Raw genomic sequence first — 461,373 nt, 5'->3', positions numbered from 1 at the left:
TAGTCGCCCTGCAAACCGAAGGAGTTGCCGGCCTCGACGATAAACAGGCGAGGGCGATACACCGCCATGACCTGCATCAGCAGGGTGACCAAGGTGGCCGACTTGCCGGCGCCGGTGGGACCGAGTAACAGCAGATGGCCGTTCATGGCTCGGTCCAGGCGTGACAACGGATCAAAGCTCAACGGCGAACCGCCGCGGTTGAACAGGGTGATGCCCGGGTGGCCGGTGCCGGTGCTGCGGCCCCACACCGGAACCAGGTTCGCCAGGTGCTGGGCGAACATCAGCCGCGTGTACCAGTTGCGCGTGTCGCGGGCCGGGTTGTAAGCCATCGGTAGCCAACGCAGGTAACTGTTGCAGGCGGCGACTTCATCGCCTTCGCGTACCGGTTGCAGCCCCGTACCCAGCAGCGCGTTGGCCAGGCTGACCGAGCGCTGGTGCAATTGCTGCTCATCGTGACCGCGCACGTAAAATGCCAGGGTGCCCCGGTACAGCTTGTGCTGGCGGCCGATGATCGCGCGAGCCTCTTCGACATCCTGACGGGTCTGGGTCGAGGCCAGGTTTTCACCGATGGCCTTGCGGGCCAGGCGGTTCAACTGCTCCTCAAGTATATCCTGCGGTTTGACCACCAAGGTCAGACTCATCACCGTACCTTCGGGTAACTGGTCGAACAGTGCGTTCACCGCATCGCCCTTATGGGTTTCGCCGGTGAGTTGGCCAATCAAGGGTGCCCGCCGCAGTTTGTCCACCACCATCACCCGGTGGGGCTGATCGTCGAAAAACCAGAGTCCGCATTGCACATCCGAGCGCGGTTCGTTGAAGAACAGCCGCTCGGCAAAGTCGTGATCGAAGGGCAGTTCCAGCGACTCGCCATCGCCTGGCTCCGGATAGACTACGCGGCGGTAGAAATCCTCGGGTGCTTCATCGGTGAGCGTGGGGGCCGGATTGAACCAGGGCACTAACCAGGCATATAGGCCTCGGCCATCGACTCGTGTCGATTGAACCCCGCACGCCTGCAACGAAGCACCGATACGTTCGCAAGCCTGTTGCAGGGATTGCACCGGGCTGAGTCCCGTCTCCTCATCGCCAGACCCGAGCCAGCGATAAACCACCAGGCGCACCCGGCGGTTGTTGCCACGCCAGGGCAGGCGCGTCACCACCTTGTCCTCAAACAGCCCACCCGGCTTGGCGATGGCCTTCAGATGACGGCGGCTGAGTTGCAAATACGCCTCGGTGAAGACGGTGCCTCGCGCGCTGTCCTGAATATAGCCAGTGAGCCGATTGAGGTAGGGGGAGAAGTCGTTGTCATCCTGGCAGAAAAACTGCGCCACCCAAGGCGCTTGATCCCGCTCGTCAAAGCTATCCTGCAGGGCATCCTCGAGTGCATCGCGGGCCGCCATCAACCAATCGGGTTCGCGCCCTTCGGTGCCGATGGGCAGCAACTCGAACACCGCACCCACCGAGCGATTGTCATCGAGCAGAAAACACTGCTCGGTGTCGAGGTACTCGACCCAAGGCAGGTGATCGGTGAAGCTGGGGTTGTGCGCGTAGAGTGCAGCTTCATCGGCCAAGGTCGCGCGCGGGCGCAATGGGTTGCGCCAGTCTTTCCACGCGGGAGCGTGGTTACCCGAATCGCCGGCACGCACTACAAGTCTTCCTGACGTTCACCCGGCAATGCGTACTGCACCCGTTGGTAAAACGGAAAGACTGTCGAGTAACCCGGAACTGGTGCCTGCTCGGTACCACTCAAATGCGGATACACGTACAGCACTAGATCGGGATTGGGCAAGCGAGGGAACAGGTTGCGGATCTCGTTCACTGCTGTGCGAGTGTACGGTTCCTGGAGAGCAACGGAGAAATCTGCTTGAGCCAAAGGGCGGCGCAACTGCTGCCGAGCCTCCAGCAGTTGCTGCTGAGTGCCTTGCGAACCGGCGCCGTTCCAGATATCCAGCATGGTTTGCTCGCCATGGGGCAGCAGCGTGTCTTTGTCGGTGGAACACCCCGTCAGGACCCAGCACAACAAGCTAATCCAGGTCAGGCAGAGAAGCATGGTCTTTTTCATGGCGAACGCTCCGGCCCTTGGGCTCGTAGTCGATGGTGATCTCATGGTCGAGGTGCAGTGCGACCTGCGCTGCAGGTGGTACGTACACGGCAGCAAAGGCTTCGCCATACAGTTTGTTCACCCACTCGCGGACATCACTGACCCCGCCACTGAGGATCGAACTCAGTGCATTGTTGCCCGTGCTGCTGGTGACCCCGAGCGTAGTGCCGCCTGCGTTGATCACGCTGCTGTTGTTCCGCTCATTCCCGAGCAGGGCGGCGACACCGGCACCGGCGGCAGTGATCAGGCTCTGGCTGCCGAGGTATTGCTGGGCGTTCGAGCGGCGCCCGCCAGCGATGCAAGGAATGCCATACGGATCGGACAGGTAACCGAGCCCGCCACGGATCTTGTCGGTGTTCGAGCTCTGGGTGGTGGAGGCAGTGCGGCTGGCTACCGCCTTCGGCTGAGGCACCGTGCGGATGGTGCCATCGGTAAACACAAAGGTAATTGACTCGACCTGTCCGCGTACGCAGGACAGCGTCCAGTCACCGGACGCTGTGCCGCTCATCACGGCACCCGCGACGTCTGGCAGGTCGATGCCGTTGGCAGTCAGGTTCTCCGGACCAACCAGTACCTTGAAGGGATAGGGATCATTCACGGTGCCGTCCACCGGGACTCGGCCGATCAGCGCAGTCATGGCGACCGAGCCCATCAATGTCGCGTTTTCGGGAATGGTGTAGACCGGTCTCGCGCCTTCGGCACGATCGACGGATTGCGCCAGGTCGCGCTTATTGTTGGTGACCGCACCTAGCGGCTTCTGGCTGCGATCATTCGCGTTATCGTTCAAGCCTTCCAGTGAGTTGAAGGCGGTAGGCAGACTCAGTGCGGAAGAGATCTTGGTTTTGCCTCGGGCGTTGGTGGGCGGAGCATCCGAGGGCTCAATCCACTGCAGCGCATCATTGGCAGAATGCTGCCCGTCGAACTGAGCCCCGTCGCCCGGCTCAAGCCCCAATCCTATTGGCATATCCTTGCCTTTGCCGGTCAGCCCCGACAACTGGCCCTGCAATTGCGTCAGCAGACCGCGAGCCTGACGACTGTCTTGTTCCGCTTTGAGCCGGGCCTCGTTGGCTTGTCGGCGACCTTCGTCGACCTGCTGGGTCACGCTGCCAAGCGCCGTCTGGATACGCGAATCGACACTGTTTTCCCGCTCGCGCAGGCGGTTGTTTTCCGTCAACAACGAATCGTTGTGCTTCTTCAAACCGAGCATGTCGCTGCGCATGGCCTTCACTTGGCCGACCAAGGTGGCGACCGTATCGCGTGGGGTATCGCCAGCAATGCCGAGCGACTTGGCTTGCTCGGCGGATAATTGAAGATTGCCCTGATCAACTGGGTGCTCTGGAGAAGGCGTGCTGCCACCCGGGACCCAGGTTTTCAGGATGATCAGCACCACGGCCAGCAGCGCAGCCGGTACCAGCCATTTGAGCAGGGCGTTAGCTTTCATCGTCAGCCCCTCGCGCAACGGGCGGCAGCAGCACGGCTTTCTCGAGGCCGGCACCGCGAGTGACGAGGTAGGCGAGCGTGGTGTCTTCAGCGCTGCCGACAGGCCCGAGGAACGCATGCTGGAAGGCCGCGGCGAACAGGGTGGCCTGAATCTGACGCGGATCGAGTTGCACAGTCCCTGAACCACGATTGCGCAACTTCACTGCCGTCACCCAATAATCACCGAGTCGCCAGGCGGCGATAGGTGTGCTGGAAACGTTTTCGGTCGGCAACAGGGTCGGCAGTTCGGTGCGCAGCTTGAGCGGTACGCGGCGTACGCCGGGTAGGGATTCTACGGTGCGCAGCGGCGCGTACAGGCTCTGTGCGGCATAGCGCGTCAAAGCGACCGGGATCGGTGTACGTTCTGGAACAGGTACGGTACTCGATTCAGTCTCGGTAGCTTGCACCGGAACATTCTTGAGAATACGCACGGGCTCCAGTGGTTGATCACCAGGAGTGGCCGCGATATCCAGCAGGATAATCTCGCCCGTCGCGACCGATTGCAGTTGCAGGCGAGTCGGGGCAATGGCTTCCGACGCGCGCAGGTACAGCGTGCCGCCGGTGGACTGCACGCGCAGCTTGTCCGTCAGGGTTGAGGGCACGCCGACTCGAACATCCTCATCGACAAAGACCACCCGCTCCTGATTGATCACCAGCGGGACCGCGAGGGGGAGGCGTTCCCAACGCATCAACTCGACGGCCTGCGCTGCAGCTCCCCATAGCATCAGTGCGATGGTGAGCCCCAGAGTAGACATCCGCGTCATGACTCACCTCCAGGCAGGGAGATTTTTTGCGGCGTGCCCTGATAACAGTCCAGTGCCAGGCCCCACTTGTTGCGTTCGGGGTCCAGATCAAAACGCACCACGCGTAATGGATAACGCACCACCACCCGTTTCACCGGTTCGGCGGCGTAATATTCATCGGCATTGAGGTCGAGCTTGACCAGCCAGCTGTCGCGGTCGAGTTGCTTGACCCTGAGTTCCGGATCCTCACTGTAACCTCGACCCAGAATTTCGTAGACGCCACGCACCCGCTGGCGCAGTTCGCCGGCGGCCTTGCGGTACTCGTAGTCGCCGTCGAGGAAGGCCTTGCAGGCGGGTGTCAGGTAGGACTGCAAACTATAGATAGCGCGGCGATAATCCTGCTCGCCATCCGAGGGCCAACGGTTGAGCTGACCGAAGATGTACAGGGCAAAGGCATAGACATTCTCTGAGGGGATATCCCACCACTTGCGCGTGCTGCCCGAGCGCAGATCCGGGGGGACATGCACGGTCAGATCGGTCGGTGCCGAGCGCCAGCCGTACCAGAGTCCGGCACAGAGCAGGGTCAGGATCATTACCGCCAGGCGCAGACTGAAGATATGGGCCTGTTGGGCATCCACCTTGTTCCGAAATCGGCTCATGGCTGCCACCGGGACAGGGCAGGACGCAGTCGACGCGAACGGCGAACCGTCCAGGCGCCGGAGTGGACGATCAGACTGCCGCGCCCCAGGCGCCAACGGCTGGCCAGTACCCATTCGAGCTTGCGGTACAGCCAGGTCTCGGGGCGGGCTCGTTTGGCCCGCCGCAGTAGCGTGCCACCGGCCGATAGCACCACCGTCATGCCCGCGATCATGCCGGTCGGCGCCACTGCAATGGAGGCAGTGGTGATCGCCAGAGGAACGCCTGACAGCAGACCAATGACGGCGCCGGTGCCGAGCGCTACCCACATCTCATCATTGGTCAAGCCGCGCAACACGGCGGGATCACGGTTGAGTCGCTCCGGCAGAAAGACCAAGGTGCCGTCGGCAAGACGTTCGATAGTGTCGTTCATGCCAACCTCACAAAATCGCGGCGGCCTTGGTCAGGAACCAGATGATGATCACCACCAGCAGGGCGCCGATGCCAACCACCGCGCCGAGGTCTTTCCAGGTCTTGCGCTGGTTCTGCACGTCGGCATACACGGTCAGGGAATGCCACGCCACGCCCAAAAAAGCGAGCAGGGCGATCAGTAAGCCGAGCAGGATACCGCCGTCGTAGGCGTAGTTTTTGATCGTCTCGATCAATCCGGAACCTTCACCACGTGAAGGAGCTTCCATGGTCGGGAGTTCGGCAAAAGCCAGGCTTGGACCGAGTACCAACAGCAGACCGATCAGGCGCTGACTGGCACGATCACGCAGGTTGTTTTTCAGGGGGACAAGGCACTTGAGCATGACGGCGATCTCCTGGGTTAGGACAGGGTGAAGAACATCAGGACCAACAATGCGAGCAGCACGCGCGCGGCGCTGCCGCCAAACGCGCCGAAGCGCACACTGCCTGTCGCCCATCCCCGGTAAGCCGTCCACATCACCCAGGCGCACCAAAGCAACGCCAGAACGAGCACCAGGGATAGCCAGAGCGTCGAACTGCTCTGCGGTGAGAAACCGGATGCGTTTTGGAACGCTGAGGTTTGGGCGTCAGTCATGCTCATGGCGAGGGCTCCGCGTGCGGAGCGTCAACGCGGTAATCGCCCGCTAGTTCATCGGTATCGCGGGGTTGAGCGCGGGAGGGGGACAGGTACCCCTGTATCCCTTGGCGGATGCGCTGGAGATCCTGAGCCAGGCGGGGGTAGTCGAAGCGATAACGTTCGTTGGGGGCAGATGTGCTGGCTTCCTCGGCACGCGTGGCAAGGTGTTCGATCGTGTCGAGTTGCTGCAGGATCAGACTGAGCTGATCCTGTTCTTGAGCGGAGGCGGCGTAGACGCTGCTATGGACGATGGCCAGTGAGAGCAGTAACCAGCAGCGAAAGGCGGTAGTCGGCATGATTCTGCCCCATGTGAATATGGGGTCAGAATTGAGCTAATAGAGGGGTTGTTCAGTAAGAAAAGCGAGTGACGGTGGATCGCTTTTTCTGGGGGAGCGCTGGAGATGTTTACTTGCAGCTATGTGGCCCTTCAGCCTTTGGTGAAAAATGGTTGGGGATTTTGGGCGACTCCACTCTTCTCAATGAGCTTCGTCGAACGGGTAACGAAAGATGATGATCGCGTGGCTCAGGCTGTGTGAAAACGCATACACCGGTTTGTAGTCTGCGTTGCTACGTGAAATCTGCCAGCGTCTGGTTAATCCGCAGACCTAAAATTTTCGTGGGAACGCGACTTTCGTTCCAGTCCTGACTGTCAAACTTGCCCTTAGAACGTTTTCACACTACCTCGATCGTTTTCCGCCGGTCGCGATAGGCAGAAATCGGCCGATTCTGTTGAAAAACTCGGATTTTCAGCTCGCCTGAGCTCAGGCACGCCAACCACTGGAGAAACTACTCACCACGTTGAGTGGTTTCTCGGCTCTTCGTTGACCTTTGCTGCTCTGTTATTGGGTTGGTTTGAGGTTTTTTGCTTGGTGCAGACGCACCTATCCCGTGACCGGTGGCCATTGAGATGTAAATTTGGCCAGCCGTCGCAGGTTCTGTGCCGCAGCGGCCAGGGAGAATTCATCAGTCGCGCCACTCATGCCACGTAGTTGCAAGCGATTAAGTTTCAGGATGCGCTTGAGGTGGGCAAACAACATTTCGACCTTTTTACGTTCGTGGCGAGAGCGCACGTATTGCGCCGTCGCTGCGATGCGCCGAGCCACATCACGAGCGGCTTCATGGCCGCTGCGAGCGAGCCTGCGAAACGCAGTGTTCGGGCAGCACTTGGATTTCGTCGGACAGGCTACGCAGCGAGGACTTCTTGTTTCCGACCCGGTTGCACAACTCAGACCATCTATCCACCAGGCAATACGCTTGAATAGTCAAAGCATGGGTGACAACCATTGGCCAACAAAACTGCACGCATGGCTTGGGCGATGCTGCACAACGGCACTGATTACCAACTGGATCGGGCAGCGGCCTGACCCATTCATCCGGGAGAAGCCCCACACACCTCGATTGCGAAGCAACTCGAGCAATGGCAAACCGGTCGAACCGGCGTCGGCAAAACCCTTAATGTCCAGGTGCGTAAAGCACGTAAAAGCGATTGGGAGCCGACGCGCGAATAGCCCATCATGGCCCTGCATCAAAACGATGCCGTAGTAAGAGGCCGAATATGTGCAGTCGGCACGGGCGCCAAAGCAAAGGAGGTTTGTAACGAGGAGGAGTCCATATACGAATTTACGAAGATCGTTGTACATGGGATTCTTCATCAAAATAACCACAACCGCCAGCCAGCTCAACTCACTAAAGAGATGATTGCTGATCAGGTCGAGCCAACGCAGATGGGTATATAGGGCTGGGCACTGAAAAATGGCCGAATTGAGGCCAATACTCAAACGGAGGAGCTGATTTATCTGCACCTAGTGCCCCGAGACAATGGTTCAGTTCAGAAAGGCGGATTCAAATTTAAGGGAATGTTCTACGTTTGCGATTTGGCCATTGAACAGAACTAGTTTGCTCGTGCCCGACATAGGGGGCGTCGACGACGTCCGATTGTATTTCCGTGAGTCGCGTACGAATAAAGGACTGAATGGGGTCTATGCGTGGACTAAAAAAAGATTGTAGCGTGAAGACGGTGGCTCGCGTCACGGCGAACAGCACCCGACAGCATTGGCAGGTTACGCTGCTGGCTACCGAATACTTGATGATGAAACCACGCTCCAATCTCAGGTCAGTACAGGGTTGATACTTTCAGCCCCTTGGCGGAGCCGCCCCTTTGACTGCTATGCGTTGTCGGCGCATTAGGTAAGGCTGACCAATCATGAACAAAAGTTTCTAGAGGGCGCCTATGCGTAGGTTGGCAGTTCACATGGCACGCCGCGTAATTAAATTTCTCTGGACCTTGATGCAATCTTCCTGGTCTCGAATGGTACTGTGGTAAGCCCGTGTATTAATAATGTATGGAGTTCGAACAGTTGAATGCGCCGCATTTTGGTTGTGACAGCCATGATGGTATTTCGGCGGGTGTACTGCTCGGGATTCAGTTTGAAACGCCGTTGGGGCTGGATGGTCGCACGCGCGACTGATGGGTTTTCTGGCCGTTTTCGCTTGAGGGGACGACGGCCGAGCGCTTGGCAAAGCAGCCTTTTAGGCTGTTTATCCAAGCACCGGTCGTAATGGCGGTGAGTCCATGCTATGACTTTTGCGAAACTTCCGGGGCACTCAGGCCCCCTAGCGCCACGTACTTGAGCTCCAGGTACTCATCCAGCCCGTAGCGCGAGCCCTCGCGGCCAAGCCCCGATGTCTTGACGCCGCCAAAAGGCGCGACTTCGGTGGAGATCAGCCCTTCGTTGACGCCGACCATGCCCGTTTCCAGCGCTTCCACTACCCGGAACGCCCGCCCGAGGTCGCGGGTATAGACATAGGCCGCGAGGCCGAACGGCGTGTGATTGGCCAGGGCAATGGCCTCGGCTTCGTCTTCGAAGCGGAACAGCGGCGCTACCGGGCCGAATGTTTCCTCGGCGAAGATCTTGGCCTCCAGAGGGACGTCAGCCAGCACCGTCGGCTCGAAGAAGTTGCCGCCCAGTGCATGGCGTTGCCCGCCCGTGAGTATACGGGCGCCTCTCGCACAGGCATCGGCGATGTGCTCTTCGACCTTGGCAACCGCCTGGTCGTCGATCAACGGCCCCTGGGCGACTCCGGGCTCGACGCCGTGGCCCACCACCAAGGCAGCCGAGCGCTCGGCCAGGCGGGCGGCGAAGGTTTCGTAGATTCCAGCTTGAACGAGGAAGCGGTTGGCGGCAATGCAGGCTTGCCCGGTATTGCGGTACTTGGCTGCCATGGCGCCGCTCACCGCAGCTTCAAGGTCGGCATCGTCGAAGACGATGAAAGGCGCATTGCCGCCCAGTTCCATGCTGGTCTTCTTGATGGTGGGAGCGCACTGGGCCAACAGGCGAGCGCCGATCTCGGTTGAGCCGGTGAAGGACAGCTTGCGTACCACCGGGCTGTCAGTCAAGGCCTGGCCAATTGGCTGGGCAGCGCCGGTGACGATGTTGCAGAGCCCCGCCGGCAATCCTGCGCGCTCGGCCAGCACCCCCAGCGCAAGCGCCGACAGCGGCGTTTGACGGGCCGGCTTGATCACGCCGGCGCAGCCGGCGGCCCAGCCTGGTGCCGCCTTGCGGGTGATCATCGCCGCTGGGAAATTCCACGGCGTGATGGCAGCGAACACACCGATGGGCACCTTCTGCACCAGGATGAGCCGCCCCGGGACGTTCGGCGGAATCAGGTCACCGTATGCACGCTTCGCCTCTTCAGCGAACCATTCGATGAAGCCGGCGGCATACTTCAACTCGCCGTAGGCTTCGGTCAGCGGCTTGCCCTGCTCGGAGGTCAGGATCAGCGCCAGGTCGTCAATGTTGTCCAGCAGCAGATGATGAAGCCGCAGCAGGATCCTTGCCCGCTCGGCGGGCAACTCCTCGCGCCAGCGGCGCTGGGCACGTTCGGCGGCGGCAATGGCGCGCTCGGTCTCGGCCGCCCCGGCGTCGGGGACGAGGGCCAGCAGTTGGCCGTTGGCCGGGTTACGCACCTCCAGGGTTTTGCCACTGTCGGCCTGGACCCAGGCGCCGTCTATCAGCATTGATTCGCGCAACAGGCTGGGGTCACGCAGGGGTAGGTTTTGTAAGGTTGTCACGCCAGATATCTCCTTGGTTGAAAAAGGGAGGGTCATGCCGGATTGCGGCCGACGAAGAAGTCAGCGTCCGGGTCGGCGGTAGGGTTGAGGCCAGCGGCTTCCTGCCCGCGTCGCAGGGCCGCCATGTCGCGGGCGTAGACCCGGCCGGTGGGGTGACGCAGAGGGCCGCCGTTGTAGCCCTGCAGCCAGGACTCGTATTTCCACAGCGCGCGGTTGATCAGCCCGCCGCCAGCCTGGGGAACACTGGCGAACGCTTTACGCGCCGGGTCGATGCGGTGGAAGATCGCTGTCGCTTCGTCGAAGCGGCCCTCTTGGATCAGGCGGTGGACTTGCGGCAGCACGGGGCCGTAGTAGGCCGAGAAGTTGGTGCCACAGAACGGAATCGGGATCAGCTGTGCCAGTGGGATATATTCGTGTTCCATGGGCGAGGAGATAACCACTTCCTTGTGGAAGGCGCGGTGAACTTCGATGGCGGCCATAATGTTTGGCGCACCGCCCTCGGCCTTGATCGCAGCCACATTGGGGCAGTCGTCGATCAACCTCCGCAGTAACGACACTGGCAGGTCACTCGGGTCCAGTCGCGAGAAGCCCCAGGTCGGGATAGGGAAGAGCATTACGGCCAGTTTGGTGGCGTCACACATCGCCTTGGTGTAGGTGTAGATCTCTTCCAGCGAACGCGGGTGGAAGTACGGCGGGTAGCCCAGCAGCACCAGTTCGGCCCCGGCCGCCTCGGCCCGGCGCACGGCTTCGATGTTGTCTTCCAGGGTGTTGAACACCGCGTGGTGGACAACGAACAGGCGACCCGCGGCCTCGTCCACGGCAATGCGCACGAACTGCTCGTACTCGTCCATGGTGATGGCGACCTCGGAACAGCTCAAGGTGCCGACGAAGCCGTGGGCGATGCTGGTCTGGATGTCGTGCCGAATGGCTTTTTCATTGAGGTGTTTGAAGTCCGATGTGACGGTGGGGATCGTCACGTTGGCAACGCCAACGAGGTGTTCGCGGGCCCATTCACGGGCTTCATTGCGGCTGTAGCTGGCCATGATTGGCTCCTTTAGCGTTTGGTTTCGAAGTTGATGGGCAGGGGGGTGGCCAAACCGGCCTGAAGCGCCTTTTCCAGGATCAGTTCGGCCACCACAATATCCTGCAGGCCGCTGCCGACAGACTTGTAAAGAAGCGACTGAGCCGAGCGGATGCGCTGCGCGTGATTGCCGTTGAGCAGGTCGCCGAGGGAGATCGCCTTGGCGCGCACGTCGATCCCGGCAGCGCTTGCGGCAATCATGTCGCCGGTTTGTTCCAGCACTTCCTCGAGCATGTCGGCGATGATCAGATCGCTTCTGGCAATCACCGAGACATCCACTTCGCGCTGCTCGGGTACGGTCGAGCCGATGGAGTACACCTGTGCGCCAGCGGCTAGCCATTCGCCGTTCAGGATCGGCTGTTCGCCGCGCGAACGGGCCGCCGCCAGAACCAGTTCGGAGCCCTCCACGGCGGCCTGGGCGGAATCGACCTGGCGTGCACTGACCCCAAGATCTCGGCTGACGGCTTCAGCAAACGCTGCGCGGCGTTCAGGTGTCGGGCTGAAGACGACAACCTCGCTGAGCGGGCGGACACTGGCGAATGCACGCACATGCATGGCGGCTTCCAGGCCACTGCCAAGCACCGCCAGCCGGGCCGGCCCCGCTGGGGCCAGGCGGTCCAGCGCTGCTGCGGTGGCGGCGGCGGTGCGCAGACCAGTGACCAGGTTGCCGTCGACGAAGGCGGCGATGCGGCTGGTCTGTCGATCGAAGAGCACGATCACGTACTCCACGCCCGGCAGGTCGGCGCCCAATGCCATGCCCATCAGCTTGGCACCGTAGTAACGCCCGCCTGGGGGGATGGCTGGAAGGGTGCGCAACCAGGTCCGGTCAGCGCTGGCGATGGTGCGCGGCGGCACGGCACTTGGCACTGGAGGCCGGGCATAGGCGGCCTGCAGGGCAGAGATGGCGTCCGGCCAATTGAACACTTCACGCACGGCCGCGCTGGAAACGAATACCGGCGAGGTCTGCGGCGCGCTCATGACCGACGCTCCGTAGGCCGCGTGCCAGTCAGGCACGAGTGTATGAGGGTGCTGCTGAAGCTGTGATGCATTGGGAAGCCTCCGAAGCTGGGGGGGACTGCTGGAGCGGCGGACTACACCGCCCAATCAAACTAAATCGACTAATTGACATGTGTCAATTAATAAATTGAATGATCTTAATTATTTATTGAGGTGCTGGAGAGTGCGTCTGTCACCTTGCAAGCGCTATTGGCACGGCCTACCATGGCGGCTTTGATATGCAGGAAAGAACTGGCGTAATGAGCGACGACGATGCCTTGCGGCTGAGCGAATACATTGAACAGGCGGCTGCCCGCGGCGACACACGGCTGCCCCCGGAGCCCAAGCTTTGCGAGGAACTGGGTATTTCCCGGGGGCGGTTGCGCACTCTTTTACGGCGCCTGGAGGAGCAGGGGCGGATCTGGCGACACGTTGGCAAGGGCACCTTCATCGGCTCCCGTCAGGCGGTGATGGACGACCACGCCTGGGCTTCGGCCATCAGCATCAGCGACATCATCGGTGCCCGCATCCTGCTGGAGCCGCAGTTGGCCGGGCAGGCGGCCATCCATGCCACTCCTGCTGACCTTGCGGCGATGCGCCAAAGCCTGGTGGACATGGCGGCCGCTGGCAGCTATCTGGAATGGAAGCGCCAGGACGAGACCCTGCACCGGGCGATCGCCGTAGCCACTCACAACACCTTGTTGCTGATGCTCTACGACAGCCTGCGGCTGCAAGCGCAGCTTGGCCTGGATGCAAAGATCGAGAGCGTGTTTGGCCAGGCCGATGCACCCAAGTCAGAGACCCATAGCGAGCACCTGGCAATACTCGAAGCCATCGCCGGGCACGATCCGCTGCTGGCTGAGCAGCGAATGCGCAGCCATCTGCAGTCGGTACGTGCCCGGATGTTCGCGCCACGCTAGATCGGCCGGCGCAACAGCTCGAGGGTCTGATGCATGACCTGGGCATGGGCCTGTGGCCCGCCGCCACTCAGTTCGATGTGGCCAAGGGTGGCCGATGCCTGCACCACCAGGTTTGCACGGTCGAAATGGCGGCCGGCGTAAGCGGTCAGTGCGCCTTCCAGCGAATGGCGGCGACCCAGTTCCTCCGCCAGGATTAGAGCGCCCTCAATGGCGATGCCGGCGCCCGAGGCCAGCTGCGGAGTGGTCGCGTGCACCGTGTCGCCGAGCAGCACCAACCGACCGCGGTGCCAGGGCGCCGGAATCATGTGCCCGGCCAGCGGGCGGTACAACAGGTGCGGGTCTGGCAGGCTGCCGTCGAGCAGCCCCCGGCGGATGTCCGCCAGCTCACCGGTGAAAGGCACCATCAGGTCGGCGAAAATCTCCGGCCAGGCTGTTGGCGGAATGAAATCCAGGCCGTCGCGCTTGTACAGCAGGTAGAGATAGCACTGATCGTCGCTGATGGGGTTGATGCCCGCCTTGATCGTATCGCTCAGGTACATGGTGGAGTTTTCGTGCAGGCGGGGCACGATTGCCCGCCAGCAACCCTGGCCGGTGAACACCGGGCCGGCGAAGTCCGGGAATACTAGGCGGCGTAAGGCAGAGTTGATGCCGTCGGCGCCAACTACAAGGTCGTAGCGACCACCGCTGCCGTCGCTGAATAGAACGTCGACGCCATCGGAGTCCTGGGTGATGCTTTCAAAGTTGAGCCCCAAGCGCACAGTGGCACCGGCAGCGCGGGTGGCGGCGCTGAGAATCTTCGCCAGCACAGGCCGCTGGATACCCGCCGCGCTGGGCAAGTCCTCGGCGCCGAGCGCTGGCGCAATGGGCACGGTACGCAGCAGGTTGCCCTGGGCGTCACGCAGGTCAATGGCGCGCCACCAGCCGCCCAAGCGCAGGACTTCGTCCACTACGCCGACCTCGCGCAAGGCTCGTAGGCTGGGGCCACTGATGGTGATGCCAGCGCCATCCGGCGCCCAGGCGGGATTGAGTTCGACCAATTCGACGGCAATGCCTAGCTTGCGCAGTTGGATCGCGGCGCACATGCCGCCCACGCCGCCGCCGATGATCAGCGCTTTCTGAATAAGAGCCATGGTGCTTCTCCAAATGAATCAGGCGACGCCGCCGCCCAGCCGTTCGGCCAGCCAGTCGGCGATGAGGTTGCCAGCGTTGCTGGGGTTGTCCAGCGAGTTGTGTTCGACGCCGCCCTCGCGCTCGGTGAACACCACCAGTTCGCGGTCCGGGCTGTTCACCAGCTGGTCAAAGGTGCGCTGGGCGTACTGCAGGGGGATTTGCCGGTCCTGCTCGCCGTGGGTGACCAGGAAGGGCACACGGATGCGTTCCAAGATCCCGTCAAGATGCATGTGCTGCGCCTTGGCCATGAAGTCGTCGAAACTACTGGCGCCAAAGACCCACTGCACGTGCTGCCAGTAGTGCGGTACCGGATTCTCGCCTTCGCGGCGCCGCCGTGCCTCCTGCACTGCGCGCCAGTCGTGGTTCGCTCCCCACACCGCGGCACAAGCGAATCGTGGCTCGAAGGCCACCGCCCGTGGGCAGTAATAGCCACCCAGGGAGACGCCGAGGGCAGCGATGCGCGTCGGGTCCACCTCAGGATGTTGCTGCAGCCAATCGACTACCGGAGTGGCCCATGCCTCGCTGTCGTGACGAGCCGGTAGGCCATGCAAGCGCAAGGCTTCGCCGGTACCCGGCTGGTCGACGAACAGCGCAGACAGGCCGCGCTGGGCGAAAAGCCGGCCCATTACGCTTTTCTGCAGCATCTCCTTGGTGCTGTCGAGGCCGTTCATGATCACCACGATCGGCGCCCGTGCCCCTGGAGCAAGGCCGCCGGCGCGCACGTATAGGGCGCTCAGGTGACCTTCGCCGTAGGGGATTTGCACCCGTGCGCAGTTTTCCCGGCTCAGGCGTCGGGCCTGGTCGAACAGCACTAGGGAATGTTGGTAGAGCGCCAGCCGGTGCTTGAAGCCGTGCGCCTGCATACGTTCTGCGAGGCTGTAATAGAGGGCAGCACGCCCCAGCTTCTCGCCTGCGGAAAGGCGCCGATTGCGCGCCAGGTCGTCGTCGGCAAGGGCCACCAGGCGGTCGCCACCGCTTTTCCAGGCAGCGTAGAAAGCTTCGGTGCCAGGATCGTCGCCGGCCAGGGCGGCATCGCGCAGCGGCGCGCACATGGTGTTCACCTCGCCGATGTTGCCGCCGTGGGTAAGGGCGATGATCGCTGACAGGCTCCACACATAGTTGGTTGGGAAGTACTGAAACATGGTGATGACCTCGTTCAGGCTTGGTTCAGGGCTGATGGAGCGGGCAGTTGGTCGGGAATCCAGATATTTCCCGCACCATCTATTCGTGCTGGCACCGGGACCAGATACCGCCCCACGCACGGCCCGGCAAAGCAATGGCCGGTGCGCAGGTCGAAGTGCGCCGAGTGGGCGTAGCAGACGATGTGCTGACCGTCGGCCGAGAGAAACTGGTCGCGCTGGTATTCCAGAGGGCGGTGGTTGTGCGGGCAGTCGTTGAGCCAGACGATCACTTCGGCGCCGCGCCGGATGGCGAACACCCGGTCATGCCGGCCCTCGCGCAGCAGGCCTCGGGCGAGGTGGTCTGGCAGCTCGTCGCGGTGGCAAAGACGGCGCTCCATGGTGGCTGCCTCACTCACCGGGGGCCCATTTATCGACACCCTCGAAAAGGAATATCTGCGAATTGTCTGCACCGGGCTCCAGCGCCCGCGGCACCCAGCTGTCGTCGTGGTGATCCATGTCGGCGTCAAATTCCATGACGGCGCCAAAGGGACTGTTGAAGTACCAGAAGAAGTTGCTGCCCATCAGATGCCGTCCCGGCCCCCAGAAGCTTTGGTAGCCCTTTTGCTGGAAGCGCCAGCCTTGCTGCAGTACCTCGCCCGCCGAGCCGAAGTGGAAGGTGAAGTGGTTGCAGCCGACCATGTGCTCGTTATGGCTGTGCAGCATGAACAGCGTGTGGTGATCATGGGTCCCGGCAGGGCGCATGAACGGCCCCAGTTGGTTGAGACGATCAGTCACCACGAAGCCCAGGCGCCGGTAGAACGCCTCGGCCTTGGCAGCGTCTTCGACGAAGTACACCACATGGGACAGTGAGCGTGGCTTGATCACTGCCGAGGGGTCAGCGCCGCAGTCGTTGGGCGCGCGCCCCGGCGTCTGGCCCGGCACGTTGAAGCCCAGGCGCGGCGCGTGGATCGGCTGGCGCCGAGCGCGCTGAAAGGCAATGCCGAAGCCGGAATCGTCGAGGCAGTGCAGTGTGCCGTCGGCATCTACGCTCACCTCGCGATCGGCGCCCAGCAGGCGGTACAACTGCACCAGGGTGGCGTCGTCGGCGACCCCATAATGGGTTTCGCGCAGGCAGGGAGAGCATGCGCCGGGCGGCAGTGGCGGCAGGCCGGAGTGGTCACTGCGGCGCACGATCACGCCGGTGCTATCCAGGGCAATGTAGGTACCGCCGACCTCGGGGTCGTACTCGCTGACGTCCAGGCCGTAATCCAGCAGATACCGGTGGGCGGCGGCCAGGTCTTCGACGCCGAAGGTCAGGTATTGCAGACCGATGATATTCATGGCTGATGACTCCATATAGCTAGCGACCTGGCGTGGCGGCCAGGTGGACGGGCATGGGATAGCCGCACGGCGGGCGATTGTCGTACCGCAGCGGAATTAGAAGGATGGTGGGGCAGCGAACGCTAGCGTCGGGCTGAGCGATGCAGGCGGGTGACGAATACTGCCACGCAGGCGTAGCGGGCTGCGGAATGTTCGGCGGTGATGAGGTAAGACAGGAGCTGAGGCATGGCGATTTCTCTGGTCGGTTCTTGTTCTGGACACCCCACGTGTGGCGGAGTGTGAGCCATGCTCCCTTGGCTGCATGGCTCGCCTCGATAAGCTACGCAGCGTCCAGTCATACGAGAAATCTTAATTTGGCATACGAAGCATTCGATCGATGGATACCTGTGGACTGGTATGCCGCTGCCGTGGGTTGCTGTTCAGACGTCTGGCATGGCTGCCGCGCTTTCCACGATCAGGCTGCGTAGCCAGCTCAGCCCAGGATCATGCTGCTGGTGACGATTCCACTGGATGGCCATGACCAGCCTGGGTGCATCCCAGGGTACCGGCAGAATCTTCAGCGGAAGCTCGCGCGCACACTGCTGGGCCAGGCGCAGATGCATGGTGGCGATGCGCAGGGTGCCCGGCAGGAACGTGGGCACGTTGCTAAAGGCGTTGGTGATGACCTCGACACGGCGCTCGAAGTTGTAGCGATTGAGAAACCACTCGTCCATCGACGGCACCCGCTGCATACCCCATCGCACCAGGACGTGCCCCATCTGCTTGTACTGCTCGAACGACAGGCTGTCGCCAACCAGGGGGTTGTCCTGGCAGGTCATGCAGACGAAACGGTCCTCGAAAATCGTCAGGCTCGGATGGTCGTCGCCCAGGTGGGTGGCCGGCAACACCAGAAGGTCGACGTTCCCTCGTTCGAGCGTTTCCCGCGGGGTGTCGTTGGGCGGGATCATTTCCAGGCTGGCCATCGGTGCCAGTTCGTTCAGGCGCCTGCTGACCTGAGGCAACAGCACGGTGCAGACGTAGTCCGAGGCCATCAGCACAAATTTGCGCTGCGACTGAGCCGGCTCGAACTCGGCTCGGTTTTCCAGCGTGGAGCGCATCTGGATCAGCAAGTCGCGAACGGGCTGGATGAGTGCTTCGCCTTTGGGCGTGCGGACCATCTTGCGTCCGTTGGGTACCAGCAATTGGTCCTGGAAGTATTCCCGCAGGCGGGCGAGTGCGGCGCTGGTGGCCGGCTGGCTGAGAAACAGCCGTTCCCCGGCACGGGTGATGTTCTGCTCGACCAGCAGAGCGTCGAGCACCACCAGAAGGTTGAGATCAAGGCCATGAAAGCGCATTGGACGTCTCCTTGCCCGGTGCGGTCCGGGATTGTTTTTGTTGGCGGAGGGTGCGTGCGAGCCATCCAACGTGTTTATGCCTCGTATGTCAATAAACGATTTCACAGATGCCTGACGGGTGCATACCATCAAGTCACACCCGCCATCCAGGTCGAAGAACCTGGTGTCAGCCTGGCACCGATGTCTGGCCTATAACAACAAAAAAACCGGAGCACATCATGCAGCCGTCCCGCCCTCTTCGTGCCAGCGTTTCGCCGCCCATCTACTGCTTGGATTCGTTCGCCCGCCTGGCATCAAGCGGGCGCTAGACGCGCATCGTAACGCCATTCATACCACGGCCCGGGCGCCCATGCGCTGCCGAGCCCGGCATTGCACGAGGCACCACTATGGCAAGCAACCCTCTCAAAGGCTGGCAGGTAGACCGCGCCAGCATCCAGTTCATCGGCCACGACCTGCAGCGCCCCGAGTGCATCGTCGCCCAGCCTGACGGCACGCTGTGGAGCGCGGATGCCCGCGGCGGGGTGATGCGCATCGCTCCGGACGGCAGCCAGCAACTCCTGGCTCCGATCGCCCCAGTCAGCGAACCGGCAGATTTCCAGCAGCGCTACGTGCAGTCCCAGGGGGCCTCGCTGCCCAATGGCCTGGCACTGACCGCCGAAGGCGACTTCATCATCTGCAACTGGGGTCTGGACCGTATCGAGCGACTTGATCGCCAAGGTCACGTCCATGTGCTGCACGACCACCTGGAAGGCAAGGCACTGGGCAAGACCAACTTCCCGCTGATCGATTCCAAGGGCCGCATCTGGTTCACCGTGACGACCACGATGCAACCCTGGACCGACTCGATCAATTCGGCGGTGCTCGACGGCTACATCGGGGTAATCGATGAAAAGGGCATCCGCGTGGTGGCCGAAGGCTTCGGCGGCACCAACGAGATCCGCTTCGATGACAACGAGCAGTTTCTGTACGTGGTCGAGAGCAATGTCCGGCGAATCTCGCGTTTGCGCGTAGGCCCCGACGCCACGTTGGGCGAGCGCGACGTGTATGGCCCTGCGCAGCTCGAAGGCTTCCCCGACGGCTTTGCCTTCGACAGTTTCGGCAACCTCTGGGTGACACTGGTGATGAGCGACAAGCTGATCGCCATCACCCCCGAAGGCGAGGTGCTGACGCTGCTCGACGACGGGGATCCGCAAGCCACCGCGCGCCTCGACCGGCATTTCGCGGACAAGACCCTGACGCCCGAGATCATGCAGGCCGCCCGCGGCACCTTGGCGCCGTGGATGGCCAGCCTCACCTTCGGCGGCCCCGACCTTCGCACCGTCTACTTGGGCAGCCTGCAAGGCACCCGCATTCCCTTCTTCAGAGCACCGGTGGCCGGCCAGCCGCTGATCCACTGGCGCTAGTTTTCCATACCTCGTTGCAACAGGAGTCCCGCATGATCCGTCAACTCAAACAAGGCCGGCCCGCAGAAGCGAAAGCCGAGCTCAATGCCCAGGTGCGTACCACCGTCGAAGAGATCCTCGCTGCCATTGAGCACCGCGGCGAGGCAGCGTTGCGCGAGTATTCCAGCCACTTCGACAACTGGGCCCCGGATGATTTCCGGCTGACATCCGAACAGATCCAGGCATGCATCGACAGCCTCAGCCCGGAGGCACTGGACGACATCCGTTTCGCCCAGGCGCAGATCCGTCGTTTTGCCCAGATCCAGCTGCATTCGCTGCGCGACGTCGAGGTCGAGACCATGCCCGGCGTGGTGCTGGGGCACCGCAACATCCCGGTTAACTCGGTGGGTTGCTATATCCCGGGCGGCAAGTATCCCCTGTTGGCATCGGCGCACATGAGCGTGCTGACCGCCAAGGTCGCTGGCGTCAAGCGGGTGATCGCCTGCGCACCGCCTTTCGGGGGCAAGCCGTCCAACGAAATCGTTGCTGCCATGGCCCTGGCTGGCGCCGACGAAATCTACGTGATGGGCGGGGTACAGGGCGTAGCTGCCATGGCCTTGGGTACCGAGAAGATTGCGCCGGTGGACATGATCGTTGGTCCGGGTAATGCCTATGTGGCCGAGGCCAAGCGCCAGCTGTTCGGCCGGGTGGGTATCGACCTGTTCGCCGGTCCCACCGAGACCATGGTGATCTGCGATGACAGTGTCGACGCCGAACTGGTGGCTGTGGACCTGCTCGGCCAGGCCGAGCATGGCCCGACCTCGCCGGCCTACTGCTTGACCACCAGCACACGTATCGCCGAAGAGTTGCCGGCGGCCATCGAACAGGTGCTCAGCCGCCTGGACACCGCACCGGTGGCCAGCGTCGCCTGGCGTGACTATGGCGAGATCATCTTGTGTGACAGCGATGAGGAGATGCTCGCCGAGTCCGAGCGCCTATGCTCCGAGCATGTCCAGGTCATGACCCGCGATCCGGACTGGTTCCTCGAGCGCATGACTTGCTATGGCGGGTTGTTCCTGGGCCACCGTACCAATGTGTCCTACGGTGACAAGGTGATCGGCACCAACCACACCCTGCCGACTCAGGGCGCTGGCCGCTATACCGGCGGCCTGTGGGTGGGCAAGTTCATCAAGACCCACACCTACCAGCGCATTCTCACTGATGAGGCGAGCGTGGCCATGGGTGAGGTGTGCTCGCGGTTGTGCGCCCTGGAGCATTTCTCCGGGCACAAGGAGCAGGCTGACATCCGCGTGCGTCGCCTGAAGAAAACCGTGTGAGGGGCCGGGCCATGCAAGCACTCGAAGGCAAGGTGGCGGTGGTCACCGGCGCTACCGGAGGTCTGGGCGAGGCGATTGCCCGCGCCCTGGCCGGCGCCGGCGCCGCACTAGTGCTGGGCTACAACCGCGGACGCGAAGCTGCCGAGCGTTTGGCCCTGGCCTTGCCGGCCTGTGCCGAAGGCCACAGGCCGATGCAGGCCACGGTCACCGACAGCGAGAGTTTGGCCAGCCTGGCCCGGGAGGTGAAGGCGGCCTATGGGCGGTGCGACATCCTGGTCAACTGCGCGGGCACCACGCGCTATGTTGCCCACGCCGACCTGGCCGCGCTGGATGACACGCTGATCGACCAGATCCTGGCGACCAACGTGCGCGGGCCCATCGCTTGCGTACGGGCACTGCAGCCGCTACTGGCGGCAGGCGAGGGCGGCCTGGTGGTCAATATCAGTTCAATTGCCGCGCGCACGGCCATGGGCAGCAACATCGCCTATTGCGCCTCCAAGGCCGCGCTGGACAACCTGACCTGCTCGCTGGCCCGTGCCCTGGCTCCGGCTATCCGTGTGGTCTCGGTAGCACCGGGCCTGGCTGACACCGAGTTTGTCCAGGGCCTGGATGCCGCATGGCGTGACCGCCAGGCGGCGGCCACGCCGCTGGGGCGCCTGGCGTTGCCGGAGGAGGTGGCCAACGCGGTGTTGGCGGTGGCCAGCCAGTTGACCTTCACCACCGGCGCGGTGATCCCCGTCGATGGCGGCCGGTCGTTGAATTAGGAGCGCGCGGCTTTCTGCGCGACAACGCCGGCAACCTGCTCGAACTCATCGAATTACCGGTCCTCTGGGCCGGACAAGGAGCACAACCATGAAACTGGCAACCCTCAGGAACGGTAACCGCGACGGCCAACTGGTCATCGTTTCCCGCGATCTGCGTCGTGCGACCCTGGCCGGCGGCATCGCCGGCACGCTACAAGCGGCCATCGAGCAATGGGATCGCTGCGAGCCCTTGCTTCAGGCAATTTACCAGCGATTGAATGATGGCCTGGAGGCAGACGCCTTCGACTTCGATTCGCGCCTGGCCATGGCGCCGTTGCCTCGGGCCTACCAGTGGGCCGATGCGTCGGCGTTTCTCAACCACGGCAACCTGATGGAGCAGGCCTACAAGTTGGACATCAAGAAAGACCCTGGCGTCCCGATTCTCTACCAGGGCGCAGGTGATGACTTCATGGGCCCTTGCGACGACTATCCGGTGCAGGGCGAGGAGCACCAGATCGACTTCGAAGGGGAGGTTGCAGTGATTCTCGACGATGTCCCCATGGGCGTGCAGCCAGCGGCAGCCGCCGGGCACATCAAGCTGCTGATGTTGCTCAACGACGTCAGCCTGCGAGCCCACCTGTTCAAGGAGGTGAGCATTGGCTTCGGCCCGTTGCGGTCCAAACCGAGCACGGTGTTTGCCCCGGTGGCGGTCACCCCGGATGAACTGGGCCGGGACTGGTGCGACGGCCGCGTGCACCTGGACTTGCATGTGCATTGCAATGGCGAACTGTTCGGCCACCCTAATGGGGCTGAGATGGACTTCAGCTTCCCGGAACTGGTCATGCACTTGGCCCGCACCCGCAAGCTGGGCGCTGGCACGGTATTGGGTTCGGGTACCTTCTCCAACCGTGGCTGGCGCGAGGTAGGTTCGGCGTGCCTGGCGGAACGCAGGGCAGTGGAAATGATTGAGTTCGGCGAGGCGCGCACGCAGTTCTTGCGCTTTGGTGATCGGCTGCGTTTCGAGATCCTGGGGCGTGATGGGCACAGCGTGTTCGGCGCCATCGACCACCGTTTCGTGGCTGCGGAGTGACGCCAATGCATGTCGTGATTACCGGGGCCAACGGTTTTGTCGGCCAGAACCTGGTCAGCCGCCTGCTTGCAGACCCCCGTGCCTTGCCAGGCTGGAGCCGCCTCACGCTGCTGGATCTTGCCTTCGAGCAGCCGCTGCGCGACCCTCGGGTTCGCTGCCTGGAGGGCGACCTGAACGATCCAGCGCTGATCGCCGATACGCTGGATGAGCCGGTGGCAGTACTTTTCCATCTGGGCAGCGTGCCCGGAGGGCTCGCCGAGCGTGAATATGAGCTGGGCCGACGGGTCAACCTTGATGCCACCCTGGCGCTGTTCGAGGCCTTGCGTTCACAGGAACACCCCGCACGCGTGGTTTTTGCCAGCACCATCGCCGTTTATGGCGCGCTGCCGGAGGGCCCCATGGATGAGTCGGCGCCGCTGCTCCCCCAACTGAGCTACGGCACCCAGAAGCTCATTGGTGAATTGTTGCTGGAGGACTTTTCCCGTCGAGGCGAGCTGGATGGCATCGCGTTGCGCCTGCCTGGCATCGTGGCCAGGCCACCCCAGCCGTCCGGACTCCTGTCGGCATTCATGAGCGACCTGTTCTGGAGCCTGCGCGACGGCCAGCCGTTCGTTTGCCCGGTAAGCCCGCAGGGCACCGCCTGGTGGATGTCGGTGGCCTGCTGCGTGGACAACCTCCTGCATGCTGCGCGTCAGCCTGCCGTGTCGCTGGCCGGACACCGCACGATCACCTTGCCCGTGCTGCACCTGAGCGTTGAGGCGGTGGTGGAGGGCCTGTGCCAGAGATATGGCGAGGACCGCCAGCAACTGGTCAGCTATCGCCCCGATCCCGCCCTGGCGCAGGCTTTTGCAAAGTATCCGGCGCTGGCGACCCCTGTGGCCGAGCGCCTTGGCTTTGCACATGACGGGGACCTTGCCGGGCTGATCGCCCGAACCCTCGACGGATAACCCGTAATCCGCGTGCTCGACAAAAAAGAACAATAACAAGAACACTGGAGAACACCATGAACACCTCTGTCACTGCTGGTCGTCCGGTAGCGCGCATTGCGACCTACCTGCTATTGCTCATTAACTGTCTTGCGCCTCTGGCAGCCATTATCGTCGCGCCGAGCCTGCCACAGATGCAGGCCCATTTTGCCCACGTTCCCAATGTCGAGTTCCTGGTCCCTGTGTCATTGGCCATCCCTGGTCTGATGGTGGCCTTGCTTAGCCCGCTGGTGGGTTTTTTCGCTGATCGGGTTGGTCGCAAACGGCTGCTGATCATCGCCATGGTCGGCTATGGCGTCATGGGCGTGCTACCGCTCGTACTGCCTTCGCTGCACGCCATCATTGTCAGCCGGATCCTGCTCGGCTGTATGGAGGCAGGTGTCGTGACGATCAGTACGACACTGATCGGTGACTACTACAACGGGGCGCTGCGCCAACGTTACCTGGCGCTGCAGACTACATTCGCTGCCAGTTCGGCCATTCTGTTCTTCATGATCGGCGGGGCGTTGGGCGAATTCGGCTGGCAGGTGCCCTACGTTGTTTACCTGGTAGCGATAGTCATGGCCGTGTTCGCCTACTTCCTGCTGAGGGAGCCCATGGCCGAGGGCGGTGCCGGCCAGTCCCAGGAAGGCTCTGTACGCTTGCGTCCTTCTCTGCTGGCTGTGATTTGCGCACTCACCCTTGCAGGCGGCGCCGCGTTCATGGTGATGCAGATCCAGCTGGCTTACCTGCTGGGTGATATCGGCCACGGTTCGCCAAGCACCGCGGGCATGATCGCATCGGCGGGAAGCGTCATGATCGTGCTCGGTACCCTGAGCGTGCACCTGCTGCTGCGCCTGAAACTGCGGATCCCGCACTGCCTGGCCGTCGCGTTTGCCTTGATCGGTCTCAGCTTCCTGATGGTGCCCTGGGCGAAAGATGTGCAACTGATGCTGCTGATTGCGTTAATTAATGGCCTGGGTTGCGGCCTGATGCTACCCAGCCTCGCGATTTGGAACATGCGCGAATTGCCGTCACATCGGCGCGGGTTAGGAACCGGCATCTGGTATGGCAGCTACTGCCTGGGCGCTTTCCTGAGCCCGCTGCTGATCGTTGCGGCCACGCCATACACCGGCGGGGTGGCCGCGACCGTGGGACTGGCTGCCTGGATCCTGTTGTCGATGGCCGTGGTCGCGCTGCTCTGCGCCATGCTTAGCCGTCCCCGCTCTGCCTTTCTATCGAACGCTTGCAACATTGAGGAAGCTTGAACATGAGCACCATGAATGGACAGCGCCTGGCTGGCAAGACTGCATTGATCACCGGCATCGGAAATGGCATCGGCCAGGCCTGCGCTTTGTTGTTTGCCCGCCAGGGTGCCAGGGTTCTTGGCTGTGATTGGGACCCTGAGGCGGCGGCCGAAACCTTGGCCCTTGCCCAGGCAGAGGGGCACGAATCCTTTGCCGTGCACTGCTGCGACCTGACTCAGCCACAAGCGGTTGAAGAGTGGGTGAAATGGGCCTGTGCACAGGGTGATGGCGGTTTCGATTGCCTGGTCAATGCGGCGGCGTTCGGCGCCTTCGCCTGGATCGAGGAGATGGACTACGAGAGCCAGTGGCGGCGCACATTGACCGGAGAGCTGGACATCGTCTTCCTCGCCTGCAAGGCGGCCTGGCCAGTGCTCAAGACCAGGGGCGGCGGCTCGGTGATCAATTTCGCCTCGGCCAACGCTCGCATGGCGCTTGAAGGCTCGCCGGCCCTGGCTCACTGCGCCGGTAAGGGCGGGGTACTTGCCATGACCCGGCAACTGGCGATGGAGGGCGGGCCACACCGCATCAGGGTCAATAGCCTGTCACCAGGACTCATCGAAACCGCCGCTACCCGGGCACACATGGCACGGGATCCAGGGCTGCGTCAGACGGCGCTGGGGCGACAATTTTTGCGCCAGCGTCTCGGTCAACCAGACGACGTCGCCTGGGCCGCGGTTTACCTGGCTTCGGATGAAGCCGCCTGGGTCACCGGGGCGGATCTTGCCATAGACGCCGGCGCAACAGCCGGCTGAATCGTCGTTCAGTCTCCCCCCGCGCCGTACTCAGGCGGCGCGGACGGGCAACATCTGTCTTAAAAAAACAACAATAAGGTCAGTCCACATGAACTACGTACATGCAAAGGTCCTTGCTGCATCCCTGCTGCTCACCGCCGCAAGCGGGGGGCAGGCGATCGAGTTGGCGCGAGAGCAGGGAGAGCGGCTGCAACTGCCGTCCAGTATCGACAACAGCCTTCCCAACGAGCGGCAGGGCCCTCGGGTACTGAGCCCCGAGCCTCGCAAGCCTGCCACCCCCGGGCGACCTTTTGAAGAGCAGGGCCGTGGGCTGGCTGATCACGGCATCAGTCCGAAGCTGGACATGACCCAGATCTATCTGCGCAACCCGAGCACTGGCCTGGACACCGGCAATCATGAATCGCTGACGTTGTTTGGCATTGGCGCGGATTTCGACATGCAGAAGCTGGCCGGCATCGACGGCGGCGTGGTCCATTTCCAGCAACTGTATGTTCCCTGGACCTCGAATATCGCCTATGGCGGTCAAGTAGGGGGTGTCACTGTGGGCAAACCCGCTCCCTACATTCCCAAAGTAAGTCACCTGACATTGTTCACCTACGAACAGCGCCTGCTCGAGGATCGTCTGACACTCGAAGCAGGCAAGAGCAATGCTGGCAACTATTTCGCATTGCCCATGTGCAACTTGCCCTTCGGCTGCGTCAGCCCTGCCATCCTGCAGGACACTGCGGGGATCAATCCACCGCCGTATGCCAACTGGGGTCTCCGTGGCGCCTATGACTTCAGCCCGCGGTGGCGCGCTCAGCTCGGCGCCTGGCGCAGTAACAACGCCTACCCCTTCACCAACGGCTGGGAGCGGCGTGAAGGCGACAGCGGCGGCACGCTCAGTACGGCTTACCTCGCCAATCTTGCCTACCGCACCGACTTCTCGATATCGACCTACCCGACATCCTTCGAGCTGATGGGCTTCTACAACAACCGTCGGCAGAAAGATCCTTACTACACCGTCGACGGCACGTCGCGCGCCACCAGCCAGGCAGAAGCCGCGACCCATGATGGCGTCAGGGGCTTCTACCTGGGTGCGAAGCAGACTTTCTGGCGCCTTGACGGTGGGCGAGCAGGGGAACGCAACCCCACGGCCCTGAGCGTTCACGGCAGCCTGTCCCACGTCTTCGAGGACACCACCGAGACCGGCGTGCGCAACCAGGGCGACCTTGGCCTGATCTTGTCGGGACCCTTCCGTAGTCGGCCTTTCGACAGCTACTCCGTCAAGGCCAGTTGGGCGCAGCTCACCGATCGCCAGCAGGGCTTCCTCGAGGAAACCCATGCGGTGAGCAGTGGCGGTGGCGACTATCGGCCAGGGCGGGACGAATACGCCATCAGCCTTGACGCCAACTTCGTACTGAACGACAGCATCGTCCTCAGCCCCTTCGTGACCCGTACGTTTGGCGCCAGCAGCTGGCTCAATCCTCGCACCGGCGAAAACCCGCGAGACGGCTACGCATTCGGTGTGCTGTTGCATGTACAGCTTGATCAATTGCTGGGCCTGAGCGGCCTGAGATAAACAGGAATAACCCTTTGATGTTCCCATCCAACTCTCGAATAGCCGTCGTCAACGGTGTTGCCAGTGGCCTGGGCAAGGTGTTCGCGCTGCTGCTGGCTGCCGCCGGCTTCAACCTGGCGCTGACGGACCCCGAGCCAGCCGACGGCACCGTCGCCGAGATCATCGAACACGGCGGCACGGCTTGGGCGCAATGCTGTGACCTGGTCGATCTGCCGCTGTCTCGGGTTTCGCGTAGGCGGTACTGGCGCGATTCGGGCGCTGCGATGCTGGTCAACAACGCCGCCTTCACCCCATTTTTGCGCAGCCTGGCGGAAACCGACGTGGACACCTGGTAACGTACCTTGGTCAGGCGTTCACCCCCGGCATGGCCGAACGCCGCTGGGGGCGGATCGTCAATATGGCGTCGAGCAATACCGGGCGACCGCAGAAAGGCTTCTTCGCCTACATCGCCAGCAAGTGCGGAGTCATCGGCCTGACCCGGGCACTGGCTGCGGAGCTGGGTGATTGCGGCATCACCGTGAATGCCATCTCCCCTGGCCTGATCCGTCATCGTGGCACTGAAGCCGCTTTGCCGGGTGACCTGTTCATGCGCGAGGCGCAGTTGATAACGCGCACGGGCGTGCCAGAGGACCTCTGCGGGCTGCTGGCCTTCCTGACTTCGGAGAAGTCCGGTTACATTACCGGCCAGGTCTTCAACGTTGATGGTGGTTTTTTGCTCGGTTGATAGCTGCTGTCTCATGCACTCCGGCCCAGTGGCTAGGCTTCCTGCAGGTCTGGCCGCTTGGGGTATCATGGTGGTTGGTTCTGAAGGAGGTATAGTGGGCATTACCGAGCAGCGGATACTGGCACAGCCAAAATGCAAACCGCGAAGCTTGACTCAGCAAGTGGTTATGGTGCTGACCGAGCGCATTCGCAGTGGCCAGCTCAAGCGCGGCGACCAGTTGCCGACCGAATCGCAGCTCATGGCCGAGCAGGGCGTCAGCCGCACTGTGGTACGTGAAGTGATGTCGCGGCTGCAGGCGGCCGGACAGGTTGAGACCCGCCATGGCATCGGTTCCTTTGTCCTGAGTCCGCCATGTACCGATTCATTTCGACTAGACCCTTCCACTATGGTCACCATCCGCGAAGTGCTAGCGATTCTGGAACTGCGTATCGCCTTGGAGATAGAGTCGGCTGGGCTGGCTGCGCAGCGGCGTAGTGATGCGCAGCTGGCTGACATGCGGGCCGCGTTGGATGAGCTCAACGAGGGAGCTGCTCACTCCACCGATAAGGCGTCTGCGGACTATCGTTTCCACCAGTGCATCGCTCAGGCCAGTGGCAATCGGTATTTCACTGATATCATCAACCACCTTGGCACAGGCATCATTCCGCGTACCTGGCTCGATTCCGCGCGCTTGGGACACCACGATCAAGCCAGTTACATGCTTCGTTTGAAGCACGAGCATGAAGCAATTTATGACGCTGTCGCCCGTCGTGACAGTGAAGGAGCGAGAATGGCCATGCGCATGCACTTAAGCCGGAGTAAAGAGCAGTTTGGCCAAGCGCACGAGGAGGAAGAGATACGCCTCCGGTAGCAGCCTGAATTGTGTTGAATGGCCCACGACTCCCTACAAAGCTGAGTCAGGAAAGCAGCGGCAGCTACCGCTTCCAACTCTTACCCGCTTCGTACAAAACCGCCCTCCGTGCGGTTCTTTCTTCTCCAGGTGGAAGTCTCCCAGGCCGCCTCAACCACACAGTCATGCAAGTGTTGCCAGAATTATGCGATGAAGGAGCGATTCGAACTCTCAGCGTCCGCCAGTCTGTAGGTTGCAAATACACGCTGACGCGACGGCTGCTTAGGGCCCAGAGTGTGTAAAAACGCCTCCCAGAACCCTTGCTATGATTTCTGATGATTTCATCGCAGGGATCGCCCATGAAACGCTTTATTCAAGGCGAACACCGAGGTCAAAGCAGCTTGCTTCCCGAAAGCCTCGACTACTATGTCAGCGATACCAACCCGGTGCGTATAGTCGACGTCTTTGTCGACGAACTCGACCAGGGCAAGCTGGGTTTTGAAGGCATCATTCCCGCAGATACAGGGAGGCCCCCGTACCACCCCGCGATCCTGCTGAAGATCTACATATACGGCTACCTCAACCGTATTCAATCAAGCCGGCGCCTGGAGCGAAAAGCCCAGCGCAACATCGAGTTGATGTGGTTGACTGGTCGCTTGATGCCGGACTTCAAAACCATCGCCAATTTCCACAAAAACAATGGCAAGGCAATCCGCGGGATCTGTCGTCAATTTGTGGTGTTGTGCCAGCAACTGGGATTGTTCTCGGAAGCGCTCGTTGCCATCGACGGCAGCAAGTTCAAGGCGGTCAATGATCGGGATCGGAACTTCACCAGTGCCAAACTTCGACGGCGAATGGAGGAAGTTGAGTCCAGTATCAATCGCTATCTGACCGCACTTGATATCGCAGACCGTCAGGAGCCTTCCGTTGCCTAGGCCAAAGCCGAATGCCTCCATGACAAGATCGCGGCCTTGAAAGCCAAGATGCAGGAGCTCAAGCAAATCGAGGTACAGCTAAACGAAGCGCCGGATAAACAGATCTCGCTAACCGATCCTGATGCTCGCTCGATGAAGACGCGCGGAACAGGAATGGTCGGCTACAAACGTCCAGACTGCAGCTGATGCGAAGCACCACCTGATGGTGGCGCACGAGGTAACGAATGATGGCGTGGATCAAAACCAGCTGAGTTCGATGGCCAAGCATGCACGAGCGGCCATGGGTGTCGAAGAACTGTCGGCAGTCGCAGACAGAGGGTATTTCAAAGGCGAAGAAATCCTGGCGTGCCATGAAGCTGGAATTACTGTTTTCGTGCCCGAGACGCTGACCTCGGGAACGACAGCGGCTGGCCGCTTCGGCAAAGATGATTTCATCTATGACGCATCAACGAACGAGTATCGATGCCCTGCTGGGCAAAGCTTGATTGAGAAAGGGCTGAAGCTGCATTGTTACTGGAGTTCGCACTGTCAGAGTTGAGCACAAAAGTAGCGCTGCACGCCAGCTCTGAGCGGCAAGTTAGTCGCTGGGAGCTTGAGTCGATACTTGAGATGATGCAGAGTCGCCTTGATCAAGCACCAGAAATGATGCGGATCCGCCGCCAAACGGTTCAACATCCCTTCGGCACACTGAAGTCCTGGATGGGGGCCACGCACTTCCTCACCAACAACCCTTGCCCGGGTGAGCACCGAGATGAGCCTGCATGTACTCGCCTATAACCTCAAATGCGTGCTACGGCTGTTGGGCAGTGAAGCCTTGATGGCGGCGATGAAGGCCTGCGGCCTTTTTAACATTGCAATAACCGCATCTAACGGGCCCCGCTCGGCAAGTGCCAATCAATACCAGCAACACTGATTTGGCTTGGTCGAGGCCTCTAGAGACATCCTGCGCAGCGAAAAAAAACACCGATTACCCAACTCTCTGCACCCATAGCGTTTCTACACACTCTGGGCCGTTCTCTGCCGGTTATCGCCACGAAGCGAGGTGGTCAAATCTGATGCAAATGGCTAGTCGGGTCGAATGCAAACGGGTGGGCAAGACTATGTAACTACTCATACCCCTAACTGGAAGCATTGGGCCAGGGGGCCGAGAATAGAACTGTGGATCGGAAAAAAAGTGCTGTTATCAGGAGCAAGGCCCTGCCAGCTGTAAGGGATGTCCACTAACGCGGAACTGACGGCTACTTACGCCCGCGAGCATGGGCATCTCATTAGCTCCGGTGCTGAACATTCCAACAGAGAGTATTCGTGTCGCACTCAGAGATATTTTTTGAACGTCGCCGTCGTGATGGCCATGGCCACCCCGAGCATCACGGCGCACGGCAGAAATACCGCCATGGGATTGAGCGAAAAGGGCAGCGACAGATAAAGGATCCAGGGTACGCTCAGCAGTGGCATGACCGCTCGCTTGGCCCGGTGATAAACAAAGCTGCTTTCTCGTCCCGCACCGAATTTGCGCAGGTCGCGGCGCATCAGACCGTCAATGAAACCGGTGAACATGGCCAGCAGAAACAAGGGGGTCGCCAGGGCCAGAATGCTCAGACGCACCACGAAGGTGAAGCTGACATACACCGCCGCCAGGACAAAATCCTCAATGCTCACATACAGCTGATTAATCCCTCCCCACGAACCGTTGTCCTGGCTCGACATCCGCGCCTGCTGGGCGAAATCCGCAAAACCGGTGTTGACCAACAACCATTGATGGAGGAAGTCCAGCCACTGGACAACCGTCTGTCCAGGTCTCTGGAGGATCAGTGAGGATTTGAAGTGCTCACTGAGCCAGCCCAGTTCACTGCTCAGCATCGCCTGACTGTGTCGCCAGCCTTGATCGCCCCAGAACAGCAGCAGACCGACGAACTCGACCAGGATTGAGAACAGCAACGAGGCGATCAGCAAACCGATAATGCGCAAGACCAGGCTAATCGCCGAGACGATCAGCCCAGGGCGCTGGATGGGTTGCGGTGGAGGGCGCTGAGCTGAAGTCATCCTCCTTGACTCCGCGAGGCGCGCTGGGCCGACATCGTCATGGGACCTCCTGAGTAGGCCCACTCGTGTCCACCGCTACAGAGGGGCGGGCTGGCGTGACTCGGTCCGGATCGAAGTCGAGCGTGGGACCGCCCCCGCTGGCACTCCACCAGTGTCCCGCCTGCTCGTTGTAGCTGGCGCGCATCCGCTGAGTCAGCTCCTGCAGATTCTTGGGCATGGCATCGTCCGGCGAAGGCTTGGGCAGTGGCATGCGGACTTTCCAGAGCTGCCCTCCCACCTGGAAGGAGAACATCTGCCCTTTGGGCAAACTGACGATGTGAGCCGGCTCGATCAGGGGCACGCTGGTGCTGCTGACCCGGTCTTGGGAGGACGAGGTGAAGTCCGTGTTGGCCTCGGGGTCGGAGGTGTCTGTGGCACCCGAGACCAAGGTTTTGGTCAGCACGTTGATCTTAGGCAACTGTTGGGTGAGCAGCTCCGCAGTGGCGGTTTCGCGCACTCGGAGCATCTGCAGGGTGTTGAAATTACCGATGACCTGGCCGGCTTTCGCGCGGTTGCCGATGCGCGCCTCGATATCGCTGAGGGTCTGGGTGTACGCCGTCACCTGGATGCCCGCTCCGCCGCCCTTGTTGATCAGCGGAATGAATTCATCACCCATCAACTCGTTGAACTCATCGGCATGCAGGTTAATCGGTAGCTTGTCGGCGCTGCTGCCTGCGGAAGGCAAGCCATGGTCGATGCCATGCTTGTAGATGTGCCCAGCCACCGAGACCAGATCGGCGAACATGGAGTTGCCTACGGCGGCAGCCACTTCCGCGTCGGTCAGCGCATCCAGACCGACATAGACGATGCCGCGTTTGCGGATGATCTGCATCCAGTCGAAGATTGGCCGTGGATCCTCCAGATCAGTGTAATTGGGGGCCAGCAACTGCGCGGTCTTGCCGGTGGTGAGTTTTTCCAGCAGCGGCAGCAGCGAGGCGACGATTTTGTCGAAGTAGGTGCGGTCATAGCGCACTGCCGATCGCAGCCCGTCCAGCACCGGATCAAAGACTCGTTTCACTGCCAGGTATTGTTCGATGGCCACCACGCGCTTTTCGCGGCCGACCATATGCCGGGGAATGTTCTTCTCGGTGAGCTTACCTTCAAGCTGGACGATCACTTCCCAGGCCTTCGGATCGGTCTTGGCGAAAAACTGCTGGGCGTATTCGATGAACAGTGCGTCGATGTTGACCACATGTCGCTGGATCTGCAGGTAGTCCGGGCGTCGGCCCAGCTCGATCAGTGCGCGGGCGATGATGTTGACGAAACGCCAGGCGAACTCACGAAAGGCTGCGGAGTTGCCTTCACCACTGAGCTGCCCAGCAATGCGCGACGCCACTTCCGAGATGCGCCCGAAACGTCCCACGGCGTTGTAGCGCGCGGAGATCTCCGGCCAGCCTAGATGAAACACATAAAACTCCTTCTCCCGACCGGCGCGTTTGGCTTCGACGTACATGCGCTTGAGCAGGTCGGCATCGCCTTTCGGGTCGAAGACAATCACTACCTCGTGTTCGACTCGGTGTATGTCCTGGGTGATGTACACCTCAGCCAGCCGCGTCTTGCCGACGCGGGTAGTGCCCAGCACCAGGGTGTGTCCGACCCGTTCACCCAGCGGCAGACTGACTTCCGTTTCGTCGGGCTCGACCCCATGTAGCAGCGACGAGCCGCCTACCGGGGGCAAAGGGCGCACCCGATTGAAGGCGTTGTCCCAGGCCGTGACACGCGCCAGGGTCGAGAGCGGAAATGGCGCATGTTCCAGGCGCCGTTCGAGTTCACGGGCCAGACGATAGCAGGTCGGTTGGTCGACATAATGAGCAACCGCCGGATCCTGGGCCTCCGCCAAGCGCTGGGTGTGCAGGCGTGTCCAGCGAAAGCCGCGGCCCATGAACAAACGCTTACGACTGACCGGAATCTGTCGGCTGGTCAGTTCGTAGCGAGGCAGCCGGCGGATATTGCGCCGATAGCGCAGCACCTCCCAGGCTTGTTGCAGCCGGATCAGGCCGAACAGGGCATAGGCCAGCGCTGCAACCACACCGATCTCGGGTGACAGGGCCACAGCCCAGGGCGAGTACACGCACAACACTCCGGCAGCGACGCAGATCGCTACCGTGTACAGCTCCACTGCCGGCCGGAGCTTGGACTCCATCGCATGCTCGGCCATGACCTGGACTCACTGTTCCAGTGAGGTGGCAGTGATCAAGACGGGGTAGTGCTCAATCTGCAGGCGAATGGCAATGTCGTTGCCGTTGACCGGCAGGATGGTGATGCCCGGAGCGGCTGCGCGAATTCGGGCCAGGGCTTCAGTGTCGGCCACTTCGACGGCGAGGCCAGCCGCGCCCATTTCCTGCAGTTCCGTCGCACGTTGATGCAACCAAGCCAGTGATTGGGGATCGTCACCGACCAGGAAAAATGGCCGCAAACCCGGCATGTCCAGCGTGCGAGACGTGATATGGCCGGGGCTCAAGTGAGAGCTGCGGATCGGCAGTATCCAGGCTTCATCGGCAAACGCGGACAGGTCCGCATGCATAGCCCGATCAGGCTGGGCCCCGTTGCTTATTGACGGCCTGGCAGCTGGTCGGGTGTAGTCGCTAGGCTGATCCCCGGCTATGGTCAATTCCGGTTGGGCGAAGGGTGCCAAGAGCAAGGTGAAATAACAGGCGATTGGGATTCGCTTCATGGTGGTGTGCCCTGTTTGAAGGAAACCAGCAACCGTTCGAATTGCCGGGTAAATTCGGCGCGGTAACGCGCGGCAGGTATACCTCCCGCTGGGCGGTGATAGCGCCCGGCAGCCAATACCCAATCACCGGTGGCGGCGTGATGCTCCTGCAACAGCGCGGCGGTCACCGCGAGATTTCGGTAGGGGTCGAGGGCTTCACAAGGGCTGGAAAAACGTTGCCCGTGATAACCCAGGTTGGTTTGCCCGAGTCCGGCATCGACCCGCTTGGCGTTTTGTCGGGCTAGCGCCTGAAGCAAGGCGTGACAGGCGGCTTGGCGAGTGGCGAAGCGGTAAGGGGTACCGGCAATATTCAGCGTCCACGGCCAGGGCAGCAGCCGACCTCGGACGCGAATGCCACTCTCCTGCAGGGCAATCGCAAACAGCACCGTAGAAGGGATGTCGGCGTCATGCGCCGCCAATTGGTAGGCAGGCGGCGGGAGTTCATCCGCCTGGACGGCAAGCATCGTCAGCAGGAGCGCAATACCACTCAATCGAGGCGTTGCCATTGTCCATTCACCTGTTGAAATGTGGCAGGCAATGACCCCAAGGCACCCAGGCTGAGCCAGCGACCACGGTCATGGTTTAGGGTGATCTGCCGGCGTTGAACCTTGGCCGGATCGATGTCGGCTTGCCGAGCCCAGCTACGGACGCGTTCATCCTCGCCTTGGCTGCCGACCAGGTAGATATCGAACGCCGTATCACTGCTTTGCAGGCGTTGCGCTTCGGCGGTGCATGCTGGGCAGTGGTCCTCGACAAACAGGGCCTGGCGCGGCGCGGCCGATGAGCTGGCAGGGGGCGGGGATGCCATGCCCTGGATCGGCAGCAGCCCGGGAAACAGCTTGGCCCAGGCCGTGGTGTAAGCGTTTTGATAGGCTAACTCGCGCTCGGCGCGTTTGGCTTCCAGCGCTACCTGTAATTCGGCATAGCGCTGGCGTTCTTGGTCGGTCTCGGCCTCGACTCCGAGTGCGGTCAACGGATCGAGGTTCGGGCTCCAGAAACCGCGTGGGCCGGCTTGGATCTGTTCGAAGCGCGTCCACTCCTGCTCCGTCAGACCCCAGCTCGCCGCCTGTTCAGAGTCAGAGCGCCCCAGCGGAGCAGACTGCGTGTCCTGGGTCCGTGACTGTGTCGTGACGGGGTTGCCCATCGCAGCGCCCGTGGCCAGTAGCGAAACGAGACAGACGACGGCGGGGAGTAGCGCTCTGTTCATGATCGCTTCTCAAGGGAGGTGCACGGTCTGGTCTGGCTGAGCGACCACTGCGAAGATGGCTGAGTTCGGCTCCAGTATTTTCAGGCGCCAAGCCCCTTGCTGCTCGCCGCTATGCAGCAGCCGAACATCCCTGAGCGAGCGGCTGTCATGAGGTGCGACCGCCAGAAAACGCTCACCCCCGCGGGACTCGACACTCAACACTGAAAACGGCGGCGAGAGCGAGATGGGTTTGGGGTGAGCGGTCTGTTTCGGCTTGGCCGTGGAAGACGTCGATGGTGGAGTTGATGGCTGGGTCTTGAGCTCCAGGAGCTGTTGCTCGACTTGCTCAAGGCGTGCGCGTAGCGCGGTCATGTCCGCTGCGGTGGCGCGGGCTGTCAGACCGTCGCGCAGTTCCTGTATTTCTTGCGCCCATTGATCCAGCATGGGATCGAGGGTATTGGCCTGTTGCTCACCGGTATCGACCATCTGCTTCAGGTCTTTCAGCGCGTACTGCAGTTTTTCCTGTGTATCCTTGAGGGCGTTTGAATCACGTTGCAGGGTGTCCAGGGTTTGTTGGGATTGGGTGTTCGTGCTCTGTAGCTCGGCCAGGTGTTGATATTGGTTATACAAACCACCGCTCAGACCGGCGACCGCGAGGCAAAGCAGCCCAATGATGAGGGTTTGAAACGTCGAGGCTTTCATGGGCGTGCCTCCGGCTGACGGGGCGAGGCCGGGCTGATCAGCGCGACACCGGCATCCGTTTTCTGCTGTTCGAAGCAGACGGAACGGCTGACTTCATCGGTCGTGAGTTGCCAGGCGGGGCCAGCCAGCACTTGTAGCGCGTTGCGCAACGGGATTGGGCCAAGCCGGTAATGAGCTGCGGGCAGAGGCCGGGTAAACAGCACCTTCACCGACGCGGAAACTGGACAGAGCGAATAGCCCGAGCGCTGCAATACGTACTGCAATGCATCCTGCACTAAAGGGCTCAGGCTGGACGGGATGTTCACGTCAATGATTTGGGCCAGAAGATCGCGTTGTTCCGCGGTGGGCTCGGTGCTGACCAGTGAGTAGCGGCCATAACGAAGTTCTGCCGGATGGCTTTCTTCGGCTGTGCCCCTCGAGTGCTGGGCCCGATTGGAGCCACCGTCGATTTCTGGATGGGTCGGCAATGTATTGGGGATTTGCGCGGTGCAGGCGCTCAGCAAACCCAGCAGGCAGACAGGCGTGAAAAAACGCTCCATGGAAAAAACCTCATGTCAGATTCAGTGCAGAACCTGACATGAGGTGAAGGAGCGATTCAGTGAGAAAGTCGATTCAAGGCGGGTCGTGTTAAAACTGAACGCATTGTTACTCATCAAAAACGGCGAGCCCATCCAAGACGGCAGCGTCGGGGTCGAAGATCAACAATCGCACATCCGCCAATGCCGCCAGATACAGTACGTTGACCAAAGTTTCCGGCGTGCCGGCGTCGAGCTGCTCTTGTCTCAGGGTTGAATAAGGTTGGCTCTCAATGTTCAGCAGGTTGTCGTCCGTCCATGGCGTGCCGATCAGTTTGCATCCGATACCGCAGCAATCCGGCAACGCGAACAGTTCGAACAAGAGGCCAGTTTGCCTCGGAACGAAGTGACTGACCCATTCTTCCAGATAAAGCATCGCTTCTTCGGGAAGGTGTGCGGTACTGATCTCCCAGGCTCGACTGTAGTGCCCCGTTTCGAAGCTCAAGCGATGGAACACGGCTTGGGCTTCTTCCAGGGAGTACAGGTCGCCGACGTGATGCCGCTCGTTGAGCACTTCTCCCATCACGGCGTAGATCACTTGGCGCACCAGCCCGGAGGACTGACAGCGTTCATCCAACTCAACCGGAATGGATTGGCCTTCGCTGATCAAGGCGAAATCGTCATTGAACAGACAGGGGAACAGCTGCAGCTCATCGTCGGGCAGATGGGCTTGTTAGTCGTGTACGGGTCGAAAGCAGGGAGGGCAGTCGTCTTCGTAGGTGATCTGCAGCAGCCGTTCGATATGAAGGTTGTCGTAGCCGCGAGCAAATGGGTTTGAAGCTGCCAGCAGGGTTGGGGCTTGGGGTGTGGGGGGCATGAGAGTTCTCCTGGATGAAAATGAACAAGGCGCCCGAAGGCGCCTGTGAGGGTTAAAGCCAGCCATATTCGGCAAGGGAGAGAGGACGACCTTCACCCACGATGAAGTGATCCATTACGCGCACTTCGATCAAGGCCAAGGCCTCCTTCAGCCGTGCGGTCAAGACGCGATCCGCCTGGCTGGGTTCCGTACAACCAGAGGGGTGGTTGTGCACAAAGATGGCGGCCGCTGCGTTATGTGCGAGGGAGCGCTTAACGACTTGGCGGGGGTAAACGCTGGCACCATCAATGCTGCCGTGAAAGAGGACTTCGAACGCCAGCACGCGGTGCTGGGCATCGAGAAAAATCACACCGAAGACTTCATGCTCTTGTTGCACAAGATGCAGTTTTAGGTATGAGGCCACGGCACCAGGTGACGTCAGGTTAGGGCCGCGGGCGAACAGCCGACGATCTAGAATATGCAGTGCCTTGTCGATCACCTGGTTTTCTTGGCTGATTCGATCAGTCTCGAAATCCGAGGTTTCAATTAGTGTGAATTGGGTGTTCATGGTGGTACCTCCGAAGGGAACAATCAGGGGTACACGCCCGAGGGGAGTGGCGTCCCCTAGATGGAAATAGAGTCGCGGGCATTAGCCGATGACGCGCTGTTTACAGCCGGGTGAATCGGTGACGTTGACCGTGTAGGGGTGAGCCACAACCGTCGCAGGGCAATGGGGAAAAGGCTTTTGTTCCCCAGCCGGTTTCGGGATCGAAGTCGGCACTGATGGGTATTAAGCGAACCAGTCCACGATGGATACCGGCGATGCGTTTCTCGATTTCATCCGTCGTGTAGTAGAGCGATAACGTGCTGTAGTCCTCGTACGCCACAGCGAACAGGCAGTCGTCGCAAAGCCAGAAGGATTCCATGTCGGTTCTCCTGTGCGGATTGAAGAAAAGGCGCTCGGGGGAGCGCCTTGATGAGGAACATCGTGGACTGTTCAGGCGGACTGAACGGTACGGGTGGCATCACGGCGGGCCGCCGTGCGGGGAGTGGGAGGAGAGTCAGGCTCGACCTGAGTCTCTGTTGGGTTGTCGATCTCCTCAGCTTCGGCGTCAGCCGATGGTGGGGATGGTTCACTGGTGGGTGCTTGCTCAGCAGGTGCTGTTGCTTCCTGCCTGGCGGGCGCTTTGTACTCGAACGTGCCGTTGACCTTGATCCAGTCAATGAACAGCAAGCGACCTTTCAGGCTGGCGCCTGGTTGACCTTGTTTATCGCCTTTCTCGTAGAGAAACGGATCGATCCACAGGTCGCCAATACGGAACGACAGCAAGACTTTTTTCTCGGCCTTGACGGCGTCCATATAAAGACGAATCAAGCGTTCAGCTTCACCCCCCGCGACTTTGCAGTCGAAGCGGGTGTACTCGACCGCATCGGTGGCGCCGTGCAGGGCTGCGATATCGCAGGCCATGAATGGCTGGCCGCGGCGGACTTGGACTTCTCGAACACGGTTGAGGTAACCGATACCGACGGTGTGCAGGTTGAAGTAAGTGGTCGCTTCTTGGGATTGGTTGGCGTGGGCCATGGTGGTTCTCCTGTTTCAAGGGGAACGGCGACGCACAGGCCCTGACGGGGAAGTGAGCCCCCGTCAGGGTGGGTAAGGTGAAGGCGAGCGATGAAGGACTTGGCACCGGCAAGCCGATGACGAGCAGAACTTTGCGTCTGGGGGAATAGCGATGCAGCAGAGGAACGTCTGCGGTAGTGGTCCGCAATCCTGGGGTAGTGGGCATTCATCACCGCTGAAGCGGTAACCGTGCGAGCTTCCGAACGCTGATCACACTTGGGTAAACCACCACGAACGTGGCGTAGCCTTGAAGGTTCTGGCTACCTGGGCTGGGCTGTCAACGACAGCGAACCACGCCCTTTGTATAAGCCCGTTACAGGGGAGCGTCAAGACGCTGCAACCCAGTTTTTTATCGCCGGAACTCAGTGGCAGTCACTGGAATGAAGAAAATGAAGAGTGAGCCTGACGGGTCGCCAGGCGAGGAAGAGAAAAGCCACCTTTGACGGTCTTGTGCAGTCGACAAGCTCCTCGCAAAGCTTGGTTTAACTGCATCATGATTCGCCAACCGACCCTTGTCGTGGCCTGGGTCGGAACATGCTGGCACGCATCCGCGCACAAAGGGTGCCCAGTGTTTCCCCGGTGGGCTCCGGGGCTGAATACTATCGCCGAGGCGGATGACCGCTATTGCCTGGCAGAGGCAACAGTGGTCATCCGCCACCACGATCAGGTCGAGCACAAAACGGGAATGTAATTCCGCAGAAGAGAAGGCTCCGAACTCTAAGAGTTCGACCGAGCTACCCGGAGCGAATCGGTCTTGGGTCGCCGTTGGCGATGATCCTGAGGCACTACAGCAGAGAGGGTGGGATGACGTCAAGGCAGAGTGCGTTGCCTTAAAGGTCGCCCCAATATTCAAGTTGATCTTCAATGGTGAGTCATGGGCGCCGTATATCTTTGCTGATCGGCACAGTGCCCTTGCAGTCGGGGTAGTGGGGGCACGACCAGAACGCCCCTGATTTTCCCGTACGTCTGAGCATAGAGGCGTTGCAAATGGGGCAAGCCGGTCCGGTTTCGACCGGTAACGCCAAGGTGAGCGCTCGGCAGTGTTCGACCAATTGCGCAATCCAACTCGCCTGCTTGGCGACGAATGCATCCAGGCTCAGACGTCCCGCTTCGATTTCGTCCAGAGCCTGCTCCCAAATCGCGGTCATGCCCGGATCTGCGATGGCCGCGGGTACCGCCTCAATCAGGGTATGGGCCGCGGCGGAGGCCATTAAGGCGCGTTTTTTCTTCAGCAAATAACCGCGATCGATCAAGCCCTTGATGATGCCGGCACGCGTGGCTTCGGTGCCGATGCCGGTGGTGTCCCGAAGCTTCTGTTTCAGACGCGGGTCGTTGACCAGCTTGGCCACGTTTTTCATCGCCTTGATCAGATCGCCCTCGGTCAGCGGTTTGGGAGCTGTGGTGCGCATAGACTTGAGTTCGACGTCGTTTACTGCGCACTGCGTACCCTGTTGCAAGACGGGTAAGACTTGGAATTTTTGACTGGGCTCATCGTCCTCGGTGTTGTCGTAGAGCAAGCCTTTCCAGCTTTGGACCAGGATCTGTTTGCCAACCGCGGTCAATCGTTCTTTGCCACACTCCAGTTCGACCTGGGTTCGATCAAATTCATGGTGCGGCAGAAATTGCGCGAGGTAGTGGTTACGAATCTGTTCGTAGACTTGGCGTTCTTGCTCGGACATCCGCGCCAGGTTTGCCGGCTCGGTGGTGGGGATGATGCCGTGGTGCGCGGTGGCCTTGGCATCGTTCCAGGCGCGGGAACGTAATGACCGATCAAGTTTTTCAAATGCGGGCTGTAGTGCGGAATCCGTTTTGAGCAGGGCATCGAATACCGTGGGTACCTCGTCGAACATACTCGCTGGCAAATAGCGGCAATCGCTGCGCGGGTAGGTGGTGGCTTTGTGGGTTTCATACAGGGCTTGGGCGATGTTCAGGGTTTCCTGGACCCCTAGCCCCAATTTGCGCGAGCAGACTTCTTGCAGTGTGCTCAGGTCGAAGGGCAGAGGCGGCGGTTCTCGGAAATGCTCAGTCTGCAACGAGAGTACTGTGGCGGTCTTACCGTCAGTGATTGTTTGGCCAGCATGACGGGCAAGCGCCTGCTGCAGGCAACGACAGGCCTCATCTCGTCCTGAACTGGGTGGTAACCACGACGCGATGAATGATTGCCCCATGAAGGACAGGTGCACCTCCACGTCCCAGTAGGGCACCGAGACGAAGCTGGCAATCGCACGATCCCGATCGACCACCAGACGTAAGGTGGGTGTCTGGACGCGTCCCACTGACAGCACACCGTCGTAGCCCGCTCGTCGACCGAGCAGGGTAAACAAACGACTGAGGTTCATGCCGATCAGCCAGTCGGCCCGGCTGCGGGCGAGGGCTGAGTGGTAGAGCGGGAAGGTCTCCTGACCAGACTTCAGCGAGGACAGCGCTTTGAGAATCGACACCTCGTTGAGTGCGGACAACCAGAGGCGCTCAACGGGACCTCGATAGTTGCAAAGTTCCAGTAACTCGCGGGCAATCATCTCACCTTCGCGATCGGCGTCGGTCGCGATGACGACAGCAGAGGCTTCACTGAGCAGGCGCTTGATGACTTTGAACTGTGCCGCAGTTTTGTGTTTGACCTCGACCTTCCACTGCGCGGGAATGATCGGTAGATGATCCAACGACCAGTTCTTGTACTGAATGCCATAGGCTTCAGGCGGTGCTGTCTCCAGTAGGTGGCCGATACACCAGGTGACGGTTGTCTCTGTGCCGATCAGGCAACCATCACCACGCCGAGTGGCCCCGAGTACCGTGGCGATGTCCCGACCCTGGGAAGGTTTTTCGCAGAGGAAGAGGCGCATAGAACTGCTCCTGATTGAGTTCGGAGCAGCGTTGTTGGAAACAGCAGTGGCGAGATATGAGAAACCTGAATGGCAGGTCCCTCATATTAGTCGGTGAGGGCAGGCTTGAATGGGCCGAGGCTGCTAACCCGTTGCGACGGCAGTGTGGATCTTCACGAGCAGCGCGAAGTAACACGCCAGCAACTTCGCGCAAAGGCGCAATTTTTATGCCTGAAAGTCTGTCAGTCCGTAGGTGGCTGCCCTCTGCGCTTTCTGGGTTTCGACGCAGGTGAACTGGCCTGTTCTGTACTTTTCTCGACGTGTGTCGCAGATGCCGCGGGTTCACTGGATCGTTCCCGCATGACCACGCTGTGCACCCGGTGAGGCAGGATGCCGACTCGACGGGCCTCGATCTTGAAGGTGACCCGCGCATTGTCTTCGCTGTCCTCCCACTCATCGCGTACGGTGCGGCCTTCGACCAGCACACGCATGCCTTTCTGGTACAGCGTGCTCCAGTGTTCAGCCTCGCGGTGCCAGAGCTCAACCGGCGCCCAATAGCCGCCTCGATCTTCATAGCCGCCCTCGCGTGGCACGGGGTTGTCGAAGTACACATTCAGCCGTAGCAAACGCCGTGGCTCGTCATTGCCTGAGGCGAATTCCTGGAACTCTGGCGCACTGCCGATGTTGCCTTCGCCGACGAAAAAAGTACTCATCGTGATACCTCCACTGCGGTTGTGAACTGGCGCAGCAGCCGTTCGGCACTGTCCATTTTGATCGCGCAGGTCGTGGCCTGGCGGTAGAGCGAATGCACCACACTCATCTGTAGGTTCAGTGCGATGCGATTGCATTCGAAACGGCGCAATCCCTCGCGCACGACCTGCGGCAAGGCTTTGTTGCAGACCTGGCGTTCCCAGACCGAGACTCCCATACGGGCAAAGTCACGGGTGCGCCAACGCAAAAAGGTGCTGCCAGCGCTGGTGTTCTGCAGCACCAATCGGATATCCAGCAGTGAGTAAGGGGGCTGTCCGGCTTGCTGTACAACAGCCTCCATCAAGTCACATAACTGCGCCTCGATTTCCCTCGCCATCTGCGCCAGTTGCACCAACTCCCCCTTACCCTTAAAAGGTTTTAAAAGGCCTTTTAGGGAGGCTGCGTGTTCGAGCTGCCGATAGGCATCCTGTTTCAACGCTTCGAAGGGCATTGGTTGAGCTGAGGTCAGGGGATTCATGCTTCGTCCTCCGGCTCATCCACTGTCGCAGATGGCTCTCCCGCTTCCTCTGCCAACGCGTCAGCGTCATCCTCTGCCACAGCACCACGACGAATGATTGGCGGTGCAAACTGGGAGCGGCGATGACCCTCAAGAATGTCCATCGGGGGAACACCCATTTTCTCAATGGCCGCAATGGCACGGGCGTTGTTCGCCGCCATGTCATCACGCGTGACGCCGGCATGCCGATAGCGCTGCGCCTGGCCGAACAGGCTGCGCAGCAGATGGGCACCGTCGTCGATCCAGGCTTCCATGTCGATACGGCCGATCAGGGCGGTGTGATGGGCCAATAGGGTCCGACGTACCAGGGTGTCGTAGTCGGTCAGCAAGTAGACCGCAAGAAAACCCAGCTGGCTGCCGATGTACAACGGCAAGGTGACGGGGTGGATGTTGAGGTTGTCGCCCATGTCGATCTGGGTCGGCAGGTCCTGTCTGATCCGATCCAGTTGTTGGGTCAGTTCCAGCATTCCGGTCTTGGCTTGCGTCAGTTTTTCTTCGAGTTGCACGATGGCCCAGTCGGCATAGGGATCGTCCTGGGCCGCGGTTTGTTTGATCAGGTTGGTGACACTGATGTAGCCGGCCATGCCCATGATCGAGTGGACGCCTTCGCGTGCGGTTCGACCTTGCCAGATACGGGCGGCATGGTGGGTGTGCAGGGTCAGGGTGATGCTGCTGCGCAATGAACCCAGATTGAGTTGATAGTGATCGGCCACGGTGGTGTCCTCGCATCGGCTTGGACGGGAACGTTGCGACAGATGAGGGGTAAGGGCAGCCAAAAAGCTGAATGCGGCCTGTTCGGTTTGGTTTAAGAGGGCAAACTACGTAGACGGGTGCCCCTGCTTTTCCCTAAAAGTTTCATAGTTTGGTCCGATGTGTTCGTAGAGTGGAACTCCATGGATTTGATGCCACTGGCATCAAATCTACTGACGTCCACCGCTTTTGCCACGCAGTTGGCGTAGATCATTCAGGCACGCTTGGGCGAGGGCGGATGCGGGTTCACCCTGTTTTCGAATGGGGTGCGAGGGGGTTGGTGCAGACGGTTTTGCAATGGGTGACGGTTCGGCCTGACCTGCCCAAGGACGAAAGTCACCTTTCAGCGCACGCTGGATCAGACCCATCAGATACGCCACTGGCTTGCGGATTCCACCAGCCGCACAGCGTGCCCCCGCTTCGTTGAGCACCGCCTGCCGATCCGCGGGTTTGAGCTTGTTCAGCGCCACGGCGACGGCCTGACGCTCGCTTGGGCTCAGATGCAGCGCAACGGGCCAGTGCAGGTTATCCACCGCTGGGTTCGCGCGCGGTACTGTACAAATACTTTCTTTTAATACGGTACAAGTGGCGTTCGGATTCCGAACGGTGCCGGAAACACTGGCGTTCAGACTCGGTTCGGAATCCGAACGAGGGGCTGCACGATTCCGAACGAGGGTAGCTTCCCCCCGTTCGGAATCGTGCAGAGTGGCATCTGTTGCCGGATCCAATCCTTGCTGCGCCCAAAGTTCGCCCCAACTGTCGAGCCGCGTTGGTAACCGATCCCGATCGATATTCGTGTCTTGGCGGATTTCTTCCACAATGTGCTGCGCGACAATGCGCACAGCCTTGGTAGCATGGCCGAGCGCATGTCCGACTAGCGCCAAGTAATCCTGATCGAGTTCCATGGCTTCGGCGGGGGTTAACGGCTCATCGTGCAGAACGTACAGCGAACCTTGATGACGTCCGCTGAGTTGATCGCGGCCGCGACTCACCAAGCTGAGCCAGCGCGTCAACCTGAGCATCGTCAACACCCGAGCAATGGTTTCACGGGAGGCTGACGCACCGTAGGGCACGCTTGACAGGTAAGGCTGCAAATCCTCATAGCGCGGTGTGACCAAGCCTTGACCGTGCAGCATGAGTCGAAACACCTGCCAGGCATTACGCTCCAACGGCGTCAACCGACTATCCAACAGCAGCCGACGTGGCACGACTTCGTGAGATTGGCCACTGAACAGAAAGCCACCTTGCAGGGCCGGGTTGGAGGGATGTTCAGTGGTGGGGCGTGCGGGCCAGCGTTCACTCAGCTGCTGGGTGCATTGCTGCAGGACACGCTGCCAGCGACTGGACGGGGCAGTGTTCATGTGTCGTTGCTGTACTGGTCAATCTGCTGCCACACGATGGTCAAGCTGATCTGTTGCTCTTCGGCCAGCATCATCATGGCGTCGAGCTGATCCTCGGTACCGTCTTGGGCGCGTAGCTGGCACCAACGCTGCCAGAGCGCGTGTTCCTGCGCTTCACTCAAATGCTGAGGGCGGCCCTTACGGGTTTCTATCTTGAGCAGACGTCGACGCAGGGCGGTTTCAGAATGTGCCAAGCCAAAGCACTGGTACATGATGGTGCTGCTGGCACCGAGCTTGAGCGCTCGGTTGATCAACCGTTCGTTCTGCTCGTCACGTTCGGCTCGCTCGATCAACCGGTGCAGCACCGGCGAGTCAATCTTGACCTCAACCCAGGGTACAGTGGCATGGGCCAGGCGTGACAGCGTAGTGGGTGGTAAGGATTGCAACAGGTAGATGTCGTCCTCACCCAGTCCGAGTGCTTTGCAGCGCTGCAGGTTTCCCTGGCGCAACTCGTGTAGCACTTGGGTCAGCATGGCTTGGTTGAGCACATTGAAGGACAGATTCATAGCAGCTCCTTCGGTGAGTTGCCTTCCTGGTTAAGCGTTAAGTCGATCAGGCGGCGGGCCAGGCGGATCAGGCGATACAGTTTGATCAGCAGACTGTCGGGCAATCGCTCCAGTCCCACGTCCACGGCGGGAAGATTTGTTAGCGGGAGTTGATAGATCCCTAGCAACAATTGGCCGAACAGCGCTGACGGCAGTTGCTTACGATCTTCCCAGTTGACTTCGTCTTGGGCGCGCAACAGGGCCAGGAGCAGCAGGTGAACGCCGGCCGCGCGAGGCGTGGCAAGATCAACCCGTTCGATGTCTAGAGCGAAGCCCAAGCCAAGCGGCTGAGCGATGATGCTCTTGGGATGTCCAGCATAGGCAGCCATTTCCCGCGCCAGTGTGGCAATGGCGGATCGCAGTTGTTCGGGGCTATCCAGTGATGGTGCAATGGACCAGATGTCGTCGAACGCATAGATGTCGACCGAAGATGCTGCGTCAGGGGCGGTCTCGCGGTCGATCTGTTCACGAATCTGTTGAACGCGAGACGGAGGGCTGACTGCTGATACGGCATTCGTTTGGGGCGGTGTGAGCAGCTCCTCTCGCGCAGTTTCGGTCTGGAACTTGGTCTCAGTCGATTTGGGATGAGGATCGGAGGAGAGAGGTTCTGCCGCGGCTTCGTTAACGTTCGGCAGATGGCTGTTCTCTGAGGGTGTGGTCACGACGATGCCCGGCGTCGAGATGACTCGCTGAGTGTCGCTCAATTCCAAGGCCAACATACGGTAGGACTGTCCGAGCAAGTGGCTCATGCGTTCGAGCAGTTCATCCTGGAGCTGCTCAAGATCGAAGGACTCGGGTTCGGCATCGAAGTAACCCAGTGTATTGAGCCAAAAATCGGCGAACGCGATGGGAGCGGTTGGATAGCGGTTCCAGGTTCGTTCTGCCTGGCTGCGTAGGCCGATTAGGCGTTCGATCTGGGGCTTACCCAATCCGGCATACAGGGTTTGTGGAATGGCGGGCAGTAGGTGTTCAAGGGTGTCGAGCATCCGGCTGATGTGCGACTGCGAAATCGGATAGCCTCCAGCGACAAGACGTCGAACGAGCTCACGTTGTGAGAGCACAGCTCCCTCTGCTTCGAGCATGGTTTTGAGTTTGGCTACCGCCAGAGCCCGTTCGATGAAAGTGAGTTGGCCGTGCAGATCGCTTTCGGCCAGATGGCCGAGTAGGGCGGTGACTTCATTGCTCCAAGGTCGGAACAGGCAATGAATGCGAAAGAAGCGCTCGTCGCGGGTTTCCTGCCACAGTTCGCCGAGAATCGCCAAGCGCGTATTACCGCCGTTGCGGATGATGAAATAGGTTTCACCCGGACGGCGGGTAATCGGCGGCGGTTGGTCCAGCCCGCGTTCACGGATCGAGGCCTTGATATCCTCATAAAGCGGATTACGGATGAAGCGCGGGTTGTGTTCGTAGGGTCGCAACTGCTCCAGCGTGACCAACATAGGCGTATCAGTGAGTGGATCGGACAGCCGCTCTAGTTCCGGCCCCCGAGGGAAATGGTCCTGGTGCAGCTTGTCGGTGATCTGCTCCTGACTGAGCTTCTTCATTGGAACAACCTCAGTTAACGCCGGTTGCGCAAATGGTCACCGACCTCGAACTTGACGATCTCGGCAGTGCCCGAACCTTCGAAATGTTGAGACAGTTCTGCGAGGAACCACCCCATGGCCGAGCGCCCGCCCTGCAGGCGAAAGACCACGGTGCAGTACTCCTCGCAAGGTGAGTGGTGGGGTCGAATGGACGGTGGAACGATGATGGGCAGTTGATCCAACATCAGAAGACTCCTTGCCAAACACGGTTGGCCTCAAGGTCGAACAAACCCAATGACTGGGTGAGAAATGCCGGCTCGGCGATTTGTCTCATTGAGCCTCCGAGCACCTGCTCACCCTAGAGATCGCTTCGCGCCATTCCGGAAACAATTCAATGGCCAACGCCTGCATGGTTTCCAGCGCTGAGGGCGAGCGTTGTTGACGGGATCGGCGCGTTTCGATTCGGTGGACGGGGAGTCCAAGTGAGGCAGCATTGAGATAAGCCACTCGGTCTGGAACTACGGTATCTAGAACCGAAATGTTGGTGGACTCGGCGAAAGCCTCGCGCAGGCCACGGATGATCATCCGTGCGTCCACCCGAATTGCGTTCACTTGGTTCAGTAGCAGACGCAAGGGGGGCGGTGGAATGCTCAGGTGGCGGAATGGTTCGAGTTCACTCAGCAGCTTCAAAGTGCCGCGGCGCAGTTCGCGGGCGGCGAGCATTTCCGGTGTAATGGGGGAGAGGGCGATATCGCAGGCGAGGATGGCCATCTCCAGCAGCACGCTACGTGCCCCTTGGGTGTCGATCAACAGCAGGTCATAACGGGGGCGGAAATCGTCGAGCAAATTGCGCAGCCGTAATCGCCCATCAGGGGCGTGCAGTAGCAAAGTGCTCAGTCTGCCTTGGTCATCGTTGGAAAGGATCAGGTCGAGACCGACGACCTCCGTCGTGGAAATTATCTGCGCAGGATCTGTCTGGTTGAGCGCAATAAGCTCGTACGCACCAGCAACAGCTTTCTGGCTCAACGCGTAATAGCTGGAGAGGGTGGGTTGGCTATCCAGATCGAGCAGCAGGACGCGTAGGCCCGCATCCGCCAACAGACCGCCGAGATTGGCCGCTACTGTGGTTTTGCCTACCCCACCTTTGGTGGAAACCACCGAGACCACACGCATGACATCAGTCCTGCTGGCCTAAGCGCTCAACAACCCACTGCTCGATTTCCAGCGAGTCCCAGCCGACCGCGCGCAGTCCAATGCGTTTGGCTTGCGGGAATTTCCCTTCCTTCATCAGGTTGTAGATGTGCGCACGCTTGAAGCCGGTTTTCCGCTCTACCTCTTCACGACGCATGATGTGACGTTCGGCCGGTGGTTGAGGGCTGTCAGCGCGCGAGACGGATGAGCTGGACATGCTGGTCACTCCTGGCGCCGCTTGGCGCGTGGTGGGAAGTGACTTGAATTGAACAGCAGAAAAGCCATGGAGTCATTGCATTGCAATCGTTGGGATTGCATTGCAATTCTTAACCTTGTTTGCTTTTCTTGATGCTGCGATTTGCAGCAGCGAATTTTTCATCCAGTGTTCGTTTGCTCAGACCCGGAATATCGCAATAGCGTGCGATAACAGCATCGACGATCGCAGACTGGCTCTTGAACACGGATAGAGGTTTGCCAGCAGGCGATTGGTCCAGAAAAAGGCTGAGCAAAGCACCGATGATGTTCTGATAGGTGAGTTCGCTACGTTCGCTGAGTTGTCCATGCGTTTTGACCATTGCTTTGAGTTTATCTCGTTCAAGTCCGATGGCCTGGAGATCTGCCATAATATCTTTGAGGTGATACTGTAACGTGTTCAATTCCCGTAAGAGAGTATCCCGATCCGCTTGTAGAGCAAGGAAGTTCCCTAGGCTGACTTTTTCATAAGCTTCTCCGCCTGATTCAAACAAAAAGCCAGGCTTCTGATCTGAATAATAAATCTCCATCCAGTGGCGTAAATCGGAGTGGCGTATCGTTAGCTGACATGGCTCCACGTAACTTCCAATGGGAACCGAAATACCAAGGCAGCCGTAAGGTAGTTCTCCGTTACGTATCGCGTCGTAGATTTTTTCTATAGCAGCATGCAAGAATGGCCATTGTGGAAATAGGTAGGCAAGCTCCTCGGGACGAGACCATGCAGCTTCGACTATTTGTGCCTCGTAACGAATGAGGTTACACCAACGCAGCGCTGCGTCGATTGGACGATAGAAGGTTTTGGCGTGTGGATTAAAACATGGAAAAGACATAATAACGACGGACCTCCATTCCTATTGGGTAGGCCTCTCGCTAAATACCTTTATACGAGCCTAACTAATGATAGTGGCTCTTTGCTCATGTTTTTAGCTCAATGAGGTCATTCCATTTTTGACTATTACTCGAAGTCATTGCTCTGATTTTGAATGAACCTCCCTCTATGCTGAGGATTCTTTTTTTAATTCGTCAGCTAGAGTCTTCCTCGACGTGCGAGAGCAGTTGTCGTGACGATAATAAATTTTATGGGTAGATGAGGCGTCACTCAGCGAGGCTTGTACAAACCTTCCCGGCCGGCATATTTGCGAGGATAACTTCTCTAAGCTCTTGAGAGTCAAGCATTCCGGAATAAATTTTATTGCCGATAGCTATGCTAGGGACAGCACGAATATCAATTCTAGAAGCGTATTTTAGCTCGTTATCGTGACGTAGTGAGTGGAGAGGGGATTTCGGGATTTCTTCCAAAGGCTCGATTGGCAGTCCGACTGAAGCCGCGACATCTTTGATTACTGTAAGGTCACCTATATCACGGTCTTGCTGAAAAAACGCTCGCAGCATTGCGTCAGCATATTCATTCCCAACGCCTTGGTCTTTAGCATATTGAAGAACTAAAAATGCGTCACGGGTATAAGGTTGGGGTGACACGCTTGGAAGCTTGATAGCGATATCCAACTTCTCTGCCGCAGGATACACACCATGTTTCCAGACAGATGGGAGATATTCATCTTCTGGTCGTAAGGTGGGTGCTGGATAAGCGCGGAGTTCAAAGGGCATCATCTCTATATTGACATCCAGTCCGCTTGCTGCCTCTTCCAAGACCTTTTTTCCGAGCAGGCAATAAGGACATACAAAGTCGATCCAGACTTTTATTTTGAGGGTTTCATTTTTGCGCAGAGTGTCATCAATTAGCTTCATATATCACCTGTATGAAATTCGCCGTCAAGACGCTAGAATATGGATAATCGAGGCATATTTATTGGGAGTGAAGACAACGGCACGCACGACGTATACGTGCCGCTGGTCTGCCTAGTTGGGTAATAACTTAGCCAAACTCACTGTCTTTGATGTCAGCAACCGGACCAAGGATCGAGGGATCAAACTCAACCAAGGAATCACCATTCGCAAAGCGATTTGGGAAGTCTGGGTTCGCTAGGGCGCCTTTGCCCAATGCGATGATATTTGCCCCGTCGTTAATTACATCTTGTATGTGATCTACTTGATGCAAACTGCCGTTGGTGATGATCACTTGGTTAGGGGCATAGCGACGAGCCAGCTTTACAAAGCTATCGCTACCTTGCGCAAAAGCAGGTTTCCATGCTTCAAACTCAGTAACGTGGATGAAGTCCACGCCGGCATCTGCCAGAGACCCGAATACCATTTCCGCCCCGGCTTCGCCTTCGGCCCACTTGTGGAAGAAGTCGTTCACCTTACCCTGAGAAATACGAACACCGACGGTAGCGTTACCAGCCGCTTTCCGTACTGCGCTATAAACCTCCAGGATGAGACGAATACGGTTCTTCACCTCACCGCCCCATTTGTCAGTCCTTTGATTGGAGACATCGGTAAGGAACTGGTCAAGTAAGTAACCGTTGGCACCGTGGATCTCAATACCATCAAAGCCAGAAATTTCGACAGCGCGTAGGGCTGATTTTGCAAAGCCATCGATTGCATCAGCGATATCTTCCTCGGTCATTGCCGAGGGTGTGGGGTATTGGCCGGTGCCGTAGTAGAAGCCCATTTGCTCACCCCTGGGGCGTACAGCTGATGGACCAGCGGTGATTTGCGAAAATCGGTTGCCCTGACTGAGAGCGCCGGCGTGCATCAACTGCGCGAAAATCTTGCCGTCATGCTTGTGAACAGCGCTCGTCACGGCTCGCCATGCCTCAGCCTGCTCTAGATCAGTAATCCCCGGCTGGAACAAGTAACCTTGCGAGAACTTTTGATCGGTGTAGATACCCTCGGTCACAGTGAGACCGAAACCACCTTTAGCAAAGCGCTCGTAGTAGTCAACTTGGCGCTGGGAGGCTAGGCCTTTTTCGCTCGCACTGATGCGAGTCATAGGTGCTACCGCAAATCGGTTCTTCAGGCTCACCTGGCCAATATCGAAAGGAGTTAAAATCTGGTCGCTGCTGATAGTCATCTCATGTTCCCGTCAGTTAGGATAGAAAGCTGGGTTGCTGACGAAGGTATCCTCCTTGCGGGGCTAGCAGAAGCCGTGCCGTCCGATAAGGCGGCTTATCGTTATAGGATATGAAGATGCAAGTCGCCGAAGTGGAAGCATTTGTCGCCATCGCGGCCAGTGACAGCTTGTCGGGAGCGGCACGTAGACTTAGCGTCCTGCCGATGACGATCTCTAGACGGCTCGCGTCGCTGGAAGAACAATTGGGAGTAAGGCTCGTCCACAGAACAACCAGGTCTGTGTCACTGACTCCCGAGGGGGAGTTATACCTGCCCTATGCGAAGGCTATGCTCGAAGCAGATGAAGCCGCGAGGGCTGCGATACTCACATTTGCTGGGGCCGCCAGTGGCGTCCTAAAAGTAACGGCTCCAACTGTGTTCGGCCAGACGGTTATCTTGCCTATGATTCCGGCCCTCCTTGAAGAAAACCCGTCTCTAAAAGTAGATCTGATCCTGTCGGACAGCATCATAGATATCGTCGGATTGGGTATCGACGTGGCCATCCGAATTGCCACACTCCGAGACTCCGCTTTGATCGCTCGCCACCTAGCTCCTAACCCTCGCGTCATCTGTGCAAGCCCTTCCTATCTGCGGCGTAGAGGAGTACCAAATACCCTGGAAAAACTCAGGATGCATGATTGCATCGGCCTGCATTCAATGCCGTACTGGCCACTCATAAAAGGTGGTGAGCGATTTTCAGTCAAGGCCGACGCACCGTTTAGCGCCAACAGCGTGGAAGCAGTAAGGGCGGCTGGAAAGTTGGGCTTAGGTGTGGTGATGCTCTCTTACTGGGATGTTCGGTCAGACCTAGCCGACGGAAGCCTGCAGGAGATCAAGCTAACTGACGCATTGCCTGAACACCTCACCATTACTGCCTTGCTCCCAACGCGACAACAGGTGCCATACCGAGTTAAAGCGTTCCTCGATAAGCTAGGCCAGATTTTAATTGCACCAGAGGGTGGCTGCGCAGTTGAATTAGATCCAGGTCATGCACCTTGAGACCGGCCTGCTTTCAGAAAAGCGGCCCATTTGCGCACAAGGTAATTGTGCTCATCCATCACAGAGTTCCAGACGCTGATGTGACTTACTCGCTCAGCATATGAACCTCCTTCCCTAATTTCGCCGGGTTCGATGAGTGGCTCCCCATCACTGCCTAGAAGTCGTTCCGAGGCGGGTTGACCCTCGTACCAATAATTCCATTCCGCAACTGATAGATGATCACGGGCACGGAGTGGGTTGGAAATGTAAAAACCCTGGCGCGCCATCATCGCTCCGGGCCAGCCTGCCAGCCACCAGTTGAGATAAGCGTAGGCTGCGTCTTTGACGGCTCCGTCCACAGCTCGTGACAGGGATAGTCCTCCGAACCAGCCCCTATACCCTTCTTTGGGGACTGCTTGCCGATACTGAATCCCTTCACGATGAAGCTGCATGAGTGCCGGCGACCAGACGCTCTCAATGTATACATCAGGGCCCAGCATGAGTTTGCCTGCCTCACGATCATCAGACCAAAACGCAGCAAAGTGCCCTTGTCGCTGGAGTTTAACGAGGACATTGGCCAGATCATCGATCTCATCCAACCTCAAATTTCCAATGACATCGAAACAAGCGAGCCCCTTGGCTTGAACTGCTAGGGCTGCATCGAGCGCGCCGATGGCAGCGTCACTTTGCAACGCAACATGACCACACCAATGAGGATCTACAAGCCATGACCAGCTTTCATTTTCCGCCGAAAAACCAGGTGGCAGCAGGTCTGGCCGGTAAGCAAAACTGTCTGCGTTATGCGTTAAGGGCAACATACTGATCAGATGAGTTGGACGGTTGGCCAAGCTACCATCGTGCTGAACGTAGAGTCGGTCACAAGGCAGGCTACCTCCAGACAGTGGATGGTCAGGATGGAGTCTGCCTCGCTTGGGCAGATCATTTATTTCATCCCAAAGCGCAATACGGCGTACATCGATGGGCTGAATCGCGCCAGCAGGCCACACGAAATCCATGCTATGAAACCACTGATCATAAAGGTCATAGCTTTCAGGATTCATTAGGGCAATGCGCTGCACTGTCTGCACGTCGTGAACCTGGTATTCGATCCGAATGCCTAGTTCCTGCTCGGCTCGCAATCGAATTGACTCAAGCAGCGTTACCGAAGTCCCGAGCACGCGCAATGTTACCGGGCCACTCATGCTGCACGCCCCAGACTGTGCAAGAACGTGTCAAAAGATCTGCGTAATATCCGAATATCAAGGTCACGCACAATGATCACCAATCGTGAACGTCGCTGTCCATTTGGCCAACTGGTGAGGTGTACCGGTGGGTGAAGGCAGTGCTGGACGCCATGAATGACTATTGGTTGCTCTGTATCGATCACATTCAAAATCCCTTTGACTCGGAGAATGCGCTCGCCATGGCATCTTAGCAGCATCGATAGCCAAATCCCGAAGGCCAACCAGTCGAGCGGTTTTTCGTACTCAAGCGCGCACACTTGCGCATTACCGTGTTGAGGTTGTTTCGTGGGGGCAAAGAGCTGCCACCCAGCGACTTCTTCATCCGGCACCATGCTCCTTAGTCCTTCCCCCAAAAGCTGCTCATCACCCTCCAGCACAGAGCTGGTGAGCGCCACTGACGCTGTTGGGTTGAGCGTTTTCAAATGGGCAAATACTTTGTCAAGTGACTCAGGAGTAACAAGATCCGCCTTACTCACTAGAAGGCGATCGGCTGCGGTGACCTGCCCGATCCATTCAGGATGAAGGCGCTCTTGTAGCGAAGCATGCTGAGCGTCAACGACTGTTACGAGCAGGCCAAGATGGTAACGACCCCGAAGCTGTGGATCACGCTGCAAGGTAGACAGGATCGGGGCCGGATCCGCCAAGCCGGTGGTTTCCAGGAGCACTCGACGGAACGCCGGAATTTCGCCACGATTACGCTTTCCATGCAGATCAATGAGAGCCTGTTTCAAGTCCCCGCGCACCGAGCAGCAGACACATCCACTTGGCAGCAATATGGTGTTGGGGGCAATTTCCTGTACAAGCAGATTATCGATACCTACTTCACCGAATTCGTTGATCAGTAGGGCCGTCTGCCCCATGTCTTCATTTGCCAGAACCCGTTGTAGGAGGGTGGTCTTGCCACTCCCCAGAAAACCGGTCAAGACATTGATCTGCAAGCTCATAGCATTTCCTCAAGATGATCTAGAATCCTAGGGTCCAGAGGATCGAGCTTATGGCTCACGAGCTCTTCAGCCACCTGCCAAAGCTGATCAAGTCCTGAAGCTAATCCCTGTTTCCCTGTAGCCCCTTGGATGAGATAAGAGGAGCCTTGAAAATCGCTGACCTTGAGCCTGAGCGGAGCAATCACCCGATTGATCGAAGCTATTCTACGCAAACGTTCACGTCGGCCGGGGATGCTTTTCTCTAATGGATCGCTCCAGTGAGCATCCTCTCCTATCAGGCCACAAAGTCCACACATGTTTCACCTCAAGGCATTACGTCGCCTGAATTGGGATTAAGGGTCTGACCTACAAACAGGTTACCACCGGGCTCTGAGGCTAGTAATACCACGATGGGCGCTACCTCTTCAGCTCTGCCAAATCTACCGAGGGGAAGCTCTTTGGCTTTCGCTGCTTTCCACTCTTGGCTGATACCTTCTACAAGTGGCGTTTCAATGGGCCCAGGGGCGACTGAGTTGACCAGAACATTATCTTTGCTTACCTCCAGCGCAAGGGACTTTGTGAACCCGATGACGCCGGCTTTAGCGGCGGCATAGTGAGTGAGCTGAGCGCCTCCCTTGATACCCAGCTGTGACGAGACGTTGATGATGCGCCCCCACTTCTGATCCACCATGTGTGGCAACGCGCGCTGGCTGGCAACAAAAACACTGGTCAGATCAACGCGGAGCATGTCGTCCCACATTTCCTGGGTGATGTCCACGCAAGGAGCCTGCGTCAGCATGCCTGCATTGTTTACTAGGATATCGATGCCACCAAGCGCGTTTACGCAAGCATCGACACCTGCTTGAGCTCCCTCTCTGCTGCCCACATCGGCGATGCATTCGATCACCAAAGCGCCTTGATCGCGGCACTTGTTCGACACAAGAGACAGGCGCTCTGCATCGCGGTCACATAACACGAGCTTCGCGCCGGCGTCTGCATACGCATAAGCAATGGCGGCGCCGATACCACTTCCAGCACCTGTGATAACAGCTCGGCGGTTTTGCAATGGCTTCATTTTTGTTGTCCTCAATGCCGCACCCCAGGACATGCGGCACATTTAATTTTATTCAGGCCAACGCACAGTCAGACCACCGTCGATGATGATGCTTTGCCCGGTGATGTAGCTGGAGTCAGGGCCTGTCAAATAGCACACTAAATCCGCAACTTCGCTTGCACGGCCTACCCGGCCCAGTGGAATGCTTTTACCTGCTTTCGCCAGCCCATCTGCTCCCAGAGAGTTTTTCGCATCAAGCGACTGAGGGGTTTCAATCAAACCAGGAATGACCGCGTTGCAACGAATCCCCTTGGCGGCAAGTTCTACTGCCAGCGAGCGACAAAGCCCAGGTACACCCGCCTTCGCAGCTGCGTAATGCGAGTGGTCTTGCCACCCATATACACCACCGGCAATTGACGAGATTGCGACCAATGCACCGCCTTCACCGATATAGCGGCTCGCGCTACGGAAGGTACGCATCACGCCTGTGAGGTCGACATCGAGCATCTCATTCCATTGTTCATCCGACATCTCTAGTAGTGACGCTTTACGCAGGAGACCCGCGTTTGCCACGGCATAGTCGAGTCGCCCGAAGCGCTCCACAGCGGCGGCGGCGATGGCGTCCAGTGAGGCGCTGTCAGTGACATCCATAGGGATCATCAAGCACTCACTGCCTGCCTCTTCGACGAGTCGCTGAGTATGAAGTGGATCATGAGGAGCACTTGCTAAGTATCCACCTACCACACGTACGCCCTTCTTCGCATACGCAAGGGCAACGGCTTCGCCAATGCCGCTGGCGGCTCCCGTGATCAAAGCTACAGGTTTAGACATGATTCCAGCTCCTTCTTATTTTACGGAATGAGGTTCTACGTGTCGGGCTGCCAGCATCACTAAGCCGGACAAGAAACAGGGCAGCGCGCCGAACCAAAGCGCTGCGCTATGCCACTGACCACCTGTCGTTAACACGCTGGTAATCCCTAGGCCGGCGACGATGGCGCCAATTGGGCCCATGGCATGAACAATTGCTCCGCCTGTTGCGCGGATGCTGGTGGGGAAGCTTTCGCCCATAAAGAACAACATTGCTGAATAGGGGCCAGTGAGGAAGAACAGTCCCAGGCTGTACAACGCAACAACGGTCGTCAGCTCACTAGGTGCCTGGAGCATGGCGTAAAACGCCAGCCCTCCACACATCCACCCAAATGCAACAGTGTTTCGGCGACCAAATCGGTCACCCAGCCAACCGTGAAACAGATAGCCGATGAAACCAACTAGGTTGGACAGAACCAGGATCCACAATGAATTCTGGAACGAAAGCTGGTGGACGCTCACGATTACTGATGTCCCCAAAACGCTGAAGACTTGAATGGCAGACCAGTTGAGAAGAATCGCCAGGCTCAACACCAGCGTTGGACGGAGTGCTGCACCCCGGAAGGCTGCCGCAACTCCGGCTTTGGAGTGCTCGTCATAATCGACGTGGTATTCCAGAGCCAAGCTGCGCGCCCCAGATTCATCTCCAGCTTTACGCAGTTGGTGAATGCGCTGATGAACCTGGAACTGTGGGCTTTCTTTCAGCTTGCGAGCGAGGATCGCTACCACGAGTGCGGGTATTGCTGCAAAGATGAAGCAACCTTGCCAACCAATATGCGGAAGCAGCAGAGCGGTCAGGCCCGCAGCAATGAGTGCACCAACCGGCCAGCCACTCTGCACCAGGCTGTACACAAAACCCCGGCGCTTGATTATCTTCGGATCAGTAGACGCGGCATAAACCTCGGTAAGGTACGTCGCGTTGACCCCTTCCTCGGCGTAGCCCAGACCGGCAACTGAACGAACTGCAATCAGCGGCGCTTTGCCCATACCCGCACAGACCGCAGTCAGCGCCGAGCAAATTGCGGTGCCGCCAATGGTCAAGATGATTCCCCCGCGGCGTCCGATTCGGTCTACCAGCGGGCCAACGATAAAAGCGATGACTGCACCGCCTACAGCTACATAAGTGGCGATTTGCGCCTGCTCAGCCTCACTCCATGTGAAATGACCACCCATGACTGGCAGCAGCGTGCCAAACAAGATGAAGTCATAGACAGCAAATACCCACGCGAAGAATGCGATCCATGTGGCGTAAGTAACATCCTTGGATTCAAGCTGTACGGGCTTCCAAGCACCGGACTCATTTACTTGCGTCGTTGATATTGTCTGTGTAGTGGTCATATTGGCATTTCTCTTGTTTTTGTAGAACTCGTGATGGAGGAGTTACCCGCAGCAAAACACTCAGCCGTTTCGAGGCTGACGACGAATAAAGTCATCGGCTATTTCGTCCATCGTGACGAACTTCACGCCTTCATGACTTTTCATGTGCTCAATGAGTCGCTCGAGCATCAGCAACACTTGAGGGCGACCCGAAACGTCCGGGTGAATGGTGATTGGAAACACCGCGTAGTCGTGTTCGCGGTATACCCAGTCAAACTGATCACGCCACATCTCTTCTAAATGGCGTGGATTTACGAAGCCGTGGCTATTAGGCGACTTCTTGATGAACATCATCGGAGGTAGATCGTCGAGGTACCAGTTGGCCGGAATTTCAACCAAATCGGTCTCTTCACCGCGCACCAGCGGCTTCATCCAGGTATCTGGGTGTTGGCTATAGTCAATCTTGTTCCAGCTGTCCTTCACACGAACGTAGTAAGGGTGAAAATCGTTGTGCATCAAACTGTGGTCGTACTTGATACCTTTCTTCAGAAGAAGTTCGTTTGTAACGTTGCTGAATTCCCACCATGGCGCCACGTAGCCAGTGGGTCGCTTGCCAGCCAGCTTGGTGATAATTTCAATCGATTTATCCAGAACTATTTCTTCTTGTTCTGGAGTCATCGCAATAGGGTTCTCATGGCTATATCCGTGCACCCCGATTTCGTGACCGGCCTGAACAACCGCCCTCATCTGCTTGGGAAAGGTTTCTACGGAATGTCCTGGAATGAACCAAGTAGTACGCAGGTCGTACTTTTCGAACAGTTTTAAAAGCCTTGGTGAACCCACTTCACCAGCGAAAAGACCACGGGAAATATCGTCAGGGGAGTCCTCGCCACCATACGAGCCCAGCCACCCTGCGACCGCATCTACGTCAACGCCGATTGATACAAATATTTCCTTCGCCATGATTCATACCTCTTTGTTATTCAATTGAATGCAGGTGTAAGAGCCCCGCATCCCATGCGTATTTATTCAGTGACTCGAATGTATGACTCGACGGTTAAAGCGGCTCGGAGCAGCTCTTCGTCATTTCCGCTGAAGCTCGAAAGAAGCAGGCTGGTAGGCATCCCGGCATCACCGATCCCGCTGGGCAGCGCAACGCCAGGCATGTCCAACATGCTTCCCGGCATCGTTAGCCGTAGCGTCGCCAGGTTGGTGGCAGCAAAGATGCTGGCATCTTCTTCAAGAGGCGTAAGTAGGGGGGCAACATGCGCGACGGTAGGAGTGATCAAGAAGGCGCCGTCCAATTCGCTCGTAATTTGCTTTTTCAGCGCCTCAGCGGCCTGGTACAAGCGCACCTGCTTGCTGGCAGGAAATGTTCGGGCGGTCTCAAGCCTCTTTCGAACCCTTGGATCAAGTTGCTCTGCCGCTGGGCTATCTAGGAGCTCTTGATGGAGTGCGAAGGCCTCAGCACTTCCAAGCCACCCCACCTGCTCTATGAGTTCCAGCGCTTGATGGAACGCGAGAACCGGCGTTTCTTCGATTACTGCTCCTGCCAGAGCCAGCTTCTCAACTGCGGTAAGAAGGTTAGATCTCACTGCTGGCTGAATACGTGTGTCATTGAGCACCTTGATGTCCACACGGAGCCTAAGCCCTGCTACTGGAAGGCCTGTAGTCTCGAAGGACAGCCCTCGTCGATCGCCCAGCAAAAGGTTATCGACCGCAATAGCGTCGCGAACGCTGTGAGTGATAGGCCCCAATGAGTCAAGCGTGCGTGCAAGGGGCATGACCCCAGCAAACGAGTAACGGCGCGAGCTGCTTCGATAGCCAACCAAGCCATTGAAAGCTGCCGGCACTCGTATTGATCCCGCTGTATCGGTGCTCATGGCGATAGGTACGATGCCTCGCGCCACAGCGATAGCAGATCCTGATGAGGATCCACCAGGTACGCGCACTTCATCTTTCGACGCGGCATTGACCGGCGTGCCAAAGTGGGGATTGAGTCCCAGGCCTGAGTATGCCAATTCGCTCAGGTTGGTTTTCCCTATGCTCACAAGACCTGCGCGGCTAAGTGCCACAGCCAGCGCGCAGTCGTGTGAAGCAGGGGGGGTATGTAAAAGTACTTTCGCGCCTGCGGTAGTCACATATCCGGCCAGGTCGTATAGATCTTTCCAAGCTACCGGGACGCCGTCGAATCGAGACAAGGGCTGCCCGGCTTTCCAGCGTGCCTGTGCAGCTGCAGCTTCACGCTGCGCTCGATCCTCACAAAATGTGATGAATGCAGCAGGCGCGTCTGCGCTGAGTTTCAACGCATCTTTAAGGGCCGTGACAGGGTCGGACGTTCCGTCGGCAAATTTCTGAGCCAAGGAAAAGGCATCGGCAAGCATGGTAGACCTCTAAAATGTATATTTTATTAATACATACATTACCAAAAGCATCGACCGTGCCAAGTCGCGTATTTGCTCAACACATAATGCGGCAGATGGCTCAGCGCCGGGAGGTTGGTAGAGGGACACAGCATCCTGTCAGGCCATGGCTTGAAAATTGTATTTTTAATAAAATGATCCATTTTGGGGTTTTTGGTAACACGCTCGCCCTAAAACTGATCAATGAGGTGTTACCGATCGCGATCACATCTCGCTTATCGTGTGAGAAACTCACCCACCCCCCGTTTCTTGAGAACAGTCTTGATGCCTGCAGCACTACCGACCGAAGATCGACCGGCCTCACGCTACGAAACCATCCGCAACGCGCTGCGTGAAGCGATTCTTAGCGGGCAAGCGACTGCTGGACTTGTATTGGTAGAAGCACCTCTAGCCGAACTCTTCGGTACTAGCCGCGTACCGGTGCGCCAGGCACTCAATCTCTTGCATGAGGAGGGCTTGATCCGTCGCTTTGAAGGCCGTGGATTTCTCATTGATCCTGATGGTCGGAGCAAAGCCCCAATACGCGTCCCGCTGACACGTGAGTTGCTCGGACTAGAACCTCAGGAAGATTTGATCGATTATCGACCTCTAGGTGAGCGCATTTACGATCACTTGGCGGAAACGGTTATTCGCTTTATGGTCTTTGGGCACTACCGAATAGATGAGCAAAGCGCATCTGAAGAATTGAACGTCAGCAGAAACGTGGTCAGGGAAGCTCTGATGCGTCTCAGGGATAAAGGCTTGGTAGAAAAGGAGCCTTACTCTCAATGGTTGGCAGGGCCGTTAACTGCAGAGGCAGTCAAACAGGACTATGAGCTGCGCATGCTTCTTGAGCCTGATGCACTTCGCCAAGGTGTAGAGCATGTCCCACGCGGCGACCTTGAAAATATGTTGGGGCGAATAATCAGGGCGCAAGAAGCTGGGCGAGGTGTCCAACGAGTAGACATAGAACAGCTCGAACAGGATCTGCACGTCACTTGCCTAGCAGGGTTGAGTAACGCTCGAATGGCTGCAGTCATTCGCCAGTGTCAGATTCCGTTGAATGTCGGACGTGTTCTGCACGAGTCTCTGAACACAAGCAACGATGAGGCCATGCTGGTAGAGCACAGGCTAGTTTTTGAGGCACTGCTTTACGGAACAGTTGACTCAGCCTGCTCCTGCCTTCGAGACCACATATCCAAAGCCCGCGAGCGAACCTTGCAGCGCCTGAAGGTGCTATCCGTACTTCCGGAGCCTGAAGTGCCTCGCTACTTGGAAAGACTTGCTTGAAGGGCGCCTTTATCATCGGATGCAACTCGCCAATTTTCAGTTAACTGCATTTTTTCAATCCCTGATATGACCGTTTATGAGGTCAAGCCGGTGGATTACTTTTACGTATCTTTCAGCGTCGTGCGGAATGCTGTTGGGGTGCCAAAAATGCATCGTGGAAATAATTTCGAAATGCGTGCATCGCCGGGCTGAATTCACGTTCGCGATGCCACGCCAGTCCGACGCTCATCGGTGTCACCTGTTCGGTGATGGTCAGTGTTTCTATGCGTTTGCCTTCCAGTGACCAGGGACGGTGCACTAGATCAGAGAGGATCGCTACGCCGCTGCCATTGGCGACCATGCTGCGCACCGCCTCGACGGAACTGGTGCGCACCTTGACGTTCGGTTGTTGATGTGCGTGTTCCCAGTAACGCATCGCACTTTGTTCGGCCTCGTCGACTGTCAGCAGGATGTAGGGCTCTTTCACCACGTCAGCGAGGCTTACGGCTGAGCGTTCGCACAGGGGGTGGTGGCTGGGCAGCCACAACCGCCGCTCGGAGCTGAAGAGAGTTTCCGAAACGATGTCCGGGAGCGTGAGGTTTGCGGTCAGCACCACTGCCATGTCGAAGCGACCTTCGAGCAGACCTTCTTCGATGGCCGTCCGTTCTTGTTCGTGGACTTCGATGGTCACATCCGGATGCCAATGCTCCAGCCGCTGCAAATGGTGCGGCAGGAAGTAACCAATCACCGTGTAGCTCGCCGCCAACCGCAACACGCCACTAGCGCGGATGTCCGGCAACGGGCTGTTCAACGCGTCATCGACGCTGCGCAAAATCACATAGGCCCGATTCAGAAAGTGCCGCCCGGCGTCTGTCAGGCTCATGCCCTGGGCCGAGCGTTGGAACAGCAGCGCGCCAATGATGCCTTCCAGTTCCTTGATCGCCGTAGTCACGGCCGACTGGGAAATATTCAGATGAATCGCAGCTTGAGAGATTTGCCCGACTTCGGCCGTGGCGACGAAATAGCGGATCTGGCGCAGGGTTAGGGACATGAGCACTCCGGGCGATTAGGTATCTGTTTTTCAGAAGATGGCCTATCTGATAATAGATCTTCCCAAGGGGTTCGCGGTAATCTAGCTTGACCTGCATGAAGTCACAAGCGTCGGGAGCAAGCGTCATGCAGGCAGTAGATTTTAACTCGGACATGGGTGAAGGCTTTGGCCCATGGACCATCGGTGATGGCGTTGACAATGAACTGATGAGTTTTATCAGCTCGGCCAATATCGCCACCGGTTTCCATGCCGGCGATCCCGGCACTATGCGTCGCACGGTCGAGCAGGCCAAGCGCCTGGGCGTCGCCATCGGCGCCCATCCGGGATTCCGCGACCTGGTCGGTTTCGGCCGCCGGCACATCAATGCACCGGCGCAGGAGTTGGTGGACGACATGCTTTATCAACTCGGCGCCTTGCGTGAACTCGCCAGGGTCCAGGGCGTGGCCTTGCAACACATCAAACCCCACGGCGCGCTCTATATGCACCTGGCTCGGGACGAAGAAGCGGCGCGCTTGCTGGTGGAAAACCTGCAGCGCCTGGAGCCTGAGCTGCTGCTGTATTGCATGCCTGATTCGGTAATTTGGCGGGTTGCTACGGAACTCGGCCAACCAGTGATCCGCGAGTTCTACGCCGACCGCGAATACGACCTCAGCGGCTCCATCGTCTTTACCCGCAACGTGCGTGCCTACGATCCAGCGCAGGTCGCGGCGCGGGTCCTGCGGGCCTGTCAGGAAGGCGTGGTGCGCACCGTCGAGGGCGAAGACCTGGCGATCGCATTCGATTCCATCTGTTTGCACAGCGACACACCGGGCGCGCTGGCGTTGGTCGAAGCCACCCGCAATGCGCTCGATGGCGCCGGGATCAAGGTTCGCGCGCCGCGCTGATATTAGACGAAAACGCCTGGCACGCAGACGCCAGGTTTGCACACCGATTCATTTTTGCCTGCCTTTCTACAACTATTCCAAGAGGAACAGACATGGCCGAACACACTGTAATCACCCCGTTGCCGGGGACCTTCTACCGCAAAGCCACCCCTGAATCGGCGAACTTCGTCGAGGTCGGCGCGCAGGTCAGCGCCGACACGGTGATTGGCTTGATCGAGGTTATGAAGCAGTTTTCCGAACTGACCGCCGGGACGGCCGGTCGCCTCAGCGCATTCCTGGCGGAAGACGGTGATCCGGTGGAACCGGGTCAAGTCGTCGCAACACTCGACGACGAGTGAGGGCGCGATCATGACGCAAGCCATTCAAAAATTGCTGGTCGCCAACCGTGGCGAGATCGCTGTGCGGATTATCCGTGCTGCCAAAGCACTGGGGATTCCCACGGTTGCCGCGTGCAGCGAAGCGGACGTCGATTCCCGGGCGGCGCGCATGGCCGACGAGGTGCACCTTCTCGGTCCGGCCCGCGCTGACAAGAGTTACCTGAACGTCGAGGCATTGCTCGGCGCCCTGAAAGCCACGGGCGCCAACGCGGTCCATCCGGGTTATGGCTTTCTCTCGGAAAACGCCGACTTCGCCGAGGCGGTGCTGGCGGCCGGGGCCATTTTCGTCGGCCCGAGCCCGGAGACGATCCGGCGCATGGGCGACAAGGCCGAAGCCCGGCGCACCGCGCAGGAAGCGGGCGTGCCCGTGGTGCCCGGTTCGCCCGGTGAACTGTTCGATGTCGAATCGGCGCTCAAGGCCGCCGAAGCCGTTGGCTTTCCACTGTTGATCAAAGCCTCGGCCGGCGGTGGCGGGCGGGGTATTCGCCTGGCGGAAAACGCCGAACAACTGGCTGAAGAGTTCCCCCGATCCCAGCGCGAAGCCCAGGCTGCGTTCGGCAACGGCGCGGTGTACCTGGAGCGCTTCATCAGCCGCGCACGGCACATCGAAGTTCAAGTGTTGGGCGACGGTCAGCACGCGGTGCACTTGTTTGAGCGTGAGTGTTCGTTGCAACGTCGTCGGCAGAAGATTTTCGAGGAAGCGCCATCGCCGGCCCTCAACCCGCAGCAACGCGAGACGCTCTGCACCAGCGCCGTGCGCCTCACCGAGTCCCTGGGCTACAAGGGCGCCGGCACACTGGAATACCTATATGATGACGTGACCGGCGAGTTCTTTTTTATCGAGATGAACACGCGGATTCAGGTCGAGCATCCGGTCAGTGAACTGATAACCGGCATCGACCTAGTTCAGGCGATGTTGCGCATTGCCGGTGGCGAGCCGCTGGGCTTCAAGCAAAGCGACATCCAGCTCAATGGTGCCGCCCTGCAAATGCGCCTGAACGCCGAAGACCCGGAGCGGGATTTCTTCCCCAGCCCCGGTCTGGTCGAATCGTTGATCTGGCCGCAAGGCGAGGGCGTTCGGGTCGACACCCATCTCTATCAAGGCTACCGCGTGCCGCCGTACTATGACTCGCTGCTGGCCAAGCTGATTGTCCATGGTCGTGATCGTGCCGAGGCCTTGACTCGCGCACGGCTGGCAGTGAAGCACACCACGCTCTCCGGCATGGCCACCACCTTGTCGCTGCACGGCGAATTGCTGGAACAACCGTGGTTGCACAGCGCCGACTTCCACACCGGCACCCTGGAAACCTGGTTGGCCGAGCGTGGCCGTGGAGGTCAAGCATGAGCACTCCAATCCGCTACAGCTTCGGCGCCGATGAACATTTGTTTGCCGAAGTCAGCGACAGCATGTCCCTTGAAGCCTTCTTCAAAGGCATGGCGGTTACCCGCGCAGTCGAACGTCTGGCGCTCGATGGTGTGCTCGATGTGTGTTTGGCCAACGCGTCATTTCAGATCCGTTTTGACCCGGATCGCATCGCCCCACACAGCTTGCTCGAAGCGGTAAAAATCGCCGAGGCCGGGGCCGTCGCCGAGCGCACGTTGCAGACGCGGATCATCGAGATTCCGGTGCTCTATAACGACCCCTGGACCCACGAAATCTTGATGCGTTTTCGCGACCGTCATCAAGACCCGAGCGCCACGGACCTGGAATACGCCGCGCGAATTAACGGCCTGGCAGACGTCGATGCGTTCATCGCCGCCCACAGTGGTGCGCCGTGGTTTGTCTCTATGGTCGGCTTCGTCGCGGGTCTGCCGTTCATGTTCCAGATGGTCGAGCGCGAGCGTCAGTTACAGGTGCCCAAATACCTGCGACCGCGCACCGACACGCCGAAGTTGACCCTGGGGCATGGCGGTTGCTTCGGCTGCATCTACTCGGTGCGCGGTGCCGGCGGCTACCAGATGTTCGGCGTCACGCCGGCACCGATCTACGACCCGCAGCAGAACCTGGCGTACCTCAAGGAGCACATGGTGTTTTTCCGTCCGGGCGACATCGTGCAATTCAAACCGATGGACCGTGAGGCCTATGATCAGGCGGTGGCCGACGTGGAAGCCGGGCGCTTCGATCTGCGGATCCGGCCGGTAGAATTTTCCCTGGATGCCTTTCTGGCCGATCCCGTCGGCTATCCCAAGTCGCTACAGGAGGTGTTGGCATGATCAAGATCCTCAAACCCGGCCTCGCGACTTCGGTGCAGGACCTGGGCCGCGAAGGTTATTACCACTTGGGCATTCCACCTTCCGGTGCGCTCGATCAATACGCCTTGAGCGCGGCCAATCAACTGGTTGGTAACCCGGCTGGTTCGGCGGCGCTGGAATGCACGTTGCTTGGACCGGAGCTGGAGTTTCAGCAGGATGCACTGGTGGCGGTCTGCGGCGCGCTCATGACGGCACGGGTCGATGGCGTGGAAATGCACCACGACACCGCGTTCGCGGTGAAGGCCGGGCAAGTGTTGCGCTTTGACTTTCCGAAGGCCGGTGCCCGAGCTTATTTGGCGGTGGCCGGTGGCATTGATGTGCCGATCGTACTTGGCAGTCGCTCGACCTATGCGCTCGGCGCGCTGGGCGGTTTTCAGGGGCGTCGGTTGATCGCGGGCGACGAATTGCCGATCGGTATCGCCAGGGGCAAGAGCCGCGCAGGGGCCAGTTTGCCCATGGCATTGCGCCAGGCGCTGGGTGGCGAAATCACCCTGCGGGTGGTGCCCGGTCTGTACTACCACCGCTTGACCGAATCGGCGGCGAAAAGCTTTTTCGCCGAGCCGTGGACGGTCGGCTCTGAAGCCGACCGTATCGGCTATCGCTTCAAGGGCGGCAGCGCGCTGAATTTTAAGCCGCGAGAGCAACCGTTCGGCGCCGGTTCCGATCCATCGAACATCGTCGACAGTTGCTACCCGATCGGCTCGATTCAGGTCCCGGCCGGGCTCGAACCGATTGTGTTGCACCGCGACGCCGTGTCCGGTGGCGGCTACGCGATGATTGGCACGGTGATCAGCGCCGACCTCGACCTGATCGGCCAGATGCAACCCAACCAGAAGGCCCGCTTTGTCGCGGTGACCCTCGAAGAGGCGCTGGAAGCGCGACGTTCCTATAAGAAAAAACTCAGCTGCCTGAGCAAGCTGTTCCCTTCCTGATTCTGCCCGCCGCATCGCGCGGGTAATGCTAAACGGCAAGCCAACGTCGCACTTCAGTGCGGTGACGGCTGCCCGCGCTTCAACCTTTGACTGGTTTTGGAGTTCACGCATATGGCTGCTTTATCGCAATCGAGTCAAACCGGGCAAGACCCGGCCAATCACCCCGTTCCCGCCGACGCACGCATGGGGCGGCTGTCCCTGACCATGGCCTGGTGGGCGGTCTGCAGTGCAATGTTCTACATCGTGGTCGGCGCATCGCTGGCGTTGTCGTACGGCGCCCGCAATGCCCTGATCGGCATGGTGCTGTCGGTGATCAGCTACGGCCTGGTCAACTCGGTGCTCAGTCGCTTCGCCATCCGCAGCGGTTTGTCGGTGGCGTTGTTTTCACGGTTGCTGTTCGGCAGCACCGGGGCGTGCCTGGCGACTTTGATCTTCTTCTCGACGGCCATCTATTACGCAGTATTCGAAGGCTCGGTGATCGCCGTGGCGCTCAATCACCTGTATCCGCAGTTGGTCTTCCCGCTGGCCGCGTTGCTGGTGGTGCTGTACAGCGTGCCGATGATCCTGGGCAGCGTGCAGCACTGGCTGGACAAGCTCAACGGCGTGTTGCTGCCGGTGTACCTGGGTGGCTTGCTGGTGGCGGTGGGGCTGTCGATCAGTCGTTATGGCTACCAGCCGCAATGGCTGGATTTCGGCCCGGCAACCCCCAGTGCCTTCGGTTGGTGGGATTGCTTTGTTGCGTACATGGGCATCTGGGTGTTGATGCTGTTCACCTTCGACTACGCCCGTTTCGGCAAGCCTAAAGACGCCGAGTATCACGGCCGCTGGAACTTCGGCATGCCGTTCTACGCGGTGACGTTTCTACTTAACGGCGCGGCGGGCATCTACCTGGTCAGCAGCATTCCCCACGAAGGCGCGCTGAACGAAGTCTCGGTGGTGATGGCAATTTTACAGTTGATGGGCTTGTGGGGGTTGCTGTTTGTCTGGGCCACGCAAACCCGGATCAACACGGCCAATTACTATCTGGCGACGATGAACATGCAGGCGTTCTTTGCCCGCTTTGGCATCCGCGGTTCGTACTTGATGTGGGCGCTGACGGTTGGGGTGATCGTGTACGGCCTGATGCTCGCGGACGTGTTTACTTACTTACTTAAAGCGTTGGCCTATCAGGGGATTTTCGTGGTGGCCTGGGTGGGTGTGGCGTTGGCGCAGATTCTTTACGGACGCAGTGAAGTGGCGGCGCTCGAACGGGTGAAAGCGTTCAATTCGGCGGGCTTGAGCGCCTGGTTTGGCGCCACCGCATTGGGACTGGCACTGATGTTCTCCGGCCCTGGCCTGAGCAGCTTTTCCGCACCCTCGACTGTGATCGTTGCATTTGCATTGCAGGCAGGCTTGTCCCATCGAAGCCGGTTACGGTTGAAGTCGGCAGAGTAGGATTTTGCAGTAATACCTTCCAGACCAACCGGCTCCAACAATGGAAGGCGGGCATTGGAAGGCTGATCCGACCTCAAGCCAAATGACTCTATAACCCTTTACTCATGTCGCAGCGTTCGCTGCGGCCCGGGCTGCTGTTCCCAACAATAATCAGAAAATCGGGAGTATCACTGTGCGCACAACCACCCCTCGTGCTATCCGTTCCATTGCTCTAATTCCGCTGCTCGGCGCTTTTGCGGCACCGGCCATGGCGGTTCAGGTGACCGACAACCTTGACCTCGGCGGCGCGGTCCGTGCGCGCTGGGATTATGACCCGGATCGTGACATCCAGAAGTTCAACTTCGACACCGCGTTTCTCAGCGCCAAGTTTAATTCTGACACCTGGATCGGAGCGGCCAAATATCGCTTCTATGGGCGGGCCTATCCTTATCAGTACACAAAGAATGTCGGTGACATCCAGTTCGCCGAATCGGCGTGGATCGGCTACAAGTTCAACCCCGACCAGCAGGTCCAGGTCGGCCTGAATCAGGTGCCGTTCGGTTTGCAGCCATACTTCGGCAGCACCTTCTTCGAGACCCTCGGCAACGTCGTGGGCTTGGAAGACCTGTCAGAAATCGGTGCCAAGTACATTCAGCAAAGTGGCGACTGGAACATCCAGGCCGGCTACTACCTGCGCCCTGCATGGCAGGGTAAAGGCACCAGCAAGGGTGATACTTACTCCAGCGTGGTGTCTGAAGCCGACAGCTACGTCGCCGATGGCAGCAACAACCAGGAGCGCAATACGGTGGTGCTGCGGGTGGCCAAGGCGCTGGACCTGGGGCCGTGGAAATCCGAAGTCGGGATCTCCGGCCTGACCTCGACCCTGGAGAACCAGGACACCAACAACGACGGCCGGCGCAATGCCGTGGCCGTGCACTACATCGGCAAGAACGGTCCATGGGGCGTGCAACTGCAAGCGGCGCGGCAGCAGATGTCCCCGCGCAATCCCGGCACCGATGAACTGGTGACCCTCGGCGGCTTCGACGGCACCTTCAACGTCGCCAGTCGCGGCAACCTTTACGTGGCGGACGTGAGCTACGACGTTGGCGGCAAGTACCTGTTCGATCAGATCAGCGGCGTGAAGCTGTACGCCAACTACAGCGCCTTCGACAAATCCGACGACGACTTCAAGACCTCGCAGCGGATGATTTTCGGCACATCGTTCTCCGTCAGCAAACTGTGGATCGCCACGGAGTGGCTATACGGTAAGAACGATCCGTACATCGGTGGCAGCAGCTACACCCAGAGTCTGGGGGCAGGTGGCAGCAACCAGTGGGAAAACCAGTTGTACATGAACATTGGGTATTACTTCTAAACCCTGAAAAGATCGCAGCCTTCGGCAGCCTCAGGCGTACGCGTTCCAACGTAGGAACAGCCATAGGCTGCGATCGTTTTGTTTTACCTTGCCCCTTATCAATGTGCCCGTAACGTTTATTGAGTCTCATACCATGCCCCCTTTTCCATTCTTGCGTCGTGACCGTTTTGCCCTTCAGCAGTTAATAGCTGCTATCAGGAGCGGGAAGGTACCTCAGGTCAACGGTTGCAAAGAGGCCCCATCAATCCTTGATGCCTGGGAGTTTCTCGAATCATCAAATCGTGAGTCCCAATCGCGCATTAGCCAACTTGAATACGAGCTTGAAGCTGCTCGTGAATTACTTCGCGAGTCAACAGCTTCTGCCTTAGCCCATGAAATCAGATTCGACTTAGTGAATCGGGCTGCTAGTGAGGGCCTTTGGGACATGGATGTTGTTGCTGGCGACCCCGTTAATCCGAAGAACAGCTTTTGGTGGTCGTCGCAATTTCGAAACCTTTTGGGGTTTAGTGACGAACGTGATTTCCCAAATGTCTTGGCCAGTTGGGCGGATCGCATTCATCCACAGGACAAGCAGGGTACACTCGACGCCTTTGCTCGTCATCTCAACGACAAGTCCGGGAACACGCCATATAAGATAAGGTACCGGCTCGCAATGAAGAACGGTTCCTATCGATGGTTCCACGCTCAAGGTGAAACACTTCGTGACGAGCGAGGAACTCCGATCCGAGTAGCTGGCTCGCTAAGGGATATTCATGATCAGTTGGAACGTGATCAGGAACACGACGTCATCATCACCAGGTTTGAACTTGCTAGAGAAATGCTCTCCGATGGATTGTGGGATATGGAAGTGATCGCCGGAGATCCTGTGAATGCACAAAACCCCTTCTGGTGGTCGCCTCAGTTCCGAAGACTGCTCGGCTTTGAAACTGTTGAAGAGTTTCCAGATGTTTTGGATAGCTGGGTTTCTAGGCTGCATCCGGATGATAAAGACCGAAGCCTCAACGCTTTCGTTGCTCACTTGAATGATAAGTCAGGAAAGACTCCATTCGACATCGAGTATCGGTTGAAGATGAAAAGTGGCGATTATCGTTGGTTCAGGGGTCGCGGTCAGACCCGGCGCGATCCGCTTGGCTCTCCACTTCACGTGGTTGGCGCTCTCGTGGACGTCCATCTGCAGCACGAGCAGAAAGAGTTGAGAGACGCAGAGGTTAGGCATCAGCGGACTTTGGAAACCAACATCGCCCAGTTGTCGCAAATTGTAGGTACGATACAGGGCATCGCAAGTCAGACAAATCTCCTGGCCCTAAATGCGGCTATTGAGGCTGCGCGCGCAGGAGAGGCTGGGCGCGGTTTCGCTGTCGTGGCTGACGAGGTTCGTAAACTCGCAACGCGTACTACGGAGGCTACCGAACAAGCCGCTGGGATGGTAGCTCGCTGAGCACCGATGTTTCTCGCCTTTCCGGCCGCTGCGGGCGAGATGCCCAGTGTTTTCGGCCTTGGTGCCTGCTGTTAAATCTGCAGGTGGCATCCCGCGATGCATACACCCGAACAATCAACGTCTAGTGGCCTGAGCGGTTAATTCAGATCTCAAACGTCAAATACAACCTTAAGCATCAAAACTGGTTGGTCGGGATGCAGCGGCTTCACGAAAGTTGATCAGACTCTGCTGCAAACACAGCAGAAAACCGGCCTCAAAAGCTTCCAGAGAGTCCCCTAGACAATGACGTTTTCGGTTCTGCGCCAGTGCCCACCATAGCGGTAGTGATGAATCGTCAAGCCAGCTCTCCGCACAACGAACGCCGTCCTCAATCATCGGACCAAATTCATCACTCCATGGGATTCGGATACCGGGACAGTCTTCAGCGGAAGGGACAGAGAAATATTCGCAGATCTGTTGATGAACGCGTTGAGCCGGGATACGGGTCAGATATCGGAACGCCTTGTCGAACAACACTGCCGCAGCATCCAACAGACGCAAGCAGACACGCGAAAAGTTCCTTGCCAACAGTGATATCGGCCCCTGGGGGGCAGGCTGGAGCCGATATTGTAACCTAACGTTGCGAATCTTCCTGGTTTCTTATCAGGCGAGGCGCTGGTTCATGCCTCATGGTTTTAGCTCGGGCGTGGGCGCCGTGATAATGTTTAGACACTCCGCAATGCGTGAAGCAGCGGAAATCCAGCTGTAGGGCTGGAAAATCGTGAGGCTGAAAGGGAACGTCATGCCGGTCAGTTGATAAATGACGTTAATAGGGCTGTTGGTATCGGTGTTAGCCAGGGCGATGGAGCTGGACAAGCCCTGGGTCCATAACAAGTAGCCCATGTATCCGGAGGCGATGAGGTAGCCAAAATGAACCTTGGGCAGCCGCTTTGCGACCTGTCGTGCGATCAGTGCGCCGGCTACTAGTCCCAAGCCCCAGGGTTGAAGATCTTCTTGGTGACGACATGACTGTGATAGTTCGCCCAGCCTCGTAGAACCGGGTTGAGCAAACCTATCAAGTTAGCCTGCCGTATTGTTTTGTTGGTCTTGATCAACTCTCGCAGCTTGGCAAGTAGAGCCCCGATGGTCGTCTCACACCAACTTGCCGTTCCACAAGCCTATATAATTGGGCGCGTGCTCACCAGCAAGGCTGGGGCTGAAGTCATAGACCACGGCTTTGAACGCCGAGAGCGGCATGTTGCAGTAGGCAAAGACACAAGCTCTCAGCGTTTTCTGCTTGCCAGGTGCCAGCATCTGCACCGGCGTTCATCGGCGTGGATGACCTGCTGAGCCAGCACCGCTTCACGGCAGACGCCAAACGATCTACACATCAAAGTTGGATCTGGTTCAACTGGGCTTTGATAAAACGCTGGCCAAAAGCACGGGGCACCCCTCTTATGATCGTGCCGACCAGCTCAAACTCTGCCTCTACGGCTAGTTTCGCCGGATTCGCTCATCGCAGCGTCTCAAAGCCGAGTGCATGCGCAACATCGAAGTGATGTGATTGATTAACCGGCTTAAGCCCGACGTCAAGAACATCGCCGACTTTCGTAAAAACAATAAACTCGCCTTTGAGGCGACGTGCCGGGCCTTCGTCCGGTTTTACCGCAGTGCAAGTGGTGATAGCTCAAACAGCGCGACAAGGGCGATCGGATCTAACAGGCAGATGCAACGACTGTGCTACCTGCCCACTCAAATCTCAATCACTGGCGCTCAGCGCAGCTACGTCTCACACCATGCCAATGAGGAAGCGTTGAGCGAATGGAGCAATAGTGCTGGCCCAGCCGCATATAATGGCCAACCGAAGATCCAACGTTGAGCACCCCTTCGGCAACCTGAATGGGTGTTTGGCGACTCTCGCTTCCTGTTGCGTCAACTGGAGGGAGCGAGAGCGGAAATCGCCTTGGCAGTGAATGCCTACAACCTAAAACGTGCAATTAGTGTAATCGGGGCCCGCCAATTGATGGCGCTAATAGACTGAAGGGCGTTTTCGTTTGTCGTCCGCACAAAAACAAACGCCCCGCACTAGTAGGGGCGTTTGTTGTGCTGGTCTCCAGTGCGTTTTCACACAGTCTGTTCAAGGGATTTTTTTCATTACATGGCTGCCAGCATGACCAGCTGGCTAAGCTTACGAGCTGGTGCTGATAAATGAGATATATTGGATCAGACAGCTAATCCGATAATTACAATTTGCACTAGTATTTGAAGTTTTTTATGTCAAATCGATCAAAATTGGTCAGATCGACCATAAAATAAAGCGAAGCGCTATATTTGTTAAGTTTGAGACACGTCCTAATCTAGTATTCAAGCGCCAGGTTCCAAAGGGTACAGTGCGGAGGAATCGCTTCTGTCCAGCATCTTCCCTGCATCGTAGTGAGTCTTTGGAACGTTGGGGTAAGCTACTAGCAGCGGGTCGGCTAAGGCGATCGAAGCGGACGAAATGCTCCCTCAAGATAAGCCCAAAATCAGATAGGTTAGCATTCAAAAACAGTAGGTGGAGTTAATAATGCAATACGTAAGTAGCCGCAATTCTGCTACCAAGGCTGACTTTGAAACGGTTGTACTATCTGGAGTCGCTGAGGATGGTGGATTGTATATGCCAAGTGCTCCACCGGAGTTTAGTGCTCAGGAGATAGCGAATTGGTCGATGCTCACCTATGACGAACTGGCTTTTCGAGTTATAAAGCCATTCGTTGGTCAGACGATCCCAGAAGAGGATCTAAAGCAGCTTCTTAAAGATGCTTATAGTGAATTCGATCATCGCACTATTGCGCCCTTACAACAGGTCGATAGGAATGAATGGGTACTTGAGTTGTTTCACGGGCCGACTCGCTCTTCGAAAGATTTTTCAGCCCAGTTGCAAGTCCGTTTTGTGGAGTACTTCCTTGCAAAACGGAAGCGCCGGGCACTGATTGTAGGGGCGACGAATGGAGACACTGGACTTGCCGCCATTGAAGCTTTTAAGAATAGTCAAAGTTCGGTTGTTGTTGCATTTTTTCCAGAATCGGGTTCTCCAGATGAGCAGATTATGCGATTGCATGCGTCAGACCATCCTAACCTTTATCGCTTCGCAGTAAATGGGAGCTTTGATGACTGTCAAATGATTGTCTCGAAACTGTTTAGAAATTGGCAGTCAAATTACACGGCAGTTAGCTTTAATTCGAGTAATTGGGTTAATGTCATGGCGCAGTTGGTTTTCTACTTCTATGCCACACTTCAACTCAGTGGGGGGCAAAGAACTATTGGGTTCAGTGTTCCGGCATCAAGCTTTTCTGAAGTTTATGCAGGGTACATTGCGCAGAAAATGGGGTTGCCGATCACTCAAATGATTGTTGCTACCAATCGTAATGATGCTTTGCATCAATTGTTTTTGAAAAATCATTATTCCAGAATCAAGTCTGATAGGAGTTTATCTCCTGCAATGGATCTTTCGGTTTTTTCAAATCTGGAACGATTACTATGGGAGCTCTATGGTAAGGATTCCGTTGCTGTGAGTAAGCTGATGGAGGAGTTTGAGGAAAACGGAGAAATGGTCATAGACAATAAGCTATGGCTGCAAGCACGAATGATTATTGACTCTTACTCCGTAAGCGATGAAGAAACCTTAGCGGAGATAAAGAGCATGCATCACGATACTGGCTATATAATTGACCCGCACACGGCGACGGGGGTGCTCGCCGCTAGACTCTATAGACGCAGCATGGTGGCTCCGATGGTCACTCTCGGGGAGGTTTCACCAATAAAGTCGGCTATACTACTTGCTAAGCTTGGCATCGTACCTATACCGAAGGTAACGCCTGTACAGAGTAGCTGCTCACTAAGATTGTATCGAATAAACCCAGACGACGTTGGCACTATAAATCAAGTGCTCAGCAGCATCTGAAAAATAACAAAGTAGATAAGCGGGTGAATAAGTGAAACGAGTTCTTGACTCACTCGATGAACGCATAATCGCAGAGCTGACTCTGAATGGCAGGGCTACCCATGCAGAGCTTGCTATAAAAGTTAACCTATCGAGAAATGCTGTACGCCAACGCATTGAAAGGCTGGAGCGCGACGGCGCGATACAAGGATATACCTTACGTAGACCGGAGGGGCAGACACCATCTTCACTCATAAACGCTGTCATGTTTGTCTATCGCTATGACCGCATGCGTGGGACAGAAGTACTGGAAGCATTGAGAAAAATGCCGGAAGTCCTTCAGTGTGAAGTCATGAGTGGTGAGTATGACTTGATGGTACGTGTCGGTGCTTCCAGCCCAGAGCGCGTACACAAAGTTTGGAACGAAATTTCTGCGATGCCAGGCGTGGAAAACACAATAACTTCTTTCGTTCTGCTGAACGTTATCTAAGGATGTGAATACCCTAAAGAGCCGATGGATCTGGCTCTTTGCGGCTGGCCATTTTGGCGACGGAACAGTCAAAACGCTCAAAAAATAATGCTTTTCGGCATATTTTACTGCCAGCACCTCCGTCCTAAGCTAGGGGCCATAGCTAACCTAACGGATCGGAGATAACAAGAAATGACGGAATACAAAATAGCACTGGTAGGTTTTGGTGGTGTTAACCGGGCTTTGGCTCAACTCATTTCAGAGCGCAATACGTCTTGGAAAGAGAGTCTGGGTTTTACCCTGAAAATTGTCGGTGTCACTGACCTTTTCCTCGGCTCTGTAATCAATCGCGACGGGTTGGACGCTGGTGCGCTGGTGAGCTTGCCAGCAACTAAAGGAGCACTAGCGCAAATCCCAGGTGGTACCGTCGAAGCGTTTAACGAAACGGTCATCAAAAATTCGGGTGCAGACATCATTGCGGAAGCGACTTTTACCAACCCTATCGATGGTGAGCCTGCGACCACCTTCTGTCGCTGGGCACTGGAGGGTGGCAAACATGTCGTAACCACTAACAAAGGGCCAATCGCCATTCATGCTGCCACAATCAAAGAGCTATCGCTTAAGAATAATATGGCCTTTGAGTATGAAGGATCAGTAATGAGCGGTACTCCTGTCATTCGGCTCGCTAAGCAGTCGTTGGCTGGAAGTGAAATCGTAGGCTTCGAAGGCATTCTCAACGGCACCTCTAATTACGTTCTGACGCGTATGGAAAGTGGGCTAGCATTTTCTGAAGCTGTAGCTGAAGCCCAAAAACTGGGATATGCCGAAGCGGATCCTACGGCAGATGTTGAAGGCTACGATGTTCGTTTGAAGGTGGTAATTCTCGCGAACGAACTGCTTGGTGCAAAACTAAGTATTAGTGACGTTAGCTGCGTCGGAATCTCCGGTCTGACTGCCAACGATATTGATGACGCACGTCAAAATAATTCGCACTGGAAACTTATTGGCTCTGCTAAACGCAACGCTGATGGCTCGGTTTCTGGCACCGTTGAGCCGAAGCTTTTGAGCAGCGAACATCCACTAGCTGGAATTTCTGGTGCCACTAACGCAATTTCGTTCAATACCGAGCTCTTGGGTGCAGTCACTGTCTCGGGGCCAGGCGCAGGAAGAATCGAAACAGCGTTTGCACTCCTTTCCGATATCATCAACATTCATACAGCTTACAAGAAATAGGAAGGACTAGAGATGGCTAATTCAAACCTTGCTATTGCAAATGTCTGTGACCAAATTGAAGTATTCAATCCTTTTGATGGAAGCATTATAGGTACAGTAAAAGAGGTTCACGCAGCAGACGTAAAAATGCTTCTTGAACAGGCCAGAATCGGCGTGCAGATCTGTGCAGCCCTGCCTCGTTATCGTCGTTCGCAAATACTTGAGCTGGCTGCGCAAAATATTGAGCGAGATGCAAAATCGTTTGCCAAGTTGATTACTCAAGAAGCTGGCAAGACAGTTAAACAGGCAGAAAAAGAAGTCAAAAGATGCGTCAACACTCTCAGGCTCTCTGCTGACGAGGCTAGGCGCAACGCTGGTGAGGTGCTGCCTTTTGACGCATACGAAGGTTCCGAATCCCGTCAAGGCTGGTTTTCCAGGGAACCGTTGGGATTGATTGTCGCAATTACACCCTACAACGATCCGCTGAACCTGGTCGCACATAAGCTGGGCCCCGCAATCGCGGGTGGGAATGCCGTGATTCTAAAACCGTCTGAGCTTGCCCCATTATCTGCGATCAAGTTGGTGGATTACTTGTTTGAGGCCGGGCTGCCACAATCGGTGGTCACAGTAGCAACAGGTGGCGCTGAACTGGGGAAAGCACTGGTTGCCTCCCGTGAGGTTCGGATGATCTCTTTTACTGGCGGTTTCGTAACAGGCGAGCACATTGCGCGTGGTGCCGGTTTGAAGAAACTAGCAATGGATCTGGGCGGTAACGCGCCAGTGATCGTATTGGAGGATTGCGATCTTGAGGCAGCAGTCGAATCATGCGTCTCGGGTGCCTTCTGGGCTGCTGGACAAAACTGCATTGGCGCACAGAGGTTGCTGATCCAGGAGACCATTTATGAAGAGTTTCGCGAACGTTTCGTTGCGTTATCTTCGAAACTGGTAGTTGGCAACCCAGCGTTGGAGAGTACAGATGTTGGCCCAATGATCAGTGCTCAAGCCGCGATGAACGCAGAAAAAGTAGTAGGTGAAGCTTTACAGCAGGGTGCAAAACTGTTGTGTGGACATCTTCGGGAAGGTGCCTGTTACGCTGCTACAGTGCTTGAAAATGTAAGTCACAATTCGCTACTGTGGTGTAACGAAGTTTTTGCTCCGGTAGTAGTTTTGGAGCCTGTTACAGGTTTAGATGAAGCCATCGCATTTGCAAATGAGCCAGACTACAGTTTGCATGCAGGAATTTTCACCAACGACCTGAACAAAGCCTTGTCCGCTGCTCGCCGAATTGAGGCGGGTGGAATCATGATTAACGACTCATCCGACTATCGATTTGATGCAATGCCTTTTGGTGGTTTCAAATATGGGAGCTTAGGGCGAGAGGGTGTCCGCTTCGCATATGAAGATATGACGCAACCAAAGGTGATTTGTATAAATAAGCTTAATTGAGCGGGTAAATATAATCTGGTTAGGTCTTTAGCATTGGATATGGTTTGGTCACCCCGTCCAGTGCTTTTTTTATGATCCAAGGAGCAGTTGGTTCTCTTGATGTTGTTATTGCTATAAATATTGAAGCGCCATGGAGCTCACGGATTAGAGTCGTGCTCGGCACTCATGTGTCTGGGCACAAGAAAGCATAAGACTGCCAAGCTGAATTCTAACAAATACAACTATCGTAAGGCGAAGCTATGAAAACTGTAGAAATTGAAGGTGGCGACGAACTTCGACGTGGGCTGAGCAACCGTCATATACAGTTAATATCGATAGGCGGCGCTATCGGGACAGGACTGTTTATGGGTTCCGGAAAGACTATTGGTGTTTCAGGGACTTCGATCATACTGACGTATACGGTTATCGGTTTTTTTCTATTTTTTGTGATGAGAGCTATGGGGGAGTTGCTACTCTCAAATCTAAAATACAACTCGTTCACTGATTTTTGTAGCGACTACATTGGCCCATGGGCAGGTTATTTTATTGGTTGGTCGTATTGGTTGACCTGGGTGGTCGTCGCTATTGCAGACTGCACCGTTATCGGCGGTTACCTTCGCTTTTGGTATCCTGAACTCCCAACCTGGATACCAGCGCTCGGTGTATTAGCCGTCCTACTGTCAATCAATTTGGTTGCAGTTCGACTTTTTGGCGAAATGGAGTTTTGGTTTGCGCTGATTAAAGTTGTCGCAATCGGTGCGTTAATCGTAACCGGCTTTATCATGGTCAGTATATCTTTCGTATCACCCGTCGGTGTTACCGCATCGCTCTCTCACTTGTTAGAAGAAGGTGCTGTATTCCCTCATGGGATAACTGGATTTTTTGCAGGTTTTCAAATTGCAGTATTTTCATTCGCTGGTATTGAGTTGATCGGAACCACTGCTGCAGAAACAAAAAATCCGAAGGTCACCCTGCCTCGTGCGATCAACTCGGTACCCGCGCGAGTCTTGTTCTTCTATGTGCTTTCTCTCACTTGCATTATATCAGTCTCGTCCTGGGGGGAAATTGCCGCAGATAAAAGTCCATTTGTTCAGCTGTTTATACTTGCTGGTCTTCCAGCAGCTGCTGGGATCATAAATCTGGTTGTGATCACGTCAGCTATGTCAGCGGCAAATAGCGGTGTTTTCGCCACAAGCCGTATGCTCTTTAGTCTGTCAGCTAACGGGCGAGGTGCAAAGTTATTCCAGAAGCTTTCCAAGTCTTCAGTGCCTGTCTTCGGTTTGATTTTTTCCTGCCTGTGTATGCTCATCGGTTTAGGCTTATTGTTCATCATCCCTGAAGTGATGACCGCATTCACTATCCTTACTACAATTTCCGCGATCTTGTTTATTTTTGTATGGTCTATGATCGTAGTTGCGTACCTCATCTACCGTAAGCGTAATCCTGAGTTGCACAAAAGCTCTGATTTTAAGATGCCCTGCGGAATTGTCATGAGTTGGTTGTGCCTGTTGTTCTTCGTCTTCATCCTAATCTTATTAGCGCTTGAACCAGATACGGCTCAGGCTCTATCTATAATGCCAATTTGGTTCTTGCTTTTAGCGGGTCTTTACTCTCGAAATCGGCGCAAGTCCGCTAGCTTAAGTGTCGGCTCTGAAGCGATTAATGGGTAAGTTCCTAAGGTTTGCTTGTTTTGAATAGCTTGGTTTGTCGTTTTGATGTATGCGTCCGGCCAAGTCATCTACCCAGCCCCGCAAGGCCAGGACATGGTGTGCACTTAAAATTAAGTGGACACCAGTTCTAGCCTTTTAAGCGGGTATTTCATGCATTCCACAACGCCGTTTCTACTCCAAGTTCTTAAAAGCCCAGGTCATTCAAGAGTGTGTTGAGCCCGGAGCTTCAATTGCCAGCATCGCGCTCAGCCATAGCCTCAACGCAAACTTCGTACACAAATGGATTCGTAGGAAAGTGCAGAAAAGCACGGGGCTGCTACCTGCATTCATTCAGTTACCCATGCAGCTGGCCGTAGCAAATTCGCACGCAGCATCATCAAATATCTGCGTTGAAATCCAGTACCCGCGCGGCGCCGGCAAAGTGAACTGGCCAACCGAAAGTGCTGTTGCCTGCGCGACCTTTCTTCATAAGCGCTCCATGAACCCAACATTTTTTTTTCAGCTTCTTAAGCGGGAACGGATCAAGCGAAAAATCTATAGCACGCGAAAAGATGCTCGTAGCGATATGTTCGTTTACATTGAGATGTTCTACAACGTAAAACGCCGCCATGATTTTAACAATCAGCTTTCACCGATAGAGTTTTAAAAGCTTTACACAATGAGCTTGCAAGGTGTTTAGAGAGTCCGGGGCGATTCATTCTGCATTACTAGGCGAAGATCCGCATGCGTTCGATCATGCGTTTCTTCAATTCGTTAGCTGCAGCGGTAAGAGGACGGCCATGACGCACCATCATGCGCGCCTTTGTAGACTGTAGTAGGTGATTTTCGATAGGTATTGCGATGAGTTCGCCATTAGATATCTCTGTTTGAACGGAAAACTTACCTAATAACGTGAACTCATTACTTTTCTTCACGAACTGTTTAAGTACCGCCAAAGAGTTTGTGGTGAGTCCTGTTTTCAATTTTATATTTTCCGAATATTCCAACATTTGAACCAGTTGCCGAAGGCCGTACGAAGACGGCATTGTAGCCAGTCTGTGATTGACAAGGTCTTTCGCCTTTAGTGGGCGGTTGAGGCTGGCCAATTCATGTGTAGGATGTACAACGACTGATAACGGTCGCGGCGCGGTTGCACAATATTCGATGTCGGGATGAGCCGGAGGATTGTAAGCAAGCCCGATATGAGCGCGTCCATCGATTACATCACTCACAACGCTGTTAACGGGAAGAATATCGACCCACACGTCCAAGCGTGGGTAATCGGTAGAAAAATCACTCACCACATCGCCTATAAGGCTCTCGATGTAACCCTCACTCGCAGCGATTCTCACACCGCCGTGCTCGAGACCCTGCAATGCTTGGATCTTCATCTCGAATTGCTCTTGCTCGCCTTGGCAGGCCTGCCAGTACTCCAGCAAGTGCTGCGCCGCGTCAGTCGGAACGACACCTCGTGCCACGCGTTCGAACAATGCTGCTCCGACCTCACTCTCCAGGAGCTTGATCTGCCGCGTGATGACGGACGCTGCGGTGTTCAAGCTGTCCGCTGCGCCACGAATCGATCCCTGTGTCAGGACTTCATAGAAATAACGCAAACGTCGCTGATTGATCTCACGCATTTTCAACCTCGTGTTGCCTTCTGGGCAACGGTCTCGGCTCGCAGTTGCTCTTGCTGGTAAGGGCATTGGGAAACATGATGGAAGCATCCCGAGCACGATCGGGCACAACAACAATTAGTATTTTCCGGCAGTCGATCATTGCTGGAGAACATACGGGAATAGCTTCATGACAATTCTCTCCGATGCCAAAATAGCGGTAGGCAATATACCCTCTGAACAGCTTTACCGTAAGGTTAGCTGGCGAATCATCCCTCTTTTGATGGCTTGCTACTTCTTTGCATGCCTAGACAGACAAAATATTAGTTTTGCTAAGCTTCAAATGCAAGTTGATCTATCCATCTCGGATGCTGTTTACGGTCTGGGGGCGGGAATATTTTTTATCGGTTACGTACTGTTTGAGATTCCTAGCAATTTACTGTTACCCAGAGTTGGCGCAAGAAAAACAATTGCTCGAATACTCATACTGTGGGGGTTGACCTCTGCGGCAATGATGTTTGTAAACAGCATTGGAATGTTCTACTGCTTGCGTTTTTTGCTTGGCGTCTTCGAAGCAGGCTTTGCTCCTGGCATGATTTTCTATCTCACCTACTGGTATGGTGAGGCTCGTATGGCACGAGCCTTGGCACTTGTTCTCATGGCCGGCCCGATTTCAGGCGTACTCGGAGGGCCTTTGTCTGCTTTGCTGATGACTGCTTGCGATGGAATGATGGGCCTCAGCGGGTGGCAGTGGATGTTCTTCTATGAAGGTATTCCTTGCGTATTCTTGGGCTTCGTAGTTTGGAATGTACTTGCTGATCGCCCCGATACTGCCAAATGGCTTTCCCCAAGCGAGAAAGATTTGCTTGAAACTCATACTCGCCAGCCAGGGGCGAAGCATCACTCATTTAAACACGTACTTGGTGATCCACGAATCTATGTAATGGCAGGCGCCTACTTCTGTCTTATCTGTGGTATCTACACTGTCAACTTCTGGCTGCCAAGTATTTTGAAAGAAAATGGTGTCTCTAATACCATGCACATCGGTCTGCTGACCAGCATTCCTTACTTGGGCGCGATCGCGAGCATGTTCTTGGTCGGTAAAAGCTCCGATAAGCATCAAGAGCGGCGATGGCATAGCGCAGTGCCTGCCGTAGTAGCGGCAATTTGCTTGGGTGTGGCGACCTATTTATCTAGCAGCATCGTCGCGTCAGTACTCTTCATGATTGTTGCGACGATGATGATGTACGCAGCATACACAGTATTCTGGTCTATCCCGTCCAAATACCTAAAAGGGGATGTGGCGGCTGGTGGAATCGCACTGGTTAATACCATCGGTTTGTTGGGCGGCTTTTTCAGCCCGACGATTATAGGGTGGGCAACTTCAGTGACTGGAAGCCTTCATGCTGGGCTTTACGTGATGGTCGGACTGTTAGCTGTTGGAGCACTTTTGCTCTCTCTGATTAAGCTCCCATCCCTAAGCAAGTGATTGCTTAGTGGCAGCGCACCACTCTTGGTGTAAGTAAGGTGGCGCTCAATGCGATCGCTACTTTCACCTTATTGTATATACCGCTCAAAGATTTTATCTGTGGAGGTCACATGACTACTAGTGCAGCTGAGCCTAAGAAAGTTTTAGTGGCCGGGTTTCAACACGAGACGAATACCTTCGCGCCTTCTAAAGCTGCATTTCTGAATTTTGAGCGGGGAGAGGGTCACCCTGCGTTACCGCGCGGTGAAGAGTTTCTTGCGCTTCGTGATGTAAATATTCCTGCAGGAGGTTTCATCAAGTCCGCCGAGGAGCGAGGCTGGACGGTAATACCCGTAGTGTGGGCTGGAGCAAGCCCATCGGCTCATGTCACTGAGGATGCATTCGAGCGCATTGCAAACGAAATCTTAGAGGCTGTATCGCTCGGCGGATTTGATGCTGTGTACCTAGATTTGCATGGCGCAATGGTCACTGAGCATTTCGACGATGGGGAAGGGGAGCTTCTCGCCAGAATCCGCAAGGTAGTGGGCGCTTGTATTCCGGTCGTTGCATCTCTAGACCTCCATGCCAACGTCACCGAACAGATGCTTGAGTCCGCAAATGCGCTTGTTGCATTCAGAACCTATCCACACGTTGATATGGCCGAAACTGGTGAGCGATGCGCTGACCTTTTGGAAAAGCTTTTTTCCAAGGCTGAGTGCGATTTGACCGTGTGCCGCCTTCCTTTCCTGATTCCGATCAATAGTATGTGCACGCTGCTTGATCCGGCGAAATCTATGTACGAGCGGGTGGCACACTATGAGTCAGGACAGGTGCATTCAGTCTCCTTCGCGGCAGGTTTTCCTGCAGCGGACTTCTGTGAATGTGGGCCCGTTATCTGGGGGTATGGTAGGCAAGCATCGAGCGCTGTGGAGGCATTGTATGCCGAGATGCTCATGAATGAAGCTCACTGGCAGGTTCCGTTTATGGAGCCCGAGGAAGCAGTCCTGGAGGCTATGCGTATTCTTGACGTTGGAGGTGGGGACGGGCCTGTGGTCATTGCTGACACTCAGGACAATCCCGGGGCTGGTGCTGATTCAAATACAGCGGGGATGTTGCGTGCGCTGATAAGCGCAGGAGCAAAAAATGCAGCCATCGGTCTGATGTACGAGCCGGATATTGCGATGCAAGCCCACCAAGCAGGGGTGGGGGCCAAGCTGGAGTTGTCATTCGGAGGGAAAAGCGGAGTGCAAGGTGATGATGCCTTGACCGGATTGTTTGAGGTCGTATCACTCTCAGATGGCGCATGCCGCTACGATGGCCCGATGAAGCATGGAATGATCGCTCAATTAGGCCCTGTCGCGGCGCTGCGAATTGGCGAAATCACTGTCGTAGTGAGCTCTACAAAAGCTCAGATGCTGGAGCGAAACCTCTACAGGATTGCGGGTGTGCAGCCAGAATCAATGGATATTTTGGTCAACAAAAGCTCAGTGCATTTCCGGGCTGACTTCCAAGGGATCGCACGAGCGGTATTAGTGGCTAAGGCCCCTGGGCCAATGTTGGCGGATCCCGCTGACTTGCCTTGGAAAAATCTCAAGCCTGGAATGAGGCTGAAGCCATGCGGCCCTGAATTTGTGCCTAGTATCCTAAAAACTCGCCTCACTTGTGCGCTTGAGTGAGAGCCCATGCCAACAACGTGTTCGTGAGTTGGAAGGGCTAGGGGGCATTCGCGGTTATCCTGTTGTTATCGAGTCGTAGAGCTGGCTCAGGCGCTGAACCGTCGGGGCAATCTGGCATCGTTGATGCCTCCGTACCCCAGCACCAGAAGTTCATCATCGACGGTTGCATAAAGCTGGTAAGAGCCTCTCAGGGTTAGGCACAAATTCTGGTGCACGACGAATCATTTCCCGGACGATGCCTTTAGGAATAACGGTGACTGCGATGTGGAGGCCTGCTGTACATCGCCGACGAAGTCCAATCCGGCTTCGGGCGCACTGGCTCCCATCTTCGGGGCTTCCAGCGCAACGGCGTCGATCCCGATATCGTGACCATGGGTAATGGTCAGCCGATCGCCGCCGCGGTCATGCGCTCTGATGTCGTCGAAGAGTTCGGCCGTACCGCTCGCTACCTCAATACCTTCGGTAACAACCCAGTGTCCTGTGCTGCGGCTAATCGCGGGGAATGCGATGGCACAAAGCGTCACCGTTATCTCGTACGGCGGGGCGAGTAAGGATGCTCAGATCACGGCTGTCTACACGCCGTTCGAGAAGGAAGCCAGTACGGAAGTGATCGCCGGTGAGTGGAACGGTGAGATGGCCAAGGTGAAAGCCATGTAACCGAGCTTTTTTGTTCCAGCAGATGAGAAGCTGCCAAGTGACGATCCCGCCTCGGGGGGGGCTGCAATGAGATCAACAGACTGTCCAGCTTCTAGGAGCTGTCTCGCGTGGGGCAGCATGGCTGTCGTGCAGCCGGGAGTGTTAGCATCGCTTCTGGGGGAGGTTGAATCGCAGAAGGTCGACACGATCATTGGCAGCGATACACTTGGATGTTTAGATACCAGCTGGCTTGGGTGAAGCTTTCTTCGATGGAGATGGCGATGTTTGATATTTCGGCTGTCGTAACGGTGTTAACGGTTTCTGCAGTAGGTGTGATGATTCCTGGCCCGAGTTTCGTTGCCGTTGTTCATAAGGCTGTGTCGGGCTGCCGTACTGATGCAATCGCATTCGTAATGGGCATCGTCGCGGTCAACCTGATTTGGGCCACTTGTGCGATTTTCGGCATCGGCATGGTGTTCAAGCTCTTCCCATGGCTCGCAGCGGCAGTAAAGATCGCCGGCGGCGCCTACCTGGTATGGTTTGGATTGAGGCTCATCATTGCTTCGCGTACCGCGGGTGCTAAACCACAGATGAAGCCTAAATCAACCGGCCTTCGTGCTGCCTTTTTTCAAGGTGCCGCCATGAATACCATGAACCCAAAATCTATAGCATTCTTCGCCGCTATATTTTCCTCAGCGGCACCTGCGCATGTATCGACGGCTACTTTTTTGGCGATGCTTGCGGCAGTCGGCGCCACGGCTCTGTGCTGGTACGGACTGGTCGCGCTCGTCCTGTCGCATGCGACCATTGCCAAGGCCTACCAAAACGCCAAGAGAACTGTCGACCGCATTTGTGGTGTGCTTCTTATCGGACTTGGCGTACGCCAGATCACCCGTTGAGCGAAGGGCTCGAGCGCTGTGGTTCAGCGCATCGGTGAGTGCTGTTCCCTTGGCGCCGATTCAACCCGAGTCTGGGGCTTGGTTGGATCTACTGGTTACACCATTCCGTCAGTAGAACTCCCGTCCACGGTAAAGCATTGATGTGGGAAGAGGTCGGGTAGGGGAGCAGAGAACCACCGCAGTATTGGCAATCTCCTGTGATTCAACCAGTCGACCTTATGACTACTTGGCGACGTACTCCTCCCAAACGACCAGCATCCCCAAGCTCTTTCGCCACACGTGCTTGGGGTTGAGAGATTTTACGTTCGGTCTTGGTAGCACCTGGGTGCAGACCGACAACACGCACGTCATGCTCGATCCCTTCTAAACTTGGAGGTGCAAGTCCTCTACTACCACTGCCCTGGGAGAGAGTTTGAGTCGTCCTGCCCAAAAAAGAATTCTTAGATTGCCAGACGCTCATTATAAGTACACAATCAAGTCCATCGTTGATTCGAAAATTTTTAAAAATTTAGAGCGTTCAATGAGTTAGAGGATGAGTCATGATCCCGTCCGCTGCGCCATATTCGGAATCTGGAACACTGAACGCCAGATTCCACAGAAAGCCCGCCAAGTGCGGGCTTTTTGCTGTCTGGCGTTTGAGTTTTTTTCGCTGCATATATCTATGTAGTGCCTGCCAGCCAAGCCGCTTTCGGACAATGGGCAACGTTGTTCATGACTCATTTCGCGTCATGAGCCCGTTCAATTGCCTACCGAGAGACTGAGTTCATGAGTGATTCCCTTCCAGCAAAACCTGCCGAAAATTCGGTGGACCTAACGTTTCTGGCCCGCAAACCGTCGTTTCTTGAGTGTGATGACGCTGCAGCCTTTCTCCATGGCATGAACTTCGAGGCAAACACCGAGGTTCTCTGGTTTATCCTGAAAAATAGCCAGGGACGCTACTTCTGTGCCGAGTTCGTAGAACCCAATGCACTGAAAGTCGATAACGACGGCGATCCTGCAGACGATGCACTTTTTGTTTCCATGTGTAGCAGAGGCCGGCTATGCGTTCCTGTCGGGTATACCGTCGCCGCGAGTTTCCATTCACACCCGCCCGCAGACCAGGGCCTGCAAGAAAGCTCCGCAGAATGGTCCTATCGCAATCGCTTTTTTACGTGTTCCGATCTGTGGAAAGTCATTAACACACGTCGTTCTTATTCAAGGTGCTATCTGTCCACGGGCAAGGATGGCCTTATCTCATACAACTCAAACGCTTCAGACTTCGAGCGTGAACTGTCCCGCCACCTTGCGAAAAAAACCGATGGAAGCTCCCGGCTATTTCAGAGTTTGTATGAGCGAGGAGGGATACCAGCCAGTATCTGGATGCTGCTGGCTATCGGGGCTGGCGAACTGAAAATGGTGGTCAAAGGCATCGTCAAAGACGCAATGTGGTCGCGTCGAGGCGCACTGGAAGCCAGTTGGAAATGGGACATTGACCCCAATCAGGTGAAGAGTTCGTCGGTAGAGTTAATGCCGATCTTCAGCCCTGTTTTTAGTGATGTTGCGGGCATCGCATCTTGTTTGCGTATCAGGCGGCGTGATTCATTTGCCGAGCAATCTGCCGGCGTTATTCTCAAGCATAATTTCCGGGATGAGTTTATTGCCACCGCCGCTGAGTCCTGTGACTACGTCAACTTTGACTTGGCGGTGGTTTTTCCCAAGGATCAGCATGGCAACGTCCAGCTGCCTGAGGGTTTCCGGGTGTATGGCTTCTACCACTCGAGCAAGCCTTCGCTTCCGGACCTATTACCCCCATCAGACGCTGAGCGTTTCGAGAACTTTTTTTCCCCCGTCGATATGAAGGTCAGTTTCGACCGACTCGTCGCTGCTCCTCAGCACCACGTGCTTATGCTCACGCCTGATAATGCGGTGTTGAGCTTTTCACAACCCGACATCCCGGTCAGATCGTTGATTGTCGAGTTAACGCAGGACTTTCAGCGAAAGGTGATCTCGGGTGAAATCACCACACAGATATTTGTCGACAAAGTAGCGGCGGCCGGAAACCTGAGCGTGCTCCTGCCGAGCAAGGCATGGCCGGATGTCGGACGGATCAGGCCGTCTGGCGAGGTAGTAGCGCTGATTGCCGAGCGGGCAGAGTGATCATTTGTCATTACGCAGGTGACGATAATCACTGACTGCCTCGTAAACCGCTTTACGTAAGCGGTTGATCCCGCCGATCGGTCGGTGCGCCTCAATGCCAAACCAAGGGTTGAAAGACAGGTTATCGCATTGCAGATTCAACGCCGGGGTATCGAAATCCTGCGGTGGCAGGGTGACCCGCGCCACGGTTTCGAAGGGCGAATCCTGCTCGCGCCATTCAATGCTGGTGTCCTCGATCGGCATGTATTGATGGGCATCCTGACGCTGAATCTGCAGCACGAAGCAGGCGGGTACACGATCCGTCGACAGCTGCTGATTCAACGCGCTGCGCAGAAAGTTTGGCAGGTCGTGATTCTGTTTGGGCAATGTGTACGCGGGGCAATTGTCCGGATCCGGCGCGACCCGGAATTTTGCATTCGCCTCACCGAATTTGTAGGGCGAAACCGAAAAGTAAGTCGTCGCCGTCGGGCTATCCGGCGGCGGCGACAAGGTTGCCAGCGCGATAAACAAATGGCGGATCTGCCAGGTGCGCGGGTCCCATCCGGGGAAAAACGCCATGACCTTTCTGCCGTCAGCCTGCGCTGCCACGTTCTGGCGGTACTCGGCGACATCGCTGACGAAAAAGTTCGGGTGGCTGAACATCACGAAATCCTGTTCAGGCTGTGCCTGGCGGTTGCCGAGCAGCTGTTTTCCCGAAACATCCAGCAGTTTGATTGCCATGCCTCTGGCGTCGCGGATGCTGTCGAACTGTGGGTAGGCATTGCCGTTGGACAGGCGAATCATCGCTTGCCAGGTTTTGCCGGGCTCACTGAACACGCCCTGTCGCAGCGACTGCGCCAGTTCCGGCAACACCTGCACCTGCGCCTTCACGCAACCATGAGCCTTGGCGTGTGCGTCGCGCAGATAGCGTGTGCCTTCGCGGTGCTGATCAACGATGCGCACGGCGGTCTGAATCACGTCTTGAGTCATCGCGGCTTCGCCGGGTGGAATCTGTTCCAGCGCTGAAACCGGGCCACGGTGTTGCCAGGCAAACCACGCCGTGGCGATGGCCCAGCCGAGCAGGCCGATGGCGGCCACAATCAGCAGCGTTTTGCCAAGCAAACGTCCCAGCCATAACCAGATTCTGGCCGACAATGGCAATTCTTTCTTGAAGGTCGAGATCATGGCAGTTGCGCCTCCAGTGGGCCGCCGAGGACTTTCAGGTACTCAAGAAGTGCCCAGCGTTCTTCGGGCTGCAATAGCCGACCAATCACGCCATTGCCGCGTTCGCCGGCACGAAACTCATGACCGCTGTTGTGGTTGCCAGTGATACGCGTGTCGAACAGGAAGCCATTGGAAAAAGCTTCGGTGCGATAACCCAGATGGCGCGGATCGTACTCGAAGGTGCCTTTGAAGAAGGTTGTGGCGCGTTCATCCTGCGGCGACAGCAACTGATAAATGCTCGGCACCGAACCGTTGTGCAGAAACGGCGCAGTGGCCCAGACACCGGCCAGTGGGCGCGCCTTGTAAGCGACTTTTTCGCGCACGCCGATGGGCAGGCCGAAACCGTCCAACTGCGGTTTCTCCTGCGGCGTGACGTTGGCTTCGCGGTAGGCACGATCTTCGACGAAGGCGGTGACGTAAGCCAGGCCTTTGGCCACTGACAACTGGCTCAGATCCAGAGGTTCCTTGGGCGTCGGATGCAGTTTGACGTCCATGGTTTCGAGTTCCTTCAGGTCCCATTGCAGGGCGCTCAGATCGAAACGGTGGCTGGCGATATTGTTGGCGGCGGTCGGGTCGGTGCCGATGACATCGACCGGCAGCATGTGCAAATGCTGCACCCAGCGCTCACCTTCCTGCGTCTGGCGCGGTACGTGACAACCGGCGCAATTCTCGGCAAACAGCGTGCGCCCATTGGCTGCCAGTGGTTTGTCGATGGCGCCAAGCAGCTCCTCTGGCCAGGCGGGCGCCTTGAGCTTTTGCAGGGTTTCCTCGATCTTGTGCAAATCACGCACGCGCACGCTGGAGGCATAGCGTGCAGTGCCTTGTAACGGCTGACCGTTGGTATCAAAAAAATTCAGGGTGGCGCCGACGCCTAACGCCTCGCCGATGTTGCGTGCCATCGGCTGCTGTGCGGAGCCGTTCCACTGCACCCAATCGAACGTCCACATGTCCCAGAGCTGCGGATAATCCACAGGGGCATTGGCCACGCGGTAGTTGGCGGGGGAAATCGCATCGCCAAACGTCGCATTGGCAATGCGTCCGAAGGCATCGGCGCGGCCGGGCCCTTCTTCGGTCGGATAGAGGCCGCGATGGGTATCGTTCCAGGCGACCTTGAGGAAGGTGTTCAGCGAGGTTTTGAAGTCTTTGCGCAATTGCTCGTGGCGCGCATCGTATTCGTCGCCCAACACGGATCTGGCAAAGCGTTCGAATTTCCATGGGTTGTAGTAGGTCGAGGTCAGACTTGCCACCAAAGCCTGTCCGAAACTGCCGCCGCGTAAAGTAGGAACACTGGAAGGCAGCACATGTTGTGCGGTACCGCCGTCAATCCGCACGGCCTGGCCTTTGAAGCGCAATTCGCCGGTGTGGCAAGCGGCGCAAGTGATGTCCAGATATTGCTCGGAGCTGCCGGGATTCTGGTGCCGGGCAAAACCGACGGGGAGGTTACCCGGATTTTTCGCTGAGGCTTTCTGCTGCGGATCAATCAGAAAACCGAAACGCGCGAGGTAATCGGGTGAGGCGAAACGTCGCTCCGAGAAGGGCAGTTCCAACGCTTGGAACCACTCATAGCGCAGGCCTTTGACCTGCGTGCCCTGAGGCGTGAAATAGTAGGTTTGCCGGTCTTCGTCACTCCACTGATCGAGGTAATGCACCTGCTCGGCGGGGGAGTAGAAGGGCAATTTCGGGGTGGCGACGTAGTACAGCACCACGGCGAGGGCGAGTCCCAGCAGCACGATGATCAGAATCAGCACACGGAATAGAAGGCGCAAGATAAACATCCTTGTCAAATTGTTCCGCTGTTATGCCTGAGCTTGCCCCTATGCGGCAAGTGGCCATTACGCCAGATGATGCAAGAACAAACGACGCTGATTGTCGGGACAAGATGACAGAAGCTTCATCGTCGCTTCGCGCCAATGCGTTTTAATCCCTGAACTTATCGGAAGATTCCTGCTCTCATGCCGGTAGCCATTGGTCGTGGCGGCCTGATAAGCTCGCGGCTTTACTCGATTGCCCTTTCGGCGCATGAACAAGGAAATAGCATGAAACAGCATCGGTTGGCGGCGGCGGTTGCCCTGGTTAGCCTGGTCCTCGCGGGTTGTGATTCGCAGACCAGCGTAGAGCTGAAAACCCCGGCGCAAAAAGCTTCCTACGGTATCGGCCTGAACATGGGCAAGAGCCTGGCTCAGGAAGGCATGGATGATCTGGACTCCAAAGCGGTAGCCCAGGGCATCGAAGATGCCGTCGGCAAGAAAGAACAGAAGCTGAAAGACGAAGAACTGGTCGAAGCCTTCGCCGCGCTGCAAAAGCGTGCTGAAGAGCGTATGGCCAAGATGAGCGAAGAGTCGGCTGCGGCTGGCAAGAAGTTCCTCGAAGAAAACGGCAAGAAGGCGGGTGTAACCACCACCGCTTCCGGCCTGCAATACGAAGTGGTCAAGAAAGCCGACGGCCCACAGCCTAAGCCGACTGACGTAGTGACTGTTCACTACACCGGCAAGCTGACCAACGGCACCGTATTCGACAGCTCCGTCGAGCGCGGCAGCCCGATCGATCTGCCGGTAAGCGGCGTGATCCCGGGTTGGGTTGAAGGTCTGCAACTGATGCACGTTGGCGAGAAGTACAAACTGTACATCCCTAGCGATCTGGCTTACGGCGCTCAGTCGCCAAGCCCGGCAATCCCGGCCAACTCGGTTCTGGTCTTCGACCTGGAACTGCTGGCCATCAAGGATCCAGCCAAAGAAGCTGCTGCTGCCAAGTAATTGGCAAAGGCTTCAACAACAACGCCTCGCTTATGCGGGGCGTTGTTGCATCTGGAGTCTGGCAAGGGTAAACAGAGCGAACCGATGGCAGCCGGGAGAGTCATAGCCAATGAGACTGCCATCGCTAGCCGCCCTGAGCAGCCAAGTCAATGAAATATTTGGGTTTTTTATGTGAGTAAAAAACGCCCGATCTGAGCGCAGCCCTTATGAAACGGGGCTTTCAGCGCTGAAATGCAGCTCTGTTCACAAGGTTATCCACAATTTGTGTGGATAACATTTCAACGGGAGGAATAGATGAAAGCTCCGTGGAATTTTGCTCGATTCCTGCCCTTGGCCGGCCGCCTGCTGGCGCGTGGGCGTTTGCCGACCTTGCTGTTTGCAGTTGCCAGCAAAGGCGCCGCGCAAGGCAATCGTCTCGGTAAACTCAAGGATGATTTACGTTTGCTCCAGGCGCTGTGCCTGGCTTATTGGCGCGGCGAGTATCGGGCCATCAGTGGCAAGGCACTGGTTTCGGTGGTGGCGGGTTTGATGTACTTCCTCAGCCCGGTGGATGCGATTCCGGATTTCATCCCTGTATTCGGCATGCTCGACGACATCGCCGTCCTCGCCTGGCTGATGAAAACCCTCGACGATGAGCTCAATGCGTTTCGCCTGTGGCGCAACCGCCAGCAACCGGAAAAACTCGCGGTGGTCGAACGGCTGCCCGATACCCCTGAACAACTGCAACTTCAGGGGCCGAAAAAGCCCTGATTCATTAAGTCTTCCTGTAGATAGATACCCCCCGCGACCTTGGCCGCTGTTAGGATTACACTTCTAGGGAAAAGTGCCGACTCGCTAAGTGTTGTTGTCCTACGGGGTAGTCATGGATATTCAGATAATTGCACGCGATGGCGAACCCGAATACGCGGTTCTGCCGTGGGCTCAGTATCAGGCTCTACTAAAAGCAGCAGGCATCAACGAAGCACCGTCGCGTCCGGCAGCCACGCCGATCGCGGCCTCACCAGACACGATTCTTCCGGGTCTGGATCAACTACGCAGTTTGCGCGAAGGGAAGGGCATCGCCATTGAGGCGCTGGCCCGCACGGTAGGCATCAGCCCGTCATATCTGGCCATGATCGAAAGTGGCGAGCGTCAGCCTGACGCCGCGATTCGCCGCAGCCTGGCCTGGGAATTGACGGTGCCAGGGTGGAGGGATGAATCGTGAGCGTACGCATCAGTCGTCAACATTGGGACGGATTGCTCGGAGAACTGGATCAGGCGCGCCGCCAGCGCCATCTGCTGACTTATCGGGCCTTGCTCGAGCGGTTGCAATTGCCGACACCGGCCATGCAAACCTTGACCGCCGCCCTCGAGCATCTGGCCGCGCTGGATGCCAAGGCCGAACAACCGTTGCGCAGTTCACTGGTGATCAGCCAAGGCGCGAGTCGCCTGCCACGCACCGGTTTCTTTGAATGTGTTGAACGTCTGGGGCGCTTTCACGGGCCGTCTGATGGCGTTGCCGCCGCCTCTTGGCACGCTTCGGAAGTCGTCCGGGTTTTTGAATACGAGTACCCGGAATCGGCGGAGGCCTGAGTGTTTTTACGACTCAAGGCGCGGGCCAGTTACTGGCTGGCCCGCAGGCTGTTTCACTGGTCATGGTTTGTTCGCCAACCGCGCGGCTGGCGCTGGCTCGAAGGGCAGTTTGCGCGTATGGCCAACCTCGGCGATGTCGATGCGCAAAGCTTCTATGGGCATATCCTGACCTTTCGTGGCGTCGGCCTGGGCGCACGTGAAGAAGGTGTGCGCCTGTTGCGGCTGGCGGCCCTCGCGGGTGATGGCAAAGCGGCTTACCAGGTCGGAGTGATCAGCCTGACCGGGACACCGAGCAAACCGCCGGATCCTGTTGAAGCCGCACGCTGGTGGAGCATCGCTGCCAAGGCGGGGCACCCGTTGGCTGAGCTCAAGTTGAAAGAGCTGAGTACTCGCGACTCAACACTGTAAATCCTGTTATGTCTGCTCAAATAAACGCGGCGTGAGGTTTTCCTCACGCCGCGTTTGCGTTTGTGTGCACCTGTTTATCTATGAGTTATTTTTTACAGACAAGTCCTACAGTCATCGCCTACTTGCCTGACTTCTTTCCTGATTGATCCCCCGCACAGTTCCCGCGCCTAATTTTTTGCGCGAGGGAACGCTCATGTTTGATCCGCTTATTCAGTCCACTTCGCACACCCGCGTGCGCTGATGGAAGCCGTCACCCGCATCGAGCAAGCACTCGACAGCTTTCCCGCCACCCTCAGTATTTACCGCGAACAGCTCAGGCATTGGGCCAGTCGAGCGGCGGACAAGGTCAGCCACGCCGCAGATCTGCCGTCACTGATGGGTATGGAGCGGATCATTCGCTTCGGCTCCGATAGCACTGTCGTCAGCAGCACCGACAACGAGTTTTTCTCCGGCGTCGTCCAGTGCCCGAAGGGCGGGGTGATGGAGATCGAGAGCAAGTTTGAATCGGTATACGACATTGCGCTGGGCAACATCGTGGTCGATGTGATCGCCATGGATGGTGGTGAAACCACCCCCATCACCCTTGATGCGCAAGGCAAGGGCTCGTTCAAAGGAATACCTGGCAAGTTCTACCGGGTGCAGGTGCACAGCGAGGTCACTGAGAGTCAGGTCGAGGATCTTTTCAAAGCCTATGACGGCCTGACCGCTGAGCTGGATGGCTGGCTGCGCAGTGAGTGGCAGGGTTTCAAACCGCAGTGGTCGCAGTCGGTGGCGACGGCGGCGGGCAACGGCATGCTCGCCGGGAGCTGGGCGGCGATCGAGGGGGTGTGGGACAGCATTGGCCTGCTGTCGGACATTCTCAAGGATCCTGGAGCGTTCGCCGAGCGGCTGGGTGAGGGCGCCACGCAGTTGATGGCGCTGGCGGCGACCGCCCCCGACGTCATGGAAAAGCTTCAATTGCTGGTCAGTGACGAAGCTGCACTGTGTTTATTGCTGCGCACGGCCAGCCTTTGGCTGGAGATGCTGCCGCCCAGTGAAATCGCCGGCAAAACCGCTGAAGCGGCATCGATGATGATGGTGCAGTTGCTCATCGATGTGCTGATCAGCGTCGTCTTGACGTTCGTCAGTGGTGGCGCAGGCATCGCTTATCTGACGCTGCGTCTGGCGGATCGCGCCGTGCAGTTGCTGTCGGCGGTGAAGCGTTTGGTGAAGGCGATGTTCGGCATCGTTGAAGGGTTCATCAAATACGTCGATCAATACAAAGCCGTTGCCGCCCGCGGCATCGCCGCCGGGGTGAAAAAGGGCCGGATGCAATTGCGCTGGAATGCGCAGCGCAACACCTTGTTGAAGAAAGACGAGCATCACGACGACTCGCCGGATCCGGCGAAAAACCCCAACGGCGACAGCGCCGATTGCGTGCCGCGCACCTGCACCAACGGTTGTCCGGTGTCGATGGTCACTGGCGAAGAACTGCTGACCCTCACCGATGCGGTGCTCGATGGCGTGTTGCCGTTTGAGTTCACGCGGTTGTATCGCTCTAGTGCCGCCGAGATCGATGTCGGGCTGGGGTTTGGCTGGAGTCATTCGCTGGCGCATCGGCTGGAGTTTTTCGCCGATGAGGTTGTTTGGGTCGATCACGAAAACCGGCGTACCCGCTTTCCGTTGCCGAGCATTGAACGGCCGGCGATTCACAACAGCCTGTCGCGGGCGGCGATTTTTCTGGGTGATGAGCCGGAAGAGCTGATCCTCGCGCTGGCCGGGGCAACGGCGCGGTTCTATCACTTTCGCGCAGGACGGCTGACGGCGATCAGCGATGCCTATGGCAATCGTCTGACGGTGCAGCGCGATCGGTCTGACCGGGTGCAGCGCCTGGATAACGGCGCCGGGCGCTCGCTGTTGTTGCGCTATGACCGGGCGCAGTTGCTGGGTGTGGATTACCAGGTGTTTCGCGACGGCGCTTGGAGTACCGAGCAAGCGCTGGTCAGTTATCGCTACGACGCCTATCAGCACCTGATCGAAGCGACCAACGCCGTCGGTGACAGCGAGCGTTACGACTACGACGACGCGCACGTGATTCTGCAGCGGCAACTGGCCGGTGGCGCGAGTTTCTTCTGGGAGTGGGAGCGCTCGGGCAAGGCTTCTCGCTGTGTCAGGCATTGGGCCTCGTTTTCGCAGATGGACACGCGCTACGTCTGGAATGACGACGGCAGTGTCGCGGTGCATTACGTCGATGGCACCGAAGAGACCTACGTCCACGATGATCGTGCGCGGCTGGTGCGTAAAGTCTCGGCGGACGGTGGCGAACAGCTCAAGGCTTATGACTCCTCGGGACGCTTGATCGCCGAGCAGGATGCTTTAGGTGCCGTCACCGAATACCGCTACGACGAGGTCGGACGGCTGATCGCGCTGATTCCGCCGGATGAGGCGCCCACGTCCTACGAGTATCGCAACGGTTTCCTGTTTCGGCGTTCGCGCGGCGAGGCGGTGTGGATCTACCGGCGCAATGCCGAGGGCGATGTCACCGAAGCGGTCGACCCCGATGGCCAGGTCACCCATTACTACTACGACACCCGGGGGCAGTTGCTGTCGATCCGCTACCCGGACAGCAGTCGGCATCGCTTGGTCTGGAACAGCCTCGGCCAGTTGACCGAGGAAACCCTGCCCGACGGCGGCGTGCGGCGCTTTTCCTACGACGCACTGGGTCGGCGGACCACAACCGCCGACGAACACGGTGCAGTCACTCGTCAGCATTGGGACGCCGTTGGCCGACTGATTCAGACGACATTTCCTACCGGTAGCACTCGCGCCTACAGCTATGGCGCCTACGGTCAGGTCACTGCCGAGCGCGATGAACTCGGGCGCATCACCCGCTACGAATACGACGATGACCTGCACTTGGTCTCGCGGCGGATCAACCCCGACGGCACGCGGGTGCAGTACCGCTACGACCATGCGCAGTTATTGCTCACCGAGATCGAAAACGAATCCGGGGAAAAGTACCGGCTGGACTACACGCCGACCGGGCTGATTCGTCAGGAAAGCGGTTTTGACGGCCGCCGCACGGCGTACACCTATGACCTGAACGGGCATCTGCTGGAGAAGGCCGAGTTCGGTGATGACGGCTCTTGTTTGCTCACTGCGTATGAGCGCGATGCGGCCGGACGTCTTCTGGTCAAAACCCTGCCCGACGGCCTCAAGGTTGTTTATCAATACGACCGTTTCGGCCGACTGATCGGTGTTGATGACGGCCAGCAACATCCCCTGGCCTTCGAGTACGACCGTCAGGACCGGCTGATCACCGAACATCAGGGCTGGGGCACCCTGCGTTACCGTTACGACGCCTGCGGCCAGCTCAAACGCATGCGTCTGCCGGACAACAGCGTGCTCGACTACCGCCACGCCAAGGGCGGCGCGCTGACCGACATCGACCTCAACGGCACGCCGCTGACCCGTCACATCTATAAGTCCGGTCGCGAACAACAACGTCAGCAGGGCCTGCTGCTCAGCGAATACTCCTACGACGATCAGGGACGATTACTCGCCCACGCCGTAGGCCATCAGCGCGATTCGCTGTACCGCCGCGATTATGCCTACAGCGCCAACGGCAATCTCGCGCACATCGCCGACAGCCGCCACGGCCAACGCACCTACGGCTACGACGCCCTCGACCGCCTCATTCGCGTACGTCACTCACGCGACGAACTGCCGGAATCCTTCGCCCACGACCCGGCCGGCAACCTGCTGATGCAGGACCGTCCCGGCCCGAGCCAGATCAAGGGCAACCGCCTGCTGATGCAGGGCGACCGCCACTACGACTACGACGCCTTCGGCAACCTGATCCGCGAACGCCGCGGCCGCGCGCAGACTCTCGTCACCGAATACCGCTACGACAGCCAACACCGCCTGATCGGCCTGACCCGCCCCGATGGTCAGACCGCGTCTTACAAGTACGACGCCTTCGGCCGACGCATCAGCAAAACCGTCGGCGACGAGACCACCGAATTCTTCTGGCAGGGCGACCACCTCGTCGCCGAAAGCAGCGAAAGCGAATACCGCAGCTACGTCTACGAACCCGGCACCTTCCGCCCGCTCGCGCTGCTCGACGGCAAAGGCCCGAAAAAAGCCTGCCCGTTCTACTACCAACTCGACCACCTCGGCACCCCGCAGGAACTCACCGACTACAGCGGCGACATCGTCTGGTCCGCGCAATACGACGCCTACGGCAAAGTCGCCGCGCTGACCCTCGCCGGCGACGACTACCTGAACCAGCCGCTGCGCTTTCAGGGGCAATACTTCGACGGGGAAAGTGGACTGCATTACAACCGGCATCGGTACTACGACCCGAGGCTGGGGCGGTATCTGACGCCGGATCCGATCAAATTGGCCGGTGGGCTGAATCAGTACCAGTACGTGCCGAATCCGACGGGGTGGGTGGATCCGTTGGGGTTGAGTTCCAACTGCCCGCCGCCGAATAAGCCTGGGTGTGAGGTGCCGGGTGGGGGTGGTGGGGCTAAGGTAGATGAAGGTGAGCCAGCGCTGCCGACGCCAAAATTAAGCGCGAGTGAAGCTGCGAAGAGAGAGATTGTGAGGCTAAACAACAGTCAGGGGATGCATATGGTTGGCAAGCATGACCCCGAGTTAACAGATGAAAAATTTAAACAAAGAGCTATTGATGGAACGGACCCTATCACGGGTCAACAAAGAAGAGGTCGAAATGCTGGTATAGGCAATCCGAGCTCAAGATTTTACAGTTGGGAAATAATGCTTGAAGCCTATGTCCTCGCAACAACCAGGGTTGAACACGGGCTTCCTCGTTACACCGGCCAGGATAATCAGGGCGCCAACGTTGTAAAGATGAGGCTTCCTGACGCTGGGGAAGGTTACAAGCCAAATAGAAGGGATAAAGAAAATCCTAGATTAGTTACCAATATGGGTGGGTTCGAAATGAAATTCGACCCAATTACAGAAGTGCCATTTACTCTTTATCCGACTGAGTGATTTATGTTAATTGATCCTGAAACGTCGAAGCCATATCTACCTAGTCCCGCATATTTTTTGTGCTGTTTTGATGTTTATGATCGGGAGGAAACCTTGGGTGAGGAGCTTGAAAAATATAATCCGAATGCTGCAGTAGATAGGGAAAGGCTTATTTTAAAGTACTGCATGCCTATGAAGCGCTCGTATCGGCAAAAATTCTTACTTGTAGAATGTTTGAAGCTTGCGTTGCTAGAAGAAGACTACGACTTTCAATCACTTTTCCAATACGACCCTGAAGCCTATTCATCATTTCCGGATGGTTGGGATGAGATGGATAATTCAAGGGTTTTTTTTGAAGATATATATCGGCTAGCCATGGTTGAATGGGCCGCGGATTTGAGTAAGGCAAGTTTGGAAGATCAAGCGACGTGGTAAATGAGTTTAGTAAATTATGCTGTTGTGGTGGAGTAGTGACGGAAAATGTTTAGAGGCGTATACAGTTCGCAGTTTGCAAGTCATCGAGCACAGTTGAATGCTTATAACAAAGCGATGACAAGAGAGGCAAGCAAGATGTCGCGATTTACGGGTGAGGACAGAATGGGTAATTTGGTTGTGAGAATGGCTGCCGAAAATGTCGGGCGAGGATATGAACCTAATCCATTAGACCCCTTAGAGCCTCGCTTCATTGAAAAAATGAATGGGTTTGAAATGAAGTTTGACTTTGAAACGTTGAACCCTATCGCCCTGTATCCGGTGGAGAATGTTTGATGTTGATGCATCCCTATCTTGATGTCCCATATAATCCCCAGCTGAAACACTTTCTTGGTGGGTTCGATATATACGATCGCGAGGAGACGCTGGGCTCGGAGTTGGCGGAGTACGATCCTGAGTGTACTGCGGATCGAGTGAGTTTGATATATAAGTTTATTGTGAAAAGATTTTCTGGTTTGACTTATCGGCACAAGTTTGTCTTGTTTTTCGTGTTGGGTGAGGCTCTGAATGGCAAAATAAGTGATCTTGCTGAAGTTTTTAAACATGATCCTTCTTCTCATTCGTTGCTTCCATTTGGTTGGAACGAAATGAAAGATCCGAAGAGTTTTTTTGAACATATATACTCTATCCTGTCCGAAGTCTGGGTTGATGATTTATATCTAGCCAGTCAGGAAGACTACTCAACGTGGTAGCCAGCATTAGAAGCAGAACCTAGAGTGACTTTACTGACCCCTTCGCGAGCAAGCCTGTTCGCACAGGGATCTGTGTGTTTGGGGGGAATCAACGTTGTCCGATTAGCTGCGGTGGATGGACGTCGGCAGCGGCCAGACTATCAATCACATGCACGCTATACCCCGGAACATTCTTAGCATGATGCTTCGCCTGCGAAGCCATTTCCGCAAGTTGACTGGCATCCAGGTGTGCGCAAGCCTCGGGATGCAAATGCACCACGCCAATGGAAAGCGACAACAACGGAAACTCCTGTCGCACCCCTTGGCGATTCGGCGCAATAAAGCATCCAACCACAAGGTGTTCAGGACGGTAGAACCGCCGGCATTGGCTCTGGAAATCATCAAGCAATTGATTAAGACGTTTGCGCCAATCTTCGGGGCCAAGGACAAGGAGGAAGTCGTCGCCGCCAATATGGCCAACGAAGTCGCGGGACGGGTCTACTCGCTCGTTGAGGCATTGCGCCAAACACAGCAGAACTTCATCGCCGCGCCCGTAGCCATAGATGTCATTAAAGGGTTTGAAACTGTCGATGTCGACGTAGCAGATGACCGACTCGCGGCCTTGTTGCAGCAGGCGAGTCAGACATTGCTGAATCGGCACATTACCCGGCAGCAAGGTCAGCGGGTTGGCATAACGAGCCTGTTGAATCTTCAGTTCGGTAATCAGTTTGAGCACATCAATCACCCTGCCAAGGCCGAGGTAGCCGCCGTTAAGGGTGATGATGAAGTCCTCTTCGATGCGCTGGCGGGCGCGGCTGGTGATGAGGCGGCTGACTTGTTGCAGGGACTGGCTCATTTCCACGGCGAGGAAGTCGTCGTTCATCAGGCGGCTGATCGGTTTGCGCGCGAACAGGTCGGTGGCGAACGGTTTGAGTAGTGCATCCGACAGGGAATGACGATGGACGATGCCGCAGGGTTGGCCTTGTTCGTCGAGTACCGCCAGTGAATTGAGGTTGGCCTGGCGGCGGAAGGCTTCCAGTACGGTGGCGGTTGGTGTGTCGCGATGCACGGCCGGTTGGTCGTTGAGCAGGGCGCTGAGGTCGCTGCCTTCGTCGTTCAGCGCAACGCTGCTGCTGTCGTGTTTGGGCATCAAGGCGCGGGCATCGCGCGGAGGGTGTTCCTGAGGGCGGCCGAGCAAGTAACCCTGAACCAGATCGACGCCCATTTCAGTCAGCACTGCGAGTTCTTCCGGCAACTCGATGCCTTCGGCGATGACTTGCGCGCGTGAGGCTTTGGCGATTTGCAGGATCGAGCCGACGAACTCGCGCTTCAACGCGTCCTGATGAATGCCATCGATGAAGTGTCGATCGATCTTCACGTAGTCCGGACGCAGTTCTGACCACAGGCGCAGGCTTGAGTAGCCGGCACCGAGATCATCCAGCGCAATGGAAAAGCCCATCGCCCGATAGTGATGCAGGGCCGTTTGCAGCAACTGGAAATCGTCGATGGGTGTCTGTTCGGTCAGCTCGATGACCACCTGACTCGGCGGAATGCCGAAATCCTGCAGCAGTTGCAACGTGCGCCCCGGTTGATGGGCGGCTTCCAGCAAGGATTCCGGCGAGACGTTGAGAAACAGTTTGCCCGGCAGTTGCTGCTCGTTGAAGCGACGGCAAGCGCTCTGGCGGCAGGCGATCTCCAGTTCGCTCAAACGTCCGGCCTGACGTGCCACGGCGAACAGCGCGATCGGCGAGTGGAGAGGACTGTTGGAAGGGCCGCGCGTGAGGGCTTCGTAGCCGAGAATGCGCCGTTCCGAGAGAGAGATGATCGGTTGGAACAGGCTGTGTAAACCGCTTTGAGTCAGGATCGAGCTCAAGGCACTCAGCTGTTCGGTCGTGGTCATGGCAATCTCTGGCGATAAAAAAAGGACTGGGAGCGCTCTCGATGAAGAGAGTGGCTCCCAGTCCTTTATTGCACGACAGAATGATGACTGTTTGATGACGATCCGGGGATCGTCAGCATTAAATTGCCATCACCTTACTTCTTGGCCACCTGATTGCTCAGCTTCAGGTAATCCAGCAGTACGCGCCCGGTTTCGCTCAGGTAGGCATCGTCTTCTGGTTTGACCTTGTCCGGATCGGCAGCCGCAAGGGCGTCTTCGTCTTCTTTTTTCAGCTCTTTGAGCGGTTCTTCGCCTTTGGCTTTGCGACGGATGTTTTCCATCGTCAGTTGCTTGGCGTCGATGTCGTTGTGCTGGGCACGGCGTTCGGCTTCGTTGAGGCTGACGGTTTTTTCTTCCATCAGTTTCTGCGCCAGGGCCAGCTTGTCACGGATGAACACAAACTCGGCATCCTTGGCGGTGCGCGTGTCATGTTCGGACTTGAGCTGGGCCAGGAACGGTTTGAACGGATCGGCCGCCGGTTTGATTGCCGCACGGATGGTGTCCCACGGCATGGCTTCCGGCAGGGCGCTCTCGCCGATTTCCTTGGTGTCGATCAACGACGGGTAGTCGATGTCCGGCAACACGCCCTGATGCTGGGTGCTCTGGCCAGAGACCCGGTAGAACTTGGCCAGCGTCAGTTTCAGTTCGCCATGGTTGAGCGGCTGAATGGTCTGCACGGTGCCTTTACCGAAGGTCTGACCACCGATGATCAGCGCGCGGTGGTAGTCCTGCATGGCGCCGGCGAAGATCTCCGAAGCCGAGGCGGACAAGCGGTTGACCAGCAACGCCATCGGACCTTTGTAGAACGCGCCCGGGTTTTCATCTTCGAGTACGTCGACACGGCCATCGGCATTACGCACCAGTACGGTCGGGCCTTTGTCGATGAACAGACTGGTCAGCTCGGTGGCTTCCTGCAGGGAACCGCCGCCGTTGTTGCGCAGGTCGATGACCACGCCGTCGACTTTGTCTTTCTGCAGCTCGGTGAGCAGCTTCTTGACGTCGCGAGTGGTGCTCTTGTAATCCGGATCACCGGCACGGAAAGCCTTGAAGTCGAGATAGAAAGCCGGGATCTCGATCACGCCGAGTTTGTAGTCCTTGCCGTCCTGTTTCAGGTTGAGCACGGACTTCTTCACGGCCTGGTCTTCGAGCTTCACCGCTTCACGGGTGATCGGCACGATCTTGGTGGTCTGGTCGTTCGGCGCATTGCTCGCCGGAATCACTTCCAGACGCACCACGGTGCCTTTCGGGCCACGGATCAGTTTGACCACTTCGTCGAGACGCCAGCCGACCACGTCGACCATTTCCTTGTTGCCTTGGGCAACGCCGATGATCTTGTCGGCCGGGGCGACCTGTTTGGTCTTGTCGGCCGGGCCCGCCGGCACCAGACGCACGACTTTCACCTGGTCGTTGTCGCTCTGCAACACGGCACCGATGCCCTCGAGGGACAGGCTCATGTTGATGTCGAAGTTTTCCGCGTTATCCGGCGACAGATAGTTGGTGTGCGGATCGTAGGACATGGCGAAGGTGTTGATGTACGCCTGGAAGATGTCTTCCGGACGGGTCTGATCCAGGCGCGCCAACTGATTCTTGTAGCGCTTGGTCAGGGTTTCCTGGATCTGCTTCGGCTCTTTGCCGGCGATCTTCATCCGCAGCACTTCGTCCTTGACGCGTTTGCGCCACAGGTCGTCGAGTTCAGCGGTGGATTTGAGCCAAGGGGCGTCCTTGCGATCGATCAGCAAGGTTTCCTTGGTGGTGAAGTCCATCTTGTCGACGCCTTTGTTCAGCTCGGCAAGGGCGAAGTCCAGACGCGACTTGACGCGGTCCAGATAGCGCTTGTAGATGGTGAACCCGGCGTTGAGATCGCCGCTTTTGAGGAAGTCGTCGAACTGGGTCTTCCACTTGTCGAATTCGCTGATGTCGCTGGCCATGAAGTAGCTGCGCGACGGATCCAGCAGCTTGAGGTAGCTGTCGTAGATGATCACCGAGCGCGCATCGTCGAGCGGCGGCTTGCTGTAGTGGTGACGCTTGAGCAACTCGACGACGTTCAGGCTGGCGATGACTTCATCGCGATCAGGCTGCAATTTGTCCCAGCTGTTGGCTGCGAATGTATTGCCCGACACCGGCAACAAACCGATACCGATGAAAAGAGCGAGGGCGGTGCTGGGGAGCAAATGCTTCATGCTGATTCGACGCGGGGACAATTGATAACGCATATTAGGCCGTCTTTGAAGTCGCCGGTTCTACGAGAGCCGGTCGCATAATGCAAAAAGCCCGGCGCTACAGCTTCGGGCTCAGTCCAGACTCACTATGGAGGCACTGTGAAGGCATTGCAAGGCGTTGACGGTCAAGTGGCATGGGTTGAAGAGCCGAGTCCTACGTGCGATGTAGGACAAGTCCGCATTCGAGTGGCAGCAGCAGGCCTCAATCGCGCCGATTTATTACAGAAAGCAGGGCTCTATCCGCCACCACCAGGGGCCAGCCAGGTACTCGGTCTTGAGTGCTCCGGGGTGATCAGCGAGGTCGGCGCGGGCAGTGCCTGGCAGGTCGGCGATCGGGTTTGCGCCTTGCTGGCCGGGGGCGGCATGGCCGAAGAGGTGGTCGTCGACGGGCGGCACGTGCTGCCGGTTCCCGAAGGCGTCTCGCTGATCGAGGCGGCAGCATTGCCCGAGGTTTATGCAACAGTCTGGCTGAATGTGTTTCAACTTGCGGCGCTCAAACCGGGTGAGAAAGTTCTCTTGCACGCCGGCGCAAGTGGAATCGGTTCAGCCGCCATTCAGTTGTGCAAGGCGTTTGGCAATCCGTGCTGGGTCAGCGTTGGTTCGGCCGAGCGTTTGGCCTACTGTGAGGCGCTGGGTGCGCAGGGCGGGGTGCTGCGCACCGATGATCTGGAGAGCCTGCGTGATTTCGGGCCGTTCAATGTGATTCTCGATCCGGTCGGCGGCAATTATTCGGCGCTGAATCTCAAACTGATGGCGCTGGACGGCCGTTGGGTGTTGATCGGTTTGATGGGTGGCCGTGAGGCCAAACTGGATCTGGCGCAGGTCTTGGCCAAGCGTGTGCAACTGCTGGGCTCGACGTTGCGCAGTCGTGACGATCAGTTCAAGGCGGATCTGTTGAGTGATCTGGGCCAGCAGGTGTGGCCGTTGTTTGCCGAAGGGCGGTTGAGTCCGCAGTTGGCCAAGGCGTTTGCGGTGAAGGATGCCGAGGCGGCTTTTGCCGAGTTGGCGAGTAATACGGTGGCGGGAAAGCTGGTGTTGGTGATTGATGAAAGTCTGAGCTGAGATCAAGGCAAAAAGCCCCTCACCCTAACCCTCTCCCAAAGGGAGAGGGGACTGACCGGGTTGTTCTGCCGGGCTACATCGACCTGATGCATCGGGTCGAACTCAGGTTTGGAATATCAGCCTGCCTGTGCAGATTAAATCTTTGTCATTTCCAGAGATGGATTGGCCAGTTGGCCTTTTCTGCGTGTTCCAGCAGCACTGGGTCCGGATTCACCACGTGTGGGAAATCCACCTTCAGCAACAGCGGCAGATCATTGCGCGAGTCGGAATAGAAACTCGCACCTTCCAGGTTCTCCTCTTCAGCATCCAGCCACTCCAGCAAGCGAGTGATTTTACCTTCGCGGTAGGTCAACGTGCCCATGGTATGGCCGCTGTAAACGCCATGGGCGACTTCCAGTTCAATCCCCAGAACTTCATCAATGCCCAGTCGATCGGCAATCGGTCTGACCAGATGCGTGCCCGACGCCGAGATCACCAGAATCCGGTCGCCGGCCTTGCGGTGGGCGGCGATGGTTTTGGTCGCGTCGCTGAAGATGATCGGTTCGATAAAGTCTTCAACCCATGGCCCGACCAAGTGCTCGACTTCTTCCGGCGTGCGGCCGATCAGCGGTTCGAGGCTGAACTCCATGTAGTCTTCCATGCGCAATTTGCCATGGCTGTAGGCGTCCATCAGTTCGTTGTTCTTGCGCATGAACGACTCGGGATCGACCCAGCCGAGGCGCCCCATCTGCTCGCTCCAGAGGGTGGCGCAGTCGCCGTGGATCAACGTTTCGTCCAGATCAAAAATTGCCAAAGCCATCGGTTCTCTCCGAGAACAGCTGCGAGCTACAAGCGTCGAGCTGCAAGAATTGAAATCAGTTACGCCGCAGTCTACAACTTGAAGCTTGTAGCTCGAAGCTTGCAGCTGCTTTTAAGCTACTTCACACAGGGCCGTCGGATCGATGGAAAGCGCCAAACGCTGACCGTCGGGATGCAGATCGGCCGCCGAGCGGTTGAGCACATCCACCACCAGTTCCACGCCACGCGCTTCGATGCGATAGCGGATGACGTTGCCAAGAAGGCTGTGGCTACGGATCTGCGCGTCGAGTTCGCCTTCCAGGCTCAGTTCAATGGCTTCCGGGCGAATGGCGATGCGGTGGTTGATCGGGCGCTGCAACAGCTTCGATGCGTCGTCGGCATCAAGCAGGTTGTAGTTGCCGATGAAGCCGGCGGCGAACACATCGACGGGTGCGGTGTACAAGGTTTCGGCATCGCCGCTCTGGACGATTTTTCCCTGATTCATCAGGAAAATCCGATCAGACATGGTCAGCGCTTCTTCCTGATCGTGGGTGACGAAAATCGTCGTCAGGCCGAGTTCGCGCTGAATCTGGCGGATCTGTTCGCGCAGGTGCTTACGAATGCGCGCATCCAGTGCAGACAGTGGCTCGTCCAGCAGCAACAGACGCGGGCGCGTCACCAGCGAACGGGCAAGGGCCACGCGCTGACATTGGCCACCGGACAGTTGATGCGGATAGCGACTGGCGAAGTCGTTCAGTTCAACCAGTTTCAACACCTCGGAAACGCGTTTATGGCTGTCGTCGGCGTTGACCTTTTGCATGCGCAAACCGAAGGCAACATTCTGCTCGACGGTCATGTTGGGGAACAGCGCATAACTCTGAAACACCATGCCGATCCCGCGTTTCTGCGGACTCAATGGCACGATATCGACGCCATCCAGCAGGATCTTTCCGCCATCCACCGGCGTCAGGCCGGCGATGCAACGCAGCAGTGTGGATTTGCCGCAACCGGAGGGGCCGAGCAGGGTGACGAACTCGCCCTTGTTGATTTCGCAGTCGATGTCGCTGAACACCGTGGTGCCGGCGTAGCTTTTCTGCAGGTGTTGGACGCTGACGTAGCTCATTCGCTTTTGTCCTTGTTCAAGATGTTGGCGATCCAGGTCAGGACCAGCACGAAAAAGAAATACGAGATGACCAGCGCACTGGTGAAGTGGCCGCTGCTGTTGCGCATGTTGTTCAGATACACCTGCAGGGTTTCGTAGCGAGTGCCGACCAGAATGTTGGCGAAGACGAACTCTCCGAACAGGAACGAGAACGACAGCAGCAAAGCGACCATCAGGCCTTTGCGCAGGTTTGGCAGCACCACCAGAAACGCTGCCTGAAAGGTGCTGGCGCCGAGCAGTTGTGCGGCGTCCATCAGGTCGCGCAGGTTGATCGCTTGCAGGTTGTTGGTGATTGCCCGGTACATGAACGGCAGGGCCACGGTGAAGTAGCAACCGATCAGAATCCACGGCGTGCCGACCATCGCCATCGGCCCGGAACCATAGAGCTGCAACAGACCCACCGACGACACCACCGGCGGCACCGCGAAGGGCAGCAGGATGAGAATGTTCATCAGCGCATCGAGTTTCGGGAAGTGGTAATGCACCACGAACAGCAGCGGCAGAATCAGCACCACCGACAGCACCAGCGCGCCGACGCACACCAGCAAAGACTGACCGAACGCGTGAAGAAAGCGCGGATCGCTCCACAACTGGATGTACCACTTTAAGGTGAAGCCGCTGGGCAGGATGGTCGCTGACCAACTGCTGGCGATCGAATAAACCAGCGTGCCTACGAGTGGTAGCAAGAGGATCGCGAACAGCAGATAAACCACGACGCGGTGGTAGAGGCCGGCCGGGCCGGATTCAGCGCGAGACATGGTAGCTCCTCTTCAACAGCAGTTGATGCACGACGGTGACGATGGTCATCAACGCCACCAATACCACGGCCAAAGCGCTGGCCAGATTCGGATCGAGGGAAATATCGCCGGAGACCATCGCTGCAATACGGATCGGCAGGACGTTGAAGTTGCCCGTCGTCAGCGCATACACCGTGGCGTAGGCGCCGAGGGCATTGGCCAGCAGGATCACGAAGGTGCCGAGCAACGCCGGGGTCAGCACCGGCAAACCGATGTGTCGCCAGAACTGCCAGCCGTTGGCGCCGAGCAACGCGGCCGACTCGCGCCAGTCTTCACGCAAGGCGTCGAAGGCCGGGTAGAGCAGCAGCACGCCAAGAGGAATCTGGAAATAGGTGTAAAGGATGATCAGCCCGGTTTTCGAGTACAGGTTGAAATCCTGAATGATCCCCGACTGCTTCAACATGATTGTGATACTGCCGTTGAAACCGAGCAGGATGATGAACGCGAAGGCCAAGGGTACGCCGGAAAAATTGCTGGTCATGTTGGCGAAGGCATTCACGAAATTGCGCAGTTTCGAATCTACCCGGCGCAGGGAATACGCACCGAGTACGGCAATGATGATGCCGAAAACGCTCGACCAGAAACTGATTTCGAGGCTGTACTGGATCGCCTGCAAATAGAACTTCGAGCTGAAGATCTTGCTGAAATTGGCCAAGCTCCAGCCGAATTCTTCCGATTGCAGGCTGCTGATCATCACCCAGGTCAGCGGGGCGATTTCGAAGACGATAAAGAACAGCGCGAAGGGCACCACGCACAGGGCTGCCAGCCATTTGCCGCGAGTCATTGAGTTCACTTGAGCAACTCCCGGCACACAGGTTTGTCGTGGGGCACGCCGAGCAGTTCGCAGACGGTGCCGCAGATTTCGGTCTGCTTGGGGGCGGCGCCAGCGTCGAGGCTGAAGGCGTCACCGAGGACGAACAGTGGCACTTGGCGCTCTTCCGGCAACAGGCCGTTGTGCGAGCGATCGTTGTTCATGCCGTGGTCGGCAGTCACCAATACCTGATAGCCCGCGTCGAGCCAGCTCTGCAAGTAGTCGGCGAGGATGATGTCGGCCGAGCGCGCGCAGTTGCGGTATTGCGAAGAGTCGAGGCCGTGCTTGTGCCCGGCGTCGTCGATGTTCATCGGGTGAATCAGCAGGAAGTTCGGATCGTGGCGCAGGCGCAGGTTTTCCGCGTCGGCGAACAGGTGCGAGTCCGGGTAGTGATCGCTCCAGTAGAAATGCCCGTGCTGGATCGGCAGCGACAGATTGTCGGTGTGGCGGTCGCGGGCGGCTACGAACGGCGAGCGGTTGTATAACTCGCTGACCCAGTGATACGCCGCTGCCGCGGTTTTCAAACCGGCATCGCGGGCGTAGTGATAAATGCTGCGCTGATTGGACAGGCGCGAGACGTTGTTGTGGACGATGCCGCTGTCGATCGGCGGTACGCCGGTGAGGATGCATTCATAAAGCGGTCGGGACAGGGCCGGCAGTTCGCACTCCAACTGGTAGAGCGCGGCGCGTCCTGCGCCAACATAAGCCTGCAGATGCCCCATGGCGTGACGCGCGACCTCGTAGTTGAGGCCATCGAGCACGACAAGGATGACGTTGTGCTTCATAGGGGCAAAAACTCCGCGAAAACAGGAAATTTCAGATTCAGCCGAGATCCCCTGTAGGAGTGAGCCTGCTCGCGATAGCTGTTGAACATTCAACGACAATGTTGACTGAACTACCGCTATCGCGAGCAGGCTCACTCCTACATGGGGATTTGTTTCAGATCATGCATCGGTGATCAGCCGGTTTATTTCATCTCGACGATGACTTCCTCGTTCCACTGCTGTGGCAGGGCTTTGGAGGTCTTTTCCCACGCATCGGCGTCTTTGATCGGGGTGACCTTTTTGTACTGCTCGTTCGGCAGCAGCTTGGCTTTCACGTCTTCCGGCAGTTGCAGGTGTTCGGCGCGGATCGGACGGGCGTTGCCGCGAGCGAGGTTGGTCTGGCCGGCGTCGCTGAAGATGTATTCGCGGGTCAGCTTGGCGGCGTTCGGGTTTTTCGCGTACTTGTTGATGATGGTGGTGTAGCCGGAAATCACCGAACCGTCGGACGGGATCAGCACCACGTAGTCATCCGGGTTGGCCATCTTGGCTTTGTAGCTGAGGCCGTTGAAGTCCCAAACCACACCGACTTCGATCTCGCCTTTTTCCATGGTGGCGATGGTCGGGTTGGCCATCGACAGGCGACCTTGCTTGGCGATGTCGGCGAACAGCAGCAGGGCAGGCTTGATGTTTTTCTCGTCGCCACCGTTGGCCAGGGCTGCGGCCAATACGCCGTTGGCGGCTTGTGCAGCGGTGCTCACATCACCGATGGAGACCTTGTATTTGCCGCCCTTGAGGTCTGCCCATTTGGTTGGTACTTCGGAGCCGTGCAGCAGCTTCTTGTTGACGATGAAGGCGATGGTGCCGGTGTAAGCCAGTGCCCAGTTGCCGTCCTTGTCCTTGGCCCAGTCTGGAACCTGATCCCAGGTGCTTGGCTTGTACGGTTGCACCACGCCTTGCTTGACCGCGATCGGACCGAAGGCGGCACCGACGTCGCCGATGTCGGCGCTGGCATTGTCTTTCTCGGCGGCGAACTTGGCGATTTCCTGGGCGGAACTCATGTCGGTGTCGATGTGTTTCAGGCCGTAGGTCTTGGCCAGGTCTTCCCAGGTGCCTTTCCAGTTGGCCCAGTCATCCGGCATGCCGACGCTGTTGACGGCGCCTTCCGCTTTCGCAGCGGCTTCGAGGGTTTTCAGATCGGTGCCGGCCGCCATGGCGGAGGTGCACATTGCAATGGTCGAGCCTAACAGTGTTGCCAGGAAAAGCTGTTTCATTCCGAAGCTCCTTGGTCGTGTTCAACGCTGCGATTGCGGTGTGTGTTGGTCTAGGTCAGCAATACCTGAGCCAATTTAAGGGGGCTGGATGACACTTTGATGTCGGCGGCCTTGCGGCGGGCCTTTTATTTGCCCGGTATTGGCGGCTGTCAGATAAGCGTAGACCATGCTCAAAGGCCCGGAGCGCAAGGGACTTGGCCGATGTATTGCAAGTCATGAAGACGACCGTTCGGTAGTTTTGTCATCTCTCGGTCATCTGCACTGCCTAGGCTTGCATCATCAGGAAACGGCTCGATTGCCGTGCGGTTTTGCCCCGAAACAGTGCTGGTCTAGTCCAGATAGGTAACGTTGATGCGCGATGAGGCAACAAAAGCGGTGACAGCGATCGGCCAGGTGTTGCAGGAGCAGCTCGATCACGGCTTGCTGGCGGCGGGCAGCAAGTTGCCGGCCGAGCGCAAGCTCAGTGAGTTGTTCGGCACGACGCGGATTACCGTGCGTGAGGCGTTGTTGCAGTTGGAGGCGCAGGGGCAGATTTATCGTGAGGAGCGCCGTGGCTGGTTCGTTTCGCCGCCGCGTCTGGCCTATAACCTGATGCAGCGCAGTCACTTTCACGCGATGGTCAGTGCGCAAGGGCGGGTGCCGTCGACCGAGGTTATTTCGGCGCGGTTGCAGCCGGCGTCTGCGGCGGTGTGTGCCTGGTTGCAGTTGCCGGCGTTGTCGAGCGTGATTCAGATTTGTCGGTCGCGGCGCATTGATGGGCGGCTGGTGCTTTATGTTGAGCATTATTTGAATCCGCAGTTTTTTCCGGGGATTCTTGAGTTTGATTTGAATCAGTCGATGACCGAGTTGTATGCGCGGCATTACGATTTGCATTATGGGCGGGTGCGCTTTGAGATTGTGCCTACGTCGTTGTCGGTGGATGCGGCGGCGGCTTTACGGGTGTCGGTGGGGAGTCCGGGGTTAAGGATTGCTCGGGTTAATTATGATCAGCATGAGCGGTTGATTGATTGTGATCTGGAGTTTTGGCGGCATGATGCGATTCACGTTGGGGTTGATGTGGTTTGAGCTTTGACCTTGGCGGCCTGTGGGCCGACCAGGTTCTTGGGGTTTTGGGTGTATATCCGTTGCTTCGGGTGCTGCCGCTGACGGTTTCGCTCTTACAGCGACTCACTTTTCCAGACGCCGAAAAGTAAGCAAAAGGCTAGGCCCCGGCGTTCGGCCCGCTCGCTGGGGCTCGGGGTTCCTTCGCTCCGGGATCGATCCGGGGGCATCGCTTCCGGTTTGCTTCGCTGCACCTACTTTCGATGTGTTCGACTTCGTCGAACGGCGCTGCGCGCCCACCCCCGGATAGACCCCTCCACTCAGCCTGCCGAAGGGGCCGGCACGGCAAGATCAAGAGCGGTACTCGAGCTTGCGCTCATTGTGTTGAGTGGTGAGAAGCCGAAGCGATTTAGGTTTACCGGTTGGGCTCAATCCTTGTTGGAGCTGGCTTGCCAGCGATGACGGCCTGACAGCCGACCTGTTTCTGACAAGCTGCACACGGTCCAAATGTAGGAGTGAGCCTGCTCGCGATGGCGACCTGACAACCGACCAATTTCTAACTGGCTGCACACGGTCCAAATGTGGGAGCGAGCCTGCTCGCGATGGCGCCCTGACAGCCGACCCATTTCTGACAGACTGCACACGGTTCAAATGTAGGAGTGAGCCTGCTCGCGATAGCGGCCTGACAGCCAACCTGTTTCTGACAGGCTGCACACGGTCCAAATGTAGGAGTGAGCCTGCTCGCGATGGCGGCCTGACAGCCGACCTGTTTCTGACAGGCTGCACACGTTCCAAATGTAGGAGTGAGCCTGCTCGCGATGGCGGCCTGACAGCCGACCTGTTTCTGACAGGCTGCACACGGTCCAAATGTAGGAGTGAGCCTGCTCGCAATAGCGCCCTGACAGCCGGCCCATTTCTGACAGGCTGCACACGGTCCAAATGTGGGAGCGAGCCTGCTCGCGAAGGCGCCCCCACAGTCACCTCATCCCTATTCGCCCACCCCCGCATTGGCATACAAATAATCCGTCGCCAACGACGCCAATGTCCTCACGCCCACCACCAACGCCGACTCATCGACAAAGAACCCCGGATTGTGATTCGGCGCGGCCTTGCTCATGTCCTGATCCCGCGGCGTGACGCCGAGAAACACAAACAGTCCCGGCACTTCCTTGGCATAGAAAGAAAAGTCTTCCGCGCCACCCACCAGCGGCGCATTCACCACATCATCCTTGGCTGCCCACTTCAGTGTCGGCAGCATTTTTTCCGCCAGTGCCGGGTTGTTAATCGTCGGGTCGTATTTTTCGATGATGGTCACATCCGCTTTCGCGCCACCGCTTTCGGCGATTTTTTCTACGGTCTGGCGTACGTCGGTATGCAGTTTCTGGCGGATGCCGTAGTCGTAGGAGCGGATCGTTCCGGTCATGTCCACGGATTCGGGAATGATGTTGTAGCGCGTGCCGCCGTTGATGGTGCCGATGCTGACCACTGACGGGTAAGAGGATATGTCGGTGCGGCGGCTGACCACGGTTTGCAGGCCGACGATGGTTTGCGCGCCGACGGTGATCGGGTCGATGCCGTCCCATGGGCGGCCGGCGTGGGTTTGTTTGCCGAGGATTTTGATGCGCAGGTCGTCGGAGCTGGCGAGGGTGGCGCCGGGGCGGTAGGCGATCTGGCCGGCGGGGATGCCGGCCCAGACGTGCAGGCCGAACACCGCGTCGGGTTTTGGCGATTTCATTACTCCTTCCTCGACCATCATTTTCGCGCCCCAGGTGTTTTTGCCGTCGGGTACGAAGTCGCTTGGGCCTTCCTCGGCGGGCTGGAAATAGAACACCACGGTGCCGGGCAGGGTGTCGCGCATGCCCGTGAGAATTTTCGCCGTGCTCAGCAGGATCGCGGTGTGCGCATCGTGGCCGCAGGCGTGCATGACGTCGACTTCTTTGTCGAGGTAGGTGCCTTTGGCTTTCGAGGCGAAGGGCAGGTCGGAGACTTCCTTGACCGGCAGTGCGTCCATGTCGGCGCGCAAAGCCACAGTCGGGCCGGGCAGGGCGCCTTTGAGGACGGCGACCACGCCGGTGCGGGCGACGCCGGTTTTGACTTCCAGGCCCATGGCTTTGAGTTGTTTGGCGACGAGGTCTGCGGTGCGTTTTTCGGTGTTGCCGAGTTCTGGATGAGCGTGGATGTCGCGGCGGGTTTCCAGCAGCTCGGGCTCGAGCTTTTGCGCTTGTTCGGCGATTTGCGTGCGGGTACTTTCCAGCGTCGCGGCGCCGGCGTGGCTGGCGAACAGGGTCAGTAGAACGGCTTGGGCAATGCGCGTCAGTTGCATCGGTTTCTCCTTGATTATTGTTGTCGGGCTTCCCTGCCTGTGACTGCAACCGCGCGCCTGAGTGCTATTCCTTCGGCTGACCGCCACCGGCAGTGATCACTTGCACGCTCATGCGCGGCGTTGCCAGATCGAGTCCGGCTTCGTCGAGATGGCGTTTGAGCGACAGGTTGAACGCCCGGGAAACTTCCCACTGTTTGATCGGCGCAGTCTTGAACCGTGCGCGCAGGATCGCGCTGCCGGATTCGAAACTCTCGACCCCCTGAATCTCCAGCGGCGACCAGATGTTGCGCCGCTGCAGCGGATCGGTGCGCATCTTCTGGCCGACGTCGCGCATCAGTTTGATCGCGTCATCGATTTCCATGTTGTACGGCACCGCGACGCGGAAGATCGCGTAGCCGAACTCCCGTGAGTAGTTCTTGATGCTTTTGATTTCGCTGAACGGGATGGTGTGGACGATGCCGTCGATGTCGCGCAGGCGCACGGTGCGGATGGTCAGGCCTTCGACGGTGCCGAGGTGGCCGCCGACATCCACGTAGTCATCGATGGCCAGTGAGTCTTCAATGATGATGAATAGGCCGGTGATCAAGTCCGCCACCAGCGACTGCGCACCGAAACCGATGGCCAGACCGATCACGCCGGCACCGGCCAGCAGTGGCGTGACGTTCATGCCCATGTTCGCCAGCGCGACGATCAGCGCAATGATGAAGATCGCTACAAACAGTACGTTGCGAATCAGCGGCATCATCGTTTGCGCACGAGCATTTGCCAGACCTTTGCGCGAGCGGGTGAGGGCGTGGTGCACAGCGGTGTCGGCGAGGATCCAGATCAGCCAGGAGAAAATCAGTGTGCCGATCAGGCTGAACAGTTTGACGCTGACATCATGTCCTTCGCCCTCGGCGAAACCGATCAGCGACTGGCCCCAGACGCGCAGGCCGAGTTCGATGAAGACCAGCCAGACCAGCAGGTGCGCGAGGGTGTAGAAGAAGTTTTTCAGGCGTTCGGAGTACAGCGCATGACGTTTTGGCCCGCGTTGCGGTTTCAGTGAGTGGCGGCGCACGAGGCCGTTGATCACCATGCACATCACCAGCAGCACGGTGCAGATCAGTGACTGGCGCAGCGCGGTGCTGGTGTCGCCGGCGGAGACGAAGGTGGCGAACAGCGAGATGCCGACCAGCACCAGCGCCGGCACGTACCAGAAGGTGCCGAGGATTTCGATGGTGTCGCTGAGGGCGCGGCGGGTCAGGCGCCGTGACAGCGGCTGATTGCGGATCAGGTGCGCGATCGGTCGGCGGAAACGCAGGATAAACAGACCTGTCGACAGTGCCGCGAGGACATTGGCGATGGTCGCGGCGGTGTGGGCCAGATGCACGCCGAGGCTTTCGATCAGGCGCGGATCATTCAGCGCTTCGCCGAACGCGGCGAAGCTGCCGATCAGCCACAGCGGCCGGAACGCCTGATGACGGAGGATGTACAGCGCACGATGGCGGTGCGGGCCGTCGAGCAGGGAAAACGCGATCACGCAGATCGCCGAGAAACAGGTGCCGACCACCAGCGCATAGGCCAGCACCATCGCCAGGCTTTTGCCCAGCGACGACGGCAATGCGTAGCTCATGTAAACCGTCATCACCAACGCGATCAGCCACGGCCCGAGCTTGCGCAAAGCGAAGCGCAGCATGTCGAGGGCCTTGGGGTGTTGCGGCAATTCTTCGGTAAGGCCGAAGCGCATGCGCACCCGATGGCTGAGCCAGATCAGTGCGGCGGCTAGCAGGCTCCACACCGCGAGGATCATGGCGAAGCCGAAGATGATCGGCAGCCACTCGTTGGCCGGCAGCATCATCGCGCTCAGTTCGTCCTTGGCCAGGTCGAACTCGTTGCCCCAGCGGTTGAGCGGGCTGTCGGCGCCGGTGAATTGTTTTTCGAAGTTGGACAGAGTGCCGCCGATCAGGCCGAGCACGCCTTCTTCGGGGCTGGCCTGAGCCTTTTTGGTGGCGTCGCGCAGCTTCTTCAGATCGGTCAGCAACTGTGCGCGTTGCTTGTCGTTTTCCAGCGACTTGATGACTTCGTCGAGGGACTGGCCGAGCGGTTCCTGGGCTTCCGGTTGGGCTTTGTTGGTGTTGAGCAGACCGGGCAAACCGACCGCGTGGGCGGGGGCCAGCGGCAACAGCGTCATCAGGCAGACGAGGAACAGGCTGGGCAAAGCAAAAAGACGAGCGAACACTAGGCGGTCAACCTCGCAAGGGGCGGATTCGCTGGAGTGTACGAGGCCCACTAAAGCAATGCGAGCCGGGCGCGGATTTATTCGTTGAGTTTGGCGAGGATCTTGTACACCACGGTGGCGAGGATCGTCAGCATGCCGACCCACATGGCAAACACCCCGGCGTTCTTGTCACGGAAGTTGAAACCGATTGCCAGCAGGATCATTCCGCACAGGATGGGAATGAGCATGGCGTGGAACGAAGACATCGAGATCATGGAGACTGCCTTGTCGAAATGAATGATGTAAGTCTAGGTCGGTTTTGGTGGAGCGGTTCTGATGTGTATCAGAATTGAGCCGGTTTCAAAATGAAATTTGTGCTGCCTGGACTGCCGCTTTCGCGAGCAGGCTCGCTCCCACAGTTTGGAATGCATTCCAGGGTGGGAGCGACGGTGCGACGATTCGACCTGCTCGCGAAGCTTTTAAGGCAACTCGCGGCAGGCGTAGAACGCGCTCAGCACTTTGACTAGGTGCGCCAGATCGTGGCTGCCGCACAGTTCACGGATCGAGTGCATGGCGAAGGTCGGCAGGCCGATGTCGACAGTGCGCACACCGAGGTGGCTGGCGGTGATCGGGCCTATGGTCGAGCCGCAACCCATGTCGCTGCGCACCACGAAGCTCTGTACCGGCACTTCTTCGGCCATGCACAGATGGCGGAAGAACCCGGCGGTTTCGCTGTTGGTGGCGTAGCGCTGGTTGCTGTTGACCTTGATCACCGGGCCGGCGTTGAGTTTCGGGCCGTGGTTGGCGTCGTGCTTTTCTGCGTAGTTGGGGTGCACGCCGTGGGCGTTGTCGGCCGAGACCAGCAGGGATTTCTGGATGGTGCGGACGAATTCGTCACCTTCCGGCAGCAGACGGCGCAGGGTCTGTTCGAGCATCGGGCCGTCGGCACCGCAGGCCGAGCAGGAACCGACTTCTTCGTGGTCGTTGCACACCAGTACGCAGGTTTCGTCGGTTTCGGCGGTGAGCAAGGCTTGCAGACCGGCGTAGCACGACAACAGGTTGTCGAGGCGCGCGCCGGCAATGAAGTCGCCATTCAGGCCGATGACTGCAGCGCTTTGCGTGTCGTAGAAGCTCAGCTCGTAATCGAGTACGACGTCGGCGTTCAAGCCATGTTCGCGGGCCAGTTGATCGGTGAGCACGGCGCGGAAATCGACACGCTCGTCACCGGCGAATTGCGCGAGGATCGGCGGCAGTTCGGTCTGCGCGTTGATCGCCCAGCCCTGATTGGCTTCACGGTTGAGGTGAATGGCCAGGTTCGGAATGATGGCGATCGGTGCCTTGAAGTCGATCAATTGGCTTTCGACTTTGCCGTCGCGGCGGAAGGTTACGCGGCCGGCCAGCGACAGATCACGGTCGAACCACGGTGCCAGCAGCGCGCCGCCGTAAACTTCAACGCCCAGTTGCCAGAAGCCCTGACGCTGCAGCTCCGGTTGCGGCTTGACCCGCAGGCACGGGCTGTCGGTGTGCGCACCGACCAGGCGGATGCCGCCGTGCAGTGGCGAAGTGCGGCCCATTTTGATCGCGACAATCGAGGAGTCGTTGCGGGTGACGTAATAGCGGCCGTTCGGCTCGGTGGTCCATGGCTCGCGCTCGTCGAGGCGCATATAACCGGCAGCCTCCAGACGCTGCACCAGACTGGCGGTGGCGTGGAACGGGGTAGGGGAGGCCTTGAGAAAGTCGATCAGGCCTTGGTTCAACTCTTCGCGCATAAGAAACTCCAGACAGCAATGGGCGGGAGTTTAACGCATCGGCCGGGGAATTGAATCTGCACCCGAACCCTTGTGGGAGCGAGCCTGCTCGCGATAGCGGTGTGTCATTCAAGTAAGTCTTGTCTGACATACCGCTATCGCGAGCAGGCTCACTCCTACAAGGGGCTACGGTGCCTGTCAGAACGGCGCGGGGCACTCGAAGCGCAGGCGTTCGCCGGTTTGCGGGTGGGTGAAGCTGAGCATGCTCGCGTGCAGACACAGGCGTGGCCATGCCGCCAGCGCCTGCTCATGGGCGTAGAGCCCGTCGCCGAGCAGCGGATGCCCGATCGACAGCATGTGCACGCGCAATTGGTGCGAACGGCCGGTGATCGGCGTCAACTCAACGCGACACCAGTCACCGCAACGCTCCAGCACACGCCAGAAGGTCAGCGCATGCTTGCCGAATTCGTGGTCGACCACATGACGCGGTTTGGTCGGCGGGTCGTAACGCAGGGGCAGGTCGATACTGCCACTGTCGAGCTCCGGCTGACCCCAGGCCAACGCGGTGTAGGCCTTTTCGGTTTCGCGGTCGTGAAACTGCCGCGACAGTTCGCGGTGGGTGTCGGCGTCACGCGCGAGCAAAATGATGCCGGAGGTTTCCCAGTCCAGACGATGGACGATGCGCGCTTCCGGGTAGCCGTTTTCCTGCAAACGGGTAATCAGGCAATCCTTGTTGTCGTCGGCGCGACCGGGCACCGAGAGCAGCAACGTCGGTTTGTTCACCACCAGTACGGCGGCGTCCTGATGGAGGATGTGGATGTTGGACAGCGGCATTAAAACAGCCTCGTAACAAATGCCAACGGCGGCTCGGAACTGCTGATAACCCTGTAGGAGCTGCCGAAGGCTGCGATCTTTTGACTTTGAAGATCAAAAGATCGCAGCCTTCGGCAGCTCCTACACAAGCATCAATAGTCCGAGCCGCCGTAGCGACTGCCGGATCGACTCAGCGATCAGGCAGGGTGATGTTGAGTTCCAGAATCGAGCAACTGCCCTGGCTTTCCAGTGCAACATGTACGTCGTCGTTGCCGATGTTGACGTACTTGCGGATCACGTCGACCAGTTCCTTCTGCAAGGCTGGCAGGTAATCCGGCGTGCTGCGCTGGCCGCGCTCATGCGCCACGATGATCTGTAGACGCTCTTTCGCTACCGAGGCGGTACTTGGCTTTTTGTTGGCACGAAAGAAGTCAAAAAGGTTCATTACCTACCTCCAAACAGGCGCTCGAAGAATCCCTTCTTCTCGACATCGAGGAAACGGTGGGCTTTTTCTTTGCCCAGCAAACGGTCGACGGTATCGCTGTAAGCCTGACCGGCATCGCTCTGGTCGTCGAGAATCACCGGGACGCCCTGGTTGGATGCTTTGAGCACCGCCTGGGATTCCGGGATCACGCCGAGCAGCGTTACCGAGAGGATTTCCTTGACGTCTTCAACGCCGAGCATTTCGCCCTTTTCAACACGCTCCGGGTGGTAGCGGGTGATCAGCAGGTGTTCCTTGATCGGGTCTTCGCCACGTTCGGCACGACGCGATTTGCTCGCCAGCAGGCCGAGCATGCGGTCCGAATCTCGTACCGAGGACACTTCCGGGTTGGTCACGACGATCGCTTCATCAGCGAAGTACATAGCCAGGTGCGCACCTTTCTCGATGCCGGCCGGGGAGTCGCAGACGACGAACTCGAATTGTTCCTTGAGCTCCATCAGGACTTTTTCCACGCCTTCGACAGTCAGCGCGTCTTTGTCGCGGGTCTGACTGGCGGCCAGTACGTAGAGGTTTTCCAGGCGCTTGTCTTTGATCAGGGCCTGTTGCAGGTTGGCTTCGCCGTTGACCACGTTGACGAAGTCATACACCACGCGGCGCTCGCAACCCATGATCAGGTCAAGGTTACGCAAGCCCACGTCGAAGTCGACGATCACTGTTTTGTGGCCGCGCAGAGCGAGGCCGGTACCGATAGCGGCGCTGGTGGTGGTCTTACCCACACCACCCTTGCCGGATGTAACCACGAGAATCTTGGCCAAGGTGTTTCACCCCTAAGGAAGAAGGACTTTTTAGCCCCTGAAAAACATCTCTTGAAAACTACTGCAGTCGGACAGCCTTGGCTGGAATTCGGCGTTGAGCCTTTTTCCTACTTCGTTTGAGCCGTTTTCGCTACGTTTTAGAGATGCTTGGAAAATGCGGCAGTATCCGTTAAAGCCGAATGATGTTCAACACGTCGCCCGACAGGCTGACCTGTACGCCCGAGCCCCACATAGGGTCGCGACGCAAATCTTCGGAAACCTTGTAATGACCGGCGATGGAGATCAGTTCAGCGCTCAATTGCTGACAGAAAATCCGTGCCTTGGTGTCACCCTTCACGCCGGCCAGCGCCCGACCGCGCATCGGGCCGTATACATGGATGTTGCCATCGGCGAGAAGTTCCGCCCCCGGGCTGACCGAGGACACCACGACCAGATCGCCACCCTGGGCATATATCTGTTGGCCACCACGTACTGGCGTGGTGATGACGCGGGTCGGTTTGACCGTTGGCTCAGGCGGTTTTTCCGGCTTCTTTTTGACTTCGGCTTCTGGCGTTTCCAGCGGCCGTTCACGGGCGCCCGATGGCGGTAATACCGGAATGTCGATGGCGATGGCGGCGGCGATGTCTTCGATGCGACTGGCGCGAATCGCCAGAGTGCGCAGGCCATGTTGGCGGCAGACGCGCATCAGGCCCGGCAGATCGACGGCGCCTTCGCTCGGCGGCAGTTTGTCCAGCGCCAGAACCAGCGGCGCGTTGCTGAAGAAGTTCGGCGCCTGGGCGACTTTGGCGGCCAATTGCCGATCGAGGCTTTCGAGGTCGTTACGGGCCAGTTCCAGCACAGTAATGGCCAGCATGCTGCCCTTGAGCTGGAATACGGGATCTTGGTCTAACGGTTCGGTTTGGCTCATGTCGGCATACAACGGCTTGTCACTAAAAGTGCCGAGACTTATAACGAGAACGCCCGCAGGCCGCAAGCCGGGTCGAACGATGTAGAATGCGCGGCCACTGTATTTACGGAAGCTTTAATGGATCGCCCGCGTTTTCGAAAAGCATTTTTATCGCCACGCTTCTGGCCGCTCTGGTGCGGTCTGGGGCTTTTATGGCTTATTGTGCAGCTGCCGTATCCGGCCTTGCTGACCATCGGTCGAGTTTTGGGCGCCTTGATGTACCGCGTGGCCGGCGACCGACGGCGCATCGCCAAGCGCAACCTTGAGCTGTGCTTCCCGGAAAAATCCGCTGCCGAGCGCAAACGTCTGCTCAAGGAGAACTTCGCCTCTACAGGCATCGCTTTCTTTGAAATGGCCATGAGCTGGTGGTGGTCGCGCGAGCGTCTCGCCAAGCTGGCCCACGTTGAAGGCCTGGAGCATTTGCAAAAGGCCCAGCGCGAAGGCAAAGGCGTGATCCTGATGGCCGCGCATTTCACCACGCTGGAAATCGGTGCAGCGCTGCTCGGCCAGCAGCACACCATCGACGGCATGTACCGCGAGCACAAGAATCCGTTGTTTGACTATGTTCAGCGTCAGGGGCGCGAGCGGCACAACCTCGATTCGCTGGCGGTGGAGCGTGACGACGTGCGCGGCATGCTCAAGTTGCTGCGTTCCGGTCGCGCGATCTGGTACGCACCGGACCAGGATTACGGCGCCAAGCAGAGCATCTTCGTGCCGCTGTTCGGTATCCAGGCAGCGACCGTGACGGCGACGACCAAATTTGCCCGTCTCGGCAAGGCATTGGTGGTGCCGTTCACGCAGGAACGTCTGGCCGATGGCAGCGGTTATCGCTTGGTGATTCATCCGCCGCTGGAAGATTTCCCCGGCGAAACCGAAGAAGCCGACTGCATCCGCATCAACCAGTGGGTCGAGAGCGCTTTGCGTGCCTGCCCCGAGCAATACCTGTGGGCGCACCGTCGCTTCAAGAGCCGCCCACCGGGCGAGCCGAAGTTGTACGCCAAGCGCCGCTGAACCAATCACTGACAAGCACCATGGAGTGTTGCGATGAGCCCAGCTGAACCGGTCACAGGTTTGATTCTTTCCGGCGGCGGGGCTCGGGCGGCGTATCAGGTGGGGGTATTGGCGGCGATTGCCGAGTTGCTGCCGTTGGGCGCGGACAATCCGTTCCCGGTGATCGTCGGTACTTCGGCCGGGGCGATCAATGCGGTCAGCCTCGCCAGTGGCGCTACCGATTTTCGCGCCGCCATCGAACGTCTCACCTTGTTCTGGCAAGGCTTTCGCAGCCATCGCGTGTTGCGCAGTGACTGGCCCGGGGTTATCCGTCAGGCCAGCCGCTTTGTCAGCCACAGCCTGCTCGGCCTCGGTCGGCAATTGCCGGTGGCGCTGCTCAACAGTTCGCCGCTGCGCGAACTGCTCAATGAAAAACTGCACATGCCCGGCATCGCCGAATCGATTGCGCGCAAGCAATTGCACGCGGTGGCGGTGACCGCGTTCGGCTACGAATCAGGACAAGCGGTGACGTTCTATCAGGGCGGCGGCAAGATCGATTCGTGGTTGCGGCATCGGCGCATCGGCGTACCGACGCAATTGTCGGTGGATCACTTGCTCGCCAGTTCGGCGATTCCGTTGCTGTTCGCGCCGGTGAAAATTGGCGATGAATACTTTGGCGATGGCGCGGTGCGGCAATCGGCGCCGATCAGCCCGGCGCTGCACTTGGGCGCGAGCCGGGTGCTGGTGGTCGGTGTCAGCGGCAATCCGCGCGGATATGATCCGCAGCAGCCGCAGGAGCGCGCCTACACCGGCCAGCAGCCAACGCTGGCGCAGATTGGCGGGCACATGCTCAACAGCACGTTCATTGACAGCCTCGAGAGCGACATCGAGTTGCTGCAGCGTCTCAACCAGTTCAGCCACTTGGTGCCCGCCGGCACACCGACGCGTGAATTGGGTGTGGCACCGGTGGAGGTGTTGGTGATTTCGCCGAGTCAGCCGATCGATGAGATCGCGGCGCGGCATCGCCAGGAATTGCCGGCGGCGTTACGTCTTTTTTTGCGTGGGCCGGGGGCGACCAAGACCAGTGGGGCGGGGGTGTTGAGTTATTTGCTGTTCGAGGCGGGGTATTGCAGCGAGTTGATTGATCTGGGGCGGCGTGATGCGCTGGCCAAACGTGAGGAGTTGTGCCGGTTTCTCGGACTATCCGAGTCGGTGGTTCCAGTCTGAGATTTGCGGTGAGGCCTTCGCGAGCAGGCTCGCTCCCACATTGGAACTCGGTCGAATGTGGGAGCGAGCCTGCTCGCGAAGCTCTTGAAATCAGAAGTGGAACTTCACCAGGAAGCTCGTGGTGCTCTGATTGGTCTTGAACGCACCGGTGTCGTCGATGCCGTACTTGTCTTTCCAGTAGTCGTATTCCACACCGACATACAGCTGCTTCTCGCCGAAGCTCAACGCCTTGCCCAAGTCGTATTTGATCTGCGGGTTGAAGTGCAGGTTGGCGTGGTAATCGCCTTTGGAGTTGGAGTCGTTGTCGGTGACCCAGTCCATGAAGCCGTCGATCAGGATGTCCGACTTGCCGACCGGGATGGTGTAGGACCAGACCGGGGTGATCTGCCAGACGTTGTCACCGGCGCGAGCACCTTGGGTGTGGCGCTGGTAGAAGTTCAACTGGAAGTAGTCGAAGCCCGGGATGGCCAGGTCGAAGCCTGGACCGATCAGGTACGACTCGGTATCGCCTTCGCCGAACTCGTAAGTCATCGCCACCAGGACGTCTTTGATCGGGCCGAACTCGATCTTCTGGTCGAGCACTTTGCCCAGCGAGATGCGCGGGCTGAACTCACCGTAGTAGGTGTTCGGACCGTTGCTGAAGTCCTTGCCACCGTTGTAGAAGATCTTGTCGAGGAAGAAGAAGTTATCCCCATACTTCCACGCATCGGCGTGCTCGAAGGTGACGGTCTGCTGGATGCGCGGGTTGACCTGAAAGTCCTTGCCATAGAGGTAGGTCAGGCTGTTGTTCTGCCACTGCAGCAGGCCCTCGGCCATGGCCTGGCCGCCGGCCAACATCGATCCCGCGAGCATCAGGCTGGTGCACATACGTTTCATTCGGTTGCTCCCAAAGTAGGTGTTCCACGTTTATTTTTTTTAAGATCGGCGCTCTGGTGTGGCGCCTTTTTTCGTTGCTGCAAAAGTCATCCGATCGGTCAGCTTCGTTGCTGTTAGCAAGAGCCGAGCCAAGGCTTTCGAAAAGCAAAAAAACACCCGCTCGGCTGCTGAAAAACAGTCGATTGAGTGTGTTTTCGGGATGCCTCGGTACTGACCGGGGCCGGGATAAGTTGGCTTTTCGGTCAGGAATTAAATCCGGGCTTTTTTTTAGACCGAATTCAAGAGGCCGCGGAGAATACTGACTCAACGGCCAGGCCTCAAGTGCCCCGCAACAGAGCACCGACGACAGGCATGGGGCACGGTTGCGGGCCATCTTAGAAGTGCACCTTGACCAGCAGGCTGGCGGTGTTCTGATTGGTGTCGAAGTTGTGGGTGTTTTCGACGCCGTATTTATTTTTCCAATAACTGTATTCGGTGCCGACATACAGTTGCTTGTGGCTCCAGCCCAAGGCTTTGCCCAGGTCATATTTGATCTGCGGGTTGATGTGCAGGTTGGCGTGATAGGTGCCGCGCGAGTTCTCATCGTTGTCGACCACCCAATCGAGATAGCCGTCAATCAGCACATCGGAATTACCGAGGGGAAAGCTGTAGGACCAGCCGGGGGTGATTTGCCAGACGCCATCGCCGGGGCGCGGGCCTTCGGTCTGGCGGCGGAAAATGTTCAGGGTGACGTAGTTGAAACCGGGCACCTTGAGGTCGAAACCGGGGCCGATCAGATAGGCCTCGCTGTCGCCTTCGCCGTACTCGTAAGTCATGGCGAGCAGGACGTCTTTGATCGGGCCGAACTCGAGTTTCTGGTCGAAGATCTTGCCGAACGAGAAGCGCGGGGTGAACTCACCGTAGAAGGCGTGGGGGCCTTTGTTCGCGTCTTCTTTGCCGTTGTAGAAGATCTTGTCGACAAACAGGAAGTTGTCGCCGTACTTCCACTTGTCGGCGTGCTCGAAGGTCAGCGTCTGCTGAATCGACGGGTTGATCGCAAAATTCTTGCCGTACAGGTAGCTGAGGCTGTTGGTCTGCCACAGCAGTAAATCGCCGGCCATGGCCTGACTCGCGGCCAGCAGGCCGCCACTCAACAGAACGTTGGTTTGCGTGCGAATCATCTGTTGCTCCCTCTTGTTTTTATTGTTTGAGGCGCAGAGCTGTTGACCCTTGTAGGAGTGAGCCTGCTCGCGATAGCGTTCTTTCAATCAACTCATGTGTTGAATGTCATACCGCGATCGCGAGCAGGCTCACTCCTACAGGGGCTACATCGGTGTTGCTGTTAGTGCTGGTGTGCATGGCAGTCGTTGATCGCTGCGCGCTCTTTGCCGCCGAGAATGTTGAACAGCAGGTTCAGCGTCAGTGCGCTGAGCGTGGCCATGGCGATGCCGCTGTGAGTAATCGGACTCATCCACAGCGGCAGGTGCGCGAAGAATTCCGGACGCACCACCGGGATCAGGCCCATGCCGATGCTCACCGCGACCAGCAACTGGTTGCGACGGTCACCGATGTCGGCTTCCTGCAGGATCTTGATGCCGGTCGCGGCAACCATGCCGAACATCGCAATCGCTGCGCCGCCGAGTACCGCCGGAGGAATCGACGCCACCAGAAACGCCGCTTTTGGCAACAGGCTCAACACGATCAGCAAACCACCGGCAACAATGGTCACCGAACGGCAGCGCACGCCGGTCATCTGCACCAGGCCGATGTTCTGCGCGAAAGAGGAGTGGGTAAACGTGTTGAAGAAACCCGCCACGAACGAGGCGCCGGCATCACACAGCAAGCCGCGACGCAGCATGCGTGGGCAGACTTCCTGGCCGGTGATCTTGCCCAGCGCGAGGAACATGCCGGTGGATTCTACGAAGATGATCACTACCACCAGACACATCGACAGGATCGGCGCGAGTTCGAATTTCGGCATGCCGAAATGCAGCGGGGTGACGAACTGAATCCATGGCGCGTTGGCCATGCCGCTGAGGTCGACCATGCCGATCGCGCCGCACAGGATGTAGCCGAAGCACATGCCGATCAGTACGGAAATGTTGACCCAGAAACCGCGCATGAAGCGATGGACCAGCAGGATAGTGCCCAGCACCAATGCAGCGATGGCCAGATAAATCGGTGAGCCGAATTGCGCAGCGGCGGCGCCGCCACCGGCCCAGTTCACGGCCACGGGGAACAGCGACAAACCGATCGAGGTGATGACCGTGCCGGTCACCAGCGGCGGGAAGAAGCGCACGACTTTGGACATGAACGGCGCGATGAGCATGCCGAAGAAACCGGCGGCGATCGTCGCACCGAAGATGCCTTGCAGGCCGATACCGGGCATGCCGGCCATGGCGACCATGCTGCCGACAGCGGCAAAACTGGCGCCCATCATCACCGGCATGCGAATGCCCATCGGGCCGATGCCCATGGACTGGACGATGGTGGCGACACCGGCGACCAAGAGGTCAGCGTTGATCAGGAAGGCAATTTCTTCACGACTCAGGCCAGCGGCCTGTCCAATGATCAGCGGCACCGCGATGGCACCACCGTACATCAGCAGAACATGTTGCAGACCGACCAGGATCAGTTGCAAAAGGGGCAATCGCTGAATGGCGGGTGCGTCGGGGATGCGCGCTTTGGACAGCTCGGACATGCAACACCTCGGATCTTTTTATTCTTGTGATTGAACAGCTGCCGGGTTGCTCACAGCTGTTTCTGTGCATCAGGTAAACCGCGTTAAGGCGATTCGCGAGCAGGCTCGCTCCCACAGGAAATGCGCGATCTCTGTGGGAGCGAGCCTGCTCGCGAAGCTTTGTTGCTTAGTTGGTCTGTGCTCCCTGGGCGATCCATGCACCGATCAGGTCACGTTCCTGCTGGGTCATCTGAGTGATGTTGCCCAGTGGCATGATCTGCGTGGTGATGGCTTGCGCCTGGATGCGCGCCGCGTTCTGACGGATCTGCTCAGGGGTGTCGAGCATCACACCCGCCGGAGCTGCGCTGAACAACGGACTGGTTGGTTTGGCCGAGTGGCAAACCGCGCAGCGTTCCTGGATCACGGTGTGGACTTTGTCAAAACCAGGACCTGCGTTGGAGGCTTGTGCTGGTGCAGCAGGTTCAGCAGGGGCTGCCGGTGCCGCTTCAGCCGGTTTCGCGCCACCGCCCAGTGCCGTTTCCGGCAGCGGTTGGTACTCGATTTTCGCTGGTGCCTTGGCCACTTCCGGCGCGGTCGACATCGGCATCGGGCCGGTGACGTACGCCAGACTGATCATGCCCACCGCTGCCACTGGCAGGGTCCAGGCAAACTTGTGGCTGTCGTGACGGGTGTTGAAGTAGTGACGCACCAACACCGCCAATACCGCGATCCCGGCGAGGATCAACCAGTTGTACTGGCTGCCATACGTGCTCGGGAAGTGGTTGCTGATCATGATGAACAGCACCGGCAGGGTGAAGTAGTTGTTGTGACGCGAACGCAGCAAGCCTTTGGCTGGCAGCGCCGGGTCCGGCGTACGGTTCTCGGCAATCGCCGCGACCAGTGCGCGTTGCGCCGGCATGATGATGCGGAACACGTTACCGACCATGATGGTGCCGATGATCGCGCCGACGTGCAGGTATGCACCACGACCGCTGAACACTTTGCTGAAGCCATACGCCGCGCCGATGATCAGCACAAACAGAATGAAACCAAGCAGAGCAGGGCGTTTGCCCAAGGCCGAGTCGCACAGGAAGGAGTAGATGAACCAGCCGATAAACAGCGAGCCGATACCGATGGCCACGCCTTCAGGGCCGCTCAGGGTGCTGCCCGGAGCCAGCAGGTAGAGCGTTGGATTGGAGTAGAACACCACGCACAGCAGCGCGATACCCGACATCCAGGTGAAGTAGGCTTCCCATTTGAACCAGTGCAGGTTCTCCGGCATCGCCGGTGGGGCCAGTTTGTATTTTTCGAGGTGATAGATACCGCCACCGTGGATCGCCCACAGGTCACCGGCCAGGCCGGTTTTCGGGTTGACGCGGTTGAGGTTGTTCTCCAGCCAGACGAAGTAGAACGACGCGCCGATCCAGGCCACGCCAGTAATCATGTGAACCCAGCGCACGCTCAGGTTCAGCCATTCCAACAGATGTGCTTCCACAGTCTTTACCTCTCGCCTGTCACTCTTGTTGTCGAGTGATCAGACCTTCTCTTATTGGTGGGGGGCGAGGATCAAACGCTCATCCTCTTTGAAAAAATGCTCATCGCAGTTATTGCCTGTGCCACTGCGATCAACCACCAGGAAGTCATCCCGCTTTTCGATCGTCAGCACCGGATGGTGCCAAACGCCGCGATGGTAATTGATGCCCTGCCTGCCGTTGGTGACGAAGGCGCGGACCAAGCCTGATACAGGTTCATCGCCAACGGGCGCGACCACGATCAGAAAGGGGTTGCCGAGCAGCGGAATGAAAGCCTGGCTGCCCAGCGGATGGCGTTCCAGCATGCAAACGGTCAGCGGCATGTCCTGCGCGTCGGCGCGGAAGATGCTGATGATCGCGTTGTCCTCCGGCTGAGCGGTTTCGACCGTCGCCAGTTTGTGGAAGCGCATGGTCGAACCGTTGTTGATCTTGAAGTGATCGCTGCCGTCGGTTTCGATCACGTCACCGAAAGGGGCGAAGGCTTCTTTGCTCAGCGGTTCAATCGTTAGTGTGCGCATGCTGTTCTTCTTATCCGAATTCTGTGTTGACTGTTCTGACGCCTTCGCGAGCAGGCTCGCTCCCACAGGGGAATGCATTCCAAATGTGGGAGCGACGGTGCGACGATTCGACCTGCTCGCGAATGGGTTCAACCTTATTTAGCGACCTTGCCCAAAACGCGCAGGCGGCTCACACCACCATCCGGGAACACATTCAGGCGGATGTGGGTGATCGGGCCCAGCGCTTTGATCTGCTCGACGAAGGTGTGCTCGGCGTGCATTTCCAGCTTCTGGCTCGGCAGCAGTTCACGCCAGAACAGCGACTGGGTTTCGATCTGGCTGTCAGTACCGCCCTTGACGAACGCGCCCTGGATCGAGCAGGTGTCCGGGTAGTTGCCTTTGAAGTGCAGGGTGTCGACGACGATCTTCTCGATCTCGCCCGGGTGACCCAGCGCGACGATCACCCAGTCATTGCCTGGCGTGCGACGACGTGCAGTTTCCCAGCCGTCGCCCATGTTGATGCCACGACCCGGGTTGAGGATGTTGCTCATGCGGCCGAAGTGTTCGTCGGAGCAGGCGAGGGCGCGGCCACCATTGAGGGCTGCTGCCAGATCGACTTGCTCGTTATCGCCAACCGCCGACCAGTCGCGGAACGGAATGCCGTACACGCGCAGACGGGCAACACCGCCGTCCGGGTAGATGTTGAAGCGCAGGTGGCTGAACGCTTGGTCGTTGCTGATTTCGTGGTAGTGGTGGCTGTTGCCCTGCAGCTCGACGGCCGACAGCACTTCAGTCCACTGGGTGTTTTCATCAGGCTCGCCCGACGCCAGGAAGCACGCTTCCAGAGAGGCCGATGGCGGGAAGTTGCCGGTGAAGAATGAAGTGTCGATGTCCACGCCTTTGATCGAGCCCGGTACGCCCAGACGGATCACGGCGCTGTCGAAGCCTTCGAAGCGCTTGCGGCGCGATTCCCAGCCGTCCATCCACTTGCCGTTGTCATCGAACACGCCCTCCTTCCATACGGCCGGGGTCGGTTGGAACAGACGATTGGCGTCTGCGAACCAGTCATCGGTGACCGAGATGATTTTGGTGCCCAGACGGGCATCGGCCAGGTTGACGAATTTTTCGAAAGGTACGGCGTAAGCTTTCATTCTTCTTGTCTGCCTTTAAAAAAGTGGCTGGGGATGCTTGCAAGACCCTGGGTACTCTCCGCGTTTGATGTACTCGGGTCAGGCTCGCTATAGGGTCAGTAAACGGAACAGGGCGATCTTGTTGATCTCCGCCAGCGCGCATTTGAATTCGGTGTCTTGCGAATTGTGAATGCGCGTTTCGAACGCCGCGAGGATCTGATGCCGGTTGCTGCCTTTTACCGCCATGATGAAGGGAAACTTGAACTTGGCTTTGTAGGCGTCGTTCAGCTCGGTGAAGCGCTGGAACTCTTCGGCCGTGCATTGGTGAATACCGGCGCCAGCCTGTTCATTGGTGCTGGCTTCGGTCAGTTGGCCCTGGACGGCGGCTTTGCCGGCCAGGTCCGGGTGAGCGTTGATCAGGGCCAGTTGACTGGCGTGATCGGCGCTCAACAGGATGTCGCTCATGCGTTGGTGCAGGGTTTCGATCTCATCGATCGAAGCGTCCGCGCCGAGGTCGTAGGCCTTCTCGGCCACCCATGGCGAATGTTCGTAGATGTCAGCGAAGGCTTTGACGAAAGCGTCGCGGCTCAGGCTCGACGGTTGCAGGGTTTGAAAGCGGCTCATTTGGCGGCCCCTTGGTACGGCTGGGTTTCGTGCCAGTGACGCGCGATGTCGACGCGACGGCTGAACCAAACCTGTTCATGACTTTTGGCGTATTCGATAAAGCGTTTGAGCGAAGCGATGCGACCCGGACGGCCGATCAGGCGGCAGTGCAGACCGATCGAGAGCATTTTCGGTGCTTCAGCGCCTTCGGCGTAGAGCACGTCGAACGCGTCTTTGAGGTATTCGAAGAAGTCGTCACCCTTGTTGAAACCCTGCACTTGGGTGAAGCGCATGTCGTTGGTGTCGAGGGTGTACGGGATCACCAGATGCGGCTTGCCGGTCGGGTTGTTCGGTTCCCAGTAGGGCAGGTCGTCGTCGTAGGTGTCGCAGTCGTAGAGGAAACCACCTTCTTCCATGACCAGACGACGGGTGTTCGGGCCAGTGCGGCCGGTGTACCAGCCCAGTGGACGCTCGCCGGTGATTTCGGTGAGGACGCGGATCGCCTCGAGCATGTGCTCGCGCTCCTGCGCTTCGTCCATGTACTGGTAGTCGATCCAGCGGTAGCCGTGGCTGCAGATTTCGTGGCCGGCATCGACCATCGCACGGATCACGTCCGGATGGCGCTGAGCGGCCATGGCGACGGCGAAAATGGTCAGCGGAATGTCGAATTCCTTGAACAGTTTCAGGATCCGCCAGACGCCAGCGCGGCTGCCATACTCGTAAAGCGATTCCATGCTCATGTTGCGCGCGCCTTGCAGCGGCTGGGCGGCAACCATTTCAGACAGGAAGGCTTCGGATTCTTTGTCGCCGTGCAGAATGTTGCGCTCGCCGCCTTCTTCGTAATTGAGTACGAACGACAGGGCGATGCGGGCATTGCCCGGCCAGTGTGGGTGAGGAGGGTTACTGCCGTAACCGATCAGGTCGCGTGGGTAGTCAGCGCTCACTGCAGTCTTCCTTCTTGTTCGTTGACAGATTGGTGTGGCGGCCTGGCAGGCTGGCGTCACAGCGATGGGCTGATTGTATACAACTTTATTCGCAATTTGTAAGCCTGAATTTTCGCATTTTTCACCGACTGTCATCTTTTACTGCTATTGGCGTGAGCCTGCAAGAAACCTGCCTGACCAGTCAGCTAATGGATAGGAGGTTCAATGAATAGGCGTATCGCTGGCTCATCGGCAGGAAACCCCCGAATGGCGGGGGTGATGTGAAAAATGTCGTTTTTATTGTGTACAATTTTTTTGAAAAGTGTCTTAATCAATCGCTCGCCGCAGCTTTTCGTGCTCCGAATCGGTGCGGTCTCCTTTTCAACTGACTTCGGGAGGCGCGAAGTCTGACTGCTCCACGCAGGCAGGCGCGCAGAATCAATGGGACGTTTGACTACACACGTTTTGGACGCTGCACACGGTTGCCCGGGCAGTTCGATCAAGGTCGAGCTGTACCGCGTTGAAGGTTCGCACCTGGAATTGGTCGCCAGTGCGATAACCAACAGCGATGGCCGGGTCGATGCGCCGCTGCTGCAAGGCGACGATTATCGCACCGGCGTTTATCAGGTTCAGTTTCACGCGGGCGATTACTACCGCGCCCGTGGCGTTCAGTTGCCGGAACCGGCATTTCTGGACGTGGTTGTGCTGCGCTTCGGCATCTCCGCCGAACAGGAGCACTACCACGTGCCATTGCTGATTTCGCCTTACAGCTATTCCACGTACCGGGGCAGCTGACCCCCAAGCAGCTGCCCCCACCGGGAAGCGACTGCGCATATAGCTTCTTTGGTCTTTCGCCCGCTCACACTGCGGGCTTTTTTTATTTCACTCTGATGATGACGAGGTTGTTCTCCCCGGAACCCTCAATAGGCATGTTTGCGCCAGCGAGATAAATAATCTTGTTGGCAGCGTGATGATCTTGAAGGGTTATCTTGTGGTGAGCCTCGATTTTATTGATCAGCGCTCTTTTCTTCAGCCAGTTGACCGGGTCAATTGCATTCATGTGTTGACTAGGGAAATGCACAGGAAACAGCACGAACACGCTATCAAGGCCTCGTCGTTGGATCAGCAGTGCATCTCTCGCATTGCGCCGAAAGTCTTCCGACACTTGGTAGCCATGTCCTCTCAGAATTCCTGTCAGCAAACTTCGCACAGAGGGGCGACTGACATGATATTGCGATCCGGCAAACAACAGAGGGTTGAAATCAATTCTTTGCAGGCCTTCTGCAGACGGTTGAGGCAATTGGAAGTAGCCATTTGCGTCTGTCGACTGTGGTGTAAGGAGCATCAACGGATCGCTCAGGTCCTGACGCACGACTCTTTTATCGTCGACGGATACAGGGCGGTTTTCCCAGTACTTGAACGTCTCGAACAGCGCACTGACGCCGGGCCCTGTTATTTCATCGGAGTGGCTGGCGCGATTGAAAATCTCGCGCGCGACTCTGTTTGCGCAGTCATAAGAAAGATAGGGAAACTGATCGCTGACAGCTTGGGTCAGGGTTTTGCCAAAGGGCAGTCCCTCGACGATTCTCCAGGTATCAGCGCCGCGCCCCGTCCATTTGTCCGCCAGTTTCACCACACCCCTGGGCTGCAATTGAGGCGTGGTTAACAGCATGCGTTCGAACGCATCGAAACGCGTGGCAGCAAATTGCGGATGTTTGATAAAGGCCAGTGAGTCTGTGGCATGTGTTGGCTGGGCGAGGATGGGAAAGTGCAGGCCATCGATTTCGATGGAGTCGCCGACTAACGGTTTCGTCGCAGCGCCCCAGGTTTTCCAGTCTTCAATGCGTATGGCTGAAGTCAGTGTCACAGCCGGGTCGCTCTCACCCCCCAGCCGCGCACGTTTGCCTGGCCCCGGTTCGGCGTCTACTCGCGAAGCTGCAACTTCAGCGCTGTAGGCTGGCGAAGTGTGTTGCGCAGCGCTGATGTCTGCCACCTGGCGACGCCATAGCGATTGCCCCGGAATCTGCTCGAGGGTGATGTCGGGCAGGTTGATCGTCGTTGCACTCGCCAGTTTGTAGTCGCCTTGTTCGTTTTTACGAACCATGACAGTGCCGTCGGCGAGGTCGACGTAGGTTTTTCCACGGGGCCCCTTTCGAATACCGTCAGGAGACTCATGTGCGCCAGGTAGTAACGTTGCCAGGTTGGGGTCGACATGGAAAATCGCCAGCGGCTCGTCGGCGGTCAGTCGGGGCATGAACAGGCTTCCCTGCACTGATTCGCTCGAGTACCACTGCGCCTCGATACGCCAGCGTGACTGTCCCGGGATCTGTTTCAGAATCGGCGGCGTCACACCCGGTGCGGCGGGCCATGGAATCTGGTAGTGCCCGTCGGCGTTGAGTTCTACTCGGTAATAACGGCCTTCCTCCAGGTGAGCGTAGGTCTGACCGCTTGGCGCAATGTACAACCCGTCGACGGCATCGTGCGGTTGCAGGAGATGGGTTTGCAATCCTGGCAGCGCGATCTCTGCCAGCCTGGCATTCGCTTCGGTAATGATCGGATCAGATATGTAGCTCACCACCACGCGTGGCTCGTCGACAACCTCGGTCCTTGGCGGTAATGAAGTTGAAGTGCCCGGTTGTGGATTCAGGTCGGGTATCCGTGAGTCTGGATTACCGCCAGTCCTTATGCTGATCGCGCCAGTATCGACGTCGACTCGGGTGATCGTGGAAGTACTCGACGAAGCAGAAAGACCAGTCGTTTTTGTCGGTTTGATCATTGAAGTGCCTCAGAGTCGGTCATGGTTGCATTGCTCACTGTCTCGATTGATCTCTCGTTGATTACTTGTCTCTGATAACGAAGAGCGTTGTCTGCCCAAGCGCATCTTTTTGAACCCCTCCGAGCAGGTAGATGATCTTGTTTTCTTCGCGGTACGTGGACAGTGGTTTTTGCTCTGTGATGAGGGTTCGCAGTTGGCTGTCACTGAACTCAAAACTTTCCAGCGTCACGCGTTTGAGCCTGCCGTTGATAAGCGGCGGCAGTCTCAACACGAATACCTGGTCGATCTTCTTTCGATGAAACAGCAAGGCGTCGTCGTTCAGCGGTTGAGCAGTGGCGTTCACTTCGTAACCGTCATCTTCGAGGATGCTGCTGAACAGCCTGCGTAAGCCGGGCGTAGTCCGTGCCGTTGCGTACTCGTTCCAGTGTTGGGAAAACCGTCCGGGATCAAAATCCAGACGCATCAAGCCTTCACCCAGTGAGGAAGGAATGGTCAGCGTGTCTGACTGTCCTTCGGGTCTGCGCAACATCAGCAACGGATCACTCAATTCTCGCCGTGGCGCGTAGCGCACCTGCCTGCTTGCCCAGTAGTGAAACACTTGATTGAGCAGGGCCAGACCATGGCCGTTGATGACCTCGGATCGGTTGGCCTGGTTGAACATGGCACGGGCGAGCGCGCTGACGGATTGATCCGACAGGTACTTGAAGGTTCTGGAAATGTACTGAGTGATGGGCATCTCGAACGGCACGACGTTGTCCAGAACCCTCCACTGGTTACTGCGCTTGATCGCCCATCTCGGTTGCATGGCCGGGTTGTCCCGCAACATGTATTCGAAAGCGTCGTACAAGTAGGGCGAAAACAAGGGGTGCAACAGATACACGAGTCTCGGGTTCGGTCCCGGATTCTGATGCAGGATTCGATAGTATTGCCCATCGATTTCGATGTGCTGGTCCAATTGCGGAGGGACATTTCGCCCCCAGTTGCGCCACAACCCGTAACTCAGATTGATCGCGGCGGGGTTGGTCGAAAGCAGGCTTTCGCTGAGTGCCTGGGTCGGGTCGCTGCCGTCTTCCTGATGCGCGCGTTTGCTGGGGCCTGGTGCAGGCTCCTGACTGTCCGGCAGGGATTTGCGTTTAACCGGTTGTGCAGGTTCCGTTAACGACTCACTCACCTCGGTTTTGCGCCGCCACAGCCGTGTACCGGGAATCTGTGCGAACACTATTGGCGAAGTGTCGCGTGCGCTTGCAGAGGCCTGCTGATAATGGCCTTCAGTGTTTCTGCGCACCATGACGGTTCCATCAGGTGTATCGATATAGGTTTTGCGATGCTTGTCATAACGCACCCCGTCCATGGTCTGCAGTGCAGGCGATAGCAGGGTCGCATCTTCGGGCGCAAGGTAGATGGGTTGATGCACCGTCGGCAGGTCAGCGACGGTCTGTCGCTGATCGTGATCCGGGTTGTGCGCAAGCCAGCCGGGGCGTTCAAAAGTCCAGATGGCCTGGCGCTCGGTTTTTACCAGAAAGGGGCCAGGCAAGTGCGGTGTGAAGTTGAAGGGAATCTGGTAGCGGCCGTCAGCAAGGCTTTCGACCAGCAGATGCCCTTCATTTTCAACATGGGCATACAACTTGCCATCGGGGCTGGTGAACAGTCCGCTTTCGGCATCCAGACGTTGCAACAAATGTACTTGCTCGGCAGGCCAGGTGATCGAGCGCAGAGCCGCCTGCGCTGACAGCGCGGTGGCAGGTATTTCTGTGACTTGCACCAACGCTTGTTGCGGGTGTGTGCTCGCCGGGCCGCTCGAGGAATCTGCGTCGGGCGGGTTTTCGCCGGGCAGCCTGCGGGAGCTGCCAGCAGGATTTGCAACAGGCGGCGGGGAGTCGGGCGCAGTGGTCCCGGCCATACGTTTCGGTGGTTTGGCCATTATTTGTCTCGCTGTTGGTTAGGCGCGGCGATCGATGTGCGTTGTGAGGAGAGTCAACCTTCTCTGATCATGAACAGCGTCGGGTTGTCGGCGGATATCTGTTGCACACCGCCCACCAGATAGATGATTTCGGTGTGGCTCAAATCGTTCTCAAGCTGCTGTCTTTGCGCGGTGCTGAGTCTGCTTCGAAAATCAGGATCGTTGAGTTCGGATCCTGGCGAGGCGTAGCGAGGCACCTGATTGTCCACGACGCGGGGCAGCTTCAGCACAAAGACCGCGGCGACATCCGGGCGATGAAAGATCAGCGCGCCTTCGCTGTGCTGACGGGGATTCGAATTGATGTTGTAGCCGTTGCGCTGCAAGACCGACCTGAATAGTTCGCGCAAGGCAGCGGGTGTGGGACCCGCCGTGTACGCGGCCCATTCCTGGGCGAAGCGTGCCGGATCAAGATCCAGGCGCTGCAGCGGGCTTGAGTCAGGCGCGGGCAAGGTGAGCAAGCCGACGCGTGGCAGACTGCCGGCTGGTGGCACCAGGACTGGCAGCATGACCAACGGGTCTGACAGGTGATGCATGGGCGCCTGGTTATTGGCTCGGTCCGTCCAGTGGCGGAACGTCAGCGCCATCGCTGAAAGGCTCTGCGCATTGACGCCCTGAGGAGCAGAGACATGATCGAATACGGCTCTGGCGAGGTTACTTGCCGATTGTGCCGACAGATAATTGAATGCGCTGGCAACGTATTGGGTTGCAGACATTTCAAAAGGCGGATGATTGTCCAGCACCTTCCATTGGCCTTCTCGTTTGAGTGCCCATTTCGGCTGACGCGAAGGCTCGTGGCGCAACATGTTTTCGAAGGCATCAAAGCGATCAGGTGCAAATCCAGGGTGTTGCAGATACACAAGGCCGGTATCGTCTCGCAGACCTTGCGCGACGATCGGATAGTGCTTGCCGTCTATTTCAATGGATTCACCGGATTCCGGCCTTGCGGCTCTTCCCCAGTTTTTCCATTGACCGGCGGAAAGATCCACTGCAATGGGCTGTTGAGAAAGCAGACTGCTGACTAGCGTGCTTGCATCTGCGAGGGCGCTGCGTTGTTCCGTTGACGGGGAGTGCCTGCCCGGACTGACTATCACCTCGGCTGTTTCGGTGGCTGCGGTTTTTTTGCCGAGGGGCGGCGTTTCGACTTCACGCCAGAGCATTGTCCCCGGGATTTGTTCAACCCTTGTTCCGGTGGGAATCGCTTCCCCTGCATGGGTCTGCCGCCATCCGTCTGTGGTTTTCGAGACCATGACGAAACCACCGGGCATTTCGACGTAGGCCTTCTTGCGTTTGTCGTATCGCAAGCCGTCTTCGTCGCCGGCCTGTAACTTGAGCAGGTCGGCTGACTCGGGGTTGATAAAAACAGGCTGCGGCAGGCTTTGATCCCTCGATGTGCCGGCCAGCGCCGGGGTCTCTGGATCAATCGAGTGCCGCCGTACCCATTCCGCTGTGCGCGTTGCGCTTGATTGCGCGTCTTGCACGTGCGCATGACTGACGATAACGCTGGAGCGTTGCGAAGACTCAACCGGTAGCGGGTTCGCCGTAATCATGCTGTGGTCGGAACTGGCCCTTTCAACGGCGAGATTGCCGCTTGGGTTGAGCCCAGGATCCGGCGATGTCGGCGTTGTTTGTGGGGAGGTCTGACGGGGGATTTTCTTGGGTGGTTTGGCCATTGAATTGCTCCGATGAGGTGCTGACAAGTCAAAGGGCCGGTCAATCGGGCAGCACATCAATGTGTCGTGTGCTGCGCCATGATTGCCCGGCCTATCGGCTTCAAAGGCTTGATGTTCGGCAAAAAAACGCACTTGTGTGCGGTACATATGTATTGCGCTGCAAGCTTGAGGCTGCAGAGTGTTGCGCCGTGTTGAAGAGGATTGCGCGACGCTCGCGATCAATCGCGGATGAGCGTCACCGCAGGGCTTAACGCTCTCTGAGAATGAATACCGAGTCCGGTTGCGACTCGACTTTCAGCACCCCGCCGATCAGCCACACCACCTTGTTCTGCGAATGCGCGGCCATCAGCGCGATAAGTGCGTCTGAGCCAATTCGGGCCGATAGACTTGGATCAGTCAGTTCGTTGCCCGGGGTGTGGGAAAGTCCGACCTGTTCGACCGATCCCAATTTCAAATAAAACACCTGATCATGATGTTCGCGCCTGAACACCAGGGTCGGCTTGCGGTGTTCGTGAGTCAGCGGAAAAACTTCGTATCCCGAACGAATCAGCAGGGCGCCGAGCAGGCGTCTGAGGTTCAGATCGGTTGGATAGGTTTTATAGTGATTCCACTCGAGGGAAAAACGCTGCGGATCGAAGGTCAGGCGTTTCAGATCGCCCTCGGTCTGCGCCGGCAGCGGAATGATTTTCTTGCCTTGATGATCAACGGAGGGCGCAATCGTGAGCAGATTCAGCGGGTCGGCGAACGCCGGTGTGGTGGGAAACGGCTTTTGCTTCCACTGGTGCAGGACTGCCTGAATGTGGATCAGTCCAGTACCGGTGATAAAGGGAAAATGGTCGGAAACGTCGAATAGTTTTCTGGCGACCGCCCGTGCAGTGAAGTCGGAAAAGTCCGGGAATGCTTCGGCAACCGATCGGGTCAGAGTCGTTTCAAAAAAGCGTTTGCCGGGGTGTATTTCTCCCGGGTCGCTGCCGATGCGAAAGGTGGCGACCGGTTGCAGCGATGGGGTATTGCGCAGCATGTTCTCAAAGGCGTCGAAGCCGCTCGGGACAAATTCCGGGTGTTGCACGAAGTACACTTTGGGCGTGGCATTGGAACCGGCGGGCACGATGGGGTAGTGAAGCCACCCCAGTTGTACGGATTCCACCGCTGGCTTGTGCAAATGTCCCCAAGACAGCCAGAAGAACGGTGTTGGATTGTCGGTTTTCGCTGTTGCAGGGCGCAATGGCGGCAGTGGCGCCAGGGGCTCGTCAAGCCTTGGCCGTTTGCTGGTACTTGGTTCGGTCGTCTCGGCAGTGGCACGCAGTCGCTCTGAAACAGCAGGCTCACCCGGTATCGTGCTCGCTGCTCTTTGTCGCCAGAGAAGGGTGCCGGGAATCTGTTCGAAAAATACGTCGGGCGAGACGCTGCTAGACGCAAAGGCTTGCTGGTAATCGCCGTTTTTGTTTTTGCGCACCATGACCGTGCCTTCGGCCGTATCAATGAAGGTTTGTTTGAGTTTGTTGTAACGGACCGCACCGGTAGCAGGTTCTGCCTTGGTCAGTGTGCTCGCGTCACCGGGCGACAGGTAGGCCGGCGTTTGCGGCACCGCTGGAGCACCGGCCGGGTTCTGCGTGGGCTGCCAGCCGGGGCGCTGGATACGCCAGCTTGTTTCGCTGCCACTTCTTGTTACAACAGGGCCGGGTATCCCGGGCGAGAACGTCAGAGGCACGTAATAGTTGCCGTGCAGATCTCGCTCGACAATGAACCGGCCTTCATTGCCGATCTGCGCGTAGGTGCGCTGATCCGGCCCGATGAACAGGCCGGTGTTGTCGGCAAGCGGGGTCAATTCGCTCAATCGAGTCTCAGGCCAGGCGATGGCATTGTGTGCCGCGCGGTAGGTGTCGACGTGACTGCCGGGCATTTCACTGACGACGATTGCAGGCTGGTGAGGGGCCGAGTCTGCGGCAGTGTCCGGTGCGAAAGGTCGTGGAGATGAATCGGCACCAACCCGTGAGACGTCAAGGGTATAGCGGGTAATGTGGCTGCCCGGATTCGAGTGCGTGGGGTTTGTGGTAACGGATGAATCGGCTGCGGTTGTCACTGCAACTTTTTTGGGCGGTTTGGCCATTGCAAATTACTCATGGAGTGTGGGATGTCGAGCGCATGGAAGCGACTCGCCGTATTTCGGGCGCACTCGTCTACATCCCGGGGTATCCGGGATGTGACTGTCATGGAGACATTGGTTGTTTCAACTTCAGAGTGCGCAAATCGCGATCAGCCATCGACCGACGTTTGCAGCGTCAGGCGGGGGGCACGTCAATCAAGGGCTGTGGAGAGAAGATGTATTTATCTTGATGGCTGCAACGATTGATCACCCGCAACTGCGAATATTCAACGCGGGACTTGTCGGCGCGCAGTATCCAGCCGTGGGCGGCGAAGCTGTAGTTCACCGTTTCACGGAGATCGTCGACGGTGGCGATATTTCTGACCTTCAGCTCTTTGCTGGCCATTGAGGAAAAGACTTCGGGCAAGGCTTTGGTCGCGTCGGGTTCTTCAAAATACCGTGCATCAAGGCCATCCAGATAGATACGGTCGAAGGACAGGTCAACCGTATGTACGACACCGTTTTCGGTAATGACGCGTACCTGATCAATCAGGTCTTCGCTGTCATAAACCGGTAAATGAATCCGGCAGGTGCCGATGTGCAGTTGGTTGTTTTCCAGTGTGATCGTGACCTTGCCCAATGTGGTCGCATCGAGTTCCCAGGTCGAGGAATAGGGCAGACGGACTGTGGCGTTGGCCAACGCGCCCGGCGTAGAAAGCCTGAATGTCATGTCAGCCGCCAAATGGATCAGGTATGTGGAGCCTTCACCTTCCAGACTTTCCATGGCGGTTTGCCCCGGCACGGACGTGAGCATCGCACATCCGTTTTTGCTGCCGAGTTCGTGCGCCTCATTGGTCGGTAGCTCATAAGGGAACTCGCCTGTTCGAAACTTCAAAGGCAAGTTGATTGGAGTTGTCCATTCTTTGAAAGAATACGTAGGGTAGTTTTTGTCAGCAGGGGCGACATCCGTTTCCGGCGTAAGTCCTGCATTCAAAGCAACACCGTCGTTGAATACCAGAACATATTTGCTATACGTGCGAACGGCCATGGTCCGCAGAATTTTGGTCATGTTGCGCGGGTCTTCTCCTCCTCGTGCTCCGGCAAAGTATTTAAGCGTCAAGACCTTCTCGCCAAAGTGGTAGGCAAGATCACAGCCCGCGAGCAGGTCCTGGTTCTTGTCCGATTGTCGCGCAATGAAGTGGGCTTCGGCTTTGCTCAGTTCACTGCTGGCGTAATCCAGATAAAGGGTGGTCACGGCGTCGGTACGTTCTACCGAATGGAACCGGGTTGGTTGCGAGGAGCGCGGCAGGTAGTAACGCACATCGTGCTTATGCATGATCCAGCAGTCAGCCGCGTAGAGAATGGTTGCTTTTGCCGGGTAACCTTTTTTGACGGTAATGACATCGACAGGCAGGTTTTCATCACTGGTTATGTTCTCGGGGAGCACAGGTTTGAGGATGTAACCGTCCAGGGTGAGAAACGTCAGATGACTGTTCTTGAGTTGCCTTTGCGTCCCGACTTGCATGTAGATGTCGTGCAGAGTGACTACGCTTTTGGGCCTGTCATGGAAATCAAAACCTGAGGTGATGATCAAGGCATTGTCCGCAATCACCCAGCTCTCAATCAGCTCCTCGCGCCATTTCAATACGATAATGCTTGCCTGTGCGCCATCCTCATGAATGGCGGTAGACCCTTCTTCGTGGGCAATGAAGTATTCGTCGATACCGGCCTCGCCCGAAGCCGTTGCACCGGCGTGCAGTAGATGAATCTGGTCATTTCCTGCTCCCGCATTGATCCTGTCTTTGCCTTGCGAGCGGATGAGATTGTTGGCCCCGTTGCCCGTCACGACAGATGCAGCACCCTTCACGGTTTCAATATTTTCGATTCCTTCGAGAAAGCTGTGGAAAGTGTATTTTTCGCCATTGTCGGCGGCAGGATCGGCAGTGATTGTCTGGAGCGTCTGTGCCAGCAGATCGATGTCATATCCCGCTTTGGCCTCGTTGCGAGTGTAGTAATCGCCTCCGAGCACCAGTGTGTCGTTACCGGCGGCGCCCTTTATCGTCGAGAACTCGGAAGTCATCGCGCCTTCGCGAAGCAGATCGCCGGCGCTTTCAAAGACGAAGCGGTCGTCCTTTTCGCCGCCGGTCAGGTCCTTCTTTCCTGAGCGGTAATGGAAGGTATTGGGTTTTTTCTCCACGCCCTTGATCGAGTCGCGACCCTCACCGATCAACCACAAAACACCTTTGTGTTCTGCCGGAGTGCCCAGCACCACACCGGGCGTGTCTTTGGTGACGCCATCGCGAGCATCGATGATGTCATCGGTGCCTCTGATTTTTGGGACGTTGACGGTTTTCCAGCTGTCTTGCTTGGTCCACCAATTGCGCGTCCAGACCAGGGTTGGCTGGAGAAAGACTTCGAACCCGCCATGGATGATGGCTTCGGTGGTGTCCTTCAACGGACCTTCCAACAACTTTCGAGCCATGTCCCGCAATTGGGCTGAGTGTTGCAGTCTGGTTTTCGCGACGTTGTAGCGATCCTGAATGTCCTGATCGGTGTCCATCATGCAGAACGAAAACCAGCCGGTGCGCCAACGCTCATCAAGGGTCAGTTCGATGTGATCATCGATGTCATCGACGACACGCACTGCACCATAGACTTGCGATCCAATCGCCAGGATGGCTCCGGCCGCGAGCCCCACCGGGCCGGCGAAAGAGAATCCGGCCATGGCGGCGGTGCCAAGGATCACCGTCATGGCCGCACTGGTGATGCTCAACCCTGCGCTGACGTAATGATCCATCGCTTCCTTGCCGGTTGTATTGTCTGCGGTCCTGAAAGATCTGATCGCGGTGAAGACATCGAATGGCAGTGTCAGCGCGCCGCCGATCAAACCGCCAGAGCGGCCCAGCCTCAGGGCAAATCGGGTTTTGGCAAAGTCCTTGAAGGCAGTCTGGCCGGCGGTGAGCATTTCGGTGGCGATCTTGCTGACGGTGATGTCCACGGCGATGGAGCCTACTTCCGATGCAATACCAACGCTGTTAATTGCAACTTCGGCTTTATTGTTGGCTTTGATCGCATCGACAACACCGCGCAATCCCATGAATATCCCGAAACCCTGGATACCGACACTTGAACCCAGTGTGGAGTAGCTTTTCGTCAACTCCACCCAGCGTCGGTTGTTCTTTGGAAGATGAGCATGACTCAGGTCGAGTTTCTGTGCGGAACTTAAAAGTTTCGCCAACTTGTTGCGATAGTTACCCGGGTCAGTATCGGAATCGAGGCTTTCCTTGATCATGCCGGGGGCCGTTAACGGACGCCGGCTGGCCATTTCGAAAAGCAGCGTCGGCAACAGATAACTGTCGTTGCCGGTAGCAGACTTTATGTGCTGTTCGATATTGACTGCGCTGAACTGCAATGCGTCGGTAAATGAGCGCTTGGGTGTTCGGAAGAAAGTGTTTTTGCCATTTAACGGTTGATTGTCGACGGTTGCGCCCAATGCATCGAGGGCAACCCGGGTTATCGATACATCGCCAAATTGCAGCGGGCCAAATACCGAGTCGTTGATTCTCAACTGCTCGACGTTATGTTTGAGCGGCAGATCCGGACTGTTATCAGGGCTGTTTTTTATATCGATCGTTGAAGCATTTTTCTCATTTTTCTCAATGCGCATGTCAGTGATCACGATCGGATCAATGTGTATCGATGCTTCGCTGATAAGCGTGGCCATTTGAACGTCCTTGTTCTGGCGGATTGTCGTTAAAACCGTGGGGGATAGTACGGGGGGATTTTGCGCGATGTATATCAGCGGGTTGTTGCGGTGTATTGCACGCCGCGCCGAGCATTTTTGGCAGGAGGAGGGGGAGTGCGTCGCAAGGGGGGGGCTCCCTGGCTTGAGCCTTTCAAGTCAGGGAGTGTGCAGCTCATCAGCAGTCATTTGAAGTAACGCTTCAATCGTTTCAATGGCTACCCAACAATGCCGCAGCCCCGGCGCCACCGAACAATCCGGCACTGATCCGGTTGAACCAGCTCTGACCTTTGCCGCTGCGCAGATAGCGTGCCGCACCATGGGCGCCAAGGCCGTAAGCCAGTTTGCACAGCAGGTCCAACAGGGTCCAGGTGACGATCATTACCAGCAACTGCGGCAGGAACGGCTGTTCGGCACTAAGGAATTGCGGCAGAAACGCAGCAAAAAACAGGATGTCTTTAGGGTTGCTCGCACCCAATACAAAGGCGCGTCCGAACAAGGCGCGAAAGCGTGGGACGGGGGCCGCTTGCGGCACCTCGGCACCGACCGATGGCTGACGCGATTGCTGCCAGCTTTGCCAGGCGAGGTAGAACAGGTACAGCCCGCCGACGATTTTCAGAGCGCTGAACAACTGTTCGGAAGCCAGCAACAACGCGCCCAGACCCAATGCCGAGGCGCTGAGTAAACAGATCGACGCCGAGACACCGCCGAGAAACGCCGGATAGGAGCGGCGCAATCCGTAATTCAGACTGTTGCTGATCATCAGCAATGACAGTGGTCCCGGAATGAGGATCACCACCAGTGCAGCGCCGCTGAACAGCAGCCAGGTTTCCAGACTCATCGTTTCGCTCCTTTCTATTGTTATCAAGATGCACAAAAGCCCCACCCGCAAGGGTGAGGCTGTTTTCAAACGAGTGCCGCGCAGCGCTTACAGAAAGATGAACTTGGCGATGAAGATCGCGCAGAGCACCCACAGGCTGACGGAAATTTCCTTGTACTTGCCAGTACCGGCCTTCAACGCCACGTAGGTGATGAAGCCCAGTGCGATGCCGTCGGCGACCGAGAAGGTCAGCGGCATCATGATCGCGGTGACGATCGCCGGAATGGCGTCGGTCGCTTCATCCCATTCGATGTGGGCCATGCCGCCCATCATCAGCATCGCCACGTAGATCAGTGCACCGGCGGTGGCGTAAGCGGGAATCATGCCGGCCAGCGGTGCGAAAAACATTGCCGCTATAAATAGCACACCTACGGTGACTGCGGTAAGACCAGTCCGACCACCAGCGGCTACGCCGGCAGCACTTTCCACATAGCTGGTGACAGGTGGAACACCGACCACGGCGCCGAATACGCTGGACGCACTGTCGGCTTTCATTGCGCGGGAGAGGTTTTCGATGCGGCCGTCAGCGTTGACCAGATTGGCGCGCTGGGCGACGCCCATCAGGGTGCCGGCGGTGTCGAACATGTGCACAAAGAGGAAGGCCAGCACCACGCTGATCATGCTGACGTTGAACACGCCGGCCACGTTCATCGCCATAAAGGTCGGCGCCAGACTTGGCGGCGTCGACATGATCCCTTCGTAGTGCACGATACCCAGGCCCCAACCGGCCAGGGTTACTGTGATGATGCTGATGAGGATCGCACCGAACACGCGGTGATAGCTGAGGATTGCGATCATCAGGAAGCAGATGGCCGCGAGCAGTGGACCAGGCTCGCGCAGGGAGCCGAGTTTGATCAGCGTCGCCGGACTATCAACGACGATGCCTGCAGTTTTCAGACCGATCAGGCCGAGGAACAGACCGACACCGGCACCCATCGCATAGCGCAGGCTGACCGGAATACTGTTGAGCAGCCACTCGCGAATCCGCGAGAAGGTCAGGATCATGAACAGCACGCCGGAGACAAACACCGCACCGAGCGCGGTTTCCCAGTTGTAGCCCATGGTGCCGACCACGGTGTAGGTGAAAAACGCGTTGAGGCCCATGCCCGGTGCCAGGCCGACCGGCCAGTTGGCGTAGAGGCCCATCAACAGGCAGCCCAACGCGGCGGCGATACAGGTGGCGACGAAGGCTGCACCGTGATCGATCCCGGCATCGGCCATGATGTTCGGGTTGACGAAGATGATGTAGGCCATGGTGATGAAGGTTGTCAGACCGGCAATCAGCTCGGTCTTCACCGTGGTGCCATGCAAGCTGAGTTTGAACAGACGTTCCAGCAGACCACTGCGTAATGGTGGCGAGAGGTCCAGCGTCGATGCTTCGGATTTGCGGCTTTCCACAGCGAGTACTCCTCAAGAGTTTTATTGTTATTTCCAGGGCCGGACCCATGAGGGGTGGCAGCGGCCCTTTGAGGCATACGCGAATTTGTTGACCATGCGGTCAGGAACTCGCACGCTGTGGATTATGCTTTTGTGTACAAATAAAGCAAATATTGTTTTTGGTTTTGTTTACGAAAGGTCCGTCGATAGGGATATATCGCCTGTGCGGGCCCCTTCGCGAGCAAGCTCGCTCCCACATTTGAAATGCGTTCCCCTGTGGGAGCGAGCCTGCTCGCGAAGAGGCAGTCCCATTCAATCGAGAACCGTCTGACTGTTCCCCAATGCCAGATTCACCGCCAACCAGCCATTCACCGCCGCTTCGCCAGCCTCGGCAAACACCCGCTCCAGCAATTTCACCTGCTCACGCCGCAACGTCTGCTCAAACTTTGCACCTTCCGCCGTCAGCTCCAGCAGGCGTTTACGCTTGTCGGCCTCCGACGCCACGCTGTCCACCAGATGCATTTCCTGCAACTGCCGCAACGGCATGTTCAACGCCTGCTTGCTCACGCCGAGCAATCCCAGCAATTCCTTCACGCTCAAATTCGGGTAACGCGCGATGAAAAACACAATGCGCTGATGCACCCGCGACAGCCCACGGCGCTCGAGCATTTCATCAGCCTTGGCGGTGAAAGCCTGATAGCCGAAGAAAAACGCTTCCATCGCCTGTTGCTGACTGGATGGGTTTTTAAGGTCAAGCATGTTGACGTACTCGCTCAAGCTGTCGTAATTTCAGTCAACCAGTTTGACTCATTTTTCGTCCGCCTCGCTACCGGTGACCCCCATGGCTTTTTCCGAACGTGTCTCGCGCCTCAAGAGTTCTCTGATCCGTGAAATCCTCGCCGCCGCCCAGCGCCCAGAAGTCATGTCGTTCGCCGGCGGATTGCCGGCCGAAGCCATGCTGCCGAAGGTCGAATGGGCGGACATGCCGCTGGCGCTCGGCCAATACGGCATGAGCGAAGGCGAACCGGCGTTGCGCGAGGCTCTGGCGGCGGAGGCGAGGGCACTTGGGCTGGAATGTCAGGCGAGTCAGGTGCTGGTGGTCAGCGGTTCCCAGCAAACCCTTGATCTGGCAGCCAAGCTGTACATCGACAAGGGCACGGAGATTTTGCTGGAGGCACCGACTTATCTCGCCGCACTACAGATATTCCAGCTGTTCGGCGCCGATTGCCTGACCGTGCCGCAGGAGTCCGACGGCCCGAATCTGGCGCAGTTGCGCGAGCGTTTGGAGCAACATCACCCGGCGTTTATCTACCTGATTCCAACGTTCCAGAACCCGTCCGCCGTGCGCTACAGTGAAGAAAAGCGTGCAGCGGTAGCGGCTTTGCTCGACGAATTTGGCGTCACGCTGATCGAAGATGAGCCTTACCGCGAACTGACTTTCGATGGCGGCAGCGCCAAGCCGATTGCCGGGCGCCTGCAGAAATCCAGCTGGATCTACACCGGCACCGTGTCGAAAACCTTGCTGCCGGGTTTGCGTGTCGGCTATCTGATCGCCAGTCCCGATCTGTTTCCGCACTTGCTCAAACTCAAGCAATCGGCGGATCTGCACACCAATCGCATCGGCCAATGGCAGGCGTTGCAGTGGATCGGTACTGAAAAGTATCAGCAGCATCTGAGCGAGTTGCGCGGTTTCTATCGACAGCGGCGGGATGCCTTCCAGGCGGCGCTGGAAAAGCATTTTTCTGATCTGGCGGATTGGAACATGCCGCAGGGTGGGTTGTTTTTCTGGCTGACCTTGAAGCAACCGATGGATACGCGAACGTTGCTCAATGAGGCGTTGGCCAATGACGTGGCGTTTATGCCGGGGGAGCCGTTTTTCCCGGATCCGGATAAGCATCACGGGCATTTGCGTTTGAACTTCAGCCACATCGATCCGGCGCGCCTGGATGAAGGGCTCAAGCGATTGGCGGCGGTGGTGCGCCAGGCGCAGCTAGATAACGCGGCCTGAAAACAAATAAACCGGCTCGAGGGCCGGTTTGTTTTTGTCTGGGTTTGCTGTGTCTGGGAGGGCCTCTTCGTGAGCAGGCTCGCTCCCACAGTGGAAATGCATTCCAAAGGGTGGGAGCGAGCCTGCTCGCGAAGGCGTCAATCAGCCCACCACATAATCATCAGACCGCAGCGAAGCGCTTATCCAGATAATCAATAATCACCTTGGACTCATACATCCAGGTGGTCTGGCCATTCTCTTCAATGCGCAGGCAAGGCACCTTGATCCGGCCGCCCTGATCCAGCAGCGTCTGCCGATCCTGCTCGTTGTTCTTCGCATCCTTCAGCGCCACCGGCACATTCAGGCGGCGCAGCGTACGACGGGTTTTCACACAGAACGGGCAGGCGTGGAACTGATACAGGGTCAGATCCTTCGCGGCTGCATCGACCTGAGCCTGGGCAGCGGCGGGGCGTTTTTTCTTGCCCGGACGGGTGATGAAGTCGATGAAGATAACCAGTTGGCCGAGGCCGACACGAAGCGCTTTGACGAACACGTTGAAGCCTCACGGTGCATATTGAGAAAGGCGCGAAGCTTACCCGATTTTTCACGGGCGAAAAAAAACCGGCGATGAATGCCGGTTTTTTTCGTGCTGCGAATTACTTGATCAGGCTGAGAAACTCGCTGCGAGTCGCGGCGTTTTCACGGAACTCACCGAGCATCACCGAAGTGATCATCGACGAATTCTGCTTCTCGACACCGCGCATCATCATGCACATGTGCTTGGCCTCGATCACCACGGCCACGCCCAGCGCGCCGGTGACTTGTTGCACTGCATCGGCGATCTGGCGGCTGAGGTTTTCCTGAATCTGCAGACGGCGGGCGTACATGTCGACGATACGCGCGACCTTCGACAGGCCCAGTACTTTGCCGCTCGGGATGTACGCGACGTGCGCCTTGCCGATGAACGGCAGCAGGTGGTGTTCGCACAACGAGTACAACTCGATGTCCTTGACCAGCACCATTTCGCTGTTATCGGAGCTGAACAGGGCACCGTTGGTGACCTCTTCGAGCGTCTGTTCATAACCGCGGCAGAGGTACTGCATGGCTTTGGCGGCACGCTTTGGCGTGTCGAGCAGGCCCTCGCGGGACACGTCCTCGCCCAATTGGCCGAGAATCGCGGTGTAGTTCTGTTCCAGTGTCACAGGGGCTGATTCCATAAGGGTTTCAGAGGGGTACTGTTTCTGTCTGTACCAATTTTGTACCAATCAAGCTGTTTTCGAGCTTGCCGAGTTCAACCCAGTCAGTGCTGGAATTGATCCATCGGGCGTAAGTCGATAGCAACATCTGAACGCTATGACCGAGCTGAGTGGCAATAAACGCAGGGTCCATACCCGCCATGAGGCACATGGTAGCGTATGTGTGTCGGCAGTTGTATTGCCGGCGGGCGCGAATGCCCAATTCGATCAGCGCGGCGTGAAAGAGTTTGTCGGCCAGTTCAAATGGGCGCTCTGTTCGCGACAGGTATTTGAATGGCAGAAAATGACCCGCCCTGAAACGCTCACCGACATCCAGGGCGCCAGACCAGATCTCTCACTTCAGCGATTTTATCGAGTAAAATCGCAGGCCACAGGTCACCTTTACCCTGTAAAGAACCCCGCAGAGCTGCTGCGTGTCGAGGCTGAGTCTTGGCATGGGGAAGGCAACAAGTGTTGAGTGAAAGGTTCATTGAAACGACGGCCCGAAAGGGCCTTTTGCATTACCTGGATGCGATTTTCGCGCCTATTAGCCAAAGGAAGATCATGAAAAGTTCAATCAATGATATGGCGTTTACCGAGCGTCGCCGCGTGCCTGTGAGGGCTTCATTGGGCGGTGTTTTATTCTTGGTCATGGCCATCCAGGGGTTCCGTATGGAGTCCAATGGAATCGCTGCGCTGCTGCTGGTGTGTTCGTTATGGTACTTGGGCATGGCGTGGCTGAATCGCAACGCTGGTTCGCAAACCTTGATGATCCTCAAGGACAAGGGCATCTGGTTTTTCAATGCTGATGGGTTAGTCCCTTACACATCGATTGAAGCCACAGAGGTCGAGTCGTACAGCGGGATAGCTCAGATGCAACTCAATACGGTACTTCATATCATTGCCGAAAAGGCTGACACCCTGCCGAACTTTAATGACAGCCGGTGGAAGATCTTCTTCAAGATGCCAAGTGCGCGTAAGGGTAAAGGCTTTCGTAAGCATCTCGTAGTGTTCAACTATGGCGGTCTGCGCGACGAAGACGGCAAAAACGTCGACTATGAGAACCTTGAAGAAGAACTTACGTATCGCATCGAAAAGGCTCACCAAGAGGAACATGAACTGAGCAATTCGGTTTATGTGCCCTCATCGTCAGCAAACGATGCGCTGTCGCCTGTCACTCATTGAATCCCGCTTAACGCGTCGGGCGCTGGCAGTGGGTGCAAAGCCGACTGCCGAAAGCTGCCGTTCGGCTCTGTCTTTCGAACAGCTTCAGCCAAATAAAAGCCCCGCATCGTGACTAACGATGCGGGGCTTCAAATGGGGCGGATTATTCGTCGCGGCCTTCCATCATGGTGCGTTTGAGCATCACGTAAACCGCGCCAGCGCCGCCGTGTCTGGCCTGGCACGAGCAGAAACCCAGCACTTGGGCATGCTGGCGCAGCCAGGTGTTGACGTGGCTTTTGATCATCGGCCGCTTGCCGTCCAGGCGCACAGCCTTGCCGTGGGTGACGCGCACACAGCGGATTTCGAATTTGGTCGCTTCGGCAAGAAACGCCCAAAGTGTTTCGCGGGCCTTTTCCACGCTCATGCCATGCAGGTCGAGGCTGCCTTCGAACGGGATCTGGCCGACCTTGAGCTTGCGCATCTGACTTTCCTGCACGCCGTCGCGGGACCACATCAGCTCGTCTTCCGGGCCGACATCAATCACAAACTGATCGGACAGACCATCAACGGTGGTGGCATCGGTGCGCACGGTAGCGGACTGGCGCAGCTTGGCAATCTGTGCGCGGTCTGCCTTGGGTTTGCCGGTGTCGGCGCGGTCGTGCTTGATCGGCTTGACGCCTTGGATCGCACTTTTGAACAGGGAAAAATCGTCGTCTTGCATGTCAGCCTCCGCGAAGGGCGGCCAGTTTACCCAAGTCGAAACAAAACGGCCCGGCAAAAAGCCAGGCCGGTGAGTCAGTCGTGTTTTTTCATCAGGTGCGGGGACATGTTCAGTTCCCGCGATTGCCGTGCGCGACGGCGGCAGCGGCGCCACAGGGCGACACCGAAATACAGAAACAGCAAACCGACCGCCAGAATGATCGCCGAGCCCATCGGCGTAGCGTTCAAGTCACCGAGTGCCGGTGGGCGGCCGAGCAGGCTGGCCGCTCCGGCCATCGCCAGCAGCACGCCGAACGTGGCCAGAATGGCCGCGATCGCCGCGCCGAATCGAAAACGCCAGTTGCTTTGGCCTTTGGGCCGCAAGCGGCGTGCGTCAAATCCATCGGATAACTTCATTCCGACCTTCCTCAATGGGTATCGGCCCTTCGACCGGGAGTTGACCGGGTTGTTCCTGAGGCTATGGCATTTGCGGCAAATGAGAGGGTTTTGCGGATGAGCGGCGCGCTGAGCCGCTCATCAGAGCAGATCAGATCAGGTCTTGAGTCAGCGCGAGGGTGGCGAAGTTGTCCGCCATGATCGCCATTTCGGCTTCCTGCACCACGGCGGCGCTGAGCACGCGGCCCTTGAACGGCAAGTCGCGGGTGGCGCAGGCGTCTTCCACCAGGGTGCAGCGGAAACCCAGGTTCTTAGCCGCGCGCACGGTGGTGCTGACGCTGGAGTGGCTCATGAAACCGCAGACGATCAAGTCCAGCGAGCCAAGGTTTTGCAAACGATCGAGCAACTCGGTGCCGTGGAACGCGCTCGGCAGCAGTTTGCCGATAATGGTTTCATCGCCTTGTGGCTCGAGGCCCGGGATGAATTCGCCGCGTTCGCCCTGCGGGTCGAACAAGCCACCGACGGTGCCGAGATGACGCACGTGCACGATCGGCCGACCGGCTGCACGGGCTGCGGCAACCACTTGTTTGATGTTCGCGACGGCCGCGTCCATGCCGCTCAGAGCCAGCGGGCCACTGAGATATTCTTTCTGGGCATCGATGATGACCACGGTGGCATGGCTCAGTGTGGCCGCTGCGTAACCGCGACCGCTGAGTTGAAACATCGTTTTTGGAACGGACATTCTGGGGCTCCTTGGGGTGGGGCTTTTGCGACATTGTCCTCTGGCTGAGCGGTTCTGTGAATCGCTACCATCGTAGGCACCGTCGTTATTGGCCTGCAGCCTTGTCAAGTTACACGTTCTGTTCAATGGCTGATGCAAAAAACAGAAAACTCCTACTGTCGGCGCGATGTTTTTCCTGCGTCGTCGTCAGGCGTTTTGGCTGCTAGAATCGCCAGTCGTTTTTTCTGGAGTTCTGCGCCGTGATCACTTCCCGCCTTCGTACCCTGCGTGACCATATCCGTTGGGCCGTCAGCCGCTTCCATGGGGAGGATCTGTTTTTCGGCCATGGCACCGACAATGCCTGGGACGAAGCCCGGCAACTCGTGCTCGGTGCGTTGCACCTGCCGTGGGAAATCGCCGACAGCTACCTCGATTGCGCGCTGGAAGACGACGAGCTGGTCAACCTGCAACGCCTGCTCAAGCGCCGCATCGACGAACGCATTCCCACCGCTTACCTGTTGGGCGAGGCGTGGTTCTGCGGCATGTCGTTTATCGTCGATGAGCGCGTGTTGATCCCGCGTTCGCCGATTGGCGAATTGATCGAAAACCACTTCGCGCCGTGGATCGGCACCGAACCTGCGCGCATTCTCGACCTGTGCACCGGCTCCGGTTGCATCGGCATTGCCTGCGCCTACGAGTTCCAGAACGCCGAGGTGGTGCTGGCCGATCTGTCGTTCGAAGCGCTGGAAGTGGCCAACCAGAACATCGAGCGCCATGGCGTCGATGAACGCGTCTACACCGTGCAGGGCGATGGTTTTGATGGTTTGCCGGGTCAGCGTTTCGACCTGATCGTGTCGAACCCGCCTTACGTGGATGCGGAAGATTTCGCTGATATGCCGGATGAATATCAGCATGAGCCCGAGCTGGGTCTGGCTTGCGGTGATGATGGGTTGAATCTGGTTCGACGCATGCTCGCTGAAGCGGCGGATCACCTGACCGAGAAGGGCTTGCTGATCGTTGAAGTGGGCAACAGTCAGGTTCACGTTGACGCGCTGTACCCGGAAGTGGATTTCGCCTGGCTCGAATTCGAGCGCGGCGGGCATGGCGTGTTCATGCTGACAGCGGAGCAGTGCCGCGATCATCAGGCCCTGTTCGCTTCCCGCGTCTGACCCTTAAAAGCTTCGTCGGAACGCCGCCCGGAGCAGGCTCGCTCCCACAGGGAAATGCATTCCAAGGTGGGAGCGAGCCTGCTCGCGAATGGCCGCACGGCGGTCTCAAGCCATCAGCGGTGCGTAGCAATCCAGATCAACAACCCCGCCTGAAACACCGCAAACGCCACCAGACAGGTAATCGTGAAACGCAGACCAGCATCTTCACGCTTGAACTTGCTGACCTTGTCTTCCTGCTTCTTCAGCTTCACTTCCTGCTCGGCCAGATTCTGCTCGGCCTGCTGGAGCATCTGCGCTGCCTCAAGAATCTCGACAATCTGTAGCTTTTCGCTGTTCCAGTCACCGAGCAAATCGCCAACCTGCACTTCCTTGACGCTGCCCTTCAAATGCTGGGCATCGGCGTACACCACATCAAAACCATGCACGCGCAGAAAATGATCGCGACGCAGGCGCGTGTCTTCGTTCAGCGCGTCCTTGTTGTTCAAGTCCATGCCGTCGACGGTGTAGGTCGGCCAACGTTTTTTCGCCCAGTTGATGCCTTGCGCGGCCATGTAGCGGCCGATGCCACGGTTCATCGGTTCGATCTGTAGGCCGCTGTCCGGGCCGAAGTGCACACGCTTGGTCGTGTGATCAACCCACACGTCCAGCTGATTCTGCTCTTTGCGCACACGCTGGCCGGGCAGTTTGATCGCCATGCGCATCAGGCTTTTTTCTTTGCTGTTGCGCTCGGCATAGCCGAATTCGACGAAGCGCAATGGGCGCCCGCCGGTGTTGCGATCGGTTTGCAGCGGGGCCAGGCGGAGCATCTTGTGGTGCTCGACGTGGACATCCGCCCACGGCAGCTCGACCGCTGGCGGTGCGTCTTTTTCAGCGGTGGTGTCGGGTGAAGTCTGGGTATCAGTCATAACGGCGAGATCCTGTCCAAGCCCTGCTTGTCGCCAGCCGTTGCGCTGGCGACAAAGGCTTATCGGCCGTTTTTTGCAGGACTAGAGGGCAAACAACGGTTAACTGGCGCGAAGTCCGTCAATAAACTCAATGATCTTCGCGCCGAGTTCCGCCGCTAGCGGCAAATTTGGATCCTTGTACGAAGCCAATTGCCGCTTCATATCGTTGTGGACGATGCGCATGACATGGTTCATGCCATCGATCACCGCCAGTTCGGCGTCGGGTTTGGCGGCTTTCAGCGCCTGCGCATCGCCAACGCCGACCTGCATGTCATTGCTGCCCTGGACGATCAGCGCCGGCATCTGCAATTGCGCGAAGGCTTTGGCCGGATCCTGACGGAACAGTGAAATCAGATACGGCTGCACGCTCGGGCGGAAAATCACTTGCAACGGTTGCGGAACATTGTCGTCGGTGTGGCCAGCCTTGAGGCTGTCGAGCAATTCATTGCTGCGCAGCATCAGCGGCGGCGGCAGGCTGCGGGCCAGTTGCTCGCGGATCACCTGATCGACCGGGCGGGCGCTGCCGGACAGGGAAATCACCGCCGCCGCATCGACTTTCGGTGCAGCGAGGCTGGCAATCAGCGCGCCTTCACTGTGGCCGAGCAGGATCAGCTTGCCGAAACGCGGATCAGTCTTGAGCTTCTGCCCCCACGCCACTGCATCCGCCGCATAGGCTTCCACCGACAAATTGCGCTCATCCGGCGTCGCCGCCAGGCTCGCCGCAACACCGCGTTTGTCGTAACGCACGCTGGCGATGTTGTGTTTGGCCAGCACCCACGCCAAGCGTTTTAGGCTGTCGTTGCGCCCGCCGTCGGGGTTGTTTCCGTCACGATCCGTAGGACCGGAGCCAGAAATGATCAGGACAACCGGCACCGGGTTGTCAGATTTTGGCAACAACAGCGAGCCGAAAAGCTCGCCGGTGCCAGTATCCAAATTTACCGGACGCTGTAGGACCGTCGCTTGGGCAAAGCCCGTAAACAGGGTAAGACTCAAGATCAAAACTCGCAGCATCATCACGCCATCATTCGCCAAGGTGCCGGTTGGACTCGCCAGCACCACTAAGGTTCGAGGATGAACTACTCGGTTAGCCTGCGTATACTGGCGCGCATCACGAATTTGGGTTTGATTTCACGGAGCGTCCTGCATGTCCGGCAATACCTACGGCAAGTTGTTCACTGTCACCACCGCTGGCGAAAGCCATGGTCCGGCGTTGGTCGCCATTGTCGACGGCTGCCCGCCGGGCCTGGAGATCTCCCTCGAAGACCTGCAGCGCGACCTCGATCGCCGCAAGCCCGGCACCAGCCGCCACACCACCCAGCGTCAGGAAGCCGACGAAGTCGAAATCCTCTCCGGCGTGTTCGAAGGGCGCACCACCGGTTGCTCGATCGGCTTGCTGATCCGCAACACCGACCAGAAGTCCAAGGACTACTCGGCGATCAAGGATCTGTTCCGCCCGGCCCACGCCGATTACACCTATCACCACAAATACGGCGAGCGCGACTATCGTGGCGGTGGCCGCAGTTCGGCGCGGGAAACCGCGATGCGCGTGGCCGCGGGTGCGATCGCCAAGAAATACCTGGCCACTCAGGGCATCGTCATCCGTGGCTACATGAGCCAGCTCGGCCCGATCGAGATCCCGTTCAAGACCTGGGATTCGGTGGAAGAGAACGCCTTCTTCAGCCCGGATCCGGATAAAGTGCCGGAGCTGGAAGCCTACATGGACCAATTGCGCCGCGATCAGGACTCGGTCGGGGCGAAGATCACCGTCGTTGCCGAAGGCGTGATGCCCGGTCTGGGCGAGCCGATTTTCGACCGTCTCGATGCCGAACTGGCGCATGCGCTGATGAGCATCAACGCAGTGAAAGGCGTGGAAATCGGCGCCGGTTTCGCCTCGGTTGCCCAGCGTGGCACCGAGCACCGCGATGAAATGACCCCGGAAGGTTTCCTCAGCAACAATGCAGGCGGCATTCTCGGTGGCATTTCGTCTGGTCAGCCGATCATTGCCCATCTGGCATTGAAGCCGACGTCGAGCATCACCACCCCGGGCCGTTCGATCGACATCCACGGTAACCCGGTCGATGTGATCACCAAGGGCCGTCATGATCCGTGCGTCGGCATCCGCGCCACGCCGATTGCCGAAGCGATGATGGCCATTGTGCTGATGGATCACCTGCTGCGTCACCGTGGGCAGAACGCCGATGTGCGTGTGAGCACGCCGGTGCTGGGCCAGCTTTGATGGCGGGCCTTAAAGCCGTCGCGGCATAACCGGCGTGGCGGCGCTTCCTTACTGGCGGCTGTCCAGTTTCTATCTGTTCTATTTCGCCTTGCTCGGCTCGACAGCGCCGTTTCTGGCGCTGTACTTCGATCACCTCGGTTTCAGTCCGGCGCGCATTGGTGAACTGGTCGCGATCCCGATGCTGATGCGCTGCGTGGCGCCGAACATCTGGGGCTGGCTCGGCGATTACACCGGCAAACGCCTGGCCATCGTGCGCTTCGGCGCGGTCTGCACACTGCTGACCTTCTCGTTGATTTTCGTCAGCAAGACCTACGCCTGGCTGGCGATGGTCATGGCGCTGCACGCATTTTTCTGGCACGCGGTGCTGCCGCAATTCGAAGTTATCACCCTCGCGCATTTACAGGGGCAGACCTCGCGTTACAGCCAGATTCGCCTGTGGGGATCGATCGGTTTCATCATCACCGTGGTCGCGCTGGGGCGGCTGTTCGAATGGCTCAGCCTCGACATCTATCCGGCGGCGCTGGTGCTGATCATGGCCGGCATCGTGCTCAGCAGTCTGTGGGTGCCGAATGCGCAACCGCCGCAAGGCAATCGGCCGACCGGCGAGGGTTTCCTCAAGCAACTGCGCAATCCCGGCGTGCTGGCGTTTTACGGTTGCGTGGCGTTGATGCAGATGAGCCACGGCCCGTATTACACCTTTCTGACTTTGCACCTTGAACGGCTCGGCTACGCACGCGGCACCATCGGCATGCTCTGGGCCGTGGGTGTGGTCGCTGAAGTGCTGATGTTCATGGCGATGAGCCGGATTCTTGCGCGGTTTTCCCTGCGCCGCGTGCTGATGGCGAGTTTTCTGCTGGCGGCGCTGCGCTGGTTGCTGCTAGGTTCGTTCGCCGAGTTTCTGTCGGTGCTGTTGTTCGCGCAGATTCTGCACGCAGCAACCTTCGGTAGCTTTCATGCCGCTGCCATCGCGTTCGTGCAACGTAGCTTCGGCGCGCGCCAGCAAGGGCAGGGCCAGGCGTTGTACGCAGCACTGGCCGGCACCGGCGGCGCCATGGGCGCGTTGTATTCCGGTTACAGCTGGAATGCCCTCGGCGCGACATTGACCTTTAGTATTGCCAGTCTCGCGGCGCTCGCTGCTGCCGTTATCATTGCCACACGTATGCAAGAGGACAGGCCATGAGCCTTACGCGTGAACAACTCGCCCAGCAAATCGTCGATGCCGGGCGCTTTCTTTATGGTCGCGGCTGGTCGCCGGCCACCAGCAGCAACTACTCGACGCGCCTGTCGCCGAGCGAAGCGCTGCTGACCGTGTCGGGCAAGCACAAAGGCCAGTTGGGTCTGGACGATGTGCTCGCCACCGATCTGTCGGGCAACAGCCTGGAGCCAGGCAAAAAACCGTCCGCGGAAACCCTGCTGCACACCCAGCTGTATAGCTGGCGGCCGGAGATCGGCGCAGTGCTGCACACCCATTCGGTGAATGCCACGGTGCTGTCGCGCCTGACCCCGCAAGACTTTATCGAATTCGAAGACTACGAATTGCAGAAAGCCTTCAGCGGCATCTCGACTCACGAATCGCGGGTGCGCGTGCCGATTTTCGACAACGATCAGGACATTGCGCGCCTCGCCGCCAAGGTGCAGCCTTGGCTCGACGCCCATCCCGATTGCGTTGGTTATCTGATTCGCGGCCACGGCCTCTACACCTGGGGCGCGCAGATGAGCGATGCGCTGCGGCAGATCGAGGCCTTTGAGTTTCTGTTTGAATGCGAGTTGAAAACCCGCAGCGTCATGAACCGCCAAGGCTGACTTCACCGGAAGTAGCCCATTTGCCTGATGAAATGCTGTGCCCGACCGGTCTGCAAGAACCGGACGGCAAGGCCGATACCGAGGAATTGCCCCATGAGCAGCCTGTCCGTCTATCACGTCTCAAGCCCCGACATCCCGAACAAGGTGCTGACGCACTTCGAGGACATCGCCTCGACCCTGGCCGAGCAGGGCGTGCGCTTCGACCGCTGGCAAGCCGCCGCGAAGATCCAGCCCGGTGCCACCCAGGAAGAAGTGATCAGCGCCTATAAAGAGCAGATCGACCAACTGATGACCGAGCGCGGTTACATCACCGTCGATGTCATCAGCCTGAACAGCGATCACCCGCAAAAAGCCGAATTGCGCGCCAAGTTCCTTGAAGAACACCGCCATGGCGAAGACGAAGTACGCTTTTTCGTTGCTGGCCGTGGGCTGTTTACCTTGCACATCGACGATTACGTCTACGCCGTACTGTGCGAGAAGAACGATCTGATCTCGGTGCCGGCCGGCACCAAGCATTGGTTCGACATGGGCGAGCATCCGCACTTCGTGGCGATTCGCCTGTTTAACAACCCTGAAGGTTGGGTTGCCAACTTCACCGGCGAAGACATCGCTGGCCGTTTCCCGCGTCTGGAGGACTGATTCGATGTCGATCAAAGCCATTGTCACTGACATCGAAGGCACCACCAGCGCGGTGAGTTTCGTGTTTGACGTGCTGTTTCCGTACGCGGCCAAACATTTGCCGGATTTCGTTCGGCAGAACGCCGAACGCGCCGATGTCGCCGAGCAACTCGACGCCGTACGCCGTGACAGCAACGCACCGCAGGCCGATGTTGAACGGGTTGTTGAAATCCTCTTGAGCTGGATCGAAGAAGATCGCAAAGCCACGCCGCTCAAGGCTTTGCAAGGCATGGTCTGGGCCCAGGGTTATCACGCCGGGCAGTTGAAGGGGCATGTTTACCCGGATGCCGTTGAAGCGCTAAAACGCTGGCACGCGGCGGGTTATCAACTGTTTGTGTACTCGTCGGGCTCGATTCAGGCACAGAAGCTGATTTTCGGCTGCTCGGAGGCGGGGGATCTGACGCCGCTGTTCAGCGGGTATTTCGACACGACGTCGGGGCCCAAGCGCGAGGCGCAGTCGTACACCAATATCCAGCAAGCCATTGGCGTTGAAGCGGGGGAGATTCTGTTCCTCTCGGACATCGTCGAAGAACTCGACGCCGCGCAGGCAGCCGGCCTGCAAACCTGCGGCCTCGCCCGTGAAGGCGGCGAACTGGGCAGCCACATCACCGTCGACACCTTCACCGGCATAGAACCCGAAGCTTTCTAACCACACAAAACCCCAATGTGGGAGCGAGCCTGCTCGCGAAGGCGGAATATCAGATAAAAATTTATCCCTGACACACCGCTTTCGCGAGCAAGCTCGCTCCCACAGGGTTTTGCATCAACACAAAAAACAGGCCGTGAAGCGAAAGCTCCACGGCCTGTTTTGTTTAAAGCGCTTTAGAACTTACAGCGAGTGATACGTCGGCAGGGCAAAACGCTGCTGGCTCTGCAGCATGGCAATTTGCGGCAGTTCACTGGCTTGCTCAGCCAAGTCACGGCGAATCGCACTGATCGCCCACGACAGTTGGTCGCCGGCATGCAGTTGTTGATAAGTCAGAGCGCGTTTAAACACTTTACCGTCGCTGCTGCGCAGGGTCAGCAGAATCCCGCCATCGGGGCGTGGCGCAGTGGTGACGTCGAAGTTGGAGAACAGGGAGGTAAATTTTTCTTGGATCAGGCTCATGTCTTTCAGCTCCGTATGCACTTGAATGGCAAGCATGCAAAGGAGGTTGCAGCGATTGTGCCAGCATTTGAAAATAAAAAATCCCTTATAAATCAGTAACTTAAAAAATAAGAAAATTCAGGTCGTCGTGCAAACTGCATGAATGGCCATCGTGCATCCTGCATTTTGCGGGATCATTGTCTATTCGACGGAACCAATCCTCGCCCCGGCGATCATCTTCGCGCCCGCCAAGTCAGCGGATACAAAACATTGCAAAAACCGCGTGTACAGCGCGAGAAGCGCTGACGTATTTTCGATCTCGACCTGCGCTTGAACGCGTCGGTTGCATCAAGCCAAAGCCCGAAAAATAAAAACATCGATCTGCACGTCAAGGTCGAACGGGGAGCTTCCATGAGTCACGCGCCAAGCGACACGATTACCTGGGGCATGATGCTCCGCAAACTGCCGATGATTGCCAAAGCCATCCCACGGGTGGTCAAGGGCATGAAGGTGGCAAATGTCACGGATCCGACCCAAAGCTGTGGCCTTGGCTGGACGTTCGAGCAAGCGACCCTGCGCAATCCCGAAGGCCCGGCGCTACTGCAGGGCGACGTGCTGCTGAGCTATTCGCAGGTCAATCAGTGGGCCAACCGCATTGCCCACTATCTGAACGGGCAGGGCATCGGCAAGGGCGACGTGGTCGCGGTGTTTATCGAAAATCGCCCGGAATTGCTGGTGACCATTCTGGCGCTGGCCAAGGTCGGTGCCGTCAGCGCGCTGCTCAATACTTCACAATCCCGCGACACGCTGATCCACAGCGTGAATCTGGTGGCGCCGGTAGCGATTGTCGTCGGCGAAGAACTGCTCCCGGCTTATGCGGCGATTCGCGAGCAAGTGGCGATCACCGCGCCGCGCACCTGGTTTGTCGCCGATCAGGACACCTACAGCTATCCGGGCATTGCGCCCGAAGGCTACGTCAATCTGATCAGCGCCAGTGCCGACGCCTCCAGCGAAAATCCGTCGAGCAGCCAGCAGATCTTCTTCGACGATCCATGTTTCTACATCTACACCTCGGGCACCACGGGCCTGCCGAAAGCCGGGGTGTTCAAACATGGTCGCTGGATGCGCAGCTCCGCCAGTTTCGGCATGATCGCCCTCAATATGGGCCCCGACGATGTCGTCTATTGCACCTTGCCGCTGTATCACGCTACCGGTCTTTGCGTGTGCTGGGGCTCGGCAGTCAACGGCGCCTCGGGCTTCGCGATTCGTCGCAAATTCAGCGCCAGCCAGTTCTGGAACGACGTGCGTCGTTATCGCGCGACCACCATCGGTTACGTCGGCGAATTGTGTCGTTATCTGGTCGATCAACCGGCCAGCGCCGATGACAGCCGCCACGATGTGCGCAAGATGATCGGCAACGGCTTGCGCCCCGGCGCCTGGGCCGAGTTCAAGACCCGTTTCGCCGTCGAGCACATCTGTGAACTGTATGCGGCGAGCGACGGCAATATCGGTTTCACCAACATTCTCAACTTCGACAACACCATTGGCTTCTCGCTGATGGCTTGGGAGTTGGTGGCCTACGACCATGACAGCGGTGAGCCGCTGCGCAGCGCCGACGGTTTCATGCGCAAGGTCGGCAAAGGCGAGCAGGGGCTTTTGCTGGCGCGGATCGACGAGAAGGCGCCGCTGGACGGCTACACCGATCCGCAGAAAACCGCCAAAGTCGTGCTGCACGACGTGTTTAGCAAAGGCGATCGCTTTTTCAACACCGGCGACCTACTGCGCAACATCGGTTTTGGCCACGCACAATTTGTTGATCGGCTCGGTGATACCTATCGCTGGAAGGGCGAAAACGTCTCGACCACTGAAGTCGAAAACCTGTTGCTGCAACACCCGCACATCTCCGAAGCAGTGGCTTATGGCGTGGAAATCCGCAACACCAACGGCCGTGCCGGAATGGCGGCGATCACGCCTGCGGAATCCCTTGCAACCCTGGATTTCGCCGAGTTGCTGACCTTTGCCCGCGAACGTATGCCGGCCTACGCGGTGCCGTTGTTCCTGCGGGTGAAGGTGAAAATGGAAACCACCGGCACCTTCAAATATCAGAAAACCCGCCTGAAAAATGAAGGCTTCGACCCCGGTCAGACGGGCGATGATCCGATCTACGCTTGGCTGCCCGGAACGCAGACTTATGTTCGGGTCACTGACGACGTATTGGCCGAAATTCATCAGGGCAAACATCGTTATTGAATCTGGCTATGGGCAGGCTTGAGAAAAAGGGGGTGACAGCCACGGCCTCGCTCGGGAAACTGTCGGCTTTCCGATTGACCGAAAGTGGAGTTGCCCCATGTCCGACCAAAGCCGCCAGATGACCCCTGAAGAAGCTGCCGAATTCACTGAGCAGGTTTTCAACAAGGCGCGCGACGGTGATGCCGAGATGCTTGATCGTCTGGTCACGGCCGGTTTGCCGGTCAACCTGAAAAACAGCAAGGGCGACACATTGCTGATGCTGGCCAGCTACTACGGCCATGTGGATGCGGTGCAAGTGCTGCTTAAACACAAAGCCGACCCGGAAATGCGCAATGGCAACGGCCAGAGCCCGATTGCCGGAGCGGCGTTCAAAGGTGATCTGGCGGTGGTCAAGGCGCTGGTCGAGGCGGGCGCCGAGATCGAAGGCTCGTCGTTTGATGGGCGTACGGCGCTGATGATGGCTGCGATGTTCAACCGTGTTGAAATCGTCGATTACCTGATCAGCAAGGGTGCCAACGCGCAAGCCAAGGACGCCAACGGCGTGACGGCGCTGGACGCTGCACGGACGATGGGCGCGGTTGATACCACGGCGCAGCTGGAAAATTTGTTGGGTTGATAAGATCAGAAGATCGCAGCCTGCGGCAGTTCCTGCACTGATTGCGTTTGTGGCCCGTTTCGCGGTCGAACGCTGAACTTGTAGGAGCTGTCGCAGGCTGCGATCTTTTACTTTGTGCGCTATCCTCCGCGCCCTCGAAATTCACCTTCGCCACAGGATCCGCCCTCATGAAAGCCGCACTCGTCGAACTCATCAGCAAAATCAGCTCCGGCTGCATGGGCGAGGACGAGATCCTGAAAGTCGCCGACGAAGCGGCACAGGCCTACGCCGATGCCGATGCTTTTCTGGCAGCCAACCCCGACATCAACTACGACGACACCTTCCCGATCCCGCTGGGCGAGTGGGTCGTGGTCGGTAGCTTGCCGGAAACCGTGCTGTTCCAGGCTGACACTTACGTTGACCTGTTCGCGCAGATCGTCGCCTCGTTCGGCCCGGGCGTGGATTTCAACCTCAAACCGAAGCAACTGGCAAAGACCGAAGCCCTGACTGCACTCAACCGCATCCAAGTGCAAATGAGCAGCATGAACAAGGAAAACGGCGGTTACACACTGATGAACTTCAGCCAACTGCTCGACGACGAATTGCAAATGGTGTTGGTCTTCGGCAACGACGTGCCTCGGGTGCTGGAACTGTGCGCCGAAGTCGGCATCGCCGCCGCACCCTCGCTCGAAGCCCTGAAGATCGCCGTTCACGTCTGAGTGCAATAAAAGGGAACCCTGCGCGCGACCGTCTATCCTAAAAGTGCATGCCACTATTCTGGAGCGACACCATGGGTTCCACGTTCAACGGTCTGATTGGCCTGATCATCCTTGCCCTCGACATCTGGGCCATCATCAACGTGTTGAAAAGCGGCGCGACCACCGGGATGAAAATCGTCTGGGTGCTGCTGATCATCCTCCTGCCAGTGCTGGGCCTGATCATCTGGGCGATTGCCGGGCCGCGGGGCAACGTGCGGATCTGACACTGATCCCGAGAACACCACAATACCCTGTAGGAGTGAGCCTGCTCGCGATAGCTATCCTTCAGTCAATGAGTCAGTGACTGAAAAACCGCTATCGCGAGCAGGCTCACTCCTACAAGGGATTGCGGGTTGCCGATAAAGTGAGGTTCGACCTGTCATCTTCGGCAACGTAGAATGCGCGCCTTTCCCGGGCAATCGTCCCCACGATTGGCGCCCGCGCATTCATCGGAGCACTTGACCATGACCGTCACCAAAACCAGCGAGTACCTGGAAACCCTCTACGAAGGCTACGGCCAGCGTTTTCGCATGGAAAAACTGCTGCACGAAGTGCGCACCGAACACCAGCACCTGGTGATATTCCAGAACCCGCGCATGGGCCGTGTCATGGCGCTGGACGGCGTGATCCAGACCACCGAAGCCGACGAATTCATCTACCACGAAATGCTCACCCACGTGCCGATCCTCGCCCATGGCAGTGCCAAGCGCGTACTGATCATCGGCGGCGGTGACGGCGGCATGCTGCGCGAAGTGACCAAGCATGCCGGCGTCGAGCACATCACCATGGTCGAGATCGACGGCACCGTGGTCGACATGTGCAAAGAGTTCCTGCCGAACCACTCCAGCGGCGCCTACGACGATCCGCGTCTGAACCTGGTGATCGACGATGGCATGCGTTTCGTTGCCACCACCACGGAAAAATTCGACGTGATCATCTCCGACTCCACCGACCCGATCGGCCCGGGCGAAGTGTTGTTCTCGGAGAACTTCTACCAGGCGTGCCACCGCTGCCTGAACGAGGGCGGCATTCTGGTGACCCAGAACGGCACGCCGTTCATGCAGATCGACGAAGTGAAAACCACCGCCGGTCGCCTGAACAGCCTGTTCCCGGACTGGCACTTCTATCAAGCGGCCGTACCGACCTACATCGGCGGTTCGATGACATTTGCGTGGGGCTCGACCAACCCGGCGTACCGCAAACTCAGCCGTGAAACCCTGCAACAGCGCTTCATCGGCAGCGGCATCGTCACGCGCTACTACAACCCGGAAATCCACATCGGCGCGTTCGCCTTGCCGCAGTACGTGCTGCAGGCGATCAACAAGCCAAGCAACGATTAAAGAACACCGCATTACCCCTGTGGGAGCGAGCCTGCTCGCGAAGGCGTCAGGTCAGTCAAAGAATATGTCGACTGGACAGACCCCTTCGCGAGCAGGCTCGCTCCCACATTTGTTTGCTCCACACGATAGATGTCGTTTTTTTCATCTTCGCCCGCTGTAATCCTTTTGAACCAACTTTCGGCGTTCACAGTCGAGATAGTGGTAAGCCCATTTGCGGGTTTGATCGAGGAGGCACCGATGCAAAAGTGGAAAGTCACTTTCGTGGACGATCATGGTGAAATTGTCGATGAGGTGTTCGAGCGCGCGGAATGCCCCACGGACGATGAGGCCGCTCGATTGATCAAGGAACGGCTCCTGCCCGTCGCCGCCAAACTGGATCTCAACGATCTGGAAGGGCGAACCCCCGATGCTGGCGTCAAAAGCCTCGAAACCCAAAACAGCATCAAGATCCGCAGCATCACTCCAATCTGAAAATCTTCCTTTCATCCGAAGCAACCAGGCCTTGGCAGCGGCTCTGACTTGGGGCTACTCTGCAAGCGAGATCAGCGAACGGATCGCTAAGGTCTGGTCTTGTCAGCTACATGCTTGTTCCCGCGTGCAACCACGTTGCCGTAGTACTTTGGCCAGAGGCCCGGGGCGGGAATACGGAAAGTCTATCCATCTATGCGAGGGGGACGATTCATGAGCACAGCCTATCAAGAAGACATCAGCAGCAATGTTCTGCGCCGCATGAAAGAAGGCGGTTTCGATTTTTCCCGATTCCATCCCATCGAGTTCTACGCGATTTTCCCGGACGAGGAGCGGGCGCGCAGGGCGGCAGGCAAATTTCGCGGTGAATCCATCAATGCCCAGGTCAGCGTGCGTGATGACGGTGCGTGGGCGCTGGAATTAAGCAAAGTGATGTACGCGACCTATGACGATATCGGCGACTTCGAGCAGGGATTCTCTGCCGTGGTTGAACCTCTGGGTGGCATCATCGAGGGCTGGGGCGTAAAGCAGGAGGTGCGCAACCGCCACCGTTTGAACTGATCTCTGGTTTCATTTGTTGAACAACGGCTGACCTTCGGGTTGGCCGTTGTCATTTCCGACGTAAGCAAAACGCTGTGGCAAAACCCTGAAACAAGAAACCGAGGCAAAAAAAAGCCACCGGAGAGGGTGGCTAAAAGGGAAGACCGATAAGGAGAGGAAACCGGTCAAGGTTAAGGCAGGGTGGGCTGCGCAGGCAGTCCAGGTCAGTTGAGCTGGCGACTTCGCGGCGCTGTGCGCGGGGAAGTTTTGCAGCGGATGCGCGGATTATCCGCAGGCAGCGCCGGGCAGTGAAATCAACTCTGACTATGCTGGTGATAGGCGATGCAGTGCGTCGCAATGAAGCGGGGGCAATCCGGTTGGGGCATTTGCCGCACAGGAATGGTGCGGTGCCTGCGGCGTGTATTTCCAACCGGTTGAAATCAAAGCGTTTATGCCGATGGCACGGGCCTTGCGAAGGCCTGTAGGTCCGGGTGACAAGGAGTACGGCATGATCCGCACCTATTTTGATGAGATGTACGACGCCGGCGGCCAGGTTCGCCCGCATTATCGGGAGTTCGCCCGATGGCTGGCTGACACGCCTGACGAACTGTTGGCCCAGCGGCGACGTGAGGCCGATCTGCTGTTCCATCGCGCCGGCATTACCTTCACGCTCTACGGCGATGAGCAGGGCACCGAGCGCCTGATTCCTTTCGACACCATTCCGCGCAGCATTCCCGCCAGCGAGTGGCGGATCGTTGAGCGCGGCTGCATCCAGCGGGTCAAGGCGCTGAATATGTTTCTCGCTGACCTCTATCACGAGCAGCGCATCATCAAGGCCGGGATCATTCCTGCCGAACAGGTGCTGGCCAACGAGCAATATCAGTTGGCGATGCAAGGCCTCGATCTGCACCGCGATATCTATTCGCACATCTCCGGCGTCGATCTGGTGCGCGATGGTGACGGCACTTACTACGTGCTTGAAGACAACCTGCGCACTCCGAGCGGCGTGAGCTACATGCTCGAAGACCGCAAGATGATGATGCGCCTGTTCCCGGAGCTGTTCGCCGCCCAGCGCATCGCGCCGATCGATCATTACCCGAACCTGTTGCTCGACACCCTGAAAAGCTCAAGCCCGATCGACGACCCGAGCGTGGTGGTGCTGACGCCGGGGCGCTTCAACAGTGCGTTCTTCGAGCACGCGTTTTTGGCGCGGGAAATGGGTGTGGAGCTGGTCGAGGGCGCGGATCTGTTCGTGCGTGACGATAAAGTCTTCATGCGCACCACCGACGGCCCGAAAGCGGTGGACGTGATCTACCGCCGCCTCGACGATGCGTTCCTCGACCCGCTGGCGTTCAACCCCGACTCGATGCTCGGTGTGCCGGGGCTGCTCTCGTCTTATCGCTCGGGCAACGTCGTGTTGGCCAATGCCATCGGCACCGGTGTGGCGGACGACAAATCGGTGTACCCGTTTGTTACCGACATGATCCGGTTCTACCTCGACGAAGAACCGATCCTGAAGAACGTGCCGACCTGGCAATGCCGCAACCCGTCTGAACTTTCCCACGTGCTGGCCAATCTTCCAGATCTGGTGGTCAAGGAAACTCAAGGCTCCGGTGGTTACGGAATGCTCGTGGGGCCGGCGTCGACGACGGCGGAAATCGACGCCTTCCGCGAGCGCATCAAAGCCAAGCCGCACGCATACATCGCGCAACCGACGCTGTCGCTGTCGACCTGTCCGACCTTTGTCGAAAACGGCATCGCCCCGCGCCATATCGACTTGCGTCCGTTTGTCTTGTCCGGGCGCGAAACCCGCGTGGTGCCTGGCGGTTTGACCCGTGTGGCGCTGCGTGAAGGTTCCCTGGTGGTGAATTCCTCCCAGGGCGGCGGAACCAAGGACACCTGGGTGGTCGAGGATTGAAGGAAGCTTGCCATGTTAAGTAGAACTGCCTCGGATCTGTATTGGATGTCGCGTTACCTGGAGCGGGCGGAAAACCTCGCCCGGATGCTCGACATCAGTTATTCGCTGTCGCTGATGCCGCAGGACGGTCGCGGCGACGGTTTGCACGAACTGGCGATGCCGCTGCTCATCACTGGCACCCTCGACGATTATCTGGAGCGTCACGGCGCGCTGCATGCCGAACGCCTGCTGCACTTTTTTGCCCTCGACGCCGCCAACCCGGCGAGCATCTACAGTTGCCTCGGCGCGGCGCGGGCCAGCGCCCATGCCGTGCGCGGGCGCATCACGGCGGACATGTGGGAGAACATCAATTCGACATGGCTGGAGATTCGCGGGATCGCCGAACAGGGCCTCAGTCGCTATGGCATGAGCCGTTTCTGCGAATGGATCAAGGAGCGTTCGCACCTGTTTCGTGGTGCGTCCTACGGCACGATCATGCGTAACGATGCATTTCGTTTCATTCGTCTCGGGACGTTCATCGAACGCGCGGACAACACGCTGCGGTTGCTCGATGCCCGCTATGAAATGGCCGGCGATCAGGCTGAAGCGGTCAGCGACGGTACGGCCCACGCTTATTACCAGTGGAGTGCCTTGCTGCGCGCCTTGTCCTCCTTCGAGGCCTACACCGAAATCTACCGCGATGCGCCCGGGGCCCGTCATGTCGCCGAGTTGCTGCTGTTGCGCGCCGATGTACCGCGTTCACTGCGGGCCTGCACCGAAGAGATCGATCAGATTCTCGCGCAGTTGCCTGGCGCCAACGGCCGACCGGCGCAGCGTCTGGCGGCAGAGATGGACGCACGCTTGCGCTACACCGGCATCAACGAAATTCTCGAGGAAGGCCTGCACGCGTGGCTGACCGAATTCATCCCGCTGGTGCGCCAGTTGGGCAACGCCATTCACAGTTCCTACCTGGAGGCTGCATGAGACTTTCCATAAGCCACGAGACCACCTATCACTACGAAGATCAGGTGCGGGCGAGCATCCAGTACCTGCGGCTGACCCCCCACGACAGCGAGCGTCAGCATGTGCTGAGCTGGCAACTCGACCTGCCACGCCCGGTGCGCGCGCAACTCGATCCGTTCGGCAATATCCTGCATGTGCTGACCATGGATGAACCGCACGAAGCGATCATCATCGGCGCCCGCGGGCAGGTCGATATCGACGAATTGCGCGAGGCCGAGCACGAGAGCCAGTCGGCGCTGCCGTTTCTGCGCTTCACTCGCTTGACCGAGGCCGATGAGGCGCTGCGTGCGTTCGCGGAAAAATCCTGCAAGCAGCGGCGCGATCGCACGGCGCTGATTGATTTGATGCACGGTTTGAATCAGCACATGACGTATACGCCGGGTTCTACTGAAGTCGACACCAGCGCGGCGGAAGCTTTCGCCGGACGTGCCGGGGTTTGTCAGGATCACGCTCACGCGTTTCTGGCTTGTGCACGTAGTCTCGGGATTCCGTCACGTTATGTGTCGGGCTATTTGTACAGCGAGGATTGCGAGCATTTGGCGAGCCACGCCTGGGCGGAAGCCTGGCTGGATGACGCTTGGTACAGCTTTGATGTGACCAATCAACTGGCGCGGCCGGAGCGGCATTTGAAACTGGCGGTGGGTCTGGATTATCTGGATGCCTGCCCGGTACGCGGCATGCGCCGGGGCGGTGGCTGTGAGCAGATGCATGCGAAAGTGTTTGTCTCGCCGACGCCAGTCATCTCCGTCCAGCAACAGTAACGGGCTCACACAAAACCCTTGTAGGAGTGAGCCTGCTCGCGATAGCGGTCTGTCAGTTACAAATGTGCTGACTGATACACCGCTATCGCGAGCAGGCTCACTCCTACAAGGAAATGTGCTCAGGGCTTAACCTTGCGCCCGGCCATGTGTTTCAAATATCCCACCAACATCTGCAAATCTCCATCCGGCAACACCTCTACCGAAAACCCCGGCATCTTCGCCTGCGGCCACTGACGCAGACTCTGCGGATCACGAATGTAACGCTTGAGGAAATCCGCGCCGAAATACTCGGTCGGGTTATACGGAATATTCAGATCCGGCCCGAACTGCGCATCCCCCGCACCGTTCAACCGGTGGCACGCCAGACAGTTTTTCTGAAACAGTGCAAATCCCAGGTTCACCGGGTCATCCGCCTTCAACTCAGGATCCGGCAGCAGGGCCGGGAAGCGTTCGGCCACCGGCGCCATGCGCTTGATGCTCGCGACCTGGAATGGCCATTGCTCCGGGCTGATATTGCCAGCCTGTGGATCGCTCCAGACCAGATAGAACGGCCCGGCGCTATGCTTGCCTTCCGACAGCGGTGGCCACGGCTGTGCCGGATCTTCGATGGCCAGCCATGCCCGTGCGCCGTCGCGGTTGAGTAACGGAGCCGCAGCCAATTCCGCGGCAAACCCATCCAGTGCCACCGCTTGCAGATGATCTTGCGGTTTTATCCCGGTCAGCAGCGCAGCCACAGGCACGACGCGATAGGTCATGTCCTTTTTGTAGGACACATCGTTTTTGATCGTGAGGGTTTGCACTTGAGGATGCTTGAGCAGTTCTTCGGTCTGCCAGGTGCGGCTGTTTGCGCCCAGTTGCAGATCCAACTGTGCGGCAGACAAGGGCATGCTCAGCAGCATGGCCCCGAACACAATGAGCGCTTTCAAATGATCGCCGTCCATGTCGTGAGAGTGCGCAAAGGTTGGCACAGCCACGCTGGCCCGGGTAGCGGGCCAGTCACATTTTCAGTGGCGATAAACAGCACCTGCCGCTCGATTCAGCCGATGACCTTGGTCAGATTCGGCAAAATCAACAACAGCGTCGTGGCGAAAAGAATGAGCCCTGCTTGACGAACTTTCGGTTGTTTGAACATGGCTTGACCGCCTTTATTGTTATTTCCTGATGCTTGCCTGCATATCCATGACGGCAAGCGCTGCACTTCCTGTTGAAGAACGTCGGCCTCGGCAAAACCCGACGACTCTGACGTACATGTACTACCTTAGGGCCCGCGTCACGCTTGGCTTAGATCCATTTCATATGGAGTGCTAGGCAATTGCGATTAAAAAGGCATGAGGCTTATTGCCAGCTTCTTTGCCGCCCGCTGGCTAGACAACTCGCCGACCTGAACCGGTTCACCCAGCCTTCTGTGACCGTCCGTCTGAGCGTGGGCGTCAACCGCATTGAGCGCTGTGGTCATTGAAACCATGACGGCTTGGGCCAAGAGTGAAGGTACAAGAAATCACTCACCGCACAGGTTCGAGGACGACATGACCCAAGCTTTGATATTCGATGCGCTACGCACGCCCCGTGGCAGAGGCAAGGCCGATGGCGCTCTGCACAGCGTCAAACCGGTGAATCTGCTGGCCGGTCTGCTGACCGCGCTGCAAGCGCGTAACGCGCTGGACACCAGTCAGGTCGATGACGTGGTGGTCGGCTGCGTCACGCCGATTGGCGATCAAGGCTCGGACATCGCCAAAACCGCCGCGCAAGTGGCCGATTGGGACGTCAGCGTTGCGGGCGTGCAGATCAACCGTTTCTGTGCTTCGGGACTGGAAGCGGTCAACCTCGGCGCAATGAAAGTGCGTTCGGGCTTCGAAGACCTGGTGGTGGTCGGTGGTGTCGAGTCGATGTCGCGGGTGCCGATGGGCAGCGATGGCGGCGCCTGGGCGCTGGACCCGCAAACCAACCTGCACAGTCATTTCACTCCGCAAGGTGTTGGCGCGGACCTTATCGCCACGCTGGAAGGCTTCAGCCGTCAGGACGTCGATGCCTACGCCTTGCACTCGCAACAGAAAGCCGCACGGGCGCGGGCTGACGGCTCGTTCAACAAGTCGCTGGTGCCGGTGCAGGACCAGAACGGCATCATCCTGCTCGATCACGATGAGTTCATTCGTGCCGAGTCGACTCTGGAAGGCTTGGGCAAGCTCAAGCCGAGTTTCGAAATGATCGGGCAGATGGGTTTCGACGCCACGGCGTTGCGGGTCTACAGCCATGTCGAGCGAATCAATCACGTGCACACACCGGGTAACAGTTCCGGGATCGTCGACGGTGCGGCGCTGATGCTGATCGGCTCCGAAGCCAAAGGGCGGACGCTGGGCTTGCAACCTCGGGCGCGCATTGTCGCCACAGCGGTTACCAGCACCGACCCGACCATCATGCTCACCGGCCCTGCGCCGGCAACGCGCAAGGCACTGGCCAAGGCCGGGTTGCGCGTTGAAGACATCGACCTGTTCGAGGTCAATGAAGCGTTTGCTTCGGTGGTGCTGAAGTTCATCAAGGACATGGCCGTCGACCCCGACAAGGTCAATGTCAACGGCGGCTCCATCGCCATGGGCCACCCGCTGGGCGCGACCGGTTGCGCGATCCTCGGCACCTTGCTCGATGAGCTGGAAGTGCGGCGCCTGCGCTATGGCCTGGCGACGCTGTGCGTCGGCGGCGGCATGGGCATTGCCACCATCATCGAACGCCTCTGAGCCCCGAATCCAAGGAATCTTGTTATGAGCGAAGCCATTCGTTACGAAAAAGGCCAGGACGCTATCGTCGTGCTGACCATCGACATGCCGGGCCAGAGCGCCAACACCATGAACGCTGTGTACCGCGAGGCCATGGCCGCGTGTGTCGCCCGGCTGGTGGCGGAAAAAGACCACATTGCCGGGGTCATCATCACCTCGGCGAAGAAAACCTTCTTTGCCGGCGGCGACCTGAATGAGTTGATCAAGGTCGGCAAGCCAGAAGCCAAAGCCTTCTACGACATGGTGCTGACCCTCAAGGGGCAATTGCGCACTCTGGAAACCCTCGGCAAACCGGTGGTCGCGGCGATCAACGGCGCGGCGCTGGGCGGCGGTTGGGAAATCTGCCTCGCCTGTCATCATCGCGTGGCTTTGGATGATGCGGCGGTGCAACTCGGTCTGCCGGAAGTGACCCTTGGCCTGTTGCCGGGCGGTGGCGGAGTAGTACGGATGGTGCGCATGCTCGGCATCGAGAAAGCGCTGCCGTATTTGCTTGAAGGTAAAAAGGTGCGTCCGCAACAGGCGTTGCAGGCGGGTTTGATTGATGAACTGGCGGCAAACCGCGATGAATTGCTGGCCAAGGCGCGCGCCTGGATCGTTGCCAATCCGACGGCAGTGCAGCGCTGGGATGTGAAGGGTTATCAGATTCCGGGCGGCACGCCGTCGAACCCGAAAGTCGCGCAGATGCTGGCGATTGCGCCGTCGATTCTGCGCAGTAAGACCCAAGGGACAATGCCGGCGCCGGAGAAAATCCTCTGCGCGGCAGTCGAGGGCGCTCAGGTCGATTTCGACACTGCACATCTGATCGAAACCCGTTACTTCACTGAACTGACCACCGGGCAGATCTCGAAAAACCTCATCGGCACGTTCTGGTTTCAACTCAATGAGATCAACGCCGGAGGTTCGCGGCCGCAGGGCTTTGCGCCTTATAAGACGCAGAAGGTCGGCGTGCTCGGCGCCGGGATGATGGGCGCAGGGATTGCCTTTGTCAGCGCTTCTGCGGGTATTGAAGTGGTGCTCAAGGACGTCAATCTGGCTGCCGCCGACAAAGGCAAAGCACATTCTGCGGCGTTGCTGGACAAGAAAGTCGCTCGTGGACAGATGGATGCTGCGAAGCGTGATGAGGTGTTGGCGCGGATCAAACCGTCCGAAAGTGATGCCGACCTCGCGGGTTGCGATCTGATCATCGAGGCGGTATTTGAAGATCGCGATCTCAAGGCCAAAGTCTCTTCTTCAGCCCAGCGGGTGGTGGGTGCCGAAGCCGTGATCGCGTCGAATACCTCGACGCTGCCGATCACGGGGCTGGCGACGGCGGTGCCTGATCCTGGCAAGTTCATCGGACTGCATTTCTTCAGTCCGGTGGAAAAAAATGCCTCTGGTGGAAATCATCAAAGGCGCGCAGACCAGTGACGAAACCCTCGCCCGAGGTTTTGATTTCGTTCTGCAAATCAAGAAGACGCCAATCGTGGTCAACGACAGTCGCGGCTTCTTTACCTCGCGGGTATTCGGCACGTTCACCAACGAAGGCATCGCCATGCTCGGCGAAGGCGTGAGCGCACCGATGATCGAGACCGAAGCGCGCAAGGCCGGGATGCCGGTCGGGCCTCTGGCGATCTCTGACGAAGTTTCCCTCAGCCTGATGAGCCATATCCGTCAGCAAACTGCCAAGGACCTACAGGCAGAAGGGAAACCGCTGATTGAGCACCCGGCCTTCGCCGTGATTGACTTGCTGCTTAACGAATACAAGCGTCCGGGCAAAGCGGCGGGTGGCGGTTTTTACGATTACCCAAGCGGTGCACAGAAACATTTGTGGCCCGAACTGAAGACGCGATTCGAGAGAGCCGATGGGCAGATTTCGCCCAAGGATGTGCGTGATCGGCTGTTATTTGTACAAGCCATTGAAACCGTGCGCTGTCTGGAGGAGGGTGTGCTGACTTCGACGGCGGACGCTAACGTCGGCTCGATCTTCGGAATCGGTTTTGCAGCGTGGACGGGCGGTGCGTTGCAGTTCATCAATCAATACGGGGTGAAGGATTTCGTCGCCCGCGCGCAATATCTGGCTGAGCAGTATGGGGAGCGTTTTGCGCCTCCCGCGTTGCTGCTGGATAAAGCAGCGAAAGGTCAAATGTTCTAAGGGAACGCGCATTCCGGGGCTTGCCTTGCCGGGGCGTTTCAAGGCAGGCTCTGGGGTGTTCATTATTCCCATCACGTGTCAGGTATTTTTTATGTCGCTACGCATCTGCATACTGGAAACCGACATCCTGCGTCCGGAACTGGTCGATCAATATCAGGGTTACGGGCAGATGTTCCAGCGCCTGTTCTCGCAGCAACCGATTGCCGCCGAGTTCACTGTCTACAACGTGATGCAGGGCGAATACCCGAGCGACGAGCAAACCTTCGACGCGTACCTGGTCACCGGCAGCAAGGCTGACTCGTTCGGTACTGATCCGTGGATCCAGACCCTGAAGGAATACCTGCTGACTCGTTACGAGCGTGGCGACAAACTGCTCGGCGTGTGCTTCGGCCATCAACTGCTGGCGCTGCTGCTCGGCGGCAAGAGCGAGCGTGCGACGCAGGGTTGGGGCGTCGGCACTCACAACTACAAACTGGCGGCCAAGGCGCCGTGGATGAGTCCGGTACGTGAGGAACTGACGCTGCTGATCAGCCACCAGGATCAGGTCACAGCGCTCCCGGAAAACGCCACGGTGATTGCTTCCAGTGATTTTTGCCCGTTTGCGGCCTATCACATCAACGATCAGGTGTTGTGCTTCCAGGGCCACCCGGAGTTCATTCACGATTACTCGCGGGCGCTGCTCGATCTGCGTCAGGAAGCGTTGGGTTCGCAGATCTACAGCAAAGGTGTGGCCAGTCTCGAGCAGGAACACCATGGTGCGACAGTCGCGGAATGGATGATGCGGTTTGTGGCGCATAAGCCAGAAACTGTCTAAGGCCAAAAGCTTCGCGAGCAGGCTCGCTCCCACATTGGATTTTCGGTGCGCCACCGATCAATGTGGGGGCGAGCCTGCTCGCGAATGTTCCAGACAACTCGGTCTGCGCTACAACCACCCGGACTTCTTGAAGCTCGCCCACAAACTCACACACCCCACCGCAATAAACCCCAGCACCCCGAAGTAACCGTAGTGCCAGCTCAACTCCGGCATGTTCTGGAAGTTCATCCCGTAAATCCCCGCCACCGCCGTCGGAAACGCCAGGATTGCCGCCCAGGCAGCAAACTTGCGCTGCACCACGCTTTGCCGTGAAGCCTCGAGCAACACACCGATCTCGATGGTCTGGCTGGCGATGTCGGCCAAAGTGCTCAGGTCTTCCATCTGCCGCGTTACGTGGATCTGCACATCGCGGAAGTATGGGCGCATGTTCTTGTCGATAAACGGGAAACTCAGTTTCTGCAGTTCCTCGCCAATCTCTACCATCGGCGCCGCGTACCGGCGCAGGCGCACGACATCGCGGCGCAAGCCATGCAGCTTCTGAATGTCACGTTCATTCAACGCGCTACACAACACGTTGCGCTCCAGTTCATCGATTTCGGCATGGATCGCTTCACCGACCGGCTGGTAGTTCTCGATGACGAAATCGAGCAACGCATACAGTACGAAATCTTCCCCATGCTCCAGCAGCAGCGGACGCGCCTCACAGCGTTGGCGGACATGGGCGTAGGACGCCGAGTGGCCGTTACGCGCGGTGATGATGTAGCCCTTGCCGGCGAAGATGTGCGTTTCGATGAACTGCAGAACGCCGTGTTCGCGGATGGGCGAATAGGTGACGATAAACAGAGCGTCGCCAAAGGTTTCCAGCTTCGGTCGGCTGTGTTTTTCCAGGGCATCTTCAATGGCCAGTTCGTGCAGGTTGAACTGACGTTGCAGGTTGGACAGTTCCTGTGCGTCCGGTTCTTCCAGACCGATCCAGACAAAGTGACCGGTTTTCGCGGCCCAGGCAGCGCCTTCGTCGAGGGTAATATTGGTGACTTTCTTGCCTGCGCTGTACACCGCAGCAGCAACAACTCGACCCATGGTGGTGATTCACTTCTTCTTGGCAGGTGGCAGGGAATACAAGGCTTTAGCTTAGCCGTGTCGCTGCTTGAGAGTCAGTGAAATCTGTACAGTTCACCGGGCAAAAGAAAACCCGCACAGGGCGGGTTGTCTTTTCAGGCGGCTTGCAGTTGCCGATCCATCGACTCAATGCACTCGCGCATCTGTTCGCGGCACTGATTGATGAGCATGGGCATGTCATCCATGGTCAATCCGGCTGTAGGAATCGCCGGCAGCGAGCGTATGAGAATTTTTCCGCTGCGCCAGCGATTCAGACGCATATGCTTGATGTAACTGCTCACGCAAACCGGAACGATCGGTACACCAGCGGCAATCGCCATCTGGAACGCGCCTTTCTTGAAGGGCAGCAATTCTTCGCCGAGGTTGCGCGTGCCTTCCGGGAACACCCAGATCGAGGTGTCTTCGTTCTGCAAGGTATTGGTGGTGGTCAGCATCGACTGGCGTGCCTTGTGCGCATTGCCACGGTCGATCAACACATTGCCGGCCAGCCAGAACAGTTGTCCGAACAGTGGCACCCACTTGAGGCTCTTCTTGCCGATGCACACGGTACGGCGCGGCACGACGTTGCCGAAAACGAACAAGTCATAGTTGGACTGATGGTTGGCGATGATCACGCAACTGTCGGGTTTGTTCAGCAAACCGCTGACATCGGATTTCACCCGTAAACGCAAAATACACATCGCTGGTAGCGCGTAGAGGCGGGCGCACAGCCGGCTGTTGTCCGGATTGAACGGGCGGCAGATCCCGAGAATCACCCCGAGCACGCCGGCCAGAATAAAGTGCAGGCCCATCAATAACATACGAAACACGAACAGCATTTTCAGGCCCCACCGGGACAAAAGGTGGCGCAGTGTACGGATGTGCACTGTTTTCGGCAATTGCCACTATAGAGTCGGGAGATAGCCGATGTTTAAGCGCATGTTTCCGAATCGCGGGTCAGACCTGTCCTAGAGCTCTTGCAGCTTTTTAAACCGGGCGTGCAAGAAAAAGCCCGACACGACGGTCGGGCTTTTCGTTACGTTCTTGAATCCAGGCTTAACCCAGATGCTCCTGATCCTGGATGATCGCGTTATCCAGCGCTTCCAACAGTGCCTTACGGACTTTCAACTTGGTGTTCTTGTGCGCGAGCATATTGATCTTTTTCAACTGACGCGCAGCGGCGAGGGCGGCACCTTGCAGCTCTTCGGCGGAAACCACCTTGTCGAGAAAACCGGCATCCACGGCGCTTTTCGGATCGAACATCTCGCCGTTGATCACCGAGCGGTGAAACGCCGAGCGACGCAGACGATCACGCGCCAGCTCGATACCGGCGTGGTGCATGGTCATACCGATCTGCACTTCGTTCAGACCGATGCTGAACGGGCCATCAACACCGATGCGGTAATCGGCAGACAACAGAATAAACGCGCCCTTGGCCACGGCATGACCCGGGCAAGCGACGATCACCGGGAACGGGTGAGAGAGCAGACGACGCGCCAACGTCGAACCGGCAGTCACCAACGCTACCGCTTCTTTAGGGCCGGCTGTCATCACCTTAAGGTCATAGCCGCCGGACAAAATTCCGGGCTGACCGGTAATGATCACGATGGCACGATCCGTCACCGCCTGATCCAGCGCCGCGTTGAATGCCGCAATCACGTCCGGAGAAATGGCATTGACCTTGCCGTTGCTCAAGGTCAGGGTCGCGATACCGTCTTCGAGGTGGTAGGAAATCAACTCACTCATGACGCTATTCCTTGTAAGAAAGATCGGCAGACGTTACCCACCGCCGCAGGCCAGGTAAAGCGCCGTGACTGACCCGCCAGTCACCGTTTTCCTGCCCGCCCGGCGCAGCGAGGCATTTCGCTTCTATATAGAAGGGCCGCGCCCACCGAAGATTGGCCGGTTTGCCATGGCCTGCCAGCGGGAAAAACGACTTTTTCTCTTAACCGCATGAAAATTCTAAAAAAAAGTTTGCCATCGCAAAAGCTTTCGACTACATTAGCGCGCCTCGACAGACAGAACATGTTTGAAGAGATACGGTGAAGTGTCCGAGTGGCTTAAGGAGCACGCCTGGAAAGTGTGTATACAGGAAACTGTATCGAGAGTTCGAATCTCTCCTTCACCGCCACATTCAGTAAACGCAAACCCCTGATTTTCCTAGAGAAAGTCGGGGGTTTGTGGTTTTTGGCGTCTGGCAAAAGGCGATATTGGACCAAATTTGGGACAGACCTGCCTATGATTGCTATCGCACGAATGTGGATCTGTGCCGCCCACTACTGACCTTTTCTAAAAAATGCCATGGCGCTAGGAGAGTCCTCCTAGCTTGTCGATGGAAGTGGAAACATCGAATATTGATCCGGCAGGCGAACGAATAATCCCTTCGCGGGATCAACGCCATCCGCCATCCGCCATCCGCCATCCGCCATCCGCCATCCGCCATCCGGCACATGCGCTCCTGTGCTGAGTTAAGTCATTCGTTACGACGGATTTCAGTTTTGATTTTCCACACTCATGAGTAGCGTTCCCCTTCAATGCATTTAAGGGAAGATTCGTTCTCAGCGGCATCGAATACATTGATGGCTGCGCTTATGCGCAGTCCTGGTGGTGCAGAGAAAAGTGACTGGCATTTCCGATAAAGAACGGGGCACGGCGGCCCCGTCTACGAAGATCACTTTGATCCACTTGATGTTGCTCGAAAGCAGACAGTTTACCTATGACCGGAAAGGGTCAGGCTCGCCGGTGCATTGCTTCAATCTAGAAATAACGTCCGGGCCTGTTTTAGCGATATCGATCCTGCCTGTTTCATCCAGATAGATGTCAATGGTTCGACCCCATTTGGGGGTGATGTCGATGCACCTCTGAAAACCTTTATCAGTCCACCAATCGAACATCATGAAAAAGTCGTCATCGGGGAATAGGTAGCCGAACTCAACGGCCGAGCCACCGTGCTTGATATCGCCTCTATGAATCCTGTCTTGAGTGTTCCAGACGTAGTGAAATTCTCCCTCGCTGTTCGGAGAAAAATTCACTGCTACGACTGGGGAGCCGAAATACCAAAAAGCGATTGGAAGGGCGACGAGTATCAGGAGGATCCAGCGCCCATACCGCCGACCGGTTTTATTTGCATTCATGTAATTTGATTCCTTTTCCCCATTCCTTAGGCGGCACTGCAAGGACTTGATCCATGATCATTTTGGCTGTGATGCCTCCATTGGGATGTTGGCGATAGAGATTCACACCGATGCTTATGGATATTCGATCGGGCGCATCATCCCACGCCCTCAGACCGTCGACATTGGCTGAGCGGTTTGGGCCAGGTAATTCCCATTGCTCTTTAGGCTTTGTTACGACTTCTTGGGCTTTGCGTAGGGCATCTGAAATGATTTGCTCACCACCGGCACCATCCAGAAGCACACTCTCGGATAGACCTCCAGCTCTGCCCACATAGCCGTAATGAACGTTCGACCAAATGTCATAGAAATACTCGTACTTTCCTTGCTTGTGCCAAACGCCCCCGATGGTCTTGCGGATGATCGGCTTGTGGTCCCAAGGACGATTTTGACCGACACGCTCAGTCCAAATGGCCAATGCTCTGGCTTTCATCCCAAGCGCCATACTATAGAAATCAGGCTTTGGACCGAGTTGAAGCCAGAAGGGCTGCGCCATGTATTCCTTGGTTTTTGCATGGGCGTCGTAGCTGTTCAATTCCTTCATCTGGCGAACGGCTGGGCTATTGATGTTGGTGTTCATCTCGGCCGCGATGTAGCTCGCCAGCTTTTCCATCATGTCAGGGTCTTTACAGACAGCAGGTTCAGCTTTTGGCTCGGATTTCTTTTCCGGCTTTTTGACGGGTGGCTTGGCTGCGGGCTTCGGTGCTACCAGAGCATTCGCAGCAGTGGCCTTTTCAGTGAGCTTTGGATCGGCCAACAAGGTCGCCATTTTCTCATCGTCCACGGAGCCATCGGGGCGGAAGGCCCCGAGCGCCATAAAGTTGATGATTGTTGCACCACCAGCATCTCCCATGACAAAGCCCCCCCCGACATCGCCTGATCCGGTGATGATCGTTCCACCATGGCTGGTGGGACTGCCCAAGTGGGCCATAGGGCGGCCATTCACTTGGATAGAGGGAAAACCCGTCGTGATGACGGCGCCACATCCACAGGTATCACCGACACGGGCAGAGCCCATCGTGTTGATGTTTACGTCACCGCTGGCGGAGGCAATGGGGGTGGTGCCGTGACCTGGCAATGGGCAGACGTGCTTGTCACCCAAGCGAGCAGAAGAAATCATTTATCGTCCTTGAGTCATTCATCCGTGTTCCTGAACCAGCGTCGTGTTGGTTCGGGGGGAGGCTACCGCAAACGTATGAAAGGGTCTGTAAGAAAAAGCCGCTTTGAGCGATTACAATCGCGGATTTACTCATCCGTATAAGGACGACATTCCATGATCATCTCCACCACTCACGCCATCGAAGGTCGGCAGATCACTGCATATCTGGACATTGTCAGTGCGGAATCAGTGCAGGGCGTCAATGTGATCCGCGACATGTTTGCCGGTATGCGCGATTTTTTCGGTGGGCGTTCGCAGACGCTGGAGCGGGCGTTGAAGGAGGCGCGTATTCAGGCGACCGAAGAGATCAGGGAGCGCGCGCGTGTTCTGCAGGCGGATGCGGTGGTTGGAGTGGATTTCGAGATCAGCATGCCCGGCGGCAAGGGCGGGATGGTGGTGGTGTTCGCGACGGGGACGGCGGTGAAGTTGCGCTGAGTTTCGGTCAATAGGCTTGTGAGCCCATTCAGAGGTTGGATGGGCTGGTTTTGTCGCCGATCAGCCCTGCGACTTGAGGATCACGGTTCATCGGTGTGTTTGAATTTTGCAGTCCATTCGTCGGGCGTCAGCTGATCTGAATTACAAGTCCAGGAATGACCGACTAGTCTCAAAAGCATAGCAGGTCGGTATTTTTTCAGGCAAAAGAGTTTTTGCCGGTATCGGTCTGTTGCGAAGGGGAAAAGATATGACTGGTCCGTATATCGAAGACGATGGCGCTGAATTTTCCTTCAATAACTGTGTACGGTGCGGTCAGACCGAATACCAGTCAGGTTTTGGCGAGGATCCGGTGCAAATCGGCAAGATCAAATCCACGGCACCTAAAGGACCGAAGGCTAAATTCCTGCCCAAGGTCACTGCGCGATCCAGAAAATAATCGTTGTCTGAATAACCCCGTCAATCAGCGGGGTTTTTTATGGCTGAACGTTCGAGGAAATATCTTACGGACGATGTTGTGGCGGATGTCGCGGGATTTCACAAACTTTTCACGTCTGCCGCAGTAGGGTGAAGCCATCCGTTAGAAAGCAAGTCTCCAGCCCGTCTCCCCAGCGGGCTTTTTTTTGCCTGTCATAAAACCTTTTCCAGAATCGCTGTCCAATCGGCGCCGAGTGCGCGAAGCCTCTGATTTCGTCTGGACTTTTGCGCGGCGCCGGCATTAAATCCCGGCCCTTTTTGTCATCCCAATTTTTGAGGTTTTCGTCATGCGTTTAACACTGCCCGCTCTGGTTCTTGGGCTTCTGGTTGCTCAAGGTGCAATGGCTGCTGGCGATGGTACTGCGGCGCTGGGCGGCGGTCTGGGTGGCGCACTGGGTAATGTCGTCGGCCAGAAAATGGGCGGCAGCACTGGCGCGGCAATCGGTGCTGGTGTAGCAGGCGCGGCCGGTAGCGCAATGGCCGCGCGCAAGGGTAGCCGGACGAAAGCGGCGATTGGCGGCGGTGTTGGCGCGGCCGGTGGTTCGGTGATCGGCAACAGCTTGGGCGGCAGAACCGGCGCCACGATCGGTGCAGGCCTGGGCGGCGCTGCTGGCGGCGCGGTGGGCAGCAACTTGTCCAAAGGTCACAAGCGTCACTGAGACTGATCGTTGTCCGAAAAAGCCCGACTTGATGTCGGGCTTTTTCATGGCTGAACGTTTTTCCCGTTTGCGTCTCCAATCTCACATAGGCCCATGTCTGGGCGGACTGTCCCGCTTCGGGAACTGTGAGGTTCATATGCGCTTGTCATTATCTGCACTGTTTTTCGGTTTGCTGGTAGCACAAGGGGCGATGGCCGCCGGTGATGGCACCGCCGCTGTGGGTGGTGGCCTGGGCGGTGCGCTCGGCAATGTGGTCGGTGGACAACTCGGTGGCAGTACTGGCGCGGCGGTAGGTGCGGGTGTTGGCGGCGCGGCCGGCAGTGCCGTCGGGGCGAATAAACGCAATCGAACCGAAGCGGCCATTGGTGGTGGTCTCGGCGCGGCGGGCGGCTCGGTCGTCGGCAACAGCCTCGGCGGCTCTACGGGTTCGACCATTGGCGCAGGGTTGGGCGGCGCGGCGGGTGGTGCGGTCGGTAATAACCTGGGTGACGATGGTGGATCGCACTCGGGCGGCGGTCACAAGCACAAGAACAAACATAAAAACCGCCATCATTGATGGATGGTTTAAAGGAAACCCGGCGTTGTGCCGGGTTTTTTGTATTTGTTCATCAGGCTCTGGAACGATTGGTTGTAGGGCTTTTCGAACGTCTTACACGCCACGAGATGATGAGGTTTGCAATGACTCCCGAAACTGAAGGCAAGGAAGAGAAAGGTTCGAGTGGACTGCCGCCTATCAATGATCCGGGGAATGAGGATCCGGGGTCGTTGATGGATGATGCGACGGTGCCGTTGAATGATTCGGATGAGGCGGATATGGAGTATGAAGAGGATGAGGATGAGCAGTCATCGGATGTTTGAGAAGAACTGAGCGTCTGAATCCGGATTTTAAGGGCCTGAGTTCAAGAGGTCCTGCAAATTTGTTAGCGACTAAAAACGGCTGCCCGCCAGGCATTGAACTGGTGAACGAGTCAAGGTATAGGCGTTTTTTGTAGTGCTAACTATGTGAGATCTCGGATTTAGAGAATTCCAAGTTGTCTAGAATCATGCTGAGCAACTGGATGTCGAACTGCTCTCTGTATCTATATAAAATTTTTATGACGCCTCACGGTAATAGAGCACTCGTCGCTCAATAAATTTTAGAAAGGTAAGTCTGTTAAATATACGCTAGGATCTCTCAGTCTTAATGATGATGTGGTGAATGTTATATTCGAAGTGCTTGATGTAGCTGAAATCAGATATCTGTCCTCAATGGTTTGTATGGATAGACTTAGGTTTTTTTGAGTTGGAATGTTGGATGTCGTCAAATCTCTAATTTCACCGCATGTTATTCCGATTCGGCAAGCATTGTATCCTATGGATTCCCATTTTTTCGGAGGAGTGTCCGGCATTTCTCTAATATCAAATGCCAATGTCAATGTTGAAAGATTGTTGTCCATGTTTAAAACAAATAACTTGATCTCCCCAATGGATATATTACTGCTGAATACCATATTGAAGAATTTGCTGCCTTCTATCTCATTCCAGTATTTCATTATCGTCCCTTGAATGGGTAATGATCGTTCGTGTTTTTTACTTTGCCATTGCGTGTGTCATCCGCGGGTCGTATGTTTATGTGAGGTCCTTGATCTCCTCGATTGTTTGTATCTCCATATTTATGTCCCGCTGAGTGGTCTTGGAGTATCAATATAAAACCATCCTCTCGGGTGAATCTATATTCTCTGGTTATAATCGGCTTTCCGCTGCTGTCTAGAATGTTATTTCCTTTTCTATCCGTCATGTTGGCATAGGTGAACTGCTTCTGCCTGCCACTTACCTCATCAATTTGAATGTCAGGCTGTTGCCCTTTCGGTATTCCGGCATCAACTTTTGCCTGCCTGAATGCACCGCGCCTGGAAACCTGTGGTAGCTCAACTTCATCAGGTTTTGGACAATCGATCGATTTTCGACCTTTGGGTGGACAATTGGAACTCAACCCCAACGGATCCACCCACCCCGTCGGATTCGGCACGTACTGGTACTGATTCAAGCCACCGGCCAACTTGATCGGATCCGGCGTCAGATACCGGCCAAGCCGCGGGTCGTAGTACCGATGCCGGTTGTAATGCAGGCCGCTTTCGCCGTCGAAGTATTGCCCCTGAAAGCGCAGCGGCTGGTTCAGGTAGTCCTCCCCGGCCAGGGTCAGTGCGGCGACTTTACCGTAGGCGTCGTATTGCGCGGACCAGACGATGTCGCCGCTGTAGTCGGTGAGTTCCTGCGGGGTGCCGAGGTGGTCGAGTTGGTAGTAGAACGGGCAGGCTTTTTTCGGGCCTTTGCCGTCGAGCAGCGCGAGCGGGCGGAAGGTGCCGGGTTCGTAGACGTAGCTGCGGTATTCGCTTTCGCTGCTTTCGGCGACGAGGTGGTCGCCCTGCCAGAAGAATTCGGTGGTGGCGTCGCCGACGGTTTTGCGGATGCGCCGGCCGAAGGCGTCGTACTTGTAAGACGCGGTCTGGCCGTCGGGGCGGGTCAGGCCGATCAGGCGGTGTTGGCTGTCGTAGCGGTATTCGGTGACGAGAGTCTGCGCGCGGCCGCGGCGTTCGCGGATCAGGTTGCCGAAGGCGTCGTAGTCGTAGTGGCGGTCGCCCTGCATCAGCAGGCGGTTGCCCTTGATCTGGCTCGGGCCGGGACGGTCCTGCATCAACAGGTTGCCGGCCGGGTCGTGGGCGAAGGATTCCGGCAGTTCGTCGCGTGAATGGCGTACGCGGATCAGGCGATTGAGGGCGTCGTAGCCGTAGGTGCGTTGACCGTGGCGGCTGTCGGCGATGTGCGCGAGATTGCCGTTGGCGCTGTAGGCATAATCGCGGCGGTACAGCGCAGCGCGCTGATGGCCTACGGCGTGGGCGAGTAATCGTCCCTGATCGTCGTAGGAGTATTCGCTGAGCAGCAGGCCCTGCTGACGTTGTTGTTCGCGACCGGACTTATAGACGTGGCGTGTCAGCGGCGTGCCGTTGAGGTCGATGTCGGTCAGCGCGCCGCCCTTGGCGTGGCGGTAGTCGAGCACGCTGTTGTCCGGCAGGCGCATGCGTTTGAGCTGACCGCAGGCGTCGTAGCGGTAACGCAGGGTGCCCCAGCCCTGATGCTCGGTGATCAAGCGGTCCTGGCGGTCGTATTCGAAGGCCAGTGGGTGTTGCTGGCCGTCGTCGACACCGACCAAGCGGCCGAGGCGGTCGTATTGATAAGTGACCTTGATCCCGTCCGGCAGAGTTTTGACCAGCAGCCGGCCAGCAGCATCGCGTGCATATCCGGTAATCAGCGTCGAGCCGTCATCGCCGAACTCGGTCTTCTCCAGCAGATGGCCGTTGAGGTCATAGGCGTACGCCGTGCGCCGGCCGTCAAAACCGCTTTCCTGACGAATCAGCCCGGTCGGCGTGTAGTCCAGCCGGTATTTTTCCCCGGACTCGTTTTCGATCTCGGTGAGCAATAACTGCGCATGGTCGTAGCGGTACTGCACCCGCGTGCCGTCGGGGTTGATCCGCCGCGAAACCAAGTGCAGATCGTCGTCATATTCATAACGGGTGATGCGCCCGAGTTCATCGCGCTCGGCAGTGACCTGGCCGTAGGCGCCGTAGCTGTAGGCGCGAGTGCTGCCGGTAGGAAACGTCGTCTGAATCAGTCGGCCAACGGCATCCCAATGCTGGCGGGTGACCGCTCCGTGTTCGTCGGCGGTGGTGGTCCGCCGCCCCAGTGCATCGTAGGAAAAACGCCGTACGCCACCGTCGGGCAGCGTTTCTTCGGTCAACTGGCCGAGGGCATTCCAGACCAGCCGATGCCGGCTGCTGTCCGGGTAGCGGATCGACAGCAACTGCCCCCGGGTGTCGTAGTAGTAATGCGTAACCTGACCATCGGGGTCGACCGCTTCGGTGACATCGCCCTCGGCATTGCGCCGGTAGATCCACACCGCCTCGCCGCGCGAACGCCGAAACAGGAAACCGTTGCGATACTCGTAGGACGTGGGCGCGTCATCCGGGGGAATCAGCGCGATCAGCCGTCCGACCTCGTCGTAGCGGTATTCGGTGACCGCGCCCAAGGCATCCTGCTCGGCAATCAACCGGCCGGCATCGTCATAGGCCTTGAGCTGCTCACCACCGTCGGCCGAGACTTTACGCACCAGCCGCGCACGCTCGTCGTGGACGTAAGTCTCTTCAGTGCCATCGACGTAATGCACCGCCACGCTGCCGTCGTCATTCCAGACGTAGCGCGTGTCCATCTGCGAAAACGAGGCCCAATGCCTGACACAGCGAGAAGCCTTGCCCAAGCGCTCCCACTCCCAGAAGAAACTCGCGCCGCCGGCCAGTTGCCGCTGCAGGATCACGTGCGCGTCGTCGTAGTCGTAACGCTCGCTGTCACCGACGGCGTTGCTGGCTTCGATCAGGTGCTGATAGGCGTCGTAGCGGTAACTGACCAGCGCTTGCTCGGTACTCCAGGCGCCGTCGCGAAACACCTGATAATCCACGCCGAGCAACTGCGCACGGTCATAGCGCAACAGCAGCGAGCGCTCGGCGCCGTTATCCAGGCGTTGCACCCGGTCAGAGCGATCGCGCTGCACCGTCAGACGATTGCCATAGGCATCGCTGATCGCCGTCAGCCGTCCTGCGCGAAAGTGATAGAACCGCGCCGTTTCCCCGGCCAGCGCGAGGATCAGCTCTTCCGGTTCATCCCCCAGAAAGATCGCCGCCCGCGACAGGCTGTTGTGAATCGCCGGTCGTTCAACGTTCGGCAACGGAAAACGGGTACGCCGGTTTTCGTGATCGACCCAAACAACCTCATCGGCGAAAAACTCCAGCCGATGCGCCAGCGAATGACTCCAGCCAAACCCCAGCCCGGTATCGATTTCCACCGCACTGCTGCGATACAACCGCGTGAACTCAAACGGCAACACGCCATCGAGCACCGCATCAGTCAGGGTCAGCAGTTCTTCACCGGTGACCATCGACACCGGACAACCGTTGGTACAGGTGCGCGGCACGCAATCGGCGCTGTCGCCGTTGGGGTTTTTCGCCGGATCCGGCGAGTCGTCATGCGGCTCATGCCGCTCGATCCGGCTCGAAGCGCCAGACTTGTCCCGCACAACAGGCGCCGGATTCGGCACGGTCAACACCAGCGAATCGGCCTGACGAATGTTCAGCGGTATCGCCGGTGTCGGTTTCAACTCAACGTCACGCACATTGAGCATCAGCGGTTTCAAAACGCTGGCATGCCGCGTCAAATCCGCCGAGGACGTCAGTTCGGCCAAGCGCAAAGCCGAAGCCGCCAACCACTCCCGAGCGCGTGGTGACTTGACCTTCGCCAGCACTTTGCTGCTCAGGCGCACCGGCACGCCGACGCCACCCGACAACCCCATCAGCAGAAAACTGATCAGCAGTTCGGCCCGCACCTCGGCCACCACTTCGGCCAGGTGCTGCGGCGGCAGCATCTTCAGCCAACTGGTGAACGCGGCCAGATGAATAAACAGAAGGGGTTCGTCACTGAGGATCAGCAAGCCGTTGGCGATGGCCTCGCTGGAGGCATTCAATAACGCCTCAAGCTCGGCCTCGCTGAGGTACTCAAGCAGTTTTTCACTGTTGGCCTGCAAGTCGGCGAGGAGGGCGAATACCTGTTTGATGTCATCCCAAACGCCATTCAGGGCTTTCTCGAACCCGCGCCAGTCGGCCTGTTGCAACTGACCGTAACGCTGAAGAAATCCGGCGCTGGAAAACTCCGTCCACTGGGGTTGAAACCCTGCCCACTCAGCGCGCAGCCAGCCTTCCAGGCCTGCAATGACACCTTCATAAGAGGCATACAGAGCACGCACATGGTCGGTGGACACATCGGGAAAGAAGGTGATGCGATAACGCTGGCCCCGATCGCAATCGGTCACCTGCAGAATGCCGCTGGGGCCGATGGTGTAACGCAGCGGCTCGCCGAAAGTCAGCACGCCGCCGACATCGGCAAGCACCGGTTCGAGGGTTACCGGGGTGTTGCCAATCGGCACAAACCGCGCGGCCTCGAACATGTGCACCAGCGTCAGCGACCCGCTGGCCGAGCACATGACCACCGATGAACTGAGCGGTTGGCGCGACTTGATCGGCGCGCTGAGGCGCACGTCGTTGCCGACGGTGAAGACCTGCTCGACATCCAGCGCGGTGCCTGTCCAGAACTGCTCGGCCCAGGCGTCGTAGTGGTTCAGGCACAGGCGGAATTCGCGGATCAGGTGTTCGAAGTCCGGCTCGTCCGGGTTCAAAGCAGCAACAACGAGCAGGCCGATGCTGTTGTTCAGGGCCAGCAGCCGATCGGTTGGAAGCATTCGCAGTCTCTCGCGCACATCAAAAAGGTGCGGGGACTTTGCGGGGGATCAATCAGGAAAGAAGTCGGGCGAGTAGGCGTTATCTGTAGGATGTTTCGCTAAATGTCTGCGAGTAGTTCATCGCCCAACAAACATTGCCCGTTGCTCAATGTCTGTCGCGATCGTTATGCTGCTGAACCCTTTAATCAGATCCGAGCAGCGGCATCACCTGCCGCCTGGGATGTCTTTGTTAACGGATCCGATGATGAATGCACCGCTGAAGGCGTTCGGCCCGATCAAGGCCGTGATTTTCGATATGGACGGTTTGCTGCTGGACACTGAGGGCATTTATACCGAAGTCACGTCGCTGATTGCCCAGCGTTACGGGCGCACCTTCGACTGGAGCATCAAGCAGAACATCATTGGTCGTGGGGCCAATGATCTGGCGAACTATGTGGTGCAGGCGCTGGATCTGCCGATCACCGCCGAAGAGTTTCTGGTCATCCGTGAGCCGCTGATGCGTGAGCGTTTTCCTACCGCGCAAGCGATGCCGGGTGCCGAAGAGTTGATCCGCCACCTCAAGGCGCACAATATTCCGATCGCTGTGGGCACCAGTTCATCGCGGCAATCGTTCGGTCAGAAAACCACGCTGCACCGTGACTGGTTTGCGCTGTTCGATTTCATCGTCACGGCTGACGATCCGGAAGTCGGCGCGGCCAAACCGGCGCCGGATATTTTCCTCACCGCTGCCCGGCGCCTGGGCGTGGCACCTGAGGATTGCCTGGTGTTCGAGGATTCACCGTTCGGTGTAACCGCAGCGAAAGCCGCAGGCATGACGGCGATCGCCATCCCCGATGCCGCCATGGCCGATGAAAAATACGCACACGCTGACGGGATTCTTCGCACACTGAAAGCGTTCACTCCGAGTGCTTGCGGCTTGCCGGCGCTGGAATGGGCGTAAACATCTGAGACAAAAAAACGCCGCCCCTCTGTTAAAAGAGGGGCGGCGTTTTTCGTTCAGTCGACTCAGATAAATCAGGCGCCGAAACCACCGTCGATGGTCAGGCTGGCACCGGTGATGTAACCGGCTTCCGGGCCTGCCAGGTAGGCGACGAAGCTGGCGATTTCTTCGGCTTTACCGTAACGACCTACAGCCATCAGCGGGATCAGGCTTTCAGCGAAGTCACCGTGCGCCGGGTTCATGTCGGTGTCGACCGGGCCGGGTTGCACATTATTGACGGTGATGCCGCGTGGGCCGAGGTCGCGGGCCAGACCTTTGGTCAAGCCGACCAGCGCCGATTTGCTCATCGCATACACACCGCCGCCGGCGAAGGGCATGCGGTCAGCGTTGGTGCTGCCGATGTTGATGATGCGCGAACCTTCGCCCATGTGTTTGGCGGCTTCCTGCGAGGCGATGAAGACGCTGCGAATGTTGATCGCCACGGTCTGGTCGAAGTCTTCGAGTTTGAAATCTTCCAGTGGTGCGACGGCCAGCACGCCAGCGTTGTTGACCAGAATATCGACGCGGCCAAAGGCTTCGACGGTGGCGCTGACGGCGTGGCGAATGGCGGCGGCATCGGCGCTGTCGGCCTTGATCGCCAGGGCTTTGCCGCCGTTGGCGGTGATGCTGTTCTGCAACTCCTCGGCTTTCGCGGCGGAGCTGACGTAAGTGAAGGCTACTGCAGCGCCTTCAGCGGCCAGACGTTTGACGATGGCTGCGCCGATACCACGGGAACCGCCTTGAATCAGAGCGACTTTACCGCTGAGGTGTTGAGTGGTCATGTTCGATCTCCAGAGTGTTCAAGGCGGGAATGCCTTGGTATTGGTGGCGAGTATCGGCGTGGTATCGACAACTGTGTAGACCATGATTGCTATAGTCTGTGTAAACCAGAAGTTTATAGTGACGAACATGGAAACCTTTAGCAGCATTGAATGCTTCGTGCGCAGCGCCGAAGTCGGCAGCTTTGCCGAGGCCGCGCGACGCTTGAGTCTGACCCCGGCGGCAGTCGGCAAAAGCGTGGCCAAACTCGAGGTGCGGCTCGGCGTGCGGCTGTTCCAGCGTAGTACACGCAGCCTGACGCTGACCGAGGCCGGGCAACTTTTCCTCGATCAGGTGAGTGGCAGTTTGACGACCATTCAAAATGCCGTGGCCAATCTGTCCAGTGTCGAAGGGCGTCCGGCGGGAACGCTGAAAGTCAGCATGGGCGCAGCATTCGGCTGTCTGCATGTCGTGCCGATGCTCGGTGAGTTTCTACGACGATATCCGGCGATCAATCCGGACTGGCATTTCGATAATCGACAGGTCGATCTGATCGGGCAGGGCTTTGATGCGGCCATCGGTGGCGGTTTCGAACTTCCGCAAGGCGTGATCGCGCGCAAGTTGAGCCCGGCGCACCGGATATTGGTCGCGTCCACCGACTATTTACAGGCCAATCCCGAGATCATCGAACCGGACGACCTCAGCCATCACGACGGCATTCTGATCCGCTCGCCGCAAACCGGACGCGTGCGTTCCTGGCAATTGACCGGACGTAATCCACAGAACTGTCAGCCGTTGATGCTCAAGGCGCGAATGACCATGAGTGATTCCGAGGCGGCTTGCAGGGCAGCGGCGCAAGGCTTGGGTATCGCGCTGGTGAGCATGCCGTTTGCGGTGGGCTATCTGCAGGCGGGGACGTTGCAGCGAGTGTTGCCGGACTGGTTTGTTGATGATGGCAATATTTCGATTTACTACGCCGAGCATAAATTGTTGCCGGGCAAGACTCGGGCGTTTGTGGATTTTTTGATTGAACAGTTTGTCGAGAGAGGGTTGGCGCGGCGGTTCAGTGCGATTTGAACAAGGCTTTAGACCGAGTCGCTGCCTTCGCGAGCAGGCTCGCTCCCACATTTGGGATGCGTTTCCCTTGTGGGAGCGAGCTTGCTCGCGAATGGGTCGACTCGGTTTTCGCTGATCACCTCAGCGGGCAAACCGCCCCGGCCAACCAATAATGTTCTTCGGCCGCGGTGTCGCATACGTCCGCACTTTCGACGTCGACAAGCGCAACCGCACCAGCGATTCCGCAATCGTCACCGCCGCCGTCACCCCATCCACCACCGGCACCCCGGTACGCCGACGAATCTGTTCATCCAGCCCGGCCATGCCGCCGCAACCCAGGCAGATCACCTCGGCTTTGTCCTGCGTCACCGCCAACTCCGCCTGATGCACGATCGCTTCCAGCGCACGCTGCGGTTCGTGCTCCAGCTCCAGAACGGCCAGCCCACTGGCCCGCACCGAAGCGCAACGATCCCACAAACCTGACAATTTCAGCCGATCCTCGATCAGCGGTACGGTGCGATCCAGCGTTGTCACCACCGAATAGGCATGGCCGAGAAACATCGCCGTACTCGCTGCCGCATCGGTGATGTCCACCACCGGCACGCTGAGCAATTCCTGCAAACCTTCACGGCCGTGTTCGCCATAACCGGCCTGAATCACCGCATCGAACGGCTGATCGTAGGACATCACCCGATCCATCACCGCAATGGCGGCGAGGTAGCTTTCGAAGTTGCCTTCAATCGAATCGGCGCCGAAATATGGCGTCAAACCGACGATTTCGGTTCCGGGTGAAGCGACAGCCTGCGCCGAACGGGCAATGGCCTCGGTGATGGATTCGGTGGTGTTGACGTTGACTACGAGAATACGCATGGGGAAATCCTTATAGCGGGCAGTTCGGCGGCCCGAAATCCGGGCCGCGAGGAAGTTAATGGCAGACGTTGTCGACAGCGATCGATTCGCCACTGATGTCGGCGTAGTGCGGCTGACGCTTGGCGATGATCAGGTAAAGCATTCCGGCGATCCCGGCGCCGATCAGCCAAGAGAATGGCGAGACGCTGTGGAAGCCCGGCACCAGTGCCAGGACGATGGCGATCAGCGCGGCAGGAATAAACGCCGCCACCGCACGGAAGTTGACCCCGTGGCTGTAGTAATAAGCGCCGTTGGGATCTTCGCTGTAGAGCTGCGGGACGTTGATCCGGCCTTTGCGGATCAGCCAGTAGTCGACCATGATCACCCCGTACAACGGGCCGAGCAGGGCGCCGAGGCCGGACAGGAAATACACGATCACCAGCGGGCTGTTGTAGAGATTCCACGGCAGGATCAACACGGCAATGGTCGCGCTGATCAGTCCGGCGCGGCGGAAGGTCAGGTACTTCGGCGCCAGGTTGCTCAACACGAAGGCCGGGGCGACGAAGTTGGCCATGATGTTCACCGCAACGGTGACGATCAGGAATGCCAGGCAACCGAGCACCAGGAAAAAGGTGTTGGGAATCGAGGCAATGATCTCGGTCGGGCTCTCGATGATCCGGCCATTGATCTGAAATTGCGCACCGCAGAGCAGGACGGTGATCGCGGCGAACACCAGAATATTCACCGGCAAACCCCAGAAGTTTCCTACCTTGATGGTCTTGCGGCACGGCGAGGAGCGGGCGAAGTCGCAGAAATTCAGAATCAACGTGCCGTAGATCGCCAGCCACAACGCGCCGCCGGCAAAGATGTTGCGCCACATCTCGCCACCGATCAGCGGCTCGCGAGTCGACCAGGCGATGGTCGCGTTGGCCTGGAAATACATCCACGCGGCGAGGGCGGCGACGGTCAGCAGAATCACCGGCCCGGCGAAGGCTTCATAGCGACGGACCATTTCCATGCCGTAGGCAAGGATCGCCAGTTGCACGAACCAGATCGCCACGAAACACACCCAACCCAGCGTCGACAGGCCAAGAATCGAATTGTGGTCGTATTCGGCGAAGCCAGGATGCACCGCCGTGAGCAACACGCGGAACACCACCGAGGCCAGGTACGTCTGAATGCCGAACCAGGCAATGGCGATAACCGCCCGGATCAGTGCAGGAATTTGCGCACCGTGGATGCCGAAACTGATCCGGCTGATCACCGGAAACGGCACGCCGGTTTTCTGCCCCATGTAACCGGACAGGTTCATGAAGAAGTACACCAGCGCCGCGCCGATCCCCAATGACAACAGTATCTGCCAGCCACCCAAGCCCAGGGCGTACAGGCCGATGGCGAACGAGTAGTTGGCGATGTTGTGCACGTCATTCGTCCACAGGGCGAAGATGCTGTATTTGCCCCAGCGTCGACCTTCGGCCTTGGTCGGCGCGAGATCGCTGTTGTGGAGGCGGGGGCTCAGTTGTAACGGCTCGGTCAGACCGTCATCGGGTAACGGTTGGTCGAGGGCAGAGGCGGGCAGATTCAGCGCGATGTTATTGGAGAGACTTGTACGCATTCCGGCAGGCTCCTGATGTTCAGGGCCGCGATGACTGTGCATGAGCGTTCAGGCTCGACATATCTTCGTCGCGGCCAGCGAACATCACTGGTTACGGGGCATCTGCAGCCTGTACGGGATAGGGCGCTTCAGGCTTGCGGATCGAAAGTGTTTATGTTTTGCGGTTTTGTATACAAAACATGTATGCACCTAAGCCAGATCTGTGCCAGTCGTTGATCTATGGGCAGCCGTGCTCATTTCGAAAAGTTATCGATGAGCGCTAAGTGCCTGAAAATAATTGGTTAAAAATTGACCGATTGAACAAGTATTTATTTTTGGCGGGGGATTTTGTTGGCGGGCGGAGGCGAGAGGTTTTTGGTAGGGATGTAACTTTTCAGGGCGCGGATACAAAAAAGTGCACACATAAATGGCACTGATGGTGACATTCGTGTGTACACATTTTTGGAGTCGCTACAAACCCCTGTAGGAGTGAGCCTGCTCGCGATAGCGGTGTATCAGGCAAAAAATTCATCGACTGAGACACCGCTATCGCGAGCAGGCTCACTCCTACAGGGGGAAATCAGCGCGGCAGGGAGTTACGCCTTGCTGATGATATTCCCGGCATGCAGCCCGCATTCTTTCTGCGTCGCCTCTTCCCACCACCAACGCCCCTCGCGCTCGTGCTGATTCGGCAGGACCGGGCGGGTGCACGGCTCGCAGCCGATACTGATAAAGCCGCGTTCATGCAGGCTGTTGTACGGCAGTTCGAGCATGCGGATGTAACCCCAGATCTCTTCGCTGGTCATCTGCGCCAGCGGGTTGAACTTGTACAGGGGGCGCTCAGGAGTGGAGAACGCTGTATCGATTTCCATCACCGCCACGGCACTGCGAGTGCCCGGGCTCTGGTCGCGGCGCTGGCCTGTGGCCCAGGCTTTGACGGCGGACAGTTTGCGCCGCAGCGGTTCGATCTTGCGGATCCCGCAGCATTCGCCGTGGCCGTCCTTGTAGAAACTGAACAGGCCTTTTTCCTTCACGAACGGTTCCAGTTTCGTGTAGTCCGGCGACACCAGTTCGATGTCGATCTTGTAGTGCTCGCGCACCTGATCGATGAAGCGGTAGGTCTCTGGGTGCAGGCGGCCGGTGTCGAGGCTGAACACCTTGACGTTCTTGTTGAGCTTCCAGGCCATGTCCACCAGCACCACATCCTCGGCGCCGCTGAAAGATATCCACAGGTCATCGCCGAACTCGGCAAACGCGAGTTTCAGAATGTCCTGGGCGGATTTGTTGGCATAGGTCGTGGCGAGTTCCACGACGTCGAACGTTGCACTCATCAGGGCGGCTTCCTACAGGTCGGTGGCGCTGGGCGCTCTATATGGCGCTGATGGTAACAAAAAGCTGCACGGCTCGGGGGCGTGCTGTGCGTTGCGCGTCTGCATGTGAGTCGCTAGAGTTCGGCCTCGCTCGACTCAAATAATCAATACAAACGGGAGTGTCTTGTGGAAATTGCTTGCCTGGATCTTGAAGGGGTGTTGGTGCCGGAAATCTGGATCGCCTTCGCCGAAAAAACCGGAATCGAATCCCTCAAGGCCACCACCCGGGACATTCCCGATTACGACGTGCTGATGAAGCAGCGTCTGCGCATCCTCGACGAGCACGGCTTGAAGCTATCGGACATTCAGGAAGTGATCGCCACGTTGAAGCCGCTGGATGGCGCGGTGGAGTTCGTCAACTGGCTGCGCGAGCGCTTTCAGGTGGTGATTCTGTCGGACACGTTTTATGAGTTTTCGCAGCCGTTGATGCGTCAGTTGGGCTTTCCGACGTTGCTTTGCCATCGTCTGATTACTGACGAGACAGGGCGGGTGACCAGCTATCAGCTGCGTCAGAAAGATCCCAAACGTCAGTCGGTGCTGGCGTTCAAGAGCCTGTATTACCGGGTGATTGCGGCGGGGGATTCGTATAACGACACGACGATGCTGGGCGAGGCGGACGCCGGGATTCTGTTCCATGCGCCGGAGAATGTGATTCGCGAGTTTCCGCAGTTTCCGGCGGTGCATACGTTTGCCGAGCTGAAGCAGGAATTCCTCAAAGCCTCGAATCGGGATTTGAGTTTGTAGTCGTCTGGAACGGCCCCTTCGCGAGCAGGCTCGCTCCCACATTTGGAATGCATTCACCCTGTGGGAGTGAGTCTGCTCGCGATGGCTTTTAAAGGTTCTGCAGGGTTTCGAGGAGGATCTTCACTTTGGTGATCGACTCCTGATACTCCGCCTGCCAGTCCGAATCGGCAACAATCCCGCCGCCACCCCAGCAGCACACCTGGCCATCCTTGACCAACAGACTGCGAATCGCGATGGAGCTGTCCATCTCGCCACGCACGTCCAGGTAGAGTAACGAGCCGCAATACAAGCCGCGCCGGGTCGGTTCCAGTTCGTCAATGATCTGCATCGCACGAATCTTCGGCGCGCCGGTGATCGAGCCGCCGGGGAAACTGCCGGCAATCAAATCCAGTGCGTCGCGATCATCCGCCAGTTCACCGGTGACGCTGCTGACCAGGTGATGCACGTTCGGATAGCTTTCCAGGCTGAACAACTCCGGCACTCGTACCGAACCGATGCGACAGGTGCGGCCGAGGTCGTTGCGCAGCAGGTCGACGATCATCAGGTTTTCCGCGCGATCCTTGGGACTGGCCAGCAGTTCGGCGGCGTTGGCGGCGTCTTCGGCGGGTGTCAGGCCACGCGGGCGGGTGCCTTTGATCGGACGGGTTTCCACTTGGCGTTCGCTGACTTTGACGAAGCGCTCTGGCGACAGGCTCAATACCGCACCGCCATCGGGCAGGCTCTGGAAACCGGAGAACGGTGTCGGGCAGGCTTCGCGCAATTTGCAGTAAGCCAGCCATGGGTCACCCTGGCACGAAGCGCGGAAGCGTTGGGCGAAGTTGACCTGATAGCAGTCGCCGGCCTGGATGTAGTGCTGGATGCGTTCGAAGGCTAGGCGGTAATCGTCAGCCGAGAGGTCGGCGGTCATCGGAGCGTTCAATTTGAACGGGGTCAGCGCATCAGCATGTGGCTGAGTGAATAACGCAATCAGGCGTTGTTTCTCGCCGTCGATCACGGACGGGTGGAAGACCAATTGGCTGGTGGCCATCTGGTGATCGCTGATCAGTGCCCAGGCGTACAGGCCAAAACGCGCATCCGGCAATTGCAGATCATCGCGCGCCTGGCTCGGCAGGTTTTCCAGATGCCGACCGAAGTCGTAGCTCAGGTAACCGATCAAACCGCCAGCGAAGGGCAGTTCGAAACCCGCTGGCAAATCAGCCTCACCGAGGCGATTCAGATTGTCACGCAGACGTTGCAGGAAATGATTGCCGCTTTCGTCGGGCAACACCGCCAGTTGTTCCAGCGGCCAGGCGCTGAGCAGGTCATAACGGCCACGGTCAGCGCTCGGGCGGCCACTGTCGAGCAGCACGGCGCCGGGGGCGTTGCGAATGGCCGCGAAGTAGTCGGCGGGATTGGCGCGGTAGGGCAGCGGGTGTACGGAACAGGTCAACATGGGCGGGGCAGATCGGCCGTTGAGGCGGGGTGGGGATTGTAGTCCTCTCCGATGCCAGATCAAAGTCAAAAGCCTCCCCCTCACCCCAACCCTCTCCCCCAAGGGGGCGAGGGGGAAAGGGAGCCGATCTTCATGATTTTCAAGATCCGAGTTTGGCTGGATATCTCAAGGGGGCGAGGGGGAAAGGGAGCCGATCTTCATGATTTTCAAGATCCGAGTTTGGCTGGATATCTCAAGGGGGCGAGGGGGAAAGGGAGCCGATCTTCATGATTTTCAAGATCCGAGTTTGGCTGGATATCTCAAGGGGGCGAGGGGGAAAGGGAGCAGATCTTCATGATTTTCAAGATCCGAGTTTGGCTGGATATCTCAAGCTGGTGAGGGGGAAGGGAGCCGATCTTCATGCTTTTCAAGATTCGAGTTTGGCTGGATATCTCAAGCTGGTGAGGGGGAAAGGGTGCCGATCTTCATGCTTTCAAGACCTGAGTTCGACTCAATACGTTCAGGTCGGCGTACTTCCCACATCCACCTCGGTCAGTCCCCTCTCCCTCTGGGAGAGGGCTAGGGTGAGGGGCTTTTAGTTTTTCAGCTCTTAGCCTTCGACCGCAGGAATATGCCCAAACATTTCCTGAGTAAACGCCACCCGCTCTTCAACCGATTCCGTCACCCCACGCGCCTTCAGCTCTTCCAGCCGCGCTTCCACTGCATGCGTACGCAACGTCAGCCCACAGTCATTGGCAATCTGAATATTCAGCCCCGGCCGCGCATTCAACTCGAGAATCAGCGGACCCTTCTCCTGATCCAGCACCATATCAACACCGATATAGCCCAGCCCGCACAGCTCATAGCAGCCCGCCGCGAGTTTCATGAAACCGTCCCAGTAGGGCAGTTGCACGCCGTCCACCGCGTTGGTGGTGTCGGGGTGTTTGGTGATGATGTTGTTCAGCCAGGTGCCGCGCAACGTCAAACCGGTCGCCAGATCGACACCGACGCCAATCGCGCCCTGGTGAAGGTTGGCCTTGCCGCCGGACTGCCGGGTCGGCAAACGCAGCATCGCCATCACCGGATAACCCATCAAGACGATGATGCGGATGTCCGGCACGCCTTCGTAGCTGATGCTTTTGAAGATCTGATCCGGGGTCACCCGGTATTCGATCAGCGCCCGGTCGCGGTGGCCGCCCAGCGAATACAGGCCAGTGAGAATGCTCGAGATGTGATGCTCAAGCTCTTCGTGGGCAAGGATCTTGCCCGACACCGTGCGATAGCGACCTTCGAAACGGTCGGCGATCACGATGATGCCGTCACCGCCCGCGCCCTGGGCCGGTTTGATCACGAAGTCGCTGCGCCCGCCGATGATCTCGCCGAGCTTGTCGATTTCCTTCTCGGTGGAGATCACGCCATACAGCTCCGGCACGTGAATGCCGGCCTCGATGGCGCGTTCCTTGGTGATGATCTTGTCATCGACGATCGGGTACAGGCTGCGCTTGTTGTACTTGAGCACGTAGTCGGCGTTACGCCGATTGATGCCCATGATGCCGCGCGCCTCCAGCGCCTTCCAGGTCTTCCAGAAACCGAACATCAGGCGTCAGCCTTCTTCAGGAAAGCCTTGAAACGCACCAGTTCGGTCAGGCGGTAGCCGCGATAGCGACCCATCGCCAGCATGAAACCGACCAGAATCAGCAGGATCGCCGGGAAGGTGAACACGAAGTACACCAGCTCAGGCACGGTCATGATCAGGTGCGCCAGGGACGCCGCGAACAGCGTGCCGATGGCGACTTTCATCGCATGGCTGGCGCCGCGCTCTTCCCAAGTGATCGACAGGCGTTCGATGGTCATGGTCAGAATCACCATCGGGAACAGCGCCACCGACAAGCCGCGCTCAAGGCCGAGCTTATGGCTGAACAGGCTGATGGCCGCGATCAACACCACGACAAAGGTCAACACCACCGAGAGTCGCGGCAGCATTTGCAGCTTCAGGTGTTCCAGATACGAACGTAGCGAAAGCCCCAGCGCGGTGATCACGGTAAACAGCAGAATGCCGAAGCCCAGCTGCGTTTCGCGGAAGGCGAGGGCGATCAGTACCGGGGTGAATGTGCCGAGGGTCTGCAGGCCGATCAGGTTGCGCAGGATCAGGATCACCAGCACGCCGATCGGGATCATCACCATGATCATGAAGGTCTGCTGGGTCTGCAGCGGCAAGCCGTACAGCGAGTATTCGAGGAAGTTGGCGTCGGTGTTTTCGTCGGTCAGCTTGGCCAGACGAATCGCATTCATCTCGCTGTTGTTCAGGCTGAAGGTCACGTTGGCTTTTTTGCCGCCATCGACGGTGATCAGGTTTTCATCGCCGGTCCACCACAGCAGGCGGTCGGTCGGCAGGCCTTGCTCGCCGGTTTCCGGGTTGAAGTACAGCCAGTCATTGCCATTGAAGCTGCGCAGCCACAGTTCAGGCATTTGTGGCTGATCGGCGACGAGGCGGATAGTGTGGACTTTTTCCACCGGCACGTGGGCGATGGACAGCAGCAGTTCGACGATTTTGGCTTTGTGCGGCGTCGACGGATCGCCGGCCAGCAGCAGTTTGACGTTGTCATCGTTGACGTTGTTGACGCGTTTGATCGCCTCGCCAATGAACGTTTCGACGTCGGCCGAGTGCTGGCGGATCGGCGCGAGCAGGGCTTCGGCGGCGATTTTCTCAGGGCCTTCGATAGCGATGCTGTCGCGGAAGGTCGGGCCTTTGATCTTGGATTTTTCGGCGGTGTAACGCTTGGTCAGCACCAAACGGTAATAAAGCGTCTGGTTGCCCTTGGCCCGGCGTGCCGACCAGGTGACCTTGCGGTTGCCGTCGACGCGGTTGACGGCGACCCCGTAGTTATTGGAGATAAAGCTCTCGTTGAGGCTGACGTAGTCGCGGCTCAACGGTGGTACGAACATCTGGATCTTCACCGGATCCTTGGTGCTGGCGACGAACTCGACCTTGGCGTCGATGTTCCACAAGTCGTCGGTCGCATCTTCGGTCACCGGGATGCCGAGTACGAAAATCTGATAGGCCGTAACCGAAACGCCCAGCAGCACCAGAATGGTGATCAGGATTTTCAGGTGGAAGGTTAGAGAACGCATGGAAATTACTCGGCGGTATGAGCGGCGATGGTGCAGGCGGGTTTGCCGGCAGCGTATTTAAGGCTTGGATCGACCAGCGCATCGAAGCGTTTCAGCGCTTCGGAGCCGATCAAAAGCGGGTATTGGAACGCACTTCGGTCGGTCAGGTTCACTTCGATGCTGCGCATCGCCGATCCCATGCAGATATCCAGCTCGATCACCGGACGGGCGGTGTACTTCTTGCCTTCTTCCGGGTCGTAGTCGCCGGCACGGCGCTTGATCTTGCTGACCCGGGCCAGCGGCCGTTCGATCGGGTGCGAATGCGCGGCATCGATCGCCAGGTAGAAACGTACCCAGGACTCACCGTTGCGTTTAAAGCGTTTGATGTCGCGGGCACTCAGCGAGGCGGTTTTCGCACCCGTATCGAGTTTGGCCGCGACTTCGAGATTGATGCCGTCAAGCGAAGCGTATTCGTTGAGGCCGTACACGGTTTTTTCCCCCGCGGCGGCGAGGCCGGGCAGGCAAAACAGGGCAAAGAATGTGGGAAAAGGCTTGAGTCTCATAAATCCTGGTGCGCAGCGTTCCGTTTTCGGTTCAGGTCCTTGGCAAAACTTGCGCAAGGCCTTTCGTGTGCCTGGCAGCTTTATATGACAAGCCGTACAAATGGCCAGCAAATGCGGGCGGCATTCTAGCACGGTGGTTTTATGGCGCCAGCGCTGGCACCGGTCTATAACCCTTGGGATTCCCTGTGGGAGCGAGCCTGCTCCGGGCGGCGTTCCGACGAAGGCGGTGCGTCATCTCAAGCAGATGCTGACTGACACTACGCTTTCGCGAGCAGGTCGCTCCGACAGGGTTAATCGACCAATGGAAGATTGCCTACGGTTATTAGACGATTGTCGACAATACCTATTTATCCTTTGACTGATGCGGGCTAATTGGCTAGTTTTTGCCGCATTGGATTTAAAGGTGTCGACAATCATGCTGGATCAACTCGATCCCCCGGTTATCAGTGGCGACGATTCCGAGACGCTTTCGGAAAACGTCTTCCGGCGCATTCAGGCAGCCATCGTCAAAGGCGAGATCGCCCCGGGCAGCAAGATCTCCGAACCGGAGCTGGCGCGCACCTACGGCATCAGCCGGGGGCCGTTGCGTGAGGCCATCCATCGTCTGGAAGGTCAGCGCCTGCTGGTGCGCGTACCGCACGTCGGCGCGCGGGTGGTCTCACTCAGCCATGCCGAATTGCTTGAACTCTACGAAATCCGCGAATCCCTCGAAGGCATGGCCTGCCGTCTGGCGGCCGAACGCATGAGCGTTGAAGAAATCGACGAACTGCGCCGGGTGCTGGAAACCCACGAGCGCGACGCGGCGTTTCAGGCTGGTGTCGGCTACTACCAGCAAGAAGGCGATTTCGACTTTCACTACCGGATCATCCAGGGCAGTGGCAACCGCACGCTGACGCAGATGCTCTGCGGCGAGCTCTATCAATTGGTGCGCATGTACCGCATCCAGTTTTCCACCACGCCGAACCGCCCGCGCCAGGCCTTTGCCGAACACCACCGGATTCTCGATGCCATCGCCGACCGTGACGGCGAACTCGCGGAATTGTTGATGCGCCGTCACATCGGCGCCTCGAAACGCAACATCGCCCGTCACTACCAGGACGGCGCCCACAATAAGACAGCCACTGAACGAGGTGAGTCATGAGTTCCAAGCACAGCACTCCAGGCCAGCGTTTCCGCGATGCGGTCGCCAGCGAGCACCCATTGCAGGTGGTCGGCGCGATCAACGCCAACCACGCGCTGCTGGCCAAGCGCGCCGGTTTCAAGGCGATCTACCTGTCCGGTGGCGGGGTGGCCGCAGGCTCGCTCGGCGTGCCGGATCTGGGCATCACCGGTCTGGATGATGTGCTGACTGACGTTCGGCGGATCACCGACGTTTGCGATCTGCCGCTGCTGGTCGATGTCGACACCGGTTTTGGCTCGTCGGCGTTCAACGTCGCGCGCACGGTCAAGTCGATGATCAAGTTCGGCGCGGCGGCGATTCACATCGAGGATCAGGTCGGCGCCAAGCGCTGTGGCCACCGTCCTAATAAAGAGATCGTCAGCCAGCAGGAAATGGTCGACCGCATCAAAGCCGCCGTTGATGCCCGTACTGACGACAGCTTCGTGATCATGGCGCGCACCGATGCGCTGGCGGTGGAAGGTCTGGAATCGGCACTCGATCGCGCTGCCGCGTGCATCGAGGCCGGTGCCGACATGATTTTCCCGGAAGCGATCACTGAGCTGGAAATGTACAAGCTGTTCGCCAACCGTGTGAAAGCGCCGATCCTGGCCAACATCACCGAGTTCGGCGCAACGCCGCTGTACACCACCGAGCAATTGGCCGGCGCTGACGTGTCGCTGGTGCTGTATCCACTGTCGGCATTCCGCGCGATGAACAAGGCGGCGGAAAACGTCTACACGGCGATCCGCCGCGACGGCACGCAACAGAATGTCATCGACACCATGCAGACTCGCATGGAGCTTTACGATCGCATCGACTACCACACCTTCGAGCAGAAGCTCGATGCGTTGTTTGCACAAAAGAAAGGCTGAACAAGACCCTCTGTGGGAGCGAGCCTGCTCGCGAAAGCGGTGGATCAGGCAATATCAAAGTGACTGACACGACGCTTTCGCGAGCAGGCTCGCTCCCACAAGTTTCCCCATACAAATTCAAGAAGATTGGAGAACACAATGGCCGAAGCAAAAGTACTCAGTGGCGCCGGGCTCCGTGGCCAGGTTGCCGGGCAAACCGCACTGTCCACCGTGGGCCAGGCCGGTGCCGGGCTGACCTATCGCGGCTACGACGTGCGCGAACTGGCAGCCGATGCACAATTTGAAGAGGTCGCCTACCTGCTGCTGTACGGCGAGCTGCCGACCCAGGCACAACTCGACGAATACCAAGGCAAACTGAGCAAGCTGCGCGACCTGCCGCAAGCACTGAAAGAAGTGCTCGAACGCATCCCTGCCGACGCCCACCCGATGGACGTGATGCGCACCGGTTGCTCGTTCCTCGGCAATATCGAGCCGGAGAAAGACTTCTCCGAACAGCGCGACAAGACTGACCGTTTGCTCGCCGCGTTCCCGGCGATCATGTGCTACTGGTATCGCTTCAGCCACGATGGCAAGCGCATCAATTGCGTCAGCGACGAGCCAACCATCGGTGGCCACTTCCTGCACTTGCTGCACGACAAGAAGCCGAGCGAACTGCACGTCAAAGTGATGAACGTCTCGCTGATCCTTTATGCCGAGCACGAATTCAACGCCTCGACCTTCACCGCGCGCGTTTGTGCGTCGACCTTGTCTGACCTGTATTCCTGCGTAACCGCCGCCATCGGTTCGCTGCGCGGCCCGTTGCACGGTGGCGCCAACGAAGCAGCGATGGAAATGATCGAGCGTTTCGCGTCGCCGGAAGACGCGATCAAAGGCACCCTCGGCATGCTCGAGCGCAAGGACAAGATCATGGGTTTCGGCCACGCGATCTATAAGGACAGCGATCCGCGCAACGAGGTGATCAAGGGCTGGTCGAAAAAACTCGCGGATGAAGTCGGTGACAAGGTGTTGTTTCCGGTTTCGGAAGCCATCGACAAGACTATGTGGGAGCAGAAAAAACTCTTCCCCAACGCTGATTTCTACCATGCCTCGGCGTACCACTTCATGGGCATTCCGACCAAGCTGTTCACGCCGATCTTCGTCTGCTCGCGCCTGACCGGCTGGGCCGCGCACGTGTTCGAACAGCGCGCCAACAACCGCATCATCCGTCCAAGCGCCGAGTACGTCGGCGTCGAACAGCGCAAGTTCGTGCCAATCGAACGTCGCTGAAATGGTGAGCTGACCCGGAGAGCAAGATCACCGCTAACCCCTGTAGGCCTTCGCCTGCTCGCGATGACGGACTGACATTCACCATCAATGTCGACTGATCTACCGCTATCGCGAGCAGGCTCACTCCTACAAGGGACGGTGTGAATCTTGAGTCTGGCGTCTGCCCACCCTTTGAAACTACCGTGACCCGAGTCCTGACCCGATGAACACAGAATTCCGCAAAACCCTGCCCGGCAGCCCTCTGGATTATTTCGACGCCCGTGCGGCGGTCGAAGCGATTCAGCCCGGCAGTTACGACACCCTGCCGTACACCTCCCGCGTGCTGGCGGAAAACCTCGTGCGTCGCTGCGACCCGGCCACGCTCACCGATTCCCTCAAGCAACTGATCGAACGCAAACGCGACCTCGACTTCCCGTGGTTCCCGGCGCGTGTGGTCTGCCACGACATTCTTGGCCAGACCGCGCTGGTTGACCTCGCCGGCCTGCGTGACGCGATCGCCTTGCAGGGTGGCGATCCGGCGCAGGTCAATCCGGTGGTGCCGACGCAACTGATCGTTGACCACTCGCTGGCGGTGGAGGCGGGCGGTTTCGACAAGCAGGCGTTCGAGAAAAACCGCGCCATCGAAGACCGTCGCAATGAAGACCGTTTCCACTTCATCAACTGGACCAAAAAGGCTTTCAAGAACGTTGATGTGATCCCGCCGGGCAACGGCATCATGCACCAGATCAACCTGGAGAAAATGTCGCCGGTGATTCAGGTGCGTGAGGGCGTCGCGTTCCCCGACACCTGCGTCGGCACCGACAGCCACACCCCGCACGTCGATGCGCTGGGCGTGATTGCCATTGGTGTCGGCGGTCTCGAAGCCGAAAGCGTAATGCTTGGCCGCGCCTCGTGGATGCGCCTGCCGGAAAGCGTCGGCGTCGAACTGACCGGCAAGCTGCAACCGGGCATCACCGCCACCGACATGGTGCTGGCGCTGACCGAATACCTGCGCAAACAGAAAGTCGTCGGCGCGTGGCTGGAGTTCTTCGGCGAAGGCGCGGCGGCGCTGACCCTCGGCGACCGCGCGACCATCTCCAACATGGCCCCGGAATACGGCGCCACTGCCGCGATGTTTTACATCGATCAGCAAACCATCGATTACCTGAAACTCACCGGTCGTGAAGATCAGCAAGTGCAGCTCGTCGAGCAATACGCCAAGCTCACCGGCCTGTGGGCAGACAGTTTGAAAGGCGCGCAATACGAGCGCGGTCTGACTTTCGACCTGTCTTCGGTGGTGCGCAACATGGCCGGCCCGAGCAACCCGCACGCGCGCGTCGCGGTATCGGATCTGGCCGCCAAAGGCATCTCCGGCCAGTGGGATGACGTGCCGGGGCAAATGCCCGACGGCGCGGTGATCATCGCCGCCATCACCAGTTGCACCAACACCAGCAACCCGCGCAACGTCATCGCCGCCGGCCTGCTCGCGCGCAACGCCAACAAGCTCGGTCTGACCCGCAAACCCTGGGTGAAATCCTCGCTGGCGCCGGGTTCGAAAACCGTCGCGCTGTACCTCGACGAAGCGGGGCTGACCACTGAACTGGAGCAACTCGGTTTCGGCGTCGTCGCCTTTGCCTGCACCACCTGCAACGGCATGTCCGGCGCACTCGATCCAGTGATCCAGCAAGAGATCATCGATCGCGATCTGTATGCCACCGCCGTGCTCTCGGGCAACCGCAACTTCGACGGCCGCATCCACCCGTACGCCAAGCAAGCGTTCCTCGCGTCGCCGCCACTGGTGGTCGCATACGCCATCGCCGGGACCATCCGTTTCGACATCGAAAAAGATGTGTTGGGCGTGGTCGACGGCAAGGAAATCCGCCTCAAAGACATCTGGCCGAGCGATGAAGAAATCGACGCCGTGGTGAAGTCTTCGGTCAAGCCTGAGCAGTTCCGTCAGGTCTACATTCCGATGTTCGCTGTCCACGAAGACACCGGCCCGAAAGTCACGCCGCTTTACGACTGGCGCGAGATGAGCACCTACATCCGCCGTCCGCCGTACTGGGAAGGCGCGCTGGCCGGCGCGCGTCCGCTGAAGGGCATGCGCCCGCTGGCGGTGCTGCCGGACAACATCACCACCGATCACCTGTCGCCGTCCAACGCGATCATGCTCGACAGCGCCGCCGGCGAATACCTGGCGAAAATGGGCCTGCCGGAAGAGGACTTCAACTCCTACGCAACGCACCGTGGCGACCACTTGACCGCGCAACGCGCGACCTTCGCCAACCCGAAACTGTTCAACGAAATGGTCGTGGAAAACGGCAAGGTCAAACAGGGTTCGCTGGCGCGGGTCGAGCCGGAAGGCAAAGTGATGCGCATGTGGGAAGCCATTGAAACCTACATGGAACGCAAACAACCGCTGATCATCATTGCCGGCGCCGATTACGGTCAGGGCTCGTCCCGCGACTGGGCGGCGAAAGGCGTGCGTCTGGCCGGTGTCGAAGCGATTGCCGCAGAAGGTTTCGAACGCATTCACCGCACCAACCTGGTGGGCATGGGTGTGTTGCCGCTGGAGTTCAAGCCGGGCACTGACCGTCACACCCTGGCCATCGACGGCAGCGAAACCTATGACGTGGTCGGCGAGCGCAAACCGCGTGCGGATCTGACGCTGGTGATCCATCGCAAGAACGGCGAGCGCGTTGACGTGCCGGTGACCTGCCGTCTGGATACTGCTGAAGAAGTGTCGATCTACGAGGCCGGCGGCGTGTTGCAGCGCTTCGCTCAGGACTTCCTCGAAGAGTCGGCGGTTGCCGTTTAAAACAAGTTAGGGACCAAGGGATGATGAGTCCCTTGGTCCTTTGAGGAGCAACCATGGCTCACGCACCACAGATTAAAATCCCCGCCACCTACATGCGCGGCGGCACCAGCAAAGGCGTGTTCTTCAGCCTCAAGGATCTGCCCGAAGCGGCACAGATCCCCGGCCCGACCCGCGACGCTTTGCTGCTGCGCGTGATCGGCAGCCCCGACCCGTACGACAAACAAATCGACGGCATGGGCGGCGCGACTTCAAGCACCAGCAAAACCGTGATCCTGTCGAAAAGCATCAAGGCTGATCACGACGTCGATTACCTGTTCGGTCAGGTCTCGATAGACAAGCCCTTTGTGGACTGGAGCGGCAACTGTGGCAACCTTTCGGCAGCGGTCGGTTCGTTCGCCATCAGCAATGGCTTGGTCGACGCCAGTCGCATTCCGCACAACGGTGTCGCGGTGGTGCGCGTGTGGCAGGCCAACATCGGCAAAACCATTATTGCCCACGTGCCAATCACCAACGGCGAAGTGCAGGAAACCGGTGATTTCGAACTCGACGGCGTGACCTTTCCCGCCGCTGAAGTGCAAGTCGAATTCATGGACCCGGCGGCGGATGAAGAGGGCGGCGGTGGTTCGATGTTTCCTACCGGCAACCTGATCGATGAGCTGGAAGTGCCGGGCGTTGGCACGTTCAAGGCGACCATGATCAACGCCGGCATCCCGACGATTTTCGTCAACGCCGCAGACATTGGTTACACCGGCACTGAGTTGCAAGGTGCGATCAACAGCGATCCGCAAGCGCTGCAGATGTTCGAGACGATTCGCGCTTATGGCGCGTTGCGCATGGGCCTGATTGCCCATCTGGACGAAGCGGCCAAGCGGCAGCACACGCCGAAAGTCGCATTCGTCGCCAAGCCTGCGGATTACGTCGCTTCGAGTGGTAAAGCGGTTGGCGCGGGTGACGTGGATTTGCTGGTGCGGGCGTTGTCGATGGGCAAGTTGCACCACGCGATGATGGGCACGGCGGCGGTGGCGATTGGTACTGCGGCGGCTATTTCCGGCACCTTGGTAAACCTTGCGGCGGGTGGTGTTGAACGGAATGCCGTGCGTTTCGGGCATCCGTCCGGGACGTTGCGCGTTGGCGCTGAAGCCAGTCTGGAAAACGGCGAGTGGATCGTCAAAAAAGCGATCATGAGCCGCAGTGCGCGTGTCCTTATGGAAGGCTACGTGCGCATCCCGGGCGATTCTTTCTGATTTGAGATTTTTCACCCTCACCCCAGCCCTCTCCCGTAGGGAGAGGGGGCTGACCGAGGTGTCTGGGGTTGTACATCGACCTGAAAGATCGAGTCGATTACGGATTTCCACGGCCGGCTGAGGTGTCTGGGGTTGTACATTGACCTGAAAGATCGAGTCGATTATGGATTCAGGGGCCGACCGAGGTGTCTGGGGTTGTACATCGACCTGAAAGGTCGAATCGATTATGGATTCAGGGGCCGACCGAGGTGTCTGGGGTTGTACATCGACCTGAAAGGTCGAGTCGATTATGGATTCAGGGGCCGACCGAGGTGTCTGGGGTTGTACATCGACCTGAAAGATCGAGTCGATTATGGCTTCAGCTGGTCGACCGAGGTGTCTGGGGTTGTACATTGATCTGATCGATTACGGATTCAGCGCAGATCGCTCAGGTCGGTGAACCTCTACAGCATCCCCCAATCGGTTCCCTCTCCCTCGGGAGAGGGCTAGGGTGAGGGGCCCACCCACTGAAGAAACCCAAAACAAGCAGGCACCCCAGACCTGCAATCAACCAGAACAAACCCGCCAAGCCCTGAGGAAGACCGCACCACTCATCATTCCCGCACAGGAGAACCGCAATGAGCGCCAACGTCGACCTGAACAACCGCCCCGACTACGACCGTGTCCTGCAGGACATCGCCGATTACGTTCTCACCTTCAAAGCCCCCTCTGCCGAAGCCCTCGACACCGCCCGCAACTGCCTGATGGACACGCTGGGCTGCGGCCTGCTGGCGCTGCGCTTCCCGGAATGCACCAAGCATCTCGGCCCGATCGTCGAAGGGACGCTGGTTCCTTACGGTGCGCGGGTCCCCGGCACCAGCTATCGCCTCGACCCGGTCAAAGCCGCGTGGGATATCGGCTGCATCGTCCGCTGGCTCGACTACAACGACACCTGGCTCGCCGCCGAGTGGGGCCATCCATCGGACAACCTCGGCGGCATTCTTGCGGTGGCCGATCACCTCTCGCAGAAACGCCTGGCCAACGGTGACCCGCAGTTGACCATTCGCGATGTGCTGGAAGCGATGATCATGGCCCACGAAATTCAAGGCGTGATTGCCCTGGAAAACTCCTTCAATCGTGTAGGACTCGATCACGTCATTCTGGTGAAAGTTGCTTCAACCGCCGTCACCGCCAAACTCATGGGTGCCAATCGCGAGCAACTGTTGTCGGCGTTGTCCCACGCGTTCGCCGACGGTCAGGCCCTGCGCACTTATCGTCATGCGCCGAACGCCGGTTCGCGAAAATCCTGGGCAGCGGGGGATGCGTCGAGTCGCGGTGTACGTCTGGCTGACATTGCCATGCGTGGCGAAATGGGCATTCCCGGCGTGTTAACTGCGAAGCAATGGGGCTTTTATGACGTCCTGTTCAGCCACACCAACAGCGATCTGGCATTGAAACCCGAAGGCAAACGCGCCTTCAGTTTTTCGCGGCCGTTCGGCAGTTACGTGATGGAAAACGTGCTGTTCAAGATCAGCTTCCCCGCCGAATTCCATGCGCAAACCGCCTGTGAAGCGGCGGTAACCTTGCACCCGCAAGTGCGCAATCGTCTGCATGAAATCGACCGGATCGTCATCACCACCCACGAATCGGCAATCCGCATCATTTCCAAAGTCGGGCCACTGGCCAACGCCGCCGACCGCGACCACTGCATTCAGTACATGACCGCCGTGCCGCTGGCCTTTGGCAATCTGATCGCCGAGCAGTACGAAGACGATTTCCACCGGGCGCATCCGATCATCGATGTGCTGCGCGAGAAAATGCTCATCGTCGAAGAACCGCGTTTCACCCGCGAATACCTGGAGCCTGACAAGCGCTCGATCGCCAACGCCGTGCAGGTGTTTTTCAAAGACGGCAGCAGCACTGAAAACGTTGTCGTGGAGTACCCGATCGGTCATCGCCGGCGCCGTGCCGAGGGTATTCCATTGCTGGAGGACAAGTTCAAGGCCAATCTGGCAACGCGTTTCACCGGTCAGCGCAGCGGCGAGATCTTCACGTTGTGCAAGGATCAGGCGCTGCTTGAATCGACGGCAGTCAACCGCTTTGTGGATATGTTCGTTATCTGAACCACTTTTCCACAGGCAATTTGGTGATCGCAAAACCACTCAACAAAATCGCCGAATAGATCATCAGCTCCCGGGACAGGGGTTGTCCCTCGTACCAGGCGCCGATGATCACGGCGAACACCGGGAAAATGATAAACACGAACGACAGGATGATCGGGCTCAAGCGTTTAAGCAGCAAAAAGTAAACGATGAATCCGCCGACCGAGGCCACCAGTCCCAGATACAGCAGGGCGCCCCACGAGCGTGCTGTCACTTGCGCAAACACCGGCGCTTCAACACTCAAGCCGACAATAAATAACATCGCCCCGGCAATGCCGATCGGCAGGGTGTTGTAGGTAATCACGCTGATGGCGCTGCCATGTTTTTTCGTCACCACGTAGCACAGCGCATGCATCACCGCTGCGCACAGAATCGCCAGCACCCCCAGCCATTCGTCCTGATCCAAGTGCAGACCCTGACTGCGAATAATCATGAACAGACTGCCAAAGCCGATCGCGATACCGAGCATTTGCGAGGGGTAGATTTTCTCGCGCAGAAACAGCGCCGAGAACAGCAGGATAAACACCGGCATGCAACTGAACAGCAGCGCGGTCAGGCCCGATGACACGTGCATCTCGCCGTAGTTGAGCAGGTAGTAGGGCAGGCTGAAATACGACAGCGTGACGAACACAAAAAACCAGCGACTTTGCCGTGGGAACAACAGCGGTTCCTTGCGCAACAGCGCGAAGCTCAGGAACAGCGGAAAGGCAATCAGAAAGCGCAACCCGGCGGCGGTCAGCGGCGGCACGCTTTCCACCGCGATCTTGATCCCCAGCCACGTCGTGCCCCAGCTCAGACAGACGATCAAAAACAGCGTGCTGGTGAGCAATCCGGCGAGCCAGGGTTTGCTGATGTTCATCGGTGTGCTGACGGCGGTCGACATTTCGGCGTGCTCCGAACGGTGGAATTGACCTGATCGCGGAAACGGTCTATTCCTGATTGAACCTGTTTCCAGCACGCTATTCGGGGCGAGAATGACTGTCAAAGTAAGTATTGCCATGGTGTCAATCCTCCGCGACGGCCTCGCCAATGGCGTCGGCGTGAAATACAAACGCCTGGCCGATGCGGTCGCACAGGCCATCGACGAAGGTGTGATCGATGCGGGATGCAAGTTGCCGCCGCACCGATTGCTGGCGGACAGCCTGGGCGTGACCATCGGCACCATCAGCCGTGCCTACGGTGAACTGGAGCGTTTGGGATTAGTGGTGGCTCGCGTAGGAGATGGCACCTATGTGTGTCAGCGCGGGATGGAGCGGCCGCAGGACAAAGGCTTTCGCAATGTCAGCGATGAGCCGTCAGGTTGTTTCGACATGAGCCGCAATCAGCCGATTCCCGCACGGGAAGCGGCGTTCATGAGCCAGAGCCTGCAGGAGCTGGCCAGCGATCCGCGGGTGCTACAGCAGTTGACCGGGTACACCGCCGAAGCGGGGCTGGCACGGCACCGATTGGCCGGGGCGGTCTGGTTGCAGCACGAAGCGTTCGTGCCGCACGCCGATCAGGTGTTGTGCGTCAACGGCGGTCAGCATGGTTTGTTGTGCGCGTTGATGGGTTTGCTCAAGGCCGGCGACACAGTGGTCACCGAGCATTTGTCCTACCCGGGATTGATCGGCGTCGCACGCCAGCTTGGGATAAAACTTGTCGGCGCAGCGATGGATGACGAAGGACTGTTGCCGTCGGCACTGGAGGACATCTGCCGTCAGCACCGAGTGTCGGCAGTGTATTGCACGCCGACGATCCAGAATCCTACAGCCGCCGTGATGTCGATCTCGCGGCGCGAGGCGATTGCCGAGCTCTGTCGCCAGCACAATTTGCTGATTATCGAAGACGAAGCCCACGCCGTGCTGGACCGTCAGCGCCCGTTGCCGCTCAGTTTTTTCGCGCCGGAGCGTTCGGTGTTGATTGGCAGTCTGAGCAAGGCTGTTTCCGCCGGATTGCGCGTCGGTTACCTGCACGCTCCGCAGCCGTTGATCGGCCGTTTGAGTGCTGCAATCCGCGCCACCTGCTGGATGGCCAATCCGTTATCGATGGAAGTCGCGAGTCTGTGGATTGAAAGCGGCATGGCCGAGCGCTTGCTGGACGAACAGATCAGCGAGATCGCTCGGCGCAAAGCGTTGGTGGCGCCTGTTCTGCAGGGTTTGAATTACAAGACTCACCCTTACAGCCCGCATTTCTGGGTGGAGGTGCCTGAGCTGTGGCGGGCGTCGCAGATTGCCGCGGAGTTGAAGGAAAACAACTATCTGGTAGCCACCGCCGAGGCATTTGCAGTCGGGCACTCAGCGGTGCCGCAGTTCATTCGGGTGAGTGTGTGTAATGCGGTGGGGGATGATCGGTTGTTGCTGGCAGGTTTTGAAGCTCTGGTCAGGGCATTAACAGACACCGTGTAATCGTTCTTCGCGAGCAGGCTCGCTCCCACAAGGGGTTTGGGGTGAATGCAAAATGTGCAAACACCCGAGAACCCTGTGGGAGCGAGCCTGCTCGCGAAGGCGTCAGATCAGGCAATACAGACCTATTTAAACCGCCGCTCCACACCTTTCTCCACCAGAATCTTCGCCGAAATCTCTTCCACCGAAAAATGCGTGGAGTTGATGTTCGGGATGTTTTCGCGACGGAACAGATTTTCCACTTCGCGCACTTCGAATTCGCACTGCGCGTAGCTCGAATAGCGGCTGTTGGGCTTGCGCTCGTTGCGGATCGCGGTGAGGCGGTCGGGGTCGATGGTCAGGCCGAACAGCTTGTGCTGATGGGCACGCAGGGCCGTCGGCAGGGTCAGGCGCTCCATGTCGTCTTCGGTCAACGGATAGTTGGCCGCACGGATGCCGAACTGCATGGCCATGTACAGACACGTCGGCGTTTTGCCGCATCGCGACACGCCCACTAGTATCAAATCGGCTTTGTCGTAATAGTGGGTGCGCGCACCGTCGTCGTTGTCGAGGGCAAAGTTGACCGCCTCGATGCGCTCCATGTAATTGGAGTTGTGCCCGATCGAATGCGATTTGCCGACGGTATAGGAAGAATGCTCGGTCAGTTCCTGCTCCAGCGGGGCAAGGAAGGTCGAGAAAATGTCGATCATGAAACCATTGGACGTTGCGAGAATCTCACGGATGTCCTGATTGACGATGGTGTCGAAGATGATCGGGCGAAAGCCGTCGGTTTCAGCGGCTTTGTTGATTTGTTGTACCATGGCCCGCGCTTTTTCAACGCTGTCGATGTACGGTCGCGTGAATTTGCTGAAGGTAATGTTTTCGAACTGCGCCAGGAGGCTTTGACCCAGGGTTTCGGCAGTGATGCCGGTGCCATCGGAGATGAAGAAAGCAGATCGTTTCATTTGCACCTTGGGCCTTAAGCTAGTCATCAATCTTGGATATGATAGGCGCGATTTGCCGGCCGCCAATGGCCAGCATTCTCACTTATTTTCCAGGTCCAGGCCATACAACCGGCCAAGGCTCCCCCGGGCCGCCGGTTTCTGAGCTTTTCCAACACAGTTAGTGGAGAGATCACCTTGGTAGAGTACGTAGTTTCCCTCGATAAGCTCGGCAAACACGATGTTGAGCATGTGGGGGGCAAGAACGCATCCCTGGGCGAGATGATCAGTAACCTGGCAGGCGCCGGTGTTTCGGTCCCCGGCGGCTTCGCCACGACGGCTCAGGCTTATCGTGATTTCCTCGAACTGAGCGGCCTCAACGACCAGATCCACGCGGCCCTCGATGCGCTCGACGTCGATGACGTCAACGCCCTGGCCAAAACCGGCGCACAGATCCGTCAATGGATCATGGAAGCCGAATTCCCCGAAAAACTGAATGCCGAGATCCGCACCGCGTTCGCCGCGCTGTCGGCTGGCAACCCTGACGTGGCCGTGGCCGTGCGTTCTTCCGCCACCGCCGAAGACTTGCCGGATGCATCCTTCGCCGGTCAGCAGGAAACCTTCCTGAACATCCGTGGTGTGGAAAACGTTATCCGCGCCGCCAAAGAGGTGTTCGCTTCGCTGTTCAACGACCGTGCGATTTCCTACCGCGTGCACCAGGGCTTCGACCACAAACTGGTCGCCCTGTCGGCCGGCGTGCAGCGTATGGTGCGTTCGGAAACCGGCACTGCCGGCGTGATGTTCACCCTTGATACCGAATCCGGTTTCCGTGACGTGGTGTTCATCACCGGCGCCTACGGTCTGGGCGAAACCGTCGTACAAGGCGCGGTCAACCCGGATGAGTTCTACGTGCACAAGGGCACGCTGGAGGCCGGTCGTCCGGCGATCCTGCGACGCAACCTGGGCAGCAAAGCCATCAAGATGATCTACGGCGACGAGGCCAAGGCCGGTCGTTCGGTCAAGACCATCGATGTCGACAAGGCTGATCGTGCGCGTTTCTGCCTGTCCGACGCTGAAGTCAGCGAGCTGGCCAAGCAAGCGATGATCATCGAAAAGCACTACGGCTGCCCGATGGACATCGAGTGGGCCAAGGACGGTGACGACGGCAAGCTGTACATCGTGCAGGCCCGTCCGGAAACCGTGAAAAGCCGCACCCAGGCCAACGTCATGGAACGTTACCTGCTGAAAGAAACCGGCACCGTGCTGGTTGAAGGTCGCGCCATTGGCCAGCGCATCGGCGCCGGTAAAGTGCGCATCATCAAGGATGTCTCCGAGATGGACAAAGTCCAGCCGGGCGACGTACTCGTTTCCGACATGACCGACCCGGACTGGGAACCGGTGATGAAGCGCGCCAGCGCCATCGTCACCAACCGTGGCGGCCGTACTTGCCACGCAGCGATCATCGCTCGCGAGCTGGGTATTCCGGCTGTGGTTGGTTGCGGCAACGCCACCCAATTGCTGAAGGATGGCCAGGGCGTGACCGTGTCCTGCGCTGAAGGCGACACCGGTTACATCTTCGAAGGCGAGCTGGGCTTCGACATCAAGAAGAACTCCGTCGATGCCATGCCGGAGCTGCCGTTCAAGATCATGATGAACGTTGGCAACCCGGACCGCGCTTTTGACTTCGCGCAGCTGCCGAACGCCGGTGTCGGCCTGGCCCGTCTGGAGTTCATCATCAACCGCATGATCGGCGTCCACCCGAAAGCGCTGTTGAACTACGACGGTCTGCCGCAGGAAATCAAGGACAGCGTCGACAAGCGTATCGCCGGTTACAACGACCCGGTCGACTTCTACGTCGACAAACTGGTGGAAGGCATCAGCACCCTGGCTGCAGCGTTCACGCCGAAAAAAGTCATCGTGCGTCTGTCGGACTTCAAGTCCAACGAATACGCCAACCTGATCGGCGGCAAGCTCTACGAGCCGGAAGAAGAGAACCCGATGCTGGGCTTCCGTGGCGCTTCGCGTTACATCAGCGAATCGTTCCGCGACTGCTTCGAACTCGAATGCCGCGCGCTGAAACGTGTGCGCAACGAGATGGGCCTGACCAACGTTGAAATCATGGTGCCGTTCGTCCGTACTCTGGGCGAAGCCAGCCAGGTTGTCGATCTGCTCGCCGAAAACGGCTTGAAGCGCGGCGAGAACGGTCTGCGCGTGATCATGATGTGCGAGCTGCCATCCAACGCGATCCTTGCTGAAGAATTCCTCGAATTCTTCGACGGCTTCTCGATCGGTTCCAACGACCTGACTCAGCTGACGCTGGGCCTGGACCGCGATTCCGGTATCATCGCGCACCTGTTCGACGAGCGTAATCCGGCGGTCAAGAAGCTCTTGGCCAACGCGATTGCCGCGTGCAACAAGGCCGGCAAGTACATCGGTATCTGCGGTCAGGGTCCTTCGGACCACCCGGATCTGGCCAAGTGGCTGATGGAACAGGGCATCGAAAGCGTGTCGCTGAACCCGGATACCGTGCTGGAAACCTGGTTCTTCCTCGCCGAAGGCCAAGCCCCGGCTTGATCAAGATGTGAACGGGCCGCGTCTCCCTGTAGGAGTGAGCCTGCTCGCGATAGCGTCATGACAGTCAGCATTGATTCGAATGACACACCGCCATCGCGAGCAGGCTCACTCCTACACGATTCGGCTCCTTATGATTCAAACAGGGCGGGGTCTCCGGATGCCGCCCTTTTTTGTGCAAGAGCATTATGCAAAGCAGCAGTGACCTATTTCCTGTCGCCCTGATCAGCGCCGAACGGCGTGGCGATCTGAGCGAAGACGTGTATCGACTGAAACCCGGCAACAGTCCCGACTGGTCCGTGGAAATCGCTGTGACCCGGTTGGGCATGGCCGATGCCTCGGCGCCTCGCGGTGTGCCGGTGATTCTGCTGCACGGCAGTTTTTCCAATCGGCGCTTCTGGTTCTCACCCAAAGGCCTGGGCCTGGGCGCGTATCTGACGCGACTGGGGTTCGACGTGTGGATTCCGGAGATGCGCGGCCACGGCCTGTCGCAGCGCAACGAGGAATACCGGCGCAACCGTGTCGCCGACTATGCCCGTTACGATCTGCCGGCGATTGCCGCATTCGTGCGTGAGCAGAGCGGGCAGATTCCGCACTGGATCGGCCATTCGCTGGGCGGCATCACCCTGGCCGCCGCGCTCGGTGGCGAATACCTCGGCGAGCCTGCCGTGGCTTCGGCAGCGTTTTTCGGCACGCAGGTCAGTCGCACGTACTGGCCGCTGAAAATCCCGCCGGTGGAGTGGAGCGGGCGCTTCATTCTCAAGCGCTTTGCGCAATTGTCGGGTTCGCGTCTCAAGCGTGGCCCGGAAGATGAGCCGATCGGTCTGGCGCTGGAAAGCATGCGTTGGTACGGCTTGTTCGGCCGCTTTGGCGACAAGGACAAGGATTGGTGGGCGGGGCTGGCTGATGTTCAAGTGCCAGTGCTGGCGGTGACTGCGGCCGGGGATCATCAGGATCCAGCGTGGGCCTGTCGCAAGTTGTTCGAGCAGATCGGCTCGGAGCACAAGCAGTTCATCAATCTGGGCCGCGAGCAGGGCTTCAACGATAATTTCGGCCATGTCGAGATGTTGGTGAGCAAAGCGGCGCAAACCGAGGTGTGGCCGTTGGTGGCGCGCTGGTTGAACGATCAGCACACGCCATTGCTGGGCGAGAAGCCGGATCTGGCTGCTGCGGTCTGAGAGGCGGGCCCTGAAAAGGGCATTTCGTTCGGGTTGGCTTGCGGCTAAGATATGACGCATTGTGCGGTTCTGGTCATTTTTGGTGGCTGTTTAGCTATTACGTTTCAGGGTTTGTTCAGGTTCGTTCAGCGACCATGGGATCGACTAAGGTAAACAGCGACCGCCGGAGATCGTCTCAACAGAATGCGTCATCCTTGATCGTCTTCCTTGTTACAGGAGTTTTTCGATGAACCATTACCTTACGCCTGACCTGTGCGACGCCTATCCGGAGCTGGTGCAGGTGCTGGAACCGATGTTCAGCAATTTCGGCGGCCGTGATTCGTTCGGCGGCGAAATCGTGACCATCAAATGCTTCGAAGACAACTCGCTGGTCAAGGAACAAGCCGAACTCAAAGGCAACGGCAAGGTGCTGGTGGTCGATGGCGGCGGTTCGCTGCGTCGCGCGCTGCTGGGCGACATGATTGCCGAGAAAGCCGCTAAAAACGGTTGGGAAGGACTGGTGATCTACGGCTGCATCCGTGACGTCGACGTTATCGCGCAGACCGATCTGGGCGTGCAGGCGCTGGCCAGCCACCCGATGAAAACCGAAAAACGCGGCATTGGTGACCTCAACGTCCCGGTGACGTTCGCCGGTGTGACGTTCCACCCGGGCCAGTACATTTATGCGGACAACAACGGCGTGATCGTCTCGCCAAGTCCGCTGCAGATGCCTGAATAAGCTTTCGACAAAGGGATGCGGATGTTCGAGGAAGAAAACGCGCAATGGGGGCTGGTGCATGCCCTGGTGCTGGACGGAAAAGGCGGTGCGCGTTCGATAGCCCGGACAGAGCTCGACGATTTGCAGTTGCAGGCCCATGAAAGCCTGTGGCTGCACTGGGATCGCAGCCATCCGCAGACCCAGACCTGGCTGCGCAAATCCAGCGGTCTCAACGAATTCACCTGCGACCTGCTGCTGGAAGAGAACACGCGACCGCGTCTGTTGCCGTTGCCCGATTCCGAGCTGCTGCTGTTTTTGCGCGGAGTCAATCTGAATCCGGGCGCCGAGCCGGAAGACATGGTCTCGGTGCGGATTTTCGCCTCCGCCCAGCGGGTGATTTCCCTTCGTTTGCGTCCTTTGCGTGCCACTGATGAGCTGTTGGTGCAATTGGCCGACGGCAAGGGCCCGAAAACCTCTTCTGAGCTCATCCTTTATCTGGCGCAGTTCCTCACCAACAAGGTGCAGGATCTGGTCACTTGCCTCTCGGAAATCGCCGATGAGGAAGAAGAAAAGATGGATGCCGACGAACGGTATACCCCTGAGCATGGCGCCATTTTGCACATCCGTCGCAGAGCTGCCGGGCTGAAGCGTTTTCTTGCGCCGCAGCGGGATATTTTCGGACAACTCACACGGATAAAACTGCCGTGGTTTGTCGATGACGATGCCGATTACTGGAACGAATTGAACAACAGCCTGACCCGCTATCTCGAAGAGCTCGAATTGACCCGAGAGCGCGTGGGGCTTGTGCTGGAGGCTGAAGACCGGCGTTTGAGCGAGCGCATGAATCGCACGATGTACCGCTTCGGGATCATCACCTGCATCTTTTTGCCGATGAGTTTCATCACCGGTCTGCTGGGCATCAACGTTGGCGGAATTCCATTCTCCAGCAGCCCTTATGGTTTCCTGATCGCCTGCTTGACGGTGCTCGCCCTGGCCTTCGGTCAGTGGTGGTTATTCCGTCGTTTGCGCTGGGTCTGAACATGGCGCATGTGACCCGACCAAATCTGCCCGCGTCTTTCACAGACATCACGAGAGGTGCGTATGCACGATCCGTTTGAACAGTCTTTGCGCGACATGCTCAACGCCTCGCCGTCCAGCCGCGACGACGATGCCTGCCTGGGCCGCGTACTCAAAACCGCCAACCGCCAGGTCGGCGCCGGTGATCTGTTCAGCCTGCTGGGCCGCTGGCTGCCCGCGCTGATGATCGCCCTGAATAACGGCTCGGCCCATGTCTCGCCGGTTTCCCGTCTTCGTAAACCTACCGCTCGCACTGCTGATAAGGCTGATTGAATATGGAACTCGACCTCTGGACTCAGAGCCTCGTCACTGCAATGACTGCGTTGTGGACCAAAGTAGCCAACTTCATCCCGAACCTGTTCGGCGCACTGGTGGTGCTGCTGTTGGGTTTCGTCGTGGCCAAGCTGCTCGATACCTTGCTCTCCAAGCTGCTCGCCAAACTCGGCCTCGATCGCCTGATGGGTGGCACCGGCCTGACCAAATTGATGTCGCGTGCGGGGCTGCAGGTTCCGATCTCGACCCTGATCGGCAAGATCGTCTACTGGTTCGTTCTGCTGATTTTTCTGGTTTCGGCAGCAGAATCACTTGGCCTTGAGCGAGTTTCAGCTACGCTGGATATGTTGGCGCTCTATTTGCCGAAAGTATTCGGCGCGGCGCTGGTGTTGCTGGTAGGTGTTTTGCTCGCGCAACTGGCCAACGGACTGGTGCGCGGGGCGGCAGAAGGCGTAGGCCTGGACTACGCTTCGGGGCTGGGGCGAATTGCGCAAGGGCTGGTGATCATCATCAGTATATCGGTTGCGATCAGCCAGCTTGAGGTCAAGACCGACCTGCTGAATCATGTGATTGTCATCGTATTGATTACCGTTGGTCTGGCCGTTGCGCTGGCCATGGGTTTGGGAAGCCGGGAAATTGCCGGTCAGATTCTTGCGGGAATCTATGTGCGTGAGTTGTATCAGGTTGGGCAACAAGTGCGTGTTGGCGAGGTCGAAGGGCAGATCGAGGAGATCGGCACGGTGAAAACCACATTGCTGACCGATGAGGGTGAGCTAGTCTCTCTTTCCAATCGGATCCTGCTGGAACAGCATGTGAGTAGCCGCTAATCCGGCAAACCCTGCTAATGTATGCCGCCGCAAAATGCCAGCTGATGCTGGTTGCGGTGGACATTGACCTGACTGTCGGCACGACTTGTTTTGAATAAAGCCCAAACGCTATCCACGCGCTACGACCCCCGCGAGCTCTCTGATGAGGAGTTGGTCGCGCGCTCGCATACCGAGCTTTTTCACGTAACGCGCGCTTATGAAGAACTGATGCGGCGTTACCAGCGAACATTATTTAACGTTTGTGCGAGATATCTTGGGAACGATCGCGACGCAGACGATGTCTGTCAGGAAGTCATGTTGAAGGTGCTGTATGGCCTGAAGAACTTCGAGGGGAAATCGAAGTTCAAAACGTGGCTCTACAGCATCACGTACAACGAATGTATTACGCAGTATCGGAAGGAACGGCGAAAGCGTCGCTTGATGGACGCATTGAGTCTTGACCCCCTCGAGGAAGCGTCCGAAGAAAAGGCGCCGAAACCCGAGGAGAAGGGCGGGCTTGATCGCTGGCTGGTGTATGTGAACCCGATTGACCGCGAAATTCTGGTGCTTCGATTTGTCGCAGAGCTGGAATTTCAGGAGATCGCAGACATCATGCACATGGGTTTGAGTGCGACAAAAATGCGTTACAAACGTGCTCTAGATAAATTGCGTGAGAAATTTGCAGGCATTGCTGAAACTTAGTTCAGCGCAAATATCTCTTACGTGTAGGCAAGTTCTGATAGACTTGCCGCCGAGTTGTCCCCCGGTTTGCGGGACTGCTTCACAATCACCAGATGGGGATTTAACGGATGAAACTGAAAAACACCTTGGGCTTGGCCATTGGTTCTCTGATTGCCGCCACTTCGTTCGGCGCTCTGGCACAAGGCCAAGGCGCAGTTGAAATCGAAGGCTTCGCAAAGAAAGAACAATTCGACAGCGCTCGTAACTTCAAGAACAACGGCAACCTGTTCGGCGGCTCGATCGGTTACTTCCTGACCGACGACGTTGAACTGCGTCTGGGCTACGACGAAGTGCACAACGTGCGTTCCGACGACGGTCGTAACATCAAGGGCGCTAACACCGCTCTGGACGCTCTGTACCACTTCAACAACCCAGGCGACATGCTGCGTCCATACGTATCGGCTGGTTTCTCCGATCAGAGCATCGGTCAGAACGGTTCCGGTGGTCGTGACCGCTCCACCTTCGCCAACGTTGGCGCTGGTGCCAAGCTGTACTTCACCGACAACTTCTACGCCCGTGCTGGCGTTGAAGCTCAGTACAACATCGACCAGGGCGACACCGAGTGGGCTCCTAGCGTTGGTATCGGTGTGAACTTCGGTGGCGGCTCCAAGCCTGCTGCTGCTCCAGTTCCAGCACCAGCTGAAGTCTGCTCCGACAGCGACAACGATGGCGTTTGCGACAACGTTGACAAGTGCCCGGACACCCCAGCCAACGTAACTGTTGACGCTGACGGCTGCCCAGCAGTTGCTGAAGTTGTTCGTGTTGAGCTGGACGTTAAGTTCGATTTCGACAAATCTGTTGTTAAAACCAACAGCTACGGCGACATCAAGAACCTGGCTGACTTCATGAAGCAGTACCCATCCACCACCACTACTGTTGAAGGTCACACTGACTCCGTCGGTCCTGACGCTTACAACCAGAAACTGTCCGAGCGTCGTGCAAACGCCGTTAAGCAAGTTCTGACCAACCAGTACGGTGTTGAATCGTCCCGCGTTCAGTCTGTTGGCTACGGCGAATCCCGCCCAGTTGCTGACAACAAAACTGAAGCTGGCCGCGCTGTAAACCGTCGCGTAGAAGCGCAGGTTGAAGCTCAAGCTAAGTAATTAGCTGCCGCTCTGAGAAAAGCCCGGCTTAGGCCGGGCTTTTCTTTGCCTGCGATTTGGCTTTGCAGCTTTAAAAGATCGCAGCCTGCGGCAGTTCCTACATGAAATCTGCATACGTCCTGTAGGAGCTGCCGCAGGCTGCGATCTTTTGATCTTCACCAGCCGCTGCCACCGCACCAATCACCAGAATCGCCGGGCTCTTCAATCCGAAAATTCCTGCGTCATCGCTCATGCTCATCAGATCACTACGGCATTCGCGCTGCTCTGGCAACGATGCATTCTCGATCATCGCCACCGGCGTATCCGCCGACATCCCGCCCGCCAGCAACTGATCGCGAATCTCGCCCAGCTTGGCCACGCCCATATAAACCACCAGCGTCGTACCGCCCTGCGCCAGCGCCTGCCAGTTCAATTGGCTGTCATCCTGCGTGTGCGCGGTCACCAGCGTCACCCCGCGCGCCACACCGCGTAACGTCAGCGGAATATCGCACTGCGTCGCCCCAGCGAGCCCGGCGGTAATGCCATTGACCAACTCCACCTCAACGCCACGTTCACGCAACCACTGCGCCTCTTCACCGCCACGGCCGAAAATGCACGGATCGCCGCCCTTGAGCCGCACCACACACTTGCCATGGCGGGCATAGCGCAGCATCAACCGATGGATAAATGCCTGCGGCGTGGAACGGCAACCACCGCGTTTACCCACCGCAATGATTCGCGCGCCAGGGCAGTGTTCGAGCACCGCGTCGTTGACCAGATCATCGATCAGCACCACATCGGCTTCGCGCAAGGCGCGTACCGCTTTGAGGGTCAGCAATTCGGGATCACCAGGACCTGCACCCACCAGCCAGACTTTTGCATTCATGGTGTTTTCCTCATCAGATGACGGCGGCTGGCTGCACATCGGCAGCCAGCAAGCGTTTTATTTCCGGGACACACGAGCCGCATTGCGTGCCGCAGCCCAGATTGTTTTTCAAGCCTTGCAGATCCAGCCCCTGGCGAATGCCGGCGCAGACCGCGTTGAGGCTGACGTTCTTGCAGTTGCACAGGGTTTTATCCGCAGCGATCTGCGCCCCGGCACTGCCCGGCGGCGCACTCATCGGTGCCAGCAACCAGCGCCGCAGTTGTTCGTCTGCACGACCTTCCAGCCACAACCCCTGTAGCCAATGCCGGGCGAGGGTTTCACCGGCCAGGCGAATCGCGATGATGCGGCCGTTTTCAATGCGTACGCGCTTGCCGATAGCACGGCGCGGATCGTCGTAAGCCAGTACCGGGCCGTCGATCAGTGACAGGCATCGGTCGATTTCACTGAGCAATTGCGCATCCGGCGCCTCACTGCTGGCTGCGCGTATCAGCAATGCCGATCGTTCACGTCCGACAAGGCTGAGACTCACGTAGGAAAATGCCTCACAGAGCGGTCGTAGGGCCTCGAAATGCCGTTGAACATCGCCCTCAATGAGCGCGAAAAGCTGCCACGGCAGATTGACCGGCTCCAGGCGCACACCGCTGTGTTTCAGTTCCGGTTGTTTCGACAATGGATCGAAGGCCGGCAGGGTCAGGCTGTTCACACCGCCCTTGAGAAAACGGTCGCCCCAGTGCATCGGTAGAAACGCTTGTCCCGGGCGCACGCTGTCATCACTGCCGACCGCGACGATCACTGCGCCGCGACGACTTTTCAGATTGACCAGATCTCCCGGCTGCAAGCGCTGCCGACGCATTTCGTCCGGGTGCAAGCTCAACACCGCTTCGCTGACATGCCCGAACAGTTGCGCCGCCGTACCGGTGCGGCTCATACCGTGCCATTGATCACGCAGGCGGCCAGTGATCAACGTCAGTGGAAAGCGAGCATCGCGCTGTTCTTTGGCGGCGCGATAAGGGTCTGCGATGAACTGAGCGCGTCCGTTGGCGGTTGGGAAAATCCCATCCTCGTACAGGCGTGGCGTTCCTTGCCGCGCGCCGGCAGGGAAGGGCCATTGCTGCGGTCCGATCTCGTCGATCAGCGCATGACTGATCCCGGACATATCCAGATCGCGGCCATGCGTCAGCCATTTGAATTCATCGAACAACTGCGCAGGTTGCTTGAACGTAAACAGGCTCGATTCAGCGGGACGCAGACGTTTCTCCAGACGTTGTGCGAAATCTACCGTGATCGCCCAGTCCGGCCGCGCTTGGCCCGGTGGGAGGATGGCTTTGCGCACGTGGGAAATGCGTCGCTCGGAGTTGGTCACCGAGCCTTCCTTCTCGCCCCAACTCGCGGCGGGTAGCAGGAGATCGGCAAACGCTGCTGTTTCGGTGGTGCGAAAGGCTTCTTGCAGAACCACAAACGGGCAAGCTTCCAGCGCCGCGCGCACCGAGTTCTGATCCGGCATCGATTGCGCAGGGTTGGTGCAGGCAATCCACAACGCCTTGATCTTGCCGCTGCGCACTTGCTCGAACAGTTCGATGGCGCTGAGACCAGTGCTTTCCGGCAGTTGATCCACACCCCAATAAGCCGCCACTTCAGCGCGGTGTTCAGGGTTGGCTGCGTCTCGATGCCCCGGCAACAAGTTCGACAAACTGCCGGTTTCGCGTCCGCCCATGGCATTTGGCTGACCAGTGAGGGAGAAAGGTCCTGCACCCGGACGGCCGATTTGCCCGGTGGCCAAGTGCAGATTGATCAGTGCACTGTTTTTCGCGCTGCCAGCCGTGGACTGGTTCAATCCCATGCACCACAGCGACAAAAAACTCGGCGAAGTGCCGACCCATTCGGCGCACTGCTGCAATTGCTCGACGCTGATGCCGCATAACTGCGAAACCATTTGCGGGGTGTAATCGCGCACCAGACTTTTCAGTTCGGCGAGGCCATCGGTGTGCGCTTTGACGAAGTCACGGTCGATCCAGTCTTCCCACAACAACAGATGCAAAATCCCATGAAACAAAGCGACGTCGGTACCGGGCAGAATCGCCAGGTGCAAATCGGCGAGGTCGCAGGTGTCGGTGCGCCGTGGATCAATGACGATGACTTTCATCTGTGGGCGGCGGGATTTTGCTTCTTCCAGCCGACGAAAAAGTACCGGGTGGGCGTAGGCCATGTTACTGCCGACAATCATCACGCAATCGCTGAGTTCCAGATCCTCATAACTGCACGGCGGGGCGTCGGCGCCGAGGCTGCGCTTGTAGCCGACCACGGCTGAAGACATGCACAGGCGTGAATTGCTGTCGATGTTGTTGGTACCGACCAGTGCCCGTGCCAGCTTGTTGAAGGCGTAATAGTCCTCGGTCAGCAACTGTCCGGAGATATAGAACGCCACACTGTCCGGGCCGTGCTCGGCGATGGTCTCGGCGAACACGTTGGCGGCATGCTCCAGTGCGGTGTCCCAGTCTGTGCGGCTGCGCGCCAGGCCTTTGCCCAGGCGCAGTTCCGGGTACAGCGCGCGAGCGGCAAGGTCGCCGGTCAGATGCAGGGTCGAGCCTTTGCTGCACAGTTTGCCGAAGTTGGCCGGGTGCGCCGGATCGCCGCTGACGCCGAGGATGCGCTCGCCGTCATGCTCGATCAGCACGCCGCAGCCGACCCCGCAATAACAGCAGGTCGAGGCGGTCGTCTGGCGGTTCATCAGATGGCGTCCCGCAGGGCCAGTTGCACGCGACCGTTTTCGACCCGCGCCGGGTGATGGTGCGCGCAACCGATGTCTGGCGCTTGCGCTTCGCCGGATTCGAGATCGATCTGCCAGTTGTGCAGTGGGCAGGCCACGCGTTTGCCGTAGATCAGTCCTTGCGACAGTGGCCCGCCCTTGTGCGGGCAGCGGTCGTCGAGGGCGAAAACCTCATCGTCGCTTGTACGAAAAATCGCGATGTCACCTTTCGGACCGGCAATGATCCGCGAGCCGAGGGCGTTGATCTCTTCGAGAGCACAGATATCCAGCCAGTTCATGCCGGCACCTCCAGATTTTTCACAGGGATCACGTCGAATTCTTTCTTCAGTTGCGGCTGCACCAGACGTTCTTTCCACGGGTCTTGCTCGAACGACAGGGAGAATTGCAGGCGCTCGTTCAAGGCTTTGCGGCGCTCGGGGTCTTCGAGCACGGCTTTCTTGATGTGTTCCATGCCGACCCGTTGCAGGTAGTGCACGGTACGTTCGAGGTAGAAGGCTTCTTCGCGATACAGCTGCAGGAACGCACCGTTGTATTCGCGCACTTCCTCGGCAGTTTTCAGCTTGACGAAGAATTCGGCGACTTCGGTTTTGATCCCGCCGTTGCCGCCGATGTACATCTCCCAGCCGGAGTCGACGCCGATGATTCCTACGTCTTTGATCCCCGCTTCCGAGCAGTTGCGTGGGCATCCGGAAACAGCGAGTTTCACTTTGTGCGGCGACCACATGTTGAACAGGTCGTGCTCCAGCTCGATGCCCAGTTGTGTCGAGTTTTGCGTGCCGAAGCGGCAGAACTCACTGCCGACGCAGGTTTTTACCGTGCGGATGGATTTGCCGTAGGCGTGGCCGGACGGCATGTCGAGGTCTTTCCACACGCCCGGCAGATCCTGCTTCTTGATGCCGAGCAAGTCGATGCGCTGGCCGCCGGTGACCTTGACCATCGGCACCTGATACTTGTCAGCCACATCGGCAATTCGCCGCAGTTCCGAAGGATTGGTCACGCCGCCCCACATGCGTGGTACCACCGAGTACGTGCCGTCCTTCTGGATGTTGGCGTGTGCACGTTCGTTGATCAGGCGCGATTGCGGATCGTCCTTGGCTTCGCCGGGCCAAGTGGAAATCAGGTAATAGTTGAGGGCAGGGCGGCAGGTTGCGCAGCCGTTCGGGGTGCGCCAGTTGAGGTAGCTCAGGGTGCCGGCGATGGTCAGCAGATGTTGCTCGCGGATGGCCTGACGGATCTGCCCGTGGTTGAGGTCGCTGCAACCGCAGATGGCCTTTTCGCTTTTCGGTTTGACGTCCGCCGCACCACCGACGGTGTTGATCAGGATCTGCTCGACCAGGCCTGCACAGGAGCCGCAGGAGCTCGCGGCTTTGGTGTGTTTCTTCACCTCATCAACGCTGAACAGGCCGTGTTCCTGAATGGCTTTGACGATGGTGCCTTTGCACACGCCGTTGCAGCCGCAGACTTCGGCGGTGTCGGCCATGACCATGGCTTTGTCCTGGCCCTGATGTCCTACGTCGCCTAACGCATTTTCTCCAAACATGAGGTGATCGCGGATCTCGCCGATGGCGTGATTCTCACGAATCTGCCGGAAATACCAACCGCCATCTGCCGTATCGCCGTACAGACAGGCGCCGACCAGCACGTCATCCTTGATCACCAGTTTTTTGTACACGCCGCCGATCGGGTCGGAGAGGGTGATGGTCTCGGTGCCTTCGCCGCCCATGAAGTCGCCAGCGGAAAACAGGTCGATGCCGGTGACTTTGAGTTTGGTCGAGGTCACCGAACCCTGATAACGGGCGAAGCCCAATTGTGCGAGGTGGTTGGCGCAAACCTTGGCCTGTTCGAACAGCGGCGCGACCAGACCGTAGGCAATCCCGCGATGGCTGGCGCACTCGCCGATCGCATAAATACGCGGATCGTAGGTTTGCAGGGTGTCATTGACCAGAATCCCGCGATTGCACGGGATGCCGGCCTTTTCCGCCAGTTCGGTGTTGGGGCGAATGCCGGCCGCCATCACCACCAGATCGGCGGGGATGATCTCGCCGTTCTTGAATTGCACCGAGCCGACCCGGCCATTGCCAGCGTCGTGCAGGGCTTGGGTCTGTTCGCACAGACGGAAGTGCAAACCACGGGATTCGAGGGCAGTTTGCAGCAGTTGACCGCTGGTTTTATCCAGTTGCCGTTCCAGCAACCATTCGCCGATATGCACCACGGTGACGTGCATGCCGCGCAGCATCAGGCCATTGGCGGCTTCGAGACCGAGCAGACCGCCACCGATGACCACCGCGTGTTTGTGGGTTTTGGCGGTGTCGATCATCGCTTGAGTGTCGGCGATGTCGCGGTAACCGATCACCCCGTGCAAGGTGTTGCCGGGGATCGGCAGAATAAACGGCGTCGAACCGGTGGCGATCAGCAGGCGATCGTATTCGGCTTCGGTGCCGTCCTCGGCGATCACCCGGCGTTTGACCCGGTCGATCTCCACCACTTTGCGGTTGAGCAGCAACTTGATGTTGTTTTCCAGGTACCAGTCGAGGTCGTTGAGCACGATCTCCTCGAAGGTCTGCTCACCGGCCAGCACCGGTGACAGCAGGATGCGGTTGTAGTTGGTGTGCGGTTCGGCGCCGAAGACCGTGATGTCGTACAGCTCGTTGCTCAGCTTGAGCAGTTCTTCGAGGGTGCGGACCCCGGCCATGCCATTGCCGATCATCACCAGTTTGAGTTTTTTCATCAGGTTCTCCGGGGAGCTGCGGCTGGCCTCTTGTGGGCAGTCAGGCCTTGCTCGAGAAATTTTGCGCAAACAAAAAAAGGCGTCCCGCTAGTTGCCTAGCGAGGACGCCTTTGTCCTGGTCCCGTTCTCTCGGGAAGCGCAGCCTTCGTCGTTGAAGGTTGGGCTTTATGTGTGTGTTGGGAGAGGTAATGCAGTGGTTGTGCCAAGTAGGGGAATGGCGTGTTTATTGGGGTTTAGCAGTTTTTGAGGGTGATTTTTGCACTGAATCGAGGCGGGTTGCTCGTTCGTGGGGCGCTCAGGTAGATGGATTTGTGGTGATTGGGCTGACGTCATCGCGAGCAGGCTCACTCCTACAGGGGAACGCATTTCAAATTGTAGGAGTGAGCCTGCTCGCGATGGCCGCGACGCGGTGTCAGTGATGAAACAACAAAATCAGCAGCACCAGATTTCCCAACAGAGCCACCAACGCCATCGTCCGCCAGACCTTCAACGGCTCACGCTCCAATAATGGTCTGGGCCGCACACCCAAACTGCGCCGCTCGCCCTGTTCCAACACCAACAACCATTCCTCAGCCGTTTCAAACCGTTGTTGCGGATCAGCCGCCACCCCACGCTCCAGACTCTGCGCCAGCCATTCCGGCAGATCCGGCCGATAGCGACTGGCGCTTACCGCCACAGCAAATCGCGGCCGCTGAAATGCTTCGATCTCGCCATAGGGATAATGCCCGGTGAGCTGGAAGTACAGGGTCACGCCGACTGCATACAAATCCTGTTGCGCACTCGGCGGATCCCCGCGAAACGCTTCCGGGGCGATGTAGCTGGGCGTTCCCGGCAACGTTGACGGCGCGTCTTCGGACAATCCCGGACAATACGCCAGGCCAAAATCCAGCAGACGCAATTCGCCATCGTCACCCACGTGCAGATTTTCCGGTTTGATGTCCCGGTGCAGAATCTGCCGCCGATGCAACAGCCCGACCGAGCGCAACAGGCGCTCGGCGATGTCCTGCCATTGCGCCAAGGGTAAAGGCCCATTTTGTTGAAAAATCTGCGCCAGCGTCGTCCCGGAGTATTCGCGCATCACGTAGTACAAATGCTGACGCTGGCTGCACGCATGGACTTCAGGAAAATGCCGTCCGGCCACACGTTTCAGGAACCATTCTTCGGACAACAGCGCTTGCCCGGCGTAGGAATCATCAGCGGAGCGCGTGGGCAGGGTTTTCAGCAACCACCTCTGACCCTGACCATCCAGCACTCGATAAAGCAGCGATTGCTGACTCTGAGCAACAATCTCTTGCACCTGCCAGCCTTCAAAGTGCTGCCCGGATTTCAGCGCTGGAGGCAGTGGCCATTGCTGCAGATGAATCAGCGCATCGCCGATACTGGCCTCACCCAATGCATCCACCCGCACCAGCAAAGCACTGGCATTGTCCTGGCTCCCCGCCAGATGCGCGGCGTTGACCAGCGTCTGCGCGGCGCTGTGCAAATCTGGCTGATCACGCAGAATCGCCGCAATGGCGGTATCGCCGAGTGTCGACCAGACACCGTCACTGAGCAAAACAAAGCACTCGCCGTCGCGCAGTTCACCGTCAAGGAAGTCCAGCACCAGATGCTGATCCAGCCCCAGCGCACGCTTGAGCACATGCTGCATGCCTTGCTGTTCCCAAACGTGATCTTCAGAGATCCGCTGCAAACTTTCGCGGTGCCAGCGATACACCCGGCAATCGCCGACGTGGGCGAGGGTAAAGCGCCGACCGCGCATGACCAAGGCACTGACCGTGGTGAGCAACGGCTGACCACCGCCATTGGCCTGCAACCAGCGGTTTTGTGCGAGCAGCAGGCGATCCAGTGCCTGGGCCACGCTCCAGGTTTCCGGCGTGGCGTAATAGTCGAGCGCCAAGGCCTGCAAGGTCGAACGCGCAGCCAGTCCGCCATCGGCACACTGGCTGACGCCGTCGGCGATGGCGAACAGAAAACCTTTGCTCGCCGCCAACGCCGGAGCGGGCGTGACCAGGCGCAAAGCGTCCTGATTTTCCGCGCGCGGGCCGGTGGCGCTGGCTTCGGCAAAACTCAGTTGCAGGGCCATCGACGCTTCAGACCCGCGCCGCCGTCACCGCCGCCGAACCCCAAGTGGTTCTCCAGCGACGCTTGACGCCGTGCAGACCAAACCACGCCAACACGCCGAGGCTGGCGAACAACCACAGGGCCAGTTGATAGCTGCCGGTGCTCTGTTTGATCGCGCCCATGCCGGCGGCCAAGGCAAAGCCGCCGATGCCGCCGGCCATGCCGATCAGCCCGGTCATGACACCGATCTCCAGACGAAAACGCTGCGGCACCAGTTGGAACACCGCGCCGTTGCCTGCGCCTAAGCCGAGCATGGTGCAGACGAAAAGTGCCAGCGCCGCGTAGGAACTTGGCAGATTGAAGCCGACGGCCGCTATGCAGACGGCAGCGACGGTGTACATCGCCAGCAAGGTGCGGATGCCACCGAAACGGTCAGCCAGGGCGCCACCCAATGGCCGCATCAGACTGCCGCCGAACACGCAGGCGGCGGTGTAGTAACCAGCGGTCACCGGGCTCAAGCCGTACTGATCGTTGAAGTAGCCGGGCAGGGCGCTGGCCAGACCGATGAAGCCGCCGAAGGTCACGCTGTAGAAAAACATGAACCACCAACTGTCACGGTCGCCCAAGGCTTTGAAGTAGTCGGCCATGGCTTTGGCTTTCGGCCGCTGCGGCGCATTTTTGGCCAGCCAGGCAAACAGCACCAGTGTCAGGATCAATGGAATCAGGGCGAAACCGAAAACGTTGCTCCAGCCAAATGCGGCGGCGAGCACCGGTGCCAGCAGCGCGGCGAACACGGTGCCGGAGTTGCCCGCACCGGCAATGCCCATGGCTTTGCCCTGATGCTGTGGCGGGTACCACTGCGAAGCCAGCGGCAGCGCAACAGCAAACGACGCGCCGGCCATGCCGAGGAACAGGCCGAGGATCAGCGCCTGCTCGTAGCTATGAATGCCGATTTTCCAGGCACCGAACAGTGCGCAGATGACAATGACCTGGCCGATCAGCCCGGCGGTTTTCGGCGACAGTCGATCGGCGAGCATGCCCATGATGAAACGCAGCACCGCGCCAGCAAGGATCGGCGTGGCGACGACGAGGCCACGTTGTTGCGTGGTCAGGTGCAGGTCGGCGGCGATTTGCACCGCCAACGGGCCGAGCAGGTACCAGACCATGAAGCTCAGGTCGAAATAGAGGAAGGCCGCGAACAATGTCGGGGTGTGGCCGGATTTCCAGAAGCTTGAATTCATCGCGCACCTCAGCTGAAAAGAGTCTCGAAAGGAGTCATGCAACAGCAAGTGGGGCGCCGCTACGGCCGCACCACCGGCCCCGAGCTGTGGGGCCAAAACGCAAAAACGCCGCTACCTGATGCGCCGGTTGGGCGAACGGGTGAGCGACGTCTTTGTCGTGGGTGGGGCAACCGCCGTTGGTTACCTGTGCGTTTTACCTAGCGAGATTTGTGCCAACAGCCGGAAAATCAAAAGCCCCTCACCCTAGCCCTCTCCCGGAGGGAGAGGGGACTGACCGAGGTGTCTTGCGCCAAACATCGACCTGAGAAACCGAGTCGATTATGGATTCACAGCAGAAATTGCAGGTCGGCGTATTTCCCGAGCATCCCCCGGTCGGTCCCCTCTCCCTCGGGGAGAGGGCTAGGGTGAGGGGCTCTTCAGCGGTGAGAACACCTCAGCCCAGCAGCTCACTCATGGCAATAATCTGCTCCGCCACCTGAATCAGCTTCTGCTGCCGGCTCATCGCCTGGCGCCGCATCAAGGTATAAGCCTCTTCCTCATTGCAATCCTTCATCTTCATCAATAACCCCTTGGCCAGCTCAATACGCTTGCGCTCAGCCAATTGCAGGTCTCGCGCCTGCAACTGCGCACGCAACGCCTGATCACTCTCGAATCGCGCCATCGCCACATCGAGAATCGGCTGCAGACGCTGGGCGTGAATGCCCTCTACGATGTACGCACTGACCCCGGACTTGATCGCCTGGCGCATCACCCCCGGATCATGTTCGTCGGTAAACATCACGATCGGCCGAGGCTGGTCGCGGCTGACCAGCACGACTTGCTCCATGACATCGCGGCTCGGTGACTCGGTATCGATCAGGATCACGTCCGGGCGCACCGTTTCGACGCGCGCGGGCAGGTCGATGGTCAGACCGGATTCATCGATGACTTCGAAACCGGCTTCAATCAGCGCGGCTTTCAGGCGCCCGACTTTTTTCGCTGTGTCGTTGATCAACAGAATGCGCAACATGTTCGCGGTCTCCTGTCAGCGGCGGGCGAGAAGGGGGGCGTCGTCGTTCAACGCGTGCAACTTGAAACTGCGCGCGTAGCCGGCCGGGTCGCTGCCGTCCCAGACTTTGCCGTCGAGCAACTGGCTGCTGCGCATGTCGGTGCCCCACGCTGCCACGCCGACAGCGGTTGCCGCATCGCGGTAGATATCCAGTCGCTGGACCTGCCGGGCGACGCCGAGGTAATCCGGATCCTCACGCAGCAGGCCCCAGCGGCGGAACTGGGTCATGAACCACATGCCGTCCGACAGATACGGCAGATTCACCTCGCCGTTGCCGTGGAAGCGCAGCGCATGAGGATCCTGCCAACGATTGCCGAGGCCATCGGCATAGTCACCGAGAAAACGCGGTTCGATGCACGCAAGCGGCGCGTCCAGATACTCCGGCGCGCTGAGCAATTGCGCGGTGCTGCGACGATTTTCCGGGCTCTCTTCGATAAAGCGGCTGGCTTCAAGGATCGCCATCACCAGCGCCCGCGCCGTGTTCGGGTATTGCTCGACAAATTCACGAGTGCAGCCAAGGACTTTTTCCGGGTGATCGGGCCAGATGGTCTGACTGGTCGCCAAGGTAAACCCGAGATTCTGCTGCACCGCGCTCGCGGCCCAAGGCTCGCCGACACAAAAACCGTCGATGCGCCCGGCTTGCAGATGCGCGACCATTTGCGGCGGCGGCACCACCACACTGTCGACATCCTGCAACGGATGAATGCCCTGACTTGCCAGCCAGTAATAAAGCCACATCGCGTGCGTGCCCGTGGGGAAGGTCTGCGCGAAGGTGAGTTTTGCGCGGCTTTGGTGCACGTGGCGGTCCAGTGCTTCAGGACTGCTCACGCCAAGGTTCTGCAGACCGTGAGAGAGGTTGAGGCTCTGGCCGTTCTGGTTCAGGCCCATCAGCACAGCCATATCGGTCGGAGCAACGCCGCCGATGCCCAGATGCACCGCGTAAATCAGCCCATAAAGACTGTGTGCAGCGTCGAGTTCGCCGCTGACCAGATTGTCGCGCAGATTCGCCCAAGAGGCCTGGCGCTTCAGGTTCAGCGTTAGTCCGTAAGGTTGGGCAAAGCCCTGTGTGGCGGCAACGACAACCGATGCGCAGTCGCTCAACGCCATGAAACCGAGGTTGATTGCAGTCTTTTCCGGGGCATCGCTGCCATTGACCCAGGCCAGGGGCCCTACCGAAGGTTCATTCATACACCGCCACCTCGAAAAAAAGCGCCGCCGCGGACTTTGCGCAGGCAAAACCCGGGACGACGCCATTGTCCTTGCCCGCTTGCCGTCATTGGCCTGCGCGCTGATAGTCAAGGAGGGTGCAAGGCATATGCCAGTGCCAGTGATTTGCGCGTGCGCCTCGCGCCGCAGGTCGATGCCCGGCTATAATCGCCGCCTCTTTTCGCCGCCCGAGTCATCGCCGCCCATGTACACCCTGGCCCGTCAGCTGTTGTTCAAACTTTCCCCGGAAACCTCCCACGATCTGTCGCTGGATCTGATCGGCGCGGGTGGGCGTTTGGGCCTCAACGGCTTGCTGTGCAAGGCGCCGGCGAAGAAGCCGGTGACGGTCATGGGCCTCGAATTCCCGAACCCGGTGGGTCTGGCTGCCGGTCTGGACAAGAACGGCGCGGCCATCGATGGCTTTGCGCAACTGGGTTTCGGTTTTGTCGAAATCGGCACCGTGACCCCGCGTCCGCAGCCGGGCAATCCGAAACCACGGATTTTCCGCCTGCCGGAAGCCGAGGCGATCATCAACCGCATGGGCTTCAACAACCTCGGTGTCGATAACCTTTTGGCGCGCGTTGCCGCCGCTAAGTACAAAGGCGTGCTGGGCATCAACATCGGCAAGAACTTCGATACGCCGGTCGAGCGTGCGGTCGACGATTACCTGATCTGCCTGGATAAGGTCTACGCCCACGCCAGCTACGTGACGGTCAACGTCAGTTCGCCGAACACCCCGGGACTGCGCAGCCTGCAGTTCGGCGATTCGCTGAAGCAGTTGCTCGCGGATCTGGCCACGCGCCGCGCTGAACTGGCGTTGCGTCATGGCAAACATGTGCCGCTGGCGATCAAGATCGCGCCGGACATGACCGATGAAGAAACCGCGCAGGTGGCTCAGGCGCTGATCGAAACCGGCATGGACGCGGTGATCGCTACCAACACCACACTCAGCCGTGTCGGTGTCGAAGGCATGGAGCATGGCGACGAGGCGGGCGGTTTGTCCGGTGCGCCGGTGCGGGAGAAGAGCACCAATACCGTGAAGGTGCTGGCGGGTGAGTTGGCTGGGCGTTTGCCGATCATTGCGGCGGGCGGGATTACTGAAGGCAAACATGCGGCTGAGAAGATTCTGGCGGGTGCGAGCCTGGTGCAGATCTATTCCGGCTTCATCTATAAGGGCCCGGCGCTGATCCGTGAATCGGTAGACGCCATCGCCGCCTTGCGCTGATCCATAGACACCACTGTTCCCTTGTAGGAGTGAGCCTGCTCGCGATAGCTTTCTTTCGGTCACTTCATCAGCGACTGACAGACCGCTATCGCGAGCAGGCTCACTCCTACAGGTTTTGTGTATGGCACAGATAATGTGGCAGGCATAAAAAAGGGCTCCTCGAAGGAGCCCCTGGGCCGCAGCCCGCCGTCCGGGAAGGACGTGCATGGTAAGTCGTTACAAATTCAGATTGTCGTGTCGGAATTAATGCCCTGTGTCAGCCGACGGCGTGAAGTTCGTTGAGTCTGTGGATTCCCGCAGTGCCGGTCATACCGTCCCAGTTGTCGCCACGTCCTTCTCGCCAGCCGTTAATCCAGGCTTGGCGTACCGACGGTAGAGTAAATGGGCAAAGCTCACGGGATTTGCCACCAACGCCATATTGATATCCGCGCAAAAATGCTCTTTCCAACGGATCACGCTTAAGTCTTCTCATAGGGTGTTTCCCTCACTTGTTGACTGTTTTGTGTCGCGTTGACCTCAACTGAGGTCTGGCAGAAGAAACCTGCCATGGTGCGGCTCGCTGCCGGCGTGGCGAGCCAAGGTGTTGACGCCGTTGCGACGTCAACCTGTGTTCAGTTCTAACCAATGAGTCACACCGAGGGAATGATCGTTTTGTCATAAGGACGTAACGAAATTAGTGCTACAGCCATAAGTAACGACGGGTTTCATGCACGGTTTTTCAGCAAACCCCGGTATGATCGGCCCCGCGCTGGATGATGGGGTTAATTCTTTAGTGAGAATGACCCACGTTTGCGCTGGGGTATAAAGCGACGAAGGGTCGCTTTAAGACTTTTTGTTTCACCAACTTTTTTATCTGTCCCGGCATCTAAGCTCTTTTAACCCGAGCAGCGGGGATGGAACGGCACACCTTCGTGCCACGCGGGCGTTCTTTTAGAAAAGCGCCTGATTGAAAACCGGATCGGCAATGCGTTGCCGATTCACTAGCCAAAGGCTCTGGAAATACCATGTCCGACCGTTTCGAACTCTTCCTCACTTGCCCTAAAGGCCTTGAAGGCCTGCTCATCGAGGAAGCCGTCGGGCTTGGCCTTGAAGAAGCGCGCGAGCACACTTCCGCCGTGCGTGGCATGGCGACCATGGAAACCGCTTATCGCCTGTGCCTCTGGTCGCGTCTGGCCAACCGCGTATTACTGGTGCTCAAGCGTTTCCCGATGAAAGACGCTGAAGACCTCTACCACGGTGTGCTCGACATCGAGTGGCAGGATCACATGCTCAGCGACGGCACCCTGGCCGTCGAATTCAGCGGCCACGGTTCCGGCATCGACAACACCCACTTCGGTGCCCTGAAAGTCAAAGACGCCATCGTCGACAAACTGCGCACCCCGCAGGGCGACCGTCCGTCGATCGACAAGCTCAACCCGGACCTACGCATTCACCTGCGTCTGGATCGCGGTGAAGCGATTCTCTCCCTCGACCTCTCCGGCCACAGCCTGCACCAGCGCGGTTACCGTCTGCAGCAGGGCGCGGCGCCGCTGAAGGAAAACCTCGCGGCAGCCATCCTGATCCGTTCCGGCTGGCCGCGCATTGCTGCCGAAGGCGGCGCGCTGGCTGACCCGATGTGCGGTGTCGGTACGTTCCTCGTCGAAGCCGGCATGATTGCCGCCGACATGGCGCCGAACCTGCGTCGTGAGCAGTGGGGCTTCACCGCGTGGCTCGGTCACGTGCCGGCGCTGTGGAAAAAACTCCACGAAGAGGCCGTCGAGCGCGCCGCTGCCGGTCTGGCCAAGCCACCGCTGTGGATTCGCGGTTACGAAGCCGACCCTCGTCTGATTCAGCCGGGCCGCAACAACGTTGAGCGTGCGGGCCTGAGCGAGTGGATCAAGATCTACCAGGGCGAAGTCGCGACTTTCGAGCCGCGTCCGGATCAGAACCAGAAAGGTCTGGTGATCTGCAACCCACCGTACGGCGAGCGTCTCGGTGACGAAGCCAGCCTGTTGTATCTCTACCAGAACCTCGGCGAGCGTCTGCGTCAGGCCTGCCTGAACTGGGAAGCGGCGGTGTTCACCGGCGCGCCGGATCTGGGCAAGCGCATGGGCATTCGCAGCCATAAACAGTATTCGTTCTGGAACGGCGCGCTGCCGTGCAAACTGCTGTTGATCAAAGTGCTGCCGGATCAGTTCGTCACTGGCGAGCGTCGCACCCCGGAACAGCGTCAGGCTGAGCGCGAGCAAGCGGCTTACGATCAGACCCCGGACGAGCCGCAAGAACGCAAGTTCAACAAGAACGGCAACCCGATCAAACCGACGCCAGCCCCGGCACCGGTGATCGAGCAGCCGCGCTTGAGCGAAGGCGGGCAGATGTTTGCCAACCGCCTGCAAAAAAACCTCAAGGCCATGGGCAAGTGGGTCAAGCGCGAAGGCATCGATTGCTACCGCGTCTACGATGCCGACATGCCTGAATATGCAATGGCGATCGACCTGTACCACGATTGGGTGCACGTTCAGGAATACGCCGCGCCAAAATCCATCGATCCGGAAAAAGCCTCGGCACGCATGTTCGATGCCCTGGCAGCGATTCCGCAGGCGCTGAACGTCGACAAGAGCCGCGTGGTGGTCAAACGCCGCGAGCGCCAGAGCGGCACCAAGCAGTACGAGCGTCAGGCTGCGCAAGGCAAGTTCAATGAAGTCAGCGAGGGCGGCGTGAAGTTGCTGGTCAACCTCACCGACTACCTCGACACCGGCCTGTTCCTCGATCACCGTCCGATGCGCATGCGTATTCAGAAAGAGGCCGCCGGCAAGCGCTTCCTCAATCTGTTCTGCTACACCGCGACCGCCAGCGTGCACGCGGCCAAGGGCGGCGCGCGCAGCACCACCAGCGTCGATCTGTCGAAGACTTACCTCGACTGGGCGCGTCGCAACCTGTCGCTGAACGGCTATTCGGACAAGAACCGTCTGGAGCAGGGCGATGTCATGGCGTGGCTGGAAAGCAGCCGTGACGAGTACGACCTGATCTTTATCGATCCACCGACATTCTCCAACTCCAAGCGCATGGAAGGCATCTTCGACGTGCAACGTGATCAGGTGCAGTTGATTGACCTGGCCATGGCCCGTCTGGCAACCGGCGGTGTGCTGTATTTCTCCAACAACTTCCGCAAGTTCCAGTTGGAAGAAAACCTCGCCGAGCGTTACGCGGTCGAGGAAATCAGCGCGCAGACCATCGATCCGGATTTCGCCCGCAACACCAAGATTCACCGCGCCTGGAAAATCACGGCTCGTTGACGCTTTGCGCAATTGGATCCACAGAGCCTTGATTTTTAAAGGCTCCGTGGATCTGCCCGCGCTAGCTAAATTAGTGGCTAATAGCTATAACTCACACACGGTCAATGGGGTTTTCCCGTAAATGCTGGCGTAGTGAGTTGTCTTTATGTCGTTGCACCCCGTGCGCCCAAAGATTCTGGGTTTCATCAGCGAAGACGTCTCGGCCTGGCTGGTCGCGCTGCTGGTATTGCTCGCCGGCGGGATTCTCACGGGGCTGCTCGCCTGGGCCACCCTCAATCAGTTTCAGCAACAAACCCGTCAGCGTTTTCAACTGCTGGCCAACGAACGTTACAGTCGCATCGAAGAACGCTTTCAGGATCAGGAGCAACGCCTCGACGGCTTGCGCCGCTTCTTCGCCAACTCTGAATCGGTATCCCGCACCGAATTCGACGGTTACACCCAACCCTTATTGATGCGTACCCAGGCCTATTCGTTTGCCCTCAAGGTCAGCGGTGCCGAGCGCGCGGCATTCGAGCAGCGGGTGCGTGACGAAGGCGTGAGCAACTTTACCCTTCGAGAATTGAATGCCCAGGGCGAGCTGCAACTGGCTGGCGTGCGCGATGAATACGTGCCGGTGCTCTATAGCCAGACGCAAAGTCGGCTCGGCTCACCGTTGGGTTATGACCTGCTCGCGCAACCTTTGCGGCGCGATACCCTGCAACGTGCCGACAAGCTCGGCGGGCTGGCGGTGTCGCAACCCATGCATCTGGTCAGCATTGAGCCGTCCTATGCGCGCGGTGTGCTGCTCGTCGCGCCGGTGAGCCGCAATGGCGAGCGCCAATCGTTCGGCTACGTGATGGCGGTGATCAGCATGCGCCAGTTGCTGGCCGACGGTTTGCCGGATGCCTTCCATGACTATCTGTCGGTGCGCATTCTCGACATGTCGACCCATGATCAGCACGAGGTGTTGTTCGAATCGACCAATGAACCGGCGCCGAGCGACCTGTCGGCCACGCGGTTACTGCGCATGGCCGATCACGACTATCAGGTCGATATCCTGCCGAGCGACGCGTTCGTTCAGGCCAACCATTCGTCGGTCGGCAGTGTGATCATTCTGGGTGGCTTGCTCAGTCTGCTGCTCAGCGCCTTGCTCTACGTGTTGGTCAGTCAGCGTCAGCGTGCCTTGCTTATGGTGGAGCAGCGCACGCAGGAACTGCACGCCAGCGAACAGGAGCTGCGCGGCACCCACGGCCAGTTACGCGGCGTGCTGAATGCGGCGACGCAGGTGGCGATCATCGCCACCGACCTGCGCGGTGTGATCAACACGTTCAACCCCGGCGCCGAACAAATGCTCGGTTACAGCAGCGCCGATGTCGTCGGCCACATGACCCTGGAAAACCTGCACCTGCCCCGAGAGCTGGCGGCCCGTGCCGGCGAATTGAGTGCGCGCTACGGTAAAAGCATCCCGACCTGCCACGCGATGCTGGTCGAGGGCGGAGAAGTCGGCGGCCACGAGGCGCGCGAATGGACGCTGGTGCGCAGCGATGGCAGCCATATTCCGGTGAACATGCTGGCCACCCCGGTACTGGATGAGCAGGGTTTGTGGGTCGGGCATCTGGCGATCTGCATCGACATCACCGAGCGCAAGCGCGTGCACGAGGTGCTGGCGGCGCGCGACGTCTTGTTGAAAAAGCTCAGCGCGCACGTGCCCGGCGGCATCTATCAATTCAAGATGGAATTCGACGGGCGCTTCAGTGTGATCTACGCCAGCGACGGTATTCGCGAGATCTACGAGCTGGAGCCGGACGTGCTGTTGTTCAACGCCGAGGCGATCTTCACGCGCATTCATCCACAGGACGTTGTCCGCGTGCGCTCCTCAATTCGCGCCTCGGCCGACAGTCTCAGTCCGTGGCGCGAGGAGTATCGCGTGCAACTGCCCGAGCGCGGCCTGCGCTGGGTGCGCGGCGAGGCGACGCCGGAAGAACTGCCGGGCGGCGGTGTGCTGTGGCATGGCTATATCTCGGACATTTCTGACCTCAAGCGCGTGGAAGAAGAACTGCGCGCACTGTCGGTGACCGACTCGCTGACCGGCATTCACAACCGTCGCTATTTTCAGGAACGTCTGACCACGGAAATGGCCCGGGTCGAGCGCGGCGGCGGTGAGCTGTCGGTGATCATGCTCGACATCGACCATTTCAAACGCATCAACGATCAGTACGGCCACGCCGTCGGTGACCGGGTGCTGCAAGCGGTGTGCGAGCGGATTGGCCATCGTCTGCGGCGTACCGATGTGTTCTGCCGGTTGGGCGGTGAGGAGTTCATGGTGCTGTGCCCGGACATCGACGGCGAACATGCGTACATGCTGGCGGTTGAGTTGTGGCAGGGTTTGCGCAGTGCGCCGGTGGATGTAGTCGGCGTGGTCACGGCGAGTTTCGGGATCGCCAGTTGGCGACCGGGGGAGGGCGCGGATGCGCTGCTGTTGCGGGCGGATTCGGGTGTGTATATGGCAAAGCAGCGCGGGCGCGATCGCGTCGAACAGATGAGCTAGGGTCTTGCGCAAAACCTTGTAGGAGTGAGCCTGCTCGCGATTGCGGTATGTCAGTCACCTCGATGTATCGGGACCGACGCTATCGCGAGCAGGCTCACTCCTACAGGAGGCGCGGTGATCAGAGGACCGAAGCGGTCTGCGCCAGTTTCGGCTGCTTGTACAGATCCAGCAGCACCTGATCGAGCACCGACGATGCGCCAAACGGTGCCTTGTCGTTGAGGATCGCCACCACCGCCCAGGTATTGCCATTGATATCACGGCTGAAACCGGCAATCGCCCGCACAGTGTTCAAAGTACCTGTCTTGACGTGCGCCTCACCGCGCATCGCCGTGGTTTTCAGACGCTTGCGCATGGTGCCGTCGGTGCCGGCGATCGGCAGCGAGCTGATGTACTCGGCGGCATACGGGCTGTGCCAGGCGGCTTGCAGCATGCTCGCCATTTCACGGGCGCTGACCCGTTCAGCACGGGACAGGCCGGAGCCGTTCTCCATCACCAGGTGCGGTGCGGTAATGCCTTTCTTCGCCATCCACTGGCGCACCACACGTTGTGCGGCTTTCGCGTCATCACCGTCGGCATCGTTGCGGAATTTCTGCCCAAGACTCAGGAACAACTGCTGAGCCATGGTGTTGTTACTGTATTTGTTGATGTCGCGGATGATCTCCGCCAGATCCGGCGAGTAGGCACGCGCGAGCAGTTTGGCGTTGCTCGGCGTCGACGCCAGGCGATCCTTGCCCTGAATGCTGCCACCCAGTTCTTTCCAGATCGCGCGCACGGCGCCGGCGGTGTAGGTCGCGTGGTCGAGCAGCGACAGGTAAGTCTGCGAGCTGCAACCTTCGCCCAACTGGCCGGCCACGGTCACGGTCATGCTGCCATCGGGTTGCGCCACCGGGTTGTAGCGCACGCCGCCGGTGCATTGCTTGGAGGGCAGCGCTTTGACGGTGTTTTCGATGTGGATGCTGGCAATCGGCGGTTCGACCGAGATCAGCACGCGGCCACCGTCATTACGGGCAACAAAGCGCAGGGCCTTGAGGTTGACCAGCAGCGAATCCGGTTTGACCAGGAACGGTTTGTTCTCGTCATTGCCGTCATCGTTGAATTCCGGCAGTTGCGGTTGCACGAAGAAGTTGCGGTCGAGAATCAGGTCACCGGTGATCTGGGTCACGCCGTTGGCGCGCAGGTCGCGCATCAGCAGCCAGAGTTTTTCCATGTTCAGCTTCGGATCGCCGCCACCCTTGAGGTAGAGGTTGCCGTTGAGGATGCCGCCATTGAGGTCGCCGTCGGTGTAGAACTCGGTCTTCCACTGATGATTGGGGCCGAGCATTTCCAGCGCCGCGTAGGTAGTCACCAGTTTCATGGTCGAGGCCGGGTTAACCGAAACGTCGGCATTGAACACGGTCGGCGTGCCCGGGCCGTCGAGCGGCACCATCACCAGCGACAGGGCGTTGGGCTGCAATTTGCTCGCCTTGAGGGCTTTTTCAACGTTGGGGGTCAGGGAAGTATTGATGGTGGCAGCAGAAACAGGCAGCGCCAGGGGCAGAAGAAGGCCGGCGAGCAACAGTGGACGCAACGATTTGATCATATGAAATAAAACCCTACAGTCGAGGGGAAAATAACGAGGACATGGATGAAAAAGCCCTCAGCGGTCATGAAAGTGTCGGCATTATGCCCCAAGGTGTTACAGCTTGTGCCTTGTCCGGGCCGGCCAATACGTTATTTTTTTACAGGCGGTCGGCTTCACGGGCCAGAGATGCGGGCAATCGACGGCTTAAACTGGTAAAGTGCCGGCCGTTAATACTTATGAGGATTGTTCCAATGGCGACTAACCGTTCCCAGCGTCTGCGCAAAAAACTGTGCGTTGATGAATTTCAAGAGCTGGGTTTCGAACTGAACCTGGACTTCAAAGAAGACTTGTCCGAAGAAGCCATTGACGCTTTCCTCGAAGCCTTCATCAAAGAAGCCATGGAAGCCAATGGTCTGGGTTATGTTGGCGGCGACGACTTCGGTCTGGTTTGCCTGCAGAAGCGTGGCTCGGTCAACGAAGAGCAGCGTGCTGCCGTTGAAGCCTGGCTGAAAACCCGCTCCGAGCTGACCAAGTATGAAGTCAGCCCGTTGCTGGACGTTTGGTATCCGGAAAAGCCGATCAACGCGGCTAAGTGATACTGAAAAAAACGGCGACCTGAGGGTCGCCGTTTTTTTTCGTCTGGGGTTTGGGTGTTCGGTTTGGGATTTGTGGTGAGTCTGCCCCTCACCCCAGCCCTCTCCCCCTGGAGAGGGAGCCGATTTATGGGCTTTTCAAAATTCGAGTTCGACTCGGGATCTCGTCTTGGTTTAGCTCGCGCGTCCAACACGGTCAGTCCCCTCTCCCTCCGGGAGTGAGGGAGAGGGAGCCGACTTGTGTGCTTTTCAAAATTTGAGTTCAACTCGGTATCCCACGTCGGCGTATGTCTTCCAGACACCTCGGTCAGTCCCCTCTCCCTCGGGGAGAGGGCTAGGGTGAGGGGCTTTTGACCTTACGCTTTGCGCCAATTCAAAATCACCAACGTCAAAACCCCCGCAACAATCCCCCAAAACGCCGAACCAATGGAAAACAGCGTCAGCCCCGACGCTGTGACCATAAAGGTAATCAACGCCGCTTCCCGTTCCTTCACCTCAGTCATCGCAATGCTCAAACCATTGATGATCGAACCAAACAACGCCAACGCCGCAATCGACAGCACCAGTTCCTTTGGCAGCGCGGCAAACAACGCCGCCAACGTGGCGCCGAACACCCCGGCAATCCCGTAGAAAATCCCGCACCAGACCGCAGCGGTGTAGCGCTTGTTGCGATCTTCATGGGCATGCGGCCCGGTGCAAATCGCCGCGCTGATCGCTGCGAGGTTGATGCCGTGGGAGCCGAACGGCGCCAGCAACAGTGAAGCGATGCCGGTGGTGGTGATCAGCGGCGAGGCCGGGACGTTGTAGCCGTCGGCGCGCAGCACGGCGATGCCGGGCATGTTCTGCGAAGTCATCGCGACCACGAACAACGGAATGCCGATGCTGATGGTCGCGGCTAGAGAGAAGTGCGGCGTGGTCCACACCGGCGTCGCCACTTCCAGATGAAAGCCGCTGAAATCCAGCAATCCCATGAAGCCCGACAGCGCGGTGCCGATCAGCAGCGCCGCGAGCACGGCATAACGCGGCGACAGGCGTTTGACCAGCAGATAAGTGAAAAACATCCCCAGCACCAGCCCGGTGCGGTGCTGCGCGGCGACGAAGATTTCGCTGCCGATCTTGAACAGAATCCCTGCCAGCAATGCGGCCGCCAAAGAGGCCGGAATCTTTTTCACCAGCCGTTCGAAGCTGCCGGTCAGCCCGCAGATCGTCACCAGCACCGCGCAGGTGATGTAGGCGCCGATGGCCTCGCCATAGCTCACGCCGCCGAGGCTGGTGATCAGCAACGCTGCGCCGGGGGTCGACCAGGCGATGGTGATGGGCGTGCGATAACGCAGCGACAGGCCGATCGAACACACCGCCATGCCGATCGAAATCGCCCAGATCCACGAAGAAATCTGCCCGCTGGTCAGGCCCGCCGCTTGCCCGGCCTGGAACATCAGCACCAGGGAGCTGGTGTAGCCGGTCATCATCGCGATGAAACCGGCGACGATGGCCGAGGGCGAAGTGTCGGCCAGAGGGCGAAGTTGAGTGTGCGTGGCGTCGTTCATGACAACGGTGTTCCTTATACCAATGGAGATCCCCGCCATGACGCAAACCCTTGTAGGAGTGAGCCTGCTCGCGATTGCGGTGGGTCAGCCACAACATTGCCCAATGACACACCGCAATCGCGAGCAGGCTCACTCCTACAGGGAAATGTGCGTTGAAGGCGGATTCTGCGATCAAGCCTAAACTCAATCGTAACGGATCGTTGCAATACAGCCGAAGTCACAAACAGCCGTACAGTCGTGTTGCCACCTTTCATTGTGTACAATCGCGCTGTTTTTTACGCGATACTTGCCAGCGACCTACTGTGCCGTATTACAGTCACGGTCTATTCGCCGCAGTTCTCCCGACTCGAGTGCCCATGAACGAACAGTTGCAACCCCTCAAGAAACAACCGCGAGCAGGCAAAGCCGGCCGCAGCGGAACCCAGGACGATATTGTCTACGCGCATATTTTCGAGGCCATCCTCGAACAGCGTCTGGCGCCCGGCACAAAATTGAGCGAAGAAGCGCTGGGGGAAATCTTTGGGGTCAGCCGCACCATCATTCGCCGCGCGCTCTCGCGTCTGGCCCATGAAGGCGTCGTGCTGTTGCGGCCGAACCGTGGCGCCGTGGTCGCCAGCCCGAGTGTGGAAGAGGCGCGTCAGGTGTTTCTCGCCCGCCGTCTGGTCGAACGCGCGATCACCGAGCTGGCGGTGCAACACGCCACCGCCGAGCAAATCGCCGAGCTGCGCCAGATGGTCAACGATGAACGCGACAGCTTCTCCCGTGGCGATCGCGGCGCCGGTATTCGTCTGTCGGGCGAATTCCACCTGAAACTGGCGGAAGCGGCGATGAACGCACCGTTGATCAGCTTCCAGCGCAGTCTGGTTTCGCAGACATCGCTGATCATTGCCCAGTACGAAAGCGGCAACCGCTCGCATTGCTCGTATGACGAACACACCCAGTTGATCGACGCGATCGAGAAGCGCGACGGCGAGCTGGCGGTGAATTTGATGATGCATCACATGGATCACATCGACAGCAAGCTCAACCTCGACGAGGAAGGCGCGTCGGATGATCTGCATGCGGTGTTTTCGCATTTGTTGCAGACCAAGAAGCCTGGGCGCCCAGCGGCCAAGCTCTAAGTTAGACCGAGCTGGCCCCATCGCGAGCAGGCTCACTCCTACATTGGATCTTCAGTGGCCACAAAATGTGTGAACAACTAAGATCAACTGTAGGAGTGAGCCTGCTCGCGATAGCAATCTGACAGACAACAAAAATCCCCCAGGCTGAAAGGCGCTGGGGGATTTTTTTTCGACGATAAATTTTAGCGCTGATGCACCAAAGCCCCCGCCGCATACGTCTGCTGCACCGTGCGGTCATCGCCCAGCGTCATCAACACAAATAACGTCTCGGCAATGTTGTTGGCCTGCTTCAGGCGATAGCTCAGCAGCGGCGTAGCGTTGTAATCCAGCACCAGGAAGTCAGCGTCGGAACCCGGTTGCAGGTTACCGATCTTGTCCTCCAGACGCAGCGCTCGCGCACCGCCCAGTGTCGCCAGGTACAGCGACTTGAACGGACTCAGTCGCGCACCTTGCAACTGCATCACTTTGTACGCTTCGTTCAGCGTCTGCAGCAGCGAGAAACTGGTACCGCCACCGACGTCAGTGCCCAGACCGACATTGAGTTTGTGCTTCTCGGCCATCGGCAGGTTGAACAAGCCGCTACCCAAGAAGAAGTTGGAAGTCGGGCAGAAAGAGATCGCCGAACCGGTTTCTGCCAGACGCGCGCATTCGTCGTCGCACAGATGCACGCCGTGGGCGAATAGCGAGCGCTCGCCGAGCAGTTTGTAGTGATCGTAAACGTCGAGGTAGCCCTTGCGCTCCGGGAACAGCTCCTTGACCCACTCGATTTCCTTGAGGTTCTCGCTGATGTGGGTCTGCATGTACAGATCCGGATATTCGGTCAGCAGTTGCCCGGCGAGGGTCAGTTGCTCCGGGGTGCTGGTCGGCGCGAAACGCGGGGTGACTGCGTAGTGCAAGCGGCCCTTGCCATGCCAGCGCTCGATCAGCGCTTTGCTGTCGACGTAGCTGGATTCGGCGGTGTCGGTCAGATAATCCGGCGCGTTGCGGTCCATCATCACCTTGCCGGCGATCATGCGCAGGTCGAGCTTCTCGGCCGCTTCGAACAACGAGTTCACCGACTGCGGGTGCACGCTGCCGAACACCAGCGCGGTGGTGGTGCCGTTGCGCAGCAGTTCCTTGATGAAAATGTCAGCGACTTCGTCGGCGTGGGCCTTGTCGCCGAACTGGCTTTCGCACGGGAAGGTGTAGGTGTTGAGCCAGTCGAGCAGTTGCTCGCCGTAGGCACCGACCATGCCGGTTTGCGGAAAGTGAATGTGCGTGTCGATGAAGCCCGGGGTGATCAGCGCGTCTTTGTAGTGCTCGATTTCGATGTCCGCCGGCAGGGTCGGCAGCAAATCACTGGCGTGGCCGAGGGCGCTGATCTTGCCGCCATCGACCACCAGCAGGCCATCCTCGAAATATTCGTAGGAGGCTTCGATCCCGACTTCGGCGGGGTCGGCGATGCTGTGCAGGATGGCGGCGCGGTAGGCTTTGCGAGTCAGAGGCATGAGGGTTCTCTAATCAGTTTGAGGCTTTGAGTTTGGTCGCCTGACTGCGCCGCGAAACTGGCAGCAGTTTGGCAATCGGTTCGGCGCTGGCAGTTTGCTGGCCGAAGTTGGCGTTGTAGGTGGCGATGATTTCGCCGGCGATGGAGATGGCGATTTCCACAGGCAATTTGCCTTTGACTTCGCCGATGCCCATCGGGCAGCGCATGCGTTGCACGACGCCGCTGTCGAAACCGCGATCCCGCAGACGGTGTTCGAACTTCGCGCGTTTGGTCTTCGAACCGATCAGGCCGAAGTAGGCGAAGTCGTTGCGTTTGAGAATCGCGGCAGTGAGTTCAAGGTCGAGCTGATGGTTGTGGGTCATGACGATGCAGTAACTGCCGGCGGGCAGCTCATCGATTTCATCCACAGGCTCTTCGGCGACGATTTTACGCACGCCGTGGGGGATCTGTTCGGGGAATTCGGCATCACGCGAATCGATCCAGCGCACCCGGCAGGGCAGGCTGGCGAGCAGCGGCACCAAGGCGCGTCCAACGTGACCGGCGCCGAACACGGCGATCTGCGCCTGCACCTGGCCCATCGGTTCGAACAGCAACACGGTAGCGCCGCCGCAGCACTGGCCAAGGCTGGCGCCGAGGCTGAAGCGCTCCAGATGGGTGTCCTGCTTGCCGCTGGCGAGCATCTCGCGGGCAATCTGCATGGCTTTGTACTCCAGATGCCCGCCACCGATGGTGTCGAAACTCTGGTTGGCGCTGATGACCATTTTCGAGCCGGCGTTGCGTGGCGTCGAGCCGAGTTCTTCGATGATCGTCACCAGAACGCAGGGTTCACCCTGGTTCTGCAGGTCGGCGAGGGCGTCGATCCAGTTGTACATAGTTCACCCCTACAACATCGTTGTCTGTTCGGGCCTCTTCGCGAGCAGGCTCGCTCCCACAGGGGAATGCATTCCAAATGTGGGAGCGAGCCTGCTCGCGAATGGCCGCGCCTCGGTCCTACAGCGGAGCCAACTCGGTTTCAGCCGCAACCGCTTTCACAGTCTTGAGCTGACGCATCTGCTCGCAACCCCACAACACCCGCTCCGGTGTCGCCGGCGCATCGATCTGCGGCTGATGCTTGTAATCACCGAGGCTCGCCACCGCATCCTTGATCGCACACCACGAAGCAATCCCGAGCATGAACGGCGGTTCACCGACAGCCTTGGAGTGGAACACCGTGTCTTCCGGGTTCTTGCGGTTTTCCACCAACTTCACCCGCAGGTCGAGCGGCATGTCTGCCACCGCTGGGATCTTGTAGCTGGCCGGGCCGTTGGTCATCAGCTTGCCTTTGTTGTTCCAGACCAGCTCTTCCATGGTCAGCCAGCCCATGCCCTGGATGAAACCACCTTCGACCTGACCGATGTCGATGGACGGGTTCAGCGAGGCGCCGACGTCGTGAAGAATGTCGGTGCGCAGCATCTTGTACTCGCCGGTCAGGGTGTCGACGATCACTTCGCAGCACGCCGCGCCGAAGGCAAAGTAGTAGAACGGACGGCCACGCGCCTGGCTGCGGTCGTAGTAGATTTTCGGGGTCTTGTAGAACCCAGTGCTCGACAGCGACACCTGATTGAAATACGCCTGCTGGATCAGTGCTTCAAAGGTCAGGATGTGGTCGCGAACCCGCACGTGGCCGTTGTGGAATTCAACGTCTTCTTCAGTGACTTTGTAGTGCCGCGCAGCGAATTCGATCAGGCGTTTCTTGATGATTTCCGCCGCGTTCTGCGCCGCTTTACCGTTCAGGTCAGCGCCGCTGGACGCCGCTGTCGGCGAGGTGTTCGGCACCTTGTCGGTGTTGGTCGCGGTGATCTGCACGCGATCGATTTCGACCTGGAACACTTCGGCCACGACCTGCGCGACTTTGGTGTTCAGGCCTTGGCCCATTTCCGTGCCGCCGTGGTTCAGGTGGATGCTGCCGTCGGTGTAGATGTGGATCAGCGCACCGGCCTGGTTCAAGAAACTCGCGGTGAAGGAAATGCCGAATTTCACCGGGGTCAGCGCCAGGCCTTTTTTCAGGATCGGGCTGTTGGCGTTGTAGCGACGAATTGCTTCGCGGCGTTCGTGATACTGGCTGCTTTCTTCCAGTTCAGCGGTCATCTCTTCGAGCATGTTGTGCTCGACGGTCTGGTAGTAATGGGTGACGTTGCGCTCGGTCTTGCCGTAGTAGTTGGCCTTGCGTACTGCGAGCGGATCAAGCTGCAGGTGACGGGCAATCGCGTCCATCACTTCTTCGATCGCGACCATGCCTTGCGGGCCACCGAAACCACGGTAAGCGGTGTTCGACGCGGTGTTGGTCTTGCAGCGGTGACCGTTGATGGTCGCGTCGCCGAGGTAGTACGAGTTGTCCGAGTGGAACATCGCGCGGTCAACGATCGAGGCGGACAAGTCCGGCGAGCAGCCGCAGTTGCCGGCCAGGTCCATATTGATCCCGTGCAGACGCCCGGTGCTGTCGAAGCCGACGTCGTACTCGACGTAAAACGGGTGACGCTTGCCGGTCATCAGCATGTCTTCGACGCGCGGCAGGCGCATCTTGGTCGGCTGGCCGGTGAGGTGCGCGACCACCGCGCACAGGCACGCCGGACTGGCGGCTTGAGTTTCCTTGCCACCGAAACCACCGCCCATGCGGCGCATGTCGACGACGATTTTGTTCATCGACACGTCGAGCACTTCGGCGACCAGTTTTTGCACTTCGGTGGGGTTCTGCGTCGAGCAGTAAACGATCATGCCGCCGTCTTCAGTCGGCATTACCGAGGAGATTTGCGTCTCCAGATAGAAGTGTTCCTGGCCGCCGATGTGCAGCGTGCCTTGAATGCGGTGTTCAGCCGTGGCCAATGCACCGGCCGAATCACCACGTTGATGGGTGTGGCTGTCGAGCACGAAGTGGCGTTTGCGCAGCGCTTCAACCACGTCGAGCACAGGTTCGAGATCTTCGTATTCGATGATCGCCGCCATCGCGGCTTTGCGCGCGGTTTCCAGATCTTTCGCCGCGACGGCCAGCACCGGTTGACCGACGAACTGCACGTTATCGATGGCCAGCAGCGGGTCGCCCGGCATCAACGGGCCGATGTCTTTCAGGCCCGGCACGTCTTCGTGGGTGATGGCGATGCGCACGCCCTCGAAGGCGTAGCACGGTGACGTATCGATGCTGATGATTTTTGCGTGGGCGCGGTCCGACATGCGTGCGTACAGGTGCAGTTGGTTCGGAAATTCCAGGCGGTCGTCGATGTACTGCGCTTCACCGGACACGTGCTTGGCGGCGCTGTCGTGCTTGACGCTGCGGCCGACACCGGAGGTCAGATCCTTGGCGAACAATTCAGCCAGTTCAGCTTGAGTTTTCTCTACGCCGTGATGGTTAGACATAAGCGGTCACCCGAGTCTCGATGTGCGGTGTTTGCAGTTCGATGAAGTATTTGCGCAGCAGGTTCTGCGCGCTGAGCAGGCGATATTCCTTGCTGGCGCGGAAATCCGAGAGCGGGGTGAAATCTTCGGCCAGCGCGGCACAGGCGCGTTCGACCACGGCGTTATTGAACGGCGCACCGATCAGCGCGGCCTCGCAGTGGGCGGCGCGTTTCGGGATCGCGGCCATGCCGCCAAACGCCATGCGCGCATCGGTGATCACGCCGTTTTCCACGCGCAGGTTGAACGCGGCGCAAACGGCAGAGATGTCATCGTCCAGACGCTTGGAGACTTTGTAGGCGCGGAACAACTGCTCGGCAGTGGCGCGCGGCACGATGATCTTCTCGATGAATTCACTTTCCTGACGGGCAGTGACTTTGTAATCGATGAAGTAATCGTCGAGGTTCAGGGTGCGGCGGGTTTCGCCTTTGCACAGCACCACCTGCGCGCCGAGGGCGATCAGCAGCGGTGGCGAGTCACCAATCGGCGAGGCGTTGCCGATGTTGCCGCCGAGGGTGCCCTGGTTACGGATTTGCAACGAGGCGAAGCGGTGCAGCAGCTCGCCGAAGTCCGGGTACTCGGCATTCAATGCTTCGTAGCAGTCGGAGAGGGCGGTGGCGGCGCCGATTTCGATGCGGTCATCGAAGGTTTCGATGCGCTTCATTTCCGCGACGTTGCCGACGTAGATCATCACCGGCAGGGTGCGGTGAAACTGGGTGACTTCCAGCGCCAAGTCGGTGCCGCCAGCGAGCAGCCGTGCTTGTGGGTACGCGTCGTAGAGATCGGCCAGATCAGCGACGGTCAGCGGCACCAGGCAGCGTTTGTCGCCGCTATTGAGTTCGCCGATATCGGTCGGCGCGATGGCTTTCAGGCGCGCGATGGTGTCCGCTTCGCGGGCATCGAACTGATCCGATTGCTTGCCGCAGCACGATTGCTCGGCAGCCGCCAGAATAGGGCGGTAGCCGGTGCAGCGGCAGAGGTTACCGGCCAGTGCTTCGTGAGCCTTGGCCTGATCCGGTGCATCGCTATTCTTCTGCAGGGCGAACAGCGACATGACGAAACCGGGGGTGCAGAAGCCGCACTGCGAGCCATGGCACTCGACCATGGCTTTCTGCACGCTGTGCAGTTCTCCTTGGTGCTTGAGGTCTTCGACGCTGATCAATTGTTTGCCATGCAGCGACGAGACAAAGGTCAGGCACGAGTTGAGGCTGCGATAGCGAATGTGTTCGCGGCCAGCGTCATCCGTTTGCAACTCACCGACCACCACGGTGCAGGCGCCGCAGTCACCGCTGGCGCAACCTTCTTTGGTGCCCGATTTACCCACGTGTTCACGCAGGTAATTGAGCACAGTCAGATTCGGGTCCAGGGCGTGCTCGCTACGGAGTTCCTGGTTAAGTAAAAACTGGATCACGGAAGGCCTCGCAGACTCATTATTGTTGTTAACCGACTTGAGCCGAATTTAGCAGGTCTGACTTTTCGGTCAATGGTTTTCTGACTTAAAGGTCAGGAAAATCCATTTCGTCGATCAACAACGTGTCTATTCAGTATTGACCTTCATTGGTCAGCCTGGTTTTTTGTTTGGTTTTCTAAAGAAAACTGCGGGATTCGTGCCAAAAACCGCTGAGTGGGCACTCCGCCATGACCGTGCATTTGCGCTACACTGCGCCGCTTGTGCAGATCGATAGAGTTTGAAGGACAACCATGACGTTCAAGGCGCCGGACAGCCTCGCCGAGCAAATCGCTCACCACCTCGCCGAACGCATCATTCGTGGCGAAATGAAGCCGGGAGAGCGCATCCAGGAACAGAAGGTCACGCTGGCCCTCAATGTCAGCCGCGGTTCGGTCCGCGAAGCCTTGCTGATCCTCGAACGCCGTCACCTGATCGCGATCCTGCCGCGTCGTGGCGCGCATGTCACCGAGCTGACGCCGCACAAGGTGCAGAGCCTGTGCACGCTGATGAGCGAGCTGTACATTTTGCTCGGCAACTCGGTGGCCAATGGCTGGCAAGTGCAGTCGGACATGGCGCCGTTCGTGCAGATCCAGCAGCGCCTCACCGCCAGCTACGAGCGCCAGGATATCCGCAGCTTCGTCGACGACAGCTTCAGCGTGATGCGCGCCGCCTATCCGTTCGCCAATAACCCGTACCTGCAAGAGACGGTCGAGAATCTGCAGCCGGCGATGAGTCGTGCTTACTTCCTCGCCCTCGAACAGCGCAAGGCTTCAATGAGCGAGTTCCTCGAACTGTTCGAACGCCTGCTCGCCGCCGTGCTTGCCCGTGATTTGCCGCAGATCCGCATCGTGCTGACGGCTTACGCCCAGCGCAGCTGCGATCTGGTGGTTTCCGCCCTGACGGTTGCCTAAGCGTGCGGCTCAAGTGCATCAAACTGGCGGGATTCAAATCCTTCGTCGACCCGACCACGGTGAACTTCCCCAGTAACATGGCGGCGGTCGTCGGGCCGAACGGTTGCGGCAAGTCGAACATCATCGACGCCGTACGCTGGGTGATGGGCGAAAGTTCGGCGAAGAACCTCCGTGGCGAGTCGATGACCGACGTCATCTTCAACGGTTCGACCAGCCGTAAACCGGTGAGTCAGGCCAGCATCGAGCTGGTCTTCGACAACTCCGACGGCACGCTGCTGGGCGAGTACGCCGCCTATGCCGAGATTTCCATTCGCCGCAAAGTCACCCGCGACAGCCAGACCACGTATTACCTCAACGGCACCAAGTGCCGTCGCCGCGATATCACCGATATTTTCCTCGGCACCGGTCTCGGCCCGCGCAGCTATTCGATCATCGAGCAGGGGATGATCTCCAAGCTGATCGAATCCAAGCCCGAAGACCTGCGTAATTTCATCGAAGAAGCGGCCGGCATCTCGAAATATAAAGAGCGCCGCCGCGAGACTGAAAACCGCATCCGCCGCACCCACGAAAACCTCGCGCGTCTGACCGACCTGCGCGACGAACTGGAACGTCAACTCGAACGCCTGCACCGTCAGGCCGAAGCGGCGAAGAAGTACCAAGAATTCAAAGCCGAGGAGCGTCAGCTCAAGGCGCAACTGTCGGCCCTTCGCTGGCAGGATCTGAATGATCAGGTTGGCCAGCGCGAGTCGATCATCGGCACCCAGGAAATCAGTTTCGAAGCGCTGGTCGCCGAGCAGCGTAATGCTGACGCGGCCATCGAGCGCCTGCGCGACGGTCACCATGACCTGTCCGAACGCTTCAATCTGGTGCAGGGGCGCTTCTATTCGGTCGGCGGCGACATCGCCCGGGTCGAGCAAAGTATCCAGCACGGCCAGCAACGTCTGCGGCAGTTGCAGGACGACTTGAAAGAAGCCGAACGTGCACGCCTGGAAACCGAATCCCATCTGGGCCACGACCGCACGTTGCTGCTGACCCTCGGCGAAGAGCTGGACATGCTCACCCCCGAGCAGGAAGTCACCAGCGCCGCCGCCGAAGAAGCCGCCGCTGCGCTGGAAGACTCCGAATCCGTGATGCACGGCTGGCAGGAACAGTGGGACGCCTTCAACCTGACCGCCGCCGAACCGCGTCGTCAGGCCGAAGTGCAGCAGTCGCGTATCCAGCAGCTGGAAACCAGCATGGAGCGTCTCGCTGATCGGCAAAAGCGTCTCGGCGAAGAGCGCGCGTTACTTTCGGCCGACCCGGAAGACGCGGCGATCATGGAACTCAATGAGCAGCTCGCCGAGTCCGAAGCGACCCTCGAAGATTTGCAGACCAGCGAAGAAGCGCAGGTCGAAAAACTCGAACAACTGCGACAGGAATTGCAGCAGGCGTTGACCGCGCAGCAACAGGCGCAGGGCGATTTGCAGCGCCTCAATGGTCGCCTCGCATCCCTCGAAGCTTTGCAGCAAGCCGCGCTCGACCCGGGCACCGGCACCGCCGAATGGCTGAAGGAGCACAATCTCGCCGAGCGTCCACGTCTGGCCGAAGGCCTGAAGGTCGAGGCCGGTTGGGAACTGGCGGTGGAAACCGTGCTCGGCGCTGACCTGCAAGCGGTGCTGGTCGACGATTTCAGCGGCTTCGATTTGTCCGGTTTTACTCAGGGCGATCTGCGCCTGCTCAGCCCGGCCAGCGATGGCGTGCGCGTGGCGGGCAGCTTGCTCGACAAGGTCGACGCGCAGATCGATCTGTCGCCGTGGCTCGGTCAGGTCAAACCGGTCGACAGTCTTGAGCAGGCGTTGGCCTTGCGCGGGCAGTTGAGCGCTGGCGAGAGCCTGATCAGCCGCGACGGTTACTGGGTCGGTCGGCACTTTTTACGCGTACGACGCGCCAGCGAAGCAGAAAGCGGCATGCTCGCCCGGGGTCAGGAAATCGAAGCGCTGCACCTTGAGCGCGAAGAAAAAGAAGCCACGGTCGAGGCCATGGAAACCCGTCTGCAAACCCTGCGCGCGCAACAGCGTCAGCAGGAAAACGGTCGCGAGCATTTGCGCCGTTTGCTGCAAGACGAAGCGCGTCAGCAAGGCGAATTGAAAGCACAGCTGTCCGCCGGTAAAGCCAAGGCTGAACAGTTGACCCTGCGTCGTACTCGCCTCGATGAAGAGCTGGTCGAACTCGGCGAGCAACGCGAACTCGAGCACGAACAGATCGGCGAAGCGCGCATGCAATTGCAGGAAGCGCTGGATGCCATGGCGCTGGACACCGAGCAGCGTGAGTTGCTGCTGGCCCAACGCGACAGCCTGCGCGAACGCCTCGACCGCGTGCGCCAGGAGGCGCGGCAGCACAAGGATCACGCCCATCAACTGGCCGTGCGTCTTGGCTCGTTGCGCGCGCAGCACGACTCCACGCGTCAGGCGCTTGAGCGTCTGGAAATGCAGGCCGAGCGCCTCACTGAAAAGCGCGAACAGTTGAGTCTCAATCTGGAGGAGGGCGAGGCGCCGCTGGAAGAGCTGCGCCTGAAGCTCGAAGAACTGCTCGACAAGCGCATGACCGTCGACGAAGAACTCAAGACCGCGCAGATCGCCCTCGAAGACGCCGACCGCGAATTGCGCGACGCGGAAAAACGCCGGACTCAGGCCGAGCAGCAATCGCAGCTGATTCGCGGCCAACTCGAACAGCAGCGTATGGAATGGCAAGCGCTGACCGTGCGCCGCAAGGCCTTGCAGGATCAACTGCTCGAGGACGGCTACGATCTGAATGGCGTGCTCGCGACATTAACCGCGCAAGCCAGTGAACGCGAAGCCGAAGACGAACTCGAACGCATCAACGCGCGGATACAGCGCCTGGGCGCGATCAACCTCGCGGCCATCGATGAATACACGCAACAGTCCGAGCGTAAACGTTATCTGGATGCTCAAGACGCCGATCTGGTCGAAGCACTGGAGACGCTTGAAAACGTCATTCGCAAGATCGACAAGGAAACCCGTAACCGTTTCAAAGATACCTTTGATCAGATCAACGGTGGTTTACAGGCACTTTTTCCAAAAGTTTTCGGTGGCGGGCGCGCGTATTTGGAACTGACGGGCGAAGATCTACTCGATACAGGGGTAACGATCATGGCGCAGCCGCCAGGGAAGAAGAACAGCACCATCCATTTGCTCTCCGGCGGGGAAAAAGCCTTGACCGCGCTGGCACTGGTGTTTGCCATCTTCAAATTGAACCCGGCGCCGTTCTGCATGCTCGATGAGGTTGACGCGCCACTGGATGACGCTAACGTTGGACGCTACGCACGCTTGGTCAAAGAGATGTCGCAGACCGTGCAGTTCATCTATATCACCCACAACAAGATCGCCATGGAAATGGCCGAGCAGTTGATGGGCGTAACGATGCATGAACCGGGTTGTTCGCGACTGGTGGCCGTGGATGTCGAGGAGGCGATGGCGATGGTGGACGCCTGAGCCAGCGTGGTGTCGGAAAGGTAATTGAGGGTTGTAGGACTTTTTTACCGGGTTCGACTTGCTGGCCAATCGACATATTCGCGCAAGCCAATGAGACAGACGGTGTAAAGTTGTCTTTGGTCGTGCTAGTTTAATGTCAATTTTTCGTATACGTGGGCAAAACGCCTGTCAGAACATAGAGTTGGCGCCACGTTTTAAAGCGGTTTGCACAATGTAAACCCCTTATTTTTCAGCATTTTTTATAGAGGCACGGGATTACATGGAAATCGGTCTGCGCGAGTGGCTGATCGTCATCGGCATCATTGTGATAGCCGGTATTCTTTTCGATGGCTGGCGCCGTATGCGCGGCGGCAAGGGAAAACTGAAATTCCGTCTTGACCGAAGTCTGTCCAACCTGCCGGACGAGGACACCAGCGCTGAGCTGTTGGGCCCGGCCCGTGTACTGGACAACCATAAAGAACCACAGCTGGACGAACACGACCTGCCGTCGGTGAGCATGCCGGCCCGCGAAGCACGCGAGCCTCGCGAATCCGGCTCGAAACGTGGCAAGCGTGGCAGCAACGGTCCGGCTCAGGGCGACCTGAACCTCGACCTGGATCTGGACGGCGGCCCGAGCTTCAGCAGCCGTGACGACGATTTCGCTGACGACAGCAAGCCTTCGCCGGCGGTGGTCGACAAAGACCAGCCGCAAGCTGAAGAAGTGCTGGTGATCAGCGTGATCTGCCGCGACGCTGCCGGCTTCAAAGGCCCGGCGCTGTTGCAGAACATTCTCGAAAGCGGTCTGCGTTTTGGCGAGATGGATATTTTCCACCGCCACGAAAGCATGGCCGGCAACGGTGAAGTGCTGTTCTCCATGGCCAATGCGGTCAAGCCGGGCATCTTTGATCTGGACGACATCGACCATTTCAGCACCCCGGCGGTGAGCTTCTTCCTCGGCCTGCCAGGCCCGCGCCATCCGAAGCAGGCCTTCGATGTGATGGTGGCCGCAGCCCGCAAGCTGTCGCAGGAACTGAACGGTGAGCTGAAAGATGACCAGCGCAGCGTTCTGACCGCACAAACGATTGAGCACTACCGTCAGCGCATCGTTGAATTCGAACGTCGCGCCCTGACCCAGAAGCGCTAAGGCCAAGATCAAAAGATCGCAGCCTCGTTTCACTCGACAGCTCCTACAGGAATGCGATGTCTGTAGGGGCTGCCGAAGGCTGCGATCTTTTGCTTCTGCTGCCACAGATAGATGAATTAGAGCAGCCTCGGCTGCTCTTTTGCTTTATGAGAGAACACCCCATGACCGCCGCCAAAAACCGCATTCTCGAGCTACGCGCTGAACTCGATCAGCACAACTACCGTTATCACGTCCTCGACGAGCCGAGCATTCCGGACGCCGAGTACGACCGGTTGTTCCACGAGCTCAAGGCACTGGAAGCGGCCAATCCGGAATTGATCACCAGTGATTCGCCGACCCAGCGCGTTGGCAGCGTGGCGCTGACCGCGTTCACCCAGGTGCGTCACGAAGTGCCGATGCTCAGCCTCGGCAACGCCTTCGAAGAAAGCGACATGCGCGAGTTCGATCGCCGCGTCACTGAAGGTCTGGATCTGCCGGTTGGCGATTTGTTCGGCGGCAGTGCGACGGTGGAATACAGCTGTGAGCCGAAACTCGATGGCCTGGCGGTCAGCCTGCTCTATCAGGATGGCGTGCTGGTACGTGGCGCCACCCGCGGCGACGGCACCACCGGCGAAGATATCAGCGTCAACGTGCGTACCGTGCGCAATATTCCGCTGAAGCTGCACGGCGAGGGCTGGCCGGCGACCCTGGAAGTTCGCGGTGAAGTGTTCATGTCCAAGGCCGGTTTCGAACGCCTTAATGCCTCGCAACTGGAAGTTGGCGGCAAGACCTTCGCCAACCCGCGCAACGCCGCTGCCGGCAGCTTGCGCCAGCTCGATTCGAAGATCACCGCCAACCGTCCGCTGGAATTCTGCTGCTACGGCATCGGTCAGGTTTCCCACGATATTGCCGACACCCACATCGGCAACCTAAAGCAACTGCAGAAGTGGGGCATGCCGATCAGTCACGAACTGAAACTGGCCAAGGGTATCGGCGAATGCCTGGATTACTACCGCGACATCGGTGAGCGTCGAAACTCGCTGACCTATGAAATCGACGGTGTGGTGTTCAAGGTCAACAGCATTGCCGATCAGCGCGAACTGGGCTTCCGCGCTCGCGAACCGCGTTGGGCGATTGCGCATAAATTCCCGGCGATGGAAGAACTCACCGAGCTGCTCGACGTGGAATTCCAGGTCGGTCGTACCGGTGCTGTCACCCCGGTGGCGCGTCTGAAACCGGTGAAGGTTGCCGGCGTCACCGTGGCCAACGCCACGCTGCACAACATGGATGAAGTCGCGCGCCTGGGCCTGATGATCGGCGACACCGTGATCATCCGCCGTGCCGGTGATGTGATTCCGCAAGTGGTGCAAGTGGTCATGGATCGCCGTCCGGAAAACGCACGGCCAGTGGCGATCCCGGAAAGCTGTCCGGTCTGTGGTTCGCACGTCGAGCGCACGCAACTGATCAAGCGCAGCAAGGGCAAGGAAACCGTCAGTGAAGGCGCGGTTTATCGCTGCGTCGGCCGTCTGGCCTGTGGCGCGCAACTGAAGCAGGCGATCATTCACTTCGTCTCGCGCCGCGCGATGGACATCGAAGGTCTGGGCGACAAGAGCGTCGAGCAACTGGTCGATGAAGGTCTGGTCAGTTCGCCGGCGGATCTGTATGCGCTGAAGTTTGATGACATCGTCGATCTGGAAGGCTTTGCCGAAGTCTCCAGCAACAAGTTGCTCGCGGCCATTGAAGACAGCAAGAAGCCGGGGCTGGCGCGCTTCATCTATGCGCTGGGGATTCCCGATGTCGGCGAAGAGACGGCCAAGGTGCTGGCGCGCTCGCTGGGTTCGCTGGAGCGTGTGCAGCAGGCGCTGCCGCAAGTGCTGACCTACCTGCCGGACGTCGGGCTGGAAGTGGCGCACGAGATTCACAGCTTCTTTGAAGATGCGCATAACCAGCAGGTGATTACCGAATTGCTCGGCCATGGTTTGCAGATTCAGGACCAGGGTGAGCTGGGCGCCGAGTTTGCCGCCAGCACCACGCTCGGTGGTTTCCTCGACAAGCTGCACATTCCTTCGGTCGGCCCCGGTGGCGCGCAGAAGCTGGCGGACAAGTTTGGTTCGCTGGAAGCGGTGATGAATGCTGACTGGCTGGACATGCGTCAGGCGTTGCCGGAGAAGCAGGCCAATTCGGTGCGCGAGTTTTTTGCGCTGCCTGAGAACCGGCAACTGGCTGAGGCCTCCGAGAAGCAACTGCGTGAATTCGGCATGCACTGGCAGAGCGAGAAGAAAGTCGTCGAGGGCTTGCCGCTGTCCGGGCAGACCTGGGTGCTGACCGGCAAGGTTGAGCTGATGAGCCGTGATGTCGCCAAGGAGCATCTGGAAAGCCTGGGCGCCAAAGTCGCGGGTTCGGTGTCGGCGAAGACTCATTGCGTCGTGGCAGGCCCCGGTGCCGGTTCCAAATTGACCAAGGCCAATGAGCTGGGCGTGAAGGTGATGGACGAAGAAACCTTCATCGCCTTCCTCAAAACCCACGGCCTGAACGTCTGATCGTTCCCACGCTCCCGCGTGGGAATGCCGCTCCGGACGCTCCGCGTCCGCTGTGACGCAGAGCGTCACTGGATGCATTCCCACGCAGAGCGTTGGAACGATCAGCAAAGCGCGGGAACGATGTTGTCATGGGAATGATCTAGTCTTGGCAAGCCCCAGGGAGAGATCGCCATGCACCGCTTTTTCGAGCAGCTCAGTTCCCGCATCATCGCGCCGTTCATGGGCGAATCCTCACGCAACAGCAAAGTCTGGCCGTGCCGCTGCGGCCAGTCGCTGTTCTTTCGCAACAGCCAGTGCCTGGCCTGTAACGCTTTACTCGGTTATCAACCGGAAGAAAGTCGCCTGACTTCGCTGCAGCCCGGGCCGTACGAGGGCACCTGGACGCTCGACGCCGATCCCGACTCGGGATTGTTCCGCCGCTGCGCCAACCTCGACACGCCCGCCGCGTGCAACTGGCTGCTGCCGGCCAACGATCACGACAGCCTGTGCGTCGCCTGCAGCCTCAATCGCACCATCCCCGACTTGTCCGATCCAGACAACCCCGAGCGCTGGCGTAAAGTCGAAATCGCCAAGCGTCGCCTCGTCGCGCAACTGATCACCCTCGGCCTGCAAGTCATCCCGAAAAGCGTCGATGAAGACACCGGGTTGGCGTTCGACTTCATTGGCGTCGACCTCGAAGGCAACGCACCGATGACCGGCCACGCCAACGGCCTGATCACCCTCGACATCAAAGAAGCCGACGATGCCCACCGTGAGCAGGTGAGGGCGGCGATGCATGAACCCTATCGCACACTGCTCGGGCATTTTCGCCATGAGGTCGGCCACTATTACTGGGATCGCCTGATCGCCAACGGCCCCTGGCTCGATTCATTCCGCAGCCTGTTCGGCGACGAACGCGCCAGTTACGCCGAGGCGCTGGACCGTCACTATCAGCAAGGCGCACCGCTGGACTGGCCGCAGCACTACGTCAGCGCCTACGCGACCATGCACCCGTGGGAAGACTGGGCGGAAACCTGGGCGCATTACCTGCACATGATGGACGCGGTGGACACGGCGCTGGGCTTCGGCATGAGCGCGCGGGAAATGGATTTTGATTACAAGCCGTTTCCCACCAGCACGCTGTACGATCCGGAGCATCCCGGTGGCGAGGCGTTCCTGTCGTTCGTCAACGCGTGGATCGAACTGGCGGGGATGCTCAATGAGCTGTCACGCAGCATGGGCCAGCCGGATTTCTACCCGTTCGTGCTGCCGGCGCCGGCGATTGCCAAGCTGCACTTCATTCATCTGGTGATCCAGCAGGCGGGCGGCAGGGCGGATGAGGTGTTGGCCCTGTAGGCACTGGCGTGGGCTGCGATCTTTATGTCCTTGAAGCAATTCATATTTTTAATCTGCAACCAACGGTTGTAACTTCGTCTCAGATAGGTACAATGGCGCGGCTCGCCGACAGGCAAGCGTCGTTATGGTGACCCCATCGGTCCCCCCGCAACGATTACCCGTGAACCTGGTCAGAGCCGGAAGGCAGCAGCCACAGCGGGAACATTGTGTGCCGGGGTGTGGCTGGTGGGGTTACCACCTTAACGAACAATCGAACGCTTCAATCGAACTGCATGGGTTTCGCCCACTGCGGTTTTTTTGTGTCTGCGATTTATGAATCCGACACAAATCCCCTGTAGGAGTGAGCCTGCTCGCGATGGCGGTGGATCAGTTAATTCATTATTGGCTGACAGGACGCCATCGCGAGCAGGCTCACTCCTACAAGGGGTTATGGGGTGGCTTCAGAGGACCCGGTATAGAGCCGGATAATCTCATCAATCTCCCCCGACATTTTCATCCGCAACAACGTGCGCAAAATCCGCTGCACCGGCACTTTCGGATCATTCCTCACATAGCAGCCGACTTTCTGCTCCTGCAACACCGCGACCCCTTGCAGTTGCTCCTCAGGCATCAAGCGCTGGTTAAACCAGTCCAGCGTCCACTGATTGCTCACCGCATAGCGATAACGCCCGGCCAGCAGCTTCTCCAACACCTGCTCCTGATTGCGCGCATCTTCACGTTGCAGCCGATCAGCGTCGAACAGCGGTTGCAGGGTAGGGTAGGTGTAGCCCAGAACGGTGCCGATGGATTGGCGGGGCAAATGCGCGGGGACGACACTGGCAGGTTGATCCTTGCGCCTGATCAACAGATCGCGCTGGAAGAACAACGGCAGACTCCAGATGTAGTCCCCCGACTGATTCGGCAGCCACGACTGTGCGGCATAGCAGCGCACGTCGATCTCGCCATGTTCCATGGCGCTCTGCACGCGGCCGCGGGGCAGGACGTGAAACTCGGCCGGTACGCCGACCTGGGTGGTGAGGCTGAGCATCAGGTCATAGAGGATGCCCTGGGTCGGGCGGCCGCGTTCGTATTGCACCATCGGCATCGCCCAGCTGTCGGGCATGGCGAAGCGCAACGGGGTTTCCGCTGCCCTCACGCTCAGGCTGATTGCCAGTAGTGCCCCCAAGGCCCAACGCATAAACGCTCCGGTAATTCCCGATCCCGAGCCGATAAAAGCCTCTGCTGATGCAGCTTAGCCATATTAGACGAGGACACCGGATGCAATTTTGCCCTTGCTCCGCTAGCATTAGCCGCTTCAGCTTCCTTCGTTGCGACGGTTTTCGATGAGTTATCAGGTTCTTGCACGTAAATGGCGTCCGCGCTCGTTCCGCGAAATGGTCGGCCAGACCCATGTGCTCAAGGCTCTGATCAATGCCTTGGACAGCCAGCGGCTGCACCACGCGTACCTGTTCACCGGTACGCGCGGGGTGGGTAAAACCACGATTGCGCGGATCATTGCCAAATGCCTGAACTGTGAGACAGGTATCACTTCCAGCCCGTGCGGCGAGTGCTCGGTGTGCCGTGAAATCGACGAGGGTCGTTTCGTCGACCTGATCGAGATCGACGCCGCGAGCCGCACCAAGGTCGAAGACACCCGCGAGCTGCTCGACAACGTGCAGTACGCGCCAAGCCGTGGGCGCTTCAAGGTCTACCTGATCGACGAAGTGCACATGCTTTCCAGCCATTCCTTCAATGCGCTGCTGAAAACCCTCGAAGAACCGCCGCCGTACGTCAAGTTCATCCTCGCGACCACTGATCCGCAGAAACTTCCGGCAACGATTTTGTCGCGCTGCCTGCAGTTCTCGCTGAAGAACATGACGCCGGAGCGCGTGGTCGAGCATTTGACCCACGTCCTGACCGCCGAAAACGTGCCGTTCGAAGACGATGCACTGTGGTTGCTCGGTCGCGCCGCTGACGGTTCGATGCGTGACGCCATGAGCCTGACCGATCAGGCGATTGCCTTCGGTGAAGGCAAGGTGCTCGCCACCGACGTGCGGGCAATGCTCGGTACGCTGGATCACGGTCAGGTCTACGACGTCCTGCATTCGTTGATCGAAGGCGACGCCAAGGCGTTGCTCGAAGCCGTGCGTCACTTGGCCGAGCAAGGCCCGGACTGGAACGGCGTGCTCTCGGAAATTCTCAACGTATTGCACCGGGTGGCCATCGCTCAGGCGCTGCCGGAAGGTGTCGACAACGGGCATGGCGACCGCGATCGCGTGTTGGCATTGGCGCAGGCCTTGCCGGCCGAAGATGTGCAGTTCTATTACCAGATGGGCCTGATCGGTCGCCGCGATTTGCCGCTGGCGCCGGATCCTCGTGGCGGTTTCGAAATGGTCCTGCTGCGGATGCTGGCTTTCCGGCCGGCAGATACGGCAGACGCACCGAGGCAACCGCTAAAGCCAGTGGGGATCAGCCAGGCCACAGTTGATTCCGCAAACTCCGTGGCTGCCGCGCCGAAACCTGCGCCGGTAGTTGCTGCGGCTGCTGCGCCGGCTCCAGCTCCGGCACCCGTGGCAGCACCAGCACCAGCACCGGCTCCCGAGCCCGCGCCGGTTGCTCCTGTTGCCGCGCCAGAACCTGAGCCTGCGCCTGTCGTTGCCGAAGTCGTCGTCGACCTGCCGTGGAATGACCCGGTAGAGCCCGAGGCGGAGCCAGAGCCCGAACCCGCGCAGCAACCTGCCGTCGAACCGGTGCTGGAAACCACCGCCGAGCAACCTGATTTGCCGCCGATGCCGTTGCCGACCCCGGACAGCGTGGTTCCGGAGGCGCCAGAGTGGGCCGCCGCACCGATTCCCGAGCCGTCGGTCGCCGAGGTCGATGCCGCCACGCCGGGCATTGATCTGGACGACGAGCCGCCGCTGGACGAGGATTACATCGAACCGGACATGGATTCGGCGTACAGCTACCTCGACGAGTTGGCCAGCGAACACGCCGCTGATCCCGAACCGGAACCCGAGCCAGAACCGGCTGCGGCGCCGGCCACAGGTCTGGCGTTGCAATGGCTGGAGCTGTTCCCGAAACTGCCGATCTCCGGCATGACCGGCAGCATCGCCGCCAACTGCACATTGATCGCGGTCGATGGCGATCATTGGCTGATGCACCTCGATCCGGCGCACAGCGCACTGTTCAACGCCACGCAGCAGCGACGTCTCAACGATGCGTTGAACCAGTTCCACGGTCGCACGCTGAGCCTGACCATCGAACTGATCAAGCCCGAGCAGGAAACCCCGGCCCAGGCCGCGTCCCGTCGCCGCGCCAACCGTCAGCGCGAAGCGGAAGAGTCGATTCACGGCGATCCGTTCATCCAGCAGATGGTTCAGCAGTTCGGCGCGGTGGTGCGACACGATACTATTGAACCTGTCGACGCCTTGGTCGCCCAAGGCTAATAACTGAAGGTGCCCGGCCTTGCTGGCCGGGCGCTGTTTTGATCCAAGTACTTTGAGGTGATTCCCATGATGAAAGGTGGCATGGCCGGCCTGATGAAGCAGGCGCAGCAGATGCAGGAAAAAATGGCCAAGATGCAGGAAGAGCTGGCCAACGCCGAAGTCACCGGTAAGGCCGGCGGCGACATGGTCACCGTGGTGATGACCGGTCGTCACGACGTGAAAAGCGTGAGCATCGACCCAAGCCTGGTTGAAGGCATGAGCGAAGACGACAAAGAAATGCTGGAGGCGGTGATCGCCTCCGCCGTCAACGACGCTGTGCGCAAGATCGAAAAGAACAGCCAGGACAAAATGGGCAACATGACCGCCGGCATGAACCTGCCAGCGGGTATGAAACTGCCATTCTGATTCGCCATTCGGCGGCAGATGAGCTACACAAAATGCCAGGCCTTGTGCCTGGCATTTTTGTTTCCGACTCTTGGAGGTGCGGTGTCTTTGAGGCCGTCTTCGCGAGCAGGCGCTCCCACATTTGAAACGCATTCCCCTGTGGGAGCGAGCCTGCTCGCGAATGAACTCACCTCGGTACAACTGAATAAACATCGAACGCGCAAAAGCCACAACGGTCTGCTCCCTATACCCGCTGAATTCACTATTCACAGGAGACGCTGACATGTCCGACCCTCTTACCCTCAACCAACGCTTCGTCCTCGCCTCGCGCCCGGTCGGCGCGCCGACCCCGGAAAACTTCCGCCTCGAACGCGAAGCGCTGCCGGATCTGCAGGACGGCGAGGTACTGCTGAAAACCCTCTATCTGTCCCTCGACCCCTACATGCGCGGGCGCATGAGTGACGCGCCGTCCTACGCCGCGCCGGTGCAAATCGGCGAAGTGATGACCGGTGGCGCGGTCAGTCGTGTCGAAGATTCACGTCATCCGAAATTCCACAAAGGCGATCTGGTGGTCGGTGCGACCGGTTGGCAGAGCCACAGCATCAGCGATGGCCGCAACATCATCCCGATCCCTGCCGGGTTGCCGAGTCCTTCAATGGCGCTGGGCGTGTTGGGCATGCCGGGGATGACCGCGTACATGGGCCTGATGGACATTGGCCAGCCGAAGGAAGGTGAAACCCTCGTTGTCGCTGCGGCCTCCGGCGCGGTCGGCTCGGTGGTCGGCCAGGTGGCGAAGATCAAAGGCCTGCGCGCGGTCGGCGTGGCCGGCGGTGCCGACAAATGCAAATACGTGGTCGAAGAGCTGGGTTTTGATGCCTGCATCGATCACAAGGCGCCCGATTTTGCTGAGCAATTGGCCAAGGCCTGTCCCGATGGCATCGACATCTATTACGAGAACGTCGGCGGTCATGTATTCGACGCCGTGGTGCCGTTGCTCAACCCCAAGGCGCGCATTCCGCTGTGCGGTCTGATCGCCGGTTACAACGCTTCTGAAGCGCCGCAAGGCCCGGATCGTCTGCCGATGCTGCAACGCACTCTGCTGACCAAGCGCGTGCGGATTCAGGGCTTTATCGTCTTCGACGACTACGGTGATCGTCAGCCGGAATTCATCAGCCACATGGTGCCGTGGGTGCGCGACGGCAAGGTCAAATTCCGCGAGGACGTGGTGGAAGGCCTGGAGCAGGCGCCCGAGGCGTTTATCGGTCTGCTGGAGGGGCGCAACTTCGGCAAACTGGTGGTGAAGGTCGCCCAGGACTGAGTATTTGACGCTGGCCGGAGGCGCGGGTATAAACCGCGTCTCGTTGTTTTGTCGGACTTTTTACCCATGAGCTTCAGCCCTTTGATTCGCCAACTGATCGACGCCTTGCGCACTCTGCCGGGCGTGGGTCAGAAAACCGCCCAGCGCATGGCGTTGCAGATGCTCGAGCGTGACCGCAGTGGCGGTTTGCGTCTGGCCCAGGCCCTCAGCCAAGCCATGGAAGGGGTCGGCCACTGCCGGCAATGCCGCACGCTGACCGAAGACGATCTGTGCCCGCAATGCGCCGATACCCGCCGCGACGACACGTTGCTGTGTGTGGTCGAAGGGCCGATGGATGTGTATGCAGTCGAGCAGACCGGCTTCCGTGGCCGCTACTTTGTGCTCAAGGGGCATTTGTCGCCGCTCGATGGTCTGGGGCCTGAGGCGATCGGTATTCCGCAACTGATGGCGCGGATTGAGGAGGCGGGGACTTTTGCTGAAGTCATTCTCGCGACCAACCCGACGGTGGAAGGTGAGGCGACGGCGCATTACATCGCGCAGCTGCTGAACAACAAAGGCCTGATCGCTTCGCGGATTGCCCACGGCGTGCCGTTGGGGGGTGAGCTGGAGCTGGTCGATGGCGGCACGCTGGCGCATTCGTTTGCCGGGCGTAAACCGATTTCCCTCTAAGTTATGTGGCGTCTGATTTGACGCCTTCGCGAGCAGGCTCGCTCCCACATTGGTTTTGTGTCATTCACAAATCTCCTGTGGGAGCGAGCCTGCTCGCGAATGGCGCACCTCGGTCAATCTGATTCACACAATTGAGTTGAAAACCAAGCAAGCGCTCGGTTAAGTTCGGCGAACCCTTCCGTGGAGCTCGCCCATGCCTGCCTTTCAGGAATACTTCGATCCCAGCCATCAATTGGTCCGCGACAGCGTCAGGCGCTTCGTCGAGCGCGAGATCCTGCCGGACATCGATCAGTGGGAAGAAGCCGAAAGCTTCCCCCGCGAGCTATACCCGAAGGCGGGCGCGGCGGGCATCCTCGGCATTGGCTATCCCGAAGCGCTGGGAGGCAGCCATGAAGGCGATCTGTTCGCCAAGGTTGCCGCCAGCGAGGAGTTGATGCGTTGCGGCTCTGGCGGCCTGGTAGCGGGGCTCGGCTCGCTGGACATCGGTCTGCCGCCGATCGTCAAATGGGCGCGTCCCGAAGTCCGCGACCGCGTTGTGCCGCAAGTGCTCAGCGGCGAGAAGATCAGCGCCCTGGCGGTCACCGAGCCCGGCGGCGGCTCCGACGTTGCCAACCTGCAAACCCGCGCCGTGCGTGACGGTGACTGCTATCGCGTCAGCGGCAGCAAAACCTTTATCACCAGTGGCGTACGCGCTGATTTCTACACCGTCGCGGTGCGCACCGGTGCGCCGGGTTTCGGCGGTATCAGCCTGTTGTTGATCGAAAAGGGCACGCCGGGCTTCACCGTTGGCCGTCAGTTGAAGAAAATGGGTTGGTGGGCGTCGGACACCGCCGAATTGTTCTTCGACGATTGCCGCGTGCCTGTAGGAAATCTGATCGGCGCCGAAAACATGGGCTTCGCCTGCATCATGGGCAACTTTCAAAGCGAACGACTGGCGCTGGCGCTGATGGCCAACATGACCTCGCAGCTTGCACTGGAGCAAAGCCTGAAGTGGGCGCGCGAGCGTGAAGCGTTTGGCAAACCGATCGGCAAATTTCAGGTGATCAAGCATCGCCTCGCCGAAATGGCGACTGCGCTGGAGGTTTCACGGGAATTCACCTATCGGCAGGCGGCGAAGATGGCGGCGGGGCAGAGTGTGATCAAGGAAATTTCCATGGCGAAGAACTTTGCCACGGACACGTCGGACCGGATCACCACCGAGGCGGTACAGATTCTTGGCGGGCTCGGTTATATGCGTGAGAGTCTGGTGGAGCGGCTGTATCGGGATAACCGCATCTTGTCGATTGGCGGCGGGACGCGGGAGGTGATGAACGAGATCATCAGCAAGCAGATGGGGCTTTGAATGGTTGCTGGGGCTACTGGCCTCATCGCGAGCAGGCTCACTCCTACAGGGGGAACGCATTCCAAATTGTAGGAGTGAGCCTGCTCGCGATGGCGGCCTGAAGGGCGCTGCTTACTTATCGGTCAGGGCAAACTGCGTCAGGCAGAAAGTAGGGATGCCCATGTCTTCCAGGCGCTGCGAGCCACCCAGCTCCGGCAAATCAATGATCGCCGCCGCCTCATGCACCCGCGCGCCCATGCGGCGAATCAGGTTGGCTGCCGCAATCAGCGTGCCGCCCGTGGCGATCAAATCATCGAACATCACTACCGAATCACCTTCACACAGGCTGTCGGCGTGCACTTCCAGGAACGCTTCGCCGTACTCGGTCGCGTAACCTTCGGCCAATACGTCCGCCGGCAGTTTGCCTTGTTTGCGGAACAGCACCAGCGGCTTGTTCAACTGATACGCCAGCACCGAGCCGATCAGGAAACCCCGGGCATCCATCGCGCCGATGTGGGTGAAATCGGCTTCCACATAGCGGTGGGCGAAGCTGTCCATCACCAGGCGCAGGGCCTTGGGCGATTGAAACAGCGGGGTGATGTCGCGAAAGATCACGCCCGGTTTCGGGAAGTCGATCACAGGGCGGATAAGCGATTTGATGTCGAAGGAGTCGAAGACCATCGTCGAGGTGTCCTGGCAGGGCTGCAAACGGCGCAGTATACCCGCGGCTGAAACGCTTCGCTCAACCGCGGATCGACATTAACCCTCGAGTGAGCCACCGGCCAGCGCGCACAGCTGGATCGGGTCGAGGATATGAATCTCTTTGCCCTCGGCGGCGATCAGCTCGTTTTGCTGGAAGCGCGTGAACACGCGCGACACGGTTTCCACGGCCAGGCCGAGGTAGTTGCCGATTTCATTGCGCGACATGCTCAGGCGGAACTGATTGGCCGAGAAGCCGCGAGCGCGGAAGCGTGCGGACAGGTTAACCAGGAAGGTGGCGATGCGCTCATCAGCGGTTTTCTTCGACAGCAGCAACATCATTTGCTGGTCATCGCGGATTTCCCGGCTCATCACGCGCATCAACTGGCGACGCAGTTGCGGCAGTTGCAGGGCCAGTTCGTCGAGACGTTCAAAAGGGATTTCGCAGACCGAGGTGGTTTCCAGTGCCTGCGCCGACACCGGGTGTTTCTCGGTGTCCATGCCGGACAGACCAACCAGTTCGCTCGGCAGGTGGAACCCGGTGAGCTGTTCTTCGCCGCTGTCGCTCAGGCTGAAGGTTTTCAGGGCGCCGGAGCGTACTGCATAAACGGAATCGAACGTGTCGCCCTGGCGGAACAGGAACTCGCCTTTTTTCAGCGGGCGGCCGCGTTTAACGATTTCGTCCAGCGCATCCATGTCTTCCAGATTCAGAGAAAGTGGCAGGCAGAGAGGGGCCAGGCTGCAATCCTTGCAATGGGCCTGGTTATGAGCGCGCAGTTTAACTGGCTCGGACATTTCTTTAATCCTTGTGGGAAAACACACATAAGCCGTAAGGGTAACCCACGGGAGGACATTCAGGCCAGTCTGGGGCGACTTTGCCCTACAGCCATAAAGCCACAGGGCCAGCAGCCGATAAACAGGTATCAAAGTGCATACAAGGAACGAATCGATGGCCGCCATTGGCACGCTGGGCCCCGGTAGCAGCGACGTTGCGGCCATGCCGGAAACGTTTAAAACCTCTTTAAACAATGCACGTGACCCAGAGTCGACCGAAGAGGCAACCCCGACCTTGGTCGAGGGCGTCAAAGTGTCGCTGTCCGGTGCATCGATCGCAAAATCCGCCGGTGTCGGTGGTGAAAACAGCGACATCGACGACAGCGGGTTGCCGGAGAACATCCAGCAATTGCTGAAGATGATCCGCAAGTTGCAGAAACAGATCGCCGAGAAAAAGGCGCTTATCGAAGCGGTCATGGCCGACAAGCGTCTTTCCAACGAAGAAAAGATCATCAGGACTGCCGCACTGCGCGGCGCCATCGCCGCGTTGAATACCGGTCTGATCACGGCCAATCTTGCCTTGTCCAAAGTGGTGGGTCAGTCGGGGCTGACCGCGGATCAGAATATGAAAGTCGGTTCGCTGCTGATGAAAAACTAAATCACCCGCGAAAAACGCTGGCGGTTCTGCTGTTCCAGGTACGCATCGAACACCATGCACACCGAGCGCACCAGCAGACGTCCCGCCGGCAACACGGTGATCCGTTCGCGATCCAGCGCAATCAGGCCATCGCTGGCCATGCCTTGCAGTTGCGGCCACAGCGCGCCGAAGTAACCCTGAAAATCGATGTTGAACTGCTGCTCGATCTCGGCGAATTGCAGGCTGAAGTTGCAGATCAGTTGCTGGATCACCGCACGACGCAAGCGATCATCGGCGTTGCACACCAGGCCCCGGCTGGTCGCCAGTTGCGCGGCGGCGAGGGTGTTCTGGTATTCGTTGAGATCGCTGCTGTTCTGGCAGTACAGGTCGCCGATCTGGCTGATCGCGGAAACCCCCAGACCAATCAGATCGCAATGACCGTGGGTGGTGTAACCCTGGAAGTTGCGTTGCAGGGTTTCCTCCTCTTGGGCAATGGCCAGCTCATCGTCGGGCAGGGCAAAGTGGTCCATGCCGATATAGCGATAGCCGGCGGCGGTGAGCTGTTCGATGGTGCGTTCGAGCATTTCCAGTTTCTGCGCGGGCGCCGGCAACTCATTGCCATTGATCCGCCGCTGCGGCATGAAACGCTCCGGCAGGTGCGCATAGTTGAACACCGAGAGTCGGTCCGGTTGCAGACTGATGACTTCTTCGACTGTGCGGGCGAAGTTTTCCGGGGTCTGTTTGGGCAAGCCGTAAATCAAGTCGATGTTGATCGAACGAAATTGCAGGGTACGTGCGGCATCGATCACCGCGCGGGTTTCTTCCAGGCTTTGCAGGCGATTGACCGCGCGCTGTACCGCCGGATCGAGATCCTGCAGGCCGATGCTGACCCGGTTGAAACCGAGTTCGCGCAGCAGGCCCATGGTCGACCAGTCGGCTTCGCGCGGGTCGATCTCGATGCCGTAGTCGCCGGAGTCGTCCTCCAGCAGATTGAAATGCTTGCGCAGCTGCGCCATCAACTGCCGCAGTTCGTCGTGGCTGAGGAAGGTCGGGGTGCCGCCACCAAAGTGCAGTTGCTCGACTTTCTGTGCCGGGTCGAGATGACAGGCGATCAGCTGGATTTCCTGCTCCAGCCGTTGTAGATATGGCGCCGCGCGACCTCGGTCCTTGGTGATGACCTTGTTGCAAGCGCAGTAGTAGCAAATGTTCGCGCAGAACGGCACATGCACGTACAGCGACAACGGGCGCAAAGCCTTGCGGCTGTCGCGCAGGGCATGGAACAGGTCGAAGGTGCCGACCTGACCGTGAAATTGCACGGCCGTCGGATAGGAGGTGTAGCGCGGCCCCGCCAGGTCGTAGCGGCGGATCAGATCAGAGTCCCAACGAATGGCGTCGAGCATGCGGGCATTCCCCCGGATAGGCTGGCAGTGTGAGCGAGTCTATCGGGATGCGGCGATGGGGCTGTTGATTTGCATCAACGGGGAGAGGTGTGGTGTTAGTGCGGGCCTCTTCGCGAGCAGGCTCGCTCCCACATTGGATCGGTGGTGCAACACAAATCCCCTGTGGGAGCGAGCTTGCTCGCGAAGGCCGCGCCGCCGATCTAATGGCCCATCAGCCAATGCTGATGTGGGCCGGGTAATGTCCAGATACCAAAGAGGATCACCAGCAATCCACCGGCCATGCGCACGCTGCGTTTGCGCAAAATGGCGGTCACGCGTTCTGCCGCAAGGCCCGTGGCGAGCAATACCGGCCAGGTGCCGAGGCCAAAAGCGAGCATCAACAACGCACTGTCCAGCGCATTGCCCTGACTCGCCGACCACAGCAACGTGCTGTAAACCAGTCCGCACGGCAGCCAGCCCCACAACGCACCCAGCAATAACGCACGAGGCAGACTCGACACCGGCAGTAGGCGGTTGGCGACGGGCTGAATGTAGCGCCACAAACCGCGTCCAAGACTTTCAATGCGCGTCAGCCCGCTCCACCAGCCGGCCAGATACAAACCCATGGCAATCAGCAGCAGCCCGGCCAGCACGCGCATGAACAGCGCCGCCGGACTGTTGGCCACCGCCCATCCCGCCAGTCCGATCAGCAATCCCGCCGTGGCATAACTGAGAATCCGCCCGAGGTTATACGCCAGCAGCAAACGAAAGCGTCGGCTGCGCTGTTCCTTGGGAATCGCCAGGGTCAGCGCGCCCATCAATCCGCCGCACATGCCCAGGCAATGACCGCCGCCGAGCAGGCCGAGGATCAATGCCGAGACCAGCAATGGCGCCAGTTCAAGCATGGGGTGGGGCCTTGTCGTCCGGTTTGCTGACGTTGGCTTCGTCCACGGCAGCGGTGTGGTTAGGATCCTGATCATCGAACAGGATGCTGTGCGCCGGGCCGTCGAGGTCGTCGTACTGACCGCTGTCCACTGCCCAGAAAAAAATGTACACGGCGATGGCCACGATCAGCAGGGCGGCCGGGATCATCACGTAGAGAGCTGGCATCGGTACTCCAGGCGCCCGCGCGGCTCAGGCCGGCAGCGGACGGGTTTGCGAGCGGGTGCTGGCGGGCGGCGGACTCGGCAGGCGAGTCAGGCGCAGCGCGTTGAGCACCACGGTCAACGAACTGATCGACATGCCGACAGCGGCCCACACCGGAGTGATCCAGCCGAGGGCGGCGAACGGCAACATGAGGCCATTGTACAGCGCCGCCCACAGCAGGTTCTCGATGATTACCCGACGGGTGCGGCGCGCCAGCGTGAAAGCCTGGACCAGTGCGTCGAGGCGGTTGGACAGCAGCACGGCGTCGGCACTGGTTTTCGCCAGATCGGTGGCCGAACCCATGGCCACGCTGATGTCGGCGGCCGCGAGCACTGGCACATCGTTGACGCCGTCTCCGAGCATCAGCACTCTGCGACCTTCCTTGTGCAGTTGCTGCAAGACTTGCAGTTTGTCGTCCGGGCGCAAGCCGCCACGGGCCTCATCAATGCCCAGTTCCGCCGCCACACTGGCGACCATCGGCGAGCTGTCGCCGGACAGCAACAGCGTACGCCAGCCACGTGCCTTGCACGCAGCGAGCAAGGCTGGGGCGTCGTCACGCAAGCGATCGTCGAGGACGAACCATGCCAGCGGCCCTTGAGTGTCGGCGAGCAGCAGCCATTGGCCGGCCTCGTTCGGCATTGTCGGCACCGGCGCACCGCTGAGGGCGCAGACAAACTCGGCCTGGCCGATGCGCAAACGCTGCCCGCCCACCAGCCCTTCGAGGCCAAGCCCCGGCGTGCTGTGGACCTCTTCAGCGGCCAGCGGCGCACGGCCGAAGGCGCGGGCAATCGGGTGTTCCGAACGGTTTTCCAGGGCGGCGGCGAGGCTCAGGCATTCATCGCTGTCGCGCGCGCCGAGTGGGCGAATCGAACGCAGCACCAGTCGGCCTTCGGTGAGGGTGCCGGTCTTGTCGAAGATCACCGTGTCGATCTGATTCAAGCCTTCCAGCACATGACCACGGGTCAGCAGCAAACCAAGTTTATGCAGGGTGCCGGTGGCGGCGGTGAGCGCGGTCGGCGTTGCCAGCGACAGTGCGCACGGGCAGGTGGCAACCAGCATGGCGAGGACAATCCAGAATGCTCGCGATGAATCCAGTTCCCACCAGAGCAGGCCGATGGCCGCTGCGGCGATCAGCGACAGCAGCAGAAACCATTGCGCGGCACGGTCGGCGATTTCCGCCAGTCGCGGTTTTTCCGCTTGGGCGCGGTCGAGCAGGCGGACGATGGCTGACAGGCGCGTGTCTTGTCCCAGTGCCTGCACTTCCACGGTCAGCGCACCTTCGACATTGAGTGTGCCGGCGGTGACCGCATCGCCCGGCATGCGCGGTTGCGGCAGGTATTCGCCGGTCAGCAGTGATTCGTCGATGCTCGACTGGCCGTCGATGATTTTGCCATCCGCCGGCAGAATCGAGCCGGCCTGCACCAGAATCCGCTCGCCGATGCGAAGCTCGCTGAGCAGGATGCGTTCGCTCTGGCCGTCGTTGTCCAGTCGCAGACACGATGCCGGCAACAGATTGACCAGTTGCGCCGTTGCGGCGGCAGTTCGCTCGCGGGCACGGCGCTCCAGATAACGCCCGGCGAGCAGAAACAGCGCGAACATGCCGACCGCGTCGAAATACAGCTCGCCAACCCCGGTGATCGAGGTCCAGATCCCGGCGATGTAGGCACTGCCGATCGCCAGCGACACCGAAACATCCATGGTCAAGTGGCGTGTGCGCAGATCACGCATCGCCCCTTTGAAAAACGGCGCGCAACTGTAGAACACGATCGGCGTGGTCAGGAACAGCGCGACCCAGCGCAGGATCGTGTGCAGCTCGGGGCTGAGGTCGATGTTGAATTCCGGCCAGGTGGCCATGGTTGCCATCATCGCCTGAAACCACAGCAGACCGGCGACGCCCAGTTGACGCAGAGCGAGGCGGTTTTCGCTGGCCAGTTGTTCGCTGGCGCGGTCGGCCTGATACGGGTGGGCGGCGTAACCGATGTGACGCAGTTCGGCGAGGATCTGGCTCAGCGGTAACTGTGCGTCGGCCCAGCGCACGTGCAGGCGATGGTTGGACAGGTTCAGCCGCGCCTCGACCACGGCGGGCAACGTGCGCAGGTGTTTTTCGATCAGCCAGCCGCAGGCGGCGCAACTGATGCCTTCCATCAACAGCGTGGTTTCGGCCAGTTCGCCTTCGTGGCGAACGAAGGGTTGCTGCACATCGGCGCGGTCGTACAGGGCCAGTTCGTCGGTCAATTGCACCGGCAATGCTTCAGGGTTGGCCGAGGCTTCGCTGCGGTGTTGGTAATAGCTTTCCAGACCACCGGCGACGATGGCTTCGGCCACAGCCTGACAGCCCGGGCAGCAGAATTCGCGGGATTCCCCGAGCACGACGGCGGTGAAGCGGCTGCCGGACGGGACGGGCAGGGCGCAGTGGTAGCAGGGGAGTGGGGTAGTCATGGCATCGTTGAGGGGGTAAGCCCTTGCATTGGAGTTGTCCGCTTACCCTCACCCCAGCCCTCTCCCAGAGGGAGAGGGAGCCGATCGGTGTGAGCCTGGGTTTTCACTGTCATACACGAAACGTGCAAACGCTCGGGATCAGTCCCCTCACCCGGAGGGAGATGGAGCCGATCGGTGTGAGCCTGGGTTTTCACTGTCATACACGAAACGTGCAAACGCTCGGGATCAGTCCCCTCACCCGGAGGGAGATGGAGCCGATCGGTGTGAGCCTGGATTTTCACTGTCATACACAAAACGTGCAAACACTCGAGATCAGTTCCCTCACTCGGAGGGAGAGGGAGCCGATCGGTGTGAGCCTGGATTTTCACTGTCATACACAAAACGTGCAAACACTCGAGATCAGTTCCCTCACCCGGAGGGAGAGGGAGCCGATCGGTGTGAGCCTGGATTTTCACTGTCATACACAAAACGTGCAAACACTCGAGATCAGTCCCTCACCCGGAGGGAGAGGGAGCCGATCGGTGTGAGCCTGGAATTTCACTGTCATACACAAAACATGCAAACGCTCGGGATCAGTTCCCTCTCCTGGGGGAGAGGGCTAGGGTGAGGGGGCTTTTGAAGTTGTTTACTTCTTCAAGTCTTCGGCGCCTTGCAGCGGCTCATCACCCAGAAGCAAATCCTTGTCATGGCTGACCAGCTCTTCTTCGAACATGCGCCACACATGATCATCCTGACTACCGAGCAGTTCAACAAATCGACGACCTTCAACCTTGTCGCCCAATTGCCCAATGTAGCGGCCCGTTTCAGTCTCGCTGCGAGTCAGAACAATCTTGCGATCCTTCTCCGGCTGCGTCGGCGAGATCAGATTCAATTCCAGCGTCTTTGGCTGACTGTCACCGCTCAAACGCAAATCAACTTCACCGGTCATGCCATCCAGATGCACCGCCGCGCGCATCTTCAGATTCTGCGCCAACAACTCACGATCCAGCGAACGGTTGATGCCTTTGCCAGCCTCGTAGTAGTTGTCGTTGACCAGGTTGTCCGGGTTGTTCACCGCGATGGTCACCATGGACAGGGTCAGGGTCACCGAACAGGCCAGAATCCCGATGATGATCCATGGCCAGAGGTGCTTGTACCAGGGACTTGCGGCGTTTGCTGCGGGCATGTTCAGTTCTCTCAACGGATTTGTGGGCCGATGAATCGGCTCTTGGCTTCAACGTGGACGCTGTCATCATCGGCATCCTTGAGGAGGAATTTCACCTCGTTGGTGCTCGATGGCAGTTGTTCCGGCGCGCTCGACAACTCGACCGGCATGCTGACGATGTCGCCGGCCGCGACCTTGATCTCGCGCTTGCCTTGCAGGCGCAGATCCGGCAAGCCGGCGGCTTCCAGCAAGTAGGTGTGGTCGCGCTGATCCTTGTTCATGATCTTCAGGCTGTAGACGTTTTCGATCCGGCCTTCGGCGTTTTCGCGGTACAGCACGCGGTCCTTGCTGACGTCAAAACCGACCAGCGAACGCATGAAGAACGCAGTGACCAAGAGGCTGATCATCGCCAGCAACACCACGGCGTAGCCGATCAGGCGTGGCCGCAGTTTATGGGTTTTCTGCCCGGACAGGTTGTGTTCGGTGGTGTAGCTGATCAGGCCACGCGGGTAATCCATCTTGTCCATGATGCTGTCGCAGGCATCGATGCACGCGGCGCAGCCGATGCATTCGATCTGCAGGCCGTCGCGGATGTCGATACCGGTCGGGCAGACCTGAACACACATGGTGCAGTCGATGCAATCACCAAGGCCCTGGGCCTTGTAATCAATACCTTTCTTGCGCGGGCCACGGCTTTCGCCGCGACGCGGGTCGTAGGAGACGATCAGCGTGTCCTTGTCGAACATCACGCTCTGGAAGCGCGCATATGGACACATGTAGATGCACACCTGCTCGCGCAACCAGCCGGCGTTGCCGTAGGTGGCGAGGGTGAAGAAACCGACCCAGAAATACGACCAGCCATCGGCTTGCCCTGTGAAGAACTCGAAAACCAGTTCACGGATCGGCGAAAAGTAGCCGACGAAGGTCATGCCGGTGACAAAACCGATCAGCAGCCACATCGAATGTTTGGCGGCTTTGCGTAGAAACTTGTTGGCACTCATCGGCGCCTTGTCGAGCTTGATGCGCTGGTTACGGTCGCCTTCGGTGACCTTCTCGCACCACATGAAAATCCACGTCCACACGCTTTGCGGGCAGGTGTAACCGCACCAGACGCGGCCGGCATACACGGTGATGAAGAATAGGCCGAACGCGGCAATGATCAACAGGCCCGAGAGCAGGATGAAGTCCTGCGGCCAGAAGGTGGCGCCGAAAATGAAGAACTTGCGCTCCGGCAGGTTCCACCACACGGCCTGATGACCGCCCCAGTTCAGCCACACCGTGCCGAAATACAGCAGGAACAATGCCGCGCCGCCCATCATCCGCAGATTGCGGAACAGGCCGGTGAACGCGCGGGTGTAGATTTTTTCTCTGGAGGCGTAAAGGTCAACGCTGTTGTTCGCGTTTTTGCTCGGTGGTGTGACGTCGTGTACCGGAATCTGGTTGCTCATCATTGCATCCCACGGCAGTGGAAAAATGCCTCGGTCGATACGTGCCAACCCAGGTCAAAAAGGGGTGTTGCAGTGGCGCAATGATACGCCGGTCGCTCTGGTTCAAGGGTGCGACCTTTGGTCGCGTTGGGTAAAAAACCTGAATGGTGTAGCGAATGCAGCAAAGCCTGATGCAGGTCAATTGACTTGTTGAGTATGGACGGTTTTGGCGTGGCGGCTAATCCATTGTTGTCAGGGATGATTGGTTTGATGGCATTGCCATCGCAAGCTGAAAACAGACCGCCTGAGGGGGCGGGCACTTACCGTGTCATCTTCAGCTTTGCAATTGCGCAGTTGCCGCATGAAAGTCTTAAAACGTTGCTTCAAATATTTATTTGTATGTTAAGTGTTGTTTTAAGTTGTGCTGCCTCTGAAATATATCCAATTGATTGTTCTTGTTCGATGCTTTGAAGTTTTCTGTTGTTTCGAATAAGTTCTGTTCTCGCGATGTTGTTTGCGTGCAATTGATTAATTAAATGGAATTTCAAGTATGGATTTTAATAAGTTTGCAAATGTTGTGCTGAGTGTTTGTTTATTGGCTTCGGTTACCTCCGCTCAGGCTGCAACGGGAATGCCTGAACACATGGTTTTTGCATCAGATACTCAATACCCGTGGACAGACAAGACAGATGATCGGGAACCGGAATCCGCTTCGGAATTCGATGTTCGCTCCAAGTGGCTGGTAGATAGCCAGCTTGCGAGTATTGCCGATTTCAGAAGGCAGCATGGCTCGCAAACCGAGGTGCCACTGATGATCAATGGCGATATCACCGCTTTTGGCCATAGCGGGCAGCGGTCGTTCATGAGGGACATGCTGAACAAACACTTCAAGGGGGAGTATTTGTACGGTTTGGGCAATCACGATTATGAAAACAATGTTGATGATTGTTTTAGTAATAGCTGTGCGGCGGGAAGTATCGTCGAATTCAAGGAACATCATGAAGGCAAAGTGGACAGTTTTGACCTGAAAATCACCAGTGGATTTCTCAGCAAGACGTACTCTGGCAGCCTCGCCTATTCTAAAAACATCGGCGAAGTGCATATGGTTCAGCTCAATAACGAGCCGACTTACAGCACACGGATCTCTCATCCGTTGAACCCGACGACGTTTGAAATCAACGATGCGCTGGACTGGCTCGAGAAGGACCTCAGACTGGCACGAGCCTCGGGTTACGCCATCATCATCAATATGCATAAACCGTTTGACCACAAGGGTAATCAGGCACAACAGCGGCGCTTCCACGACATGGTCAACAAGTATCAGGTGACGGCCATCTTTGCCGGCCATTTGCATAAAGACGGCGGTGATGCCTATTGGGAGGGTAGCGTGCCGATGTACCTGAGTGGCAGCACATCTCAGCAAACCTATCTGATCACCAGTTTTACCGAGGATCGCAAACAGTTGCAGGTCTATCTGGTGAAGGACAATCAGTGGCGTAATCGAACGCTGATCGATACTACTGCGGTGCATTCAATCTTTGCCAAGCGCCCCTAAACCAAGCCCTGCCAGTGATCTGGCGGGGCTTTTTACGATCAGCTATTGGCAGCGATCCATGGGTTGATCAGATGAACGCCGCTGAGCTGAAAATCGGCAACGTTACGGGTGACCAGCGTCAGCCCATGTATAAGCGCAGTGGCGGCAATCAAGGCGTCGCATTCATTGCTGCGATCAGGGACGTGCAACTGTGCGCATCGGCTGGCGACGGCGCTATCGACCGAGAGGATTCTTCCCGAGAATGCGGGTTTGACGTGACGTTCCAGCCAGTGACGCAGCATCGCGCCTTGTGCCGAGTCGCGGCGTTCGATGCGCAGAATGCCGGTTTCCAGTTCCAGCACGGTGATGGCCGATAAATACAGGCTGGCCGGGGCAACGCTGTTTGCCCATGTCACCACTTGCCGGTCGGCTTGGGGTTTTCGCAGCTCGGAAACGACATTGGTATCCAGTAGAAACATCAGGACAGGTCCACGCTGCGAGGGGTGATGACGGCGCGCTCGGATTCGAATTCGATGTCAGGCGCATTCGGCATGACCAGCAGGTCGACGATGCTGGTCTGGCTACCGGTCAGTTTCTGGTACTCCTCGATGCTCAGCAGTACATGGGCAGGCTTGCCACGATCGGTAATGATGACCGGACCCCGATGCGCGGCTTTTTTGGCTGCACTGGTGTCCTGGTTGAATTCGCGGCTGGAAATAGTCGTGATGGCCATCAAGTTCGGCCTCCGGTGATTCTGGTGTAGAAACGTTACTACGTTGAGGTTTTTCCGGCAATCGGAAAGGTGGGTTGCGGACGATCGATTTATCACTGTCATAACGGCACCAGCCAGAGCGCCCCTGCCAACGGGCAGGGGCGCAGGATATCGGGCGAATTTTCGCTGTGTTCTGCTGCTTTTTCAGAGCAATCGGCCGCCGCCGAGACCGTCCAGACCGCCACCGTTACCTGGAGGGTCCATGGTGTCTGGCGATGTTGAGCGTGCCGGCGCAGCAGGCGTTTTTACCGGCGTTGCGTGATGAACAGGGCGGGGCTGCAAACGTTTTGGCAATGTGTTTTGGTCATTTTTTGACATGTAGGCTTCATCCTTGAAGGTTGACCCGATGCTGCTCATCGGGGTGAGAAAAACCTACAGGGCAGCTTTCCTCAGGTCTATTGAGCAAACGTTTCAAGGCATGAATGCCAGCATGAAAAAAGGCCCCGCCAATCAATATTGGCGGGGCCTTTTTTTGTTTCAAGCGATGGCCTTACTCGGCGTTCGCTTCCGGTGCTTTTTCACCGTGGGACAGGCTGTAAACATACGCCGCCAGCAGGTGAACCTTGTCGTTGCCTTGCAGTTGTTCCTGCGCCGGCATCTGGCCCTGACGGCCGTAACGGATGGTTTGCTGCAGTTGCGCGAAGCTCGAACCGTAGATGAAAGCACCCGGGTGGGTCAGGTCCGGCGCGCCCATGGCGGGGGTGCCTTTGCCGGCCGGACCGTGGCAGGCCACGCAGTTGGCGGCGAACAGTTTGCCGCCGTTGGCCGGGTCAGCCTTGGTGCCTTCCGGCAGCTTGCGGCCATCCAGGTTGGTCACGACAAACGCTGCCACGTCGGCAACGCCTTGCTCACCAATCACTTCAGCCCAGGCCGGCATCACCGCGTGACGACCGCCCATGATGGTGGTCTTGATGGTTTCCGGCTCGCCGCCCCAGCGCCAGTCGGCGTCGGTCAGGTTAGGGAAACCGTAAGCGCCCTTGGCGTCGGAGCCGTGGCACACCGAGCAGTTGGAGGCGAACAGGCGGCCACCCATTTTCAGCGCTTGCGGATCCTTGGCGACTTCTTCGATTGGCATCGCGGCGAACTTGGCGAAGATCGGACCGAACTTGGCGTCCGAACGGGCCATTTCCTTTTCCCACTCGTGCACGCCGGTCCAGCCGGTCTGGCCGTTGGCGAACGCGGTCTGCTTGTCGTTATCGAGGTAGTTGTAGCCCGGCAGCAGACCTTTCCAGTTGCCCAGGCCCGGGTACAGCACCAGGTAACCCAGGGCAAAAATGATCGTGCCGACAAACAGCATGAACCACCATTTCGGCAGTGGGTTGTCGTACTCCTCGATCCCGTCGAAGGAGTGCCCGACCGTCTCGTCCGTCTGTTCGCTGCGCTGGCCCTTGCGGGTCGACAGCAGCAGCCAGGTCAGGGCGAAGATCGTACCGAGACTGAGGACTGTGACGTACAGACTCCAGAATGTAGTCATTCTTTGTTACTCCTAGAAGCTTGCTCGACGTGCTTGATGGCTTCGGGATCATCCGCAAAAGGCAACAAGGTCGCGTCTTCAAACTCCGACTTGCGCTTGGGGCTGAACACCCACAAGGCCAGACCGATGAAGGCCACCATCACGACAACGGTGCCCAGGCCACGAATCATCCCGATATCCATCTAATTCACCGTTTGCTTTTGATGATGGTGCCCAGGCCTTGCAGATAGGCCACCAGCGCGTCCATTTCGGTTTTGCCCTTCACGGCGGCCTGTGCACCGGCGATGTCTTCGTCGGTGTAAGGGACGCCGAGGGTGCGCAAGACTTCCATTTTTTTGGCCGTCTCTTTGCCGTCGAGCTTGTTTTCCACGAGGAACGGGTAAGCCGGCATTTTCGACTCAGGGACCACGTTGCGCGGGTTGTACAAGTGCGCACGTTGCCAGTCATCGGAGTAACGACCGCCGACACGGGCCAGATCCGGACCGGTACGTTTGGAACCCCACAGGAACGGGTGATCCCAGACGCTTTCACCGGCGACCGAGTAGTGGCCATAGCGTTCGGTTTCAGCACGGAACGGACGGATCATCTGCGAGTGGCAGCCGACACAACCGTTGGCGATGTAAACGTCGCGGCCTTCCAGCTCCAGCGCCGAACGTGGCTTCATGCCTTCGACCGGCTTGTTGGTGACGTCCTGGAAAAACAGCGGAACGATTTGGGTCAGGCCGCCAATGCTGACGGCGATGACCATGAAGAAGGCCAGCAGGCCAATATTCTTCTCGACAGCTTCATGCTTCATCAGTGAGCTCCAACGACAGCGATCTGGGCGGCGGCTTCGGCTTCAACCGGGTTCGAGGCGCGCACGGTGCGCCAGACGTTGTAAGCCATCAGGAACATGCCGCTGGCGAAGAAAGCACCGCCCAGGGCACGGACGATGTAGCCCGGGTGGCTGGCTTGCAGCGCTTCAACGAACGAGTAGGTGAGGGTGCCGTCGTCGTTGATTGCACGCCACATCAGGCCCTGAGTGATGCCGTTGACCCACATCGACGCGATGTACAGCACGGTGCCGATGGTCGCGAGCCAGAAGTGCGCGTTGATCAGGCCGACGCTGTGCATCTGCGCACGGCCGAACAGACGCGGGATCATGTGGTAGATCGCGCCGATCGAGATCATCGCTACCCAGCCGAGGGCGCCGGCGTGTACGTGGCCGATGGTCCAGTCGGTGTAGTGCGAGAGAGAGTTGACCGTCTTGATCGCCATCATCGGGCCTTCGAAGGTCGACATGCCGTAGAACGCCAGCGATACCACGAGGAAACGCAGGATCGGGTCGGTGCGCAGCTTATGCCAGGCGCCCGACAGGGTCATCATGCCGTTGATCATGCCGCCCCAGCTTGGCGCCAGAAGGATGATCGACATTGCCATGCCCAGCGATTGTGCCCAATCCGGCAGGGCGGTGTAGTGCAAGTGGTGCGGGCCGGCCCAGATGTACAGGGTGATCAGGGCCCAGAAGTGCACGATCGACAAGCGATAGGAGTAGATCGGACGTTCGGCCTGTTTCGGCACGAAGTAATACATCATCCCGAGGAAACCGGTGGTGAGGAAGAAGCCCACCGCGTTGTGGCCGTACCACCACTGGATCATCGCGTCGGTCGCGCCGGAGTAGGCGGAGTAGGACTTGAACAGGTTCACCGGCAGCGACATGTGGTTGACGATGTGCAGCATCGCGGTGACGACGATGAACGCACCGTAGAACCAGTTACCTACGTAGATGTGCTTGGTTTTGCGCTTGGTGATGGTGCCGAAGAACACCAGACCGTAGGTGACCCAGACAATGGCCAGCAAAATGGCGATCGGCCATTCCAGTTCCGCGTATTCCTTGGTGGTGGTGTAACCCAGCGGCAAGGTAATGATCGCGCCGACGATCACCGCTTGCCAGCCCCAAAAGGTGAAGGCCGCAAGGCTGTCGGAAATCAGTCGCGTCTGGCAGGTTCGCTGCACGACATAGTAGGAAGTGGCAAATAGTGCACAACCACCGAAGGCGAAAATCACCAGGTTTGTGTGCAACGGGCGCAGGCGTCCAAAGCTCGTCCACGGCAGACCGAAGTTCAACTCCGGCCAAACCAGTTGCGAGGCGATGAAGACACCGAGCCCCATGCCAAGGATCCCCCAGACCACCGTCATGATGGCGAACTGGCGGACTACCTTATAGTTATAAGCAGTCGGACTGATTGCTGTGCTCATTCTAAGGTTCCACGGTTTGGGTGTTTTATTAGGATTAAAATCGGCCGCAAGTATGCAGAGAGCAGGGGGTCATTGCAACGCGCCATGACCTGGGTCAATGCTTTCCAAGGCAGATTCTGCGGCCTTTCCATGCGCCGCGTAAGGTCAAAATTGGCCTCGGACAAAATGTCGCAGCGGACGAAAAAAGCGAGGGGTTCAGGTCGCTTGTAACGGGGTGTGTTCAAACGCTCAGTTCGGGTGACGGATGGCAAATGGCACGACAGCCGGTATCTACCGGCGTTTGCGGCCACATCAGTCAGCCGGTTCGCGGAACACAGCAGTCAGCGTTGACCTGGAACCGGCACAAGCCAGTCCGCATCGAGCAAGCGTAGACCCGAATCCGGGGAACCGAAAGGAGAGGGTGTGAAGGGGTGCGACAATGCGTCGCAAAGGGGCGGGATGCTGCCGCACCGAGAATGGTGCGGCAGAGGTGTACGCAATGATTACTTCTTGTTGTCTTCAGTAATAAGTTTTTCTGTATTCAATCCGTGAGATAGGCTGTACACATAAGCGGCGAGCAATTGCACTTTATCGTTACCCAACAGCTCGTTCTGCGCCGGCATATGACCCTGACGACCGTGGCGAATGGTCTGCTCGAGTTGGGTCAGGCTGGTGCCATAGATAAACCCGGCCGGGTGCGTCAGATTCGGCGCGCCCATGGCTTCAGTGCCGTGGCCGGTTGCCCCATGACAGGCAACACAAGTGGTGCTGAACGCTTGCTGTCCCGCCTGCAGGTCAGCCTTGCTGTCGGCGGGCAATGGCAGGCCGGCCAGTTCGTGACGCACATAGGCGGCCACGTTCTTCACCCCGGCTTCGCCCAACACTTCACCCCAGGCCGGCATCGCCGCCATCCGGCCACCCATGATGGTGGTCTTGATGGTGTCGGCGTCGCCGCCCCAGCGCCAGTCACTGTCGGCGAGGTTAGGGAAGCCGAACGCGCCCTTGGCATCGGAACCGTGGCACACCGAGCAATTGGAGGCGAACAAGCGGCCACCCATTTTCAGCGCCTGCGGATCCTTCGCCACTTCCTCCACCGGCATGGCGGCGAACTTGGCGAAGATCGGCCCGAATTTGGCGTCAGCCTTGTTCATCTCCTTTTCCCACTCGTGCACGCCGGTCCAGCCATTCTCGTAACCGGGAAGGATGCCTTTCCAGTTGCCCAGGCCCGGATAGAGGATCAGATAGCCCACGGAAAACACCAGCGTGCCGGCGAACAGCATGAACCACCACTGCGGCAGCGGGTTGTCGTACTCCTCGATGCCGTCGAAGCTGTGGCCCATGGTCTGGTCGACGCTGCCCTTGGTTTCGCCCCGGCGCGTGCCGATCAGCAGCCACGTCAGGCCGATCAGGCTGCCAATGGTCAGTACGCAGATCCACGTACTCCAGAAGGTGGTCATGGCCGGGTACTCCTTGTTTCATTTGCTTGGGTTGTTTCGGCTTGCGGTTCGTCGGCGAACGGCAGCAGACGTGCTTCGGCGAATTCCGGGGTGCGCTTGCGGTTGAACACCCAAAGTGTCAAACCGACGAAGGCGACGAACACCACGACCGTGCCGAGGCCGCGAATCAGGCCTGCACTCATTTCAATGATCATCGTGCTCACCTCTTGCTCTTGATCGCAGTGCCGAGCACTTGCAGGTAGGAGACGAGGGCATCCATTTCGGTCTTGCCCTTGAGGCTGGCCACTGCGCCGCTGATGTCGTCGTCGGTGTACGGCACGCCGAGGGTGCGCATGGTCTTCAGCTTGGTTTCGGTGTGGCTGCTGTCGACCGCTTGCGTGACCAGCCACGGATAGGCCGGCATTTTCGATTCCGGTACGACGTTGCGCGGGTTGTACAAGTGCGCGCGGTGCCAGTCATCCGAGTAGCGCGCGCCGACCCGGGCCAGATCCGGACCGGTACGTTTCGAACCCCAGAGGAACGGGTGATCCCAAACGCTTTCGCCGGCCACCGAGTAGTGCCCGTAGCGTTCGGTTTCGGCGCGGAACGGGCGGATCATCTGCGAGTGGCAGCCGACACAGCCTTCACGGATATAGATGTCGCGGCCTTCCAGTTGCAGCGCGGTGTAGGGCTTCATGCCTTCCACCGGTTTGTTGGTGACGTCCTGGAAGAACAGCGGGACGATCTGGGTCAGGCCGCCGATGCTCACGGCAAACACCATGAGCAACATCAACAGGCCGACGTTCTTTTCAATCGTTTCGTGTTTCATGGCGGACTCCTCAGGCCATCTGCGCGGCAGCGACGACGTCAGCAGGCTGCGAGGCCCGCACGGTGCGCCAGGTGTTGTAAGCCATCAGGAACATGCCGCTGAGGAAGATCGCCCCACCAATCAGCCGCACGACGAAGCCTGGGTGGCTGGCCACCAGGGTTTCGACGAAGGAGTAGGTCAGCGTGCCGTCCTCGTTCACCGCGCGCCACATCAGGCCCTGGGCGATGCCGTTGACCCACATCGACGCGATGTAGAGCACGGTGCCGATGGTCGCGAGCCAGAAGTGCGCGTTGATCAAACCGACGCTGTGCATCTGTGCTTTACCGAAGATTTTCGGGATCATGTGGTACAGCGCGCCGATGGAAATCATCGCCACCCAACCGAGGGCGCCGGCGTGTACGTGGCCGATGGTCCAGTCGGTGTAGTGGGAGAGGGCGTTGACGGTCTTGATCGCCATCATCGGACCTTCGAAGGTCGACATGCCGTAGAACGCCAGCGAGACCACGAGGAAGCGCAGGATCGGGTCGCTGCGCAACTTATGCCAGGCGCCCGAGAGGGTCATCATGCCGTTGATCATGCCGCCCCAGCTCGGTGCCAGCAGAATCAGCGACATCACCATGCCCAGCGACTGTGCCCAGTCCGGCAGCGCGGTGTAGTGCAAATGGTGCGGGCCGGCCCAGATGTACAGGGTGATCAGAGCCCAGAAGTGCACGATCGACAGGCGATACGAATACACCGGACGCTCGGCCTGTTTCGGCACGAAGTAGTACATCATCCCGAGGAAACCGGCGGTGAGGAAAAAGCCTACGGCGTTGTGGCCATACCACCATTGCACCATCGCGTCGGTTGCACCGGCGTACACCGAGTACGACTTGGTGAAACTTACTGGCAACTCAAGGTTGTTGACGATGTGCAGAATCGCCACGGTGATGATGAACGCGCCGAAGAACCAGTTGCCCACATAGATGTGCTTGGTCTTGCGCTGCATGATCGTGCCGAAGAACACGATCGCGTAGGCGACCCAGACGATGGTGATCAGGATGTCGATCGGCCACTCCAGCTCGGCGTATTCCTTGGAACTGGTGTAACCCAGTGGCAGGCTGATCGCCGCCAACAGGATCACCAGTTGCCAGCCCCAGAAGCAGAACGCGGCGATTTTTGGCGCAAACAATTGGGTCTGGCAGGTGCGTTGCACCGAGTAGAACGAACTGGCGAACAGCGCACAGCCACCGAACGCGAAGATCACCGCGTTGGTGTGCAGCGGGCGCAGACGGCCGAAACTGGTCCAGGGCAAATTGAAGTTGAGTTCGGGCCAGACCAATTGGGCCGCGAGAAAAACCCCGAGGCCCATGCCGACGATGCCCCACACCACCGTCATAATGGCGAATTGGCGGACCACCTTGTAGTTGTAGGCGGTACTGATAGAAGTGTTCATGGTTCCCCATCCACGGTTCAGCCGAAGTGAGCGCGCGCAAAACACGCGGCGAATCCTTCGTCTGGAGTTATAGGCAGACTAAAAGCGAGGCAAGCATGGACAAACAGCACAAGGCCAGTATTGACGGGGATCAATGGGCGCAGTGCGTGCTCGATCATGGATGGCTTTGGAACGCCGCTAATGGTGAGGTTTCGGCGACGTTGATCCTTGCCCACGGTGCTGGTGCGCCGATGGACAGTGACTGGATGAATGACATGGCTGGGCGCCTTGCTGGGCTTGGGATTAACGTGTTGCGGTTTGAGTTTCCTTATATGGCGCAGCGGCGGGTGGATGGGGTGAAGCGGCCGCCGAATCCTGCGGGGAAATTGCAGGAGTGTTGGCGTGAGGTGTATGGCGAAGTGCGGCGTCATGTCGCTGGGGTTTTGGCCATTGGCGGGAAGTCGATGGGGGGGCGGATGGCGAGTCTGCTTGCTGATGAGTTGGGGGCTGATGCGCTGGTGTGTCTGGGGTATCCGTTTTATGCGGTGGGGAAGCCGGAGAAGCCGCGGGTTGAGCATTTGGCTTCTTTGCAGACGCGGACGTTGATTGTGCAGGGGGAGCGGGATGCGCTGGGCAATCGGGAGGCGGTTGAGGGTTATACCTTGTCACCGAGTATTGAGGTGGCGTGGCTCGCGGCCGGGGATCATGACCTGAAGCCGTTGAAGGTTTCCGGTTTTACTCATGAACAGCATTTGGCCAGCGCCGCCGAGCGTGTGAGCGGGTTTCTGCGGGGTAGATCGAGTTGAATTGGATTTTGAACTGCATGGAGATTGGCTCCCTTCCCCCTCGCCCCCTTGGGGGAGAGGGCTGGGGTGAGGGGGTAAATCTTGAACGCGACACATTTTTCGATCTGAGTGCATATCCATTGCTGCGGTAACGGCCACTTAGGGGTCCGCCCTTACGGCGGGTCACTTTTTCCAGACGCCGAAAAAGTAACCAAAAACGCTTGCTCCTACGTGCGGCCCGCTCGCTGGGGCTCGGGGTCCCTTCGCTCCGGGATCGATCCGGGCGCAGCGCCTACGGTTTGCTTCGCTGCACCTCCTCTCGCTGTGTTTGGCTGCGCCAAACGGTCGCTGCGCTCCCACCCCCGGATCAATCCCTCCACTCAGCCTTCCGACGTCGCCCGTGGATCAAGATCAAGAGCAGGCGAGCTGACACTCGGCCTATTGAGTGGTGAAGAGCGCGGGGGTTCGGCTTTGGTTTTGTGGTGGATTCGCCCCTCACCCCAGCCCTCTCCCCAAGGAGAGGGAGCCGATTTGTGGGCTTTTCAAGATCTGAGTTCAACGCGGTATCGCACGTCGGCGTAACTCTCCCAAACACCTCGATCAGTCCCCTCTCCCTCCGGGAGAGGGTTAGTGGGGGCTTTTGATCTGTTTCAGAATCTGAGTTCAATTCGGTATTTCACGTCGGCGTAACTCTCCCAAACACCTCGGTCAGTCCCCTCTCCCTCCGGGAGAGGGCTAGGGTGAGGGGCTTTTGATCTGTTTCGGAATCTGAGTTCGACTCGGTATTTCACGTCGGCGTAGCTCTGCCAAACACCTCGGTCAGTCCCCTCTCCCTCTGGGAGAGGGTTCGGGTGAGGGGCTTTTGATCTGTTTCAGAATCTGAGTTCGACTCGGCATTTCAAGTCGGCGTAGCTCTGCCAAACACCTCGGTCAGTCCCCTCTACCTCTGGGAGAGGGCTAGGGTGAGGGGCTTTTGATCTGTTTCAGAATCTGAGTTCGACTTGGTATTTCACGTCGGCGTACCTTGCCCAAACACCTCGGTCAGTCCCCTCTCCCTCTGGGAGAGGGTTAGGGTGAGGGGCAATTTCGCTGACACGATAAAGAACTGGAAGCGCTCACTGCCCAGCATTTCCTGTGCGTAAACATGATTTTGTGAGCGCGTTTAAAGTACACAGTCCGTTACGCCACGGGGCCTACAACACCTTGCGCCGTTACCTACGCGTACGCCAGAATCCGCCGGCTTACACGACCATGGCGCGGGCTATATCGTTTCCCTGCCACTGCCCATCAGTGGCCGGGTTTAGTAGCCCGTATGGTTTTAGTAAGTGCATAGGTCCCATAAAGTCAGGCGCATCTGCCTGTACTCAATGGTGGCTGTGCTCAGGGCGCTTTCGAGCGCGCCGGTCTTGCTAATTCCTCCGGTCTACTAACCTGCGCACAGCCGCCACCCTTCTTTTAGTAGAGAACGGTCGCGGCCCTTGATCAGGAATTAGATATTTATGTTCAAAGCCACGCCAAACCCTCCGGGCATCGACCCAACCCCTCACGACCCAGCGCTTGAGTCTCAAAAGACAAAAGAAGCGACGGATCGCGCGCTCGACTACTACCTCCGACCCGAAGCCCTGGGTGCTCCGCCAAGCTCGCCCAAGTTTCGCCCCGTTTATCTCGTCGACCCCGCGCTGGACGACGAAACCCTGCTGGTCGAGGCGAGCGAGTCGCTTTCATACGCCCATGCCATGGCCGGTAATATCGCCAACTCAATCGGCGGCCCGGAGCGCAAACCGTTGCTGGCGCTGCAACAGGTGATCATGCTCAACGAACTGTTGGTTAATCGACTGTTGGATAAGCTGAAGTTGCCTCAGTAATTTCGCTGGCTGTTATGGCCTCTTCGCGAGCAGGCTCGCTCCTACATTGGATCTGCGGTGATCACTGATTGAGTGCCAGACAACGATCCCCTGTAGGAGTGAGCCTGCTCGCGATGGCGGCCTAAGAGCCGACCAACCTCTAACTGATTGCATCCGGTCCAAATGGGAGCGAGCTTGCTCGCGAAAGCGGTCTGCCAAGCACCATCACTTTCAGACAAGCAACAAAAAACCCGGAAGCTCTCGCTCTCCGGGTTTTTTGTTATCACCACATCAATCAGCGGTTAAACCGCTCCACCAACGAGTACTGCGTATTTGCCGTCTTCGTCAGCTCTTCACTCAGCAACGCCGAGTTATGCGCTTGCTCGGAAGTCTGATCCGCCAACTCCGAAATATTGCTGATGTTGCGGCTGATCTCTTCAGCCACCGCACTTTGCTCTTCCGTCGCCGCAGCAATCTGCGTAGTCATGTCGGTGATATTAGCCACGGCTTCACTGATCCCGACCAACGCCTGATCCGCTTCCAGCACCCGCGCTACACCTTCTTCAGCCTGGCGATGCCCGGCTTCCATGGTTTGCACGGCACTCGAAGCCGTCTGCTGCAACTTGGCGATCAAGGCATGAATCTGCCCGGTCGATTCGCTGGTGCGTTGCGCCAGTTGACGAACTTCGTCAGCCACCACGGCAAATCCACGGCCCATTTCACCGGCACGTGCAGCTTCGATCGCAGCGTTCAGAGCGAGCAGGTTGGTCTGGTCGGCGATGCCTTTGATCACATCAACCACGCCGCCGATTTCGTCGCTGTCCTTCGCCAGTTGGGTCACGGTCAAACCGGTTTCGCCAACGACGACCGACAAACGCTGAATGGCTTCGCGGGTTTCGCCGGCGATGTCACGACCGCGACCGGTCAGGCGATTGGCTTCCTGAGTCGCGTCGGCGGTGCGCTGCACGTGGCTTGCCACTTCCTGAGTCGTGGCGGCCATCTGGTTGACGGCGGTGGCGACCTGTTCGGTTTCCACGCGCTGACGTTCCAGGCCGCTGGAGCTGCTGTGCGCCAGTCGGTCGGACTGCTTGGCCTGATCGGTCAGGTGTTCGGCGGTGTCCTGCAGACGGGTCAGGCAGGTTTTCAGGCGGGCTTCCTGGCTGAGGATCGACATTTCCAGACGCGCCTGGGCGCCACGGCTGTCGGTGTACATCTGCGCGATCAGCGGGTCGGAGGTGGTCTGCTCGGCCAGGCGCAGCAGGCGTTTGAGCCCGCGTTGCTGCCATTGCAGGCCCATCAGGCCCAGCGGCACCGACAGACCGGCGGCGAGGGCGAAGCCCCAGTGCGAGTTCAGCGTCGCGCCGATCACGAAGCTCAGTTGACTGACCAGAATGAACGGCAGCCAGTCTTGCAACACCGGCAGCCATTTATCGCTGGAAGGGATCGCCGACTTGCCTTGGTTGATGCGTTGGTAGAGCGCTTCGGCACGGCGGATCTGTTCGGCGGTGGGTTTGATCCGCACCGACTCGTAACCGACCACCTGATTGCCGTCGAACACCGGTGTGACATAGGCGTTAACCCAGTAATGGTCACCGGTCTTGCAGCGATTCTTGACAATGCCCATCCATGGCAAGCCTTGTTTCAATGTGCCCCACATGTGCGAAAACACCGCAGCCGGAACGTCGGGGTGACGGACCAGGTTGTGCGGCGCACGGATCAGTTCCTCACGCGAAAACCCGCTGATTTCGACGAAAGCGTCGTTGCAGTAGGTGATCACGCCCTTGGCGTCGGTTGTGGAAATCAACCGCTGCTGAGCCGGGAAAGTCCGTTCGCGTTGTGTAATGGGCTGGTTATTACGCATGGTTTTTCAATCCGCAAGGCTTTGAAAGGTTGTCGGCGGTGACAGCTTTTTATTGAAATTTTTTTTCAATAATCAGCACGGCGTCGCAAAACGGCGCTTGCTTCAGCCGGCGAGCATCGGATAGGTGAACAGGCCGAAATGCAGCAGGTTCAAGCCGAAATGCGTGGCGATTGCCGCGCCGAGCCCGCCAAAACGGTAGGCCAGACCATAGCCGACGCCCGCTAGGCCTGCCAGCAACACCCAGGTCCAGCCCGCGCCGGCATGCACCAGACCAAACAGCAACGAGGCCAGCAGCAGGGCGAGGTTGTCGCCGTACGGCAGGTGTTTGAAGCGCTGGCTGAGGCCGCCCTGTATATAGCCGCGAAACAGCGCTTCCTCGACCAAGGTCACCAGCAGCAGGTTGTTCAGCACCCACAGCCACGCCTGATCCGGCCACTTCGGCGCCCAGGCAATCACGCCCAGCAACAGCGCGCCACCGAGGGCCAGAACCGCGCTCAAGGTCAGGGCGAGGGCGGTGGCGTACACGCTCAGGCGCAGCGAACGTCGCCCGACAATCCACGGGCAGGCCAGCAATAACCAGAAGCCAACCAGCGGTTTATCCAGATTCAGGTACATCGAGAACGGCACGGCGTTATCGGTGAAGCGTTGCGGATCAATGGCGCGACCGTTGGCGAATCCCGGCAGCCAGTGCAATGCCAACGCCACGGCCAGCACGATGAACAGGCCATGGCCGAGAAAACGTGCGACCGGCACCTGTTGCTGGCGCACGGCAAAACCTGCGAATGCCAGCAATCCAACGGAAATCAAAGCGAGCCAGCCGAGGTGACCGTAGCTCAGCGCCCATCCATAACCGAGGCTGAGAAGTGCCAGATAGAGCCATGGCAAAGCCTTCATCGAAAGTCCCTGTGCAAATATGTGGAGGGGCTTTCTACACGGGTGGGGGCGTGGGGACAAGTGAAGGTGTGGCGGTGATCGGGGACAACCAAAATATCCTTGGTAACCCGATCAACTGTAGGAGTGAGCCTGCTCGCGATAGCGGTGGATCAGCCAACATCTGCGTTGAATGACACACCGCTATCGCGAGCAGGCTCACTCCTACAGGGTTTTGCGTTTGGCTTGGGATCAGTGCAGATTGAGTTTCGCGGCGGCGCGCTCGGTAATTTCCGTGCGCAACTTCAGCGATGGCGCCGCCCGCAAACGTGCCTCATCGACAATCGCCCCCGGCGCAGTCTCCGGGCTGCCCGCGTTGAACGGCGGCGCCGGAGCATATTCCAATTGCAACTGGATCAGTTGCGCCGCGTCAGCACTCACCAACTCTTCAGCCAACACCAAGGCAAAATCGATCCCCGCAGTAATTCCGCCACCGGTAAACAGATTGCCGTCACGCACCACCCGATCCTTCACCGCAATCGCGCCCAGTGTCGGCAGCAAATCGTGATACGCCCAATGCGTGGTCGCGCGTTTGCCTTGCAGCAGGCCCGCCGCGCCGAGGACCAACGAGCCGGTGCACACTGAGGTCACATACTTCGCCTGAAGGGCCTGGCGTTTGATGAAGTCCAGCGTCTGCGCGTCTTCCATCAACGGCCCGACACCGCCGCCACCGGGAATGCAGATCACATCCAGACACGGGCAATCCTCGAACGTGATGGTCGGTTTCAACAGCAGCCCGGTGCTGGCGGTGACCGGCATCAGATCCTTCCAGATCAGATGCACCTGCACGCCCGGCAACGAGGCGAGCACGTCGTACGGCCCAGTCAGGTCGAGTTGCTGAACTTGCGGAAACAACAGAAAACCGATCTGCAACGTCATCGTTCTTGCTCCATGAAAAGGGGTGGACGGCTTCACTGTAGGCGCGTAGGTTCTGGCGCATACGCCAATAACCCCACGAATTACGCCAAATGCCCAAAGCCATCCATGTACTCGCGTTTGCCAACATGCAGATTCTCGACGTCACCGGGCCCTTGCAGGTATTTGCCTCGGCCAACGACATCGCCCGCCAGCGCGGCTTGCCGATGCCTTATGCGCCGAGCGTGATTGCCAGCGGTGGCGGGGCGGTGATGTCCTCCGCCGGGCTGGCAGTGTTGGCCGAGCCGTTGCCGGACGCGGCCAGCGACACGCTGATCATCGCCGGTGGCTGGGGGATTTATCCTGCCGCCGAAGATGTGCTGTTGGTGGATTGGGTACGCGAGCACGCCGCTAAATGTCGGCGTGTGGCCTCGGTGTGCACGGGTGCATTTCTGTTGGCGGCCAGTGGTTGGCTCGATGGCCGTCGTGTGGTTACCCACTGGACCCGTTGCGAACAACTGGCGCAGCAGCATCCGAAACTGCAAGTCGAAGCCAATCCGATTTTCATCAATGACGGCCCGGTCTGGACCTCGGCAGGAGTCACTGCCGGTATCGATCTGGCATTGGCGATGGTCGAGGAGGATCTGGGCAGCGACATCGCCTTGGATGTCGCCCGCCATCTGGTGGTGTTCCTCAAACGCCCGGGCGGGCAATCGCAATTCAGCGTGACCTTGTCGTTGCAGAATCAGGGCAATCGTTTTGATGAACTGCACGCGTGGATCGCCGAAAACCTCACCTGCGACCTGGGCGTCCCGACGCTCGCCGAGCAGGCTGGCATGAGTGAACGCAGTTTCGTCCGCCACTACCGCGCCGACACGGGGCAGACCCCGGCGCGGGCGATTGAACTGATCCGTGTCGAGACCGCGCGGCGACTGTTAAGCGACACCGGATTGCCGGTCAAACGCATCGCCGCCAATTGCGGGTTTGGTAGTGAGGAGACGTTGCGTCGCAGTTTTCTGCGGGCGATTGGTGTGACGCCGCAGGCTTATCGGGAGCGGTTTTCGGTCAGCGCTTTAACAGATCCAGCAATGCCTTAAGGAAATGCCTAACCGAACAACACTTTTAACCAATGATCTTCGCCAACAATGGCGATTGGTACGCCGTTATCTCTGAGCTCAACGGCCTTTTTTATCTTGGTTCCATAGCTACTGTGCAACCATTGTTCGTTGCCGATATTGCCAACGACCAGATAATGAACCTTTTTGCTGACGGAACCGCCAATCAGTCCGCCTCGCTCGACGATCAAGGATTCACATTCCTTGCGTGGTCCATACGACATCACGCCGGTAAACAGGAACACTCGATCAGGCAAACTAAGTTCCGGGGCGGGGTTATCGAAAGGAAGGCTAGTAGGCGCGTAAGTCATGGTCGCAGCACCGGCTGGCAAACCAGCGAATTGATGAAGCATTCCCAGTAATTCAACAGACTCATCGGCATCCAGCACGCCGTCACTGAGCATGTTGGCAAGACGTCTATATAGAATGTTTACGACCGGATCTTCCAAGTGCACCAAGTGGGTTTCGATCCAAGTCTTGAGAAACTCGGCTTCCTGCTGGTTAATCTTTCCGTCTGCGGCTAGCCCGACAGCAATACCTGCCAGAGCATCTGCCGAACGCCTGTCAATCCGCGCTTCGTGAAAGAAACGACTGTTTTGAAACTCCTGATGCAAATCGACCATCGCTGCTTCTCCTTAAGCCTCGGCTTCCGCCACCTGATTGAAATACTTCGTCCGATCCGGGGTAAATGTCACCGCCATCTTCGTCCGCGAACAGGTCAGCGAACGCTCCTGACTCAAATCAATATCCAGATCCTCACCGCGCAAGCCCTGCCACTGCGCCAGATATTTCAGTGAGCCATACTTTTCGTTTTTCTTCAGGCTGCGGCTCACGCCACCCTTCCAGCCGAGCACGGGCAGTTCGCCGGCGAGACATTTTTGTGCGAGGTCGGGAAAACGCGTGGCGCGCTGACGGCCGATTTCCCAGCATTTGATCAGGCCTTTGTCCGCGGCTTCCCAGAGTTGGGTGCGGGTCAGGCCGCTGCGAAGGGGCGTGTCGATGGTGCGTTGGACGTGCTGGGACATTCTGGTTCCTTGAATTCGGGTTTTGTTGGACAGCTCCGCTGTGCCCGTTGCGGTGGATGGTAGGGGTGGATGTAACGGCTGGCAACAAGGTATTTCAGGGTGTAAGTGCAGTTTGCGGGGAAGGGATTGGCAAGGATTTGTTTAATAGATGCAGGCATCCAGACACGCCCTCTGTGGCGAGGGAGTGTGCTCCCGCTCGGCTGCGCAGTAGCCGCAAAGCCAGGCAATACGGTGTTTTTGGCGCAATTGGGATAAGGAATCGGGGCCGCTTCGCGACCCGGCGGGACCAAGCTCACTCGTCACAGGAACTGCGACTCTGTTTATTTGTGTGTAGGGGTTAGCCCCGGGAAGCGCGTAGATGCGGCAGATTTCCTACATACCCTGGCGAAATTACGGCTGCCACTCACTCTTTTCCCCGCTCAAGCGCCGATCGAGAAAACTCGCCGCGCTGATCAACGCCAGATGCGTCAGTGCTTGCGGCGTATTGCCCAGATGCCGGCCATGGCTGTCGAATTCCTCGGCATACAACCCCAGCGGATTGGCATAACGCAGCAATTGCTCAAACTCCAGATGGGCTTTTTCCACTTGCCCGGCGCGAGCCAGGCATTCGACGTACCAGAACGAGCACGCCGCGAAGGCGCCTTCGGTGCCGGCCAGGCCATCGATATTGCTGTCGTCGTTGCGATAGCGATAAACCATGCCGTCGCGCACGAGGGTCTTTTCGATGGCCGCGAGGGTCGACAGCCAGCGCGGATCCTTGGCGCTGACGAAACGCACCAGCGGCATCAACAACATCGAGCCATCCAACGCCGTACCGCCCTTGTACTGGACGAAGTGCCCGCGTTTTTCATCCCAGAAGTTATCCCAGATATCGGCGTAGATCGCTTGCCGGGTCTGATCCCATTGCGCAAACGGTGCCGGCAGCGAACGTTTCGACGCCAAACGAATGGCCCGGTCCAGCGCTACCCAGCACATCAGTCGCGAGTGCAGAAAGTGGTGCTGTTCACCGCGCATTTCCCAAATGCCTACATCCTTGGTCTGCCACGTCTCACAGACTTGATCGACGACTTCACGCACATGTTTCCAGCCTTCGTGGGAAATCGCGTCGCCATATTTGTTGACCAGATACACCGCATCCATCAGTTCGCCGAAGATGTCGAGCTGGATCTGGTCGTACGCGCCGTTGCCGATGCGCACCGGTTTCGCGCCGCCGTGTCCCGACAGGTGATCAAGTTCGGTTTCCGGCAATTCCTGTTGCCCATCGATGGCGTACAAAATATTCAGTTTCACCGGTTGCCCGTGGCAATCGCTTACCCGTCCGCGCAGCCAGCCCATGTAGGCGTTGGCTTCGCCGACAAAGCCCAGGCGCATGAACGCGTACACCGTGAACGAGGCATCGCGGATCCATGTGTAGCGATAATCCCAGTTGCGTTCGCCGCCCGGCGTTTCCGGCAGGCCGAAGGTCGCGGCAGCGAGAATGGCGCCGTGTTTGCGCGAGGTCAGCAGTTTCAACGCAAGGGCCGAGCGATTGACCATCTCCCGCCAGCGCCCGCGGTAAATCGACTGACCGATCCAGTCGCGCCAGAACTTCAGCGTGCGCTCCATGCACAAGTGTCCGGCGCCTTCGGCGAATCGTGGATCATCGGTCGCACCGAGCATGAACGCCGCCGTTTCATCCTGCTTGAGCGTGAATTGCGCCACCGCCGCTTGCGCGTCAATCTGCATCGACTGGTCCGAAGCCAGGCGCAGTGTCGGTTGGCCAGATGCGCTGAACGTCACGTCTTGTTGATCCATCTGTGCTCGGGTGTCGGCTCGGGCGTAATCGTGGCGCACGGCGCAACGCATCGTGAAAGTCGCCGAGCCGCTCACTACGCGAACCCGCCGCATCAGTAGCGGTAGAGTGTCGTCACTGTCTCCGATAGGCAGCAGATCGGTGACTTCCACCACCGCCCGCTCGCTCAGCCAACGGGTTTGCAAAACATTGGTGTCTGGCAGGTAGATCTGCTCGCGGCGCGCGTCGGGCAAGTCAGGCGCCAACTGGAAGATCCCCGCATCGGGGGTGTCCAGCAACGCACAGAAAATCGATGGGCTGTCGAACTCCGGCCAGCAGAAAAAATCCACGCTGCCACGGTCGTTGACCAGTGCCGCGCTGCGCATATCGCCGATGATGCCGTGGGCGTCGATCGGGCTTTGTCGTTCCAGGTGATGCTCAGCCATTGCCGCGAAACTCCGGATAGAGGCTCATGCCGCCGTCGATAAACAGGGTGGTGCCGACGATGTAATCGGAGGCGTCGGAGGCGAGAAAGACCACGGCGTTGGCGACGTCTTCCGCGTCGCCGATACGCCCGTAGGGGATCAGCTCCAGCAGCTTTTCGCCGGCAGCGCCTTCGGTGGCGTCTTGATTGATCGCCGTGCGAATCGCTCCCGGCGCGATACCGTTGATGCGAATGCGTTGGTGACTGACTTCCTGCGCGAGGGTCTGCATCAACTGGTCGACGCCGCCCTTGGAGGCGGCGTAATTGACGTGGCCGGCCCAGGGAATGCGCTGATGCACCGAACTCATGTGGATGATCTTGCCGGCCGCGCGCGACACGCCTTGGCGAACGCCCTGGCGATTGAAGATTCGCAGGGCGGCGCGGGCGCAGAGGAACTGCCCGGTGAGGTTGACGCCGATCACCGCGTTCCAGTCGTCCAGCGACATATCCACAGCGGCGGCGTCTTTTTGCATACCCGAGTTGGCCACCAGGATGTCCAGTGAGCCGAAGGCATCGATGGCCGCCGAGAACAGCCGCTCAACCTCGTCTTCCTTCGAGACATCAGCGCGAATGGCGATGGCCTGCCCACCGTCAGCGATGATCTGCCGGGCCAATGCTTCGGCCGGTTCGGCCTGACGGTTGTAGTTGATGACCACTGCCGCGCCGGATGCGGCCAGAGCTTTGGCGCACGCGTGGCCAATGCCGGAGCTGGCGCCGGTGATCAGGGCTGTTTGTCCGATGAGGGAGATGTGCATGCGGTGGCGCGCCTTGAGTGAGGGCTTACATAGCTGACCGGTTGCCAATAGTGAGAGTTCATTCGGCAGAAAGGGCTGTGGTGATTTCGCCGACGCTTTCGCGAGCAGGCTCGCTCCCACACTGGATCGGCGTCGTACACAAATCCTCCTGTGGGAGCGAGCCTGCTCGCGAAGGGGCCTTCACATTCCACCAACAATTGCGCGCTTCCACGCCACCCGACCCTATGGCAACTTGGCGGCCCTTGATGAGGCTGCAATCCATGGCAAACCCCTACCGCGAACTATTCAACGCCCCCGGCGCACGCAATTTTGTCCTGGCCGGAATGATCGCGCGCATGCCGATCTCCATGACCGGTATCGGTGTGATCACCATGCTCTCGCAGTTGAAGGGCGGCTATGCGTTGGCGGGTGCGGTGGCGGCGACGTTCGCACTGGCAACGGCGTTTTGCGCGCCACAGGTGTCGCGGCTGGTTGACCGCTATGGCCAGCGAAAAATTCTCCCGGCATCGGCGTTGATCGGCGGCGGGGCGCTGTTGATGTTGCTGCTCTGCACCCGCTTGCAGGCGCCAGCCTGGACGCTGTTTGTGTTCGCTGCGCTGGCCGGGTGCATGCCGAGCATGTCGGCGATGGTGCGGGCGCGCTGGACGGAAATCTATCGTGGCCAGCCGCAACTACAGACTGCTTATGCGCTGGAGTCGGTGCTCGATGAAGTCTGCTTTATCGTCGGAGCGCCGCTGTCGGTCGGGCTGTGCGTGACGCTGTTTCCCGAAGCCGGGCCGTTGGCGGGGCTGTTGATGCTGGCAGTCGGCGTTACAGCATTTGTTGCCCAGCGCAGCACCGAGCCAACGGTGCATCCGCATGAGGAACACCATCAAGGCTCGATCATTCGTTCCACGGACATGCAACTGCTACTGCTGTTGATGACGGCCATGGGCGTCATCGTCGGTGTCATCGATGTCGTCAGCGTTGCGTTCGCCCAGCAACAGGGTCAGCCCGCGGCGGCAAGCATTGTGTTGTCGGTGTACGGTATCGGCTCATTTCTGTCCGGTATCGCTTTCGGTGCGATGCGCTCGAAGTTGCCATTGCCGCAACTGTTTTTGTACGGTGGAGTGGCGACAGCGGTGACGACACTGCCGCTACTGCTGGCGAGCAATATTTTCGGCTTGTCGGTGGCCGTGTTCGTCGCCGGGCTGTTCTTCTCGCCGACGCTGATTGTGGCGATGGCGTTGATCGAGCGCATCGTGCCGCCGGCCAAACTGACGGAAGGCCTGACCTGGCTGGTAACGGGATTGAGCATCGGCGTGGCGATCGGTGCGGCGGGCTCTGGTGCGTTGGTCGATGCCTTCGGCGCGCGCAGCGGGTTCTGGCTGGCAATCGTGGCCGGGGCGGTGGTGCTGGGTTCGGCGATACAGAGTTACCGCCATCTGAAATGAGATTGTTATTGTGGGAGCGAGCCTGCTCGCGAAAGCGGTCTGTCATTCAACACTCATATTGAATGTGAAATAGCCTTCGCGAGCAGGCTCGCTCCCACAGGATTTGCAGTGTTACCACCCGCGTCCCGAGTTCACCCAGAAGTTCACCGACAACGACGTCGACACCGATTCCACCTGATGGAACCAGCCCTCCGGCAAAAACAGCAAGTCCCCAGCCTCCAGCGTCACCCGCAGGAACGTCACGTCTCGCGCCTTGGGGAAACGCTGGTAATCCGGCGCATCCGGGTTGAAGTCGCAACCGTCCAGTCCGCCTTCCGGCGCCGTTGACCAGGTGCCCAGCGCTTCACGGTGATGCGGTGCGGCGAGGGTGAATGTCTTCTGCCCCCAGACCTGCGCGAACAGGTTATCGGTGTCATCACGGTGCAGCGGCGTCAGCGTGCCCTTGGGGCCGATCCAGATCCGCGGCGGGATAAACAGCGAGGCATCGAAGTAAGCCGGGTATTTGATCTGCTGCATCAATGCGGCCGGCAAAATGTTGTTGCCCATGTAGGCGGGCGGTTCACCGTCCGCACCTTTGACGGCCGGGCTGTCGAGCGAGGCGATGAAGTCGGCCATCGACGTCGAGCGGAAATCCCGTTCGGTGGAGAAGGTTTTCTTCACGTAATCACCGTGGCGGGTGATGCCTTGCAGTTCGGCGAAATGCACCAGCGATTCTTCGCGGCTGAGCTTGAACAGCGGCCAGTCGTGCAGCGCATTGCTGATCACCACGGGCACGCCGTGGGGCAGATAACGGCTTCTGAATTCAGTCACCGACAGTTCATCGCGGGCACGGTGTTCGACGTTGAGCTGGGTCGGCAGGCTGGCGGTGAGCTTTTCGCTGAAGCGTGGCGGCGTCGGGTAGCGTTTGTTCATATCGACCTTTTCCGCCACGGCGCCGCCACCGTTGCGTGCGTGGTCAATGATCTGTGGCAACAGCGTCGCCAAACCCATGTTGCCGCCGATTTTCAGGCGACCGCTGGCGAACAGTTCCTCGACGTTGGCCATGCCAGCCATGATGCCGAGGAAATCCTGTTCCGCGACTTCAATGGTCACGTCCGGACTGGCGTGGCGCCCGGCCTCGGTGCGGCTGCTGGCCTTGACCTCGGACCAGTAGGCCTGTTGCGGGCCAAAGACGAATTGGAAAACACCTTCGATGCCGACGGCACCGGCGTTGGCGAACAGCTTGCCCAGAATGCTCTGCAAGTCCACGGTGAATCCTCGTTATTGGTTTTGGTCTGAACAGTTAACGAGGGCCTGTAGAGGGGATTTAGCGCGCGGCGACTAATTTGTGTGGGCGGCGATCCGTTTCTCTCTACAGACGAATTCTTTTGAGGGACGTGTGGTGACCCAGCTGACTCTGCTGTGCCTGCCTTATTCAGGTGCCAGTGCGATGGTCTATAGCCGCTGGCGGCCGAAGTTGCCGCAGTGGCTGCAACTCAAACCGGTTGAATTGCCAGGGCGTGGGGCGCGATTTGACGAGCCGCTGCAGACCGACATGCGCGCCTTGGCGATGCAATTGGCCAAGGAGTTGCAACCCACGCTGAAGACGCCTTATGCGTTGTTCGGCCATAGCCTGGGAGCCTTGCTGGCGTGTGAGATTGCCCATGCGCTGCGTGCGCTGGGTTGCGCGGAGCCAGTGGCACTGTTCGCTTCCGGCACCGCAGCGCCGACCCAGCGTGCCGACTACGATCGCGGATTTGCCATCGCCAAGACCGATGCCGAGCTGATCGAGCAACTGCGCACGCTCAATGGCACCAGCGAAGAAGTGCTGGCCAATGACGAGTTGATGAGCCTGACCCTGCCGATCCTGCGCGCCGATTTCCTGCTGTGCGGCAAATTCGAGCCGCTCCAGCGACCGTTGCTCAATTGCCCGGTGCATGTGCTCGGCGGCAAGGCTGACCGCGCCACTACCGAGCAATTGATTGGCTGGAGCAAGGAAACCTCGGGCAGCTTCTCGGTGGACATGCTCGCCGGCGGGCACTTTTTCATTCATGAGCACGAGGCAAAAGTGCTCAAGGTGATCAAGGATCAGCTCGACGTTCATCACCGCCGCCACGCCATGGTCGCCACGGCCTGAACAGCGCATAACCTGTGGGAGCGAGCCTGCTCGCGAAAGCGTCGTCACCGTCGACATTTTCATTGCCTGACATACCGCTTTCGCGAGCAGGCTCGCTCCCACCTTTGATTTGTGCTGGCAAAAAAATCCCCGCTCTACCTCTCGCCTGATAGTTGTTCTCAATCGCTAATTTTTCCGGTCTGCATTCGTTTTATAGGGACGACGTGCCTTTGTGCTGCCTGCCTACTGATCCGGATGCCAAGAAATGAATGCAGAAGACTCCCTGAAACTCGCTCGCCGGTTTATCGGGTTGCCCCTGGAAAAACGCCAGATGTTCCTCGCTGCCTTGCAGAGGGAAGGGGTGGATTTTTCCCGGTTTCCGATTCCGGCCGGGGTCGAGGCCGAGGATCGGCAGGCGCTGTCTTATGCCCAGCAACGCATGTGGTTTCTCTGGCATCTGGATCCGCAGAGCGGCGCGTACAACCTGCCGGCCGCGGTGCGCCTGAGCGGGCGGCTGAACCAGTCAGCGCTGGAGCAGGCTTTCGCCAGCCTGATCGAACGCCACGAAACCCTGCGCACGGTGTTCCAGCAGCAGCCCGACGACAGCCTGCTGCAGGTGCCGCTGCAACAACCGCTGGATATCCAGCGCATCGACCTCAGCGCCTTGCCGGCCGCCGAGCGCGAACTGCGCGTGGCCGCGGCGGCCGAAGAGCAATCGCTGCTGCCGTTCGACCTCGCCAACGGCCCACTGCTGCGTGTGCGTCTGCTGCATCTGGCCGAGCAGGAGCACGTGCTGTTGTTGACCCTGCACCACATCGTTTCCGATGGCTGGTCGATGAACGTGTTGATCGACGAATTCTGCCGTTTCTACGATGCCCATGATCAGGGGCAAGTGGCCGAGTTGCCGCCAATGCCGGTGCAGTACAGCGATTACGCACTGTGGCAGCGGCGTTGGCTGGAGGCTGGCGAGCAACAGCGGCAACTCGATTACTGGCTGGCGCAAATGGGCGATGAGCACCCGGTGCTGGAGCTGCCGCTCGACCGGCCGCGCCCGATATTGCCGAGCAATCGCGGGCGCCGCCATGAGCATGTGGTGGACGCGGCACTGGTCGAGCAATTGCGCGGCGTGGCGCGCCAGCACGGCGTCACGCTGTTCATGCTGTTGCTCGGCACTTTCAACATTCTGCTGCACCGTTACACCGGGCAAAACGATCTGCGCGTCGGTGTGCCGATCGCCAACCGTAACCGCCGCGAGATCGAAGGTCTGATCGGCTTCTTCGTCAACACTCAGGTGCTGCGCGTACAGCTCGACGGTCAGACCGCATTCGCTGATCTGCTCAGTGCGCTCAAGGAAACCGCGCTCGGTGCCCAGGCGCATCAGGATCTGCCGTTCGAACGGCTGGTCGAGGCGCTGAAACTGGAGCGCAGCCTGAGTTACAACCCGCTGTTCCAGGTGATGTACAACCATCAGCCGGAAGTCGCTGACGTCACCACCCTCAAGGTCGGCAGCGGTCTGGAACTTGGCGTGATCGAATGGGAAAGCCGCAGCACCCAGTTCGACCTGAGCCTGGACACCTACGAAAAGGGCGGCCAGTTGCACGCTGCGTTCACCTACGCCAGCGACCTGTTAGACGGCGCAACCATCGAACGCATGGCGCGGCACTGGACACACCTGCTGCACAGCATCGCCAGCGATCCGCAGCAGCGGGTTGGCGAGATCGGTTTGCTGCAAGCGCAGGAGCTTGAGCAACTGACTCAGGACTGGGGCCGTCACGACACGGTCTGGCCGAGCGAGCGCCCGGTGCATGAGCTATTCGAAGCGCAAGCCGCGCAGACGCCGGATGCCATCGCGCTGATTTTCGACGCTCAGCAACTGACTTATGCACAGCTCAACGCCCGCGCCAACCGTCTGGCCCGTACGTTGCTGGCGCAGGGCGTCGGCCCGGAAGTGCTGGTCGGCGTTGCGCTTGATCGCGGGCTGGAGCTGATCGTCGCCATTCTCGCCGTGCTCAAGGCTGGCGGCGCGTATGTGCCGCTGGATCCGCAATACCCGCGCGATCGCTTGCTGAGCATGATCGAAGACAGCGGCAGTCGTTTGCTGCTGACGCAAAGCCATTTGCTCGACCGCCTGCCGGTGCCGCAGAACGTGCGCAGCCTGTGCCTCGATCAAGCTGAGGCGTGGGCGTTCACCGACGAAAGCAATCCGCAACGCGCGGTGTGGGCGGATAACCTCGCTTATGTGATGTTCACTTCCGGCTCCACCGGCCGCCCTAAAGGCGTCGGCATCAGCCACGGGGCGCTGAGCAAACACGCCTTCGCCTCGCAGCATTACTACGGCTTGAGCGCTGCCGATTGCGCGCTGCAATTTGCCACGTTCAACTTCGATGCCTTCGGCGAACAACTGTTCGGTCCGCTGACCTGCGGCGCCTCGGTGGTGTTGCGCGGCAACGAAGTCTGGGACAGCGAAACCCTGTACCGAAATATCGTCGAGCAGGGCATCACGGTCATGGACTTGACCACCGCCTACTGGAACATGATCGCCAAAGAGTTCGCCGCTGCCGGCCCGCGTGATTACGCCGCGCTGCGCCAGGTGCACAGCGGTGGTGAGGCGATGCCGCCGGAAGGTGTGCAAGCCTGGCGTCTCGCCGGGCTGGAACACGTCAAGTTGCTCAATACCTACGGCCCGACCGAAGCCACCGTTACTGCGACCACCCTTGATTGCAGCGATTACGTGTTCGCTCGTCAGCCGCTGCCGCTGACCATGCCAATTGGTCAGCCGTTGCCGGGGCGGCATGCCTATCTGCTGGATGCTGACGGTCAACCGACGCCGATTGGCGTGGTCGGCGAGTTGCTGATTGGCGGTGAATTACTGGCGCGCGGTTACTTCCAGCGTGCGGACTTGACCGCTGAGCGTTTTATTCCCGATCCGTTTTCCGCCACGGGTGCACGTCTTTACCGCACCGGCGACCTGGCGCGTTTCAACGCCCGAGGCCAGATCGAATACGTCGGTCGCGTTGACCATCAAGTAAAAATCCGTGGCTTCCGTATCGAGCTGGGCGAAGTCGAAGCCCGTCTGCTAGAACTCGATGCCGTCAAAGAAACGGTGGTGCTGGCAGTGCAGGGCGGCAGCAGCCTGCAACTGGTGGCGTACGTGGTGCCGAAAGACACCGCCGTGATTGCGGCTTCAACTGAAGCCCAAGGCGCCGCGCGCGAAGCGATCAAGGCGCAGCTCAAGGACAGCCTGCCGGACTACATGGTGCCGACGCAGTTGCTGTTCCTCGGCGCATTGCCGCTGAGCCCCAACGGCAAACTCGATCGCAAGGCCTTGCCGGCGCCGGACGCCAGCCAGATGCAGCAAGCGTTTGTCGCCCCGCGCAGTGAGCTGGAACAGAAAATCGCAGCCATCTGGCAGGACGTGCTCAAGCTCGAACAGGTCGGCCTGACCGACAACTTCTTCGAGCTGGGCGGTGACTCGATCATCTCCATTCAAGTGGTCAGCCGTTCGCGTCAGGCCGGGATTCATTTCAGCCCGCGTGACCTGTTCCAGCACCAGACCGTGCAAGGTCTGGCCAGCGTCGCCCAGCAAGGCAACGCCGGCGTGAGCATTGATCAAAGTCCGGTCAGCGGTGAAATGCCGTTGCTGCCGATCCAGCAAACGTTCTTCGCCGACGACATTCCCCAGCGTCACCACTGGAACCAGGCGGTGCTGCTGCGCAGTCATCAGACCCTGAATGCCGAAGCACTGTTGCAGGCACTGAATGCCTTGCTGGTGCAGCACGATGCGCTGCGTTCGCGTTTCATCGACAGCGCCGAAGGTTGGCGTGCAGACATCGCGCCGGTTGCGGCGGAGCCTGAGCTGTTGTGGACGGCTGACCGTCTCGACGCTGATGCTTTGCAAGCGCTTTACGCCAAGGCCCAGCAAAGCCTGAATCTGCAAAACGGCCCGCTGCTGCGCGCCGTACTGGCGACCGTCGCCGATGGCAGTCAGCGCCTGTTGCTGGCTGTACACCACTTGGCAGTGGACGGTGTTTCGTGGCGGATTCTGCTCGAAGATTTGCAACAGGCTTATCAGCAAGCACTGCAAGGCACGAGCATCAAACTGCCGGCCAAAACCAGTTCGTACAAAGCCTGGGGCGAGCATCTGCAAGCCTATGCGGCGACTGACGCGGTGCAGGCCGAACTGAATTTCTGGCAGCAACAACTCGCCGGCGCAGCACTGGATCTGCCCTGCGACAACCCGCAGGGCAGCCGGCAAACTCGCCACGCTCAGGTGCTGCACAGCCGCCTCGACAAAACCTTCACCCAGCAACTGCTGCAACAGGCGCCGGCGGCGTATCGCACCCAGGTCAACGACCTGTTGCTGACCGCGCTGGCGCGGGTCATCTGCCGCTGGAGCGGGCACGCCGACACGTTGATTCAACTGGAAGGTCATGGTCGCGAAGACCTGTTCGACGACGTCGACCTGAGCCGCACCGTCGGCTGGTTCACCAGCCTGTTCCCGGTGCGCCTGACCCCGGCCGATTCGTTGCCGGGCACAATCAAGCAGATCAAGGAACAACTGCGTGCCATCCCCAACAAGGGCATTGGTTTTGGCGTGCTGCGTTACCTCGGTGACGATGCGGCGCAAGCCACGCTCAAGGCGCTGCCGTTGCCCCGTATCACTTTCAACTACCTCGGCCAGTTCGACGGCAGTTTCGATGCCGAGGACGGCGCACTGTTCAGCCCGGCCGGTGAGGGCGCGGGGCTGGAGCAAAGTCTCGATGCGCCACTGGACAACTGGCTGGGCGTCGAAGGCCAGGTTTACGACGGTGAACTCGACTTGCGCTGGACCTTCAGCCGTGAGCAGTTCAACGAGGCAACCATCGCCCGTCTGGCTGACGAATACACCGCTGAACTGCAAGCGCTGATCAGCCATTGCTGCCTGCCGGAAACCATGGGCATTACGCCGTCGGACTTCCCGCTGGCGCACATCGCTCAGGCGCAACTGGATGCGATCGAGGTGCCGGCCGCCGGCATCGAAGACATTTATCCGTTGTCGCCGATGCAGCAGGGCATGCTGTTTCATACCTTGTACGAGCAGGGCACCGGCACTTACATCAACCAGCTCTGTGTCGATGTCGACGGCCTCGATCCCGAGCGTTTCCGCGCCGCGTGGCAGGCGACCATGGATGCCCACGACATCCTGCGCAGCGGTTTCATCTGGCAGGGAGAATTGCAGGAACAACTGCAGATCATCCATCGCCGCCTCGAATTGCCGTACACGCTGCTCGACTGGCGTGAGCGCGCCGACATTGCTCAGGCGCTCGAGGATTTCACGGCTGCCGATCTCGCTCAGGGCTTCGATCTGACCGAGGCCGGACTGCTGCGGGTGACGCTGATTCAAGTCACCGATCAGCGTCATCACCTGATCTTCACCAACCACCACATCCTGATGGATGGCTGGAGCAGCGCGCAGATGCTCGGCGAAGTGCTGCAGCGTTATGCTGGCCAGCAACCGCCGCGCCCGCTGAGCCGTTACGCCGATTACATCCAGTGGCTGCAACGTCAGGACGGCGCTGTCAGCGAAGCGTTCTGGCTGGCGCAACTGGCCGACTTCCATGAGCCAACCGTGCTTGCGCAAGCTGCGGCGGGCGGCGGTGAGGTGCGTGTCGAGCGCGGGCACGCGCTCAAGCATTACTCGCTCGACGCACCGCGTACGCAACGCCTGAACGAGTTTGCCCGGCAGCAGAAAGTCACCGCCAACACCTTGGTGCAAGCCGCGTGGCTGCTGCTGTTGCAGCGCTATACCGGCAGTGCTTGCGTGGCGTTCGGCACCACCGTCGCCGGGCGTCCGGCGGAACTGGTCGGCATCGAGCAGCAAGTCGGCCTGTTCATCAACACGCTGCCGGTGATCGCCGGTTCGCGTCCCGATCAAAGCGTTGCCGCATGGCTGGCCGCGGTGCAGGCGCAGAACCTCAGCCTGCGCGAGTTCGAACACACGCCGCTGGCCAACATTCAGCGCTGGGCCGGGCAGGGCGGCGAGTCGTTGTTCGACACGCTGCTGGTGTTCGAAAACTTCCCGATTTCCGAGGCGCTGCAACACGGCACCGCGCAAGGCGTGGTGTTCGGTGAAGTGGCCAACCAGGATCAGACTCATTACCCACTGACTCTTGGCGTAACGCTGGGTGAAACCCTGGCGCTGCACATGAGTTTTGATCAGGCGCATTTCAGTGTCGCGACTGTCGAGCGCCTGAGCGCGCAACTGCTGCATCTGCTGGAGCAATTCGCCGAATCTGCCGAACGCCGCCTCGGTGAAATCGCCTTGGCAACGGCTGAGGAACACGCCCGGCAGATCCTCGAAAACCAACCGCAGGCGTACCCGGTCGACCTCGCCGTGCATCAGCGTTACGCGCGCCTGGCGGCGCAACAACCGGATCGCACCGCGGTAATTTTCGACGGCCAACATTTCAGCTACGGCGACATCGATGCCCGCGCTAACCGTCTCGCCCATGAGCTGGTGGCGCGCGGCGTTGGCGCCGAAGTGCGTGTCGGTGTTGCGCTACCACGCAGCGAGGGCCTGATCGTCGCGTTGCTGGCGGTGCTCAAGGCCGGTGGCGCCTACGTGCCGCTGGACACCAGTTACCCGCGCGAGCGTCTGGCGTACCTGATGGAGGATTCCGGTCTGGCGCTGTTGCTGACCGATTCGCGAGTGACCGCGCAATTGCCGATCGCGGACGCACTGACCGTGCTGGAACTCGATCACCTCGACCTCAGCGCGCATTCGACGCAGGCACCGATCGTTGCACTGGATCCGCACAACCTGGCGTACGTGATTTACACCTCGGGTTCCACCGGCAACCCGAAAGGCGTCAGCGTCAGCCACGGGCCGCTGGCCATGCACTGCCTGGCGATTGGTGAGCGCTATGAAATGCGCGACAGCGATTGCGAATTCCACTTCATGTCGTTCGCCTTCGACGGTGCCCACGAGCGCTGGTTGACCAGCCTGACCCACGGCGGCTCGCTGCTGATTCGCGATGACAGCCTGTGGACACCCGAGCAGACCTACAACGCGATGATCGAACACGGCGTGACCGTGGTCGCGTTCCCACCGGTGTACCTGCAACAACTGGCCGAACATGCCGAGCGCATCGGTAATCCACCGCACGTGCGCATCTACTGCTTCGGCGGTGATGCGGTGCCGAACGCCAGTTTCGAGCGGGTTAAACGTGCGCTGAATCCCGAGTACATCATCAACGGCTACGGCCCGACCGAAACCGTGGTCACGCCGCTGATCTGGAAGGCCGCTCGCGACGAACCGTGCGGCGCCGCGTACGCGCCAATCGGCAGCCGCATCGGTGATCGCAGCGCCTACGTGCTGGACGCTGATCTGAACCTGCTGCCGCAAGGCATGGCCGGTGAGTTGTATCTGGGCGGCAGCGGTGTGGCGCGGGGGTATCTCAATCGTCCGGCGATGACCGCCGAGCGTTTTGTCGCTGACCCGTTCAGCCGCCGCGGTGGCGTGCTCTATCGTACTGGCGACCTGGTGCGCCAGCGTGTCGATGGCACGTTCGACTACCTGGAACGTATCGACAATCAAGTAAAAATCCGTGGTTTCCGCATCGAACTCGGCGAGATCGAAGCGAGTCTTCAGGCCCTGGATGGCGTGCGCGAAGCGGTGGTCGTGGCGCAGGAAAGCGCCGGCAGCAAACGCTTGGTCGCGTACGTGGTCAGCGACTCGCCGCGCGAGGATTTCGCCGAGCAACTGCGTGAACAACTCAAGGCCACGCTGCCGGCGCACATGGTTCCAGCCTACGTGTTGCGCCTGGAGCGCATGCCACTGACGCCGAACGGCAAACTCGATCGCAAGAATCTGCCCAAACCGGATGTCAGCCAATTGCAGCAAGTCTATGTCGCGCCGCAAAGCGCGCTGGAGCAGCAACTGGCAACGATCTGGCAGGACGTGCTCAAGCTCGAGCGCGTCGGCCTCAGCGACAATTTCTTCGAGCTGGGCGGCGATTCGATCATCTCGATTCAAGTGGTCAGTCGAGCCCGTCAGGCCGGTTTGCGCTTTACCCCGAAAGACTTGTTCCAGCACCAGACCATTCAGGCGCTGGCCACCGTGGTGCAAAGCGGCGAGCCGCTGCAACTGATCGATCAACAACCGGTAACCGGCGCAACGGCGTTGCTGCCGATTCATCAGTGGTTCTTCGCGCAGCCGATTCCTGATCGTCACCACTGGAATCAGTCGGTGATGCTCAAACCGTCCCAGGCGCTCGACGCGCAGGTGCTGGAGCAAGCGCTGGATGCGCTGGTGGCGCATCACGACAGCCTGCGTCTGGACTTTGCCGAGCAGGCGCAAGGCTGGTCGGCGCAGTACCGCGATGTCGCGACGCAAGCGGGCGAAACCGTCCTGTGGCAAGTCGAGGTCGCTGATCTGGCGGCGCTTGAGGCGCTGGGAAATCAGGCGCAGCGCAGCCTGCAACTGAGTGACGGTTCGCTGATCCGCGCGGTGCTGGCGAACCTCGCCGACGGTACTCAACGACTGCTGCTGGTGGTTCACCACTTGGTGGTGGATGGCGTGTCGTGGCGGATCCTGTTCGAAGATCTGCAAAGCGCTTATCGGCAGATTCTGTCCGGCGCAGCCGTGCAATTGCCGGCCAAGACCAGTGCGGTCAAAGCCTGGGCCGAGGCATTGCAGGACTATGCCGCGAGCGCGCCGTTGCAGGCCGAACTGGGTTTCTGGCAGCAACAGCTGCAAGGCGCCTCGACTGAGTTGCCTTGCGACAACCCGCACGCCGGTCAGCAACACAATCAGGCGCAATCGATCCGCACGCAACTGAATAAAACCCTGACCCGGCAACTGTTGCAGGAAGCCCCGGCGGCCTACCGCACGCAAGTCAACGACCTGCTGCTGACCGCACTGGCGCGAGTGATGGTGCGCTGGACCGGCGACAACAGTGTGCTGGTGCAACTGGAAGGCCATGGTCGCGAAGACTTGTTCGACAACGTCGACCTGACCCGCACCGTTGGCTGGTTCACCAGCGTGTTCCCGGCACGCTTGGTGCCGGTCGCTGATCTCGGCGCTTCGCTGAAGCAGATCAAGGAACAACTGCGCGCGATCCCCAACAAAGGCATCGGCTTCGGCGCTCTCGCGCACCTTGGCGACGCCGCTGCACAGCAAGCGTTGCAAGCCCTGCCGAAACCGCGCCTGACCTTCAACTACCTCGGCCAGTTCGACGGCAGCTTCGATGCTGGCGACGACGCCTTGTTCGTGCCAACCAGCGAATCCGGCGGCGAAGAAGTCAACATGGCCGGCCCGTTGGGCAGCCCGTTGGCGCTGGACGGCAAAGTCTTCGGCGGCGAGCTGGATCTGAGCTGGACCTTCAGCAGCGAGATGTTCAACCCGGCGACGATTCAGCGTCTGGCCGACGATTACCTGCAAGAACTCACCGCGCTGATCACGCATTGCTGCGACAGCGCCAACCGTGGCGTGACGCCGTCGGACTTCCCACTGGCGACGCTGACCCAGTCGCAGCTGGACGTGCTGGTGCAACAGCCGCAGTCCGTCGACGACATTTACCCGCTGTCGCCGATGCAGCAAGGCATGCTGTTCCACACCTTGCTTGAACAGGGCGGTGGCGACTACATCAACCAGATGCGTCTGGACGTCGATGGCGTCGACCCGCAGCGTTTCCGCGCCGCGTGGCAAGCGGTGGTCGATGCCCATGACATTCTGCGCACCGGGTTCTTCTGGCAGGGCGATCTGGATCAACCCGTTCAAGTTGTGCAGCGCCATCTGGAGGTGCCGTTCCGCATCCTCGACTGGAGCGCTCAGGCGAATCTGGACGCTGCGCTGCAAACCCTCGCCGATGCGGAGCGCGCGCAAGGGCTGGATCTGAGCGCTGCACCGCTGATGCGTCTGGTCTTGGTGCGCACCGCGGCCAACCGTCATCACCTGATCTACACCAACCACCACATCCTGATGGATGGCTGGAGCAGTGCGCAGTTGCTCGGCGAAGTGTTGCAGCATTACAGCGGTGAAGCGGTGGCGCGGCCGAACGGGCGTTATCGCGATTACATTGCCTGGTTGCAGCGACAGGATACCGGTGCCGCTGAAGCCTTCTGGCTCGATCAATTGCGTGAACTGGATGAGCCGGTGCGCCTGGCGCAGGTGTTTGCGGCACCGACGCAAGGCGTCGAGCCTCAGGCTTATGCGCAACATCGGGTGCAACTGGACGTGGCACAGACTCAGCGTCTGAGCGATTTTGCCCGCGATGCGAAAGTCACGGTCAACACGCTGGTGCAAGCGGCGTGGTTGCTGCTGTTGCAGCGTTACAGCGGCAAATCCTGCGTGGCGTTCGGCGCGACGGTGTCGGGGCGTCCGGCGGATCTGCTCGGTGTAGAACAGCAGATCGGGTTGTTCATCAACACCTTGCCGGTTATCGCCAGCCCGCGTCCGGAGCAGCGTCTCGGTGACTGGTTGCACTGTGTACAGGCGCAAAACCTGGCGTTACGCGAGTTCGAACACACCGCGTTGTTCGACATTCAGCGCTGGGCCGGGCTGGGCGGTGAGGCGCTGTTCGACAACATTCTGGTGTTCGAGAACTACCCGATTTCCCAAGCGCTGGAACAAAGCTCGCCGCAAGGCCTGCGTTTCGGTGCCGTGGATAACCTGGAGCAAACCAACTATCCGCTGACCCTGTCGGTCAGCCTCGGTGCCGAGCTGGCGGTGCAATTCAGCTACCAGTGCACACAGTTTGCCCCGGCTTCAGTCGAGCAGATGGGCTTGCACCTGCAACGGTTGTTGCTGCAGATGATTGACGGCAGCGAGCGTGCGCTCGGTGACTTGAACCTGCTCGACGCCGCCGAAACCGATCAGCAATTGTTGGCGTGGAATGCCAGCGCAGCGGCCTGGCCTGAAGCGCGTTGCATCCACCGCTTGATCGAAACGCGCGCGGATCAGACACCAGACGCGATTGCGCTGGTGTTTGCTGAACAGCGCCTGACCTACGCCGAGCTCAATGCGCAGGCCAACCGCTTGGCCCATCGCCTGATTGCCCAGGGCGTTGGCCCGGATCGTCTGGTCGGCATCGCGCTGGAGCGTGGCGTGGAGATGATTGTCGGCTTGCTGGCGATCCTCAAGGCCGGTGGCGCTTACGTGCCGCTGGATCCGCAATACCCGAGCGATCGTCTGGCGCACATGATCGAAGACAGCGGCTTGCAGTTGTTGCTGACTCAAGCCTCGTTGCTGCAAGTGCTGCCAATTCCGGCCGGTGTGCAGACGCTGCTGCCGGGTTCCCTCGAAGAGCCGATCAGCGCTGCACAGGCGGCCAATCCGCAGGTGCCGGTCGACGGTGACAACCTCAGCTATGCGATCTACACCTCGGGCTCCACCGGCAAGCCGAAAGGCGTGATGGTGCGTCATGAGGCACTGGTCAATTTCGTCGCGAGCATGGCCCGTGAGCCGGGGCTGGTGGCAGGTGACCGAGTGCTGTCGCTGACCACGTTCTCGTTCGATATTTTTGGCCTGGAACTGTACGGCGCGCTGTTCAGCGGGGCTTGCGTGGTGCTGGTGGACAAGCAGAGTGCGCACGACCCGGAGGCGCTGCTGCAGATCATCGAGCAACAGCAGGTCAGCGTCGTCCAAGCGACACCGTCGACCTGGCGGATGTTGCTCGATCATCCGCAGGCTGCGCGGCTTGCGGGGCGCAAATGCCTGTGTGGCGGCGAAGCGCTGGCCGAGGATCTGGCCGCGCGTCTGCTCGCTGTCGCCGGGCAAGTCTGGAACCTTTACGGGCCGACGGAAACGACGATCTGGTCGGCGGCGTATCAACTGACGGCCGAGCAGCGCCAGCCGTACCTCGGCGGGCCGATTGCCAATACCACGCTGCATATCCTCGGCGAACACTTTGCGCCGAACCCGGCCGGTGTGATCGGTGAATTGCTGATCGGTGGCGATGGCCTCGCGCGGGGTTATCACGACCGGCCGGCGCTGACCGCCGAGCGCTTCCTGCCCGATCCGTTCGGCAACGGTGCGCGGTTGTATCGCACCGGTGACCTGGCGCGGTATCGCGCTGACGGGGTGATCGAGTACCTCGGGCGTGTCGACCATCAGGTGAAGATCCGCGGTTTCCGCATCGAGCTGGGCGAAATCGAAGCCTGCCTGTTGGCTCAGGCGTCGATTCGCGAAGCAGCCGTGGTGGCGCAGGACGGGCCGGGTGGCTTGCAACTGGTGGCCTACCTGATTGCGGCGAATCCGCAGGATGCCGACCCCACAGTCCTGCGCGACACGCTGAAATCGGCACTGGCACCTTTGCTGCCCGATTACATGATTCCTGCGCACTGGATGCTGCTGGAGCATTTCCCGCTGACCCCCAACGGCAAGCTCGACCGCAAGGCCTTGCCGCTGCCGGACGCCAATCAACTGCTGCGCACCTACGTGGCGCCGGACGGTGCGCTGGAACAGAGCGTCGCGGATATCTGGCAAGACGTGCTCAAGCTCGAACGGGTAGGGCGCGACGACAACTTCTTTGAACTGGGTGGACATTCACTGTTGGCGACTCAGGCCACGGCGCGACTGCAACTGGAGCAAGGGGCGGCGGTGCCGCTGGACCTGCTGTTTCGCACCGCATCGCTGCGCGAGTACGCCGAGCAACTGGCGGTTCACCTGACCCCTCACTCCAGCGAAGACCTGAGTGAGATGCATGATTTCCTGGCAGACCTGGAGACCCTTTGAAAATGACTCAGCTCGATAACCTGTCTCTGGTTCAGCGATTCATCCGTTTGCCGCTCGCCCAACGGCAAGCGTTTCTGCAAAAAATGCAGAGCAAGAACATGAGCTTTGCGGCGTTGCCGATTCCGCCGATGCGCGATGAGTTCGAGAGCATCGGCCTGTCGTTCGCGCAGGAGCGTCAGTGGTTCCTCTGGCAGCTCGATCCGCACAGCGCGGCTTACCACGTGCCGACAGCGTTGCGTTTGCGCGGTGCTCTTGATCTGTCGGCGTTGCAGCACAGCTTCGATGCCTTGCTGGAACGCCATGAAGTGCTGCGCACGGTGTTTGTCGATGGCCCGGATGGTCCGATTCAGGTGGCTCAAGCGCGACTGAGCCTGCCGCTGACTGCGCAGGTGCTGGACACGCCGGTGGATGACGCGGGCCTCAAAGCGTTGATCGACGCTGAAATCGCCACGCTGTTCGACCTGCAACAGGGCCCGCTGCTGCGGGTCAAGCTGCTGCAAATCGCGCCGGATGATCATGTGTTGGTGCTGACCCAGCATCACATTATTTGCGACGGTGCTTCGGCGCAGATCATGGTCGATGATCTGGTCAAACTCTACGCCGCGCACAGCAGTGGTCAGCCAGCCAACCTCGCGCCTTTGCCGATCCAGTACGCCGATTACGCGATCTGGCAGCGCAAGTGGATGGAGGCCGGTGAGCTGGAGCGGCAACTGGCGTACTGGACCGAGCGTCTGGGCGATGGCGGCGAAGTTCTGCCATTGCCCACGGATCGTCCGCGCCCGGCAGCGCAAAGCTATCGCGGTGCGCGTCTGGATCTGAGCGTTGGCAGCGAGTTGACTGAACGCTTGAAACAGCTGGCCCAGCGCGAGGGCCTGACCCTGTTCATGGTCTTGCTGGCGTCGTTCCAGGCCTTGCTGCATCGCTACAGCGGCCAGGCGGATATCCGCGTCGGCGTGCCGGTGGCCAACCGTAATCGGGTCGAAACCGAAGGGCTGATCGGCTTCTTCGTCAACACCCAGGTGCTGAATGCCCAGGTGCAGGGCGGCATGCCGTTCCTGGAGTTGCTGGCGCAGGTCAAACAGGCGTCGTTGGGCGCGCAGGCGCATCAGGATCTGCCGTTCGAACAACTGGTGCATGCCCTTGCACCGGATCGGCAGTTAAGCCACAGCCCGCTGTTCCAGGTGATGTTCAACCATCAGGGCGGCGCTACGGCGCAGGCCCTGCAACTGCCGGGTCTGCAAGTCGAAAGCCTCGACTGGAGTTCGCACACCGCGCAGTTTGATTTGACCCTCGACACCCACGAAGCTGACGGTGCATTGGCGGCAACTCTGAGTTACGCCACCGACCTGTTCGACGCCGCCACCTTGCAGCGCATGGCCGGGCATTGGCTGAACCTGTTGCACGGCATCGTCGCCGACCCGCAGCAACGCATCGGCGAATTGCCGTTGCTCGACGCCAGCGAGCAGCAACAGAACATCACCGAGTGGAACCCGAATCCGCGCAGCTTTCCGAGCGAAGCCTGCGCGCACCAACTGATTGCCGAGCAGGCGCGTCTGCGGCCTGACGCGGTCGCCGTGCGTTTCAACGAGCAAAGCCTGAGCTACGGCGAACTCAACCGTCAGGCCAACCGCCGCGCCCATCAGTTGATCGGCCTCGGCGTCGGCCCGGACGTGCTGGTTGGTCTGGCTGCCGAGCGTGGTGTGGAAATGATCGTCGGCCTGCTGGCGATCCTCAAGGCTGGCGGTGCGTACGTGCCGCTCGACCCGACGTATCCGCAGGATCGTCTGGCCTACATGATCGAGGACAGCGGCATTCAACTACTGCTGAGCCAAGCCTCGTTGGCCGGTCAACTACCGGTGCCACATGGTGTGCAGACCTTGCTGCTGGGCAGCGATGTCAGCGCCTTCGCCGACACCGATCCGCAGGTGACGATGGCGTCGTCGAACCTCGCTTATGTGATTTACACCTCCGGTTCGACCGGAAAACCCAAAGGCACGTTGCTGCCGCACCAGAATATTTTGCGTCTGTTCGAAGCCACCGAACCGTGGTTCGGTTTCGGCCCGACAGATGTCTGGAGCCTGTTCCATTCCTACGCGTTCGACTTCTCGGTGTGGGAGATTTTTGGCGCGTTGCTGCACGGCGGCGAGTTGCTGGTGGTGCCGTACGACGTCAGCCGTTCGCCGCAGGAATTCCATGAATTGCTCTGCGACGCTGGCGTCACCGTGCTCAACCAGACGCCATCGGCGTTCAAGCAATTGATGCACGTGGCCTGCGCCGATACGCGGGCGAGTGCCTTGCGCTACGTGGTATTCGGCGGTGAAGCGCTGGACGTGAAATCCCTGCGCCCGTGGTTCGAACGCTTCGGCGATACCGCCCCGCAACTGATCAACATGTACGGCATTACCGAAACCACCGTGCACGTGACGTACCGTCCGTTGTCGGTGGCGGATCTTGAGCAGGACGCCAACAGCCCGATCGGCGAACCAATCGCCGACCTGTCGTGGTACGTGCTCGACGGTGAACTGAACCCGGTGGCCAAGGGCTGCATCGGCGAGTTGTACGTCGGCCGTGCCGGTCTGGCACGCGGTTATCTGAACCGTGGCGACCTCACCGCACTGCGCTTTATTCCCGATCCGTTCGGCGAGAGCGGGGCGCGTCTGTACCGCACCGGTGACCTCGCGCAATACCGCAGCGACGGTGTGATCGAATATGTCGGGCGTATCGACCATCAGGTGAAAATCCGTGGTTTCCGTATCGAGCTCGGCGAAATCGAAGCACGCTTGAACGCCCTCGATGCCGTGCGCGAAGCGGTGGTGCTGGCGCAGGACGGGCCGAGCGGCCAACAACTGGTCGGTTATGTAATTGCCGCGCACAGCGTCGACAACGAAGCCGATTTGCGCGAGCAACTGAAAGCCCAACTCAAAGCCGATCTGCCGGATTACATGGTGCCGACGCACCTGTTGTTCCTCGAACAATGGCCGCTCACCGCCAACGGCAAACTCGACCGCAAAGCGCTGCCGCAAGCGGATGCCAGCCAGGTTCAGCAGGATTACGTCGCACCGCAAAGTGAACTGGAACAGCAGATCGCGGCGATCTGGCAGGACGTGCTGAAGCTTGAGCGTGTCGGCCTCAGCGACAACTTCTTCGAACTCGGCGGCCATTCGCTGTTGGCCACGCAAATGGTTTCGCGCATCCGCCAGACCCTTGGGCTGAATCTGCAACTGCGCCAATTGTTCGAAAACGCCAGCCTCAAAGCCTGCGTTGCCGCGCTGGAACAAACCCAAGTGGCCAAGCCAACAGATATTCCTCGGGCGCCGCGTGATAAAGCACAACTGCCGTTGTCGTTTGCCCAGCAGCGTCAGTGGTTCCTCTGGCAAATGGAGCCAGCGAGCGCGGCGTACCACATTCCGGCGGCGCTGCGCATTCACGGCGCGCTGGATCTGAACGCGCTGCAACGCAGTTTTGCCGAGCTGATTCAGCGTCACGAGAGCCTGCGTACGACCTTCGTGCAGATCGATGAACAAGCGTTTCAGGTGATTCACGCGCAACAGGCACCGCTGCTGGTGCCGAACATTCTCGACGGCACTTCAGGCACTGCTGCCGAGCAGACTCAGGCGTATGTGCAGCGTCAGATCAGCCAGCCGTTCGATTTGCAAAACGGCCCGCTGCTGCGCGTCGGTTTGTTGCAAGTAGCCCGCGAAGAACATGTGCTGGTGTTGACCCAGCATCACATCGTCTCCGATGGCTGGTCGATGCAACTGCTGGTGCAGGAACTGATTCAACGCTATGCCGCGTATAGCCAGGGCCAAACGGTCGAGTTGGCTGAGTTGCCGATTCAGTACGCCGATTATGCGCTGTGGCAACGTCAGTGGATGGAGGCCGGCGAGCGCGAGCGCCAGCTCGATTACTGGACCGGCGTACTCGGTGGTGAGCAACCGTTGCTGGAACTGCCGACTGACCGTCCGCGTCCGGCGCGGCAGAGTTTTGCTGGCGCACGTCTGGCCATCGACCTGCCGCCGCTGCTCAGCCAGCAACTGCGGCAACTGGCCCAGCGCGAGGGCAGCACGCTGTTCATGGTCTTGCTGGCCTCGTTCCAGAGCCTGTTGCATCGCTACAGCAACCAGTCGGACATTCGCGTCGGCGTGCCGATTGCCAACCGTAACCGGGTCGAGACCGAAGGCCTGATCGGCTTCTTCGTCAACACTCAGGTGCTCAAGGCCGAGGTCGATCCACAGCAGCGCTTCAGTGCACTGCTGGCGCAGGTCAAACACGCCGCACTCGGTGCCGAGGCGCATCAGGATCTGCCGTTCGAACAACTGGTCGAGGCGCTGCGTCCGGAACGCAACCTGAGCCATAGCCCGCTGTTTCAGGTGTTGTACAACCACCAGAGTGCCGGGCGTCAGGCCTTGCCGGCGTTGCCGGGGCTGGTCATCGAAGCGCAGGACTGGGACAGCCAGACCGCACAGTTCGACCTGACCCTCGACACCCTTGAGGCGGACGGCCAGCTCAGCGCGGCGCTGACCTACGCCACCGATCTGTTCGACGCCGCTACCGTGCAGCGCATGGCCGGGCACTGGCTGAACCTGCTGCACGGCATCGTCGCCGATCCGCAGCACCGCATTGGTGAACTGCCGTTGCTGGACGCCCGCGAGCAACAACACAACATCGCTCAGTGGAACCCGAACCCACGCAGTTTCCCGAGCGAAGCCTGCGCGCACCAGTTGATCGCCGAGCAGGCGCGTCTGCGTCCCGATGCAATCGCCGTACGTTTCAACGAACAAACCCTGAGCTACGGCGAACTCAACCTTCAGGCCAACCGCCGCGCCCATCAATTGATCGCCCTCGGTGTAGGCCCGGACGTGCTGGTTGGTCTGGCCGCCGAGCGTGGTGTGGAAATGATCGTCGGCCTGCTGGCAATCCTCAAGGCCGGCGGTGCGTACGTGCCGCTCGACCCGGCTTATCCGCAGGATCGTCTGGCCTACATGATCGAGGACAGCGGCATTCAACTGCTGCTGAGCCAGGCTGCGCTGGCCGGTCAACTGCCGGTGCCGGACGGCGTGCAAACCTTGCTGCTGGACAGCGATGTCAGCGCGTTTGCCGACACCGATCCGCAAGTAACGATGGCGTCGTCGAACCTCGCCTACGTGATCTACACCTCCGGTTCCACCGGCAAACCCAAAGGCACGTTGCTGCCGCACCAGAACATCCTGCGCCTGTTCGAAGCCACCGAGCCGTGGTTCGGTTTCGGCCCGACGGACGTCTGGAGCCTGTTCCATTCCTACGCGTTCGACTTCTCGGTGTGGGAGATTTTCGGTGCGCTGCTGCACGGCGGTGAATTGCTGGTGGTGCCGTACGACGTCAGCCGTTCCCCGCAGGAATTCCATGAATTGCTCTGCGACGCTGGCGTCACCGTGCTCAACCAGACGCCATCGGCGTTCAAGCAATTGATGCACGTGGCCTGCGCCGATACGCGGGCGAATGCCTTGCGTTACGTGGTGTTCGGCGGCGAAGCGTTGGACGTGAAATCCCTGCGCCCGTGGTTCGAGCGTTTCGGTGACTCGGCGCCACAACTGATCAACATGTACGGCATCACCGAAACCACCGTGCACGTGACGTACCGTCCGTTGTCGGTGGCGGATCTTGAGCAGGACGCCAACAGCCCGATCGGCGAACCAATCGCTGACCTGTCGTGGTACGTGCTCGACGGCGAACTGAACTGAACCCGGTGGCCAAGGGTTGCATCGGCGAGTTGTACGTCGGCCGTGCCGGTCTGGCACGCGGGTATCTGAACCGTGGTGACCTCACCGCACTGCGCTTTATCCCCGATCCATTCGGCGAGAGCGGGGCGCGTCTGTACCGCACTGGTGACCTCGCGCAATACCGCAGCGACGGCGTGATCGAGTACGTCGGGCGTATCGACCATCAGGTGAAAATCCGTGGTTTCCGTATCGAACTCGGTGAAATCGAAGCACGCCTGAATGCCCTCGACGCCGTGCGCGAAGCGGTGGTGCTGGCGCAGGACGGGCCGAGCGGTCAGCAACTGGTGGGCTACGTGATTGCCGCGCACAACGTCGACAACGAAGCCGATTTGCGCGAGCAACTCAAGGCGCAACTCAAGGCCGATCTGCCGGATTACATGGTGCCGACGCACCTGTTGTTCCTCGAACAATGGCCGCTCACCGCCAACGGCAAACTCGACCGCAAAGCGCTGCCGCAAGCGGACGCCAGTCAGGTGCAACAGGATTACGTGGCGCCGCAAAGCGAGCTGGAACAACAGATCGCGGCGATTTGGCAGGACGTGCTGAAACTTGAACGCGTTGGCCTGACCGATAACTTCTTCGAACTCGGCGGCGACTCGATCATCTCCATTCAGGTGGTCAGTCGTGCACGCGCGGCGGGCATTCGTTTCTCGCCGAAAGATCTGTTCCAGCACCAGACCGTGCAGGCGCTGGCTTCGGTGGCGCAGACCGGTACCGACGCGCAAGCAATCGATCAGGCCCCGGTTCAGGGCGCCTCGCTGTTGCTGCCGATCCAGCAAGCGTTTTTCGCCGAGGCGATTCCCGACCGTCACCACTACAACCAGTCGGTACTGCTGAAACCGGCCAGCGCGTTGCAAGCCGAGCTTGTCGAACAAGCCTTGCAGGCACTGGTGCAGCATCACGATGCCTTGCGTCTGTCGTTCAGCGAAAGCGCTGAAGGCTGGCGCGCCGAGTACCGTCAAGCGGCATCGGAAAATCTGCTGTGGGTGCGTGAAGTCGCCGATGCAGCGGCGCTGGAAACCCTGGCCAATCAGGCCCAGCGCAGTCTCGATCTGCAAGCCGGGCCGTTGTTGCGCGGGGTGTTGGCGAACCTCGCCGATGGCACTCAACGACTGTTGCTGGTGATCCATCACCTGGCGGTGGATGGCGTGTCGTGGCGGATTCTGTTCGACGATCTGCAAACCGCTTACAACCAATTGCACGCCGGGCAGGCCTTGCAACTGCCGGCCAAGACCAGTTCGGTCAAAGCCTTCGCCGAACAGTTGCAGGCCCACGCCCGCAGCGCCGAACTGCAGGAACAATTGGCTTACTGGCAGGCGCAGTTGAGCGATGTGCAGGGCGACCTGCCGTGCCTCGATCCACAAGCCAGTGCGCTCAACAGTCAGGCCGTCACGGTCGATACGCGACTGGACAAGCAACTGACCCGACAACTGCTGCAAGAAGCCCCGGCGGCGTATCGTACGCAGGTCAACGACCTGTTGCTGACCGCGCTGGCGCGGGTGATTTGCCGCTGGAGCGGGCACGCCAGCACCTTGATCGAGTTGGAAGGCCATGGCCGTGAAGAGTTGTTCGCCAACATCGATCTGACCCGCACCGTCGGTTGGTTCACCAGTATGTTCCCGGTGAAATTGACCCCGGCGGCTGACCTCGCCGATTCGATCAAATCGATCAAGCAGGGCTTGCGTGCGATTCCCGACAAAGGTGTCGGTTTTGCTGCGCTGCGCTTCCTCGGAGACGACGCCACCCGCGCAGCGTTGCAGGCACTGCCGCCACCGCGCATCACCTTCAACTACCTGGGCCAGTTCGACGGCAGTTTCGATGAAGCGCAGGGCGCGTTGTTCAGCCCTGCCAGCGAAGGCGCCGGCGATGAGCAGAGCCCACTGACCACACTCGGCAACTGGCTGACCCTCAATGGTCAGGTGTTCGACGGCGCGTTGAATCTGGGCTGGACGTTCAGTCGCCAGCAATTCGATCCGGCGCTGATCCAGCAACTGGCCGATGACTACGCCGCTGAGTTGGCGCTGCTGATCGCCCATTGCTGCGACCCGAGCAATCAGGGCATGACGCCGTCGGACTTCCCGCTGGCCGGTTTCACTCAGGCGCAGCTCGATGGTCTGGCGCTGCCGGCGCGTGCGGTGGACGACATTTATCCATTGGCGCCGATGCAGCAGGGCATGCTGTTCCACAGCCTTTATGAAAACGGCAGTGGGCATTACATCAACCAGATGTGCCTGGACATCGAAGGCCTCGATCCACAACGCTTCGAAAATGCCTGGCAGGCCGCCGTCGATGCCCACGATATTCTGCGCAGCAGTTTTATCTGGCAGGGCAGTGAGCGGCCGCTGCAAGTGGTGCACAAACAGGTGCACGTGCCATTCACGTCGCTGGACTGGAGCGCTCGCGCCGATGTCACGTCAGCACTCGCTGACTTGGCTTCGGCAGAACTGGCGCAGGGCTTTGATCTGGCCTGCGCACCGTTGTTGCGTCTGGTGCTGGTGCAGACCGGCGCGCAGCGTTATCACCTGATCTACACCCATCACCACATCCTGATGGATGGCTGGAGCAATTCGCAGTTGCTCGGCGAAGTGCTGCAGCGTTATGACGGCCAGACCTTGCCGCGTCAGGCCGGGCGCTTCCGCGACTACATCAGTTGGCTGCAGGGGCGCGATGCCAAGGTCAGTGAAGCGTTCTGGCTGGAGCAGCTGCGTTCGTTCGAGGCGCCGACCCGTCTCGCCGAAACCCGTTTCGACGTTGACGAAGCGGCGTTCGCCAGCAGCCACGCCAGTCACTATCACTGGTTGGACACAGCGCAGACGCAAGCCCTGAGCGAGTTTGCCCGTACGCAGAAAGTCACCCTCAACACCGTCATCCAGGCCGCCTGGCTGATGCTGCTGCAGCACTACACCGGGCATGCCACCGTGGCCTTCGGTGCCACGGTCTCGGGACGCCCGACCGAGCTCAAAGGCATCGAGCAACAGATCGGCCTGTTCATCAACACCTTGCCGGTCATCGCCAGCCCACGTCCGGAGCAGTCAGTGTCGGCGCTGTTGCAACAGGTACAGGCGCAAAACGTCGCCCTGCGCGAGCATGAGCACACGCCGCTGTTCGAGATTCAGCGCTGGGCCGGGCAGGGCGGCGAGGGCTTGTTCGACACCTTGCTGGTGTTCGAAAACTACCCGTTGTCGGACGCGCTGCAAGCGCAGGCACCGTCAGGGTTGAGCTTCGGCACCGTGGACAATCAGGAACAGACTAATTTCCCGTTGACCCTGGCCGTTAATCACAATGACACCCTGAGTCTGCACTTTACTTATGCCCACGCTGCTTTCCCTACACACACCGTCGAGCGCCTGGCTGAACAGGTGGCACACGTGCTCGCGCAGATGGTGAGCGCGCCGGCCGGCCGCAGCCTTGGCGAGATCGACTTGCTGGGCGATGTCACGCGCACGCTGTTGTTGCGCGACTGGAACGCCACGGCCGTCGAAACCTCCGAGCGCCGTCAGGTGCAGCAATGCATCGAAGCGCAGGCACGCCTGACCCCGGACGCCGTGGCGCTGGTGACCGAGCAGGCCACGCTGACGTATGCGCAACTCAATGCCCAGGCCAACCGTTTGGCCCATGCCTTGATCGAGCGCGGCGTCGGCCCTGACGTTCTGGTCGGTCTGGCGATGTCGCGCAGCGTACAGATGGTGGTTGGCCTGCTGGCGATCCTCAAGGCTGGCGGCGCCTACGTGCCGCTGGATCCGGCGTATCCACAAGATCGTCTGACCTACATGGTCGAGGACAGCGGCATTGCCTTGCTGCTGACTGAAACCAGCCTGCAACCACGTTTTGCCGATGTCGCGGTGACCACGCTGTTGCTCGATCAGCCAGCGTATTGGCTGGACGCTTACAGCGAGCGCGATCCGCAGGTGCTGATCGATGAGCAGAACCTCGCCTACGTGATCTACACCTCCGGCTCCACCGGCAAGCCTAAGGGCGTGACCTTGCGTCATGGCGGCTTGAGCAACCACATGCAGTGGATGCAGGAATGCCTGCAACTGACGCCGGCGGATCGCGTCCTGCAAAAAACCGCGATCAGCTTCGATGCGTCGGTCTGGGAATTCTGGCTGCCGCTGATGAACGGTGCGCAACTGGTGCTGGCCTCGGCACAATTCAATCTCGACCTGACCACGCTGTGGGCCGACGTCGCACGCCTGCGTATCAGCGTGCTGCAAATGGCGCCGTCGCTGTTGCAAGCATTGTTGCCGCTGGCGACGCGTGAACAACTGGCCTCGCTGCGCCTGTTGCTGTGCGGTGGCGAGGCCCTGAGTGCGCACCTTTCGCGTCAAGTGCTGGCGCTGTTCGACGGCGAGTTGCGCAATCTCTACGGCCCGACCGAAGCGACCATCGACACCAGCAGCCACGCCGTACCGCGCACGGTTGAAGATGATGCGCGAATCATGCCGATCGGTCGTCCGATCAACAATGTCCGCACCTATGTGCTGGACGCAGCGCTGCAACCTTGCGCCGTTGGTGCCACTGGCGAGTTGTACATCGCCGGTGACTCGCTGGCCCGTGGTTATCACCAGCGCGGCGCGCTGACCGCCGAACGCTTTATTCCTGATCCATTCGCCGGTTTCGGCGGTCGTCTGTACCGCACCGGCGACCTGGCGCGCTATGCCGAGGACGGCGTGATCGAGTACATCGGCCGCATCGACCATCAAGTGAAGATCCGCGGTCTGCGTATCGAACTGGGTGAAATCGAAGCACGCCTGCAAGCATTGCCCGAGGTTCGTGAGGCGGTGGTGCTGGCGCGGGAAGAGCTGAGCGGGCCGAATCTTGTTGCGTATCTGGTCAGCCACGACCACAGCCTTGATCCGACATCTCTAGCAGAACAACTCAAGGCGCAATTGGCCCGTCAGGTGCCGGACTTCATGGTGCCGACCCACCTGGTCTTCCTTGACCGGTTGCCACTGACGCCCAACGGCAAACTCGATCGCAAGGCCTTGCCGGCGCCCGACACCCGCGCCCATCAGTCGGTCTATCTGGCGCCGCAAAGCGAGCTCGAATGCAAGGTCGCGGCGATCTGGCAGGACGTGCTGAAAATCGACCAGGTCGGGCTGGCTGACGACTTCTTCGAACTCGGCGGGCACTCGCTGCTGGTGGTCAACGTGGTCTCGCGCCTGCAACTCGAACTGGGCCTGAAGCTGACGCCGCAACTGATATTCCAATTCCCGGTGCTGGGTGCGTTTGTCGCGCAACTCGAGCAGTCCGGCGAGCAAATGAGCACGTCGAAATTGAGCAAGCTTGAAGCGCTGCTTGATGAATTTGAGGAGGTTTGATGGACACCGCTGTCGCACAACGTATTGCCAGGCGCTTCATAACGCTGCCGCTGGAAAAACGTCGCTTGTACTTGCAGAAGATGCTCGAAGAGGACGTTTCCCCGGCGAACCTGCCGATTCCGCCTGTCAGTGCCGAGTTCGACACCTTGTCGTTGTCTTTCGCCCAGGAACGCCAATGGTTCCTGTGGCAGCTGGATCCGGAAAGCGCGGCGTACCACATGCCCACGGCCCTGCGTCTGCGCGGGCCGCTGGACGTCGCTGCGCTGGAGAAAAGTTTCCATGCGCTGGTGGCGCGCCACGACAGTCTACGAACTACTTTCGTGCTGCACGGCGAGCACGCCGTGCAGCAAGTCCACGCGGTTACGCCGGTGCAGCTGCAAGCGCAAGTGCTGGCGCAGATGCCGGACGACACGCAACTGCGCCACTTGATCGAAGAAGAAACCCGGCAACTGTTCGACCTGCAACAAGGGCCACTGCTGCGCACCCGTCTGCTGCAACTGGCGCCAGACGATCATGTGCTGATCGTGACCTTGCACCACATCGTCTCCGATGGCTGGTCGATGCAGGTGATGGTCGAGGAACTGGTCAAAGGTTACGCCGCGTTCATTCAAGGCCAGGCGCCGCTGTTGCCCGAATTGCCGATCCAGTACGCCGACTATGCGATCTGGCAGCGCCACTGGATGGAAGCGGGCGAGCGTGAGCGTCAACTTGAATACTGGGTCGCGCGCCTCGGCGGTCAGCAACCGGTACTCGAATTGCCAACCGATTTTGCCCGCCCGGCGGTCATGAGCTATCGCGGTGCACGTTTGGAACTGGACATCGACGCCGCGTTGGCCAGTGGCCTCAAGCAGATGGCGCAGCGCGAAGGGGTCAGTCTGTTCATGATCCTGCTGGCCTCGTTTCAGGCCTTGCTGCATCGCTACAGCGGTCAGAACGACATCCGCGTCGGCGTGCCGACGGCCAACCGCAACCGCGTGGAAACCGAGCGTCTGATCGGCTTTTTCGTCAACACCCAAGTGCTCAAGAGCGAGGTCGACAGTCAGGACGCGTTCAGCGCGTTGCTGCAACAGGTCAAGCAGACTGCGCTGGGCGCGCAGGCGCATCAGGATCTGCCATTCGAGCAATTGGTCGAAGCGCTGCAACCCGAGCGCAACCTCAGTCACAGTCCACTGTTCCAGGTGATGTTCAATCACCAGACCCAAGGCTTGTCGACTGCGGCGCCGGTGGGCGGTTTGAAAGTCGAGGGCTTGCGTTGGGACAGCCACAGCGCGCAGTTCGATCTGACCCTGGAAACCGTCGAGCACAGCGATGGCCTGTCGGCGGCGTTGATCTACGCCACTGATCTGTTCGGCGCCGACACCGTTGCGCGCATGGCCGGGCATTGGCAGAACCTGCTGCGCGGGATTGTCACCAATCCTGCGCAGTCCATCGGCGAACTGCCGCTGCTGAGCGCCGCCGAACATCAAGCGCAGCTCAACGACGGCAACCGCAGCGTCGTGCCGGCAGCGGAAAAGGGCTTCGTTCATCAACTGTTCGAAGCACAAGCAGCGCGCACTCCCGATGCCCCGGCGCTGGTGATCGATGGCCAGCGCTTGAGCTACGGCCAGCTCAATGCCCGGGCCAATCAATTGGCGCGCAAGCTGCAAACCCTCGGTGTCGCGGCAGATGTGCTGGTCGGTATTTCGGTCGAGCGCAGCACGCACATGCTGGTGGGCCTGCTGGCGATCCTCAAGGCGGGCGGCGCCTATCTGCCGCTGGATCCGGCATTCCCGCAGGATCGTCTGGCGTACATGATCGACGACAGCGGCATCGATTTGCTGCTGACGCAAGGCTCGCTGCTCAGCCAGTTGCCCGTCCCGGCCACGGTCACCACGCTGGTGCTGGATCAGGAGGGCGATTGGCTCGACGGCTTTGCCTGCGAGGATCTGCCGACACGTCTGCATGCCGAACATCTGGCCTACGCGATCTATACCTCCGGCTCGACCGGCCAGCCGAAAGGGGTGATGGTTCGCCACGCGGCGTTGACCAATTTCGTCGCCAGCATGGCCAAGACCCCGGGCATGGTCGCGCAGGATCGTGCGCTGTCGCTGACCACGTTCTCGTTCGATATTTTTGGCCTGGAAATCTACGTTCCGCTGATGGTCGGCGCGTGCATTGTCCTGACCGGTCAGGAGGTCGCGCAGGATCCGTACGCGGTACTGGCGCTGATGACTGCCGAGCAGGTCAACGTGGTGCAGGCGACGCCGTCGACCTGGCGCATGCTGCTCGACAACGAAAACGCCGCACAGCTGCGCGGTTGCAAGTGCCTGTGCGGCGGCGAAGCGCTGCCTCAGGAACTGGCGGTGCGCATGCTCGCCCTCGGCGGTGAAGTGTGGAACCTCTACGGGCCGACCGAAACCACGATTTGGTCGGCGTTGCATCCGCTGCGCGCGCAAGATGCGCAACCGTGGCTGGGCGGCCCGATCGACAACACCACGCTGTACATCGTCGGCGCCGATTTGCTGCCGGTGCCTTATGGCGTGGCCGGCGAGTTGCTGATCGGCGGTGAAGGCCTGGCGCGCGGTTACTTCCAGCGTCCGGCGCTGACGGCCGAACGGTTTGTGCCGCACCCTTATTCCGCGACGGGCGAGCGTCTGTACCGCACTGGCGACCTTGCGCGTCAGCGTGCCGACGGCATCATCGAATACCTCGGCCGGATCGACCATCAGGTGAAAATCCGTGGCTTCCGCATTGAATTGGGCGAGATCGAAGCGCGCCTGCTCGAACAGGACGCCGTGCGCGAAGCGGCCGTGCTGGCGCAGGATGCTCCGGGTGGTCAGGCGCTGGTGGCTTACGTGGTGCCGAGCGCTGATCTGAGCACACTCGATGCCGACGCACAGAGCCGTTTGCGCGACAGCCTCAATGCACGCCTCAAGGTCAATCTGCCGGATTACATGGTGCCGGCGCACATGGTGCTGCTGGCGCGTTTCCCGCTGACGCCGAACGGCAAGCTCGATCGCAAACAGTTGCCCAAACCCGACGCCAGCCAATGGCGCAAAACCTATGTGGCACCAGAGACGCCGGTGCAACAGGCCGTGGCCGCGATCTGGGCGCAAATCCTCAAGGTCGAGCGCGTTGGTCTGAGCGACAACTTTTTCGAACTGGGCGGTCATTCGCTGCTGGCCACGCAAGTGGTGTCGCGCATTCGTCAGCAACTCGAGATTCAGGTGCCGCTGCGCTTGCTGTTCGCCCACAACAGCCTGCAAGGGTTTGTCGAGGCGATGGACCCGGCATCTGCCGAGCAGGAGCCGGCGATCAGTCGCGTTCCGCGCGAGCAGCCGCTGGCCTTGTCTTACGCGCAACAGCGTCAGTGGTTCCTCTGGCAACTGGACCCGACCAGCAGCGCTTATCACATTCCGGCGGCGCTGCGCTTGCGCGGCGCACTGGATCCAGCGGCGTTGCAACAGAGTTTCGATGCGCTGGTCGAGCGTCACGAAAGTTTGCGCACTCGCTTCGTGCTGGACAACGAACGTCCGGTGCAAGTGATCGAAGATGCTGCTGCCGTGACCATTGCGCTTGCATCGGTCGATGCCGCGCTCGACGCGCAAGGCCTGCGCGGGTTGATCGAAGCCGAAACCCGGCAACTGTTCGATTTGCAGCATGGGCCGCTGCTGCGGGTCAAACTTCTGCAATTGGCCGCTGACGACCATGTGCTGATCCTGACCCAACACCACATTGTTTCCGATGCCTGGTCGATGCAAATCATGGTCGATGACCTGATGCAGCTGTACGCCGGTTTCAGTCAGGGTCAACCGGCTGCGCTGACGCCGTTGCCGATCCAGTACGCCGACTATGGCCACTGGCAGCGGCAATGGCTGGAGGCGGGGGAGCAGCAACGGCAACTGGATTACTGGACGGCGCAGTTGGGCGGCGAACAGCCGATTCTTGAATTGGCCACCGATCATCCGCGTCCGGCACAGCAAAGCTATCGCGGTGCGCGTCTGCCGATCAGCCTGGAACCGGCGCTGGCTGAAGGCCTCAAGCGTCTGGCCAAAGAGCGCAACACCACGTTGTTCATGCTGTTGTTGGCGGGGTTCCAGACCCTGTTGCATCGCTACACCGGGCAAAACGATATTCGCGTCGGCGTGCCGATCGCCAACCGCAATCGCGTGGAAACCGAGCGCCTGCTGGGCTTCTTCGTCAACACGCAAGTGCTCAAGGCTGACATCGACGGCAACCTGCGTTTCGACCAGTTGCTTGATCAGGTCAAACAACGCGCATTGGGCGCGCAGGCGCATCAGGATCTGCCATTCGAGCAGTTGGTGGAATTGCTCGCACCCGCTCGCAACCTCAGCCATACACCGTTGTTCCAGGTGATGTTCAACCATGCCAGCGATGCGCGTCGCGCCGTTTCGGCGTTGCCCGGCCTGAGCCTCGAAGAGCTGACCTGGGACGCCGGCACCGCGCAGTTCGACCTGACGCTGGACACCTTCGAGTTCGATGAAGGCATCAGTGCGGCGCTGTCGTATGCCAGCGATCTGTTCGAACCTTCGACCATCGCTCGTCTCGGCGAGCATTTCCTCAATCTGTTGCGCGCGATCGTCGCGCAGCCGACCCGACGCATTGGCGAACTGCCGATGCTCGACGCGGCGCAGCGACGAGTGATCGTCGAAGACTGGAACCACACGTTTGCCGACTACCCGAATCAGCAGCCGGTGCATCATCTGATCGAAGCGCAGGTCGAGCGTGCTCCGCACGCGGTGGCGTTGACGTTCGAAGGGCAGTCGCTGACTTACCGTGAGCTCAACGAGCGGGCCAACCGTTTGGCCCATGCCCTGGTTGCGCGGGGCATTGGCGCGGATGTGCTGGTGGGCATCTCGGTGCACCGCAGTCTGGAAATGGTCGTCGGCTTGCTGGCCATTCTCAAGGCCGGTGGCGCTTACGTGCCGCTGGATCCGGAGTATCCGACCGAACGTCTGGCGTACATGATCGATGACAGCGGCATCCAATGGTTGCTGACGCAACAGGCGCTGGTCGAGACCTTGCCGATTCCAGAGCATGTGCAGACGCTGCTACTCGACGCCAATGACGCCTGGCTCGGCGATGCTGCGTCGAGCAATCCGACGCCGGCGCTGAGCGCACAAAACCTCGCGTACGTGATTTACACCTCTGGCTCCACCGGCAAGCCGAAAGGCGCCGGCAACAGCCACGGCGCGCTGACCAACCGTTTGTGCTGGATGCAGCAGGCTTATGAACTGCGCGGCGCTGACAGCGTGCTGCAAAAAACCCCGTTCAGTTTTGACGTGTCGGTGTGGGAGTTCTTCTGGCCCCTGATGACTGGCGTACGTCTGGTCGTCGCGGCACCGGGCGACCATCGTGATCCGGCGAAACTGGTCAGCCTGATCGAGCGCGAAGCGATCACCACCCTGCATTTCGTGCCGTCGATGCTGCAAGCGTTTGTGCTGGATACCAATGTCAGCCGCTGCACCAGCCTGACCCGGATTGTCTGCAGCGGTGAAGCGTTGCCGATCGATGCGCAGCAACAGGTCTTCGCCAAGTTGCCGAATGCCGGTTTGTACAACCTCTACGGCCCGACCGAAGCGGCGATCGACGTGACCCATTGGACCTGCCGCGACGAAGGTCGCGATGCGGTGCCGATCGGCGAGCCGATTGCCAACCTGATGACCTACATTCTCGACGCCGAACTCAACCCGGTGCCGAGCGGCGTCAATGGCGAGCTGTACCTCAGCGGCCAAGGCCTGGCGCGCGGCTACCACCGTCGCCCGGAATTGACCGCCGAACGCTTTGTCGCCAGTCCGTTCGTGGCCGGCGAGCGCCTGTATCGCACCGGCGATCTGGCGCGCTATCGCCCGAATGGTGTGATCGATTACATCGGTCGCATCGACCATCAGGTGAAAATCCGTGGTTTCCGCATCGAGCTGGGTGAGATCGAAGCGCGTCTGCTGGAGCACGACGCCGTGCGTGAAGCGGTGGTCGTCGCGCAGGGCAGCCGCAGCGGCAAAGTCCTCAGTGGTTATGTCGTCGCCACGGAGATCGACGCGACGGATTGGCCATCGATGCGTGAAACCCTGCAGGCGCATTTGCGCCAGACCTTGCCGGAGCACATGGTGCCTGCGCACTTGACCCTGCTGCAGAGCATGCCGCTGAGCCCCAACGGCAAGCTCGACCGCAAGGCATTGCCAGCGCCTGATGTGGCCGAAGCCCAGCAAGATTTTGTCGCGCCGGTCAATGCGATCGAAACAGCGCTGGCGCAGATCTGGCAAGCGGTGCTCGGCGTGGCTCAGGTGGGTACGGCGGACAATTTCTTCGCCCTCGGTGGCGACTCGATCAACTCGATTCAAGTGGTCAGCCGCGCGCGTCAGCAGGGCATTGGCCTGACCCCGAAAGACCTGTTTCTGCATCAGAACATTCAAGCGCTGGCCCGCGTGGCCACGGCCGCCGAGGAAGCACGGATCGATCAAGGCCCGGTCACGGGTGAAAGTCCGCTGGTGCCGATGCAGCAGTGGTTCTTCGCCACTGATATCCCGCACCGCGAGCACTGGAACCAGTCAGTCATGCTGACGCCGCGCGAAGCGCTGAACGTCGCTCACCTGCAGCAGGCGTTGGTGCATGTGGTGGCGCATCACGACGCCTTGCGCCTGCGTTTTGTGCAGGCGAGCAATGGCGCTTGGCAGGCCAGCCATCAAGCACCGGCCGAGCAAGCGCTGGAAATCTGGCAACGCTCAGCCGAGGGCGCTGACGAAATTGTCGCCATTGCCGATGAGGCCCAACGCAGTCTCGATCTGCAAAACGGCCCGTTGCTGCGCTGCACGTTGATGGCGGTGCAGGACGGCAGCGAGCGTCTGCACCTGGCGATTCACCATTTGGTGATGGACGGCGTGTCGTGGCGAGTGTTGCTGGAAGATTTGCAAACCGCCTATCGTCAACTGAATTCAAACCAGCCGGTGGCGCTGCCGGCGAAATCCACCGCGTTCAAAGCCTGGGCCGAGCAGTTGCAGGCCTATGCGCACAGCGCAACGCTGAACAAGGAACTCGACTACTGGAGTCGTCAACTCGATCAGGCCTTGCCGGAGTTGCCGCGCAGTCGTCCCGAGGGCAGTCAGGCGTCGGTGCATGGCCGTTCGGTCAACACGCGGCTGGATGCCGAACAGACCCATCGTCTGCTCAAGCAGGCGCCGTCGGCGTACCGCACGCAGGTCAATGACCTGTTGCTCAGCGCTCTGGCGCAGGTGATCTGCCAGTGGACTGCGCAACCGGCGTGCCTGGTGCAGCTCGAGGGTCATGGTCGCGAAGAACTGTTCGACGGCGTCGACCTGAGCCGCACGGTGGGCTGGTTCACCAGCCTGTTCCCGGTGCTGCTGACCCCGGCGAAACAACCGGCCGAGGCGATCAAACGCATCAAGGAACAACTGCGCGCGGTGCCGGAAAAAGGCCTGGGTTATGGCGTGTTGCGCTACCTCGGCGCGGACGCTGTTCAGCAACGTCTGGCGCAATTGCCGCAAGCGCGGATTACTTTCAACTACCTCGGCCAGTTCGACCAGAGTTTCGATGAGCAGGCACTGTTCGTGCCGAGCGAAGAGGGCAGCGGGGCCGGGCACGGCGACGACGTCGCCCTGAGCAACTGGCTGACCATCGACGGCCGGGTGTTCAACGGGCAATTGTCGCTGGACTGGACGTTCAGCCGCGATGTCTTCGACGAAGCGGTGATTCAGCAACTGGCCGATGCCTACGCGGTGGCGCTGGAGCAATTGATCGAGCATTGCTGCACGCAGGAACATTTGGGCCTGACACCGTCCGACTTCCCATTGACGTGTCTGACCCAGCCGCAGCTGGATCGACTGCCGGTGCCGGTGGCGCAAGTGGAGGATATCTATCCGCTGTCGCCGATGCAGGATGGCATGCTGTTCCACACCCTGGCCGACGACAGTTCCGGTTTGTACATCAACCAGATCAGCCTGCCGGTGCACGGTCTGGACAGCGAACGGTTTGCTCGGGCGTGGCAATATGTGATCGGGCGCGAGGATATTCTGCGCACCAGTTTCCACTTCCCGGAAGGCTCGAATACCCCGGTGCAGATCGTCCATCGTCAGGTCGAATTGCAGCTGACGGTCGAAGACTGGCGTACAAAAGACATCAGCGAGGAGGCCGTCACCGAGCGGGCGACCGCCGATTATCTGGCTGGTTTCGACCTCGGCCAGGCGCCGTTGCAGCGCGTCCTGCTGCTGCGTCTGGAAGACGATCGCTACCAGATGATCTGGACCTGCCACCACATCCTCATGGACGGCTGGAGCAGTTCGCGGTTGTTCGGCGAGGTGATGCAGTTCTACAGCCACGGCCAGGTGCAGGGGCGCAATGGCCGCTATCGCGAGTTCATCGAATGGCTGCAACGCCAGGATCAGGGTTCGCTGGAAGGTTTCTGGCGCAACCGCCTCGAGCCGCTGCAACAGGCGACGTCGCTGAATCAGGCGATGTTCCCGCGGCATGTCGAGGAACTGCCGGGGCACGAGGCGATATATTCACGTTGGGACGCGGCGCAAACCGCGCGTTTGCAGCAAGCTTGCCGTGCGTTGCAAATCACCCCGAACACCCTGATTCAGGGGGCGTGGTTGCTGTTGCTGCAACGCTTTACCGGGCAGAACACCGTGGTGTTCGGCGCGACCGTTTCGGGGCGCCCGGCCGGTTTGGCCAACGCTGACAATATTCTTGGCCTGTTCATCAATACCTTGCCGGTGATTCAGACCCTGCGCCCGGAGCAGCCGCTGGATCAGTGGCTGCAGCAACTGCAGGCTTACAACACTGATATTCGCGAGTTTTCCCATGCACCGCTGGCGGACATTCAGCGTTGGTCGGGACTCGGCGGGCAGGGCTTGTTCGACAGCATCATCGTCTTCGAGAACTACCCGATCGACGAACGTCTGGGCGAGCAGCAGGACAGTGGTCTGAGCTTCGGCGAGTCGCGCAATCATGACGTCACCAACTTCCCGATGGACCTGGCGGTCAATCTCGGCGAGCAGCTGTCGATCGAATATCTGTTCCTGCGCAATGCCTTCAGCCTGGAGGCGGTGGAGCAGATCCGGCGCACTCTGGAAGACACCCTTGAAGCCATGATCGTCGCGCCGAGCGAGCGTCTGGGCAACCTGCAGCGTTTGTCCGCGCAACAATGGCAAGCATTTGAGCAATGGAGCGCCGCGCCTGGCGCAAGTTATCAGGCGCAGTTGCTGCCTGAGCTGATTGCCCGCCATGCCCAGTCGCGGCCTGAGGCCACGGCGCTGGTCTGCGGTGACGCTACGCTGAATTACGCTGAACTGGAGCGTCGCGCCAACCGCCTGGCTCATCGCCTGATCGAACTGGGTGCCGGGCCGGAAGTGGTCATCGGTGTGGCGCTGGAACGTTCGGTCGAGATGGTCGTGGCGTTGTTGGCGGTGATGAAAAGCGCTTCGGCGTATGTGCCGCTGGACATCGATTATCCGCCGGAGCGACTGGCGTTCATGATCGAAGATTCGGCGATGGCGCTGCTGCTCACCCACACGCAGGTGCAGGAGCGCTTGCCGGTGGTCGAAGGGCTGGCGCGTCTGGCTATCGATGAGTTCGACGACAGTGCTTACCGCGACACAGCTCCGCACAGCGGCTTGCTCGCCGACAACCTCGCCTATCTGATCTACACCTCCGGTTCGACCGGGCGGCCGAAAGGCGTCGCAGTGGCGCACGGGCCGATGAGCATGCATTGCCAGGCCATCGCCGAGCTGTACGACATGGACGAGCACAGCCGTGAGCTGCATTTCATGTCGTTTGCCTTTGACGGCGCCCACGAGCGCTGGCTGAGCACGCTGTTCAGTGGCGGCACGCTGGTGATCCGTGATGCCAGTTTGTGGACACCGGAACAGACCTTCGAGGCCCTGCATCAGCACGGCATCACGATTGCCTGTTTCCCGCCGGCCTACCTGAAACAACTGGCCGAATACGCCGCACACAGCCAATTGGCGCCACCGCCGGTGCGCGTATATTGCTTTGGCGGCGACGCGGTGCCGGATCAAACCTTCGAGCAAGTGAAAGCCGCGTTACGTCCGCAATTCTTCACCAACGGTTATGGCCCGACCGAAACCGTGGTCACACCGATGCTGTGGAAGGTGCCGGTCAGCGAGCGCTGTGAAGCGGCTTACGCGCCGATCGGACGTGCTGTCGGCGAGCGTACGCTGTACGTGCTCGACGAAGATCTCAATCCGCTGCCACCGGGCATTGCCGGCGAACTGTACATCGGCGGCCAGGGCATCGCCCGTGGTTACTACCAGCGTCCGGACCTGAGCGCCGAGCGTTTCGTGCCGGACCCGTTCGGCCAGCCGGGTGAGCGTCTGTATCGCAGCGGTGACCTGGTGCGCCAGCGTGCCGACGGCGTGCTCGATTACGTCGGGCGCATCGACCATCAGATCAAGGTGCGCGGGTTCCGGATCGAACTCGGCGAAATCGAAGCCAGTCTGCGTCAGCTCGCCGACGTCAGCGATGCCTTGGTGATCGCTCGTGACAGTGCGTCGGGCAAACAACTGATCGGTTATGTGGTGACGCCAGAGGGCGTGGCCATCGGTGATCGGCTGAAGTCCGAGTTGCGTGCGCAACTGCCCGATTACATGGTGCCGGCGCAGGTGATCTGCCTGGCCGCGTTGCCGGTCACGCCGAACGGCAAACTCGATCGCCAGGCCTTGCCTGAACCCGAGTTCAAAGGCGCGGAGTATGTGCCGGGGCGCACCCGTGACGAGCAACTGCTGGCCGAGGTCTGGGCCGATGTGTTGCAAGTCGAGCGCGTGGGCATTACCGACAACTTCTTCGAACTGGGTGGCGACTCGATTCTGAGCCTGCAAGTGGTTTCGCGGGTGCGTAACCACGCGGAGTTGAAGCTGGATCTGAAACTGCGCGACCTGATGCGTGGGCAGACCATCGAAGCGATTTTCGAACAGCGTTCGAGCGCTGTGGCGAGCGTGGTTGAAGACGTGACGCAGGTGGCGGCGGAAGGGCAGTTCAACCTGATTCCGATCCAGCAATGGCTGTTCGATCAGCGCATGAGCGAGCCGCATCACTACAACCAGGCGTTGATGTTGCGTGCGCGGCAAGCGCTGAACCTGCCAGCGCTGGAAATGGCCCTGCGCGCGATGATGCAGCAACACGATGCACTGCGCTTGCGCTTCAGCGATGTTGGCGGGCGGCATTATCAGCATTACCAACCGCTGGCGGACATGCAGGCGCAATGGGCCAACGAAGCGCTGCTGTGGCAGCACGAAGTGGCTGATGAAGCCGAGCTGGAACTGTACGCCGAGCAAGTGCAACGCAGCCTCGATCTGCACAATGGGCCGGTGTGGCGCACGGCGCACGTGACGTTGCCTGATGGCGAAATCCGTGTGCTGATGGTCATTCATCACTTGGTCATCGACACGGTGTCATGGCGTTTGCTGTTGCAGGATTTGCAGGTGGCATACGAGGCGTACAGCGCCGGTGGTTCGCCGAACCTGCCGATTCGCACCAGCAGCTATCGCGCCTGGGCCGAAGGCTTGCAAGCCTATGCGGCGGATTACCCGACGGAGGAAAAAGCCTGGTGGCTGGCGCAGATCGACCAGCCCGGCAGCGAGTTGCCGTGCGATAACCCGCGCGGCAAGAATCAGGTGCAATACCAGTCGGTGGCGCATTTGGGCTTGTCGGAGCAGCACACCCAGCAACTGCTCAAGCAAGTGCCGGCGGTGTATCAGACGCAGATCAACGACGTGTTGCTAGCGGCGTTGAGCCGGGTGTTGTGCCGCTGGAGTGAGCAGTCTTCGGTGCTGATTCAACTTGAGGGCCACGGTCGTGAGGACCTGGTCAAAGACATCGACCTGAGCCGCAGTCTGGGCTGGTTCACCAGCATGTTCCCGGTGCGTCTGACACCGGGCGAGAACGCCGACATCGGCACCTCGGTGCGTGCCGTGCAGCGACAATTGGCGGCGGTGCCGAACAAAGGTCTGGGCTACGGCGTGCTGCGCCACATGAGCGGCGGGCAAATGGCTGAAACATTGAGTCAGGCACCGCAGGCACGGGTGACCTTCAACTACCTCGGGCAGTTTGACCAGAGCTTCGACGACAAGGCCATGCTGGTGCCGGCGGCAGAAAGTTACGGCAGTTGCTACAGCCCGCAAGCTGCATTGGGTAACTGGCTGGAAGTGGTGGGGCAGGTGTATGACGGGCGCTTGGCTTTGCGCTGTATTTACAGCACTCGCCGTTACCGCGCCGAGACCGTCGAACAGCTGATGCGCGAGTATCAGGCAGAACTGGAGGCGCTGATCGAGCACTGTGTCGCACAAGCGGCCTAAGTATTGGGCCTGATCCATCGTTATACACAGAGGAGCCCTTGCGGCTCCTCTTTCGTCTGTGGCTATTTCATAAGGAAACCTGCGATGTCCCTGCATCCGGAACTCAATGCCTTCCTCGACCTGGCCGAAGAAAGCCAGGCCGACGGCCCCGGCCCGTTTCATTTGTCGACGCCGGCTCAGGCCCGGGAGGCTTTCGAGCGCACCACGGAGCAGTTGCGCTGGGGTGCGCCGGCGGATGTCAGTGTCGTGACGCTGCCGTTTACAGCGCGTGACGGTGCCGGCCTGGAATTGCGCCTGTACCGTCCCGCCAATCCGCAGGCCGAGGCGCTGCCGGTGCTGGTGTATTTCCACGGTGGCGGTTATGTGGTCGGCAGTCTGCAATCCCACGATGGCGTGTGCCGCGAGTTCTGCGCCCGGACGCCGTGTGCGGTGTTGTCGGTGGGCTATCGCGTGGCCCCGGAACACAAGTTTCCAACGCCGCTCAATGATGGGGCCGATGCCTTGGCGTGGCTGGCGCAGCACGCTGCGGCTGAAGGTCTGGACATCACGCGCGTGGCCTTCGGTGGCGACAGCGTCGGCGCGACACTGGCGACAGTATTGGCTCTGCAATCGGCGCGCGATCCCGCCTCTCTGGCCGTTACGCCTTGTCTGCAACTGCTCTGCTATCCGGTAACGGATGCCTCGACCAGCAGCCCCTCGACCGAGCTGTTCGGCGAAGGCTATCTGCTGGAAAGCGAGACACTGGAATGGTTTTACCGGCACTACGCCAACGACGCGGCGGATCGTCTCGACTGGCGCTTCTCGCCGTTGCTGGCAACGGATTACCAAGGCATGGCCCCTGCGGTGATTGCCCTGGCCGGTCACGATCCGTTACTGGATGAAGGCCGCGCCTATGCCCGGCGTCTGCAAGAGCAGGGCGTCACCGTGGAACTGATCGAGTACAGCGGTTTGATTCACGACTTTCTGCGTCTGCAGAGCGTGGTGCCGGACATCGATAACGTCTACACCCAACTCACCCAAAGCCTGCGCACAGCCTTGTCACATTAAACACATCCCCTGTAGGAGCTGCCGAAGAGCGGTTTCAGGGCATAAAAAAACCGGGCAATCGCCCGGTTTAGTCGGTGGGGTGGCTTACCAGTCGTAAGACACTTCAACCGATGCAACGCGCTCCTGGCCGTAGTAGCAACCGAACGAGTAGTTGCAGTCCGAGATGTACTCACGGTCAAAGATGTTCTGCACGTTCAGGCTGGTTTGCACACCGCGCAGACTAGGCGACAGTTTGCCCATGTCGTAGCTGACGGTGGTGTCGTAGACAACGTAGGACGGCACGTCGAACGAGTTGGCCGCATCCCCCGGCTTGCGCCCGGTGTAGCGTGCGCCGGCACCAAAGGTCAGGCCGTTGAGCGACGCCTGGGTGAAGTGGTAGTTGGCCCAGACCAGTGCCGAGACCGGCGCCTGAGCTTCGCTGCGGTTGTCTTTGTTGCCCCAGGTGTCTTTGGTGTAGAACGAGTCGAGGTAGCTGGCGGCAGCCATCACGTCGATGTTGTCGAAGGTCGATTTGACTTCCAGTTCGACGCCGCGCGAACGTACTTCACCCGTCTGGGCCTGGTACTGCGGGTAATCGGTGTCGCCGGTCAGCACGTTCTTCTGCTTGATCTGGAACACCGAGGCGGTGATCAGGGTCTGGTCGAACGGCTGGTATTTCACACCCACTTCGTACTGCTGGCCTTCGGTCGGCTCGAAGCCCTTGCCACCGCGTTCAGGTGCTGCGGTGCCGAGGGTTGGCAGGAACGATTCGGAGTAGCTGACGTACGGCGCGAGGCCGAAGTCGGTGACGTACGTCAGGCCCACGCGGCTGGTGAACTTGTGGTCACGCTTCTCTTCGACAGTGCGCGCCAGCAGGTCCTTGTTTTCCACTTCGGCCCAGTCCTGGCGGCCACCGATGGTCAGGATCCACTTGTCCAGTTTGATCTGGTCTTGCAGGTACACACCGGTCTGGCGAATGGTGTTGTCCCACTTGGTGTCCAGTTGTGGCGTGACGCTGCTGGTGTCGTAATTGTTGTTTTCGCCATACAGGTTGATCGGCAACACGTTATAGGCGTTGTAGCCGTCGTACTTGCGGTTGAAATGGCGATAGTCGACGCCCATCAACGTGGTGTGTTCCAGCGCACCGGTGTTGAATTTGTATTCCAGGTTGTTATCGACGGTGTACGCGGTGTTGTGCTGTTTCCAGTTCAGCTTGACCCGATTGGCGCGGGTGTAATCGGTCACGCCGGCGTCATCGGTGACGAAGCTGCGCAGGTAGAAACCCTTGTAGTCATCGCGTACGTCGGTGTAGCGCGCGGTGGAGCGGTACTTCAGATCTTCGGTGAAATTGTGCGTGAAGTCGTAGCCGAAGACGTATTGGTCACGCTTGTAGTCGTTGTATTTGGTGTCGCCGGAGAAGAACTCGCGGTCGATGCGCTCGCCGTTCGGGCCGCGCTTGAGCGAGCCGATCATCGGCAGCGCCTGATAGTCTTCCAGGCCGTCGTCACGCTGGATCTGTGCGAGCAGGGTCAGGGAAGTGTCGTCGTTGGGTGTCCAGGTCAGGCTGGGCGCCAGCAACATGCGCTCGCTGTGCGTGTGATCGACCTGTTGGCCGCCTTTCTTGCCAACGCCGATGACGCGGTAGGTGAACTCTTTCTGATCGTCGATCGGGCCGCTGGTGTCGAATGCGCCATTGACCCGGTCGTAGCTGCCGGCGCCCAGTTTGACCTGGCTGCGCTGCTCGGTGGTCGGACGCTTGGAGACCATGTTGATGATGCCGCCCGGCTGGTTCTGACCGTAGAGCACCGACGACGGGCCCTTGAGCACTTCGATACGCTCGAGGGTGTACGGGTCGATCTGCGGAGCACCGCCCAGGCTACCGGCGTACGGCAGGTAGGCGCCGTCGAGGTACAGCGGGGTCGGCGCGAAGCCACGGCTGGTGATTTCGTCGGCGATGGCGTTGCGGTCGGTGAAGCCACCGACGTTCAGGCCGGGCGTGTAGCGCAGGGCCTGGGTCAGGTTGCGTGCACCCTGGGTCTGTACTTGTTCGGCGGTGACGACGTTGATGGTTTGCGGAATTTCGAGAATCGGCGTGTCAGTCTTGGTGCCGGTGGCACTGCGGGTCGCGACGTAACCATCGACCGGGCCGTAAGCGGATTCCACGGCTTTGCCATTGATGTTGGTCGCACCCAGTTCCAGCGAGTTACCGGAAGATCGGGCGCGCACGGTGACGGTGTTGCCTTGTACGGTGAACATGACGCCGGTCCCCACCAGCATCTGCGACAGCGCCTGCGACGGCGACAACCGGCCGCTGACCGGCTGGCTGCGCAAGCCCTGCACGTCATCGGCGCTGTACAGCACCTGCATGTTCGATTGCGTGCCCAACGCCTGCAGTGCACTTGCCAGCGATTGCGCAGGAATATTGAAACTGACTTCTTCAGCCTGAACATGCGCGCTGAACGGCAAGGCAAGGGCCATGCTGAAAGCAGTGGCACTGAAGCCCGGTTGCAACATGCGACGCATGATCAGCGCCTTGGTAAAACGTGGAATCCCCGGAATTGCTGGCATCGTGTTTCACTCTTGCAGGTTTTAATTGGGTTGTAGTTGTTATCGATTCTTAATTAGACGCACGAGGCTCATAAAACCAGAATGAGAATCGTGGCTATTTACGCCGTTTGCAGTTCCGTAATGACTTTTCCTGCTTCCATGCGCACCAACTGGTCGGCAATGTCGAAATAGCGGTCATCGTGGGAAATGACGATGATGGTTTTGCCCAGACGCTTCAGGTCGGGCAGCAGTTCGGTGTAGAAAATTCTTCTGAAGGTCGGGTCCTGATCGGCGGCCCACTCGTCGAAGACCAGTACCGGACGTTCCTCCAGCCACGCATTGACCAATGCCAGACGCTTGCGCTGACCGGTCGACAGATCGGTGGTGGTGAACGAGCCGTCACGCACGCTGACCTTGTGCGCGATCTCCAGGCGTTGCAGGTACTGGTTGGCGTCTTCGGGAATATGCGTGTCGCCCTGCACCACGTCGTCGAACAGGTAGTAGTCGGCGAAAATCGTCGTGAACAATTGTCGGTAGTCGTCGCGGGTGAGGGCGGTGACCACTTGCTCGTTGAGGCGGATTTCACCCTGCTGCGGCGCGTAAAGTCCCAGCAGCAACTTGATCAGGGTGGTCTTGCCGCAACCGTTTTCGCCGACGATGAAAATGATGTCGCCCTGATCGATCTTCAGGTTCACCGGCCCCAGGCGGAATGGCGTGGCGCCTTCGACGGCCGGGAAGCTGTAGGCGACGTCGGTCAGTTCCAGGCTGTGCACCGGGGTTTTGCGGTTGCCCTGATCGCTGAGCAGCAGGTGCGGCTCTGGCGAGGAGAACTGCTCCGACAATTCGGCAATACGGCGGAAGGCGATCTGCGCGCGGCTGACAATCGGCAGCGTGCCGATCAGATGCTCCAGCGGTCCTTTCATGTACAGCAACACCAGCACGAAGCCGCTCATCACCGCTTTGTCAGTGCTCGGCCAGAGTGACTGCAGGGCCAGCGCCAAACCGATCACCACAAAAAACAGCATCGAACCGAAGGTTTTCGCGACCACGAAAATGTTCACCGAGCGAATCTGCGTGTCGCAGATCTTGTCGGCGGTGTGCTCGATACCCGAGACGAACATGCGGTGCCGGCGCGGGCGATGAATGCGCAACTCTTTGGCGCCTTCGGCAATCGCGTTGTAGTGCTTTTGCAGTTCGTCTTCGGAATCGCGAGCCTCCATGAACCCCTTGATGCCGTGGCCGCGAGCGATGTACTGAACAACGGTGCCGATAATGATCGCCACGACCATCATCAGAAACATCGGCCACGACAGCATCGCCAGATAGCCCATGCAGCCCAGTGTCACGGTCAGGGAAATAGCCAGCGGCGCGAACGCAAAGGCGAAATCGCTGATGGTGTCGACATCGTGGGTCAGCACCGGAATCAGCCGATGGCTGCGATAGCGTTCGATCTGTTCGATCGGCGCCGAGAGGACCTTTTCACCCAGCTCCTTGCGCAGCTTGGCAATGATTTTCTGGCCGACGTAGTTGGTACCGATATCGGAAAAAATCGAACTGACCAGTGCCAGCAGGCACAACCCGGCGAACGCGGCGACCACGGTGTTGGTCAGGCCGCCCTCGGCATGCAGGACATTGTTGATCGTCGCCAGCAGCACGGTAACGCTGAGGCCACCGACCATGCCCAGCAGGATCGAGCCGGCAACAATCAGACGAAAGGGTTTGAGCAGGGTGAACAATTCATTGATCACCCCGCGTGTTGGTTTGCTCATGGAGGTTCCCTGCTTGTAAGAACGACGAAGGCCGGCATCGGTGGCGGCCTTCACCTGGGTGACGTTGAGGGCGGGGGCGCGTCGCTTTGGAGCGCGCCCACCTGTAAAACGACTGGAGGGGGGGTTAATTTAAGCGGCGTGGTCGTTACAGATCGCGGGCAACCCGGAAGCCGATCCAGTCGCCGCGATCGCCGGGCACCAGTGCATTGCGGTTGCCGGAGCGAGAAAACACCGGAGCCTCACCCCAATCGTTGCCACGGATGCGCTTGAATTCACACTTGCCGGTCAGCCAGGCACTGCCATCGCTCGGTGCGCCGACGTAGTTTTCGTTGTAGCAGTCGGCTGTCCATTCGTAGACGTTGCCGTGCATGTCGTACACGCCAAAGGCGTTCGGCGCGAAGCTGCCAGCCGGGGCGGTGAAGTTGTAGCCATCGGCAGCACCATAGGTGTTGGCGTGTTTGGCGATGCTGTATTCCTTGCCTTCATCGAACGGGAAAGGAAACGGGCCGCTGGTGCCGCCACGGGCGGCGTATTCGCGCAGGGATTCGCTGACCAGGCGGTATTGCTTGCCGGTCTTTTTCGACAGCCACGCGACATAGGCGTTGACCTCGGCAAAGTCCATGCACACGGCCGGGTGGCGGTCGGTGTATTGCTTGCGCGGATCACTGCCCTGGTAGTCCGGGATCCCGGCCTTGCAGGCACGACCCGGGCGGTCATCGCCGTCAGGCATCTGGTAGCCGGTGTCTTTGAGGAAGGCGAACCATTCGCCCTTGAGCACTTGAAAACGGCTGATGGCCAAGGGTTTGGCGAACGTCACCGGGTGCATCGGGCCTTCGTCAGGCTCGCGGCCGACTTCGTCTTCCGGGGTGCCCATGGTGAAGGTGCCGGTCGGTAGCACGACCATTTCCGGGCAATCCTTGCAGTCTTTGAACACTTTGCCTGGCGCGGGTGGTGTTGCGGCCTGAGCGGCGCTCGGCAACAGGCCGGCGGCGAGGGCGGCGAGCACCAGGGCAGGCAGGACTTTCAAGGAAAAACGAGGTAACTCACTGTTCATTTCGCGTCTCGCTAAAAGGAAAAAAGGATCGGCTTCACAGGGCCTGGTCGAGGATGTCCAGCAGGCGGTCGATCTGCGCTTCGCTGTTGAGCAAACCGGGGGCGGTGCGGATCACCGGGCCGACATCACGGGTCACGGCATCGGCAACCACGCGGTTGGCCATCAGGTGCGCGGCGATCTTGTCGCTGTCCTTGCCCTTGACCCGGAAGAAGGTGAATCCGGCAGAAAACTCCGCACTCAACGGCGTCACCAGTTCGATCTGTGGGCGTTGCAGCAGGCGTTTTTTCAGGTAGCTATTGAGTTCATGGATGCGCGCCTGCACCTCGGCTTTGCCCAATTGCAGGTGCAACTTGAACGCCTCGGTCAGCGCCCAGCGGTGTTCGAAGGCGTGATAACCGCCCGGTGTCATCGTCGTGGAAAAGTGCTCGGCCTCGGAGAACGTCGGGATGATCGGCGTGACGTATTTCACTTCCGGCGTGCGGCTGCACACGATGCCGGTGCCGCGCGGGCCGAACATCCATTTGTGCGTGCCAGCGATAAAGAAGTCGCAATTCATCGCCGGGAAACTCAGGTCCTCGACGCCAAAACCGTGCACACCGTCGACCACGTAGATGATCCGGTCGCCATCGCTGCGGCCGCGGTTGTGTTTGTCGACCAGCGCGCCGATGGCGCCGAGCGGCAGTTTCACGCCACTGCCCGAATGCACCCAGCACATGCCGAGTACGCGGGTTTCCGGGCGGATGCTGCGGTCGATGTTGGCCAGCAATTCTTTTTCACTGATCTTTTGCGGGTCGTCGAACAGGCGAATCTTGCGCACCTTGGTGCCTTCGCGTTCGCTGCGCAGTTCCAGAATCGTGTGGGTGGCGTAATGCTCGTGTTCGGTGGTGAGGATTTCCTGATCGGCGCGCACGTGCACACCGCCATAAATCATCGTCAGACCTTCGGTGGTGCTGCCGGTCAGGGCGATTTGCCTGGCATCGGCTTGCAGGTATTGGCCGGCCCAGACGCGTACATCGTGTTCGCGCTGTTCGATCACACCGACGTCCCAGTCCATCGCCAGCCCGGGGTTTTTATCGAGGGCGGCGCGGTGCATTTCAATCGCCTCGCGCACCGGTCTCGGGTGGGTGGTGATCAGGAAGTTGGAAAAGTGCAGGTAGTCAGGATCCTGATTGAACAACTGCTGCAACTGCCCCCACTTGTCGCGCGGCAGTGTTGTCGCGGGCGCTGCGGGCGCGGCGGCGGCGACGTTTGGCAGGCTCGCACCCAATGGCAGTGCCGCCGCGAGAATCCCGGCCTGCTTCAAGAAGTCACGACGGTTGCTCATGGCTTGACCGCATCACGAGCAGTGGCCAGCGCCGGTTTGGCAGATTTCTCGACCTGATCCCAGACGCGCAGAAAGTTGCCGCCCCAGAGCTTGGCGATGTCGGCTTCGGAGTAGCCGCGTGAAATCAGTTCAGCGGTGACGTTGCGGATTTCGCCGACGTTCTCCCAGCCTTTGACGCCGCCCCCTTCGTTGAAGTCCGAGCTGATGCCGACGTGGTCGATGCCGATCTTGCGCACCGTGTAATCGATGGCGTCGCCCAAGTCCTTGAGGCTGGCTTTCGGTTCCTCTTCGAGGATGGCGTAGAGCTGGCCGGCGTACTCGCCGAACTTCTGCTCGGACCATGCGGCGATAATCGGGTCGCCCGGCATCAGCGCCATGGCCAGGTTTGGCAGCGGCGGCAGGTCGTAGCGTTTGCGCAGTTCGTTGAGCTTGTCCTGGGTGCCTTGGGTCAGCGGGCGCAGGTACTGCGAGAAACCGACGATCTGCACCACGCCACCGCTGTTCTTGATCAGCTGCAATTCCTTGTCGCTGAGGTTGCGCGGGATGTCCACCATCGCCCGTGGTGCCGAGTGCGACGCCACCAACGGTGTGCGGCTCAGTTGCGCGACCTGCTCCAGGGCCTTGGTCGACATCTGCGAGACATCAATGATCACGCCCAGGTCGTTGAGGCGTTTGACCGCTTGCTTGCCCAGATCCGACAGGCCATCGAGGGCGTCCGGCGAATCATTGAAAAACGGCAGCGGCCGCGACGAGTCAGCCCAGTCGTTGTTGCCGATGTAGCTGAAGCCAAACATGCGCATACCCCGCGCCGTCCACAGATCCAGCAGGTTGAGGTCGTGGCCGAGCGGGTAGGCGTTGAGCATGCTGATGAAAATCGCAAACTTGCCTTCGCCGTGCAGGCGGCGGAAATCGGCAGGGGTGTAGGCGATCCCGACCTGGTTGGGAAAGTCGCGGACCATGCCGGAAATGATCTTGTAGCGGATTTCCTGCTGATTGCGTGCTTCGTCGACGAAACCGGCGGTAGGTTTGTGTGGCGCGTTGGCACCGTTCCAGATTTCCGGCCAGCCGAAAATCGTCAGCGCCGCACCGGACAGGCGACCACGGTTGGCTTTGACCAGATCGAACTGGCCACTGCCGTCCTTGTCGACTTCGTTACCGGTGGTGCCGAAATCCTGGGTGACGGTGATGTGACTGTCGAACGAGAGCATGTGTTCGTGCAGCGCTTCGGCCTGCTGCATGACCTTGTGCGGATAGCCGGGATTGTCCTTGAACCAGATATCCCAGACCGCGAAAGCAGCGCCGGCACTGATCGCCAGAGCCAGCGGCAGGCCAATGAAAAGAGCCTTTTTCGAACGTGGTTTTGTCATTGCCATCTCAGTCAGGTTCGCCGTCGAGGTGCAGGCGCAGAGGCCTTTGCTATCTGGGAAGAACGAGTGAATGGCCGTGGAATTTAGGTCGCCGGGTTAAAAGATCGCAACCCCCATAAATTTACCCGCGCAGCAAACGTTCTAGCTTGGATAAAGCCTGCTTCATGGCTGACACAGGTAGGGCAATGAGGATTTCTCGACGATGGTTCATGGCAGGCCTGGCGTTGACTGGCGCTGCCGTGCCTGCGGCTTATTTCGGGCACCGTGAATGGACGAAGCCTGACCCGACGATTACTCCGGGTGAGGCGTCTTTCGATGTCGCTGACGTGGCCGGGCAGCGCTTGGCCAACGCCTTGCGCGGGGTCTGGAAAATTCGATTTACCGGCATTGACGCCGGCCTCGATGGCTTGCCGGCTGAAGGGCTGGAAGTGTTTGTCGACATCGGTCAGAAGGGCCGGGGCGTGAACGGCTTTCTCGACACCGCCGAGCGTTTGCGCAGTGACGAAACACCTCGTTACCGAATTCTCGGCGATCTGGCCGGGGCCGAGGCTTCGAAACTGAGCTGGCGTCTGCTCGGTACGGACGGTCGCGTCGATTACGAACTGAACATGATCCTCGATGAAGTCTGGGCTGACTTCGGCAATGCCGGCAGCGGCACCCTCAGTGGCACGGTGCAGCGCCTTGATCGCCCGTTGGCCTTGCCCGCTCAGGACAATCGCTTTATCGCGGTCAAATGCCTGTTCCCTGAAGCCCGCCAACGCACGCCACTCAACGAGCCATTGCTGGCGTGGTTAGTTTCGCCCGAACATCGCCTGTTCCATCAGGTCTGGCACGCCACCCGTGACAAGTGGCACACCCTGTCCGAGGACAAGCGCAACGCGTTACGCGGCTTGGGCTGGCAGCCTGGTCCGCGTGACAAGGAGCGCGACGCCCGCGGTGTGCACAAGGATCGCAACGGCTCCGGCATCGATTTCTTTTTCATGCACCGGCACATGCTCGGCACGGCGCGCTCGATGATGGATCTGCCGTCGTGGCAGTTCTTCCCATTGCCGCAACCGGAGCTGATCCGCGATCGCCAGGGCTTCGCGCGCTACTTCGACAACCACGATGGCACGGCGCTGCCGCCAACCTGGCTGGCGGCCGAAGATGATGAATACACCCAGTGGGTCAGCGATCTGAAAACCGCCGAGACCTATCAAAGCAATTTTGAAGTCTGGGAATCGCAGTACCGTGATCCGCAATATCTGTCGAAATTGACGTTGGGCCAGTTCGGCTCGGAAGTGGAACTCGGTCTGCACGACTGGCTGCACATGCGCTGGGCGTCGGTGCCGCGCGACCCTTCCAACGGTCAGCCGGTACCTATGGCGCGGGATCTCGACGACTTCGCCGCGCGCTGGTTCGCCCCGGAAAACGACTTTCTCGGCGACCCGTTCTCTTCCCATGTGAATCCGGTGTTCTGGCATTTCCATGGCTGGATCGATGATCGTGTCGAGGATTGGTATCGGGCGCACGAGCGCTTCCATCCCGGTCAGGTCACGCGCCTTGAGGTTAACGGCGTCAAGTGGTTTGCCCCAGGTCGCTGGGTCGAAGTCGCGGATCCGTGGCTGGGGCCGGACACCCACGGTTGCAGCACCACGCCGGGTTTGCAGGTGGGAAGATCAGTGGAGATGGATCCGGAAACCATGAAACTGGCGCTGCGCATCACCTTCGGCGAAGACGAACAGAAACTCGCCAATCTGTTCCGCCGCGTGCCGCAGCGACCGTGGTATGCGCGCAATCTCAAGCCGAAACAAACTTCGGCTTGAGACCGCGTCATCGTTCTTCGCGAGCAGGCTCGCTCCCACATCGGATCTCATACCTACTGAAGGAACTCGGTCAAATGTGGGAGCGAGCCTGCTCGCGAAAGCGGCCTGACAGGCTGCGCAATTACAAAGCCTGCCACCCACCCCCAAGCGCCTTGTACAAGGCAATGCTCGCCTGCATCCGCGACAGCCGCAGTTGCACGTTCAGGTCCTGCGCCGCATACAGCGTGCGTTGGGTTTCCAGCACGGTCAGCAAATCTTCGGCGCCCGCCTGATAGCGGCTTTGGGCAATGTTGAACGCGGTCTGCGCCTGATTCAGTTCTTCGCTCTGCCACTGGCGTTGTTCATCGAGGCCGCGAATGCTGTTGAGGGCTTTTTCGACGTCGGCAAAACCGTTGATGATCGCGCCGCGATAACTCTGCAGCAGTTCCTCCTGACGCGCCGTGGCCTTGTCGCGCTCAGCGCTCAGGCGGCCGTTGTTGAAGACCGGCGCGAGCAGTCCGGCAGTCAGGTTGTAGAAGGGGCTGCGGATCAAGTCGTCGAACTGGTTGGCCCCCGAGCCTATCTGCGCCGTCAGGGTGACGGCGGGCAGCATGGCGGCGCGGGCGACTTTGACGTCGGCCCGGGCGGCGGCCAGTTGCGCTTCAGCGCGGGCGATGTCGGGGCGGCGGGTGAGCAAATCGCTGGGCACGCCACTGGCAATCCCCGGCCATTGCAGGCGATCGAATGATTCCTGGTTGGCCGCCAACTGCTGTACCGGTTGGCCGAGCAGGGCGGCGAGGCTGATCAAGGCTTCCTGCGCCTGTTGTTGCACCAGCGGCAATTGCCGTTGCTGGGCCGCGACCAGGCTTTTCTGCTGCGCCAGTTCCAGTGCGGTGGCCGAACCCGAATCAAAACGCGTCTGCACCAGTTTCAACACGCTCTGTGCGTTGGCCAGGTTCAGTTCGGCGATGCGGCTCTGCTCGCGCAATGACAAGGTTTGCGCATAAGTGCTGGCGACGCTGCTGAGCAGCGTCAGTTCGACGGTTGCCCGATCGAACTCGCTGGCCTGCAAGGTGAATTGCGCACTGTCGCGGGAAGCGCGTTTGCCGCCCCAGAAATCGATTTCATAGGTGGCGCTCAAACTGGCATCGAAGTAGTCCACAGCCTTGTTGCTGCTGTCGGCATCCAGCTGGCTGTAGCCATTGCCGCGCAACAGTTTCTGCCGATTGGCATTGAGCCCGGCCTTGACCTCTGGAAGCAACGAGCCGCCGGCAATCACTGTACTGGCCTGCGCTTGGCGCACTCGGGCCACCGCAGCGGCAAGATCGAAGCTGCCGACGCGCGCCTGTTCTATCAGGCGATCCAGTTGCGGGCTGCCGAACCGGGTCCACCACTGCGGGTTGTTGCGAGTGATGCTCGCGTGGTGCGGCGATTGCCAGGCAGCAGGCGCTTGCACGCCACTGTCCGGACGTTGCACGGGACTGCCGCAGGCACTGAGGATCAGGCACACGGTCAATAAACTGAGGCGCGGTTTCATAGGTCGATCATTCACTGGTAAGGGCCGTGACCGGGTCGAGCCGGGCAGCTTTGCGGGCCGGCATGAAGCCGAAGACAACACCGGTCACAAGGGCGCAGCCGAAGGCGCCGAGCACCGCGATCAACGAAAATGCCACGGCGACTTCGCTGAGGATCAATACACCGCCGACGATCAGCGCCAGGGCGATCCCGGCGATGCCGCCGACCACCGAGAGCATCACGGCTTCGGTGAGGAACTGGCGCAGAATATCGCGCTGACGCGCACCGGTGGCCATGCGGATACCGATTTCGCGGGTACGCTCGCGCACGGTCATCAGCATGATGTTCATCACGCCGATGCCGCCGACCAGCAGCGAAATCGCGGCAATCGAACCGAGCATCAGCGACAGGGTGTTCTGCGTGCGCGCTTCGGCCTGGATCATGGCGGCGTTGTTGGTCAGCTCGAAGTCCTTCTTGCCGTTGTGCAGGCGCAGCATCAGTTGTTCGATGGCGTGCTCGGCTTGCTTGACCTTGCGCGCATCGGCAGCGGCAATCGCTACGTATTCAGGATCACGGGTGCCGAACAGGCGCACGCTGGCTGCCGAGTAAGGCACGGCGATGCGGTCGTCACTGTCGGAATCGCCGGAGCTGGCGCCTTTTTCCGCCAAGACGCCGACGACCTGGAAGGGGACGTTTTCGATCAGGATGTATTGGCCGATCGGGTTGGCGACGTCCTTGAGCAATTTGTTGCGGACCTTGTGGCCGATCACGGCCACGGCCGAGGCATTCTGTTCGTCTTTCTCGGTGAAGTAGCTGCCCTGAACCACCGGCCAGTTGAAGATGGCCGGGAAGTTGGTGTCATTGCCGCCGACGTAACTCAAGTGGTCGACATTGCCGTAGCGCACGCCGGCTTCGGCGCCGATGACCGGCATGATCCGCTGCACTTGCGGCAGGCTCGCCACCGCGCGGACATCGTCCAGCGTGATGATCCCTGCCGGTGTGCGCGGGTTCGGTGCCGAGCCGCTGAGATAAAGAATGTTGGAGCCGAACGCGCCCATTTGCGCCATGACCTGACGCTTGCTGCCTTCGCCGACTGCGAGCATCACCACTACTGAGGCCACGCCGATGATGATGCCGAGCAGGGTCAGCGCCGTGCGGAAGCGGTTGATCCACATCACGCGCCACGCCGCGTGCAAGGCATCCACCAGCTCGCCTTTCCACGCGCCGGTGGCTTCGGCGCCTTCGCTCAGACGCTTGCGCAAGTCGACCGCTTGCAAGGCGCCGGGGTTGGCGCTGGTCTGGGCTTCGGGGTTGTCTGTGGCGCTGTCGCTGATGATCAGGCCGTCGCTGATTTCGATGATGCGTTTGGCGCGCGCCGCCACTTCGCGATCGTGGGTGATGAGGATCACCACATGGCCCTGACTGGCCAGTTCGTCGAGCAGCGCCATGACCTCTTTGCCGCTGTGGCTGTCGAGGGCGCCGGTTGGCTCATCGGCAAGAATGATGTGGCCGCCGTTCATCAAGGCGCGGGCAATCGACACCCGTTGTTGCTGACCGCCGGAGAGCTGGTGCGGACGGTTGCCGGTGCGTGAGGCCAGGCCGAGGCGGTCGAGCAGGGCGGCGGCGCGGGCATGCCGTTCGGCGGCCGGAGTGCCGGCATAGATCGCCGGCATTTCGACGTTTTCCTGAGCCGAGCCGGACGGAATCAGGTGGTAACCCTGAAACACGAAACCAAAGGCTTCGCGGCGCAGCCACGCCAGTTCGTCGCTGTCGAGGCCAGCGACGTTTTCCCCGGCGAAGCGGTATTCGCCGGACGTCGGTTGGTCGAGGCAGCCAAGGATGTTCATCAGCGTCGATTTGCCGGAACCGGAGGCACCGACAATCGCGACGAATTCGCCGGCGTGGATCGACAGGTCGATACCACGCAGCACATGAACTTCCGGCGCGTCGCCGCCACCGTAGGATTTGCGAATGTCCTGCAGGTCGATCAGGGGCGTTTGCATTTAACCCCCGTTGCCATCAGCCGGGCCGATCAGCAGGTGATCACCTTCACTCAGGCCATCGAGAATCTGCACCTTCAGCCGATCGCTGATACCGGTATGCACCTCGCGGGACTCGATCTGGCCATTGACGGCAACCACCTGCGCGGTCTGCTGGTTGGCTTTGTCGCTGCCTTGCAGGGCCGCCACCGGGGCGGTGAGGACATCCCTGGCCTGATTGGCGACGAAGAATACCTGGGTGGTCATCTCCGCCATCAGTGCGTTGTCGGCGTTATCGACGTCGAGCAAAACCGTGTATAGCACGACCCGGGCGCTGCCGCTTTTGCTGCTGCTGGCCGGGCTGCCACCGCCCTGGCTGGTCTGATCGAGCGGTTTTGGCGGCACCGGGAGGATTTGCCGTACGGTGCTGCTCCAGCGCCGGTTACCGCCGCTGAGGGTAGTGAAATAAGCGGTCATGCCCGGTTTGACATGGCCGATATCCGCCTCGGAAACCTCGGCCCAAACGGTCATCGGCGACAGCTTGGCGATACGCAGAATCAGCGGCGTCTGCTGTTGTGCATTGAGGGTCTGGCCTTCGCGGGCATCGAGGGCGACCACGGTGCCGGCCATGGGCGCATAGATCCGTGTGTAGCCAAGCTCGGCCTGATCGCTGCGCAGGCTGGCTTCGGCCTGACGGATCTGCGCCTGGAACATGTCGATGCGCGCTTGCGTGGCTTTCAGTTCGGCGCGGGCGGTCTGCACGTCTTCCTCGCGGGTTGCCCCGCCGGCCGCCAGATTCTGCTGGCGCTGATACTTCTGTTGCGCCAATTCGTGCTGGGCACGTTGTTCCTGCAATTGCGCCTTGAGGTTTTCGATCGAGAAGCGCCCGGCGTCGAGCTTGGCTCTTTGCGTCGACGGGTCGATTTCCACCAGCAGTTGGCCTTCCTTGACCACGTCGCCGACTTCGACATGGATTTTCCGGATCTGCCCGGACGCCTGCGCACCGACGTCCACGTAACGGCGTGGTTGCAAGGTGCCGAGCGCGGTAACGCTGCTTTCGATATCGCCGCGCGACACTTGCACGGTGGCGAATTTATCCCGGCCCGGCGGCATCATTTGCCACGCGGCATAGCCAACAACGGGGATCAGACAGAGGACTACGAGCAGGGCGCGTCGGGCGGGGCGGGGACGTTTCATGCAGGGTTCCGGCCAGTGGAAATCGGCCCGTCGTTCGGCTGGCACACAGGTTCGGGCAGCACTGAACGCTGTCGCAAGGTGCGACAGACACGGGGAGCTGTCCTGTAAACGATGGAAGTGCAGGGGAATTTAACTGCGGACACACGAAGTTACAGCTATAGAGCAGGACTATTTGTCGGTCAACGACAAACACCACTTTAAATCTATATGAGAATTACTATAAATTACGCACCTCAAGTTGCCACTATCTTGCTACTGCGTTTCGCGCAGCGGTAACTCAGTGAGCTCAAGGACAGAACCCGCAGGTTTGCGGCCGGGAGTCATGTTGGAAAACTACTATCGGGAGCTGGTGTGTTTCCTGAACGCCAAGCTCGGCAACCGTCAGGTTGCCGAAGATGTGGTGCATGACGCCTATCTGCGGGTGCTGGAACGTTCCAGCGACACACCGATCGAGCAACCCCGGGCCTTTCTTTACCGCACCGCGCTCAATCTGGTCATCGACGACCATCGCCGCAACGCTTTGCGCCAGGTCGAATCACTCGAGGTGCTCGATAATGAAGAGCGCTATTTCACCCCGTCGCCCCACGGCACCCTCGATCATGGCCAGCGCCTGGAGATGCTTCAGCGCGCGCTGGCCGAATTGTCACCGCTGTGTCGCGAAAGTTTTCTGCTGCGCAAGATCGAAGGCCTGTCACACCCGGAAATCGCTCAGCAGCTGGGCATTTCCAAGGCTCTGGTGGAAAAGCACATCGTCAATGCCATGAAGCATTGCCGACTGCGCATCAAGCAATGGGATGCCCATTGAACCGTCCGCGTTAAATTTTATTTCACTGTCCTCGTTCCTACTCAACAGACGACCTGCTGTCCTGCTCAAGGCCAGTCAGGTCACTTAGGCTCTCCTTGCCCCTTGTTGAGGGGTTCCTCCAGAGGACACTGGAAATGACTCAGGCAATTGCATCGCCCATCGTTCACGACCTGATCGGCGTCGGTTTCGGCCCTTCGAACCTGGCGCTGGCTATCGCTCTGCAAGAGCGCGGGCCGACCCACGGCGAGCTGGATGTACTGTTCCTCGACAAGCAGGCCAACTACAGCTGGCACGGCAACACCCTGTCGACCCAGAGCGAGTTGCAGATTTCCTTCCTCAAGGATCTGGTAACCCTGCGCAATCCGACCAGTCCGTATTCCTTCGTCAACTATCTGAAGTACCACGGTCGTCTGGTCGACTTCATCAACCTCGGCACCTTTTATCCTTGCCGCATGGAGTACAACGACTACCTGCGCTGGGTCGCCGCGCAGTTCACCGAACAAAGCCGTTACGGCGAAGAAGTGCTGACCATCGAGCCGGTGCTGCACAACCATCAGGTTGAAGCACTGCGGGTGATTTCCCGTGGCAGCGATGGTCAGCAATTTGTGCGTACCACGCGTTCGGTTGTCGTCAGCGCAGGCGGCACCCCGCGGATCCCGGAGGCGTTCAAAGCGCTGAAGGGCGACACCCGCGTCTTCCACCATTCGCAATACCTCTCGCAAATGGCCAAGCAACCGTGCGTGAACAATCAGCCGATGAGCATCGCGATCATCGGTGGCGGCCAGAGCGCGGCGGAAGCCTTCATCGATCTGAACGATTCGTTCCCGTCGGTGCAGGTCGACATGATCCTGCGTGGTTCGGCCCTGAAACCGGCGGATGACAGCCCATTCGTCAACGAAGTGTTCTCGCCGGAGTTCACCGATCTGGTGTTCCAGCAGAACAGCGCCGAGCGTGAGCGTCTGGTCAACGAGTACCACAACACCAACTACTCGGTGGTCGACATCGACCTGATCGAGCGTATCTACGGCATCTTCTATCGTCAGAAGGTCTCGGGGATTGCCCGTCACGCGTTCCGCACCCTGACCACCGTCGAGAAAGCCACCGCCACCGAAAACGGTATCGAACTGGCCGTGCGCAACAACGCCACTGGCGAAGTCACCGTGCGCAACTACGACGCCGTGGTACTGGCCACCGGTTACGAGCGGCAGATGCACCGCAAACTGCTGGCGCCGCTCGAAGAGTACCTGGGTGACTTCGAAGTCGATCGCAACTACAAACTGATCACCGACGAGCGCTGCAAGGCTGGCCTCTACATGCAGGGCTTCTGCCAGGCCAGCCATGGTCTGAGCGACACACTGCTGTCGGTGCTGCCGATTCGCGCGGACGAGATTGCCGGTTCGTTGTATGAACATGGCAAGAACCGTGGGAATCGCTCGATGGCGGATCTGTTGTTAGCAACCGCCAGCTAAGATCAGCGGCGCCTGATACACCGCTATCGCGAGCAGGCTCACTCCTACAATGTTCTGTGTACGCAGGACCAATGTAGGAGTGAGCCTGCTCGCGATGGGGCTCCCGAAAACACCAGAGTTTCACAATCCTGAACCCTTCCTGAACATCCGCCACATTCCCCGACACACCTCCTTTTGCGGGTTTACTCTCCAGACATCGGGGCGTAAGCTTCGCGCGTTTTCATCAATAGCGGAGACCCACAGTGGGTACTTGTTCGAGTGACAGTTGTCGGCCGGTCTCGGTAACCGGCAGATTCTCGGCAAGATAACGCGCAGACTTTCTCTGTCGTTGTCTCGCCGTAAAAGCGAGCAGCGGCATCCCGTGCATGACCCGTCCTGGGCCATGTCTGGACGTTCCTTCTCATCGACGCTGAACAGAGCGTGGTTTCGACTTCACTGTCGTGATCGCAGCCCTATCGACACGCCTGTCTTTTCTGACCGGCGCGCCAGGCCTTGCCGTGCCGGTTTTTCCGGCGGGCGAGGCGCGGCCGTACCTGCTTGACGGTTTCCCGGCTGACCATAGGGGCAACAGCCATGAAACTTACGCTCAAGGAATTCTTCGCAGGTTTTCTGCGGACCCGCCACATCGCCCGGCACTTCCGTCGCCTGGCGCTGCTGGAATCGATCAACGACACCACGGTCAGCCGTGAAGTCCCGCCCACGCTGGCCAACACGTTGGTCGATGCCGCGCATTGCGACAGCGGTGTACTGCTGTCGTCACTCGGCACGCATTCCGATGGCCTGACCGATTTCGAAGTCGATGCGCTGCGTGCGCAATACGGCCTCAACGAAGTCGAACACGAGCAGCCGCTGCCATGGTGGATTCACCTGTGGCACTGCTACAAAAACCCGTTCAACCTGCTGCTGACCCTGTTGGCGGTGATCTCGTGGTTGACCGAAGACCTCAAAGCCGCCGTGGTGATTTTCTCCATGGTGGTGCTGTCGACGCTGCTGCGCTTCTGGCAGGAAAGCAAATCCAACCAGGCCGCCGACGCGCTGAAAGCCATGGTCAGCAACACCGCGACGGTGATGCGCCGTGACGCGCCGCGCAGCGAATTGCCGATTAAACAACTGGTGCCGGGCGATCTGATCGTCCTCTCGGCCGGTGACATGATTCCTGCCGATTGCCGCGTGCTCAGCGCCAAGGATCTGTTCGTCAGCCAAGCGGCGATGACCGGCGAATCGATGCCGGTGGAGAAGTTTCCGCGTCAGGCTGATCGCGACACGCGCAATCCGCTGGAACTGGACAACATCCTGTTCATGGGCACCAACGTGGTGTCCGGCACAGCGGTGGCGGTGATTCTCACCACTGGCAACAGCACCTATTTCGGTGCGCTGGCTCAGCGTGTCGGCGCCACTGATCGCGCGGTCACTTCATTCCAGCAAGGCGTGAATAAAGTCAGCTGGCTGTTGATCCGTTTCATTTTCGTCATGGCGCCGCTGGTGCTGTTCATCAACGGTTTCACCAAGGGTGACTGGACTGAGGCGCTGCTGTTTGCGTTGTCGATTGCGGTGGGGCTGACCCCGGAAATGCTGCCGATGATCGTCACCTCGACGCTGGCCAAAGGCGCGGTGTTTCTGTCACGGAAAAAAGTCATCGTCAAACGTCTTGATGCGATCCAGAACTTCGGCGCGATGGACGTGCTGTGCACCGACAAGACCGGCACGCTGACCCAGGACAAGATCTTCCTCGCGCGCAATGTCGATGTCTGGGGCGCCGATTCCGACGACGTGCTGGAAATGGCTTACCTCAACAGCTACTACCAGACCGGTCTGAAAAATCTGCTGGATGTCGCGGTGCTGGAACACGTGGAAATCCACCGCGAACTGAAAGTCGGTACGGCGTTTCGCAAGGTCGATGAGATCCCGTTCGACTTCAATCGTCGGCGCATGTCGGTGGTGGTCGAAGGCCGTGGCCAGCCACATCAACTGATCTGCAAAGGCGCCGTGGAAGAAGTCCTGGCAGTGTGCAGCCGCGTGCGTCACGGTGAGGTCGATGAAGCCTTGAGCGATGAATTGCTGACCCGGATTCGTCAGGTCACCGCAGCATTCAACGCTGAAGGCTTGCGCGTGGTGGCCGTGGCCGCCCGCTCGATGCCCGAAGGTCGGGAGATTTACAGCCTGGCTGATGAACAGGAACTGACGCTGATTGGTTACGTGGCGTTCCTCGATCCACCGAAGGAAAGCACCGCGCCAGCGCTCAAGGCCTTGGCCGAACACGGTGTGGCAGTGAAGGTGCTGACCGGCGATAACGAACTGGTGACGGCGAAGATCTGCCGCGAAGTAGGTCTCGCTCAGCAAGGTTTGCTGCTGGGCAACGACGTCGAGCGCATGAGCGATGCCGAACTGGCGGTGGCGGTAGAAACCACCAATGTCTTCGCCAAACTGACGCCGTCGCACAAGGAGCGCATTGTGCGCATCCTCAAAGGCAATGGCCACGTGGTCGGCTTCATGGGTGACGGCATCAACGACGCGCCAGCGCTGCGCACTGCCGACATCGGCATTTCCGTGGACAGCGCAGTGGATATCGCCAAGGAAGCCGCCGACATCATCCTGTTGGAAAAGAGCCTGATGGTGCTGGAGGAGGGCGTTCTGGAAGGGCGGCGCACCTTCGCCAACATGCTCAAGTACATCAAGATGACTGCCAGTTCCAACTTCGGCAACGTGTTCTCGGTGCTGGTCGCCAGTGCGTTCATTCCGTTCCTGCCGATGTTGCCGATGCACCTGCTGGTGCAGAACCTGCTCTACGACATTTCGCAGATTGCCATTCCATTCGATAACGTCGATGAGGACATGCTGAAAAAACCACAACGCTGGCAGCCGGGTGACGTCGGGCGCTTCATGCTGTTCTTCGGCCCGATCAGTTCGATCTTTGACATCACCACGTTCGCCTTGATGTGGTACGTATTCGATGCCAACACCCCGGATCACCAGACGCTGTTCCAGTCCGGCTGGTTCGTGGTCGGGTTGCTGACCCAGACGCTGATCGTGCACATGATCCGCACGCCGAAGATTCCGTTCCTGCAAAGCCGTGCAGCCCTGCCGCTGCTGGTGATGACCGGGATCATCATGGCGGTCGGCATCTTCCTGCCGATGGGGCCGCTGGCGCACTACTTCAAATTGCAGGCGCTGCCGTCGCTGTACTTCGTGTTCCTGCCGGTGATCCTGCTGGCGTACATGGCGCTGACCCAGGCAGTGAAAGGTTTCTACATCCGCCGGTTCGGCTGGCAGTAATGCTGCCCCCCTGTAGGAGTGAGCCTGCTCGCGATAGCGGTGTTTCAGTCAATATTGCGGTGACTGACACACCGCTATCGCGAGCAGGCTCACTCCTACAGGGATCGCGTGTTTTCAAGGATTTTTTATGCAAGCCATCAACAACCTCAACCTCGATTCGCTGCTCGACACCCTCGTCAGCCTCAGCGCTGCATTCATTCTCGGCGGTCTGATCGGCTTCGAGCGCCAGTACCGGCAACGCACCGCCGGCCTGCGCACCAATGTGCTGGTCGCCGTCGGCGCAGCGATTTTCGTCGACATGGCCAACCGTCTCGCGGGTGCCGAAGGCGCGGTGCGCGTGGTTGCCTACGTGGTCTCCGGCATCGGCTTTCTCGGCGCCGGGGTGATCATGCGCGAAGAGGGCAACGTGCGCGGCCTCAACACTGCCGCGACCCTGTGGACCTCCGCAGCGGTCGGCGCCTGTGCCGGGGCCGATCTGCTCGCCGAAGCCGTACTCGGCACGCTGTTCATCCTCGCCGCCAATACCTTGCTGCGGCCGATCGTCAACAACATCAACCGTCAGCCACTGGACGTGGTCTCGGCGGAAGTCACCAATATCGTCTACGTCATCGCCCGCCGCTCCCAGCAAACCGCCGTGTTCGCCTTGCTTGAAGCGGAGCTGGAGCGCAGCAACTACCCGGCCAGCGACGTCGATGTGCATGCGTTCGGCGCCGATGAAATCGAGATCGAAGCGACGCTGGCGACGACGTCGGTCGATGGTGATGAACTCGACGCTCTGGTGGCGCGGATTTCCACATCGGCGCTGGTGGTGCAGGCGTTCTGGAGTCCTAGCACTACTGAATAAAAGTACTACCGAATAAACCGCTCTCCATCTTCCAGGGGGTTGAGACGGTCACCAAAGCGTCGAGTGATGGTCAGGCTCGTTGAGCCTGCGATGAATAACCGTATTTTTCGGAATATTCCTACAGAACCGGCCCCGGGGCTTGCGTAGTCTTGCCGCACCCAGAAACCGTGACCCCGGGAGATTGACCATGATCAATAAAGCCCTGCGCATCCTGATCGCCGACACGCAGCATTTCCACCGGATGAAAATCGAGCGTCTGTTCAACAGCCTCGATTATTACCGTGTGGCTCCGGCACAGAGCCTGACCGAACTGCTGACGCTGGTGGACTTCGGGTGCGAGCCGTTCGATGCGGTGGTCATCAATGCCGAACTCGCCAAGGGCTCGCTGGATCTGCTGGGTTTTTTCCTGGATAACCCGCAGGTTCGTCAGGTGCTGATCTACAACGAAGCCACGGCGCCGTTACAACAGGCCTCGGGTTTCGCCCGGGAAAATGTGCAAGTCAGCCATTTGGCACTGCCCTCAAAACAGTCGATCAGTCAGCTGATGGCGTTGGTCGATACACCTGCGAGGCGGCAAGTGTTGTCAGCCAGCCAGCCGTACTCGTCGGTGAAAATCGTTGCTCATGCATAAAAACTCACTGGCCGCAACTGTCAGGTCTGACAGGTGATTTGCTCGCCGTTCCATGTAACAGTCCCGGCGCAGCCACTGAGTCTGGATCAGCCCCCATCGGTGGCCTGTTCGTCAGACTTTGCACCGGGAGTGGCCATGAAGTCAGCGCTGATCGTCGACGATCATCCGGTGGTGCGCGCCGCCATCCGGATCGTGTTGCAAGCCGCAGGATTCAAGCAGATCTACGAGGCGTCCCAAGGCAACGAGGTGGTGTCGCTCATTCGGGAACACCAGCCTCGATTGGTGATACTCGATCTGAATTTGCCGGGAAGCAACGGGCTGCAGGTTCTTGCCAGGATCAAGGCCAATGATTTTGCTTGCCGAGTGCTGGTGTTCAGTACACACGAACCCATGTTCTATCAGGATCGCTGCGTACGGGCCGGAGCCATGGCCTACGTGACCAAAACCAATCAACTGGAGCAACTGCGCAACGCCATTCGAGCTGTGATGTCGGGCCACACCTATTTTTCCTCACTCCCGGACAGTTTCAGTACGCTGAATGCCGTGCAAACCACGGAAAAACAGATGATCGATCAGCTTTCCGACCGTGAGTTGAGCATTTTTCAGCAATTGGGACAGGGCAAGTCCAACAAGGCGATTGCCGAGGACATGCACCTGAGCCACAAGACCGTGAGTACCTACAAGACCCGTCTGATGAAAAAACTCGGGGTCAGTTCAGCAGTGCACTTGCGCGATTTCGCCAAGCGCAATCATGTGATCTGAGCGACCGCACATGAGGCCGGGCCGCTGGATTATGTGTTTGGGCTTGAGCCTGATGGCCACCTGCTGGGCCAGTGACACGCCGCAGGTGCTGCAATTGCTGAGCCGCACCGGACTGGAAAACGTCCAGCTGCGCCTCGACGAACAGGATCGCCAATGGCTGCGTCAGCACCCGGTGCTGCGCATGGGGATTTCCGGGCCGGATTACCCGCCGTTCGAAATTACCCGCAATCAACAGGAACTCGAGGGGCTGACTGCCGATTACGCAGATCTGCTGGCGCAATTGCTCGGCGTGCGCATCGAAGTCCAGCGTTTTGCCAACCGTGACGCGGTGATGACGGCACTTAAACGCGGCGATCTCGATCTGCTGGGCACGTCCAACAGTTTTGAAGCCGCCGACCCCGCCTTCATCCTGTCCCGTGCCTACGCTGAAGATCAGCCGATGCTGGTGACCCGGCTCGGAGAACAATTGCCGAGCGATCTGGCCGGCAAGCGTCTGGCCATGGTCGAGGACTATCTGCCGCTGGCGAGCGTGCAAGCGTTTTATCCCTTGGCAAACGTGCAGCTTTACCCTTCGGCGATGGATGCGCTGGGTGCGGTGGCCTTTGGCGCGAAAGACGGTTATCTGGGCGACTTAACCAGTGGCAACTACCTGATCAACACCAATTATCGCAACGACCTGCAACTGGCCGGTCCTGCGGGGCTGGATGCCCTTTCGTTCAGCTTTGCCCTGTTGCGCAGCGATGCGCGCCTCAAACGCATCGTTGACAAGGCACTGGCGGCCATTCCCATGGAGCGTCGCCAGCGCATCGAGCAACGCTGGAGCGTAGGCCAGGCCGAGATGGCTGAGCAGAGCCGGGTGCAACTCAGTGCCAATGAACAGGAGTGGCTGGACCAGCATCCCGTGGTCCGGGTCGGCGCCATCGAAGATTTCGCACCGCTGACGTTTTTCGATGCCGATGGCCGTTTCAGTGGGCTGACGGCGCAACTGCTGAGTTTGATCAGCCAGCGCAGCGGGTTGAACTTCGAGATTGTGCGCGGAACGTCGCTGGATCGTCAGATCGAACAGCTCAAGGCCGGTGAACTGGATGTGTTGCCGGTGGTGACGCCGAGCAGCGAGCGCGAAACCGAACTGCAATTTACCCGCGCCTATCTGAACAATCCGTTTGTGCTGGTCAGTGCAATTACTGCGCAAGGGCCGCTCAATCTTGATGATCTGGCAGGCAAGCGGCTGGCCATTTATCGCGGTCATCCGTTGCGCAGTTATCTCTTGGGGCGCGTGCCGCAGATCCGTCTGGTCGACGTCAAAAGCCCCGCTGAAGGCATGGCATTGATTGCCAAAGGCCAGGTCGACGCCACGGTGAGTTCGTTGCTGGTGGCACGCTTTCTGATCGCACGTCACTACCGCGAGCGCCTGCGCATTACGGGGACCATCGGCGATCAACCGGCGCGCATTGCGTTGGCGACGGCCCCGCAGATGCTGGCACTGCATTCGATCCTGAACAAGGCGCTGTTGAGCATCGCCCCGCAACAGATGGACGAACTGGTGGAGCGCTGGAGCCACGATGTGGTGGTGGAAGGCAGTTATTGGTTACAGCATCGTCGCGAGATTCTCCTAGGCTTCGCCGGCGCGGCGGTGTTGTTGGCGCTGGCGCTGGGCTGGATCGTTTTTCAGCGGCAACAGATTCGCCGGCGACAGCAGTGGCTGCAGCAATTGCAGGAGGCCAAGGACGCCGCTGACGACGCCAATCGGGCCAAAACCACGTTTCTGGCGACCATGAGCCATGAAATCCGTACACCGATGAATGCCTTGATCGGCATGCTCGAACTGGCCTTGAAGCGCGCCGAGGAAGGCGTGACCGATCGATTGGCGATTCAGGTGGCGTCCAATGCCGGGCAACAATTGCTGGCGCTGATCGGCGATATTCTCGACATCGCGCGGATCGAGGCCGGGCATTTGTCCCTCGCCCCCGAACGCGCCAACCTGCGCGAGCTGGTGGTGTCGGTGTGCCGGGTGTTTGAAGGGCTGGCGCGGCAGAAGCGTTTGCTGTGGCACATCGAACTCGATGCTCGCAGCAATGTGGACGTGCTGATCGATCCGACGCGCTTCAAGCAAGTGCTGTCGAATCTGCTGAGCAATGCGATCAAGTTCACCGAGGAGGGCGAGGTCAGCCTGCGACTGGTGGTGACCACAATGGCCGCCGAGCACCTGGCGGTGAAAGTCGTCATTGAAGACAGCGGTGTGGGGATCAGCCAAGACGATCGGCGACGGCTGTTCAGCCCGTTCGTACAGGCGAGCCATGATTCGAAAACCGCACGCAGCGGCTCCGGACTGGGTCTGGTGATCAGTCGCAGTCTCTGCGAAATGATGGGCGGCACGCTGCGACTCGACAGTACACCGGGCGCAGGAACACAGGTCGAAGTCAGTCTCGAACTGCCGCTGTTGGAAGCCCTCGCACAGGCCCCGGAGCCCTCAGACACTGCGCTCACCGCGACGTGTTCACTGAATGTTCTGGTGGTGGACGATCATCCGGTGAACCGCTTGCTGTTGTGCTGGCAGTTGAGTGAACTCGGCCATCGTACGGTCGACACCGAGAACGGCGATGAAGGGCTGGAGCGCTGGCGGGCGCAAGCGTTTGATGTGGTAATCACCGATTGCAACATGCCGCGGCGCAACGGTTATCAACTGGCGCGGGCGATCCGTGATGAAGAGTCGCTTGCCGGCCGCCAACCCTGTCTGATTCTTGGTTTTACCGCCAACGCGCAGGTCGAGGAGCGGATGCGTTGCCTGCATGCCGGCATGGACGAATGTCTGTTCAAACCGATCCGCTTGCATGACCTGGCGCAGGCATTGGCGGCGGCCAGTCATTGCGACATCGCGGTTGACCCCGGCGAAACGCCGGTGCTGGCGGAAATCGACCTGAGCACCCTGGAGCAAATGGCCGGGGATGATCGTGGCTTGATCGAACAATTGCGCAAGGAAGTGTTGAACAGTTTGCAACTCGATCTGCAACGTCTTGCTGATTTGCAACCTGAGCAGGATCGCGCAGGGCTGCGTGAACTGACTCATCACATCAAGGGCGGGGCGCAGATGGTGGGCGCGGCGCAAGTAGTGGCGGCGTGTGTTGATCTGGAGCTGGCGAGTCAACAGGCGCAAGCGGCCACGCTGGGCATCGCAGTCGAGACGTTGCGCAAGGCCATGACCGGTCTCGCGCAACGTCTGCAGGCCTGAACGGGCAATATCGCCGGATCAGTCCCAGTCTGGTGCGATGCCTTTCGGGCTTGTCAGGCGATGGCCGCGATCAAGCGTGGCAATCAGCGTCATGTCGTTTTCGCTCAACGTCAGCGCGGTGGCGGCAAGGTTGCTTTGCAGGTTGGCGCGTTTGGTCGACGACGGAATCACCGCGTAGCCCGACTGCATCGCCCAGGCGAGGGTGACTTGCGCCGGGGTGGCCTGCAGGCGCTCGGCGATTTGCTGGATCAGCGGATCTTTCAGCACTTCACCGTAAGCGAGGGTCATGTACGAAGTGATGTGAATGCCTTGGCTCTGTGCAAACTCGACGACTTTACGGTTTTGCAGGTACGGGTGCAGTTCGATCTGGTTGGTCGTGATGTTGTCGACACCGACCGCAGCAATCGCCTGCTTCATCAAATCGATGGTGAAGTTGGACACACCGATCTGCCGGGTCAGGCCCAGGCGTTTGGCTTCCAGCAGGGCGCCCATGAATTCTTCCACCGGGACCTGGTTATCCGGCGACGGCCAGTGAATCAAGGTCAGGTCGAGGTAGTCGGTCTGCAATTTCTGCAGGCTGTCCTTGAGGCTGTCGATCAAGCGATCCTTGGCGAAGTTGGCGACCCAGATCTTGCTGGTGAGGAACAGCTCTTCGCGCGGGATGCCACTGGCGGCGATGGCCTGGCCGACATCGGCTTCGTTTTCGTAGATTTGCGCGGTGTCGATGACCCGGTAGCCGAGTTCAAGGGCGGTGCTCACTGAGTCAATGACGACCTGGCCTTGCAGGCGAAACGTGCCAAGGCCGAAAGCGGGAACAGACATGAAAGACTCCAGGGTTGCAGTGGGAATGGCCGGGAGTATCCGTGTCTGTATCGTTGAGAAAAACCGCTGGTGGGGCAAAGCACTGTTGATCAGAAGTCATGAATCATTTCCAGGGTTTGTGTTGTCCGGGTTGGCCTCTTCGCGAACAGGCTCGCTCCCACATTGCAATGCGTGCTCTTGTGGGAGCGAGCCTGCTCGCGAAGGGCGCACCACCGATTCAGGCAATGTCGCTGTGGGCAAACTCCTCCCCGAGAAAATCAATCAACGTCCGCACCGACGGCAACAACCCGCGCCGCGACGGAAAGATCGCGTGCACCACCCCGCATTTCGGTGCCCACCCCGGAATCAACTCCACGACTCGTCCGGCGGCAATGTCCTCTCGCACGACTACGCTTGGCAGATGCGCCACGCCAACGCCGGCAATCACCGCCTGACGCAAGGCAATCAAGTCATCGGTGACCATCCGCGGCGTATGCCGAATCAGCGCCGTGTTGTCATTCGGCCCAAGCAGTTCCCACTGATATTCACGCTGCGCCGCGCCCCAATGCAGGCTCGGCAGGCCATTGAGGTCAGCAGGCGAGGGCGGTGACGACAGACGTTCGACAAACTGTGGGCTGCCGACCACCGATTGCATGCTGTTGCCGAGCACTTTCATGACCATGTCGGTGTTTTCCAGTGGCGGAAAGCGCACTCGCAGGGCGATGTCGAAACCTTCGTGCAGCAGATCGACACGGCGGTTGGTGCTCTCGATAAACAACTCCACCAACGGGTACTTGAGCATGTAGCGCGTGAGCATCGGCCCGACCCAGGAGTTGAGCAGCGCCGTCGGGCAACTCAGGCGCACCAGCCCTTGCGGTTCCGAGCGGTTGCGCTCGATCAGTTCGGCGGCGCTTTCGGCTTCGACGCGCATGGCCAGGCAGCGCTGGTAATAGGCCTGGCCGATTTCCGTCAACGAGCAATGGCGGCTGGTGCGATGCAGCAGGCGCACGCCGAGGCGTTCTTCCAGTTCGGAAATCCGCCGGCTGAGTTTTGATTTGGGCATGTCCAGTGCGCGGCCTGCGGCGGCGAAACCATGATGTTCGACCACTTGGGTGAAGTAGTAGAGGGTGTTGAGGTCTTCCACCATCGTTCTCCAGATAGAACGCTAAGGCTGATTTTTGCAGTCTAGTGCATTAATGCCCATGGATTTAAGCTTAATCCATCGCGTCACTCACCCAAATTGGAGACAACCATGAAAAACATCATCGGTATCTACACCAGCCCGCGCGGCCATTGGGTCGGCGATGGTTTCCCGGTTCGCACGCTGTTTTCCTACGACAACCTGGGCAAACACATCAGCCCGTTTCTGCTGCTCGATCACGCCGGCCCGGCCGATTTCACCCCGACCAGCGAACGGCGTGGCGTTGGTCAGCATCCGCACCGTGGTTTCGAAACCGTGACTATCGTGTATGAAGGCGAAGTGCAGCACCGCGACTCGATCGGCAGCGGCGGCGTGATCGGCCCGGGCGATGTGCAATGGATGACGGCCGCTTCCGGGATCCTCCACGAGGAATTCCATTCGGAAAACTTCGCCAAAACCGGCGGCAAACTGGAAATGGTCCAGTTGTGGGTCAATCTGCCGGCCAAGGACAAAATGGCCGCGCCGGGCTACCAGACCATTCTCGACAGCGACATCCCGAGCATCGCGCTCAAGGACAACGCCGGCAGCCTGCGCCTGATCGCCGGTGAGTTCGAGGGCCACAAAGGCCCGTCGCGCACCTTCACACCGATCGATGTGTGGGATCTGCGTCTGAACGCCGGCAAGTTGCTGACGCTCGATCTGCATGAAGGCCGCAATACCGCGCTGGTGGTGCTGAAAGGCTCGGTTCAGGTCAACGCTGTGGAAGCGGTGCGTGAAGGGCAATTGGCGCTGTTCGAACGTGACGGCCAGCAACTGACCCTCGAAGCCAGCCAGGACGCCGTGGTGTTGCTGCTCAGCGGCGAGCCGATCGACGAACCGATCGTCGGCCATGGCCCGTTCGTGATGAACACCGAGCAGGAAATCCACCAGGCGTTCGCCGACTTCCAGTCCGGCCGCTTCGGCCAGATGCACGCTTAACGCACCACCACTCCGCTCTACACAGGACGCGTAGGCCGGTTCGCAGGCCAGGGATGGCTGTTGCCTATAGAAAAGAGGAAACGCACATGAACACTCAATACAAACGTCTGGACAAGAACAACGCAGCGGTGTTGCTGGTCGACCATCAGGCCGGGCTGCTGTCGCTGGTGCGCGACATCGATCCGGACAAATTCAAGAACAACGTGCTGGCGCTGGCCGATCTGGCCAAGTACTTCAAACTGCCGACAATCCTCACCACCAGTTTTGAAACCGGCCCGAATGGCCCGCTGGTGCCGGAACTCAAGGCACTGTTTCCCGAGGCGCCATACATTGCCCGTCCGGGGCAGATCAACGCCTGGGACAACGAGGATTTCGTCAAGGCGATCAAGGCGACTGGCAAGAAGCAGTTGATCATTGCTGGTGTGGTGACCGAGGTCTGCGTGGCGTTCCCGGCGCTGTCGGCGATAGAGGAAGGTTTTGATGTGTTCGTGGTCACCGATGCCTCGGGCACGTTCAACGAACTGACCCGCGAATCGGCGTGGAATCGCATGTCCTCGGCCGGCGCGCAATTGATGACTTGGTTCGGGCTGGCCTGCGAACTGCATCGCGACTGGCGCAACGACATTGAAGGGCTGGGCACGCTGTTCTCCAACCATATCCCCGACTACCGCAACCTGATGACCAGCTACAGCACCCTGACTAACGGTAAATAACCCAGGCCTTACGCAATACCTGTAGGAGTGAGCCTGCTCGCGATAGCGGTGGGTCAGTCAAAGAGATTTCGACTGATACCCCGCCATCGCGAGCAGGCTCACTCCTACATGGGTTTTGCGGTGTTTTTGCGTGGGCGTTCATGCTCTGAAATCAATTGCTCCTACACTTGCTCAATCTGTGCGATCTTCTCGCGATTGGCCCCCGTCGGAGTTGTTTGATGCTGTCGCTGCTCACCGAACATCCGTTGTTCTGCGCGTTGATCCTGATCCTCCTCGATCTGGGCCTGTGGCGTCTGATCTCCTCCCATGGCAGCGAGTGGAAACTGCTGGTGCGGGTGCTGATTTTCACTCTGTTCAGCGTGCTGCTGTTCAACGAAGGCCTCAACCCGATGGAGCCCGCACCGTGGGCCGACAACGTGCCGCTGCATTTGGCGGCGACCGGGTTGCAGATTGGCTGGTGGCTGTTCGGTGCGCGCACTCTGACGGTGTTGATCGGCGCGGTGATGATGCAGCGGGTCGGCCACACCGGGCGGCTGTTGCAGGACTTGCTCGGCGCGGTGATTTTCCTTATCGCGATCATCGCGGCGCTGGCCTATGTGCTGGATCTGCCGGTCAAAGGCGTGCTGGCGACGTCTGGCGCGTTGGCGATCATCGTCGGTCTGGCCTTGCAGAGCACGCTCAGCGATGTGTTCTCCGGGATCGTCCTCAACACCACCAAGCCGTATCAACTGGATGACTGGATTTCCATCGACGGCACCGAAGGCCGGGTCACCGATATCGACTGGCGTGCCACGCGCCTGCAGACCAGCCAAGGCAGCATGGCGGTGATCCCCAACTCGCTGGCGGCCAAGGCCAAGATCATCAACTTCAGTCGGCCGAGCAATATGTTCGGCGTCGCAGTCAGCGTGCAGGTCAGCCCGCATGCGCGGCCCAATTCGGTGATCGATGCGCTGGAGCGGGCGATGCAGGGCTGTCGCCAGTTGCTCGACACACCTGCACCGAGCGTCGCACTGAAAAGCTCAGGCAGCAGCGGTGCGGAATACGAGATCAGCGGTTTCGTCGCCTCCATGGGCGAGAAGCGTGTGGTGCGCAATCAGCTGTTCGACCTGGCGTATCGGCATTTGCAGGCGTCCGGGGTCAATCTGCTGTCGAGTGATGAAAGCAGCGCGCCGACTAACCTGTCGCGGCCACGGGCACTGCTCGACAGTTCGCCGATCTTCTCGACCCTGCGCCAGGAGGAGAAAGACACCTTCAGCCAGAACATGAACCTGCAAACCTTCCGTGCCGGCGAAGTCATTCTCGCGGGCGGCGAGGTCAGCGATCATCTGTTCATTATTGAGTCCGGTGTGGTGTCGGTGACGTTGAAACGTCACGGTACGCCGTTCGAGTCCGGGCGTATGGGACCGGGGGAGGTGATTGGCGAGGCTGGGATCTTGTCCGATACCGCGTTGCCGGCGGACTTTTCGGCGAAAACCTTTTGCGTGCTGTACCGCATCGAAAAGTCCTACCTCAAGCCGTGCCTCGACGCCCGCCACGACATCAACGATGCGATGCAAGCCTTGCTCGATTATCGCCTGCACAAGGCGCAATCGCTGACCGAGGAAACGCCGGTGGTCGCACCGAAAAAAGGCTTTCTGCAATGGCTGCGCAATCGTACCTGAATGTTTTACGCGTAGGCGGCGAGTTTCTGCTCCAGATGCAAGCGCACCTGCGGCCACTCGTCGTCGATGATGCTGAAACGCACCGAGTTGCGCTTGCGCCCGTCCGGCATTATTCGTTCGTGGCGGACAATGCCTTCCTGCTGTGCGCCGAGACGCAGAATCGCGTTGCGCGACTTCTGGTTGTTCTCGTCGGTGGTGAACTGCACGCGCACGCAACCGAGGACTTCGAAGGCGTGACGCAGCATCAGGTACTTGGCTTCGGTGTTGACGAAGGATTTCTGCCAGCTCGCCGCGATCCAGCTGCTGCCGATTTCCAGCTTGCGATTGAGCGGGTCGATCTTCCAGAAGCGCGTCGAGCCGATGACTTGGCCGCTATCTTTCAACACGATCACGAACGGCATCACCGTGCCGGCATCACGGCCATCGAGGGCTTTTTTCAGGTAGCTGTCGACGGTGCTTGCTGAAGGCACCACGGTGACGGTGAGGTTCCACAATTCGCCGTCAGCGGCCGCATGGAGCAGGGCGGCGGCATCTGAATACTCAAGCGGGCGCAGGAGAATGCGCTGACCTTGCAGCGTGGTTTTCATGGGGATCAGGTCTCGGCGGAGCGGGCGAATGGCGAGGGCCTATTACGCCGCATCGGGTGGATCCGATGCAACCGCCACGATGTTCACGAGGTCACAGTTTTCACAGCCCATGGGCAGGAGCCTCAGTTGATGAAAAACCTGCGGATCGCCACCTACAACGTCAACGGTTTACGCGCTCGTTTGCCGAATCTGCTGGATTGGCTCAAGCGCGAGCAACCGGACATCGCCTGCCTGCAAGAACTCAAATCTGTCGACACGGCGTTCCCCGCCGCCGAACTGGGAGCCGCCGGTTACGGCGCAATCTGGCAGGGACAAGCCGCGTGGAACGGCGTGGCGATTCTTGCCCGTGACGCGCAACCGCTGGAGAGTCGGCGCGGTTTGCCCGGCGATCCCGACGACAAGCACAGTCGTTATCTGGAAGCGGCGGTGCATGGGGTGTTGGTCGGGTGTCTGTACCTGCCGAATGGCAACCCGCAGCCCGGACCGAAGTTCGATTACAAACTGGCGTGGTTCGAAAGGCTGATCAGCTACGCGAAGGACCTGCAAAGCAGCGATCACCCGGTGGTGCTGGCGGGTGACTACAACGTTGTGCCCACTGACATGGACATCTACAACACCCGCTCGTGGCTCAAGGATGCGTTGCTGCAACCCGAGAGTCGCGAGTGTTATCAGCGTTTGCTCGATCAGGGCTGGACCGATTCGCTGCGCCATCTGTATCCCGAGGATCGCCTCTATACGTTCTGGGATTACTTCCGCCAGCACTGGCAAACCAATTCCGGTTTGCGCATTGATCATCTACTGCTCAATCCGGCGCTGAGTCCGTATTTGCACGAGGCCGGGGTAGATGCCTGGGTGCGCAACGAACCCCACGCCAGTGACCATGCGCCGACGTGGATCCGTATCGGTTCACGGAAAAAACGCTAGCGGGCGATTGGCGAAATCAATTGTCGGAACCAGTGCCCGATCCCGTATACATGGCGACCATCAACGCAGTGAACTGCGGCCCCATGCATAAGGACCGAGCAATGAGTGAGCCTCGCCTGACGAATCTGAAGTTGTACCTGCAACGTCTCGGTTTTGAAGCGCCACCGGAGCCGACACTGGACACCCTGCGACTGCTGCAATTGCGCCACACCGGCGTGTTTCCTTTCGAGAACCTGGCGACGATTAGCGGGGCGCCGGTGTTGATCGACCTGCCGTCCATCGAAGAAAAAATCCTCGTCGGTGGCCGTGGTGGTTACTGCTACGAACTCAACAACCTGTTCTTTGCCTTGTTGCTTGAACTGGGCTTCGACGCACGCGCTATCAGCGGGCGCGTGGTGATGAATCAGCCCGAAGGCAACTGGACAGCGCGCACGCACCGCTTGAGTCTGGTGACCATCGACGATGTGCGCTACATCACCGATGTCGGTTTTGGTGGCATGGTGCCGACTGCACCGCTGCTCCTCGACACCGAGTCGGAGCAAGCGACCCCTCACGAACCTTATCGCATTGAAAAACAACCCGACGGCTACATGCTGCGTGCCAAGGTGGCGGGGGAGTGGCGATCGATGTACCTGTTCGATCTGCAACGCCAGGAAGACATCGATTACACCATTGGCAACTGGTACGTCTCGACACATCCTGAGTCACCGTTCAGTCAGCGCCTGATGGTCGCGCGCACCGGGGAGGGCTGGCGCAAGACGCTGAACAACGGCAGCTTCGCCTTCCATCGCATGGGTGCCAATAGTGAGCGGCGCGAAGTGACGCAGGTCGATGAGCTGATTGAGTTGCTGGCGCGCGAATTTGCTCTGCACCTGCCGGATCTACCCCACACGCGGCAGTCTCTGGCGCGGATGATCGAGCCCGTGTCTGGCTAGGGCTTGGCTTCTGGCTCCAGAACTCGGCGGATTTCCCCGACCGCTGCCGACAGTTTTTTCTCGAGACTCTTGAGGTCTGCGGCGGTGATGCCTTTCTTGAATTGCCCGCTTGATTCGGCTTGTTCCGGTTTTTCAATCGCATCGAGCAGGGCATGACGCAGGGTGTTATTGATTACCGTCTGATAACCGAACCCTTCGCTCTCCGCGGCCGTACGCGCCGCTTCGATGACGGCGTCATCCAGCATGATGGTAATGCGCGTTTTACCCTTGTTGGGCGCCACTGCACCGCGTTTGCCCTGAGAGAAGTCATATTCGTCTTTCATCGGTCAAGCCTCCAGAAAATAAGCGCAACGTTCGCTGGGTGTGGCGACACGTGCAGAAATGATTCGAACGACATTCGCATCCCGGTAACTGTAAGCAACGACCAACAAGCGCCCTTTGCCGTTGAGGCCAATAGTGATCCAGCGCTGTTCGTCATGGTCGTTGTCCTCGACCGTCAGTGCTCGTTCGTCGTGCAAGACCGGTTCAGTTTCGGCGAGGCTGACGCCTTTGTGCTTGAGTTTGTTGGCTGCGTTCTTGCTTTTGTCGTACTGAATAGTGAATGACTTCATTATGCATACTTTATATGTATAAAAAAGAGTGCGACCGCGCCGCTGGTCGCCATGAACACTTCAGCCTAGTGGGCGTTGGCGCAGACACAGAAGCGCATGTGTTGCCGGATTTGTGGGGGATGCAAGCGGCGGGATAGAAGGTTGGGTGGCTACCTATCCATTATGTGACTGATAAGTTGTATACAACTCTATGGACATTTGTCGTGAGTATTGAATACAGTGTGCGCATAACAAAAACCAGGGAACCCCCCACCATGAAAACGCCCCATGTTTCACACCAACGGCCCGAGGACGAAAATCTCGGGGTCGGCGCGAATATGGCTTACGGCCTGCAACATGTTCTGACCATGTACGGCGGTATCGTTGCGGTGCCACTGATCATCGGCCAGGCGGCCGGCCTGTCGCCGGCAGACATAGGTTTGTTGATTGCTGCTTCATTGTTTGCGGGGGGGCTGGCGACGCTGCTGCAAACCCTGGGTCTACCGTTTTTTGGCTGTCAGTTGCCGCTGGTACAGGGTGTGTCGTTCTCCGGTGTGGCGACCATGGTTGCAATCGTCAGCAGTGGCGGGGAGGGCGGCTTCCAGTCGGTGCTCGGCGCAGTGATTGCGGCGTCCTTGATAGGCTTATTGATCACACCGGTGTTCTCGCGCATCACCAAGTTCTTCCCGCCGCTGGTCACCGGCATCGTGATCACCACCATCGGCCTGACGCTGATGCCGGTGGCCGCACGCTGGGCCATGGGCGGCAACAGCCACGCGCCGGACTTCGGCAGCATGCAGAACATCGGTCTGGCGGCGGTCACGCTGGTATTGGTGCTGCTGCTGAGCAAGGTCGGCAGCTCGACCATCTCGCGTCTGTCGATCCTGTTGGCCATGGTGATCGGCACGGTGCTGGCGGTGTTCCTCGGCATGGCGGACTTCTCCAACGTCACCACTGGCCCGATGTTCGGCTTCCCGACGCCGTTCCATTTCGGCATGCCGACCTTCCACTTCGCCGCGATCCTGTCGATGTGCATCGTGGTCATGGTGACGCTGGTAGAAACGTCGGCAGACATTCTGGCGGTCGGTGAAATCATCGGCACCAAGGTCGATTCCAAGCGTCTGGGCAATGGTTTGCGCGCGGACATGCTGTCGAGCATGTTTGCGCCGATCTTCGGTTCGTTCACCCAGAGCGCTTTCGCCCAGAACGTCGGGCTGGTGGCGGTCACCGGGATCAAGAGCCGTTACGTGGTCGCTACGGGCGGTATCTTCCTGGTGATCCTCGGCCTGCTGCCGTTCATGGGCCGGGTCATCGCGGCGGTGCCGACCTCGGTACTCGGCGGCGCCGGTATCGTGCTGTTCGGCACCGTGGCGGCGAGTGGTATCCGCACGCTGTCCAAGGTTGATTACCGCAACAACGTCAACCTGATCATCGTCGCCACCTCGATCGGTTTCGGCATGATCCCGATTGCCGCGCCGAACTTCTACGATCATTTCCCGAGCTGGTTCGCGACCATTTTCCACTCGGGCATCAGCTCGTCGGCGATCATGGCGATCCTGCTCAACTTGGCATTTAACCACTTCACGGCGGGCAACTCGGATCAGCAATCGGTGTTTGCGGCGGCGGAAGAGCGGACTCTGCGTTATCGCGATCTGGCGGCGCTGCGTGAAGGCGATTACTTCAGCGACGGCAAGCTGCATGACTGCGATGGCAAGGAAGTGCCGGTGATCGAGCCGGATGATCACGATCATGGGCACGGTGCGCCGAAGGTGCAGGTGAAGAGTAGCGAACACGTCTGACGGCTGTCTCTAAACAAAAAGGGCCGATCTGTTAAACACAGATCGGCCCTTTTTCATTTCAAGATCAAAAGATCGCAGCCTTCGGCAGCTCCTACACAGATCTCATACTCCGCCGATTCTACGGATGAACGCTGAATCTGTAGGAGCTGCCGAAGGCTGCGATCTTCTGATCTTTTCCATCGCCCACAAAAAAGCCCCTGAATCTTTCGATTCAGGGGCTTTGCTATTTGGCTCCACAACCTGGACTCGAACCAGGGACCCAATGATTAACAGTCATTTGCTCTACCAACTGAGCTATTGCGGAATTGGTGCGTATGTTACTGATTCAAAAAGAGAAGTCAAGCATCGGTTGCAAAAATGATTGAATTCTCGGGACGGACGGTGGTTTGTCAGCGATTGGCGGTTACCAGAACCGTAGCAGAGGTCTACCATGGCCGCCCGGAAGTGGTGACACGCGCTGCCGGCCATTCGCCGAAAAGGTATGCGCCATGAAGCATTCAATCCGCAACAACGAGGTGTTCGCATGAGCATCGCGCAAATCAGCCTGCCCAAAGGCGTCGGCCCACACGCCGAAAAACTCTTCGACGCAATCACTCAGGCTGGCACCGCTGAAGAATTGAACCGCGCCGGCGGCAAGGCCGAAGGTTTTGTCCTCGGCCTGGAAAGCACCAAGGCGATCAAAAGCCAGATCGCCGAATCGCTGTACGTCGTCTATGACGATGCCGCGACTCAGCGCGCGAGCGAACTGGCTTAACTGCCGAAGGTAATAGTGCCCAGCATCAGTTTGGCGTAGGCCGCGGTGGCTGCCAGTTGCACCAGCCACAGCACTAGGCCACCCAGGAAGACGCCGGCGGCGACTTGCAGCACCAGGCTTTTTTCGCGTTTGGCCGAGGCGCGAGGGATGAAATCATCCAGATCGTCACGGTCGGCGCGCAGGTTGTCGTTTTTCATATGGTTTCTCTCAAAAATCTCGAATGTACGCATAACCTGTGGGAGCGAGCCTGCTCGCGAATGCGGTGGGTCAGTCGCCATCATTGTTGGCAGACAAACCGAATTCGCGAGCAGGCTCGCTCCCACAATTTGGATTGTGTGCAGTCTAGAGGTTGTGGGGATTGTTTCGTGACAATAAAAAACGGGAAGCCCCAAGGCTTCCCGTTTTTCATCACGCGCTGAAATCAGATGACCTGAACAATCGCATCCGTCACAGCCTTGATGTTGCTCTGGTTCAGCGCGGCCACGCAGATGCGGCCGGTGTCCAGGGCGTAGATGCCGAACTCGTTACGCAGGCGATGCACTTGCTCAGTGGTCAGGCCAGAGTAGGAGAACATGCCGCGCTGACGACCGACGAAGCTGAAGTCGCGGCCCGGGGCTTTCTCGGCCAGCAGGGCAACCATCTGCTCACGCATGCCGCGAATGCGCAGACGCATTTCAGCCAGTTCCGCTTCCCACTGCGCGCGCAGTTCCGGGCTGTTCAGCACAGCGGCGACGATGCTGGCACCGTGGGTCGGCGGGTTGGAGTAGTTGGTGCGGATCACGCGTTTGACTTGCGACAGTACGCGCGCGCTTTCTTCTTTCGATTCGCTGATGATCGACAGGGCGCCAACGCGCTCGCCGTACAGCGAGAACGACTTGGAGAACGAACTCGACACGAAGAAAGTCAGGCCAGATTCAGCGAACAGACGCACGGCAGCGGCGTCTTCGTCGATACCGTCGCCAAAACCCTGATAAGCCATGTCGAGGAACGGCACGTGACCTTTGGCCTTGACCACTTCCAGCACGTTGTTCCAGTCCGCCGGGGTCAGGTCGACGCCGGTCGGGTTGTGGCAGCAAGCGTGGAGGATAACGATCGAGCCGTTCGGCAGGGCGTTGAGGTCTTCGAGCATGCCGGCACGGTTAACGTCGTGGGTGGCAGCGTCGTAGTAACGGTAGTTCTGCACTGGGAAACCGGCGGTTTCGAACAGCGCGCGGTGGTTTTCCCAGCTCGGGTCGCTGATCGCCACAACGGCGTTCGGCAGCAGTTGCTTGAGGAAGTCGGCACCGATTTTCAGCGCGCCGGTCCCGCCGACGGCCTGAGTGGTGATGACGCGACCGGCGCTGATCAGCGGCGAGTCGTTACCGAACAGCAGCTTTTGCACGGCTTGGTCGTAGGCAGCGATGCCATCGATCGGCAGGTAACCGCGCGAAGCGTGTTGAGCGGCGCGAACGGTTTCGGCTTCGATCACGGCGCGCAGAAGTGGAATTCGCCCCTCTTCGTTGCAATACACACCCACGCCCAGGTTGACCTTGGTGGTCCGGGTATCGGCGTTGAATGCTTCGTTGAGGCCCAGGATTGGATCGCGGGGTGCCATTTCGACAGCGGAGAACAGGCTCATTATTGCGGCGGCTCTGAATGGAGAATGGAGGGACGTGTCGCGCTCCAGCCGGATGCACTAGAGCGGTGCACAAACGGGGAGCTAGTATAGAGGCCATTACTGAACAATGGCGACAGGCGATTGGGCTTTTCGGGTAAGTTTTTCCGATTATTTCTTGACCGTTAGTCGACTGCGCGTGTCAGAGTCTTTACCGGATGTAGGACGTTTGCCTTGAAAGGTGAGGCAATCGCCACCACATTGAGCACAATCCAGGTTTTTTCTTGCGCGACACCGGTCGTTTGCGGTCGTCCCCGTGGTGCTCCGCTTTACTCGGAATGCCGCGATCCCAGAGGTGTATATGTCCGAATTCCAGCTCGTCACCCGCTTCGAGCCCGCCGGCGATCAGCCGGAGGCCATTCGCCAATTGGTCGAGGGCATCGAAGCCGGCCTGGCGCACCAGACGCTGCTCGGTGTGACCGGCTCGGGCAAGACTTTCAGCATCGCCAATGTGATCTCGCAAATACAGCGCCCGACGCTGGTGCTGGCGCCGAACAAGACCCTCGCCGCGCAGCTTTACGGCGAGTTCAAGGCGTTCTTCCCGAACAACGCCGTCGAATACTTCGTTTCCTACTACGACTACTACCAGCCCGAAGCCTATGTGCCGTCGTCCGACACCTTCATCGAGAAGGATGCGTCGATCAACGACCACATCGAGCAGATGCGCCTGTCCGCGACCAAAGCGTTGCTGGAGCGCAAGGACGCGATCATCGTCACCACGGTGTCGTGCATCTACGGTCTGGGTAGCCCGGAGACCTATTTGAAAATGGTCTTGCACGTTGATCGCGGCGACAAGCTCGATCAGCGCGCACTGCTGCGGCGTTTGGCTGACCTGCAATACACCCGCAACGACATGGATTTTGCCCGTGCGACCTTCCGTGTGCGCGGCGATGTGATCGACATTTACCCGGCGGAATCCGATCTGGAAGCGATCCGCATCGAATTGTTCGATGACGAAGTTGAAAGTATTTCCGCGTTCGACCCGCTGACCGGTGAAGTCATCCGCAAGATGCCGCGCTTCACCTTCTACCCGAAGAGCCACTATGTGACGCCACGGGAAACCCTGCTCGACGCCATCGAACACATCAAGGTCGAACTGCAGGAACGCCTCGAATACCTGCGCAGCAACAATAAACTGGTCGAAGCCCAGCGGCTGGAGCAGCGCACCCGTTTCGACCTGGAAATGATCCTCGAGCTGGGTTACTGCAACGGCATCGAAAACTACTCGCGCTATCTGTCTGGACGTCCGGCCGGTGCCGCGCCGCCAACCCTTTACGATTACCTGCCGGCGGATGCCTTGCTGGTGATCGACGAATCCCACGTCAGCGTGCCGCAGGTCGGCGCGATGTATAAGGGCGACCGTTCGCGTAAGGAAACCCTCGTTGAATATGGCTTCCGTCTGCCGTCAGCGCTGGACAACCGGCCAATGCGGTTTGACGAGTGGGAAGGGGTCAGCCCGCAGACCATTTTTGTCTCGGCGACCCCGGGCAATTACGAAGCCGAGCACGCCGGGCGGGTGGTCGAGCAAGTGGTACGGCCGACCGGTCTGGTCGACCCGCAGGTAGAAGTGCGCCCGGCGCTGACTCAGGTCGACGATCTGCTCTCGGAAATCAGCAAACGCGTGGCGGTCGAGGAGCGGGTGCTGGTCACCACGCTGACCAAACGCATGGCCGAAGACCTCACCGATTACCTCGCCGACCACGGCGTGCGTGTGCGTTATCTGCACTCGGACATCGACACCGTCGAGCGGGTCGAGATCATCCGCGACCTGCGCCTTGGCACCTTTGATGTGCTGGTCGGGATCAACCTGCTGCGTGAAGGCCTCGACATGCCGGAAGTGTCGCTGGTGGCGATTCTCGACGCGGACAAGGAAGGCTTCCTGCGTTCCGAGCGCTCGCTGATCCAGACCATCGGCCGTGCGGCGCGTAACCTTAATGGTCGGGCGATTCTGTATGCCGATCGCATGACCGGTTCGATGGAGCGGGCGATTGGCGAAACCGAGCGGCGTCGCGACAAGCAGATCGCGTTCAACCTGGAAAACGGCATCACCCCGCGCGGTGTGATCAAGGACGTCGCCGACATCATGGAAGGCGCCACCGTGCCGGGCTCGCGCAGCAAGAAGCGCAAAGGCATGGCCAAGGCCGCCGAAGAGAACGCCAAGTACGAAGCCGAACTGCGCTCGCCGAGTGAGATCACCAAGCGTATTCGTGCGCTGGAAGAGAAGATGTATCAGTTGGCGCGGGATCTGGAGTTTGAAGCGGCGGCGCAGATGCGTGACGAGATTGCCAAACTGCGCGAGCGGCTTTTGGCTGTTTGATCTTCATTGCCTGGGCGGGCCTCTTCGCGAGCAGGCTCGCTCCCACCTTGGATCTATGTCGTTCACAAAACCCCTGTGGGAGCGAGCCTGCTCGCGAATGGCGGCAACGCGGTCTTAATGAGATTCCCCAGCCTTCAGCCCCTCCGGCAATTTCTTGGTCAACAAAATCGCCAGCATGCTGATCCCCAACGCAATCCCGACAAAGTGAAACGCATCGTTGTAAGCCATGATCGCCGCCTGCTGATGGACGATCTCACTCAACTTGCCCAACGCTGCCGTGTCACTGCCAAACCGATCGGTCATCGACGCCAGCCGTTCCGCCACCTGCGGATTGGTCGGCACCACCGCCTCGCGCAAATAGTCGAAGTAAGTCTTGGTGCGCGCATCCAGCAGCGTCGCCAGCAGAGCAATACCAATCGCGCCGCCCAGATTTCGCAGGATATTGAACAGACTCGACGCCGACCCTGCGTCCTGCGGCAGGATGTACGCCGTGGCGATCAGCGAAATGGTCACCATGATCAACGGCTGCCCCAGCGCGCGAATAATCTGAATCTGATTGAACTGCGGCCCGGCGAAATCCGGGTTGAGCACCCCGGACGAAAAACTCGCCAGACCAAACAAGCCAAACCCCAGCGTGCACAGCCACTTCGGCGAAATAATCTTCATCAGTTTCGGCACCAGCGGAATCAGAAACAGCTGCGGCACGCCCATCCACATGATCACTTCGCCGATCTGCAGGGCGTTGTAGTTCTGAATCTGCGCCAGGTACAGCGGCAACAGATAAATCGAGCCGTACAACCCGACACCCATGCCCAGGCTGGAAATACTCGACAACCCAAAGTTGCGATTGCGCAGAATGCCCAGGTTGATCAGCGGATTGGGTTTGGAGATCTGCACGATCACAAAGGTGATCAGACTCACCAGCGCGATGCTGCCCAGCGTCACGATCAGGCTCGATTCCAGCCAGTCCTTGCGATGACCTTCTTCCAGAAAAACCTGCAAGCAACCAAGACCAATGCCGAGCGTGAGAATGCCGGTGTAGTCGGTGCTTTTCAGTAGTTCCCAGTGCGCTTCTTTCTTCTCCAATCCGTACATCAACCCGGCGATCATGATCAGGCCCGGCGGGATGTTGATATAGAAGATGTATTCCCAGCCCCAGTTTTCCGTGAGCCAGCCGCCCAGCGTCGGGCCGATCGATGGGGCGAAGGTCGCGGTCATGGCGAACATCGCCATGCCTTTGGCGCGGTGGTGTTCGGGGAGTTTGATCAGGGTCAGGGTGAATGCCAGCGGGATCAGCGCGCCGCCGGTAAAGCCCTGCATGGCGCGAAAGACGATCATGCTCTCCAGGCTCCAGGCCATCGAGCACAGCAGCGAAGAAACCAGAAAGCCCAGCGACACCCACACCGCCAGACGCCGCGCCGAGAGCAACTGCACCAGCCACGCGGTCAGCGGGATCATGATGATTTCCGCGACCAGATACGACGTGGAAATCCACGAGCCTTCTTCCAGCGTCGCCGACAAGGCGCCCTGAATATCTTTCAGCGACGAGTTGGTGATCTGGATGTCGAGCACGGCCATAAAGGCGCCGAGCATCACGCTCATCACCGCAATCCAATCGCGCCGGGTCGGCTCGCCGACCGGGCGGATCAGTGAATCACCGGCCATTGTCCGGAGCGTCTTTGATGTTCACGGTGGCGGTCACCGACATGCCCGGACGGATCTTGCCGTGCAGCGGGTTGTCGGCCTTGAAGGTCAGTTTCACCGGAATCCGCTGCACGACCTTGGTGAAGTTGCCGGTGGCGTTGTCCGGCGGCAGCAGGCTGAACTGCGCGCCGGACGCGGCGAACAGACTATCGACTCGCGCTTCGATCGGTGTGTCGCCATACGCGTCGAACGTCAGTTCGGCTTTTTGTCCAGGTTGCATATGACCGATCTGGGTTTCCTTGAAGTTGGCCTGCACCCAGATGTCTTCGTCCGGGACGATCGACAGCAGATAAGCGCCGGCCTGCACCACTTGACCATTGCGCGCAGCGCGCTGGCCGACCAGACCGCTGATCGGCGCGTGGATTTCGCTGCGGGTCAGGTTGAGTTCGGCTTGCGCGAGATCGGCGCGGGCGTTGGCAATCTGCGCGTCGAGGCGTTTGATTTCCGCGTTCAGGGCGTTGATCTGTTGACGCTGGCCCTGTGCGTCAGCCTGCGCCTTGGCCACTTGCGAGCGGGCAATGTGGGCGTCAGCGGAGAGGGTGGTCACGCGCTCTTCGGAAACATAACCGGGTTTGCGCAGGGTTTCAGCACGCGACAAGTCCATTTGCGAGCGGCCAAGTGTCGCTTGGGTGGTCGCCACTTGCGCGTCGCTGGCGGCGATCAGGCTCGATTGCTGAGTCAATTTGCTTTGCGCTTGCAGACGTTCGGCTTCGCGGGTGGCGAGCGCGGCATTGGCGCGGTCGATGGCCAGGCGGAAATCATTAGGTTCAAGGCGCACCAATAACTGGCCTTTTTCCACGTGCTGATTGTCCTGCACCAACACTTCATCGATGCGCGCGCCCAATTGGCTCGAGACACGGGTGATCTCACCCTGGACATAAGCGTTGTCGGTGCTTTCATAAAAGCGTCCCTTGAAAAACCAGTGGGCAAAAAAGCCCCCGGCGATCAGCAGGACGAGCAGCAGGAAAATCAACAGGCGACGCTTGAGTTGGGCAGGCATGGGCAAACTGTAGTCGAGGAATTGTAAGGAAAGTTATCAGCAGGCAAATCTGGCATATAGCCGATCAACGGTAAATGCCATCCGCTGATATTTGCCCATTCACCACGACTTAGCGGCGTTCCAGAGGCAAACTTGGCTTAAATGCCCTGTCTGCTGGAGCGGGGCGGGTGTCGCCTGTTACCATTCGCCGCTTGATTGTTTTGCTTTTCATTCTTTTCGAGACATGCCATGACCACCGTCCGCACTCGCATCGCGCCATCGCCTACCGGGGATCCCCACGTAGGTACCGCTTACATCGCATTGTTCAACTACTGCTTTGCCAAGCAGCATGGCGGTGAGTTCATCCTGCGGATCGAAGACACCGACCAGTTGCGTTCGACCCGCGAGTCCGAGCAGCAGATCTTCGACGCCCTGCGCTGGTTGGGTATCGACTGGAGCGAAGGCCCGGACGTCGGCGGCCCGCATGGCCCGTATCGCCAGAGCGAGCGCGGCGAGATCTACCAGAAGTACTGCCAGCAACTGGTCGACATGGGTCATGCGTTCCCATGCTTCTGCACCGCTGAAGAACTCGATCAGATGCGCGCCGAGCAAATGGCTCGCGGCGAGACCCCACGTTACGACGGCCGCGCGCTGTTGCTGTCGAAAGAAGAAGTCGCGGCCCGTCTGGCCGCTGGCGAACCCCACGTGATCCGCATGAAAGTGCCGAGCGAAGGCGTTTGCGTGGTGCCGGACATGCTCCGTGGTGATGTCGAGATCCCGTGGGATCGCATGGACATGCAAGTGTTGATGAAGACCGACGGCCTGCCGACGTACTTCCTCGCCAACGTCGTCGACGACCATTTGATGGGCATCACTCACGTCCTGCGCGGCGAAGAGTGGCTGCCGTCGGCGCCCAAACTGATCCTGCTGTACGAATACTTCGGCTGGGAGCAACCAGAGCTGTGCTACATGCCGCTGCTGCGTAACCCGGACAAGAGCAAGCTGTCCAAGCGCAAGAACCCGACCTCGGTGACGTTCTACGAGCGCATGGGCTTCATGCCTGAGGCGATGCTCAACTACCTCGGTCGCATGGGTTGGTCGATGCCGGACGAGCGCGAGAAGTTCTCGCTGCAGGAAATGGTCGATAACTTCGACCTCAAGCGTGTCTCGCTGGGCGGGCCGATCTTCGATATCGAGAAGCTGTCGTGGCTCAACGGCCAATGGCTGCGTGATCTGCCGGTGGAAGAGTTTGCCAGCCGTCTGCAGACCTGGGCGCTGAACCCGGAATACATGATGAAGATCGCACCGCTGGTGCAGGGCCGCGTTGAAACCTTCAGCCAGGTTGCACCGCTGGGCGGGTTCTTCTTCGCCGGTGGCGTTAACCCGGATGCCAAGCTGTTCGAATCGAAAAAGCTCTCGGGCGATCAGGTTCGTCAGTTGATGCAGTTGATCCTGTGGAAGCTGGAAAGCCTGCGTCAGTGGGAGAAGGACAACATCACCGCGACGATTCAGGCAGTGGTCGAATCGCTGGAATTGAAACTGCGTGATGCGATGCCGCTGATGTTTGCCGCAATCACGGGGCAGGCGAGTTCGGTGTCGGTGCTTGATGCCATGGAAATCATCGGCCCGGATCTGACCCGTTATCGTCTGCGCCAGGCGATCGACCTGCTGGGCGGCGTGTCGAAGAAAGAAAACAAAGAGTGGGAAAAGCTGCTGGGCGCTATCGCTTAAGCACGCCTGACTCTGCAGGAACCACCGAAGGCCGGGATCTTTTGATTCCGGCCTTCGGCGTTTTTCCCCCCGAATTTACGGGGGAGGGCGGTAAGTGATTGTTATGCCGACGAAAAACTTTGAAATTTTTCAAAAATAAGTTTGACAGGCTTTCGATACGCCCTTAAGATTCGCCCCGTCCTCAGCGATGACATCAACGATGAGGGGCTATAGCTCAGCTGGGAGAGCGCCTGCATGGCATGCAGGAGGTCAACGGTTCGATCCCGTTTAGCTCCACCAATTTACACTTCGAAGCCTGGCCACACCGGCTCCGAAGCGATCAACACTCAGCGTTGATCAGTTGTATAGAAGGGTTTGCGTCCCCTTCGTCTAGTGGCCTAGGACACCGCCCTTTCACGGCGGTAACAGGGGTTCGAGTCCCCTAGGGGACGCCAGTTTTACAGAAGCGATGTTGCAAAATGTCGCTCCGCCGCGAGGCGAAAAATCCGGGGCTTTAGCTCAGCTGGGAGAGCGCCTGCATGGCATGCAGGAGGTCAGCGGTTCGATCCCGCTAAGCTCCACCAATTTACAAGTTCAAGGTCTGGCCACACCGGCCTTGAATCGATCAGTTCTCAGCGCTGATCAGTTGTATAGAAGGTTTGTGTCCCCTTCGTCTAGTGGCCTAGGACACCGCCCTTTCACGGCGGTAACAGGGGTTCGAGTCCCCTAGGGGACGCCACGATTACCCGCTCTGCGGGATTTTATAAGGGTCATTCAATTATTGAATGGCCCTTTTGTTTGTCTGGCGTTTGGCCAATTCTCCTTTTTCCTTACACTGTGCTTCAGACCAGCGGTCATATCCTTGACTTGCAGAATATTATTATGCGAATAATATTCTAGTCGTAATATTCGGAGGCAACGATGAACGATAAAAAAGCTCAAACCCGCGAACGCATCCTCAAGGCTGCCAGCGCCGCACTGATTCAGCGCGGCCCGGCTGACCCTAGCGTGGGCGAAGTGATGGGCGCAGCCGGCCTCACCGTCGGTGGCTTCTATGCGCACTTCGAAAGCAAGGACGCGATGATGCTCGAGGCGTTCAAGCAATTGCTCGGTCGCCGCCGCGACCTGATTGCCGACATGGATACCGAATTGACCGGCGAAGAGCGCCGCGCCCTGGTCGCCGCGTTCTACCTGTCGCGCAAGCATCGTGATTCCAGCGACGCCGCGTGCCCGATTCCAGCGTCCATCGGCGAATTGGGTCGTTTGCCGGAATCGTTCCGCATCGCGCTGAACGAACACCTGGAGTTGATGATCGCGCAGTTGGCGTCCAGCCCTGAGGACACCGACAAAGCCCTGGCCGACGTGGCCTTGATGGTGGGTGGTCTGGCCCTCGCAAGGGCGCTGGGCCCGGGAGATTTATCCGATCGATTGCTGCGCGCTGCCAAGTCGGCGGTGCGTTGACCTGAAGGCAGCACGCCTGAGGAGAGAGCGATGAACACGTTGAAGTGGGTTCGTGGCGTTAATGGCACCTTGGGCTGGATTGCACCGCAACGGGTAGCGAGCAAAATGCGTCTGGCGTTCATGACGCCACGTTCGCTGCCGCTAAGGGATTGGGAGCTGCCGCTGCTGGCCAGTTCCGAACGCATCACTTTGCGCTTCGGTCTCTCGGCGCTGCGCTGGGGCCAAGGTCCGACGGTGCTGCTGATGCACGGCTGGGAAGGGCGGCCAACCCAGTTCGCCGCGCTGATCACCGCGCTGGTCGATGCCGGTTATACCGTCGTCGCGCTCGATGGTCCGGCCCACGGGCGTTCGCCGGGGCGTGAAGCCAACGTGGTGTTGTTCGCTCGGGCGATGCTCGAAGCCGCTGCCGAGTTGCCGCCACTGCAAGCGGTGATCGGTCACTCCATGGGCGGCGCCAGCGCCATGCTCGCCGTGCAATTGGGCTTGCGCACCGAAACCCTCGTCAGCATCGCCGCGCCTGCACGCATTCTTGGCGTACTGCGCGGATTTGCCCGCTACGTCGGCATGCCGCCCCGGGCCCGTTCCGCTTTCATCCGTCAGGTCGAGCAGGATGTCGGGATGCGCGCCGCGACTCTCGACGTTGCCCACTATCAACTGGATATGCCTGGCCTGATCGTGCATGCCGAGGACGACAACTTCGTCTCGGTCAAAGAGTCGCAACTGATCCACGAATCCTGGTTCGACAGCCGCTTACTGCGTCTTGAAGGTGGTGGTCATCAGCGCGTGCTGGCCGACCCGCGGGTGGTTGATGGCGTGTTATCACTGCTGGCCGGCCGCAGCCTTCAGGCGCGCCAATCGGCGTAAGCTCCGTTACACTGCCCCGGTTGAATACATTGACCGGGAGTGGGGCATGGGCTGGGATCGAGCAACGCCGTTTACCATTGATCTGCAAGTAGGCGCCGAGGACATCGACGGGCTGGGCCATGCGAACAACGCGGTGTACGTGACCTGGCTCGAGCGTTGCGCCTGGCGCCACTCGCAGCGTCTGGGCCTGGATCTGGTCGAGTATCGGCGACTGGATCGGGCGATGGCCGTGGTCCGTCACGAGATCGATTATCTGGCCGCCGCCTATGAAGGCGACGAACTGCAATTGGCGACCTGGATCGTTGATTGGGATCAGCGCCTGAAAATGACCCGGCATTTCCAGCTCAAGCGCCCGAGTGACAACACCACGCTGTTGCGCGCGCAAACCACGTTTGTCTGCATTGAACTGTCCACGGGTAAGCCCAAGCGCATGCCGGCCGAGTTTATCGAAGGCTACGGCCCGGCGATCCTGCTCTCAGAGTCTGCGCAAATCTAAATTGTAGGAGTGAGCCTGCTCGCGATAGCGGTGTACCAGTCGATGCAGATGTGACTGACACACCGCTATCGCGAGCAGGCTCACTCCTACAAGGGAAATGTGTTGTTCTGCGGATTTGTGCGTAATCCAGTAAACTGCCGCACGTTTTTCTTCAAGTAGTGTTTTCCCATGCAAATTGCTCTGGCGCCCATGGAGGGGTTGGTCGACGACATTCTCCGCGATGTGCTGACCCGCGTTGGCGGCATCGACTGGTGCGTGACCGAATTCATTCGCGTCAACGACCAGTTGCTCACGCCGGCCTATTTCCACAAGTTCGGCCCGGAGTTGCTCAACGGCGCACGCACCGCGTCCGGTGTGCCATTGCGCGTGCAATTGCTCGGTTCCGACCCTGTATGCCTGGCGGAAAACGCTGCACTGGCCTGCGAACTCGGCTCCGAGGTGATCGACCTCAACTTCGGCTGCCCGGCTAAGACCGTCAACAAATCCCGTGGCGGCGCCGTGCTGCTCAAAGAGCCGGAACTGCTCAACCAGATTGTCGAGCACGTGCGCCGCGCCGTACCCGCGCATATTCCCGTCACCGCAAAAATGCGCCTCGGTTTCGACAGCCCCGACGGTTCGCTGGTCTGCGCCACGGCGCTGGCCGAAGGCGGCGCCGAGCACATCGTGGTCCACGCCCGAACCAAAATGGACGGCTACAAACCGCCGGCCCATTGGGAGTGGATCCCGCGCGTGCAGGATGTGGTCAAAGTCCCGGTGTTCGCCAATGGCGATATCTGGAGCGTCGAAGACTGGCGCCGCTGCCGCGAAATCAGTGGCGTGGAAGACATCATGCTCGGTCGCGGTCTGGTGTCGCGCCCGGATCTGGCCAAGCAGATCGCTGCCGCCCGCGCCGGCGAAGAAGTGGTCGAGATGACCTGGGCTGAGCTGATGCCGCTGATCCAGGACTTCTGGCTGCAAGCCAAAGCGCAGATGACCGCACGCCAATCGCCGGGCCGTTTGAAGCAATGGCTGGCCATGCTGAAGCGTAATTATCCTGAGGCTGCCGAGCTGTTCACCGTACTGCGTCGTGAGACCGAGCCGGATCATGTCTCGCGTTTGCTCGGTTTGCCGGTCGCCGAAGCGGCCTGAAAAAAATCTGCAAATACTCTCTTGAAATCATTTCAGCGGTCCCTATCTAAGGGTTACGCGATGCCGAATTCGGGTCGCGGAATCAAAAAACCTTGCTGATTGTTTTCAGGAGATTTGAACCATGAGTACTGCATTTTCCCTCGCGCCACTGTTCCGTTCCTCGGTAGGTTTCGACCGTTTCAACGACCTGTTCGAAACCGCCCTGCGTAACGAACCAGGCAGCAGCTACCCACCTTACAACGTCGAAAAGCACGGTGATGACCAGTACCGTATCGTCGTTGCCGCCGCCGGTTTCCAGGAAGAAGACCTGGAGCTGCAAGTCGAGAAAGGTGTGCTGACCATCAGTGGTGGCAAGCGTGATGCCAACGAAGGCGTGACCTTCCTGCACCAGGGCATCGCCCAGCGTGCGTTCAAGCTGTCCTTCCGTCTGGCCGATCACATCGAGATCAAGGCTGCCGATCTGAGCAACGGTCTGTTGAGCATCGACCTGCTGCGGGTGATCCCGGAAGAAGCGAAAGCCAAACGCATCCCGATCAACGGGGTGCAGAAGCCGGCCTTGCAGCACTGAGTCATGTGCCGCAACACAATCGTCTGAACAGACGATGAGCCGCTGAATGAAGGCCCCGATACGTCGGGGCCTTTTTTGTGCGCGCAAGAAAACCGTTGTTCGGCTTTGCCGCTGGCGGCGGTTTCTCTACAATCCGCCGCAGTTTTGCCGACCCCCATTCCTCACCGGTCGGCCTGGAGCCTTTTTTCATGGACGAGATTCAACAGCGCTGGCTGTGCGCTTTGTCTGCGCCAATGGCGGCGATCAATACCGGCGCCAGCTACGACGACCCCGCGTTCTGCAATGATCGCTACATTGATCTGCAGGACAGTTGGGGGATCGATGACCGTGGCCAGCTGTTCGACATGCTCGTACGGATGACCGACGACGGCCATGCCAAGCACCTCAGCGCGGCCTACTTGGCGTGGCAGCGTTGTCTGCCAAGTGAATGGCAGGCTCTGCTCGACGACCTGAGTCCTCGTGAACGCACCCTGCATGAGTTTGCCAGCCGCACCTTCGGCAGTTGTGGGCCGGGCGGGATTTTGTCCTGGGACTATGGCCGCATGGGTTTTCTCCTGCGCTGCGCGGTGCGCAATCAGTGGGTCGACCTGGACGAAAGCAACTGGCTGCACAGTCGTTTGGCCCTCAGAGCGCAGTTTCACTACGGTAGCTGGATGGCTTACTTCGACGGCTTTGTCGTGGGCCGGACCTTTTGGTCCTGCCTGAGTGCCAGCGACGATGAGCTGGCGCGCGAACTCGATCGACAAGGCGCCAACGCCCTTAACCTGCGGATTGCCCGTGGGCTTGCCGAAAACATTCCTCGGTTCCTTGCTGATTTGCCGTGGCATATGGAAATCGATTTGCCGCCACGCCCGGCATCGCTCAAGGAGTTCGACTGGTCATGAGTTGCTGGATCCGCCTGGGCATCGAGCCTACTAACGACGAAACCCTGATTCGCAATGCCTACCGCGCACGCTTGCCGGCCCATCACCCGGAGACCGACCCGCAAGGCTTCCAGGCGCTGCGCATGGCCTACGAAAACGCCCTGCGTCTGGCGCTTGAAGACGACGAAGAAGAGCCCGAGGACGAGGACGAGTCCCAAGCCTCAGAACAGACTGTCGTTGAGGTCCCTCCGGTGTTCGGGGATTTTTGCGAGCTGCTGGATGATCCCGCGCGCCGGTTCAATTTCGCCGCGTGGCAGGCCTTTGTCCGAGGACTGGATGAGCTGTCGCTGGACGTGCTCGATGAGCTCAGCTGGCCGCTGTACCACCGGATGGCCGACGCCGGTCCGTTGTCGTACCGCTGCGCGAATCTGTTGGCCAAGCGTATGGCCTGGGATCAACAGTTGCTGGATCTGGGCTTCGACGACGCGCATCAGGTGGGCTTCTTTCTCCAGCGAATCGAAACGCCGGACCCGTTCGACACGGATCTGATGTGCACCTGGTCAGAGGCAGCCCAGACTGAATCGCTGTGGTACGCCCGTAGTCTCGACTTCATCTTCAACCAGCGTCCACTGCAGGAGTTCGCCGACTTCGCCAGTCAGCATACCTGCCTGCCGTTGCCGGAGGATGCCGCGTTCCTCAAGCGTCTGTTGGTGCAGTTCACTCAGGCAGGTATTGGCGGGCCGACGTTTTTGCAGTGCTGTGTCGAACAGCAGCTTGCTGCACCGGATGATGTCGACTGGCTTTACCTGTTGGCCTGTCAGAGCAGTCTGCTGGGCCGGGACGATCAGGCATTGCCGTGCTGGATCCGGCTGTGGAACGAGCACCGCCATCCGATGGCTGAAAGTCGTCTGCTGGAAATGTGCGCCAAGCGCCAGCCGACTTTTCTGCCGCTGCTGATTCAGGCATTCGATCGCTTGCAGGGCATCTCTGACTGGTCAGAGGATCTTGCCGATGACGGCCAGGTGTATGGCAGTCCGTCACAACACCCCGAGACGCTGAACCGTTGGCTGGGTGTCGGGCGGTTAAAACTTGAGAGCCTTGCGCAAAGCTTTGTCGATTGGCGCATAAGCGGTGATGAGCTGCCATTGCTCGCGCAATTGCTGGGCGAAAATGCCGACAGCCGATTGTTGCATCTGTACCGGCATGCCTGGTCGCTGCATCGGGGTGAGGCGACGTTGTTGCAGCAGATTGTGGATGCACCGCTGCCGATCGATGCCCTCGAAAGCCTGGTGATGAGCGGGTTCAAATATCAGGCAGAGCAACATTTGCGCTGGTTGCGCAGGGCACCGATTGCGCTGGCCATGAGCGCGTTCAGCGATGCGGATTCAGGTTCGCGGCCATTGCCGCAGGTGCTGACCAACGGCGAGCCGCATAAGGTCTGTCGTCTGTGGTTGCGTCGCTTGCGGCCTTACAGCGACGCTGCGCTGGAACGACTGGCAGACGCGTTCACGCTGGCCGCGGTCAAAGATGATTGCGACTTGTCCGAGCTCGACTTGACTCTCCAGTTGAGCCGGCGCGGGATTCCGTTGCCGCCGGTCGGGCTGGGTGAGGCCACTTGGGAGTGGCATGCGCAGACCTTGTTTTTGCTGGCGTTGCTGGAACAACCCGAACGCTGGTTGCAGTTGATTGACGCGCAGTGCGTTGAGCGCCTGCCTTTCAATCCGGCCCATCCCTTGAGTCGCCTGCAACCCTTGTTGCGGCGCTTGCAGCGTGAGCAAGGCCACTGCGCCGGTTTGCTCGGATGGCTGCAAGGCAATGACCCGGTACACGGCTTGTTGGTGCAGCAATTGTTCAGCGTACAGCAGGCACTCGACAGTGTCCGGTTGCCGGCCAATAGCCTGCTTTACACCTGCCTCGAAAGTGATCGTGCGGCCTGCGGCGACGATTTGCTGGGTTTGATGATGTTCTGGGGCGTGCTCTATCACGATCCGAGCCTGAGTGCCGAGCAGCATCGCGCGTTGTTGCAATCGATCGCGGCGATCAGTTGTGAAGACGCCTGGTTCGAAGGCTTCCGCGACGGTTTGATCAAAGGCGAACCGGTGTGGCCGCCGCGCAAAGTGCTGACGGATTTTGGTGTCGACAAATTGCTGGCGTATGAAGCGCTGGATGCGCTCAAGGGCTTGATTCGTTATGGCGCTGCCGGCGTGCCGAAAACGCGCGTCCTGCGTCAACTGCAACAGGGCAAGGACGATGTGCAGAACAGCGTTGGCCTGCACCTGGCCTTGTGCGCGTTATTGTCCTGGTCGGAACGATTACTGCTGGCGAAAAGCGATGTGCAGCCGGTACCAGCGACAGCGATCTGGCGCTTGGGATCGCGGTTGGGGCGCAAGGCTTTTATCGCTCAGGTCTTGGGGTGTTTGGTGATTGCGCCGGTGGCAGGGTTGATCAGCGGCACCACGGGCGCTGGCATTCTTATCCTGCTATTGGCCGTGCTGCTGGTGTTCGGCGCCATTCTGCGTCGATTGCACGACATGGGCCGAGGCATTCCGACGCTGCTGATCTTCATGGCGCTGACGCCGGTTCTGCCATTTTTGCCGTTGGTGTTGTTCGGGCTTGCCGGTGACAAGTTGCCCAACCGCTATGGTGTGCCGCCGGACAGCGGCGATACCGAGATGCTGTCCGGCGGCCTGCAGGCTGCCTTGCGGCGTCTCAACGGCTAGAGACGCAGTTGATCCAGCGCCTTGTTCAGCTCTGTGCGATGGCTGGCAATCTCTGAGGGTTGCTGGCCGCCGAGCACGGTGGTGAAGTTGTGCAGCCATTCGGCAATGTGCTCGCGTTGCGTGCCCAGACTCTGCATCCATGCCCGTTCCAGACGAGCCAGCAATGTGCGGTTGGGCAGTGCATCGCGTGGATGGACCTTCAGCGTCGACAGCCGGTTATGGCTGTCGCGGCGCGCTTGCTCGTCCAGACCGGTGGGGCTGCGATCAATGCTGTGACTGTGACGCTCGCCGGTTTCGAGCAGGGTGACGTCGACTTCGAGCAAACCGTTGATGTCATAGCTGAAGCGCACGTCCAGTTCCTGGATGTGTTGAGTAGGCGTCAACGTGACTTCGAAAGCATCAATCAGAATGTTGTCGCACACCCACGGCCGTTCACCCTGATAGACGGCGATGCGCAGCACTGTTTGCTTCGGTTGGGTGGTGTAATAGCGCTCCACCCTTGACGTCGGAATGATGGTGTTACGTTCGATGATGGGCGAGAAGGCACCTTTGATGTCTTCGCCACGCATGGTCGCAATCCCCAGCGTATACGGGCAGACATCCGTCAGAATCAACTCTTCAACCGCCCCGTCGCGCGCCTTGCACGCCGCTTGCGTCGCCGCCCCGAGCGCAACAATGGTATCCGGATCAAGATGCCGGTAAGGCAGGCGCCCGAACAGCGTCGCAACCATTTGCTGCACGGCCGGCATGCGCGTGGCGCCGCCGACCAGTACCAGGCTGTCGAGGTCGCGAGGTTTGAGTCGGGCATCGCGCAGGGCTTGCTCGATCGGCGCGCGCAAACGCGCCAGCAACGGTTCCCAGATTTTTACCGCCGCCGCTTCGTCCAGTGACCATTCGAAGGTCTTGTCGGCGTGGCGCCAGCTCAGGTGTTGAGTGTCTTCGCCGAGTTTGCATTTCAGTTGCTCAAGCGCATCACCGAGGCTGGCCATGCTTTGCGCATCGACCATGGCCGGGGTCAGTTGCCAGTGTTTCAGGCTGGCCTGCAACAGCGCGGCCGTGAAGTCTTCGCCGCCGAGAAAGTTGTCGCCGGTGGAGGCGTGCACTTCGATCAGCGGCAAAGCGTATTCCAGCACCGTAACGTCGAAGGTGCCGCCGCCCAGATCGAAGATCAGCGTGCGTTCGAACTTCTGTTCATGCAGTCCGTAAGCCATGGCGGCGGCGGTCGGCTCGTTGATCAGACGCGTCACCGAAAGCCCGGCCAGTTCGGCGGCAAACAGTGTGCGTTTGCGTTGTTCATCGCTGAAATACGCCGGCACGGAAATCACCGCTTCCGACACCGCGTGGCCGAGAAAGGCTTCGGCGTCCTGCTTGAGTGAGCCCAGCACCAGCGCCGACAACTCCTCCGGGCTGAACTGACGTGTGCCGAGCTGAACTTGTTTATCGCTGCCCATGAAGCGCTTGAATGCTGCAGCGGTTCGTTCCGGGTGCGTGGTCAGGCGGGCGCGGGCGGCTTTGCCGACCAGAATGGTGTCGTCTTCATCGAGGCTGACCACCGAGGGCGTCAGCACATCGCCCAGAGCGTTGGGAATCAGCCGGGCCTGACCGTCCTGCCAGACGGCGATCAGACTATTGGTGGTGCCAAGGTCGATGCCCAGCAGAGCCGGGCGGGGGAGGGTTGCATCCTGCATGACAGATCTCGAAACGGCGCAAAAACCGCGACCCTACAGGTTGCCGCAAAGCGTGGCAATTGCGCGTCTGTTGCAACGTGCACCGGTTATGGCAGGAGCTTTTTCAGATCCTCCAGCGCAACCGGTCGACTGTGCAGATATCCCTGATACAAATGGCAGCCCAAACCTTGCAGGAACGCCAATTGTTCCGGGGTCTCCACACCTTCGGCAATCACCTCCAGTTCAAGACTGCGCGCCATGGCAACGATCGCGCGGATGATCTCGGCATCGTTCGGATCGGTCGTCGCATCGCGGATAAACGATTGATCGATTTTCAGCGTGTCCACCGGCAGGCGCTTGAGGTAAGTCAGCGAGGAATAACCGGTGCCGAAGTCATCCATCGCAAAGCTCACACCGAGCTTTTTCAGCCGGCGCATTTTGCTGATGGTGTCTTCGAGGTTCTGGATGACGATGCCTTCGGTGATTTCCAGTTTCAGCAGCGAACAGGGCAGGCCGTGGCTGCTCATGCTGTGCTCGATGCGCTCGACGAAGTCGTTCTGGCGGAACTGCCGTGGACTGATGTTGACGCACAGGCTGAAATTCAGCGGATCGACCAGCTTCAGCGCGATCAATTGTTTGAAGGCATTGCAGGCCTCGTCGAGGATCCAGGTGCCGACTTCGAGAATCAGGCCGCTGTCTTCCAGCACCTTGATGAACTCGGTAGGTGACTGCGCGCCCAGTTCCGGGTGATTCCAGCGCACCAGGGCTTCGGCACCGATGATGCGGTTGTCGCGGGCATCGACCTGCGGCTGAAAGTGCACGTTGAACTCACCGCGCGACAGCGCCAGACGCAAGTCAGTCTCCATGCGCAGCCGCTCGCTGGCGGCTTTCTGCATGGTGTTGTGGTACATCTGCGTGGTGTTGCGCCCGGAATCCTTGGCTCGGTACAGCGCGATGTCGGCGCGCTTGAGCAGGTCGGTCGGCGTCGAGCCGTGATCGGGGATCAGCGCCACGCCGATGCTCGGCGTCACTTGCAGGCGCTGGCCGTCGAGGAACATCGGTTCCGAGAGCAATTCACGCAGGGTGTCGGCCAGATTGCGCACTTGTGTGCTGACTTCGTTGCGCGAGCCTTCGAGGCCGCTGAGCAGTACGACAAACTCATCGCCACCGAGGCGCGCGACCGTGTCTTCCATGCGCACGCTGGCTTCGAGCCGCGCGGTAATGATCTTCAGCACGGTGTCGCCGACCGGATGGCCGAGAGAGTCGTTGATGTGCTTGAAGTGATCGAGGTCGAGAAACAGCAAGGCGCCGCGCAGGTTGTGGCGCTTGAGCAGGGCGATCTGCTGGCTCAGGCGATCCATCAGCAAGGCGCGGTTGGGCAGATTGGTCAGTGGGTCGTGATAGGCCAGGTGACGAATCTGCGCTTCGGCGTTTTTCAGCAGGCTGACGTCCCGCGCGGTCAGCAGCAGGCACGCGGTTTCATTGAGAGTGATCGGCTCGACCGAGACTTCCACCGTTAGCATCTCCCCGCGTTTGTTGCGCCCGAGCATTTCCTGATGGTGCACGCGGCCCTTGATCTGCAACTCGGCGAGTAACGCCGAACGCTGTTTCTCTTCAGCCCAGATCCCCACCTGATAAACCGTTTTGCCCACGACCTCTTCGGCACGATAGCCAGTGAGACGGCAAAAACCGTCGTTGACCTCCAGATAGCGCCCGGTGTCGCGCTCGGTGATGGTGATCGCGTCGGGGCTGGAGTGGAACGCCTTGGCGAATTTCTCCTCACTGGCTTTCAGCGCCGCTTCCGAGCGCTGCTGCTGGGTGATGTCGCGCAGAGTGGTGACGATACAAGGCTGATCGCCGACGCTGATCTGCCGACTGGAAATCACACAGGTCAGCGACTGGCCGTCCTTGTGCTGAACGATGATCGCGACATTGCTCAAGCCCTGTTCGCGGATGACCCGTTCGATGCGTTGCAGGCTTTTCGCCGAGGCATCCCACAAGCCGATTTCTTCAGCGGTGTGGCCAATCACGTCGGCGGCGCTCCAGCCGAAAGTCTGGGTAAAACTGTTATTGATTTCGATGAACTCGCCACTGTCCTGGCGGGTCACGCAGATCGGGTCCGGGCTGACCTGGAACAGCGTGGCGAATTTCTCTTCCGAGGCCACCAGTCGTTGCTCGCGCTCGACCTGATCGGTGATGTCGAGCAACGTGCCGGCCATACGCAGCGGCGCGCCGTTGTCGTCACGGTAAAGGCGGGCGCGGCTTTCCAGATAACGCGAACTGCCGTCCGGCAATTGCACGCGATAGGTCAGTTGATAGTTGCCTGCCGGGCCTTCGCGCAGGCTGCGGTAGGCGTCGCGCATGCTGTCGCGCTCTTCGCCGGGCACGCCCTCGAAAAACTCTTCAAACGATTCATGAAACGGTATCGGTTCGAGCCCGTGCAATTGCGCGGCCCGCGCCGAGCCGTAGAGCATGCCGCTGGGGATGTGCCAGTCCCAGGTGCCGAGCTGTGCCGAGTCCAGTGCCAGATCGAGGCGTTCCTGGCTGTCCTTCAAGGCGTGTTCGGCAGCTTTGCGTTCAGTGGTGTCGAGGAAGGTGCTGAGCAGATACGGCTGACCTTCAAGTTCGACTTTCTGCGCACTGAGAATGCCGTCGTGAATCTGCCCGTTACTGGCGCGAAACTGCACCTCCATGCTGATCAATTCGCCCTTGGTGTTGGTCTTCTTGACCAGTTCGCCGCGCTGTTCGGGGTGTACCCACAGGCCCAGTTCCAGCGTGGTGCGGCCAATAGCGCTTTGTACCGGCCAGCCGAACAGGCTTTCGAAATATTGATTGGCCTCGCTGATCAGGCCGTCTTCCTGGCGGGTCAGCAAGACCATGTTCGGGCACAGGTGAAAAAGTGTCGCGAAACGTTTCTCCGAGCTGCTCAGGGCCTGTTCGCGTTGGCGCTGGTGGGTGATTTCACGAATCACCCCGATCATTCGGGGGCGGCCGTGTTTATCCGGCAGCAGGCTGCCGCTGATCTCCAGCCAGTGCAGGCTGCCGTCGGGCCAGCGAATGCGGTGGTGCATCGCCTGTTCCAGCGGCGCGCCGGCAATCACCGCGTGGAAGGCGCGGACGGTTTTCGCGCGGTCTTCCGGCGGCAGTAGGTCGAGGTATTCCAGATCTTTGGGCAGCGGTTGCCGAGGATCGAAGCCGAACAATGCCTGGGTGCCACGGGACCAACTGATCTGCCCGCGCTCGATGTCCCAATACCAGGCGCCGAGCCGCGCGCCGTTGAGCGCCGCCAGCAATTGCGGCGCGCTTTCCCAGCTCTGCTCGGAATGACGCGGGTCAATCGCCTGAATACGCGGCATCGGCGGAATTCGGTCAACAGATTTCGGCATTGTGGACAGGCCTTGAGCTGATGGTGGCGTTAGGCACAGGAGCAGCGGCTCTATAGGAGTAGCACAAGTTGGCCTCAACTCCCTGGCAGATCGATTTGTGCATCCAGCAAGGCCATGAAGGCCCGTGCCGCATTCGAGAGCGTCCGTTCAGTGTGCAGGATATAGCCTAGCTGGCGACTGAGCTGTATGCCCGGCAATACGATGCTTGCCACCTGTTCATCGAGCATGGTGCGTGGCAAAACGCTCCAGGCCAGACCGATCGAGACCATCATCTTGATGGTTTCCAGGTAGTTGGTGCTCATGGCGATGTTCGGCGTCAGCCCTTGGGCCTCGAACAAGCGTTGGACAATATGGTGGGTAAAGGTGTTGCCACCGGGGAAAACCGCCGGATGACCGGCAATGTCCGCCAGATTGACCGGGCCATTGCTGATCAGCGAATGCTCCGGGGCGACCACAAAATCCAGCGGGTCATCCCACACCGGTGTGGCTTTGACCAGTGTGTGTGGCTCAGGCGCGAGGGTGATGACCGCTAATTCTGCGCGGCCGTGGAGAATTTCTTCGTAGGCCACTTCCGAATCAAGGAACTGAATATCCAGCGCAACCTGTGGGTAACGGCGAGTGAATTCCCTTAGGAGTGGCGGCAAACGGTGCAAACCGATGTGGTGACTGGTGGCCAGCGTCAGGCGACCGCTGACTTCGCCGGTGAGGTTGGTCAGGGCGCGGCGGGTGTCATCCAGCACGTTGAGAATCTGATACGCCCGTGGCAGCAGGGCGCGGCCAGCCTCGGTCAGGCCGACTTCACGGCCCAGTCGATCGAACAGGCGCACCTTCAATTGCTGCTCCAGCCCGGCGATGCGTTTGCTGATCGCCGGTTGTGTCAGGTGCAGGCGTTCGCCGGCACCGGAGAAGCTGCCGGTCTCGGCAATCGCGATAAAAGCGTTGAGGTTGGCCAGATCCATGTTCGTATTCCAGTTGGTTATCCAAAGCATAAAAAATATGAATTTGAGTTATTTAATCTAACCCCATAGGATCGGCCTCACAAGCCAAAGGGTTATTGATAAGCCCAGGGCATAGAAACAAGCTGATGAGGAACCGTCTGATGGCCGGCAAAACGCTCTACGACAAGCTCTGGGATTCGCATTTGGTCAAGCAGCGCGACGATGGCTCGGCGCTGATCTACATCGATCGTCACATCATCCACGAAGTGACCTCGCCGCAAGCCTTTGAAGGCCTGCGTCTGGCCGGGCGCAAGCCTTGGCGCATCGATGCCAACATCGCGACCCCGGACCACAACGTACCGACCACCCCGGAGCGCAAGGGCGGCATCGAAGCCATTGCCGACCAGGTCTCGCGTTTGCAGGTTCAGACACTCGACGACAACTGCGATGAATACGGCATCGTCGAGTTCAAGATGAATGACGTCCGCCAAGGCATCGTCCATGTGATCAGCCCGGAGCAGGGCGCGACCTTGCCTGGCATGACGGTGGTTTGCGGCGACTCGCACACCTCGACCCACGGTGCGTTCGGCGCTCTGGCGCACGGTATCGGCACTTCCGAGGTCGAGCACGTGCTCGCCACCCAGTGCCTGGTCGCGAAGAAAATGAAAAACATGCTGGTGCGCGTTGAAGGGCAATTGCCGTTCGGCGTGACCGCCAAGGACATCGTCCTCGCGGTGATCGGCAAGATCGGCACCGCCGGCGGTAACGGCCACGCCATCGAATTCGCTGGCAGCGCGATCCGCGACTTGTCCGTCGAAGGCCGCATGACCATCTGCAACATGTCCATCGAAGCCGGCGCCCGCGTTGGCCTGGTGGCAGCGGACCAGAAGACTGTCGATTACGTGAAGGGCCGTCCATTCGCACCGAAAGGCGCCGAATGGGACATGGCCGTCGAAGCTTGGAAAGACCTGGTTTCCGATGACGACGCCAAGTTCGACACCGTGGTTGAGCTCGACGCCGCACAGATCAAGCCGCAAGTCAGCTGGGGCACTTCGCCGGAAATGGTTTTGGCCGTTGATCAGAACGTGCCGGACCCGGCCCAAGAGATGGATCTGGTCAAACGCGACTCGATCGTCCGTGCCTTGAAGTACATGGGTTTGACCGCCAATCAGGCGATCACCGACATTCAGCTGGATCGCGTGTTTATCGGTTCCTGCACCAACTCGCGGATCGAAGACTTGCGCGCTGCGGCGGTGATCGCCAAGGGCCGCAAGGTCGCTTCGACCATCAAGCAAGCGATCGTGGTGCCGGGCTCGGGTCTGGTCAAGGCGCAGGCAGAAGCCGAAGGTCTCGACAAGATTTTCCTCGAAGCCGGTTTCGAATGGCGTGAGCCGGGTTGCTCGATGTGCCTGGCGATGAACCCGGACCGTTTGGAGTCCGGCGAGCATTGCGCCTCGACGTCGAACCGTAACTTCGAAGGCCGTCAGGGCGCCGGTGGCCGTACCCACCTCGTCAGCCCGGCCATGGCGGCGGCGGCAGCGGTGAACGGTCGTTTCATCGACGTTCGTGAATTGATCTAAAGGAGCGCAGCATGAAAGCTTTTACCCAGCACACTGGTCTTGTCGCGCCTTTGGATCGTGCCAACGTCGATACCGACCAGATCATTCCGAAGCAATTCTTGAAGTCGATCAAGCGCACCGGTTTCGGCCCGAACCTGTTCGACGAGTGGCGCTACCTCGATGTCGGCCAGCCGTATCAGGACAACTCCAAGCGTCCGCTGAACAAGGACTTCGTCCTCAACGCCGAGCGTTACCAAGGCGCCAGCGTTTTGCTGGCTCGCGAGAACTTCGGTTGCGGCTCCAGCCGTGAACACGCGCCGTGGGCGCTGGAAGAATACGGTTTCCGCAGCATCATCGCGCCGAGCTATGCCGACATCTTCTTCAACAACAGCTTCAAGAACGGCTTGCTGCCGATCATCTTGAGCGACGCTGAAGTCGATGAATTGTTTAAGCAAGTTGAGGCCGAGCCGGGCTATCAATTGCAGGTCGATCTGCAGGCGCAGACCGTGACCCGTCCGGATGGCAAGGTGTACAGCTTCGAGATCGATGCGTTCCGCAAGCACTGCCTGTTGAACGGTCTGGACGATATTGGCCTGACCTTGCAGGACGGCGATGCGATTGCGACGTTTGAGGCCAAGCATCGGGTCAGCCAGCCGTGGTTGTTCCGCGACGCGTGATTTGCGTATGGCGAATGGCGCCATCGCGAGCAGGCTCACTCCTACATTTGAAATGCGTTCCCCTGTAGGAGTGAGCCTGCTCGCGATGAGGCCCTCAAAAGCACCACAAGACTCACCCTAAAAAGGAAGTCCCCAATGACCAGCACCGCCCAACACACCCAGGTCGTACAAAAGCAATTCGGTGAACAGGCCGCCGCCTACCTGAGCAGCGCCGTTCACGCTCAAGGCACCGAATTCGCCCTGCTACAAGCTGAGCTGAAAGGGCAGGGCAACGCCCGGGTGCTGGACTTGGGTTGCGGCGCCGGTCACGTCAGTTTTCACATCGCGCCGCTGGTCAGGGAAGTGGTTGCCTACGACCTGTCGCAGCAAATGCTCGACGTGGTCGCCGCCGCTGCCGTTGATCGGGGGATGAGCAACATTGCCACGGTCAACGGCGCCGCCGAGCGTCTGCCGTTTGCCGATGGCGAGTTCGACTTCGTGTTCAGCCGTTATTCGGCGCATCACTGGAGCGATCTCGGTGTGGCTCTGCGCGAAGTGCGTCGGGTGCTGAAGCCCGGCGGTGTGGCGGCGTTCGTTGACGTGTTGTCACCGGGCAGCCCATTGTTCGACACTTACCTGCAAAGCGTCGAAGTGCTGCGCGACACCAGCCATGTGCGCGATTATTCCGCCGCCGAATGGTTACGTCAGGTCAGCGAGGCCGGTTTGCATGTGCGCAGCACCACGCGTCAGCGCCTGCGTCTGGAATACACCAGCTGGGTTGAACGCATGCGCACACCGGAAGTGATGCGCGCCGCGATCCGCCAGTTGCAGCAGTCGATGGGCCACGAAGTGCGCGAATATTTTGAGATTGATGCCGACGGCTCGTTCAGTACAGATGTCATCGTGCTGATGGCCGAGCGATAAGAATTTTTCCGGGCGCGCCTGAGATGGCGCACCGACTGAAGACATGAGGAAAGCATGAGCAAGCAGATTCTGATTCTCCCAGGTGACGGTATTGGTCCGGAAATCATGGCCGAAGCGGTCAAGGTGCTGGAGCTGGCCAACGACAAATACAGCCTGGGCTTCGAGCTGAGCCATGACGTGATCGGTGGCGCCGCCATCGACAAGCACGGCGTGCCGCTGGCCGACGAAACCCTCGACCGCGCCCGCGCTGCCGATGCTGTGCTGCTGGGCGCTGTGGGCGGTCCGAAATGGGACACCATCGAGCGTGACATCCGCCCTGAGCGCGGCCTGCTGAAAATCCGTGCGCAACTGGGCCTGTTCGGCAACCTGCGTCCGGCGATCCTCTATCCGCAACTGGCTGACGCTTCGAGCCTGAAGCCGGAAATCGTTGCCGGTCTCGACATCCTCATCGTTCGTGAGCTGACCGGCGGCATCTACTTCGGCGCGCCGCGCGGCACCCGCACTTTGGAGAACGGCGAGCGTCAGTCCTACGACACACTGCCGTACAGCGAAAGCGAAATCCGCCGCATCGCCCGTGTCGGTTTCGACATGGCCATGGTTCGCGGCAAGAAGCTCTGCTCGGTGGACAAGGCCAACGTGCTGGCGTCCAGCCAACTGTGGCGTGAAGTGGTCGAGCAAGTGGCCAAGGATTACCCGGAAGTCGAACTGAGCCACATGTACGTCGATAACGCCGCCATGCAACTGGTGCGCGCACCGAAGCAGTTCGACGTGATCGTCACCGACAATATGTTCGGCGACATTCTGTCCGACGAAGCGTCGATGCTCACCGGTTCCATCGGCATGCTGCCGTCGGCCTCGCTGGATTCCAACAACAAGGGCATGTACGAGCCTTGCCACGGTTCCGCTCCGGACATCGCCGGTAAAGGCATTGCCAACCCGTTGGCGACCATTCTGTCGGTGTCGATGATGCTGCGTTACAGCTTCAATCTGCACGACGCGGCCGATGCCATCGAGAAAGCCGTGAGCGTGGTGCTGGATCAAGGCCTGCGCACCGGTGACATCTATTCGGCCGGTTGCAGCAAAGTCGGTACGCAGGAAATGGGCGACGCAGTAGTCGCCGCGCTGCGGAATCTGTAATCTCTCGGGCCCGCTGCGAAATTCAATACAAAGCAGCGGCCCACTTTTCAAGAAGGTGTAGTTGCGATGAAACGTGTAGGTCTGATCGGTTGGCGCGGGATGGTCGGTTCCGTGCTCATGCAGCGGATGCTGGAAGAGCAGGATTTCGATCTAATCGAGCCGGTGTTTTTCACCACGTCCAACGTCGGTGGCCAAGGCCCGTCCGTGGGCAAGGACATTGCTCCGCTCAAGGATGCTTACAGCATTGATGAGCTGAAGACCCTCGACGTGATTCTGACCTGCCAGGGTGGCGACTACACCAGCGAAGTGTTCCCGAAGCTGCGCGAAGCCGGCTGGCAGGGTTACTGGATCGACGCGGCCTCGAGCCTGCGCATGAACGATGACGCGGTGATCATTCTCGATCCGGTCAACCGCAAGGTCATCGACCAGCAACTCGACGCGGGCACCAAGAACTACATCGGCGGCAACTGCACCGTCAGCCTGATGCTGATGGGCCTGGGCGGTCTGTTCGAAGCCGGTCTGGTCGAGTGGATGAGCGCCATGACCTATCAGGCGGCCTCTGGTGCCGGCGCGCAGAACATGCGTGAACTGATCAAGCAAATGGGCGCGACCCACGCCGCTGTTGCCGATCAACTGGCTGATCCGGCCAGCGCGATCCTCGACATCGATCGTCGCGTGGCCGACGCCATGCGCAGCGAAGCGTACCCGACCGAAAACTTCGGCGTACCGCTGGCCGGCAGCCTGATCCCGTGGATCGACAAGGAACTGCCGAACGGCCAGAGCCGTGAAGAGTGGAAAGCTCAGGCCGAGACCAACAAGATCCTCGGCCGCTTCAAGAGCCCGATCCCGGTCGACGGCATCTGCGTGCGCATTGGCGCGATGCGTTGCCACAGCCAGGCGCTGACCATCAAGCTGAACAAAGACGTGCCGATCGCCGATATCGAGGGGCTGATCAGCCAGCACAACCCTTGGGTCAAACTGGTGCCGAACCAGCGCGAAATCAGCATGCAGGAGCTGAGCCCGACCAAGGTCACCGGCACCCTGAACGTTCCGGTGGGTCGTCTGCGCAAGCTGAACATGGGTTCGCAATTCGTCGGTGCCTTTACCGTCGGCGACCAACTGCTGTGGGGCGCGGCCGAACCGCTGCGTCGCATGTTGCGGATTTTGCTTGAGCGTTGATTGCTTGAAGTAATGAAAGAGCCCGTGCCTTGAAAGAGGTGCGGGTTTTTTTATGCCTTGGATTTCTCGGTTGCCTGGTCTGGCCCCTTCGCGAGCAGGCTCGCTCCCACAGGGGGGATGCATTTCAAAGGTGGGAGCGAGCCTGCTCGCGAAGGGGCCGGTCCAGACACCGCAAATGTTGGGCAGAAATTGCCTGTGCGCCAGTCACCCGGTAAAGTGCCGCTCCCCCCGTTTCGCCAGAGGCTCGCACCATGACCCAGACCCTAGATATTGCCGTGATCGGCGCCACCGGTACTGTCGGCGAAACCCTCGTACAGATTCTCGAAGAGCGCAGCTTCCCGGTTGCTAACCTGCACCTGTTGGCGAGCAGCGAATCCGCTGGCAGCTCGGTGCTGTTCCGCAATAAGAACGTGCGCGTTCGCGAAGTCGACGAGTTCGATTTCAGCAAGGTCAAACTGGTGTTCTTCGCCGCCGGCCCGGCCATTACCCTGAGCTACGCCGCCCGTGCCCACGCCGCCGGTTGCTCGCTGATCGACCTGTCCGGCGCCTTGCCGGCCGATCAAGCGCCGCAAGTGGTGCCGGAAGCCAATGCCAAAGTGCTCGCCGCTTTGAAAGCACCGTTCCAGGTCGGCAGTCCAAGCCCGTCGGCCACTTCGCTGGCCGTGGTGCTGGCGCCACTGCTTGACCTGCTTGACCTGCAATATGTCAACGTCACCGCCAATCTGGCCGTGTCCGCCCAAGGCCGTGAAGCCGTGACCGAGCTGGCGCGGCAGACCGCCGAGCTGTTGAACATGCGCCCATTGGAGCCGACTTTCTTCGACCGGCAGATGGCCTTCAACCTGCTGGCCCAGGTCGGCACGCCCGATGCGCAGGGCCATACACTGCTGGAAAAGCGTCTGGTGCGCGAGTTGCGTCAGGTGCTGGCCAAGCCTTTATTAAAGATTTCCGCAACTTGCGTTCAAGCCCCGGTGTTTTTTGGCGATAGCCTTAGCGTGACTTTGCAGTCAACGTCGGCTGTCGACCTGGCAAAAGTCAACGCTGCCCTCGAAGACGCGGCCGGTATCGAGCTGGTTGAGGCCGGTGATTACCCGACCGCAGTCGGTGACGCGGTAGGGCAGGACGTTGTCTATGTCGGTCGCGTGCGCAGCGGTGTCGACGACCCGGCGGAACTAAATCTGTGGCTGACGTCAGATAACGTACGCAAAGGCGCGGCCCTTAACGCTGTGCAGGTGGCTGAATTGTTGATAAAAGACCTGCTGTAAAAGATACTTGGCAACAATTTGTCGACTGATTCTAGGTGAGCGCTATGCTTGCCCAGATTGCTTGATAACGTGTCACCCTCCGGGACATTCCGGGGCATCAAAGAAATGATCGCGCGCGACATCTGTCGTCGTCGCGCGCAATGCCTTACGGCAGCGGTATTCAACATCTTCTCGCTGGCCGAGGAACGTTCAAACAAAGGATGAGGCTATGGTTCAAGTTCGCAAACTGGTGTTAGCAATAGCGGCCGCCTCGGCGCTGTCCTCCGGTATGGCGCATGCCCTCGGGCTCGGGGAGCTGACCCTGAAGTCGACCCTGAACCAGCCGCTGGTGGCTGAAATCGAGCTGCTCGACGTCAAGGATCTCACCGCTGCCGAAGTGGTGCCGAGCCTGGCTTCACCCGAAGATTTTGCCAAGGCCGGCGTCGATCGCCAGGCCTTCCTCAATGATCTGACATTTACCCCGGTACTCAACGCCAGCGGCAAAAGCGTGCTGCGCGTAACCTCGAGCAAGCCGCTGTCGGAGCCGATGGTCAAATTCCTCGTGCAGGTGATGTGGCCGAACGGCCGTCTGCTGCGCGACTACAGTGTGCTGCTCGATCCGTCGAAGTTCTCGCCACAGACCGCTGACGCCGCTGCACAACCAGCGCCGTCGCAGACCATCGCAGCGCCGACCACTGGCGCTACGCATCCGACCCAATACACCACCACGCCGCGCGACACCCTGTGGGAAATCGCCGCGAAGGCGCGTACCGGCGGTTCTGTGCAGCAGACCATGCTGGCCATTCAAGCGCTGAACCCGGATGCGTTCATCGGCGGCAACATCAACCGTCTGAAAACCGGCCAGGTGTTGCGTCTGCCGGATGCGGTGCAAAGCACCGCGCTGCCGCAATCGAAAGCGATTGCTGAAGTCGCGGCGCAGAACGAAGCCTGGCGTCAGGGCCGTCGTTATGTGGCCAAACCAGGCACTGGCCAACAGCAACTCGATGCGACCAACCGTGGTCGTGGCAATACCGGTGCAGCACAGAACGCCCAGGACAATCTGAGTCTGGTTTCCGCCGAAAGCGCCAAGGCGCGCGGCAAAGGCCCGGCGGGTGACGCCAAGGCGCTGAGCAACAAGCTTGCGGTCACTCAGGAAAGCCTCGACACGACCCGTCGTGACAATGAGGAATTGAAAAGCCGCATGTCCGATCTGCAAAGCCAGATGGACAAGCTGCAAAAACTCATCGAGCTGAAAAACAATCAGCTGGCGAAACTGCAGGCTGAAGGGGCGGGCGCAGCGCCGGCCGCCAACGCTGCTGCACCGGCGGTGCCTGCGATCACGGCTGAGCTGGCTGCCACACCGCCGGCCACCCCGGCTGAAGCAGCGCCGACGCCAGAATCGGCCATTGCGCCGCCGGCTGAAACACCAGTCGTCGAGCCAGTGGTCGCACCAAAGCCGCCTGTCGATGAAGAGAAAACCTTCAATGAGCTGCTGACCAATCCGATCCTGCTGGGTCTGATCGGTGGCGGTGCTGTGGTTCTGGCGCTCCTGCTGTTGCTGCTGGCACGTCGCCGCAAGGCCCAGCAGGAAGCCGAGAAACATCTGCGCATGGCCCGCGCTCTGTCGGAAGAACAAGAGTTCTCCGCCGAGCAGGATCTGCCGGAAAGCAGCTTCGAAGGTCTGGAAACCCCGGCGGCCAGCGTCAAGCTCAACACCCCGGCACCTGCTCCGGCAGCCGTAGTGGCTCCGGTAGTCGCGCCGATCGTGATGGCTGAACCGATTGCTGCGCCGCTGGTGGCACCGGCCGCCGAACGTTCCGATGACGTGCTCGACAAGGCGCAGTCGCATATCAATGCCGGTCGTTTGAATCAGGCTGCCGCGCTGCTCGAAGAGGGCGTCAGCCTCGAGCCGCAGCGCAGTGATCTGCGTCTGAAGCTGATGGAAGTCTACGGTCAGCAGGGCGACCGCGATGCCTTCGTCGGTCAGGAGCGTCAGTTGGTCGCCAATGGCGACAACTTCGCCAAGGTCGAAGAGCTGAAAAGCCGCTTCCCGGCCATGGCCGTGGTCGCTGCTTCGGGTCTGGCCGCTGCTGCCGTGGCCGCCGAACTGGACGCGCAATACGTCAAGGATCTGCTGCTGGATGAGCCGGAAGCACCTGCGCCGGCGCCAGCGGAAGACGATCTGGACAGCGCGTTTGACCTGAGCCTGGACGATCTCGACAACATCACCCCGGTAGAGCCTGCGCCGGTGGTTGAACCTGAAGCGCCGGTCGAGCTGGACGAGTTTCCAGCGGACGACGACCTGAGCTTTGAATCGGTGCTGCAGCAGCAGACCGAGATCAAAGAAAACCTGGACGACCTGTCGGACTTCGACCTGGATATGGATCTGGGGGCCGAGCCGGCGCCTGCGGTTGATCTGGCGGACGATGACTTCCTGCTGGATCTGGACGAAGGCGTGAAAGATCTGTCGCCAGTAGAACCGCCGGTGGTAGCTGACGTGCCACAGGATGATCTGGAACTGCCGGCCGATTTCGATCTGTCGCTGGCCGATGAAATGGACAGCAACCCAGCGGCCGAGCCTGATACGTTCGCTGCCGAACTGGACGACGTCAATGCCGAGCTGGATCGTCTGTCGCAGAGCATTGCCGAGCCGACTTTCACCGAAGCTGACGCGGCAAGCGGTGGTGATCTGGGTGAAGACGATTTCGACTTCCTCGCAGGCACTGATGAAGCCGCGACCAAGCTCGATCTCGCCCAGGCCTACATCGACATGGGCGACAGCGACGGCGCGCGCGACATCCTCAACGAAGTGTTGACCGAGGGTGACGAGAAGCAACGTGGCGAGGCCAAGGACATGCTTTCGAGCCTGTAGTAAATCTGCGGTAAACAAAACGGCAGCCCATTGAGGCTGCCGTTTTTGTTTGGGCGGGATTCAGTGGTGGCTGAAGGATTGCTATCGCGAGCAGGCTCACTCCTACATTTGGAATGCGTTCCCCTGTAGGAGTGAGCCTGCTCGCGATAGGGCCAGAACTGCCAATAGAGAGTTCTGGCATCCCTGAACCACAGCCTTATAATGCCCGCCTTTGCACAAACAGCAGGCTGTCCCACCTTGGCAAACATAGATAACCCGGTCGCCGAAATGGCCCCCGACGGCTTTTACCGCGTCGCGCTGGGCGTTGAGTACAAAGGCTCGCGCTACAGCGGCTGGCAGCGTCAGTTGACGGGTGTGGCGACGGTGCAGGAAGAGCTCGAAAAAGCCCTGTCGAAAGTCGCCAACTCGCCGGTTTCGCTACAGTGCGCCGGGCGCACCGACGCCGGCGTGCATGCCTGCGGACAAGTGGTGCATTTCGATACCACCGTCGATCGTTCGCTGAAAGCCTGGGTCATGGGCGCCAACATCAATCTGCCCCATGACATCAGCGTCAGTTGGGCGCGGGTGATGCCAGCGCATTTTCACGCGCGGTTCAAAGCCATCGCGCGGCGTTATCGCTATGTGATCTACAACGATCAGATCCGCCCGGCGCATCTCAACGAAGAGATCACCTGGAACCACCGTCCGCTGGACGTCGAGCGCATGGCTGAGGCCGCGCGGTACCTGATCGGCACCCACGATTTCAGTGCCTTCCGCGCCGGCCAGTGCCAGGCCAAGTCGCCGATCAAGAAGATGCATCACCTGCGCGTGACCCGCCACGGCAAGATGATCGTGCTCGACATCCGCGCCAATGCGTTTCTGCATCATATGGTGCGCAACATCGCCGGTGTGTTGATGACCATAGGTGCCGGCGAGCGTCCGGTGGAATGGATGAAGGAAGTGCTGGAAAGCCGCGAGCGCCGTTCCGGTGGCGTTACGGCGCATCCGTACGGTCTGTATCTGGTGCAGGTCGAGTACCACGACGAATTCCCGTTGCCCGAGCGTTTTATCGGGCCACATTTCCTTACGGGTTTCTCCGAACTTGACGGCTGACGCCCTCGAACGCTTTTGTTACCATCCGGGACTTTCCCGGTTTTTACCTCGGAGTTTTTCTCGACATGTCAGCCGTTCGCAGCAAGATCTGCGGGATTACCCGCATAGAAGATGCGCTGGCCGCCGTTGAGGCCGGAGCGGATGCGATCGGGTTCGTGTTCTACGCCAAGAGTCCACGCGCTGTCACCGTGCAGCAGGCGCGGGCGATTATTCAGGCATTGCCGCCGTTCGTGACCACCGTGGGCCTGTTCGTCAACGCCAGTCGCTGCGAGTTGGGGGAAATCCTCGATGCCGTGCCGCTGGATCTGTTGCAGTTCCATGGCGATGAAGTCGCTGAAGACTGCGAAGGCTGGCATCGTCCGTATATCAAGGCGCTGCGGGTCAAGGCCGGTGATGACATTGCGGCGGCGGTCGATGCCTATCCGAGCGCCAGTGGTGTGCTGCTCGACACCTACGTTGAGGGCGTGCCCGGTGGAACCGGTGAGGCGTTTGACTGGTCATTGATTCCGCAAGGTTTGAGCAAACCGTTGATTCTGGCCGGTGGTTTGACCCCGGAGAACGTAGCAGACGCCGTGGCTCGGGTGAAACCGTACGCGGTGGATGTCAGCGGTGGGGTAGAGGCGAGCAAGGGCATCAAGGATCACGCAAAGATTCACGCGTTCATCAACGCGGTACGCAAAGCGCCATATTGATGTGACGGCTGGCAGTCTGCCGCCGTCCATCAATGCACTTGCACAAAGCAGGCGCGGCTGAGGGTTTCTGGATCGCACGCAGGTCATGTTTCGCGCTGATCGTGGCAGTCCGGCAACCATCGCCACACACATGAATTTAGCTGAAGGGCATACGCGGGGCTGCGAACCAGAGCGTTCGGGCCGCCGGTACTGGAGAAAGAAAGCATGAGCAACTGGTTAGTAGACAAACTGATCCCTTCGATCATGCGTTCCGAGGTCAAGAAGAGCTCGGTCCCTGAAGGTCTGTGGCACAAATGCCCGTCTTGCGAGGCGGTGTTGTATCGTCCAGAGCTGGAAAAGACCCTGGACGTTTGCCCTAAATGCAACCACCACATGCGCATCGGCGCACGTGCGCGCATCGACATCTTCCTCGATGCCGAAGGTCGCAACGAACTGGGCGCCGATCTGGAGCCGGTTGACCGTCTGAAATTCCGCGACGGCAAGAAGTACAAGGATCGCCTGACCGCTGCACAGAAACAGACCGGCGAAAAAGATGCGCTGATCTCCGTCAGCGGCACCTTGCTGGGCATGCCCGTAGTGGTTTCGGCCTTTGAGTTCGCCTTCATGGGCGGTTCGATGGGCGCCATCGTCGGTGAGCGCTTCGTGCGCGCCGCCAACTACGCGCTGGAAAATCGCTGCCCGATGATCTGCTTCGCCGCCTCCGGTGGTGCGCGCATGCAGGAGGCGCTGATCTCGCTGATGCAGATGGCCAAGACTTCTGCCGTGCTGGCGCGTCTGCGTGAAGAAGGCATTCCATTCATCTCCGTACTGACCGACCCGGTCTACGGCGGTGTTTCGGCGAGTCTGGCGATGCTTGGCGACGTGATCGTTGGTGAGCCGAAAGCCCTGATCGGCTTCGCTGGCCCGCGCGTTATCGAGCAAACCGTGCGTGAAAAACTGCCGGAAGGCTTCCAGCGCAGTGAATTCCTGCTGGAACACGGCGCGATCGACATGATCATCCACCGTCAGGAACTGCGCCCGCGTCTGGGTAACCTGCTGGCACAGATGACTGGTAAGCCGACGCCGAAATTCGTAGCCGCGCCAATCGAGCCGATCGTGGTTCCACCGGTCCCTGCTGGCCTATGACCGAGCGCACCCTTGGCGAATGGCTCGCCTACCTTGAGCAGTTGCATCCGTCGGCCATCGACATGGGTCTGGAGCGTTCGCAACAGGTAGCGTCCCGCATGGGGCTGGGCCAGCCGGCGCCTCGGGTGATCACGGTCACCGGCACCAACGGCAAGGGTTCGACCTGCGCTTTCGTGGCTTCATTGCTGCGCGCGCAGGGCCTGAGCGTTGGTGTCTACAATTCTCCGCACCTGCTGCGTTACAACGAGCGGGTGCAGCTCAATGGCGTCGAAGCCACTGACGCACAGCTGTGCGAAGCCTTTGCAGCAGTCGAGGCCGGGCGCGGCGACACTTCCCTGACTTACTTCGAAATGGGCACTCTCGCGGCGTTCTGGCTGTTTCAACAGGCCGGGCTTGATGCGGTGGTGCTGGAAGTCGGGCTGGGCGGGCGTCTGGACACGGTCAACGTGGTCGATGCCGATATCGCGCTGGTCACCAGTATTGGCGTCGATCACGCCGATTATCTGGGCGACACCCGCGAATCCGTGGCTTTCGAGAAAGCCGGAATTTTCCGTCAGGGCAAACCTGCCTTGTGCGGCGATCTGAATCCTCCGCAACCGTTGCTCGACAAGGCGCGAGAACTGGCCTGTCCGTTCTTCCTGCGCGGGCGCGACTTCGATCTCGGCATCACTGATCAGCACTGGCAATGGCGTGGCACCGATGCGCGCGGTCAGGCTGTTGAGCTGCGTGACTTGCCGCTGCTCGATCTGCCGATGGAAAACGCCGCGCTGGCGTTGCAGGCGTATCTGCTGCTCGGTTTGCCGTGGAATGCCCAGCAGATCGTCGCTGCGTTGCAGGCCACTCGCGTGGTCGGTCGTCTGGATCGTCGCTCCTTCGAGTGGAACGGCAAGCGCCTGAATCTGTTGCTGGATGTGGGGCATAACCCGCATGCCGCCGAGTATCTGGCCCGCCGTCTGGCCTCGCGACCACCGGTCGGCAAGCGCCTGGCAGTGTTTGGTTTGCTGGCGGACAAGGATCTGGATGGTGTTGTCAGCGAATTGAATGCTAGTGTCGAGCATTGGGCGGTGGCGCCGCTGGATTCGCCGCGCGCACGTCCAGTGGCTGAATTAAACGCTGCCTTGCAGAACCTTGGCGCTGCGGTCACGTCTTACGACAGTGTCGCCGCCGCCCTGGAGGGGCAGTGCGCGGTGGCTACAAGCGACGACGAGATTCTGTTGTTCGGATCATTTTATTGTGTCGCCGAGGCCCTTGAATGGCTGGCCCGGCGCTCCACGGAGGAAGCGGCAAATGGCTTTGCTGGATAAAGCGTACAAGCAGCGCATGGTTGGCGCTCTGGTGCTGGTTGCGCTGGCGGTGATCTTCCTGCCGATGCTGTTTTCCCGTCAGGACGAGCAGCGTCAGGTAACTGTCGAAGCGCCGGCCGCTCCGCAAGCGCCTGTCGTGCCGCAAGTGCAAATGGAAACGGTGGCTGTTCCCGAGCCGCAAGCCTTGCCGCAAGAACCTGTGCCGACGGATGAAGAAGTCGCAGAAGAAACTGCGCCTGCTGCACCCGTTGCTCCGGCACCGGCACCGGCGGCGCCCATTATGATCACCAAGCCTGTTGCGCCGCCCGCGGTGGCCAAGCCGATTCCGGCACCTGCTCAGCCGATCACTGCGTCCTCGACCAAGCCAGACACCACGCAAAGCCGCGTCGATGCCAACGGTCTGTCGGTGAGCTGGTCGGTGCAACTGGCCAGTCTGTCGAGCCGCGCCAGCGCCGAGAGTCTGCAGAAAACCCTGCGCAGCCAAGGCTATAACGCCTATATCCGTTCGGCCGATGGCAAGAATCGGGTGTTTGTCGGTCCGCTGATCGAGCGTGCCGAAGCCGATCGTCTGCGTGATCTGTTGGGTCGTCAGCAGAACCTCAAGGGTTTTGTTGTGCGCTTCCAGCCTGAGCGCGGCTAAAAACTATCGCGCCGATTGAAATGCACTGACAATCGCAGCTTACCGAGAGGCATGCGCTCTGCTAAAATGCGCCGCCTTATCCGTCTGTAGGCTGCACTGTGCCATTTACCTGGGTTGACTGGGCGATCGTTGCAATCATCGCCATCTCCGCTTTGATCAGTTTGAGCCGCGGCTTCGTCAAGGAAGCATTATCGCTGGTGACCTGGATCATCGCAGGAGTCGTCGCCTGGATGTTCGGTGGCTCATTGTCCGAGTACCTCGCCGGATACATCGAAACCCCATCGGCTCGCGTGATCGCGGGCTGTGCCATCATGTTTGTCGCCACACTGATCGTGGGCGCAATGATCAATTATCTTATCGGCGAGTTGGTTCGCGTCACCGGGTTGTCCGGGACCGATCGATTCCTCGGCATGGCCTTCGGCGCAGCGCGTGGCGTGTTGCTGGTGGTCGTGGCGGTCGGGCTGTTGAGCCTGGGGCCGGTACAGCAGGACGGGTGGTGGAAAGAATCACAGCTCGTACCAAAATTTCTATTGGTCGCTGATTGGTCCAAAAACCTGATTCTCGGGTGGAGCAGTCAGTGGCTTGCCAGCGGAATCAGCGTACCCGCTGATATTCCGTTCAAGGAGCAACTCTTGCCGTCGGCGAAAACGCCTCAGTGAGTGTTGTTCAGTTCAGATCCATTAAGTAGGGGTTGCGTCGCATGTGTGGCATCGTCGGTATCGTCGGTAAGTCGAACGTCAATCAGGCGCTGTATGACGCGCTAACCGTGCTCCAGCACCGCGGCCAGGACGCTGCCGGTATCGTCACCAGCCATGATGGCCGGTTGTTCCTGCGCAAGGACAATGGCCTGGTGCGTGACGTGTTTCAGCAGCGTCACATGCAGCGTCTGGTCGGCCACATGGGTATCGGCCACGTCCGTTATCCGACCGCGGGCAGCTCGACTTCGGCCGAAGCCCAGCCGTTTTACGTCAACTCGCCTTACGGCATCACCCTGGCGCACAACGGTAACCTGACCAACGTTGAACAGTTGGCCAAAGAGATCTACGAATCCGATCTGCGTCACGTCAACACCAGTTCCGATTCGGAAGTGCTGCTCAACGTGTTCGCCCACGAGCTGGCCCAGCGCGGCAAGCTGCAGCCGACGGAAGAAGACGTGTTTGCCGCCGTGACCGACGTGCACAACCGTTGTGTCGGTGGTTACGCCGTTGTGGCGATGGTGACCGGTTACGGCATCGTCGGTTTCCGTGACCCGCACGGCATCCGTCCGATCGTGTTCGGCCAGCGTCACACCGACGAAGGCGTCGAGTACATGATCGCCTCGGAAAGCGTTTCGCTGGACGTGCTCGGTTTCACCCTGATTCGCGACCTGGCCCCGGGCGAAGCGGTCTACATCACTGAAGACGGCAAGCTGCACACCCGTCAGTGCGCGACCAACCCGTCTCTGACCCCGTGCATTTTCGAACACGTCTACCTGGCGCGTCCGGATTCGATCATCGACGGCGTGTCGGTCTACAAGGCCCGTCTGCGCATGGGTGAGAAACTCGCCGAGAAGATCCTGCGCGAGCGTCCAGAGCACGACATTGACGTGGTTATCCCGATTCCGGACACCAGCCGCACTGCGGCACTGGAGCTGGCCAACCACTTGGGCGTGAAATTCCGCGAAGGTTTCGTCAAGAACCGTTACATCGGTCGTACCTTCATCATGCCTGGCCAGGCCGCGCGCAAGAAATCGGTACGCCAGAAGCTCAACGCCATCGAGCTGGAATTCCGCGGCAAGAACGTGATGCTGGTCGACGACTCGATCGTGCGCGGCACCACCTGCAAGCAGATCATCCAGATGGCCCGTGAAGCCGGCGCGAAAAACGTCTACTTCTGCTCGGCTGCTCCGGCGGTTCGCTTCCCGAACGTCTACGGCATCGATATGCCGAGCGCGCACGAACTGATCGCACACAACCGTTCGACTCAGGACGTGGCGGATCTGATCGGCGCTGACTGGCTGATCTATCAGGACTTGCCTGACTTGATCGAAGCGGTCGGTGGCGGCAAGATCAAGATCGAGAACTTCGATTGTGCGGTGTTCGACGGCAAGTACGTCACCGGCGACGTCGACGAGGCGTACCTGAACAAGATCGAACAGGCGCGTAACGACTCCTCGAAGATCAAGACCCAAGCGGTCAGTGCGATCATCGATCTGTACAACAACTGAGTTATCACCGGCCCTGAGGGGCCGGTTTTGTATCTGACTTTCAATTTTCGCGAACAGGGCAAGGAGTGACAGCATGAGTCAGGAATGGGATGCCGGTCGGCTGGACAGCGACCTCGAAGGCGTAGCGTTCGACACCCTGGCCGTACGTGCCGGTCAGCACCGTACGCCGGAAGGCGAACACGGTGATCCGATGTTCTTCACTTCCAGCTACGTGTTCCGCACCGCTGCCGACGCGGCCGCGCGGTTTGCTGGCGAAGTGCCGGGCAACGTTTACTCGCGTTACACCAACCCGACCGTGCGCGCGTTCGAAGAGCGCATTGCCGCGCTGGAAAGCGCCGAGCAAGCCGTTGCCACCGCAACCGGCATGGCGGCGATCATGGCGGTGGTGATGAGCCTGTGCAGTGCTGGCGATCACGTGCTGGTTTCGCGCAGCGTATTCGGTTCGACCATCAGCCTGTTCGAGAAGTACTTCAAGCGTTTCGGTGTGGAAGTCGATTACGTGCCCTTGGCTGACCTGTCGGCCTGGGATGCAGCGATCAAGACGAACACCAAATTGCTCTTTGTCGAATCGCCATCCAACCCTCTGGCTGAACTGGTCGATATCGCCGCACTGGCGGAAATCGCTCACGCCAAAGGCGCGATGCTGGTAGTCGACAACTGCTTCTGCACCCCGGCGTTGCAACAGCCGCTGAAAATGGGTGCCGACATCGTCGTGCATTCGGCGACCAAGTTCATCGACGGCCAGGGGCGTTGCATGGGCGGTGTGGTAGCCGGTCGCAGCGAGCAGATGAAAGAAATCGTCGGCTTCCTGCGCACCGCCGGGCCGACCCTGAGCCCGTTCAATGCGTGGATCTTCCTCAAAGGCCTGGAAACTCTGAACCTGCGGATGAAGGCGCACTGCGCGAATGCCCAGGAGCTGGCCGAATGGCTGGAGCAGCAGGACGGTATCGAGAAAGTCCATTACGCCGGTCTCAAGAGCCATCCGCAGCACGAACTGGCCCAACGTCAGCAGAAGGGCTTCGGCGCGGTAGTGAGTTTCGAGGTCAAGGGCGGCAAAGAGGGCGCGTGGCGCTTCATCGATGCCACTCGCCTGATTTCGATCACCGCTAACCTCGGTGACAGCAAAACCACGATCACCCATCCGAGCACCACTTCCCATGGCCGTCTGGCGCCGCAGGAGCGTGAGGCAGCGGGTATTCGCGACAGCCTGATCCGCATCGCCGTCGGTCTGGAGGACGTTGCTGACCTGCAAGCCGACCTGGCGCGCGGTCTGGCAGCGCTGTGATCGAGTTGTCCACTCCGAAAGCCGGTACCCATGGCCGCGTTGCGCTGGTCACGGGTGCCGCGCGCGGTATCGGTCTGGGGATCGCGGCGTGGCTGATCAGCGAAGGCTGGCAAGTGGTGCTGACCGATCTGGATCGTGCGCGCGGTTCGAAAGTGGCGAAGGTACTGGGCGAAAACGCCTGGTTCATCGCCATGGATGTTGCCGATGAGGGCCAGGTAGCGCTCGGTGTTGCTGAAGTGCTGGGGCAGTTTGGTCGCCTCGATGCGCTGGTGTGCAACGCGGCGGTCGCCGATCCGCACAACATCACTCTGGAAAGCCTCGATCTGGCGTACTGGAATCGTGTGCTGGCGGTAAACCTCAGTGGGCCGATGCTGTTGGCCAAACACTGTGCGCCGTACCTGCGCGCGCATAACGGGTCGATCGTCAATCTGGCCTCGACCCGTGCACGGCAGTCGGAGGCGGACTCCGAGGCGTATGCGGCGAGCAAGGGCGGCTTGTTGGCGCTGACGCATGCGCTGGCAATCAGTCTGGGGCCGGAGATTCGCGTCAATGCAGTCAGCCCGGGCTGGATCGATGCGCGGGATCCTTCTGCGCGTCGAGCCGAGCCACTGGCTGACGCCGATCATGCTCAGCATCCTGCGGGCAGGGTAGGGACGGTGGAAGACGTGGCAGCGATGGTCGCCTGGTTGCTGTCGAGGAATGCCGGGTTTGTCACCGGGCAGGAATTCGTCGTCGACGGCGGCATGACGAAAAAGATGATCTATAGCGAGTAGATCGCCTTTTTCTGTGAGTTTGCGTTGAATGAACTGACGCTTTCGCGAGCAGGCTCGCTCCCACATTTGGAATGCATACCCCTTGTGGGAGCGAGCTTGCTCGCGAAGGCGGTCTTGCAGGATGGAAACAATTTCGTCTTTTTTAGAAAAACTTCAATCCTGCTATTGACTTAGGTTCGCTACCTGCGTAAATTTCGCGGCCTCGGAGATGCAAACGGGTGATTAGCTCAGCTGGGAGAGCGTCTGCCTTACAAGCAGAATGTCGGCGGTTCGATCCCGTCATCACCCACCACTCCCCGAGAAACTTGCGTAAGCAAGAGCGTAGGCTGAAAGTGCCTGCACCGACGCGCAGCGGTAGTTCAGTCGGTTAGAATACCGGCCTGTCACGCCGGGGGTCGCGGGTTCGAGTCCCGTCCGCTGCGCCATATTTCACGAATCAGGCTTGTCTGGTTCGCGATTGCAAAGCACCGAAGCTTGCAGTCAAAACGAGTTACTTGAGCGCAAGCTCAAAGCGATACGCAGCGGTAGTTCAGTCGGTTAGAATACCGGCCTGTCACGCCGGGGGTCGCGGGTTCGAGTCCCGTCCGCTGCGCCATATCTGCTTCAAGGACCACTGAACGCCTTGAAGCACCGAAAGCAGCCAATGGCTGATTCGGAATCGATAGCAAAGACCCTGGTCGAAAGACCGGGGTTTTTTGTGTCTGAAATTTGGCTATCCACCTCTTTTTCTCCTGCCTAAATCCTGAATCCAATACAAATCCCTGTAGGAGTGAGCCTGCTCGCGAAAGCGGTGTGTCAGCTAATAATGTGCTGGCTGACACTACGCCTTCGCGAGCAGGCTCGCTCCCACAGGGGGATATCTATTGGTTTGGTAATCTGCTGCGGTCTCACGTCGCATTGATTTTTTGATTCTTTAGTCAAATTTTTGTAACTGGTTGTTTGCTGCGAGCGCAGAAACCTTTAAAGTTAACCTTTCGGTCAGCTTTGCACTGTCAACACGCCCTTTGTTTAGCCAAAGAGGGCTTCTGCAAGACTCGAGATTCCCCAGTAGATAACCAGAAGGGCGGACACATAACCGCCCAGAGGATGATCCATGTCCAACCGTGATATATCCCGGCGCTCGTTCCTCCAGGGCGGGCTGGTGGCGGGTGTGAGCGTCACGCTCACGCCGCTCAGCAGTCAGGCGCTGGCTGCCTTGATGGAAAACACTGTCACCGTGCCGTCCGAGAAGTGGCTCGGCAGCAACGGCAAGGCGCGTCAGCGTAACGACGCACTGTCCAAGGTCTGCGGCAGCAAAGTCTTCGCCCGCGACATCCGCTCCAAGGACATGCCGGGCTGGCCCGAGCAGCAAGGCCACGCCATGCTGCTGAAAACCATCAAGGCTGACCGCATCTACGCCGGTTACGACCTGTCGTGGCTCGGCGCCGATTTGCAGCCGGACCGCATCGTCACCGCCGCTGACCTGGACAAGGACGGCATCGTCTTCCCGGAGGAGCACGCGCCTGATCCGCTGCTGCCAGAAGGCAAGGTGCCGATGTTCATCGGTCACCCGGTGGCGATCCTGATCTGGAATGACTTCGAGCGTTTCCGTCAGGCCAAGAACAAACTCAAATTCAATGACAAAGCGATTCGTTACGGTGCACAAGTGCCGTTCTACGAAGGCGATCCCTACGGTAGCTTCCGCTACGTACGTGTGGGCGGCGCGACTTCGGCCGACGAAGACGAATTCGCCAGCCTGAAGGATTCGATCCTCTTTCCGATGCTGAAAAACCGTCGTCCGGTATGGAATTCCCAGCCGAATCTGCACGGTAATCTCACCGAGCGCGGCCTGTTCTACGCCGACCGCATGAAGAAAGAGATCGATACGCCGCCGGACAACTGGCTGGTGTTCGACGAGCGCTACAAAACCCCGTCGATCGAACCGGCCGCCATGGAACCGGATAACGGCAACGGCTGGTACGACCCGAAAACCAAAACCCTGCACTTCGTGGTGGCTACCCAGTGCCCGCTGGAAGCTGCGACCGAGACCGCGAAAATGATCGCGCCGTCGCGCTTCGGCCTCGACAATCTGAACATGCACCCGGGTTACACCGTCGGTTACGGTTCCAAAGATCACAACATCTTCGTTTACTACGCAGCCCTGGCCGCGTTGTACGGCGCCGGTGTGCCAGTGCGCTTGGCCAACGACCGCTATGAGCAGTTTCAGAGCGGCATCAAGCGTCACCCGTTCGACATCCGCTACCAATTGGCCGTGGACAAGAACGACTACAGCTTCAAGATTTTCCGCTCTGAAATGAGCGTCGACGGTGGTGGCCGCATCAACTACAGCCCATCGGTAGCCGCGGTTGGCGCCACGGCCGCGCAGTCGATCTACTACATGCCGCAGAACGATCTGCAAGTCACCGCCTACCACTCGCGTGGTGTTGAGGCCGGTTCGATGCGCGGTTACGGCACCCTGCAAAGCATGGCGGCGACCGAGATGATGGTCGACGAAATCGCCAACCGTCTCGGTGTCGATGCGATTGACCTGCGTCGCAAGAACGCCCTGCGTTCCGGCATGAAAAACACTCAGGGCGCGATCCCGGCCGGTGCCTTGCGCCTGCACGAAATCCTCGACAAGGCCTCGGTGCACGAGGTCTGGAAAAACCGCGACGCGATCAAGAAACAGCGCGAAGCCGCCGACCCGGACAACTGGTACGGCGTTGGTTTTGCCATTTGCCAGAAAGACTTCGGCACCGGTTCCGAAGCGCCAATGGCCAGCATTGAGTTTACCGCCGACGGTCGCATCACCTTGCGCCACATCGGCATTGAAATCGGCACCGGCATGTCCACCTCGCAAGCCCTGGTCGTGGCCGATTTCCTCGGCAGCCCGGCGCACGAAGTGAAGACCGGCGAAACCGAATGGAAGGAAATGCAGCTGATCACCAGCGGCAACCCTTACATCATGAGCCAGGCCGAACAGGACAACCTGCTGCGCAACCCGCGCTGGGTCGGCAAACTGGCTTCGGCTTCTTCCGCGACCAACTCGGCTTACTACTTCAGTCACGCTACCCGTGAAGCAGCGCGCGTGCTGTTCAACAACGGTTTGTGGCCGGCGGCCATGGAAATCTGGCGTCAGGGTCCTTACGGCGGTCAAGCCAACCCTTACGTGGTGCGTCGCGAAGATGCGCACTGGGTCGACGGCAAGCTCACCGCCAACGGCATGCAGCCGTTGAGCTTCGAAGAGCTGGCCAAACACGCTCACGAGCGTGGCCTGGTCACCGGCGCCACCGTTCACGCGTTCAACCGCTGGAGCTGGGCCGAGGCCGAATACAGCATCGACGGTGTGCGCGAACGTCTGCCGCTGGATGGTCTGGCAGTGAAGTACGGTGATGGCGCACCGAAAGCGAAGAAAGCGCTGATGAACACGGCGGGTTTCCACCTGTTGGACCGCCAGAACATCAATTATCCGGTTGTGCAGTTGAACAACGCTGCCGTGACTTACTACAGCCCGGTCGCGACGCTGGTCGAACTGAAGGTCAACAAGGGTTCTGCTGAAGTCGAAGTGCTCAACCACCATTCGTGGGTTGAGTGCGGTCGTGTGTTGGTTGAAGAATTGGTCAAAGGCCAGCTCGAAGGCGGTATCGCCATGGGCATCGGTCACGCCTTGATGGAAGAGATGCCGCTGTACGAAGGTGGACCGGGGGAGGGTGACTGGAACTTCAACCGTTACCGTCTGCCGATGGCGCGTCACGTTGCCGTGTGGAAGCAGACGTCGGAGATTCTCCCGGCGCTGTCGCCGAGCGACCCGTCGAAAGGCATCGCCGAAGTGGTGATGATCCCGATTGTCGGTGCCATCGGTAACGCTGTGGCCCACGCCATCGGTAAACGTGTTCGCGATCTGCCAATCACTGCTGCGCGCATCAAGGAGGCCCTCAATGGCTAACCGTCCGCTTCAACTGACCCTCAATGGTCAATCCGTCGGCCCGGTGGACATCCCTGATGACCTGCCGATGATCGACTACCTGCACGAATATAAAAACCTCACCGGCTCGCGTCTGGGCTGCGGCCAGGGCATCTGCCACGCCTGTGTGGTGATCGTCGACAACCCGGACGGCACCAGCGAAGAAGTGCGCACCTGCATCACCGGCGCGCATTACTTCGAAGGCAAGAAAGTCCGCACCATCGAAGCTCACGCCAAGCGCGACGAATCGGGACAGGTCACCGAGCTGAATCCGATCCAGCAGCGCTTCGTCGATGAGTTCGCGTTCCAGTGCAGCTACTGCGCGCCGGGCTTCGTCAATGCTGCGACCGTGCTGGTTGAAAAGCTGCAGCGCCAGCCGATCGTGCAGAGCAAGCTCGAACAAGTCATCGAGGACAGCCTCGGCCATCACGTCTGCCGTTGCACCGGGTACGTGCGTTATTACAACGCCACCCGCAACGTGCTGACCGATCTCGGCCTGGTCAAGGAGGGTTAAGCATGAAGCTTTTTCTGACCCGCCTGACCCTGGCGGTCGGCCTCGCTGCGCCGGTGTTGTTTGCCCACGCCGATGATCAGGTCAAGCGCGGCGAGTATCTCGCTCGCGCCGCTGACTGCATGGCTTGCCACACTGCACCGGGCGGCGCGCCGTTTGCCGGCGGCCTGCCGATCGTCTCGCCGTTCGGCACGATCTATGGCACCAACATCACCCCGAGCAAAGAGCACGGCATCGGTCTGTACAACGATGACGAGTTCTTCGCCGCGCTGACCGAAGGCAAGCGTCGTGACGAGGCGAACCTGTATCCGGCGATGCCTTACACCTCGTATCACCTGATGCCGCGTGAAGATTCGGATGCGATCCATGCCTACCTGAAAACCATCGAACCGATCGAGCGCCCAGCCCCGGTTACCAGCCTGAGCTTCCCGTTCAACGTGCGTCCGGGCCTGATCGGCTGGAACATGATGTACGGCAAAGCGCTGAAGCTGGAGCCAGCCGAAGGCAAAAGCGAAGCCTGGAAACGCGGCCAGTACATGGTCGAAGTCCTCGGTCACTGCGGTGAGTGCCACACGCCACGCGGCCTGCCGGGTGCGATGCAGCTGGACAAGCGTCTGACTGGCGGCATCCTCAATGGTTATCTGGCACCGAGCCTGCTGGCTACCGATCTGGCCGCTCGCGGCTGGAACGAGCAGGATCTGGCCACGTTCCTCAAGCACGGCATGAGCGCGCAGGGGACGATGTTCAACGAAATGTTCCCGGTGTTTCACAACAGCACGCAAGGCCTGAACGATACCGATCTGGCAGCGATGGCGACGTTCCTGCTCGGCGACAAACCGCCAGCCGCCAAAGCCCTCGTCGAAGTGCCAGTAGAAAAACTCAGCGCCAGCGCCCAGCGCGGACAGCAGGAGTACCTGAACGTCTGCGCCGGCTGTCACGCGGTCGGTGGCGAAGGCAAGCCGCACATCGCGGTGGCCATGCGCGGCAACACCACGTTGCGCCTCGAAGATCCACGCAATCTGTTGCGGGTGATCGAGGATGGTATTGGCGAACAGAAGTTCTCCGGGTTCGAGCACATGCAACCAATGCCGGGTTTCGCTGACAAGCTCAGTCCTGAACAGCTGACCGATCTGCTCAACTACCTGCGTCAAGGTTGGGGTGGTCAGTCCGCTGAACTGGCGGTGAGCGACGTGCAGAAACTGCAAGCCGACGCACCGTCCATCGAGCACAAGGCGCACTGACATGCAGCATCTCGATCTACAAGTGGTGCGGCGAGCGCTGGAGTGGTCGGTGGCGGGGCAGCGCATCTGGCTTTGCACCGTGCTGACCACTTACGGCTCGGCACCGCGTGCGCCGGGTTCGCTGCTGGCGGTGAACGATTGCGGACAGTGGATCGGCTCGCTGTCCGGCGGTTGCGTCGAGGAAGATTTCCTTGAGCGCGTCGCCGAAGGTGCGTTTATCGATGCGGTCAACGTCGTGCGTTACGGCGAAGGCGATGATCCGCGTTCGCGGGTGAGCCTGCCCTGTGGCGGCATTCTCGATGTGCTGGTTGAGAAATTTGACGCTGACTGTGAAGTACAGGCGCATTTGCGTGAATTGGAGTCGGCGCTGCTCGGTCAGCGGCGCTTGATTCGCGAGGTTGATCTGGCCAGCGGTGCGCGCAGTCTGTTCGCTGATCGCGAGCAGGGTGCGCGGATCGAGCGTGAGATTGATCGTGTGCGCATTCGTGTCGGCGCGGCCCAGCGCTTGTTGCTCGCCGGGTATTCCAGTGTGGCGCAGGCGTGTGCCGAGTTTGCTGTCGGCCTCGGCTTTGAAGTGATTCTCTGTGATCCGCGCGATGAAGTGCTGGAAGGCGTGGCGCTGGATGGCGTGGAAATTCGTCGGCAATTGCCATCGGTGTTTATTGCCGACGGTGGCTGTCATCGTGATACGGCGGTCGTGGCGCTAACCCACGATCCACGTATCGACGACCTGGCGATGATGGAAGCGGTGCGCACTGAAGCCTTTTACATTGGCGTGATGGGTTCGCAGCAGACGTCGCAAAAGCGCTTCGAGCGGTTACGTCGGATTGGCGGCTTGGGCGAGGCTGAGCTGGCGCGCATTCATGCCCCGATCGGTCTGAACCTCGGCAGCAAGACGCCGGCGGAAATTGCCTTGGCAGTGTTGGCAGATATCTTGCGCATCCGCAGCGGGATTGCTCGGGATCAGCTCTGAAACCGTTCAGTGTTGAATAAAAAGGGGCCGCTATTCAGCGGCCCTTTTTTACATCCCGAATTTATCGCGTAGCCCGTAATACCACGCACCCAGTGCGGCAAACGGTGTGCGCAACAGTTGCCCGCCGGGAAACGGGTAGTGCGGCAAGTCGGCAAACGCATCGAAGCGCTCAGCCTGGCCGCGTAAAGCCTCAGCCAATACTTTGCCCGCCAGGTGCGTGTAGGTCACGCCGTGGCCGCTGCAACCCTGCGAGTAGTAGATGTTGTCGCCCAAACGGCCGACTTGCGGCAAACGCGACAGGGTCAGCAGGAAATTTCCTGTCCAGGCGTAGTCAATCTTCACATCCTTGAGTTGCGGGAAAGCCTTGAGCATCTTCGGGCGAATGATCGCTTCGATGTTCGCCGGATCGCGCGCGCCATACACCACGCCACCGCCGAAGATCAGGCGTTTGTCGCCGGTCAGGCGGTAGTAGTCGAGCAAGTAATTGCAGTCTTCAACGCAATAATCCTGTGGCAGCAAGGCTTTCGCCAGCTCATCGCCCAGCGGTTCGGTGGTGATCACTTGCGTGCCGCATGGCATCGATTTGGCCGCCAGTTCAGGTACCAGGTTGCCGAGATAGGCATTGCCGGCGACGATGATGAACTTGGCCCTGACCTTGCCTTGCGGCGTATGCACCACCGGATTGGCGCCGCGTTCGATGCGCACGGCAGGCGATTGCTCATAGATGATGCCGCCGAGGGACTCGACCGCCGCCGCTTCGCCGAGCGCGAGGTTCAGCGGATGAATATGCCCGCCGCTCATGTCGAGCATGCCGCCGACGTACTGATCGCAGGCAACCACTTCGCGAATACGACGTTGATCGAGCAATTCCAGCTGCGTATGACCGAAGCGCTCCCAGAGGCGCTTCTGCGATTCGAGGTGGCCCATCTGCTTGCCTGTCAATGCGGCGAGCACGCCGCCATCCTTCAGGTCGCACTGGATGTTGTACTTGGCCACACGCTCGCGAATGATCCGGCCACCCTCGAACGCCATATGTCCGAGTAGTTGCGCTTGCTTGGGACCGACACTGCGTTCGATCACGTCAATGTCACGGCTATAACTGTTAACGATCTGCCCGCCATTACGCCCGGAGGCGCCGAAACCGACCTTGGCCGCTTCCAGCACGGTGACGCGAAAACCGTTTTCCAGCAGAAACAGGGCAGAAGACAATCCGGTATACCCGGCGCCGATCACACAGACGTCCGTCTCCACATCATCCTGCAAGGCAGGGCGGGGCGGTACAGCGTTGGCCGACGCAGCGTAATAAGACTCTGGGTAAGGGGTGTTCGCCATCCTGCAGCCTCTGTTTAATATATTTTACGAGTGCGCCGATCCTACCCGAGTTGAAAAACCTCCGCCAGCCACCGGAAAATCTTCCTCAGCGACCCGAAATTAAATATTTTGCATATTCATAGGGTTAGGTGAAAAAAAGGTGTTGACACCCCTCCGGAATTCCGTAGAATGCCGCCTCACAGCAGGCACGTAGCTCAGTTGGTTAGAGCACCACCTTGACATGGTGGGGGTCGTTGGTTCGAGTCCAATCGCGCCTACCAAACAAAATCCGCTCTGCTGGGCGGTCTAGAAGGGCTCACCGAAAGGTGGGCCCTTTTTTGTTGTCTGCTATTTGCAAAACCCTCATCAGAGCGTCAACTCGACTTCGCGTTTAGTTCTCAGGGCATTCGAAATTCCATGCGAGGCCTGTTGATCCACTGCGAGTCGTGCTTCACCGTTTAGCAGTCCTTGCTGAATGGCGTGCGCAAGTCTTCGTCGTGCCTCCCACCTATGATCGAATTTCTGCGTCGTCGGGGCAGGCAGTTGGCTGACTATTCACCGTTCGTCGCCAGCGCCCTTTGAAAAAGTGTGGATATTGAACAGGTTACGACTGTTACTAACCAACCGGTTATCAAAAAAATGTTGTTACTGATCGTGGGATTAAGTAACATTCGCCCCGCGTTCACCACCACGGTTTATGCATTTTTAAATCCCAAGCTTCCATCAGCTGCTTGGGATTTTTTTTGCCTGCGATTTGCCTCAACTGGCTGAAATTTCTCCTTTCGATCTCTCCTGAAAGCCTGGCGACACCCCGCAGGCAAATCCTTGTTTTTTCAACTACTACTGACTGGCCGATTTTCAACTCTTTCTGATGAGGGTGTATCGATGCTGGTTCATTGGTTTCTTGCAGCTGTTCATCTGCTGGCATTTGCCTTGGGTTTTTGGGCGGTGCTGACGCGTGGGACGGCGTTCAGTCGCCTGGCGGCCGGGACGGGGGAGGCCGGGCGGGTTCTGCTGGCTGACAATTTCTGGGGGATTTGCGCGCTGATCTTGTTGATCACAGGCGGGATGCGTGCCTTTGGCGGTTACGAAAAAGGCACTGACTATTATCTTCATCAGCCGCTGTTTCACCTGAAGATGACGCTGTTCGTGCTGATTCTGTTGATGGAGTTTGCGCCGATGATCACGCTGATCAAATGGCGGATCGCCAAGGCGCGGGGGGCGGTGCTCGATACCGGGAGAGCAAAGATGTTTGCACGCATCAGTCACGTCGAAGCGCTGCTACTGGTGCTGATGATGGTTGCAGCCACAGGCATGGCACGTGGTGTGACGTTCGGGTAGGAAGGCCAATTCCCTTCGCTCTATCGGAAATGTCCGACAGCCAGCCTTGAGAATGCTCGGTAGTATCGATCAGCAGAAAGGGCGGGAAGGTAACGCGGAAGGATCATGTGTCAGGCGCCGTACCCAGCGAGGTGGGAGCGGATGGCAAAACGGCGCGTGAATCTCTAGCCAGTCATTCCACAAGGTAAAACGGACTGGCTACTGACTGCGAGGCGGCTCAGGGAGTTTGTGGCTTGTCCGGGGCGGTCAGGCCAGCCTGAATGCGCTGGTAAATCTCTTCACGGTGCACGGCAACGTTTTTCGGAGCGTTGATACCAATGCGGACCTGTTGGCCGCTTACGCCCAGAATGGTGATAGTGATGTCATCACCGATGTTTATGCTTTCACCGACTTTGCGGGTGAGTATCAGCATGGTCTTCTCCTTGATTGCTTTGTAGGGCACCTGATTCAGACAGTGCAGAGGTCGGTGGTACGTATAGATTAGTGCGAAGTCTCACGGTTTGGGTGCCTCTTTCTGACGCGCAGATGCGGCATTAATTCCCAGGGCGTAACTATACAGAGGCTGCAGGCATCAATCTCGTTGTTTTGTGCCCATTTTGCGGGGCTCGCGAAGTATTTATGAATGATAAGATCGCGGCTTTGAGAATTTCGAGGAAAGCGTTGTGCGCAAATTGGTTTGGGTAGTCGCGGCACTGGTATTGGCAGGGTGTGGTGAAGGCAAGAATGCAGACGCACCAAAACCACAGTCGGCAGCAGTGACGGCGCCGGCGGCGGCCGCTGCACCACAATGGGATCTCGAAGTGCGCGGTGAAACGCCACAGGCTGTCAGCGACCTGAGTGGCTGGCTCATCGAGCACGCCTTCGTGCCTACGGTGATCAAGGACAGCAGCGGCAAAACGCGAATTCTGATTGGCCCGTTCAACTCCCAGGCTGAAGCGGAAGCTCGCAAGGTTCAAGTGGATGCTGCGCTGGTGAAGGCCAAGAAACAAAACGTTGAATCGGTGTTGGTCGAGCATCCGCTCACGCCGTAAACGTTCCAGTCGGCGGAATCTCCTAAAGGCTCTCTAGCGCGACTCGTTCCTATTGAAGTCGTTGATGATTTCCTGAAGGAGTTCCCCATGGCCTCCGCCAATCCTTACAAATTGTTCGATGTAACCTTGCATCGAAAAACCCGGTTGAGCCCGCACATGATGCGGATCACGCTCGTCGGTCTTCCAGTCCGAGAAATGGCGACCTGGGCGCCGGATCAGCGGGTGAAGCTGTTCTTTCCTGCAGCCAATGGCTCGCAGGCCAAGCTTTCTCAAGAGGAAGGTTGGTACGCCCGGTTTCGCGCGATGCTGGCAGACCGACGTCCCGCTATGCGCACCTACACCATCCGGCATTTACGCGCGGAGCAAGGCGAAGTCGATATTGATTTTGTTCTGCACGGTGAGACCGGGCCGGCGTCGCGTTGGGCGCTGCATTCGCAGCCTGGTGATTCGATGCAGATCCTTGCGCCTGATCGCCATTTCTCGGCGCAGGAGGCCGGCGGTTTTGAATGGAAGCCGCCACAGGCACTCAAGCAGCTTTTGCTCGTTGCAGATGCGACGGCGCTGCCAGCAGCCATGGGCATTCTTGATGAGTTGGCGATGCTCGCCGAGCCACCACAAGTTCAGGCATTTTTCGAAGTGGACAGTGCTCAGGACATGCTCGACGTCCCTGATTGGCCGGCGTTGTCGGTACGTTGGTTGATCCGGGAACCTGCGAGCGAAACAGTCGCGGGAGCGCTGATGGTGGAGGCGGTCAGGGCGGCGACTTTGCCCGTCCATGTATCTTCAGTGGGGCAAGCGATTGAATTGGCTGACGTTGACATAGAGAAGGACATTCTCTGGGAAATCGCCGATACCGCCACTGAGGGCTTTTATGGCTGGATTGCCGGAGAGTCGGCGGCGGTGATGAGTTTGCGCAGATACCTGATCAAAGAATGTGGCATGCCTCGTGAGTCTCTCAATTTGATGGGCTACTGGCGTCACAACAAGGCAGCCAACTAGGCACAAATGAAAAGGCCTCGAACATAACGTTCGAGGCCTTTTTTCTGCGCTGAAATCAACCGCAGGCTTTCATGTTCACCGGGCCGACGAATTCATTACCGCGGCCCATCACACACGCCACGCTCTGATTGCGCTGACGCTCCCAGTCCTGCACCGGGTAAGTCTTGTCCCACGCCTCATACAATTGTCGATCCTGTTTCGACAGGCGCAAGCCGTACTGCTTGCTCATGTAAAAATAAGTGCGGGCAATCATGCCGCGTATGGACGGGCGAGGCATGACCTTCTTCGCTTTGAAGTCAACCTGGGTCAGGCATGAACCGTATTGCCCGGATTGCACTGGCAGCCAGCCGTAGCTGAAATTGCTGCGATCGCCATTGACCTCGCCAATGCTCGGCACCAGGTTATGCAGATCGGCTTCAGCCTTTTGATAGCTTGGGTCGTAACGCGTGCAGTTTTTGCGTCCACCTTCTTGCCAGCACTGACGCTGATGGCCGAACTGCCAGGCCGGCACAATGTGTTCCCATTCAATGCGTGACGCACGCTTGGCATTCTTGCGCGGTACGTAACCGCAAGCCTTCAGGTCAACCTTGTTGCCGGTGTACTTGCACCCGCAATAAAACTCTGTGGATTGCGGCGCATACAGCTTCCAGGCGACCTTCTTGGCTTCGGTAAATGTGCGGGGTGCGCCAGCCTGGGCACCCACGGCGATGAACAAAAGCAGCAAAGCAAAACAGCGGACACTCATTGAATCAATCTTCCTTCGGTACAACCCAAAAAATCTGCACGCCACCGTCGTCGCGATAGGCGAGGGTGACGTTGTCGTTCTCGTCGATTTCCTCGAGCAGGCGCTCCCACTCGTCCATCGGCTCGTCCGGCAGACGGAAGATCAGTGCGGCTTTGGCTTTTTGTGCGGCGGGGGAATTGATGATTTTCTGAACGCGCATGCCCATACGTTCGTAAGCGTCAGGAGCATCAGGGGAGGTGGCCACGAGGTTATCCTTATTAAGCTGTACGTGCATACAGTATTTAACTGTAAGCATTTTCGCAACTGCTTAAAATTCAAGAAAATCCTCTGACAGCGGTTTTCCGAGTTTGGTGTAGGTCGTGTCGAATTTTTTGTGGGAAAAGTGCGAGAGCGTTATGAGCGATGCACCACCCACCGGTCAGGCGAGTGGCGCAGGGTGCCCAATCAAGAATTGATTGGGCGAAGGTCCATCAATATTCCCAGAACATCCGTTGCAGCTCTTTGCTGTCGTTGGTTTTGGTCAGGGCGACCATTGCCAGGATGCGAGCTTTCTGCGGGTTCAGGTCGTGAGCAACAACCCAGTCGTACTTGTCGTCCGGCTGTTCGGCGTTACGCAGAACGAAGCCGCCAGCGTTGACGTGGGACGAACGAATGATTTGCACGCCATCCTTGCGCAGCGCTTGCAGGGCTGGAACCACGCGGGAGGAGACTGAGCCATTACCGGTACCGGCATGGATAATTGCCTTGGCACCGGATTGGGCGAGAGCCTTGTAGGCAGTATCGCTGACGTTGCCGTAGGAATAAGCGATTTCTACGTCAGGAAGGCTCTTGATGTTTTTGATGTCGAATTCCGAATCCATGGTGTGACGCTTGGCTGGCAAGCGGAACCAGTAGGATTTGCCTTCAACCACCATGCCCAGTGGGCCCCAGGCACTTTTGAAGGCCTCAGTCTTGATGTTGATCATCTTGCTGACGTCGCGACCGGACTGGATTTCGTCATTCATGGTCACCAGTACGCCTTTGCCATGCGCTTCTTTGCTGCTGGCCACGGCCACGGCGTTGTACAGGTTAAGCATGCCATCGGCGGACATGGCAGTGCCCGGGCGCATCGAGCCGACGACGATGATCGGCTTGTCGGTTTTTTCCACGAGGTTTAGGAAGTAAGCGGTTTCTTCCAGGGTGTCGGTGCCGTGGGTGATGACGATGCCGTCGACGTCTTTGCTGTCGGCCAGTTCGGCTACACGACGACCCAGTTGCAGGAGGTTTTCGTTGGTGATGCTTTCCGAGGCAATCTGCATGACTTGTTCGCCACGCACGTTCGCCAGTTTGCTCAGTTCGGGAATGCCGGCGATCAATTGCTCTACGCCGACCTTTGCCGCTTGGTAGGTGGCGCTGTTGGCGGCGCTTGCGCCGGCGCCGGCGATGGTGCCGCCGGTGGCAAGTACTACGACGTTAGCGAGCTTGGTCTGGGTTTCGACTTCTTTCGCCTGAAGGGCGGTGGGCAGGAGCAGGAGAAGGGCCAAAGCGCCCGGAACCAAAGTGTTGAAAGCAGATTTCATTATTTTTCTCTCTAGTAGTGAGACGGTGCTGATGCAGGTTCATCTAGATGCACCCCAAGCCGATCTGGATGCCCGGGGTGCGGTGAAGGGAGCAGGATCTGTACCAGCCGTACTTTGCGTCAGAGAAATGTTTAACTTGATGATTTACATCAAGATTTTTTGAGTTGGCAAATTGCGGGGCGAATCGTTTATCCGGGTTTCCGAACACTGGACGCTTTCGCGTTCGGCTCTCCGAAAAGGACTACTGCTTTTGTCGAGTGATTCGAGTGGCCGGTTTCGGCTTTTCTGCTAAAGAAACCTTCGCGGGGGCCGATGGTTGTTCAAGGAAACAGAATCTAGGGAGTTCACATGTCACTGACGGTCGGTTTATCTAATCCTGCGGCAGTCACCATCGGCGGCAAAACCGCAGCGACTATCAATGCATTGAGCGAGGCGGGAGCGGAGGCTTCCACCGAGGCGCTGGGCACAGAGAAAGAATCGAACAATCAGGTCAGGACCGGTGGTGCTGCCGCGCCAGAAGACAGCAAGGCTGAAAGCGGCGACAACCTGAGCGTCACGGTCAAGATGTTGCTCAAGCGCATGCAGGAACTGCAGAAGCAACTTCAGGAGCAGCAACAACAACTGGCGGCCGCACAGGCCAAGAGCTATCCGACGCCTGAGGCCAAATCGCAGGCGGTGATGTCCATTCAGGGGCAAATCGCGCAAACCAGCGCTGCGATGGCAGAAGTGGCCGGTGCACTGGTCAAGGAAATGACCAAGAGTTCCACCAGCGGTAACCTGGTCAGCACCACGGCATAAGCAGCGAAGGGGCGAGTCCGACGATTCGCCCTACAACAAATGACGATTTCTGATTGTTGACAAATGTCGGCGGGATTCGCATAGTTCGGTCTACGCAAACGTTTGCGTGGCGCTCCCGGCGCTTTATGGCCCGGCAGAAAGCCAAGTAGCTTACGCCAGCGCAAGCGTTGCTCACAATAATCATAAGATCGGAGTGAACCCATGAAGCTGCCATTCGCTGGACGTCTTCTTGCTGTCGCTATGCTGGCTGCCACAGCCGCTGCACTACCTGTCTCCTCGGCATTCGCCGAATCCGCCGAAAAACCTAAAGTCGCGCTGGTCATGAAGTCTCTGGCCAACGAATTCTTCCTGACCATGGAAGATGGCGCCAAGGCCTACCAGAAAGAACACTCCGCCGATTTCGACCTGATCTCCAATGGCATCAAGGATGAAACCGACACTGCTGGCCAGACCCGCATCGTCGAGCAAATGATCCTGGCCAAGGTCAATGCACTGGTGATCGCGCCTTCCGATTCCAAGGCCATGGTGCCGGTGATCAAGAAAGCCGTCGATGCCGGCATCACCGTGATCAACATCGACAACCAGCTCGATCCGGCCATCGTCAAAAGCAAAAACATCAGCGTGCCTTTTGTAGGCCCGGACAACCGCAAAGGCGCGCGTCTGGTCGGCGAATACTTGGCCAAGCAGCTCAAGGCCGGTGACGAAGTCGGCATCATTGAAGGCGTGTCCACGACCACCAATGCCCAGCAGCGCACTGCTGGCTTCAAGGATGCGATGGACGCTGCACAGATCAAGATCGTTTCCCTGCAATCCGGTGACTGGGAAATCGACAAGGGCAACAAGGTTGCCGCGTCGATCCTCAGCGAATACCCGGACGTCAAAGCATTGCTGGCCGGTAACGACAGCATGGCTGTAGGTGCTGTCTCCGCCGTGCGCGCCGCGGGCAAAGCCGGTCAGGTTCAGGTCGTCGGTTACGACAACATCAATGCCATCAAGCCAATGCTGAAGGACGGTCGCGTGCTGGCTACTGCTGACCAGTTCGCTGCCAAGCAAGCCGTGTTCGGCATCGAAACCGCGCTGAAAATCATCAAGGGCGAGAAAGTCGACAGCGGCGCCAACGGCGTGATCGAAACACCGGTCGAGCTGGTCACCCAGTAAGTCTTCTGGCGACACAACGGCGCTCGTCCGTCCGGGCGAGCGCATGGAGAGTTTTTATGTCAGTTTCCGCCCCGAACGCTGTCCTCTCGGTCAGCGGTATCGGTAAGACCTATGCGCAGCCGGTGCTCAGCGGCATCGATCTGACGCTGATGCGCGGTGAAGTGCTGGCGCTGACCGGCGAGAATGGTGCCGGCAAAAGTACCCTGTCGAAAATCATCGGCGGACTGGTCACGCCGACCACCGGCCAGATGCAATTCCAGGGCAAAGACTATCGTCCGGGCAGCCGCACTCAGGCCGAAGAACTCGGCGTGCGTATGGTCATGCAAGAACTCAATCTGTTACCGACACTGTCGGTTGCGGAAAACCTGTTTCTCGACAACCTGCCAAGCAACGGCGGCTGGATCAGCCGCAAGCAATTACGCAAAGCCGCTATTGAAGCCATGGCACAAGTCGGCCTCGACGCGATTGATCCGGATACGCTGGTTGGCGAGTTGGGTATCGGGCATCAGCAGATGGTCGAAATTGCCCGCAACCTGATTGGCGACTGCCATGTGCTGATTCTCGATGAGCCGACCGCGATGCTCACCGCACGCGAAGTCGAAATGCTCTTTGAGCAGATCACCCGCTTGCAGGCGCGCGGCGTTTCGATCATCTACATTTCCCACCGTCTCGAAGAGCTGGCCCGCGTAGCGCAGCGCATTGCCGTGCTGCGTGACGGCAATCTGGTCTGTGTCGAGCCGATGGCCAATTACAACAGCGAGCAACTGGTTACGCTGATGGTTGGTCGTGAACTGGGCGAACATATCGACATGGGCCCGCGCAAGATCGGTGCTCCGGCGTTGACGATCAAAGGCCTGACCCGTTCCGACAAAGTGCGCGATGTCTCGTTCGAAGTGCGTGCCGGCGAGATCTTCGGGATTTCCGGATTGATCGGGGCAGGGCGCACTGAATTGCTGCGATTGATTTTCGGGGCGGATGTTGCCGACAGCGGCAGCATCGCGCTCGGCTCCCCGGCCAAAGTGGTCAGCGTGCGCTCACCCGTCGACGCCGTGCGTAATGGCATCGCGTTGATTACTGAAGATCGCAAAGGTGAAGGCCTGCTGCTGAGTCAGTCGATCAGCGCCAACATCGCCCTCGGCAACATGCCGGAAATTTCCAGTGGCGGGGTCGTCAACAACGGCGACGAAATCGCTCTGGCGCAGCGTCAGATCGACGCCATGCGCATCCGCAGTTCGAGTCCGACACAACTGGTTTCAGAGTTGTCCGGTGGCAACCAGCAGAAAGTCGTGATCGGCCGCTGGCTGGAGCGCGACTGTTCGGTGCTGCTGTTCGACGAGCCGACCCGTGGCATCGACGTCGGCGCCAAGTTTGACATTTATGCCTTGCTCGGCGAACTGACGCGTCAGGGCAAAGCGCTGGTGGTGGTGTCCAGTGACCTGCGTGAACTGATGCTGATCTGCGACCGGATCGGCGTGCTTTCGGCGGGGCGCTTGATCGACACTTTCGAGCGCGACAGCTGGACCCAGGATGACTTGCTTGCCGCCGCGTTCGCCGGCTACCAAAAACGTGATGCGTTGCTCAATGAAGCGGCGCCTAGGGATCTCCCATGAAAACTGCATCTCCTGCCGGCAAACGTAGTGGCAACTTCTATGGTCTGGGCACTTATCTGGGCCTGGCCGGTGCCTTGCTGGCGATGATTGCGCTGTTCTCGGTCTTGAGCAGCCACTTTCTGTCCTATAACACCTTCAGTACACTGGCCAACCAGATTCCTGATCTGATGGTGCTGGCGGTCGGCATGACCTTCGTGTTGATCATTGGCGGCATCGATCTTTCGGTGGGGTCGGTGCTGGCATTGGCTGCTTCGACGGTCAGCGTCGCCATTCTTGGCTGGGGCTGGGGCGTGTTGCCGTCAGCGTTGCTCGGCATGGCTGTTGCGGCACTGGCTGGTACGGTCACCGGTTCGATCACAGTGGCGTGGCGGATTCCATCGTTCATCGTCTCTCTGGGTGTGCTGGAAATGGCTCGGGGTCTGGCGTATCAGATGACCGGATCGCGCACGGCGTACATCGGTGACTCGTTTGCCTGGCTGTCGAACCCGATCGCGTTCGGCATCTCGCCGTCGTTCATCATTGCCTTGCTGGTGATCATCATTGCTCAAGCCGTTCTGACCCGTACCGTGTTCGGTCGCTACCTGATCGGCATCGGCACCAACGAAGAGGCGGTGCGTCTGGCGGGGATCAATCCGAAACCCTACAAGATTCTGGTGTTCAGCCTGATGGGCCTGCTGGCCGGTATCGCCGCGCTGTTTCAGATTTCCCGTCTGGAAGCTGCTGACCCGAACGCCGGTTCCGGTCTGGAGCTGCAAGTGATCGCCGCGGTGGTGATCGGCGGTACCAGCCTGATGGGCGGGCGTGGCTCGGTGATCAGCACATTCTTTGGCGTACTGATCATCTCGGTACTGGCGGCGGGTCTGGCGCAGATCGGCGCGACCGAACCGACCAAACGAATCATCACGGGTGCGGTCATCGTGATCGCGGTGGTGCTCGATACTTATCGCAGTCAGCGCGCCAGTCGCCGGGGCTAAGTCATGGCAACGATCAAGGACGTGGCAGCTCTCGCGGGAATTTCCTACACGACGGTGTCGCATGTGGTGAACAACACGCGGCCGGTCAGTCAGGAAGTGCGGCTGAAAGTCGAGGCGGCGATCAAGAGCCTCGACTATGTGCCGAGTGCGGTAGCGCGCTCGCTGAAGGCCAAGACCACTGCAACCATTGGCCTGTTGGTGCCGAACAGCCTCAACCCGTACTTCGCGGAGTTGGCGCGGGGCATCGAGGATTACTGCGAGCGTAACGGCTACTGCGTGATCCTCTGCAACTCCGACGATAATCCCGACAAGCAGCGCAGCTATTTGCGCGTATTGCTGGAGAAACGCATCGACGGTTTGATCGTCGCCTCCGCTGGCGGTGACAGCGGCCTGGCGCAGGGGTTGGCCGGAGTGAAAACGCCGATGGTCATCGTCGACCGTGGTCTCGACGGTGTCGATGCCGATCTGGTGCGCATCGACCATGAATACGGCGCTTACCTCGCCACCCGGCACTTGCTCGAATTGGGGCATCGCGACATTGCCACCATTGGCGGTCCGGCCAGTACCAGTGTGGCGCAGATGCGTCTGGCCGGATATTGCCGGGCTCTGAAAGAGGCGGGTATCGACGTCCGCCAGGAGCGCATGCTGGAAAGTGATTTCACCAGTACCGGCGGCTACAACGCGGCCGCGATTCTCCTCGAGAGCAATCCACCGAGCGCGATCTTTGCCGGTAACGACATGATCGGCATCGGCGTGCTGCGTGCCGCGGCAGAGCGCAATGTTCGCGTGCCGAGCGAATTGTCGGTGATCGGTTTCGACGATATCCAGATGAGTCGTTACGTGTATCCGGCACTCACCACTGTGGGGCAATCGATCCTGCAGTTGGGCGAGATGGCGGCCGAAGTGCTGTTGCGAAGGATTGCTACGCCGACTCTGGGTACCGATCAGCGGATCGTGACCCCGAGTATTGTCTTGCGCGAATCGACCGCCCCGTTGTCCGGCGTGTTCACCGAATACCGCTGAAACCGAATTGACGAGTAATGATGTATGCCAGCAAATGTAGTGGTAATAGGCAGCCTGAACATGGACCTGGTGACCCGGGCGCCACGGTTGCCCGTAGGTGGTGAAACGCTGATCGGTCACTCGTTTGCCACGGTTTCCGGTGGCAAGGGCGCCAATCAGGCGGTGGCCGCCGCGCGTTTGGGCGCACAGGTGGCGATGGTCGGTTGCGTTGGCAATGACGACTATGGTGTGCAATTGCGTAACGCCTTGTTGGCCGAGCAGATCGATTGTCAGGCAGTGAGTACAGTCAATGACTCCAGCGGCGTGGCGCTGATCGTGGTCGATGACAACAGTCAGAACGCGATTGTCATTGTCGCCGGTGCCAACGGTGCCATGACGCCGGCAGTGATCGACCGTTTCGATGCGGTTCTGCAAGCCGCCGACGTGATCATCTGCCAGCTCGAAATTCCCGATGCCACGGTGGGGCATGCGCTCAAGCGTGCGCGTGCACTGGGCAAAATCGTCATTCTCAATCCGGCACCGGCCAGTCGTGCACTGCCGGCAGACTGGTTTGCCGCGATCGATTACCTGATCCCCAACGAGAGCGAAGCGACTGTGTTGAGCGGGTTGCCGGTGGACTCGCTGGAAAGCGCAGAAAGTGCCGCCAGCCAACTGATCACTATGGGGGCGGGTAAGGTCATCATTACCCTCGGTGCTCAAGGTTCGCTGTTCGCTAACGGCCAGAGCTTTGAGCATTTCCCGGCGCCGAAAGTGAAGGCTGTCGACACCACCGCCGCCGGAGACACTTTTGTCGGTGGCTTTGCGGCGGCGCTGGCCAATGGCAAATCCGAGGCCGAGGCGATTCGCTACGGGCAGATTGCCGCCGCGCTGTCGGTAACCCGCGCCGGCGCGCAACCGTCCATTCCAACCCAATCCGACGTACAGGCCTTTAAACCCGCATGAAAAAGACTCCTCTGCTTAACGTCGCACTGTCGCGGCTGATCGCGTCCCTGGGCCATGGCGACATGGTGGTCATTGGTGATGCCGGGCTGCCAGTGCCGCCGGGCGTCGAGCTGATTGATCTGGCGCTGACCCATGGCGTCCCGGATTTCATCAGCACCCTGAAAGTCGTGCTCAGCGAGATGCAGGTGGAAAGCCATGCACTGGCCAAAGAAATCTTCGACAAACAACCGACCGCGCTGAATACGCTGGACGCGTTGAATGAAGAGGGCGCGCTGGGCCGTCGCGATCTGCTCAGTCACGAGCAATTCAAGGTTCTCAGCCGACAGGCTCGGGCGATTGTTCGTACAGGTGAATGCCAGCCTTACTGCAACATCGTCCTCGTCGCCGGGGTTACATTCTGATTTTCGATTCCACATGCACAAGGAATGCGCCATGCAACGCTATGCTCAGAAACTGCATCAACTCATCCGGGGTTTACTGCTTTTGTCCGTAATCACTGCGACCGGCGCTCAGGCGGCGGAAAAAATCGACCTGATCATCGATACCGATCCAGGGGCCGACGACGTGGTCGCCCTGTTGTTCGCGCTGGCCTCGCCGGAAGAACTGAACATTCGCGCGCTGACCACCGTCGCCGGCAATGTGCGCCTCGACAAGACATCGCGTAACGCGCGCCTGGCTCGCGAGTGGGCAGGGCGCGAAGACGTACCGGTTTATGCGGGTGCGCCAAAGCCGCTGATGCGCACGCCGATTTACGCCGAGAACATCCATGGCAAGGAAGGCCTGTCGGGTGTCACCGTGCACGAACCGAAAAAGGGTCTGGCTGAAGGCAATGCGGTCAACTACCTGATCGATACGCTGAAAAAAGCCAAGCCGCACAGCATCACGATCGCCATGCTTGGTCCGCAGACCAACCTGGCATTGGCGCTGATCCAGGAGCCTGAAATTGTTCAGGGCATCAAGGAAGTGGTGATCATGGGTGGTGCGCACTTCAACGGCGGCAACATCACCCCGGTGGCTGAATTCAACCTGTTTGCTGATCCGCAAGCGGCCGAAGTGGTCCTGAAAAGCGGCGTGAAACTGACCTACCTGCCACTGGACGTGACCCACAAGATTCTTACCAGTGATGCGCGCCTGAAACAGATCGCTGCGCTGAACAACAACGCGAGCAAGATTGTCGGCGACATCCTCAATGAGTACATCAAAGGCGACATGGAGCACTACGGTATTCCGGGTGGCCCGGTGCATGACGCTACCGTTGTGGCCTATCTGCTCAAGCCGGAACTGTTCACCGGTCGTTCGGTGAATGTCGTGGTGGATAGCCGTGAAGGGCCGACTTTCGGTCAGACCATCGTTGATTGGTACGATGGCCTGAAGGCGCCTAAAAACGCTTTCTGGGTGGAAAACGGCGACGCGCAAGGCTTCTTTGACTTGCTGACCGAGCGCCTGAAGCGCCTGAAGTAAACGATTCGCCCGCAGGTGCCAGCCTGCGGGTTTCTACACCCTCTCAGTGTGTTCAACCTGTTCGGTCGGGTAGCGCTCGAAAATCTGCTTGATGAATTGCTGAGCCGCCTCCGTGCCCAGCTCCTTGACCAATAGATCGATACCAATCAGCGCAAGCTCCTCGGTGGTTCCCGGGCTGTAAGAGCTGTGTCCGTCTGCCCATTTGGCATTAATGGCGGCGTCGATGCTGATGGTGGTCATGAGAGCGCTCGAATAGTCGGAAGATCTTGGGTTTGAGTTAACCATTTTGTCGGGCATTTGGCACTGCGACTTAGGCATGAGCGGAGCGCTATGCGACACTTGGTCTTTTAAAGGCTCGCAAGGATTTTGCTGTGCAGATCGATTTGAATACCCCTGACGGCCTCACGCTCGATGCGGTGCGCCAATTGCTCGCTTCGGCTAGCGATGACGAACACACGCAGTTGCGCGTGACCAAGGGCGGTATCGCTTACATTTCTTCCGGCGTTACCGGTGGGCAGGATATCGACGGTTTGCTGTTTCGCCTGGAAACCTGGGCTAAGGGCTCGGGCTACGTGGGCAACGTCGCGGCCAGTGACGAGGTGTGGGTGATGCAGATTTTCAATGCGCTGAAGGACAACTGGCCGAATCCGCCGTATGACTACATCGACGTCTACTGAGCGCCGTTAATATTCAGTCACGATTGATTGCTGAAGTGACGCATGCCGCTCAGGCACACTCGGCGTTTTTCCGGTCGTGGGGCAGGGTGATGGCCTTGGCCGTGAAACCAAATGCCGGAACGGCGGTCGCACGATCTCAGCTTAACCATTTTGAAAACAAGGAGGCTTCATGCCTTTGAAGTTCGCGACACTGGGTGCACTTATGGCCGCTTTGATGTTGGCCGGTTGCAGCACGACCTCCAGCGAGTCGGCAAAGGAAACTGCGGCGACCGAAGCCGGTCACAGCCGCTGTGAAGCAACGGCGGCGGAATTCGCCATCGGCAAGAAAGCTTCACCAGAGTTGCTGGAGCAAGCACGCAACAAAGCCGGGGCGCAAAATGCCCGCTTTCTCAAGCCGAACGACATGATCACGCTTGAGTACCGCTCCGATCGCTTGAATCTGAACACCGACAACAATCTGGTGATCACACGCGTCAACTGCGGCTGATCAGCGAAGGCTTTTGTTGCAGACATAAAAAACCCCGTCACATGGACGGGGTTTTTTTAGTGCGCGCAGAAATTACTCTGGGCGAACCTGTGCAGCTTGCATACCCTTTTGGCCTTTCTCAGCCACGAAGGAGACGGTCTGGCCTTCTTTCAGGCTTTTGAAACCGTCGGATTCGATAGCTTTGAAGTGTACGAACAGGTCGTCACCGCCACCTTGAGGAGTGATGAAGCCGAAGCCTTTTTCATCGTTGAACCACTTAACGGTGCCGGTTTGGCGATTAGACATGGTGTATCTCCAAGAAACATATATTTTTCAGTACTGTGCTGCTCAGGCCAACTGGGCACACCGGGATATCATAGTCGAAATGTTCGCTTTGGTAGCCCCCCGGACGTGCTGTTTGCCAATCAGTCGTGTTTTCTTTACTGTCTATTTCGGCTGAAAGCCCCGGTTTACAAGGCTTTGCGCGGAACGTAAAGACAATAAAAAAACCTGTAAAACCTGCATAAATCGTCCGAAAAGGCTCAAATTCAGCCCTTTTTAGCGGCGCTGAGCCGACTCAGAATGCTTTTTCGATCACTTTTTCGCCGGGGTGTTTGCCTTGCATTTGGCGATTTGGCCCAGCGCTTTCTGCTGCAATTCAGGAGTGGCTTTGTTGTCCATCAGCGCCTGAATGTCGCTCGCTGGATAAGACTTGATGGCATCAGCGCCACAAGCGCAGTGCGATTTGGCCGCAGCAGCGCCAATTTGCGGAGTCGCCGCCTGGGTGCACTGGGCCATGTACTTCTCACGCTCGCCCTTAGGCCAGTCGGCGTGGGCACTCAGCGGCAGCAACATAACGATAGGGGCGACGACGGCGAACAGGGTATTCAGACGCATGCGAGGATGCTCCTTGTGGGTCAATGTCTTGTTATCTGAGGGCTGAAGGGGCCATCAAGTTCAGCACTCTGGCATAAAAACAGACGATTTGCCTTGTGATCAAACAGAGGCATAAGTGACCGCTCATCTGTGCTAGCATGCCGGGCTCAAGCGTTCTCAGGCTCCGGATGACCTACAGTCCCGGCAGCGGTCGACGTGCGAATAATTCGATTTGAATCCCAGTCACTCTGGTTCGGTTTTCCGGTTGGCCGCAAGGCTCCTGCCGCTGTAAGGCAGGCGTTCGTCATTGAATGGCCTGGATCGGATCTTGTACTGGCTCATCCCAACCCACGTGACCTTTGGTAGGGGTCACCACTAGGAGAGGAGGCGCCATGCCAACTATTACTCTTCCCGACGGCAGTCAACGTTCATTCGATCACCCGGTTTCCGTAGCCGAGGTCGCCGCATCCATTGGTGCCGGTCTGGCCAAAGCCACCCTGGCCGGCAAGGTCAATGGCCAACTGGTCGACGCCAGCGACATCATCAGCAGCGACGCGACCCTGCAAATCATCACGCCAAAGGATGAAGAGGGGCTGGAGATCATTCGCCACTCTTGCGCTCACCTGGTTGGCCACGCTGTCAAGCAGTTGTACCCGACTGCGAAAATGGTCATCGGGCCGGTCATCGATGAAGGCTTCTATTACGACATCGCCTTCGAACGTCCTTTCACTCCGGACGACATGGCCGCTATCGAACAGCGCATGCAGCAGCTGATCGAAAAAGATTACGACGTGATCAAGAAAGTCACTCCGCGCGCCGAAGTGATCGAAGTGTTCAAGGCTCGTGGCGAAGACTACAAACTGCGCCTGGTCGAGGACATGCCGAACGAGCAGGCCATGGGCCTGTACTATCACGAAGAATACGTCGACATGTGCCGCGGTCCGCACGTGCCGAACACACGCTTCCTGAAATCCTTCAAGCTGACCAAGCTGTCCGGTGCCTACTGGCGCGGCGACGCCAAGAACGAGCAATTGCAGCGCGTTTACGGCACCGCCTGGGCAGACAAAAAGCAGCTGGCGGCTTACATCCAGCGCATCGAAGAAGCTGAAAAGCGCGATCACCGCAAGATCGGCAAGCGTCTGGGCCTGTTCCACACCCAGGAAGAATCCCCGGGCATGGTGTTCTGGCACCCGAACGGCTGGACTCTGTACCAGGTGCTCGAGCAGTACATGCGCAAGATCCAGCGCGACAACGGCTACCTTGAGATCAAGACCCCTCAAGTCGTTGACCGCAGCCTGTGGGAGAAATCCGGGCACTGGGCCAACTACGCCGACAACATGTTCACCACGCAGTCGGAAAACCGCGACTACGCCATCAAGCCAATGAACTGCCCGTGCCACGTGCAGGTGTTCAATCAAGGCCTGAAGAGCTACCGCGAGCTGCCGATGCGTCTGGCCGAGTTCGGTGCCTGCCACCGTAACGAGCCGTCGGGTGCGCTGCACGGCATCATGCGCGTGCGTGCGTTCACTCAGGACGACGCCCACATCTTCTGCACCGAAGAGCAGATGCAGGCTGAATCCGCTGCGTTCATCAAGCTGACCATGGACGTTTACCGCGACTTCGGCTTTACCGATGTCGAGATGAAACTGTCCACTCGTCCGGAAAAACGCGTCGGTTCCGACGAGCTGTGGGATCGCGCTGAAGCTGCACTGGCTGCAGCCCTTGATTCTGCGGGCCTGCCGTACGATCTGCAGCCGGGTGAGGGTGCGTTCTACGGTCCGAAGATCGAGTTCTCGCTGAAAGACTGCCTTGGTCGGGTCTGGCAATGTGGTACTCTGCAGCTCGATTTTAACCTGCCTGTCCGTTTGGGCGCTGAATATGTCTCCGAAGACAACAGCCGCAAACACCCAGTGATGTTGCACCGTGCGATCCTCGGTTCCTTCGAGCGTTTCGTCGGGATTCTGATCGAGCACTACGAAGGTGCGTTCCCTGCCTGGCTCGCGCCAACGCAGGCGGTGATCATGAATATCACTGATAAACAGGCAGATTTTGTTGCAGAAGTTGAAAAAACTCTCAACGAAAGCGGATTTCGTGCCAAGTCCGACTTGAGAAATGAAAAGATCGGCTTTAAAATCCGCGAGCATACTTTGCTCAAGGTTCCCTATCTCTTGGTAATCGGAGATAAGGAAGTCGAGATGCAGACTGTCGCTGTGCGTACTCGTGAAGGTGCTGACCTGGGCTCGATGCCCGTCGCCCAGTTCGCTGAGTTTCTCGCGCAAGCGGTTTCCCGGCGTGGTCGCCCAGATTCGGAGTAATTATTATTAAGCGTGAAATGAGACAAGATAAACGAGCTGCACCGAAAGCCCCGATCAACGAGAATATCTCGGCACGCGAGGTTCGGTTAATTGGGGCTGAAGGTGAACAGCTTGGGATTGTGTCAATTGAAGACGCGCTTCTTAAGGCTGAAGAGGCCAAACTGGATTTGGTGGAAATTTCCGCCGATGCAGTACCCCCTGTTTGCAAACTGATGGACTACGGCAAATCGATCTTCGAGAAGAAGAAACAGGTTGCCGCAGCCAAGAAAAACCAGAAGCAGATTCAGGTTAAAGAAATCAAGTTTCGTCCAGGGACGGAGGAAGGGGATTACCAGGTAAAACTGCGCAACCTGGTACGTTTCCTGAGTGATGGGGACAGGGCCAAGGTATCCTTGCGATTCCGCGGCCGTGAGATGGCCCACCAGGAGCTGGGGATGGAACTCCTCAAGCGGGTTGAAGCTGACCTGCTCGAGTACGGTTCGGTCGAACAGCATCCTAAGATGGAAGGACGCCAGCTGATCATGGTCATCGCCCCGAAAAAGAAGAAGTAATCAACAGGGCACGGCAGGCCTTCTGATTATGTTTATCAACTGAATGCGGAGTATCCGAACATGCCAAAAATGAAAACCAAAAGTGGTGCTGCTAAGCGGTTTCTGAAAACTGCTAACGGTATCAAGCACAAGCACGCTTTCAAGAGCCACATCCTGACTAAAATGTCGACCAAGCGTAAGCGTCAACTGCGCGGTAGCAGCTTGCTGCATCCGTCTGACGTGGCAAAAGTCGAGCGCATGCTGCGCCTTCGTTAATTTTAGTCAAGAATAGAGGAAGTAACTCATGGCTCGTGTAAAGCGTGGCGTCATTGCCCGTAAGCGTCACAAAAAAATTCTGAAACTTGCTAAAGGCTACTACGGCGCACGCTCCCGCGTATTCCGTGTTGCCAAGCAAGCGGTAATCAAGGCAGGCCAATACGCCTACCGTGACCGTCGTCAGAAAAAACGTCAGTTCCGCGCTCTGTGGATCGCTCGTATCAACGCTGGTGCTCGTGTTAACGGTCTGTCCTACAGCCGTTTCATCGCTGGCCTGAAAAAAGCGTCCATCGAGATCGACCGTAAGGTTCTGGCTGATCTGGCAGTGAACGAAAAAGCGGTGTTTGCTGCGATTGTCGAGAAAGCTAAAGCCACCTTGGCTTAAGTACCCCCGACAATCACCCGGCCTCACTTCCGTGGGGCCAGGTGGTAAACGTCTTAAATAGGGGAAGAGCCTTCAAGCTCTTCCCCTATTTTGTATCTGGAGTCTGTACATGGAAAACCTGGATGCGCTGGTCTCTCAAGCACTAGAGGCTGTGCAAAGCGCTGAAGATATCAATGCCCTGGAGCAAATCCGGGTTCAATACCTTGGCAAAAAGGGCGAATTGACTCAGGTGATGAAGACCCTGGGGAATTTGCCGGCAGAAGAGCGTCCGCAAGTCGGCGCCCTGATCAACGTTGCCAAGGAACGTGTTACAGGCGTTCTCAATGCGCGCATGGCTCTGTTTGAAGAAGCCGAACTGGCTGCCAAACTGTCTGCCGAATCCATTGACGTGACATTGCCGGGCCGTGGCCAGACCTCCGGTGGTCTGCATCCGGTGACCCGGACTCTGGAACGTGTCGAGCAGTTCTTCACCCGCATCGGCTACGGCATTGCCGAAGGCCCTGAGGTCGAAGACGACTATCACAACTTCGAAGCGCTCAACATCCCAGGCCATCACCCGGCCCGGTCGATGCATGACACCTTCTATTTCAACGCCAACATGCTGCTGCGCACCCATACCTCGCCGGTACAGGTCCGCACCATGGAATCGAAGCAACCGCCGATTCGCATCGTCTGCCCAGGCCGCGTGTATCGCAGTGACTCCGATATCACCCACTCGCCGATGTTCCACCAGGTCGAAGGCCTGCTGGTTGATCGCGACATCAATTTTGCCGATCTCAAAGGCACCATCGAAGAATTCCTGCGGGTGTTCTTCGAGAAAGAGCTGGCCGTACGTTTCCGTCCTTCGTACTTCCCGTTCACCGAGCCATCCGCTGAAGTCGATATGGAATGCGTGATGTGCAGCGGAAAAGGCTGCCGTGTCTGCAAGCAGACCGGCTGGCTGGAAGTGATGGGCTGCGGCATGGTTCACCCGAACGTGCTGCGCATGTCCGGCATCGATCCGGAAGAGTTCTCCGGTTTTGCTTTCGGTATGGGCGTCGAGCGTCTGGCCATGCTCCGTTACGGCGTGAACGACTTGCGTCTGTTCTTCGACAACGACTTGCGGTTCCTCGCGCAATTTCGCTAGTCGTAACGAATTCTTAGGAGAGCAGGATGAAATTCAGTGAACAATGGCTGCGTGGCTGGGTTAGCCCGCAGGTAAATCGCGACGAGCTGGTTGCTCGTCTGTCGATGGCTGGCCTGGAGGTCGATAGCGTGACCCCGGCCGCCGGTGTATTCAGCGGCGTGGTGGTGGGCGAGGTGCTAAGCACCGAGCAACACCCTGATGCCGACAAGTTGCGCGTGTGCCAGGTCAGCAATGGCGCGGAAACCTTTCAGGTCGTGTGCGGAGCGCCAAACGTGCGTCCGGGCCTGAAGATTCCGTTCGCCATGATCGGTGCCGAACTGCCGGGCGACTTCAAGATCAAGAAGGCCAAGCTGCGTGGCGTCGAGTCCAACGGCATGCTCTGCTCGCAAGCCGAGCTGCAGGTCGGTGAAGGCAATGACGGTCTGATGGAACTGCCGGCCGATGCGCCGGTGGGCGAAGATTTCCGTGTGTACCTGGATCTGGAAGACGCCAGCATCGAGGTCGACCTGACCCCGAACCGCGGCGACTGCCTGTCCTTGGCCGGTCTGGCCCGTGAAGTCGGCGCGCTGTACGACGCGCCGGTCACTCGTCCAGTGGTCATGAGCATTCCTGCCGTGCACGATGAAGTGCGTTCGGTAGAAGTGCTGGCGCCAGTAGCATGCCCGCGTTACCTGGGTCGCGTTATCCGTAACGTTGATCTGTCCAAGCCGACGCCGCTGTGGATGGTTGAACGTCTGCGCCGCGCCGACGTGCGCAGCATCGACGCTGCCGTCGACATCACCAACTACGTGATGCTCGAACTGGGCCAGCCGCTGCACGCTTTCGATCTCGCCGAAATCAATGGCGGCATTCGTGTGCGCATGGCGGAAGAGGGCGAGAAGCTGGTACTGCTCGACGGTCAGGAAGTCAGCCTGCGTAGCGATACGCTGGTGATTGCCGACCACACCCGCGCGCTGGCGATTGCCGGTGTCATGGGTGGTGAGCACAGTGGTGTCTCCGCGACCACTCGCGACGTATTCCTGGAATCCGCATTCTTCGACCAGATCGCTGTCGCTGGCAAGGCTCGTTCCTACGGCCTGCACACCGATGCGTCGCACCGCTACGAGCGTGGCGTCGACTGGCAACTGGCCCGTGAAGCCATGGAGCGCGCCACTGGCCTGCTGCTGGAAATCACTGGCGGTGAAGCCGGCCCGATCATCGAGACCGTCAGCGAGCAGCATCTGCCGTCGATCGCACCGATCACTTTGCGTTCCCAGCGCATCACCCAGATGCTCGGTATGGAAATGGATTCCGCGCAGGTCGAGCGTTTGCTCGGCGGTCTGGGTCTTGGCATTACTGCCGACGGTGAAGGCCAGTGGCGCGTAGAAGTGCCAAGCCATCGCTTCGACATCAGCCTGGAAGTCGATCTGATCGAAGAGCTGGCCCGTCTGTACGGCTACAACCGTCTGCCGGTTCGTTACCCGCAAGCGCGTCTGGCGCCGCAAGCCAAAGCTGAAGCGCGTAGCGATCTGCCGGAACTGCGCCGTCTGCTGGTGGCGCGTGGTTATCAGGAAGCGATCACTTACAGCTTCATCGATCCGCGTCAGTTCGAACTGTTCAACCCGGGCGTCGAGCCGCTGTTGCTGGCCAATCCGATTTCCAATGACATGGCTGCCATGCGCTCTTCGTTGTGGCCAGGTCTGGTCAAAGCGCTGCAGCACAACCTCAACCGCCAGCAAGATCGCGTGCGTCTGTTCGAAAGCGGTCTGCGCTTCGTTGGTCAGTTGGAAGGCCTGAAGCAAGAGCCGATGCTGTCCGGTGTGGTTTGCGGTAGCCGTCTGCCGGAAGGCTGGGCGCAAGGTCGCGACACGGTCGATTTCTTCGACGTCAAAGCTGACGTTGAGGCTGTGCTGGGCTTTGCCGGTGCACTGGATTCGTTCACTTTCGCTCCGGGCAAACACCCGGCGCTGCATCCGGGTCAAACCGCGCGCATCGAGCGCGAAGGGCGTGAAGTCGGTTTCATCGGCGCCATCCACCCGGAATTGTCGAAAGCCCTGGGTCTGGATCGTCCAGTCTTCGTTTTCGAGCTGGTTCTGGCTGAAGTGGCACTCGGTAAAATGCCGAAATTCCACGAGTTGTCGCGCTTTCCTGAAGTGCGTCGTGACCTTGCACTGATTGCGCACAAAGACGTCGCGTCCGCGGCCGTACTGGACGTAATCCGTGAAAATGCAGGCGAATGGCTCACAGATCTCAGGCTGTTTGACGTGTATCAGGGTAAAGGTATTGATCCTGATAGAAAAAGCCTTGCAGTTGGCTTGACCTGGCAGCATCCATCGCGCACTCTTAATGACGATGAGGTGAATTCGACGACGCAAAATATCCTCACCTCGCTCGAACAAAGGTTGAACGCCACGTTAAGGAAGTGACGTATGGGGGCTTTGACGAAAGCTGAGATGGCGGAACGTCTGTATGAAGAGCTGGGCCTGAACAAGCGGGAAGCCAAGGAATTGGTCGAACTGTTTTTCGAGGAAATCAGGCACGCTCTTGAAGACAACGAGCAGGTCAAATTGTCCGGTTTCGGCAATTTCGACCTTCGGGACAAACGCCAGCGGCCTGGCCGCAACCCGAAAACGGGGGAAGAAATCCCGATCACGGCTCGCCGTGTGGTCACCTTTCGTCCAGGGCAGAAGTTGAAGGCCCGAGTTGAGGCTTATGCTGGAACCAAGTCATAACGACGAACTACCCGTCATCCCGGGCAAACGCTACTTCACCATCGGTGAAGTCAGCGAGCTGTGTGCCGTAAAGCCACACGTGCTGCGCTACTGGGAGCAGGAGTTTCCTCAGCTCAACCCCGTCAAACGCCGCGGAAACCGCCGGTATTATCAGCGCCAGGACGTGCTGATGATCCGGCAGATCCGCGCACTCCTTTACGATCAAGGTTTCACCATCGGCGGCGCACGCCTGCGTTTGTCCGGCGATGAAGCCAAAGACGACACGACCCAATACAAGCAGATGATTCGGCAGATGATTGCCGAACTGGAAGATGTGCTGGTGGTTCTCAAGAAATAAAAAGCAGCGTTTGAATACTTCCAGTTTTCAAACGCTTGCGCTATATTCTTGAGCGTTCTTCGAGGTGGAGAGCGAGTTGCAAGACCAGTCGGGGCGTAGCGCAGTCCGGTAGCGCACTAGCATGGGGTGCTAGGGGTCGAGTGTTCGAATCACTCCGTCCCGACCATTATTCCTGATTAAAATCAGACACATAAGCCGATCAGATAGATCGGCTTTTTTGTACCCGCGCGAAACTACACGGTAGTTTCTTAATAAGATCTGGATTCGCTCCGGCCAAGCGATCTTTGCTGAATCCTTCAAATTCAATCCCGACTATGCGTAGTAAAGATTCAGCGCAATCAGCTCAAACACAGCCACAAATACGCAGAACGCAACGAATCTTCGGGTAAACACCCGGCGAGGCTTTTCATAGCCTTGATAGTTGCTGAATGCGCTGCAAAGGTTTCCCAGAAAATCAATAAAGTCCATCAATCCTGCATCCTCGCTTGCGTGCTTCATGCATCTTGCCAATTCCAGTCTGGTTGAGATTTCTCATTGTCCTTACGATCGGCCTCGGTAGTCGGAGTAGGGCTGTATTTCACCCACGTGGCCTGTCGTAGCGGGAAAGCCATCTGCAACCCCGTTTACGCAGCTCAATATCAATAAGTAATAAGGACGTTAAGTGTTTCGCAAACTGATCTTGCTGACGTTGATCGCCAGCTCAAGCGGCTGTGCAGCAACGGCCATGCGGATGGATTATGACAAGCATCGATGTCCTTACATCGGTGTTCGGCTCGACTGGTGGTTGGTCGGTACATCCAAAGGCAAGTTGATTCCCTTTTTACTGATCGACGCGCCATTTTCGTTGGTGGTCGATACAGTCTTCTTCCCCTTCGAATATCAATACACCTGCAATTTCTGACTGGCGGGTAGTGCAACCCAAAGCAATGTAAAACTCCCTTAGAAAAGCCTTGGCACACGCCAAGGCTTTTTTCGTTTCTGACGCCACCGCCGATAAAACTCAGGACGATCCATTCCTGCCGTCCCGAACCTGCATCAGTGCAAACCCCAGAAGATTCAGGCCTTTCCACAGATTCGGATCGTTCACATCTGGGTGATCTTGCGCGAGCCCAATTCCCCAAATGGCATCAACCGGGCTCGCTTCGACAATGACCCGGGATCCAGTGCGCATCAGGTATTCGTTCAGCTCCGGGTTTTGGGAGAACTTGGCTTGGTTTGCCTGGACGACGATGTCGTATCGGTGTTGCAGCCAGAGTCGGTCGTTGAACCCGCGCACTTTGCGGCCGAGGGCTTTGGCGGCGTTCGGGGTCGTGGCCTGGAGCACTTGTGCACGAATTTCCTGATCGTCGAACAGGGCTGCCTTCTCGGCCATCATGAAGTGTTCGGCTGTCGGGTAGCGTTGCCCCTCGATAACGAATTCGGCTTCGTACCATTGGCTGAAGCACGAAGCCGTGACGGCGTTTTTGCTTCGCTGGTGTCCCCAGAAAAAAGTGAAGTCCAGAGGCTCTCCAGCGTTGAAGCGAGCGCGTAGATCTTCGAGAAGTTTAGAGTCGTGCAATGAGATTTCCTCGGTAACTGACGTTCGACGTTACAGTTGCTGTGCGTGTCTGGGCAATACGTAATATTGCCCAGAGACTAATCCAGTGGGCCCAAGACCTGGCGGTAGTGTTCTTCGCCTTGAGGCGTCTGCCGGGTCAGGCGGATTTCCAGGCCTTGGGGATTTTCTTTGCGGTTGCCGCTGAGCTGGCGCCACCCCATCTGCGGTTCCCAGACGCGTACTTGCAGATCGCTGATTCTGTCGAGCACCGCCACTGCCTGTTTCGGCGCAGGCAGCGGGTAGCGATCGCGTGGCGTGGCGGCGGCGCGGTACAGGGTTTGATCTTTCAACCACCAGCGCACGCGCTGCAAGCCGTTCTGCGAGGTGGCTGCACTGCGGATCACGTCAAGACGAAAGCGCTGGTCGTCGGCGCTGCGCACGCTGATTGCCGCTGGCTGCTCGGATCGTTCGTCATCGTTGTCGTTCAACAGTGGCTCGCGCAGTTCGATGCTGGCGCGCAAGGCTATATCTCGTTCCAGTTGATGCAGCGTGCGCAGCAGTGCTTCGGTGTGTTCGGTGCTCGCCTGCAGATGCGTGTCGGCGCGGCTCACGCTGTCCAGACCGCGCCAGGCAATCAGGCTGACGACCGCCATGAGCAGGATCGCGACCATCACTTCGATCAGGGTAAAACCCTCTTGCCGGCTATTCATGGCTGGTTGGCCAAGGTCAATTTGCCCGTGGCTGTGCGTTGCACGGTGAGCGTGTTCTGGCCGTCCGAGAGTTGCAGTTGCACGGGTGAATCGAACCACTCGGCGTTCAGTATCAGCGGCTGCCTGGGTGTCACTCGGACCTTCAGCGATGGCGTTTCCCAGTGACGAGGGCGCAGTTGCGGATCGGCGAGAAAGTGATCGAAGCCGGGGCCTTGTTCATTGCGACGACTGAAACGAAAGCCGTTTTGGTCCGCCAGCCAAGTGATCGGGCGTCCATCGGCCAGGGCTTCGGCATGGGCAATTTGCAGCAACTGGATCAAGCGATTGGCGTCCTTGCGCAGCAGTTGCGCCGGGTCAGGTTTGATACTCAGGCTGACGGCGGCGCTGGCAATGCCGATGATGATCAACACCACCATCAATTCGATGAGGGTGAAGCCCGTTTGTCTGTCCTTGGTCATACCGCAACGTTCCTTCGTTGTGAATCCATCCTGGCGGATTCGAACCTTCAATCCGGATAGAAAAGCGAATGTTGTCCTGTAGACTGCGACGCAGGACAACAGGGAGGTTGGGTCTTGGCATTTACTTTTCGCTTATCCGCAACGCAGCTTGTGCAATCGGCGGCGCTGATCGCTGCACTCGCAGGGGGACTGTTCTGGTCTGCGCTATTGCTGACGCCGGCAGAATCCCACGTTCCGGCGGTGGCACCGCAAGTGTTGCCGACGCGCGCCGACACAGCGGCTTTGCAGTGGTTTTCCAACCAGCCGGCACCGTTGGATATCAAGGTTTCCGGAGTGCTGGCAGGGGCGCACGCTGCGGTGGCAATCCTAAGTCTCAACGACGGTCCGCCGCGCAGTTTTCTGGTGGGTGATCGCTTGACCCAGGGGGTGCGCGTGATCGCCATTGAACAGGGTGCAGTGGTTATCGAGCGTGGCGCAGAACAGAGCCGATTAAAAGTCAGCACGCTGCCAGACTCGCCATCGCTGCCTCGACTGACTCGACCCTGAGCAGCGTCATTGGCGCTTTTCCTGTGGCCGGCCGAGTAAGGTTTCGAGTCGCGCCAGGGGTGGTGCCTGACGTTCGCGATCGGAAACCAGCAGCGTCACGCGCAGCAGTCGTCCGTCGGTGCTCGGGGTCATGCGTTGCTCACAGCGCAGTTGCAGGCGACCTTGATCACAGTTGAAGGTTTTCAGTCCTGGGGCAAAGTCCTCCTCCAGACGCAGTTCGGCGAGCCGGGTTTGTGCCGCCAGCAAAGCGATCGAGCGATCGCGCAGCAGACCATTGCTCTGGGTCATCAGACCCGCAACGCGAACGGCCGCAGACATGGCCACGGCGATGATTGCCAAGGCCACCAGAACCTCGATGAGGGTGAAACCTCGCTCCTTGCGCAACGCTTCCATGCTTGTCTCTGCGGTTGAAACCGGCCCGCAGAATAACACCCGTCCTTTGGCGAATGTGCAGAAAAACAGTGCGTTAATGATTGTTGTACGATGACTGGCTTTTGTTACACTGCGCGCCGAATGTAATCATGCCAAGGAAGGTTGAAATGGATTTCGCGCGCGTCAAATCTCAGTCCGCAGACCGTCGAGGTCAGCAGGGTTTCACCCTGATCGAAATCATGGTGGTGGTGGTCATCCTCGGCATTCTGGCGGCGATGGTAGTGCCCAAGGTGCTCGACCGACCTGATCAGGCCCGAGCCACTGCGGCGAAACAAGACATCGCCGGCCTGATGCAGGCGCTCAAACTTTATCGCCTCGACCACGGCACTTATCCGACCCTGAATCAGGGCTTGAAAGTGCTGGTGGAGCGCCCGGCGGATGCGAAAAACAGCAACTGGCGCTCTTATCTGGAGCGCTTGCCCAACGACCCGTGGGGTCGTCCTTACAACTATCTGAATCCTGGCGCGAACGGTGAGATCGACATCTTCTCCCTCGGCGCAGACGGCCAACCCGACGGCGACGGCGTCAATGCCGATATTGGTTCCTGGCAGCTCTGAGAGCGGCCATGAAACCATCCTCGCCACAGGCGCAGAAACAGCGCGGCATGGCCATTATCAGCGCCTTGCTGATTGCCGCTGTGGTCGCGGTGATCGCCGCTGGCATGCTCACCCGGCAGAGCGTCTTTACCCGTTCTCTTGAAGCGGAACAGTCCCGAGTGCAGGGCGCTGCCGCGCTGTTGGCGGGGCTCGAGCTCAGTCGGCAAGTGCTCAGGGACACGCGTCAACAGGACGTGCTGACCCGGCTCGATCAACCTTGGGCGCAGCCTGTCAAAAGCCATTTGTTGAATTCGCCGGGGGGCGGTTTCGAGGGGCGCATCGAGGATCAGCAGGGCAAGTTCAATTTGCGCAATTTACTCAGCAATGAGCGCGTCGATGGCGGACAGTTGCGCAGCTTCGAACGCCTCTGCGAAATGATCGGAATCGATGCTGCCCTCAGCCAGCGCATCAGCCAGCGAGTCATTGCCTCCTACCCGAGAATGCCCGACCTGCAAGCCGTCGGGCAAAGCATGGCGCAGGCAGGTTTTGGCAGCGTCCGCGCGACGTCACCGAGTGCGCGTCGCCAGCCATTGCCGGCCACTCAGCCGATGTTGCGCAGCCTTGATGATTTACGTGGCCTCGAAGGCATGAACGAGGAGCTGCTTGGGCGTTTGAATCAGTATGTCAGCCTGATTCCGGCCAAGACCTGGGTCAACGGTAATACTGCCAGCGCCGAGGTATTGGTGGCGGTGGTGCCGGGTTTATCGATGGCGCAGGCCAGGGCCGTGGTGGTGGAGCGCGATCGTGGCCAGTGGTTCATCAATCGCGGGGACTTCGTCAACCGTCTGCACTTGCCGCATCTGACCGTCGACGGACTGAACGTCGGCATCAGCAGCGATTGGTTTCTGCTGCGCGGACACGCGCGTCGTGACCAGCGCCGCGTCAGCCTGGATGCGTTGCTGCATCAACCCGCCGACGACCTGCCGAAAGTGGTCTGGTCGAGGCTCGGAGTATGACTCGCCTGCGCGTCGCCTTGCCGCCGCTGGCGGGTTTGACCTCAGACTCTGAGGTTGAATTTGCGCGCCTGGATCGGCACGACCAGGTCAGTCAGGTCGGTGTCAGTACGCTGTTGCTGATTGAGCAGGAGTCGCCGTTACAGCCCGTCGAGTTTTTTCTGCATCCGGCGGACAGCGTACTGACCAGTTTGCAGTTGCCACCGCTGGCGCCGGTGAAGATCGAGGCGGCGGTGAAGTGTGCCGCGCAGGCGCTGATTCTGGGTGGCACTGAACAGATGTACGTTGCACACAGTGCTCGTGAGGTCTCGGGACAAGTGGCGCTGGCCTGGCTCGCGCAGGCATCTCTGGATCGTTTCGGGCAGTTATTGACTCAGCACCGATTGAAGCTGCGAGGCCTTTACCCGGCGCCTTATGCGTTGCCGGTACCAACGCAGGGGCAGGTCAGCGCCTGTGTGTTGGACGGGCAATTGCTGCTGCGCCTCAGCCGTGCGCAGGCTTCGGTAGAACCCTTGGCGCAGGAGCGTCTGGATGAACTCGTCACCAGTGGTCGCGGCTTGCAGTGGATCGGCGCGGATGCTCCTGCAACAGTCGTCGAACCACGACCTGCGGAGCAGCGCTGGTGTGGCGTCGCGCCGGGATGGGGGTTGCATGCAGGCATCGGCAAGGCTGCCGGACACACAATCGGTTGGGGCAGGGCAGCCTTCTGTTGTGCCTTGGCGATTGCGATCTGGGTGTCTGGGCTGAACCTTTACGCGGCCCGAGAAGTGACTCGGGGAGAGCAGCTCAAGGCGCAAATGAGCCAGCGGGTAAAGCAGGCTTTTCCAGAGTTACCGGTGATCCTCAATCCGTTGCAGCAGGCTCGCCAGCAACTGGCGGCTCGACACAATGGCGTGGCGGCCGACGCGAATCACGGGTTTGCCTACCTGGTGCAACATGCCGCGAGCGCGCTGCCGTTTATGGCAGGCAGCGTCCAGCGCATGACCTTTGAGCAGGGACGTTTGCAGTTGGAGTTGGCCGCCGACACTGCGCAGGCACCCGCCGACGGCGCATTGCCGGGAGCGTTGACGCAGGCAGGGTTGGTCGCCAGACGCGAAGACAACGTGTGGATTTTCAGCCCGCAAATTGAGCCGGCAGCGGTTGAGGACGATGCCGTCATGGACAGCAACGATGAATAATCTACTGGCGATCTATCGGGCTCGCTGGCTGCTGCTGCGAGCACAGATTCATCGGCATTGGGCGCCGCTGACCTTGCGCGAAAAACGCCTGGTCGCGGGCACCGCATTGATGTTGGGGGGCGTGCTGATCTGGCTGCTGCTCGTCCAGCCACCGCTGAAAAAAATTCAACATTGGCAGACCGAAACGCCGAAGTTGCGTGGCCAGGCCGAAGCGCTGGATCTGTTGTTGCGCGAGGTGGCAACAGCACCCATCGGACAAAACTTCGAGCGGTCATTGCAGCAATCTCTCGATGGCAACGGGCTGCTTGGTCACTACCAGTTGCAGGCAATTGGCACCGCTTGGCAGTTGACGTTCGAGGATGCGCCCGCTGATGCCGTCATCAGTTGGCTGTTAATCCACCCCGTGCAGTTTTCACTTGAAGTGGTCGAGGCTCGTTTGCAGCGTGCAGACGCAGCCAAGGTCGACGATACGGCCGGCACTTTGTCAGGCACCGTTCGCATGGATCAGGCGCTGGGCGCTAAGGAAGCTTCATGAAGGGGTCAGGATCCAAACCGGCACGTCTGGCGTTGCCGATGCTGCTGATGGCGTTGAGCGCGTGCAGCAACACCACCACGCCGCAGAATCAGCCGCCATTGCTGGTCGACAGTGAACTCGGGCGGCCGCTGGCCAACACCCAGCGTAGCGGCGATGCGGTGCTCGATCGCGAACGTGCGCAGGCTCAGGCGCGACCTGTGCCGAAGCCATTGCACAACATCACCAAGAGTGCGCGCAGCGGTTCGGGGGCTTCGGGCATTGCCTTGCCGAGCAACCCTTTGGGCGATCAACCGGTGACGCTGAATTTTGTCGACGCGGATATTCAAGCGGTGGTGCGCGCGTTGTCGCGTTCCACCGGGCAGCAGTTTTTGGTCGATCCTCGGGTGAAGGGCACGTTGACGCTGGTCTCGGAGGGTCAGGTGCCGGCGCGGCAGGCGTACGACATGCTGCTGGCGGCGTTGCGCATGCAGGGTTTCAGCGTGGTTGATGTCGGCGGTGTGGCGCAGGTGGTACCGGAGGCTGATGCGAAGTTGCTCGGCGGGCCGATTTACAGTGCTGATAAACCGGCGGGCAACGGAATGCTGACGCGCACGTTTCGCCTGCAATACGAGAACGCGGTGAACCTGATTCCGGTGCTGCGGCCGATCGTTTCGCCGAACAATCCGATCAATGCTTATCCCGGCAACAACACCATCGTCATCACCGATTACGCCGAGAACCTGACCCGCGTTGCGCAGTTGATTGCGAGCATTGATTCGCCGAGCGCGATTGACACGGATGTGGTGCAAATTCAGAACGGCATCGCTGCTGACATTGCGCCGATGGTGGCTGATCTGCTGGATGCGCCGGGCAATGATCCGACGCAGAAAATTGCGGTGATCGGTGATCCGCGCTCCAACACCATCATCATTCGCGCGGGTAGTCCGGAGCGTACGGAACTGGCGCGTAATCTGATCTATAAACTGGATAACGCGCAGAGCAATCCGAGCAATCTGCATGTGGTTTATCTGCGTAACGCGCAAGCGGCGAAACTGGCGCAGGCGTTGCGTGGTTTGCTCACGGGCGAGAGCGACAGCGGCACCAGTGACAGTGCGCGGTCGGTGCTCAGTGCCATGGGCGCAAGTACCGGCGGCAGCGCTGGGCAGAATGGCCAGAGCGGTACGCAAACCAGCGGTACAACATCGACCAGCGATAGCAGCGGCAGTACCGGTGGCAGTTACGCACAAGGCAGTGGCGGCACCAGTAGCAGCGGTAATCAGGCGAGCGAGCAGAACGTCGCCTTCAGTGCCGGCGGTGTGACCATTCAGGCCGACGCGACTACCAACACCTTGCTGATTTCTGCGCCGGAGCCGTTGTACCGCAACTTGCGCGAGGTGATCGATCTGCTCGACCAGCGTCGTGCGCAAGTGGTGATCGAAAGCCTGATCGTCGAAGTCGGCGAGGACGATGCCAGCGAGTTCGGCGTGCAGTGGCAGACCGGCAATCTCGGTGGCAATGGCGTGATCGGTGGCGCGAATCTGGGCGGTTCGGGGATCAACACCAACGGCAAGACCAGCATCGACGTGCTGCCGCAGGGTTTGAACCTGGGCTACGTCAACGGCACCGTCGACATCCCCGGTATCGGCAAGATTCTTGATCTGAAAGTGCTGGCCCGCGCGTTGAAGAGCAAGGGCGGCACCAACGTGCTGTCGACGCCGAACCTGCTGACGCTGGACAACGAAGCGGCGAGCATTTTTGTTGGCCAGACCATTCCGTTTGTCAGCGGCAGTTACGTTACCGGCGGCGGGGGGACCAGCAACAACCCGTTCCAGACCGTGACCCGGGAAGAGGTCGGTCTGAAGCTCAATGTGCGCCCGCAGATTTCCGAGGGCGGTACGGTCAAGCTCGATATCTATCAGGAAGTCAGCAGCATTGATGAGCGTGCTTCGGCCAGCGCCAATTCGGCGGGGATTGTCACCAACAAACGCGCGATCGATACCAGCATTCTGCTCGATGACGGGCAGATCATGGTCCTCGGCGGGTTGCTGCAGGATGGCTACAGCCAAAGCAACGACGCGGTGCCTTGGCTGGGCAGCCTGCCGGGCATCGGCGCATTGTTTCGCAACGAGCGCCGGGCGATCACCAAGACCAACCTGATGGTGTTCCTGCGCCCGTACATCATTCGCGACAGCGAAGCGGGGCGCAGCATTACTCTTAATCGCTACGACTTCATGCGCCGCGCCCAGGGTGGTTTGCAGCCGGAACGCAGTTGGGCGATGCCGGACATGCAGGCGCCGCAGTTGCCGACGGCGGCGCAGGGTGTGCCGGCGGTTATGCCCGCCTCAGGGCCGCGCGCGACGATCAAAGCGGTGCCCATCCAATGAGTTCGTTGCCCTACGCCTGGGCCAAGGCGCAGCGCATTCTGTTGTGCGATGGCGTGTTGACGGTGTGCCCGTCGACGCCGGGCTGGTCGATCAGCGAGGCGCGGCGGCAGTTTGGTGCGGCGACGATTCAGCGGGTGCGCGATGATGAGCTGGATGGTTTGCTAGCCGCCGCTTATGCCGACACCGGTAGTGCGGCGGCGGTGGTCGGTGCGGCGGAAAACGAAGTCGACCTCGACCGCCTGATGCAGGACATGCCGGAAATCACCGACCTGCTCGACACTCAGGACGGCGCGCCGGTAATCCGCATGATCAACGCACTGCTGACCCAAGCCGCGCGCGATGAGGCCAGCGACATTCACATCGAACCGTTCGAAACCCATTCAGTGGTGCGCTATCGCGTCGACGGCACGCTGCGTGACGTGGTCTCGCCGCGCAAGGCGTTGCACGGTGCGTTGGTGTCGCGGATCAAGATCATGGCGCAACTCGATATCGCCGAAAAACGCCTGCCGCAGGACGGTCGCATCGCTTTGCGCGTGGCCGGGCGGCCGATTGATATTCGTGTTTCCACGGTGCCGACCGGACATGGCGAAAGGGTGGTGATGCGTCTGCTCGACAAACAGGCCGGGCGCCTTCACTTGGAAACCCTCGGCATGGACGCGCAAGTGCTGGCCAAACTCGACCACCTGATCCGCCAGCCCCACGGCATCGTTTTAGTCACCGGGCCAACCGGCAGCGGCAAAACCACCAGCCTCTACGCGGCGCTGGCGCGGCTGGATGCGAGCACCAGCAACATCCTCACCGTGGAAGACCCGGTGGAATACGACTTGCCGGGGATCAGCCAGATTCAGGTCAACGCCAAGATCGAGATGACTTTTGCCTTGGCGCTGCGGGCGATCCTGCGGCAAGACCCGGACATCATCATGATCGGCGAAATCCGCGATCTGGAGACCGCACAAATCGCCGTGCAGGCGTCGCTGACCGGTCACCTGGTGCTGGCGACGCTGCACACCAACGACGCGGTGTCGGCGGTCAACCGCTTGATCGACATGGGCGTCGAACCGTTTCTGCTGGCCTCGTCGATGCTCGGCGTACTCGCACAACGGTTGGTGCGACGCCTGTGCAATCAGTGCAAGCAGGAAGACCCAACGGCACCGGGCACTTGGCGCCCGGTCGGTTGCCCGGCGTGCAATCAGACCGGCTACAGCGGCCGCACCGGCATTCACGAATTGTTCTGCATCGATGACGACATCCGCACCCTGATTCACCAAGGGGCAGGGGAGCAGGCCTTGCGCGCATCCGCCGCGAAAGCCGGGATGTTCAGCCTGCGCGAGGACGGTGAACGCTGGATCCGCAGCGGCGCCACCGCGCCTGAAGAAATCTTGCGTGTGACACGGGACGCCTGATGAATCGCTATCGTTTTGAAGCCGCCGATGCCACCGGCAAGATTGAATCCGGGCACCTTGAGGCGGACAGCCAGGCTGCCGCGTTCACAACATTACGCGGGCGCGGTTTGACCGCGTTGTCGGTGCACAAG

The 461,373-nt window shown here is 59.1% G+C and carries 376 protein-coding genes, 11 tRNA genes, 1 other RNA gene and 14 pseudogenes (2 of these 402 cut by a window edge); 209 read left to right on the top strand and 193 right to left on the bottom strand.

Annotated elements, in window-relative coordinates; translation table 11 throughout:
* The 10 genes and pseudogenes from KBP52_RS09590 to KBP52_RS09545 all read right to left on the bottom strand — a co-directional run.
* Nucleotides 1-1,643: the 5' portion of a conjugative transfer ATPase gene (locus KBP52_RS09590; protein WP_212622648.1), read on the bottom strand. 1,108 nt of this gene lie to the left of the window's left edge; the window shows 1,643 of its 2,751 coding nt (coding positions 1-1,643); the start codon lies at nt 1,641-1,643; its stop codon lies off the left edge, out of view.
* Nucleotides 1,643-2,059, bottom strand: a complete 417-nt coding sequence (locus tag KBP52_RS09585) for a TIGR03751 family conjugal transfer lipoprotein (protein ID WP_012723189.1) — start codon at nt 2,057-2,059, stop codon at nt 1,643-1,645. Before KBP52_RS09585 ends, KBP52_RS09590 begins: the two co-directional genes overlap by 1 nt.
* A complete protein-coding gene (locus KBP52_RS09580) occupies nt 2,022-3,539 on the bottom strand; it encodes a TIGR03752 family integrating conjugative element protein (protein WP_012723190.1) in 1,518 nt (505 codons plus the stop codon). Before KBP52_RS09580 ends, KBP52_RS09585 begins: the two co-directional genes overlap by 38 nt.
* Nucleotides 3,529-4,341 (bottom strand): TIGR03749 family integrating conjugative element protein, encoded by an 813-nt coding sequence (locus KBP52_RS09575; RefSeq protein ID WP_012723191.1) that lies wholly within the window; start codon nt 4,339-4,341, stop codon nt 3,529-3,531. Before KBP52_RS09575 ends, KBP52_RS09580 begins: the two co-directional genes overlap by 11 nt.
* Nucleotides 4,338-4,979, bottom strand: a complete 642-nt coding sequence (locus KBP52_RS09570; RefSeq protein WP_043205068.1) for a PFL_4703 family integrating conjugative element protein — start codon at nt 4,977-4,979, stop codon at nt 4,338-4,340. The genes KBP52_RS09575 and KBP52_RS09570 overlap by 4 nt, the downstream gene beginning before the upstream one ends.
* Nucleotides 4,976-5,389: a TIGR03750 family conjugal transfer protein gene (locus tag KBP52_RS09565; RefSeq protein WP_012723193.1), complete on the bottom strand. Its 414-nt coding sequence runs from the start codon at nt 5,387-5,389 to the stop codon at nt 4,976-4,978. Before KBP52_RS09565 ends, KBP52_RS09570 begins: the two co-directional genes overlap by 4 nt.
* Nucleotides 5,390-5,396: 7 nt before the next feature.
* Nucleotides 5,397-5,768: a TIGR03745 family integrating conjugative element membrane protein gene (locus KBP52_RS09560; RefSeq protein ID WP_003174125.1), complete on the bottom strand. Its 372-nt coding sequence runs from the start codon at nt 5,766-5,768 to the stop codon at nt 5,397-5,399.
* Between the two features lie 17 nt (nt 5,769-5,785).
* The gene (locus KBP52_RS09555) at nt 5,786-6,025 is read right to left on the bottom strand and encodes a TIGR03758 family integrating conjugative element protein (protein WP_012723194.1); all 240 of its coding nucleotides are present in this window, start codon (nt 6,023-6,025) and stop codon (nt 5,786-5,788) included.
* Nucleotides 6,022-6,357, bottom strand: coding sequence for an RAQPRD family integrative conjugative element protein (locus KBP52_RS09550; RefSeq protein ID WP_012723195.1), 336 nt, complete (start codon nt 6,355-6,357; stop codon nt 6,022-6,024). Before KBP52_RS09550 ends, KBP52_RS09555 begins: the two co-directional genes overlap by 4 nt.
* A gap of 585 nt (nt 6,358-6,942) precedes the next feature.
* Nucleotides 6,943-7,242: pseudogene (locus KBP52_RS09545) on the bottom strand (transposase); the annotation flags it as partial.
* Between KBP52_RS09545 and KBP52_RS30505 the strand changes: the two are divergent.
* Nucleotides 7,242-7,316: pseudogene (locus KBP52_RS30505) on the top strand (integrase); the annotation flags it as partial. The pseudogenes KBP52_RS09545 and KBP52_RS30505 sit on opposite strands and share 1 nt — an antisense overlap.
* Before the next feature lie 7 nt (nt 7,317-7,323).
* Here the strand turns inward: KBP52_RS30505 and KBP52_RS09540 are convergent.
* From KBP52_RS09540 to KBP52_RS09525, 4 genes are all read right to left on the bottom strand, one after another.
* Nucleotides 7,324-7,839: a hypothetical protein gene (locus KBP52_RS09540; RefSeq protein ID WP_148270903.1), complete on the bottom strand. Its 516-nt coding sequence runs from the start codon at nt 7,837-7,839 to the stop codon at nt 7,324-7,326.
* A 797-nt stretch (nt 7,840-8,636) separates the two neighbouring features.
* On the bottom strand, nt 8,637-10,169 hold the full coding sequence (locus tag KBP52_RS09535) for an NAD-dependent succinate-semialdehyde dehydrogenase (protein WP_052308639.1): 1,533 nt from the start codon (nt 10,167-10,169) through the stop codon (nt 8,637-8,639).
* Nucleotides 10,166-11,176 (bottom strand): dihydrodipicolinate synthase family protein, encoded by a 1,011-nt coding sequence (locus KBP52_RS09530; protein WP_043205071.1) that lies wholly within the window; start codon nt 11,174-11,176, stop codon nt 10,166-10,168. The genes KBP52_RS09535 and KBP52_RS09530 overlap by 4 nt, the downstream gene beginning before the upstream one ends.
* A gap of 11 nt (nt 11,177-11,187) precedes the next feature.
* Nucleotides 11,188-12,192: an ornithine cyclodeaminase family protein gene (locus KBP52_RS09525; protein ID WP_012723199.1), complete on the bottom strand. Its 1,005-nt coding sequence runs from the start codon at nt 12,190-12,192 to the stop codon at nt 11,188-11,190.
* A gap of 278 nt (nt 12,193-12,470) precedes the next feature.
* Here KBP52_RS09525 and KBP52_RS09520 point away from each other — a divergent pair, with 278 nt between their 5' ends.
* Nucleotides 12,471-13,130 carry an FCD domain-containing protein gene (locus KBP52_RS09520; protein WP_043205073.1) on the top strand — a complete coding sequence of 220 codons (660 nt, stop codon included), beginning with the start codon at nt 12,471-12,473 and terminating at the stop codon, nt 13,128-13,130.
* Here KBP52_RS09520 and KBP52_RS09515 read toward each other — a convergent pair.
* The 5 genes from KBP52_RS09515 to KBP52_RS09495 all read right to left on the bottom strand — a co-directional run bounded on the left by KBP52_RS09515 (nt 13,127) and on the right by KBP52_RS09495 (nt 18,096).
* A complete protein-coding gene (locus KBP52_RS09515) occupies nt 13,127-14,260 on the bottom strand; it encodes an FAD-dependent oxidoreductase (protein WP_012723201.1) in 1,134 nt (377 codons plus the stop codon). The two genes, KBP52_RS09520 and KBP52_RS09515, sit on opposite strands and share 4 nt — an antisense overlap.
* Before the next feature lie 18 nt (nt 14,261-14,278).
* Nucleotides 14,279-15,442, bottom strand: a complete 1,164-nt coding sequence (locus KBP52_RS09510; RefSeq protein ID WP_012723202.1) for a prolyl oligopeptidase family serine peptidase — start codon at nt 15,440-15,442, stop codon at nt 14,279-14,281.
* Nucleotides 15,443-15,456: 14 nt separating this feature from the next.
* Nucleotides 15,457-15,819 carry a Rieske 2Fe-2S domain-containing protein gene (locus tag KBP52_RS09505; RefSeq protein WP_012723203.1) on the bottom strand — a complete coding sequence of 121 codons (363 nt, stop codon included), beginning with the start codon at nt 15,817-15,819 and terminating at the stop codon, nt 15,457-15,459.
* A 10-nt stretch (nt 15,820-15,829) separates the two neighbouring features.
* A complete protein-coding gene (locus tag KBP52_RS09500; protein ID WP_012723204.1) occupies nt 15,830-16,762 on the bottom strand; it encodes a VOC family protein in 933 nt (310 codons plus the stop codon).
* 419 nt (nt 16,763-17,181) lie between these two features.
* Complete coding sequence (locus KBP52_RS09495) at nt 17,182-18,096, bottom strand: LysR family transcriptional regulator (protein WP_122318596.1); 915 nt, start codon at nt 18,094-18,096, stop codon at nt 17,182-17,184.
* A gap of 386 nt (nt 18,097-18,482) precedes the next feature.
* On the opposite strand from KBP52_RS09495, the gene KBP52_RS09490 reads away from it, so the two are divergent.
* The 12 genes and pseudogenes from KBP52_RS09490 to KBP52_RS09435 all read left to right on the top strand — a co-directional run.
* The gene (locus tag KBP52_RS09490) at nt 18,483-19,499 is read left to right on the top strand and encodes an SMP-30/gluconolactonase/LRE family protein (protein ID WP_012723206.1); all 1,017 of its coding nucleotides are present in this window, start codon (nt 18,483-18,485) and stop codon (nt 19,497-19,499) included.
* A gap of 32 nt (nt 19,500-19,531) precedes the next feature.
* The gene (hisD, locus tag KBP52_RS09485) at nt 19,532-20,815 is read left to right on the top strand and encodes a histidinol dehydrogenase (protein ID WP_122318597.1); all 1,284 of its coding nucleotides are present in this window, start codon (nt 19,532-19,534) and stop codon (nt 20,813-20,815) included.
* Complete coding sequence (locus KBP52_RS09480; protein WP_012723208.1) at nt 20,812-21,579, top strand: SDR family oxidoreductase; 768 nt, start codon at nt 20,812-20,814, stop codon at nt 21,577-21,579. Before hisD ends, KBP52_RS09480 begins: the two co-directional genes overlap by 4 nt.
* Nucleotides 21,580-21,667: 88 nt before the next feature.
* The gene (locus KBP52_RS09475) at nt 21,668-22,648 is read left to right on the top strand and encodes a fumarylacetoacetate hydrolase family protein (protein WP_012723209.1); all 981 of its coding nucleotides are present in this window, start codon (nt 21,668-21,670) and stop codon (nt 22,646-22,648) included.
* Nucleotides 22,649-22,653: 5 nt separating this feature from the next.
* On the top strand, nt 22,654-23,595 hold the full coding sequence (locus KBP52_RS09470; RefSeq protein ID WP_012723210.1) for an NAD-dependent epimerase/dehydratase family protein: 942 nt from the start codon (nt 22,654-22,656) through the stop codon (nt 23,593-23,595).
* 56 nt (nt 23,596-23,651) lie between these two features.
* Nucleotides 23,652-24,881, top strand: a complete 1,230-nt coding sequence (locus tag KBP52_RS09465) for an MFS transporter (protein WP_012723211.1) — start codon at nt 23,652-23,654, stop codon at nt 24,879-24,881.
* Between the two features lie 2 nt (nt 24,882-24,883).
* Nucleotides 24,884-25,672: an SDR family NAD(P)-dependent oxidoreductase gene (locus KBP52_RS09460; RefSeq protein ID WP_043205078.1), complete on the top strand. Its 789-nt coding sequence runs from the start codon at nt 24,884-24,886 to the stop codon at nt 25,670-25,672.
* An 88-nt stretch (nt 25,673-25,760) separates the two neighbouring features.
* Nucleotides 25,761-27,233: a carbohydrate porin gene (locus KBP52_RS09455; protein ID WP_012723213.1), complete on the top strand. Its 1,473-nt coding sequence runs from the start codon at nt 25,761-25,763 to the stop codon at nt 27,231-27,233.
* A 17-nt stretch (nt 27,234-27,250) separates the two neighbouring features.
* Nucleotides 27,251-27,568 (top strand): SDR family NAD(P)-dependent oxidoreductase, encoded by a 318-nt coding sequence (locus KBP52_RS09450; protein ID WP_052308640.1) that lies wholly within the window; start codon nt 27,251-27,253, stop codon nt 27,566-27,568.
* 29 nt (nt 27,569-27,597) lie between these two features.
* Nucleotides 27,598-27,957, top strand: coding sequence for an SDR family oxidoreductase (locus tag KBP52_RS09445; RefSeq protein WP_052308642.1), 360 nt, complete (start codon nt 27,598-27,600; stop codon nt 27,955-27,957).
* Nucleotides 27,958-28,057: 100 nt separating this feature from the next.
* The gene (locus KBP52_RS09440; RefSeq protein ID WP_043206170.1) at nt 28,058-28,807 is read left to right on the top strand and encodes a FadR/GntR family transcriptional regulator; all 750 of its coding nucleotides are present in this window, start codon (nt 28,058-28,060) and stop codon (nt 28,805-28,807) included.
* A gap of 338 nt (nt 28,808-29,145) precedes the next feature.
* Nucleotides 29,146-30,556, top strand: a pseudogene (locus KBP52_RS09435) (IS1182 family transposase); the annotation flags it as partial.
* Between the two features lie 479 nt (nt 30,557-31,035).
* Here KBP52_RS09435 and KBP52_RS09430 read toward each other — a convergent pair.
* From KBP52_RS09430 to KBP52_RS09315, 24 genes and pseudogenes are all read right to left on the bottom strand, one after another.
* Complete coding sequence (locus KBP52_RS09430) at nt 31,036-31,764, bottom strand: TIGR03747 family integrating conjugative element membrane protein (RefSeq protein ID WP_012723215.1); 729 nt, start codon at nt 31,762-31,764, stop codon at nt 31,036-31,038.
* Nucleotides 31,765-31,801: 37 nt separating this feature from the next.
* Nucleotides 31,802-33,961 carry a type IV conjugative transfer system coupling protein TraD gene (gene traD, locus KBP52_RS09425; RefSeq protein ID WP_012723216.1) on the bottom strand — a complete coding sequence of 720 codons (2,160 nt, stop codon included), beginning with the start codon at nt 33,959-33,961 and terminating at the stop codon, nt 31,802-31,804.
* 9 nt (nt 33,962-33,970) lie between these two features.
* On the bottom strand, nt 33,971-34,477 hold the full coding sequence (locus KBP52_RS09420; RefSeq protein ID WP_012723217.1) for an integrating conjugative element protein: 507 nt from the start codon (nt 34,475-34,477) through the stop codon (nt 33,971-33,973).
* Nucleotides 34,474-35,022: a hypothetical protein gene (locus tag KBP52_RS09415; RefSeq protein WP_012723218.1), complete on the bottom strand. Its 549-nt coding sequence runs from the start codon at nt 35,020-35,022 to the stop codon at nt 34,474-34,476. The genes KBP52_RS09420 and KBP52_RS09415 overlap by 4 nt, the downstream gene beginning before the upstream one ends.
* Nucleotides 35,004-35,723 (bottom strand): TIGR03759 family integrating conjugative element protein, encoded by a 720-nt coding sequence (locus KBP52_RS09410; RefSeq protein ID WP_012723219.1) that lies wholly within the window; start codon nt 35,721-35,723, stop codon nt 35,004-35,006. Before KBP52_RS09410 ends, KBP52_RS09415 begins: the two co-directional genes overlap by 19 nt.
* 9 nt (nt 35,724-35,732) lie before the next feature.
* Nucleotides 35,733-36,404: a hypothetical protein gene (locus KBP52_RS09405; protein WP_012723220.1), complete on the bottom strand. Its 672-nt coding sequence runs from the start codon at nt 36,402-36,404 to the stop codon at nt 35,733-35,735.
* Nucleotides 36,401-36,943 carry a PilL N-terminal domain-containing protein gene (locus KBP52_RS09400; protein WP_212622647.1) on the bottom strand — a complete coding sequence of 181 codons (543 nt, stop codon included), beginning with the start codon at nt 36,941-36,943 and terminating at the stop codon, nt 36,401-36,403. Before KBP52_RS09400 ends, KBP52_RS09405 begins: the two co-directional genes overlap by 4 nt.
* A gap of 106 nt (nt 36,944-37,049) precedes the next feature.
* Nucleotides 37,050-37,796 (bottom strand): annotated as a pseudogene (locus KBP52_RS09395) (ABC transporter substrate-binding protein).
* Nucleotides 37,797-37,848: 52 nt separating this feature from the next.
* Nucleotides 37,849-38,343 carry a DNA repair protein RadC gene (gene radC / locus KBP52_RS09390; RefSeq protein ID WP_012723221.1) on the bottom strand — a complete coding sequence of 165 codons (495 nt, stop codon included), beginning with the start codon at nt 38,341-38,343 and terminating at the stop codon, nt 37,849-37,851.
* Between the two features lie 100 nt (nt 38,344-38,443).
* Nucleotides 38,444-38,701, bottom strand: a complete 258-nt coding sequence (locus tag KBP52_RS09385) for a hypothetical protein (RefSeq protein ID WP_043205083.1) — start codon at nt 38,699-38,701, stop codon at nt 38,444-38,446.
* Nucleotides 38,702-38,772: 71 nt separating this feature from the next.
* Nucleotides 38,773-39,357 carry an STY4534 family ICE replication protein gene (locus tag KBP52_RS09380; RefSeq protein WP_012723223.1) on the bottom strand — a complete coding sequence of 195 codons (585 nt, stop codon included), beginning with the start codon at nt 39,355-39,357 and terminating at the stop codon, nt 38,773-38,775.
* 911 nt (nt 39,358-40,268) lie between these two features.
* The gene (locus KBP52_RS09375) at nt 40,269-42,236 is read right to left on the bottom strand and encodes a DNA topoisomerase III (RefSeq protein WP_212622646.1); all 1,968 of its coding nucleotides are present in this window, start codon (nt 42,234-42,236) and stop codon (nt 40,269-40,271) included.
* Nucleotides 42,237-42,457: 221 nt separating this feature from the next.
* Nucleotides 42,458-42,928, bottom strand: a complete 471-nt coding sequence (locus KBP52_RS09370; protein ID WP_012723225.1) for a single-stranded DNA-binding protein — start codon at nt 42,926-42,928, stop codon at nt 42,458-42,460.
* Nucleotides 42,925-43,443 (bottom strand): DUF3158 family protein, encoded by a 519-nt coding sequence (locus tag KBP52_RS09365; RefSeq protein WP_012723226.1) that lies wholly within the window; start codon nt 43,441-43,443, stop codon nt 42,925-42,927. The genes KBP52_RS09370 and KBP52_RS09365 overlap by 4 nt, the downstream gene beginning before the upstream one ends.
* Nucleotides 43,440-44,195 carry a PFL_4669 family integrating conjugative element protein gene (locus KBP52_RS09360; RefSeq protein ID WP_012723227.1) on the bottom strand — a complete coding sequence of 252 codons (756 nt, stop codon included), beginning with the start codon at nt 44,193-44,195 and terminating at the stop codon, nt 43,440-43,442. Before KBP52_RS09360 ends, KBP52_RS09365 begins: the two co-directional genes overlap by 4 nt.
* Before the next feature lie 207 nt (nt 44,196-44,402).
* Nucleotides 44,403-45,593 (bottom strand): STY4528 family pathogenicity island replication protein, encoded by a 1,191-nt coding sequence (locus KBP52_RS09355; RefSeq protein ID WP_012723228.1) that lies wholly within the window; start codon nt 45,591-45,593, stop codon nt 44,403-44,405.
* Nucleotides 45,590-46,138, bottom strand: a complete 549-nt coding sequence (locus KBP52_RS09350) for a DUF2857 domain-containing protein (RefSeq protein ID WP_012723229.1) — start codon at nt 46,136-46,138, stop codon at nt 45,590-45,592. The genes KBP52_RS09355 and KBP52_RS09350 overlap by 4 nt, the downstream gene beginning before the upstream one ends.
* Nucleotides 46,135-47,721 (bottom strand): ParB family protein, encoded by a 1,587-nt coding sequence (locus tag KBP52_RS09345; protein WP_012723230.1) that lies wholly within the window; start codon nt 47,719-47,721, stop codon nt 46,135-46,137. The genes KBP52_RS09350 and KBP52_RS09345 overlap by 4 nt, the downstream gene beginning before the upstream one ends.
* Nucleotides 47,722-47,735: 14 nt before the next feature.
* On the bottom strand, nt 47,736-47,945 hold the full coding sequence (locus KBP52_RS09340; protein ID WP_043205085.1) for a hypothetical protein: 210 nt from the start codon (nt 47,943-47,945) through the stop codon (nt 47,736-47,738).
* Nucleotides 47,946-48,030: 85 nt separating this feature from the next.
* Entirely contained in the window at nt 48,031-48,873 is an 843-nt protein-coding gene (locus KBP52_RS09335; protein ID WP_012723232.1) for a ParA family protein, read from the bottom strand.
* Between the two features lie 4 nt (nt 48,874-48,877).
* A complete protein-coding gene (locus tag KBP52_RS09330) occupies nt 48,878-49,108 on the bottom strand; it encodes an AlpA family transcriptional regulator (RefSeq protein WP_012723233.1) in 231 nt (76 codons plus the stop codon).
* 109 nt (nt 49,109-49,217) lie between these two features.
* The gene (locus KBP52_RS09325; RefSeq protein ID WP_012723234.1) at nt 49,218-49,973 is read right to left on the bottom strand and encodes a hypothetical protein; all 756 of its coding nucleotides are present in this window, start codon (nt 49,971-49,973) and stop codon (nt 49,218-49,220) included.
* Nucleotides 49,974-50,238: 265 nt separating this feature from the next.
* Nucleotides 50,239-50,892 carry a DsbA family protein gene (locus KBP52_RS09320; protein WP_012723235.1) on the bottom strand — a complete coding sequence of 218 codons (654 nt, stop codon included), beginning with the start codon at nt 50,890-50,892 and terminating at the stop codon, nt 50,239-50,241.
* A 127-nt stretch (nt 50,893-51,019) separates the two neighbouring features.
* On the bottom strand, nt 51,020-52,117 hold the full coding sequence (locus KBP52_RS09315) for an NADH:flavin oxidoreductase (RefSeq protein ID WP_012723236.1): 1,098 nt from the start codon (nt 52,115-52,117) through the stop codon (nt 51,020-51,022).
* A gap of 116 nt (nt 52,118-52,233) precedes the next feature.
* Between KBP52_RS09315 and KBP52_RS09310 the strand changes: the two genes are divergently transcribed.
* Nucleotides 52,234-53,154, top strand: coding sequence for a LysR family transcriptional regulator (locus KBP52_RS09310; RefSeq protein WP_012723237.1), 921 nt, complete (start codon nt 52,234-52,236; stop codon nt 53,152-53,154).
* On the opposite strand, the gene KBP52_RS09305 is transcribed toward KBP52_RS09310, so the two are convergent.
* From KBP52_RS09305 to KBP52_RS09275, 8 genes are all read right to left on the bottom strand, one after another.
* A complete protein-coding gene (locus tag KBP52_RS09305; protein WP_012723238.1) occupies nt 53,142-54,335 on the bottom strand; it encodes an extracellular solute-binding protein in 1,194 nt (397 codons plus the stop codon). The genes KBP52_RS09310 and KBP52_RS09305 overlap by 13 nt on opposite strands.
* Entirely contained in the window at nt 54,332-55,321 is a 990-nt protein-coding gene (locus tag KBP52_RS09300) for a GTP-binding protein (RefSeq protein ID WP_012723239.1), read from the bottom strand. The genes KBP52_RS09305 and KBP52_RS09300 overlap by 4 nt, the downstream gene beginning before the upstream one ends.
* Nucleotides 55,318-55,617: a hypothetical protein gene (locus KBP52_RS30500; RefSeq protein WP_012723240.1), complete on the bottom strand. Its 300-nt coding sequence runs from the start codon at nt 55,615-55,617 to the stop codon at nt 55,318-55,320. Before KBP52_RS30500 ends, KBP52_RS09300 begins: the two co-directional genes overlap by 4 nt.
* Nucleotides 55,618-55,625: 8 nt before the next feature.
* Nucleotides 55,626-56,375 (bottom strand): SDR family NAD(P)-dependent oxidoreductase, encoded by a 750-nt coding sequence (locus tag KBP52_RS09295; RefSeq protein ID WP_012723241.1) that lies wholly within the window; start codon nt 56,373-56,375, stop codon nt 55,626-55,628.
* A gap of 48 nt (nt 56,376-56,423) precedes the next feature.
* A complete protein-coding gene (locus tag KBP52_RS09290; RefSeq protein WP_012723242.1) occupies nt 56,424-57,185 on the bottom strand; it encodes an SDR family NAD(P)-dependent oxidoreductase in 762 nt (253 codons plus the stop codon).
* Between the two features lie 15 nt (nt 57,186-57,200).
* Nucleotides 57,201-58,559: an MFS transporter gene (locus KBP52_RS09285; RefSeq protein WP_012723243.1), complete on the bottom strand. Its 1,359-nt coding sequence runs from the start codon at nt 58,557-58,559 to the stop codon at nt 57,201-57,203.
* 60 nt (nt 58,560-58,619) lie between these two features.
* Nucleotides 58,620-59,501, bottom strand: a complete 882-nt coding sequence (locus KBP52_RS09280) for a polysaccharide deacetylase (protein WP_012723244.1) — start codon at nt 59,499-59,501, stop codon at nt 58,620-58,622.
* 62 nt (nt 59,502-59,563) lie between these two features.
* Complete coding sequence (locus tag KBP52_RS09275; protein WP_012723245.1) at nt 59,564-60,922, bottom strand: amidase; 1,359 nt, start codon at nt 60,920-60,922, stop codon at nt 59,564-59,566.
* 303 nt (nt 60,923-61,225) lie between these two features.
* Here KBP52_RS09275 and KBP52_RS09270 point away from each other — a divergent pair, with 303 nt between their 5' ends.
* Nucleotides 61,226-62,230 carry a GntR family transcriptional regulator gene (locus tag KBP52_RS09270; protein ID WP_012723246.1) on the top strand — a complete coding sequence of 335 codons (1,005 nt, stop codon included), beginning with the start codon at nt 61,226-61,228 and terminating at the stop codon, nt 62,228-62,230.
* 112 nt (nt 62,231-62,342) lie between these two features.
* Here the strand turns inward: KBP52_RS09270 and KBP52_RS09265 are convergent, their stop codons facing one another.
* Nucleotides 62,343-63,260 (bottom strand): LysR family transcriptional regulator, encoded by a 918-nt coding sequence (locus tag KBP52_RS09265; protein ID WP_012723247.1) that lies wholly within the window; start codon nt 63,258-63,260, stop codon nt 62,343-62,345.
* A gap of 125 nt (nt 63,261-63,385) precedes the next feature.
* Here KBP52_RS09265 and KBP52_RS09260 point away from each other — a divergent pair, with 125 nt between their 5' ends.
* The 8 genes from KBP52_RS09260 (at nt 63,386) to KBP52_RS30740 (ending at nt 71,932) form a co-directional block, all read left to right on the top strand.
* Nucleotides 63,386-64,144, top strand: a complete 759-nt coding sequence (locus KBP52_RS09260) for a 5-oxoprolinase subunit PxpA (RefSeq protein WP_012723248.1) — start codon at nt 63,386-63,388, stop codon at nt 64,142-64,144.
* A 92-nt stretch (nt 64,145-64,236) separates the two neighbouring features.
* A complete protein-coding gene (locus KBP52_RS09255; protein ID WP_012723249.1) occupies nt 64,237-64,482 on the top strand; it encodes an acetyl-CoA carboxylase in 246 nt (81 codons plus the stop codon).
* Between the two features lie 10 nt (nt 64,483-64,492).
* Complete coding sequence (locus KBP52_RS09250) at nt 64,493-65,866, top strand: acetyl-CoA carboxylase biotin carboxylase subunit (protein ID WP_012723250.1); 1,374 nt, start codon at nt 64,493-64,495, stop codon at nt 65,864-65,866.
* Nucleotides 65,863-66,735, top strand: a complete 873-nt coding sequence (locus KBP52_RS09245; RefSeq protein WP_012723251.1) for an allophanate hydrolase subunit 1 — start codon at nt 65,863-65,865, stop codon at nt 66,733-66,735. The genes KBP52_RS09250 and KBP52_RS09245 overlap by 4 nt, the downstream gene beginning before the upstream one ends.
* On the top strand, nt 66,732-67,706 hold the full coding sequence (locus tag KBP52_RS09240) for a biotin-dependent carboxyltransferase family protein (RefSeq protein ID WP_012723252.1): 975 nt from the start codon (nt 66,732-66,734) through the stop codon (nt 67,704-67,706). Before KBP52_RS09245 ends, KBP52_RS09240 begins: the two co-directional genes overlap by 4 nt.
* 111 nt (nt 67,707-67,817) lie before the next feature.
* A complete protein-coding gene (locus tag KBP52_RS09235; RefSeq protein ID WP_012723253.1) occupies nt 67,818-69,140 on the top strand; it encodes an allantoin permease in 1,323 nt (440 codons plus the stop codon).
* A gap of 172 nt (nt 69,141-69,312) precedes the next feature.
* Nucleotides 69,313-70,494: a hypothetical protein gene (locus KBP52_RS09230; RefSeq protein WP_012723254.1), complete on the top strand. Its 1,182-nt coding sequence runs from the start codon at nt 69,313-69,315 to the stop codon at nt 70,492-70,494.
* A 133-nt stretch (nt 70,495-70,627) separates the two neighbouring features.
* Nucleotides 70,628-71,932: a PAS domain-containing protein gene (locus tag KBP52_RS30740; RefSeq protein WP_012723255.1), complete on the top strand. Its 1,305-nt coding sequence runs from the start codon at nt 70,628-70,630 to the stop codon at nt 71,930-71,932.
* A gap of 168 nt (nt 71,933-72,100) precedes the next feature.
* Here the strand turns inward: KBP52_RS30740 and KBP52_RS09220 are convergent, their stop codons facing one another.
* The 4 genes and pseudogenes from KBP52_RS09220 to KBP52_RS09205 form a co-directional block, all read right to left on the bottom strand.
* Entirely contained in the window at nt 72,101-72,472 is a 372-nt protein-coding gene (locus KBP52_RS09220) for a LasR-specific antiactivator QslA (RefSeq protein ID WP_212622645.1), read from the bottom strand.
* Between the two features lie 126 nt (nt 72,473-72,598).
* Nucleotides 72,599-72,904, bottom strand: a complete 306-nt coding sequence (locus tag KBP52_RS09215) for a TIGR00366 family protein (protein ID WP_043205095.1) — start codon at nt 72,902-72,904, stop codon at nt 72,599-72,601.
* Nucleotides 72,905-72,912: 8 nt separating this feature from the next.
* A pseudogene (locus KBP52_RS30665) lies at nt 72,913-73,056 on the bottom strand (group II intron maturase-specific domain-containing protein); the annotation flags it as partial.
* 10 nt (nt 73,057-73,066) lie between these two features.
* A pseudogene (locus KBP52_RS09205) lies at nt 73,067-73,278 on the bottom strand (transposase); the annotation flags it as partial.
* A gap of 14 nt (nt 73,279-73,292) precedes the next feature.
* Here KBP52_RS09205 and KBP52_RS09200 point away from each other — a divergent pair.
* The 7 genes and pseudogenes from KBP52_RS09200 to KBP52_RS09165 all read left to right on the top strand — a co-directional run.
* Nucleotides 73,293-73,952 (top strand): annotated as a pseudogene (locus KBP52_RS09200) (transposase); the annotation flags it as partial.
* A 525-nt stretch (nt 73,953-74,477) separates the two neighbouring features.
* Nucleotides 74,478-75,854 (top strand): threonine synthase, encoded by a 1,377-nt coding sequence (gene thrC, locus KBP52_RS09195; RefSeq protein WP_012723258.1) that lies wholly within the window; start codon nt 74,478-74,480, stop codon nt 75,852-75,854.
* A 31-nt stretch (nt 75,855-75,885) separates the two neighbouring features.
* A complete protein-coding gene (locus tag KBP52_RS09190) occupies nt 75,886-76,323 on the top strand; it encodes an Lrp/AsnC family transcriptional regulator (RefSeq protein ID WP_012723259.1) in 438 nt (145 codons plus the stop codon).
* A gap of 171 nt (nt 76,324-76,494) precedes the next feature.
* Entirely contained in the window at nt 76,495-77,535 is a 1,041-nt protein-coding gene (locus tag KBP52_RS09185; RefSeq protein ID WP_012723260.1) for a homoserine dehydrogenase, read from the top strand.
* A 12-nt stretch (nt 77,536-77,547) separates the two neighbouring features.
* Nucleotides 77,548-78,960, top strand: coding sequence for an aldehyde dehydrogenase family protein (locus tag KBP52_RS09180; RefSeq protein ID WP_012723261.1), 1,413 nt, complete (start codon nt 77,548-77,550; stop codon nt 78,958-78,960).
* Nucleotides 78,961-79,199: 239 nt separating this feature from the next.
* Nucleotides 79,200-80,609 (top strand): amino acid permease, encoded by a 1,410-nt coding sequence (locus KBP52_RS09175; protein ID WP_012723262.1) that lies wholly within the window; start codon nt 79,200-79,202, stop codon nt 80,607-80,609.
* Nucleotides 80,610-81,096: 487 nt separating this feature from the next.
* Nucleotides 81,097-81,255: pseudogene (locus tag KBP52_RS09165) on the top strand (IS3 family transposase); the annotation flags it as partial.
* Between the two features lie 61 nt (nt 81,256-81,316).
* Here the strand turns inward: KBP52_RS09165 and KBP52_RS09160 are convergent.
* Nucleotides 81,317-82,225: a LysR family transcriptional regulator gene (locus KBP52_RS09160; protein WP_043205098.1), complete on the bottom strand. Its 909-nt coding sequence runs from the start codon at nt 82,223-82,225 to the stop codon at nt 81,317-81,319.
* Nucleotides 82,226-82,391: 166 nt separating this feature from the next.
* Between KBP52_RS09160 and KBP52_RS09155 the strand changes: the two genes are divergently transcribed.
* The 6 genes and pseudogenes from KBP52_RS09155 to KBP52_RS09130 all read left to right on the top strand — a co-directional run bounded on the left by KBP52_RS09155 (nt 82,392) and on the right by KBP52_RS09130 (nt 89,016).
* Complete coding sequence (locus tag KBP52_RS09155; protein ID WP_012723264.1) at nt 82,392-83,690, top strand: MFS transporter; 1,299 nt, start codon at nt 82,392-82,394, stop codon at nt 83,688-83,690.
* A gap of 38 nt (nt 83,691-83,728) precedes the next feature.
* Complete coding sequence (locus KBP52_RS09150; protein WP_224265903.1) at nt 83,729-85,345, top strand: M81 family metallopeptidase; 1,617 nt, start codon at nt 83,729-83,731, stop codon at nt 85,343-85,345.
* Nucleotides 85,346-85,614: 269 nt separating this feature from the next.
* Nucleotides 85,615-85,836 (top strand): annotated as a pseudogene (locus KBP52_RS09145) (aminotransferase class III-fold pyridoxal phosphate-dependent enzyme); the annotation flags it as partial.
* A pseudogene (locus KBP52_RS30480) lies at nt 85,760-85,999 on the top strand (hypothetical protein); the annotation flags it as partial. The pseudogenes KBP52_RS09145 and KBP52_RS30480, both read left to right, overlap by 77 nt.
* A gap of 263 nt (nt 86,000-86,262) precedes the next feature.
* Complete coding sequence (locus KBP52_RS09135; protein WP_012723266.1) at nt 86,263-86,880, top strand: LysE family translocator; 618 nt, start codon at nt 86,263-86,265, stop codon at nt 86,878-86,880.
* 765 nt (nt 86,881-87,645) lie between these two features.
* Entirely contained in the window at nt 87,646-89,016 is a 1,371-nt protein-coding gene (locus KBP52_RS09130; protein ID WP_212622644.1) for a hypothetical protein, read from the top strand.
* Here KBP52_RS09130 and KBP52_RS09125 read toward each other — a convergent pair whose 3' ends face one another.
* Together KBP52_RS09125 and KBP52_RS09120 are read right to left on the bottom strand one after the other, a co-directional pair.
* The gene (locus KBP52_RS09125) at nt 89,017-90,150 is read right to left on the bottom strand and encodes a catalase family protein (RefSeq protein ID WP_193559298.1); all 1,134 of its coding nucleotides are present in this window, start codon (nt 90,148-90,150) and stop codon (nt 89,017-89,019) included.
* A gap of 26 nt (nt 90,151-90,176) precedes the next feature.
* Entirely contained in the window at nt 90,177-91,985 is a 1,809-nt protein-coding gene (locus tag KBP52_RS09120; protein ID WP_212622643.1) for a di-heme-cytochrome C peroxidase, read from the bottom strand.
* A 270-nt stretch (nt 91,986-92,255) separates the two neighbouring features.
* On the opposite strand from KBP52_RS09120, the gene KBP52_RS09115 reads away from it, so the two are divergent.
* The 9 genes from KBP52_RS09115 (at nt 92,256) to KBP52_RS09075 (ending at nt 101,113) form a co-directional block, all read left to right on the top strand.
* Nucleotides 92,256-92,972, top strand: coding sequence for an FKBP-type peptidyl-prolyl cis-trans isomerase (locus KBP52_RS09115; protein WP_007919751.1), 717 nt, complete (start codon nt 92,256-92,258; stop codon nt 92,970-92,972).
* A 294-nt stretch (nt 92,973-93,266) separates the two neighbouring features.
* Entirely contained in the window at nt 93,267-93,722 is a 456-nt protein-coding gene (locus tag KBP52_RS09110) for a YkvA family protein (RefSeq protein ID WP_077571749.1), read from the top strand.
* A gap of 112 nt (nt 93,723-93,834) precedes the next feature.
* A complete protein-coding gene (locus KBP52_RS09105; RefSeq protein WP_077571750.1) occupies nt 93,835-94,176 on the top strand; it encodes a helix-turn-helix transcriptional regulator in 342 nt (113 codons plus the stop codon).
* A complete protein-coding gene (locus KBP52_RS09100; protein ID WP_077571751.1) occupies nt 94,173-94,544 on the top strand; it encodes a hypothetical protein in 372 nt (123 codons plus the stop codon). The genes KBP52_RS09105 and KBP52_RS09100 overlap by 4 nt, the downstream gene beginning before the upstream one ends.
* Nucleotides 94,545-94,952: an SEL1-like repeat protein gene (locus tag KBP52_RS09095; protein ID WP_077571752.1), complete on the top strand. Its 408-nt coding sequence runs from the start codon at nt 94,545-94,547 to the stop codon at nt 94,950-94,952.
* Between the two features lie 240 nt (nt 94,953-95,192).
* On the top strand, nt 95,193-99,950 hold the full coding sequence (locus KBP52_RS09090; RefSeq protein ID WP_212622642.1) for an RHS repeat-associated core domain-containing protein: 4,758 nt from the start codon (nt 95,193-95,195) through the stop codon (nt 99,948-99,950).
* A 3-nt stretch (nt 99,951-99,953) separates the two neighbouring features.
* Nucleotides 99,954-100,364, top strand: coding sequence for a hypothetical protein (locus KBP52_RS09085; protein WP_212622641.1), 411 nt, complete (start codon nt 99,954-99,956; stop codon nt 100,362-100,364).
* 93 nt (nt 100,365-100,457) lie between these two features.
* A complete protein-coding gene (locus tag KBP52_RS09080) occupies nt 100,458-100,697 on the top strand; it encodes a hypothetical protein (protein ID WP_249122266.1) in 240 nt (79 codons plus the stop codon).
* Entirely contained in the window at nt 100,697-101,113 is a 417-nt protein-coding gene (locus KBP52_RS09075) for a hypothetical protein (protein ID WP_212622640.1), read from the top strand. Before KBP52_RS09080 ends, KBP52_RS09075 begins: the two co-directional genes overlap by 1 nt.
* Nucleotides 101,114-101,201: 88 nt before the next feature.
* Here the strand turns inward: KBP52_RS09075 and KBP52_RS09070 are convergent, their stop codons facing one another.
* The gene (locus KBP52_RS09070; protein ID WP_212622639.1) at nt 101,202-102,992 is read right to left on the bottom strand and encodes a bifunctional diguanylate cyclase/phosphodiesterase; all 1,791 of its coding nucleotides are present in this window, start codon (nt 102,990-102,992) and stop codon (nt 101,202-101,204) included.
* A gap of 134 nt (nt 102,993-103,126) precedes the next feature.
* Entirely contained in the window at nt 103,127-105,211 is a 2,085-nt protein-coding gene (locus KBP52_RS09065; RefSeq protein ID WP_161986601.1) for a carboxy terminal-processing peptidase, read from the bottom strand.
* Between the two features lie 138 nt (nt 105,212-105,349).
* Here KBP52_RS09065 and KBP52_RS09060 point away from each other — a divergent pair, with 138 nt between their 5' ends.
* On the top strand, nt 105,350-106,312 hold the full coding sequence (locus KBP52_RS09060; RefSeq protein ID WP_212622638.1) for a zinc-binding dehydrogenase: 963 nt from the start codon (nt 105,350-105,352) through the stop codon (nt 106,310-106,312).
* Between the two features lie 145 nt (nt 106,313-106,457).
* Here the strand turns inward: KBP52_RS09060 and KBP52_RS09055 are convergent, their stop codons facing one another.
* From KBP52_RS09055 to KBP52_RS09030, 6 genes are all read right to left on the bottom strand, one after another.
* Nucleotides 106,458-107,111 carry an HAD family hydrolase gene (locus KBP52_RS09055; RefSeq protein WP_123592730.1) on the bottom strand — a complete coding sequence of 218 codons (654 nt, stop codon included), beginning with the start codon at nt 107,109-107,111 and terminating at the stop codon, nt 106,458-106,460.
* Between the two features lie 111 nt (nt 107,112-107,222).
* A complete protein-coding gene (locus tag KBP52_RS09050) occupies nt 107,223-108,212 on the bottom strand; it encodes an ABC transporter ATP-binding protein (protein ID WP_007916331.1) in 990 nt (329 codons plus the stop codon).
* A complete protein-coding gene (locus KBP52_RS09045; RefSeq protein ID WP_116032916.1) occupies nt 108,209-109,009 on the bottom strand; it encodes an ABC transporter permease in 801 nt (266 codons plus the stop codon). The genes KBP52_RS09050 and KBP52_RS09045 overlap by 4 nt, the downstream gene beginning before the upstream one ends.
* Nucleotides 108,996-109,832 carry an ABC transporter permease subunit gene (locus KBP52_RS09040; RefSeq protein WP_185057816.1) on the bottom strand — a complete coding sequence of 279 codons (837 nt, stop codon included), beginning with the start codon at nt 109,830-109,832 and terminating at the stop codon, nt 108,996-108,998. The genes KBP52_RS09045 and KBP52_RS09040 overlap by 14 nt, the downstream gene beginning before the upstream one ends.
* Before the next feature lie 5 nt (nt 109,833-109,837).
* A complete protein-coding gene (locus KBP52_RS09035) occupies nt 109,838-110,644 on the bottom strand; it encodes an alkaline phosphatase family protein (protein WP_123592732.1) in 807 nt (268 codons plus the stop codon).
* Between the two features lie 182 nt (nt 110,645-110,826).
* Complete coding sequence (locus tag KBP52_RS09030) at nt 110,827-111,894, bottom strand: ABC transporter substrate-binding protein (RefSeq protein WP_077571761.1); 1,068 nt, start codon at nt 111,892-111,894, stop codon at nt 110,827-110,829.
* A 351-nt stretch (nt 111,895-112,245) separates the two neighbouring features.
* On the opposite strand from KBP52_RS09030, the gene KBP52_RS09025 reads away from it, so the two are divergent.
* Nucleotides 112,246-112,959 (top strand): UTRA domain-containing protein, encoded by a 714-nt coding sequence (locus KBP52_RS09025; protein ID WP_007916338.1) that lies wholly within the window; start codon nt 112,246-112,248, stop codon nt 112,957-112,959.
* Between the two features lie 964 nt (nt 112,960-113,923).
* Here the strand turns inward: KBP52_RS09025 and KBP52_RS09020 are convergent.
* The 8 genes from KBP52_RS09020 to minC all read right to left on the bottom strand — a co-directional run bounded on the left by KBP52_RS09020 (nt 113,924) and on the right by minC (nt 122,180).
* Nucleotides 113,924-115,258, bottom strand: coding sequence for an amidohydrolase (locus KBP52_RS09020; protein ID WP_077571762.1), 1,335 nt, complete (start codon nt 115,256-115,258; stop codon nt 113,924-113,926).
* A gap of 64 nt (nt 115,259-115,322) precedes the next feature.
* Nucleotides 115,323-117,476, bottom strand: a complete 2,154-nt coding sequence (locus tag KBP52_RS09015; RefSeq protein ID WP_212622637.1) for a mechanosensitive ion channel family protein — start codon at nt 117,474-117,476, stop codon at nt 115,323-115,325.
* A 77-nt stretch (nt 117,477-117,553) separates the two neighbouring features.
* Nucleotides 117,554-117,730, bottom strand: a complete 177-nt coding sequence (locus KBP52_RS09010; RefSeq protein ID WP_016982863.1) for a hypothetical protein — start codon at nt 117,728-117,730, stop codon at nt 117,554-117,556.
* 204 nt (nt 117,731-117,934) lie between these two features.
* The gene (locus tag KBP52_RS09005; protein ID WP_212622636.1) at nt 117,935-119,224 is read right to left on the bottom strand and encodes a M18 family aminopeptidase; all 1,290 of its coding nucleotides are present in this window, start codon (nt 119,222-119,224) and stop codon (nt 117,935-117,937) included.
* Between the two features lie 177 nt (nt 119,225-119,401).
* A complete protein-coding gene (locus KBP52_RS09000) occupies nt 119,402-120,037 on the bottom strand; it encodes an RluA family pseudouridine synthase (RefSeq protein ID WP_016982865.1) in 636 nt (211 codons plus the stop codon).
* 169 nt (nt 120,038-120,206) lie between these two features.
* Nucleotides 120,207-120,461: a cell division topological specificity factor MinE gene (minE, locus tag KBP52_RS08995; RefSeq protein ID WP_003223146.1), complete on the bottom strand. Its 255-nt coding sequence runs from the start codon at nt 120,459-120,461 to the stop codon at nt 120,207-120,209.
* On the bottom strand, nt 120,461-121,273 hold the full coding sequence (gene minD, locus KBP52_RS08990; protein WP_007913953.1) for a septum site-determining protein MinD: 813 nt from the start codon (nt 121,271-121,273) through the stop codon (nt 120,461-120,463). The genes minE and minD overlap by 1 nt, the downstream gene beginning before the upstream one ends.
* A gap of 169 nt (nt 121,274-121,442) precedes the next feature.
* Nucleotides 121,443-122,180, bottom strand: a complete 738-nt coding sequence (gene minC / locus KBP52_RS08985) for a septum site-determining protein MinC (protein WP_026000431.1) — start codon at nt 122,178-122,180, stop codon at nt 121,443-121,445.
* A 117-nt stretch (nt 122,181-122,297) separates the two neighbouring features.
* Here minC and KBP52_RS08980 point away from each other — a divergent pair, with 117 nt between their 5' ends.
* Nucleotides 122,298-123,230, top strand: coding sequence for a lipid A biosynthesis lauroyl acyltransferase (locus tag KBP52_RS08980; RefSeq protein WP_007913957.1), 933 nt, complete (start codon nt 122,298-122,300; stop codon nt 123,228-123,230).
* A gap of 33 nt (nt 123,231-123,263) precedes the next feature.
* The gene (locus KBP52_RS08975) at nt 123,264-124,436 is read left to right on the top strand and encodes a patatin-like phospholipase family protein (RefSeq protein WP_212622635.1); all 1,173 of its coding nucleotides are present in this window, start codon (nt 123,264-123,266) and stop codon (nt 124,434-124,436) included.
* A 90-nt stretch (nt 124,437-124,526) separates the two neighbouring features.
* Here the strand turns inward: KBP52_RS08975 and KBP52_RS08970 are convergent, their stop codons facing one another.
* The 8 genes from KBP52_RS08970 to puuE all read right to left on the bottom strand — a co-directional run bounded on the left by KBP52_RS08970 (nt 124,527) and on the right by puuE (nt 132,677).
* Entirely contained in the window at nt 124,527-125,312 is a 786-nt protein-coding gene (locus KBP52_RS08970) for an outer membrane protein OmpK (RefSeq protein ID WP_077571766.1), read from the bottom strand.
* Nucleotides 125,313-125,686: 374 nt separating this feature from the next.
* Entirely contained in the window at nt 125,687-126,472 is a 786-nt protein-coding gene (locus tag KBP52_RS08965; RefSeq protein ID WP_016982869.1) for an outer membrane protein OmpK, read from the bottom strand.
* A gap of 161 nt (nt 126,473-126,633) precedes the next feature.
* Entirely contained in the window at nt 126,634-127,992 is a 1,359-nt protein-coding gene (locus KBP52_RS08960) for a nucleobase:cation symporter-2 family protein (RefSeq protein WP_077571768.1), read from the bottom strand.
* Between the two features lie 166 nt (nt 127,993-128,158).
* Complete coding sequence (locus KBP52_RS08955) at nt 128,159-129,466, bottom strand: urate hydroxylase PuuD (protein WP_095119999.1); 1,308 nt, start codon at nt 129,464-129,466, stop codon at nt 128,159-128,161.
* A gap of 51 nt (nt 129,467-129,517) precedes the next feature.
* On the bottom strand, nt 129,518-130,021 hold the full coding sequence (locus KBP52_RS08950) for an ureidoglycolate lyase (RefSeq protein WP_212622634.1): 504 nt from the start codon (nt 130,019-130,021) through the stop codon (nt 129,518-129,520).
* Nucleotides 130,022-130,155: 134 nt separating this feature from the next.
* Nucleotides 130,156-131,151 (bottom strand): allantoicase, encoded by a 996-nt coding sequence (gene alc / locus KBP52_RS08945; protein WP_007913974.1) that lies wholly within the window; start codon nt 131,149-131,151, stop codon nt 130,156-130,158.
* A gap of 87 nt (nt 131,152-131,238) precedes the next feature.
* Entirely contained in the window at nt 131,239-131,754 is a 516-nt protein-coding gene (uraD, locus tag KBP52_RS08940) for a 2-oxo-4-hydroxy-4-carboxy-5-ureidoimidazoline decarboxylase (protein ID WP_016982874.1), read from the bottom strand.
* Nucleotides 131,751-132,677, bottom strand: coding sequence for an allantoinase PuuE (gene puuE, locus KBP52_RS08935; RefSeq protein WP_077571773.1), 927 nt, complete (start codon nt 132,675-132,677; stop codon nt 131,751-131,753). Before puuE ends, uraD begins: the two co-directional genes overlap by 4 nt.
* 420 nt (nt 132,678-133,097) lie before the next feature.
* On the opposite strand from puuE, the gene uraH reads away from it, so the two are divergent.
* Nucleotides 133,098-133,451 (top strand): hydroxyisourate hydrolase, encoded by a 354-nt coding sequence (gene uraH / locus KBP52_RS08930; RefSeq protein WP_116032896.1) that lies wholly within the window; start codon nt 133,098-133,100, stop codon nt 133,449-133,451.
* An 82-nt stretch (nt 133,452-133,533) separates the two neighbouring features.
* Here the strand turns inward: uraH and KBP52_RS08925 are convergent, their stop codons facing one another.
* From KBP52_RS08925 to KBP52_RS08890, 8 genes are all read right to left on the bottom strand, one after another.
* Complete coding sequence (locus KBP52_RS08925; protein ID WP_212622633.1) at nt 133,534-135,432, bottom strand: hypothetical protein; 1,899 nt, start codon at nt 135,430-135,432, stop codon at nt 133,534-133,536.
* A 61-nt stretch (nt 135,433-135,493) separates the two neighbouring features.
* Nucleotides 135,494-137,353, bottom strand: coding sequence for a hypothetical protein (locus tag KBP52_RS08920; RefSeq protein WP_212622632.1), 1,860 nt, complete (start codon nt 137,351-137,353; stop codon nt 135,494-135,496).
* 53 nt (nt 137,354-137,406) lie between these two features.
* Nucleotides 137,407-139,062: a hypothetical protein gene (locus KBP52_RS08915; protein ID WP_212622631.1), complete on the bottom strand. Its 1,656-nt coding sequence runs from the start codon at nt 139,060-139,062 to the stop codon at nt 137,407-137,409.
* A gap of 247 nt (nt 139,063-139,309) precedes the next feature.
* Nucleotides 139,310-141,172, bottom strand: a complete 1,863-nt coding sequence (locus KBP52_RS08910) for a hypothetical protein (RefSeq protein WP_212622630.1) — start codon at nt 141,170-141,172, stop codon at nt 139,310-139,312.
* A 172-nt stretch (nt 141,173-141,344) separates the two neighbouring features.
* Nucleotides 141,345-144,872, bottom strand: coding sequence for a calcium-binding protein (locus tag KBP52_RS08905; protein WP_212622629.1), 3,528 nt, complete (start codon nt 144,870-144,872; stop codon nt 141,345-141,347).
* Nucleotides 144,873-145,101: 229 nt separating this feature from the next.
* Complete coding sequence (locus tag KBP52_RS08900) at nt 145,102-145,731, bottom strand: LysE family translocator (RefSeq protein WP_077571778.1); 630 nt, start codon at nt 145,729-145,731, stop codon at nt 145,102-145,104.
* Between the two features lie 87 nt (nt 145,732-145,818).
* Complete coding sequence (locus KBP52_RS08895) at nt 145,819-147,168, bottom strand: NCS2 family permease (RefSeq protein WP_212622628.1); 1,350 nt, start codon at nt 147,166-147,168, stop codon at nt 145,819-145,821.
* A gap of 291 nt (nt 147,169-147,459) precedes the next feature.
* A complete protein-coding gene (locus tag KBP52_RS08890; protein WP_077571779.1) occupies nt 147,460-147,906 on the bottom strand; it encodes a MarR family transcriptional regulator in 447 nt (148 codons plus the stop codon).
* 82 nt (nt 147,907-147,988) lie between these two features.
* On the opposite strand from KBP52_RS08890, the gene KBP52_RS08885 reads away from it, so the two are divergent.
* Nucleotides 147,989-149,155, top strand: a complete 1,167-nt coding sequence (locus KBP52_RS08885; RefSeq protein WP_212622627.1) for a PLP-dependent aminotransferase family protein — start codon at nt 147,989-147,991, stop codon at nt 149,153-149,155.
* A 160-nt stretch (nt 149,156-149,315) separates the two neighbouring features.
* On the opposite strand, the gene KBP52_RS08880 is transcribed toward KBP52_RS08885, so the two are convergent.
* The 3 genes and pseudogenes from KBP52_RS08880 to KBP52_RS30475 form a co-directional block, all read right to left on the bottom strand.
* A complete protein-coding gene (locus tag KBP52_RS08880; protein ID WP_116032877.1) occupies nt 149,316-149,687 on the bottom strand; it encodes a glutathione S-transferase N-terminal domain-containing protein in 372 nt (123 codons plus the stop codon).
* Between the two features lie 103 nt (nt 149,688-149,790).
* Nucleotides 149,791-150,336, bottom strand: coding sequence for a GTP cyclohydrolase I FolE (folE, locus tag KBP52_RS08875; protein ID WP_010456659.1), 546 nt, complete (start codon nt 150,334-150,336; stop codon nt 149,791-149,793).
* A 22-nt stretch (nt 150,337-150,358) separates the two neighbouring features.
* Nucleotides 150,359-150,607: pseudogene (locus tag KBP52_RS30475) on the bottom strand (site-specific integrase); the annotation flags it as partial.
* Between KBP52_RS30475 and KBP52_RS08870 the strand changes: the two are divergent.
* Nucleotides 150,608-150,712 (top strand): annotated as a pseudogene (locus tag KBP52_RS08870) (DNA adenine methylase); the annotation flags it as partial.
* Nucleotides 150,713-150,933: 221 nt separating this feature from the next.
* Nucleotides 150,934-151,554, top strand: coding sequence for a hypothetical protein (locus KBP52_RS08865; RefSeq protein WP_077572240.1), 621 nt, complete (start codon nt 150,934-150,936; stop codon nt 151,552-151,554).
* A gap of 142 nt (nt 151,555-151,696) precedes the next feature.
* Here KBP52_RS08865 and KBP52_RS08860 read toward each other — a convergent pair whose 3' ends face one another.
* From KBP52_RS08860 to KBP52_RS08850, 3 genes are all read right to left on the bottom strand, one after another.
* The gene (locus tag KBP52_RS08860; protein ID WP_077571781.1) at nt 151,697-152,254 is read right to left on the bottom strand and encodes a Smr/MutS family protein; all 558 of its coding nucleotides are present in this window, start codon (nt 152,252-152,254) and stop codon (nt 151,697-151,699) included.
* Nucleotides 152,255-152,328: 74 nt separating this feature from the next.
* Nucleotides 152,329-152,649, bottom strand: a complete 321-nt coding sequence (locus KBP52_RS08855; protein ID WP_007914024.1) for a hypothetical protein — start codon at nt 152,647-152,649, stop codon at nt 152,329-152,331.
* A gap of 130 nt (nt 152,650-152,779) precedes the next feature.
* Nucleotides 152,780-153,370: a cysteine hydrolase family protein gene (locus KBP52_RS08850; protein WP_007914026.1), complete on the bottom strand. Its 591-nt coding sequence runs from the start codon at nt 153,368-153,370 to the stop codon at nt 152,780-152,782.
* Nucleotides 153,371-153,609: 239 nt separating this feature from the next.
* On the opposite strand from KBP52_RS08850, the gene prmB reads away from it, so the two are divergent.
* Nucleotides 153,610-154,518: a 50S ribosomal protein L3 N(5)-glutamine methyltransferase gene (gene prmB / locus KBP52_RS08845; RefSeq protein WP_077571782.1), complete on the top strand. Its 909-nt coding sequence runs from the start codon at nt 153,610-153,612 to the stop codon at nt 154,516-154,518.
* Nucleotides 154,519-154,631: 113 nt separating this feature from the next.
* Here the strand turns inward: prmB and KBP52_RS08840 are convergent, their stop codons facing one another.
* On the bottom strand, nt 154,632-155,423 hold the full coding sequence (locus KBP52_RS08840; RefSeq protein WP_110721157.1) for a hypothetical protein: 792 nt from the start codon (nt 155,421-155,423) through the stop codon (nt 154,632-154,634).
* A gap of 99 nt (nt 155,424-155,522) precedes the next feature.
* The gene (locus KBP52_RS08835; protein WP_212622626.1) at nt 155,523-156,476 is read right to left on the bottom strand and encodes an alpha/beta fold hydrolase; all 954 of its coding nucleotides are present in this window, start codon (nt 156,474-156,476) and stop codon (nt 155,523-155,525) included.
* Between the two features lie 130 nt (nt 156,477-156,606).
* Between KBP52_RS08835 and aroC the strand changes: the two genes are divergently transcribed.
* From aroC to mtnC, 5 genes are all read left to right on the top strand, one after another.
* Complete coding sequence (aroC, locus tag KBP52_RS08830; protein WP_212622625.1) at nt 156,607-157,698, top strand: chorismate synthase; 1,092 nt, start codon at nt 156,607-156,609, stop codon at nt 157,696-157,698.
* A 34-nt stretch (nt 157,699-157,732) separates the two neighbouring features.
* A complete protein-coding gene (locus KBP52_RS08825; protein WP_123592744.1) occupies nt 157,733-158,878 on the top strand; it encodes an MFS transporter in 1,146 nt (381 codons plus the stop codon).
* The gene (locus KBP52_RS08820; protein ID WP_007959997.1) at nt 158,875-159,501 is read left to right on the top strand and encodes a methylthioribulose 1-phosphate dehydratase; all 627 of its coding nucleotides are present in this window, start codon (nt 158,875-158,877) and stop codon (nt 159,499-159,501) included. The genes KBP52_RS08825 and KBP52_RS08820 overlap by 4 nt, the downstream gene beginning before the upstream one ends.
* Before the next feature lie 93 nt (nt 159,502-159,594).
* Nucleotides 159,595-160,140, top strand: a complete 546-nt coding sequence (locus KBP52_RS08815) for an acireductone dioxygenase (protein WP_102901171.1) — start codon at nt 159,595-159,597, stop codon at nt 160,138-160,140.
* Nucleotides 160,141-160,144: 4 nt separating this feature from the next.
* Entirely contained in the window at nt 160,145-160,828 is a 684-nt protein-coding gene (mtnC, locus tag KBP52_RS08810; RefSeq protein ID WP_141129881.1) for an acireductone synthase, read from the top strand.
* 180 nt (nt 160,829-161,008) lie between these two features.
* On the opposite strand, the gene KBP52_RS08805 is transcribed toward mtnC, so the two are convergent.
* Nucleotides 161,009-161,287, bottom strand: coding sequence for a DUF3509 domain-containing protein (locus tag KBP52_RS08805; RefSeq protein ID WP_008080936.1), 279 nt, complete (start codon nt 161,285-161,287; stop codon nt 161,009-161,011).
* A gap of 390 nt (nt 161,288-161,677) precedes the next feature.
* Between KBP52_RS08805 and KBP52_RS08800 the strand changes: the two genes are divergently transcribed.
* The 10 genes from KBP52_RS08800 (at nt 161,678) to KBP52_RS08755 (ending at nt 170,898) form a co-directional block, all read left to right on the top strand.
* Nucleotides 161,678-163,516 (top strand): long-chain-acyl-CoA synthetase, encoded by a 1,839-nt coding sequence (locus tag KBP52_RS08800; RefSeq protein ID WP_212622624.1) that lies wholly within the window; start codon nt 161,678-161,680, stop codon nt 163,514-163,516.
* A gap of 97 nt (nt 163,517-163,613) precedes the next feature.
* Nucleotides 163,614-164,132: an ankyrin repeat domain-containing protein gene (locus KBP52_RS08795; protein ID WP_212622623.1), complete on the top strand. Its 519-nt coding sequence runs from the start codon at nt 163,614-163,616 to the stop codon at nt 164,130-164,132.
* A 167-nt stretch (nt 164,133-164,299) separates the two neighbouring features.
* Nucleotides 164,300-164,830 (top strand): hypothetical protein, encoded by a 531-nt coding sequence (locus KBP52_RS08790; protein WP_077571791.1) that lies wholly within the window; start codon nt 164,300-164,302, stop codon nt 164,828-164,830.
* Nucleotides 164,831-164,901: 71 nt separating this feature from the next.
* Nucleotides 164,902-165,093 (top strand): PLDc N-terminal domain-containing protein, encoded by a 192-nt coding sequence (locus KBP52_RS08785; RefSeq protein ID WP_007914053.1) that lies wholly within the window; start codon nt 164,902-164,904, stop codon nt 165,091-165,093.
* Between the two features lie 240 nt (nt 165,094-165,333).
* On the top strand, nt 165,334-166,209 hold the full coding sequence (gene speE, locus KBP52_RS08780; protein WP_016982904.1) for a polyamine aminopropyltransferase: 876 nt from the start codon (nt 165,334-165,336) through the stop codon (nt 166,207-166,209).
* 237 nt (nt 166,210-166,446) lie between these two features.
* On the top strand, nt 166,447-166,680 hold the full coding sequence (locus tag KBP52_RS08775; protein WP_116032855.1) for a hypothetical protein: 234 nt from the start codon (nt 166,447-166,449) through the stop codon (nt 166,678-166,680).
* Between the two features lie 210 nt (nt 166,681-166,890).
* Nucleotides 166,891-167,238, top strand: a complete 348-nt coding sequence (locus tag KBP52_RS08770; RefSeq protein ID WP_007914059.1) for a ribonuclease E inhibitor RraB — start codon at nt 166,891-166,893, stop codon at nt 167,236-167,238.
* Between the two features lie 487 nt (nt 167,239-167,725).
* Nucleotides 167,726-169,135 (top strand): circularly permuted type 2 ATP-grasp protein, encoded by a 1,410-nt coding sequence (locus KBP52_RS08765; RefSeq protein ID WP_016982906.1) that lies wholly within the window; start codon nt 167,726-167,728, stop codon nt 169,133-169,135.
* A 12-nt stretch (nt 169,136-169,147) separates the two neighbouring features.
* Nucleotides 169,148-170,098 carry an alpha-E domain-containing protein gene (locus KBP52_RS08760; protein WP_016982907.1) on the top strand — a complete coding sequence of 317 codons (951 nt, stop codon included), beginning with the start codon at nt 169,148-169,150 and terminating at the stop codon, nt 170,096-170,098.
* Nucleotides 170,095-170,898, top strand: a complete 804-nt coding sequence (locus KBP52_RS08755; protein WP_034151732.1) for a transglutaminase family protein — start codon at nt 170,095-170,097, stop codon at nt 170,896-170,898. Before KBP52_RS08760 ends, KBP52_RS08755 begins: the two co-directional genes overlap by 4 nt.
* A 119-nt stretch (nt 170,899-171,017) precedes the next feature.
* Here KBP52_RS08755 and KBP52_RS08750 read toward each other — a convergent pair whose 3' ends face one another.
* The gene (locus KBP52_RS08750) at nt 171,018-171,839 is read right to left on the bottom strand and encodes a cytochrome c (RefSeq protein ID WP_212623118.1); all 822 of its coding nucleotides are present in this window, start codon (nt 171,837-171,839) and stop codon (nt 171,018-171,020) included.
* A gap of 585 nt (nt 171,840-172,424) precedes the next feature.
* Between KBP52_RS08750 and KBP52_RS08745 the strand changes: the two genes are divergently transcribed.
* The 3 genes and pseudogenes from KBP52_RS08745 to KBP52_RS08735 all read left to right on the top strand — a co-directional run bounded on the left by KBP52_RS08745 (nt 172,425) and on the right by KBP52_RS08735 (nt 176,614).
* Nucleotides 172,425-173,630, top strand: a complete 1,206-nt coding sequence (locus KBP52_RS08745; RefSeq protein ID WP_212622622.1) for an acetyl-CoA C-acetyltransferase — start codon at nt 172,425-172,427, stop codon at nt 173,628-173,630.
* A gap of 24 nt (nt 173,631-173,654) precedes the next feature.
* A pseudogene (locus KBP52_RS08740) lies at nt 173,655-175,800 on the top strand (3-hydroxyacyl-CoA dehydrogenase NAD-binding domain-containing protein).
* Nucleotides 175,801-175,891: 91 nt separating this feature from the next.
* Complete coding sequence (locus KBP52_RS08735) at nt 175,892-176,614, top strand: amidotransferase (protein ID WP_123592750.1); 723 nt, start codon at nt 175,892-175,894, stop codon at nt 176,612-176,614.
* Between the two features lie 108 nt (nt 176,615-176,722).
* On the opposite strand, the gene KBP52_RS08730 is transcribed toward KBP52_RS08735, so the two are convergent.
* The 3 genes from KBP52_RS08730 to KBP52_RS08720 form a co-directional block, all read right to left on the bottom strand.
* Nucleotides 176,723-177,694: a magnesium and cobalt transport protein CorA gene (locus KBP52_RS08730; protein WP_116032841.1), complete on the bottom strand. Its 972-nt coding sequence runs from the start codon at nt 177,692-177,694 to the stop codon at nt 176,723-176,725.
* Between the two features lie 134 nt (nt 177,695-177,828).
* The gene (locus tag KBP52_RS08725) at nt 177,829-178,551 is read right to left on the bottom strand and encodes a 1-acylglycerol-3-phosphate O-acyltransferase (RefSeq protein WP_077571798.1); all 723 of its coding nucleotides are present in this window, start codon (nt 178,549-178,551) and stop codon (nt 177,829-177,831) included.
* 217 nt (nt 178,552-178,768) lie between these two features.
* A complete protein-coding gene (locus KBP52_RS08720; RefSeq protein WP_077571799.1) occupies nt 178,769-179,458 on the bottom strand; it encodes a crotonase/enoyl-CoA hydratase family protein in 690 nt (229 codons plus the stop codon).
* A 295-nt stretch (nt 179,459-179,753) separates the two neighbouring features.
* Here KBP52_RS08720 and KBP52_RS08715 point away from each other — a divergent pair.
* Nucleotides 179,754-179,843: transfer RNA gene (locus tag KBP52_RS08715), tRNA-Ser, on the top strand.
* A 583-nt stretch (nt 179,844-180,426) separates the two neighbouring features.
* Here the strand turns inward: KBP52_RS08715 and KBP52_RS08710 are convergent.
* Nucleotides 180,427-180,846 carry a hypothetical protein gene (locus tag KBP52_RS08710; RefSeq protein ID WP_077571805.1) on the bottom strand — a complete coding sequence of 140 codons (420 nt, stop codon included), beginning with the start codon at nt 180,844-180,846 and terminating at the stop codon, nt 180,427-180,429.
* Nucleotides 180,833-182,005 carry a polymorphic toxin type 44 domain-containing protein gene (locus tag KBP52_RS08705; protein WP_123592752.1) on the bottom strand — a complete coding sequence of 391 codons (1,173 nt, stop codon included), beginning with the start codon at nt 182,003-182,005 and terminating at the stop codon, nt 180,833-180,835. Before KBP52_RS08705 ends, KBP52_RS08710 begins: the two co-directional genes overlap by 14 nt.
* A gap of 153 nt (nt 182,006-182,158) precedes the next feature.
* On the opposite strand from KBP52_RS08705, the gene KBP52_RS08700 reads away from it, so the two are divergent.
* The 5 genes from KBP52_RS08700 to KBP52_RS08680 all read left to right on the top strand — a co-directional run bounded on the left by KBP52_RS08700 (nt 182,159) and on the right by KBP52_RS08680 (nt 184,470).
* The gene (locus KBP52_RS08700) at nt 182,159-182,479 is read left to right on the top strand and encodes a YbjQ family protein (RefSeq protein ID WP_077571807.1); all 321 of its coding nucleotides are present in this window, start codon (nt 182,159-182,161) and stop codon (nt 182,477-182,479) included.
* 247 nt (nt 182,480-182,726) lie between these two features.
* Complete coding sequence (locus tag KBP52_RS08695) at nt 182,727-182,915, top strand: hypothetical protein (protein WP_077571808.1); 189 nt, start codon at nt 182,727-182,729, stop codon at nt 182,913-182,915.
* 325 nt (nt 182,916-183,240) lie between these two features.
* Nucleotides 183,241-183,612, top strand: coding sequence for a glycine zipper domain-containing protein (locus tag KBP52_RS08690; protein WP_016983669.1), 372 nt, complete (start codon nt 183,241-183,243; stop codon nt 183,610-183,612).
* Between the two features lie 136 nt (nt 183,613-183,748).
* Nucleotides 183,749-184,168: a YMGG-like glycine zipper-containing protein gene (locus KBP52_RS08685; protein WP_007914081.1), complete on the top strand. Its 420-nt coding sequence runs from the start codon at nt 183,749-183,751 to the stop codon at nt 184,166-184,168.
* Nucleotides 184,169-184,290: 122 nt separating this feature from the next.
* Complete coding sequence (locus tag KBP52_RS08680; protein ID WP_212623117.1) at nt 184,291-184,470, top strand: hypothetical protein; 180 nt, start codon at nt 184,291-184,293, stop codon at nt 184,468-184,470.
* A 673-nt stretch (nt 184,471-185,143) separates the two neighbouring features.
* On the opposite strand, the gene KBP52_RS08670 is transcribed toward KBP52_RS08680, so the two are convergent.
* The gene (locus KBP52_RS08670) at nt 185,144-189,931 is read right to left on the bottom strand and encodes an RHS repeat-associated core domain-containing protein (protein ID WP_212622620.1); all 4,788 of its coding nucleotides are present in this window, start codon (nt 189,929-189,931) and stop codon (nt 185,144-185,146) included.
* 244 nt (nt 189,932-190,175) lie between these two features.
* Between KBP52_RS08670 and KBP52_RS08665 the strand changes: the two genes are divergently transcribed.
* Nucleotides 190,176-190,871, top strand: a complete 696-nt coding sequence (locus tag KBP52_RS08665) for an HAD-IA family hydrolase (protein ID WP_064116942.1) — start codon at nt 190,176-190,178, stop codon at nt 190,869-190,871.
* A gap of 74 nt (nt 190,872-190,945) precedes the next feature.
* Here the strand turns inward: KBP52_RS08665 and KBP52_RS08660 are convergent, their stop codons facing one another.
* Complete coding sequence (locus KBP52_RS08660; RefSeq protein WP_123592755.1) at nt 190,946-191,692, bottom strand: 3-oxoacyl-ACP reductase family protein; 747 nt, start codon at nt 191,690-191,692, stop codon at nt 190,946-190,948.
* A gap of 127 nt (nt 191,693-191,819) precedes the next feature.
* On the opposite strand from KBP52_RS08660, the gene KBP52_RS08655 reads away from it, so the two are divergent.
* Nucleotides 191,820-192,746: a LysR family transcriptional regulator gene (locus KBP52_RS08655; protein WP_212622619.1), complete on the top strand. Its 927-nt coding sequence runs from the start codon at nt 191,820-191,822 to the stop codon at nt 192,744-192,746.
* Between the two features lie 120 nt (nt 192,747-192,866).
* On the opposite strand, the gene KBP52_RS08650 is transcribed toward KBP52_RS08655, so the two are convergent.
* The 3 genes from KBP52_RS08650 to KBP52_RS08640 all read right to left on the bottom strand — a co-directional run bounded on the left by KBP52_RS08650 (nt 192,867) and on the right by KBP52_RS08640 (nt 196,499).
* On the bottom strand, nt 192,867-193,595 hold the full coding sequence (locus KBP52_RS08650) for an aspartate/glutamate racemase family protein (protein WP_212622618.1): 729 nt from the start codon (nt 193,593-193,595) through the stop codon (nt 192,867-192,869).
* A gap of 55 nt (nt 193,596-193,650) precedes the next feature.
* Nucleotides 193,651-195,189: an NCS1 family nucleobase:cation symporter-1 gene (locus KBP52_RS08645; RefSeq protein WP_212622617.1), complete on the bottom strand. Its 1,539-nt coding sequence runs from the start codon at nt 195,187-195,189 to the stop codon at nt 193,651-193,653.
* 575 nt (nt 195,190-195,764) lie between these two features.
* On the bottom strand, nt 195,765-196,499 hold the full coding sequence (locus KBP52_RS08640) for a phosphoadenylyl-sulfate reductase (RefSeq protein WP_212622616.1): 735 nt from the start codon (nt 196,497-196,499) through the stop codon (nt 195,765-195,767).
* Between the two features lie 165 nt (nt 196,500-196,664).
* Between KBP52_RS08640 and thrH the strand changes: the two genes are divergently transcribed.
* Nucleotides 196,665-197,282: a bifunctional phosphoserine phosphatase/homoserine phosphotransferase ThrH gene (gene thrH, locus KBP52_RS08635; protein ID WP_007916444.1), complete on the top strand. Its 618-nt coding sequence runs from the start codon at nt 196,665-196,667 to the stop codon at nt 197,280-197,282.
* Nucleotides 197,283-197,370: 88 nt separating this feature from the next.
* Here thrH and pabB read toward each other — a convergent pair whose 3' ends face one another.
* The 4 genes from pabB to KBP52_RS08615 form a co-directional block, all read right to left on the bottom strand.
* Nucleotides 197,371-198,714: an aminodeoxychorismate synthase component I gene (gene pabB, locus KBP52_RS08630; protein ID WP_212622615.1), complete on the bottom strand. Its 1,344-nt coding sequence runs from the start codon at nt 198,712-198,714 to the stop codon at nt 197,371-197,373.
* A 589-nt stretch (nt 198,715-199,303) separates the two neighbouring features.
* Nucleotides 199,304-200,290, bottom strand: a complete 987-nt coding sequence (locus KBP52_RS08625; protein ID WP_150601330.1) for an alpha-L-glutamate ligase-like protein — start codon at nt 200,288-200,290, stop codon at nt 199,304-199,306.
* Entirely contained in the window at nt 200,290-201,825 is a 1,536-nt protein-coding gene (locus tag KBP52_RS08620) for an inactive transglutaminase family protein (protein WP_102900791.1), read from the bottom strand. Before KBP52_RS08620 ends, KBP52_RS08625 begins: the two co-directional genes overlap by 1 nt.
* Nucleotides 201,826-201,830: 5 nt before the next feature.
* Nucleotides 201,831-202,367 carry an ATP-dependent zinc protease gene (locus KBP52_RS08615; RefSeq protein ID WP_016983749.1) on the bottom strand — a complete coding sequence of 179 codons (537 nt, stop codon included), beginning with the start codon at nt 202,365-202,367 and terminating at the stop codon, nt 201,831-201,833.
* Nucleotides 202,368-202,785: 418 nt separating this feature from the next.
* Between KBP52_RS08615 and KBP52_RS08610 the strand changes: the two genes are divergently transcribed.
* From KBP52_RS08610 to prpD, 6 genes are all read left to right on the top strand, one after another.
* Nucleotides 202,786-203,508: a GntR family transcriptional regulator gene (locus tag KBP52_RS08610; protein WP_172828118.1), complete on the top strand. Its 723-nt coding sequence runs from the start codon at nt 202,786-202,788 to the stop codon at nt 203,506-203,508.
* Nucleotides 203,505-204,398: a methylisocitrate lyase gene (prpB, locus tag KBP52_RS08605; RefSeq protein ID WP_016983750.1), complete on the top strand. Its 894-nt coding sequence runs from the start codon at nt 203,505-203,507 to the stop codon at nt 204,396-204,398. Before KBP52_RS08610 ends, prpB begins: the two co-directional genes overlap by 4 nt.
* A gap of 138 nt (nt 204,399-204,536) precedes the next feature.
* Entirely contained in the window at nt 204,537-205,664 is a 1,128-nt protein-coding gene (prpC, locus tag KBP52_RS08600; protein ID WP_212622614.1) for a 2-methylcitrate synthase, read from the top strand.
* A gap of 202 nt (nt 205,665-205,866) precedes the next feature.
* The gene (acnD, locus tag KBP52_RS08595; protein WP_077571821.1) at nt 205,867-208,461 is read left to right on the top strand and encodes a Fe/S-dependent 2-methylisocitrate dehydratase AcnD; all 2,595 of its coding nucleotides are present in this window, start codon (nt 205,867-205,869) and stop codon (nt 208,459-208,461) included.
* A gap of 53 nt (nt 208,462-208,514) precedes the next feature.
* Complete coding sequence (prpF, locus tag KBP52_RS08590) at nt 208,515-209,705, top strand: 2-methylaconitate cis-trans isomerase PrpF (RefSeq protein ID WP_212622613.1); 1,191 nt, start codon at nt 208,515-208,517, stop codon at nt 209,703-209,705.
* A 617-nt stretch (nt 209,706-210,322) separates the two neighbouring features.
* The gene (prpD, locus tag KBP52_RS08585) at nt 210,323-211,807 is read left to right on the top strand and encodes a 2-methylcitrate dehydratase (RefSeq protein WP_212622612.1); all 1,485 of its coding nucleotides are present in this window, start codon (nt 210,323-210,325) and stop codon (nt 211,805-211,807) included.
* On the opposite strand, the gene KBP52_RS08580 is transcribed toward prpD, so the two are convergent.
* A complete protein-coding gene (locus KBP52_RS08580; protein WP_212623116.1) occupies nt 211,800-212,705 on the bottom strand; it encodes an EamA family transporter in 906 nt (301 codons plus the stop codon). The genes prpD and KBP52_RS08580 overlap by 8 nt on opposite strands.
* 115 nt (nt 212,706-212,820) lie before the next feature.
* Here KBP52_RS08580 and KBP52_RS08575 point away from each other — a divergent pair, with 115 nt between their 5' ends.
* Nucleotides 212,821-214,230 (top strand): PLP-dependent aminotransferase family protein, encoded by a 1,410-nt coding sequence (locus KBP52_RS08575; RefSeq protein ID WP_212622611.1) that lies wholly within the window; start codon nt 212,821-212,823, stop codon nt 214,228-214,230.
* A 122-nt stretch (nt 214,231-214,352) separates the two neighbouring features.
* Here KBP52_RS08575 and KBP52_RS08570 read toward each other — a convergent pair whose 3' ends face one another.
* A complete protein-coding gene (locus tag KBP52_RS08570) occupies nt 214,353-215,171 on the bottom strand; it encodes a pyruvate, water dikinase regulatory protein (protein WP_034152875.1) in 819 nt (272 codons plus the stop codon).
* Between the two features lie 174 nt (nt 215,172-215,345).
* Between KBP52_RS08570 and ppsA the strand changes: the two genes are divergently transcribed.
* The 8 genes from ppsA to KBP52_RS08530 all read left to right on the top strand — a co-directional run bounded on the left by ppsA (nt 215,346) and on the right by KBP52_RS08530 (nt 223,593).
* Entirely contained in the window at nt 215,346-217,721 is a 2,376-nt protein-coding gene (ppsA, locus tag KBP52_RS08565; RefSeq protein ID WP_016985585.1) for a phosphoenolpyruvate synthase, read from the top strand.
* A gap of 185 nt (nt 217,722-217,906) precedes the next feature.
* Nucleotides 217,907-218,896, top strand: coding sequence for an alpha/beta fold hydrolase (locus KBP52_RS08560; protein ID WP_116032214.1), 990 nt, complete (start codon nt 217,907-217,909; stop codon nt 218,894-218,896).
* Nucleotides 218,897-219,122: 226 nt separating this feature from the next.
* Nucleotides 219,123-219,614 (top strand): ribonuclease E activity regulator RraA, encoded by a 492-nt coding sequence (gene rraA / locus KBP52_RS08555; RefSeq protein ID WP_077571828.1) that lies wholly within the window; start codon nt 219,123-219,125, stop codon nt 219,612-219,614.
* Nucleotides 219,615-219,635: 21 nt separating this feature from the next.
* Nucleotides 219,636-220,631, top strand: a complete 996-nt coding sequence (locus KBP52_RS08550; protein ID WP_007916404.1) for a zinc transporter ZntB — start codon at nt 219,636-219,638, stop codon at nt 220,629-220,631.
* A gap of 63 nt (nt 220,632-220,694) precedes the next feature.
* Nucleotides 220,695-220,943, top strand: coding sequence for a hypothetical protein (locus KBP52_RS08545; protein ID WP_008076827.1), 249 nt, complete (start codon nt 220,695-220,697; stop codon nt 220,941-220,943).
* A gap of 2 nt (nt 220,944-220,945) precedes the next feature.
* Complete coding sequence (locus tag KBP52_RS08540; protein WP_007916401.1) at nt 220,946-221,770, top strand: mechanosensitive ion channel domain-containing protein; 825 nt, start codon at nt 220,946-220,948, stop codon at nt 221,768-221,770.
* Nucleotides 221,771-221,860: 90 nt separating this feature from the next.
* Complete coding sequence (gene sigX / locus KBP52_RS08535; protein WP_011333251.1) at nt 221,861-222,451, top strand: RNA polymerase sigma factor SigX; 591 nt, start codon at nt 221,861-221,863, stop codon at nt 222,449-222,451.
* A 107-nt stretch (nt 222,452-222,558) separates the two neighbouring features.
* A complete protein-coding gene (locus tag KBP52_RS08530) occupies nt 222,559-223,593 on the top strand; it encodes an OmpA family protein (RefSeq protein ID WP_137218789.1) in 1,035 nt (344 codons plus the stop codon).
* A gap of 97 nt (nt 223,594-223,690) precedes the next feature.
* On the opposite strand, the gene cobA is transcribed toward KBP52_RS08530, so the two are convergent.
* From cobA to KBP52_RS08490, 8 genes are all read right to left on the bottom strand, one after another.
* Nucleotides 223,691-224,458, bottom strand: a complete 768-nt coding sequence (gene cobA, locus KBP52_RS08525) for a uroporphyrinogen-III C-methyltransferase (RefSeq protein ID WP_212622610.1) — start codon at nt 224,456-224,458, stop codon at nt 223,691-223,693.
* 13 nt (nt 224,459-224,471) lie between these two features.
* Nucleotides 224,472-227,186 carry a nitrate reductase gene (locus KBP52_RS08520; protein ID WP_212622609.1) on the bottom strand — a complete coding sequence of 905 codons (2,715 nt, stop codon included), beginning with the start codon at nt 227,184-227,186 and terminating at the stop codon, nt 224,472-224,474.
* Nucleotides 227,186-227,503: a nitrite reductase small subunit NirD gene (gene nirD / locus KBP52_RS08515; protein ID WP_053118721.1), complete on the bottom strand. Its 318-nt coding sequence runs from the start codon at nt 227,501-227,503 to the stop codon at nt 227,186-227,188. Before nirD ends, KBP52_RS08520 begins: the two co-directional genes overlap by 1 nt.
* Entirely contained in the window at nt 227,500-229,953 is a 2,454-nt protein-coding gene (gene nirB, locus KBP52_RS08510; RefSeq protein ID WP_212622608.1) for a nitrite reductase large subunit NirB, read from the bottom strand. The genes nirD and nirB overlap by 4 nt, the downstream gene beginning before the upstream one ends.
* A 412-nt stretch (nt 229,954-230,365) precedes the next feature.
* A complete protein-coding gene (locus tag KBP52_RS08505) occupies nt 230,366-232,036 on the bottom strand; it encodes a bifunctional protein-serine/threonine kinase/phosphatase (protein ID WP_212622607.1) in 1,671 nt (556 codons plus the stop codon).
* Nucleotides 232,037-232,043: 7 nt separating this feature from the next.
* A complete protein-coding gene (locus KBP52_RS08500; RefSeq protein ID WP_034152863.1) occupies nt 232,044-233,255 on the bottom strand; it encodes a nitrate/nitrite transporter in 1,212 nt (403 codons plus the stop codon).
* Between the two features lie 433 nt (nt 233,256-233,688).
* Nucleotides 233,689-234,264, bottom strand: a complete 576-nt coding sequence (locus KBP52_RS08495) for an ANTAR domain-containing protein (RefSeq protein ID WP_212622606.1) — start codon at nt 234,262-234,264, stop codon at nt 233,689-233,691.
* Between the two features lie 15 nt (nt 234,265-234,279).
* Entirely contained in the window at nt 234,280-235,491 is a 1,212-nt protein-coding gene (locus tag KBP52_RS08490) for a CmpA/NrtA family ABC transporter substrate-binding protein (RefSeq protein WP_212622605.1), read from the bottom strand.
* 223 nt (nt 235,492-235,714) lie between these two features.
* Between KBP52_RS08490 and KBP52_RS08485 the strand changes: the two genes are divergently transcribed.
* Nucleotides 235,715-236,734: a quinone-dependent dihydroorotate dehydrogenase gene (locus KBP52_RS08485; protein ID WP_034152862.1), complete on the top strand. Its 1,020-nt coding sequence runs from the start codon at nt 235,715-235,717 to the stop codon at nt 236,732-236,734.
* 256 nt (nt 236,735-236,990) lie between these two features.
* Here the strand turns inward: KBP52_RS08485 and KBP52_RS08480 are convergent, their stop codons facing one another.
* A complete protein-coding gene (locus tag KBP52_RS08480) occupies nt 236,991-237,206 on the bottom strand; it encodes a ribosome modulation factor (RefSeq protein WP_003223300.1) in 216 nt (71 codons plus the stop codon).
* A 532-nt stretch (nt 237,207-237,738) separates the two neighbouring features.
* On the opposite strand from KBP52_RS08480, the gene rlmKL reads away from it, so the two are divergent.
* Nucleotides 237,739-240,009, top strand: a complete 2,271-nt coding sequence (gene rlmKL, locus KBP52_RS08475) for a bifunctional 23S rRNA (guanine(2069)-N(7))-methyltransferase RlmK/23S rRNA (guanine(2445)-N(2))-methyltransferase RlmL (RefSeq protein WP_095047738.1) — start codon at nt 237,739-237,741, stop codon at nt 240,007-240,009.
* Between the two features lie 145 nt (nt 240,010-240,154).
* Nucleotides 240,155-242,536 carry a diguanylate cyclase gene (locus tag KBP52_RS08470; protein ID WP_077571837.1) on the top strand — a complete coding sequence of 794 codons (2,382 nt, stop codon included), beginning with the start codon at nt 240,155-240,157 and terminating at the stop codon, nt 242,534-242,536.
* 118 nt (nt 242,537-242,654) lie between these two features.
* Here KBP52_RS08470 and dacB read toward each other — a convergent pair whose 3' ends face one another.
* Nucleotides 242,655-244,115 (bottom strand): D-alanyl-D-alanine carboxypeptidase/D-alanyl-D-alanine-endopeptidase, encoded by a 1,461-nt coding sequence (gene dacB, locus KBP52_RS08465; protein WP_212622604.1) that lies wholly within the window; start codon nt 244,113-244,115, stop codon nt 242,655-242,657.
* Nucleotides 244,116-244,348: 233 nt separating this feature from the next.
* Here dacB and KBP52_RS08460 point away from each other — a divergent pair, with 233 nt between their 5' ends.
* Nucleotides 244,349-244,693 (top strand): YggL family protein, encoded by a 345-nt coding sequence (locus KBP52_RS08460; protein ID WP_007916365.1) that lies wholly within the window; start codon nt 244,349-244,351, stop codon nt 244,691-244,693.
* Nucleotides 244,694-245,046: 353 nt separating this feature from the next.
* Here the strand turns inward: KBP52_RS08460 and KBP52_RS08455 are convergent, their stop codons facing one another.
* Nucleotides 245,047-246,237, bottom strand: a complete 1,191-nt coding sequence (locus tag KBP52_RS08455; RefSeq protein ID WP_123592776.1) for a benzoate/H(+) symporter BenE family transporter — start codon at nt 246,235-246,237, stop codon at nt 245,047-245,049.
* Between the two features lie 356 nt (nt 246,238-246,593).
* Between KBP52_RS08455 and KBP52_RS08450 the strand changes: the two genes are divergently transcribed.
* Complete coding sequence (locus tag KBP52_RS08450) at nt 246,594-247,358, top strand: GntR family transcriptional regulator (RefSeq protein ID WP_007918375.1); 765 nt, start codon at nt 246,594-246,596, stop codon at nt 247,356-247,358.
* A 182-nt stretch (nt 247,359-247,540) separates the two neighbouring features.
* Here KBP52_RS08450 and guaD read toward each other — a convergent pair whose 3' ends face one another.
* From guaD to xdhA, 4 genes are all read right to left on the bottom strand, one after another.
* Nucleotides 247,541-248,845 (bottom strand): guanine deaminase, encoded by a 1,305-nt coding sequence (guaD, locus tag KBP52_RS08445; protein WP_212622603.1) that lies wholly within the window; start codon nt 248,843-248,845, stop codon nt 247,541-247,543.
* Between the two features lie 13 nt (nt 248,846-248,858).
* Entirely contained in the window at nt 248,859-249,716 is an 858-nt protein-coding gene (xdhC, locus tag KBP52_RS08440; protein ID WP_077571842.1) for a xanthine dehydrogenase accessory protein XdhC, read from the bottom strand.
* A gap of 118 nt (nt 249,717-249,834) precedes the next feature.
* Entirely contained in the window at nt 249,835-252,234 is a 2,400-nt protein-coding gene (gene xdhB / locus KBP52_RS08435) for a xanthine dehydrogenase molybdopterin binding subunit (RefSeq protein ID WP_212622602.1), read from the bottom strand.
* A complete protein-coding gene (gene xdhA / locus KBP52_RS08430) occupies nt 252,227-253,681 on the bottom strand; it encodes a xanthine dehydrogenase small subunit (protein ID WP_212622601.1) in 1,455 nt (484 codons plus the stop codon). The genes xdhB and xdhA overlap by 8 nt, the downstream gene beginning before the upstream one ends.
* Nucleotides 253,682-253,971: 290 nt before the next feature.
* On the opposite strand from xdhA, the gene KBP52_RS08425 reads away from it, so the two are divergent.
* The 6 genes from KBP52_RS08425 to ffs all read left to right on the top strand — a co-directional run bounded on the left by KBP52_RS08425 (nt 253,972) and on the right by ffs (nt 263,330).
* Complete coding sequence (locus tag KBP52_RS08425) at nt 253,972-254,631, top strand: GntR family transcriptional regulator (protein ID WP_038365421.1); 660 nt, start codon at nt 253,972-253,974, stop codon at nt 254,629-254,631.
* Between the two features lie 2 nt (nt 254,632-254,633).
* On the top strand, nt 254,634-258,122 hold the full coding sequence (gene smc / locus KBP52_RS08420) for a chromosome segregation protein SMC (RefSeq protein WP_212622600.1): 3,489 nt from the start codon (nt 254,634-254,636) through the stop codon (nt 258,120-258,122).
* Nucleotides 258,123-258,381: 259 nt separating this feature from the next.
* Nucleotides 258,382-259,245, top strand: a complete 864-nt coding sequence (gene zipA / locus KBP52_RS08415) for a cell division protein ZipA (RefSeq protein ID WP_077571846.1) — start codon at nt 258,382-258,384, stop codon at nt 259,243-259,245.
* Between the two features lie 161 nt (nt 259,246-259,406).
* Nucleotides 259,407-261,764: an NAD-dependent DNA ligase LigA gene (gene ligA, locus KBP52_RS08410; RefSeq protein WP_212622599.1), complete on the top strand. Its 2,358-nt coding sequence runs from the start codon at nt 259,407-259,409 to the stop codon at nt 261,762-261,764.
* 171 nt (nt 261,765-261,935) lie between these two features.
* Nucleotides 261,936-263,099, top strand: a complete 1,164-nt coding sequence (locus KBP52_RS08405; protein ID WP_137218776.1) for a putative zinc-binding peptidase — start codon at nt 261,936-261,938, stop codon at nt 263,097-263,099.
* Between the two features lie 134 nt (nt 263,100-263,233).
* An RNA gene (ffs, locus tag KBP52_RS08400) (signal recognition particle sRNA small type) lies at nt 263,234-263,330 on the top strand.
* A gap of 196 nt (nt 263,331-263,526) precedes the next feature.
* Here the strand turns inward: ffs and KBP52_RS08395 are convergent.
* Entirely contained in the window at nt 263,527-264,276 is a 750-nt protein-coding gene (locus tag KBP52_RS08395; protein ID WP_212622598.1) for a transporter substrate-binding domain-containing protein, read from the bottom strand.
* Nucleotides 264,277-264,421: 145 nt separating this feature from the next.
* On the opposite strand from KBP52_RS08395, the gene dnaX reads away from it, so the two are divergent.
* The 5 genes from dnaX to KBP52_RS08370 all read left to right on the top strand — a co-directional run bounded on the left by dnaX (nt 264,422) and on the right by KBP52_RS08370 (nt 270,237).
* The gene (gene dnaX, locus KBP52_RS08390) at nt 264,422-266,524 is read left to right on the top strand and encodes a DNA polymerase III subunit gamma/tau (protein ID WP_212622597.1); all 2,103 of its coding nucleotides are present in this window, start codon (nt 264,422-264,424) and stop codon (nt 266,522-266,524) included.
* Between the two features lie 66 nt (nt 266,525-266,590).
* Nucleotides 266,591-266,929, top strand: a complete 339-nt coding sequence (locus KBP52_RS08385; protein WP_016984747.1) for a YbaB/EbfC family nucleoid-associated protein — start codon at nt 266,591-266,593, stop codon at nt 266,927-266,929.
* 262 nt (nt 266,930-267,191) lie between these two features.
* Nucleotides 267,192-268,226, top strand: a complete 1,035-nt coding sequence (locus tag KBP52_RS08380) for an NADP-dependent oxidoreductase (RefSeq protein WP_212622596.1) — start codon at nt 267,192-267,194, stop codon at nt 268,224-268,226.
* A 66-nt stretch (nt 268,227-268,292) separates the two neighbouring features.
* A complete protein-coding gene (recR, locus tag KBP52_RS08375; protein ID WP_212622595.1) occupies nt 268,293-268,895 on the top strand; it encodes a recombination mediator RecR in 603 nt (200 codons plus the stop codon).
* Between the two features lie 193 nt (nt 268,896-269,088).
* Nucleotides 269,089-270,237, top strand: a complete 1,149-nt coding sequence (locus tag KBP52_RS08370; protein ID WP_212622594.1) for an acyl-CoA dehydrogenase family protein — start codon at nt 269,089-269,091, stop codon at nt 270,235-270,237.
* Nucleotides 270,238-270,348: 111 nt separating this feature from the next.
* On the opposite strand, the gene KBP52_RS08365 is transcribed toward KBP52_RS08370, so the two are convergent.
* Complete coding sequence (locus tag KBP52_RS08365) at nt 270,349-270,897, bottom strand: adenine phosphoribosyltransferase (RefSeq protein WP_003223345.1); 549 nt, start codon at nt 270,895-270,897, stop codon at nt 270,349-270,351.
* 78 nt (nt 270,898-270,975) lie between these two features.
* The gene (gene fnr, locus KBP52_RS08360) at nt 270,976-271,710 is read right to left on the bottom strand and encodes a fumarate/nitrate reduction transcriptional regulator Fnr (RefSeq protein WP_003223347.1); all 735 of its coding nucleotides are present in this window, start codon (nt 271,708-271,710) and stop codon (nt 270,976-270,978) included.
* A 154-nt stretch (nt 271,711-271,864) separates the two neighbouring features.
* On the opposite strand from fnr, the gene KBP52_RS08355 reads away from it, so the two are divergent.
* Entirely contained in the window at nt 271,865-272,347 is a 483-nt protein-coding gene (locus KBP52_RS08355) for a hypothetical protein (RefSeq protein WP_077571855.1), read from the top strand.
* On the opposite strand, the gene hemN is transcribed toward KBP52_RS08355, so the two are convergent.
* The 6 genes from hemN to ccoG form a co-directional block, all read right to left on the bottom strand.
* Nucleotides 272,344-273,726, bottom strand: a complete 1,383-nt coding sequence (gene hemN, locus KBP52_RS08350) for an oxygen-independent coproporphyrinogen III oxidase (RefSeq protein WP_212622593.1) — start codon at nt 273,724-273,726, stop codon at nt 272,344-272,346. The genes KBP52_RS08355 and hemN overlap by 4 nt on opposite strands.
* Nucleotides 273,727-273,926: 200 nt before the next feature.
* Complete coding sequence (locus KBP52_RS08345; protein WP_016984739.1) at nt 273,927-274,610, bottom strand: sulfite exporter TauE/SafE family protein; 684 nt, start codon at nt 274,608-274,610, stop codon at nt 273,927-273,929.
* Nucleotides 274,603-274,815 (bottom strand): cbb3-type cytochrome oxidase assembly protein CcoS, encoded by a 213-nt coding sequence (gene ccoS, locus KBP52_RS08340; RefSeq protein WP_123592790.1) that lies wholly within the window; start codon nt 274,813-274,815, stop codon nt 274,603-274,605. The genes KBP52_RS08345 and ccoS overlap by 8 nt, the downstream gene beginning before the upstream one ends.
* A 24-nt stretch (nt 274,816-274,839) precedes the next feature.
* Nucleotides 274,840-277,290, bottom strand: a complete 2,451-nt coding sequence (locus tag KBP52_RS08335) for a heavy metal translocating P-type ATPase (protein WP_212622592.1) — start codon at nt 277,288-277,290, stop codon at nt 274,840-274,842.
* 625 nt (nt 277,291-277,915) lie between these two features.
* Complete coding sequence (locus KBP52_RS08330) at nt 277,916-278,455, bottom strand: FixH family protein (RefSeq protein WP_077571860.1); 540 nt, start codon at nt 278,453-278,455, stop codon at nt 277,916-277,918.
* Nucleotides 278,456-278,466: 11 nt separating this feature from the next.
* Nucleotides 278,467-279,882, bottom strand: a complete 1,416-nt coding sequence (gene ccoG, locus KBP52_RS08325; protein ID WP_212622591.1) for a cytochrome c oxidase accessory protein CcoG — start codon at nt 279,880-279,882, stop codon at nt 278,467-278,469.
* 186 nt (nt 279,883-280,068) lie between these two features.
* Here ccoG and KBP52_RS08320 point away from each other — a divergent pair, with 186 nt between their 5' ends.
* Together KBP52_RS08320 and KBP52_RS08315 are read left to right on the top strand one after the other, a co-directional pair.
* The gene (locus KBP52_RS08320) at nt 280,069-280,332 is read left to right on the top strand and encodes a hypothetical protein (protein ID WP_212622590.1); all 264 of its coding nucleotides are present in this window, start codon (nt 280,069-280,071) and stop codon (nt 280,330-280,332) included.
* A 79-nt stretch (nt 280,333-280,411) separates the two neighbouring features.
* Complete coding sequence (locus KBP52_RS08315; RefSeq protein ID WP_212622589.1) at nt 280,412-281,416, top strand: metallophosphoesterase; 1,005 nt, start codon at nt 280,412-280,414, stop codon at nt 281,414-281,416.
* Nucleotides 281,417-281,454: 38 nt separating this feature from the next.
* On the opposite strand, the gene KBP52_RS08310 is transcribed toward KBP52_RS08315, so the two are convergent.
* From KBP52_RS08310 to ccoN (KBP52_RS08265), 10 genes are all read right to left on the bottom strand, one after another.
* The gene (locus KBP52_RS08310) at nt 281,455-281,874 is read right to left on the bottom strand and encodes a type II toxin-antitoxin system VapC family toxin (RefSeq protein ID WP_077571863.1); all 420 of its coding nucleotides are present in this window, start codon (nt 281,872-281,874) and stop codon (nt 281,455-281,457) included.
* On the bottom strand, nt 281,874-282,128 hold the full coding sequence (locus KBP52_RS08305; protein ID WP_077571864.1) for a type II toxin-antitoxin system Phd/YefM family antitoxin: 255 nt from the start codon (nt 282,126-282,128) through the stop codon (nt 281,874-281,876). The genes KBP52_RS08310 and KBP52_RS08305 overlap by 1 nt, the downstream gene beginning before the upstream one ends.
* Nucleotides 282,129-282,657: 529 nt before the next feature.
* Nucleotides 282,658-283,641: a cytochrome-c oxidase, cbb3-type subunit III gene (gene ccoP / locus KBP52_RS08300; protein ID WP_007917163.1), complete on the bottom strand. Its 984-nt coding sequence runs from the start codon at nt 283,639-283,641 to the stop codon at nt 282,658-282,660.
* A complete protein-coding gene (locus KBP52_RS08295; protein WP_003175465.1) occupies nt 283,638-283,823 on the bottom strand; it encodes a CcoQ/FixQ family Cbb3-type cytochrome c oxidase assembly chaperone in 186 nt (61 codons plus the stop codon). The genes ccoP (KBP52_RS08300) and KBP52_RS08295 overlap by 4 nt, the downstream gene beginning before the upstream one ends.
* Nucleotides 283,824-283,828: 5 nt before the next feature.
* Nucleotides 283,829-284,437 (bottom strand): cytochrome-c oxidase, cbb3-type subunit II, encoded by a 609-nt coding sequence (gene ccoO / locus KBP52_RS08290; RefSeq protein WP_077571866.1) that lies wholly within the window; start codon nt 284,435-284,437, stop codon nt 283,829-283,831.
* Nucleotides 284,437-285,879, bottom strand: a complete 1,443-nt coding sequence (gene ccoN / locus KBP52_RS08285) for a cytochrome-c oxidase, cbb3-type subunit I (protein ID WP_034152833.1) — start codon at nt 285,877-285,879, stop codon at nt 284,437-284,439. Before ccoN (KBP52_RS08285) ends, ccoO (KBP52_RS08290) begins: the two co-directional genes overlap by 1 nt.
* 482 nt (nt 285,880-286,361) lie before the next feature.
* Nucleotides 286,362-287,315, bottom strand: coding sequence for a cytochrome-c oxidase, cbb3-type subunit III (ccoP, locus tag KBP52_RS08280; protein WP_212622588.1), 954 nt, complete (start codon nt 287,313-287,315; stop codon nt 286,362-286,364).
* Nucleotides 287,312-287,509 (bottom strand): cbb3-type cytochrome c oxidase subunit 3, encoded by a 198-nt coding sequence (locus tag KBP52_RS08275; protein ID WP_077572245.1) that lies wholly within the window; start codon nt 287,507-287,509, stop codon nt 287,312-287,314. The genes ccoP (KBP52_RS08280) and KBP52_RS08275 overlap by 4 nt, the downstream gene beginning before the upstream one ends.
* A 5-nt stretch (nt 287,510-287,514) precedes the next feature.
* Complete coding sequence (gene ccoO, locus KBP52_RS08270; protein WP_003223389.1) at nt 287,515-288,123, bottom strand: cytochrome-c oxidase, cbb3-type subunit II; 609 nt, start codon at nt 288,121-288,123, stop codon at nt 287,515-287,517.
* Nucleotides 288,124-288,133: 10 nt separating this feature from the next.
* Entirely contained in the window at nt 288,134-289,558 is a 1,425-nt protein-coding gene (gene ccoN, locus KBP52_RS08265; RefSeq protein ID WP_008082029.1) for a cytochrome-c oxidase, cbb3-type subunit I, read from the bottom strand.
* Between the two features lie 95 nt (nt 289,559-289,653).
* On the opposite strand from ccoN (KBP52_RS08265), the gene KBP52_RS08260 reads away from it, so the two are divergent.
* Together KBP52_RS08260 and KBP52_RS08255 are read left to right on the top strand one after the other, a co-directional pair.
* Nucleotides 289,654-290,343 (top strand): alpha/beta family hydrolase, encoded by a 690-nt coding sequence (locus KBP52_RS08260; protein WP_212622587.1) that lies wholly within the window; start codon nt 289,654-289,656, stop codon nt 290,341-290,343.
* Nucleotides 290,344-291,821: 1,478 nt separating this feature from the next.
* Nucleotides 291,822-292,187, top strand: coding sequence for a hypothetical protein (locus KBP52_RS08255; RefSeq protein ID WP_212622586.1), 366 nt, complete (start codon nt 291,822-291,824; stop codon nt 292,185-292,187).
* A 274-nt stretch (nt 292,188-292,461) separates the two neighbouring features.
* Here KBP52_RS08255 and KBP52_RS08250 read toward each other — a convergent pair whose 3' ends face one another.
* From KBP52_RS08250 to inhA, 3 genes are all read right to left on the bottom strand, one after another.
* Nucleotides 292,462-294,027: a PAS domain-containing methyl-accepting chemotaxis protein gene (locus KBP52_RS08250; RefSeq protein ID WP_137218046.1), complete on the bottom strand. Its 1,566-nt coding sequence runs from the start codon at nt 294,025-294,027 to the stop codon at nt 292,462-292,464.
* Between the two features lie 102 nt (nt 294,028-294,129).
* Complete coding sequence (locus KBP52_RS08245) at nt 294,130-294,921, bottom strand: CPBP family intramembrane glutamic endopeptidase (RefSeq protein WP_212622585.1); 792 nt, start codon at nt 294,919-294,921, stop codon at nt 294,130-294,132.
* Between the two features lie 228 nt (nt 294,922-295,149).
* Nucleotides 295,150-295,836 carry an isonitrile hydratase gene (gene inhA, locus KBP52_RS08240; RefSeq protein WP_212622584.1) on the bottom strand — a complete coding sequence of 229 codons (687 nt, stop codon included), beginning with the start codon at nt 295,834-295,836 and terminating at the stop codon, nt 295,150-295,152.
* A gap of 89 nt (nt 295,837-295,925) precedes the next feature.
* Here inhA and KBP52_RS08235 point away from each other — a divergent pair, with 89 nt between their 5' ends.
* Complete coding sequence (locus KBP52_RS08235; protein WP_212622583.1) at nt 295,926-296,909, top strand: GlxA family transcriptional regulator; 984 nt, start codon at nt 295,926-295,928, stop codon at nt 296,907-296,909.
* 8 nt (nt 296,910-296,917) lie between these two features.
* On the opposite strand, the gene KBP52_RS08230 is transcribed toward KBP52_RS08235, so the two are convergent.
* The 4 genes from KBP52_RS08230 to KBP52_RS08215 form a co-directional block, all read right to left on the bottom strand.
* Nucleotides 296,918-297,550, bottom strand: coding sequence for a BRCT domain-containing protein (locus tag KBP52_RS08230; protein WP_116032112.1), 633 nt, complete (start codon nt 297,548-297,550; stop codon nt 296,918-296,920).
* 12 nt (nt 297,551-297,562) lie between these two features.
* The gene (locus KBP52_RS08225) at nt 297,563-297,952 is read right to left on the bottom strand and encodes a hypothetical protein (RefSeq protein WP_212622582.1); all 390 of its coding nucleotides are present in this window, start codon (nt 297,950-297,952) and stop codon (nt 297,563-297,565) included.
* 390 nt (nt 297,953-298,342) lie between these two features.
* The gene (locus KBP52_RS08220; RefSeq protein WP_212622581.1) at nt 298,343-300,169 is read right to left on the bottom strand and encodes a glycoside hydrolase family 15 protein; all 1,827 of its coding nucleotides are present in this window, start codon (nt 300,167-300,169) and stop codon (nt 298,343-298,345) included.
* Complete coding sequence (locus KBP52_RS08215) at nt 300,162-300,962, bottom strand: glucose 1-dehydrogenase (RefSeq protein WP_212622580.1); 801 nt, start codon at nt 300,960-300,962, stop codon at nt 300,162-300,164. The genes KBP52_RS08220 and KBP52_RS08215 overlap by 8 nt, the downstream gene beginning before the upstream one ends.
* A gap of 260 nt (nt 300,963-301,222) precedes the next feature.
* Between KBP52_RS08215 and KBP52_RS08210 the strand changes: the two genes are divergently transcribed.
* Nucleotides 301,223-302,395: an MFS transporter gene (locus KBP52_RS08210; RefSeq protein ID WP_077571878.1), complete on the top strand. Its 1,173-nt coding sequence runs from the start codon at nt 301,223-301,225 to the stop codon at nt 302,393-302,395.
* A gap of 111 nt (nt 302,396-302,506) precedes the next feature.
* Here KBP52_RS08210 and KBP52_RS08205 read toward each other — a convergent pair whose 3' ends face one another.
* Entirely contained in the window at nt 302,507-303,643 is a 1,137-nt protein-coding gene (locus KBP52_RS08205; RefSeq protein WP_116032100.1) for a cupin-like domain-containing protein, read from the bottom strand.
* Nucleotides 303,644-303,773: 130 nt separating this feature from the next.
* Between KBP52_RS08205 and KBP52_RS08200 the strand changes: the two genes are divergently transcribed.
* From KBP52_RS08200 to KBP52_RS08180, 5 genes and pseudogenes are all read left to right on the top strand, one after another.
* Nucleotides 303,774-304,511, top strand: a complete 738-nt coding sequence (locus tag KBP52_RS08200; protein ID WP_077571880.1) for an alpha/beta fold hydrolase — start codon at nt 303,774-303,776, stop codon at nt 304,509-304,511.
* Nucleotides 304,512-304,755: 244 nt separating this feature from the next.
* Nucleotides 304,756-317,205: a non-ribosomal peptide synthase/polyketide synthase gene (locus KBP52_RS08195; RefSeq protein ID WP_212622579.1), complete on the top strand. Its 12,450-nt coding sequence runs from the start codon at nt 304,756-304,758 to the stop codon at nt 317,203-317,205.
* A 2-nt stretch (nt 317,206-317,207) separates the two neighbouring features.
* Nucleotides 317,208-328,285, top strand: a pseudogene (locus tag KBP52_RS30660) (amino acid adenylation domain-containing protein).
* The gene (locus KBP52_RS08185; protein WP_212622578.1) at nt 328,285-340,614 is read left to right on the top strand and encodes a non-ribosomal peptide synthase/polyketide synthase; all 12,330 of its coding nucleotides are present in this window, start codon (nt 328,285-328,287) and stop codon (nt 340,612-340,614) included. The pseudogene KBP52_RS30660 and the gene KBP52_RS08185 overlap by 1 nt, the downstream one beginning before the upstream one ends.
* Nucleotides 340,615-340,698: 84 nt before the next feature.
* The gene (locus tag KBP52_RS08180; RefSeq protein WP_116030972.1) at nt 340,699-341,661 is read left to right on the top strand and encodes an alpha/beta hydrolase; all 963 of its coding nucleotides are present in this window, start codon (nt 340,699-340,701) and stop codon (nt 341,659-341,661) included.
* An 84-nt stretch (nt 341,662-341,745) separates the two neighbouring features.
* Here the strand turns inward: KBP52_RS08180 and KBP52_RS08175 are convergent, their stop codons facing one another.
* From KBP52_RS08175 to pvdM, 5 genes are all read right to left on the bottom strand, one after another.
* On the bottom strand, nt 341,746-344,208 hold the full coding sequence (locus KBP52_RS08175; protein WP_077571885.1) for a TonB-dependent siderophore receptor: 2,463 nt from the start codon (nt 344,206-344,208) through the stop codon (nt 341,746-341,748).
* 98 nt (nt 344,209-344,306) lie between these two features.
* The gene (locus KBP52_RS08170; RefSeq protein WP_116030974.1) at nt 344,307-345,956 is read right to left on the bottom strand and encodes a cyclic peptide export ABC transporter; all 1,650 of its coding nucleotides are present in this window, start codon (nt 345,954-345,956) and stop codon (nt 344,307-344,309) included.
* 145 nt (nt 345,957-346,101) lie between these two features.
* The gene (locus tag KBP52_RS08165; RefSeq protein ID WP_077571887.1) at nt 346,102-347,010 is read right to left on the bottom strand and encodes a formylglycine-generating enzyme family protein; all 909 of its coding nucleotides are present in this window, start codon (nt 347,008-347,010) and stop codon (nt 346,102-346,104) included.
* A gap of 34 nt (nt 347,011-347,044) precedes the next feature.
* Entirely contained in the window at nt 347,045-348,334 is a 1,290-nt protein-coding gene (locus KBP52_RS08160; RefSeq protein WP_212622577.1) for an aminotransferase class V-fold PLP-dependent enzyme, read from the bottom strand.
* Nucleotides 348,331-349,701 carry a pyoverdine-tailoring dipeptidase-like protein PvdM gene (pvdM, locus tag KBP52_RS08155; protein WP_122597559.1) on the bottom strand — a complete coding sequence of 457 codons (1,371 nt, stop codon included), beginning with the start codon at nt 349,699-349,701 and terminating at the stop codon, nt 348,331-348,333. Before pvdM ends, KBP52_RS08160 begins: the two co-directional genes overlap by 4 nt.
* A 185-nt stretch (nt 349,702-349,886) precedes the next feature.
* Here pvdM and KBP52_RS08150 point away from each other — a divergent pair, with 185 nt between their 5' ends.
* On the top strand, nt 349,887-351,506 hold the full coding sequence (locus KBP52_RS08150) for a PvdJ/PvdD/PvdP-like protein (protein WP_212622576.1): 1,620 nt from the start codon (nt 349,887-349,889) through the stop codon (nt 351,504-351,506).
* Between the two features lie 121 nt (nt 351,507-351,627).
* Here KBP52_RS08150 and KBP52_RS08145 read toward each other — a convergent pair whose 3' ends face one another.
* The 3 genes from KBP52_RS08145 to KBP52_RS08135 are packed head-to-tail and all read right to left on the bottom strand — an operon-like array spanning nt 351,628 to nt 356,176.
* Nucleotides 351,628-353,022, bottom strand: a complete 1,395-nt coding sequence (locus tag KBP52_RS08145; protein WP_212622575.1) for an efflux transporter outer membrane subunit — start codon at nt 353,020-353,022, stop codon at nt 351,628-351,630.
* A 7-nt stretch (nt 353,023-353,029) separates the two neighbouring features.
* Nucleotides 353,030-355,003 (bottom strand): MacB family efflux pump subunit, encoded by a 1,974-nt coding sequence (locus tag KBP52_RS08140; protein ID WP_212622574.1) that lies wholly within the window; start codon nt 355,001-355,003, stop codon nt 353,030-353,032.
* The gene (locus KBP52_RS08135; protein ID WP_212622573.1) at nt 355,004-356,176 is read right to left on the bottom strand and encodes an efflux RND transporter periplasmic adaptor subunit; all 1,173 of its coding nucleotides are present in this window, start codon (nt 356,174-356,176) and stop codon (nt 355,004-355,006) included. It lies immediately after the preceding gene.
* A 322-nt stretch (nt 356,177-356,498) separates the two neighbouring features.
* Here KBP52_RS08135 and KBP52_RS08130 point away from each other — a divergent pair, with 322 nt between their 5' ends.
* The 7 genes from KBP52_RS08130 (at nt 356,499) to KBP52_RS08100 (ending at nt 367,189) form a co-directional block, all read left to right on the top strand.
* Nucleotides 356,499-356,981 carry a sigma-70 family RNA polymerase sigma factor gene (locus tag KBP52_RS08130; protein ID WP_116030988.1) on the top strand — a complete coding sequence of 161 codons (483 nt, stop codon included), beginning with the start codon at nt 356,499-356,501 and terminating at the stop codon, nt 356,979-356,981.
* A 134-nt stretch (nt 356,982-357,115) separates the two neighbouring features.
* Complete coding sequence (locus tag KBP52_RS08125) at nt 357,116-358,450, top strand: SidA/IucD/PvdA family monooxygenase (protein ID WP_212622572.1); 1,335 nt, start codon at nt 357,116-357,118, stop codon at nt 358,448-358,450.
* A 573-nt stretch (nt 358,451-359,023) separates the two neighbouring features.
* Nucleotides 359,024-361,723 carry a magnesium-translocating P-type ATPase gene (gene mgtA / locus KBP52_RS08120; RefSeq protein ID WP_212622571.1) on the top strand — a complete coding sequence of 900 codons (2,700 nt, stop codon included), beginning with the start codon at nt 359,024-359,026 and terminating at the stop codon, nt 361,721-361,723.
* Between the two features lie 127 nt (nt 361,724-361,850).
* Nucleotides 361,851-362,567, top strand: coding sequence for an MgtC/SapB family protein (locus KBP52_RS08115; protein ID WP_007913384.1), 717 nt, complete (start codon nt 361,851-361,853; stop codon nt 362,565-362,567).
* A gap of 187 nt (nt 362,568-362,754) precedes the next feature.
* Nucleotides 362,755-363,198: a chemotaxis protein CheY gene (locus KBP52_RS08110; protein ID WP_077571897.1), complete on the top strand. Its 444-nt coding sequence runs from the start codon at nt 362,755-362,757 to the stop codon at nt 363,196-363,198.
* Nucleotides 363,199-363,333: 135 nt separating this feature from the next.
* Entirely contained in the window at nt 363,334-363,960 is a 627-nt protein-coding gene (locus KBP52_RS08105; protein ID WP_116030994.1) for a response regulator transcription factor, read from the top strand.
* 10 nt (nt 363,961-363,970) lie between these two features.
* Complete coding sequence (locus KBP52_RS08100) at nt 363,971-367,189, top strand: transporter substrate-binding domain-containing protein (protein WP_212622570.1); 3,219 nt, start codon at nt 363,971-363,973, stop codon at nt 367,187-367,189.
* A gap of 18 nt (nt 367,190-367,207) precedes the next feature.
* Here KBP52_RS08100 and dkgB read toward each other — a convergent pair whose 3' ends face one another.
* Nucleotides 367,208-368,011, bottom strand: coding sequence for a 2,5-didehydrogluconate reductase DkgB (gene dkgB / locus KBP52_RS08095; protein WP_212622569.1), 804 nt, complete (start codon nt 368,009-368,011; stop codon nt 367,208-367,210).
* Between the two features lie 217 nt (nt 368,012-368,228).
* Entirely contained in the window at nt 368,229-369,137 is a 909-nt protein-coding gene (locus KBP52_RS08090; RefSeq protein ID WP_077571901.1) for a LysR substrate-binding domain-containing protein, read from the bottom strand.
* A 105-nt stretch (nt 369,138-369,242) separates the two neighbouring features.
* On the opposite strand from KBP52_RS08090, the gene KBP52_RS08085 reads away from it, so the two are divergent.
* The 3 genes from KBP52_RS08085 to KBP52_RS08075 all read left to right on the top strand — a co-directional run bounded on the left by KBP52_RS08085 (nt 369,243) and on the right by KBP52_RS08075 (nt 372,483).
* Nucleotides 369,243-370,109 (top strand): pirin family protein, encoded by an 867-nt coding sequence (locus tag KBP52_RS08085; RefSeq protein ID WP_212622568.1) that lies wholly within the window; start codon nt 369,243-369,245, stop codon nt 370,107-370,109.
* An 86-nt stretch (nt 370,110-370,195) separates the two neighbouring features.
* Nucleotides 370,196-370,822, top strand: a complete 627-nt coding sequence (ycaC, locus tag KBP52_RS08080; protein WP_212622567.1) for an isochorismate family cysteine hydrolase YcaC — start codon at nt 370,196-370,198, stop codon at nt 370,820-370,822.
* 218 nt (nt 370,823-371,040) lie between these two features.
* Nucleotides 371,041-372,483, top strand: coding sequence for a mechanosensitive ion channel family protein (locus tag KBP52_RS08075; protein WP_212622566.1), 1,443 nt, complete (start codon nt 371,041-371,043; stop codon nt 372,481-372,483).
* Between the two features lie 5 nt (nt 372,484-372,488).
* Here KBP52_RS08075 and KBP52_RS08070 read toward each other — a convergent pair whose 3' ends face one another.
* Nucleotides 372,489-373,070: a GNAT family protein gene (locus KBP52_RS08070; RefSeq protein ID WP_077571905.1), complete on the bottom strand. Its 582-nt coding sequence runs from the start codon at nt 373,068-373,070 to the stop codon at nt 372,489-372,491.
* A 129-nt stretch (nt 373,071-373,199) separates the two neighbouring features.
* On the opposite strand from KBP52_RS08070, the gene xth reads away from it, so the two are divergent.
* Together xth and KBP52_RS08060 are read left to right on the top strand one after the other, a co-directional pair.
* The gene (xth, locus tag KBP52_RS08065) at nt 373,200-373,994 is read left to right on the top strand and encodes an exodeoxyribonuclease III (protein ID WP_212622565.1); all 795 of its coding nucleotides are present in this window, start codon (nt 373,200-373,202) and stop codon (nt 373,992-373,994) included.
* Nucleotides 373,995-374,095: 101 nt separating this feature from the next.
* Entirely contained in the window at nt 374,096-374,929 is an 834-nt protein-coding gene (locus KBP52_RS08060) for an arylamine N-acetyltransferase (RefSeq protein WP_212622564.1), read from the top strand.
* On the opposite strand, the gene KBP52_RS08055 is transcribed toward KBP52_RS08060, so the two are convergent.
* Together KBP52_RS08055 and KBP52_RS08050 are read right to left on the bottom strand one after the other, a co-directional pair.
* A complete protein-coding gene (locus KBP52_RS08055) occupies nt 374,926-375,252 on the bottom strand; it encodes a BrnA antitoxin family protein (RefSeq protein WP_212622563.1) in 327 nt (108 codons plus the stop codon). The genes KBP52_RS08060 and KBP52_RS08055 overlap by 4 nt on opposite strands.
* A gap of 3 nt (nt 375,253-375,255) precedes the next feature.
* A complete protein-coding gene (locus tag KBP52_RS08050) occupies nt 375,256-375,540 on the bottom strand; it encodes a BrnT family toxin (protein ID WP_077571908.1) in 285 nt (94 codons plus the stop codon).
* 254 nt (nt 375,541-375,794) lie between these two features.
* Between KBP52_RS08050 and KBP52_RS08045 the strand changes: the two genes are divergently transcribed.
* Nucleotides 375,795-377,318, top strand: coding sequence for a nucleobase:cation symporter-2 family protein (locus KBP52_RS08045; protein WP_077571909.1), 1,524 nt, complete (start codon nt 375,795-375,797; stop codon nt 377,316-377,318).
* 228 nt (nt 377,319-377,546) lie between these two features.
* On the opposite strand, the gene KBP52_RS08040 is transcribed toward KBP52_RS08045, so the two are convergent.
* A tRNA-Asn gene (locus KBP52_RS08040) sits at nt 377,547-377,622 on the bottom strand.
* Between the two features lie 219 nt (nt 377,623-377,841).
* On the opposite strand from KBP52_RS08040, the gene KBP52_RS08035 reads away from it, so the two are divergent.
* On the top strand, nt 377,842-378,072 hold the full coding sequence (locus KBP52_RS08035; protein WP_077571910.1) for a hypothetical protein: 231 nt from the start codon (nt 377,842-377,844) through the stop codon (nt 378,070-378,072).
* Here the strand turns inward: KBP52_RS08035 and KBP52_RS08030 are convergent.
* Nucleotides 378,069-378,269 carry a hypothetical protein gene (locus KBP52_RS08030; RefSeq protein ID WP_053118898.1) on the bottom strand — a complete coding sequence of 67 codons (201 nt, stop codon included), beginning with the start codon at nt 378,267-378,269 and terminating at the stop codon, nt 378,069-378,071. The two genes, KBP52_RS08035 and KBP52_RS08030, sit on opposite strands and share 4 nt — an antisense overlap.
* Before the next feature lie 224 nt (nt 378,270-378,493).
* A complete protein-coding gene (locus KBP52_RS08025; protein ID WP_077571911.1) occupies nt 378,494-379,690 on the bottom strand; it encodes an amino acid aminotransferase in 1,197 nt (398 codons plus the stop codon).
* A gap of 337 nt (nt 379,691-380,027) precedes the next feature.
* Between KBP52_RS08025 and uvrB the strand changes: the two genes are divergently transcribed.
* The gene (gene uvrB, locus KBP52_RS08020) at nt 380,028-382,043 is read left to right on the top strand and encodes an excinuclease ABC subunit UvrB (protein ID WP_007913411.1); all 2,016 of its coding nucleotides are present in this window, start codon (nt 380,028-380,030) and stop codon (nt 382,041-382,043) included.
* Between the two features lie 114 nt (nt 382,044-382,157).
* On the opposite strand, the gene KBP52_RS08015 is transcribed toward uvrB, so the two are convergent.
* Both KBP52_RS08015 and KBP52_RS08010 read right to left on the bottom strand, forming a co-directional pair.
* Nucleotides 382,158-383,648, bottom strand: coding sequence for an MDR family MFS transporter (locus KBP52_RS08015; RefSeq protein WP_185057818.1), 1,491 nt, complete (start codon nt 383,646-383,648; stop codon nt 382,158-382,160).
* Nucleotides 383,649-383,697: 49 nt separating this feature from the next.
* Nucleotides 383,698-384,747, bottom strand: coding sequence for an HlyD family secretion protein (locus tag KBP52_RS08010; protein ID WP_212622562.1), 1,050 nt, complete (start codon nt 384,745-384,747; stop codon nt 383,698-383,700).
* A 228-nt stretch (nt 384,748-384,975) separates the two neighbouring features.
* Here KBP52_RS08010 and gltX point away from each other — a divergent pair, with 228 nt between their 5' ends.
* The 12 genes from gltX (at nt 384,976) to KBP52_RS07950 (ending at nt 394,536) form a co-directional block, all read left to right on the top strand.
* On the top strand, nt 384,976-386,457 hold the full coding sequence (gene gltX, locus KBP52_RS08005; protein WP_077571914.1) for a glutamate--tRNA ligase: 1,482 nt from the start codon (nt 384,976-384,978) through the stop codon (nt 386,455-386,457).
* A 203-nt stretch (nt 386,458-386,660) separates the two neighbouring features.
* Nucleotides 386,661-386,736 (top strand) — tRNA-Ala (locus KBP52_RS08000).
* Nucleotides 386,737-386,815: 79 nt separating this feature from the next.
* Nucleotides 386,816-386,891, top strand: a tRNA-Glu gene (locus tag KBP52_RS07995).
* Between the two features lie 53 nt (nt 386,892-386,944).
* A tRNA-Ala gene (locus KBP52_RS07990) sits at nt 386,945-387,020 on the top strand.
* A 79-nt stretch (nt 387,021-387,099) separates the two neighbouring features.
* Nucleotides 387,100-387,175 (top strand) — tRNA-Glu (locus KBP52_RS07985).
* 182 nt (nt 387,176-387,357) lie between these two features.
* Nucleotides 387,358-387,897 (top strand): TetR/AcrR family transcriptional regulator, encoded by a 540-nt coding sequence (locus tag KBP52_RS07980; RefSeq protein ID WP_077571915.1) that lies wholly within the window; start codon nt 387,358-387,360, stop codon nt 387,895-387,897.
* Nucleotides 387,898-387,927: 30 nt separating this feature from the next.
* Nucleotides 387,928-388,761, top strand: a complete 834-nt coding sequence (locus KBP52_RS07975) for an alpha/beta fold hydrolase (RefSeq protein ID WP_007913423.1) — start codon at nt 387,928-387,930, stop codon at nt 388,759-388,761.
* A gap of 46 nt (nt 388,762-388,807) precedes the next feature.
* Nucleotides 388,808-389,257 (top strand): thioesterase family protein, encoded by a 450-nt coding sequence (locus KBP52_RS07970; RefSeq protein ID WP_064389119.1) that lies wholly within the window; start codon nt 388,808-388,810, stop codon nt 389,255-389,257.
* A 168-nt stretch (nt 389,258-389,425) separates the two neighbouring features.
* On the top strand, nt 389,426-390,385 hold the full coding sequence (locus KBP52_RS07965; protein WP_212622561.1) for a tRNA-dihydrouridine synthase: 960 nt from the start codon (nt 389,426-389,428) through the stop codon (nt 390,383-390,385).
* 121 nt (nt 390,386-390,506) lie between these two features.
* Entirely contained in the window at nt 390,507-390,953 is a 447-nt protein-coding gene (locus KBP52_RS07960; protein WP_016985252.1) for an Hsp20 family protein, read from the top strand.
* A 188-nt stretch (nt 390,954-391,141) separates the two neighbouring features.
* Entirely contained in the window at nt 391,142-391,837 is a 696-nt protein-coding gene (locus KBP52_RS07955; RefSeq protein WP_137218003.1) for a DUF1266 domain-containing protein, read from the top strand.
* Nucleotides 391,834-394,536 (top strand): DUF805 domain-containing protein, encoded by a 2,703-nt coding sequence (locus tag KBP52_RS07950; RefSeq protein WP_212622560.1) that lies wholly within the window; start codon nt 391,834-391,836, stop codon nt 394,534-394,536. The genes KBP52_RS07955 and KBP52_RS07950 overlap by 4 nt, the downstream gene beginning before the upstream one ends.
* On the opposite strand, the gene KBP52_RS07945 is transcribed toward KBP52_RS07950, so the two are convergent.
* From KBP52_RS07945 to KBP52_RS07935, 3 genes are all read right to left on the bottom strand, one after another.
* Nucleotides 394,533-396,224, bottom strand: coding sequence for a molecular chaperone HscC (locus KBP52_RS07945; RefSeq protein ID WP_212622559.1), 1,692 nt, complete (start codon nt 396,222-396,224; stop codon nt 394,533-394,535). The genes KBP52_RS07950 and KBP52_RS07945 overlap by 4 nt on opposite strands.
* 86 nt (nt 396,225-396,310) lie before the next feature.
* Nucleotides 396,311-399,589, bottom strand: coding sequence for a PAS domain S-box protein (locus tag KBP52_RS07940; RefSeq protein ID WP_212622558.1), 3,279 nt, complete (start codon nt 399,587-399,589; stop codon nt 396,311-396,313).
* 74 nt (nt 399,590-399,663) lie between these two features.
* On the bottom strand, nt 399,664-400,548 hold the full coding sequence (locus tag KBP52_RS07935) for a LysR family transcriptional regulator (protein ID WP_077571921.1): 885 nt from the start codon (nt 400,546-400,548) through the stop codon (nt 399,664-399,666).
* 140 nt (nt 400,549-400,688) lie between these two features.
* Between KBP52_RS07935 and leuC the strand changes: the two genes are divergently transcribed.
* The 23 genes from leuC to KBP52_RS07820 all read left to right on the top strand — a co-directional run bounded on the left by leuC (nt 400,689) and on the right by KBP52_RS07820 (nt 425,880).
* Entirely contained in the window at nt 400,689-402,107 is a 1,419-nt protein-coding gene (gene leuC / locus KBP52_RS07930; protein WP_186624656.1) for a 3-isopropylmalate dehydratase large subunit, read from the top strand.
* Nucleotides 402,108-402,118: 11 nt separating this feature from the next.
* A complete protein-coding gene (leuD, locus tag KBP52_RS07925; RefSeq protein ID WP_007913445.1) occupies nt 402,119-402,763 on the top strand; it encodes a 3-isopropylmalate dehydratase small subunit in 645 nt (214 codons plus the stop codon).
* A gap of 135 nt (nt 402,764-402,898) precedes the next feature.
* Nucleotides 402,899-403,666: a class I SAM-dependent methyltransferase gene (locus KBP52_RS07920; protein ID WP_212622557.1), complete on the top strand. Its 768-nt coding sequence runs from the start codon at nt 402,899-402,901 to the stop codon at nt 403,664-403,666.
* 54 nt (nt 403,667-403,720) lie between these two features.
* The gene (gene leuB, locus KBP52_RS07915; protein WP_038363640.1) at nt 403,721-404,803 is read left to right on the top strand and encodes a 3-isopropylmalate dehydrogenase; all 1,083 of its coding nucleotides are present in this window, start codon (nt 403,721-403,723) and stop codon (nt 404,801-404,803) included.
* A 66-nt stretch (nt 404,804-404,869) separates the two neighbouring features.
* Nucleotides 404,870-405,982 carry an aspartate-semialdehyde dehydrogenase gene (asd, locus tag KBP52_RS07910; protein ID WP_007913448.1) on the top strand — a complete coding sequence of 371 codons (1,113 nt, stop codon included), beginning with the start codon at nt 404,870-404,872 and terminating at the stop codon, nt 405,980-405,982.
* A 251-nt stretch (nt 405,983-406,233) separates the two neighbouring features.
* Nucleotides 406,234-407,244 carry an aspartate-semialdehyde dehydrogenase gene (locus tag KBP52_RS07905; protein ID WP_212622556.1) on the top strand — a complete coding sequence of 337 codons (1,011 nt, stop codon included), beginning with the start codon at nt 406,234-406,236 and terminating at the stop codon, nt 407,242-407,244.
* 208 nt (nt 407,245-407,452) lie between these two features.
* Nucleotides 407,453-410,095 carry a FimV family protein gene (locus KBP52_RS07900; protein WP_212622555.1) on the top strand — a complete coding sequence of 881 codons (2,643 nt, stop codon included), beginning with the start codon at nt 407,453-407,455 and terminating at the stop codon, nt 410,093-410,095.
* 267 nt (nt 410,096-410,362) lie between these two features.
* Nucleotides 410,363-411,187 carry a tRNA pseudouridine(38-40) synthase TruA gene (gene truA, locus KBP52_RS07895; RefSeq protein WP_212623115.1) on the top strand — a complete coding sequence of 275 codons (825 nt, stop codon included), beginning with the start codon at nt 410,363-410,365 and terminating at the stop codon, nt 411,185-411,187.
* Between the two features lie 65 nt (nt 411,188-411,252).
* Entirely contained in the window at nt 411,253-411,879 is a 627-nt protein-coding gene (locus tag KBP52_RS07890) for a phosphoribosylanthranilate isomerase (RefSeq protein WP_212622554.1), read from the top strand.
* A gap of 204 nt (nt 411,880-412,083) precedes the next feature.
* The gene (accD, locus tag KBP52_RS07885) at nt 412,084-413,004 is read left to right on the top strand and encodes an acetyl-CoA carboxylase, carboxyltransferase subunit beta (RefSeq protein ID WP_007913458.1); all 921 of its coding nucleotides are present in this window, start codon (nt 412,084-412,086) and stop codon (nt 413,002-413,004) included.
* Nucleotides 413,001-414,308 (top strand): bifunctional tetrahydrofolate synthase/dihydrofolate synthase, encoded by a 1,308-nt coding sequence (folC, locus tag KBP52_RS07880; protein WP_212622553.1) that lies wholly within the window; start codon nt 413,001-413,003, stop codon nt 414,306-414,308. Before accD ends, folC begins: the two co-directional genes overlap by 4 nt.
* On the top strand, nt 414,292-414,948 hold the full coding sequence (locus KBP52_RS07875) for an SPOR domain-containing protein (protein WP_212622552.1): 657 nt from the start codon (nt 414,292-414,294) through the stop codon (nt 414,946-414,948). The genes folC and KBP52_RS07875 overlap by 17 nt, the downstream gene beginning before the upstream one ends.
* 98 nt (nt 414,949-415,046) lie before the next feature.
* A complete protein-coding gene (locus KBP52_RS07870) occupies nt 415,047-415,607 on the top strand; it encodes a CvpA family protein (protein WP_007913461.1) in 561 nt (186 codons plus the stop codon).
* A 41-nt stretch (nt 415,608-415,648) separates the two neighbouring features.
* Complete coding sequence (gene purF / locus KBP52_RS07865) at nt 415,649-417,154, top strand: amidophosphoribosyltransferase (protein ID WP_007913462.1); 1,506 nt, start codon at nt 415,649-415,651, stop codon at nt 417,152-417,154.
* A 73-nt stretch (nt 417,155-417,227) separates the two neighbouring features.
* Nucleotides 417,228-418,439 (top strand): O-succinylhomoserine sulfhydrylase, encoded by a 1,212-nt coding sequence (locus KBP52_RS07860; RefSeq protein ID WP_077571930.1) that lies wholly within the window; start codon nt 417,228-417,230, stop codon nt 418,437-418,439.
* The gene (locus tag KBP52_RS07855; protein ID WP_077571931.1) at nt 418,436-419,212 is read left to right on the top strand and encodes an SDR family oxidoreductase; all 777 of its coding nucleotides are present in this window, start codon (nt 418,436-418,438) and stop codon (nt 419,210-419,212) included. Before KBP52_RS07860 ends, KBP52_RS07855 begins: the two co-directional genes overlap by 4 nt.
* Before the next feature lie 216 nt (nt 419,213-419,428).
* Nucleotides 419,429-419,504: transfer RNA gene (locus KBP52_RS07850), tRNA-Val, on the top strand.
* 56 nt (nt 419,505-419,560) lie between these two features.
* A tRNA-Asp gene (locus tag KBP52_RS07845) sits at nt 419,561-419,637 on the top strand.
* 93 nt (nt 419,638-419,730) lie between these two features.
* Nucleotides 419,731-419,807: transfer RNA gene (locus KBP52_RS07840), tRNA-Asp, on the top strand.
* Between the two features lie 498 nt (nt 419,808-420,305).
* The gene (locus KBP52_RS07835; protein WP_212622551.1) at nt 420,306-423,137 is read left to right on the top strand and encodes a xanthine dehydrogenase family protein molybdopterin-binding subunit; all 2,832 of its coding nucleotides are present in this window, start codon (nt 420,306-420,308) and stop codon (nt 423,135-423,137) included.
* Nucleotides 423,130-423,669, top strand: coding sequence for a (2Fe-2S)-binding protein (locus KBP52_RS07830; protein ID WP_212622550.1), 540 nt, complete (start codon nt 423,130-423,132; stop codon nt 423,667-423,669). The genes KBP52_RS07835 and KBP52_RS07830 overlap by 8 nt, the downstream gene beginning before the upstream one ends.
* Nucleotides 423,670-423,671: 2 nt before the next feature.
* Complete coding sequence (locus tag KBP52_RS07825; protein WP_212622549.1) at nt 423,672-424,907, top strand: cytochrome c; 1,236 nt, start codon at nt 423,672-423,674, stop codon at nt 424,905-424,907.
* Between the two features lies 1 nt (nt 424,908).
* A complete protein-coding gene (locus KBP52_RS07820) occupies nt 424,909-425,880 on the top strand; it encodes an XdhC family protein (protein WP_212622548.1) in 972 nt (323 codons plus the stop codon).
* A 48-nt stretch (nt 425,881-425,928) separates the two neighbouring features.
* Here the strand turns inward: KBP52_RS07820 and KBP52_RS07815 are convergent, their stop codons facing one another.
* Nucleotides 425,929-427,212 carry an FAD-binding oxidoreductase gene (locus tag KBP52_RS07815; RefSeq protein WP_212622547.1) on the bottom strand — a complete coding sequence of 428 codons (1,284 nt, stop codon included), beginning with the start codon at nt 427,210-427,212 and terminating at the stop codon, nt 425,929-425,931.
* A gap of 183 nt (nt 427,213-427,395) precedes the next feature.
* On the opposite strand from KBP52_RS07815, the gene KBP52_RS07810 reads away from it, so the two are divergent.
* Both KBP52_RS07810 and KBP52_RS07805 read left to right on the top strand, forming a co-directional pair.
* Nucleotides 427,396-427,472: transfer RNA gene (locus tag KBP52_RS07810), tRNA-Val, on the top strand.
* A gap of 604 nt (nt 427,473-428,076) precedes the next feature.
* Nucleotides 428,077-428,532: a DUF2214 family protein gene (locus KBP52_RS07805; RefSeq protein WP_212622546.1), complete on the top strand. Its 456-nt coding sequence runs from the start codon at nt 428,077-428,079 to the stop codon at nt 428,530-428,532.
* Between the two features lie 217 nt (nt 428,533-428,749).
* Here KBP52_RS07805 and csrA read toward each other — a convergent pair whose 3' ends face one another.
* Nucleotides 428,750-428,944, bottom strand: coding sequence for a carbon storage regulator CsrA (csrA, locus tag KBP52_RS07800; RefSeq protein WP_003179932.1), 195 nt, complete (start codon nt 428,942-428,944; stop codon nt 428,750-428,752).
* 250 nt (nt 428,945-429,194) lie between these two features.
* Between csrA and KBP52_RS07795 the strand changes: the two genes are divergently transcribed.
* Together KBP52_RS07795 and KBP52_RS07790 are read left to right on the top strand one after the other, a co-directional pair.
* A complete protein-coding gene (locus KBP52_RS07795) occupies nt 429,195-429,563 on the top strand; it encodes an SPOR domain-containing protein (RefSeq protein WP_116031044.1) in 369 nt (122 codons plus the stop codon).
* Nucleotides 429,564-429,650: 87 nt separating this feature from the next.
* A complete protein-coding gene (locus KBP52_RS07790; protein WP_212622545.1) occupies nt 429,651-430,562 on the top strand; it encodes a siderophore-interacting protein in 912 nt (303 codons plus the stop codon).
* 55 nt (nt 430,563-430,617) lie between these two features.
* Here the strand turns inward: KBP52_RS07790 and KBP52_RS07785 are convergent, their stop codons facing one another.
* The 3 genes from KBP52_RS07785 to KBP52_RS07775 form a co-directional block, all read right to left on the bottom strand.
* Nucleotides 430,618-431,307, bottom strand: coding sequence for an endonuclease I family protein (locus KBP52_RS07785; protein ID WP_077571941.1), 690 nt, complete (start codon nt 431,305-431,307; stop codon nt 430,618-430,620).
* 4 nt (nt 431,308-431,311) lie between these two features.
* The gene (locus KBP52_RS07780) at nt 431,312-431,602 is read right to left on the bottom strand and encodes a DUF1654 domain-containing protein (RefSeq protein ID WP_212622544.1); all 291 of its coding nucleotides are present in this window, start codon (nt 431,600-431,602) and stop codon (nt 431,312-431,314) included.
* Between the two features lie 175 nt (nt 431,603-431,777).
* A complete protein-coding gene (locus KBP52_RS07775; RefSeq protein WP_034152752.1) occupies nt 431,778-432,866 on the bottom strand; it encodes an asparaginase in 1,089 nt (362 codons plus the stop codon).
* Between KBP52_RS07775 and KBP52_RS07770 the strand changes: the two genes are divergently transcribed.
* From KBP52_RS07770 to KBP52_RS07730, 9 genes are all read left to right on the top strand, one after another.
* Complete coding sequence (locus KBP52_RS07770; RefSeq protein WP_147304419.1) at nt 432,850-433,029, top strand: hypothetical protein; 180 nt, start codon at nt 432,850-432,852, stop codon at nt 433,027-433,029. The two genes, KBP52_RS07775 and KBP52_RS07770, sit on opposite strands and share 17 nt — an antisense overlap.
* A 185-nt stretch (nt 433,030-433,214) precedes the next feature.
* Nucleotides 433,215-433,664, top strand: a complete 450-nt coding sequence (locus tag KBP52_RS07765) for a hypothetical protein (protein WP_116031048.1) — start codon at nt 433,215-433,217, stop codon at nt 433,662-433,664.
* Between the two features lie 201 nt (nt 433,665-433,865).
* Nucleotides 433,866-434,822 (top strand): sugar ABC transporter substrate-binding protein, encoded by a 957-nt coding sequence (locus KBP52_RS07760; protein WP_077571943.1) that lies wholly within the window; start codon nt 433,866-433,868, stop codon nt 434,820-434,822.
* Between the two features lie 56 nt (nt 434,823-434,878).
* Complete coding sequence (locus KBP52_RS07755; RefSeq protein WP_212622543.1) at nt 434,879-436,432, top strand: sugar ABC transporter ATP-binding protein; 1,554 nt, start codon at nt 434,879-434,881, stop codon at nt 436,430-436,432.
* Nucleotides 436,429-437,406, top strand: coding sequence for an ABC transporter permease (locus KBP52_RS07750; protein WP_007913478.1), 978 nt, complete (start codon nt 436,429-436,431; stop codon nt 437,404-437,406). The genes KBP52_RS07755 and KBP52_RS07750 overlap by 4 nt, the downstream gene beginning before the upstream one ends.
* A 3-nt stretch (nt 437,407-437,409) precedes the next feature.
* Nucleotides 437,410-438,429, top strand: coding sequence for a LacI family DNA-binding transcriptional regulator (locus KBP52_RS07745; protein WP_077571946.1), 1,020 nt, complete (start codon nt 437,410-437,412; stop codon nt 438,427-438,429).
* 24 nt (nt 438,430-438,453) lie between these two features.
* Nucleotides 438,454-439,371 carry a ribokinase gene (gene rbsK / locus KBP52_RS07740; RefSeq protein WP_212622542.1) on the top strand — a complete coding sequence of 306 codons (918 nt, stop codon included), beginning with the start codon at nt 438,454-438,456 and terminating at the stop codon, nt 439,369-439,371.
* Nucleotides 439,368-439,772: a D-ribose pyranase gene (gene rbsD / locus KBP52_RS07735; RefSeq protein ID WP_123592850.1), complete on the top strand. Its 405-nt coding sequence runs from the start codon at nt 439,368-439,370 to the stop codon at nt 439,770-439,772. Before rbsK ends, rbsD begins: the two co-directional genes overlap by 4 nt.
* Nucleotides 439,773-439,803: 31 nt before the next feature.
* Nucleotides 439,804-440,832, top strand: a complete 1,029-nt coding sequence (locus KBP52_RS07730) for a nucleoside hydrolase (RefSeq protein WP_095047635.1) — start codon at nt 439,804-439,806, stop codon at nt 440,830-440,832.
* A 33-nt stretch (nt 440,833-440,865) separates the two neighbouring features.
* Here the strand turns inward: KBP52_RS07730 and KBP52_RS07725 are convergent, their stop codons facing one another.
* Nucleotides 440,866-441,072 carry a hypothetical protein gene (locus tag KBP52_RS07725; RefSeq protein WP_077571950.1) on the bottom strand — a complete coding sequence of 69 codons (207 nt, stop codon included), beginning with the start codon at nt 441,070-441,072 and terminating at the stop codon, nt 440,866-440,868.
* Nucleotides 441,073-441,203: 131 nt separating this feature from the next.
* Here KBP52_RS07725 and KBP52_RS07720 point away from each other — a divergent pair, with 131 nt between their 5' ends.
* Together KBP52_RS07720 and KBP52_RS07715 are read left to right on the top strand one after the other, a co-directional pair.
* On the top strand, nt 441,204-441,509 hold the full coding sequence (locus KBP52_RS07720; RefSeq protein ID WP_007913485.1) for a hypothetical protein: 306 nt from the start codon (nt 441,204-441,206) through the stop codon (nt 441,507-441,509).
* Between the two features lie 169 nt (nt 441,510-441,678).
* A complete protein-coding gene (locus KBP52_RS07715) occupies nt 441,679-441,996 on the top strand; it encodes an I78 family peptidase inhibitor (protein ID WP_123592852.1) in 318 nt (105 codons plus the stop codon).
* 72 nt (nt 441,997-442,068) lie between these two features.
* On the opposite strand, the gene KBP52_RS07710 is transcribed toward KBP52_RS07715, so the two are convergent.
* Both KBP52_RS07710 and KBP52_RS07705 read right to left on the bottom strand, forming a co-directional pair.
* A complete protein-coding gene (locus KBP52_RS07710; RefSeq protein ID WP_003179963.1) occupies nt 442,069-442,281 on the bottom strand; it encodes a cold-shock protein in 213 nt (70 codons plus the stop codon).
* Nucleotides 442,282-442,569: 288 nt separating this feature from the next.
* The gene (locus KBP52_RS07705) at nt 442,570-442,872 is read right to left on the bottom strand and encodes a hypothetical protein (protein ID WP_077571952.1); all 303 of its coding nucleotides are present in this window, start codon (nt 442,870-442,872) and stop codon (nt 442,570-442,572) included.
* Between the two features lie 371 nt (nt 442,873-443,243).
* Between KBP52_RS07705 and thrS the strand changes: the two genes are divergently transcribed.
* The 9 genes from thrS to KBP52_RS07660 all read left to right on the top strand — a co-directional run bounded on the left by thrS (nt 443,244) and on the right by KBP52_RS07660 (nt 450,697).
* Nucleotides 443,244-445,166: a threonine--tRNA ligase gene (gene thrS, locus KBP52_RS07700; RefSeq protein WP_007913488.1), complete on the top strand. Its 1,923-nt coding sequence runs from the start codon at nt 443,244-443,246 to the stop codon at nt 445,164-445,166.
* Nucleotides 445,166-445,717 (top strand): translation initiation factor IF-3, encoded by a 552-nt coding sequence (infC, locus tag KBP52_RS07695; protein ID WP_170947229.1) that lies wholly within the window; start codon nt 445,166-445,168, stop codon nt 445,715-445,717. Before thrS ends, infC begins: the two co-directional genes overlap by 1 nt.
* Before the next feature lie 60 nt (nt 445,718-445,777).
* On the top strand, nt 445,778-445,972 hold the full coding sequence (gene rpmI, locus KBP52_RS07690) for a 50S ribosomal protein L35 (RefSeq protein ID WP_002553160.1): 195 nt from the start codon (nt 445,778-445,780) through the stop codon (nt 445,970-445,972).
* Between the two features lie 28 nt (nt 445,973-446,000).
* A complete protein-coding gene (gene rplT / locus KBP52_RS07685; RefSeq protein ID WP_007913489.1) occupies nt 446,001-446,357 on the top strand; it encodes a 50S ribosomal protein L20 in 357 nt (118 codons plus the stop codon).
* A 109-nt stretch (nt 446,358-446,466) separates the two neighbouring features.
* Complete coding sequence (pheS, locus tag KBP52_RS07680; RefSeq protein ID WP_003226365.1) at nt 446,467-447,483, top strand: phenylalanine--tRNA ligase subunit alpha; 1,017 nt, start codon at nt 446,467-446,469, stop codon at nt 447,481-447,483.
* Between the two features lie 26 nt (nt 447,484-447,509).
* Entirely contained in the window at nt 447,510-449,888 is a 2,379-nt protein-coding gene (pheT, locus tag KBP52_RS07675) for a phenylalanine--tRNA ligase subunit beta (protein ID WP_212622541.1), read from the top strand.
* A gap of 3 nt (nt 449,889-449,891) precedes the next feature.
* Nucleotides 449,892-450,194 (top strand): integration host factor subunit alpha, encoded by a 303-nt coding sequence (gene ihfA / locus KBP52_RS07670; RefSeq protein ID WP_002553164.1) that lies wholly within the window; start codon nt 449,892-449,894, stop codon nt 450,192-450,194.
* Nucleotides 450,175-450,531: a MerR family transcriptional regulator gene (locus tag KBP52_RS07665; protein WP_003179985.1), complete on the top strand. Its 357-nt coding sequence runs from the start codon at nt 450,175-450,177 to the stop codon at nt 450,529-450,531. The genes ihfA and KBP52_RS07665 overlap by 20 nt, the downstream gene beginning before the upstream one ends.
* 89 nt (nt 450,532-450,620) lie before the next feature.
* Nucleotides 450,621-450,697, top strand: a tRNA-Pro gene (locus KBP52_RS07660).
* Nucleotides 450,698-450,843: 146 nt separating this feature from the next.
* On the opposite strand, the gene KBP52_RS07655 is transcribed toward KBP52_RS07660, so the two are convergent.
* On the bottom strand, nt 450,844-451,029 hold the full coding sequence (locus tag KBP52_RS07655) for a hypothetical protein (RefSeq protein ID WP_077572018.1): 186 nt from the start codon (nt 451,027-451,029) through the stop codon (nt 450,844-450,846).
* A 163-nt stretch (nt 451,030-451,192) separates the two neighbouring features.
* Here KBP52_RS07655 and KBP52_RS07650 point away from each other — a divergent pair, with 163 nt between their 5' ends.
* Nucleotides 451,193-451,432, top strand: a complete 240-nt coding sequence (locus KBP52_RS07650; protein WP_212622540.1) for a YceK/YidQ family lipoprotein — start codon at nt 451,193-451,195, stop codon at nt 451,430-451,432.
* A gap of 99 nt (nt 451,433-451,531) precedes the next feature.
* On the opposite strand, the gene KBP52_RS07645 is transcribed toward KBP52_RS07650, so the two are convergent.
* From KBP52_RS07645 to KBP52_RS07635, 3 genes are all read right to left on the bottom strand, one after another.
* Nucleotides 451,532-452,089 (bottom strand): NADAR family protein, encoded by a 558-nt coding sequence (locus KBP52_RS07645; RefSeq protein WP_212622539.1) that lies wholly within the window; start codon nt 452,087-452,089, stop codon nt 451,532-451,534.
* A gap of 77 nt (nt 452,090-452,166) precedes the next feature.
* Complete coding sequence (locus KBP52_RS07640) at nt 452,167-452,778, bottom strand: type II secretion system protein GspJ (protein ID WP_212622538.1); 612 nt, start codon at nt 452,776-452,778, stop codon at nt 452,167-452,169.
* Complete coding sequence (locus KBP52_RS07635; RefSeq protein ID WP_212622537.1) at nt 452,775-453,236, bottom strand: GspH/FimT family pseudopilin; 462 nt, start codon at nt 453,234-453,236, stop codon at nt 452,775-452,777. Before KBP52_RS07635 ends, KBP52_RS07640 begins: the two co-directional genes overlap by 4 nt.
* 114 nt (nt 453,237-453,350) lie before the next feature.
* Here KBP52_RS07635 and KBP52_RS07630 point away from each other — a divergent pair, with 114 nt between their 5' ends.
* A complete protein-coding gene (locus tag KBP52_RS07630) occupies nt 453,351-453,782 on the top strand; it encodes a general secretion pathway protein GspC (RefSeq protein WP_212622536.1) in 432 nt (143 codons plus the stop codon).
* A 6-nt stretch (nt 453,783-453,788) separates the two neighbouring features.
* Here KBP52_RS07630 and gspI read toward each other — a convergent pair whose 3' ends face one another.
* Nucleotides 453,789-454,175 carry a type II secretion system minor pseudopilin GspI gene (gene gspI, locus KBP52_RS07625; RefSeq protein WP_077572025.1) on the bottom strand — a complete coding sequence of 129 codons (387 nt, stop codon included), beginning with the start codon at nt 454,173-454,175 and terminating at the stop codon, nt 453,789-453,791.
* 146 nt (nt 454,176-454,321) lie between these two features.
* On the opposite strand from gspI, the gene gspG reads away from it, so the two are divergent.
* The 7 genes in view from gspG to gspF are tightly spaced (at most 8 nt apart) and all read left to right on the top strand, a layout consistent with a single transcriptional unit that may run on beyond the window.
* Complete coding sequence (gene gspG / locus KBP52_RS07620) at nt 454,322-454,771, top strand: type II secretion system major pseudopilin GspG (protein WP_116031066.1); 450 nt, start codon at nt 454,322-454,324, stop codon at nt 454,769-454,771.
* 8 nt (nt 454,772-454,779) lie between these two features.
* A complete protein-coding gene (gene gspK, locus KBP52_RS07615; RefSeq protein ID WP_212622535.1) occupies nt 454,780-455,766 on the top strand; it encodes a type II secretion system minor pseudopilin GspK in 987 nt (328 codons plus the stop codon).
* Nucleotides 455,763-456,941 carry a type II secretion system protein GspL gene (gene gspL / locus KBP52_RS07610; RefSeq protein ID WP_212622534.1) on the top strand — a complete coding sequence of 393 codons (1,179 nt, stop codon included), beginning with the start codon at nt 455,763-455,765 and terminating at the stop codon, nt 456,939-456,941. The genes gspK and gspL overlap by 4 nt, the downstream gene beginning before the upstream one ends.
* A complete protein-coding gene (gene gspM, locus KBP52_RS07605) occupies nt 456,934-457,476 on the top strand; it encodes a type II secretion system protein GspM (RefSeq protein ID WP_212622533.1) in 543 nt (180 codons plus the stop codon). The genes gspL and gspM overlap by 8 nt, the downstream gene beginning before the upstream one ends.
* Nucleotides 457,473-459,839 (top strand): type II secretion system secretin GspD, encoded by a 2,367-nt coding sequence (gene gspD, locus KBP52_RS07600; protein ID WP_212622532.1) that lies wholly within the window; start codon nt 457,473-457,475, stop codon nt 459,837-459,839. Before gspM ends, gspD begins: the two co-directional genes overlap by 4 nt.
* Nucleotides 459,836-461,242: a type II secretion system ATPase GspE gene (gene gspE / locus KBP52_RS07595; protein ID WP_212622531.1), complete on the top strand. Its 1,407-nt coding sequence runs from the start codon at nt 459,836-459,838 to the stop codon at nt 461,240-461,242. The genes gspD and gspE overlap by 4 nt, the downstream gene beginning before the upstream one ends.
* Nucleotides 461,242-461,373, top strand: the 5' portion of a protein-coding gene (gene gspF / locus KBP52_RS07590; RefSeq protein WP_016985711.1) for a type II secretion system inner membrane protein GspF. Its footprint extends 1,080 nt past the window's final position; 132 of the gene's 1,212 nt are visible here — the first part of the coding sequence; its start codon is at nt 461,242-461,244; its stop codon lies off the right edge, out of view. The genes gspE and gspF overlap by 1 nt, the downstream gene beginning before the upstream one ends.

The sequence above is a fragment of the Pseudomonas sp. SCA2728.1_7 genome, assembly GCF_018138145.1.
GTDB classification, from domain to species: domain Bacteria; phylum Pseudomonadota; class Gammaproteobacteria; order Pseudomonadales; family Pseudomonadaceae; genus Aquipseudomonas; species Aquipseudomonas koreensis_A.
This window is presented reverse-complemented; position numbering and strand designations above follow the sequence as displayed.

Excerpts from the sequence above, each read along its gene's own strand:
- KBP52_RS08175 (WP_077571885.1), bottom strand. The coding sequence starts at position 344,208 with ATGCCAGCAATTCCGGGGATTCCACGTTTTACCAAGGCGCTGATCATG.
- KBP52_RS08255 (WP_212622586.1), top strand. The coding sequence starts at position 291,822 with ATGTTCAAAGCCACGCCAAACCCTCCGGGCATCGACCCAACCCCTCAC.
- KBP52_RS09295 (WP_012723241.1), bottom strand. The coding sequence starts at position 56,375 with ATGAAGCCATTGCAAAACCGCCGAGCTGTTATCACAGGTGCTGGAAGT.
- KBP52_RS09455 (WP_012723213.1), top strand. The coding sequence starts at position 25,761 with ATGAACTACGTACATGCAAAGGTCCTTGCTGCATCCCTGCTGCTCACC.
- KBP52_RS09385 (WP_043205083.1), bottom strand. The coding sequence starts at position 38,701 with ATGGAATCCTTCTGGCTTTGCGACGACTGCCTGTTCGCTGTGGCGTAC.
- KBP52_RS09325 (WP_012723234.1), bottom strand. The coding sequence starts at position 49,973 with ATGTCTTTTCCATGTTTTAATCCACACGCCAAAACCTTCTATCGTCCA.
- KBP52_RS09245 (WP_012723251.1), top strand. The coding sequence starts at position 65,863 with ATGAGCACTCCAATCCGCTACAGCTTCGGCGCCGATGAACATTTGTTT.
- KBP52_RS08785 (WP_007914053.1), top strand. The coding sequence starts at position 164,902 with ATGGGTTCCACGTTCAACGGTCTGATTGGCCTGATCATCCTTGCCCTC.
- pheS (WP_003226365.1), top strand. The coding sequence starts at position 446,467 with ATGGAAAACCTGGATGCGCTGGTCTCTCAAGCACTAGAGGCTGTGCAA.
- KBP52_RS08245 (WP_212622585.1), bottom strand. The coding sequence starts at position 294,921 with ATGAAGGCTTTGCCATGGCTCTATCTGGCACTTCTCAGCCTCGGTTAT.
- rpmI (WP_002553160.1), top strand. The coding sequence starts at position 445,778 with ATGCCAAAAATGAAAACCAAAAGTGGTGCTGCTAAGCGGTTTCTGAAA.
- KBP52_RS07665 (WP_003179985.1), top strand. The coding sequence starts at position 450,175 with ATGCTGGAACCAAGTCATAACGACGAACTACCCGTCATCCCGGGCAAA.
- KBP52_RS07780 (WP_212622544.1), bottom strand. The coding sequence starts at position 431,602 with ATGCTTACAGTTAAATACTGTATGCACGTACAGCTTAATAAGGATAAC.
- hisD (WP_122318597.1), top strand. The coding sequence starts at position 19,532 with ATGATCCGTCAACTCAAACAAGGCCGGCCCGCAGAAGCGAAAGCCGAG.
- KBP52_RS09565 (WP_012723193.1), bottom strand. The coding sequence starts at position 5,389 with ATGAACGACACTATCGAACGTCTTGCCGACGGCACCTTGGTCTTTCTG.
- xdhB (WP_212622602.1), bottom strand. The coding sequence starts at position 252,234 with ATGTCTAACCATCACGGCGTAGAGAAAACTCAAGCTGAACTGGCTGAA.
- thrS (WP_007913488.1), top strand. The coding sequence starts at position 443,244 with ATGCCAACTATTACTCTTCCCGACGGCAGTCAACGTTCATTCGATCAC.
- inhA (WP_212622584.1), bottom strand. The coding sequence starts at position 295,836 with ATGACGTTGCAGATCGGTTTTCTGTTGTTTCCGCAAGTTCAGCAACTC.
- KBP52_RS08380 (WP_212622596.1), top strand. The coding sequence starts at position 267,192 with ATGTCCGACCCTCTTACCCTCAACCAACGCTTCGTCCTCGCCTCGCGC.
- KBP52_RS08850 (WP_007914026.1), bottom strand. The coding sequence starts at position 153,370 with ATGTCCGTTCCAAAAACGATGTTTCAACTCAGCGGTCGCGGTTACGCA.
- KBP52_RS07790 (WP_212622545.1), top strand. The coding sequence starts at position 429,651 with ATGGCCTCCGCCAATCCTTACAAATTGTTCGATGTAACCTTGCATCGA.
- KBP52_RS09045 (WP_116032916.1), bottom strand. The coding sequence starts at position 109,009 with ATGTCTCGCGCTGAATCCGGCCCGGCCGGCCTCTACCACCGCGTCGTG.
- mgtA (WP_212622571.1), top strand. The coding sequence starts at position 359,024 with ATGAAACTTACGCTCAAGGAATTCTTCGCAGGTTTTCTGCGGACCCGC.
- hemN (WP_212622593.1), bottom strand. The coding sequence starts at position 273,726 with ATGCTCGACGCCATTCGTTGGGACTCTGATCTGATCCGCCGCTACGAC.
- KBP52_RS08460 (WP_007916365.1), top strand. The coding sequence starts at position 244,349 with ATGGCGACTAACCGTTCCCAGCGTCTGCGCAAAAAACTGTGCGTTGAT.
- KBP52_RS08275 (WP_077572245.1), bottom strand. The coding sequence starts at position 287,509 with ATGATCATTGAAATGAGTGCAGGCCTGATTCGCGGCCTCGGCACGGTC.
- KBP52_RS08720 (WP_077571799.1), bottom strand. The coding sequence starts at position 179,458 with ATGAGTGAGTTGATTTCCTACCACCTCGAAGACGGTATCGCGACCCTG.
- KBP52_RS08620 (WP_102900791.1), bottom strand. The coding sequence starts at position 201,825 with ATGCGTTCTCTAACCTTCCACCTGAAAATCCTGATCACCATTCTGGTG.
- KBP52_RS09135 (WP_012723266.1), top strand. The coding sequence starts at position 86,263 with ATGTTTGATATTTCGGCTGTCGTAACGGTGTTAACGGTTTCTGCAGTA.
- nirD (WP_053118721.1), bottom strand. The coding sequence starts at position 227,503 with ATGAACTGGCTGGATATCTGTGCTCTCGAAGAGATCAACGCCCTCGGC.
- prpC (WP_212622614.1), top strand. The coding sequence starts at position 204,537 with ATGGCCGAAGCAAAAGTACTCAGTGGCGCCGGGCTCCGTGGCCAGGTT.
- KBP52_RS08900 (WP_077571778.1), bottom strand. The coding sequence starts at position 145,731 with ATGAGTCTGGAAACCTGGCTGCTGTTCAGCGGCGCTGCACTGGTGGTG.
- KBP52_RS08860 (WP_077571781.1), bottom strand. The coding sequence starts at position 152,254 with ATGCAAGACGACGATTTTTCCCTGTTCAAAAGTGCGATCCAAGGCGTC.
- KBP52_RS09265 (WP_012723247.1), bottom strand. The coding sequence starts at position 63,260 with ATGTCCCTAACCCTGCGCCAGATCCGCTATTTCGTCGCCACGGCCGAA.
- KBP52_RS08920 (WP_212622632.1), bottom strand. The coding sequence starts at position 137,353 with ATGGCCAAACCACCGAAACGTATGGCCGGGACCACTGCGCCCGACTCC.
- KBP52_RS09020 (WP_077571762.1), bottom strand. The coding sequence starts at position 115,258 with ATGCAACTGACGCGCATTGCCCAAGCCGTTCTACTGACCCTGTTCGCC.
- KBP52_RS08250 (WP_137218046.1), bottom strand. The coding sequence starts at position 294,027 with ATGCGTAATAACCAGCCCATTACACAACGCGAACGGACTTTCCCGGCT.
- KBP52_RS08560 (WP_116032214.1), top strand. The coding sequence starts at position 217,907 with ATGCAAAGCAGCAGTGACCTATTTCCTGTCGCCCTGATCAGCGCCGAA.
- KBP52_RS08135 (WP_212622573.1), bottom strand. The coding sequence starts at position 356,176 with ATGAAACGTCCCCGCCCCGCCCGACGCGCCCTGCTCGTAGTCCTCTGT.
- KBP52_RS07890 (WP_212622554.1), top strand. The coding sequence starts at position 411,253 with ATGTCAGCCGTTCGCAGCAAGATCTGCGGGATTACCCGCATAGAAGAT.
- KBP52_RS08980 (WP_007913957.1), top strand. The coding sequence starts at position 122,298 with ATGGATCGCCCGCGTTTTCGAAAAGCATTTTTATCGCCACGCTTCTGG.
- KBP52_RS08965 (WP_016982869.1), bottom strand. The coding sequence starts at position 126,472 with ATGATTCGCACGCAAACCAACGTTCTGTTGAGTGGCGGCCTGCTGGCC.
- KBP52_RS08215 (WP_212622580.1), bottom strand. The coding sequence starts at position 300,962 with ATGCACATCTCCCTCATCGGACAAACAGCCCTGATCACCGGCGCCAGC.
- KBP52_RS08960 (WP_077571768.1), bottom strand. The coding sequence starts at position 127,992 with ATGTCCGAGCTGTCCAAAGCGCGCATCCCCGACGCACCCGCCATTCAG.
- KBP52_RS08455 (WP_123592776.1), bottom strand. The coding sequence starts at position 246,237 with ATGAACGACGCCACGCACACTCAACTTCGCCCTCTGGCCGACACTTCG.
- KBP52_RS08840 (WP_110721157.1), bottom strand. The coding sequence starts at position 155,423 with ATGACTGATACCCAGACTTCACCCGACACCACCGCTGAAAAAGACGCA.
- KBP52_RS09075 (WP_212622640.1), top strand. The coding sequence starts at position 100,697 with ATGTTGATGCATCCCTATCTTGATGTCCCATATAATCCCCAGCTGAAA.
- KBP52_RS09525 (WP_012723199.1), bottom strand. The coding sequence starts at position 12,192 with ATGAGCGCGCCGCAGACCTCGCCGGTATTCGTTTCCAGCGCGGCCGTG.
- speE (WP_016982904.1), top strand. The coding sequence starts at position 165,334 with ATGACCGTCACCAAAACCAGCGAGTACCTGGAAACCCTCTACGAAGGC.
- gspL (WP_212622534.1), top strand. The coding sequence starts at position 455,763 with ATGACTCGCCTGCGCGTCGCCTTGCCGCCGCTGGCGGGTTTGACCTCA.
- KBP52_RS07830 (WP_212622550.1), top strand. The coding sequence starts at position 423,130 with ATGGCTAACCGTCCGCTTCAACTGACCCTCAATGGTCAATCCGTCGGC.
- KBP52_RS07935 (WP_077571921.1), bottom strand. The coding sequence starts at position 400,548 with ATGGATCTGGCCAACCTCAACGCTTTTATCGCGATTGCCGAGACCGGC.
- KBP52_RS08790 (WP_077571791.1), top strand. The coding sequence starts at position 164,300 with ATGAAAGCCGCACTCGTCGAACTCATCAGCAAAATCAGCTCCGGCTGC.
- KBP52_RS07725 (WP_077571950.1), bottom strand. The coding sequence starts at position 441,072 with ATGACCACCATCAGCATCGACGCCGCCATTAATGCCAAATGGGCAGAC.
- KBP52_RS08335 (WP_212622592.1), bottom strand. The coding sequence starts at position 277,290 with ATGACTACCCCACTCCCCTGCTACCACTGCGCCCTGCCCGTCCCGTCC.
- KBP52_RS08295 (WP_003175465.1), bottom strand. The coding sequence starts at position 283,823 with ATGGATATCGGGATGATTCGTGGCCTGGGCACCGTTGTCGTGATGGTG.
- KBP52_RS08975 (WP_212622635.1), top strand. The coding sequence starts at position 123,264 with ATGAGCCCAGCTGAACCGGTCACAGGTTTGATTCTTTCCGGCGGCGGG.
- KBP52_RS09570 (WP_043205068.1), bottom strand. The coding sequence starts at position 4,979 with ATGAGCCGATTTCGGAACAAGGTGGATGCCCAACAGGCCCATATCTTC.
- KBP52_RS09555 (WP_012723194.1), bottom strand. The coding sequence starts at position 6,025 with ATGAGCATGACTGACGCCCAAACCTCAGCGTTCCAAAACGCATCCGGT.
- accD (WP_007913458.1), top strand. The coding sequence starts at position 412,084 with ATGAGCAACTGGTTAGTAGACAAACTGATCCCTTCGATCATGCGTTCC.
- KBP52_RS07820 (WP_212622548.1), top strand. The coding sequence starts at position 424,909 with ATGCAGCATCTCGATCTACAAGTGGTGCGGCGAGCGCTGGAGTGGTCG.
- gspD (WP_212622532.1), top strand. The coding sequence starts at position 457,473 with ATGAAGGGGTCAGGATCCAAACCGGCACGTCTGGCGTTGCCGATGCTG.
- KBP52_RS08805 (WP_008080936.1), bottom strand. The coding sequence starts at position 161,287 with ATGAGCCTGATCCAAGAAAAATTTACCTCCCTGTTCTCCAACTTCGAC.
- KBP52_RS08105 (WP_116030994.1), top strand. The coding sequence starts at position 363,334 with ATGAAGTCAGCGCTGATCGTCGACGATCATCCGGTGGTGCGCGCCGCC.
- ihfA (WP_002553164.1), top strand. The coding sequence starts at position 449,892 with ATGGGGGCTTTGACGAAAGCTGAGATGGCGGAACGTCTGTATGAAGAG.
- KBP52_RS08775 (WP_116032855.1), top strand. The coding sequence starts at position 166,447 with ATGCAAAAGTGGAAAGTCACTTTCGTGGACGATCATGGTGAAATTGTC.
- KBP52_RS07640 (WP_212622538.1), bottom strand. The coding sequence starts at position 452,778 with ATGAATAGCCGGCAAGAGGGTTTTACCCTGATCGAAGTGATGGTCGCG.
- KBP52_RS07755 (WP_212622543.1), top strand. The coding sequence starts at position 434,879 with ATGTCAGTTTCCGCCCCGAACGCTGTCCTCTCGGTCAGCGGTATCGGT.
- KBP52_RS08730 (WP_116032841.1), bottom strand. The coding sequence starts at position 177,694 with ATGGGTCGAGTTGTTGCTGCTGCGGTGTACAGCGCAGGCAAGAAAGTC.
- KBP52_RS07785 (WP_077571941.1), bottom strand. The coding sequence starts at position 431,307 with ATGAGTGTCCGCTGTTTTGCTTTGCTGCTTTTGTTCATCGCCGTGGGT.
- rlmKL (WP_095047738.1), top strand. The coding sequence starts at position 237,739 with ATGTCCGACCGTTTCGAACTCTTCCTCACTTGCCCTAAAGGCCTTGAA.
- KBP52_RS09335 (WP_012723232.1), bottom strand. The coding sequence starts at position 48,873 with ATGCGTGTGGTCTCGGTGGTTTCCACCAAAGGTGGGGTAGGCAAAACC.
- KBP52_RS09065 (WP_161986601.1), bottom strand. The coding sequence starts at position 105,211 with ATGAAGCATTTGCTCCCCAGCACCGCCCTCGCTCTTTTCATCGGTATC.
- ccoO (WP_003223389.1), bottom strand. The coding sequence starts at position 288,123 with ATGAAACACGAAACGATTGAAAAGAACGTCGGCCTGTTGATGTTGCTC.
- KBP52_RS09040 (WP_185057816.1), bottom strand. The coding sequence starts at position 109,832 with ATGACTCGCGGCAAATGGCTGGCAGCCCTGTGCGTGGTGCCCTTCGCG.
- KBP52_RS08220 (WP_212622581.1), bottom strand. The coding sequence starts at position 300,169 with ATGGCTGAGCATCACCTGGAACGACAAAGCCCGATCGACGCCCACGGC.
- KBP52_RS08765 (WP_016982906.1), top strand. The coding sequence starts at position 167,726 with ATGATCCGCACCTATTTTGATGAGATGTACGACGCCGGCGGCCAGGTT.
- prpD (WP_212622612.1), top strand. The coding sequence starts at position 210,323 with ATGAGCGCCAACGTCGACCTGAACAACCGCCCCGACTACGACCGTGTC.
- KBP52_RS08090 (WP_077571901.1), bottom strand. The coding sequence starts at position 369,137 with ATGGTGGAAGACCTCAACACCCTCTACTACTTCACCCAAGTGGTCGAA.
- KBP52_RS09255 (WP_012723249.1), top strand. The coding sequence starts at position 64,237 with ATGGCCGAACACACTGTAATCACCCCGTTGCCGGGGACCTTCTACCGC.
- KBP52_RS09320 (WP_012723235.1), bottom strand. The coding sequence starts at position 50,892 with ATGAAGCTAATTGATGACACTCTGCGCAAAAATGAAACCCTCAAAATA.
- KBP52_RS08520 (WP_212622609.1), bottom strand. The coding sequence starts at position 227,186 with ATGAACCGCCAGACGACCGCCTCGACCTGCTGTTATTGCGGGGTCGGC.
- KBP52_RS08075 (WP_212622566.1), top strand. The coding sequence starts at position 371,041 with ATGCTGTCGCTGCTCACCGAACATCCGTTGTTCTGCGCGTTGATCCTG.
- KBP52_RS08150 (WP_212622576.1), top strand. The coding sequence starts at position 349,887 with ATGAGGATTTCTCGACGATGGTTCATGGCAGGCCTGGCGTTGACTGGC.
- KBP52_RS08865 (WP_077572240.1), top strand. The coding sequence starts at position 150,934 with ATGAAAAGTTCAATCAATGATATGGCGTTTACCGAGCGTCGCCGCGTG.
- gltX (WP_077571914.1), top strand. The coding sequence starts at position 384,976 with ATGACCACCGTCCGCACTCGCATCGCGCCATCGCCTACCGGGGATCCC.
- KBP52_RS08915 (WP_212622631.1), bottom strand. The coding sequence starts at position 139,062 with ATGGCCAAACCACCCAAGAAAATCCCCCGTCAGACCTCCCCACAAACA.
- ccoS (WP_123592790.1), bottom strand. The coding sequence starts at position 274,815 with ATGCCAGCTCTCTACGTGATGATCCCGGCCGCCCTGCTGATCGTGGCC.
- KBP52_RS08070 (WP_077571905.1), bottom strand. The coding sequence starts at position 373,070 with ATGAAAACCACGCTGCAAGGTCAGCGCATTCTCCTGCGCCCGCTTGAG.
- KBP52_RS07825 (WP_212622549.1), top strand. The coding sequence starts at position 423,672 with ATGAAGCTTTTTCTGACCCGCCTGACCCTGGCGGTCGGCCTCGCTGCG.
- KBP52_RS07750 (WP_007913478.1), top strand. The coding sequence starts at position 436,429 with ATGAAAACTGCATCTCCTGCCGGCAAACGTAGTGGCAACTTCTATGGT.
- KBP52_RS08660 (WP_123592755.1), bottom strand. The coding sequence starts at position 191,692 with ATGACCACTCAACACCTCAGCGGTAAAGTCGCTCTGATTCAAGGCGGT.
- KBP52_RS08180 (WP_116030972.1), top strand. The coding sequence starts at position 340,699 with ATGTCCCTGCATCCGGAACTCAATGCCTTCCTCGACCTGGCCGAAGAA.
- KBP52_RS08950 (WP_212622634.1), bottom strand. The coding sequence starts at position 130,021 with ATGCGCACACTAACGATTGAACCGCTGAGCAAAGAAGCCTTCGCCCCT.
- KBP52_RS09110 (WP_077571749.1), top strand. The coding sequence starts at position 93,267 with ATGAAAGCTCCGTGGAATTTTGCTCGATTCCTGCCCTTGGCCGGCCGC.
- nirB (WP_212622608.1), bottom strand. The coding sequence starts at position 229,953 with ATGAAAAAACTCAAACTGGTGATGATCGGCAATGGCATGGCCGGGGTC.
- KBP52_RS08665 (WP_064116942.1), top strand. The coding sequence starts at position 190,176 with ATGAATGCACCGCTGAAGGCGTTCGGCCCGATCAAGGCCGTGATTTTC.
- fnr (WP_003223347.1), bottom strand. The coding sequence starts at position 271,710 with ATGTCCGAGCCAGTTAAACTGCGCGCTCATAACCAGGCCCATTGCAAG.
- KBP52_RS30740 (WP_012723255.1), top strand. The coding sequence starts at position 70,628 with ATGCCCCCTTTTCCATTCTTGCGTCGTGACCGTTTTGCCCTTCAGCAG.
- KBP52_RS09035 (WP_123592732.1), bottom strand. The coding sequence starts at position 110,644 with ATGAAGCACAACGTCATCCTTGTCGTGCTCGATGGCCTCAACTACGAG.
- KBP52_RS09175 (WP_012723262.1), top strand. The coding sequence starts at position 79,200 with ATGAAAACTGTAGAAATTGAAGGTGGCGACGAACTTCGACGTGGGCTG.
- KBP52_RS09365 (WP_012723226.1), bottom strand. The coding sequence starts at position 43,443 with ATGAATCCCCTGACCTCAGCTCAACCAATGCCCTTCGAAGCGTTGAAA.
- KBP52_RS09515 (WP_012723201.1), bottom strand. The coding sequence starts at position 14,260 with ATGGCTCTTATTCAGAAAGCGCTGATCATCGGCGGCGGCGTGGGCGGC.
- KBP52_RS08640 (WP_212622616.1), bottom strand. The coding sequence starts at position 196,499 with ATGAGTGCAACGTTCGACGTCGTGGAACTCGCCACGACCTATGCCAAC.
- KBP52_RS09235 (WP_012723253.1), top strand. The coding sequence starts at position 67,818 with ATGGCTGCTTTATCGCAATCGAGTCAAACCGGGCAAGACCCGGCCAAT.
- KBP52_RS09355 (WP_012723228.1), bottom strand. The coding sequence starts at position 45,593 with ATGAACACTGCCCCGTCCAGTCGCTGGCAGCGTGTCCTGCAGCAATGC.
- KBP52_RS09180 (WP_012723261.1), top strand. The coding sequence starts at position 77,548 with ATGGCTAATTCAAACCTTGCTATTGCAAATGTCTGTGACCAAATTGAA.
- KBP52_RS07875 (WP_212622552.1), top strand. The coding sequence starts at position 414,292 with ATGGCTTTGCTGGATAAAGCGTACAAGCAGCGCATGGTTGGCGCTCTG.
- gspI (WP_077572025.1), bottom strand. The coding sequence starts at position 454,175 with ATGGAAGCGTTGCGCAAGGAGCGAGGTTTCACCCTCATCGAGGTTCTG.
- KBP52_RS09550 (WP_012723195.1), bottom strand. The coding sequence starts at position 6,357 with ATGCCGACTACCGCCTTTCGCTGCTGGTTACTGCTCTCACTGGCCATC.
- KBP52_RS07765 (WP_116031048.1), top strand. The coding sequence starts at position 433,215 with ATGTCACTGACGGTCGGTTTATCTAATCCTGCGGCAGTCACCATCGGC.
- KBP52_RS09340 (WP_043205085.1), bottom strand. The coding sequence starts at position 47,945 with ATGTTGGATCAACTGCCCATCATCGTTCCACCGTCCATTCGACCCCAC.
- KBP52_RS08100 (WP_212622570.1), top strand. The coding sequence starts at position 363,971 with ATGAGGCCGGGCCGCTGGATTATGTGTTTGGGCTTGAGCCTGATGGCC.
- KBP52_RS09475 (WP_012723209.1), top strand. The coding sequence starts at position 21,668 with ATGAAACTGGCAACCCTCAGGAACGGTAACCGCGACGGCCAACTGGTC.
- KBP52_RS09500 (WP_012723204.1), bottom strand. The coding sequence starts at position 16,762 with ATGAATATCATCGGTCTGCAATACCTGACCTTCGGCGTCGAAGACCTG.
- KBP52_RS07860 (WP_077571930.1), top strand. The coding sequence starts at position 417,228 with ATGAGTCAGGAATGGGATGCCGGTCGGCTGGACAGCGACCTCGAAGGC.
- KBP52_RS08575 (WP_212622611.1), top strand. The coding sequence starts at position 212,821 with ATGACTGTCAAAGTAAGTATTGCCATGGTGTCAATCCTCCGCGACGGC.
- KBP52_RS07940 (WP_212622558.1), bottom strand. The coding sequence starts at position 399,589 with ATGCCGAAATCTGTTGACCGAATTCCGCCGATGCCGCGTATTCAGGCG.
- alc (WP_007913974.1), bottom strand. The coding sequence starts at position 131,151 with ATGAAAGCTTACGCCGTACCTTTCGAAAAATTCGTCAACCTGGCCGAT.
- KBP52_RS08745 (WP_212622622.1), top strand. The coding sequence starts at position 172,425 with ATGACCCAAGCTTTGATATTCGATGCGCTACGCACGCCCCGTGGCAGA.
- pvdM (WP_122597559.1), bottom strand. The coding sequence starts at position 349,701 with ATGACAAAACCACGTTCGAAAAAGGCTCTTTTCATTGGCCTGCCGCTG.
- KBP52_RS08670 (WP_212622620.1), bottom strand. The coding sequence starts at position 189,931 with ATGCTTCCAACCGATCGGCTGCTGGCCCTGAACAACAGCATCGGCCTG.
- leuC (WP_186624656.1), top strand. The coding sequence starts at position 400,689 with ATGGCCGGCAAAACGCTCTACGACAAGCTCTGGGATTCGCATTTGGTC.
- KBP52_RS09350 (WP_012723229.1), bottom strand. The coding sequence starts at position 46,138 with ATGAATCTGTCCTTCAATGTGCTCAACCAAGCCATGCTGACCCAAGTG.
- KBP52_RS08505 (WP_212622607.1), bottom strand. The coding sequence starts at position 232,036 with ATGGCCCTGCAACTGAGTTTTGCCGAAGCCAGCGCCACCGGCCCGCGC.
- KBP52_RS09010 (WP_016982863.1), bottom strand. The coding sequence starts at position 117,730 with ATGATCTCGATGTCTTCGTTCCACGCCATGCTCATTCCCATCCTGTGC.
- dnaX (WP_212622597.1), top strand. The coding sequence starts at position 264,422 with ATGAGTTATCAGGTTCTTGCACGTAAATGGCGTCCGCGCTCGTTCCGC.
- KBP52_RS08700 (WP_077571807.1), top strand. The coding sequence starts at position 182,159 with ATGATCATCTCCACCACTCACGCCATCGAAGGTCGGCAGATCACTGCA.
- KBP52_RS08495 (WP_212622606.1), bottom strand. The coding sequence starts at position 234,264 with ATGTTGCGCATTCTGTTGATCAACGACACAGCGAAAAAAGTCGGGCGC.
- KBP52_RS09070 (WP_212622639.1), bottom strand. The coding sequence starts at position 102,992 with ATGACCACGACCGAACAGCTGAGTGCCTTGAGCTCGATCCTGACTCAA.
- leuD (WP_007913445.1), top strand. The coding sequence starts at position 402,119 with ATGAAAGCTTTTACCCAGCACACTGGTCTTGTCGCGCCTTTGGATCGT.
- KBP52_RS07980 (WP_077571915.1), top strand. The coding sequence starts at position 387,358 with ATGAACGATAAAAAAGCTCAAACCCGCGAACGCATCCTCAAGGCTGCC.
- KBP52_RS08910 (WP_212622630.1), bottom strand. The coding sequence starts at position 141,172 with ATGGCCAAACCGCCCAAAAAAGTTGCAGTGACAACCGCAGCCGATTCA.
- zipA (WP_077571846.1), top strand. The coding sequence starts at position 258,382 with ATGGAAATCGGTCTGCGCGAGTGGCTGATCGTCATCGGCATCATTGTG.
- KBP52_RS08645 (WP_212622617.1), bottom strand. The coding sequence starts at position 195,189 with ATGCGTACAAGTCTCTCCAATAACATCGCGCTGAATCTGCCCGCCTCT.
- KBP52_RS09530 (WP_043205071.1), bottom strand. The coding sequence starts at position 11,176 with ATGGCCAGCTACAGCCGCAATGAAGCCCGTGAATGGGCCCGCGAACAC.
- KBP52_RS07705 (WP_077571952.1), bottom strand. The coding sequence starts at position 442,872 with ATGCGTCTGAATACCCTGTTCGCCGTCGTCGCCCCTATCGTTATGTTG.
- KBP52_RS09000 (WP_016982865.1), bottom strand. The coding sequence starts at position 120,037 with ATGCCGCTGTCCAACATCCACATCCTCCATCAGGACGCCGCCGTACTG.
- KBP52_RS07920 (WP_212622557.1), top strand. The coding sequence starts at position 402,899 with ATGACCAGCACCGCCCAACACACCCAGGTCGTACAAAAGCAATTCGGT.
- prpB (WP_016983750.1), top strand. The coding sequence starts at position 203,505 with ATGAGTTCCAAGCACAGCACTCCAGGCCAGCGTTTCCGCGATGCGGTC.
- KBP52_RS08755 (WP_034151732.1), top strand. The coding sequence starts at position 170,095 with ATGAGACTTTCCATAAGCCACGAGACCACCTATCACTACGAAGATCAG.
- dacB (WP_212622604.1), bottom strand. The coding sequence starts at position 244,115 with ATGATCAAATCGTTGCGTCCACTGTTGCTCGCCGGCCTTCTTCTGCCC.
- KBP52_RS07965 (WP_212622561.1), top strand. The coding sequence starts at position 389,426 with ATGCAAATTGCTCTGGCGCCCATGGAGGGGTTGGTCGACGACATTCTC.
- KBP52_RS07775 (WP_034152752.1), bottom strand. The coding sequence starts at position 432,866 with ATGAAATCTGCTTTCAACACTTTGGTTCCGGGCGCTTTGGCCCTTCTC.
- acnD (WP_077571821.1), top strand. The coding sequence starts at position 205,867 with ATGAACACAGAATTCCGCAAAACCCTGCCCGGCAGCCCTCTGGATTAT.
- KBP52_RS09445 (WP_052308642.1), top strand. The coding sequence starts at position 27,598 with ATGGCCGAACGCCGCTGGGGGCGGATCGTCAATATGGCGTCGAGCAAT.
- KBP52_RS09505 (WP_012723203.1), bottom strand. The coding sequence starts at position 15,819 with ATGGAGCGCCGTCTTTGCCACCGCGACGAGCTGCCAGACCACCTCGCC.
- KBP52_RS09185 (WP_012723260.1), top strand. The coding sequence starts at position 76,495 with ATGACGGAATACAAAATAGCACTGGTAGGTTTTGGTGGTGTTAACCGG.
- xth (WP_212622565.1), top strand. The coding sequence starts at position 373,200 with ATGAAAAACCTGCGGATCGCCACCTACAACGTCAACGGTTTACGCGCT.
- KBP52_RS08545 (WP_008076827.1), top strand. The coding sequence starts at position 220,695 with ATGCACGATCCGTTTGAACAGTCTTTGCGCGACATGCTCAACGCCTCG.
- KBP52_RS08030 (WP_053118898.1), bottom strand. The coding sequence starts at position 378,269 with ATGAAAAACGACAACCTGCGCGCCGACCGTGACGATCTGGATGATTTC.
- KBP52_RS08855 (WP_007914024.1), bottom strand. The coding sequence starts at position 152,649 with ATGAAGTTATCCGATGGATTTGACGCACGCCGCTTGCGGCCCAAAGGC.
- KBP52_RS07715 (WP_123592852.1), top strand. The coding sequence starts at position 441,679 with ATGCCTTTGAAGTTCGCGACACTGGGTGCACTTATGGCCGCTTTGATG.
- KBP52_RS08500 (WP_034152863.1), bottom strand. The coding sequence starts at position 233,255 with ATGAATTCAAGCTTCTGGAAATCCGGCCACACCCCGACATTGTTCGCG.
- KBP52_RS07655 (WP_077572018.1), bottom strand. The coding sequence starts at position 451,029 with ATGAAGCACGCAAGCGAGGATGCAGGATTGATGGACTTTATTGATTTT.
- KBP52_RS08010 (WP_212622562.1), bottom strand. The coding sequence starts at position 384,747 with ATGCCTGCCCAACTCAAGCGTCGCCTGTTGATTTTCCTGCTGCTCGTC.
- pheT (WP_212622541.1), top strand. The coding sequence starts at position 447,510 with ATGAAATTCAGTGAACAATGGCTGCGTGGCTGGGTTAGCCCGCAGGTA.
- KBP52_RS07745 (WP_077571946.1), top strand. The coding sequence starts at position 437,410 with ATGGCAACGATCAAGGACGTGGCAGCTCTCGCGGGAATTTCCTACACG.
- KBP52_RS07760 (WP_077571943.1), top strand. The coding sequence starts at position 433,866 with ATGAAGCTGCCATTCGCTGGACGTCTTCTTGCTGTCGCTATGCTGGCT.
- KBP52_RS09405 (WP_012723220.1), bottom strand. The coding sequence starts at position 36,404 with ATGAAAGCCTCGACGTTTCAAACCCTCATCATTGGGCTGCTTTGCCTC.
- KBP52_RS09305 (WP_012723238.1), bottom strand. The coding sequence starts at position 54,335 with ATGAGTGGCCCGGTAACATTGCGCGTGCTCGGGACTTCGGTAACGCTG.
- gspG (WP_116031066.1), top strand. The coding sequence starts at position 454,322 with ATGGATTTCGCGCGCGTCAAATCTCAGTCCGCAGACCGTCGAGGTCAG.
- KBP52_RS30500 (WP_012723240.1), bottom strand. The coding sequence starts at position 55,617 with ATGTGTGGACTTTGTGGCCTGATAGGAGAGGATGCTCACTGGAGCGAT.
- KBP52_RS08370 (WP_212622594.1), top strand. The coding sequence starts at position 269,089 with ATGCCTGCCTTTCAGGAATACTTCGATCCCAGCCATCAATTGGTCCGC.
- KBP52_RS08085 (WP_212622568.1), top strand. The coding sequence starts at position 369,243 with ATGAAAAACATCATCGGTATCTACACCAGCCCGCGCGGCCATTGGGTC.
- guaD (WP_212622603.1), bottom strand. The coding sequence starts at position 248,845 with ATGCCTCTGACTCGCAAAGCCTACCGCGCCGCCATCCTGCACAGCATC.
- KBP52_RS08355 (WP_077571855.1), top strand. The coding sequence starts at position 271,865 with ATGGCCGCCATTGGCACGCTGGGCCCCGGTAGCAGCGACGTTGCGGCC.
- KBP52_RS09580 (WP_012723190.1), bottom strand. The coding sequence starts at position 3,539 with ATGAAAGCTAACGCCCTGCTCAAATGGCTGGTACCGGCTGCGCTGCTG.
- KBP52_RS09415 (WP_012723218.1), bottom strand. The coding sequence starts at position 35,022 with ATGGCAACGCCTCGATTGAGTGGTATTGCGCTCCTGCTGACGATGCTT.
- KBP52_RS08130 (WP_116030988.1), top strand. The coding sequence starts at position 356,499 with ATGTTGGAAAACTACTATCGGGAGCTGGTGTGTTTCCTGAACGCCAAG.
- rbsK (WP_212622542.1), top strand. The coding sequence starts at position 438,454 with ATGCCAGCAAATGTAGTGGTAATAGGCAGCCTGAACATGGACCTGGTG.
- KBP52_RS08650 (WP_212622618.1), bottom strand. The coding sequence starts at position 193,595 with ATGCGTATTCTCGTAGTCAACGTCAACACCACCGAATCCATCACCGAG.
- KBP52_RS08925 (WP_212622633.1), bottom strand. The coding sequence starts at position 135,432 with ATGATCAAACCGACAAAAACGACTGGTCTTTCTGCTTCGTCGAGTACT.
- rraA (WP_077571828.1), top strand. The coding sequence starts at position 219,123 with ATGAACCATTACCTTACGCCTGACCTGTGCGACGCCTATCCGGAGCTG.
- KBP52_RS08820 (WP_007959997.1), top strand. The coding sequence starts at position 158,875 with ATGAGCCTTACGCGTGAACAACTCGCCCAGCAAATCGTCGATGCCGGG.
- KBP52_RS08540 (WP_007916401.1), top strand. The coding sequence starts at position 220,946 with ATGGAACTCGACCTCTGGACTCAGAGCCTCGTCACTGCAATGACTGCG.
- KBP52_RS09510 (WP_012723202.1), bottom strand. The coding sequence starts at position 15,442 with ATGTTTCAGTACTTCCCAACCAACTATGTGTGGAGCCTGTCAGCGATC.
- KBP52_RS08695 (WP_077571808.1), top strand. The coding sequence starts at position 182,727 with ATGACTGGTCCGTATATCGAAGACGATGGCGCTGAATTTTCCTTCAAT.
- KBP52_RS07835 (WP_212622551.1), top strand. The coding sequence starts at position 420,306 with ATGTCCAACCGTGATATATCCCGGCGCTCGTTCCTCCAGGGCGGGCTG.
- KBP52_RS07960 (WP_016985252.1), top strand. The coding sequence starts at position 390,507 with ATGAGTACTGCATTTTCCCTCGCGCCACTGTTCCGTTCCTCGGTAGGT.
- xdhC (WP_077571842.1), bottom strand. The coding sequence starts at position 249,716 with ATGTACAACTGGATCGACGCCCTCGCCGACCTGCAGAACCAGGGTGAA.
- KBP52_RS09260 (WP_012723248.1), top strand. The coding sequence starts at position 63,386 with ATGCAGGCAGTAGATTTTAACTCGGACATGGGTGAAGGCTTTGGCCCA.
- KBP52_RS07635 (WP_212622537.1), bottom strand. The coding sequence starts at position 453,236 with ATGACCAAGGACAGACAAACGGGCTTCACCCTCATCGAATTGATGGTG.
- KBP52_RS08315 (WP_212622589.1), top strand. The coding sequence starts at position 280,412 with ATGGATTTTAATAAGTTTGCAAATGTTGTGCTGAGTGTTTGTTTATTG.
- KBP52_RS08750 (WP_212623118.1), bottom strand. The coding sequence starts at position 171,839 with ATGGACGGCGATCATTTGAAAGCGCTCATTGTGTTCGGGGCCATGCTG.
- KBP52_RS08450 (WP_007918375.1), top strand. The coding sequence starts at position 246,594 with ATGAACGAACAGTTGCAACCCCTCAAGAAACAACCGCGAGCAGGCAAA.
- KBP52_RS09400 (WP_212622647.1), bottom strand. The coding sequence starts at position 36,943 with ATGGAGCGTTTTTTCACGCCTGTCTGCCTGCTGGGTTTGCTGAGCGCC.
- KBP52_RS09375 (WP_212622646.1), bottom strand. The coding sequence starts at position 42,236 with ATGCGCCTCTTCCTCTGCGAAAAACCTTCCCAGGGTCGGGACATCGCC.
- KBP52_RS07900 (WP_212622555.1), top strand. The coding sequence starts at position 407,453 with ATGGTTCAAGTTCGCAAACTGGTGTTAGCAATAGCGGCCGCCTCGGCG.
- KBP52_RS09310 (WP_012723237.1), top strand. The coding sequence starts at position 52,234 with ATGCAAGTCGCCGAAGTGGAAGCATTTGTCGCCATCGCGGCCAGTGAC.
- KBP52_RS09025 (WP_007916338.1), top strand. The coding sequence starts at position 112,246 with ATGCGCGATGAGGCAACAAAAGCGGTGACAGCGATCGGCCAGGTGTTG.
- uraH (WP_116032896.1), top strand. The coding sequence starts at position 133,098 with ATGGGACGTTTGACTACACACGTTTTGGACGCTGCACACGGTTGCCCG.
- KBP52_RS08305 (WP_077571864.1), bottom strand. The coding sequence starts at position 282,128 with ATGGCCATCACGACTATTTCCAGCCGCGAATTCAACCAGGACACCAGT.
- KBP52_RS08055 (WP_212622563.1), bottom strand. The coding sequence starts at position 375,252 with ATGAAAGACGAATATGACTTCTCTCAGGGCAAACGCGGTGCAGTGGCG.
- gspE (WP_212622531.1), top strand. The coding sequence starts at position 459,836 with ATGAGTTCGTTGCCCTACGCCTGGGCCAAGGCGCAGCGCATTCTGTTG.
- KBP52_RS09520 (WP_043205073.1), top strand. The coding sequence starts at position 12,471 with ATGAGCGACGACGATGCCTTGCGGCTGAGCGAATACATTGAACAGGCG.
- KBP52_RS09130 (WP_212622644.1), top strand. The coding sequence starts at position 87,646 with ATGAGTGATTCCCTTCCAGCAAAACCTGCCGAAAATTCGGTGGACCTA.
- purF (WP_007913462.1), top strand. The coding sequence starts at position 415,649 with ATGTGTGGCATCGTCGGTATCGTCGGTAAGTCGAACGTCAATCAGGCG.
- KBP52_RS09105 (WP_077571750.1), top strand. The coding sequence starts at position 93,835 with ATGGATATTCAGATAATTGCACGCGATGGCGAACCCGAATACGCGGTT.
- ccoO (WP_077571866.1), bottom strand. The coding sequence starts at position 284,437 with ATGAAGCATGAAGCTGTCGAGAAGAATATTGGCCTGCTGGCCTTCTTC.
- KBP52_RS08395 (WP_212622598.1), bottom strand. The coding sequence starts at position 264,276 with ATGCGTTGGGCCTTGGGGGCACTACTGGCAATCAGCCTGAGCGTGAGG.
- ycaC (WP_212622567.1), top strand. The coding sequence starts at position 370,196 with ATGAACACTCAATACAAACGTCTGGACAAGAACAACGCAGCGGTGTTG.
- KBP52_RS09585 (WP_012723189.1), bottom strand. The coding sequence starts at position 2,059 with ATGAAAAAGACCATGCTTCTCTGCCTGACCTGGATTAGCTTGTTGTGC.
- uvrB (WP_007913411.1), top strand. The coding sequence starts at position 380,028 with ATGTCCGAATTCCAGCTCGTCACCCGCTTCGAGCCCGCCGGCGATCAG.
- KBP52_RS08815 (WP_102901171.1), top strand. The coding sequence starts at position 159,595 with ATGAGCAGCCTGTCCGTCTATCACGTCTCAAGCCCCGACATCCCGAAC.
- KBP52_RS08970 (WP_077571766.1), bottom strand. The coding sequence starts at position 125,312 with ATGAAACGTATGTGCACCAGCCTGATGCTCGCGGGATCGATGTTGGCC.
- uraD (WP_016982874.1), bottom strand. The coding sequence starts at position 131,754 with ATGAGCCGCTTTCAAACCCTGCAACCGTCGAGCCTGAGCCGCGACGCT.
- KBP52_RS08160 (WP_212622577.1), bottom strand. The coding sequence starts at position 348,334 with ATGAGCAACCGTCGTGACTTCTTGAAGCAGGCCGGGATTCTCGCGGCG.
- KBP52_RS09330 (WP_012723233.1), bottom strand. The coding sequence starts at position 49,108 with ATGTCCAGCTCATCCGTCTCGCGCGCTGACAGCCCTCAACCACCGGCC.
- KBP52_RS07955 (WP_137218003.1), top strand. The coding sequence starts at position 391,142 with ATGGACGAGATTCAACAGCGCTGGCTGTGCGCTTTGTCTGCGCCAATG.
- KBP52_RS09005 (WP_212622636.1), bottom strand. The coding sequence starts at position 119,224 with ATGCGCGAAGAGTTGAACCAAGGCCTGATCGACTTTCTCAAGGCCTCC.
- KBP52_RS07710 (WP_003179963.1), bottom strand. The coding sequence starts at position 442,281 with ATGTCTAATCGCCAAACCGGCACCGTTAAGTGGTTCAACGATGAAAAA.
- KBP52_RS08710 (WP_077571805.1), bottom strand. The coding sequence starts at position 180,846 with ATGAATGCAAATAAAACCGGTCGGCGGTATGGGCGCTGGATCCTCCTG.
- KBP52_RS07975 (WP_007913423.1), top strand. The coding sequence starts at position 387,928 with ATGAACACGTTGAAGTGGGTTCGTGGCGTTAATGGCACCTTGGGCTGG.
- KBP52_RS09030 (WP_077571761.1), bottom strand. The coding sequence starts at position 111,894 with ATGAAACAGCTTTTCCTGGCAACACTGTTAGGCTCGACCATTGCAATG.
- KBP52_RS08655 (WP_212622619.1), top strand. The coding sequence starts at position 191,820 with ATGGAAACCTTTAGCAGCATTGAATGCTTCGTGCGCAGCGCCGAAGTC.
- KBP52_RS09085 (WP_212622641.1), top strand. The coding sequence starts at position 99,954 with ATGTTAATTGATCCTGAAACGTCGAAGCCATATCTACCTAGTCCCGCA.
- KBP52_RS09380 (WP_012723223.1), bottom strand. The coding sequence starts at position 39,357 with ATGGCCCACGCCAACCAATCCCAAGAAGCGACCACTTACTTCAACCTG.
- KBP52_RS08480 (WP_003223300.1), bottom strand. The coding sequence starts at position 237,206 with ATGAGAAGACTTAAGCGTGATCCGTTGGAAAGAGCATTTTTGCGCGGA.
- KBP52_RS08770 (WP_007914059.1), top strand. The coding sequence starts at position 166,891 with ATGAGCACAGCCTATCAAGAAGACATCAGCAGCAATGTTCTGCGCCGC.
- KBP52_RS09155 (WP_012723264.1), top strand. The coding sequence starts at position 82,392 with ATGACAATTCTCTCCGATGCCAAAATAGCGGTAGGCAATATACCCTCT.
- KBP52_RS09055 (WP_123592730.1), bottom strand. The coding sequence starts at position 107,111 with ATGGCTTTGGCAATTTTTGATCTGGACGAAACGTTGATCCACGGCGAC.
- thrC (WP_012723258.1), top strand. The coding sequence starts at position 74,478 with ATGCAATACGTAAGTAGCCGCAATTCTGCTACCAAGGCTGACTTTGAA.
- rplT (WP_007913489.1), top strand. The coding sequence starts at position 446,001 with ATGGCTCGTGTAAAGCGTGGCGTCATTGCCCGTAAGCGTCACAAAAAA.
- KBP52_RS07950 (WP_212622560.1), top strand. The coding sequence starts at position 391,834 with ATGAGTTGCTGGATCCGCCTGGGCATCGAGCCTACTAACGACGAAACC.
- KBP52_RS08035 (WP_077571910.1), top strand. The coding sequence starts at position 377,842 with ATGAGCATCGCGCAAATCAGCCTGCCCAAAGGCGTCGGCCCACACGCC.
- prpF (WP_212622613.1), top strand. The coding sequence starts at position 208,515 with ATGGCTCACGCACCACAGATTAAAATCCCCGCCACCTACATGCGCGGC.
- KBP52_RS09490 (WP_012723206.1), top strand. The coding sequence starts at position 18,483 with ATGGCAAGCAACCCTCTCAAAGGCTGGCAGGTAGACCGCGCCAGCATC.
- KBP52_RS07730 (WP_095047635.1), top strand. The coding sequence starts at position 439,804 with ATGCAACGCTATGCTCAGAAACTGCATCAACTCATCCGGGGTTTACTG.
- KBP52_RS08625 (WP_150601330.1), bottom strand. The coding sequence starts at position 200,290 with ATGTTCGGTTTCTGGAAGACCTGGAAGGCGCTGGAGGCGCGCGGCATC.
- KBP52_RS09450 (WP_052308640.1), top strand. The coding sequence starts at position 27,251 with ATGTTCCCATCCAACTCTCGAATAGCCGTCGTCAACGGTGTTGCCAGT.
- KBP52_RS08260 (WP_212622587.1), top strand. The coding sequence starts at position 289,654 with ATGGACAAACAGCACAAGGCCAGTATTGACGGGGATCAATGGGCGCAG.
- KBP52_RS08760 (WP_016982907.1), top strand. The coding sequence starts at position 169,148 with ATGTTAAGTAGAACTGCCTCGGATCTGTATTGGATGTCGCGTTACCTG.
- KBP52_RS08550 (WP_007916404.1), top strand. The coding sequence starts at position 219,636 with ATGTTCGAGGAAGAAAACGCGCAATGGGGGCTGGTGCATGCCCTGGTG.
- cobA (WP_212622610.1), bottom strand. The coding sequence starts at position 224,458 with ATGAATGCAAAAGTCTGGCTGGTGGGTGCAGGTCCTGGTGATCCCGAA.
- KBP52_RS07815 (WP_212622547.1), bottom strand. The coding sequence starts at position 427,212 with ATGGCGAACACCCCTTACCCAGAGTCTTATTACGCTGCGTCGGCCAAC.
- KBP52_RS08835 (WP_212622626.1), bottom strand. The coding sequence starts at position 156,476 with ATGATGCTGCGAGTTTTGATCTTGAGTCTTACCCTGTTTACGGGCTTT.
- KBP52_RS08905 (WP_212622629.1), bottom strand. The coding sequence starts at position 144,872 with ATGGCCACGCTTATCAGCGAAGCATCGATACACATTGATCCGATCGTG.
- KBP52_RS08225 (WP_212622582.1), bottom strand. The coding sequence starts at position 297,952 with ATGTCCCAGCACGTCCAACGCACCATCGACACGCCCCTTCGCAGCGGC.
- KBP52_RS08615 (WP_016983749.1), bottom strand. The coding sequence starts at position 202,367 with ATGAGACTCAAGCCTTTTCCCACATTCTTTGCCCTGTTTTGCCTGCCC.
- leuB (WP_038363640.1), top strand. The coding sequence starts at position 403,721 with ATGAGCAAGCAGATTCTGATTCTCCCAGGTGACGGTATTGGTCCGGAA.
- csrA (WP_003179932.1), bottom strand. The coding sequence starts at position 428,944 with ATGCTGATACTCACCCGCAAAGTCGGTGAAAGCATAAACATCGGTGAT.
- KBP52_RS07905 (WP_212622556.1), top strand. The coding sequence starts at position 406,234 with ATGACCCAGACCCTAGATATTGCCGTGATCGGCGCCACCGGTACTGTC.
- KBP52_RS08795 (WP_212622623.1), top strand. The coding sequence starts at position 163,614 with ATGTCCGACCAAAGCCGCCAGATGACCCCTGAAGAAGCTGCCGAATTC.
- KBP52_RS07945 (WP_212622559.1), bottom strand. The coding sequence starts at position 396,224 with ATGCAGGATGCAACCCTCCCCCGCCCGGCTCTGCTGGGCATCGACCTT.
- KBP52_RS08195 (WP_212622579.1), top strand. The coding sequence starts at position 304,756 with ATGAATGCAGAAGACTCCCTGAAACTCGCTCGCCGGTTTATCGGGTTG.
- KBP52_RS09050 (WP_007916331.1), bottom strand. The coding sequence starts at position 108,212 with ATGAGCTACGTCAGCGTCCAACACCTGCAGAAAAGCTACGCCGGCACC.
- KBP52_RS08425 (WP_038365421.1), top strand. The coding sequence starts at position 253,972 with ATGACGTTCAAGGCGCCGGACAGCCTCGCCGAGCAAATCGCTCACCAC.
- KBP52_RS08310 (WP_077571863.1), bottom strand. The coding sequence starts at position 281,874 with ATGTTTCTACTGGATACCAATGTCGTTTCCGAGCTGCGAAAACCCCAA.
- KBP52_RS08490 (WP_212622605.1), bottom strand. The coding sequence starts at position 235,491 with ATGAATGAACCTTCGGTAGGGCCCCTGGCCTGGGTCAATGGCAGCGAT.
- KBP52_RS08725 (WP_077571798.1), bottom strand. The coding sequence starts at position 178,551 with ATGCTGTTCGTGTTTCGTATGTTATTGATGGGCCTGCACTTTATTCTG.
- KBP52_RS09315 (WP_012723236.1), bottom strand. The coding sequence starts at position 52,117 with ATGACTATCAGCAGCGACCAGATTTTAACTCCTTTCGATATTGGCCAG.
- ccoP (WP_007917163.1), bottom strand. The coding sequence starts at position 283,641 with ATGACTACATTCTGGAGTCTGTACGTCACAGTCCTCAGTCTCGGTACG.
- KBP52_RS08140 (WP_212622574.1), bottom strand. The coding sequence starts at position 355,003 with ATGCAAACGCCCCTGATCGACCTGCAGGACATTCGCAAATCCTACGGT.
- KBP52_RS08890 (WP_077571779.1), bottom strand. The coding sequence starts at position 147,906 with ATGCTTGACCTTAAAAACCCATCCAGTCAGCAACAGGCGATGGAAGCG.
- KBP52_RS08050 (WP_077571908.1), bottom strand. The coding sequence starts at position 375,540 with ATGAAGTCATTCACTATTCAGTACGACAAAAGCAAGAACGCAGCCAAC.
- minE (WP_003223146.1), bottom strand. The coding sequence starts at position 120,461 with ATGAACCTTTTTGACTTCTTTCGTGCCAACAAAAAGCCAAGTACCGCC.
- KBP52_RS08330 (WP_077571860.1), bottom strand. The coding sequence starts at position 278,455 with ATGCCCGCAGCAAACGCCGCAAGTCCCTGGTACAAGCACCTCTGGCCA.
- KBP52_RS08165 (WP_077571887.1), bottom strand. The coding sequence starts at position 347,010 with ATGAACAGTGAGTTACCTCGTTTTTCCTTGAAAGTCCTGCCTGCCCTG.
- ligA (WP_212622599.1), top strand. The coding sequence starts at position 259,407 with ATGACCGCCGCCAAAAACCGCATTCTCGAGCTACGCGCTGAACTCGAT.
- minC (WP_026000431.1), bottom strand. The coding sequence starts at position 122,180 with ATGAGCCAAACCGAACCGTTAGACCAAGATCCCGTATTCCAGCTCAAG.
- KBP52_RS08045 (WP_077571909.1), top strand. The coding sequence starts at position 375,795 with ATGAAAACGCCCCATGTTTCACACCAACGGCCCGAGGACGAAAATCTC.
- KBP52_RS08885 (WP_212622627.1), top strand. The coding sequence starts at position 147,989 with ATGGCTTTTTCCGAACGTGTCTCGCGCCTCAAGAGTTCTCTGATCCGT.
- KBP52_RS09250 (WP_012723250.1), top strand. The coding sequence starts at position 64,493 with ATGACGCAAGCCATTCAAAAATTGCTGGTCGCCAACCGTGGCGAGATC.
- KBP52_RS08170 (WP_116030974.1), bottom strand. The coding sequence starts at position 345,956 with ATGAGCAAACCAACACGCGGGGTGATCAATGAATTGTTCACCCTGCTC.
- KBP52_RS09420 (WP_012723217.1), bottom strand. The coding sequence starts at position 34,477 with ATGAAGCGAATCCCAATCGCCTGTTATTTCACCTTGCTCTTGGCACCC.
- KBP52_RS09495 (WP_122318596.1), bottom strand. The coding sequence starts at position 18,096 with ATGCGCTTTCATGGCCTTGATCTCAACCTTCTGGTGGTGCTCGACGCT.
- KBP52_RS08210 (WP_077571878.1), top strand. The coding sequence starts at position 301,223 with ATGGCAAACCCCTACCGCGAACTATTCAACGCCCCCGGCGCACGCAAT.
- KBP52_RS08345 (WP_016984739.1), bottom strand. The coding sequence starts at position 274,610 with ATGCTTGAACTGGCGCCATTGCTGGTCTCGGCATTGATCCTCGGCCTG.
- KBP52_RS08145 (WP_212622575.1), bottom strand. The coding sequence starts at position 353,022 with ATGAAACCGCGCCTCAGTTTATTGACCGTGTGCCTGATCCTCAGTGCC.
- KBP52_RS08485 (WP_034152862.1), top strand. The coding sequence starts at position 235,715 with ATGTACACCCTGGCCCGTCAGCTGTTGTTCAAACTTTCCCCGGAAACC.
- KBP52_RS08365 (WP_003223345.1), bottom strand. The coding sequence starts at position 270,897 with ATGGTCTTCGACTCCTTCGACATCAAATCGCTTATCCGCCCTGTGATC.
- ccoN (WP_008082029.1), bottom strand. The coding sequence starts at position 289,558 with ATGAACACTTCTATCAGTACCGCCTACAACTACAAGGTGGTCCGCCAA.
- KBP52_RS09575 (WP_012723191.1), bottom strand. The coding sequence starts at position 4,341 with ATGACGCGGATGTCTACTCTGGGGCTCACCATCGCACTGATGCTATGG.
- gspM (WP_212622533.1), top strand. The coding sequence starts at position 456,934 with ATGAATAATCTACTGGCGATCTATCGGGCTCGCTGGCTGCTGCTGCGA.
- KBP52_RS07970 (WP_064389119.1), top strand. The coding sequence starts at position 388,808 with ATGGGCTGGGATCGAGCAACGCCGTTTACCATTGATCTGCAAGTAGGC.
- mtnC (WP_141129881.1), top strand. The coding sequence starts at position 160,145 with ATGTCGATCAAAGCCATTGTCACTGACATCGAAGGCACCACCAGCGCG.
- asd (WP_007913448.1), top strand. The coding sequence starts at position 404,870 with ATGAAACGTGTAGGTCTGATCGGTTGGCGCGGGATGGTCGGTTCCGTG.
- pabB (WP_212622615.1), bottom strand. The coding sequence starts at position 198,714 with ATGTTGACCTGTTCCGTACACCCGCTGCCCTACCGCGCCAATCCCGCC.
- KBP52_RS08680 (WP_212623117.1), top strand. The coding sequence starts at position 184,291 with ATGACTCCCGAAACTGAAGGCAAGGAAGAGAAAGGTTCGAGTGGACTG.
- KBP52_RS08685 (WP_007914081.1), top strand. The coding sequence starts at position 183,749 with ATGCGCTTGTCATTATCTGCACTGTTTTTCGGTTTGCTGGTAGCACAA.
- KBP52_RS08800 (WP_212622624.1), top strand. The coding sequence starts at position 161,678 with ATGAGTCACGCGCCAAGCGACACGATTACCTGGGGCATGATGCTCCGC.
- KBP52_RS08110 (WP_077571897.1), top strand. The coding sequence starts at position 362,755 with ATGATCAATAAAGCCCTGCGCATCCTGATCGCCGACACGCAGCATTTC.
- KBP52_RS08025 (WP_077571911.1), bottom strand. The coding sequence starts at position 379,690 with ATGAGCCTGTTCTCCGCTGTCGAAATGGCACCCCGCGATCCAATCCTG.
- KBP52_RS08385 (WP_016984747.1), top strand. The coding sequence starts at position 266,591 with ATGATGAAAGGTGGCATGGCCGGCCTGATGAAGCAGGCGCAGCAGATG.
- KBP52_RS09275 (WP_012723245.1), bottom strand. The coding sequence starts at position 60,922 with ATGCTTGCCGATGCCTTTTCCTTGGCTCAGAAATTTGCCGACGGAACG.
- KBP52_RS08530 (WP_137218789.1), top strand. The coding sequence starts at position 222,559 with ATGAAACTGAAAAACACCTTGGGCTTGGCCATTGGTTCTCTGATTGCC.
- ccoP (WP_212622588.1), bottom strand. The coding sequence starts at position 287,315 with ATGACCACCTTCTGGAGTACGTGGATCTGCGTACTGACCATTGGCAGC.
- KBP52_RS09115 (WP_007919751.1), top strand. The coding sequence starts at position 92,256 with ATGAAACAGCATCGGTTGGCGGCGGCGGTTGCCCTGGTTAGCCTGGTC.
- KBP52_RS08235 (WP_212622583.1), top strand. The coding sequence starts at position 295,926 with ATGCCCAAAGCCATCCATGTACTCGCGTTTGCCAACATGCAGATTCTC.
- KBP52_RS09285 (WP_012723243.1), bottom strand. The coding sequence starts at position 58,559 with ATGACCACTACACAGACAATATCAACGACGCAAGTAAATGAGTCCGGT.
- truA (WP_212623115.1), top strand. The coding sequence starts at position 410,363 with ATGGCCCCCGACGGCTTTTACCGCGTCGCGCTGGGCGTTGAGTACAAA.
- ccoN (WP_034152833.1), bottom strand. The coding sequence starts at position 285,879 with ATGAGCACAGCAATCAGTCCGACTGCTTATAACTATAAGGTAGTCCGC.
- KBP52_RS08580 (WP_212623116.1), bottom strand. The coding sequence starts at position 212,705 with ATGAACATCAGCAAACCCTGGCTCGCCGGATTGCTCACCAGCACGCTG.
- KBP52_RS09470 (WP_012723210.1), top strand. The coding sequence starts at position 22,654 with ATGCATGTCGTGATTACCGGGGCCAACGGTTTTGTCGGCCAGAACCTG.
- recR (WP_212622595.1), top strand. The coding sequence starts at position 268,293 with ATGAGCTTCAGCCCTTTGATTCGCCAACTGATCGACGCCTTGCGCACT.
- KBP52_RS09535 (WP_052308639.1), bottom strand. The coding sequence starts at position 10,169 with ATGACCCTCCCTTTTTCAACCAAGGAGATATCTGGCGTGACAACCTTA.
- KBP52_RS08735 (WP_123592750.1), top strand. The coding sequence starts at position 175,892 with ATGTCGCTACGCATCTGCATACTGGAAACCGACATCCTGCGTCCGGAA.
- KBP52_RS09240 (WP_012723252.1), top strand. The coding sequence starts at position 66,732 with ATGATCAAGATCCTCAAACCCGGCCTCGCGACTTCGGTGCAGGACCTG.
- KBP52_RS09270 (WP_012723246.1), top strand. The coding sequence starts at position 61,226 with ATGCCTGCAGCACTACCGACCGAAGATCGACCGGCCTCACGCTACGAA.
- KBP52_RS08405 (WP_137218776.1), top strand. The coding sequence starts at position 261,936 with ATGCACCGCTTTTTCGAGCAGCTCAGTTCCCGCATCATCGCGCCGTTC.
- KBP52_RS08570 (WP_034152875.1), bottom strand. The coding sequence starts at position 215,171 with ATGAAACGATCTGCTTTCTTCATCTCCGATGGCACCGGCATCACTGCC.
- KBP52_RS09465 (WP_012723211.1), top strand. The coding sequence starts at position 23,652 with ATGAACACCTCTGTCACTGCTGGTCGTCCGGTAGCGCGCATTGCGACC.
- KBP52_RS08230 (WP_116032112.1), bottom strand. The coding sequence starts at position 297,550 with ATGGTCGATTTGCATCAGGAGTTTCAAAACAGTCGTTTCTTTCACGAA.
- ccoG (WP_212622591.1), bottom strand. The coding sequence starts at position 279,882 with ATGAGCAACCAGATTCCGGTACACGACGTCACACCACCGAGCAAAAAC.
- KBP52_RS09280 (WP_012723244.1), bottom strand. The coding sequence starts at position 59,501 with ATGGCGAAGGAAATATTTGTATCAATCGGCGTTGACGTAGATGCGGTC.
- KBP52_RS09370 (WP_012723225.1), bottom strand. The coding sequence starts at position 42,928 with ATGAGTACTTTTTTCGTCGGCGAAGGCAACATCGGCAGTGCGCCAGAG.
- KBP52_RS09160 (WP_043205098.1), bottom strand. The coding sequence starts at position 82,225 with ATGCGTGAGATCAATCAGCGACGTTTGCGTTATTTCTATGAAGTCCTG.
- KBP52_RS07805 (WP_212622546.1), top strand. The coding sequence starts at position 428,077 with ATGCTGGTTCATTGGTTTCTTGCAGCTGTTCATCTGCTGGCATTTGCC.
- KBP52_RS09460 (WP_043205078.1), top strand. The coding sequence starts at position 24,884 with ATGAGCACCATGAATGGACAGCGCCTGGCTGGCAAGACTGCATTGATC.
- KBP52_RS09290 (WP_012723242.1), bottom strand. The coding sequence starts at position 57,185 with ATGTCTAAACCTGTAGCTTTGATCACGGGAGCCGCCAGCGGCATTGGC.
- radC (WP_012723221.1), bottom strand. The coding sequence starts at position 38,343 with ATGAACACCCAATTCACACTAATTGAAACCTCGGATTTCGAGACTGAT.
- KBP52_RS08060 (WP_212622564.1), top strand. The coding sequence starts at position 374,096 with ATGAGTGAGCCTCGCCTGACGAATCTGAAGTTGTACCTGCAACGTCTC.
- dkgB (WP_212622569.1), bottom strand. The coding sequence starts at position 368,011 with ATGTCTGTTCCCGCTTTCGGCCTTGGCACGTTTCGCCTGCAAGGCCAG.
- traD (WP_012723216.1), bottom strand. The coding sequence starts at position 33,961 with ATGGCCGAGCATGCGATGGAGTCCAAGCTCCGGCCGGCAGTGGAGCTG.
- KBP52_RS09300 (WP_012723239.1), bottom strand. The coding sequence starts at position 55,321 with ATGAGCTTGCAGATCAATGTCTTGACCGGTTTTCTGGGGAGTGGCAAG.
- KBP52_RS09410 (WP_012723219.1), bottom strand. The coding sequence starts at position 35,723 with ATGAACAGAGCGCTACTCCCCGCCGTCGTCTGTCTCGTTTCGCTACTG.
- KBP52_RS08470 (WP_077571837.1), top strand. The coding sequence starts at position 240,155 with ATGTCGTTGCACCCCGTGCGCCCAAAGATTCTGGGTTTCATCAGCGAA.
- KBP52_RS08705 (WP_123592752.1), bottom strand. The coding sequence starts at position 182,005 with ATGATTTCTTCTGCTCGCTTGGGTGACAAGCACGTCTGCCCATTGCCA.
- KBP52_RS08185 (WP_212622578.1), top strand. The coding sequence starts at position 328,285 with ATGGACACCGCTGTCGCACAACGTATTGCCAGGCGCTTCATAACGCTG.
- KBP52_RS08125 (WP_212622572.1), top strand. The coding sequence starts at position 357,116 with ATGACTCAGGCAATTGCATCGCCCATCGTTCACGACCTGATCGGCGTC.
- KBP52_RS09345 (WP_012723230.1), bottom strand. The coding sequence starts at position 47,721 with ATGAAGAAGCTCAGTCAGGAGCAGATCACCGACAAGCTGCACCAGGAC.
- rbsD (WP_123592850.1), top strand. The coding sequence starts at position 439,368 with ATGAAAAAGACTCCTCTGCTTAACGTCGCACTGTCGCGGCTGATCGCG.
- gspK (WP_212622535.1), top strand. The coding sequence starts at position 454,780 with ATGAAACCATCCTCGCCACAGGCGCAGAAACAGCGCGGCATGGCCATT.
- KBP52_RS08690 (WP_016983669.1), top strand. The coding sequence starts at position 183,241 with ATGCGTTTAACACTGCCCGCTCTGGTTCTTGGGCTTCTGGTTGCTCAA.
- folC (WP_212622553.1), top strand. The coding sequence starts at position 413,001 with ATGACCGAGCGCACCCTTGGCGAATGGCTCGCCTACCTTGAGCAGTTG.
- KBP52_RS09090 (WP_212622642.1), top strand. The coding sequence starts at position 95,193 with ATGGAAGCCGTCACCCGCATCGAGCAAGCACTCGACAGCTTTCCCGCC.
- aroC (WP_212622625.1), top strand. The coding sequence starts at position 156,607 with ATGTCCGGCAATACCTACGGCAAGTTGTTCACTGTCACCACCGCTGGC.
- KBP52_RS08115 (WP_007913384.1), top strand. The coding sequence starts at position 361,851 with ATGCAAGCCATCAACAACCTCAACCTCGATTCGCTGCTCGACACCCTC.
- KBP52_RS09430 (WP_012723215.1), bottom strand. The coding sequence starts at position 31,764 with ATGACTTCAGCTCAGCGCCCTCCACCGCAACCCATCCAGCGCCCTGGG.
- KBP52_RS09560 (WP_003174125.1), bottom strand. The coding sequence starts at position 5,768 with ATGCTCAAGTGCCTTGTCCCCCTGAAAAACAACCTGCGTGATCGTGCC.